General features: G+C 64.1%; 450 protein-coding genes, 5 tRNA genes, 2 other RNA genes and 20 pseudogenes (2 of these 477 cut by a window edge). 250 read left to right on the top strand and 227 right to left on the bottom strand.

Annotated features, from left to right (window positions below; all coding sequences use genetic code 11):
- From recA to P0Y64_17255, 3 genes are all read left to right on the top strand, one after another.
- Positions 1-647 carry the 3' portion of a recombinase RecA gene (gene recA / locus P0Y64_17265; protein ID WEK43063.1) on the top strand. Its footprint begins 427 nt before the window's first position, so 647 of the gene's 1,074 nt are visible here — the last part of the coding sequence; its start codon lies off the left edge, out of view; its stop codon occupies positions 645-647.
- A 758-nt stretch (positions 648-1,405) separates the two neighbouring features.
- Positions 1,406-2,296 (top strand): class I SAM-dependent methyltransferase, encoded by an 891-nt coding sequence (locus P0Y64_17260; GenBank protein WEK43062.1) that lies wholly within the window; start codon positions 1,406-1,408, stop codon positions 2,294-2,296.
- On the top strand, positions 2,293-2,928 hold the full coding sequence (locus P0Y64_17255; protein WEK43061.1) for a glutathione S-transferase: 636 nt from the start codon (positions 2,293-2,295) through the stop codon (positions 2,926-2,928). The genes P0Y64_17260 and P0Y64_17255 overlap by 4 nt, the downstream gene beginning before the upstream one ends.
- A 39-nt stretch (positions 2,929-2,967) precedes the next feature.
- On the opposite strand, the gene P0Y64_17250 is transcribed toward P0Y64_17255, so the two are convergent.
- The 3 genes from P0Y64_17250 to P0Y64_17240 are packed head-to-tail and all read right to left on the bottom strand — an operon-like array spanning position 2,968 to position 6,435.
- Positions 2,968-4,218: a cell wall hydrolase gene (locus tag P0Y64_17250; protein WEK43060.1), complete on the bottom strand. Its 1,251-nt coding sequence runs from the start codon at positions 4,216-4,218 to the stop codon at positions 2,968-2,970.
- A gap of 13 nt (positions 4,219-4,231) precedes the next feature.
- A complete protein-coding gene (gene cysK / locus P0Y64_17245) occupies positions 4,232-5,152 on the bottom strand; it encodes a cysteine synthase A (protein ID WEK43059.1) in 921 nt (306 codons plus the stop codon).
- Complete coding sequence (locus P0Y64_17240) at positions 5,149-6,435, bottom strand: MFS transporter (GenBank protein ID WEK43058.1); 1,287 nt, start codon at positions 6,433-6,435, stop codon at positions 5,149-5,151. Before P0Y64_17240 ends, cysK begins: the two co-directional genes overlap by 4 nt.
- A 153-nt stretch (positions 6,436-6,588) precedes the next feature.
- Here P0Y64_17240 and pdhA point away from each other — a divergent pair, with 153 nt between their 5' ends.
- Both pdhA and P0Y64_17230 read left to right on the top strand, forming a co-directional pair.
- Complete coding sequence (gene pdhA / locus P0Y64_17235) at positions 6,589-7,644, top strand: pyruvate dehydrogenase (acetyl-transferring) E1 component subunit alpha (GenBank protein WEK43057.1); 1,056 nt, start codon at positions 6,589-6,591, stop codon at positions 7,642-7,644.
- 1 nt (position 7,645) lies between these two features.
- The gene (locus P0Y64_17230; protein WEK43056.1) at positions 7,646-9,058 is read left to right on the top strand and encodes a pyruvate dehydrogenase complex E1 component subunit beta; all 1,413 of its coding nucleotides are present in this window, start codon (positions 7,646-7,648) and stop codon (positions 9,056-9,058) included.
- 60 nt (positions 9,059-9,118) lie between these two features.
- Here P0Y64_17230 and P0Y64_17225 read toward each other — a convergent pair whose 3' ends face one another.
- The 3 genes from P0Y64_17225 to P0Y64_17215 form a co-directional block, all read right to left on the bottom strand.
- Complete coding sequence (locus tag P0Y64_17225; protein ID WEK43055.1) at positions 9,119-10,441, bottom strand: pilus assembly protein TadG-related protein; 1,323 nt, start codon at positions 10,439-10,441, stop codon at positions 9,119-9,121.
- Between the two features lie 86 nt (positions 10,442-10,527).
- A complete protein-coding gene (locus P0Y64_17220; protein ID WEK43054.1) occupies positions 10,528-11,094 on the bottom strand; it encodes a pilus assembly protein in 567 nt (188 codons plus the stop codon).
- Positions 11,091-11,663, bottom strand: a complete 573-nt coding sequence (locus P0Y64_17215; protein ID WEK43053.1) for a pilus assembly protein — start codon at positions 11,661-11,663, stop codon at positions 11,091-11,093. The genes P0Y64_17220 and P0Y64_17215 overlap by 4 nt, the downstream gene beginning before the upstream one ends.
- 120 nt (positions 11,664-11,783) lie before the next feature.
- Here P0Y64_17215 and P0Y64_17210 point away from each other — a divergent pair, with 120 nt between their 5' ends.
- Together P0Y64_17210 and P0Y64_17205 are read left to right on the top strand one after the other, a co-directional pair.
- Positions 11,784-12,452, top strand: coding sequence for a hypothetical protein (locus P0Y64_17210; GenBank protein WEK43052.1), 669 nt, complete (start codon positions 11,784-11,786; stop codon positions 12,450-12,452).
- 33 nt (positions 12,453-12,485) lie between these two features.
- The gene (locus P0Y64_17205) at positions 12,486-12,944 is read left to right on the top strand and encodes an EF-hand domain-containing protein (GenBank protein WEK43051.1); all 459 of its coding nucleotides are present in this window, start codon (positions 12,486-12,488) and stop codon (positions 12,942-12,944) included.
- Positions 12,945-12,949: 5 nt separating this feature from the next.
- On the opposite strand, the gene trmFO is transcribed toward P0Y64_17205, so the two are convergent.
- Positions 12,950-14,257, bottom strand: a complete 1,308-nt coding sequence (gene trmFO, locus P0Y64_17200) for a methylenetetrahydrofolate--tRNA-(uracil(54)-C(5))-methyltransferase (FADH(2)-oxidizing) TrmFO (GenBank protein WEK43050.1) — start codon at positions 14,255-14,257, stop codon at positions 12,950-12,952.
- On the opposite strand from trmFO, the gene P0Y64_17195 reads away from it, so the two are divergent.
- The 26 genes and pseudogenes from P0Y64_17195 (at position 14,256) to P0Y64_17070 (ending at position 37,037) form a co-directional block, all read left to right on the top strand.
- Positions 14,256-14,963, top strand: a complete 708-nt coding sequence (locus P0Y64_17195; protein ID WEK43049.1) for a lysoplasmalogenase family protein — start codon at positions 14,256-14,258, stop codon at positions 14,961-14,963. The two genes, trmFO and P0Y64_17195, sit on opposite strands and share 2 nt — an antisense overlap.
- Complete coding sequence (locus P0Y64_17190; protein WEK43048.1) at positions 14,935-15,381, top strand: DUF488 domain-containing protein; 447 nt, start codon at positions 14,935-14,937, stop codon at positions 15,379-15,381. Before P0Y64_17195 ends, P0Y64_17190 begins: the two co-directional genes overlap by 29 nt.
- Positions 15,378-16,025 (top strand): DsbA family oxidoreductase, encoded by a 648-nt coding sequence (locus P0Y64_17185; GenBank protein WEK43047.1) that lies wholly within the window; start codon positions 15,378-15,380, stop codon positions 16,023-16,025. Before P0Y64_17190 ends, P0Y64_17185 begins: the two co-directional genes overlap by 4 nt.
- A gap of 11 nt (positions 16,026-16,036) precedes the next feature.
- Positions 16,037-16,396, top strand: a complete 360-nt coding sequence (locus P0Y64_17180) for an STAS/SEC14 domain-containing protein (protein WEK43046.1) — start codon at positions 16,037-16,039, stop codon at positions 16,394-16,396.
- A 47-nt stretch (positions 16,397-16,443) separates the two neighbouring features.
- The gene (gene thiE / locus P0Y64_17175; GenBank protein WEK43045.1) at positions 16,444-17,130 is read left to right on the top strand and encodes a thiamine phosphate synthase; all 687 of its coding nucleotides are present in this window, start codon (positions 16,444-16,446) and stop codon (positions 17,128-17,130) included.
- Between the two features lie 96 nt (positions 17,131-17,226).
- Positions 17,227-17,790: an elongation factor P gene (efp, locus tag P0Y64_17170; GenBank protein WEK43044.1), complete on the top strand. Its 564-nt coding sequence runs from the start codon at positions 17,227-17,229 to the stop codon at positions 17,788-17,790.
- Between the two features lie 46 nt (positions 17,791-17,836).
- Positions 17,837-18,649 carry an inositol monophosphatase family protein gene (locus P0Y64_17165; GenBank protein ID WEK43043.1) on the top strand — a complete coding sequence of 271 codons (813 nt, stop codon included), beginning with the start codon at positions 17,837-17,839 and terminating at the stop codon, positions 18,647-18,649.
- Positions 18,650-18,832: 183 nt separating this feature from the next.
- Positions 18,833-19,207, top strand: a complete 375-nt coding sequence (locus P0Y64_17160; protein WEK43042.1) for an NADH-quinone oxidoreductase subunit A — start codon at positions 18,833-18,835, stop codon at positions 19,205-19,207.
- A 2-nt stretch (positions 19,208-19,209) separates the two neighbouring features.
- Positions 19,210-19,764, top strand: a complete 555-nt coding sequence (locus P0Y64_17155; protein ID WEK45102.1) for an NADH-quinone oxidoreductase subunit B — start codon at positions 19,210-19,212, stop codon at positions 19,762-19,764.
- Positions 19,761-20,381, top strand: a pseudogene (locus P0Y64_17150) (NADH-quinone oxidoreductase subunit C). Before P0Y64_17155 ends, P0Y64_17150 begins: the two are co-directional and overlap by 4 nt.
- Positions 20,382-20,428: 47 nt before the next feature.
- Positions 20,429-21,643: an NADH-quinone oxidoreductase subunit D gene (locus P0Y64_17145; protein ID WEK45101.1), complete on the top strand. Its 1,215-nt coding sequence runs from the start codon at positions 20,429-20,431 to the stop codon at positions 21,641-21,643.
- A complete protein-coding gene (locus P0Y64_17140) occupies positions 21,640-21,978 on the top strand; it encodes a nuclear transport factor 2 family protein (GenBank protein ID WEK43041.1) in 339 nt (112 codons plus the stop codon). Before P0Y64_17145 ends, P0Y64_17140 begins: the two co-directional genes overlap by 4 nt.
- On the top strand, positions 21,978-22,658 hold the full coding sequence (locus tag P0Y64_17135) for an NAD(P)H-dependent oxidoreductase subunit E (protein ID WEK43040.1): 681 nt from the start codon (positions 21,978-21,980) through the stop codon (positions 22,656-22,658). The genes P0Y64_17140 and P0Y64_17135 overlap by 1 nt, the downstream gene beginning before the upstream one ends.
- Positions 22,655-23,974: an NADH-quinone oxidoreductase subunit NuoF gene (gene nuoF / locus P0Y64_17130; GenBank protein WEK43039.1), complete on the top strand. Its 1,320-nt coding sequence runs from the start codon at positions 22,655-22,657 to the stop codon at positions 23,972-23,974. Before P0Y64_17135 ends, nuoF begins: the two co-directional genes overlap by 4 nt.
- Positions 23,974-25,974: an NADH-quinone oxidoreductase subunit NuoG gene (gene nuoG, locus P0Y64_17125; protein ID WEK43038.1), complete on the top strand. Its 2,001-nt coding sequence runs from the start codon at positions 23,974-23,976 to the stop codon at positions 25,972-25,974. The genes nuoF and nuoG overlap by 1 nt, the downstream gene beginning before the upstream one ends.
- Positions 25,971-27,020 carry an NADH-quinone oxidoreductase subunit NuoH gene (gene nuoH / locus P0Y64_17120; protein ID WEK43037.1) on the top strand — a complete coding sequence of 350 codons (1,050 nt, stop codon included), beginning with the start codon at positions 25,971-25,973 and terminating at the stop codon, positions 27,018-27,020. Before nuoG ends, nuoH begins: the two co-directional genes overlap by 4 nt.
- Before the next feature lie 2 nt (positions 27,021-27,022).
- The gene (nuoI, locus tag P0Y64_17115) at positions 27,023-27,508 is read left to right on the top strand and encodes an NADH-quinone oxidoreductase subunit NuoI (GenBank protein ID WEK43036.1); all 486 of its coding nucleotides are present in this window, start codon (positions 27,023-27,025) and stop codon (positions 27,506-27,508) included.
- A gap of 48 nt (positions 27,509-27,556) precedes the next feature.
- Positions 27,557-28,168 (top strand): NADH-quinone oxidoreductase subunit J, encoded by a 612-nt coding sequence (locus tag P0Y64_17110; protein ID WEK43035.1) that lies wholly within the window; start codon positions 27,557-27,559, stop codon positions 28,166-28,168.
- 53 nt (positions 28,169-28,221) lie between these two features.
- Positions 28,222-28,479 (top strand): NADH-quinone oxidoreductase subunit NuoK, encoded by a 258-nt coding sequence (gene nuoK, locus P0Y64_17105; GenBank protein ID WEK45100.1) that lies wholly within the window; start codon positions 28,222-28,224, stop codon positions 28,477-28,479.
- 3 nt (positions 28,480-28,482) lie between these two features.
- Positions 28,483-30,537: an NADH-quinone oxidoreductase subunit L gene (nuoL, locus tag P0Y64_17100; protein WEK43034.1), complete on the top strand. Its 2,055-nt coding sequence runs from the start codon at positions 28,483-28,485 to the stop codon at positions 30,535-30,537.
- A gap of 10 nt (positions 30,538-30,547) precedes the next feature.
- Positions 30,548-32,089 carry an NADH-quinone oxidoreductase subunit M gene (locus P0Y64_17095; protein WEK43033.1) on the top strand — a complete coding sequence of 514 codons (1,542 nt, stop codon included), beginning with the start codon at positions 30,548-30,550 and terminating at the stop codon, positions 32,087-32,089.
- On the top strand, positions 32,089-33,549 hold the full coding sequence (gene nuoN, locus P0Y64_17090; GenBank protein WEK43032.1) for an NADH-quinone oxidoreductase subunit NuoN: 1,461 nt from the start codon (positions 32,089-32,091) through the stop codon (positions 33,547-33,549). Before P0Y64_17095 ends, nuoN begins: the two co-directional genes overlap by 1 nt.
- Positions 33,550-33,554: 5 nt before the next feature.
- Entirely contained in the window at positions 33,555-34,250 is a 696-nt protein-coding gene (locus tag P0Y64_17085; protein WEK45099.1) for a biotin--[acetyl-CoA-carboxylase] ligase, read from the top strand.
- Positions 34,251-34,262: 12 nt separating this feature from the next.
- The gene (locus P0Y64_17080) at positions 34,263-35,045 is read left to right on the top strand and encodes a type III pantothenate kinase (protein WEK43031.1); all 783 of its coding nucleotides are present in this window, start codon (positions 34,263-34,265) and stop codon (positions 35,043-35,045) included.
- Positions 35,046-35,119: 74 nt separating this feature from the next.
- A complete protein-coding gene (locus tag P0Y64_17075) occupies positions 35,120-36,757 on the top strand; it encodes a ribonuclease J (GenBank protein ID WEK43030.1) in 1,638 nt (545 codons plus the stop codon).
- A gap of 4 nt (positions 36,758-36,761) precedes the next feature.
- The gene (locus P0Y64_17070; protein ID WEK43029.1) at positions 36,762-37,037 is read left to right on the top strand and encodes a DUF1467 family protein; all 276 of its coding nucleotides are present in this window, start codon (positions 36,762-36,764) and stop codon (positions 37,035-37,037) included.
- A gap of 91 nt (positions 37,038-37,128) precedes the next feature.
- On the opposite strand, the gene P0Y64_17065 is transcribed toward P0Y64_17070, so the two are convergent.
- Positions 37,129-39,426 carry a hypothetical protein gene (locus P0Y64_17065; protein ID WEK43028.1) on the bottom strand — a complete coding sequence of 766 codons (2,298 nt, stop codon included), beginning with the start codon at positions 39,424-39,426 and terminating at the stop codon, positions 37,129-37,131.
- 154 nt (positions 39,427-39,580) lie between these two features.
- Between P0Y64_17065 and P0Y64_17060 the strand changes: the two genes are divergently transcribed.
- Genes P0Y64_17060 through P0Y64_17050 form a run of 3 tightly spaced genes read left to right on the top strand, consistent with a single transcriptional unit; the run spans position 39,581 to position 43,238 of the window.
- Positions 39,581-40,813, top strand: coding sequence for a hypothetical protein (locus P0Y64_17060; GenBank protein ID WEK43027.1), 1,233 nt, complete (start codon positions 39,581-39,583; stop codon positions 40,811-40,813).
- A gap of 35 nt (positions 40,814-40,848) precedes the next feature.
- Complete coding sequence (locus P0Y64_17055; protein ID WEK43026.1) at positions 40,849-41,904, top strand: DUF2336 domain-containing protein; 1,056 nt, start codon at positions 40,849-40,851, stop codon at positions 41,902-41,904.
- A complete protein-coding gene (locus P0Y64_17050) occupies positions 41,901-43,238 on the top strand; it encodes a HAMP domain-containing sensor histidine kinase (protein WEK43025.1) in 1,338 nt (445 codons plus the stop codon). Before P0Y64_17055 ends, P0Y64_17050 begins: the two co-directional genes overlap by 4 nt.
- On the opposite strand, the gene P0Y64_17045 is transcribed toward P0Y64_17050, so the two are convergent.
- The 3 genes and pseudogenes from P0Y64_17045 to gltX all read right to left on the bottom strand — a co-directional run bounded on the left by P0Y64_17045 (position 43,224) and on the right by gltX (position 46,161).
- Complete coding sequence (locus P0Y64_17045; protein ID WEK43024.1) at positions 43,224-43,430, bottom strand: hypothetical protein; 207 nt, start codon at positions 43,428-43,430, stop codon at positions 43,224-43,226. The genes P0Y64_17050 and P0Y64_17045 overlap by 15 nt on opposite strands.
- Positions 43,430-44,713, bottom strand: coding sequence for a citrate synthase (locus P0Y64_17040; protein WEK43023.1), 1,284 nt, complete (start codon positions 44,711-44,713; stop codon positions 43,430-43,432). The genes P0Y64_17045 and P0Y64_17040 overlap by 1 nt, the downstream gene beginning before the upstream one ends.
- A 19-nt stretch (positions 44,714-44,732) precedes the next feature.
- Positions 44,733-46,161, bottom strand: a pseudogene (gene gltX, locus P0Y64_17035) (glutamate--tRNA ligase).
- Between the two features lie 68 nt (positions 46,162-46,229).
- Between gltX and P0Y64_17030 the strand changes: the two are divergent.
- On the top strand, positions 46,230-48,413 hold the full coding sequence (locus P0Y64_17030; protein ID WEK43022.1) for a ComEC/Rec2 family competence protein: 2,184 nt from the start codon (positions 46,230-46,232) through the stop codon (positions 48,411-48,413).
- Here P0Y64_17030 and P0Y64_17025 read toward each other — a convergent pair.
- From P0Y64_17025 to P0Y64_17015, 3 genes are read right to left on the bottom strand one after another with little or no spacing between them, the layout of a single operon-like run.
- Positions 48,399-48,815, bottom strand: coding sequence for a PaaI family thioesterase (locus P0Y64_17025; GenBank protein WEK43021.1), 417 nt, complete (start codon positions 48,813-48,815; stop codon positions 48,399-48,401). The two genes, P0Y64_17030 and P0Y64_17025, sit on opposite strands and share 15 nt — an antisense overlap.
- A gap of 31 nt (positions 48,816-48,846) precedes the next feature.
- Positions 48,847-49,515 (bottom strand): transcriptional repressor LexA, encoded by a 669-nt coding sequence (lexA, locus tag P0Y64_17020; protein WEK43020.1) that lies wholly within the window; start codon positions 49,513-49,515, stop codon positions 48,847-48,849.
- A 56-nt stretch (positions 49,516-49,571) separates the two neighbouring features.
- The gene (locus tag P0Y64_17015; GenBank protein WEK43019.1) at positions 49,572-50,756 is read right to left on the bottom strand and encodes a molybdopterin molybdotransferase MoeA; all 1,185 of its coding nucleotides are present in this window, start codon (positions 50,754-50,756) and stop codon (positions 49,572-49,574) included.
- An 82-nt stretch (positions 50,757-50,838) separates the two neighbouring features.
- On the opposite strand from P0Y64_17015, the gene P0Y64_17010 reads away from it, so the two are divergent.
- Positions 50,839-52,251, top strand: coding sequence for an RNB domain-containing ribonuclease (locus P0Y64_17010; GenBank protein ID WEK45098.1), 1,413 nt, complete (start codon positions 50,839-50,841; stop codon positions 52,249-52,251).
- On the opposite strand, the gene thpR is transcribed toward P0Y64_17010, so the two are convergent.
- The gene (thpR, locus tag P0Y64_17005; GenBank protein WEK43018.1) at positions 52,233-52,778 is read right to left on the bottom strand and encodes an RNA 2',3'-cyclic phosphodiesterase; all 546 of its coding nucleotides are present in this window, start codon (positions 52,776-52,778) and stop codon (positions 52,233-52,235) included. The genes P0Y64_17010 and thpR overlap by 19 nt on opposite strands.
- Before the next feature lie 122 nt (positions 52,779-52,900).
- On the opposite strand from thpR, the gene P0Y64_17000 reads away from it, so the two are divergent.
- The 5 genes from P0Y64_17000 (at position 52,901) to P0Y64_16980 (ending at position 57,959) form a co-directional block, all read left to right on the top strand.
- A complete protein-coding gene (locus P0Y64_17000) occupies positions 52,901-53,647 on the top strand; it encodes a Bax inhibitor-1/YccA family protein (protein WEK43017.1) in 747 nt (248 codons plus the stop codon).
- 166 nt (positions 53,648-53,813) lie between these two features.
- Complete coding sequence (locus tag P0Y64_16995) at positions 53,814-54,122, top strand: PilZ domain-containing protein (protein WEK43016.1); 309 nt, start codon at positions 53,814-53,816, stop codon at positions 54,120-54,122.
- A 193-nt stretch (positions 54,123-54,315) separates the two neighbouring features.
- Entirely contained in the window at positions 54,316-55,605 is a 1,290-nt protein-coding gene (locus P0Y64_16990; protein WEK43015.1) for a 3-methyl-2-oxobutanoate dehydrogenase (2-methylpropanoyl-transferring) subunit alpha, read from the top strand.
- 60 nt (positions 55,606-55,665) lie between these two features.
- Positions 55,666-56,670: an alpha-ketoacid dehydrogenase subunit beta gene (locus tag P0Y64_16985; GenBank protein WEK45097.1), complete on the top strand. Its 1,005-nt coding sequence runs from the start codon at positions 55,666-55,668 to the stop codon at positions 56,668-56,670.
- A gap of 5 nt (positions 56,671-56,675) precedes the next feature.
- Positions 56,676-57,959: a dihydrolipoamide acetyltransferase family protein gene (locus P0Y64_16980; protein WEK43014.1), complete on the top strand. Its 1,284-nt coding sequence runs from the start codon at positions 56,676-56,678 to the stop codon at positions 57,957-57,959.
- Positions 57,960-58,007: 48 nt separating this feature from the next.
- Here P0Y64_16980 and P0Y64_16975 read toward each other — a convergent pair whose 3' ends face one another.
- Positions 58,008-58,151 (bottom strand): lmo0937 family membrane protein, encoded by a 144-nt coding sequence (locus P0Y64_16975; GenBank protein ID WEK43013.1) that lies wholly within the window; start codon positions 58,149-58,151, stop codon positions 58,008-58,010.
- 107 nt (positions 58,152-58,258) lie between these two features.
- Positions 58,259-58,936 (bottom strand): DUF2490 domain-containing protein, encoded by a 678-nt coding sequence (locus P0Y64_16970; protein WEK43012.1) that lies wholly within the window; start codon positions 58,934-58,936, stop codon positions 58,259-58,261.
- A 116-nt stretch (positions 58,937-59,052) separates the two neighbouring features.
- Here P0Y64_16970 and P0Y64_16965 point away from each other — a divergent pair, with 116 nt between their 5' ends.
- Genes P0Y64_16965 through P0Y64_16955 form a run of 3 tightly spaced genes read left to right on the top strand, consistent with a single transcriptional unit; the run spans position 59,053 to position 60,331 of the window.
- Positions 59,053-59,376, top strand: a complete 324-nt coding sequence (locus P0Y64_16965; GenBank protein ID WEK43011.1) for a metalloregulator ArsR/SmtB family transcription factor — start codon at positions 59,053-59,055, stop codon at positions 59,374-59,376.
- Positions 59,373-59,807 carry an SRPBCC domain-containing protein gene (locus P0Y64_16960; protein ID WEK43010.1) on the top strand — a complete coding sequence of 145 codons (435 nt, stop codon included), beginning with the start codon at positions 59,373-59,375 and terminating at the stop codon, positions 59,805-59,807. The genes P0Y64_16965 and P0Y64_16960 overlap by 4 nt, the downstream gene beginning before the upstream one ends.
- 2 nt (positions 59,808-59,809) lie before the next feature.
- Positions 59,810-60,331, top strand: a complete 522-nt coding sequence (locus P0Y64_16955; protein WEK43009.1) for an SRPBCC family protein — start codon at positions 59,810-59,812, stop codon at positions 60,329-60,331.
- A 126-nt stretch (positions 60,332-60,457) separates the two neighbouring features.
- Here P0Y64_16955 and P0Y64_16950 read toward each other — a convergent pair whose 3' ends face one another.
- Positions 60,458-61,153: an NTP transferase domain-containing protein gene (locus P0Y64_16950; protein WEK43008.1), complete on the bottom strand. Its 696-nt coding sequence runs from the start codon at positions 61,151-61,153 to the stop codon at positions 60,458-60,460.
- Positions 61,150-62,256, bottom strand: coding sequence for an inositol-3-phosphate synthase (locus P0Y64_16945; protein WEK43007.1), 1,107 nt, complete (start codon positions 62,254-62,256; stop codon positions 61,150-61,152). The genes P0Y64_16950 and P0Y64_16945 overlap by 4 nt, the downstream gene beginning before the upstream one ends.
- 122 nt (positions 62,257-62,378) lie before the next feature.
- On the opposite strand from P0Y64_16945, the gene P0Y64_16940 reads away from it, so the two are divergent.
- Together P0Y64_16940 and P0Y64_16935 are read left to right on the top strand one after the other, a co-directional pair.
- Positions 62,379-63,254 (top strand): CDP-alcohol phosphatidyltransferase family protein, encoded by an 876-nt coding sequence (locus P0Y64_16940; protein ID WEK43006.1) that lies wholly within the window; start codon positions 62,379-62,381, stop codon positions 63,252-63,254.
- 64 nt (positions 63,255-63,318) lie between these two features.
- Entirely contained in the window at positions 63,319-63,846 is a 528-nt protein-coding gene (locus P0Y64_16935) for a superoxide dismutase family protein (protein WEK43005.1), read from the top strand.
- A gap of 6 nt (positions 63,847-63,852) precedes the next feature.
- Here P0Y64_16935 and P0Y64_16930 read toward each other — a convergent pair whose 3' ends face one another.
- The 3 genes from P0Y64_16930 to P0Y64_16920 form a co-directional block, all read right to left on the bottom strand.
- On the bottom strand, positions 63,853-64,371 hold the full coding sequence (locus tag P0Y64_16930; GenBank protein WEK43004.1) for a GNAT family N-acetyltransferase: 519 nt from the start codon (positions 64,369-64,371) through the stop codon (positions 63,853-63,855).
- A 563-nt stretch (positions 64,372-64,934) separates the two neighbouring features.
- Positions 64,935-65,219: a hypothetical protein gene (locus P0Y64_16925; protein WEK43003.1), complete on the bottom strand. Its 285-nt coding sequence runs from the start codon at positions 65,217-65,219 to the stop codon at positions 64,935-64,937.
- A gap of 56 nt (positions 65,220-65,275) precedes the next feature.
- A complete protein-coding gene (locus P0Y64_16920; GenBank protein ID WEK43002.1) occupies positions 65,276-65,881 on the bottom strand; it encodes an SOS response-associated peptidase family protein in 606 nt (201 codons plus the stop codon).
- A gap of 112 nt (positions 65,882-65,993) precedes the next feature.
- Here P0Y64_16920 and P0Y64_16915 point away from each other — a divergent pair, with 112 nt between their 5' ends.
- Complete coding sequence (locus tag P0Y64_16915; GenBank protein ID WEK43001.1) at positions 65,994-66,296, top strand: hypothetical protein; 303 nt, start codon at positions 65,994-65,996, stop codon at positions 66,294-66,296.
- On the opposite strand, the gene P0Y64_16910 is transcribed toward P0Y64_16915, so the two are convergent.
- The 6 genes from P0Y64_16910 to P0Y64_16885 are packed head-to-tail and all read right to left on the bottom strand — an operon-like array spanning position 66,287 to position 70,144.
- Positions 66,287-68,458 carry a hypothetical protein gene (locus P0Y64_16910; GenBank protein WEK43000.1) on the bottom strand — a complete coding sequence of 724 codons (2,172 nt, stop codon included), beginning with the start codon at positions 68,456-68,458 and terminating at the stop codon, positions 66,287-66,289. The two genes, P0Y64_16915 and P0Y64_16910, sit on opposite strands and share 10 nt — an antisense overlap.
- Entirely contained in the window at positions 68,455-68,655 is a 201-nt protein-coding gene (locus P0Y64_16905) for a hypothetical protein (protein WEK42999.1), read from the bottom strand. Before P0Y64_16905 ends, P0Y64_16910 begins: the two co-directional genes overlap by 4 nt.
- Positions 68,642-68,992 (bottom strand): hypothetical protein, encoded by a 351-nt coding sequence (locus P0Y64_16900; protein ID WEK42998.1) that lies wholly within the window; start codon positions 68,990-68,992, stop codon positions 68,642-68,644. The genes P0Y64_16905 and P0Y64_16900 overlap by 14 nt, the downstream gene beginning before the upstream one ends.
- Positions 68,989-69,285: a hypothetical protein gene (locus P0Y64_16895; GenBank protein ID WEK42997.1), complete on the bottom strand. Its 297-nt coding sequence runs from the start codon at positions 69,283-69,285 to the stop codon at positions 68,989-68,991. Before P0Y64_16895 ends, P0Y64_16900 begins: the two co-directional genes overlap by 4 nt.
- Positions 69,282-69,809, bottom strand: a complete 528-nt coding sequence (locus P0Y64_16890; GenBank protein WEK45096.1) for a glycosyl hydrolase 108 family protein — start codon at positions 69,807-69,809, stop codon at positions 69,282-69,284. The genes P0Y64_16895 and P0Y64_16890 overlap by 4 nt, the downstream gene beginning before the upstream one ends.
- Positions 69,809-70,144, bottom strand: coding sequence for a hypothetical protein (locus tag P0Y64_16885; protein WEK42996.1), 336 nt, complete (start codon positions 70,142-70,144; stop codon positions 69,809-69,811). The genes P0Y64_16890 and P0Y64_16885 overlap by 1 nt, the downstream gene beginning before the upstream one ends.
- Positions 70,145-70,155: 11 nt before the next feature.
- On the opposite strand from P0Y64_16885, the gene P0Y64_16880 reads away from it, so the two are divergent.
- Positions 70,156-70,791 (top strand): acyltransferase, encoded by a 636-nt coding sequence (locus P0Y64_16880; protein ID WEK42995.1) that lies wholly within the window; start codon positions 70,156-70,158, stop codon positions 70,789-70,791.
- 2 nt (positions 70,792-70,793) lie between these two features.
- Here P0Y64_16880 and P0Y64_16875 read toward each other — a convergent pair whose 3' ends face one another.
- The 6 genes from P0Y64_16875 to P0Y64_16850 are packed head-to-tail and all read right to left on the bottom strand — an operon-like array spanning position 70,794 to position 77,648.
- Positions 70,794-72,554: a hypothetical protein gene (locus P0Y64_16875; protein WEK42994.1), complete on the bottom strand. Its 1,761-nt coding sequence runs from the start codon at positions 72,552-72,554 to the stop codon at positions 70,794-70,796.
- Positions 72,551-72,946 (bottom strand): hypothetical protein, encoded by a 396-nt coding sequence (locus P0Y64_16870; protein ID WEK42993.1) that lies wholly within the window; start codon positions 72,944-72,946, stop codon positions 72,551-72,553. The genes P0Y64_16875 and P0Y64_16870 overlap by 4 nt, the downstream gene beginning before the upstream one ends.
- Before the next feature lie 46 nt (positions 72,947-72,992).
- Positions 72,993-76,076, bottom strand: coding sequence for a hypothetical protein (locus P0Y64_16865; GenBank protein ID WEK42992.1), 3,084 nt, complete (start codon positions 76,074-76,076; stop codon positions 72,993-72,995).
- Positions 76,073-76,384: a hypothetical protein gene (locus P0Y64_16860; GenBank protein WEK42991.1), complete on the bottom strand. Its 312-nt coding sequence runs from the start codon at positions 76,382-76,384 to the stop codon at positions 76,073-76,075. Before P0Y64_16860 ends, P0Y64_16865 begins: the two co-directional genes overlap by 4 nt.
- A gap of 59 nt (positions 76,385-76,443) precedes the next feature.
- Positions 76,444-76,992, bottom strand: coding sequence for a hypothetical protein (locus tag P0Y64_16855; protein ID WEK42990.1), 549 nt, complete (start codon positions 76,990-76,992; stop codon positions 76,444-76,446).
- Complete coding sequence (locus P0Y64_16850; GenBank protein ID WEK42989.1) at positions 76,989-77,648, bottom strand: hypothetical protein; 660 nt, start codon at positions 77,646-77,648, stop codon at positions 76,989-76,991. Before P0Y64_16850 ends, P0Y64_16855 begins: the two co-directional genes overlap by 4 nt.
- A gap of 117 nt (positions 77,649-77,765) precedes the next feature.
- Here P0Y64_16850 and P0Y64_16845 point away from each other — a divergent pair, with 117 nt between their 5' ends.
- From P0Y64_16845 to P0Y64_16835, 3 genes are all read left to right on the top strand, one after another.
- Complete coding sequence (locus P0Y64_16845; GenBank protein WEK42988.1) at positions 77,766-78,047, top strand: type II toxin-antitoxin system RelE/ParE family toxin; 282 nt, start codon at positions 77,766-77,768, stop codon at positions 78,045-78,047.
- Complete coding sequence (locus P0Y64_16840; protein WEK42987.1) at positions 78,047-78,349, top strand: HigA family addiction module antitoxin; 303 nt, start codon at positions 78,047-78,049, stop codon at positions 78,347-78,349. The genes P0Y64_16845 and P0Y64_16840 overlap by 1 nt, the downstream gene beginning before the upstream one ends.
- A 259-nt stretch (positions 78,350-78,608) precedes the next feature.
- Entirely contained in the window at positions 78,609-79,247 is a 639-nt protein-coding gene (locus P0Y64_16835) for a hypothetical protein (GenBank protein ID WEK42986.1), read from the top strand.
- On the opposite strand, the gene P0Y64_16830 is transcribed toward P0Y64_16835, so the two are convergent.
- The 13 genes from P0Y64_16830 to P0Y64_16770 all read right to left on the bottom strand — a co-directional run bounded on the left by P0Y64_16830 (position 79,244) and on the right by P0Y64_16770 (position 88,552).
- Positions 79,244-82,234, bottom strand: coding sequence for a hypothetical protein (locus tag P0Y64_16830; GenBank protein ID WEK42985.1), 2,991 nt, complete (start codon positions 82,232-82,234; stop codon positions 79,244-79,246). The two genes, P0Y64_16835 and P0Y64_16830, sit on opposite strands and share 4 nt — an antisense overlap.
- Positions 82,234-82,422 (bottom strand): hypothetical protein, encoded by a 189-nt coding sequence (locus P0Y64_16825; GenBank protein ID WEK42984.1) that lies wholly within the window; start codon positions 82,420-82,422, stop codon positions 82,234-82,236. Before P0Y64_16825 ends, P0Y64_16830 begins: the two co-directional genes overlap by 1 nt.
- Complete coding sequence (locus P0Y64_16820; protein ID WEK42983.1) at positions 82,419-82,892, bottom strand: gene transfer agent family protein; 474 nt, start codon at positions 82,890-82,892, stop codon at positions 82,419-82,421. Before P0Y64_16820 ends, P0Y64_16825 begins: the two co-directional genes overlap by 4 nt.
- Positions 82,893-82,895: 3 nt before the next feature.
- Entirely contained in the window at positions 82,896-83,606 is a 711-nt protein-coding gene (locus tag P0Y64_16815; GenBank protein WEK42982.1) for a phage tail tube protein, read from the bottom strand.
- Between the two features lie 66 nt (positions 83,607-83,672).
- A complete protein-coding gene (locus tag P0Y64_16810; protein ID WEK42981.1) occupies positions 83,673-84,065 on the bottom strand; it encodes a DUF3168 domain-containing protein in 393 nt (130 codons plus the stop codon).
- 47 nt (positions 84,066-84,112) lie between these two features.
- The gene (locus P0Y64_16805; GenBank protein WEK42980.1) at positions 84,113-84,523 is read right to left on the bottom strand and encodes an HK97 gp10 family phage protein; all 411 of its coding nucleotides are present in this window, start codon (positions 84,521-84,523) and stop codon (positions 84,113-84,115) included.
- Positions 84,520-84,900: a hypothetical protein gene (locus P0Y64_16800; GenBank protein WEK42979.1), complete on the bottom strand. Its 381-nt coding sequence runs from the start codon at positions 84,898-84,900 to the stop codon at positions 84,520-84,522. The genes P0Y64_16805 and P0Y64_16800 overlap by 4 nt, the downstream gene beginning before the upstream one ends.
- Positions 84,900-85,367: a DUF4054 domain-containing protein gene (locus P0Y64_16795; GenBank protein WEK42978.1), complete on the bottom strand. Its 468-nt coding sequence runs from the start codon at positions 85,365-85,367 to the stop codon at positions 84,900-84,902. The genes P0Y64_16800 and P0Y64_16795 overlap by 1 nt, the downstream gene beginning before the upstream one ends.
- A gap of 1 nt (position 85,368) precedes the next feature.
- Positions 85,369-85,632: a hypothetical protein gene (locus tag P0Y64_16790; protein ID WEK42977.1), complete on the bottom strand. Its 264-nt coding sequence runs from the start codon at positions 85,630-85,632 to the stop codon at positions 85,369-85,371.
- Between the two features lie 68 nt (positions 85,633-85,700).
- Positions 85,701-85,979, bottom strand: a complete 279-nt coding sequence (locus tag P0Y64_16785) for a hypothetical protein (GenBank protein ID WEK42976.1) — start codon at positions 85,977-85,979, stop codon at positions 85,701-85,703.
- 12 nt (positions 85,980-85,991) lie between these two features.
- Positions 85,992-86,933, bottom strand: coding sequence for a DUF2184 domain-containing protein (locus P0Y64_16780; protein WEK42975.1), 942 nt, complete (start codon positions 86,931-86,933; stop codon positions 85,992-85,994).
- 14 nt (positions 86,934-86,947) lie between these two features.
- Positions 86,948-87,403, bottom strand: a complete 456-nt coding sequence (locus P0Y64_16775) for a hypothetical protein (protein WEK42974.1) — start codon at positions 87,401-87,403, stop codon at positions 86,948-86,950.
- 12 nt (positions 87,404-87,415) lie between these two features.
- Positions 87,416-88,552 carry a DUF2213 domain-containing protein gene (locus P0Y64_16770; GenBank protein WEK42973.1) on the bottom strand — a complete coding sequence of 379 codons (1,137 nt, stop codon included), beginning with the start codon at positions 88,550-88,552 and terminating at the stop codon, positions 87,416-87,418.
- Positions 88,553-88,598: 46 nt separating this feature from the next.
- Here P0Y64_16770 and P0Y64_16765 point away from each other — a divergent pair, with 46 nt between their 5' ends.
- Positions 88,599-88,814 carry a hypothetical protein gene (locus tag P0Y64_16765; GenBank protein ID WEK42972.1) on the top strand — a complete coding sequence of 72 codons (216 nt, stop codon included), beginning with the start codon at positions 88,599-88,601 and terminating at the stop codon, positions 88,812-88,814.
- 1 nt (position 88,815) lies between these two features.
- On the opposite strand, the gene P0Y64_16760 is transcribed toward P0Y64_16765, so the two are convergent.
- The 16 genes from P0Y64_16760 to P0Y64_16685 form a co-directional block, all read right to left on the bottom strand.
- Positions 88,816-89,691 (bottom strand): hypothetical protein, encoded by an 876-nt coding sequence (locus P0Y64_16760; protein ID WEK42971.1) that lies wholly within the window; start codon positions 89,689-89,691, stop codon positions 88,816-88,818.
- A gap of 212 nt (positions 89,692-89,903) precedes the next feature.
- Positions 89,904-91,808, bottom strand: coding sequence for a DUF1073 domain-containing protein (locus P0Y64_16755; GenBank protein WEK42970.1), 1,905 nt, complete (start codon positions 91,806-91,808; stop codon positions 89,904-89,906).
- 43 nt (positions 91,809-91,851) lie between these two features.
- Positions 91,852-93,186 (bottom strand): phage terminase large subunit, encoded by a 1,335-nt coding sequence (locus P0Y64_16750; GenBank protein ID WEK42969.1) that lies wholly within the window; start codon positions 93,184-93,186, stop codon positions 91,852-91,854.
- Between the two features lies 1 nt (position 93,187).
- Positions 93,188-93,433: a hypothetical protein gene (locus P0Y64_16745; GenBank protein WEK42968.1), complete on the bottom strand. Its 246-nt coding sequence runs from the start codon at positions 93,431-93,433 to the stop codon at positions 93,188-93,190.
- Positions 93,433-93,810 carry a hypothetical protein gene (locus P0Y64_16740; protein ID WEK42967.1) on the bottom strand — a complete coding sequence of 126 codons (378 nt, stop codon included), beginning with the start codon at positions 93,808-93,810 and terminating at the stop codon, positions 93,433-93,435. Before P0Y64_16740 ends, P0Y64_16745 begins: the two co-directional genes overlap by 1 nt.
- On the bottom strand, positions 93,807-94,313 hold the full coding sequence (locus P0Y64_16735) for a terminase small subunit (GenBank protein ID WEK42966.1): 507 nt from the start codon (positions 94,311-94,313) through the stop codon (positions 93,807-93,809). The genes P0Y64_16740 and P0Y64_16735 overlap by 4 nt, the downstream gene beginning before the upstream one ends.
- Complete coding sequence (locus tag P0Y64_16730) at positions 94,310-94,519, bottom strand: hypothetical protein (protein ID WEK42965.1); 210 nt, start codon at positions 94,517-94,519, stop codon at positions 94,310-94,312. Before P0Y64_16730 ends, P0Y64_16735 begins: the two co-directional genes overlap by 4 nt.
- Positions 94,516-95,046 (bottom strand): hypothetical protein, encoded by a 531-nt coding sequence (locus tag P0Y64_16725; protein ID WEK42964.1) that lies wholly within the window; start codon positions 95,044-95,046, stop codon positions 94,516-94,518. The genes P0Y64_16730 and P0Y64_16725 overlap by 4 nt, the downstream gene beginning before the upstream one ends.
- Positions 95,047-95,512: 466 nt before the next feature.
- On the bottom strand, positions 95,513-96,781 hold the full coding sequence (locus P0Y64_16720) for an AAA family ATPase (GenBank protein ID WEK42963.1): 1,269 nt from the start codon (positions 96,779-96,781) through the stop codon (positions 95,513-95,515).
- Positions 96,771-97,115, bottom strand: a complete 345-nt coding sequence (locus tag P0Y64_16715; protein ID WEK42962.1) for a hypothetical protein — start codon at positions 97,113-97,115, stop codon at positions 96,771-96,773. The genes P0Y64_16720 and P0Y64_16715 overlap by 11 nt, the downstream gene beginning before the upstream one ends.
- A complete protein-coding gene (locus P0Y64_16710) occupies positions 97,112-97,552 on the bottom strand; it encodes a hypothetical protein (protein ID WEK42961.1) in 441 nt (146 codons plus the stop codon). The genes P0Y64_16715 and P0Y64_16710 overlap by 4 nt, the downstream gene beginning before the upstream one ends.
- Positions 97,549-97,803, bottom strand: coding sequence for a DUF2312 domain-containing protein (locus P0Y64_16705; protein ID WEK42960.1), 255 nt, complete (start codon positions 97,801-97,803; stop codon positions 97,549-97,551). The genes P0Y64_16710 and P0Y64_16705 overlap by 4 nt, the downstream gene beginning before the upstream one ends.
- Complete coding sequence (locus P0Y64_16700; GenBank protein ID WEK42959.1) at positions 97,800-98,024, bottom strand: hypothetical protein; 225 nt, start codon at positions 98,022-98,024, stop codon at positions 97,800-97,802. The genes P0Y64_16705 and P0Y64_16700 overlap by 4 nt, the downstream gene beginning before the upstream one ends.
- Entirely contained in the window at positions 98,021-98,527 is a 507-nt protein-coding gene (locus tag P0Y64_16695) for a hypothetical protein (GenBank protein WEK42958.1), read from the bottom strand. Before P0Y64_16695 ends, P0Y64_16700 begins: the two co-directional genes overlap by 4 nt.
- Positions 98,524-99,168 (bottom strand): hypothetical protein, encoded by a 645-nt coding sequence (locus tag P0Y64_16690; GenBank protein ID WEK42957.1) that lies wholly within the window; start codon positions 99,166-99,168, stop codon positions 98,524-98,526. The genes P0Y64_16695 and P0Y64_16690 overlap by 4 nt, the downstream gene beginning before the upstream one ends.
- Positions 99,165-99,614 (bottom strand): hypothetical protein, encoded by a 450-nt coding sequence (locus P0Y64_16685; protein ID WEK42956.1) that lies wholly within the window; start codon positions 99,612-99,614, stop codon positions 99,165-99,167. Before P0Y64_16685 ends, P0Y64_16690 begins: the two co-directional genes overlap by 4 nt.
- On the opposite strand from P0Y64_16685, the gene P0Y64_16680 reads away from it, so the two are divergent.
- Positions 99,613-99,837, top strand: a complete 225-nt coding sequence (locus tag P0Y64_16680; protein WEK42955.1) for a hypothetical protein — start codon at positions 99,613-99,615, stop codon at positions 99,835-99,837. The two genes, P0Y64_16685 and P0Y64_16680, sit on opposite strands and share 2 nt — an antisense overlap.
- Positions 99,838-99,922: 85 nt before the next feature.
- Here the strand turns inward: P0Y64_16680 and P0Y64_16675 are convergent, their stop codons facing one another.
- Positions 99,923-100,207 carry a hypothetical protein gene (locus P0Y64_16675; protein WEK42954.1) on the bottom strand — a complete coding sequence of 95 codons (285 nt, stop codon included), beginning with the start codon at positions 100,205-100,207 and terminating at the stop codon, positions 99,923-99,925.
- Between the two features lie 282 nt (positions 100,208-100,489).
- On the opposite strand from P0Y64_16675, the gene P0Y64_16670 reads away from it, so the two are divergent.
- The 25 genes from P0Y64_16670 to P0Y64_16550 all read left to right on the top strand — a co-directional run bounded on the left by P0Y64_16670 (position 100,490) and on the right by P0Y64_16550 (position 114,109).
- Entirely contained in the window at positions 100,490-101,140 is a 651-nt protein-coding gene (locus tag P0Y64_16670; protein ID WEK42953.1) for a helix-turn-helix transcriptional regulator, read from the top strand.
- Between the two features lie 178 nt (positions 101,141-101,318).
- On the top strand, positions 101,319-102,998 hold the full coding sequence (locus tag P0Y64_16665; protein ID WEK42952.1) for a hypothetical protein: 1,680 nt from the start codon (positions 101,319-101,321) through the stop codon (positions 102,996-102,998).
- Positions 102,995-103,267, top strand: coding sequence for a hypothetical protein (locus P0Y64_16660; GenBank protein ID WEK42951.1), 273 nt, complete (start codon positions 102,995-102,997; stop codon positions 103,265-103,267). Before P0Y64_16665 ends, P0Y64_16660 begins: the two co-directional genes overlap by 4 nt.
- Positions 103,267-103,509 (top strand): hypothetical protein, encoded by a 243-nt coding sequence (locus P0Y64_16655; GenBank protein WEK42950.1) that lies wholly within the window; start codon positions 103,267-103,269, stop codon positions 103,507-103,509. The genes P0Y64_16660 and P0Y64_16655 overlap by 1 nt, the downstream gene beginning before the upstream one ends.
- On the top strand, positions 103,503-103,631 hold the full coding sequence (locus P0Y64_16650) for a hypothetical protein (protein WEK42949.1): 129 nt from the start codon (positions 103,503-103,505) through the stop codon (positions 103,629-103,631). Before P0Y64_16655 ends, P0Y64_16650 begins: the two co-directional genes overlap by 7 nt.
- Positions 103,621-103,872: a hypothetical protein gene (locus P0Y64_16645; protein WEK42948.1), complete on the top strand. Its 252-nt coding sequence runs from the start codon at positions 103,621-103,623 to the stop codon at positions 103,870-103,872. The genes P0Y64_16650 and P0Y64_16645 overlap by 11 nt, the downstream gene beginning before the upstream one ends.
- The gene (locus tag P0Y64_16640) at positions 103,872-104,114 is read left to right on the top strand and encodes a hypothetical protein (GenBank protein ID WEK42947.1); all 243 of its coding nucleotides are present in this window, start codon (positions 103,872-103,874) and stop codon (positions 104,112-104,114) included. Before P0Y64_16645 ends, P0Y64_16640 begins: the two co-directional genes overlap by 1 nt.
- On the top strand, positions 104,111-104,341 hold the full coding sequence (locus P0Y64_16635) for a hypothetical protein (GenBank protein WEK42946.1): 231 nt from the start codon (positions 104,111-104,113) through the stop codon (positions 104,339-104,341). Before P0Y64_16640 ends, P0Y64_16635 begins: the two co-directional genes overlap by 4 nt.
- The gene (locus P0Y64_16630) at positions 104,341-104,631 is read left to right on the top strand and encodes a hypothetical protein (GenBank protein WEK42945.1); all 291 of its coding nucleotides are present in this window, start codon (positions 104,341-104,343) and stop codon (positions 104,629-104,631) included. Before P0Y64_16635 ends, P0Y64_16630 begins: the two co-directional genes overlap by 1 nt.
- Complete coding sequence (locus P0Y64_16625) at positions 104,628-105,551, top strand: YqaJ viral recombinase family protein (protein ID WEK42944.1); 924 nt, start codon at positions 104,628-104,630, stop codon at positions 105,549-105,551. The genes P0Y64_16630 and P0Y64_16625 overlap by 4 nt, the downstream gene beginning before the upstream one ends.
- A complete protein-coding gene (locus P0Y64_16620) occupies positions 105,548-106,135 on the top strand; it encodes a 3'-5' exonuclease (protein ID WEK42943.1) in 588 nt (195 codons plus the stop codon). Before P0Y64_16625 ends, P0Y64_16620 begins: the two co-directional genes overlap by 4 nt.
- On the top strand, positions 106,135-107,085 hold the full coding sequence (locus P0Y64_16615) for a hypothetical protein (GenBank protein ID WEK42942.1): 951 nt from the start codon (positions 106,135-106,137) through the stop codon (positions 107,083-107,085). The genes P0Y64_16620 and P0Y64_16615 overlap by 1 nt, the downstream gene beginning before the upstream one ends.
- The gene (locus tag P0Y64_16610; GenBank protein ID WEK42941.1) at positions 107,082-107,267 is read left to right on the top strand and encodes a hypothetical protein; all 186 of its coding nucleotides are present in this window, start codon (positions 107,082-107,084) and stop codon (positions 107,265-107,267) included. Before P0Y64_16615 ends, P0Y64_16610 begins: the two co-directional genes overlap by 4 nt.
- Positions 107,268-107,336: 69 nt before the next feature.
- Complete coding sequence (locus tag P0Y64_16605; protein WEK42940.1) at positions 107,337-108,263, top strand: DUF5131 family protein; 927 nt, start codon at positions 107,337-107,339, stop codon at positions 108,261-108,263.
- Positions 108,260-108,493, top strand: a complete 234-nt coding sequence (locus P0Y64_16600; GenBank protein WEK42939.1) for a hypothetical protein — start codon at positions 108,260-108,262, stop codon at positions 108,491-108,493. The genes P0Y64_16605 and P0Y64_16600 overlap by 4 nt, the downstream gene beginning before the upstream one ends.
- Positions 108,493-109,632: a site-specific DNA-methyltransferase gene (locus P0Y64_16595; protein WEK42938.1), complete on the top strand. Its 1,140-nt coding sequence runs from the start codon at positions 108,493-108,495 to the stop codon at positions 109,630-109,632. Before P0Y64_16600 ends, P0Y64_16595 begins: the two co-directional genes overlap by 1 nt.
- Positions 109,629-109,838 (top strand): hypothetical protein, encoded by a 210-nt coding sequence (locus tag P0Y64_16590; protein ID WEK42937.1) that lies wholly within the window; start codon positions 109,629-109,631, stop codon positions 109,836-109,838. The genes P0Y64_16595 and P0Y64_16590 overlap by 4 nt, the downstream gene beginning before the upstream one ends.
- Before the next feature lie 47 nt (positions 109,839-109,885).
- A complete protein-coding gene (locus P0Y64_16585) occupies positions 109,886-110,599 on the top strand; it encodes a hypothetical protein (GenBank protein WEK42936.1) in 714 nt (237 codons plus the stop codon).
- Positions 110,596-110,787 (top strand): hypothetical protein, encoded by a 192-nt coding sequence (locus tag P0Y64_16580; GenBank protein WEK42935.1) that lies wholly within the window; start codon positions 110,596-110,598, stop codon positions 110,785-110,787. The genes P0Y64_16585 and P0Y64_16580 overlap by 4 nt, the downstream gene beginning before the upstream one ends.
- A complete protein-coding gene (locus P0Y64_16575) occupies positions 110,784-111,200 on the top strand; it encodes a hypothetical protein (GenBank protein WEK42934.1) in 417 nt (138 codons plus the stop codon). Before P0Y64_16580 ends, P0Y64_16575 begins: the two co-directional genes overlap by 4 nt.
- Positions 111,197-111,868, top strand: coding sequence for a hypothetical protein (locus P0Y64_16570; protein WEK42933.1), 672 nt, complete (start codon positions 111,197-111,199; stop codon positions 111,866-111,868). Before P0Y64_16575 ends, P0Y64_16570 begins: the two co-directional genes overlap by 4 nt.
- Positions 111,861-112,160: a hypothetical protein gene (locus tag P0Y64_16565; protein WEK42932.1), complete on the top strand. Its 300-nt coding sequence runs from the start codon at positions 111,861-111,863 to the stop codon at positions 112,158-112,160. The genes P0Y64_16570 and P0Y64_16565 overlap by 8 nt, the downstream gene beginning before the upstream one ends.
- 193 nt (positions 112,161-112,353) lie before the next feature.
- Positions 112,354-112,782 (top strand): hypothetical protein, encoded by a 429-nt coding sequence (locus tag P0Y64_16560; protein ID WEK42931.1) that lies wholly within the window; start codon positions 112,354-112,356, stop codon positions 112,780-112,782.
- Positions 112,782-112,967 carry a hypothetical protein gene (locus P0Y64_16555; GenBank protein ID WEK42930.1) on the top strand — a complete coding sequence of 62 codons (186 nt, stop codon included), beginning with the start codon at positions 112,782-112,784 and terminating at the stop codon, positions 112,965-112,967. The genes P0Y64_16560 and P0Y64_16555 overlap by 1 nt, the downstream gene beginning before the upstream one ends.
- On the top strand, positions 112,964-114,109 hold the full coding sequence (locus tag P0Y64_16550; GenBank protein WEK42929.1) for a tyrosine-type recombinase/integrase: 1,146 nt from the start codon (positions 112,964-112,966) through the stop codon (positions 114,107-114,109). Before P0Y64_16555 ends, P0Y64_16550 begins: the two co-directional genes overlap by 4 nt.
- 34 nt (positions 114,110-114,143) lie before the next feature.
- On the opposite strand, the gene P0Y64_16545 is transcribed toward P0Y64_16550, so the two are convergent.
- Positions 114,144-114,217: transfer RNA gene (locus P0Y64_16545), tRNA-Cys, on the bottom strand.
- A 148-nt stretch (positions 114,218-114,365) separates the two neighbouring features.
- Between P0Y64_16545 and P0Y64_16540 the strand changes: the two genes are divergently transcribed.
- The 9 genes from P0Y64_16540 (at position 114,366) to P0Y64_16500 (ending at position 125,524) form a co-directional block, all read left to right on the top strand.
- Positions 114,366-115,034 carry a protein-L-isoaspartate O-methyltransferase gene (locus P0Y64_16540; protein WEK45095.1) on the top strand — a complete coding sequence of 223 codons (669 nt, stop codon included), beginning with the start codon at positions 114,366-114,368 and terminating at the stop codon, positions 115,032-115,034.
- An 8-nt stretch (positions 115,035-115,042) separates the two neighbouring features.
- A complete protein-coding gene (locus tag P0Y64_16535; protein WEK42928.1) occupies positions 115,043-116,548 on the top strand; it encodes a TolC family outer membrane protein in 1,506 nt (501 codons plus the stop codon).
- A 37-nt stretch (positions 116,549-116,585) separates the two neighbouring features.
- Positions 116,586-117,050, top strand: coding sequence for a DUF2497 domain-containing protein (locus P0Y64_16530; GenBank protein WEK42927.1), 465 nt, complete (start codon positions 116,586-116,588; stop codon positions 117,048-117,050).
- Between the two features lie 65 nt (positions 117,051-117,115).
- The gene (locus P0Y64_16525; protein WEK42926.1) at positions 117,116-119,158 is read left to right on the top strand and encodes a S9 family peptidase; all 2,043 of its coding nucleotides are present in this window, start codon (positions 117,116-117,118) and stop codon (positions 119,156-119,158) included.
- A gap of 60 nt (positions 119,159-119,218) precedes the next feature.
- Positions 119,219-121,837: a valine--tRNA ligase gene (locus tag P0Y64_16520; protein WEK42925.1), complete on the top strand. Its 2,619-nt coding sequence runs from the start codon at positions 119,219-119,221 to the stop codon at positions 121,835-121,837.
- 203 nt (positions 121,838-122,040) lie between these two features.
- Positions 122,041-123,423 carry an MATE family efflux transporter gene (locus P0Y64_16515; protein ID WEK45094.1) on the top strand — a complete coding sequence of 461 codons (1,383 nt, stop codon included), beginning with the start codon at positions 122,041-122,043 and terminating at the stop codon, positions 123,421-123,423.
- A gap of 51 nt (positions 123,424-123,474) precedes the next feature.
- Complete coding sequence (gene hemB / locus P0Y64_16510; protein WEK45093.1) at positions 123,475-124,467, top strand: porphobilinogen synthase; 993 nt, start codon at positions 123,475-123,477, stop codon at positions 124,465-124,467.
- Positions 124,464-124,985, top strand: a complete 522-nt coding sequence (locus P0Y64_16505; protein ID WEK42924.1) for a GNAT family N-acetyltransferase — start codon at positions 124,464-124,466, stop codon at positions 124,983-124,985. The genes hemB and P0Y64_16505 overlap by 4 nt, the downstream gene beginning before the upstream one ends.
- On the top strand, positions 124,982-125,524 hold the full coding sequence (locus P0Y64_16500) for a GNAT family N-acetyltransferase (protein WEK42923.1): 543 nt from the start codon (positions 124,982-124,984) through the stop codon (positions 125,522-125,524). Before P0Y64_16505 ends, P0Y64_16500 begins: the two co-directional genes overlap by 4 nt.
- Positions 125,525-125,529: 5 nt before the next feature.
- Here the strand turns inward: P0Y64_16500 and P0Y64_16495 are convergent, their stop codons facing one another.
- Positions 125,530-126,027 (bottom strand): hypothetical protein, encoded by a 498-nt coding sequence (locus P0Y64_16495; GenBank protein ID WEK42922.1) that lies wholly within the window; start codon positions 126,025-126,027, stop codon positions 125,530-125,532.
- 84 nt (positions 126,028-126,111) lie between these two features.
- Between P0Y64_16495 and P0Y64_16490 the strand changes: the two genes are divergently transcribed.
- From P0Y64_16490 to P0Y64_16465, 6 genes are all read left to right on the top strand, one after another.
- A tRNA-Arg gene (locus P0Y64_16490) sits at positions 126,112-126,188 on the top strand.
- A gap of 600 nt (positions 126,189-126,788) precedes the next feature.
- Positions 126,789-128,198, top strand: coding sequence for a circularly permuted type 2 ATP-grasp protein (locus P0Y64_16485; GenBank protein WEK42921.1), 1,410 nt, complete (start codon positions 126,789-126,791; stop codon positions 128,196-128,198).
- A 1-nt stretch (position 128,199) separates the two neighbouring features.
- Positions 128,200-129,135, top strand: coding sequence for an alpha-E domain-containing protein (locus P0Y64_16480; GenBank protein WEK42920.1), 936 nt, complete (start codon positions 128,200-128,202; stop codon positions 129,133-129,135).
- Positions 129,135-129,980 carry a transglutaminase family protein gene (locus P0Y64_16475; GenBank protein WEK42919.1) on the top strand — a complete coding sequence of 282 codons (846 nt, stop codon included), beginning with the start codon at positions 129,135-129,137 and terminating at the stop codon, positions 129,978-129,980. Before P0Y64_16480 ends, P0Y64_16475 begins: the two co-directional genes overlap by 1 nt.
- A gap of 19 nt (positions 129,981-129,999) precedes the next feature.
- The gene (locus tag P0Y64_16470; protein WEK42918.1) at positions 130,000-130,743 is read left to right on the top strand and encodes a peptidase; all 744 of its coding nucleotides are present in this window, start codon (positions 130,000-130,002) and stop codon (positions 130,741-130,743) included.
- A 251-nt stretch (positions 130,744-130,994) separates the two neighbouring features.
- Complete coding sequence (locus tag P0Y64_16465; GenBank protein WEK42917.1) at positions 130,995-131,423, top strand: hypothetical protein; 429 nt, start codon at positions 130,995-130,997, stop codon at positions 131,421-131,423.
- A gap of 131 nt (positions 131,424-131,554) precedes the next feature.
- Here the strand turns inward: P0Y64_16465 and P0Y64_16460 are convergent, their stop codons facing one another.
- Positions 131,555-133,555 (bottom strand): serine hydrolase, encoded by a 2,001-nt coding sequence (locus P0Y64_16460; GenBank protein ID WEK42916.1) that lies wholly within the window; start codon positions 133,553-133,555, stop codon positions 131,555-131,557.
- 266 nt (positions 133,556-133,821) lie between these two features.
- Between P0Y64_16460 and P0Y64_16455 the strand changes: the two genes are divergently transcribed.
- Entirely contained in the window at positions 133,822-134,448 is a 627-nt protein-coding gene (locus P0Y64_16455; protein WEK42915.1) for an XRE family transcriptional regulator, read from the top strand.
- A 93-nt stretch (positions 134,449-134,541) separates the two neighbouring features.
- On the opposite strand, the gene P0Y64_16450 is transcribed toward P0Y64_16455, so the two are convergent.
- Together P0Y64_16450 and P0Y64_16445 are read right to left on the bottom strand one after the other, a co-directional pair.
- Positions 134,542-135,645: a membrane dipeptidase gene (locus P0Y64_16450; GenBank protein WEK42914.1), complete on the bottom strand. Its 1,104-nt coding sequence runs from the start codon at positions 135,643-135,645 to the stop codon at positions 134,542-134,544.
- Positions 135,646-135,762: 117 nt separating this feature from the next.
- Positions 135,763-137,697 (bottom strand): prolyl oligopeptidase family serine peptidase, encoded by a 1,935-nt coding sequence (locus tag P0Y64_16445; protein ID WEK42913.1) that lies wholly within the window; start codon positions 137,695-137,697, stop codon positions 135,763-135,765.
- A 695-nt stretch (positions 137,698-138,392) separates the two neighbouring features.
- Here P0Y64_16445 and bla point away from each other — a divergent pair.
- From bla to P0Y64_16400, 9 genes are all read left to right on the top strand, one after another.
- Positions 138,393-139,373 (top strand): class A beta-lactamase, encoded by a 981-nt coding sequence (gene bla / locus P0Y64_16440; protein ID WEK45092.1) that lies wholly within the window; start codon positions 138,393-138,395, stop codon positions 139,371-139,373.
- Positions 139,374-139,419: 46 nt separating this feature from the next.
- On the top strand, positions 139,420-141,591 hold the full coding sequence (locus P0Y64_16435) for a TonB-dependent receptor (protein ID WEK42912.1): 2,172 nt from the start codon (positions 139,420-139,422) through the stop codon (positions 141,589-141,591).
- Positions 141,539-142,249: a TonB-dependent receptor gene (locus tag P0Y64_16430; protein ID WEK42911.1), complete on the top strand. Its 711-nt coding sequence runs from the start codon at positions 141,539-141,541 to the stop codon at positions 142,247-142,249. Before P0Y64_16435 ends, P0Y64_16430 begins: the two co-directional genes overlap by 53 nt.
- 81 nt (positions 142,250-142,330) lie before the next feature.
- A complete protein-coding gene (locus P0Y64_16425) occupies positions 142,331-143,599 on the top strand; it encodes an alanine racemase (GenBank protein ID WEK42910.1) in 1,269 nt (422 codons plus the stop codon).
- Between the two features lie 276 nt (positions 143,600-143,875).
- Entirely contained in the window at positions 143,876-144,886 is a 1,011-nt protein-coding gene (locus tag P0Y64_16420; protein ID WEK42909.1) for a dipeptide epimerase, read from the top strand.
- Complete coding sequence (locus P0Y64_16415) at positions 144,883-146,190, top strand: peptide MFS transporter (GenBank protein ID WEK42908.1); 1,308 nt, start codon at positions 144,883-144,885, stop codon at positions 146,188-146,190. The genes P0Y64_16420 and P0Y64_16415 overlap by 4 nt, the downstream gene beginning before the upstream one ends.
- Positions 146,191-146,249: 59 nt before the next feature.
- The gene (locus P0Y64_16410) at positions 146,250-147,293 is read left to right on the top strand and encodes a DUF1611 domain-containing protein (protein ID WEK42907.1); all 1,044 of its coding nucleotides are present in this window, start codon (positions 146,250-146,252) and stop codon (positions 147,291-147,293) included.
- A gap of 29 nt (positions 147,294-147,322) precedes the next feature.
- Positions 147,323-148,897 (top strand): serine hydrolase, encoded by a 1,575-nt coding sequence (locus P0Y64_16405; GenBank protein WEK42906.1) that lies wholly within the window; start codon positions 147,323-147,325, stop codon positions 148,895-148,897.
- Positions 148,898-148,974: 77 nt separating this feature from the next.
- Complete coding sequence (locus tag P0Y64_16400) at positions 148,975-150,618, top strand: amidohydrolase family protein (protein WEK42905.1); 1,644 nt, start codon at positions 148,975-148,977, stop codon at positions 150,616-150,618.
- 242 nt (positions 150,619-150,860) lie between these two features.
- Here P0Y64_16400 and P0Y64_16395 read toward each other — a convergent pair whose 3' ends face one another.
- From P0Y64_16395 to P0Y64_16380, 4 genes are all read right to left on the bottom strand, one after another.
- A complete protein-coding gene (locus P0Y64_16395) occupies positions 150,861-151,160 on the bottom strand; it encodes a hypothetical protein (protein ID WEK42904.1) in 300 nt (99 codons plus the stop codon).
- Positions 151,160-153,124 (bottom strand): serine hydrolase, encoded by a 1,965-nt coding sequence (locus tag P0Y64_16390; protein ID WEK42903.1) that lies wholly within the window; start codon positions 153,122-153,124, stop codon positions 151,160-151,162. Before P0Y64_16390 ends, P0Y64_16395 begins: the two co-directional genes overlap by 1 nt.
- Before the next feature lie 158 nt (positions 153,125-153,282).
- Entirely contained in the window at positions 153,283-154,692 is a 1,410-nt protein-coding gene (locus P0Y64_16385; protein ID WEK42902.1) for a serine hydrolase, read from the bottom strand.
- Positions 154,693-154,789: 97 nt separating this feature from the next.
- On the bottom strand, positions 154,790-155,806 hold the full coding sequence (locus tag P0Y64_16380; protein WEK42901.1) for an alpha/beta hydrolase: 1,017 nt from the start codon (positions 155,804-155,806) through the stop codon (positions 154,790-154,792).
- 605 nt (positions 155,807-156,411) lie between these two features.
- Here P0Y64_16380 and P0Y64_16375 point away from each other — a divergent pair.
- Positions 156,412-159,120, top strand: coding sequence for a TonB-dependent receptor (locus P0Y64_16375; protein WEK42900.1), 2,709 nt, complete (start codon positions 156,412-156,414; stop codon positions 159,118-159,120).
- 506 nt (positions 159,121-159,626) lie between these two features.
- Here the strand turns inward: P0Y64_16375 and P0Y64_16370 are convergent.
- The gene (locus tag P0Y64_16370) at positions 159,627-160,748 is read right to left on the bottom strand and encodes a hypothetical protein (GenBank protein ID WEK42899.1); all 1,122 of its coding nucleotides are present in this window, start codon (positions 160,746-160,748) and stop codon (positions 159,627-159,629) included.
- Between the two features lie 241 nt (positions 160,749-160,989).
- The gene (locus tag P0Y64_16365; GenBank protein ID WEK42898.1) at positions 160,990-161,670 is read right to left on the bottom strand and encodes an XRE family transcriptional regulator; all 681 of its coding nucleotides are present in this window, start codon (positions 161,668-161,670) and stop codon (positions 160,990-160,992) included.
- Between the two features lie 426 nt (positions 161,671-162,096).
- On the opposite strand from P0Y64_16365, the gene P0Y64_16360 reads away from it, so the two are divergent.
- Positions 162,097-164,481: a serine hydrolase gene (locus P0Y64_16360; GenBank protein ID WEK42897.1), complete on the top strand. Its 2,385-nt coding sequence runs from the start codon at positions 162,097-162,099 to the stop codon at positions 164,479-164,481.
- A 19-nt stretch (positions 164,482-164,500) separates the two neighbouring features.
- Here the strand turns inward: P0Y64_16360 and P0Y64_16355 are convergent, their stop codons facing one another.
- A complete protein-coding gene (locus tag P0Y64_16355; GenBank protein ID WEK42896.1) occupies positions 164,501-164,953 on the bottom strand; it encodes an Lrp/AsnC family transcriptional regulator in 453 nt (150 codons plus the stop codon).
- A 91-nt stretch (positions 164,954-165,044) separates the two neighbouring features.
- Between P0Y64_16355 and P0Y64_16350 the strand changes: the two genes are divergently transcribed.
- Genes P0Y64_16350 through P0Y64_16335 form a run of 4 tightly spaced genes read left to right on the top strand, consistent with a single transcriptional unit; the run spans position 165,045 to position 168,815 of the window.
- A complete protein-coding gene (locus P0Y64_16350) occupies positions 165,045-166,307 on the top strand; it encodes a thiamine pyrophosphate-dependent enzyme (GenBank protein ID WEK42895.1) in 1,263 nt (420 codons plus the stop codon).
- A 13-nt stretch (positions 166,308-166,320) separates the two neighbouring features.
- Positions 166,321-167,328 (top strand): alpha-ketoacid dehydrogenase subunit beta, encoded by a 1,008-nt coding sequence (locus P0Y64_16345; GenBank protein WEK45091.1) that lies wholly within the window; start codon positions 166,321-166,323, stop codon positions 167,326-167,328.
- A complete protein-coding gene (locus tag P0Y64_16340) occupies positions 167,328-168,611 on the top strand; it encodes a dihydrolipoamide acetyltransferase family protein (GenBank protein WEK42894.1) in 1,284 nt (427 codons plus the stop codon). The genes P0Y64_16345 and P0Y64_16340 overlap by 1 nt, the downstream gene beginning before the upstream one ends.
- 24 nt (positions 168,612-168,635) lie before the next feature.
- Complete coding sequence (locus P0Y64_16335) at positions 168,636-168,815, top strand: hypothetical protein (GenBank protein ID WEK42893.1); 180 nt, start codon at positions 168,636-168,638, stop codon at positions 168,813-168,815.
- Here the strand turns inward: P0Y64_16335 and P0Y64_16330 are convergent.
- A complete protein-coding gene (locus P0Y64_16330; GenBank protein ID WEK42892.1) occupies positions 168,812-170,065 on the bottom strand; it encodes a dicarboxylate/amino acid:cation symporter in 1,254 nt (417 codons plus the stop codon). The two genes, P0Y64_16335 and P0Y64_16330, sit on opposite strands and share 4 nt — an antisense overlap.
- Complete coding sequence (locus P0Y64_16325; GenBank protein WEK42891.1) at positions 170,062-171,669, bottom strand: amidohydrolase family protein; 1,608 nt, start codon at positions 171,667-171,669, stop codon at positions 170,062-170,064. Before P0Y64_16325 ends, P0Y64_16330 begins: the two co-directional genes overlap by 4 nt.
- A 277-nt stretch (positions 171,670-171,946) precedes the next feature.
- Here P0Y64_16325 and P0Y64_16320 point away from each other — a divergent pair, with 277 nt between their 5' ends.
- The 4 genes from P0Y64_16320 (at position 171,947) to P0Y64_16305 (ending at position 176,736) form a co-directional block, all read left to right on the top strand.
- Positions 171,947-173,287, top strand: a complete 1,341-nt coding sequence (locus tag P0Y64_16320; protein WEK42890.1) for a serine hydrolase — start codon at positions 171,947-171,949, stop codon at positions 173,285-173,287.
- Positions 173,288-173,291: 4 nt separating this feature from the next.
- Positions 173,292-173,672 (top strand): hypothetical protein, encoded by a 381-nt coding sequence (locus P0Y64_16315; protein ID WEK42889.1) that lies wholly within the window; start codon positions 173,292-173,294, stop codon positions 173,670-173,672.
- Positions 173,673-173,685: 13 nt separating this feature from the next.
- A complete protein-coding gene (locus P0Y64_16310; GenBank protein WEK42888.1) occupies positions 173,686-175,209 on the top strand; it encodes a M20/M25/M40 family metallo-hydrolase in 1,524 nt (507 codons plus the stop codon).
- Between the two features lie 480 nt (positions 175,210-175,689).
- Positions 175,690-176,736 (top strand): hypothetical protein, encoded by a 1,047-nt coding sequence (locus tag P0Y64_16305; protein WEK42887.1) that lies wholly within the window; start codon positions 175,690-175,692, stop codon positions 176,734-176,736.
- On the opposite strand, the pseudogene P0Y64_16300 reads toward P0Y64_16305, so the two are convergent.
- The 5 genes and pseudogenes from P0Y64_16300 to P0Y64_16280 all read right to left on the bottom strand — a co-directional run bounded on the left by P0Y64_16300 (position 176,699) and on the right by P0Y64_16280 (position 183,062).
- Positions 176,699-177,884, bottom strand: a pseudogene (locus P0Y64_16300) (aminotransferase). The gene P0Y64_16305 and the pseudogene P0Y64_16300 sit on opposite strands and share 38 nt — an antisense overlap.
- Before the next feature lie 222 nt (positions 177,885-178,106).
- Positions 178,107-179,729 (bottom strand): M28 family metallopeptidase, encoded by a 1,623-nt coding sequence (locus P0Y64_16295; protein ID WEK42886.1) that lies wholly within the window; start codon positions 179,727-179,729, stop codon positions 178,107-178,109.
- Positions 179,730-179,765: 36 nt separating this feature from the next.
- Positions 179,766-180,542, bottom strand: a complete 777-nt coding sequence (locus P0Y64_16290; protein ID WEK42885.1) for an NYN domain-containing protein — start codon at positions 180,540-180,542, stop codon at positions 179,766-179,768.
- 30 nt (positions 180,543-180,572) lie between these two features.
- Positions 180,573-181,055, bottom strand: coding sequence for a transcription elongation factor GreB (gene greB / locus P0Y64_16285; protein ID WEK42884.1), 483 nt, complete (start codon positions 181,053-181,055; stop codon positions 180,573-180,575).
- Between the two features lie 3 nt (positions 181,056-181,058).
- Entirely contained in the window at positions 181,059-183,062 is a 2,004-nt protein-coding gene (locus P0Y64_16280; GenBank protein ID WEK42883.1) for a lytic transglycosylase domain-containing protein, read from the bottom strand.
- A 104-nt stretch (positions 183,063-183,166) separates the two neighbouring features.
- On the opposite strand from P0Y64_16280, the gene dapA reads away from it, so the two are divergent.
- The 11 genes from dapA to P0Y64_16225 all read left to right on the top strand — a co-directional run bounded on the left by dapA (position 183,167) and on the right by P0Y64_16225 (position 195,154).
- The gene (gene dapA, locus P0Y64_16275) at positions 183,167-184,048 is read left to right on the top strand and encodes a 4-hydroxy-tetrahydrodipicolinate synthase (GenBank protein ID WEK42882.1); all 882 of its coding nucleotides are present in this window, start codon (positions 183,167-183,169) and stop codon (positions 184,046-184,048) included.
- Positions 184,049-184,075: 27 nt separating this feature from the next.
- Positions 184,076-184,393: a hypothetical protein gene (locus P0Y64_16270; GenBank protein ID WEK42881.1), complete on the top strand. Its 318-nt coding sequence runs from the start codon at positions 184,076-184,078 to the stop codon at positions 184,391-184,393.
- Between the two features lie 70 nt (positions 184,394-184,463).
- Positions 184,464-184,946 (top strand): SsrA-binding protein SmpB, encoded by a 483-nt coding sequence (smpB, locus tag P0Y64_16265; GenBank protein WEK42880.1) that lies wholly within the window; start codon positions 184,464-184,466, stop codon positions 184,944-184,946.
- On the top strand, positions 184,946-185,506 hold the full coding sequence (locus tag P0Y64_16260; protein WEK42879.1) for a DUF2062 domain-containing protein: 561 nt from the start codon (positions 184,946-184,948) through the stop codon (positions 185,504-185,506). Before smpB ends, P0Y64_16260 begins: the two co-directional genes overlap by 1 nt.
- 60 nt (positions 185,507-185,566) lie before the next feature.
- Positions 185,567-187,600, top strand: a complete 2,034-nt coding sequence (locus tag P0Y64_16255; protein ID WEK42878.1) for a M13 family metallopeptidase — start codon at positions 185,567-185,569, stop codon at positions 187,598-187,600.
- 60 nt (positions 187,601-187,660) lie between these two features.
- A complete protein-coding gene (locus P0Y64_16250) occupies positions 187,661-190,045 on the top strand; it encodes a response regulator (protein ID WEK42877.1) in 2,385 nt (794 codons plus the stop codon).
- 40 nt (positions 190,046-190,085) lie between these two features.
- Positions 190,086-190,436 (top strand): response regulator, encoded by a 351-nt coding sequence (locus tag P0Y64_16245; GenBank protein WEK42876.1) that lies wholly within the window; start codon positions 190,086-190,088, stop codon positions 190,434-190,436.
- Positions 190,437-190,481: 45 nt separating this feature from the next.
- Positions 190,482-192,203, top strand: coding sequence for a dihydroxy-acid dehydratase (ilvD, locus tag P0Y64_16240; protein WEK42875.1), 1,722 nt, complete (start codon positions 190,482-190,484; stop codon positions 192,201-192,203).
- 34 nt (positions 192,204-192,237) lie between these two features.
- On the top strand, positions 192,238-192,591 hold the full coding sequence (locus P0Y64_16235; protein WEK42874.1) for a hypothetical protein: 354 nt from the start codon (positions 192,238-192,240) through the stop codon (positions 192,589-192,591).
- Positions 192,588-193,970 (top strand): NAD(P)H-hydrate dehydratase, encoded by a 1,383-nt coding sequence (locus P0Y64_16230; protein WEK42873.1) that lies wholly within the window; start codon positions 192,588-192,590, stop codon positions 193,968-193,970. The genes P0Y64_16235 and P0Y64_16230 overlap by 4 nt, the downstream gene beginning before the upstream one ends.
- Positions 193,961-195,154, top strand: coding sequence for a class I SAM-dependent RNA methyltransferase (locus P0Y64_16225; protein WEK42872.1), 1,194 nt, complete (start codon positions 193,961-193,963; stop codon positions 195,152-195,154). The genes P0Y64_16230 and P0Y64_16225 overlap by 10 nt, the downstream gene beginning before the upstream one ends.
- Here the strand turns inward: P0Y64_16225 and truA are convergent.
- On the bottom strand, positions 195,126-195,872 hold the full coding sequence (truA, locus tag P0Y64_16220; GenBank protein WEK42871.1) for a tRNA pseudouridine(38-40) synthase TruA: 747 nt from the start codon (positions 195,870-195,872) through the stop codon (positions 195,126-195,128). The genes P0Y64_16225 and truA overlap by 29 nt on opposite strands.
- Positions 195,869-196,774, bottom strand: a complete 906-nt coding sequence (fmt, locus tag P0Y64_16215) for a methionyl-tRNA formyltransferase (GenBank protein ID WEK42870.1) — start codon at positions 196,772-196,774, stop codon at positions 195,869-195,871. Before fmt ends, truA begins: the two co-directional genes overlap by 4 nt.
- Positions 196,775-196,829: 55 nt before the next feature.
- On the opposite strand from fmt, the gene recR reads away from it, so the two are divergent.
- From recR to alaS, 3 genes are all read left to right on the top strand, one after another.
- Positions 196,830-197,426 (top strand): recombination mediator RecR, encoded by a 597-nt coding sequence (gene recR / locus P0Y64_16210; protein WEK45090.1) that lies wholly within the window; start codon positions 196,830-196,832, stop codon positions 197,424-197,426.
- A gap of 31 nt (positions 197,427-197,457) precedes the next feature.
- A complete protein-coding gene (def, locus tag P0Y64_16205; protein WEK42869.1) occupies positions 197,458-197,997 on the top strand; it encodes a peptide deformylase in 540 nt (179 codons plus the stop codon).
- Positions 197,998-198,060: 63 nt separating this feature from the next.
- Positions 198,061-200,724, top strand: coding sequence for an alanine--tRNA ligase (alaS, locus tag P0Y64_16200; GenBank protein WEK42868.1), 2,664 nt, complete (start codon positions 198,061-198,063; stop codon positions 200,722-200,724).
- Between the two features lie 43 nt (positions 200,725-200,767).
- On the opposite strand, the gene P0Y64_16195 is transcribed toward alaS, so the two are convergent.
- Positions 200,768-201,304, bottom strand: a complete 537-nt coding sequence (locus tag P0Y64_16195) for a hypothetical protein (protein WEK42867.1) — start codon at positions 201,302-201,304, stop codon at positions 200,768-200,770.
- Between the two features lie 160 nt (positions 201,305-201,464).
- Here P0Y64_16195 and P0Y64_16190 point away from each other — a divergent pair, with 160 nt between their 5' ends.
- Positions 201,465-202,169 (top strand): glutathione S-transferase N-terminal domain-containing protein, encoded by a 705-nt coding sequence (locus P0Y64_16190; GenBank protein ID WEK42866.1) that lies wholly within the window; start codon positions 201,465-201,467, stop codon positions 202,167-202,169.
- A gap of 54 nt (positions 202,170-202,223) precedes the next feature.
- Here the strand turns inward: P0Y64_16190 and P0Y64_16185 are convergent, their stop codons facing one another.
- Complete coding sequence (locus tag P0Y64_16185; GenBank protein WEK42865.1) at positions 202,224-202,634, bottom strand: hypothetical protein; 411 nt, start codon at positions 202,632-202,634, stop codon at positions 202,224-202,226.
- Between the two features lie 85 nt (positions 202,635-202,719).
- Here P0Y64_16185 and radA point away from each other — a divergent pair, with 85 nt between their 5' ends.
- Genes radA through P0Y64_16160 form a run of 5 tightly spaced genes read left to right on the top strand, consistent with a single transcriptional unit; the run spans position 202,720 to position 207,212 of the window.
- Complete coding sequence (gene radA, locus P0Y64_16180) at positions 202,720-204,093, top strand: DNA repair protein RadA (protein WEK42864.1); 1,374 nt, start codon at positions 202,720-202,722, stop codon at positions 204,091-204,093.
- A gap of 35 nt (positions 204,094-204,128) precedes the next feature.
- Positions 204,129-204,698: a CvpA family protein gene (locus P0Y64_16175; GenBank protein ID WEK42863.1), complete on the top strand. Its 570-nt coding sequence runs from the start codon at positions 204,129-204,131 to the stop codon at positions 204,696-204,698.
- Positions 204,695-205,123, top strand: coding sequence for an iron-sulfur cluster assembly scaffold protein (locus P0Y64_16170; GenBank protein ID WEK42862.1), 429 nt, complete (start codon positions 204,695-204,697; stop codon positions 205,121-205,123). Before P0Y64_16175 ends, P0Y64_16170 begins: the two co-directional genes overlap by 4 nt.
- Positions 205,120-206,883 (top strand): cation:proton antiporter, encoded by a 1,764-nt coding sequence (locus P0Y64_16165; protein ID WEK42861.1) that lies wholly within the window; start codon positions 205,120-205,122, stop codon positions 206,881-206,883. The genes P0Y64_16170 and P0Y64_16165 overlap by 4 nt, the downstream gene beginning before the upstream one ends.
- Entirely contained in the window at positions 206,880-207,212 is a 333-nt protein-coding gene (locus P0Y64_16160; GenBank protein WEK42860.1) for a DUF423 domain-containing protein, read from the top strand. The genes P0Y64_16165 and P0Y64_16160 overlap by 4 nt, the downstream gene beginning before the upstream one ends.
- Before the next feature lie 7 nt (positions 207,213-207,219).
- Here P0Y64_16160 and aroB read toward each other — a convergent pair whose 3' ends face one another.
- On the bottom strand, positions 207,220-208,314 hold the full coding sequence (gene aroB, locus P0Y64_16155) for a 3-dehydroquinate synthase (GenBank protein WEK42859.1): 1,095 nt from the start codon (positions 208,312-208,314) through the stop codon (positions 207,220-207,222).
- The gene (locus P0Y64_16150; GenBank protein ID WEK45089.1) at positions 208,311-208,853 is read right to left on the bottom strand and encodes a shikimate kinase; all 543 of its coding nucleotides are present in this window, start codon (positions 208,851-208,853) and stop codon (positions 208,311-208,313) included. The genes aroB and P0Y64_16150 overlap by 4 nt, the downstream gene beginning before the upstream one ends.
- Positions 208,854-208,932: 79 nt before the next feature.
- Here P0Y64_16150 and P0Y64_16145 point away from each other — a divergent pair, with 79 nt between their 5' ends.
- From P0Y64_16145 to P0Y64_16125, 5 genes are read left to right on the top strand one after another with little or no spacing between them, the layout of a single operon-like run.
- On the top strand, positions 208,933-209,070 hold the full coding sequence (locus P0Y64_16145; protein WEK42858.1) for a hypothetical protein: 138 nt from the start codon (positions 208,933-208,935) through the stop codon (positions 209,068-209,070).
- Positions 209,051-210,835 (top strand): hypothetical protein, encoded by a 1,785-nt coding sequence (locus tag P0Y64_16140; protein ID WEK42857.1) that lies wholly within the window; start codon positions 209,051-209,053, stop codon positions 210,833-210,835. The genes P0Y64_16145 and P0Y64_16140 overlap by 20 nt, the downstream gene beginning before the upstream one ends.
- Before the next feature lie 11 nt (positions 210,836-210,846).
- On the top strand, positions 210,847-211,746 hold the full coding sequence (locus tag P0Y64_16135) for a tyrosine recombinase (protein WEK42856.1): 900 nt from the start codon (positions 210,847-210,849) through the stop codon (positions 211,744-211,746).
- A gap of 9 nt (positions 211,747-211,755) precedes the next feature.
- Entirely contained in the window at positions 211,756-212,706 is a 951-nt protein-coding gene (locus P0Y64_16130) for an acetyl-CoA carboxylase carboxyltransferase subunit alpha (GenBank protein WEK42855.1), read from the top strand.
- A 13-nt stretch (positions 212,707-212,719) separates the two neighbouring features.
- Entirely contained in the window at positions 212,720-212,908 is a 189-nt protein-coding gene (locus tag P0Y64_16125; GenBank protein WEK42854.1) for a hypothetical protein, read from the top strand.
- 39 nt (positions 212,909-212,947) lie between these two features.
- Here the strand turns inward: P0Y64_16125 and P0Y64_16120 are convergent, their stop codons facing one another.
- A complete protein-coding gene (locus tag P0Y64_16120) occupies positions 212,948-213,604 on the bottom strand; it encodes an alpha/beta hydrolase (GenBank protein ID WEK42853.1) in 657 nt (218 codons plus the stop codon).
- 97 nt (positions 213,605-213,701) lie between these two features.
- On the opposite strand from P0Y64_16120, the gene P0Y64_16115 reads away from it, so the two are divergent.
- The 7 genes from P0Y64_16115 (at position 213,702) to P0Y64_16085 (ending at position 218,653) form a co-directional block, all read left to right on the top strand.
- A complete protein-coding gene (locus tag P0Y64_16115; protein WEK42852.1) occupies positions 213,702-214,763 on the top strand; it encodes an aminotransferase class V-fold PLP-dependent enzyme in 1,062 nt (353 codons plus the stop codon).
- The gene (locus P0Y64_16110) at positions 214,760-215,830 is read left to right on the top strand and encodes a cysteine desulfurase family protein (GenBank protein WEK42851.1); all 1,071 of its coding nucleotides are present in this window, start codon (positions 214,760-214,762) and stop codon (positions 215,828-215,830) included. The genes P0Y64_16115 and P0Y64_16110 overlap by 4 nt, the downstream gene beginning before the upstream one ends.
- On the top strand, positions 215,827-216,162 hold the full coding sequence (locus P0Y64_16105; protein WEK42850.1) for a 2Fe-2S iron-sulfur cluster-binding protein: 336 nt from the start codon (positions 215,827-215,829) through the stop codon (positions 216,160-216,162). Before P0Y64_16110 ends, P0Y64_16105 begins: the two co-directional genes overlap by 4 nt.
- A 43-nt stretch (positions 216,163-216,205) precedes the next feature.
- The gene (locus P0Y64_16100) at positions 216,206-216,460 is read left to right on the top strand and encodes a hypothetical protein (protein WEK42849.1); all 255 of its coding nucleotides are present in this window, start codon (positions 216,206-216,208) and stop codon (positions 216,458-216,460) included.
- A 38-nt stretch (positions 216,461-216,498) separates the two neighbouring features.
- Positions 216,499-216,596, top strand: an RNA gene (gene ffs / locus P0Y64_16095) — signal recognition particle sRNA small type.
- Between the two features lie 120 nt (positions 216,597-216,716).
- On the top strand, positions 216,717-218,333 hold the full coding sequence (locus P0Y64_16090; GenBank protein ID WEK42848.1) for a DNA polymerase III subunit gamma/tau: 1,617 nt from the start codon (positions 216,717-216,719) through the stop codon (positions 218,331-218,333).
- Entirely contained in the window at positions 218,330-218,653 is a 324-nt protein-coding gene (locus tag P0Y64_16085; protein ID WEK42847.1) for a YbaB/EbfC family nucleoid-associated protein, read from the top strand. Before P0Y64_16090 ends, P0Y64_16085 begins: the two co-directional genes overlap by 4 nt.
- A 103-nt stretch (positions 218,654-218,756) precedes the next feature.
- Here the strand turns inward: P0Y64_16085 and P0Y64_16080 are convergent, their stop codons facing one another.
- The 4 genes from P0Y64_16080 to P0Y64_16065 all read right to left on the bottom strand — a co-directional run bounded on the left by P0Y64_16080 (position 218,757) and on the right by P0Y64_16065 (position 222,112).
- On the bottom strand, positions 218,757-219,305 hold the full coding sequence (locus P0Y64_16080; GenBank protein WEK42846.1) for a DUF3617 domain-containing protein: 549 nt from the start codon (positions 219,303-219,305) through the stop codon (positions 218,757-218,759).
- 148 nt (positions 219,306-219,453) lie between these two features.
- On the bottom strand, positions 219,454-220,131 hold the full coding sequence (mtgA, locus tag P0Y64_16075; protein WEK42845.1) for a monofunctional biosynthetic peptidoglycan transglycosylase: 678 nt from the start codon (positions 220,129-220,131) through the stop codon (positions 219,454-219,456).
- Between the two features lie 65 nt (positions 220,132-220,196).
- Entirely contained in the window at positions 220,197-221,099 is a 903-nt protein-coding gene (gene rpoH / locus P0Y64_16070; GenBank protein WEK42844.1) for an RNA polymerase sigma factor RpoH, read from the bottom strand.
- Positions 221,100-221,164: 65 nt separating this feature from the next.
- A complete protein-coding gene (locus P0Y64_16065; protein ID WEK42843.1) occupies positions 221,165-222,112 on the bottom strand; it encodes an RluA family pseudouridine synthase in 948 nt (315 codons plus the stop codon).
- Between the two features lie 10 nt (positions 222,113-222,122).
- On the opposite strand from P0Y64_16065, the gene P0Y64_16060 reads away from it, so the two are divergent.
- From P0Y64_16060 to P0Y64_16010, 11 genes are all read left to right on the top strand, one after another.
- Positions 222,123-222,545, top strand: coding sequence for a M67 family metallopeptidase (locus P0Y64_16060; GenBank protein WEK42842.1), 423 nt, complete (start codon positions 222,123-222,125; stop codon positions 222,543-222,545).
- 61 nt (positions 222,546-222,606) lie between these two features.
- A complete protein-coding gene (locus P0Y64_16055) occupies positions 222,607-223,251 on the top strand; it encodes a histidine phosphotransferase family protein (protein WEK42841.1) in 645 nt (214 codons plus the stop codon).
- Positions 223,252-223,290: 39 nt separating this feature from the next.
- Positions 223,291-225,585, top strand: coding sequence for a chemotaxis protein CheW (locus tag P0Y64_16050; GenBank protein ID WEK42840.1), 2,295 nt, complete (start codon positions 223,291-223,293; stop codon positions 225,583-225,585).
- Positions 225,582-226,007, top strand: a complete 426-nt coding sequence (locus tag P0Y64_16045; GenBank protein WEK42839.1) for a chemotaxis protein CheW — start codon at positions 225,582-225,584, stop codon at positions 226,005-226,007. The genes P0Y64_16050 and P0Y64_16045 overlap by 4 nt, the downstream gene beginning before the upstream one ends.
- A gap of 64 nt (positions 226,008-226,071) precedes the next feature.
- Complete coding sequence (locus P0Y64_16040) at positions 226,072-226,437, top strand: response regulator (GenBank protein ID WEK42838.1); 366 nt, start codon at positions 226,072-226,074, stop codon at positions 226,435-226,437.
- Positions 226,438-226,450: 13 nt separating this feature from the next.
- Positions 226,451-227,509: a chemotaxis protein CheB gene (locus P0Y64_16035; protein WEK42837.1), complete on the top strand. Its 1,059-nt coding sequence runs from the start codon at positions 226,451-226,453 to the stop codon at positions 227,507-227,509.
- 5 nt (positions 227,510-227,514) lie between these two features.
- A complete protein-coding gene (locus P0Y64_16030; protein WEK45088.1) occupies positions 227,515-228,372 on the top strand; it encodes a protein-glutamate O-methyltransferase CheR in 858 nt (285 codons plus the stop codon).
- A 46-nt stretch (positions 228,373-228,418) separates the two neighbouring features.
- On the top strand, positions 228,419-229,108 hold the full coding sequence (locus tag P0Y64_16025) for an N-acetylmuramoyl-L-alanine amidase (GenBank protein WEK42836.1): 690 nt from the start codon (positions 228,419-228,421) through the stop codon (positions 229,106-229,108).
- A gap of 12 nt (positions 229,109-229,120) precedes the next feature.
- Positions 229,121-229,499: RNase P RNA component class A (gene rnpB / locus P0Y64_16020), an RNA gene on the top strand.
- 167 nt (positions 229,500-229,666) lie between these two features.
- Positions 229,667-230,203: a J domain-containing protein gene (locus tag P0Y64_16015; protein WEK42835.1), complete on the top strand. Its 537-nt coding sequence runs from the start codon at positions 229,667-229,669 to the stop codon at positions 230,201-230,203.
- A complete protein-coding gene (locus P0Y64_16010; protein ID WEK45087.1) occupies positions 230,188-230,499 on the top strand; it encodes a (2Fe-2S) ferredoxin domain-containing protein in 312 nt (103 codons plus the stop codon). Before P0Y64_16015 ends, P0Y64_16010 begins: the two co-directional genes overlap by 16 nt.
- 5 nt (positions 230,500-230,504) lie before the next feature.
- On the opposite strand, the gene P0Y64_16005 is transcribed toward P0Y64_16010, so the two are convergent.
- The 10 genes from P0Y64_16005 to P0Y64_15960 form a co-directional block, all read right to left on the bottom strand.
- The gene (locus tag P0Y64_16005; protein ID WEK42834.1) at positions 230,505-230,918 is read right to left on the bottom strand and encodes a SufE family protein; all 414 of its coding nucleotides are present in this window, start codon (positions 230,916-230,918) and stop codon (positions 230,505-230,507) included.
- Between the two features lie 69 nt (positions 230,919-230,987).
- Positions 230,988-231,227, bottom strand: a complete 240-nt coding sequence (locus P0Y64_16000) for a hypothetical protein (GenBank protein ID WEK42833.1) — start codon at positions 231,225-231,227, stop codon at positions 230,988-230,990.
- Positions 231,228-231,242: 15 nt separating this feature from the next.
- Positions 231,243-231,488: a hypothetical protein gene (locus P0Y64_15995; protein WEK42832.1), complete on the bottom strand. Its 246-nt coding sequence runs from the start codon at positions 231,486-231,488 to the stop codon at positions 231,243-231,245.
- Positions 231,489-231,539: 51 nt separating this feature from the next.
- The gene (locus tag P0Y64_15990; GenBank protein WEK42831.1) at positions 231,540-231,815 is read right to left on the bottom strand and encodes a hypothetical protein; all 276 of its coding nucleotides are present in this window, start codon (positions 231,813-231,815) and stop codon (positions 231,540-231,542) included.
- Positions 231,816-231,827: 12 nt separating this feature from the next.
- Entirely contained in the window at positions 231,828-232,145 is a 318-nt protein-coding gene (locus P0Y64_15985; protein ID WEK42830.1) for a hypothetical protein, read from the bottom strand.
- A 15-nt stretch (positions 232,146-232,160) separates the two neighbouring features.
- A complete protein-coding gene (locus tag P0Y64_15980; GenBank protein ID WEK42829.1) occupies positions 232,161-232,466 on the bottom strand; it encodes a hypothetical protein in 306 nt (101 codons plus the stop codon).
- A 30-nt stretch (positions 232,467-232,496) separates the two neighbouring features.
- Positions 232,497-232,880 (bottom strand): envelope stress response membrane protein PspC, encoded by a 384-nt coding sequence (gene pspC, locus P0Y64_15975; GenBank protein ID WEK42828.1) that lies wholly within the window; start codon positions 232,878-232,880, stop codon positions 232,497-232,499.
- Entirely contained in the window at positions 232,880-233,167 is a 288-nt protein-coding gene (pspB, locus tag P0Y64_15970) for an envelope stress response membrane protein PspB (protein ID WEK42827.1), read from the bottom strand. Before pspB ends, pspC begins: the two co-directional genes overlap by 1 nt.
- A gap of 1 nt (position 233,168) precedes the next feature.
- Positions 233,169-233,837 (bottom strand): phage shock protein PspA, encoded by a 669-nt coding sequence (pspA, locus tag P0Y64_15965; protein WEK42826.1) that lies wholly within the window; start codon positions 233,835-233,837, stop codon positions 233,169-233,171.
- 85 nt (positions 233,838-233,922) lie between these two features.
- Entirely contained in the window at positions 233,923-234,069 is a 147-nt protein-coding gene (locus P0Y64_15960; protein ID WEK42825.1) for a hypothetical protein, read from the bottom strand.
- Between the two features lie 171 nt (positions 234,070-234,240).
- Between P0Y64_15960 and pspF the strand changes: the two genes are divergently transcribed.
- Both pspF and P0Y64_15950 read left to right on the top strand, forming a co-directional pair.
- Positions 234,241-235,296 carry a phage shock protein operon transcriptional activator gene (pspF, locus tag P0Y64_15955; GenBank protein ID WEK42824.1) on the top strand — a complete coding sequence of 352 codons (1,056 nt, stop codon included), beginning with the start codon at positions 234,241-234,243 and terminating at the stop codon, positions 235,294-235,296.
- Between the two features lie 62 nt (positions 235,297-235,358).
- Entirely contained in the window at positions 235,359-235,970 is a 612-nt protein-coding gene (locus tag P0Y64_15950) for a superoxide dismutase (protein ID WEK42823.1), read from the top strand.
- Positions 235,971-236,037: 67 nt separating this feature from the next.
- On the opposite strand, the gene P0Y64_15945 is transcribed toward P0Y64_15950, so the two are convergent.
- The 3 genes from P0Y64_15945 to P0Y64_15935 form a co-directional block, all read right to left on the bottom strand.
- Positions 236,038-236,646 (bottom strand): septation protein A, encoded by a 609-nt coding sequence (locus P0Y64_15945; GenBank protein WEK42822.1) that lies wholly within the window; start codon positions 236,644-236,646, stop codon positions 236,038-236,040.
- 95 nt (positions 236,647-236,741) lie between these two features.
- Positions 236,742-237,677, bottom strand: a complete 936-nt coding sequence (ftsY, locus tag P0Y64_15940; GenBank protein ID WEK42821.1) for a signal recognition particle-docking protein FtsY — start codon at positions 237,675-237,677, stop codon at positions 236,742-236,744.
- Positions 237,674-238,864 (bottom strand): MiaB/RimO family radical SAM methylthiotransferase, encoded by a 1,191-nt coding sequence (locus P0Y64_15935; protein ID WEK42820.1) that lies wholly within the window; start codon positions 238,862-238,864, stop codon positions 237,674-237,676. Before P0Y64_15935 ends, ftsY begins: the two co-directional genes overlap by 4 nt.
- 15 nt (positions 238,865-238,879) lie before the next feature.
- Here P0Y64_15935 and P0Y64_15930 point away from each other — a divergent pair, with 15 nt between their 5' ends.
- On the top strand, positions 238,880-239,437 hold the full coding sequence (locus P0Y64_15930) for a DUF924 domain-containing protein (protein WEK42819.1): 558 nt from the start codon (positions 238,880-238,882) through the stop codon (positions 239,435-239,437).
- Here P0Y64_15930 and P0Y64_15925 read toward each other — a convergent pair.
- Positions 239,412-240,791, bottom strand: coding sequence for an EAL domain-containing protein (locus P0Y64_15925; GenBank protein ID WEK42818.1), 1,380 nt, complete (start codon positions 240,789-240,791; stop codon positions 239,412-239,414). The two genes, P0Y64_15930 and P0Y64_15925, sit on opposite strands and share 26 nt — an antisense overlap.
- A gap of 260 nt (positions 240,792-241,051) precedes the next feature.
- Between P0Y64_15925 and ffh the strand changes: the two are divergent.
- The 5 genes and pseudogenes from ffh (at position 241,052) to rplS (ending at position 244,753) form a co-directional block, all read left to right on the top strand.
- Positions 241,052-242,511 (top strand): annotated as a pseudogene (gene ffh / locus P0Y64_15920) (signal recognition particle protein).
- A 119-nt stretch (positions 242,512-242,630) separates the two neighbouring features.
- Entirely contained in the window at positions 242,631-243,077 is a 447-nt protein-coding gene (gene rpsP, locus P0Y64_15915; GenBank protein WEK45086.1) for a 30S ribosomal protein S16, read from the top strand.
- 52 nt (positions 243,078-243,129) lie between these two features.
- On the top strand, positions 243,130-243,624 hold the full coding sequence (rimM, locus tag P0Y64_15910) for a ribosome maturation factor RimM (GenBank protein WEK42817.1): 495 nt from the start codon (positions 243,130-243,132) through the stop codon (positions 243,622-243,624).
- A 13-nt stretch (positions 243,625-243,637) separates the two neighbouring features.
- The gene (trmD, locus tag P0Y64_15905) at positions 243,638-244,357 is read left to right on the top strand and encodes a tRNA (guanosine(37)-N1)-methyltransferase TrmD (GenBank protein ID WEK42816.1); all 720 of its coding nucleotides are present in this window, start codon (positions 243,638-243,640) and stop codon (positions 244,355-244,357) included.
- 12 nt (positions 244,358-244,369) lie between these two features.
- On the top strand, positions 244,370-244,753 hold the full coding sequence (rplS, locus tag P0Y64_15900; GenBank protein ID WEK42815.1) for a 50S ribosomal protein L19: 384 nt from the start codon (positions 244,370-244,372) through the stop codon (positions 244,751-244,753).
- A 112-nt stretch (positions 244,754-244,865) separates the two neighbouring features.
- On the opposite strand, the gene P0Y64_15895 is transcribed toward rplS, so the two are convergent.
- Positions 244,866-245,264, bottom strand: coding sequence for a hypothetical protein (locus tag P0Y64_15895; protein WEK42814.1), 399 nt, complete (start codon positions 245,262-245,264; stop codon positions 244,866-244,868).
- A 148-nt stretch (positions 245,265-245,412) separates the two neighbouring features.
- Between P0Y64_15895 and P0Y64_15890 the strand changes: the two are divergent.
- The 7 genes and pseudogenes from P0Y64_15890 (at position 245,413) to P0Y64_15860 (ending at position 249,869) form a co-directional block, all read left to right on the top strand.
- Positions 245,413-247,601 (top strand): annotated as a pseudogene (locus tag P0Y64_15890) (DPP IV N-terminal domain-containing protein).
- A 10-nt stretch (positions 247,602-247,611) separates the two neighbouring features.
- Complete coding sequence (locus P0Y64_15885) at positions 247,612-248,328, top strand: MgtC/SapB family protein (protein ID WEK42813.1); 717 nt, start codon at positions 247,612-247,614, stop codon at positions 248,326-248,328.
- Positions 248,329-248,388: 60 nt separating this feature from the next.
- The gene (locus P0Y64_15880; GenBank protein ID WEK42812.1) at positions 248,389-248,622 is read left to right on the top strand and encodes a hypothetical protein; all 234 of its coding nucleotides are present in this window, start codon (positions 248,389-248,391) and stop codon (positions 248,620-248,622) included.
- Positions 248,623-248,632: 10 nt separating this feature from the next.
- A pseudogene (locus tag P0Y64_15875) lies at positions 248,633-248,689 on the top strand (hypothetical protein).
- A 112-nt stretch (positions 248,690-248,801) separates the two neighbouring features.
- Positions 248,802-248,999, top strand: a pseudogene (locus P0Y64_15870) (Asd/ArgC dimerization domain-containing protein).
- A 128-nt stretch (positions 249,000-249,127) separates the two neighbouring features.
- Positions 249,128-249,424, top strand: a complete 297-nt coding sequence (locus tag P0Y64_15865; protein WEK45085.1) for an Asd/ArgC dimerization domain-containing protein — start codon at positions 249,128-249,130, stop codon at positions 249,422-249,424.
- A 1-nt stretch (position 249,425) separates the two neighbouring features.
- Positions 249,426-249,869, top strand: coding sequence for a GFA family protein (locus P0Y64_15860; GenBank protein WEK42811.1), 444 nt, complete (start codon positions 249,426-249,428; stop codon positions 249,867-249,869).
- A gap of 10 nt (positions 249,870-249,879) precedes the next feature.
- Here the strand turns inward: P0Y64_15860 and P0Y64_15855 are convergent, their stop codons facing one another.
- From P0Y64_15855 to P0Y64_15830, 6 genes and pseudogenes are all read right to left on the bottom strand, one after another.
- Positions 249,880-250,017: a hypothetical protein gene (locus P0Y64_15855; GenBank protein WEK42810.1), complete on the bottom strand. Its 138-nt coding sequence runs from the start codon at positions 250,015-250,017 to the stop codon at positions 249,880-249,882.
- 25 nt (positions 250,018-250,042) lie between these two features.
- Positions 250,043-250,399 carry a hypothetical protein gene (locus tag P0Y64_15850; protein WEK42809.1) on the bottom strand — a complete coding sequence of 119 codons (357 nt, stop codon included), beginning with the start codon at positions 250,397-250,399 and terminating at the stop codon, positions 250,043-250,045.
- Positions 250,321-251,031 carry an MFS transporter gene (locus P0Y64_15845; GenBank protein WEK45084.1) on the bottom strand — a complete coding sequence of 237 codons (711 nt, stop codon included), beginning with the start codon at positions 251,029-251,031 and terminating at the stop codon, positions 250,321-250,323. Before P0Y64_15845 ends, P0Y64_15850 begins: the two co-directional genes overlap by 79 nt.
- Positions 251,032-251,125: 94 nt before the next feature.
- Positions 251,126-251,293 (bottom strand): annotated as a pseudogene (locus P0Y64_15840) (MFS transporter).
- 47 nt (positions 251,294-251,340) lie between these two features.
- The gene (locus tag P0Y64_15835; GenBank protein WEK42808.1) at positions 251,341-252,543 is read right to left on the bottom strand and encodes an HlyD family secretion protein; all 1,203 of its coding nucleotides are present in this window, start codon (positions 252,541-252,543) and stop codon (positions 251,341-251,343) included.
- Positions 252,536-252,985: a MarR family transcriptional regulator gene (locus P0Y64_15830; GenBank protein ID WEK42807.1), complete on the bottom strand. Its 450-nt coding sequence runs from the start codon at positions 252,983-252,985 to the stop codon at positions 252,536-252,538. The genes P0Y64_15835 and P0Y64_15830 overlap by 8 nt, the downstream gene beginning before the upstream one ends.
- 103 nt (positions 252,986-253,088) lie before the next feature.
- On the opposite strand from P0Y64_15830, the gene P0Y64_15825 reads away from it, so the two are divergent.
- Together P0Y64_15825 and P0Y64_15820 are read left to right on the top strand one after the other, a co-directional pair.
- The gene (locus P0Y64_15825; protein WEK42806.1) at positions 253,089-253,532 is read left to right on the top strand and encodes a GFA family protein; all 444 of its coding nucleotides are present in this window, start codon (positions 253,089-253,091) and stop codon (positions 253,530-253,532) included.
- The gene (locus tag P0Y64_15820) at positions 253,519-254,274 is read left to right on the top strand and encodes an alpha/beta hydrolase (GenBank protein WEK42805.1); all 756 of its coding nucleotides are present in this window, start codon (positions 253,519-253,521) and stop codon (positions 254,272-254,274) included. Before P0Y64_15825 ends, P0Y64_15820 begins: the two co-directional genes overlap by 14 nt.
- 8 nt (positions 254,275-254,282) lie before the next feature.
- On the opposite strand, the gene P0Y64_15815 is transcribed toward P0Y64_15820, so the two are convergent.
- From P0Y64_15815 to P0Y64_15785, 7 genes are all read right to left on the bottom strand, one after another.
- Complete coding sequence (locus P0Y64_15815) at positions 254,283-254,723, bottom strand: hypothetical protein (GenBank protein WEK42804.1); 441 nt, start codon at positions 254,721-254,723, stop codon at positions 254,283-254,285.
- A 60-nt stretch (positions 254,724-254,783) separates the two neighbouring features.
- On the bottom strand, positions 254,784-256,214 hold the full coding sequence (locus tag P0Y64_15810; GenBank protein WEK42803.1) for an AMP nucleosidase: 1,431 nt from the start codon (positions 256,212-256,214) through the stop codon (positions 254,784-254,786).
- Between the two features lie 69 nt (positions 256,215-256,283).
- A complete protein-coding gene (locus P0Y64_15805) occupies positions 256,284-259,601 on the bottom strand; it encodes a glycosyltransferase (protein ID WEK42802.1) in 3,318 nt (1,105 codons plus the stop codon).
- Positions 259,602-259,684: 83 nt separating this feature from the next.
- Positions 259,685-261,133: a hypothetical protein gene (locus tag P0Y64_15800; GenBank protein ID WEK42801.1), complete on the bottom strand. Its 1,449-nt coding sequence runs from the start codon at positions 261,131-261,133 to the stop codon at positions 259,685-259,687.
- Positions 261,130-261,615: an asparaginase domain-containing protein gene (locus P0Y64_15795; GenBank protein WEK42800.1), complete on the bottom strand. Its 486-nt coding sequence runs from the start codon at positions 261,613-261,615 to the stop codon at positions 261,130-261,132. Before P0Y64_15795 ends, P0Y64_15800 begins: the two co-directional genes overlap by 4 nt.
- A gap of 83 nt (positions 261,616-261,698) precedes the next feature.
- Positions 261,699-263,090, bottom strand: a complete 1,392-nt coding sequence (locus tag P0Y64_15790) for a M20/M25/M40 family metallo-hydrolase (protein ID WEK42799.1) — start codon at positions 263,088-263,090, stop codon at positions 261,699-261,701.
- Between the two features lie 447 nt (positions 263,091-263,537).
- A complete protein-coding gene (locus P0Y64_15785; GenBank protein WEK42798.1) occupies positions 263,538-264,071 on the bottom strand; it encodes a hypothetical protein in 534 nt (177 codons plus the stop codon).
- A 91-nt stretch (positions 264,072-264,162) separates the two neighbouring features.
- Here P0Y64_15785 and P0Y64_15780 point away from each other — a divergent pair, with 91 nt between their 5' ends.
- Positions 264,163-264,549: a PRC-barrel domain-containing protein gene (locus P0Y64_15780; protein WEK42797.1), complete on the top strand. Its 387-nt coding sequence runs from the start codon at positions 264,163-264,165 to the stop codon at positions 264,547-264,549.
- 4 nt (positions 264,550-264,553) lie between these two features.
- Positions 264,554-264,694, top strand: coding sequence for a hypothetical protein (locus P0Y64_15775; protein WEK42796.1), 141 nt, complete (start codon positions 264,554-264,556; stop codon positions 264,692-264,694).
- Positions 264,695-264,717: 23 nt separating this feature from the next.
- Here P0Y64_15775 and uvrB read toward each other — a convergent pair whose 3' ends face one another.
- Positions 264,718-266,907 (bottom strand): excinuclease ABC subunit UvrB, encoded by a 2,190-nt coding sequence (gene uvrB / locus P0Y64_15770; protein WEK42795.1) that lies wholly within the window; start codon positions 266,905-266,907, stop codon positions 264,718-264,720.
- 85 nt (positions 266,908-266,992) lie between these two features.
- Between uvrB and P0Y64_15765 the strand changes: the two genes are divergently transcribed.
- Positions 266,993-268,300: a chloride channel protein gene (locus P0Y64_15765; protein ID WEK42794.1), complete on the top strand. Its 1,308-nt coding sequence runs from the start codon at positions 266,993-266,995 to the stop codon at positions 268,298-268,300.
- A 9-nt stretch (positions 268,301-268,309) separates the two neighbouring features.
- Here the strand turns inward: P0Y64_15765 and P0Y64_15760 are convergent, their stop codons facing one another.
- Positions 268,310-269,128: an arylamine N-acetyltransferase gene (locus P0Y64_15760; GenBank protein WEK45083.1), complete on the bottom strand. Its 819-nt coding sequence runs from the start codon at positions 269,126-269,128 to the stop codon at positions 268,310-268,312.
- Between the two features lie 29 nt (positions 269,129-269,157).
- Positions 269,158-270,225 (bottom strand): phosphotransferase family protein, encoded by a 1,068-nt coding sequence (locus tag P0Y64_15755; GenBank protein ID WEK42793.1) that lies wholly within the window; start codon positions 270,223-270,225, stop codon positions 269,158-269,160.
- A 110-nt stretch (positions 270,226-270,335) separates the two neighbouring features.
- Between P0Y64_15755 and P0Y64_15750 the strand changes: the two genes are divergently transcribed.
- Positions 270,336-270,995 carry a helix-turn-helix domain containing protein gene (locus P0Y64_15750; protein WEK42792.1) on the top strand — a complete coding sequence of 220 codons (660 nt, stop codon included), beginning with the start codon at positions 270,336-270,338 and terminating at the stop codon, positions 270,993-270,995.
- On the opposite strand, the gene P0Y64_15745 is transcribed toward P0Y64_15750, so the two are convergent.
- Positions 270,970-272,049 (bottom strand): GNAT family N-acetyltransferase, encoded by a 1,080-nt coding sequence (locus tag P0Y64_15745; GenBank protein ID WEK42791.1) that lies wholly within the window; start codon positions 272,047-272,049, stop codon positions 270,970-270,972. The two genes, P0Y64_15750 and P0Y64_15745, sit on opposite strands and share 26 nt — an antisense overlap.
- 84 nt (positions 272,050-272,133) lie before the next feature.
- Here P0Y64_15745 and P0Y64_15740 point away from each other — a divergent pair, with 84 nt between their 5' ends.
- Entirely contained in the window at positions 272,134-272,583 is a 450-nt protein-coding gene (locus P0Y64_15740; GenBank protein WEK45082.1) for a DUF2721 domain-containing protein, read from the top strand.
- A 57-nt stretch (positions 272,584-272,640) separates the two neighbouring features.
- The gene (locus P0Y64_15735) at positions 272,641-273,813 is read left to right on the top strand and encodes an MBL fold metallo-hydrolase (protein ID WEK42790.1); all 1,173 of its coding nucleotides are present in this window, start codon (positions 272,641-272,643) and stop codon (positions 273,811-273,813) included.
- On the opposite strand, the gene trmB is transcribed toward P0Y64_15735, so the two are convergent.
- Entirely contained in the window at positions 273,806-274,489 is a 684-nt protein-coding gene (gene trmB, locus P0Y64_15730) for a tRNA (guanosine(46)-N7)-methyltransferase TrmB (GenBank protein ID WEK42789.1), read from the bottom strand. The genes P0Y64_15735 and trmB overlap by 8 nt on opposite strands.
- 97 nt (positions 274,490-274,586) lie before the next feature.
- Here trmB and P0Y64_15725 point away from each other — a divergent pair, with 97 nt between their 5' ends.
- Positions 274,587-275,351 carry a hypothetical protein gene (locus P0Y64_15725; protein ID WEK42788.1) on the top strand — a complete coding sequence of 255 codons (765 nt, stop codon included), beginning with the start codon at positions 274,587-274,589 and terminating at the stop codon, positions 275,349-275,351.
- 52 nt (positions 275,352-275,403) lie between these two features.
- On the opposite strand, the gene metK is transcribed toward P0Y64_15725, so the two are convergent.
- On the bottom strand, positions 275,404-276,609 hold the full coding sequence (gene metK, locus P0Y64_15720; GenBank protein ID WEK42787.1) for a methionine adenosyltransferase: 1,206 nt from the start codon (positions 276,607-276,609) through the stop codon (positions 275,404-275,406).
- Positions 276,610-276,655: 46 nt separating this feature from the next.
- Positions 276,656-278,209, bottom strand: a complete 1,554-nt coding sequence (gene lnt / locus P0Y64_15715) for an apolipoprotein N-acyltransferase (protein WEK42786.1) — start codon at positions 278,207-278,209, stop codon at positions 276,656-276,658.
- 132 nt (positions 278,210-278,341) lie between these two features.
- Here lnt and P0Y64_15710 point away from each other — a divergent pair, with 132 nt between their 5' ends.
- Together P0Y64_15710 and P0Y64_15705 are read left to right on the top strand one after the other, a co-directional pair.
- Positions 278,342-278,782 carry a VOC family protein gene (locus P0Y64_15710; protein ID WEK42785.1) on the top strand — a complete coding sequence of 147 codons (441 nt, stop codon included), beginning with the start codon at positions 278,342-278,344 and terminating at the stop codon, positions 278,780-278,782.
- A complete protein-coding gene (locus P0Y64_15705) occupies positions 278,779-279,081 on the top strand; it encodes a polyhydroxyalkanoic acid system family protein (protein WEK42784.1) in 303 nt (100 codons plus the stop codon). The genes P0Y64_15710 and P0Y64_15705 overlap by 4 nt, the downstream gene beginning before the upstream one ends.
- Positions 279,082-279,117: 36 nt before the next feature.
- Here P0Y64_15705 and P0Y64_15700 read toward each other — a convergent pair whose 3' ends face one another.
- From P0Y64_15700 to P0Y64_15660, 9 genes and pseudogenes are all read right to left on the bottom strand, one after another.
- The gene (locus tag P0Y64_15700; GenBank protein WEK42783.1) at positions 279,118-280,452 is read right to left on the bottom strand and encodes a sorbosone dehydrogenase family protein; all 1,335 of its coding nucleotides are present in this window, start codon (positions 280,450-280,452) and stop codon (positions 279,118-279,120) included.
- 96 nt (positions 280,453-280,548) lie between these two features.
- Positions 280,549-281,481 (bottom strand): hemolysin family protein, encoded by a 933-nt coding sequence (locus P0Y64_15695; GenBank protein ID WEK45081.1) that lies wholly within the window; start codon positions 281,479-281,481, stop codon positions 280,549-280,551.
- The gene (gene ybeY / locus P0Y64_15690) at positions 281,462-281,971 is read right to left on the bottom strand and encodes an rRNA maturation RNase YbeY (GenBank protein WEK42782.1); all 510 of its coding nucleotides are present in this window, start codon (positions 281,969-281,971) and stop codon (positions 281,462-281,464) included. Before ybeY ends, P0Y64_15695 begins: the two co-directional genes overlap by 20 nt.
- On the bottom strand, positions 281,968-282,984 hold the full coding sequence (locus P0Y64_15685; GenBank protein WEK42781.1) for a PhoH family protein: 1,017 nt from the start codon (positions 282,982-282,984) through the stop codon (positions 281,968-281,970). The genes ybeY and P0Y64_15685 overlap by 4 nt, the downstream gene beginning before the upstream one ends.
- 107 nt (positions 282,985-283,091) lie before the next feature.
- Entirely contained in the window at positions 283,092-284,432 is a 1,341-nt protein-coding gene (miaB, locus tag P0Y64_15680) for a tRNA (N6-isopentenyl adenosine(37)-C2)-methylthiotransferase MiaB (GenBank protein ID WEK45080.1), read from the bottom strand.
- Positions 284,429-285,170, bottom strand: a pseudogene (locus P0Y64_15675) (lysophospholipid acyltransferase family protein). The gene miaB and the pseudogene P0Y64_15675 overlap by 4 nt, the downstream one beginning before the upstream one ends.
- A pseudogene (locus P0Y64_15670) lies at positions 285,166-285,589 on the bottom strand (Fur family transcriptional regulator). Before P0Y64_15670 ends, P0Y64_15675 begins: the two co-directional pseudogenes overlap by 5 nt.
- A 69-nt stretch (positions 285,590-285,658) precedes the next feature.
- Positions 285,659-287,546 (bottom strand): annotated as a pseudogene (sppA, locus tag P0Y64_15665) (signal peptide peptidase SppA).
- A gap of 132 nt (positions 287,547-287,678) precedes the next feature.
- The gene (locus P0Y64_15660) at positions 287,679-288,230 is read right to left on the bottom strand and encodes a (2Fe-2S)-binding protein (GenBank protein ID WEK42780.1); all 552 of its coding nucleotides are present in this window, start codon (positions 288,228-288,230) and stop codon (positions 287,679-287,681) included.
- A gap of 165 nt (positions 288,231-288,395) precedes the next feature.
- Here P0Y64_15660 and P0Y64_15655 point away from each other — a divergent pair, with 165 nt between their 5' ends.
- The gene (locus P0Y64_15655) at positions 288,396-289,688 is read left to right on the top strand and encodes a sugar MFS transporter (GenBank protein ID WEK42779.1); all 1,293 of its coding nucleotides are present in this window, start codon (positions 288,396-288,398) and stop codon (positions 289,686-289,688) included.
- A 16-nt stretch (positions 289,689-289,704) separates the two neighbouring features.
- On the opposite strand, the gene P0Y64_15650 is transcribed toward P0Y64_15655, so the two are convergent.
- A complete protein-coding gene (locus P0Y64_15650) occupies positions 289,705-290,826 on the bottom strand; it encodes a CaiB/BaiF CoA-transferase family protein (protein ID WEK42778.1) in 1,122 nt (373 codons plus the stop codon).
- Between the two features lie 159 nt (positions 290,827-290,985).
- Here P0Y64_15650 and P0Y64_15645 point away from each other — a divergent pair, with 159 nt between their 5' ends.
- The 3 genes from P0Y64_15645 to P0Y64_15635 are packed head-to-tail and all read left to right on the top strand — an operon-like array spanning position 290,986 to position 294,938.
- Positions 290,986-292,425: an amidohydrolase gene (locus P0Y64_15645; GenBank protein ID WEK42777.1), complete on the top strand. Its 1,440-nt coding sequence runs from the start codon at positions 290,986-290,988 to the stop codon at positions 292,423-292,425.
- Positions 292,422-293,720, top strand: a complete 1,299-nt coding sequence (locus P0Y64_15640; GenBank protein ID WEK42776.1) for an amidohydrolase family protein — start codon at positions 292,422-292,424, stop codon at positions 293,718-293,720. Before P0Y64_15645 ends, P0Y64_15640 begins: the two co-directional genes overlap by 4 nt.
- A gap of 39 nt (positions 293,721-293,759) precedes the next feature.
- Positions 293,760-294,938: a VWA domain-containing protein gene (locus tag P0Y64_15635; protein ID WEK42775.1), complete on the top strand. Its 1,179-nt coding sequence runs from the start codon at positions 293,760-293,762 to the stop codon at positions 294,936-294,938.
- Here P0Y64_15635 and P0Y64_15630 read toward each other — a convergent pair.
- Positions 294,939-295,028: transfer RNA gene (locus tag P0Y64_15630), tRNA-Ser, on the bottom strand.
- A gap of 101 nt (positions 295,029-295,129) precedes the next feature.
- On the opposite strand from P0Y64_15630, the gene P0Y64_15625 reads away from it, so the two are divergent.
- From P0Y64_15625 to mazG, 10 genes are all read left to right on the top strand, one after another.
- Positions 295,130-296,164 (top strand): lytic murein transglycosylase, encoded by a 1,035-nt coding sequence (locus P0Y64_15625; GenBank protein ID WEK42774.1) that lies wholly within the window; start codon positions 295,130-295,132, stop codon positions 296,162-296,164.
- Positions 296,148-296,936, top strand: coding sequence for a septal ring lytic transglycosylase RlpA family protein (locus P0Y64_15620; GenBank protein WEK42773.1), 789 nt, complete (start codon positions 296,148-296,150; stop codon positions 296,934-296,936). Before P0Y64_15625 ends, P0Y64_15620 begins: the two co-directional genes overlap by 17 nt.
- Before the next feature lie 9 nt (positions 296,937-296,945).
- Positions 296,946-298,121, top strand: coding sequence for a D-alanyl-D-alanine carboxypeptidase (locus P0Y64_15615; GenBank protein WEK42772.1), 1,176 nt, complete (start codon positions 296,946-296,948; stop codon positions 298,119-298,121).
- The gene (gene tmk / locus P0Y64_15610; GenBank protein WEK42771.1) at positions 298,118-298,744 is read left to right on the top strand and encodes a dTMP kinase; all 627 of its coding nucleotides are present in this window, start codon (positions 298,118-298,120) and stop codon (positions 298,742-298,744) included. The genes P0Y64_15615 and tmk overlap by 4 nt, the downstream gene beginning before the upstream one ends.
- Positions 298,741-299,691 carry an AAA family ATPase gene (locus tag P0Y64_15605; protein WEK42770.1) on the top strand — a complete coding sequence of 317 codons (951 nt, stop codon included), beginning with the start codon at positions 298,741-298,743 and terminating at the stop codon, positions 299,689-299,691. Before tmk ends, P0Y64_15605 begins: the two co-directional genes overlap by 4 nt.
- A 9-nt stretch (positions 299,692-299,700) precedes the next feature.
- Positions 299,701-301,245: a methionine--tRNA ligase gene (gene metG / locus P0Y64_15600; protein WEK42769.1), complete on the top strand. Its 1,545-nt coding sequence runs from the start codon at positions 299,701-299,703 to the stop codon at positions 301,243-301,245.
- Complete coding sequence (locus P0Y64_15595) at positions 301,245-302,018, top strand: TatD family hydrolase (protein WEK42768.1); 774 nt, start codon at positions 301,245-301,247, stop codon at positions 302,016-302,018. Before metG ends, P0Y64_15595 begins: the two co-directional genes overlap by 1 nt.
- Positions 302,018-302,782, top strand: coding sequence for an MBL fold metallo-hydrolase (locus tag P0Y64_15590; protein WEK42767.1), 765 nt, complete (start codon positions 302,018-302,020; stop codon positions 302,780-302,782). Before P0Y64_15595 ends, P0Y64_15590 begins: the two co-directional genes overlap by 1 nt.
- Before the next feature lie 95 nt (positions 302,783-302,877).
- Entirely contained in the window at positions 302,878-303,381 is a 504-nt protein-coding gene (locus P0Y64_15585) for a TIGR02281 family clan AA aspartic protease (GenBank protein ID WEK42766.1), read from the top strand.
- 30 nt (positions 303,382-303,411) lie between these two features.
- Complete coding sequence (mazG, locus tag P0Y64_15580) at positions 303,412-304,179, top strand: nucleoside triphosphate pyrophosphohydrolase (GenBank protein ID WEK42765.1); 768 nt, start codon at positions 303,412-303,414, stop codon at positions 304,177-304,179.
- Here mazG and hflX read toward each other — a convergent pair whose 3' ends face one another.
- From hflX to P0Y64_15520, 12 genes are all read right to left on the bottom strand, one after another.
- The gene (hflX, locus tag P0Y64_15575; protein ID WEK42764.1) at positions 304,180-305,475 is read right to left on the bottom strand and encodes a GTPase HflX; all 1,296 of its coding nucleotides are present in this window, start codon (positions 305,473-305,475) and stop codon (positions 304,180-304,182) included. It lies immediately after the preceding gene.
- Positions 305,472-305,963, bottom strand: a complete 492-nt coding sequence (gene hfq / locus P0Y64_15570) for an RNA chaperone Hfq (protein WEK42763.1) — start codon at positions 305,961-305,963, stop codon at positions 305,472-305,474. Before hfq ends, hflX begins: the two co-directional genes overlap by 4 nt.
- Positions 305,964-306,099: 136 nt before the next feature.
- Positions 306,100-307,470, bottom strand: coding sequence for a sigma-54 dependent transcriptional regulator (locus tag P0Y64_15565; protein ID WEK42762.1), 1,371 nt, complete (start codon positions 307,468-307,470; stop codon positions 306,100-306,102).
- Between the two features lies 1 nt (position 307,471).
- Complete coding sequence (locus P0Y64_15560; protein WEK42761.1) at positions 307,472-309,649, bottom strand: ATP-binding protein; 2,178 nt, start codon at positions 309,647-309,649, stop codon at positions 307,472-307,474.
- 118 nt (positions 309,650-309,767) lie between these two features.
- On the bottom strand, positions 309,768-311,198 hold the full coding sequence (gene ntrC, locus P0Y64_15555) for a nitrogen regulation protein NR(I) (GenBank protein ID WEK42760.1): 1,431 nt from the start codon (positions 311,196-311,198) through the stop codon (positions 309,768-309,770).
- Complete coding sequence (locus tag P0Y64_15550; GenBank protein WEK42759.1) at positions 311,195-312,268, bottom strand: ATP-binding protein; 1,074 nt, start codon at positions 312,266-312,268, stop codon at positions 311,195-311,197. Before P0Y64_15550 ends, ntrC begins: the two co-directional genes overlap by 4 nt.
- Positions 312,268-313,266 carry a tRNA dihydrouridine synthase DusB gene (dusB, locus tag P0Y64_15545; GenBank protein WEK42758.1) on the bottom strand — a complete coding sequence of 333 codons (999 nt, stop codon included), beginning with the start codon at positions 313,264-313,266 and terminating at the stop codon, positions 312,268-312,270. The genes P0Y64_15550 and dusB overlap by 1 nt, the downstream gene beginning before the upstream one ends.
- Positions 313,267-313,335: 69 nt before the next feature.
- Positions 313,336-314,973, bottom strand: a complete 1,638-nt coding sequence (locus tag P0Y64_15540) for an inorganic phosphate transporter (GenBank protein WEK42757.1) — start codon at positions 314,971-314,973, stop codon at positions 313,336-313,338.
- A gap of 89 nt (positions 314,974-315,062) precedes the next feature.
- A complete protein-coding gene (locus P0Y64_15535; protein WEK42756.1) occupies positions 315,063-315,581 on the bottom strand; it encodes a GNAT family N-acetyltransferase in 519 nt (172 codons plus the stop codon).
- A gap of 1 nt (position 315,582) precedes the next feature.
- A complete protein-coding gene (gene ndk / locus P0Y64_15530; protein WEK45079.1) occupies positions 315,583-316,005 on the bottom strand; it encodes a nucleoside-diphosphate kinase in 423 nt (140 codons plus the stop codon).
- An 81-nt stretch (positions 316,006-316,086) separates the two neighbouring features.
- The gene (locus P0Y64_15525) at positions 316,087-316,527 is read right to left on the bottom strand and encodes a DNA polymerase III subunit chi (GenBank protein ID WEK42755.1); all 441 of its coding nucleotides are present in this window, start codon (positions 316,525-316,527) and stop codon (positions 316,087-316,089) included.
- A gap of 13 nt (positions 316,528-316,540) precedes the next feature.
- A complete protein-coding gene (locus tag P0Y64_15520) occupies positions 316,541-318,013 on the bottom strand; it encodes a leucyl aminopeptidase (protein ID WEK42754.1) in 1,473 nt (490 codons plus the stop codon).
- Positions 318,014-318,156: 143 nt separating this feature from the next.
- Here P0Y64_15520 and lptD point away from each other — a divergent pair.
- A pseudogene (lptD, locus tag P0Y64_15515) lies at positions 318,157-320,414 on the top strand (LPS assembly protein LptD).
- A gap of 119 nt (positions 320,415-320,533) precedes the next feature.
- Positions 320,534-320,752, top strand: coding sequence for a hypothetical protein (locus P0Y64_15510; GenBank protein WEK42753.1), 219 nt, complete (start codon positions 320,534-320,536; stop codon positions 320,750-320,752).
- Between the two features lie 54 nt (positions 320,753-320,806).
- Here the strand turns inward: P0Y64_15510 and P0Y64_15505 are convergent, their stop codons facing one another.
- Positions 320,807-320,968, bottom strand: coding sequence for a hypothetical protein (locus P0Y64_15505; GenBank protein ID WEK42752.1), 162 nt, complete (start codon positions 320,966-320,968; stop codon positions 320,807-320,809).
- 85 nt (positions 320,969-321,053) lie between these two features.
- Here P0Y64_15505 and P0Y64_15500 point away from each other — a divergent pair, with 85 nt between their 5' ends.
- Positions 321,054-321,848, top strand: coding sequence for a peptidylprolyl isomerase (locus P0Y64_15500; GenBank protein WEK42751.1), 795 nt, complete (start codon positions 321,054-321,056; stop codon positions 321,846-321,848).
- A 241-nt stretch (positions 321,849-322,089) separates the two neighbouring features.
- Here the strand turns inward: P0Y64_15500 and P0Y64_15495 are convergent, their stop codons facing one another.
- A complete protein-coding gene (locus tag P0Y64_15495; GenBank protein ID WEK42750.1) occupies positions 322,090-322,287 on the bottom strand; it encodes a hypothetical protein in 198 nt (65 codons plus the stop codon).
- A 245-nt stretch (positions 322,288-322,532) separates the two neighbouring features.
- Here P0Y64_15495 and P0Y64_15490 point away from each other — a divergent pair.
- Positions 322,533-322,820: pseudogene (locus tag P0Y64_15490) on the top strand (4-hydroxythreonine-4-phosphate dehydrogenase PdxA).
- A gap of 78 nt (positions 322,821-322,898) precedes the next feature.
- Positions 322,899-323,777 carry a 16S rRNA (adenine(1518)-N(6)/adenine(1519)-N(6))-dimethyltransferase RsmA gene (gene rsmA, locus P0Y64_15485; protein WEK45078.1) on the top strand — a complete coding sequence of 293 codons (879 nt, stop codon included), beginning with the start codon at positions 322,899-322,901 and terminating at the stop codon, positions 323,775-323,777.
- A 15-nt stretch (positions 323,778-323,792) separates the two neighbouring features.
- On the opposite strand, the gene P0Y64_15480 is transcribed toward rsmA, so the two are convergent.
- From P0Y64_15480 to guaB, 3 genes and pseudogenes are all read right to left on the bottom strand, one after another.
- The gene (locus tag P0Y64_15480; GenBank protein WEK45077.1) at positions 323,793-324,299 is read right to left on the bottom strand and encodes a hypothetical protein; all 507 of its coding nucleotides are present in this window, start codon (positions 324,297-324,299) and stop codon (positions 323,793-323,795) included.
- Positions 324,300-324,333: 34 nt separating this feature from the next.
- Positions 324,334-325,511: pseudogene (locus tag P0Y64_15475) on the bottom strand (RsmB/NOP family class I SAM-dependent RNA methyltransferase).
- Between the two features lie 14 nt (positions 325,512-325,525).
- The gene (guaB, locus tag P0Y64_15470) at positions 325,526-326,983 is read right to left on the bottom strand and encodes an IMP dehydrogenase (GenBank protein ID WEK42749.1); all 1,458 of its coding nucleotides are present in this window, start codon (positions 326,981-326,983) and stop codon (positions 325,526-325,528) included.
- 129 nt (positions 326,984-327,112) lie between these two features.
- On the opposite strand from guaB, the gene P0Y64_15465 reads away from it, so the two are divergent.
- On the top strand, positions 327,113-328,093 hold the full coding sequence (locus tag P0Y64_15465) for an SPFH/Band 7/PHB domain protein (protein ID WEK42748.1): 981 nt from the start codon (positions 327,113-327,115) through the stop codon (positions 328,091-328,093).
- Positions 328,090-328,578: an NfeD family protein gene (locus P0Y64_15460; protein WEK42747.1), complete on the top strand. Its 489-nt coding sequence runs from the start codon at positions 328,090-328,092 to the stop codon at positions 328,576-328,578. Before P0Y64_15465 ends, P0Y64_15460 begins: the two co-directional genes overlap by 4 nt.
- Here P0Y64_15460 and P0Y64_15455 read toward each other — a convergent pair.
- Together P0Y64_15455 and P0Y64_15450 are read right to left on the bottom strand one after the other, a co-directional pair.
- Positions 328,540-328,872: a hypothetical protein gene (locus tag P0Y64_15455; GenBank protein WEK42746.1), complete on the bottom strand. Its 333-nt coding sequence runs from the start codon at positions 328,870-328,872 to the stop codon at positions 328,540-328,542. The two genes, P0Y64_15460 and P0Y64_15455, sit on opposite strands and share 39 nt — an antisense overlap.
- Before the next feature lie 69 nt (positions 328,873-328,941).
- Positions 328,942-330,549, bottom strand: a complete 1,608-nt coding sequence (locus P0Y64_15450) for a phosphoenolpyruvate carboxykinase (GenBank protein ID WEK42745.1) — start codon at positions 330,547-330,549, stop codon at positions 328,942-328,944.
- A 139-nt stretch (positions 330,550-330,688) separates the two neighbouring features.
- Here P0Y64_15450 and P0Y64_15445 point away from each other — a divergent pair, with 139 nt between their 5' ends.
- From P0Y64_15445 to P0Y64_15400, 10 genes and pseudogenes are all read left to right on the top strand, one after another.
- On the top strand, positions 330,689-331,393 hold the full coding sequence (locus P0Y64_15445) for a response regulator transcription factor (GenBank protein ID WEK42744.1): 705 nt from the start codon (positions 330,689-330,691) through the stop codon (positions 331,391-331,393).
- Complete coding sequence (locus P0Y64_15440; GenBank protein WEK42743.1) at positions 331,362-332,930, top strand: stimulus-sensing domain-containing protein; 1,569 nt, start codon at positions 331,362-331,364, stop codon at positions 332,928-332,930. The genes P0Y64_15445 and P0Y64_15440 overlap by 32 nt, the downstream gene beginning before the upstream one ends.
- A gap of 1 nt (position 332,931) precedes the next feature.
- A complete protein-coding gene (locus P0Y64_15435; GenBank protein WEK42742.1) occupies positions 332,932-333,351 on the top strand; it encodes an HPr kinase/phosphatase C-terminal domain-containing protein in 420 nt (139 codons plus the stop codon).
- A gap of 32 nt (positions 333,352-333,383) precedes the next feature.
- The gene (gene rapZ, locus P0Y64_15430) at positions 333,384-334,262 is read left to right on the top strand and encodes an RNase adapter RapZ (protein ID WEK45076.1); all 879 of its coding nucleotides are present in this window, start codon (positions 333,384-333,386) and stop codon (positions 334,260-334,262) included.
- 17 nt (positions 334,263-334,279) lie between these two features.
- Positions 334,280-334,687, top strand: a complete 408-nt coding sequence (locus P0Y64_15425; GenBank protein ID WEK45075.1) for a PTS sugar transporter subunit IIA — start codon at positions 334,280-334,282, stop codon at positions 334,685-334,687.
- Entirely contained in the window at positions 334,684-334,953 is a 270-nt protein-coding gene (locus tag P0Y64_15420) for an HPr family phosphocarrier protein (protein ID WEK42741.1), read from the top strand. The genes P0Y64_15425 and P0Y64_15420 overlap by 4 nt, the downstream gene beginning before the upstream one ends.
- Positions 334,953-335,757, top strand: a pseudogene (locus tag P0Y64_15415) (RNA methyltransferase). Before P0Y64_15420 ends, P0Y64_15415 begins: the two are co-directional and overlap by 1 nt.
- A 68-nt stretch (positions 335,758-335,825) precedes the next feature.
- A pseudogene (locus P0Y64_15410) lies at positions 335,826-336,669 on the top strand (MoxR family ATPase).
- A gap of 176 nt (positions 336,670-336,845) precedes the next feature.
- Positions 336,846-337,383: pseudogene (locus P0Y64_15405) on the top strand (CHAP domain-containing protein).
- Positions 337,384-337,506: 123 nt separating this feature from the next.
- Complete coding sequence (locus tag P0Y64_15400) at positions 337,507-337,920, top strand: hypothetical protein (GenBank protein WEK42740.1); 414 nt, start codon at positions 337,507-337,509, stop codon at positions 337,918-337,920.
- Between the two features lie 273 nt (positions 337,921-338,193).
- Here P0Y64_15400 and secA read toward each other — a convergent pair.
- Both secA and P0Y64_15390 read right to left on the bottom strand, forming a co-directional pair.
- Positions 338,194-340,935 (bottom strand): annotated as a pseudogene (gene secA, locus P0Y64_15395) (preprotein translocase subunit SecA).
- A 112-nt stretch (positions 340,936-341,047) separates the two neighbouring features.
- On the bottom strand, positions 341,048-341,344 hold the full coding sequence (locus P0Y64_15390) for a hypothetical protein (GenBank protein WEK42739.1): 297 nt from the start codon (positions 341,342-341,344) through the stop codon (positions 341,048-341,050).
- A 157-nt stretch (positions 341,345-341,501) separates the two neighbouring features.
- On the opposite strand from P0Y64_15390, the gene argJ reads away from it, so the two are divergent.
- Entirely contained in the window at positions 341,502-342,728 is a 1,227-nt protein-coding gene (gene argJ, locus P0Y64_15385; GenBank protein ID WEK42738.1) for a bifunctional glutamate N-acetyltransferase/amino-acid acetyltransferase ArgJ, read from the top strand.
- A 1-nt stretch (position 342,729) separates the two neighbouring features.
- Positions 342,730-343,341: a glutathione S-transferase gene (locus P0Y64_15380; protein ID WEK42737.1), complete on the top strand. Its 612-nt coding sequence runs from the start codon at positions 342,730-342,732 to the stop codon at positions 343,339-343,341.
- A gap of 3 nt (positions 343,342-343,344) precedes the next feature.
- Here P0Y64_15380 and trxA read toward each other — a convergent pair whose 3' ends face one another.
- From trxA to P0Y64_15335, 9 genes and pseudogenes are all read right to left on the bottom strand, one after another.
- Positions 343,345-343,668 (bottom strand): thioredoxin, encoded by a 324-nt coding sequence (trxA, locus tag P0Y64_15375; protein WEK42736.1) that lies wholly within the window; start codon positions 343,666-343,668, stop codon positions 343,345-343,347.
- Between the two features lie 61 nt (positions 343,669-343,729).
- A pseudogene (gene addA / locus P0Y64_15370) lies at positions 343,730-347,181 on the bottom strand (double-strand break repair helicase AddA).
- Positions 347,165-350,077, bottom strand: coding sequence for a PD-(D/E)XK nuclease family protein (locus tag P0Y64_15365; GenBank protein ID WEK42735.1), 2,913 nt, complete (start codon positions 350,075-350,077; stop codon positions 347,165-347,167). The pseudogene addA and the gene P0Y64_15365 overlap by 17 nt, the downstream one beginning before the upstream one ends.
- Positions 350,070-350,825, bottom strand: coding sequence for a nucleotidyltransferase family protein (locus P0Y64_15360; GenBank protein WEK42734.1), 756 nt, complete (start codon positions 350,823-350,825; stop codon positions 350,070-350,072). Before P0Y64_15360 ends, P0Y64_15365 begins: the two co-directional genes overlap by 8 nt.
- The gene (locus tag P0Y64_15355; GenBank protein ID WEK42733.1) at positions 350,822-351,808 is read right to left on the bottom strand and encodes a phosphotransferase; all 987 of its coding nucleotides are present in this window, start codon (positions 351,806-351,808) and stop codon (positions 350,822-350,824) included. Before P0Y64_15355 ends, P0Y64_15360 begins: the two co-directional genes overlap by 4 nt.
- The gene (gene tsaE, locus P0Y64_15350) at positions 351,793-352,239 is read right to left on the bottom strand and encodes a tRNA (adenosine(37)-N6)-threonylcarbamoyltransferase complex ATPase subunit type 1 TsaE (GenBank protein WEK42732.1); all 447 of its coding nucleotides are present in this window, start codon (positions 352,237-352,239) and stop codon (positions 351,793-351,795) included. The genes P0Y64_15355 and tsaE overlap by 16 nt, the downstream gene beginning before the upstream one ends.
- Positions 352,236-354,578 (bottom strand): PAS-domain containing protein, encoded by a 2,343-nt coding sequence (locus P0Y64_15345; protein WEK42731.1) that lies wholly within the window; start codon positions 354,576-354,578, stop codon positions 352,236-352,238. The genes tsaE and P0Y64_15345 overlap by 4 nt, the downstream gene beginning before the upstream one ends.
- Positions 354,579-354,689: 111 nt before the next feature.
- On the bottom strand, positions 354,690-356,099 hold the full coding sequence (gene ahcY / locus P0Y64_15340) for an adenosylhomocysteinase (protein WEK45074.1): 1,410 nt from the start codon (positions 356,097-356,099) through the stop codon (positions 354,690-354,692).
- 139 nt (positions 356,100-356,238) lie between these two features.
- Positions 356,239-356,802, bottom strand: coding sequence for a YqgE/AlgH family protein (locus P0Y64_15335; GenBank protein WEK42730.1), 564 nt, complete (start codon positions 356,800-356,802; stop codon positions 356,239-356,241).
- A 106-nt stretch (positions 356,803-356,908) separates the two neighbouring features.
- Between P0Y64_15335 and P0Y64_15330 the strand changes: the two genes are divergently transcribed.
- Entirely contained in the window at positions 356,909-357,388 is a 480-nt protein-coding gene (locus tag P0Y64_15330) for a peroxiredoxin (protein WEK42729.1), read from the top strand.
- Positions 357,389-357,444: 56 nt separating this feature from the next.
- Here P0Y64_15330 and P0Y64_15325 read toward each other — a convergent pair whose 3' ends face one another.
- The 5 genes from P0Y64_15325 to P0Y64_15305 all read right to left on the bottom strand — a co-directional run bounded on the left by P0Y64_15325 (position 357,445) and on the right by P0Y64_15305 (position 360,486).
- On the bottom strand, positions 357,445-358,701 hold the full coding sequence (locus tag P0Y64_15325; GenBank protein ID WEK42728.1) for an ATP-binding protein: 1,257 nt from the start codon (positions 358,699-358,701) through the stop codon (positions 357,445-357,447).
- An 89-nt stretch (positions 358,702-358,790) separates the two neighbouring features.
- Positions 358,791-359,477, bottom strand: coding sequence for a response regulator transcription factor (locus P0Y64_15320; protein WEK42727.1), 687 nt, complete (start codon positions 359,475-359,477; stop codon positions 358,791-358,793).
- Complete coding sequence (locus P0Y64_15315; GenBank protein ID WEK42726.1) at positions 359,474-359,848, bottom strand: hypothetical protein; 375 nt, start codon at positions 359,846-359,848, stop codon at positions 359,474-359,476. Before P0Y64_15315 ends, P0Y64_15320 begins: the two co-directional genes overlap by 4 nt.
- Positions 359,849-360,056: 208 nt before the next feature.
- Positions 360,057-360,133 (bottom strand) — tRNA-Pro (locus P0Y64_15310).
- 47 nt (positions 360,134-360,180) lie between these two features.
- Complete coding sequence (locus P0Y64_15305; GenBank protein ID WEK42725.1) at positions 360,181-360,486, bottom strand: antibiotic biosynthesis monooxygenase; 306 nt, start codon at positions 360,484-360,486, stop codon at positions 360,181-360,183.
- 143 nt (positions 360,487-360,629) lie between these two features.
- Between P0Y64_15305 and yajC the strand changes: the two genes are divergently transcribed.
- Genes yajC through P0Y64_15285 form a run of 4 tightly spaced genes read left to right on the top strand, consistent with a single transcriptional unit; the run spans position 360,630 to position 363,918 of the window.
- Entirely contained in the window at positions 360,630-360,968 is a 339-nt protein-coding gene (gene yajC / locus P0Y64_15300; GenBank protein WEK42724.1) for a preprotein translocase subunit YajC, read from the top strand.
- Position 360,969: 1 nt separating this feature from the next.
- Positions 360,970-362,574 (top strand): protein translocase subunit SecD, encoded by a 1,605-nt coding sequence (gene secD, locus P0Y64_15295; GenBank protein WEK42723.1) that lies wholly within the window; start codon positions 360,970-360,972, stop codon positions 362,572-362,574.
- A gap of 13 nt (positions 362,575-362,587) precedes the next feature.
- Entirely contained in the window at positions 362,588-363,553 is a 966-nt protein-coding gene (gene secF, locus P0Y64_15290; protein ID WEK42722.1) for a protein translocase subunit SecF, read from the top strand.
- Positions 363,550-363,918 (top strand): Mth938-like domain-containing protein, encoded by a 369-nt coding sequence (locus tag P0Y64_15285; protein ID WEK42721.1) that lies wholly within the window; start codon positions 363,550-363,552, stop codon positions 363,916-363,918. Before secF ends, P0Y64_15285 begins: the two co-directional genes overlap by 4 nt.
- Here P0Y64_15285 and P0Y64_15280 read toward each other — a convergent pair.
- From P0Y64_15280 to P0Y64_15270, 3 genes are all read right to left on the bottom strand, one after another.
- Entirely contained in the window at positions 363,903-365,072 is a 1,170-nt protein-coding gene (locus tag P0Y64_15280; protein ID WEK42720.1) for a glycosyltransferase, read from the bottom strand. The two genes, P0Y64_15285 and P0Y64_15280, sit on opposite strands and share 16 nt — an antisense overlap.
- 68 nt (positions 365,073-365,140) lie before the next feature.
- The gene (locus tag P0Y64_15275; protein ID WEK42719.1) at positions 365,141-365,497 is read right to left on the bottom strand and encodes a hypothetical protein; all 357 of its coding nucleotides are present in this window, start codon (positions 365,495-365,497) and stop codon (positions 365,141-365,143) included.
- Between the two features lie 54 nt (positions 365,498-365,551).
- Positions 365,552-366,562: a polyprenyl synthetase family protein gene (locus P0Y64_15270; GenBank protein ID WEK42718.1), complete on the bottom strand. Its 1,011-nt coding sequence runs from the start codon at positions 366,560-366,562 to the stop codon at positions 365,552-365,554.
- A gap of 130 nt (positions 366,563-366,692) precedes the next feature.
- Between P0Y64_15270 and P0Y64_15265 the strand changes: the two genes are divergently transcribed.
- The gene (locus P0Y64_15265) at positions 366,693-366,971 is read left to right on the top strand and encodes a chorismate mutase (GenBank protein ID WEK42717.1); all 279 of its coding nucleotides are present in this window, start codon (positions 366,693-366,695) and stop codon (positions 366,969-366,971) included.
- A 30-nt stretch (positions 366,972-367,001) separates the two neighbouring features.
- Here P0Y64_15265 and P0Y64_15260 read toward each other — a convergent pair whose 3' ends face one another.
- The 6 genes from P0Y64_15260 to P0Y64_15235 all read right to left on the bottom strand — a co-directional run bounded on the left by P0Y64_15260 (position 367,002) and on the right by P0Y64_15235 (position 373,589).
- Positions 367,002-368,564, bottom strand: coding sequence for a long-chain-fatty-acid--CoA ligase (locus tag P0Y64_15260; protein WEK42716.1), 1,563 nt, complete (start codon positions 368,562-368,564; stop codon positions 367,002-367,004).
- A gap of 74 nt (positions 368,565-368,638) precedes the next feature.
- Positions 368,639-369,346 carry a CPBP family intramembrane metalloprotease gene (locus tag P0Y64_15255; protein WEK42715.1) on the bottom strand — a complete coding sequence of 236 codons (708 nt, stop codon included), beginning with the start codon at positions 369,344-369,346 and terminating at the stop codon, positions 368,639-368,641.
- A 1-nt stretch (position 369,347) separates the two neighbouring features.
- The gene (gene glpX, locus P0Y64_15250) at positions 369,348-370,313 is read right to left on the bottom strand and encodes a class II fructose-bisphosphatase (GenBank protein ID WEK42714.1); all 966 of its coding nucleotides are present in this window, start codon (positions 370,311-370,313) and stop codon (positions 369,348-369,350) included.
- Positions 370,314-370,356: 43 nt separating this feature from the next.
- Positions 370,357-371,934 carry an ABC-F family ATP-binding cassette domain-containing protein gene (locus P0Y64_15245; protein WEK42713.1) on the bottom strand — a complete coding sequence of 526 codons (1,578 nt, stop codon included), beginning with the start codon at positions 371,932-371,934 and terminating at the stop codon, positions 370,357-370,359.
- Positions 371,935-372,111: 177 nt separating this feature from the next.
- Positions 372,112-372,936: a 2,3,4,5-tetrahydropyridine-2,6-dicarboxylate N-succinyltransferase gene (gene dapD, locus P0Y64_15240; protein ID WEK42712.1), complete on the bottom strand. Its 825-nt coding sequence runs from the start codon at positions 372,934-372,936 to the stop codon at positions 372,112-372,114.
- Complete coding sequence (locus tag P0Y64_15235) at positions 372,933-373,589, bottom strand: pyrimidine 5'-nucleotidase (protein ID WEK42711.1); 657 nt, start codon at positions 373,587-373,589, stop codon at positions 372,933-372,935. Before P0Y64_15235 ends, dapD begins: the two co-directional genes overlap by 4 nt.
- 107 nt (positions 373,590-373,696) lie before the next feature.
- Between P0Y64_15235 and P0Y64_15230 the strand changes: the two genes are divergently transcribed.
- A complete protein-coding gene (locus P0Y64_15230) occupies positions 373,697-374,692 on the top strand; it encodes an LLM class flavin-dependent oxidoreductase (GenBank protein ID WEK42710.1) in 996 nt (331 codons plus the stop codon).
- Here the strand turns inward: P0Y64_15230 and P0Y64_15225 are convergent.
- The 5 genes from P0Y64_15225 to P0Y64_15205 all read right to left on the bottom strand — a co-directional run bounded on the left by P0Y64_15225 (position 374,689) and on the right by P0Y64_15205 (position 379,659).
- Entirely contained in the window at positions 374,689-376,104 is a 1,416-nt protein-coding gene (locus tag P0Y64_15225) for a diguanylate cyclase (GenBank protein WEK42709.1), read from the bottom strand. The two genes, P0Y64_15230 and P0Y64_15225, sit on opposite strands and share 4 nt — an antisense overlap.
- Before the next feature lie 71 nt (positions 376,105-376,175).
- Complete coding sequence (locus P0Y64_15220; protein WEK42708.1) at positions 376,176-377,546, bottom strand: ATP-binding protein; 1,371 nt, start codon at positions 377,544-377,546, stop codon at positions 376,176-376,178.
- A gap of 10 nt (positions 377,547-377,556) precedes the next feature.
- Positions 377,557-378,222 carry a response regulator transcription factor gene (locus tag P0Y64_15215; protein WEK42707.1) on the bottom strand — a complete coding sequence of 222 codons (666 nt, stop codon included), beginning with the start codon at positions 378,220-378,222 and terminating at the stop codon, positions 377,557-377,559.
- Positions 378,223-378,299: 77 nt separating this feature from the next.
- Complete coding sequence (locus tag P0Y64_15210) at positions 378,300-378,599, bottom strand: hypothetical protein (GenBank protein ID WEK42706.1); 300 nt, start codon at positions 378,597-378,599, stop codon at positions 378,300-378,302.
- 73 nt (positions 378,600-378,672) lie between these two features.
- Complete coding sequence (locus tag P0Y64_15205; protein WEK45073.1) at positions 378,673-379,659, bottom strand: sugar phosphate nucleotidyltransferase; 987 nt, start codon at positions 379,657-379,659, stop codon at positions 378,673-378,675.
- A 212-nt stretch (positions 379,660-379,871) separates the two neighbouring features.
- Here P0Y64_15205 and P0Y64_15200 point away from each other — a divergent pair, with 212 nt between their 5' ends.
- The 5 genes from P0Y64_15200 to P0Y64_15180 are packed head-to-tail and all read left to right on the top strand — an operon-like array spanning position 379,872 to position 387,614.
- The gene (locus P0Y64_15200; protein WEK42705.1) at positions 379,872-381,260 is read left to right on the top strand and encodes a TIGR03013 family PEP-CTERM/XrtA system glycosyltransferase; all 1,389 of its coding nucleotides are present in this window, start codon (positions 379,872-379,874) and stop codon (positions 381,258-381,260) included.
- Between the two features lies 1 nt (position 381,261).
- Positions 381,262-383,316, top strand: coding sequence for a PEP-CTERM system histidine kinase PrsK (prsK, locus tag P0Y64_15195; protein WEK42704.1), 2,055 nt, complete (start codon positions 381,262-381,264; stop codon positions 383,314-383,316).
- Positions 383,313-384,659 carry a PEP-CTERM-box response regulator transcription factor gene (gene prsR / locus P0Y64_15190; GenBank protein WEK42703.1) on the top strand — a complete coding sequence of 449 codons (1,347 nt, stop codon included), beginning with the start codon at positions 383,313-383,315 and terminating at the stop codon, positions 384,657-384,659. Before prsK ends, prsR begins: the two co-directional genes overlap by 4 nt.
- Positions 384,652-386,766, top strand: coding sequence for a tetratricopeptide repeat protein (locus P0Y64_15185; protein ID WEK42702.1), 2,115 nt, complete (start codon positions 384,652-384,654; stop codon positions 386,764-386,766). The genes prsR and P0Y64_15185 overlap by 8 nt, the downstream gene beginning before the upstream one ends.
- Before the next feature lie 38 nt (positions 386,767-386,804).
- Entirely contained in the window at positions 386,805-387,614 is an 810-nt protein-coding gene (locus P0Y64_15180; protein WEK45072.1) for an ATP-binding protein, read from the top strand.
- On the opposite strand, the gene P0Y64_15175 is transcribed toward P0Y64_15180, so the two are convergent.
- The 12 genes from P0Y64_15175 to P0Y64_15120 form a co-directional block, all read right to left on the bottom strand.
- A complete protein-coding gene (locus P0Y64_15175; protein WEK42701.1) occupies positions 387,611-388,561 on the bottom strand; it encodes an ATP-binding cassette domain-containing protein in 951 nt (316 codons plus the stop codon). The genes P0Y64_15180 and P0Y64_15175 overlap by 4 nt on opposite strands.
- Before the next feature lie 63 nt (positions 388,562-388,624).
- A complete protein-coding gene (locus P0Y64_15170; GenBank protein WEK42700.1) occupies positions 388,625-389,410 on the bottom strand; it encodes an ATP-binding cassette domain-containing protein in 786 nt (261 codons plus the stop codon).
- Positions 389,411-389,627: 217 nt separating this feature from the next.
- Entirely contained in the window at positions 389,628-391,265 is a 1,638-nt protein-coding gene (gene groL, locus P0Y64_15165) for a chaperonin GroEL (protein ID WEK42699.1), read from the bottom strand.
- 50 nt (positions 391,266-391,315) lie between these two features.
- Complete coding sequence (gene groES / locus P0Y64_15160) at positions 391,316-391,603, bottom strand: co-chaperone GroES (GenBank protein WEK42698.1); 288 nt, start codon at positions 391,601-391,603, stop codon at positions 391,316-391,318.
- Between the two features lie 125 nt (positions 391,604-391,728).
- Complete coding sequence (locus P0Y64_15155) at positions 391,729-393,147, bottom strand: MATE family efflux transporter (protein ID WEK42697.1); 1,419 nt, start codon at positions 393,145-393,147, stop codon at positions 391,729-391,731.
- Positions 393,148-393,269: 122 nt separating this feature from the next.
- Positions 393,270-393,602: a hypothetical protein gene (locus tag P0Y64_15150; protein WEK42696.1), complete on the bottom strand. Its 333-nt coding sequence runs from the start codon at positions 393,600-393,602 to the stop codon at positions 393,270-393,272.
- A gap of 160 nt (positions 393,603-393,762) precedes the next feature.
- Positions 393,763-394,149, bottom strand: coding sequence for a response regulator (locus P0Y64_15145; protein ID WEK42695.1), 387 nt, complete (start codon positions 394,147-394,149; stop codon positions 393,763-393,765).
- Between the two features lie 53 nt (positions 394,150-394,202).
- Positions 394,203-396,179 (bottom strand): ATP-binding protein, encoded by a 1,977-nt coding sequence (locus P0Y64_15140; protein WEK42694.1) that lies wholly within the window; start codon positions 396,177-396,179, stop codon positions 394,203-394,205.
- Positions 396,180-396,595: 416 nt separating this feature from the next.
- Positions 396,596-397,888, bottom strand: coding sequence for an EAL domain-containing protein (locus tag P0Y64_15135; protein ID WEK42693.1), 1,293 nt, complete (start codon positions 397,886-397,888; stop codon positions 396,596-396,598).
- 787 nt (positions 397,889-398,675) lie between these two features.
- Positions 398,676-400,154 (bottom strand): NAD(P)/FAD-dependent oxidoreductase, encoded by a 1,479-nt coding sequence (locus P0Y64_15130; protein ID WEK42692.1) that lies wholly within the window; start codon positions 400,152-400,154, stop codon positions 398,676-398,678.
- A gap of 69 nt (positions 400,155-400,223) precedes the next feature.
- Positions 400,224-404,444, bottom strand: coding sequence for a translocation/assembly module TamB domain-containing protein (locus tag P0Y64_15125; GenBank protein WEK42691.1), 4,221 nt, complete (start codon positions 404,442-404,444; stop codon positions 400,224-400,226).
- Positions 404,444-406,486, bottom strand: a complete 2,043-nt coding sequence (locus P0Y64_15120) for a BamA/TamA family outer membrane protein (protein WEK45071.1) — start codon at positions 406,484-406,486, stop codon at positions 404,444-404,446. Before P0Y64_15120 ends, P0Y64_15125 begins: the two co-directional genes overlap by 1 nt.
- A gap of 233 nt (positions 406,487-406,719) precedes the next feature.
- On the opposite strand from P0Y64_15120, the gene P0Y64_15115 reads away from it, so the two are divergent.
- From P0Y64_15115 to P0Y64_15080, 8 genes are all read left to right on the top strand, one after another.
- Positions 406,720-407,493: an enoyl-CoA hydratase/isomerase family protein gene (locus P0Y64_15115; GenBank protein ID WEK42690.1), complete on the top strand. Its 774-nt coding sequence runs from the start codon at positions 406,720-406,722 to the stop codon at positions 407,491-407,493.
- 190 nt (positions 407,494-407,683) lie between these two features.
- Positions 407,684-408,847 (top strand): efflux RND transporter periplasmic adaptor subunit, encoded by a 1,164-nt coding sequence (locus P0Y64_15110; protein WEK45070.1) that lies wholly within the window; start codon positions 407,684-407,686, stop codon positions 408,845-408,847.
- 3 nt (positions 408,848-408,850) lie between these two features.
- The gene (locus P0Y64_15105; GenBank protein WEK42689.1) at positions 408,851-412,075 is read left to right on the top strand and encodes a multidrug efflux RND transporter permease subunit; all 3,225 of its coding nucleotides are present in this window, start codon (positions 408,851-408,853) and stop codon (positions 412,073-412,075) included.
- Positions 412,075-413,505 carry an efflux transporter outer membrane subunit gene (locus tag P0Y64_15100; GenBank protein WEK42688.1) on the top strand — a complete coding sequence of 477 codons (1,431 nt, stop codon included), beginning with the start codon at positions 412,075-412,077 and terminating at the stop codon, positions 413,503-413,505. Before P0Y64_15105 ends, P0Y64_15100 begins: the two co-directional genes overlap by 1 nt.
- Before the next feature lies 1 nt (position 413,506).
- The gene (locus tag P0Y64_15095) at positions 413,507-413,899 is read left to right on the top strand and encodes a poly(R)-hydroxyalkanoic acid synthase subunit PhaE (protein ID WEK42687.1); all 393 of its coding nucleotides are present in this window, start codon (positions 413,507-413,509) and stop codon (positions 413,897-413,899) included.
- On the top strand, positions 413,899-414,972 hold the full coding sequence (locus P0Y64_15090; GenBank protein WEK42686.1) for an alpha/beta fold hydrolase: 1,074 nt from the start codon (positions 413,899-413,901) through the stop codon (positions 414,970-414,972). Before P0Y64_15095 ends, P0Y64_15090 begins: the two co-directional genes overlap by 1 nt.
- A complete protein-coding gene (locus P0Y64_15085) occupies positions 414,969-415,511 on the top strand; it encodes a GNAT family protein (GenBank protein WEK42685.1) in 543 nt (180 codons plus the stop codon). Before P0Y64_15090 ends, P0Y64_15085 begins: the two co-directional genes overlap by 4 nt.
- Before the next feature lie 76 nt (positions 415,512-415,587).
- On the top strand, positions 415,588-416,379 hold the full coding sequence (locus P0Y64_15080) for an alpha/beta hydrolase (GenBank protein WEK42684.1): 792 nt from the start codon (positions 415,588-415,590) through the stop codon (positions 416,377-416,379).
- A 33-nt stretch (positions 416,380-416,412) separates the two neighbouring features.
- On the opposite strand, the gene P0Y64_15075 is transcribed toward P0Y64_15080, so the two are convergent.
- The gene (locus P0Y64_15075) at positions 416,413-416,763 is read right to left on the bottom strand and encodes a phasin family protein (GenBank protein ID WEK42683.1); all 351 of its coding nucleotides are present in this window, start codon (positions 416,761-416,763) and stop codon (positions 416,413-416,415) included.
- Positions 416,764-416,995: 232 nt separating this feature from the next.
- Here P0Y64_15075 and P0Y64_15070 point away from each other — a divergent pair, with 232 nt between their 5' ends.
- Positions 416,996-417,679, top strand: a complete 684-nt coding sequence (locus P0Y64_15070; GenBank protein ID WEK42682.1) for a peptidylprolyl isomerase — start codon at positions 416,996-416,998, stop codon at positions 417,677-417,679.
- 8 nt (positions 417,680-417,687) lie between these two features.
- Here P0Y64_15070 and dnaE read toward each other — a convergent pair whose 3' ends face one another.
- On the bottom strand, positions 417,688-421,185 hold the full coding sequence (dnaE, locus tag P0Y64_15065) for a DNA polymerase III subunit alpha (protein ID WEK42681.1): 3,498 nt from the start codon (positions 421,183-421,185) through the stop codon (positions 417,688-417,690).
- An 89-nt stretch (positions 421,186-421,274) separates the two neighbouring features.
- Between dnaE and P0Y64_15060 the strand changes: the two genes are divergently transcribed.
- Positions 421,275-421,817: a DUF308 domain-containing protein gene (locus P0Y64_15060; GenBank protein WEK42680.1), complete on the top strand. Its 543-nt coding sequence runs from the start codon at positions 421,275-421,277 to the stop codon at positions 421,815-421,817.
- A gap of 2 nt (positions 421,818-421,819) precedes the next feature.
- On the opposite strand, the gene P0Y64_15055 is transcribed toward P0Y64_15060, so the two are convergent.
- The 5 genes from P0Y64_15055 to P0Y64_15035 all read right to left on the bottom strand — a co-directional run bounded on the left by P0Y64_15055 (position 421,820) and on the right by P0Y64_15035 (position 427,642).
- Positions 421,820-422,299 carry a glutathione peroxidase gene (locus P0Y64_15055; GenBank protein ID WEK42679.1) on the bottom strand — a complete coding sequence of 160 codons (480 nt, stop codon included), beginning with the start codon at positions 422,297-422,299 and terminating at the stop codon, positions 421,820-421,822.
- Positions 422,300-422,314: 15 nt separating this feature from the next.
- The gene (locus P0Y64_15050; protein WEK42678.1) at positions 422,315-422,908 is read right to left on the bottom strand and encodes a GNAT family protein; all 594 of its coding nucleotides are present in this window, start codon (positions 422,906-422,908) and stop codon (positions 422,315-422,317) included.
- Positions 422,905-423,579, bottom strand: coding sequence for an ABC transporter ATP-binding protein (locus P0Y64_15045; GenBank protein ID WEK42677.1), 675 nt, complete (start codon positions 423,577-423,579; stop codon positions 422,905-422,907). Before P0Y64_15045 ends, P0Y64_15050 begins: the two co-directional genes overlap by 4 nt.
- Entirely contained in the window at positions 423,572-424,822 is a 1,251-nt protein-coding gene (locus P0Y64_15040) for a lipoprotein-releasing ABC transporter permease subunit (protein ID WEK42676.1), read from the bottom strand. The genes P0Y64_15045 and P0Y64_15040 overlap by 8 nt, the downstream gene beginning before the upstream one ends.
- Before the next feature lie 345 nt (positions 424,823-425,167).
- The gene (locus P0Y64_15035; GenBank protein WEK42675.1) at positions 425,168-427,642 is read right to left on the bottom strand and encodes a TonB-dependent receptor; all 2,475 of its coding nucleotides are present in this window, start codon (positions 427,640-427,642) and stop codon (positions 425,168-425,170) included.
- Between the two features lie 210 nt (positions 427,643-427,852).
- Here P0Y64_15035 and P0Y64_15030 point away from each other — a divergent pair, with 210 nt between their 5' ends.
- Positions 427,853-428,317 (top strand): Hsp20 family protein, encoded by a 465-nt coding sequence (locus P0Y64_15030; GenBank protein WEK45069.1) that lies wholly within the window; start codon positions 427,853-427,855, stop codon positions 428,315-428,317.
- Between the two features lie 122 nt (positions 428,318-428,439).
- Here P0Y64_15030 and P0Y64_15025 read toward each other — a convergent pair whose 3' ends face one another.
- From P0Y64_15025 to P0Y64_14955, 15 genes are all read right to left on the bottom strand, one after another.
- The gene (locus P0Y64_15025; protein WEK42674.1) at positions 428,440-428,772 is read right to left on the bottom strand and encodes a PilZ domain-containing protein; all 333 of its coding nucleotides are present in this window, start codon (positions 428,770-428,772) and stop codon (positions 428,440-428,442) included.
- A gap of 44 nt (positions 428,773-428,816) precedes the next feature.
- On the bottom strand, positions 428,817-429,047 hold the full coding sequence (gene rpmE, locus P0Y64_15020; protein WEK42673.1) for a 50S ribosomal protein L31: 231 nt from the start codon (positions 429,045-429,047) through the stop codon (positions 428,817-428,819).
- A 101-nt stretch (positions 429,048-429,148) separates the two neighbouring features.
- Positions 429,149-429,631, bottom strand: coding sequence for a 3-hydroxyacyl-ACP dehydratase FabZ (fabZ, locus tag P0Y64_15015; GenBank protein WEK42672.1), 483 nt, complete (start codon positions 429,629-429,631; stop codon positions 429,149-429,151).
- Entirely contained in the window at positions 429,628-430,266 is a 639-nt protein-coding gene (locus P0Y64_15010; GenBank protein WEK42671.1) for an OmpH family outer membrane protein, read from the bottom strand. The genes fabZ and P0Y64_15010 overlap by 4 nt, the downstream gene beginning before the upstream one ends.
- Positions 430,266-432,941: an outer membrane protein assembly factor BamA gene (bamA, locus tag P0Y64_15005; GenBank protein ID WEK45068.1), complete on the bottom strand. Its 2,676-nt coding sequence runs from the start codon at positions 432,939-432,941 to the stop codon at positions 430,266-430,268. Before bamA ends, P0Y64_15010 begins: the two co-directional genes overlap by 1 nt.
- A gap of 109 nt (positions 432,942-433,050) precedes the next feature.
- Positions 433,051-434,184 carry an RIP metalloprotease RseP gene (rseP, locus tag P0Y64_15000; protein WEK42670.1) on the bottom strand — a complete coding sequence of 378 codons (1,134 nt, stop codon included), beginning with the start codon at positions 434,182-434,184 and terminating at the stop codon, positions 433,051-433,053.
- Entirely contained in the window at positions 434,181-435,338 is a 1,158-nt protein-coding gene (locus P0Y64_14995; protein WEK42669.1) for a 1-deoxy-D-xylulose-5-phosphate reductoisomerase, read from the bottom strand. Before P0Y64_14995 ends, rseP begins: the two co-directional genes overlap by 4 nt.
- Positions 435,335-436,075, bottom strand: a complete 741-nt coding sequence (locus P0Y64_14990; GenBank protein WEK45067.1) for a phosphatidate cytidylyltransferase — start codon at positions 436,073-436,075, stop codon at positions 435,335-435,337. The genes P0Y64_14995 and P0Y64_14990 overlap by 4 nt, the downstream gene beginning before the upstream one ends.
- 47 nt (positions 436,076-436,122) lie before the next feature.
- Positions 436,123-436,791: a polyprenyl diphosphate synthase gene (gene uppS, locus P0Y64_14985; GenBank protein ID WEK45066.1), complete on the bottom strand. Its 669-nt coding sequence runs from the start codon at positions 436,789-436,791 to the stop codon at positions 436,123-436,125.
- 100 nt (positions 436,792-436,891) lie between these two features.
- Positions 436,892-437,449, bottom strand: a complete 558-nt coding sequence (gene frr / locus P0Y64_14980; GenBank protein ID WEK42668.1) for a ribosome recycling factor — start codon at positions 437,447-437,449, stop codon at positions 436,892-436,894.
- Positions 437,449-438,180 carry a UMP kinase gene (gene pyrH, locus P0Y64_14975; GenBank protein WEK42667.1) on the bottom strand — a complete coding sequence of 244 codons (732 nt, stop codon included), beginning with the start codon at positions 438,178-438,180 and terminating at the stop codon, positions 437,449-437,451. Before pyrH ends, frr begins: the two co-directional genes overlap by 1 nt.
- 261 nt (positions 438,181-438,441) lie before the next feature.
- Complete coding sequence (gene tsf, locus P0Y64_14970) at positions 438,442-439,389, bottom strand: translation elongation factor Ts (protein ID WEK42666.1); 948 nt, start codon at positions 439,387-439,389, stop codon at positions 438,442-438,444.
- Positions 439,390-439,524: 135 nt separating this feature from the next.
- Positions 439,525-440,310, bottom strand: a complete 786-nt coding sequence (gene rpsB / locus P0Y64_14965) for a 30S ribosomal protein S2 (protein WEK42665.1) — start codon at positions 440,308-440,310, stop codon at positions 439,525-439,527.
- A gap of 472 nt (positions 440,311-440,782) precedes the next feature.
- Positions 440,783-441,574, bottom strand: coding sequence for a phosphatidylcholine/phosphatidylserine synthase (locus P0Y64_14960; GenBank protein WEK42664.1), 792 nt, complete (start codon positions 441,572-441,574; stop codon positions 440,783-440,785).
- Between the two features lie 37 nt (positions 441,575-441,611).
- Entirely contained in the window at positions 441,612-442,346 is a 735-nt protein-coding gene (locus tag P0Y64_14955) for a phosphatidylserine decarboxylase (GenBank protein WEK42663.1), read from the bottom strand.
- A gap of 141 nt (positions 442,347-442,487) precedes the next feature.
- Here P0Y64_14955 and P0Y64_14950 point away from each other — a divergent pair, with 141 nt between their 5' ends.
- The gene (locus tag P0Y64_14950) at positions 442,488-443,708 is read left to right on the top strand and encodes an NADP-dependent isocitrate dehydrogenase (GenBank protein ID WEK42662.1); all 1,221 of its coding nucleotides are present in this window, start codon (positions 442,488-442,490) and stop codon (positions 443,706-443,708) included.
- A gap of 82 nt (positions 443,709-443,790) precedes the next feature.
- Here the strand turns inward: P0Y64_14950 and P0Y64_14945 are convergent, their stop codons facing one another.
- Both P0Y64_14945 and P0Y64_14940 read right to left on the bottom strand, forming a co-directional pair.
- Positions 443,791-444,273 carry a hypothetical protein gene (locus tag P0Y64_14945; protein ID WEK42661.1) on the bottom strand — a complete coding sequence of 161 codons (483 nt, stop codon included), beginning with the start codon at positions 444,271-444,273 and terminating at the stop codon, positions 443,791-443,793.
- 57 nt (positions 444,274-444,330) lie between these two features.
- Positions 444,331-445,542 (bottom strand): FAD-dependent oxidoreductase, encoded by a 1,212-nt coding sequence (locus P0Y64_14940; GenBank protein ID WEK42660.1) that lies wholly within the window; start codon positions 445,540-445,542, stop codon positions 444,331-444,333.
- A 46-nt stretch (positions 445,543-445,588) separates the two neighbouring features.
- On the opposite strand from P0Y64_14940, the pseudogene P0Y64_14935 reads away from it, so the two are divergent.
- A pseudogene (locus P0Y64_14935) lies at positions 445,589-447,369 on the top strand (cation:proton antiporter).
- A gap of 71 nt (positions 447,370-447,440) precedes the next feature.
- The gene (locus P0Y64_14930; GenBank protein WEK42659.1) at positions 447,441-448,580 is read left to right on the top strand and encodes a glycosyltransferase family 1 protein; all 1,140 of its coding nucleotides are present in this window, start codon (positions 447,441-447,443) and stop codon (positions 448,578-448,580) included.
- Here the strand turns inward: P0Y64_14930 and P0Y64_14925 are convergent.
- On the bottom strand, positions 448,577-448,867 hold the full coding sequence (locus P0Y64_14925; GenBank protein WEK42658.1) for a DUF2218 domain-containing protein: 291 nt from the start codon (positions 448,865-448,867) through the stop codon (positions 448,577-448,579). The two genes, P0Y64_14930 and P0Y64_14925, sit on opposite strands and share 4 nt — an antisense overlap.
- Positions 448,864-449,451 carry a PadR family transcriptional regulator gene (locus tag P0Y64_14920; GenBank protein WEK42657.1) on the bottom strand — a complete coding sequence of 196 codons (588 nt, stop codon included), beginning with the start codon at positions 449,449-449,451 and terminating at the stop codon, positions 448,864-448,866. Before P0Y64_14920 ends, P0Y64_14925 begins: the two co-directional genes overlap by 4 nt.
- 99 nt (positions 449,452-449,550) lie before the next feature.
- On the opposite strand from P0Y64_14920, the gene P0Y64_14915 reads away from it, so the two are divergent.
- The 7 genes from P0Y64_14915 to P0Y64_14885 form a co-directional block, all read left to right on the top strand.
- Positions 449,551-450,873, top strand: a complete 1,323-nt coding sequence (locus tag P0Y64_14915) for a replication-associated recombination protein A (protein WEK42656.1) — start codon at positions 449,551-449,553, stop codon at positions 450,871-450,873.
- Complete coding sequence (locus P0Y64_14910; GenBank protein WEK42655.1) at positions 450,857-452,227, top strand: serine hydrolase; 1,371 nt, start codon at positions 450,857-450,859, stop codon at positions 452,225-452,227. The genes P0Y64_14915 and P0Y64_14910 overlap by 17 nt, the downstream gene beginning before the upstream one ends.
- A complete protein-coding gene (locus P0Y64_14905; protein ID WEK42654.1) occupies positions 452,224-452,565 on the top strand; it encodes an MmcQ/YjbR family DNA-binding protein in 342 nt (113 codons plus the stop codon). Before P0Y64_14910 ends, P0Y64_14905 begins: the two co-directional genes overlap by 4 nt.
- Positions 452,555-453,409, top strand: coding sequence for a hypothetical protein (locus P0Y64_14900; protein WEK45065.1), 855 nt, complete (start codon positions 452,555-452,557; stop codon positions 453,407-453,409). Before P0Y64_14905 ends, P0Y64_14900 begins: the two co-directional genes overlap by 11 nt.
- 48 nt (positions 453,410-453,457) lie before the next feature.
- Positions 453,458-453,533 (top strand) — tRNA-Thr (locus P0Y64_14895).
- A gap of 58 nt (positions 453,534-453,591) precedes the next feature.
- Complete coding sequence (locus tag P0Y64_14890) at positions 453,592-454,287, top strand: endonuclease/exonuclease/phosphatase family protein (protein WEK42653.1); 696 nt, start codon at positions 453,592-453,594, stop codon at positions 454,285-454,287.
- On the top strand, positions 454,284-455,688 hold the 5' portion of the coding sequence (locus tag P0Y64_14885; protein WEK42652.1) for a patatin-like protein. Its footprint extends 893 nt past the window's final position; the window shows 1,405 of its 2,298 coding nt (coding positions 1-1,405); its start codon is at positions 454,284-454,286; the stop codon falls past the right edge of the window. The genes P0Y64_14890 and P0Y64_14885 overlap by 4 nt, the downstream gene beginning before the upstream one ends.

Here is a 455,688-nt window from a genome sequence, read left to right as displayed (position 1 = left end):
ACACGCTGGTTCGGTCGAACGCGATCGACGTGCTGGTCGTCGACTCGGTGGCCGCGCTGGTTCCGCGTGCAGAAATCGAAGGCGAGATGGGCGACAGCCACGTCGGTCTTCAGGCGCGGTTGATGAGTCAGGCGCTGCGCAAGCTGACCGGCACGATCAGTCGTTCGCGCTGCCTTGTCATCTTCATCAACCAGATCCGCATGAAGATCGGTGTGATGTATGGCTCGCCGGAGACCACTACCGGCGGCAACGCGCTGAAATTCTACGCCTCGGTTCGGCTCGATATCCGTCGCATCGGCTCGGTCAAGGATCGCGACGAGGCGACCGGCAACCAGGTCCGCGTCAAAGTCGTCAAGAACAAGGTCGCGCCGCCGTTCAAGCAGGTCGAATTCGATATCATGTTCGGCGAAGGCGTGTCGAAGATGGGCGAAATCATCGATCTCGGTGTGAAGGCCGGCTTGGTTGAAAAGTCGGGTTCGTGGTTCAGCTACGACAGCGTCCGCATCGGGCAGGGCCGTGAGAATTCCAAGCAGTTCCTGCGCGACAATCCGGAGATGGCCGAGCGGCTGGAGCGTGCGATCCGCGCGCGTACCGAGGGTCTGGGCGAGGAATTGCTGGTCGGCCAGTCGGAAGAAGATAACGTCTGACCTTCCTTTCCGAAGCATCTGTTTTCTGAGCGGCGGGGATCACCGTCGCAACAATCGGGGAGGCCCGTTCCGTCGAGGAGCGGGCCTTTCGTTTTTCCGGCAACGGCTGCCGGACGATTGATCGCACGTAATATGACTGGCGCGGGGGCCGATATAGGCGCTGGCGTGTTGATATCCGCGCCAAGCTTGTGACCTTTCCGCGATGTATATCTGGTTTGAGTCGCCTCGGCGGTCAGTCCCAATATCGAGATATTACGTCGAGTAAGTGATGATGCTGGTCGTCCAAAGATCGCGGCAATCTCGCCTACGCCCGATAGGGTGAGGCATGTCTTCACCCGTCGCGTGGCACGAGACCGGGCTTCGCCAATGTTGCGTCACTGCGCTGTAGAGAGCGCCCGCCGGATCGACATTCAGTTCCGCAGGCCCGCATAATGGCGGTATTCTGGAACTACGGTGCTCACGGACTTTGCGCTCGAGGTGTTTGAGGTCGCGAGAAAGAATAGCGATCCGTCCCTGCGGCTGGCCGACATTCGCGGCAGGTGAACCGCATTTTGTCGCGACGCTGACAGCCGGCTGTCTATTATCGACGGGTTGGTGCGGTTGCAGGTTAGTCCGGCGCACCCGGTCGAGCGCGATTTGCCGCCAGGCCGCGTCCGCTTTTCTGTTCTCCATACCCATGGGCTATTCCCGTTTCCCGTTCGGCGTATATCTTGGCGAATGCGGCAGGCCGTTCATCTGCCCGTCAATGGGAGAGGCTGATGACGGATGCACTCGAATGGCAGGGTCGCGTCGGCGACGTCTGGGCGGATGAGTGGCGGCTTACCGACTTAAGCTTTGCACCCTTGGCTCGCGCGCTGGACGCCGCGATCGCAGCCGCCGCTCCTACGCAAGGTCGGGCGCTGGATATCGGCTGCGGCGCGGGGGTGACGACGCTCGCTCTGGCTGCGACACGGCCGGGGCTGAATATCCTCGGCGTCGATCTATCGGAGCGACTGGTGGCGGTTGCGCGCTCGCGGGGGAAAGAGCGGGCGAAAGTCGCTTTCCGCGTGGGGGACGCTTCGCGGCTGGGGAGCGAAATCGGGGAAAGCGAACGTTTCGATCTGGCGTTTTCGCGCCATGGCGTGATGTTCTTCGCCGATCCGCCCGCTGCGTTTAGCGGTATCGGCGAGGTGCTAAGGCCTGGTGCGTCGCTCGTCTTTTCCTGTTTTGCGGAACTTGGCCGCAATCCGTGGGTGACCGACATCGCGAAGGTCATCGGTTCGGACGATCCGATAGCCTCTCCCAATTGGGAAGGGACATTTGCGCAGGACGGGCCTGGGGCCAAATACCAGCCCGGCCCATTCGCTTTCGCCGATCCCTTGCTGGTTCGGGAGATCCTTGAGCGCGGCGGATTCGTTCCGGGCGAGCCGCAAAGAATCGATTTTGCGTATCGTGTGGGCGAAGGTGATGACCATGTGGCGCAGGCGTTGCACTTCTTTCAGCGGATCGGCCCGGCGGCTCGGATGCTGGCGACGGTCGACCCAACGAAACGTGTCACCATAAAGGAACGACTCGCGGCGTTCCTTGCCGAACGGGCGCGTGATGGGGTGGTGGAATTTCCTGCATCGGCCTGGATCTGGACGGCGCGGACGAAGGGAGAAGGGCAATGACGATCATCGTTCATCATCTGGAGAACTCGCGTTCGCAGCGGATATTGTGGATGCTCGAGGAAATCGGGCTGCCCTATGAAATCCGGCGGTATGAGCGGAATCCCCAGACGATGCTGGCGCCGCGCGAATTGCGCGCCATTCATCCGCTCGGCAAGTCGCCGGTTATCGAGGATAGCGACGATCCCGGTCGCGTGATCGCCGAGACGGGCGCGATCGTCGAATATCTCGTCGATAAGGCCGACGGCCGCCTAGGCGCTCCGGCGAACCGCGATGGCGCGCTCGCCTATCGTTTCTGGCTGCATTATGCGGAGGGCTCGATGATGCCGCCGCTGCTGGTGAAGCTGGTCCTTACCCGCATCCCACTCGTCGGCAATCGCGTGGCGAAGCGGCTTCAGCCGATGATCGACGTGCATCTCGATTTCGTCGAGCGCACGCTTGCGACACGCCCCTGGTTCGCGGGCGACGCAATCACCGCCGCGGACATCATGATGAGCTTTCCGCTGGAGGCGGCGCGCAGCCGCGCCGGCCTAGACGCGAGCCGCCCGCATACGATCGCGTGGCTGGATCGCATCCACGCTCGCCAGGCCTATCGCCGCGCGCTGGAGGCAGGGGGCCCCTATGCTTATGCGTGATGGGGTATCTGCGCCTGACGTCGCGCTGATACCCGCGGCCTAATTCTGATTGGCGAGCGGCGCTGGATCGGGAGGAGGTGGCTTGCGTCTTACGCCGCTCAATTCAGGCGGCCCCTTGGGCGCGTTCACAGGAATTGCGATCTCCGTGGCGGCGGCGGCGCCGACGACCGGAAGGTGAAGCATTTGCCGCTTCATGCACGGCAGGCGCGCCTTGAATTCGTTGCAATTCCACAATGTGCGATCGAGCCCGGCGGATTTGTCGCGAATGTAACTGAATGACATCGCTGCCATTTCCTCTGGCGACAGCGGCAGAACGTAGCCCATCTTCGTCGGATCGGTCCAGAATATCACCTTGCACTTCGTTCGCTGACCGCAGGTCGCGCGCGCGATGACGGGAAATTGCGTCGCCTGCACCGGATCGAACCGGGCGAGGAAGGTATCGGGATCGTCCGCCAATGACGGGGGGATGCGCCCGGCATAATGTTCCGCATCCTGCGCCGCTTTTGCATCATCGGCTGGCGCGGTGCGGTGCGCCTCCGACAGGCTCGCGAGCCCAGCGATCATCGGCTCGCCACCCGCCCAACCGCGATTGAACGCGGGGGGCGTGCCCCACCAGCCGGTCCAGCGGAAGAACAGATGGGTATGCACCTCGGCGATCTTGTCGAGGCTGGCGCTCCAATAAGGCACCACCCAATCGGTGTGGTAATGCGTGGCGTAACCGACTGGCCGATAGACGGCGCCATGCAATGCCGCCGTCGCCACCTGTCGTGCCCGATGCCATGCGCTTTCCGACGGAGTGCGGGCCAGCGCGCCATCGCAGGTGAAGGTGAACTGACATCCGGTGGAGCGCTCCGACCCCTGAAAGACGACGCCGCAGATCGTCTTGGGAAAGGCCGGGTGGCGTAAACGGTTGAGCACCACCTGCACCACCGCGCGCTCGCCCACGCTGTCGTCGCCCGCCTCGTAATAGCCGGCCGCCGCGAGGCAATCAGTCGCGCGGGCGAGGTCGTTCGCACTGCCGACGAAGCCGAACGGGCGCGCCGCTGGTTTAGGCCCCGCTACGAAGGGAATGCCCGCGTTATAGGCGCGGGCATCGTCCGGGGAGAGATCCTGAAGCTCGACCGGCTCGACTGCGGGAAGCTCGGTCGCGGCGACGATGCGGCGCGGCGCTTTCGCTTTCCCCGCGCGCACCGACGGCGACGCCAGATGCGTCACCGCCAGCGGCAGCGCGACCGCGACCGCCGCGATCAGTGCGAGGATCGCGTAGAGTAGCGGTGCGCGACGGGCCATGCGGGGCGAGGGATCAGGCTTCCGGGAGGAAATCCGGCACCGACAGATAACGCTCGCCCGTATCGTAATTGAAGCCGAGGACGCGGCTTCCGGCAGGCAATTCGGTCAGCTTATGCGCAATCGCGGCGAGCGTGGCGCCGGAGGAGATGCCGATCAGCAGCCCTTCTTCCCGAGCGGAACGGCGCGCCATATCCTTCGCGGCGTCTGCTTCCACCTCGATCACGCCGTCGAGCGCCTGAGTGTGAAGGTTGGTGGGAATGAAGCCCGCGCCGATGCCCTGGATCGGATGCGGGCCGGGCTGGCCGCCGCTGATCACCGGGGATGCCGTCGGCTCCACCGCGAAGACCTTCAGGTTTGGCCAGGACTTCTTGAGCGTTTCGGCAACCCCGGTGATGTGCCCCCCGGTGCCGACGCCGGTGACGATCACGTCGATCGGCGCATCGGCGAAATCCTTCAGAATTTCCTGCGCGGTGGTGCGGGCGTGGACCTCGATATTCGCCGGATTATCGAATTGCTGCGGCATCCATGCGCCCGGCGTTTCCTTCACCAGTTCCAGCGCGCGCTCGATCGCGCCCTTCATGCCCTTTTCGCGCGGGGTGAGATCAAAGCTCGCGCCATAAGCGAGCATCAGCCGACGGCGCTCGATGCTCATGCTCTCGGGCATGACGAGGATCAGCTTATAGCCCTTTACCGCCGCGACCATAGCCAGCCCGATGCCGGTGTTGCCACTGGTCGGCTCGATGATCGTGCCGCCGGGCTTCAGCAGGCCATCCCGCTCCGCCGCCTCGATCATGCTTAGCGCGATGCGGTCCTTGATCGAGCCGCCGGGGTTTGATCGTTCGGATTTGACCCACACTTCGGCCCCCGGAAACAGCCGCTGGACGCGGACGTGCGGGGTGTTGCCGATCGTCTCCAGGATCGTATTCGCCTTCATGGCTGCGCTACTCCGTGTTGCCGGGGATTCTTGTGCCCCGGAGCTTCAGGTGGATCAAACGTCTTGGCGAGCTTCAGTTCCGGATAGAGCCGGGACCATAACAGAGTGACCCCGATCGCGGCGACTCCGCCGAATACGACCGCACCGATCGGGCCGAGCAGCGATGCCATCAGCCCGCTTTCCGCCTCGCCCAGCTCGTTCGAGGCGGAGATGGTGAGCTGGCTCACCGCGCTCACGCGTCCGCGCATCTCATCGGGCGTATGAAGCTGGATCAGCGAGGAGCGGACATAGACCGAAACCATATCCGCGCCGCCCGCGATAATCAGTGCGATCAGGCTGATGAAAAAGTTGGTCGAGAGGCCGAATGTCAGGATCGCGACGGCGAAAATGAACACCGCCGCCAGCATCTTGCGCCCGACATCGTGCTTCATCGGGCGGAATGAGAACCACAAAGCGGTAGTCGCGGCGCCGATCCCCATGCCGGCCGCAAGGATGCCGAGCCCGGTTGCCCCGACCATCAGGATATCGCGCGCGTAGATCGGCAGCAGCGCGGTCGCGCCGGCCAGCAAGACGACGAACAGGTCGAGCGTGATCGTCGCCTGCACCAGCCGGTTGCGCTTCACATAGGCGAAGCCATCGAGGATGCGGGCGATCGGGTGGCGATCGGTCTCCGCCGGTGGTTGCGGGACCCGGCTGATCATGAAAATGCCGATCAGCGCGGTAAGATATAGGCCCGATATGCAGCCATAAGCCACGTCCGGGTGAATGGCGTAGAGCAATCCGCCAAGGCTGGGGCCCGCGATCGTGCCCACCTGCCACGCGATCGAAGAGATGGCGATCGCGGTCGGCAGGCTTTCGCGCGGCACGAGATTGGGGGCGAGCGCGGAATAGGCCGGTCCGGAAAACGCGCGCGCAACACCAAGCAATACGGCCGCGCCGAACAGCGCCGGCAGCGTCAATATGCCAAGCCAGGTGAGCACGCCCAGCATCGCGGAAATGAAGATCAGCAACAGCGTGGTAAAGCGCACGATCCAGCGCCGATCGACGCTGTCCGCCACCAGTCCTACAACCGGGGTGAGCAGGAACAGGGGGATGAATTGCGCCAGCCCGATCATCCCCAGCATGAATGCGGCTTGCCGGATATCCATCGTTTCCCGCGCGAGGCCATAGGCCTGCCAGCCAATGATGATCGCCTGCGCGCTGGTGCCGATCGTCCCGGCTAGCCGCGAACACCAATAGGCGCGGAAATTGGCAATCCGTAACGGGTGGGTGGGCTGCTCCATCCATCGCGGATTAGGGGTGGTGATCGGGGATCGCAACGTGGCTTCTCGCTGGGTGGGCGATAGGCGATCTTGTGGCACGGCGCGGATTGCACCTTCGGCCGCTCGGAGACTATAGGCGTCGGACTTCCCCTAGGAAACGAGGTCTTTTTAGACGTGGCAAAAGCCCCCGCACGGAGCACACGAACCAGCAGCGCGCCGCCCGCGACGCCCAATCGGGAGCGTCCCGCCGAGCCGCAGCCCTACAAGGCTTCGAAGGACGAGCTGCTTAAATTCTATCACGACATGCTGCTGATCCGCCGCTTCGAAGAGAAGGCCGGGCAGCTTTATGGTCTCGGCCTGATCGGCGGCTTCTGCCACCTGTATATCGGGCAGGAAGCGGTTGCCGTCGGCCTGCAATCCGCGCTGACCGAGAAGGACAGCGTGATCACCGGCTATCGCGATCACGGCCATATGCTGCTGTGCGGCATCCCGCCGAAGGACGTGATGGCCGAGCTTACCGGGCGTGCCGCTGGCATCTCGAAGGGCAAGGGCGGCTCGATGCACATGTTCAGCGTGGAACATAAGTTCTACGGTGGCCATGGCATCGTCGGCGCGCAGGTGTCGCTCGGCGCCGGGCTTGGCTTCGCGCACAAATATTCCGGTGATGGCGGCGTCTGCCTTGCCTATTTCGGTGACGGCGCGGCCAACCAGGGCCAGGTCTACGAAGCGTTCAACATGGCGGAGCTGTGGAAGCTGCCGGTGATCTTCGTGATCGAGAACAACCAATATGCCATGGGTACCTCTGTCAATCGCGCCTCATCGGAAGACCAGCTCTTTCGTCGCGGCGAGAGCTTCCGCATCCCCGGCATTCAGGTCGACGGGATGGACGTGCTCGCCTCGCGCGGGGCGGCCGAAGAGGCGCTGGCGTGGGTGCGCGCGGGCAAGGGGCCGATCATCCTTGAGATGAAGACCTATCGCTATCGCGGCCATTCCATGTCCGACCCGGCGAAATATCGCAGCCGCGAGGAGGTGCAGGCGGTCCGCGACAAGTCCGATCCAATCGAACACGTCAAGAAGCTGCTCGAGGCCGAAGGCGTGAAGGAAGACGAACTGAAGGCGGTCGAGGCGGAAATCCGCCGGCAGGTGAACGAGTCGGCCGATTTCGCCGAGAACACCCCCGAACCCGAACCCGAAGAGCTTTATACCGACGTGCTGGTGGAGAAATATTGAGATGGCGATCGACATCAAGATGCCGGCGCTGTCGCCCACGATGGAAGAGGGCACGCTGGCCAAGTGGCTCGTCAAGGAAGGCGACACCGTGAAGTCCGGCGATATTCTCGCCGAGATCGAAACCGACAAGGCGACGATGGAATTCGAGGCGGTCGATGAAGGCACCGTCGCGCAGATCCTGATCGCCGAGGGAACGGACGGCGTGAAGGTCGGCACGGTCATCATGCAGATCGCCGGTGAGGGCGAGGACGTGGTGGCCAGTCCGAAGCCGGAACCCGTCACCAAGGCGGAAAAGCCCGAGGTTCAGGAACAGGCGGCCGAAAGCCGCGCGCCCGAGCCGCACAAGGTGGAAACCGGCGCGCGCCAGATGTTCGAGGCTGCGAAGCATGACGCAGAGGTGAGCGACCCGGCGGTTCCCGCGGGCACCGAAATGGTCAAGCTCACGCTGCGCGAAGCGCTGCGCGATGCGATGGCCGAAGAAATGCGCGCCGACGATCGCGTGTTCGTTATGGGTGAAGAGGTCGCGCAATATCAGGGCGCGTACAAGGTCACCCAGGGGCTGCTCGACGAGTTCGGCGACCGCCGCGTGATCGATACGCCGATCACCGAATATGGCTTTGCGGGCGTCGGCACGGGCGCGGCGATGGGCGGTCTGCGCCCGATCGTCGAATTCATGACGTTCAACTTCGCCATGCAGGCGATCGACCATATCGTGAACTCGGCCGCCAAGACCAATTACATGTCCGGCGGCCAGATGCGTTGCCCGATCGTGTTCCGCGGCCCGAACGGCGCGGCGAGCCGCGTGGGCGCGCAGCACAGCCAGAATTACGCGCCATGGTATGCCAGCGTGCCCGGCCTGATCGTGATCGCGCCATATGACGCGGCCGATGCCAAGGGCTTGCTGAAGGCCGCGATCCGCTCGCCCGATCCGGTCGTGTTCCTGGAGAATGAGCTGCTTTACGGCCGCACGTTCGAAGTGCCCAAGCTTGACGATTGGGTGCTGCCGATCGGCAAGGCGCGCATCATGCGTGAGGGCAAGGACGTGACGATCGTCAGCTATTCGATCGGCGTCGGGCTTGCGCTGGAAGCGGCCGACAAGCTCGCCGAGGAAGGGATCGACGCGGAAGTGATCGATCTGCGCACGTTGCGCCCACTCGACAAGCAGACGGTGCTGAAATCGCTCGCGAAGACCAATCGGATGGTCGTGGCCGAAGAAGGCTGGCCGACCTGTTCGATCGCCAGTGAGATCATCGCGATCTGCATGGATGAGGGGTTCGACGATCTCGATGCCCCGGTGGTGCGCGTCTGCAACGAGGATGTGCCGCTGCCTTACGCTGCGAATCTCGAGAAGCTCGCGCTGATCTCCGCCGACAAGATCATCGCGGCGGTGAAGAAGGTCACCTATCGCCCGTAAGGCGATGGTTTTTGGGAAACTTTGGGCCGGCGGCGTCACGCGACGCCGCCGGCCTTTTCGTTAATTTGTCAGGCGCGCGGTGGCGACGGCGGCCTGGAACAATTGTGCCAGCGCGGTCGAAATATCGCTGTCGGTCGTCACCTTGGTATAAAGGCCCGGCGAGGCGCATTGCTGGAGCGGCGGGCTGATCTTGTCGGTCGGCGAGAGATACGGGGTCTTCACATTGGTGATCGACCAGGAGTCGGTGCCCACCGATCCCGGCAGATATTCGGTGTAGAGCACCGCGATGCGAATGCCGCGCGCTTTGATCGCCGTGCACGCCGTCGTCGAGATCGGGCCTTCCGGCTTCCCGCTCGGGCGCTTTTCGTCCCACATTCCATCCGTGATCAGGAACATCACCGCCTGTGGCGTATCGTTGTTATAGTTCGTCCCGTTCCCGGGGGTCGTCGGCATTGCTGCCTGGATGCCGGTGAAAGCTCCGGTGAAATTGGTAGCGGTATCGTTGTCGTTCGTCCCGCACTGATAATAATTGTTCTGGCAATAGGTGATAACCTGCGCATCCGTGACGTGCAGTTTCACCGTCGAAAGGTTGGCGTCGACGTTCGGTGCAACGACAACCGATGGCCATAGTTGCTTGAATGTCTTGTCGAATGAGAACAGGCCCATTCGATATTTTGCCTTGTTGCTGGACGACATGCTGGTGGCGAGATCTGTAAGATTCGACACCGCATTGTGAAGCAGGTCGGTCCGAAGAACGATTCCGTTATTCACCGCAACAGTATAGAAATCTTTGCAATTTTTCTTGCTTGAATCGCATACCAGCTCGGTGTTGCTGGAGCTGTTATACGTTAGATTGGATTGGTGGCAGGCGAAAGCGCATCCGCCGCTTACCGCTCCGCTCGTTGCGCTGATCATCGCCGAAAGCCCCGCGCTGGTCGCCGGCAGCAGCATCGAGGGCGAGGTGTCGAGCAGCATGTAGAAATCGATGTTCGGCGCGACAACGTTGTTCGATGTCGATGTTCCGCCGATCGCGATCGTCGGGGAGCCAAGGATGCCGCCGAACGAATTTTGCGACAGTGCCGAATAGCTCACCGTCATCGTGCGCGAGCCCGCGCCTGTCGGGTGCGTGACGGTGACGACCAGCGTTGACGGATCATAGGTTACGCCCGTGAGCAGGGCCGCTTGCGTATTGAACATGTTGCGGGCGGTGAGGGTGGCGGTGGCGTCGTCCAGGCTCATCATGGTCTGGGTGACGCCGGCCAGCGCCGCCGCGTCGGCCAGCGCGTTCATCTTGGTCCTCAACTTTGCCGCGCGCGCATAGTCGATGCCCATCCCCGTGGCGAAGGCCATCGGAATGATCGCGAAGCCGAACAGAATCAGCACGTTTCCGGAAATGTCGCGGCGGAGGCGCGAGAGGAAATCTCGGACGGAGGCCGATCCGATGCGGAATGTTGATAGCAGCGACATAATCAGCAGCCCGTGCAAGGAATATCGGTTGAACGACGCGGATTCATGAAAATCTGATCCCGGAAACTCATCGGCCCGATCAACTGCCCCCCGGCTACCGGGGAATAGGCGTAAGTCACCTCGGCATAGATCAGGTTCGTGCCCGGCACGCGGAGCTGGAGCGGCACCACGCTGTTCGGCAATGTCGACGTATAGAGATCGGTGGTTTTAAGCAGCGGCCCGGTGTTCGCCCGGCTCCACACGACGCTGGGCATCCCCGCGGCGCTGATCGCGATTTCGGAGATGCGCGTTGTCGCATTGCTCGCGGGATATGGCGTCATAACCGACGCCGCCGCCCCCATGATATTGTCGAGATCGGCCGACTGCACGGACGTGAACTGCGAGGTAACGTCCGCCAGCGTGCGCGTGGTGGTGGTCACCTTGCGATAGGCGGAGGTCGCGTCCATCAGCTGATATCCGCCCAGATAGAGCAGGATCAGGAACGGCGCGATCAGCGCGAATTCCACGGCACCAAGGCCGCGTCGATCACCGCGCAGCCGGGCTATCATCGTGCGGATCAAGCTGTTCACGTGCCGCTTCCGTAAGGTTCGGTCTTGAACACCGATGTGGCGATCAGCAGCCGCTGGCTGCCGGTCATGTTCGACAGGTTAAAGCCCAGCGGGCCGCTCACCACGGGCAGTCGATACATCGTACGCATGACGATGATGCTGCCCGCGCCGCCGGGGGCGAAACCCCAGGTGTTGGTGACGTTGCCATTGCTGTCATAAGTGAGCACGGGCGCGGAGACGTTGACGGACGCGAAGCTGGAGGCGTTCTGCACGTCGATCATCATGTTGGCGCATTGCATGAACGCGGGCAGGTTGCCGCAGGCGGCCGTCTTGAATGCCGTCTGGGTCATGCCGCCGCTTTGGGCCGCACCGGTGATCAGCTGGCGTGCGGTTCGCTCAGCGCTGGTTTCCAGCGCTTGCTGCGAAAAGAACACCAGTGCCGTTTGCAGAATCGCGATGAGCAAGGCGATGAGCGGCGCAGCAACGGCGGCAAATTCGATGATCGTCGCCCCGCGTCGATCGCTGACGATCGCGCGCAACGAGCGTCGACCGATCGTGCGTCGCTTTATCTGATGCGCCCAGGACGCCATCTCGCCTGAATTCCTGTCCCAAAAAATAGTCCCGGTTCGATCATAATTCGGCAGCCTTAAGAAAACCTCAAACACCCCGGCACGGTTGACGAGCCCGTCGGCGCCGAGCAGGCGTCGCTCATGAACTCCCATGATCCAGCGCCATCGCCGATCCCCGATCAGGGGCGAGAGATCGAGCGGCGCATCATCCTCGCCTATGCGCCGGCTGCGTCTCGCGCGGGTCTGGCCGCGCTGCTGGCGCTGGACGATCGCTTGGGAGAGATCGTCGCGGCGGCGCGCGATCCGCTGATCGGGCAGATGCGGCTGACATGGTGGCATGAGGCGCTGGTCGCGCTGGACCGGGCGCCGGCACCCGCCGAGCCGATCCTGCGTGCCGCTGCCGCGCATCTCCTGTCGAGCGGCATTACCGGCGCGGAACTTTCACATATCGTTGATGGGTGGGAGGCGCTGCTCGCGATCGATACCGATCCCGCGGCCGCCTTTGCCGGTCATGCAGTCGATCGCGGTGAGGCGATGTTCGGCATCGCGGCCAGATTGCTGGGCGGGGATCATCCGGGATTGCGCGATGCCGGCGCGGGCTGGGCACTGGCGGGGCTCCGTGAGCCGCGCGCGCGTGAGATTGCGGCAGAGCGGCTGGATGGCCTTATGCGCGGGGACCGCTGGCCGCGCGCGCTTCGCTCGCTATCGGGGATGGCGCTGCTGGCGCGAAGCGATCTGGGTGGCGACGCCCGGCCGGGCAGTATCCGCCGGGCGATGCGGCTATTTCGCCACTGGCTTGGCGGGCGATAGTCTGGTCATATCGAAGCAGGGGGAGGGCCGGAGATGTGGCGTTATGCGGTTGGCGGCATTGCCGCGCTTTTGATGGTCGCGGCGGGTTGGGTGCTGTTCCATGGGGATGCGGCGCGGGATCCGATGCTTCCACCGCCGCCCGCGCCGGCGCAGGCGCTCGCCAGCGATGAGGCGTTGCCAGAAGTGCCCGAAGCGACCGCTCGCACCCGTGAGCAGAAGCGTTTCGACCGATATGACAAGGATCGCGACGGGCGCGTCACGCGTGAAGAATATCTCGCATCCCGGCGCAAGGCATTCGCCAAGCTCGACACCAATGGCGACGGCAAGCTTTCGTTCGACGAATGGGCGGTGAAGACGATCACCAAATTCGCCGACGCCGATCACGATCGCTCCGGTGCATTGGACCGCGCCGAATTCGCCACGACCGCCCCGAAACGGCGCCCGAAGCCGAAGTGCGTCTGCGCCCCGGCTCCGGCTGCTGCGGAGGACTAAGGCGCCTAGGCGACCCAGCCCGCGAGCGCGGTGCGCGCGCGATCGGTGTAGAGCCGTTTGCGATCGGCCTTCTTGGTGCGGCCCTCGATCGGCGGGAACAGCCCGAAATTGACGTTCATCGGCTGATACGTCTCGGCCACCGCCGCGCCGGTGATGTGGTGAAGCAGCGCGCCGAGCGCGGTTTCCACCGGCGGCGTCTGTAGCGCGCGCGCAGCCAGCTCGGCGGCGGCGAAGCGCCCGGCGAGGAGCCCGATGCTGGCGCTCTCAATATAGCCCTCGCAACCGGTCACCTGCCCGGCGAAGCGGATGTTCGGACGCGATTTCAGCCGCAGCTCGCCATCGAGCAATTCCGGCGAGCGCAGGAAAGTGTTGCGATGCAGGCCGCCGAGCCGCGCGAATTCCGCATTCTCCAGCCCCGGAATGGTGCGGAACAGGCGCACCTGCTCGGCGTGCTTCAGCTTGGTCTGAAAGCCGACGATGTTCCACAGGGTGCCGCTGGCATTGTCCTGTCGCAGCTGCACCACGGCATGCGGCCAGCGCCCGGTGCGCGGATCGTCGAGCCCGACGGGCTTCATCGGGCCGAAGCGCAATGTTTCCGGCCCGCGCTCCGCCATCACCTCGATCGGCATGCAGCCTTCGAAATAGGGCACGTTTTCCCAGCCGCGATATTCGGTCTTTTCGCCCGCGATCAGCGCGGCGACGAAGGTTTCATATTGCTGCTTGTCGAGCGGGCAGTTGATGTAATCCTTGCCGTCGCCCTTGTCCCAGCGGCTCTGGAACCACGCCACGTCCATATCGATCGAGTCGCGGTGAACGATTGGGGCGATCGCGTCGAAGAAAGCGAGCGAGTCCTTGCCCGTCTCCGCGCCGATCGCATCGGCAAGCGATGGCGCGGTGAGCGGTCCGGTGGCGATGATCGCGGGGCCGTCGGGCAGCGTGTCGACGCGTTCGCGGACGATCGTGATGTTCGGATGCGCGACCAGCGCCGCCGTTACGCCCGCGGCGAAACCATCGCGATCCACTGCCAGCGCCGATCCGGCGGGCACGCGATGCGCATCGCCCTCGCGCATGACGAGCGAGCCAAGCGCGCGCATCTCCTGATGCAGCAGGCCGACCGCGTTGCTTTCCGCGTCGTCGGAGCGGAAGCTGTTCGAGCAGACGAGTTCGGCGAGCGCGTCGCTCTGGTGTGCCGGCGTCATGTCGCCGCCGCCGCGCATTTCGGACAGGCGAACGCGGATGCCGGCTTCGGCGAGCTGCCATGCGGCTTCCGATCCGGCGAGGCCGCCGCCGATGATATGAATGTCGTGGGTCATGGCGCGAGGCGTTAGCGCCGCTTGGCCCGGATCGCCAGCCGCTGGCGCGCGCGCGATCCTGCGTTACAACATCGCCATGGGGATAGGATTCGTCGCGGCGCTCGTCGCCGGAGCAAGCTTCATGATCGCCGTGCTCGCCGGGTGGAGCGGGCCTGCGATCGTGGTTTGGAAGGGGGCGGGCGCCGCGCTTCTCGCGCTGTGGGCGGCGCGACGGGCGGGCGGCATCGACGGATGGCTGATCGCCGCAGTGCTCGCGCTTGGTGCTGCGGGCGATGTGTTGCTGGAGATTGCGGGACTGGAGGTTGGTGCGCTTGCCTTCCTCGCCGGACATATCGTCGCGGTGGCGCTCTATCGACGCAATGGCGCGCCCTGGGCGTTTGTCGCTATCGGGGCCATCGCCGTGGCGGGCGCGGCGTGGCTGATCCTGCCGGGTGTCGGCGTTGCTGCTTATGCGCTGGGCCTTGGTGCGATGGCGGGCGGGGCGAGCGGATCGCGTTTTCCGCGCCATATCGTCGCGCTGGGCGCGTGGTTGTTCGTCCTGTCCGATTTGCTGATCTTCGCGGGCGCCGGGGGGCTGGCGAACAGCAATTTGCCGCATTTCCTGATCTGGCCGACCTATTTCGGGGGACAGGCGTTGATCGCCTGGGGCGTAGTCACGAACTTGGCCGGGAAACGATATGACGACCGCTTACACCATCGGTTATGAAGCCACGACGATGGCGGAGTTCCTCGCCGCGCTTCAGGCGGCGGGGGTGCGCCGGGTGATCGACGTGCGCGCGCTGCCGCTGTCGCGCCGGCCGGGCTTTTCCAAGTCACCGCTTGGCGGAGAGCTTGCGACTCACGGCATCGAATACATTCATCTGAAGGCGCTCGGCACCCCGAAACGCGGGCGCGACGCGGCGAAGAAGGGCGACGTCGCGACTCTGCGCGAGGTATATGACGCGCAACTCGCGCTGCCCGAGGCGCAGGCCGCCGCCGCGCAGATGCGCGCGCTGGTGGAGGATGCGCCGTCGGCGTTGCTCTGTTTCGAGCGTGATCCATGCCATTGCCACCGCACGCTGTTGCTCGCCGCCGAGGGGCAGGGTTTCGATGTGGTCCATCTCATGCCCGGAGCAACGCAATGACCCGCACGATGACCTTCGACGTGATTTCGGACGTGGTGTGCCCATGGTGCGTGATCGGCCTGCTCGGCCTGGAGCAGGCCCTTGATGCCACCGGCGATGTGGTGACGCCGGTAATCCGTCTCCAGCCGTTCGAGCTTAATCCGCATATGCCGCCGGGCGGTCAGGATATCGCCGAGCATCTGCGCGAGAAATATGGCGCGCAGGCGGGCGGCGGCGGGGAAGTGCGCGAACGCATTCGCACCATGGCGGCGGGGCTGGGTTTCGAGATGGCGCAGCGGCCTGGCGGACGCATCTATAATACGTTCGACGCGCATCGCCTGATCGATCATGCCCAGCGTGAGGGGCGGGGGCTGTCGCTCGCTCATGCATTGTTCCGGCTCTATTTCACCGACGGGCGCGATCCCGGCGATCCGGCGGTGCTGGCCGAGGCCGCGCGCACGGCGGGACTGGACGAGGCGGCCGCCCGCGCGGTGATCGAAAGCGGCGTTTATGCCGCCGACGTGCGCGCCGCCGAACAGGAATGGCGACAGAATGGCGTCACCTCGGTGCCAACCATCATCGTCGACGAGCGTTATATCATTCAGGGCGCGCAGGAACCGGCCGCCTATGAGCGCGCGATCCGGCGCATCGCGGCGGAGAATTGAGGAGAGGCGAGATGCTGGTGATCGAAGTCGCCGACGACGGACTGGTCGAACTGGTGGTGGACGGCACCATCACCCGCGCTGATTTCGATAAGGTGGTGACGACGCTGGAAGGCGAGTTCGGCACGCACGGCAAGGTCAATATCGTCGAGGTGGTCCGCAAGTTCGGCGGGATCGCGCCGCATCTGTGGTGGCAGGACGTGAAGTGGAGCTTCGGCCATCTCGATCGTTTCGGGCGTTGCGCGATGGTGACGGATTCGGGCTGGATCGGCCCGGTCGCCCGGGTGGTGGCGGCGATGCTGCCGATCGAGTTGAAAACATTCGGAATGAGCGAGCTGGAGGCGGCGAGGGCCTGGGCCAGAGGGACGGCCTGACTCGCGGCCCCATTGCGGGCGCGCGGCACTGCCCGTAGGGCGGCGCAATGGACGAAGAAGATCCGCTTGGCCCGCTCGACCCCGATTTTGCCGCTGCATTCGTGCGCGATCTTCGGCGACCGCCCTGCCAGCTCTACCTGATTTCCCCGCTCGACGTGTCGGGTGGGTTCGGCGATCGCCTTGCCCGTGCGCTCGACGCCGGGGATGTCGCCGCCTTTCAGTATCGCGTGAAGGGCGTGGATCAGCACGAGGCGGCGCGTCTCGCCGAGCCGCTTCAGCGCATCTGCGCCGATCGCGAATGCGCCTTCATCGTCAATGATTCGATCAGCCTCGCCAAGCGGCTCGGCGCGGACGGCGTGCATCTCGGGCAGGAGGATGGCGATCCGCGAGAGGCGCGCACTGTGCTCGGCCCCAATGTGCAGATCGGCGTGACCTGTCACGACAGCCGCCATCTCGCGATGGAGGCCGGTGAGGCGGGGGCGGATTATGTCGCGTTCGGCGCTTTCTATCCCACCTCCACTAAAGAGGTGCGGCATCATCCCGAGCCGGTGATCCTGTCATGGTGGTCCGCGCTGTTCGAGCTGCCCTGTGTCGCGATCGGCGGCATCACCCCGGCGAACGCCCCCCCGCTCGTTGCGGCGGGCGCGGATTTCCTCGCGGTGAGCAATGCCGTGTGGGGTGGGGACGAGGCGGCGGCGGTGCGCGCCTTCACCGAGGTGCTGGCGCAGCGCTGATCTCGGGCCAGCTTGCCGGATCGCGCGCGCGCCGCTAGATCGCGCGGCAACGGGGCCGGCAACGGCCCCAACGCTCTTTCCAGTAGGTCAAGACCCATGAAGATCAGCGGCGTGGACATCCGTCCCGGCAACATCATCGAATACGAGAACGGCATTTGGCGCGCCGTGAAGATCCAGCATACCCAGCCCGGCAAGGGCGGGGCCTATATGCAGGTCGAGCTGAAGAACCTGCGCGACGGCCGCAAGAACAACGTCCGTTTCCGCTCCGCCGAGACGGTGGAGCGCGTGCGGCTCGACACCAAGGATTTCCAGTTCCTGTTCGCTGAGGGCGACGGGCTCGTCTTCATGGACAAGGACACCTACGATCAGGTGACGCTGCCGCGTGATCTGCTCGGCGACGCCGCCGCCTTCCTGCAGGACGGGATGGACGTGGTGATGGAGCTTTATGACGACGAAGCCATCAGCGTGCAGCTGCCGGACACGATCGAAGCCACGATCGTCGAGGCTGATGCGGTGGTGAAGGGGCAGACCGCCTCGTCCAGCTACAAGCCCGCGGTGCTCGACAATGGCGTGCGCATCATGGTGCCCCCGCATATCGCCAGCGGCACGCGCATCGTGGTCGACGTGTATGAGCAGGCTTACGTCCGCCGCGCCGATTGATTTGAAGTTTGCCCCTCCCGCTCGCGGGAGGGGGGAGTAAGTTACAATGCCATCCCATTCCGGCCTGTTCACCATCATCGAGCGCGCGGCGCGCAAGGCCGCGCCACGTCTGCGTCGCGACTTCAACGAGGTCCAGCAGCTTCAGGTGAGCCGCAAGGGGCCAGCCGATTTCGTCTCCATGGCCGATAAGCGCGCCGAGCAGACGCTGTACGAGGAATTGTCCAAGGCGCGGCCCGACTGGGGCTTCGTGATGGAAGAGCGCGGGACGATCGAGGGCGATCCGAACAAGCCGCGCTTCATCATCGATCCGCTCGACGGCACCTCGAATTTCCTCCACGGCATCCCGCACTTCGCGATGTCGATCGCGGTCGATGAGCCGCTGCCCAACGGCAAGCGCGAAGTGACGACGGCGCTCGTCTATCAGCCGCTGACCGATGAGAGCTTCTGGGCCGAAAAGGGCCGGGGCGCGTGGGTGCAGTCCGAGCGGCTGCGCGTTTCGGCGCGGCGCGATCCGTCGGAAGCGCTGATCGCCACCGGCATCCCGTTCATGGGGCATGGCGATTTCGTGCAATGGACGCGCATCTTCGGCGCTGTGGCGCCGCAGGTGGCGGGGATTCGCCGGCTCGGCTCGGCCGCGCTCGATCTCGCATGGGTCGCGGCGGGGCGGTTCGATGCCTATTGGGAAAGCAATCTCAATATCTGGGATGTCGCCGCCGGCATGTTGCTGGTGAAGGAGGCTGGCGGTTTCGTCACCGATTTCCGTGGTGGCGATCGCCCGATCGAGCGGAATGAATATCTCGCCGCCAACGACGCGCTCCATTCGAAGCTGCACAAGCTGGTGGCGAACGCGCTGCGCTAGAATCGGCAGGGTTTGAGAAAGAACGGCATCCCGTCCCCATTTTGGGGGCGGGCGGGGCGTCGCTTTGGCGGAAAACGCCGCGAAACCGTTAAATTGCGAATCATTCTCACACCTCCGACGCTTGCCCGCCCGGACCCATCCGCCTAAAGCGCCCCCATCCATTTTCGCATCTGCGAGATACCCGTGGTCGACCTGTCGCAATATCTGCCAATCCTCATGTTCCTCGGCATCGCGATCGTGCTTTCCAGCGCGTTCGTGTTCCTGCCGATGATCGCCCAACGCTTCACCGGCACGCATAATCCCACGCCGGAAAAGCTGTCGGAATATGAGTGTGGCTTTCCCGCGTTCGAGGATTCACGCAGTCAGTTCGACGTGCGGTTTTACCTCGTCGCGATTCTGTTCATCATCTTCGATCTTGAAGCCGCGTTCCTGTTTCCGTGGGCCGTCAGCGTATTCACGCTCGGCTGGACGGCATGGATCAGCATGATGATCTTCATTGGCGAGCTTGCGCTCGGCCTTGCCTATGCCTGGAAGAAAGGGGCGTTGGATTGGGAATGAGCATGTCTTCCGGCCCCGTCGAGCTGCGGCATGATCCCAGCGGGCAGGCTGTCGTGCCGCCCGATCAGGGGTTTTTCGACAGCCTTAACGGTGAACTCACCGACAAGGGCTTCCTCGTCACCTCGACGGAGGAGCTGTTCCAATGGGCCCGCACGGGCTCCTTGTGGTGGATGACCTTCGGTCTCGCGTGCTGCGCGGTCGAGATGATTCACGTCAACATGCCGCGTTACGATCTGGAGCGTTTCGGTGCCGCGCCGCGTGCGTCGCCGCGTCAGTCGGACGTGATGATCGTCGCGGGCACCCTGTGCAACAAGATGGCGCCCGCGCTCCGCAAGGTCTATGACCAGATGTCGGAGCCGAAATACGTCATCTCGATGGGCTCGTGCGCCAATGGCGGCGGCTATTATCACTACAGCTACAGCGTCGTGCGTGGCTGCGATCGGATCGTGCCCGTGGACATCTATGTCCCCGGTTGTCCGCCGACCGCGGAGGCGCTGCTTTACGGCATCATGCAGCTGCAGCGTAAGATCCGCCGGAGCGGGAGCATCGAGCGATGAAAGCGCCAGCACCGGCATTTGCCGCTGATCTGAACTCCGCCACGATCGAGACGGCGCGCGCCGCGCTCGGCGCCGCGCTGATCGATACGCGTGACGCAGTGGGCGAGGTCGCGCTGTTCGTGACGCGTGATGGACTGATCGACGCGATGATCGCGCTGCGCGATACGCCGGGCCTCGAATATCAGCAGCTCATGGAGATCGCCGGGGTCGACTTCCCGGATCGCGCGGAGCGGTTCGAGGTGGTCTATTGCATGCTCTCGCTGACCCGCAACCATCGCATTCATGTGCATGTTTCGGCGACCGAGGACACGCCCGTCCCGTCCGTCACCGATATCTGGCCGGTCGCCGGCTGGCTGGAGCGCGAGGTGTACGACATGTACGGCGTGCTGTTCGCGGGCAACCGCGATCTGCGCCGCATTCTCACCGATTACGGTTTTCGCGGCCATCCGCAGCGCAAGGATTTCCCGCTCTCGGGCTTCGTCGAGCTGCGTTATTCCGAAGAAGCGAAGCGCGTGGTCTATGAGCCGGTGCAGCTGGCGCAGGATTTCCGCAGCTTCGACTTCATGAGCCCGTGGGAAGGCGCGCAATACGTGCTGCCCGGCGACGAGAAGGCGAAGGGAGAGGGCAAGTGACCGATACCCTGACCGATCCCGCGATCGAGAAGATGCTCCACGAAACGGATGCCGCGCATCCGTCCGAGGGCGATGTCGCGATCCAGAATTACACGATCAATTTCGGCCCGCAGCATCCGGCGGCGCACGGCGTGCTCCGTCTCGTGATGGAGCTGGACGGTGAGATCGTGGAGCGTGTCGATCCGCACGTCGGGCTGCTCCATCGCGGCACCGAAAAGCTGATCGAATACAAGACCTACGCACAGGCGCTGCCCTATTTCGACCGGCTGGATTATTGCTCGCCGCTCGGCATGGAGCACAGCTTCGTGCTGGCGATTGAGAAGCTGCTCGATCTGGAGGTGCCGGCGCGCGCGCAATATCTGCGCACGTTCTTCGCCGAGCTGACCCGTATCTCGAACCATATGCTCAACCTCGGCAGCCACGTCATGGACGTTGGCGCGATGACGCCGAACCTGTGGCTGTTCGAGATTCGCGAGGATTGCCTCAACTTTTTCGAGCGTGCGTCCGGTGCGCGGATGCACTCCAACTATTTCCGGCCCGGTGGCGTCCATCAGGATGTGCCGCTGAAGCTGTTGACCGACATTGGCGACTGGCTCGACACGCGTCTGCCGCGCCTGTTCGAGGATGCGATCAGCCTCGTCGCTGACAATCGCATCTTCAAGCAGCGCAACGTCGATATCGCGGTGGTGAGCCGTGAGGATGCGATCAAATGGGGCTTCTCCGGCCCCATGATCCGTGGTTCGGGCATTCCGTGGGATCTGCGCAAGTCGCAGCCTTACGATGCCTATGCCAAGATGGATTTCGAGGTGCCGGTCGGCACGCGCGGCGATTGCTATGATCGCTTCATGGTCCGCGTCGAGGAAGTGCGTCAGTCGGCCCGCATCATGCGTCAGTGCCTGAACGAGATGCCCGACGGCCCGACCGCGTCGCTCGATCGCAAGGTGGTGCCGCCGAAGCGTGGCGAGATGAAAAGCTCGATGGAAGCGCTCATCCACCACTTCAAACTCTATTCGGAGGGCTATCACGTGCCCGCCGGCGAGGTTTACGTCGCGACCGAGAGCCCGAAGGGTGAATTCGGCGTGTATCTGGTCGCCGACGGTTCGAATAAGCCCTATCGCTGCAAGATCCGGCCGACCGCGTTCAGCCATCTTCAGGCGATGGACATGATGAGCAAGGGCCATATGCTCGCGGACACAACCGCCATTCTGGGCGCGATGGACATCGTGTTCGGGGAGTGTGATCGGTGAGCGTCGATCGGGTAGCGATCGCGCGCGAACTGATCGCGCGCTACAATGCGCAGGATGCGGACGGTTATGTCGCGCTGATGACCGACGACGCCTGCGAGGCGGGTTATCGCGGCGATGTGGTGCGCGATGGTCGCGAGGGCGTGCGGTCCGGGCTGAAGGCGATGTTCTCGCAATTCCCGCAGAATCGCGCCGACATCCTCTCCGCTTATGCGCTGGGCGAATATGTCGCGCTGCACGAAAGTGTCAGCCGCTCGGCTGAGGCGGAGCCGTTTGAGGTGATGACGATCTATACGTTTGAAGGCGACAAGGTGTCGCGTGTGGAGTTCGTGCGCTGATGGCCGACGCACCGGAAATCCCCGATGAGGCAGAGGTCCGCGCGCGCTGGGGTGCGTTCGCCTGGACCGAGGAAAACCAGAAGAAGCGCGACGAGGTTCTCGCGCGCTATCCGAAGGGGCGAGAGCAATCCGGCTCGATCCCGCTGCTCGATCTCGCGCAGCGTCAGGTCGGCGCGGAAACGAACACGCAAGGGTGGCTGCCGATCCCGGTGATCGAGTTCGTCGCGCGCGAAATCGGCGTGCCTTATATGCGCGTGCTTGAGGTCGCGAGCTTCTACACGATGTTCAACCTCGCGCCGGTCGGCCGCTATCACGTGCAGGTGTGCGGCACGACGCCGTGCATGTTGCGCGGATCGGACGATGTGCTCGCGGCATGCCGCAACAAGGGGCTCATCAAGGGCAAGACCACGCCTGACGGCGTGTTCACGCTGACCGAGGTGGAATGCCTCGGCAATTGCGCTTCGGCCCCGATGGTGCAGATCAACGACGATAATTTCGAGGATCTCGATTACGATCGCACGATCGCGATCCTCGAGGCGCTGGAGCGCGGCGAGCAGCCCAAGGCGGGCACGCAGGAGCCGGGGCGCCACACCGTCGAGCCGGTCGGCGAGCCGACCTCGCTGGCTGCGATGGTGAAGGAAAACCACGATTATCGGCCCGAATGGGGGGACGCGGCATGAGCGCAATCACCTCGCTGACCGACAAGGATCGCATCTTCACCAATCTCTACGGCTATCAGTCGTGGCATCTCGATGCCGCGCGGGCGCGTGGCGATTGGGACAATACCAAGGCGTTGCTCGATCTCGGGCAGGACAAGATCATCGACGAGATGAAGGCGTCCGGTCTGCGCGGGCGCGGCGGTGCGGGCTTCCCGACCGGCATGAAATGGTCGTTCATGCCCAAGGAGCCGCGCGCTGACCGGCCGAGCTTCCTGGTCATCAACGCCGACGAGTCCGAACCGGGCTCGTGCAAGGACCGCGAGATCATCCGCCACGATCCGCACAAGCTGATCGAAGGTGCGCTGGTCGCGGGCTTCGCGATGCGCGCGCGGGCGGCATATATCTACATTCGCGGCGAATATATCCGCGAGGCGGAGGTGCTGTTCGCCGCCGTGGCCGAGGCTTATGACGCCGGGCTGATCGGCAAGAACGCCTGCGGCTCGGGCTATGATTTCGACGTGTTCGTCCATCGTGGCGCCGGCGCCTATATCTGCGGCGAAGAAACCGCGATGCTGGAAAGCCTTGAGGGCAAGAAGGGCCAGCCGCGCCTGAAGCCGCCGTTCCCGGCGGGGGCGGGGCTCTATGGCTGCCCGACGACGGTCAACAACGTCGAATCGATCGCGGTCGCGCCGACGATCCTGCGGCGCGGCCCGGCGTGGTTCGCGAGCTTCGGTAACGAGAACAACCGGGGCACCAAGCTTTTCCAGATCTCCGGCCATGTCGAGCGTCCGTGCGTGGTCGAGGAGGCCATGTCGATCTCGTTCCGCGAGCTGATCGAAAAGCATTGCGGCGGCATTCGCGGCGGGTGGGACAATCTGCTCGCGGTGATCCCGGGCGGCTCCTCGGTGCCGCTGGTGCCGGCGAAGGACATCATCGATTGTCCGATGGATTTCGACGGTCTGAAGGCGGTCGGTTCCGGCCTTGGCACCGCGGCGATCATCGTCATGGACAAGTCCACCGATATCGTTCGGGCGATCAGCCGCATTTCATACTTCTACAAGCATGAGAGCTGCGGCCAGTGCACGCCGTGCCGTGAAGGCACCGGCTGGATGTGGCGGGTGATGGAGCGCCTGCGCACCGGCGATGCCGACATTGGCGAAATCGATATGCTCCAGCAGGTGACGAAGCAGGTGGAAGGCCACACGATCTGCGCGCTCGGCGATGCCGCCGCGTGGCCGATCCAGGGCCTGATCCGCCACTTCCGCCCCGAGCTGGAACGTCGCATCAACGAGCGTAAGGGCGGCGATGCCGTCCCCATGCAGGAAGCTGCCGAATAATGCCTAAGGTCAAAGTCGACGGCGTTGAGATCGAGGTGCCACAGGGCGCCACCGTGCTGCAGGCGTGCGAGCTTGCCGGCAAGGAGATCCCGCGCTTCTGCTATCACGAACGGCTCTCGATCGCCGGCAATTGCCGCATGTGTCTGGTCGAGGTGAAGCCGGGACCGCCCAAGCCGCAGGCAAGCTGCGCGCTGCCGGCGGCGGAAAATCAGGAAATCTTCACCAACACCCCGATGGTGAAGAACGCCCGCGAGGGCGTGATGGAATTCCTGTTGATCAACCACCCGCTCGATTGCCCGATCTGCGATCAGGGGGGCGAGTGCGATCTGCAGGATCAGTCGATCGCTTATGGCCGCGGCACCTCGCGCTTCGAGGAAAACAAGCGCGCGGTGACCGAGAAGTACATGGGGCCGATCGTCAAGACGGTGATGACGCGCTGCATCCAGTGCACGCGTTGCATCCGCTTTGCCGAGGAAGTGGCGGGCGTCGAGGAAATCGGCGCGCTCTATCGCGGCGAGAACATGCAGATCACCTCCTATCTGGAGGAAGCGGTCACCAGCGAGCTTTCGGGCAATGTGGTCGATCTCTGCCCGGTCGGCGCGCTGACCTCGAAGCCTTATGCGTTCGAGGCGCGCCCGTGGGAGTTGCAGAAGACGCTGACCATCGACGTGATGGACGCGGTCGGCACCAACATCCGCCTCGACAGCCGTGGGCGTCAGGTGCTGCGCTGCGTGCCGCGCATCAACGAAGACGTGAACGAGGAGTGGGCGACCGACAAGACGCGCCACGCGGTTGATGGCCTCGTCCGTCGCCGGCTCGATCGTCCATTCGTGCGCCGTGACGGCAAGCTGGTCGAAGCGACGTGGGACGAAGCCTTTGCCGCGATCGCGGACGTGGCGAAGAACGCGGGCGACAGCGTTGCCGTCGTCGCGGGCGATCTGGTTGATTGCGAAACGATGTTCGCGGCCAAGGCGTTGGCGAAGTCGTTCGGCTCGTCGCTGCTCGAAGGGCGGCAGACGGGCATGGATTATGACACGTCCAGCCTCGCCGCGGTGAATTTCAACAGCACGATCGCTGGCGTCGAGACGGCGGACGCGATCCTGCTGGTCGGCACCGATCTGCGCTGGGAAGCGAGCCTCGTTAACACGCGCGTGCGCAAGGCGATCAAGAAGGGCGCGAAGGTATTCGCGGTCGGCCCGGAAACCGATCTCACCTATAAGGTCGAGCGACTGGGCGAAGATCTTTCCGTGCTCGCCAAGCTGCCGGAAGCGGTGACCGAGGCGTTCGCCAAGGCCGAGCGGCCGATGGTGATCGTCGGTGGCGGTGCGCTGAAGGGCGCGCACGGTGCCGCGCTGGCGCTGGTCGAGCCGCTGGGCCTCGTGAAGGACGGCTGGAACGGCTTCAATGTCGTTCACATGGCGGCGAGCCGGATGGGCGGGCTGATGCTCGGCTACGCGCAAAAGGCCGGTATCTCGGTGCTTTACGATGCGAAGCTCGCATTCTTTCTCGGTGCGGACGAATGCGATTTCGCGAAGTTCGCCGGCTTCAAGGTCTATATCGGCCACCATGGCGACAATGGCGCGCATCACGCGGATGTCGTGTTGCCGGGCGCGAGCTATGCCGAGAAGTCGGGCACCTGGGTCAACCTCGAAGGCCGCGTCCAGCGTGGCGAGCGCGCGGTGTTCGCACCGGGTGACGCACGCGATGACTGGACGATCCTGCGCGCTTTGTCCGAAAAGCTCGGCAAGACGCTGCCGTTCGACACGATCGAGGAACTGCGCGCCGCGATGGCCGTGGACTGCCCCGATCTGGCGAACACCGGGCTCGTCACCTTCGCGTGGAACCCGCCGGCGCTCGCTGCGACGGCGGAGGGCGCGATGGCGGGCTATCCGATCAAGGATTTCTATCTCACCAACGCGATCTGCCGCGCATCGCCCACGATGCAGCGCTGCTCGGCGGAACTGATCCACGGTGAGACCTTCGCGGAGGCGGCGGAGTGACCGAGTTTTTCCAAAATACCGTCGGCCTGCCCTATGACTGGGCGTGGTTCGTCGCCACGCTGGTGGGCATTCTGGTCATCGCACTGCCGCTGATGCTGGCGGTGGCGATGATCATCTATGCCGACCGCAAGATCTGGGCGGCGATGGCGCTGCGGCGCGGGCCGAACGTGGTCGGGCCCTTTGGCCTGCTCCAGTCGTTCGCGGACGGGCTGAAAGTCTTCCTTCAGGAAACGATCATCCCGTCGGCGGCCAATCGCGGGCTCTTCATCCTCGCGCCGATCATCACCTTCACGGTGGCGCTGATCGTGTGGGCGGTGGTGCCCTTCCAGCTTGGCGTCGTGCTGTCCGACATCAATGTCGGCTTGCTTTACGTGCTCGCGGCATCGTCGCTCGGCGTTTACGGCATCATCCTCGCGGGCTGGTCGTCGAACTCCAAATATCCGTTCTTCTCGGCGATCCGCGCGGCGGCGCAGATGGTCAGTTACGAAGTCGCGATTGGGTTCATCCTGATTTCGATCGTGATGTGGGCGGGGACGTTCAACCTTACGGGCATCGTCGAGGCGCAGCGCGGGGTGCTGGGAACGCCGATCAACGGCTTCTTCCTCAATCCGCTGCTGTTCCCGATGGCGGTGATGTTCTTCATCTCGTCACTGGCCGAGACGCAGCGTGCGCCGTTCGATCTGACCGAGGCGGAAAGCGAGCTGGTCGCGGGTTATCAGACGGAATATTCGTCGATGAGCTTCGCGCTCTACTGGCTCGGCGAATATGCCAACGTGATCCTGATGTGCACGCTGAACGCCACCCTGTTCTGGGGCGGCTATCTGCCGCCGTTCGACTGGGCGCCGCTTTATGCGGTGCCGGGGATCATCTGGCTGTTCATCAAGATCCTCGTTTTCTTCTTCATGTTCAGTTGGGTAAAAGCGACAGTCCCGCGCTATCGCTATGACCAGTTGATGCGGCTGGGCTGGAAGGTGTTTCTGCCGGTTTCGCTGCTGTTTGTGTTCCTCGTTTCCGGCGTCCTCATGTGGATGCGGGTAGGGTTCTGACGATGGGTATCGCATCGACGATCAAGGCTTTCACTCTCTGGGAGTTCGTGAAGGCGCACGCCTTGACCTTGAAGTATTTCTTCAAGCCCAAGGCGACGATCAACTATCCGTTCGAACGCAACCCGATCAGTCCGCGCTTCCGCGGCGAACATGCGCTGCGCCGCTATCCCAACGGGGAAGAGCGCTGCATCGCGTGCAAGCTGTGCGAGGCGATCTGTCCGGCGCAGGCGATCACGATCGAGGCCGAGCCGCGTGACGACGGCAGCCGCCGCACCACGCGCTACGACATCGATATGACGAAGTGCATCTATTGCGGGCTTTGCCAGGAGGCATGCCCGGTCGACGCGATCGTCGAGGGGCCGAATTACGAATTCGCCACCGAGACGCGCGAAGAACTGATCTACGACAAGGCAAAGCTGCTCGATAACGGTGACCGGTGGGAACGCGCGATCGCGGCCAACCTTGCCGCCGATGCGGCATATCGGTAGGCGCGCAGTGAATTCAGGGGCTCTCATGATTCTGGCGGAGAACGGCCGGTGATACAGGCGTTCGCCTTCTATCTTTTCGCGATCGTCGTGCTGCTTTCGGGCGCGATGACGATCTCGTCGCGTAACCCGGTCCATTCGGTACTGTGGCTGATCCTCGCGTTCTTCAACGCGGCGGGGCTGATGGTGCTGGTGGGCGCGGAGTTCATCGCGATGCTGCTCGTCATCGTTTATGTCGGCGCGGTCGCGGTGTTGTTCCTCTTCGTGGTGATGATGCTGGACATCGATTTCGCGGAGATGCGGGCGGGCTTCGTGCGCTATGCGGCGATCGGGCTGGTGCTGGCTGTAGCGCTGGTGTGCGAGATGCTGATCGGCGTCGGTGCGTGGAGCGCGGGCGGGATTGATCTCGCGCGGCGCGCGGCGCCGGTCGATCACGCGATTCCGAACATTCAGGCGATCGGCAACCTGCTTTACACGCGCTATCTGTTCGTGTTCGAGGGCGCCGGCCTAGTGCTGCTGGTGGCGATGATCGGCGCGATCGTGCTCACCCACCGCGAGCGCAAGGGCGTCCGGGCGCAGAATATCGCACGCCAGGTCGCGCGGCGGCCTGAAGAGGCGACACGTAACATGCGGCCCGAAGTGGGCCAGGGGGTGCAGCTGTGAGCGGCTCAATCGGCCTGATCCACTATCTCGTCGTGGCGGCGATCCTGTTCACGATGGGCGTGCTGGGGATCTTCCTCAACCGCAAGAACATCATCGTCATTCTGATGGCGATCGAACTGATCCTGCTCGCGGTGAACATCAACCTCGTGGCATTTTCCGCGGCGCTCAACGATCTGGTGGGCCAGGTGTTCGCCATGTTCGTGCTGACCGTCGCCGCCGGCGAGGCCGCGATCGGCCTTGCCATCCTCGTTATCTTCTTCCGTGGCCGTGGGTCGATCTCGGTCGATGATCCCAGCCGGATGAAGGGATAAAGCGTGACCTCGATCCTTTTCATCGTTTTCCTGCCGCTGCTCGCTGCGGCGATCGCCGGGCTGGGCAATCGTGCGCTCGGCAACACCGTCGCCAAGTCGCTGACGACTGGCGCGCTGTTCATCTCATGCGCTTTGTCGTGGCCGGTATTCATCGGTTTCATGACGGGCAGCCTGAGCGAGAGCGTCACGCCGGTGCTGCACTTCCTCACCTCCGGCTCGTTTGACGCGAGCTGGGCGCTGCGCGTCGATGCGCTGACTGCCGTGATGCTGGTGGTGATCACCAGCGTCTCCGCGCTCGTCCATCTGTATAGCTGGGGCTATATGGCGGAAGATCCGGATCAGCCGCGCTTCTTCGCCTATCTCTCGCTGTTCACCTTCGCGATGCTGATGCTCGTGACGGCGGACAATCTGATCCAGATGTTCTTCGGCTGGGAAGGCGTCGGCCTCGCGAGCTATCTGCTGATCGGCTTCTGGTTCAAGAAGCCGAGCGCCAATGCCGCCGCGATCAAGGCGTTCGTCGTCAACCGCGTCGGCGATCTTGGCTTCATGCTCGGTATTTTCGGCACCTATCTGGTGTTCAACACCGTCTCGATCCCGGAGATTCTGCACGCGGCGCCCGGCATGGCCGGCTCCACGATCGGTTTCCTCGGCTATCGCTTTGACACGATGACCGTGCTCTGCCTGCTGTTGTTCGTCGGCGCGATGGGCAAGTCTGCCCAGCTCGGCCTGCACACCTGGTTGCCGGACGCGATGGAAGGCCCGACGCCGGTCAGCGCGCTGATCCACGCCGCGACGATGGTCACGGCCGGCGTGTTCATGGTGTGTCGCCTGTCGCCGATGTTCGAAACGTCGCAGACCGCGCTGCATGTCGTCACCGCCGTCGGCGCCGCGACCTGCATCTTCGCCGCGACTATCGGCACGACGCAGACGGACATCAAGCGCGTCATCGCTTATTCGACCTGTTCGCAGCTCGGCTATATGTTCTTCGCCGCCGGCGTCGGCGCTTATGGCGCGGCGATGTTCCACCTGTTCACGCACGCCTTCTTCAAGGCGCTGCTGTTCCTGGGGGCCGGCTCGGTGATCCATGCGATGCACCATGAGCAGGACATGCGCTATTATGGCGGCCTGCGTAAGCATATCCCGGTCACCTTCTGGGCGATGTTGCTGGGCACGCTGGCGATCACGGGTGTTGGCATCTATGGTGTCGGCGGCTTCGCGGGCTATCACTCGAAGGATGGCATCCTCGAGGCAGCATGGGCGGCCGGGCAGCCGGGCGCATTCTGGACCGGTATCTTCGCCGCGCTGCTGACCAGCTTCTACTCGTGGCGCCTGATGTTCCTCACCTTCTGGGGCAAGCCGCGCTGGGCCGCGTCGGAGCATATCCAGCACGCAGTTCACGATGGGCACGGCCATCATGACAATCCGGCCGATGAACATGCTGCGCCCGTTACGCATGCACACGACATCGGCGTTCATCAGATGGCGACGGGAACGGCGGGCTATCACCCGCATGAAAGCCCGCTCAACATGCTGATCCCGCTGATCGCACTGTCGATCGGCGCGGTTGCCGCCGGCTTCGTGTTCCATGGCTGGTTCATCGAGCCGACCGCCGGCGAGACGTTCTGGCGTGGCTCGATCGCGTTCAACGAGCATCTGATGCACGCGATGCACGAGGTGCCGATCTGGGTGAAGCTCGCCGCGACCGTGGTGATGCTGCTCGGTTTCACGACCGCCTGGATCGCTTACATCGTGCGTACCGACATTCCGGCGCGCTTCACCGCGACGTTCGAGGTGCTGTACGATTTCGTGTACAACAAATGGTATTTCGACGAATTGTACGACCTGCTGTTCGTTCGCCCCTCCTTCGCCATCGGCCGCTTCCTGTGGCACAAGGGTGACGAGGGGACGATCGACCGCTTCGGGCCGAATGGATCGGCCTGGGTGGTGCAGCTCGGCAGTCGTGTCGCGTCACGCATCCAGACGGGGTATGTTTACACTTATGCGTTCGTCATGCTGATCGGGCTCACCGCCGCGGTCACCTGGGTCATCGCGGGTTGAGGTGGGGCAGATGAACGGCTTTCCAATCCTCTCCGTCATGTTGCTGGTGCCCGCGCTTGCCGCGGCCGCCTGCCTCTTCCTTTCGGCTTCGCAAGCGCGCTGGCTCGCGCTCGCGGCGACGCTGGTCAATCTCGCGCTCGGCGTCGTGCTGTGGCTCAGCTTCGACATCGGCGGGGCACAGTGGCAATTCGTCGAGCATGCGCCGATCTTCGGCCGGTTCGGCTGGTCGCTCGGCATCGACGGCTTCGCGCTGCTGCTGATCGAGCTGTCGGTATTCCTGATGCCGATCTGCATCGGCGCCTCGTGGGAGGCGATCGAGAAGCGCGTCCCGGAATATATGAGCCTGTTCCTGTTCACGGAGGTGCTGATGATCGGCACGTTCGCGGCACAGGATCTGTTCCTGTTCTACATCTTCTTCGAAGCCGGCCTGATCCCGATGTATCTGATCATCGGCATCTGGGGCGGGGCGAACCGGATCTACGCGTCGTACAAGTTCTTCCTGTACACGCTGCTCGGCTCGGTCGTGATGTTCATCGCGATGCTTTACATGAGCATCACGGCGGGCACGACCTCGATCCCGGCGCTGATGGCTTATGACTTCCCGGCGCACGTGCAGACATGGCTATGGTTGGCCTTCTTCGCCTCGTTCGCGGTGAAGATGCCGATGTGGCCGGTCCACACCTGGTTGCCCGACGCGCACGTTCAGGCGCCGACCGCAGGGTCTGTGATCCTGGCTGGCGTGCTGCTGAAGCTCGGCGGATACGGCTTCCTGCGTTTCTCGCTGCCGATGTTCCCGGAAGCGTCCGCGCAGTTTGTCTGGCTGATCTTCGGGCTGTCCGCAGTCGCGGTGATCTACACCAGCCTCGTCGCGCTGGTGCAGTCCGACATGAAGAAGCTGATCGCTTATTCGTCGGTCGCGCACATGGCGATCGTCACCATCGGGCTGTTCGCATTCAATGCGCAGGGTATCGAAGGCGCGATGATGGTGATGCTGGGCCACGGCCTGGTATCGGGTGCGCTCTTCCTGTGCGTGGGCGTGATCTATGATCGCCTGCACACCCGAGAGATTTCGCGCTACGGTGGATTGGCGCAGAACATGCCGCGCTATGCGGTGCTGTTCCTGCTGTTCACCATGGCCTCGATCGGTCTGCCGGGGACGAGCAACTTCGTCGGCGAATTGCTGAGCCTGATGGGCGCTTATCAGGTGTCGACCACGATCACCTTGCTTTGCACCACCGGCATCATTCTGGGCGCGGCCTATATGCTGTATCTCTATCGCCGGGTCGTGTTCGGCGAGATCAAGTCGGAAGACGTTCGCGCGATGCCCGATCTGTCAAAGCGTGAATTGTGGCTGCTTGCCCCGATCGCCGCCGTCGTATTGTGGATGGGCGTTTATCCGGAAAGCTTCCTCGCGCCGATGCGCAAGGATACGCAGGCGCTGCTGGCACGGATCGACCGTGCCAAGCCCGCTGGTGACTCGTTGCCGACCAAGGGGACCGGGGTGATCCCGGCCGCTCATGCCGAAACTGCCGCGCATGGGGAGGCGCACTGATGGATTACGCCGCTCAGCTTGCGATGACGCTGCCGGAGGTGGTGCTGTCGTTGGGCGCGCTCGCGCTGATGATGGTCGCCGCCTGGACCGGCCCGCACGCGACCCGCGCCATTTCGTGGACCGCCGTGGCGGTGCTCGCCGGCGCGTGCGTCGCGCTCGTCGGGCCCGCCTCGTCCGGCGGAAGCGCGTTCGACGGCCTGTATCGTGCCGACGCGTTCGCCGGTTTCGCCAAGGCCCTGATTTATCTCGCTGCCGCGATTTCGATCCTGCTCGCGCCGGGCTTCTTCCAGCGCACTGCGGGTGAAGACCTGCGCCCGGAATATCCGGTGCTGATCCTGCTCTCCGCGGTCGGCATGGGGATCATGGTGTCGGCCTCCGATATGCTGACGCTCTATGTCGGTCTCGAGTTGCAGAGCCTTGCCGCTTATGTGCTGGCGAGCTTCATGCGGCGCGACGCGCGTTCGGCGGAGGCGGGGCTGAAGTATTTCGTGCTCGGCGCGCTGGCGAGCGGCATCCTGCTCTATGGCATCAGCCTCGTATATGGCTTCACGGGCTCGACCACGTTCGATCAGATCGCCGGTGCTTATGCCGCGGCGCCGCTCAGCGGCAGCGGCAAGTCGCTGGGGCTGATGTTCGGGCTGGTGTTCGTCTTCGCCGGTCTCGCGTTCAAGATTTCGGCCGTCCCGTTCCACATGTGGACGCCGGACGTGTACGAAGGTGCGCCCACGCCGGTGACGGCGTTCTTCGCCTCCGCCCCGAAGGTGGCGGCGATGGCGCTCTCGGTTCGTGTCGCGGTTGATGCGATGGGGCCGGCCGAGGATCAGTGGCGCCAGATCGTCATCTTCGCGGCACTCGCCTCGATCCTGCTCGGCGCGGTCGCGGCGATCGGTCAGCGCAACATCAAGCGGCTGCTGGCCTATTCGTCGATCAACAACGTCGGCTTCGCGCTGATCGGTCTTGCCGCCGGCACGCCCGAGGGCGTCTCCGCCGTGCTGACCTATATGGCGATCTATATCGCGATGACGCTCGGCTCGTTCCTCGTCGTGCTTCAGATGCGCACGCCCGAAGGCGAGCCGATCGAGACGGTCGCATCGCTCTCCGGCCTGTCGAAGACGCGCCCCGGGCTGGCATTCGCGCTGGCGATCTTCATGTTCAGCCTCGCCGGCATCCCGCCGCTGTTCGGCTTCTACGCCAAGTTCGCGGTATTCTATGCCGCGGTTCAGGCGGGGCTGTTCCCGCTGGCGGTGGTGGGTATCGCGATGAGCGTGATCAGCGCTTATTATTACCTGCGCGTGGTCAAGACGATGTACTTCGACGAACCGGCGGCGGCATATGGCCCCGGCGACAAGCTGGAAGGCGGGTTGATCGTGATCACCGCCGCGATGGTTTCGCCGCTCGGCTATCTCGCCATCCCGCTGCTCGGCGGCTGGACCATGGCAGCGGCGAAGGCGCTGTTCTGACGCGTATCATCACCGTCGCGGAGACGGGGTCGACCAACGCCGATCTCCTCGAGCTCGCCGCTGGCGGTGCGGAGGATGGCCTGTGGCTTCGCGCCGAACGGCAGCTTGCCGGGCGCGGTAGGCAGGGGCGGCCCTGGGCTTCGCCGGAGGGCAATCTCTACGCGAGCACGCTCGTGCGGCTGCGTCCGGGCGATCCGTCCGCCGCATCGCTGGCGCTGGTCGCGGCGGTCGCGCTGGAGGAGGTCGTCGCGCGGCTCGTTCCGCGTGGGACGATGCTGAAATGGCCGAACGACCTGCTCGTCTCAGGGGCCAAGCTCTCCGGCATTCTGCTGGAGCGGGTTGGTGACAATGTCGTGATCGGCATCGGCGTGAACGTCGCCCATCATCCCGATCTCGCCGACCGGCGCGCCACCAGCATTGCGGAACAGGGGGCCGCGATCACGCCGGCCGCGCTGCTCGATCGGCTGGCCGAGATGCTGGCGGCATGGATCGGCATCTGGCGCGGGCAGGGCCTGTCGCCGATCGTCGCGCGCTGGATCGAGCGCGCGCATCCCGTCGGGACGCCGCTCACCGCGCGCCTCGCAGATGGCACCGCGCTCGATGGTAACTTCGAAACAATGGCGCAGGACGGTGCATTGGTGCTGCGCTTGGCGGACGGCTCGACCCGTGTCATCCACGCGGGCGACGTGTTTCTGGTCTGAAGGGGAAAGAGGATGCTGCTGGCGATCGATGCCGGAAACACCAACATCGTCTTCGCGTTGCTTGACGAGCGCACGATCAAGGCGCGCTGGCGCATCGCCACCGATCCGCGCCGGACGGCCGACGAATATGCGGTGTGGCTCAATCAGCTGCTGATCCTGGAGGGCTTTGACCGCGCGATGATCGACGCGGTGATCATCTCGACCGTCGTGCCGCGCGCGCTTCACAATCTTCAGGTGCTGGCGAGCAAATATTTCGGGCAGGACGCGTTGATCGCCGGTCGTCCCCCGGTCGATTGGGGTATCGCGATAGATGTTGACGAGCCGCAATCGCTGGGTGCCGATCGCGCGGTGAATACCATCGCGGCGCATGAGCTGCATGATGGCGACCTGATCGTGATCGATTTCGGCACCGCCACCACCTTCGATCACTCGGATTATACCGGCGCCTATAAGGGCGGGATCATCGCGCCCGGCATCAATCTGTCGCTCGATGCCCTGTTCAACGCCGCGGCCAAGCTGCCGCGCATCGCGATCGAGGCGCCGCGCGCAGATCTTGGCGTGATTGGCCGCAACACCGTCGATCAGATGAACATCGGCATCTATTGGGGCTATATCTCGATGATCGAGGGCCTCGTCGCGCGGATGAAGGCGGAAGTCGGGCGGCCGGTGAAGGTCGTGGCGACCGGCGGCCTCGCCACCTTGTTCGAGCAACACACCAACGTGTTCGACGTGATCGAGCCGGATCTGACCATTCAGGGGCTGGCGATCATGTGGGAACGCGCCCATACCAATTAAGAACTCGCCCCGATTACATGGGGCGTCCGCTCCGATGAAGCGCAATGCGACCGGGGCGCCCAGTTAGGATTACAATGACTCCCCGTAACGAACTTCTCTTTTGCGCGCTCGGCGGATCGGGCGAAATCGGCATGAACGTCAACCTATATGGCACCCAGGGCAAATGGCTGATGGTGGATATGGGCGTGACGTTCGCCGACCACAGCTATCCCGGCATCGATCTCGTGCTGCCGGACCTTTCGTTCATCGAGGAGCGCCGCGAGGAACTGGCCGGGATCGTTCTGACCCACGGGCATGAGGATCATATCGGCGCGCTTCCCTATCTGGCGCAGGATTTGGGCGTGCCGCTGTATGCGACGCCGTTCACCGCCGGGCTGATCCACGGCAAGCTGGAGGAGGAGCGGATCGCCGATCGGGTCGATCTGCGCGTGATCCAGCCGCGCGAGCGGTTCGCGGTCGGGCCGTTCGACATTCGTTTCGTGCCGCTGGCGCATTCGATCCCCGAAGCGAGCGCGCTGGAGATCAGCACGCCCCATGCCCGCGTTTTCCATACCGGCGATTGGAAGCTCGATCCGAGCCCGGTGATCGGCAAGCCCGCGACCGAGCAGGAATTGCGCGACATCGGCGATGCCGGGATCGATGTGCTGGTGTGCGATTCGACCAATGTTTTCAATGCGGAGGCTTCCGGCTCCGAAAGCTCTGTGCAGCGCGGGCTGGCTGAGGCGGTCGCAAAGGCGCGCGGGCGCGTGCTGGTGACGAGCTTCGCCTCGAATGCCGCGCGTCTGGCCACGCTGGGCCGGGTGGCGAAGGAGACCGGGCGGAAGCTTTGCGTCACCGGGCGCTCGCTCGATCGGATCATCCGTGTCGCCAAATCATGCGGCTATCTGCGCGATTTTCCCGAAACGATCGATCCCGATACGGCGATGCGGCTGCCGCGCAACAGCGTGCTGATCGTCGCGACGGGCGGGCAGGGTGAGGCGCGCGCCGCGCTTTCGCGCGTGGCCGAGGGATCGCATCCGATCTCGCTCGATGCCGGTGACACGGTGATCTTCTCGTCGAAGCAGATCCCCGGCAACGAAGTCGCGATCGGCCGTATCCAGAATATCCTCGCCGGGCGCGGGGTGGAAATGGTGACCGAGAAGCAGGCGCACGTCCACGTCTCCGGCCATCCCGGCCGCCCCGAGCTGGCGGCGATGTATGACTGGGTTCGCCCGAGCCTGCTGGTGCCGGTGCACGGCGAGATGCGGCATCTGATGGAACATGCCCGTTTCGGTCTGTCGCAGGGCGTGCCTCGCGCGCTGGTGCAGACCGATGGCGATCTGGTGCGGCTGGCGCCCGGCGCGCCGGAAAAGCTCGGCCACGTTCCGGTCGGGCGGCTGGTGCTCGACGGCGATGTGATCCTGCCGGCGGATGGCGTGACGATCAACGAGCGCCGTAAGCTTGGTATCAACGGCCAGATGTCGGTCGCGGTCGCGGTGACGCGTGAGGGGCGGCTTGCCGGTGCGCCGCAGGTGCGTTTGCAGGGCGTGCCGGTCGAGGAAGAGCGCGATCCGTTCGTTGCCGAGGCTGAGGAGGCCGCCGCCGAGGCGGTGCGTAGCTCCAGCGGCAATGCCGCACGGCTGCGCGAGGATGTGCGGCTCGCGGTGCGCCGTGTCGCGACGCGCTGGACGGGCAAGAAGCCGATCGTCGATGTGCTGATCGTGGAGGTCTGAGGCGATGCGCTGGACGTCGATGCTGGCGATCTATGTCCTGTTCTGGGCATTTTCGGTGTTTCTGGTGTTGCCGTTCGGCGTCCGCACCGCCGATGAGGCGAGGGTGGAGCGGGTGCCGGGGCAGGCGGAGAGCGCTCCGCATGATTTCCGCGTCGGGCGCACCGCGTTTCGCGTGACCATCGTCGCGACAGTGCTGTTTCTGCTGTTCCTCGCCAATTACCAGTTCGGCTGGGTCACCACCGACATGCTCGATGTTCTGGATATCGCCAACGGCCTGTAAGCGCGCGTTGGAATAAGGGCGCGGGAAAAGGGGGCCACGCCTCCGCGCCAGACAAGCGCCGCCCCGATCCCGCGTCGCGAGATGCCGGGGCTCAGCGCAACCGCTCGATCGCCTGCGCCAGCGCGACGTAGAGCTTGCCCATGTCGGATGAGAGCAGCGTAACGCCAAGCGGCGATCCGTCACGCTGTGTCAGGATGGTGCGCAGCATCGCCTCGAAATCGTGGATGTAGCGATTGACCTGCTCGCGGAAGGCGAGATCGTCGTCATATAGCCGCGCGATATCGCGCTGTTCGTTCGAATCGAGCAGCCGCACCGCGCGCCGCGTGAACACGCCGCGATCGCCCTTCAGATAGGCGGACCAGGCGCTGTCGGCGATATCCGGCGCGAAGGTGCGGGTGATGTCGATCGATGCGGAGTTGAGCGCCTCGATCAGCAGCGACGCGCGCTTGGCGAAGCTCTCGCGCTCATGCTCCTCGCGCTCGCTATGGGCAAGTTCGATCTTGGTTTCGACCAGCGCCGCTTGTTCGTCGATCTTGCGGATCTGCAGATCCAGCTCGGCAGCGGCGCGCGAGGTGGCGGCGATGGCGTTTTCGGCCACGGTCGCGAGTTCGGCGATCGTCTTGTCGAAGCCTTTGTCGACTGCTTGCCGCAACGCGATGACGCCCGATTTTTCCAGCGCCTCGGCGGCTTCGGGGATAACCTTGGCGAGCGTGTCGCGGGCATGTTCCGCCGCCTGCGTCGCGGTGTCGCGAACGCGCAGCAGCGATTCCAGCAGACGCGGCGCGGCTTCCTCGGCCAGCCGGTTGGCGCGTTCGGAGGCTTCGTCGACCATCTGGCCGATCGCATCCGCCTTGGCGCGGCCGCTGGTGAGCGATTCGAGCAGAGTGCTGGTCAGCGCATCGACGTTGCGGCGCTGATTGGCGATGACCTGCGCGATCGCCTCGATCGCGTCATGCGTGCTCTCCGCCGCGGTGACGAGCGCGAGCAGTTCGGGCTTGGTCGCGGTAACCGCCGCCTTGGACGCGGCGAAGCGGCTGTCCAGCCGGTCGACCGCGGCGGGCATCGTCTCATCCATTTCGCGCGACGCGGCGTCGAGCGCGGCCAACAGCGATTCGGTGGTGCCGATGGCGCGGTTCGCCATGTCGTCGCCGGCGCGCAGCGCCTCGGTCATGGCGTCGGCCGAGCCGCCGAGCGCGCTGATCGAGGCGGCGAGCAGATGCGATCGCTCCACGCCCTGCTGGTGCAGTGCCTCCAGCTTGCGCTCCACATCGGCGATCCCACCGTCGAGCGAGGTGAGCAGCATGTCACCGGCACCGCGCTGTGCATCGAGCCGCGCCGCGACGCGATCGATCACCACCTCGATCAGGCTGATGCGATCGGCGAGCGATTCCGCGCTCTCCCGCGCGGCCGTATCGAGTGCGGCCTGATTGGCGCCGACCATCGCCAGCATCGCATCGCCCTGCGCGGCGATGCTCTTGCGCGATTCATCGATCGCGTTCGCGGTGCGATCCAGCATCGTGTCGATCGCAGAGGACATTTCGGCGGTGACCGATTCGAGCCGCGTGCCGGCATTTTCGCTGGTCGATTCCATCCGCGCGATATGCGCGGCGAGCTTCTGCGCGGCGCCCCCGGCCACCGTTTCGGCCTCGCGCCCGCGATCGGCGAGCGCGCTGACCTGCACATCCAGCGCGGCGGCTTGCTCGCCCGCGGCGAGCCCGGCCCGGTCGATATGGATGACGAGGTTGGCGATTTCCTCCGCTGCGCGCGGCACGCCCGACATCAGGATATTGAGATTGTCCTGCGCCGCCTGAGCGGTGTCGGAGAGCGAGCGGGCATGGCTGTTCGCCACTGCCACTTCCTCGGATAGCCCGCTGCCGATCGCGGCAAGGCGCGCGGTGGTCGCGTCGCCGAGCGCGGAGAGCGCCTGCGCCTGCTCGTTGAGTTGCGCGCGATTGGCCTGAATCGCGGCGGTCAGCGCTGCGACGGTCTGTTCGAGCATCGCGGCTTCGGCACGCATCGCGCGCGCCGTCGCACCGAAGCGCCGTGCCTCTGCCGTGCTGGTGCGCAGCGCGATCAGCCACACGACCCCCGCCAGCAGCGGCACGGTAACCAGCGCGGCGACGAATTGCGCGATCGCGACCGGCGTCATCTCTGGCAAGCTGTTCCACGCGAGCGCGACCAGCGTGCCGACCCAGGCGAGCGAAAACACGCCAAGCAGCACCGGCCCGATCGTACGCCACATCGAGGGAGGAAGTTCATCCTCCACCAATCCGCTACTGGCCAGCGGGCCTAGCTCCGTAACCTCGAACTCATCGAGGAACAGGGGCTGTTCCTCGTTCGCTGCCACCGGGTTGGATGGCGTATTGACGGCCTCGCGCAGCCCGATCATCGTTGTTCCCCCGCTCATCGGAGGGGTTTACCACGAATCGCCCGCCGACAAAGCGATTAGCGCGCCGTGCCTGGCTCGCTTCGCCGCATCGCGCTGCCCACCCGGCTTTGTCGCCCCGCTGCCGGTGCGATGTTTAGGGCAATGATTCGTGCGCTTGCGCCACGCATCGTTTGCCATCGCCGCGTTGGTCGCTAACAGCGCGGGGATGCTCGCGGGATTGCTGTTCGCCGTTCAAGATGCCGATGACCGTCCGGGAACCCTGGCGGCCACGCTGCCGTTCGCCGGCGTCACGCTGATCGAATATCAGGCGCGGTTGCTGGCGGGGGCAGGGGCATCGCAGCTCGTGATAGTCGTCTCGCGTCTGACGCCTGAATTGCTCGGTGCGATCGCACGGATCGGGCGGCGCGGGATGAGCGTCGATACCGTGCGCAGCGCGGCGGAGGCGAGCGCGCGGCTGCATCCACTGGCGCAGATCGTGATGCTGGCGGATGGCCTTATCACCTCCGACACCGCGATCACCGCTTTCGCGCACGAGGGGGGCGATGCCCTGCTGGTGGTGGATGCGGGCAGCGCGCTGGCGGATTATGAGCGACTTGGCGGCGGCCTCGCCTGGGCCGGCATCGCGCGGCTTGATGCGCGACGGCTGGGCGAAGTGGCCGCGCTGCCGAGCGATTATGATGTGCAATCGGCGCTGCTCCACGTCACCGCGCAGGCCGGCGCGCGCCATATCATGATGCCGGTTGGCCAGGCCGGTGCGGGCCATGGCGTCGAACGGCGCGGCGCCGCGCTGGAGGAGCGCAGCCGTGCGGTGGTGATGGCCACGCTTGCGACGCGGCCGTCATGGTTCGATCGCTGGGTGGTGCGGCCGATCGCCGGCATCGTCCTGCCGCCGCTGGTGCGACGCGCTGCATCCACCGTAGCGGTTGCGGCGGGGGCGGGCGTGGCGGTGCTCGTCGGGCTGGGGATGGTCGCTGCCGGTTATCATGCGATCGGTTTGCTCGCCGCGCTTGCCGGGATGATCGCGGCGGTGATGGGGGAGCGCGTCGCATGGCTGCGGGATGAAGTGCGGCTCGCGCAGGCGCTGAACTGGGCGATCCTCGCGGTGCCGGCGCTGGCGGGGGTGCTGCTCGGCTATTCGATCGATTCATTCGCCGCGACCGATTCGGCGCTGATCGTCGCGATCGTGATGATTGCGGCCGGTACGCTCGGCGAGCGCGCTGCGAGCGCGGTGCCGCGGGCCGCCTGGTGGGCGACGCCGCCCGCTTATCTGCTGGTGCTCGCGGTGCTGACATTGGTGCGGGTGCCGATGGCCGGGCTGGTGCTGGCGGCGATTTATGCCTTCGCGACTTTAGGCGCTGCGATAGAGTTACTTCGTCGTCAGGCTTAGTGCCCTCTTAACGACATTGCCCTAATCCGATTCTCATGCCGGTCGATCAGGACGACCCCTTGCACGCGATCGCTCCAGACGCCGCGCCGATTTTCGCGCGTGCGGCGCGGGCAGACGCGCGCGCGGAACGGCGGCTGAATGCCGCGATCGACGACTTTTTTCTGGCGGCGCACGATCGGCTGGACGATCGCACCCGCGCCGCGCTCCACAGCGCGATCGGCGCGATGCTTGAAGGCATAGAGCGCGAGCTCGCCGCCCATGCCACCCGCCTGCTGACGCGCGGGGCCGGCGGGATCGTGTCCGCCGATCCGGCGGAAACGCTGCGGCGGCTGGTCGATGCGGGATTGTTGCGCGATCCGGATCTGATGGCGGAGCTGATCGGGCAGATCCGGCTGGCGCTGCTCGGGCGGGCGCTTGTCGCGAATCGGGAGCCGGGTACGCCCGCGATGTTGCTGCCGCGGCTCGCGCAGGGCGATGATGCCGTAACCGCGGCGGCCGCGCGCGACTATATTCTGGCGGATGGGCGGCGCGACACCAGTGTCGGCTTGCCGCCCGATCTGCATCGCCGTGTCGTGTGGTGGATCGCCGCCGCGCTGCGTGAGGTTCGTCCGGGCAACGCCGATCAGGCGCTGGTCGACGCGGCCGTGCGCAGTATCGATGCGCATGATGAGGGCGCGCGGCTCGATCCGATCGCGCTTAGGCTTGCCGCTGCGATCGACGCGCGGGCTGATGAGCTTCCCGCGTTGCTGATCGAGGCGCTGGGCGATGGCCGCGCTGAGCTTGCCGCCGCATTGATCGCCTATATCCAGCGGATCGATCTGCGAGAGGCGCGCACGCTGCTGCTCGATCCCGATGGCGATCGGTTGTGGCTGGTGCTGCGTGCGCATGGATTCGCGCGTGACGCGCTGGCGCGGGTGGCGCTGCTGCTGGCCGATGCCGATCCGCGCCGCGATATCGAAGCGTTCGCCGATCTGCTCGATACGATCGCGGCGATCCCGGTGGCCGCCGCGCGTGAGGCGCTCGCGCCGCTTTCGCTCCACGCCGATTTCCGTCGCGCGATCCGCGCGCTCGAACGATCGCGCCGGGCATGAGCGAAGGCATGGCGCTGACCGCGCGATTGGATCACGCGGACCGGCTGGTATCGGCCGATGCGGATTTCACGATGCTCAACGATCGCGCGGGCGGCGCGGTGGGCGAATTGCTTGCCGTGCCGCAACTCGCGACGGTGGTGCGGCTGGCGCGGCGGTTGCGCATCCTCGTCCAGCGGACGGTGGTGATCGCGGATGCGGACGTCGATCTGGAATGCTGGGTGCGCGCGGTGCCGACCGCCGATGGCGTCACGCTTTCGGTGGCGCCGATGCGAGAGCGCCCCGCGTGGCGCAGCGCGGTGGCCGCGACGCAACTCGCCCCGCCGCCTGCCGGGGCGGATTGGGTGTGGGAAATCGACGCGGCGCTGCGCATCGCGCATCTGCCGGTCGACGCGGGCACGGCACATGGCCTCGATCCGTCCGCGCTGATCGGCAAGCCGCTGACCGAATTGTTCACGCTGCTGCCCGATGCCGGTGGCGGGATGACGCTGCTGGAGGCCATGGCGGCGCAGCGCGATTTCGACGGCCAAGCGGCGACGATTCGCGGCTCGGCGGAACGCGTGACGCTCGCGGGCACCGCGCGGCGCAACGCAATGGGTGTGTTCGCCGGCTTTGTCGGCGGGGTATTCCTGCCCGTGAAAAAGGTTGAAGACGCCGGGCCGGCGCCGGTGGAGGCGTTCAACACCCGGCTCGACGGCATCCTGCGCGGCCCGCTCGGCCGGATCATCGCCAATGCCGATAGCATCAACGCCGCGACCGACGGCCCGATCGACCCGCATTACGTTGATTATGCAGCGGATATCGCCAGCGCGGGCCGCCACCTGATGGGGCTGGTCGACGATCTCGCCGATCTCGAAGCGATCGAGCGCGACGATTTCCGCATCGAGTTCGAGACGGTCGATCTCGCCGATGTGCTGCGTCGCGCGGCGGGGTTGTTCGCGGTGCGGGCAGCGGATGCCGGGGTGACGATCGACATTGGCGGCGCGGATGAGCCGCTCGCCGGGATCGGCGAGTTCCGCCGCATCCTGCAGATTTTGGTCAATCTGATCGGCAATGCGCTGCGCTATTCCCCGCGCGGCGGCGCTGTGTGGCTGCGCGTCCAGCGTGATGGCGCGCAGGTGGTGGCGATCGTCGCCGATCAGGGCAACGGGATCGCGCCGGAGGATCAGGCGCGCATCTTCGCGAAGTTCGCCCGCGTCGATCCGCGTGAGCCCGGCGGTAGCGGGCTGGGTCTTTATATCTCGCGCCGGCTCGCCCGCGCGATGGGCGGGGATATAACGGTTGACAGCGCGGCGGGCGAGGGCGCGCGCTTCGTGCTGACGCTACCGGCGGCCTAATCGCCGCGCCGCGAGCACAAGGCACAATCCGAGTATCGAAACGATCGCGCCGCGATCCGCCCATGGGCGCTGATCGAGCATGAAACTCGATTCCGGCCAGTGGATGTAACCAAGCCCCTGACCGATCCACAACACGCCGATCAGGAAGAGAAGCACGCCCAGCACTGTCAGCGCCGGGCGTGCGATATGCATCAGCGCTTCGCCGCCGGCACGTACGGCCGCTGGGTCGGGCCGGTGTAGAGCTGGCGCGGGCGGCCGATCTTCTGATCGGGGTCCGTGATCATCTCGTTCCACTGCGCCACCCAGCCGACGGTGCGGGCGAGTGCGAACAGCGCGGTGAACATCGATGTCGGGAAGCCGATCGCCGACAGGATCACGCCGGAATAGAAATCGACGTTCGGGAACAGCTTCTTCTCGACGAAATAATCGTCGCTCAGCGCGATTTCCTCGAGCCGCATCGCGGTTTCGAACACGGGATCGCTGACGTTCAGCGCCTCGAACACCTCACGCACCGTCTTCTGCATCACGGTCGCGCGGGGATCGTAGTTCTTATAGACGCGGTGGCCGAAGCCCATCAGGCGGAACGGATCGTTCTTGTCCTTCGCGCGGGCGATGAACTCCGGAATGCGATCCGGCGTGCCGATCTCATGCAGCATGTTGAGCGCTGCCTCGTTCGCGCCGCCATGCGCCGGGCCCCACAGGCAGGCGATGCCCGCCGCGATGCACGCGAACGGATTGGCGCCCGACGAACCGGCGAGACGCACGGTGGAGGTCGATGCGTTCTGCTCGTGATCGGCGTGGAGGATGAAGATCCGGTCCATCGCCTTTTCCACCGCCGGGTGGATCTCATATTGCTCGGCCGGCACGCCGAACGTCATGCGCAGGAAATTGCCGGTGTAGCTCAGCGAGTTGTCCGGATAGAGGAACGGCTGCCCGACGCTGTATTTATACGCCATCGCCGCGATCGTCGGCATCTTTGCGATCAGCCGGTGCGACGCGATCATCCGCTGCTGCGGATCGTGGATATCGGTCGAATCGTGGTAGAAGGCCGAAAGCGCGCCGACCACGCCGCACATCACGGCCATCGGGTGCGCATCGCGACGGAAACCGCGATAGAAGGTCGCCAGCTGCTCGTGCAGCATCGTGTGGCGGGTGATCGTGCTCTCGAACTTCGTCAGTTCCTCGCTCTTCGGCAGTTCGCCGTTGAGCATGAGGTAGGCGACCTCCATGAAGCTCGAATTTTCCGCGAGATCGCCGATCGCATAGCCACGGTGAAGGAGCACGCCCTCATCACCATCGATATAGGTCAGCGCCGATCGGCACGACGCGGTCGAGGTGAAGCCGGGATCGTAGGTGAACGCACCCGTCGCGCCGTAAAGCTTGCGGATGTCCATCACGTCCGGACCGACCGAGCCGGACAGGACGGGATATTCGGAAGTCTTTCCAGCGAGGGAAAGCTGGGCATTCTCGGTCATATGTTCTCCTTCCCCGGCGTCAACGCATATGGTCTGCGATCCGCGCCAGGCTTTCTTCCCGGCCCAACAGGGCCAGCACGTCGAAGATCCCTGGCGAGGTCTTGCGACCGGTGAGAGCCACACGGAGCGGCTGTGCGACCTGGCCGAGCTTTACGCCCGCTGCCTCGGCCACTTGCCGTACCGCATCTTCGAGGGCCTCCGTATCCCAGTTGTGCAGCGCGTCAAGAGCGGCGTGCAACTGCGAGAGCAAAGCCGGAGCATCGCCCTCCAGCAAAGGCTGCGCATTGTCGTCGATCGTCAGCGGCCGGACGGCGAACAGGAACGCGGTATTGTCAGTCAGTTCGTTGAGATTCGCGGCGCGCGGCTTCAGCGACGGCATCGCGCGGACCAGAAGATCGCGATGCGGATCGCCCTCCGCCAGCCCCAGCCGCCCCGCAACCAGCGCAGCGAGTCGCGCGTCATCCGACTCGCGAATATAATGGCCGTTCAGATGCTCCAGCTTCTTCAGGTCGAAGCGCGAGGGCGATTTGCCGACATTGGCGAGATCGAACCATTCAACCGCCTGTTCGCGGCTGATGATCTCCGCATCGCCGTGCCCCCAGCCGAGCCGCATCAGATAATTGTCGAGCGCCTCGGGCAGGATGCCCAGTTCGTCGCGATATGCCTCGATCCCCACCGCGCCGTGACGCTTGGAGAGCTTCGCGCCGTCCGCGCCGTGGATCAGCGGGATATGCGCATAGGTCGGCTCGGGCCACGCCATCGCGCGATAGATCGGCAATTGGCGGAAGGCGTTGTTGAGATGGTCGTCGCCGCGGATCACATGGGTCACGCCCATATCGTGATCGTCGACCACCACCGCGAGCATATAGGTCGGCGTGCCATCGGAACGGACGAGCACCAGATCGTCCAGTTCGGCGTTCTGCACCGTCACTTCGCCCTGCACGAGATCATGGATCGTCGTTGCGCCGTCGAGCGGCGCCTTCAGGCGGATAACGTGCGGCGCGGCCGGATCGTTGGGCACCTTGTCACGCCACGGCGAACGGATGCGCAGCGGCTTCTTCGCGGCTTCGGCCTCGGCGCGCATCTGCGTCAATTCGTCCGGCGTCAGATAGCAGCGATAGGCGTTGCCGCCCGCCACCATCGCCTCGGCCACTTCGGCATGGCGTGCCACGCGGGCGAACTGGAAAACGGCGTCGCCGTCCCAGTCGAGGCCCAGCCAGCGCAACCCGTTGAGGATCGCGTCGATCGCCGGTTGGGTCGAGCGTGCGCGATCGGTATCCTCGATGCGCAGCAGGAATTTGCCGCCGTGATGGCGCGCGTAAAGCAGGTTGAACAGCGCGGTGCGCGCGCCGCCCAGATGAAGGAAGCCGGTGGGGGAAGGGGGCGAAACGAGTGACGACGGAGGTGTCACGCGCGCTCCCTGCGGCGGGATCGGTGGTTGCGCTCAAGCGCGCTTGCTCCCAAACTGAATTGTGACATGGCCAGTGTAGCCGGGGGCGCCCCTAGCACGCGCCCGATGCGGCTTCAAACCTTCGCCATTGAACAATGGCTGGAGGCGGAGCGCGATCAGCTCGTGCTGTGGCTGCCGGTGTTTCTTGGCGCGGGCGTTATCCTGTGGTTCGCGTTGCCCGATCCGCGCTCCTGGACGATCGCGATTCTGCTGGCTGCGGCGATCGCCACCTTCGCGATCGCGTTTCAGGCGGGCGGCCGGCTCGGAAGGTGCATCGCTGTCGGCGGTTTTGCGCTCGCGGCGGGAGTCGCGCTGATCTGGTGGCGGGCGGAGCGGGCGGCGGCGCCCGTGTTGCCCCGCGCCACGGTGGTGCGGTTCGAAGCGCGGGTGGAGCGGGCGCAGCCGCTCCCGGCGCGCGCGCTGGTGCGGCTGACGCTCGCGCCGACGCGTTGGCTCGATCGTGTGCCGGAAAATGCGCCGACCCGGATTCGCGTCAATCTGGCCGAGGCCGATTCGCCCGCCGGGATCGCTCCCGGTGCGATCGTCGCGATGCGCGCGCGATTGATGCCGCCCGCGCCACCGGCGGTGCCGGGCGCCTATGATTTCGAACGTGCGGCATGGTTCGACAGTCTGGGTGCGACGGGGCGGGGGCTGGCGCCGGTCTCGATCCTGTCGGGTGAGCGCAATGCGGAGGCGCTGCGCGTGCGCTTGTCGCGCCACATCCATCAACGGGTGGAAGGTAGCGCCGGCGGCATCGCGGCGGCGCTCGCGACCGGCGATACCAGCGCGATCGCCGATGCGGATGCGGAGGCGATGCGCCGATCCGGGCTGGCGCATCTGCTTGCGGTCAGCGGGCTGCATGTCTCCGCGGCGGTGGGAATCGCGATGCTGCTTGCGTCGCGGCTGTTTGCGCTGAACACGCGATTGGCGCTGAGCGGGCGCGTACCATTGTTGGCCGGCGCGGTCGGCGCGCTCGCCGCAATCGGCTACACTTTCCTAACCGGCGCCCAAGTCCCCACGATCCGCAGTTGCGTCGCCGCGCTGCTGGTGTTGACTGCGATGGCGCTGGGGCGTGAGGCGGTGACCTTACGGCTGGTCGCGACCGGCGCCTTCGTCGTCCTCCTGCTGTGGCCCGAAACTCTGGTCGGGCCGAGCTTCCAGCTTTCGTTCGCGGCGGTGACGACGATCGTCGCGTTGCACGAACATCCTGCGATCCGGCGCTGGTTCATGACGCGCGAGGAGGGCTGGATCGCGCGATTGTTGCGCAACGGTGGATCGCTGTTGCTCACCGGGCTGGTGATCGAATTCGCGCTGATGCCTATCGCTATTTATCACTTTCACCGTGCGGGGATTTACGGCGCGGTGGCGAATATCGCCGCGATCCCGCTCACCACGCTCGTCGTCATGCCACTGGAGGCTTTGGCGTTGCTGTTCGATGCGGTTGGGCTGGGCGCGCCGCTGTGGTGGCTGGCCGGCAAGGCGCTCGCGCTGTTGCTTTGGATCGCGCGCACCACCGTCGCCGCACCGGGATCGGTCACCGCGCTGCCCGCCATGCCCGGTGGCGCTTATGCATTGATGGCGGCGGGCGGATTGTGGCTCGCATTGTGGCGGACGCGGTGGCGGCGATTGGGTTTCGTGCCGCTGGCGATCGGTGCTGGCTGGGCGTTGGCAACGCCCGCGCCGGACCTGCTCCTCACTGGCGACGGGCGGCATGTCGCGATCCGCACCGTGCGCGGCGATCTCGCGGTGCTGCGCGATCGCACGGGGGAGTATGTGCGCGGAATGCTCGCGGAAAATGCCGGGTTTGAGGATGATCCGTTGCTCCTTTCGGAGCAGCCCGATGCCCAATGCAGCCGGGACGCGTGCGTGATGACGCGGGTGACGGGTGGTCGAGAGTGGCGAATCCTCGCGACGCGCAGCGGCTATCTGCCGCCATGGGAGGAGATGGTCGCGGCGTGCCGCGCGGTCGATATCGTGATCAGTGACCGCCGCCTGCCGCGCGCCTGTGCCCCTCGCTGGCTGCTGCTCGATCGCCCGACGCTGGAGAAGACCGGCGGTGTCGCATTGAGCCTCGCGGTGGGGAAGATCGTCACGGTACGCAAGCTGGGCGACCGCCACCCATGGGTCGCGGCGGCCACCACCGTGCCATCGCGAACCCGGCGACCTGCGCTTCGATATGGTGATCCTCGCGCAATCCCGGTTCCACTCACCAGCGAGCCCCCAAAGCGCGTACCGCTAGGTTCGCGCTAGCCCGGCAGCCGGCACCACGCGTGCGGACGCGCTCGCAGAGGCGATGATCCGCCCATCGGCATCGCGCAATTCGCCTTCGAGAAACGCGATCGTCTTGCCTAGTTGCACCAGCCGGCCTTCACCGATCAGCCGGCCGGGCCGGGCGGGCGCGAGGAATCGCGTGCTGAGTTCGATCGTCGCGCAATAAGCCGCGCCATCGGTTTTCACGAGAACGGTCGGCCCCAGCGTGTCATCGAGCATCGCGGCAAGGAAACCGCCCTGGATATTGCCGCCGGGATTGCAGAAGCCGCGATGCGCCTCGAACGCGATCCGCACCGCGCCGGTGGCGGGATCGGCGCTCAACAATGTCCAGCCGAGTGTTTCAGCGCACGGGGGCTTGGGAAAGCGATCGAAAATACTCATCGTGAGCGTTCCCCCGGCCGCTCCGGCCGGATCAGTCGTAGCGCCGCAGCAGGCCGGCGAGCTTGCCCTGCACCCGCACCTGCGCGGGGGCGTAGCGCTGCGGATCATAGCTGCGGTTGGCCGGGTCGAGCCGGACCATCGCGCCCTCGCGGCGGAAATATTTGAGCGTCGCCTCGCTATCGTCGATCAGCGCCACGACGATCTCGCCGTCGCGCGCGGTCTCGGTGCGGCGGATGAGTGCGTAATCGCCATCGAGAATTCCCGCCTCGACCATCGAATCACCCGCCACTTCCAGCGCGAAATGCTCGCCGGATCCCAGCAGCGCGGCCGGCACCGGAAGCGAGGTCGATCCCTCGAATGCCTCGATCGGCATGCCGGCGGCGATCCGCCCGTGAAGCGGAATTTCGACCACGTCGTTCGCCGGTTCCGGCATAGAGCGGCGTGCCGGCTGCGGTTGCGCGGTGGCGGGCCTGCGCGGCTCGATGCGCTCCGGCATCTTCACCACTTCCAGCGCGCGCGCGCGATTGGGCAGACGGCGCAGGAAACCGCGTTCTTCCAACGCGCTGATCAGCCGATGGACGCCGGACTTGGATTTCAGCTCCAGCGCGTCCTTCATTTCCTCGAACGAAGGAGACACGCCGCTTTCGGCGAGGCGATCATGGATGAAACAGATCAGCTCATGCTGCTTCTTCGTAAGCATCGCGATCCTCCGCAGGCGAACAGACGCGGAACCTTTACGGAACAATTAAGGGCGGGTCAAGCGATGACGAGGATTTCCGCCGATTCGCCCGTGCGCGCCGCCGGCGCATATGGTTCGCGCACGATCAGGCAGTTCGCGCGCGCCAGCGTTGCCAGCATCGAGCTGTCCTGGATCGCGGCGGCATAGAGCAGGCCGTCGCGCAGTTCCGCGCGGATATAGTCGGTGCGGTCGCCGTTTGTTGGCAGTGGCTCTCCCAATATCGCGCGGGTGATGCGCGGCAACGGATCGCGCGCGCCAGCGATCGCCGCAGCGAGCGGGCGCACGAACAGCAGGCCGGTGACGAACGCGGACACCGGATTGCCTGGCAGGCCGATCACCATGCAATCGCCTCTTCGTCCCGCCATCATCGGCTTGCCGGGGCGAAGTGCGATGCGCCAGAAATCGATCGCCGCCCCGGCCGCTTCCAGCGCGGGACGAACCAGATCGTGATCGCCAACCGAGGCGCCCCCGGTCGTCACCAATATATCCGCCGTGACGGCGGCAAAGGCATCGCGCAACACCTCCAGCCGATCGGGCAGGATGCCGAGATCGACGAACTCGACCGGAAGCCCTTCCAGCATCGCGCGGAGCATCAGCCGGTTCGATTCGGGCAATCCGGACGCGTCGCCGCCGGGTTCGACCAGCTCATCCCCTGTCGCGGCGAGCGCGATGCGCACGGGGCGGGTGACGGTCACCGCGCGCGCGCCGCCGGTTGCGATAAGCGCAAGTCGCGCGGCCGTCAGCGCATCGCCGCGGGCGGCCAGCGTGTCACCTGCGTGGAAATCGAGCCCGCGCGGCCTGACATTCCGTGTCCGATGGGGTGGCCCTTCGCCGGCGAGATGAAGCGCTTCGCCCTCGCGCGCGGCTTCCTCTTGCACCAGCACCGTGTCCGCGCCGGGGGGCAGCGGCGCGCCGGTGAAGATGCGTACGGCCTCGCTGATGGCAATCGATCCGTCGAAGCCATGGCCTGCCGCGCTCTCCCCGATTACGCGCCATGGGCCGGGCATGTCGTCGAAACGGATCGCATAGCCATCCATCGCAGACAGATCCGCCTCGGGCTGGGTGCGGCGCGCGATCACCGGCTCGCGCAGATAGCGCCCGGCGGCGGAGAGCAGCGGCACGCTTTCGGTGGCGATGGTTGGCGCGAGCGCGATCAGCCGTGCTTGCGCCTCGGCGACCGGCAGGAGGAAGGGACTGGCCATGGCTCGTCCATCGCACGACGGCTCATCGGGGGCCACAGCGAGATGATCGACAGCGCCGCCACCCGCCGATAATCTGTGCGTGATGAAGACCTTGCTCGATCCCGATCGCGCGCTGACCGATGGCCTCGCGGCGATCCGGGCGCAATATGATGTGCCCACGGGCTTTCCCCCGCAGGTACTGGCAGCGGCCGATGAGGCGGCGAAGCGCATGCCCACGGCGCATGTCGATCGCACGGCTATCCCGTTCGTCACGCTCGATCCCGCGACATCGACTGATCTCGATCAGGCGTTCGCGATCGAAGTTGCCGGGAGCGAGCTGCTGCTGCGCTATGCCATCGCCGACGTGGCCTGGTTCGTCGACGAGGGCGGCGCACTGGATATTGAGGCATGGCGGCGCGGGGAGTCGCTGTACCTGCCAGACGGCAAGGCGGCGCTCTATCCCCCGGCGCTGGGTGAGGCGGCCGCGAGCCTGTTGCCGAATGGCGATCGGCCGGCGGTGATCTTCGCGGTGCGCATCGCGCCTGACGGAGCGGCGTCACTGGACGGCGTGGAGCGCGCGGTGATCCGCAGCCGGGCGAAGCTCGCTTATGAAACGGTGCAGCCGGCCGATCTGCCGGCCGGGTTCGCCGATCTATCGGCGCGCATCATGGCGGCGGAGGATCGGCGCGGTGCCGCGCGGGTCGATCCGCCGGAGCAGGAACTGACGCATAACGGCGACGGCCGGCTGCAATTGCGCTTCCGCCCGCGCGAGGCGTCGGAAGATCAGAACGCTGCCATGTCGCTCGCCACCAATCTCGCGGTGGCCGATGCGATGCTCGCGCATCACACCGGGCTGTTCCGCGTCATGCCGGGGCCGGATGCGCGCGCGGTCGCGCGGCTGCGCAACGCGGCGGCGGCGCTGGGCATCGCGTGGCCGGCGGATAAGTCGCTTGCCGATTTTCAGCGTGGCCTCGATGGGCATGATCCCCGTCAGGCAGCGATGATGATCGCGATCCGCCGGGCGGGTGAGGGGGCGAGCTACGCGCCGTACCAGCCTGGCGTGGTGCCATGGCATGCGGCGGTCGCGGCGACCTATGCCCACGCCACCGCGCCATTGCGCCGCCTCGCGGACCGCTATGTCGTGCAGGCGGCGCTGGCGATCGCCAACGGCAAGGCGGTGCCCGATTTCGTTGCCGCCGCTTTCCCCAAACTGCCGGCGGTGATGGCGCATTCCGGCTCGATCGCCGGCGCGATCGATCGCGCGGTGATCGACATGGCGGAAGCGGTGATGCTCCACGGACAGGAGGGGCAGGCGTTCGACGCGGTGATCCTCGATCGCGACGATCGCGGCGCGCGCATCCAGCTACGCGATCGCCCGGTGGTGGCCCGCGTGACGACCGATACGGGCGAGCCGGGAGACACGATCAAGGTGCAACTCGACGACGCCGACCCCGAGCGTCGCTCGCTGCGTTTCTCGCGTATCGCCCCGAGCGGGGCTCAGCCGACGAGCGGGTGACGCACTATCGGCACATAGCTCGCCCCGGCGTGACCAAGGCTGCTTTCGTAGAGGATCAGGTCGGCCATCGCGAATGGCGCACTGGAAAGCGTCGCGTGATCGGCGATCCAGCGTTCGAGTGCCGGGCCATGCCCCGCACTGCGCGGCAACCGGGCGAGCGTGATGTGCGGCAGATAGGCGCGCCGTTCCGGTTCCAGTCCGAGCCGCACCAGCGCATGATCCACCTTGCGATGCAGCGCCCCGAGCGCCTCGTGCGGGGTGAGGCCCGCCCACAAGGCATCGGTGCGCCCACGCTTGTCGAACTGCCCCACCGCGGCGAGCGAAACGACCGGAGCCGGGGCGGCGACAGCGCTGATCGCCAACGCGATCTCCTCCGCGAGCGGGCGTTCGACCTCACCGATGAAGCGCAATGTCAGATGGAGTTGCGCATCGGCCTGCCATCGCGCGCCCGGCACCCCGTTCATCATTTGCGCGAGCGCGGCGCGGATCACGGCTGGCGGGCGCAGGGCAACGAACAGACGGTGCATCGGACGAACCTTTTTGTAACGAAAGATTGCTTCCGGGCGGTTCGCTTGAAAATTTCGCCCGCACGGGCAATATTTCGGCAGTACCGGCATCGTTCATTGCCGGACAAAGGAGCGAACTGACAATGGCTAACTGGTCCGACCCCCGGCCGACCGCCGCCCCGTTCGGGTCGAGCGCCGCCGATACGCGGAGCGCTGCGTATGACGCGGGTCTCCGGTCTTACATGCTCTCGGTGTACAACTACATGGCCTCTGGCGTGCTGTTGACCGGGATCGTGGCGCTGCTGTTCGCCAGCGGTGGCCGCGACAGTCTGGCCGCGCAGGTGTTCATGGCGCCCGGCATCCTGAAATATCTGGTGATGTTCTCGCCGCTCGCCTTCGTGCTGGTGCTGAATTTCGGGCTTAACCGCCTGTCGACCGGCGCTGCGCAGGCGATCTTCTTTGCCTTCGCCGCCGTGATGGGCGTGTCGATGTCGACGATCTTCCTCGTTTATACGGGCACGTCGATCGCGATCACCTTCTTCGCGACCGCCGTCGCGTTCCTGTCGCTCAGCCTCTATGGCTATTCGACGAAGCGTGATCTGTCGGGTTTGGGCACCTTCATGATCATGGGCGTGGTGGGCATCATCGTCGCCTCGCTGCTCAACCTGTGGTTCAAGTCGCCTGCGATGGCGATGGTGATCAGTGCCGTCGGCGTGCTGCTGTTCGCTGGCCTCACGGCTTATGATACCCAGCGGATCAAGAGCATGTACGCTTACGTCGCCGGCACGGACATGATGGGCAAGGCCGTGATCATGGGCGCGCTGTCGCTGTATCTTGATTTCATCAACATGTTCCAGTTCCTGCTGTCCTTCATGGGCCAGCGCGACTGATCGATCGGCCACTCAAACGGCTGAAATGTTCGAGGCCCGGCGGGAAATCCGCCGGGCCTTTTTCATGCCCGCGGTGCCCGACGGCGTGGCCGCCGCGCAGGGCGTGGCTACCATCTCTTAACCATCATGATGGCAGGATGGCGCGATCGGACAGGGAAGACGACAGATGACCGCTCTCGCGAAATCAAATGACGCCCGCCGCGCGCCGCGCTCGCCGGCGGAATGCCGCGCCACCGCGCGGGTCGCGGTGTCGGTCGAGGTGATCGACGCGTCCGCCAACGGTATCCGTGCGCGGATATCGATCGCGTTGCCGGTGGGAACGACGCTCAAGATCGGGTTGCCCGGCGCGGTGCAGCGTCACGCGCGGATCATCTGGTCGAATGATGGTGAGATTGGCTGCGAATTTCTTGCGCCGCTATCGGAAGATGAACTCAATAGCTTGCTCGCCGCCACGCCGGACGCCAGCCCGCGCTGAGGCCGCAACCGCGCCGACGTCACTGCTTCACGAAGCGCCATCGCAGGCGCCAATTCACCGCGAGGCATAGTCCGGCCGCCCTGCGCTTTCGACAAATTGCGTGAACCTGCCCCTTTTCGCCGCTTGAAATTATATTTCAAGCGCGCGAAATAGCCGTGCGTGCCGAATGATGCGGCGCGAGTCTGGAGAGAGCATGGCCGGCGGTCCCGTTCGCAGCAATTTGAAGCCTTTGTCGCTCCACGTGCCGGAACCGCATTTCCGGCCCGGCGATGAGGTGGATTTCTCCGTGGTCGATGTGCCCGCGGCCGGCGCCGCGCCGCGCCCCGATACGCATGCCGCGCCCGACAGTTTCCGTGATCTCGCTTATACGATGGTCCGCGTGCTGGACGATCAGGGCAATGCCGTCGGCCCGTGGAATCCACGCCTTTCGCCCGATACCGTGCGGCGGATGCTGCGCCACATGGCGTTGGTCCGCGCGTTCGATGAACGCATGTTCCGCGCTCAGCGGCAGGGCAAGACCAGCTTCTATATGAAGTCGCTTGGTGAAGAGGCGGTCGCGGTCGCGGCGGCGCACGCGCTGCAATATGACGATATGTGCTTCCCTTCATATCGTCAGCAGGGGCTGTTGATCGCGCGCGACTGGTCGATGGTCGACATGATGAACCAGATCTATTCCAACCGGGGCGATCGGTTGCAGGGCAAGCAATTGCCGATCATGTATTCGGTGCGCGAAGCCGGTTTCTTCTCGATTTCCGGGAACCTCACCACGCAATATCCGCAAGCCGTTGGCTGGGCGATGGCCTCCGCCGCCAAGGGCGATACGCGCATCGCGGCGACCTGGTGCGGCGAAGGTTCCACGGCGGAGGGCGATTTCCACTCCGCGCTCACTTTCGCCACCGTCTATCGCGCGCCGGTGATCTTCAACGTGGTCAACAATCAATGGGCGATCTCCAGCTTCTCGGGCTTTGCCGGCGCTGAGGCGACCACCTTCGCTGCGCGCGCGGTGGGCTATGGCATCGCGGGGTTGCGGGTCGACGGCAATGATGCGCTGGCCGTCTATGCCGCGACGATGTGGGCGGCGGAGCGTGCGCGGACCAACGTCGGGCCAACGCTGATCGAGCATTTCACCTATCGCGCCGAGGGGCATTCCACCTCGGACGATCCCAGCGCCTATCGCTCGGCAGGGGAGCCGACCGCGTGGCCGCTCGGCGATCCGATCCGGCGTCTGAAGGATCATCTCATCGCGATCGGCGAATGGGATGAGGAGCGTCAGGCGGCGATGGATCGCGAGGTCGCGGAAGAGGTGAAGGCCGCGCAGAAGGAAGCGGAAAAGAACGGCATCCTCGGTCATGGCCTGCTCCAGCCGCTCGATAGCCTGTTCGACGGCGTGTTCGAGGAAATGCCGTGGCATCTGCGTGAACAGCGGCAGATGATGATTGACGAGGAAGAGGCTTCCGGCCGCCCATGGGCACGGAAAGGGTAACGATCAGTGGCTGAGATTATCGAGACCGAACCGGCCGCCGATGCGCCGGAAACCGCGCGGATGAACATGATCCAGGCGATCAACTCTGCGCTGGACGTAACCATGGCGCGCGATGACGCGATCGTCGTGATGGGCGAGGACGTGGGTTATTTCGGCGGCGTGTTCCGCGCGACCGCCGGCTTGCAGAAGAAATACGGCAAGACCCGCGTGTTCGATACGCCGATCACCGAATGCGGTATCATCGGCGTCGCGGTGGGGATGGGGGCCTATGGCCTGCGCCCGGTGCCGGAGATCCAGTTCGCCGACTATATCTATCCCGCGCTCGATCAGCTCGTCAGCGAAGCGGCGCGGCTGCGTTATCGTTCCGATGGCGAATTCATCGCGCCGCTCACCGTGCGGTCGCCGTTCGGCGGCGGTATCTTCGGTGGGCAGACGCATTCGCAATCGCCGGAGGGGATCTTCACCCATGTCGCTGGGCTCAAAACGGTAATTCCGTCCACTCCCTACGACGCGAAAGGTCTCCTAATCGCCGCCATTGAGGACAATGACCCCGTAATTTTCTTCGAACCCAAGCGCATCTATAACGGCCCCTTCAACGGCCACTGGGATCGCCCGGCCGAAAATTGGTCCAAGCATCCCGCCAGCGAGGTGCCGACCGGTTATTACCGCATCCCGCTGGGCAAGGCGAACGTCGTGCGAGAGGGCGAGGCGGTGACGATCCTCGCTTACGGCACGATGGTCCACGTCTGCCTGAATGTGGTGGCCGAAGCGGGCGTTGATGCCGAGGTGATCGATCTCCGCACGCTGATGCCGCTCGATATCGAGACGATCGAGGCGTCGGTGCGCAAGACCGGCCGGTGCATGATCGTGCACGAAGCGACGCGCACCTCCGGCTTTGGCGCGGAGCTGTCGGCGCTGGTGCAGGAACGTTGCTTCTATCACCTCGAGGCGCCGATCGAGCGCGTCACCGGGTTCGACACGCCTTATCCGCACAGCCTGGAATGGGCCTATTTTCCGGGGCCGGTGCGGATCGGTCAGGCGCTCAAGAAGATTCTGAAGGATTGACGACGATGGCGCGTTTCAAGTTCCGTTTGCCGGATATTGGCGAGGGCATTTCCGAGGCGGAGATTGTTGCCTGGCATATCAAGGTTGGTGATCGGGTCGAGGAAGACCAGCAGATTGCGGACATGATGACCGACAAGGCGACGGTGGAGATGGAGAGCCCGGTTGCGGGGACGGTCGTGGAGCTTGCCGGGGAGGTTGGCGATCAGGTGTCGATCGGCGCGACGCTGGTGGTGATCGAGATCGAGGGCGAGGAAGAGGCGGCCGAGCAGATCGAGGCGGAAACGCCGGGCACTGCCGTGATCGAGCCGGTGGTTGTCGCGGCTGCCCCCGCCGCGCCCGCGCCGGTCGCGGTGCCGCCAGCGGCTGTGGCGACCGAGCCTGCCGCCGTGAAGGCGGTGGTGGCTGAAGAGACAAGTGCGCCGCCTCACCACGTGCTCGCCTCGCCAGCGGTTCGTGCCCGCGCGCAGGATCTGGGGGTCGATCTCGCCGCGGTGAAGGCGGCGGAGGGCGATCGCATTCGTCACGCCGATCTCGATGCCTATCTGCGTTATGCCTCGGGGCAGGGCTATCATGCCCCGCACGCCAGCCGGGCCTGCGCCGACGAGCAGATCAAGGTGATCGGGATGCGCCGCCGCATCGCCGAGAACATGGCCGCATCGAAGCGCAGCATCCCGCATTTCACCTATGTCGACGAGATCGACGTGACCGAGCTGGAACGGGTGCGCGCGGACCTCAATGCGACGCGCGGGCAGCGCCCGAAGCTGACGATGCTGCCGCTGCTGATCGTCGCGATCTGCCGCACGCTCCCCGATTTCTCGATGCTCAACGCGCGTTATGATGACGAGGCGGGGATCGTGACGCGCTCGGGCCGGGTCCATCTCGGCATGGCGACGCAGACCGATGCGGGGCTGACCGTGCCGGTGATCCGCGATGCGCAGGATCGCAACGTGTGGCAGCTCGCCGCCGAGATCACCCGGCTCGCGGAGGCGGCGCGCGCATCGAAGCTGAAGCCGGAGGAACTGGGTGGGGGGACGATCACCGTCACCAGCCTCGGTCCGCTCGGCGGGATCGCCACCACGCCGGTGATCAATCGGCCCGAGGTGGCGATCATCGGCCCGAACAAGATCGTCGAGCGTCCGGTGTTCCGAGGCGACGATATCGTGCGCGCCAAGCTGATGAACCTGTCGATCAGCTGCGACCATCGCGTCGTCGATGGCTGGGACGCGGCAAGCTATGTCCAGGCGCTCAGGAAACTGCTCGAAACGCCGGTGCTGCTCTTCGCTCAGTGAATGTCGATGATGCGGCGTCGGCCAGATTCGGGCCGACGCCGTTACACGCTATACTCGGCGACCGGTGAAAAGTTGGACCAAGCCGACGACCAGCGCGACGATCAACAGGATATGGATCAGGCCGCCGGCGATATGCAGGCTAAAACCAAGCAGCCACAGGATCACGAGGATCACGACAATCGTCCACAACATCGCTTGTTCTCCATCCGAAATCAAAGCGAGAACGTGGATGATATCAAAACCGTTCCAAAGTGCGACGATATTTGTCGCGATCTTGGTAATGTCTCGTGACTTGCGTTTTAGCGGAACGCGAAGCTTAAACTGGCTGTGGCTGCGTGATCGCTCGCGCCTGTTGCGGCGAAACTATATTGGTTGAGATAGCCCAGCTCGACATTCACCCCCTTCGCCAGCGGGGTGTAAAATGCGATCGCATTCCGCATTCGGTCCACGCCGCGAATTGGCTGAAAGGCCGTACGGTTGAGGTTGATGAAGCTCTCGTGACTGATCGCTACACCGGTTGTGCCGTTCGTCTGAAAGGGAAGGGCGACGCGGACGAATGGCCGCAGGCGCCAGCCCGTACCCTCCGTCCCCTCGCGCCAGCGTTGTTCGCCGCGTAACCGGAAGTTTGCACGCACTCGACCGATGCGAATATCGTCGAGCGTTACCTGTTCGCGCCCGCGATGTTCCATCACGGCAAAGCGGCCCGCCTCATAATTCGGATCGTGGGTATAGCCGGCCCACAGTGTTAGCCGGGGCGCGACGCGATACCCGACCAATATGTTGCTCTCGATCTCGTATAGGCCACGGCGTGTATCGCTGATCCGCGTGATTGCCTCTTGCGACAGTCGCCAGCCGTCGCCCAGGTCCACTGCGCCAGCGACGGTCAGCCACAATTGCGCATCGTCGCGCGCCATCGCCTTAGCGGGGAAGGCCGCGGTCGCCAGACCGACCAGGCAACAGGTAAGCGTCTTGAGCATCAGAAAGACTGATGCACAGAAGCGCAACAAAACCGCAACATTAGTCCCGGCTTCGCAGGGCATATAAATTCAACCTAAGGGTTTACAATTCGCCGCGAGCCGAATAATACAACCATATGGTTGAAGATATTCTTGATCTGACCTTCGCTGCGCTCGCCGATCCCACACGGCGCGCGATGCTGGCCGATTTGCAAAAGGGCGAGCGATCGATCGGCGATCTCGCTGCGCCCCACGCGATGAGCTTTGCCGGGGCGGCGAAACATGTTGGCGTGTTGACGCGCGCGGGATTGATCGAGCGGCGCAAGGCCGGACGACAGCAATTGTGCCGCCTGAAGGCCGAACGTTTCGCCGAGGTGGAGGCGTGGCTCGGCAAATGGTCGCGGTTCTGGAACCGGCAGCTCGACGCTTTGGAAGTCGCGTTGCAGGAGGACGGAAAATGAACAATCCGGTGCTGCTCACGATAACGCGCGACTTTGCGGCATCGCCTGAACGCGTGTTCGACGCATGGCTCGATCCGGCTGTCGCGCGGAATTTCCTGTTCGCGACGCCCGATGGCGAGATGCTGACTTGCGAGATCGACCCGCGTGTCGGTGGTGCCGCGCTGATCGTCGAGCGCCGGGCGAACGGGGATGCGCGTCACCGCTTGCGCTTCGAGGTGCTCGATCGCCCGACGCGACTGGTATTCCTGTTTGGTGCCGACCCCGCGCCGGAAGATGAGTGGACGCGGGTAACCATCGAAATCACGCCGCTCAGGAACGAAGCCCGGCTGACGCTGACGCACGAGATGGCGCCACAATGGGCAGCTTATGCCGATCGCACACGCGAAGGTTGGACGATGATATTGCAATCGCTGGAAAAGGAGCTTGGATAACAATGGCTGACTTAATCACCCCGCAGGAATTGCGTTTCGAGCGGCTGCTTGCCGCGCCGATCGACACGGTATGGCAATATCTCGTCGATCCTGAATTGCGCGCGCGTTGGTTCATGGCCGGGCCCGGCGATCTCCGCCCCGGCGGCACGATTGGATTTACCATGGCGCATGAGCGCTTGTCGGACGAAGAGGTGCCCACGCCCGAACGTTATGCCGGCGTCTCGGGCAATACCTGGAATGAGCGGGTGCTGCGCGTCGAGCCGCCGCATACGCTCGCCTTCAACTGGTCGAACGGCGATGCCGGCGAGGTGACCATCACGCTTGCGCCGGAGGGCGACGGCACAAGACTGGTGCTGCATCACACCGGGCTGCGCGGCCCTGAAGACGCCGCGAATTTTGGTGGCGGTTGGGCGGCGCATCTCGCCGCGCTGGAACGCCGCGTGGCAGGGCAGGGGGTCGCGAACTTCTGGAAGCTCCATGCGGATGCGGAAGCGGTGGCAAAACGGGCGGTCGGTCTGGCATGAGATGCCAGTGATTTCCCGCGCCTCCCCCGCACATGTGCCGAAAGCATGTTGCGTACGGGGCGCGGGAAATCAGTAATCTCTGCTCCACCTGAAGAGAATTATGTCCGTTCTGGAACAGAGCGGAGTTTAGTCGGCGAGTGCCGCTTCCGCCTGTGCAAGCGCCTTGGGATCATCGACGTCGAGCCACCATGCGTCGCCTACATCGGTGACGCGGGCGCCTCCGTTGGTGGCGAGCGCCTCTACCCCGGCGGAAATAGACCCATTGCCGCCCGTCGCGATGCTGGCGCGCAACGCGTCGTGGAAACGGCCATCCACCGAGAACACGCCGCAATCGAACGCGTCATAATCGGCGAGATGCTTCCCGATCGCCACGATCGCATCGCCATCGGTGCGGACGCGGGTCACATCGTCGAGATCAACCAATGGATTGTCGAGTCGCCGGTCGATTGCCAGCGTGAGTGGCGCCTCGGGCGCGGCAATGGCGCATTTTACGATCGCCGGATCGAACAGATGGTCGGCCATCATCAGCAGGTGCTGCGCCGGCCCGATAGCGTCCGCGCCGGTCAGTACCGAATGGCCATTGGCTAAAGACCAATCCCGTGTGCGGACGCATGTAATCGCCGGATCGAGGCTATGGAGATAGCTCTCGACGGCATCCGCCTCATGTCCAGTAACGACGGTGGAGCCGGTCGCGCCACCGGCCCGCGCCGCCGCGATGACGCGCGCGATGAGCGGCACGCCGGCGACCGGGGTCAATGGCTTCGAGGGGGACACCGCGCGCAGCCGGCTACCATAGCCGGCCGCGACGATGAGAGCTTTCACTCGGCAGCGAGCCGCGCGTCGGCGTGAATGAATTCGTCGGTCATCTGCGCCGCGATATCGTCGGTATATTGTTCCGGCGGATGCTTGCAGAAGAACGAGGACGGGCCGGTCAGTGCGCCGCCGATGCCGCGATCGAGCGCGAGCTTGCAGCAGCGAATCGCATCAACCACCACAGCGGCGGAATTCGGGCTATCTTCGACCGACAGGCGCAGTTCGAGGTTCATCGGCACATCGCCGAACAGATTGCCTTCGAGCCGCAGGAAACACAGCTTATTGTCATGTAGCCACGGGATGTAGTCCGACGGGCCAACATGGATATTTTCATCCGCCAGCCGCTCGGCGAGGACTGCCTGCACGGCCTCTGTCTTCGATTCCTTCTTGCTCGACAGACGGTTGCGATCGAGCATGTTCATGAAATCGGTGTTGCCGCCGGTGTTGAGCTGATAGGTGTGATCGATCGTCACGCCACGGCTCTTGAAAAGGTTCGACAGCACGCGATGGACGATCGTCGCGCCGACCTGCGCCTTCACGTCGTCACCGACGATCGGCAGCCCCGCGCTGGCGAACCGCGCTTCCCACTGAGGATTGGAGGCGATGAAAACCGGCATGCAGTTCACTACCGCAAGCCCGGCTTCGAGCGCGCATTCCATGTAGAATTCGGTAGCCGTCTGGCTGCCAACCGGCAGGAAATTGACGAGAACTTCCGCGCCCGAATCCTTCAGCGTCTTGACGATCGAGGTGCGATCCGCGTCAGGCGTGCCGTCGACTTCGAAACCGCGATCGTTGGCGGCGACGAGCATGTGCTCCGCAACGCCATCGAGCTTTGCGCCCATCTGGACGATTGTGCCGGTTTTCGGCACATCGGCGTGGAAAATCTTCGTGCAATTTGGCTTGGCGAAAATCGCGTCGCCCAGATCCATTCCGACCTTGCGTGAATCGACGTCGAACGCGGCGACGAAATCGATATCGGCAACCTTATATCCACCGACATCTTCATGGATCAGCCCGTGCGCGGTGTTGCCGGCACTGTAATGATATTTGCCCTGCACCAGGCTGCTTGCGCAATTGCCGACCCCGATGATGGCGACCTTGATCGTTGACATTAAACCCCCGCTTTGTCGGCTATGGCCGACGGATGACCGATTAGCTTCAATGTCGTGACAGATGCGACACGCCTGTCAAGCGATCCCAGCACCTGTTATCGGGCAGAAAAGGGGGCTTCACCTTGGAATCGAACGAAATGACGGCGCGCGTGACTGGAAAGCCGCGTGAATTGCAGGGGTTCCTGAACCACACAATCTATCATCCGGCCGCGCGCCGACTCGCGGCGGCACTCGCTCGGACACCGGTCACACCGAACATGGTTTCGGTATTCGGGGCGATGATGGTGTGCGCCACTGGGGTGCTCTACGCGCTGATCGATACCCCGCTTGCGATCGTAATCGGCTTTGCGTTGCATCTGTTATGGCATGTCGTCGACGGCGCTGATGGCGATCTCGCGCGGATGACCGGTCGGGCCAGCCCATTCGGTGAGGTCGTGGATGGGTTGTGTGATTATGGCGGCCATGTGGTGCTCTACCTGCTGCTCGGCTACGCGCTGCAACAGACGGTTGGGCCGTGGGTATGGGTGATCGTGGTTGGTGCCGGCGCGTCGCGCATCGTCCAGTCGGTATTCGCCGAAAGCTCGCGCCGTACCTATCAATGGTGGGTCTATGGCGTGCCATGGATCCAGCACAATCGTACCGCGCCAAGCGGCGCTGGCGGAACGCTTGCACGCCTCTACCTTAAGGTGTCCCGCGCGGTGACCGGCCCTACTGAACGCATCAACGCGCTGGTTATGAGTGCGGAAGCTGATCCACCGGCGCGCCAGCGTATCGCCCGGCTCGCGAAGGAATCGGGGCGCCGGACATTATTGCTGCCTGCGATTCTCGGCGCCAACCCGCGCACGATCCTGCTCGGCCTCAGTATGATCGCGGGCTCGTCGATCTGGTTTTTCCTGATCGAACTGACTGTGCTGAACGCCGTGCTGCTCGTCGCGATCGTACAGCAGCGCGCCAATTGCCGTCGTCTCGTGCAGTTGATCGCGCGCGGAAGGGATTGACGGGCGGAACCGCACGGCGTCGAGAATGGTTCGTTACCGGAACGGGATTCGTGGGAGAAAGACGATGCGTGTGATGGTGGTGATGGCGGGAGCGCTGGCGCTGGCCGCATGCAATGAGGGCAAGATGGAAACCGGCGCACCGCTCGCCGGGGGTGCCCATGCGGTGGCGATGCTCAAATCGGCGACGGGGGCCGATGTGGGCCGCGCGACGGCGACCGAAGTGGCTGGCGGTTTGCGCGTGACGGTGGATGCGAAGGGGCTGCCTCCCGGCACGCACGGTGCACATGTTCACACCACGGGCCGCTGCGACCCGCCTGATTTTGCCAGTGCCGGTGGCCATTGGAACCCGACCGGCATGAAGCACGGCTCGATGAATCCGCAGGGCCCGCATGAGGGCGATTTGCCCAATTTAGTGATCGACACTGGCGGGCGCGGAACGGTGGCGCTGACGATCCCGGGCGCGACCATGGCTGGCCTGCTTGATGCCGACGGCGCGGCGCTAGTGATTCATGCCAATGCGGATGATTTGATGACTGACCCCGCCGGCAATAGCGGCGCGCGGATCGCGTGCGGCGTGTTTCAGGCCGGCTGAGCTGGATCAGCCGGCGGCGGTGAGCTTCCGGCTGACCTTAACAAGCGTGGGCTCGCCTTCGAGTGGCTCGACAGTGAGCCCCAATTCGCGCTCAAGATCGACGGCGGCGATATTGTCACGCGATTCGATCGCTTCCACCCACTGCACGCCATGGGTTCGCGCCTGATCCATCGCGAAGCGCATCAGTTCCCAGCCGATCCCCTGATCCTTGCGATCGCTGCGTACGGCGATGGCGACTTCGGCGCGTTGGCCGCTTGAGTCGAAACACAGCATCGCCAATGCGATCATCGCCACGCTTTCGGTGTCACTCACAAGATAAGTGGCGTCGCGGCCATCCTGACGCGTCATGGTTTCGATCAACGCGCGGCCCACGCGACTTGCGGTCGCGAGGAAGCGGAAACGCCGGTCCTCGGGTGAAAGCTGGTCGAAGAACTGATCGATCGCGAATTCGTCGCCCGGTTTGGCCAGACGGATATCCAGCTGCACGCCGGATCGCGTGGTCAATCGGGTGATAGGCGTCTGCATGTCGTGACCTTTCGACGTCGGACAGCGGGCGATTGCCTCTATGTACCGAACCTAAACGCCACGCCGGGCTTTGGCCATCGTCAAAGCGGAGCTGCACAGGGAGACAGGCGCCGGCCCGCCGAACTGATTTGATCGGCGCCCTGCGCCACGGGCCGTTTCAGCAAAAAAATCGCCGAACTCAGCGAAAAGCCGCGAGCGAGATGGAGGCCCGACCGGGGCTAACATAGTTCTATTTTATCAATGCACTAACACTGTCTCACCAAGAGGATTGACACACGGTAGCGCCGTGAGTCGCGAAGGCACTGTCTAACCCGAACTGGCCTCATTCGAGACCGAAAGCGCAGCCAAATACCCGGCCGCTCCACGATTGGCGCATTTCACGGAACTCGCTCGCCTCAGGTTGATTATGATCGCGGAGTGAGCGAGGTTCCAGATGCCCAACGCCATCACGACATTAACCGACCGCGAGCTTCTCGCAGCGTACCAGCGCACGGACGGACGCAACGCAAAGGCGACGGCACTTCTCCGCGAGATACAGAGGCGCGGGCTAGATATCTGACGGGCTATTCCGCGTCCCGCTCCAGCACCAGCGTTTCGCCACGAAATATCGTCCACAACATGTCTGGCGTCCCGCTGTCGTAGGCGAATGAGACATCAGACAAATGCCTTCCATCAGGGCCCGTGAACGACGGAATCGTCATACTGATCGCGCGATCGGGAGTGAGGTATTCCCCAACGTCTTTCCCGCCGGAGAGGATGCAGCCGTTTTCAAACCGGCAGCGCATAGAGATGCCATCCTCCGGCCCGGCCTCGTGAAAATACAGCCACCAGTTGCCCGATAGGTCCATGATTAACACTCCAATACCGAGTCGCGATTATAGAACGTATTGGGAACATTTGCGAGTCAGGCCACCGCCATCAACTGCGACGGATAAGGCTGCGCGAGTTCGATCGCCTCATCGAATGGACAGGCCAGCCAACGTTCTTCGTCGTCCTCATGCAGCAGCACCGGCATCGCCTTCGGATGGATCGGCGCGACCAGGGGGTTCGGCGGGCACGTCAGGAAGGCGAACAGATCGCCCTTATCGCTCGGCCGCCATACGCCCGCGAAACTGACGATCGGCCGGCTGGGCACGGTAAACCAATGCAGCGGCAATTTACCATCAGGGCCGCGCACCTGACCGTATTCGCTGAAAGCGGTGAACGGCACGAGGCAGCGCCGCGCCGGGTTAGAGAGCGCTGATCGCCAGAACGACGACGTGTAATTGCGGACGTTCGTTACCGGCTTCTCGATCATCGCGGGCTTGCCGGTCGCCTTGTCGATCCGCTTGCCGGGCACAGTGATCGGGAATCCCCATGACATTGTTGAGAGCGTGCGCTGTCCGGCCATCTCGCGGACAACGAACGCCGACCGTTCTGGGAATAGCTCGCCCGGCGGATAGTCCTCATCCTCAGGATACTCGGGCTCGACGCCGTAGCGCTCTGCGATCTCGCGCTGGCTCGCGGACATGCGGAAGCGGTTGCACATCGGGAGAGGATCGCACGTGCGGCGCGATTCTCAAAAACCATTTCCTACATCGCGCGTTCCTGCTCCGTTCCACGGACACCAACGGAGCGATTCGATGCGACAGGTCAACCGAGACGAACTCATCAATATCATCCAATCAGCCATGCGCGGGTGGACGAAATCCCTGCTCAAAGAGTTCCAGCACCACGAGCCCGACCGGAAATTTCGGGCGCGGGTGATCGCGGCGGGGATCATCGCCGACAAGATGCAGCGGCTGGAGACACTGAGCGGCGGATGCGAACCGCCGGGCTTTCGCTGTATCGACCCTGACGCGCCGATGAACCCGGTCGCCGATAAGCTCGGCGTCTTGGACAGCGTGGGAAGCAAGAGCCGGGTTCCGGGTGATCCTCAAACATAAGCGCCAGCGGGAGCCGTGCCGACTGCGGGACGCGTGGCACCTGCAAGGTCATAAGCGAGCCCGCGAGGCGTCACTCGCCCGCGCGCCGGGCTCCCCGCCTGAAGCCGATAGTCGCCACCGCCAGCGCCATAGGTCGCTGGCCCTGTCATCGACTGGTAGTCAACGAACAGCGGATCGCTGCGCACGCTCGCGCTGGTTCCGATCGAAGCGCCGAGACCGGGGTATAGCTGCGAAAAGCTGCTGCCGATCGCAGCGCCATCCGCTGAGCAGAATTGAGAATACTCGCCCTGACAGCCAACGCCGTGGACATAGGCGAGCTGGCCGATGCGGTTCGGCGCCTCACTTGGGTCCGTCCCGGCATAGAAAATATCGCCCTTGGTGTTGATGCTCACCCAGATATTGCCGACCATGCGCAACAGGCGATGGTTGCGCCGGTTCGTCCCAGAGCTCTCATCGTAGAATGTATTGTTGCGGCCGGTACCGTAGAAACCCGTTGTCGTGTTGTGGCCGATCACCGAGTGGACCATATCGCCGTTCAGCCCGTCAGAAGACAGGCGGATCGCCGGGCTGGCGTTGGCATGGCCACCGATCACCTCAAAGACGTTCTGCAAAATGACGACGCCCGTGATCTTGTCGCCGGGGTTGGTGGCAGAAATCCCGAACGCAGGCGCAATCGCCTTCATCTTCAGCAGCCGATTGGCGTAGCTGATGCCGCCCTTGGTCGCGTCGGTGTACCCCTGACTGCCTACTTGCTGGATCGCGCAGCCGATCAGCACCCACTGTTCGTATGCGGCGCTGTTGAGGTCGCCGACGACCCCTCGTGTCATGCGGATCTGCAACCCTGTATTGAGGCTCAGCCAAAGGTTCGTGGTGGCAAAGGTTGCCCCGAAGAAATAACCGTGCGCGGCGTTCCACGGCGATGACCCGGCGGTATCGCTGATCGCGACATTCCAGAACTGCACCCCGATCGGCGTGCCCGCCTCCCCGTAGAATTTGTAGGTGTTGACGCTTCGCCCGACCGACAGGTCATTGAGCGTCATGTGCGGCTCCAGCCCCGCAACGGAGCACGTCAGCCCGAGGCGCAAATTGCCGGCGAGGTTCAGCACCGCGCTGGCGCGCGCGACACCCGGCGCGCGCTCGATGACGATCCCCGCGCCGCCCTGTGGAAAGCTCGTCCCGTTCGTCCCGGCGTTATTGGCGGTATTGTCGACGATGCGGATACGCGCGCCGGTGCCGGTTTTGCTTGGCGTCCCGCGCGTGACATTGGTGATCGCGCTGCACGCGCCAGCCACCGTCGCGAACGGCGTCGCCAGCGCGGTCGCGGCGTTGACCGACCAGACCCCTGCCGTGTCCGAGCCGCCAGCTTTGACATAAGCCAGCGGCGGCGCGGCGGCGAGCGCCACATCCTTGTGGTAATAGCGGCGCGTGAATTCGCGCGGGCTGGCACTCGCCGCCCACAGGTCTTCGCTTTTGAGCACCGACGGCGCCGCACCGATCCACGGATAGACCTCTGCTTCCAGCCAAAAAGCGCCGGTCGCGAGCGCCGTCACATCGAGATCGCCAGCATAAACTTCGAGCGGGTTCGCGTCCTCGCACAAGGTGGAGATCACTGTCGCCGCTACCGTCTGCCACGGCGTCTGTGTCGTTCCGTCGTTAGCGCGGACGCGGACGCATGCCACCTGCCGGTTAGATCGGAAATCGCGATGAAAGGCGATTAGCTCCCAATGCACCGAATTGCCGACGAGCAGGCGCGATGGCATCACCCATGCCGCGATGGGCTTCGGCGACGCCTCCGCCGAATTGTTGACCACGCCAGTGATGGTGTCGGTCGAATAGACATAATCGTCGAGCGCCACGGTCTGCGCCGTCGCTTGCGCGTAATTAGGATAGGCCTGCCGCTTGCGCTTGGTGATGATGCGGGTTTCGAGATAGCTCGTCGTCGCGGCAGTCGCGTCGAAGCCCACGCGGGAGACGGATATCGTCTTCGGTGCGCTGTCAGGCAGCATCTCCGAGGGGATCGCCGCCGCCGGCAAATCTGCAGGCTTGGCGAACTCCGCCGACCAGCCCTCCGCGTTGACCGACGCGATCAGCGGGGGAGGGGCTGGCGTTCCACCCGTGAACGTGCGCATCTGGCCGAGGCCAAGTCCCAGCCCGATCCTCATTGCGCTGACTCCGGGCAGGTGAAGGGCAGGGGCGTCCCGTCCGCGACGAGAGCGCGACAGATGCGAGCGCCAGCGCGGGAGAGCCGCTCGCCCCACGTTTCCACCTCGACGTTGTAGCGCTCAGCCGCCTGCGCATCGGTCAGGATCGCATCGGACGGGGTCGGCTTCGGTTCGATCACCGCCTTAACGTCCGCCACAGACACGCTTGAAGGTGTCGCTGGTGGCACCTGATCGCCGCATCCGCTCGCAATTGATAGCGATAGAAACAGCGCCGGGAGCGCCAGCCGGAGCCGAACTGATCGCATCGTTCATTCCCTTTCCGATTGCCGCAACCTCCGCGTCATCCGCAAGGCGCTTGAGGGCGGTCTGCTCGAGTTGATCGGCGCGTTTTGTCTGACCGTCCGCGCGGGCGGTTTCCGTCTTCAGTTCGCGCTCGGCGTTTCCCGCGCGATGGCTGGCGGATTGCCACATGATGATGAGGATGAGGATGGCGATAGCCCCGACCAGCGGCGCGATGATGCGGCCCCAGGTCATGGCCGCGCCTCCGGTTCATCCGGCGCACTGACCGCTGGCCCAGCCGCGATCCCAGCCGCAACTGTATCAAGCGCCTTCGCGGTGATGTCGTTGCGGTCGGCGCTGCTCTTGCTCGACGAATAGTAAAAGGCGAGCGCGGTGGTCACCATGCCGGAAAGCTGCCCGAGCATGTAGGTGAGCGTCTCGCGGTTGCCCTCCGGGATCGTGCGCCAGAACATCACGAACAGGGCGATGCTGAACGCGCCGAGCAGGAGGAAGGCGAGGGCGCCGCGTGTGACGTCTCGGCGGATCATGCGGGTAGCAGCCGCGCCAGCCACCCGAAGAAGAATGTCCGGTTCTGTGGCCGGCCTTCCGCGAGCTCGGCGTAGCGCGTCCCCTGAAACGCGTTGAGCAGCCAGACTAGGCGCTTTTCGCCCTCCGCACCGCGCCGCGTCAGGAAGTCCTTGAGCGCGGCCAGCGACGCCGGGCCGATCATCCCGTCCTGCACAAGGGTCTTGTCGGTCAACAGACTCAGCGCGCGCTGCAGGAACCGCCCAGCGACCGAGGGCCCCATGTTGACGCCGGTGTCCACCATCTCGGCAGCAACGGACATCGACAACGCGCCGACCTTATCGAACCCCGGCGCGATGACGTACTGCTTCATGTAGACGCCGCGCGCGAAGTCCCGCGTCATCGCCCGCATGTCGCCGGTGAAACCGTTCGCGCGGGCGACCTTCTCGGTGATGCCGAAGTTGGTCACCCCGCCGGTGTCGTTCGGATTGTTCACATACCCGCCCTCATGGGCAAGCACGTCCTCGATCACGCCGTTGATCGTCATCATGCCCCGCTACCTTTCCGTTCCTGCTCGACCCGCGTGATGCGGTCTTCAATCTGCTTGAGCCGCCCCTCGACATTGCCGTCGTTGATCTGCTGGCGGGTATCGATCCGCGTTACTGTCTGCTGGAGGTTCGACAGCGTAGAGACGACCCACATGCACAGCGAGGCCACGCCCACCGTGAGCAGGGCCGTGATAACCCCACCGGCCCATTTGAGCGGGACGGGGATTTCGGCTTTTGGCGTCTGCGGGTGCGTGCGAACGAACTGCTCGACCGCCGCAACCGCGACTTGTTCCGCAATCACTCGCGCCTGCACTTCGTTGCCGAGGCCGGTCATGCCGCTTCCCGATGACATTTTCGCTGGACGGGGAGGGCCGAGACCGGCACATTCGGGGAATGAAAAACCCGTTTGATCCGGGGTTTTACAACTCCGAGGAACTGCGCGGCTTTGGCTTTGCGCGTGTCGGCGAGAATGTGCAGGTCTCCAAGGATTGCACGATCATCGGCCTCGAGAATATCGAACTGGGAGACCACAGTCGGATTGACAGCGGCGTCCATATCATCGCCACGAGCGGCAAGCTGATATTGCATGGCCGAAACCATATCGGGGGCGGGAGCCACCTGTGCGTTGGTGCGGATCTTACCTTCGGCCGATTCTCCGGCTGCTCGCAGGGTGTCCGTATTTACACCGCCAGCGACGACTATACCGGGCGCTGGATGACAGGGCCGTGCGCTCCTTCCTCGCTTCGCGGAGGCAGATGCGAACCAATAGTGATTGGCCGCCATTGCGTTATTGGATCGGGTTCGGTGATCCTTCCGGGCTGCGATCTTGGAGATGGCGTCTCGGTCGGCGCGCTCAGCCTCGTGACAAAGCCACTCGAAAGCTGGGGAATCTATCACGGGAACCCCGCGCGTCGCATCAAGGCTCGCAGCAAGCGCGTCCTGGAACTGGAAGCCCTCATCGCTGAGCGACTGGTTGCCTAACATCAGTTCACGCTCCGCCCGAGCTCGATCCAGTTGGTGCCATCGCAGTAGAGCGTGATCGTATCATCGGCCGACGTGACGAAATTTCCGGCTAGCTTGAGATTGAAACCATCGGTGAGCGTGAGCACGCCGGCAAAAATGAGCGTAACGCGGCGACCGGTGTCGTCGGGGGCCAGCGAAAAGGAGGTGATGTTCGTCGCCCCAGTCACCTTCGCTACCACGTCGCGCCCGAACGGGATGGTGATGTTTGCGGCGCTCGTGATCGTGGCGGGCGGCAGGACAAGGTTCGTATTTGCGCCGGTTTGCGCAACCCCGGAACCGAACGTGGTCTGCTTGTAGAAATAGCTGCTGCCGAAAACTGCCTGACCAATAATCTTATAAGGTTGCAGGTCGCCGCTATCGGCCGCGCCAAATATCGCGCAGCCGTCAAACACGAGCGGGCTGGATGATGCACTCTCGAACAGATATTCGTGCGTCGCCTCGAAATAGCAGCCACTGAATGTGACGGCGTTGACCGCGTTGAATTGCAGCGTGCGCTTTCCGTCGAAGGAGGAGCCGCCGCCGCCTTCGAAGCGACAACCGACAAAAGAGAGCCCAGCCCCTGAATCTAAAAAGAAATGCGCGTCGGTCGCGTTTAGGAAATCGCAGGCGATAAAGGTATTATTGTTGTTTACCCCGGATGATGAGCGGAAGCAGTTACTTGCTATGTTGCTGGCGTCGAACGTGCAGTTGGTGAAAGTGCTGGACTGCACCTGTTTGTTGGCTTCGAAACAACGCTCAGTTTGCAGCGCCGTGAAGATGTCCGACATCCAAATTTTTGAGACTTCGCCGGTAACGGACAGTTTCACTGCGTGTGTGCCGCCGAAGCACGTCAGGTTTCCGATATTGATGTACACCGCGCTGGCTGGATCGGCATTTACAATCTGCGGCGCGTTAAGAGGCACGCCCTGGTTGAGCAGCACCGAGCCATGACGGCTTTCCCCCTCGAACGTAACAAAGTTCGGAATCTTCAGACTATCGCTTGGGATAAAATACCCCAGCGGCAATCGCACCGCGCCGCGACGATTCACGTCCCGCCCAGCTTCATTGAGCGCAGCTTGAATGCCAGTCCAGTCGAGCGATTGGGTTAGCGCGGTCGCAAACGGATACAGCGCCTGCGCTGCGGCGAGCGTACCGAACCGCTCGCTTAGTGGGTGGTAATAGCCGTCGCCGATCGCCCCATAGTCGCGCGGATTGAGCGGCAGATCGCGGACGACATCCTGCATCGAGCGGGTGATTGAACCGGTGCCGGTGTTCTTGGAGCCGATCAGCGATGAGCCTGTCGGTGCCGCCAAATCGGTGCGACGCGGTGAATTGCGCACCCACGCGCCCATCGTCAGCGGTGTGCTATTCGCCTTCACGATGTTCACGTCATCGGCCTGGCTGGTGAAATCTCCCGGCGTCCACGTCCACAGCGAGCCGTCGTAAAGGCTCGTCAGGTCGGTGGTCGCGGCGGCTTTTAGCTGCGCGAGCGAGGTGCGGGTGTTGTTGGAGGGGCCGGTATCCCCCTTAGCGAACGACCCGGGCGTCTCCAGCGCGACGGCGCCGGTGTCAGGGTCGAACGAAAGAACCATCCCCTTTCGCTCGGCTGCCCTGGGCAACGTGGTTGCGCGCTCGCCGACCGGGAAACGTAGCGTTGGCGCTAGCTGCTCATCCACTATCGACAAGCCGAACTGCCGTGCGACCTTACGGTCCTCAATGATGTCCAGAATATGCAGCGTCATTGCGTCGCCCCTGCGCGAATGGTGAATGCCCCAGCGATCCAACGGCGCTTGTCAAAGCCAGCCAGCGAGATGTGCAAATCCCAGACGAGGCAGAGATCGCCGCCGGTCGGGTTCGTCTTAACGAGGCTCTCGATGGCGACTTCGTTTATCGCCATGCCGACCGTGGAGGTGGCGATGCTGGTTTCGTTATCGACAGTCGTCGTGACCGAAAGCCCCTGCATTCCAAGCGCTGCATTACTGAGATCGACCAACGGCGCTCCGGGGGCGTCGCGATACCCTCGAACCTGCGCCCGAAGCGTCGCCCCTGTCAGATCGACACCAGCCGGAAACTGGAAGCTGTCGGCGAACGGTGTCCAGCGGTCAGCGACGAGATCGACGGTCCAAGGGGTCATGGTAGCCGTCTATGGCGTGGGCGCGCCAAGCATTACGGCGGATGAGTTAGGGAATGTCGCCACTCTTGATGTTGTGGCTGAGCACACCGTTGGAAACATAGGTGTGCGCTTCGGTGACAGTGATCCGCGCAACCCGCGCCTCACCATCAGGCGCTCCGATCGCGTCGAATCGCACCCACCCGCCGCCCCGCCACACGCGGTGCCCCGGAGTGGCACGCATCCGGGCAATCCCGATATCCGCGGCAAACACTGGCTCCGACACGATCTCGATCGCCTCGACGGAATAGGCGTCCCATGCCATCGTTTCCTCGTGCTGGGTCCACACCAAATCGCCAACTGTAAGATCGCCAGCGCGTTTCTGGGCTCCGGGCCCATTCGCCGCATCGTTCGCCAGTAGGATTAGTGTGTCGACTTCCGGGCAATATCCGCCGCCACCGCCGCCACCACCGCCGCCAGTTCCGCCACCACCCGCCGTGATCGCAAAGCTCGCTTCGGCGGAGAAGTTGAGAAGGGCGGGGAGGTCGCTCCAAGCGTCATATGCGGCAACCTTTGTATAGAAGGTTCCTGCTGCAAGGCCTTGGATATAGGCCGGGGACGCGCCGAGATTTCTGAATATCTGCCCTTGCGTCATTGGATCGAAGCTGGCGACGTTCGCGACCGGGATGAGATATCCAGCGATGTTCGACGCAGACAACAGCGTGAAAGAGACCTGACCCTCATTGGCTCCGCCGGTCGCAGACACACCAGTGACGGCGGCGGGGGCCGCAAGTGTGATGGTGCCGGTGCTCGCCTCAACGCCAGCGCCTGCCGCATTCACACCAGCGACACGGATAATGTACGATCGGCGCGCGCCATCAGTCGCGGCCTGCCCGGATGTGTACCCGACCTGTGGCGTCGTCGTGACGACGGTGCGGATAAGTGAGGTGCCGTTATCCGCATAGATGCGCCAGCGGTAAGATGAGGCTCGGGCAATCCGATCGGTAGCCAGCGTCAGTGTGTCCGACCAGCTCACCACGGATATGGTCGTGGCATCGTCTGGTGGCGTTGCGTCAGTCTTGGTAACCACGGATGACGAGGCGCTCCATGGCGACACTCTGCCGTCCCCGGTCGAATACGCGACTGCGACTTCAACAGTCGCACTTGTCGGGACGAAGCCAGTTTCGATCGTCACCGATGCGCCGGGATCTAGGTCGGGGTAGGGCGCCTCATTCCACGACGCCGATCCGACAGTGCGCCACCGTGCCGACCACACAACGTCTGCGCGGTTCAGGCCGGAGGCGACAATCGTGATTCGCACGCCAGTCCCATCGTCGGAGACAGCCGCGAAGTCCGCCGTCGCGCTGATGATCGTCGGGGCGACGAGCGGCTCCGTTGCGACACGATTACCGACAGGCGCCGGCGAACCCTCTTCCGTCGCGGGGTTCCACGCATCGACGTTCGGATCGGCCGCGACCCATTCCAGCGTGACACCGCCGGTTGAGATGTTGCGCACCAGCTTTGTGATCTCGGCCGGACCGGCATAGAACGTCGTGCCGGCATCGGTCAGGTTGACGCGGATAAAGCGCTGCCCACGCACCTTTCGGCCGAGGAAGTTGGTGGTGATTTGCCCACGCTTTGGGGCCATGACGCGCGCCATCTTGCGTTTCGCCAGCCGCCGGTTCTGCGAGAAACTCGGAGTCTGGACCTCCAGCGTGTCCGCCAACACCTTGCCGCGTACGGCGATGTCGTCGGTGTCTTCCCAGGCATCGGTATCGACGGCACTGAAATCGTGGTTCGCGGAGATGTAGGTGATCGTGATCTGGTTGACCGAGCTTTCCTCATCCACGCCATCTTGCAGCGAGTAGGAGACAATCTCATCGGGGCCGATCTCAACCGTCGGAGCAATATACCGGCCGGAATAGACGACGAGCGCGCCGTCAGCCCGAGGCGCGAGCCAGCCGTCGAAGCACCCGAGCAGGTTGGAGATCACATCCTTATGGGCGTCAGTGTGCTTGTGGACGACGCAGCTACGATAGCGCGGCTCGGATGCGCCGTTGCCGAGCCAGCTTACCTGCGACCCGCTCGGGTGATCGTTCGAAAGGGTGCTCGACAACATCACCGTGCTGCCAGCAATACCGGTCACCGTGCGCGTTTCAGCAAGCGACGTGTTGCCCGTCGCGGAAACCGTGATCTGGCCGCCGATAGTCAGGCCGTTGGTGGTGCTGACCGAGATCAAGACCACGCCGTGCTTGGCATCTGCCAGAAGGACCGCATGGACGCCGCGCAACGGGACCGCACTGTCGCAATCGTTTGCCGCCGCCGTCCAGTAGGAGAGGGTAGGCACGAAGTGCGTCGCCCAATCCTTGCTATCGCGGATGAGCAGATAATGCGCGAGGTGGAGGCATGCATTCTCCGACCACTTCCACGTTAGCGGGTTGTTGATGTTCTGCGTCGCGTCGCGCCAATCGAACACAAGCTGGAGCCGCATCGCGAGGCTGAGCGGCGAGGCGTTCGGGCCGCCATTCGGATAGACCTCTTGGAAGTCCTTCGCCTTCGTCGTGCCCCAGCGGACGTAGCCGGTGACAACGCCGTCGCCGCGATGGTCAGTGGTCCACTGGTCGGGGAGCGCCGAGGCGACGTAGCTGAACGCGGTATTCGTGGCCGCGCCAAGCGTGGTTCCGATGCGGACTAGGTTCGAGCCCCATTCGCCGGCCGAGCCCTTCGGCACCCATCCTGCGCCGTTCGGAGCAACCTTCTTATCGCCGAGATAATAGGTTTCGATCGCGTCGATCTGCCCATCGTGGAATGCGCCCACGTCAAAAGCCGTCCCGTCGCGCGCCGTCGTGTAAAGCGCATAGGCGATATACAGGCGCTGCCGACCGTACCCGCTGATGCGGGTGGGGGTGGGGGATTTGATTGCGGTTTCGGTTTGTTCGGGCTTGGGAGCTGATGGGCCGCCGATCAGGAATGAAAGACCGCCGAGCGCCGCGCCGATCAGGAGGCTGCTGGAAATTCCGATATAGGCAGCGACGCCAGAGATGCTGGCGCCGACGCTCAGTCCTGCTGCGACGCCCAGGCCGACACCGGCTGTTACCACCGCCAATGCGGCGATCGACACAACTGTGAGGATGGTGCTGATCGCCTTGCTCACAGGCGCCAGACCTTACGTGCGGTGACCATATCGGGCGCGAGGAAGTGGACTGTCCGCTGTCCACGGATGGCCCAGCGCTCGCCGGTGAAGATCGCGCCTACCTCGATGCCGCCGGCCGCAACGACCGCGATATCGCCGGACTCTGGTTGCTCCACGACGGCGAGCGCTTTGCCGATTCCCTTATCCCACAGCGCGACAAGACCGCCGGGAACATCCTGCGCTGCCTCGCACTCCTCTGGATCGATCGTGCCGCGCCATTTCGTCGCGAAATCGGGATGGCCACGCAAGATGGCCCAATCAGCCTCCATCGTGGAGCAGTTCCACGGACCGCTGTTTGCGCACTCGCGCTGGAGGAATTCCCCGAGCTTCAATCGTTCGGCCCGAAGCGCCGCGAGGTGCCTGAAGTGATCCCCGCAACGTGGTCGAAGAAGCGATCGGTCGGCGATCGACGCCGCTGATCTGCGTCTGTCCAGAACGCGCACGGTGCCCGCGAGCGGTCGGTGTTCTCTGTGCCGATCGACAGCGTGATCGTCCGCGTCCGGCCATCCGCCGATTGGTCGTTGCTCGTGGTGATGGTGTCGGCGCGAAAAACAGCCTCATACTCGACGCCGACAAGCTGCCAATCGTCATCGAAATCGAACCGGACGAGGTGGACCCGCGCGCCCTTCACGGTCGGCGCATCCTCAAGCGCGAGCCGCTGGGACTCCGCAGTCACGCCCGACACCGTGATATTGAGCCGTTCGGCGGTGCCGTTGATGAGTTGCTGGAAGTCCGGCGCGCTGAGCAATTCGCCGCCGCCGAGATACAGCGCGGGCGATGCCTCCACGATATCGGCCGGGATGACCAGATCGCCGACACCGCTCCAGACGCGAGCGACTGGCGCACATTCAATGCGGAGGCCGTAGCTCTCCCTCACGCGGGCTTCCGCATGTCTTCGACCAGAGTGATGTTGCAGGTCTGGAATTTGCCGAGGTTGGTCGGGTTGGCTGCGTCCTGTGGCACGTAGCGCATCCGGCAGCGGGGCGAGTAGAACTCCAGTGGCGTCGCGGCGGTGACAGCTTCACGCAGCGGCGGCCGGATTTTCGCGGTGGTGCCGTCCCATGCGATGATGCGGTAGGCGCGGTTGCCCCAGTGAGGATGTGCGATGCTGAATATCTGCCCGGCCTGAAGTTGTGACGGATCGGGGCAGGCGATGGCGATCGACGTTGCCCGTAGCGCCGCCGCGCTGGAGGTATAAGTGTTGCCTGACGCGGGGAGGGCGTCAGCCGGCGCGCCCGGATCATAATGGTGACCGTGCGCCCAATTCTCAGGCTGGAAGAAGGTATCGCAGACGACGATATCGGCCGGAATCGCGCCGCCATCAAAACTCTCGATCAGCGCACGCCACGCGAGGCCATCGGCCTTCGTGCGAGTGCGGCCATTCGTGAAGTCGCCGCGCCAATAGCCGCCGCCGTCCGTCTCGATCGGTTCGCTGATGCCGGAAAGGGATGTCCCGCCATCCGTGGTCGTGCCGACGCGGCGGAAATCCACGTCCTGAAACTGGTAGCGGCACAGGTGGACGGGGGCGGACACGCTGAGTGGTATACGGAGCGGGGAGTGGGAGCATTACGGCGGATGGAAAGGCGCGAGGATGTCGATCGCGTCAAGCAGAGCTTGACACGGACAGCCGTGTCACGTATAACTTGACACATGGAAATCGAGAGCATCCGGGACAAGGCGCTGCGCAAGCTCGTCGAGAACGGCTCGACGAAAGGCGTAATCGAGCCTGAGCGGGTGTTGGATATGGTCGCCTTCATCGCCGCGGCTTCCGCGTTCGACGAATTGGCAACCCCGCCGAACTTCGGCTTCCATGCGCTGACCGGCGACCGCAAGGGCACCTTTGCGATGACGGTCACGCGGAACTGGCGTTTGGCATTCACCAAGATCGACGACGCGACAATCGGCGACCTTGATCTGGAGGATTATCACTGATGGCTATCAAGATTCACCCCTCGGTCCACGTCCATCCCGGCCCGTGGCTCAAGCGCCAGTTCGTTGAGCCTTATGCCGTGAACGTGAAGGCGCTGGCTGCGCATTTCGGTGTCTCGCGGCAGGCGCTCAGCAACCTTCTTCACGGGCACGCGGCCTTGACGGCGGACATGGCGATCCGGTTCGAGAAGGCGTTCGGCGTCAAGGCGGACACGCTCATGCGGATGCAAACCGCCTATGAACTGGCGCAGGCTCGCGCGCATGAGGGCGATATCCACGTCGCGCGGCTGGAGATGGCCGCGTGAACACCACTAATTATCGCGGTTACACGATCAAAACCCGAAGCGCCGGAGGCTGGTCGGCGCTGATTTTCCGGCCTGGATCAATCCGGCCGATGTCCATAGTTGCTGAGGCAAACGCGAGCGAGGGGGAAGCCGTCGCTATCGTTCGCGCTAAGGCTATGATTGATAACGAAGAAGGGCCACCTGCCTGCTCGACTCCCTGACTTGCGATTGACCTCCGCCCACCCGCGCCGCTAGCGTGGGGTGACGGGGGATGGGTGGTATGAAATCATTGCTTGGCATCGTCGGGATAGCGACGCTGCTCGTGCCGGCGTTGGGCGAAGCGCAAAGTCGAAACGAGGCGCAAATTGTGGCGCTCGTCTCTCGCTCTCCCGAAAATCTGGAGTCTCTGTTCAAAATCACAGGGGACAACCTAGACACAGATGTGACCATTAGCAGCTATGGCGTCACGTCAATTGTCAGCAAGGGTCTGTTGGCGAGCACTACCAACGAGGATAGCTTCCTGCGCGCCTTCGTTGACAAAAAGAGCGGGGTCGTAACGGCGCAGGAGTACCATATCGCGAAATACGGCGGCCGTGGCTTCGACAGATTTGAAAAGGCGACATACGATACCGGCGGCGGCGTTCGGGAATCCCGAGTGTCTGAGACTTCAAATGATGTTTCATGCGGTAGGTACGGGTGCACGCATTACCAAGATCTAGTTTTCTCCGTCGACTTAAGCGCGCTCCGCGAAATTGCCGCACAATGGAATCCTGCCAATCCGCTTCAACCTTCATTGCAGTATCGAATTTTTGGGCAATCCGGCTCGAACGTCGACAGCGTGATTCCAGCGAATGAAATCACAGCTTTCGTTCATATTATTGACCGCGAACAACGCAAGTACCTTACCCCAAAGCCTTAATTCCCCAGCGTCTGCACCCGGGTAATCCGCCCTGGCGACGCTTCCACCGCTGTTCGCCCAGCCATCGCCGCCGCGCGATTCGCGTGGGCGTTTGCTTGCGTCAGTATCTGACTGGCAAAATCGCCCGGCGTCACCGAGTTGCGGCCATCGACCGTGATGTACTGAGTGACGCTCGATCCACCACCGGCTCCAATGTTCGGAATGGAGCCGTTCGGATAGACCTTGCCCGATTGCCCGAATTTCACGACTTCGGGGCCATTTTCTCCGACAATATAGGCGCCTCCGCCCACCACATTGCCACCAGATGCCCGGCCGCCGAGGATTGAGGTTAAGGCGCCCCCAGCTCCGCCCGAGCCCGCACCACCGAACAGCGCGTCCGCGATCGGCCCAATGATCGCACGCTCGACCCCGATGCGTATCAGGTCCGAGATGATCTGGTTGGCGACCTCGCCGAACGCCCCGCCGAGTTTGAACACCTTGGAGATGCTGTTCGTGATCGCGTCATCGAGCGAACGGAGGCCGTTGACCTTCACATTGTCGAGCGCCTCGTTCATTTGGTCGGCGGTCCGCGGAAGGCTGTCGCGATACTGATCGAGCGGACTGCGGTTGCGATAGTTGGCTTCCTGCCGTTGCGCATCATAGCGCTGGTCGAGTGTCCCGAGCCGCGTTTTCGCATCGGCCGCCGCTGGGTCGCCGGGCTTCGCGGAATCAATTACCCCCTGAAGACGCGTGCGCTCTTGCTCTTTGGCGTTCGCCAATAGCTTCAGTTCGATATCGCGACGCTCCGCAATCGTCTTCGCCATCCCAAACTGCGCGCTGAGCAAGGTCTGTTGCACATCGAGGAGCGTCGAAGCTGCCGTCGTCAGCGACCGTTCTTTATCGAGACGGCGTTCCTGCTCGATCGTCTCTTTGTTCGCCGCATGAGCCTGATTTTCCGCCGCCGATAGTTGATCGGCTCGGGCCTTTTCCAATCCCGCATCTGCGCCAGCGAGCACGTTCCGCTTCCGCTGGCTCTCGATGTCGGCGAGACGCACGTCATGGGCCGCCTGCAACAATTGCTGCTCGATATCAGCGCGCTTATCGATGTCGCCGGTCATCTGCTGCTGAGCGCGGAGGAACTCCTGCTGTGCAGAGGCAAGCTGGTCGTTGAACTGGCGGGTGCGTTGCTCGGCTGCGCGCTCCAACTGCTCGGCGGATTTGCCCTTCGGACCCTTTGGTGCGCCGAGCTTACTCAATAGGCTGCGATCGACGGCGCCACTCTGAACATCTGGTGTCGCGGCCTCCCGAGATGCCGCCTCACGGGCTGCGATCTCGGTCTTTTCGGCGCGGACGGCTGCAAGCGCCTTATTGCGCTGCTGTTCAAACGAAGGCGCCCCAGCGCCAGTTTTGAAGCTACCGTTGCCCGCGGTCAGATCGCGTTCGCGCGTCTCGGCATCGGCGAACAATTTCACCCGGCCGCTTCGGCTATTGAGAAGGTAGTCGCGCGCGCCCTTGCGATCATTGTCCGACGTAAACGAGGCGAGTGCGCCGCCTTGCGCCTGAAGAGCGGCCCACTCGGTATATTTCTGGATCGCGCCCGTGATCTTGGATGCGACTTTCCCAAACGCATCCGCCAACCCAATGATCGCATCAGCATTCCCGGAAACGATGCGGGCGAAATCCACTGACAGTTGGTTTTTCACGTCGGCAAGTTTGCGGGCCGTCTCGTCGAGGTCCTGAATTTCTTTCTGGCTTAGCGCCTTCCCTGTCTCCTGCAACGATGCGGCCAATGCGCTGACTTTCGCCGCACCGCCGGAAAGCAACGGATCTAGCTTGCGGCCCTCCTCGCCGAAAAGCCGCGTCTCGATCGCCGCGCGTTGGAGCGGGTCTTTCAACTGAGAGATGCGATCGATCACGGTGGGGAGCGCATCGCCGGCCGATGAGAAGTTCTTGATATCAACGCCGAGTGCCTTGAATACCTTCGCCTGCTCTTGGCTCCCCTGCTGGGCGCGCCCGAGATTGCTGGCGAACTGGCCGAATGCACTGGAGAGGGCAGCCTGCTCAACACCCGTGTCATGAGCGATCTTTAGATACGCTTGCATGTCGCCGGTCGTGATGCCGAGCTGCTTGGACAGGTTGTCGAGTGCTTTGCCGTATTCGATGGCGCTGCTGATCGCTGCGACCCCGACACCAACGCCAACGGCCGTGGCAATGCCAGCAACCGCCGCTCCCGACCCGCCAAAGCGCCCGATGCCGGCGCCTTCCGCGAACCGACCAGCGTTGTGGGTTAGATCGCTGCGTTTCTGGACCGTCTGCTCGCGGGCGATGAGCAATCGCCGTTCTTCCAACCGTAGCGCGATTGCTGTCTCGTCGAGCCCGGCCTTTTCAAGCTGCGTGCGCAGTCGGATTTCACCGAGCTGCTCGCGGATGATGTCGCGGTCACGCCCCCGCGCGAAGGTGAGGCGGGTTTGCAATTCGGCCTGAGCGGCGAGCAGATAATTGATCTCCCGCTCGGCTGCGACCTCGGGAGCCGCGTTCAGCACAGATGACGGGATTGAACGCTGGCCGCTGCCCTCGCGCGCGATCGTTGCGCCGATGGACGAGTTTGTTGCTTGACGAACACCTCCGCGCGTCGCAGCCCGAGCGGCGACATCACGATACCGCGCCGACCGCTGCGCCTCCGCAATCTCTGCGTCCGCCTTTGCCTTGGCCGATACCTTCGCCGACCGAACCTCGCGCTCATCCTGCGCGACGGCGACATCAGCACGCGCCTTGCGGGTCCGCGTTACCTTCGCGGTCGCGTCTTCCTCACCTTTGACAATGTCCAGCGACGCCTTCTTGTGGCGATTGGCATATTGCTCGACCTGCTGCGGCGAGAACTCACCCACCTTGTCGGGGCGCGTTTTGGTGAACCGCTCATGGGCATCCGCCGCCGCGTTGAAGTCGCGGACGTAATTACCCAACCGGACCTCAAGGCTCGCGATAATGCTATCGACTACCTCAGACATCAGTGCACCGTCCTAACCAGCCCGCGCTTGGCGAGCCGCGCCTGTCGTTTCGCGACGAAATCTGCATCAGGGGCTTCCGCCGGAGATGCGGTGCCCTCAGGATCGTGCCGCGCGCTCCACGTCGCCACCAGCGCCTGATATTCCCACCACGAGAGCCGTTTGAACTCCGATGGCGGGATGCCCATCATTGCTGCGTTCGTGAGCGCGCCCGCGTAGTCGAACCGTTGGTCGAGGTCGCCGGCTCGTCGGCCGGCTCGGCTTTTGGGTCGGGGTCGTACCCCTCGATCAACGCGGAGAGGATACCGGCCGCGAGCGCCCATAGCGTTCGCATCGCAATGCGATCGTCCTGCGACAGCACATAGCGCTGGATCAGTTCGTTGGCACGGATCGACGACACCGACGCGGCGACGCCATCGACGACACAATGACCACCGCCGATGAGGGCCTGCCGGAGAACCTCGATCAACTCGGCAAAGCGATAGTCCGCCTGTTCGGGCAGAATGTCGCCTTCGTTCAAGCCGTATCGACCTGCCAACGTCCGGCCGTAGATGCGCCCGATTCCGGCGTCGCACTTCTTCTCAAGTTCGTGGATTTGCGCCGGCCCGAGGAAGAACCGGTATTCGCCATCCGCGAACTTGAGATCGACCCACGTTTGCACGGGTTATGCCGCCGAGACGTTGATGCCGATTTTCGTGATTTTCGGCGAATTGGTTGCGCCCACGAGCGTTTCCGTGATCGTAAGAGTCTTGTTGCCGGCGGTTGCGAAGGTGCCCGCGATGCTCGTGCCGGTGACGGTCAGCGCCGTGCTGTCGCTGCTGGTCGCGGTGATGGTCGAACCGGTGGTGGCGCCTGCGACAGTGCCAGTCCACGCCACCGACTTCACGGCTACCAGCGGAGACACCGAGAGCGGGTCAAGCACGTCCTCGGGCGGGGCTGGATACCAAAGCACCTGGCCATCGGAGACGAAGGTCGTCTGGATCGTGACGTTCGCGCCATCCTGAGCGCCGTACTGGATGTTGGAGCAGACGAAATTGCCCTCGTAGAAGCCGCCATCGACCGGGTCCTCGGCGTCCTCCGACATGATGAAATGATACTTCATCGATCGGCCCGCGATGCGGCGCAGAAGATCACCCTGCGCGCGGTTAAAAAGCCCGGTGCCGGAAATATCGAACTGCTCGCCAGTGACGTTCACGACACGGAACGGCACTGCACTCGGGTCCTGACAATCGCGAATGAACTCGTCGTTCGTATTGAACTGGTGCGTGAAATTACGCGAGGTCAGGCCGCACAGGATGGTTGGCTTGCCGGGGTTGTTCGGATCGAAAACCGCGACATCGAAATACTGGCCTTTGATAATTTTCGGCGCGGACATGGTGCATGCTCCCTCGGGATTTGTGCGAGGGATAAGGTGTGGGGGTTCGCCCGATTACGGCGGATGCTACCCCGCCACGTCAGCCGAGAAGTTGGCCACGGCGTGCCAAAGGTCGGCTTCGGCTGGGTCCTGAAGCTGGTTCGTGCCGATCCAGACGATAGACGCCTTGTGGCCGCCAACATCAAGTGTCCGCCCGCCCAGCGACTGCGCGATGGCGTCCGCGATGTGGTGCGACTGATCCTCCGCCGGCCGGATCAACTCGCCGCCGGTACCGTAGAGCGGCTTGGTGAAGCTGTGAATTGTGAAGCGGATCGTGCTGCTGTCGAGGCCTGTAGCGAGGAACGGCGACGCGATCGGCGCGCCGTAGCGGGTGAGCGGGAAGGGGGCCTTCGCGGGCACGGTCGATGGATATTGCGACCCAGCCGGAATGAGCGACAGGATCGCGGGCGCGCGACGCATGGCCGCCATGACCGCTTGGCGGACGGGGAGTGAGAAGTCCTGCGCCATCAGCGGAGCAGCTTGCCAAAGGTGCTGGCGACGCGCTCGATCACGCTACGGCGGTTGCGTTCAACGGCCGGCCGCATGAATGGGCGCTCGGCGATCGTGGAGGTCCCAAGCTCCATGTAGAGCGCGTGGTCACTGTCTGCGATCACCGCCGTCTGGATGCGGTCGGGCATCTCGATCAGGTCGCCGACATGGATGCTCTGGTCGAGGTCGTGGGTGTCAGCGTTCGGGGGCTGGCCGGGTGCAGATGGGACGTGGCCGGCTCCACTGATCGCGCCGTCGCGGATCGAGAAGGCTGCATCCTCCGCGATAGCCTTCGCGCCATCTTCCAATGCCGAGCCGAGAGCGAGGATAAGCAGGTCGGGATGGATGCGCGCTAATGTGGGGGCGTGGCTGTCCTCGATCTTGATCATGCTGGGCGCCCCTTCGCACTCCACCCGATGCTGGCGGGGTCGCGGCCGAGCTGGGAGATCATCCAGATACCGGCGCGCGGGCCTGATGCGATCTGGACCCGCATATCGGTGTTTAGGTCGATATCCATCGAGGCGGACAGGATGATCATCACCACGTCACCGTCTGCGAACCCCTCATTGGCGCGCATGAACTCGGTCGCGTCATCGACCTGCACGCGGCACGGATGGCGCGACGGGGGTGAACCGGGCTGGTAGACGCCGTCATCGTCATAGCCGCCGCCGGTGCCAGGCGCGACTATCTCGCCGTCCCAGAACGGCGCGCCCATGGCGGCGGTCACGCGGTTGGCGATCGAGAGGAACGCGCCGGGGAGGTTCATTAGCGGCCCCCGAAGCGGGCGGGATAACCGAGCGGCCCGGCGAAACCGTTGAAACCAGCGTTCGCGCAGGGGACCGCGCCCGGTAGAGTGGATCTAGGACCGCCCTTGTTGCGATAAAGCAGGTCGAGATATTCCTGCCCCGGCCGCGATGCCTCGTAGCCGCCGGCAAGCGCCCTCTGAATCGCGGCATCGGAGAGCGCGACCCGGAAACCTTCCCGTCCACCCGACTGAAATTGCGTGACGCCGGATGCGAGCAGCCCGGACACATCGCCATCGGCAATACCGGCGACCGCAGACGCCATCATATGATGCGCAGCCACGGCCATCATCGCCGGATCGCGGTCGCCCTCGATCGGCCAGCTATCGTCAACGAAGCGACCTGCGTCGGTCAGCCAATATTCGACTGTGACATCGGGCACGTTGGCAAACGCGGGATACCGGATGCGGAAGGTCGCGAGGTCCGGCACGTCAATAGATCAGCCAGCAGGTCGTGGCGCCGGTCATTGCGGTGATCCTGGCTGGCACGAACGGCAGCGGGTATCCGGCAGCGACCGGGAAACCGGTGCGCGCTGCGGTGTCGCCGGGGTTTTTGAAGCTGATGCTGCCGACCGCGTCGAACACCACCGCCTTCACGTTGATAGGCAGGTCGGCGTCGGCCGGGGTGTAGGCGATTGCTGAACCGCCCAGCGATAGGGCGGACCATGCGCGCTCGTTCGTGTATTTGTCACCCATGTCTCACCTCAAGAATAAGGCCGCCCCACCAATTGGCGGAGCGGCCCGTCCCCGCGCGTAATGCGGATTTATGCCTTGGCCTTGAGCTTCTCATTCTCAGCCTTCAGCGCGTCGCGGTCTTTCGTCAGGTCATCGACCTGCTTTTTTAGGTCGGCGAGGGCCTTATGGTTCTCGGCCTTCAGCGCGCGATCCTCCTTGGTGGAGGGCGCGTGGCCGAGATCGGGAACGGCGCCCGCAATCGCTTCGGGATCGAGTTCGACGGTCTCGCCCGGCTCAAGCCAGCGCGTGCCCCCTGCCAGCAGATTGATCCCGCGAGGGCCGGCGGTGTGGTTGGTGAAGCTCTTCACTGCCTTGCTCCCTTACAAGCCGTCGCGGTACGTGACCGTCTTCGGGCGATAGATTTCGAGCTGGCCGACGTTCATTACGCCATCGACCCGCCACGTCATCGAGGATGTTGGGAATTCCGGCATGAACTCGAACATTCCCGGATAGAAGAACTCCATGTTGTCGGGGTTCTTCTCGTAGGCGACCATGCGGCCGGTCCCGCTGCTGCCGGCGGTTTCCAATTCGCGGCTCGGGCGAATGTCGAGCGGCTGCTTGGTCATCGCAGTGTAGCTGTTGTTCTGCGCGAGGAACGTCAGCACCGACGTGGGGGTGTTCGGCAGTTGGGCGTTGTTCGCTGTCAGGAACTTCGACGTCGGGATCACCAGCGAGTTCGGCATTGCCGTCTCCTTGGTGTTCACGATCACGTCGTTGAGGGCCGCGTTCACGTCCGCCAGCATCTGCGCCGGGGTTGCGGTGGCCCACGAGCCGTTAGGTGCGCTCGCGGTCGGCACGCGCGCATCATTGACGAGGCCGGTGAAATTCTTCTCGGTCGATCCCCGAATAGCGCGGTCGTAGACAAACTTCGCCGCGACCATGTTCGCCGCGTTCGCCTTACGCTGTCCGAGCGACGCCGTGCCCGAAGGATTCTGCGTGATGATCCGGGCAAAGCGGTTCACTTCGCCGAGCGACAGTTCATATCCGGCACCGGCAAGGTGGAAGTTACTCAACCCCTGCGAGAAGTTGACCGACACGTTCGGGATATCGAACGCCTTGCGGCCGATATAGTCCGCAGCGCCTGCGATATCGCCGGAATAGACCAGCGTGCCCACGTCCCACATGTCGCCATCGGTGTTGACAGGCACCAGCCCAGCGAAATCGAATGACGGATACCGCTGCTCGATGAACGAGTGCGTGCGATAGAGCGACGGATTGACGAAAGATGCCGCCTGCTGGGCATCACGGAAATCACGAAACATCGTTGATGCCCCCCTTACTGCTGGACGATGCGGATGCGCACAGGCGCACCGATTGCGGCGGTCTCGCGGAACGTCGCCGGGATGGCGGTGTTGCTGGTCGAGACGTTGGTGAAAGCGCCGCCGGGCGTCACAAAGACGGGCTGACCCGGAGTGACCGCGACGGATGTGGTGACGAAGATGTCGCCCATGTCGAGCAACGATGGCGTCGAATACTGCGGTAAGATATCCGGCGATGCGGCCACCTGCGTGATCAGGCCAACGTCGGCGATCACGACACCGAGGAATTTAGTCCCCGGCGTGCCAGTCAGGCCGTGATCCGTCGTGCCCTGAAAGGCCGCCTTGCCGAACGCGATACCGGCGGCATCTTCAACGGTGCGGCTGATGCGGTTCTGCGTCGCGCCGTCCGCCAACATGCCGGGCATTCCGCGCTGGTAGTCGGTGAGATAGGCGCTCTGGATGGTGATGGTCATGGTCGCGGCTCCTCAGGCTTCGCCAGCGAAGGGCTGGCGCCATGCGTCGGCCAGCGCCTGCTTCTGCTTGTTGCGGGATTCGGCGTAGCTGGTGGCGGCATCGCTCATGGTGATCGGCTGGGCCGCCAGCGCATCGCGCAGCACGTCGGGCTTCTTCTCGCCGCCGGCCGAAGATGCGAACGCCGCGAATGCGCCATCGATCGCCGCATCGGACAGGCTCACGGCTGCATCACCCATCTTCTTCGCGACGGCTTTCTTCTTGATGTCGGCATCGCTGTCGGCGTCGGTGATCTCGACACCCATCGCCAGCGCGGCATCGATCAGCACCGCGCGGGCCTTGACCATATCGGCGAGCTTCGCGGGCGTGACCTGCGCGTCAGCAAGCTGCGTCTTGAGCGCGGCGATCTCGCCGTCCTTGCCCTCGATCGCCGTGCTGGCGTCCGCGAGTTTGGCGGTGACGGTGCCGAGCGCGGTTTCGCTGTCGCCCAGCTTCTTGTTGAGGGCCTGAACTGCGATCGAGACGGCCTCGCCGTTCGTCGCATCGACCTCGGCGTCGCCGATCCTGATCTTCATTGGTGCAGTCTCCAGATGCTCACGGAGGTGAGAGGGGCGCTCGTCCACGATGCGAAGTTCGGCACCACCACGGGCGGCCGGCACGAGGGCGAGGTGATTGACGCGGATCGAGTGCATCGCCCCGTCGTATTCGGCGTCGCCGAAGCGGCCGGGCGTCATGTCGATCTCAGCGGAATAGCCGAGGCTAAATTCCTGATGCGTCGTGCGCGCGGCGTTCACGCCCTTCGCGTCCATCACCATCACGGGGATGCGGAGGAAATCGCCGTCGCGCAGGACTTCGCCACCGGTGTCGCCGACCGATAGGGCTTTCCAGTTGGTGGCGTTCACATCCTCTTTCGGATGCGTGATCGTGATCGGACGATGCGTCGCGCTGGCGATGGCGTCGCGGGCGAACACAGCCGCCTCTGGGCGGAAGATGCGATAAGGGGAGCCATCAGCCTTCGGGGCCTCGCCGATCTCGTCGGCGCGGTAATCCTGAATGTTGTTTGCCTTCGCGACGCGCGCCGATGCGACAAGGTGGCCTTCCCGCGTGATGCGGGCCGGTCCGTCGATTAGGGCGCGGTCTTGGAACAGCATGCCCGGCGGGATAGCGGGAACGGAGGTTTGCGATTACGGCGGGTAGATGAATATACGCGAAGAATTTGAGGTTCCCGCGCGCGGCTGGTGGGAACGCGGCAGATTGATGCAAGAGATCAATCTCGCTGCTGAGCGCATCGAGCATCAGGTTGAAGGTCTTGTCTGCGTAGGTTCACGAGGCACTGCCCAGAATTTCAGGCTCGTTTTTTGCGGTTTATGGGAAAATTCTGGCGACGCCGGGTTGGTTAAAATTGCACTCTGATTCAATCCCAGAGCGGCTCTTCCCAGCATTTACAGAACGGAAGAATCCCGGCCCTGTCGTTGGGCGCATTGCTCTGTGAATAAACCCGCTCATCCCGCGCCAGATGCTCCGGCCGTGGTCGCGGCTGGTCGGTATGATGCCAGCGGAACCGCCCAAGCCCGGCAGCCGTGCGCCGCGCCCGATCCATTTCCGCCGATATCCCGTCCGCCTGGTCCACCGCGATCCGGGCAACGCGCTTCTTCGCGGTCGTCGTGACCCGCGCGAACTCGCCAGCCGCAAACGCTGCTGGCGCCGCGATCGTCAGTGCGCCCAACAGAGCCGCCGCGATCTTGCCCTTCGTCTCGACATGCACCTGACCGAGCAGTTGCTCATTGCGGGCGACGGCGTTGCTGGTGACGGCGCGGGTATCGCTTGCGGAAGTGAACGCGGAAACGTCCAGCCCCGTCGCCGTCCGAATGCGCTGATCCCATTGGCGGGCGTGCCAGCGATCGAGCGATGCGAGCGCGCCGGGGAATCGACGGCTCAGGAACGCGAGCTGGCGGCCGATGCGGTTGGCCGCCGCGTCAATCTCGCGCTGGATCTGCGCGGAGGCGCCGGCCGGGAGCGGCTGACCACGCGCGGGCAGCACGGCGGAATATGCGGCGATGATCGCGGCTTGCTCGGCCTGCCAGGCGCGGACCAGCGCGAAATACGGAGCGGCGATTTCAGACCGCAGCGCCTCGGTTGGCTCGATGCGGCGGAAGGGGCGGGGTTTGATTCCGGCCGACTTGATGATGGCACGGAGATCGTAGCGGCGTAGGGATAGGAGCAGCGCGGCGGCTATCTCCGCGCGGTGGTCGTTCGCGGTGTTGGCGGGGTCTGGCTGGGTGGTGGGCACGGATCACCGGGATAGGGGCGGAAGCCTGCGCGCCGCTGTGTGGATTGCCTTCCCACAGACAGGGCAAGCGACCGTAAGGAAATCGCCGTCGCGCTGGTCGAATGTGAGACGGGCATCCGAGCGGAGGAAGCGGATCTGCGAATGGCAATTTCTGCACGTGGCTTCGTATGGCTGATCTTCGGGCAGCACGCCGCGCTTGATGACCTCGATCGTCATTCCTCACTCACCCCCTTGCGCCAGTCCTCATCAACCGCCTCGAAAATCTCCGGCCCAAACCGCAACTCACCCCGGAATGGCTCAAGCGCAGCCACGTCCAGCCCCGCCGGCGCATCCCAAGTGATCGTCACATGTGGCTGATATTCCGGATGATCCCACGTGGCCCCGGCGCGCACGATCTGCTCATGCCGATACGAGAGCTTCGACGACCCGAACATCAGCACGACGGCCTGACCGGAATCGCCGAGGCGCTCGATCAGCCGGACACCGCCGGGCGGTACGGTCAGCGTGCCATCGGTGTTCTGATTCCAGTCGTCCGCCTCGATCTGCATCCAGTCGAGCGGCTGGCGGGAATAGGCGACCGTGACGTGCATATCGTCGGCGGGAAGGGTGGTGTCGAAGCCGGCCTTCTTCGTCCATGCGATGACGTCAGCAGCGTTGATGAGGTTCCGGCGGACGTAGAGCGTGCGCGGTGCGGCATCCCCCACGGCACGACGGACGGGCGCGCTTCCATCGCCACCCGTCCCATCGGCAGATGCTGGATCACCTCCCTTCGTTTCCGCGATATCGCTGGGGAACCGCTCGTCCTCGGGCGTCTCGGCGAGCGCGCCGTCGAGGCCCGCGAGCCAGCCTTCCTCGACGGCGGTATGCTGGACGGATTTCGAGAACGCGGGCTCAGGAATCGCCCCCGTGCCCTGCAACGCGACGATCGCCGTCATCCGCTTGTTGAAGGTGTCGGCCTTCTCGGCGTCGGTTGGCTTACTCAGAGGCGGGAAGACGTAATTCGCCTCAGCATCGAGCATCACGCCGGCCGATGGCAGCAGCACGGCGTCGATGCGCCTCAAAGCCGGACGGACATGATCACCCTGATCCGTCGCGATCTTGCCGCGATAGTTCTTCTCGTCGCCTTCGCCGGTCGCGTTCATGCCATCAGCGGATTTCCCGAGGAACCGCGTGGCCGGGATATCGAACGCAGACGCCGCGACCGAGAGATAGGTGCGGATGATGTCCGGCATCCCGGCCCACGATATCTGACGAGTTTCCCACGTCTCGCCGGGGCTATCCTTGCCGCGCCCGCCATCGAGGATACGGGTGTTGTGCGTCGATTTGATCTGGTTGGCGACCGACACGCGCTTGAGGATCAGCGCCTCGCCCTCACTGGTCGCGAGCGTCTGTGTCAGGCCCGGGATTGTGACCGTATCAAGCTTGGCTTCCTCGATTAGCGCGGCAAACCCGTTGAGCGCGGCCTCGGCATTCTGCACCGAATCGATGCACGATGCGTACTCGCTGTCACCCCAATACCAGTCGTTATCGCGCCGGCCGATCAGGCTCGGCACGCGCTTGCCCTTGAATGGCACGACGCGGCTGGGATGGATGCGGACCTGCTTGCCGCCGCTGAATGACAGCTCGAAATATGATGGCTCGCCGAAGAACTGATCCGCCGGATCGGTGATCACCTCGCCAAGCCCGATCTGCCAGCGGTTGAGGACGTGGAGGTAGATCAGGCCGCCCTGTTTCACGCGCGCCGGATCGAGCGGGGTCAACGGATCGTCGTTCGCGATGCCGAGGATCATCGCACCGCCGCCGAGGCGACCGAGGACAATCGCCTGTGTCAGCTTCGGCCAGAGACCGAGCCGCTCCTCCTCCTCCTCGATCTTGTCGACCGCGTCCTCGTCGATCTGCCATTCGCGGCGCTCGCGAGTCATATCGGAGGCGGGGAGGTCGATTCCCTTCCGCATCATCCACGATGTGCGGTAGGCGGTTTCGATCTGGGTGGGATCGGAGATGCGCTGGGCATAGAACGCGCCCATGCGTTTGTCGGCGGTCGTGCCGGCGCCGGATACGAGATTTACGAGACCATCGAACAGGCGCCCGACGCGCGACGGGGTGGGCTGCGACATGGCCGCGACGGTATGGATGCGTCGCGGCCGGGATTACGGTGGGTTAGCCTAGCAGGGCCGCAAGATCATAGCCCTCAACGCCAAGCATCAATTCGGTAAGCGCCCACACCAGAGCGTCAGCCCGATCCGGCGACCCCTCGCCGACATAACCGCCGGCCGTGAAGTTGCACATCTGATCCTCAAGATCGCCGAACGACCCGACGTGCGACACGCGTCCCTGCTCGTATAGCGCGGCGACAGGCTCGGCGCGGACGACCTTGCCGCGCGTCGCGATCACCTCCTTGTAGCTGACGTTGCGATCGGCGACGCGGACGACGGCCTCCACCATCGCACCGCCGAAGTTTCGTTCCGCGACCAGCCGATCAGCCCCGAACTCGCGATAAGCCTCAATCGCACGGCGCGACCATCCTTCCGGCGAGAGATTGCACGTCCGGTCCGCCAGCACATAGGCGCGGCCATCGACTGCCTTCGCCGCAACGATGATCCCCACGTCATCGCCCATACCGTCGCCCTTGGTGCCGGACGGATCGACCGCGACGACGACGCGCACGAAATCCGGCACGTCGGTAACGCGGGTCGCGTCGATGCCTGGGATCACCTTGCCGTCATCGGCCTTGCGATCTTCCAGCGCCCACAGCGCCCCGTTGACCTCGCTGGCCCATTCCCCAGCCTCAAACCGTAGCCGCTTGGCCGACGACATCGACCCCAGCACCTCGAAATATTCCTCGGGTAGGTTCTCGCGGTTGTCGGACGGGTTGACCTTCATCTCGACGTAATCGTCGGGGTTCGGCAGCGGTTCTTTCGTGCCGGGCTTCAGCTTCGACCGGAATAGCTGGAACGACCAGTGCAGCTTGCTCGGCGGGTTGCAGTCGAAATACGCCTTGAGCGCGAGATATGTCCGGCCGGTCGCCGCTGCGATCTCCGGTGCCAGCGCGACTTTCTGCGCGAGGCGGGACATGGCGGTCTCGATCGAGCCCCACGGGATCTGTGAAGACTCGTTGAAATACAGCGTCGCGTATTCCGCACCGAGTATCTTCTCGACGCGCTCCTTGTCGTCGAGGCCCGCGATCCAGATCTGCGACCCGTTCGGCAGCTCGACGTAGAAATCGGTCTTGTCGAACCGCGCCCGCAGCGTCGGGAAGCACAGTTTCAGTACCTTGGGCAGCGTGTCCGCCCAGATGGAGGTTTTCGCGTGGTTGAACCGGAAACGGAATATCGCGTGACGGGAGCCGGGCGCGTTGATGGCGCGCTGGATGATGGCGCGGACGAGCAGGAACGTCTTGCCCGAACGCGATCCGCCGCGCAGCATGATATTGCGGGCCGGGCCGGCTAGGAGTCGGTTGGCTTCGCGTTGGCGGGGGGTGAGGGTGGCGGTCACGTCAGGCGGCGCGAATGCCCGCGGTCGGAAGCTTGCCCGCGAACCAGTCCGGCTCGATGGCTACAGGGTCCATCTTCTGCCGACTGATCTTGATCAGGCCACTCTTTTCGAGGCGGCGCGCCGCGGCGCGGTCCTGCCACTCGACCTCGATTTGATCGGGCCAGTTGCTGCCTTCCATCCTTGAAAGAAGCGCTAGTTCATCGTCGGGCAAGGTGACCGGGAAGACCGGCAAGGCGTCGAAAAGCATTACGACGCTCCCGACAAGCGATCTGCGAGCGCGGACATGAACTGGCTGTACTCGGGATCAAGGCTATCGCGCGCCTGCATGCGACACTGTGCAGCCAAGTCCTTGCTCTCCCACTCGGAAAATCGACCGGCATCGAAACCGTCACGAAGCCCAGCGATAACCGCCTCCACCGCCGCTTCCGCCATCGCGCGGTACTTGCGTTCAGCGATATGGGCATATCCGTCGCTGATATCGTCAAACTCGATCGGCGCCGTGCCATCACTGTAGGTGAGCGTGTAAGTCGATTCGCCATCAACGAGTCGGGTCAGCCGGAGGTTGTAGCCTACGTCGGCCTTGTCGATTGCGGCTGCGGCTGCAGCGATTAACTTGCCTCTCACAGCCCCGCGTCCTCATTGCTGACGACCAGCGCCATCGTGCCGGTCTGCGCCACCTGCTCGCGGAACGCCTGCACATCGATGTGCTTCCCGATCAGCTCCAGCCGCTTCACGCGATCGGACAGTTTCACCTCGCGGATCATGCCGATGATGTCCCCGTTCTCGTCGCGCTCCTCGATGGCCTTGACCCCGCCGACGAGGCCCTTGCGCCAGATCAGCGGCCAGTCTTTCACCGGCTTGAGCGCGCCTGCCTCATCGTACAGGTCGCTTAGGTCCGCATCGGCCTCATCGGCAAGGCGGGTGAGCAACCATGCGGCGTCGATGCCGGTCTGTTTCGACCGCTCCGCTTTGGCCGCCGTAATGGCCTCGGCAATCTCAGGTTTGCTCAGGTTCTCATTCCCGATCGAATAGGCGGTATCGGCGCTGTACCCGGCCCTGATCGCCGCCTGCGTGGCGTTGAGGTCGACGAGGTATTCCTCGACGAACCGCTGTTGCTTCGGCGTCACTTCCCAGCCCTCCGCCCACACGACTGCACCGCAGCCCGTTCCGCCAGCAATTCCGGTCCCCCGGCCTTCGCGATCAGCTGCATCAATACCGGCGACGACGACCCGTAATTCCGCTCGAGCCCGCGCCAACCGAGACGCAGGAACACGTCGCGGACTTCGGCCGGGTCGGCGGTGGCGACGACGTTCGGACGATGTGCAACACTCATAGATCAATCACCCCCAGATGAGATTCCTGCGCCAGTTCGATGAAGGCTTCCCGCGATGCCTTCGGTGCCCGGTTCCATGCCTGGGCGATGTGCCGCATCGCCGTGTCCTCGGGATCGTCGTCCTCCAGCATGCGCGGCTGGTGGAACGTCAGGCGGACCTCTGCCTTGAGCGCTGCCGTCGTGAGCCGCTCCGTCTCAGCCTTCGCGAGCAACCCGTCCGCCTCCGTGTCATCCGCGATCGACATGACTGCGAGATGGTGCCCGAACGTCAGTGCGGGATGGCGACGCGGTTCAGTAAAACGTCGGCACGTGTCGACGATCGGGCCGAACCTATCCACGTCGCTCCGGAAGATCTGGTTCGCCTCATCACGAGCCTTCTCCCCGAACCGTTCCGATCCCTCGATCAGCCAGTCGCCGATCAGCCAGTTGATCGTGCGGGCACCCATGCACAGGCGGCGGCCGAGATTGGACCAGTCCTCGAATGTTTCGGTGACGGGCAGGGCTAGGTTGGGGAGGGCGGGGGTCATTTCGAGCATCCCGCGGGAACGACCTTCACAGCGACCGTGCGACCGCGCTTCCTGCTGATCGGCGCCCCGGACCGCTTACAGTCACCGCATCGGCGATTAAGGGCCTTCGTCACCAACCCTGACGTGACGGTAAAACTCTCGCCGCACTTCGGGCACTCGGTCCGCCAGATCAGGATCGAAGACGGTGACCCGTCCTGCCTGACATGAGGATGGACTGCCTCCATGTCATATCGCTGGGAATCAAGATTGAGTGTCGTGCCAATGAGGGGCGTAGTTTCGAATTCGACATGGTTCATTGCCCGTTCCATTTTGCTCCACCTCGACCCACCGCTGAAATCCGACCCTGCTCCACTGCTCCACCACCCCACCCCGTTACACGGGGGTGGTGGTGGTGGAGCAGATTTCAGGGGTTGCAGCCGCTCCACCTGCTCCACATTGCTCCACCGCCTATTTTCGAGGTGGAGCATCACAGTTCTGCCCACTTCCCGACGACCACAAACTTGCGCGGACGGCGCCGATCATCTTCCATTTCGACAACCTCAAGCGCACCTTCCTTGATCCAAGCGCGAACCAATTTGGCGATTTTCTTGCGGTCCTTTTCCTGCTCTACATCGAGCCCGAGAGCGCATGCGACGGGGACGCCGACCCATGAATTCTTGGTCTGGATGTTCTCGCGCCATTGACCATCAGAGACGGCTTTCTGGACAGCGTAGAGGTGCCGCGCGCTCATGCCTTCGAACAGGCTGGGCGGGCTCCATGAGCAGGCCACGCCGACGCTGTCGCCGTTCGCCAGGTCCTCGTTATTCATGCGATACCAGTCGCCGGCCTCGGGCGGTGCGAGGTTCGCCTTGTCGTTGTCGACGCGGAAAAAGAAGCGGCGCTCGCTGTCTTCGACGCCGAGTTCCTTCGCCTCTTCGGCCGTCATGCGGTTGTAGACGAGCACGGAGCGCGCCTTGCCGATCAAGGCCGAAGCACCGCGGGCGCTGTCTGCGTTCGCGGCCTCACCGTTCTGCTTGCGGACGTGATGGACGAGATTGATCGCGGCACCGGTGCGCTCGGCGACAACGTTCCATTCGCGGGCAACGATGTCGATCGCGTTATTGTCGTTCTCGGAGACGGCGTGCGAGCTGATGAACGGGTCCACCTGAAGCACGTCGATCTTACGCTCGATCATCTCGGCGATGAGCGCGTCGACAACGGGTCGGACGATCATCGCGCCGTCTGGGCCTTCCGTTGCGATCACGAGCGGCTGGTCGCGCCCGCTGTCGACATAGAGCCGACCGTCGAGTTCCTCGGCCTTGATGTGGAAGCGTTGGGCCGTCGCGTGAAGGCGGCGCTCGATTTCATCGTGCGGATCTTCGAGGTTCCACATCCAGACAGTGAGCGGTCCCTCTGGCAGGCCCTTGCCGTAGAAATCGCGCCCGGATGCCATGGCGAGCGCCTCGCCGATCTTGAGCGAGGATTTGCCCACCCCACCGGCGGCTACGTCGAGCGACACGAATTTGCGCAACAGGTGGCGCCCGTAGAGCCATTCGCGTTTGGGGATGTCAGCAGTCGGTCGCCATGTGAACGGGGTCGCTTTGACGCAGCGTTGCGGCTCGTCCTGCTCGTACGACTCGTCGACCACGCGCAGCCGTGGAGGAGGGGCGCCGGCATCGTCCTGCGTCGGCGCCGGTATCGAGTCCCAATAGGCGTTGAGGTTGTCGGGATCGTCCGGCGTCATATCATCGTCCATCCGGCACAGCCCGTTCCAATGCGCGGGCGGCCTCGATCGTGAAATTGAGCGCGGAACCGACGCGCATGAGCTCGCTCGTTTTGGCGGGCGCGAAAACGTAGATCGCCGCGATCCGGTTGACTTCATGCAGCAGCACGGCCGCGCTCGGCTTGGCACCCTTTGCGATGCCCAACGCGGCTTTGTCCCGCATCATCGCGAGCGCGACGCGCGCAGCCATCGTGACCTCATCCTGCTCTGGGCAATGGATGCTGATCGACCGACGATATGCGGCCTCCGCCTCTGTCTCGTCGGGCTGGACCAAGCGCAGCGGCGTGATGCGGGCAGGGGCGTTCATCCGTGCACGCGACGCACTGGCGCCCCGATATCCGCGAGCCACGCGACAGCCGCTTCAGGCGTGAAGAAGCACGCGACGGGAAAGCCCATGTCGTGGAGGCAGTTACCGAAATCGATCTGGTTTGCGGAGAGCTCTCCGGCCCGGCGTTGGGAGTAGCCCTTGAACTCGATCATGGCATGACCGCGGTTCCACCAGCACGCGATATCGAACACACCGGACTTGATGCCCTCGCTGATCGCCTGGCGCGGGTTACGCTTCCCGGCGTTCGGATAGGCGCGGACCTCGACGGAAGGGCCAGCAAGCCGCATCAGGCGTAGGAATTCGGTCTGCCGTGGGAGTTCCGCAACATCACGTCGACCGTCCGGCGGCTCGACAGGAAATCGCGGCTCGGGATCGAGCGGCGTTTCCAGCGCATCAAAGATAGCGAGCGCGTTCACAGGTCGAACGACAACTGCATGCCGAGCGCCGCGCAGTATGTGGCGAACAGAGCGTCACCCTCTTGTGCGGCGTTCCGGTCGAGTTTCCGGCGCGCGACAACCTTGCGGATCGTCTTGGCATCGTAGCCGCGGCTCTTGGCCTCAGCATAGACATCGCGGAGATCGTCGGCGAACGCCTTCTTCTCTTCTTCGAGGCGCTCGATGCGCTCAACGAGCAGGCGCAATTCGTCGGCGGCGACAATATCGCTCATGACTGGATTCCCTCGTTTGAGATTTGCCCGGTGCGTCGCTGCCGGGCGATCGTCAGCTCGTACTTCGCGCGGTTTCGATCGACCCGATGCGTCGCGACCAGATGATCGACCGTGAACCCGGCAAGCGCCGCGTCCGAACAGTTCGCGAGCAGCATGATCAGCCGCGTCGTCGCTGACTGAACGGATTCCGCCTTGCTGGCGTTCGAGAAGCGCGGCCTCATGCGGCCATCTTCTCAAGCTGGGCTGGGCTATAATTCAGCACCAGCGCAGCCGCTTCGACCGAGCAACAATGTTCGCGAGCGACGCGCGCGTAAAGCGCGGTGATGGCTTCAGTCAGGCCATCACAGCCGCGATAAGCCGGCGCCCGTTTCTTGGGACGATACGGAGTCCCCCGATGCCCAGCGCGAGCCATACCATCGCTGACCTTTTCACCGAACGATGGATCTGCGGCTGTCACGCGATTTGCACATGCGCGGCAGCGACCCGACGTGTTGCGCGAGCCCACCGGCCCATCGCACTCGCTGCAAGATGGCGGCGTGAAGGGACGATCGCCGCCACCTGTCAGAACCTTGGCCTGACCGGCTGCTACCATCTTGGCGCGTTGGCGCTTCAAGCGGCTAACCGGCACGCGATCGTATCCGTTTTCAGTGATCAGCACCGCGACGGTTTCGGGGCCGAACTTCTCCAACAGGCTGCGGACGAGGTATTGCGGGGCCTCGGTCATGCGGCCACCTCGTAATCGGCGGCCCGCTCAAGCCGCTTCCGGCAGGGCGCGATCCAACCTAATCGCGCCGATGGTCGTGCCATCGTGCCGACCGACGAGGGACGCCAGATGATCCAGCAATAGGCCGTCGCGGTGGAGCCGGTCGCCGAGAGCTTGCCCTTGTGCATCACGACGCGCTCGGTGAACTGAAGCACGTGCGTTGGCTGGTGAGCCGAGAACAGGCGATTGAACCGCCCGACGCCCTCCAAGAAGGCAGCCCGCACAATCATAGCGACGCCGATCCTGCTGCTCGCGAGCGCCCGTTCTATGAACTGCTCAGCGAGACGGAACGGCGGATTGGTAATCGTCCAATCGACAGTTTCGGGTAGCGGGCCGAACAGATAATCGCGGACGGGGAAACCGACGCCGTAGTCGTAGGCGTCGCTCGGGTCGACTTCGTCGAAGGTTTCGCAGAGCGGCGCGACCATATGACCGCGATTGGCAGCGGGCTCCCGGCACGACATGCCGGGGCGCACAAGATCCTCGTCACGAAGGAACTCGCACAGCGCTCGTGTGGCCCATGGTGGCGTTGGGAAATCGTCGAGCGAATCGTGCGGCTCAGCGCGGCGCTGCATGACGGCGGTGGAGCGGTTCTGGCTCATGCCACATTCTCCCGAAGCGCGTCGATCGCTTCACCAGCCTCGACCAGCGAGCGCTGCATCCGGTGAATCTCGAGTTCGGTGAGAATTCCGTCCTCCATGGCCACCGACACCTCAAGCATCAGCTTGGCGAGGCGCGTTTGCAGCGATTGACCATTGGCCTCGCCGGCATGGATGGGGACCAGCTTGACGCCGATCAGCGCGAGCACATCGTTGGCGAACCGGCCGTTCCAGCGCTCGCAGCCGCGCAGAAAGGCGACGAGGCCCATCTCCGCCAGGCCGGTGCGGTATTTCGCGCCCTGATCCGCGCCTTTGCCGAGTGCCCCGCCGAGATCGGCGTCGGTCAGCTCGTCCTGCTCCTTGATCTCCGACAGGCTCTCGGCGAGCGTGTCGATAAGCTTAGAAGCGGAAGTTAACCGTGCTGGACGGACGATTAGCCTATCGGACATGATCTACCTCGACGCTGTGGAAGGAGGAAACGGCCAGCCCATCGTGTTCTGCTGCGCGCTCGCGGCCGCGCTCGATGGACTGCGTATCGCGGTGGACAAAATGGCGGCCGGAGAACTGGACCGGACCCCGGCCGCCAGTGGTGCCAGCGGCATCGCTATCGCCGGCAGGGAGATCGAATGGGGAGAGCGCGAAGGCCATCAGATGCCGGGCTCGTCGTCGTGACCACGCGACGCGTAGAAGAAGCGGCAGATCAGGCCGACGATCGCGACGTAGGCGACGACGGCGACGATCGAGACGAGGGCGCCACTCATGCGCGCCGCCCCGGCATCACGCCCGCGAACACCGCGTCAGGGCAGCCGCAGACGGGCTTGCCGCAGGGGGCGCAGCGCGTCAGGCTGGCGGGATGGATCGACGAACCCTTGAGCAGCGAATCGCCACCCTCGAAGCGCAGAACCTCGCCCAGAGCGTCGCCCTGCGCGCGATCATCGTGGCCGTGTTCAACACGAACACCCTCATGCGCGAGCGACGCGAAATGGTGTGCTCCGCGCTCGAGGGCATATATGCCGTGCCGGGGGCTAGCGAGGACGCTCATCACATCCTCCAGATTGCGCTTCATGAGGCGGAAGGGATGTTTGCTCCGGGTCTGCCCGCGACGCCACGTAGCAGCGGATAGCCTCCGCCTGATCGGACGCGGTGAAGGGGATGGCCTCCATCGCCCCCACAATCTCCGCCGCTGCGTCAGGATCGCGCGCGTCGGCGAAATGCGCGCCGTCGCAGAGGACTTGCTTCCCCGTGCTGGTGTAGCGCGGGGTCATGCGGCGGCCCCCAACTTGCGGGCGCGAGGCGTGAGAAACCCAGCCGGAACGGCGACCCCGTGAAGCATGGCGAGCTGCGCGCAGGCGGCGCGGTACTCACCGGGGATGCCGCGCGTGCGCCAGTTGTGCAGACGCTGGGGCGTGAGGTCGAAATTTGTTCGCAAAATGGCTGGGTCGATGGCATCGATCAGCGCACTATCATCATGTCGCATGCTCATGCGTCATGGCGTACACCGGGGGTGTATATTCTTCAAGGCCTATTATTTATGGCAATACAAGATGACACCGTCTCCCTAGAAGGGATGCTGGATATTCGCGATAGATTGAGAGAGGCGGTCACGCGCACTGGCGCCCGCCAGGTCGAAGTGGCCCGACGCGCGGGGATCACGCCCCAGCGCCTAAGCAACTACCTTCAACGCGGGACGTTGCCGGACGTTGAAACGCTCGTTCGCCTGGCACAAGCGACCGGCGTATCGACCGACTACCTGCTAGGGCTTAGTGATAGCGGCCCTGTTGAAATAACGCCGATTGTGAACAGGTTGCTTGAGTTGGAAGGTTTGTCGGCCGATCGGGTCGCATTGATTTCCGATGCCGTTCAAGAAGCTCTACGGATCCTGATAGCGCTTCCAAACGAAGGCGACGCTCTGCTGCGCTCTCGGATGGCGGCGCAAACTGCTTGGCACTCACAAGTCGGGTCAAAGCCAAACTGATTATATCTTCCGTATCCACTTACTCTGCCCCACCCGTCGAACATAATAGCAACAATATTAAGCATACCGTCCGACGGGTAGGAAAGCGAAATCGTCTCGCTTAAAAAAATACACCACCGGTGTTGACGATATAAACCGTTGGTGTATTGTCGCCCTCATCAACCGATGAGGACGCCCGATGGCAACCGCACCCGACACCGCAAACGAATACACGCCCGCCCGCGCCGAACGGCTTGCGCTCAAGGGCGAGCTTCCCGCGAATGCGGTGGTAAAAGGCTCGCTCGACCTGCGCGGCACGCAGATCACCGCGCTGCCCGAGGGCCTCACCATCCACGGCTCGCTCTACCTGAGCGGCACGCAGATCACCGCGCTGCCCGAGGGCCTCACCGTCCACGGCTCGCTCTACCTGAGCGGCACGCAGATCACCGCGCTGCCCGAGGGCCTCACCGTCCACGGCTCGCTCTACCTGAGCGGCACGCAGATCACCGCGCTGCCCGAGGGCCTCACCATCCACGGCTCGCTCGACCTGCGCGGCACGCAGATCACCGCGCTGCCCGAGGGCCTCACCGTCCACGGCTCGCTCTACCTGAGCGGCACGCAGATCACCGCGCTGCCCGAGGGCCTCACCGTCCACGGCTCGCTCTACCTGAGCGGCACGCAGATCACCGCGCTGCCCGAGGGCCTCACCGTCCACGGCTCGCTCTACCTGAGCGGCACGCAGATCACCGCGCTGCCCGAGGGCCTCACCGTCCACGGCTCGCTCTACCTGAGCGGCACGCAGATCACCGCGCTGCCCGAGGGCCTCACCGTCCACGGCTCGCTCTACCTGAGCGGCACGCAGATCACCGCGCTGCCCGAGGGCCTCACCGTCCACGGCTCGCTCTACCTGAGCGGCACGCAGATCACCGCGCTGCCCGAGGGCCTCACCATCCACGGCTCGCTCGACCTGCGCGGCACGCAGATCACCGCGCTGCCCGAGGGCCTCACCATCCACGGCTCGCTCTACCTGAGCGGCACGCAGATCACCGCGCTGCCCGAGGGCCTCACCGTCCACGGCTCGCTCTACCTGAGCGGCACGCAGATCACCGCGCTGCCCGAGGGCCTCACCGTCCACGGCTCGCTCTACCTGAGCGGCACGCAGATCACCGCGCTGCCCGAGGGCCTCACCATCCACGGCTCGCTCGACCTGCGCGGCACGCAGATCACCGCGCTGCCCGAGGGCCTCACCGTCCACGGCTCGCTCTACCTGAGCGGCACGCAGATCACCGCGCTGCCCGAGGGCCTCACCGTCCACGGCTCGCTCTACCTGAGCGGCACGCAGATCACCGCGCTGCCCGAGGGCCTCACCGTCCACGGCTCGCTCTACCTGAGCGGCACGCAGATCACCGCGCTGCCCGAGGGCCTCACCATCCACGGCTCGCTCGACCTGAGCGGCACGCAGATCACCGCGCTGCCCGAGGGCCTCACCATCCACGGCTCGCTCGACCTGAGCGGCACGCAGATCACCGCGCTGCCCGAGGGCCTCACCGTCCACGGCTCGCTCTACCTGAGCGGCACGCAGATCACCGCGCTGCCCGAGGGCCTCACCATCCACGGCTCGCTCGACCTGAGCGGTAAAACCAGTCTCCAATTCCCCACCGCGTGGTGGAGTAAAGCCGGCGAAGCTACCCGCTACCGTGCGATTGCGAGCGACGGTGTATACGCGCTGATCCAGACGGATACCGGGCAGTACCTTGCCGGCTGTCGCGGTCCGTGGACGGCGAAACGGGCACTGGCGCATTGGGGCAGTGCGAGCCGTGACGATGCGCGGGCGAAGTTGTTCGTCGCGACGATCGAAGTGGTCGAGGTGGCAGCGTGAACGCGCCGTTCGCCATCGCCGCATCCGGCCCCGCAGCCATCGCCCGCAGCAACGCCATCGCGGCGTGGGCGACTGACGAGATCACCCGCCAGCGTGGCCCGCGTCCTGCGATTGTGCGGATGCGTGCGGTGGCTCCGGCCACTGCTGAGCAGCGCCGCGAATACGTCGATGCGTTCGCCGCTGAGTTCGCCACGCGCGATGCGCAGAAGGCGTGGGACGTTGCGTATTTCGCGCTGATCCGGGCGTCGGAAGCGGGGAGGGCGGCATAATGGCCACCGTCCTCAAGCTCACCCCGGCCCGCGACGCAGCGACCATCTGCCGCGATCTCCGTGACGCCCGCGCATCGGTCGACGCCTTCGTCTCCAACGCGCCGAACCTCAACGACGACCAGCTCGCCGCGTGGGACAGGCTCGACGATCGCATCTTCGCGCTCCGTGCCGAACTCGACGCGATGCTGCTCGATCAGACCGGCGTCTCGCTGGGCCAGATTCGGGAGGCGATGGGATGCTGAGCTATTTCTTCGCGGTCGCGATCTTCGCAGCCGGTGCCGGCATCACCGTGTGGGTCTTTTGCTGGTCTGCCAAGCCGGCCGCGTCTTTCCTCAAGAGCAAGGATTTTCGTGATGCTCTCTGACCAGTTTCTCGCCCTAATGCGCGAACACGATCTGGCCTCGCTGGATGTATCGATCCTCCGCAGCAGCAACGATCCGGAAGAGTTCTTCTGGTGCTCGACAGCGCAAGCTTTCATCAACGAGGACCGGATCGGCGTGCAGAAAATCGCCGACAGCCCGAGTGCCGCAGTCGCGGGCGCCATTGCAGAACTCAATGAGCGTCGGAACCCGGCGGTTCCCGCTCCTGAGTTGGAGGCGGCGTGATGGCGACGCTCACGCGCACGATCGAGATCGCCGATCTCACGCCGGAAGAACTGGCGGCTGTGTTCGCCGGCATGGTTGGCGAGGATCAGGCTCGGTTCTTCTCCAAGGTCTGGGAGATCGCCTTGTATTGGCCGGGTGCCGGCTGGTGCCAGCAGTCCTACGATATCGTGGCCCATCTCGATCGCGACGGCCGAAGCGCCATCGCGACGCTTGCCGCTCATCTGGAAGGCGAGACGCAATGATCTGCGTCACCCACAACGCTGCCGCCCGTTACGTCGAGCGCGTCAACCCGCGCCTGACGCTGGACGAGGCCATCGCCGCGATCCGCCAGCACAGCCGCATCATCGAAATCGCCATCCGCGAGCGCGCGCCGATCGTGAAGCTCGGGACCGGGCAGAAACTCGTCATCGTCGGCGATGCCATCGTCACCGTGCTGCCGCGCGGGGCAATCAACTGGAGTGGAATGTGATGATCGTACTGAAGAAAACGCACGCTGTCATTCTCGCCCAGCGCGATGCGGCCCGTGCTCAAGCGGAACGTCTGGCGGCCCGTCGCATGGTCGAACACGCGGAGCTCGTGCGCCTTCGTGATGACACCAGCCATCTCCGCGAAGCCGGTATGAGGCTGAAGGAAGAAGCGGAAACGCTCAAGGTCGAGAACGATCGGCTTCGGGCGGAACTCGCCACCACCTACGTCCGCAACGGAAAGGGGCAGATCGTCCGGCACCCGTCTGCGGCTGCTCAGGTTCGTGCAGCATGAACGCGCCGGCGAACCTCACCGACGCCGCCTTCCGCGCGTCAGTCGTCGGCGCCTCCGAAGTGGCGGCGCTGTTCGACACGAATCCATGGCTGACGAAATTCGAGCTGTGGCACCGCAAGCGCGGCACGATCGCGACGCCGGCCTTCAACGAAGTGATCGACGGCCAGCCGGTCAACGAGCGGTCCTATTGGGGCGTCAAGCTGGAAGCCTCGATCATCGAGGGCGCGAAGGAGCGCTGGGGGTATACTGATCGCGAGCAGGTCAAGCGCCTGACGAACGGCGCTGGACTTGGCGGCCATCCTGATCGCCGGGTGGTCTGCCCCGAGCGCGGCCCCGGCATCCTCGAAACAAAGATGGTTGATTGGCTGGAGCGCAAGAAGTGGGGCGACGAGCCGCCGCTGCACTATCTGCTCCAGAACCTGACGTACCAGGGTCTAGATGGCGTCTTGTGGGGCGACGTGATCGTCCTCGTGGGCGGAAATGCGCTTGAGCGTCACTGCTACGATTTCCGCCCGTCGCTCTATGCCGAGATCGAAAGCCGTGTCGCCGAGTTTTGGCGCTCCGTTGAATCCGGCGAGGAGCCGCCCGTCGATTACAGCCGCGACGGCAAGACGCTTGTGGAAGCGCTGGGCGAACCGACCGAGGAAATCGCCGACCTGCGTGAGAACCTCGATGCCGAACAGGATGCGATTGATTTCATGGCCGCCAAGGCGCGCCGCGATGCCGCCGAAGCCGAGATGGAGATCGCAAAAACCCGGCTGATCGAGCGCATCGGCACGGCCGGGAAGGCGCTGCTGCCGTCGTATCGGATCGGCGCGAACATGACCAAGGGCACGCCGGATCGCGAGGCGAAGGTGGGTGAGATCATCAAGGGGCGGCGGGGATACCGGCGCTTCGATGTTCGCGAGGTCGCGGCATGATCTTGTTCTTCGACACCGAAACCACTGGCTTTTTCAACGAACGCCAGCCGGTCAACCATCCTTCGCAGCCTCATATCGTCCAACTGGCGGCACTGCTGACAGAGGATGATGGCACCGCTGTCATGAGCATGTCGACGATCATCGACAACGGCGTGCCGATCCCCGCTCAGGCGTCGAGCGTCCACGGCATCACGACCGAGATTGCAGATGCGCGCGGGATCGAGCCGGAAATCGCGATGCAGATGTTCGGTCATCTCTACCGGCTCGCTGACACGGTCGTCGCTCACAACATCAAGTTCGACAAGGGCGTCGTCGAGGCGGAAATCTTCCGTCGCCATGGCGAGGTGCGCCGCCTGACGAAGTCGCTGTTCTGCACGATGGAGGCAGCCAGCCCGATCGTTAACCTGCCGCCAACCGAGCGGATGCTCGCGGCGGGTTTCGACAAGCCGAAGCCGCCGAAGCTGGAGGAATGCATCCTCCATTTCTTCAACGAGCCTCTCGATGGCGCGCACGACGCGATGATCGACGTCGTCGCGTGCCAGCGCGTTTTCTTCCACCTGAAATCCCTTGAAGGAGCCGCATAATGGCGAGCCAAGCAATCGCAGAGCGTCCGCGTACCGCCGCCGATATTCTCGGGTCGAGCGGCCAATCGCGCGGCGTCGCCCGTTCGCAGGCAACGACGATCGAGCAGTCTCGCGCCATTGCGGAGGTGCAGGCGGCGGTCGTGGTCGCGCAAAGCCATCCGCGTGACAAGGCTCGGGCGTTGAACGAGGCGCTGGAATCATGCCGTACTCGTGAGGTTGCGGAGAATGCCTTCTTCAAATTCCCGCGCGGCGGCCAGTCGGTCAGCGGCGAAACCATCCATCTCGCCCGCGAACTGGCCCGTTGCTGGGGCAATATCGATTACAAAATCGCCGAATTGAGCCGCGATGATGAGGGCGGCTCGTCGGAAATGATGGCGATTGCCTGGGACCTTGAGACGAACTCGCGCGCCAGCCTGACGTTCATCGTCCCGCATCTTCGCGATAAACGCGGCGGGGCCGAGCGACTGACCGATGTGCGAGATATCTACGAGAATAATGCCAATATGGGCGCGCGCCGGCTACGGGAGTGCATCTTTGCGGTGCTGCCGAAGTATCTGGTGCAGGCTGCATCCGATGAGTGTCGGAACACGCTCGAAACCCGGAATGCCGAAGTCCCGCTGACGAAGCGGATTGCTGATGCACTGACCGCGTTCGCCAAGATCGGGATCGACAAGTCGCGGATCGAAGCGAAACTTGGGGCTACCGGCAATTTCACGGCCGTCGATCTGGCCAACCTCCAGATCAGCTACAAAAGCATCGCGCGCAATGAGATCAGCGCGGAGGATGAGTTTCCTCGCATCGAAGGAGCCGCACCGAGCAAGAGCAAGCTCGACATGTTGCAGGACGCGATCCAGTCGAACGACGGGGCGCTCTCCGACGATAATCCCATCGCTCACGAAGGTCGCGCCGACGAAGACCACGGCGACCAGCATGACGGCGGTGATGAATGACCAGTCATCGCATCATCCGCACCGGCCGCGATTGGACGACGCCGGGCCACATGACCGACATGCAGCGCGAGCGGGCTGAGCCTGCCTTCGAGCAGCCGAGCCGGTGGGTTCTGATTACGCCGTTTGCCGGCGCGGTTCTTTGGGCCGCATTGGCCGGTGTCGTCGCGGCGGTGATCTTATGAACCGCGACAATTCCCCCCGCGCCGGCCGGGGGTTGAGCGAGGCTCCCTCCGGCCAAGAGGAACGCCTGCATGGCTGAGAACACTAAGATCGAGTGGACCGACGCCACCGTCAATTTCTGGTGGGGCTGTACCAAGGTCGGACCGGGCTGCGATCACTGCTACGCGGAAACGCTGGCAAGCCGCTTCGGCACGGCGTGGGGGCTGGGCAGCGACCGGCGCAAGATCAAGTCGGCGGTGAAGCTGCTCTATCGGCTGCACAATGGCGCGTCGTGGTGGGCGGCCGATCATTATATCGGCAAGATCGTCACGTCTCCGCGCCGCCGCGTGTTTATCCAGAGCATGTCTGACCTGTTCGATACGGAAGTGCCGATCGAATGGTTCGCCGAAGCGTGGTCGCATATCCATGCCTGCGACAGGCTGGCGATCCAGATCGTCACCAAGCGCATTTCGGTCATTGAAAAGCGGTTAGAGGCGGCGGGCGATATTCGCTGGCCAGCGCACGCGGGGTTGATGATCTCGGTGGTCAATCAGGCCGAGGCCGATCGCGATATTCCGCGCCTTATCGCGCTTAAGGAAAAGCTGGGTATCCCGTGGATTGGGTTGTCGATGGAGCCGCTGCTCGGCGCGGTCGCGCTGAGGCCCGAATGGTTGTCCGCGCTGGATTGGGTGATCGTCGGCGGAGAGAGTGGGCGCGAAGCACGCCCGATGCACCCGGATTGGGCGCGCGGGCTGCGCGACCAGTGCGCCACCGCCGGGGTGCCGTTCCTGTTCAAGCAATGGGGTGAATGGGAGGTTGCGCTCGATCGCGAGCGGGACGATCCCGATTGGCGCGCAAACTACAGCAACGTCTATGTCGACGCGGGCAAGACACGCTGGCTGAACCTCGCCGGGGGCTGCGGCTTCCACGGGGAGCGTTTCCACGTCATGCGTCGTGTCGGCAAGAAGGCCGCCGGCCGCCTGCTCGATGGCATCCAGCATGACGGGGTGCCGGCATGAGCGCGGCAGTAGAGATCGCGGGGAAGCTGACTGCGGCGCGGCGCCTGATGATCCTCGCGTTGCCTGATAACGGCGATTGGGGCTCAGTTCCGAGCCGCAGCGTTGCGAAGAGGGCATGGTGGAACATGGTTCCCGGCCTGATCGACCACAAGCACTGCCCGGACGATGCCAACGAATGGGCGCTTAACCCTCTCGGCCTCGCGGTGCGCTCCATCTTGGAGGGCGAGTGATGGCCGTCGAGATCATCCCCGGCGATTGCCGCGACGTGCTGCCGACTCTTGATGCTGGCTCGGTTCATTGCTGCGTGACTTCGCCGCCGTACTTTGGCTTGCGAGATTACAACGCCGCCAACCAGATCGGGCTTGAGCAAACCCCGAATGAGTTCATCGAACAGATGGTCGCGGTGTTCCGCGAGGTTCGCCGCGTACTTCGAGACGACGGCACGCTCTGGCTGAACCTTGGCGATAGTTATGCTGGCAGCGGCAAGGGCGGGAATCCTGCCGACAGCCGGCACCAGAAGCAGCGCACAAATCGTGGTAGTGTCGCGCCGGTCGGCAATTCCGCGCGACAGGCAGCAGTCACCAATGCGACGCGCAACGTCCGATCGGCCGCCATCAAGCCCAAAGACCTGATCGGCATCCCGTGGGAGGTGGCTCTTGCCCTGCGTGCCGATGGCTGGTGGCTGCGCAGCGCGATCGTGTGGGCCAAGCCCAACGGGATGCCCGGCAGCCAAGAGGATCGCTGCACCTCGTCCTACGAGATGATCTTCATGTTGTCGAAGTCATCGACCTATTGGAGCGACTTCGACGCGATCAAGACGCCGCCGCGTGAATCTAGCCTGATCCGCACCGCGCAAGATGTCCAGTCGCAGGCTGGTTCGCATCGCGCCAATGGAGGGGCTAAGACGAATGGCACGATGCGCGCCGTTGGCGTCCTATCCGGCTCGCCACACGGCAGGCATTCGCTTGGCGACAATGTGCCACCGAAAGAGCGGCGCTCCGACAAGCAGCGCGGCCATAGCCGTCAACATGCAGGCTTCAACGATCGCTGGGACGCCATGGAAAAGGCGGAGCAGGTGGCCCGGCCGGCGATGATGCGTGACGTTTGGTTCGTCTCACCCGCGTCCTTCACCGGGGCACACTACGCCGTAATGCCAAATGAGATCGCCCGGCGCTGCATTCTGGCCGGATGCCCTGAAGGCGGGACCGTTCTCGATCCATTCGGCGGCGCCGGCACGACCGGGCTGGTCGCGGATCGTCTCCAGCGCAATGCCATCCTGACAGAGATCAATCCCGACAATGTTCAGATCGCCCGCGATCGCATCGATGCGGATCGATCAGATATGCTCAATGCGATGGAGGCGGCATGACCCACCTGCCTTCCCAAACGCCCGCCGAGCAGCGCGATTTCGAGATCTACTACGCGCGCGTCTTGATGCGCGAGGCTCGGGCTCGTCGCCGGGCGCGATCATTCTCCGCAGCGCTGTTGGAGTGGGCCGGCAATGCCCGACGCCGCGCGCTCGCGATCAACATCAGCCCGGCCCAGCCGGACCTTTTCGGGAGTTCCCCAGCATGACAGACCACCGTGCGCTGATCGAGCGGCTGGAGCGTATCCGGTCGAGCATGGCATTGTTGCAGCAGAACTCCGAAGGCTGCGCGCAAAATCACTATGGCGAGGACTTCGCGTTGTTCGGCATGCCGGGCTGGCTCGCAGGCACGCGGCGCGATCTCAACGCGCTCCCCGAGATCATCACCGCCCTTACCGCACTCGATGCGGGGCGGCTGGAGACGACGGACGACTACGCGAAGTTCGACGGCGTTGGCCCTCATGCAGAAACGGTCGAGACACGGGCGCGCATCGGCGAGCGATACCTTGAGGCGTACGAAAGCGCGCTGAGCGATCCGCGCGTTGCTGGTTACACCCCGGCCGATTGCCCGAGCGAACTGCTGCTCGACCTGCTGGAACGGTTGCCACCACCGGCCGCAGCGCCTGATCGCAAGGCGATTGCGAGGGTCATCAAGGGAGCCGACGATGGCGTTTGGGTTCTCGTACCGCATGACGAAGATGCGTGGACCGTCGCGTCATATGGACCACCGGCCGTAGCGCCTGAGCGGGAGGCGATTGCGAGGGTGATCGATCCTCTAGCATGGCAGGACCATGCCACGATCACACGCATGGCTAATGCAGCGAGTGGTAAACGCATTCGGCAACATCTTGATGCGGCGGATAACATAATCTCTCCGTCCCTCGCGAAAGCCGACGCCATCCTCACCCTCTACGCGGCACATGATGCTGAGGCGCGAGACAGCGCACAGTCTGCGGGAGAGGCGCGGTGAGAGACATTCTGTTCAAACTCCGCCTTTTGCGGCTGCTGCTCGCCAACGCGCACGAAGAATGGAAGCGCGAGATTTGGAAGTGCGATCTTGATGCGCCCTATTGTTGCGGTGGTCACGAGTGCGGCTGCATGGCGACAACAACCCGCGAGCTTTATTCTTGGCATCTGCGCAAGGACCAATCGAAATGACCGAGAACAACACCCCCGCTGCTGAGATTGAGCGGCTGCGTCACAAGCTTTGGATGATCGCCTGCCACGCAACCGGAGGCGGCATCCCTGAGATTGAAGGCATCGACCGCTCAATTAATGATATTTGCGTCCAAATTAGCGCGCATCATAACGCGGTCTATCAGGGCGGCAAAGACGCCGCCCTATCCGCCGCCCCTGCACCTGTGTCCGATCCTGTAGTGGCCGAGGTTGAGAAGCTGAGGGAGGCGGTCGAAAGCGCCGTGAAAATGCTCCGCTCGCCGGACAACTGGCATGACACCGACTTGGCCATCGAAGGTCGCTTGTTGATCGCGGCGCAGTTGGAGGACGCAATCAATGGCACGAACGACCAAGCCGACGAGTCCGTAATCTACGATCGGGAGGGGCCGCGATGACGGAGGATCAGTTTCGCCAGATCGTCGCCGACATGGTTGCTGAGACATGCGGTAGCGCCGCCGCGCTCGCCCGCAAACATGGCGTCCACCCAAAAGCACTGACACTGTTCCTTAGTGGCGCCCGTGGGGCAAGTGCGGAAGTTGCGGCCGCCTTCGGATATGAGCGACGCTATGTTTCTCTCGCCGCCCTCCCGCCGTCCAAGCCTGATGCTGTGACGGACGCCGCTGCCCCTGAAAGGGTGGAGGCGGCGCATATGGCGGCATTCCGTGCCATCTATGGCGACCGTGGTGACCCGTCCAAAAACCCCGTGGCATTCGACTTTTGCAGCAAGGTCGGTGACGCGGTTCTCGCTGCTACCGCTGGCCCCGCTGCGACGGCGGGTGAGGCGCTCGACGCGCTGAAATCCGAGATCGAACGGCAGTGCAGCATTGGCGCGGGGATGTTCAAAATAGACGATGGTCATGGGCAAAGCGGACTTTGGGAAATCAACGCGGACTTGGACCCGGCCGGGCTTGCTGCCTCCATATCCACGTCCGACGATCGCGCGGAGATCGAGAGGCTGCGGGAACTGGTTGAGCGCGCGCAATTCAACGTGCCCGCGCATTATGTGAACTGGCACGCAGACGCCCGCGCAGCCCTCGCCCAGTGGGAGACACCCCATGTCTGATAGCAAGTGGATGCTGGTGCCGGTCGAGCCGACGGCGGAGATGGTCAGCAGCACGCCCATTGTTTGCCGTTCGAACGGGGACTGGCGTGCCGATGCAGTGCGGGCCTATGCCGCGTTGCTCTCCGCCGCCCCTCCCGCACCGCATGACGTGGAGGGCGATATCCGTGTCGCAATCTGGAACGCAGCTAAGGCTCGCGGGATGAGCCAGGACGCTGCGATTGCACTTGTCGCCGCCGCAATGAACGAGCCGTCGATGAAACGCGCCCTCGCACTGATCGGTGCGCGGTCGTGAGCGGGCCTCGCGAAACATTCGAGACCGAGGGGCCGAAGTGCCCGTGCTGTGGCCGCCAATATACCGCTGACGAACCGATCTATTATGATGAACACCGATACACCGAAGAAACGTGCGACGACTGCGGCGAGACCTTCGACGTGATGGTCTATTCCAGCACGACGTGGACCTGCACCGAGCGGGAGAAGTCCGCATGACGCAGGCAGAGAAGCTTATCGCTCTGGCGGAGCGGGTGGAGGCTGGCGAGATTCGCGCGCTGTCGATCAAGCAGCCGTACCCGCACCACATCTTCCACGACGGCAAGGATGTGGAGAACCGCGACTGGCCGACGAAAGGGCGTGGCTGGGTGATTGTCCATGCCGGCAAAGCGACCGATGGCCCGACGCCCAAATCGCTCGGCGAACTGCCTCGCGGTGGCGTCGTCGGCATGATGAAGATCACCGATTGCGTCGAGCAGATGGACAGCGATTGGTTTTTCGGCCGCTATTGCTTCGTGATTGGCGAGGCGTTTCCGCTGCCGCTGATCCCGTGCCGGGGGATGCTGGGGTTCTTCCGGCTCGATGAGGCGACGAACGCCGCCACCGCCGCCGCTCTCCGCGCTCGCGCTGAAAGGGGGATGTGATGGGTGCCCGCGCATCCCATTGGCGGCAGGACGATATCAAACGCGCGATCAATGCGGCCGAGAAGTCGCGCCTCCGTCAGTACCGAGTCGACATCGCGACGGACGGGACAATCTCCATCGTCGTCGGCGGTCAGGCGAACGGTCCGATGCGTCGCAACACCTGTGACGATCTGCTCGACCCATGACCGCAAAAAAACGTCCGCGCTTTCTGCCACGGCACGTCTCACGATTCCGCGATCGGCACGGTAAATTGCGCTACCGCTATCGGCGGGCGGGCCACCCTGGAGGCTATTTCAAAGCCGAGCTAGGCACAGATGAATTCCGCAGCGAGTATCGCGATTTCGAGGCGCAGCCCGTCGTCGATACTGGCCTTGAGCGTCGCGCGGTTCCCGGATCGGTCGATGATCTGGTCACGCGCTATGTCGCAGTGCCTGATCGGCTCGGCCCGAGCACAACGACCCAGAACAAGGTCCGCGCAATCGTCGATAAATTTCGCGATGAGCATGGGCACCGTTTTGTGGCCGACTTCCGCTTCGACCATATCGACGCGATCATCGCCAAAAAGCGCGCGCGGTCAGTGGCTGCGAACGGGCGGCCTGTTGGCGGCATCGAGGCGGCCCGGAAATTGCGTAAGGAACTGGTGCGCCTGTTCGACCACGCGGAGAAAATCGGCATGCGACCTGACGGCAGCAATCCGGTGCGCAAGGCGGAGAAGGTGAGGGTGGCCGCTGGCGCACGCTCGACTGGCTTTCACACGTGGGCGGAAGAGGAAATCAGCCAGTATCGCGCAAGCCATAAGCTCGGCACGAATGCGCGGCTTGCGATGGAGTTGATGCTCTGGACTGGACAGCGTCGTGTCGATGCGATTCGGATGGGCCCCGATGACATCCGGGCTGGCAAGATCGCGCTGGTGCAGACCAAGACTGGGAAGGGCCTGCGCCTTACCATCGCTCCGCAACTCCTTGAGGCGATCAAGGCCATCCCGGCGCGGGCTGGCGCTGCTGCGTTCTTGCTGAATCACCTTGGCCGACCGTTTAGCAATGCTGGGTTCGGCAACAAAATGCGGGAATGGTGCGACGAGGCGGGACTGCCGCAATGCACGGCGCATGGCCTCCGGAAGGCGATGATGCGGCGGATGGCGGAACTGAATTTAGCCAATCGCACTCTGAAATCAGTGTCCGGCCACAGCCAGGACAATGAGGTTTCAGTATACACCGAAGCGGCAAATCAGGCGCGGCTTGCAGACGATGCGATTGCGCTTGTTGCTCAGTGGGAGACGGATTCGTTGGCTAACCCGGATTGTCTAACCGGTGACGAACCAGCCTGAAATGCTAGCAATTCCGCCATATTTGGGAAACCGCTGGAGGCCCGACCGGGAATCGAACCCGGGTGCAAGGATTTGCAGTCCTCTGCGTCACCACTCCGCCATCGGGCCTCGATATGCGGGAGCGGGCTGATGCGTCGCCAGCCGCTCGCTGTCAAGCGTGCCGCGATAGTTGGCGTGACGACGGTGACGCGATACAAGCCGCCGGCAGACATTAGTGTATTGCGTCAGTAAAACAGTTGTGCAACAGGGCATGTTGATGATGGTGACCTCTTCCTTGGCGAACGAATTCGAGGCGATGCGCACCGCGATGGTGGCAAGTCAGTTGCGCCCGAATGCGGTGAGCGACGTGCGCGTCGTGACCGCGATGGCGAGCATCGCGCGCGAGGCTTTCGTGCCGACGGAAGCGGTGTCGCTCGCCTATCGCGACACGGCGATTCCGCTGGGCGGCGGGCGCGCGGCGAATCTGCCGATCGCAACCGGCCGCCTGCTGACCGAGGCGCAGCTTCAGCCGAGTGATCGCGTGCTGCTGATCGGCGCCGCGACCGGCTACACCGCAACCGTGCTCGCACGGCTCGTGACGCATGTCACCGCGGTGGAGAGCGATCACGATCTCGCCGCTCGCGCGCGCACCGCGCTGGACGGCGTGGCGGGCGTCGAACTGGTCGAAGGGCCGATGGAGCAGGGCCATGCCGCCGGCGCGCCCTATGACGTGATGGTTGTCGATGGCGCGGTCGAGGAGTTGCCGGAGGCGCTCATCGCACAGGTTCGCACGGACGGCCGGATTGTCGCCGGGCTGATCGATCGCGGCGTGACGCGGCTCGCCGCCGGACGCCGCACCGACGGCGGCTTTGGGCTCGTCGGTTTCGCGGACATCGAGTGCGTCGTGTTGCCGGGCTTTGCGCGCCGGCGCGGGTTCAGTTTCTGAGGTATCCCTTGGGTCGCTATATTTCCTTCGTCGCGCTCGCCGCAGCGCTTGCGGCGCCCGCTTCGGCGGAAACACTGCGTGACGCGCTGGCGAAGGCCTATCGCGACAACCCGACGATCACCGCCGGCCGTGCGCAGCAGCGCGCGACCGACGAAAACGTGCCGATCGCCAAGGCAGCCGGTCGCCCGAGCCTTGCCGCCACCGGCTCTGTCACCGACAATTTTCTGCGTTCCGGCAATACCTTCACGACGCCGGAACGCGTCGGGCAGGCGGGCGTGACGCTCAACGTCCCGCTTTATTCCGGCGGGGCAGTGCGTAACTCGGTGCGCGCCGCGGAAACGCGGGTGGATGCCGGGCAGGCGGGGTTGCGCGGGACGGAGGCGGCGACCTTCACCAATGTCGTCAGCGCGTACAATAATGTCCTGCGCGACGAAGCGATCGTCAGCCTGAACGCGCAGAACGTGAAGGTGCTTGAAACCAACCTTCGCGCGGCGCGCGATCGTTTTCAAGTCGGCGATCTGACACGCACCGATGTTGCGCAATCCGAGGCGCGGCTCAGCGTTGCGCGGGCGCAGATGCAGGGCGCCGAGGCGAATTTGATCGCCAGCCGCGAGAATTATGTTCAGCTCGTCGGCGAAGCGCCGGGTTTGCTCGAGCTGCCGCCGCCGTTGCCCAACTTGCCCAGCGCGCCGGATGCCGCGGTCGATGTTGCGCTTCAGGACAACCCCACGCTGATCGCGGCGCGGCGCCAGAGCGACGCGACTCGCTATGACGTGAAGGTCGCGCAGGCCGGCCGACTCCCCACCGTCGGCGTTGGCGTCGGCGAGAATTACACCAATTATCTCGGTTCGCTGGGGGCGGGTACCAATCTTGGCGTTGGGCAGACCGGTTCCTCGAGCTCGATCGGTGTCAACGTGACGCTGCCGATCTTCCAGGGGGGGCGCCCGGCCGCGCAGATCCGCCAAGCGCAGGCGTTGCGCTCGCAGGCGATCGAGAACACCACCGCCGCCGAGCGTCAGGTGGTGGCCCAGACCCGTTCCGCCTTTGCGATCTGGCGCTCTGCGCTGGAGGTGATCCAGTCGTCCGAGGCGGCGGTCAGCGCGAATCGCCTGTCTCTGGAGGGCGTGCGCGCCGAGAACAGCGTCGGCAATCGTACGATTCTCGATATTCTCAATGCCGAGCAGGAATTGCTCAACAGCCAGGTGACATTGGTGACCGCGCGTCGCGATGCATATGTCGCGGGCTTCGCGCTGCTCGCGGCGATGGGGCGCGCGGAGGCGCGTTATCTGGGGCTGGACGGTGGACCGCTGTACAATTCGGCGGACAATTACAACGCCGTGAAGAACCGATTCTCCGATTTTGGCAGCGCACCGTCGCCGTCGGCAATTGCGCCGAGCACCGCGAAAGTGCCGCCGCAGAACGCCACGGTGACGCGTCCGCTCGACCCGGAACTCGATACGCCTGTTGACAGGAACGCTCCCTTAACCACAGGTGAGCATGCACCGAACCGCTAAACCGGCGTGTTCGCGAAACAATGGTGGAACGTCGCGTATGGGGGACGCTAGCGCCGAACCGTCGATGGAGGACATCCTGTCCTCGATCAAACGGATCATCGCCGAAGAGGGAGAGAGTGCCCAGCGTACGCGCCGCGCATCGATTCGCCCTGTTCCAACGATTGTGCCCGATCCGCCGGCCGACGAGCCGGATGAGGTGCTGGAGCTGAGCCACCCGATGCCGATCGCGCCCGAATCGCCGCCGCCCGCGGCCGCCACATCTGCGAAACCCGCGCCGGAGACGATCGTGTCGCAGGAAACTGCGCAAGCGACTCGTGGTGCGCTCGATGCGCTGTCTCGCCTGCTGGTGAAGCCGGAACCGGATAGCGACGGCACGCTGGAAGGTTTGGTGCGCGAAATGCTGCGGCCGATGTTGCGCGAATGGCTCGATGCGAATCTGCCGGCGATCGTCGAATCGATTGTCGCGCGCGAGATCGCCAAGATCACCAACGCCGGCCGCTGAGCCTGCTTTCGCGAATCACGCGCGGGAGATTGTCGCAGAAGTAACGATCTGCTCTATCTCCCGGCATGAAAGCGCTTTCCGTTGCGAGTCTGCTCGCCATCGCCGTTGCCGCTGCTCCCGCTGTGGCGCGCCCGCTCACCATCGCCGATGTGTCCATGTTGTCGCGGGTCGGTTCACCCACCGTTTCCGCGAACGGCAAATGGCTGGTCTGGGCACAGCGCGAGACAGACCTTGCCGCGAACAAGGGGCATACCAACCTCTGGAAGCTCGACCTGACGACGCGCGGTGCCCAGCCGGCGCGGCTTCTGGCCGATCCGGCCCTGAGCGAAAGCGGTCCGCAGATCGTTGGCGATACCGTCTATTTCTCGTCCGATCGTGGCGGCGAGGATGCGATCTGGGCGGTGCCCGTTTCGGGCGGGACGCCGCGCCGGATCACCGATTTCAAGGGTGGCTTCAACGGCTTCAAGGTCGCGCCGACGGGTGATCGGCTGGTCATATGGGCTGATCGCAAGCCGGGTGCGCCGTCGCTCGAGCCGGCGATGGTCAAGAAAGATCTGGAGGCCGGGGAAGCGCGGACCTACGATCAATTGTTCGTCCGCCATTGGGATACATGGGCGGACGGCAATCGCTCGCAGCTTTTCGTCCTCCCGCTGACCGCCGCCGGCGCGCAGGGCAACGGCAAGGCGATCGTCGGCGCGCTGGTTGGCGATACGCCCTCCAAACCGTCTGGCGGTGGCGAGGAGATCACCTGGTCGCCCGACGGCAAGACGGTCTATTTCGCGATGCGCGAGGCGGGGCGGATCGAGCCGCTGTCGACCAATCTCGATATCTTCGAAGCACCGGCCGATGGCAGCCGTGCCCCGGTGAATCTGACCGCGGGCAATAAGGCGACCGATAACCAGCCAGTCGTCTCCCCCGATGGCCGCAAGCTTGCGTGGTTCGCGATGCGTCGTCCCGGCTATGAGGCCGATCGGCAGGTATTGATGGTGCGCGATCTGGCGAGTGGCAAGGTGACCGCGCTGACCGACAAATGGGATCGCTCGGTCGCCTCGATCGCATGGGCGCCGGATTCGAAATCGCTCTACGTCACCGCCGAAGATACGCAGGAGGTGCCGCTGTGGCGCATTGATGCGCAGAGCGGCCAGCCTACGCGCCTGACGCAGGAGGGCAGCGTTTCCTCGGTCAACGTAACGTCGGGCGGCGTGATCGTGACGATGAACAGCCTGACCGCGCCGGACGATTTCTATCGCATCGCCGGCAAGGGCGCGCCGGAACGACTCACCTCGGTTAATGCGGCGAAGCTGGCGGGCATCGACATGCCGGAAGTGTCGCGCTTCAGCTTCAAGGGCGCGAACAACGACACGGTTTGGGGTTATGCGGTGAAGCCGCACGACGCCGCAGGCAAGGTGCCGATCGCGTTCATGGTCCATGGCGGGCCGCAAGGGTCGTCGAACAACAGCTGGTCATATCGCTGGAATCCGGCGGTATTCGCAGGCGCGGGCTACGGTCTTGTCGCGGTCGATTTCCATGGGAGCACCGGCTACGGACAGGCCTTCACCGACGCGATCCGCAACAATTGGGGCGGCTGGCCGCTGGAGGATCTGAAAAAGGGCCTCGCGGCCGCCACGGCGAAATATGGCTGGCTCGATGCGGACAACGCCTGTGCGCTGGGCGCGTCCTATGGCGGCTATATGATGAACTGGATCGAGGGGCAGTGGCCCGATCGCTTCAAGTGCATCGTTCAGCATGACGGCGTGTTCGACGCCCGCGCCATGGCCTATGAAACCGAGGAATTGTGGTTCGACGAGTGGGAACACGGCGGCAAGGCCTATTACGAAGACCCCGCCGCGTTCGAGAAGTGGAACCCGGTGAATTACGTCGATAAATGGAAAACGCCGATGCTGGTGATCACCGGCGAGAAGGATTTCCGCATCCCCTATACCCAGGGGCTCGCCGCCTTCACCGCGCTCCAGCGCCGCGACATCCCCTCGCGCTTGGTGGTCAATCCGAACGAGAACCATTGGGTGCTGAAACCGCGCAATTCGCGGCAATGGTATCGCGAGGTGCTCGGCTGGATGGACAAGTGGACGGGGAAGGGCGCGCAGTAACGCGCATCCGATCGTGCGCGCCGGCTTTTCTTTTGCCGCTTCGTGGCTAAAGCCGGCGCCATGACCGAACTGCCCAAGACCTTCGACCCCGCCGCCATTGAGTCCCGCTGGTACAGCCATTGGGAGGATAAGGGCCTGTTCCGCCCCGACCGGCCGGGCGCGGAGCCATGGACGATTGTCAATCCGCCGCCGAACGTCACCGGCTCGCTGCACATCGGGCACGCGCTCGACAATACGTTGCAGGATATCCTGACGCGGCACGCGCGGCTGAAGGGCAAGGATGCCTTGTGGGTGGTCGGCACCGATCACGCCGGCATCGCGACACAGATGGTGGTCGAGCGCCAGATGGGCGAGCGCCAGCAGAAGCGCACGGATTTCACCCGCGATGAGTTCGTCGCCAAGGTGTGGGAATGGAAGGCGGAAAGCGGCGGCGCGATCACGCGCCAGCTCCGCCGGCTCGGCTGCTCGATGGATTGGGCGAACGAGCGGTTCACGATGGACGAAGGCTTCAGCAAGGCGGTGCTGAAGGTGTTCGTCGACCTGCACAAGCAGGGCCTGATCTATCGCGACAAGCGGCTGGTGAACTGGGATCCGGGCCTCGGCACCGCGATCAGCGATCTGGAGGTCGAAACCCGCGAGATTCAGGGCAAGTTCTGGCACCTGCGCTATCCGCTGGCGGACGGCAGCGGGTTCATCTCGGTCGCGACGACGCGGCCGGAGACGATGCTCGCCGATATGGCGGTGGCGGTGAACCCGGAGGATGATCGCTACAAGGCGCTGATCGGCAAGCAGGTGCGCCTGCCGATCACCGGGCGCCTGATCCCGATCATCGCCGACGAACATGCCGATCCGGAACTGGGATCGGGCGCGGTGAAGATCACGCCGGGCCATGATTTCAACGACTTCGAGGTCGGCAAGCGTGCCGGTTTCAAGGCCGGTGAGATGCTTAACATGCTCGACGCCAAGGCGCAGGTGACGCAGACCGCCGATGGGCTGATTCCGGCGGAACTGCTCGGGCAGGATCGCTTCTGGGTCCGCAAGCTGGTGGTGCAACGGCTGGAGGACGAGGGCTTCTTCGAGCGCGTCGAGGATCGCGTGATCCAGACGCCTTATGGCGATCGCTCCGGCGAAGTGATCGAGCCTTGGCTGACCGATCAATGGTATGTCGACGCCGCGACGCTGGCCAAGCCCGCGATCGAGGCGGTGACCTCCGGCAAGACACGTATCGTGCCCAAGACGTGGGAAAAGACCTATTTCAACTGGATGGAGAATATCCAGCCGTGGTGCGTCTCGCGCCAGTTGTGGTGGGGACATCGGATTCCGGCGTGGTTCGCCGACGATGGCCGGATCTTCGTTGCGGAGAGCGCCGAGGATGCGCAGGCGCAGGCTGGCGAAGGTGTCGCGCTGCGTCAGGACGAGGACGTCCTGGACACATGGTTCTCCTCCGCGCTCTGGCCGTTCGCGACGATGGGCTGGCCGGACAATACCGATCCCACGCTCGGCGGCCGCTATCCCAATGATGTGCTGATTTCCGGCTTCGACATCCTGTTCTTCTGGGACGCGCGGATGATGATGCAGGGTATGCACTTCATGAAGGACGTGCCGTTCCGCACGCTCTATCTGCACGGTCTCGTCCGCGCCGCCGATGGCGCGAAGATGTCCAAGTCCAAGGGCAATACGGTCGATCCGCTGGGGCTGATCGATAAGTATGGCGCGGATGCGCTGCGCTTCTTCATGGCGGCGATGGAAAGCCAAGGCCGCGACATCAAGATGGATGAGAAGCGGGTCGAGGGTTATCGCAACTTCGCGACCAAACTGTGGAACGCCAGCCGCTTCTGTCAGGCGAATGGCATCGGCGGATCGTCCACGCTGGAGCCACCGGTGGCGACCGCAGCGGTCAACAAATGGATCGTCGGCGAGTGCGTGAAGGCGATCCAGTCGGTCGATCTCGCACTGGCCGAGCATCGGTTCGATGCGGCGGCGAACGCGATCTATCATTTCGTGTGGAGCCAGTTCTGCGACTGGTATCTGGAACTGATCAAGGGCCAGATCGACGATGAGACGCGCGCCGTTGCGGGCTGGGTGCTCGATCAGGTGCTGGTCGTGCTCCATCCGTTCATGCCGTTCATCACCGAGGAATTGTGGCACGCGCTGGCCCCGCGCGAACATGAACTGATCGTCGCGAAATGGCCGATGGCGGACGCGCGGGCGATCGATCCGCAGGCTGCCGCGGAGGTCGACTGGCTGATCCGGCTGGTGGGTGAGGTGCGCTCAAGCCGGACCGAGCTGAACGTGCCGCCGGGTGCGCGGCTGCCATATTCGGTGGCCGATGCCGGAGACGAAACCACCGCACGGCTGGAGCGCAATGCGGCGACGATCGCCCGCCTCGCGCGGATCGCGCCGGGTGAGGTCAGCGGCGGCAGCGCGCAGGTGGTGGTGGACGAGGCGACCTATCGCCTCGGTCTCGGTGAGGTGATCGATCTCGACGCGGAACGCGCGCGGCTCGCCAAGGCGATCGCGGGCGCTGAGAAGGAACGCGATTCGCTCGCGGCCCGGCTCGGCAATGCGAGCTTCGTCGAGCGCGCCAAGCCGGAAGCGGTAGAGAAGGCGCGCGCCGATCACGCGGACAAGGCCGCCGAGGCCGAGCGACTGGCGGCAGCGCTGGCTCGGCTGGGGTAAGGGAGCCTCAGCCGGTGCCGCCAATATGCGGCGTTGGCTCAGGCTCCCGAAAAAATGGAGTCGGGTGGCATCGTTGCCGTCCATGAAGGGATAGGTCGCCTGTGTCGGATCGTGATGAACCATCGGCGGAACGCGGCCCTCCCGCCGCGCGGCACGGGCATTCGCATAATCTGACGACGGGGCCGATCGGATCGGCGCTGCTGATGTTCGCGCTGCCGACGCTCGCGTCGAATGTGCTGCAATCGTTGAACGGTTCGATCAACGCGGTGTGGGTCGGGCGCTTTCTGGGCGAGGGGGCCCTGGCGGCGACCTCCAATGCCAGCATCATCATGTTTCTGACATTCGGCGCGGTGTTCGGTTTCGGCATGGCCGCGACGATCATCGTCGGGCAGAGCTGGGGTCGTCGCGACGTGGAAGGCGCGCGGCGCGCGTTCGGATCGGCGATCGGGCTGGTGCTGGGCACCGCGATCGTGGTGGCGGCGCTCGGCTGGATTTTTGCGCCCGGGATATTGCGCGTCCTCGCCACACCGCCCGGCGCGTTCGATCTGGCGCTCGCCTATCTTCGTGTCATCTTCCTCGGGCTGCCGGCGTCGATGCTGCTAGTGCTGATGTTCATGGGGCTGCGCGGCACCGGCGATTCAGTAACGCCCTTGTGGTTCATGGGGCTGTGCGTGGTGCTTGACGCGGGGCTGAACCCGGTGCTGATCCTGGGGATGGGGCCGTTCCCGCGCATGGGGATCGCGGGCTCCGCGCTTGCGACGCTGATCGCCAACGTCGTCGCGCTTGCTGCGCTGGTGGTCTATATTCAGCGCCGCGATCTGCCGTTGCGGCTGAAGGGCGCGGAACTGCGCTACCTCCTTCCCGCCGCGGCGCTCGTTCGGACGATCGTGGGCAAGGGATTGCCGATCGGCGCGCAGATGCTGGTGCTGTCCACCTCCGCGCTCGCGATGGTGGGGCTGGTTAATCGCCACGGCATCGAAACGGTGGCGGCTTACGGCATCACCCAACAATTGTGGGGCTATGTCCAGATGCCCGCGATGGCGATCGGCGCGGCGGTATCGGCGATGGCGGCGCAGAATATCGGCGCCGGCCGCTGGGATCGCGTGACGCGCATCACCCGCGCGGGGCTGATCTATAATGTCGCGATGACCGGCGCGCTCGTCCTGCTGGTGCTGGTGTTCGATCGCCCGATCCTCGCGCTGTTCGTCGGCAGCGGCAGCCCGGCGGTGCCGATCGCCCAGCATATCAATCTGCTCGCGACCTGGGGCTTCGTATTGTTCGGCGCGACGATGGTGCTGTTCGGCGCGGTGCGCGCGAATGGCGCGGTTTGGGGCCCGCTGGTGATTCTCGCGATATCGATGTTCCCGGTGCGGCTGGGGCTGGCGGTGGCGCTCAATCCGGTGATCGGGGCGGATGCCTTGTGGTGGAGCTTCGGCCTCGGCTCGACGGCGAATCTGGTGCTGGCAGCGGCCTATTATCTCTACGGCCCATGGCGGCGCGGCGGGCTGCTCGTGCCGGAGGAGCATGTCGATGAGCGCAGCCATGCCGATATCGAGCCGGCGGCCAATCTGAAGCCGGCGAGCTAGCCGTCGCAAGACTTGCCCGGCGCGGCGCGAAGGCGCATGTCGCCGGGTATCATGCATGCTTCTTTTCCAGCACTTCGCCTCCGCCGCACCCGTGTCGCCGATTGGAGCCGCCGCCTGCATCGCGAGACGGTGCTTACCCCCGCAGACCTGATCTGGCCGCTATTCATCGCGGATGGGCAGGACGTGGAGGAGCCGGTCGCCAGCCTGCCGGGCGTGTCGCGCTGGTCGGTCGACGGTATCGTCGCGCGGGCAAAGGAGGCTCGCGACCTCGGCATCCCGTGCATCGCGTTGTTCCCGAACACCCCGGCGAACCTGCGCACCGATGATGGGCGGGAAGCGCTGAACCCGGACAATCTGATGTGCCGGGCGATCCGCGCGATCAAGGATGCCGTGCCGGAAGTGGGCATCCTGACCGACGTTGCGCTCGATCCCTATACCGCGCACGGACATGACGGGCTGGTCGACGATCACGGCTATGTCCTCAACGATGCTACGGTGGAAATACTCGTCGGTCAGTCGCTCAATCAGGCGGCGGCGGGGGCGGATATCATCGCGCCGTCGGACATGATGGACGGCCGCATCGGCACTATCCGGGCAGCGCTGGAGGATGCGGGGCATGTCAACGTGCAGGTGATGGCCTATGCCGCCAAATATGCCAGCGCCTTCTATGGCCCGTTCCGTGATGCGGTCGGCAGCCGTGGGCTGCTGAAGGGCGACAAGAAAACCTATCAGATGGATCACGCCAACGCCGAAGAGGCGCTGCGCGAGGTGGCGATGGACCTGGCCGAAGGCGCGGACAGCGTGATGGTGAAGCCGGGGCTGCCCTATCTCGATATCGTGTGGCGCGTGAAGGAGGCGTTCGCCGTGCCGGTCTTCGCGTATCAGGTCTCCGGCGAATATGCGATGATCGAGGCGGCTGCCGCTGCTGGCGCGGGCGATCGCGATGCATTGGTGCTGGAAACCCTGCTGGCGATGCGTCGTGCCGGTTGCTCCGGCGTGCTTACCTATCACGCGGCGCATGCCGCACGGCTGCTCGGCGCATGATCGAGACCGAGCGGCTGATCCTGCGCCGCTTCGAGCCGCGCGACCGCGCGCCGTTGCACGCGATGTGGGCCGATCCGCGCGTGATGATTGATCTCGGGCCGGTGAAAACCGCCGAAGACAGCGATGCGGCGCTCGCGCGGCATGCCTCATACGATCCGCTTGGCTTTTTCGTGGTTGAACGGCGCGAGGATGGCGCAACGATTGGTTTCTGCGGGCTGAAACCGGGCGCGCCCGATACCCCGATCGCCGATATGCTTGAGGTCGGCTGGATGCTCTCGGTGCCTTATTGGGGCGGCGGCTATGCGCGCGAAGCGGCGGCGGCGAGCATCGCATGGGGATGGGCGACGCGCGATGATGCGGCGATCGTGGCGATAACTTCGCGCCGCAATGCCAAGAGCCGTGGGCTGATGGAGCGACTGGGGATGGGGAACGTCCCCGCGCTCGATTTCCAGCACCCGCTGTTCAAGGCGGACGACCCTTTGTGCGATACCGTGACTTACCGGATCGCGCGGCCGTGATCGAAACCCCAAGACTATTGCTGCGGCGCTGGCGGCCCGCGGATATCGAGCCGTTTTTCGCGATGGGTCAGGATGCGGAGGTGATGCGTTACCTCGGGCCGCCGACCACGCGCAACGATTGTGCGCTCGTCGTCGAGCGGCAGAATGCGCTGGCGGACAAGATCGGTAGCTGTTTCTGGGCGGTCGAGCGGCGCGGGGATGGCGCGTTTCTGGGCTTCTGCGGAATTAAGCCCGGTCCGGCGGGCACGCCGATCGCCGAGCGGCCCGAAATCGGCTGGCGGCTGTCGCGTGCGGCTTGGGGGCAGGGTTATGCGCGGGAGGCGGCGCAGGCGGCGCTCGATCACGCCTGGTCGACCACCGATTGGCCGCAGATCGCGGCGATCACCGTGCTCGCCAATGAACGGAGCTGGGGGCTGATGATCCGCCTTGGCATGACGCGTGATCCGAACGGCGATTTCGATCATCCGTCGCTCGCGCCGGGCGACCCGTTACGCCGCCATCTCACTTATTGGATTACCCGCCCCGCTCCAGACGCCTGAGCGTCTCAGCCAGCCGGTGCGAGACGGCGCTGGAGCGAAGCGATTCGCGCAGCGGACGCGTCCGCCGCCTGCTGAGCATCCGCGACGGCCTGATCCAGCGCGGCATAGGCTGGCGCCAGCGTCAGCGCGCGATCGGACGCGAGTTGCTCGAGATCGGTTAGCGCCTCGACTTGGCGGGCATGGGCCGCGTCGAGATCGGCCAATGCGGTCTGCGCATCGAGCCACGCATCGCTTCCCGCTGGCGCATTGCTCGCGGCGTTGGTCAGGCGCTCGGCACGAATCGCCGCTGTATCAAACGCGTCGCTCGCTTGTTTCAGCGCGTCACGTGCCGCCGCGATCCGCGAATCAAGCGTCGGATCGGCGGTCACCGGGGTGGGCGGCGGTGCGGGAGGCTCACGAAAATCCTGCCGTTCACCGGCGCGCGGCAACAATGAAGGATATTCGCGTTCGGCGCACGCACCGAGCAAAAGCACCAGCGCGGCAAGGGGAAGAAGGGGTTTCATCGCCCGCAAGCTGTACGGAGCAAGAAAAGTGTTCGCAACGCTCTTGCGCAACTCAAAACCCCCTTCTAAAGGAGCCCCTCCAAAGCGCCCGTAGCTCAGCTGGATAGAGCATCAGACTACGAATCTGAGGGTCGGACGTTCGAATCGTTCCGGGCGCGCCATTAAAAGCCCTGCTAAGTCAATAGCTTAGCAGGGCTTTTATGTTTTTGGGGTTTCGGCGGTTTTGAGCGTCAATCGCCACCGTGTCGTCACCGCGATTTGAATCGCTACATTCCGTTTGATGAGGCCAGCGCCCCGTGCGGAAGTGAACTCCCCCGATCCGCACCACTTCAAAATGGCTCGTTCTAAGCGTGGCCATGGCGCTCCTGTAGAAGGAGCAATCTCGATTTGGTTTCGATCACCCTCTCAATGCGCGGCTGAGCGTAAAATAGTCCGGCTCTCGTATTCCGCGGCGCGGGGCGAAGGGGGCGCATCGAAGGCGCCAGCGGACGGCCAAGAGACATGCGAGCGATGGCGATAAGTTGCTTACTTTCAATGGAATGGCTGGCTCGCATAATGGGGTGCACCGCTTTTCTCAGCTGCGGAGTCGCTGGACCACGCACGCGGCGCATTTCCGGCGCCGCCCCGCACCTTTTTGGGCGATATTTTGCAGATATATTGTTTAAATTCAAAATATTAAACGATGAGTGCTGCGGCTGAAATTCGCTCTTGCAAATAATTTTGTGCAACGCATCATAGAAGGAGAGAGCGAAGGAGAGCGGATGGCCTTTTTCGAGATGACCGATCAGTCTGCGGTGGTTCGGCCTTGTTATGCCGAAGTTCAGCGCTGGATTTACGAAGTCGGGATCGAAAGGCTCAACGCGCGGCTGAAGGAAGCCGAAACCATCTTTCGCCGGATCGGCATCACGTTTGCGGTCTATGGCGAGGGCGGTGATCCGGAAAGGCTCATTCCCTTTGATCTGTTGCCGCGGGTGTTCTCTGGTGCGGAGTGGCGCACGCTCGATCGCGGTATCCGGCAACGCGCGCAGGCGCTCAACGCCTTTATCTACGATGTCTATCATCGTGGAGAGATCATTCGCGCCGGGATCGTGCCGAGCGAACTTGTTTATCGCAACCGCGCCTTCCTCCCGGAAATGATCGGTTTCGATCCGCCAGGCGGGGTTTACAGTCATATTGTCGGCATCGACATCATCCGCACAGGCGAGGGCGGATTTCAGGTGCTTGAGGACAATTGTCGCACCCCGTCAGGCGTAAGCTACATGCTCGAAAACCGGGAGATCATGCAGCGCATGTTCCCCGAATTGTTCGGATCGACGCGCGTGGCGCCGGTCGATTCCTATCCTAACGATCTGCTCGCGACGCTGAAGGAAGTGGCGCCGGCTGGTGCCGGCAGCGACCCGACGGTGGTGGTGCTGACGCCCGGCCCGTTCAACTCAGCGTATTACGAGCACAGCTTCCTTGCCGACCTGATGGGCGTCGAACTGGTCGAGCCGATGGATCTTTATGTCGACGAGGACAAGGTGTGGATGAAAACCACGCATGGCCCGAAGCGCGTCGACGTAATCTATCGGCGGATCGACGACGATTACATCGACCCGTTGACCTTCCGAGCGGATTCGATGCTCGGCGTGCCGGGTTTGTTCGGTGCCTATCGCGCGGGTGGGGTAACGTTATGCTCGGCGCCCGGTGCCGGGATTGCCGACGACAAGGCGATCTACCTCTTCGTGCCGGAGATGATCCGTTTCTACCTGTCGGAAACGCCGATCCTGGAGAATGTGCCGACGTGGCGCTGCGCGCTGCCCGACGAATGCGCGCATGTCCTGGAAAACCTTGACCAGCTGGTCGCGAAAGAGGTGCATGGCTCGGGCGGTTACGGGATGCTGATCGGGCCGAAGGCGACGCGCGCGGAGATCGCCGCTTATGCCGATCGCATCCGCGCCGACCCAGCCGATTTCATCGCGCAACCGACCCTCGATCTCTCGACCGCCCCCGTGCTCGGTCACAAGGAGATCGTCGGCCGCCATGTCGATTTCCGTCCTTATTGCCTTGTCGGCAAGCGGATGCGGCTGGTCCCCGGCGGCCTGACGCGCGTGGCACTGACCGAAGGCTCGCTGGTGGTGAACTCTTCGCAGGGCGGCGGCGTGAAGGATACCTGGGTGCTGGACGATTGATATGCTGAGCCGCACCGCCGAGAACATCTTCTGGATGGCGCGCTATATCGAACGCGCCGAAAGCACCGCGCGGCTGATCCAGATGGGGCAGCGCATGACGATCCTGCCCGGCCCGATCCACCGCGAGGAATGGCGCTCAGTATTGCGCGTTACCGGCTGCGACGGCCTGATCGGCGGCGATCGCGCGGTGGCCGAGGCCGATATCGTTCACCTGCTGCTGCTCGACGAGACCAATCCTTCATCGATCCGTTCCTGCATGCTCCGTGCGCGGGCGAATGGTCGCGCGGTGCGGACCGCGTTGACGCAGGATATGTGGGAAGCGCTCAACGAGGATTGGCGTCGGCTGGAGCAATATGACGTCGCGAGTGCGCGACGGAACCTCGCCGAATTGCTCGACTGGGTGAAGACGCGTGCCTCGACCTTTCGCGGTGCGGTAGAGACCGGGCAGTTGCGCAACGAAGGGCACGATTTCCTGCGTATTGGCGGCGCGCTGGAGCGGGCGGAAATGACGCTCCGTCTGCTCGATGTGAAATATTATGTGTTGCTGCCCGAAACCGCGGTGGTGGGCGGTGGACGGGATCATTATCAATGGACCTCGGTGCTCCATGCTTTGGCGGCGGCGCGCGCCTATCATCACGTTTATGGCGGCGGCGATTATTCGCCGTGGCGGATCGCGGACCTTCTGGTGCTGAACCAGCAGTTTCCGCGCTCGATCTCTTTCTGCTTCGGTCAGATCGGATGGCACCTCGACCGGCTGGCGCAGGCGCATGGCCGCCGCAGTGACGCGCATGATACCGCGACGATGATGCTGGCCGAATTGCGCGACCGCGAGAGCGGCGAGATTTTTGAAGAGGGGCTCCACGAATTCGTGCAGAACGCGCTTGTCATCACCAATCGCCTGTCGCGCGAAATCGCGCAGGCCTATCATTTCAACTGATGCTGCTGATCATTCGCCACCTGACGCATATGCGTTACCCGGCGGGCGCGGCCAGCGTCGCGCTGCGTCTCAAGCTGTTCCCGCAGAGTTTCGAGGGGCAGCGGGTTATCGACTGGCATGTCGAACTTGATGGTGAGGAAATCACGCGATCGGTCGTCGACGGCTATGGCGAGCGGTTCGCGCAATGGCTGAGCCACGGCCAGCGCGATGAACTCGAGATTGTCGCGCATGGTAGGGTTGAAACCGAAGATCGCGCGGGCGTCGTCAAGGGTTTGCGCCGGGCCTGTCCGCCCGCGGTTTTCCTGCGCGAAACGCCGCTGACCAAAGCCGATGAATTGATCCTGGCGCTTGGTGACGGGCTTGAGCCCGGCGACAACGCGCTGGCCGGGCTTCATGCGTTGAGCGCTCGGGTGCGCGCCGCGCTGCCTTATCGTGGCGGCGCGACAACCAGCGCCACGCCAGCGGCAGCGGCACTCGCGGGTGGAGCGGGCGTTTGCCAGGATCACGCGCATATCTTCATCGCCGCGGCGCGGGCGCGCAACGTGCCCGCGCGCTATGTGGCGGGCTATCTGCTCGCCGGCGATGAGGCCGATCAGCAATTTGAATCGCACGCCTGGGCGGAGGCGTATGTCGAGGGCCTCGGCTGGGTCGGCTTCGATATAGCCAATGGCATGGCCCCGACCGATCATTATGTGCGCCTCGGCAGCGGACTTGACGCCAATGACGCGGCACCAGTACGCGGCGTTGTAACCGGCGGGGGGCCGGGTATGGTTACAGCCGATGTGCGGATCGCCCGCGGCGAAGGCGACGTAGAGGCGATCCAGCAGCAACAGCAGCAGCAATGATCCGGAACCACGATCTCATATGACTTACTGCGTCGCGGTGCGCGTGACCGAGGGGCTGGTGCTGTTATCCGATACCCGGACAAATGCGGGTGTCGATAATATCTCGCGCTATACCAAGATGTTCACCTGGGAAGTCCCCGGCGAGCGCGCAATCGGCATGATGTGTTCGGGCAACCTCTCCATTACGCAGGGCGTGATGACCCGTTTGGCCAAGGCGATCGAGCGGTCCGCCGACGATCCCGAGATCGAGACAATCCTCAATACCGACAGCATCTTTCGCATTGCCGAACTGGTCGGCGAAGCGATGCAGGCGCAACAGGATCGGTATCGCGAGTCGATCCAGGCGGGCGGTGCCGGCGCGGATGCGATGGTCCTCGTGGCCGGGCAGCGCAGGGGCGGGCGGCATCGGCTGTTCATGGTCTATTCGGCGGGCAATTTCGTCGAGGCGACCAGCGACACGCCCTATTTCCAGATCGGTGAGCATAAATACGGCAAGCCGATCCTTGATCGGGTCATCACGATCGACACGCCGCTCGAACAGGTGGTGAAAGCGGTCTGCGTATCGATGGATTCGACGCTCCATTCAAACCTCTCGGTCGGTATGCCGCTCGACCTCGCGGTGTTGCGGCGCGATAGCTTCGCTTTTCAGGTACGTGAACGGATCGAGGTTGACGATCCGCGCTTCCTGAACATCTCGCGTGAGTGGGGAGGCAGGCTCCGCGAGGCCTTTCTTGCGATGCCCGAGGTGATTTCGTTGAGTTGATCCGCCGTCGGATGTGCGTTTCTCTTCGGCGGTATGGTGCCGGGAATGATCGTTCTGCCGCGCACCGGTCCGCCGGTTTATGGTCGAGTATCGATCACGACAGGTTGTCCAGCGTTCATTCGAAGAGTGGGCCAACCATCTGCATACTTCTCCTTCGTTCTGGAGAGATCCGCTGACGTTAAGATGACCGGAGCGGTTAATATAGTGCGTGGATGGAAACATACCGGATCACGGGCTAACGTGTGCTCCACATGAGCAGCAACGACGAACTTCTCTCGGTCGATATCGACGGCCCGGATCCAGACAGTCTCAATGAGAATATCGAATCAACGGATCGGCAAGAAGCGCTAGCGGTCGCGCGGATTTGGGCATTTGTCGTGTTGGTTGGTATCGCTTTCCTGTCCTTTTTTTATGCCCTGGTCAGTTCGCTCTTTGATTTTCGCCTTTCCAGCTATTGGCACGTTGGTCGCGTTGTAGCGTGGCTATGGGTAAATTGCGGTGCGATCGGCTTGGGCATTTGGTCTTGGAAGAACGGGCGCTTTCCGATCGCAGACCGCAAATGGCTACGAGGACGGCGGCTGATCCTGACGTGGTTCGCCACTTCTCTCGCGTGGTTCATGCTCCCTGTCGTTCTCAAAGACGCTTGGGACATAATGTCGGCATGGCTGACCAAATGGTAAGACACGGCGATGGCCAACAGGTTCGCTCGTCCGCCGGAATGGTGCCCGTCACGCAGCGTGACGAGCACCATATCCAATTCCGAACACATAGCGCGATGGCGCGGTGCCGAAATCGAGCGCCGGTTTTGGCTTCAGTATTTCGTCGAGATCGACATGAGGTGGAAGCTTATCGCGAAATACAGGACGAGCAGCGAGGCGAAGAAGATCAGCAGGCTTCCCAGCTTGGCGGTCCATTTGCGATCGCCGCGCAGCGTTTCCCACAGGTTCCAGCTGGAAATCCCCACCGCGCCGACAAACACGATGGCGCTGGCTCCCTGCAATAGCAGCAGGAACGTATCGAACGCGCCGGCGAGGTTCTTCAGATTGCTGAACATCGCGCTGACGAGCGCCATCCAGCCGATCAACACGCCCAGCACGAGGCCAGCCATGATGCGCGTCGCGCGATGCGCTTTGAGTGCGCGGCCGGAGATAGCGATCGTCGCCCGATAGCGGCGGCGGATTGCCCAGCTGATCGGCCATGCGAGGAACGCGAACGCCAGGATCGCAAGGCTGAGATAGAGCGCCGGCTTCAGCCACGATCCGGCAATGCCGGCAGGCACGCGATCGAACACCATGAAAGGGGAAATCCCGTCCATGCTCCAGCGAACGACCTTGCCGTCGATCACCGTGGCGGCGACCCGATCGTGGCCATAACGGTCACGCCAGACGAACGGCGAGATTTCTACCCATTCGCGTGCGCGTCCGCCCGGCATCTTCAGTGCCGGAATGACCAGATTACCCTTTGCATCCACGGACACTTCGGCTTGGCTCAGCAGCCCCATCACTGAGATGAAGTTGGTTTCCGAGCGGCGGCTGTTTCTCCACAACCCGGTCATCATCTGCGCGTGCTGCCGCGCGGTTTGCGCATCGACCCGCGTTTCGCTGGGTTTGGCGGGGAAATAACGGTCCGCGAAATCCTCGAACAATGCTGTGCGCAATGCGCCGACCGCGCCCTGACGGCCGGGGCCGTTGAACGAGACATACAGCCCCACACCATCGTTCATGAACAGATGGAGCGACGTGTGGAACGCGGCGGTGTCGCCCAGATGGCCGATCACCTGATGCCCGTTCACATTGGTTTCGAAGAAGCCCAATTCCATCCGGTTAAGCGGCGGGATGAGCGAATAGGGGTTCACCCGATCGAGCGGGCTGTTGTGCATCATCGCGGCGGTCTGCGCGTTCAGGATGCGATTGCCGCCCAGTTCGCCACCTTGCAGATGAGCGAGCATGAATTTCGCCATATCCGTGCCTGATGCGGATAATGAACCGGCCGGGGCCGGCCCAACCAGCTCGAACGCCGCGGCCTCACCGGGCTTGGGATAGCCGGTTGCCATTTGTGCCGAGAGCCGCTGGGGCAATGGCTGGCGGAAGGTGGCGGTCTTCATCCCGAGCGGCGCGAAGATGTGGCGTTCGACATAACCGTCGAACTCTTCGCCCGATGCGCGCTCGACGATATAGGCCGCGAGCGCGGTCGCCCAGTTGGAATAAGCCGGCGTGGTGCCGGCATCATAGATGCGCGCCGGCAGTGAGCGTTTAACGAAATCGCCAAGCGGACGCAGATGTGCCGGATCGTAGAAAATGATGTCTTTGGCGGTCTCTTCGAACCCGGCCGTGTGGGTCATGATCTGGCGGAGCGTGACCGGCTGACCGTTTCGCGCGGGAATCTTGAAATCGATGTAGCGGTTCACGTCCGCGTCGAGATCGAGCTTCCCTTGCTCGACCTGCTGCATCACCGCCGTCCAGGTGACGAGTTTCGACACGGATCCGGGGCGGAACAGGGTGCGATCAGGATCGACCGGCGTGCGTTTCGCAACATCCGCATAACCGAAGCCGCGCGCGGTGAGCACCTGGCCGTCCTTGACGATCGTAACGACCGCGCCGGGGATGTCGCCGCTGCGCAGGGCGTAGGGCATATAGCCATCCAGCCAGACGTCGAGATCGGCTTTGTTGAGTGATGCCGGGCCAGTCGCAGGCGTCGCGGCTGTTCGTGCCGCTGTAGAAGCGATCGGGCCATTTGCAGGCTGCTTGTCGTTGCCTTGGGCAAATGCCGCGCTTGCAACCAGCGCGACAGCCCCCAAAGCCCAGGTCCGCATCGACCGTATCATCTTTCGCTCCCCTGATTTGTCCGTGCAGCCGTTCGTTTCGGCCTCATCGGAAGAAATGCGCCAATACTTGGCCAATGCAGGACATATGATCCCAATTGGAAAAATATGTCAATCATTCGCCGGTGCCGCACGTTTCGTTCGGCTTGTCGAAAATTTGCCTGAGCAGGCGAATCTCTATCTGGAAGGACGGAGCGTTGCGCAGTGACGCGCAACGATGCTACGCGCGTCCGGATCGGAGATGGAAAGATGACGGAATGTCGAAACGACGCTCGACGCTAGGCGCGGTGATCAGGCAGTTGCGGGATAGCAACGGATGGACCCTGCGCGAGATGAGCGAACGGACCGGCATTCCCGTCTCCACCTTATCCAAGGTAGAGCATAATCGCCTCACGCTGACCTACGACAAGCTTCAGGAATTGAGCGCCCGGCTCAACATCCGGATGTCCGATTTGTTCGTGGAGGGCGAAACGGTCCCGGAAGCCGCGCCGGTTACCGCGCGACGCAGCATCGGCACGCGTGACAATGCCTTTCGCGTGCAGACCGCGAACTACGATTATTACTATCTCTGCGCGGAATTGCGCCGCAAGCGGATGATTCCGAATATCACCACCATCCGTGCACGTTCGCTCGATGAGTTCGGCGAACTGGTGCATCATGCGGGCGAGGAGTTCATCTACGTCCTGACCGGACGGATCGTTGTTCACACCGAATTCTACGATCCCGTGACGCTGGAGCAGGGGGAATCGATCTACATCGATTCAAACATGGGCCACGCCTATCTCGCCGGCCCCGATTGCGAAGAGGCGGTGACGCTCGCGGTGATGTCCAGCGCGGAAGACGATCTGATGGACTCGCTCATCACCATGCACGGTGAACGCTGAATAGTAGTTCAACCGAGGCGTCGTCCGGCGCGCTCCATGCCTTCGATAGATGATGCGGCGAGCAGCGTCTGACACGCGGCCGCCGCATGATCGTTATTTCCAGGTTGCGCCGAGCAGTCGGCGGAAATTTCCCCCGATCACCGCGCGCACATCGCCGTCGCTATAGCCGCGCCGGACGAGTTCTTCCGTCAGATTGTATATCTTGAGCGGGCCGCTGAAATCGTCGATGTCGATCTTCTCGCGGAAACCGTAGCTGCCCTTATACCCGGCCTTGAGCATGGCATATTGATCGGGTGCCATCTTGTCGTAGCCATAGAGGTCTGCGTCAGTTCCGATCCCGACATGCTCGATGCCGATTAGCTTTCTGACGTGATCGATATGATCCGCGACATTGGCGATCGTAGTGGGATCTTTCCCGCTCACGAAGTTGCGCACGCCGGTGATACCCATCACGCCGCCCTTTGCGCCCAGCGCCTTGATCGCTTCATCCGTCTTGGTGCGCGGGTGATTGTTGATCGAACGGCAGTTGCTGTGGGTGATCGCGATCGGAAGGGGCGACGCCTCGATCGCGTCGAGCGTCGTGCGATCGCCGCAATGTGATGTATCGATAAGCATGCCGGATGCGTTCATCGCTTTCACGATCTCTACGCCGAAATCGCTTAGTCCACCGTCGACCCGCTCCGTGCAGCCCGATCCGATCAGGTTCTGGCTATTATAGGTCAGCTGCGAACAGCGCTGCCCCAGTTGATAGAATTGCTCGACGTCCTTGGGCGTGCGGAAATGATCGGAATCCTGCAGCCCCATGATGACCGCGACCTTGCCCTGCCGCTTCGCACGATCGAGATCGACCGCGTCGCGCACCAGCGTGAAGATCTCGTCATTGTGGCCGACGAAGGCATTCCACCCGGCGAGATATCTGAGCACCTGAGCGCAGGCATCGGGGCCACCTATTCCGAACGAATTGTGGAATGCGGTGATGCCGCTCGCGCGGAAATCGGCGATCTGAGCCTCGGACAATTTGGTTGCGACCGTTTCAGGGCGCAGATCGAGCGAGAGCGGCCCAAGCATATCCACGACGACCGAGCTTCGGACGAGATCGACCACCCGCTTCGAATAGAGGCGCGTCGATGCCGCATGAACGCGATAGGCGCCCGTATTGAGCATCGGAAAGACCATCAGGCTCGACGCGGTGGCCATCCCCCCGATCATCGCCCGGCGCGTCAAATGAGCCTTTTGCATGTCATTCACTCCGGTCGCAGGCGGCGTTGCGCCGCAGATGTCGTCTGATCGGCTGTCGCGCCATCGGCGCGCGCTTCACGGCTTCAGGTTCGCGTCGAGAAAGCGCACCATCGCGCTATCCGCTCGGAGCCAGGTGTCATGGCGAAGAAAGCCGTGTATCTCATTGGGGAAGATCAATTCTTCGTATGGCGTGCCCTGAGCCGCCAGCCGCCGCGCGAGATCGACCGTCTGGTTGAAGCGGACATTGCGATCGTCATCGCCATGGATCAGCAGCACCGGGGAGCGCCAACCCGCGATCGCGGATTCCGGCGAACTGTCGAACGCGATCCGCATCACCTCCGCGTGGTCGCCCTGTTCGTAGCGTTGCGGCGCGGTGCCGCCTATCGACCAGTCGTGCACGCCGTGGAAATCGACGCCGGCCTTGAACAAGTCGCTGTTGCGCGCGAGCGCATGAGCGGTGAGCAACCCGCCATAGGAACCGCCCCAGATGCCGATCCGCTTGCCATCGACGTCCGGCAGCGACTGGAGATAACGCCCACCGGCGAGAACGTCCTGATATTCCGAATTGCCCGCCGGGCCGGCCTTATCGGGATGCTGGAACTCACGGCCATAGCCGATGCCGAGCCGGTAGTTCACTGACAGGACGACATAGCCGCGCGACGCCAGAAATTGGTTCATCGCATAGCTGTGCGTGTAATAATCCATATAGGACCAGCCGAGCAGCATCTGGCGTGGCGGGCCGCCGTGAACGAAGATGAGCCCCGGATGTTTACCGCCACCGCGCGGCGTGAATAACTGGCCGTGAATGGTCAGCCCGTCGGGAGCGGTGAAGGTGACGGACTGGGGCGTCACCAGTTTATCCGACGGATAGGTTGCGGCGGCGGCTTGCAGTATGCGAGCGCCGCGCCCATCGGCGCTCGCCAGCGCGACACGGGGCGGCTCGCTCGCGGTCGCGGTGACATAAGCGAGCTTTCCGTCGTTTAACGGCACCGGTAACCATTCGAGACCGGCCCCGCTGCTGAGCGCGGACGGGGCAGGGCGATCGATCGGCACGCGATACAAATGGCGTCGATCGATGTCGCCTGCGGTGGTGCCGGTGTTCGCGCTGTAGAGCAGGGAGCGCCGATCGGGTGACATCGCGACATGCTCGACCATGAATGCCCCGGGCGTCAGCAGCATGGGTTCGCCGCCGGCGGCGGAGAGGGAATAGAGATGCGGCCATCCATCCATCTCGGCGCGGAAGGTCAGGCGGTCATTGGCGCCCCAATTGAGGAACAGGCCGCCGGGAACTGCCGGATAGGAACCGCGCATCGTCGACGGGCTTTGCCACACGCGTTTTGCTTCGCCGCTGTCGACGGCAGCGACCCAGAGCGAGAACGGGTTCGGCTTGGGAGCCAGCGGCGTTTCCAGAACCTCCGCGTTCCCCAGCCGGCGCGCGAACGCGATCCGTTTCCCGTCCGGCGACCATGATGGAGAATTGTCGAAGGCGGTCGCGGGGGCGAGCCATGTGATCGGCCGTTCGGCGCCGTTGTAAATGCCGATGAAGCTATGGTCGCCGCGTCGCGATACGAAGGCGAGTTGCTTGCCATCCGGGGACCAGTGGATGTCATCCACCTTGCCGCGATCATAGAAGAGCTTCTGTGCCTTTTCCTTGCCGTCCGGCAGCACGGTCCAGACCTGATTGTCCTTCACGAATGCGATCCGGCCGGTCGCGGAGATGATCGGATCTTCGCCCTCCGCGACCTTCGCGGGGGCGCCCCCATCGACCGACGCCCAGATTTCCATCGCCGGTTGGGCAACCACCGACGCGGGATTGGCGGCCGGAAGGCCATCCGCAAAAGGATTGTGCTCAACCGCGCCACGCACCCAGGCGAGCACGCGGCCATCGGGGGAGAAGGCAAGATCCGACAGTTCCTGCCCATCGTCGTCGGTGCCGTTGGTCAGCCGGCGAGGGCGGTAATCGGGGGCCTGCGCCAACCAGATATTCCGACGCCCCTGATGCAGTTCCATCCAGGCGATGCGATCGGCGGCCGCGGGGGCGACGACCTCGCTCGTGAACGTATAAGAGAGGAAGGCCTCAAGTGGCGCCGGGGATTGCGCAACTACAGGGCAGGTAATTGAAATTATAGCGATTCCAGCGAGCATTCGAGCGCGTTTCATCATGGTTTCGCTTCCCCCTCGTCGTCACTTCGCGCGATTTTTGGAAATCGCACGACCAATCATTGCGGCCAGCGTGAACCCGAACGCCTTACTGCCCGACTCAATTGGAATGTGATCCGATGCGGACGCTATTGTCCTAATTGGGACGCGTCAAATGGACTTTGGGATCGCGATGTTGCGGGGCGGCTGGCGGATCGCGAAGCGGCGCAGCAAGACTATCCACTGCTATTGCCGCGTCGCTCCTTCGCGGCCGCGATCGGATGTTTCGGATTGGGCGGCGCTTTTGCCGACTTCGTAAACGGCAAACCAACCTCGTGCTGCTTGCGACGGATCGTCGCACACTGCTTTCGAGGTTGCATCGTTTTGGGCGTTGCGCGCCCGCGGACGGTCGTCTCATTTTCAGTTTTACGCGCGTATTGACAAAATATTGCGTATGTGAAAATTATTTCTCCATACAGAAAAACAGGCGGCGCCGACCTTGAATGCGCCGCTTTGCAAAAGGGGAACTTATGGCACGGTTTTTGGCCGGATTCGTCCTGGCAGGGATGTCGATTGCGCCCGCGACAGCGGCGCCAGCGCCCCTGGCCGTGACAGCGCCCCGCGCGGTTGCACCGTCGGTGCAACAGGCGGTCGCCGCCCAGGTTCTTACTTTGGAAAAACGCATCCAGGGCCGGATCGGGGTCGCATTCCGGTTGGTCGAGACCGGTGAAACTGGCGCCGTTGCCGGGGCCGAGCGCTTTCCGATGGCGAGCACCGTCAAGGTTGCGATCGCTGGCACGCTCCTGTCGCTGGTCGACAAGGGCGAAATGCGCCTCGACCGGATGGTGACGGTCACGCAGGGCGATGTTGATCGGACTGGTGAGGTGGCGAATCGCCTGATCCATCCCGGCGTCGTCCTGTCGGTCGCCAATCTGATGGAATTGATGCTCACCCAGAGCAACAACACCGCAACCGACAAGATTTTGGCGCTGGCCGGCGGTCCGACTGCGGTGACGGCGTGGCTGCGAGCGCGCGGCATCACGGATATTCAGGTCGATCGGGACGTCAACGACCTTCTGAACGAATTCTACGGCGTGCCCGCCGGCTCCCCGTTCGTCAAAACCATCATGGCGCGTGGCTTGGCCGAGGCCGAATTGGAAAAGGCGGCTTATTCCGCCAACGCCGCTTTCGAGCAGGATCCACGCGATACCAGCGGACCCTCTGCAATGGTCGATCTGCTCGGGAAACTGCTGGTCGATCCACTGCTGAAACCCGAAAGCCGCGCGTTTCTGCTGGGCGTGATGGAGCGCTGTGAAACAGGGCAGGCGCGGCTCAAGGGAATCCTGCCGGCCGGAACCAAGGTCGCGCACAAAACCGGAACTATCGGCGGCACGATCAACGATGTCGGCATGATCACGCTGCCGGGCAATCGCGGGCGCCTGCTTATCGCGGTTTACACGAAGGGCAGCAGCCTGCCGGCGGCGCAGCGCGAACGCGCGATCGCCGAGATCAGCCGCAGCCTGTTCGACTATTTCGCTACGCGTTGAATTCGCGAAGAAAAATCCGTCAACATCATATCGAAGAGGGGGACTCATGTCGAAATCCGGATGGGAAACGCGGATTTTCCGCCGCTTCCGCAGCGATCTTTGCGCAACATCGGCGCATGTTCGTTCGGGCCAAACCGCCGTCGCGATCGCCTTCGCCACGCTGATTGGCGCAACCCCGCTTCATGCGCAGCAGGTGGCTGCACCAGTGGCGGAAGCCAAGACGAACGAGAGCGCCGAGGTCGTTGTTACCGGCTCGCAGGTGGCGCGTTCGGGCTTCGTTTCCGCCACGCCTCTCACGGCGGTCAATTCCGATGACATCCTGCGCGTCGGCGCGGTGAACGTAGCGGATGCGCTCAACCAGCTTCCGGCGATGAAGCCGAGTGTGACGCCTTCCTCGGTCAGCAATCTGTCGAAACTGGCCGGCGGCAATTACATGGATCTGCGCGGTCTCGGTTATCTGCGCACCCTGACGGTGATCGACGGCAAGCGATATGTGCCGACAACACCCGAAGGCGTCATCAACACCAATCTTATTCCGCAGGCGCTGATCGGTGGTGTCGATGTGGTCACCGGCGGCGCGTCCGCGGCTTACGGCTCGGATGCGGTGGCGGGTGTCGTTAACTTCAAGATCGATAACAAGTTCAACGGTGTACGCGGTAGCGTGCAGGGTGGAATTACCGATCACGACGATAACCGAAATTACATGGTGTCGCTGGCCTTCGGAACGAAGTTCGCGGGCGATCGCGGGCACCTGCTGATCGGGCTGGAAGCGGCCGAAAATGGCGGCATCAAGGACGCAAATCAGCGAAAATGGGCAGGCAATCGCGGGATCATCGTGAACCCAGCCAACGCGACGGACCCGTCACAGCCGTTTTACATTCACGTTAATGATGCCCGCGCTTCTTATGCCGCGCCGGGTGGCGTGATCAATTCGGGCGTATTGAGCGGAATCCAGTTCGGCCCCAACGGCACGACCTTACCCTTCCGCTATGGCAATTATCTTACCGCCGATAACACCATGGACGGCGGCGACGGCGACGCGCTTGCATCGCCCTATGTGCTGGTGGCGCCGACCAAGCGGCAGAGCGCTTATGCCGGCCTGACCTATGAGGTTGCGCCATCGCTGACGGCCTATGCCAGTTTCACTTATGCGCGCTCGCGGCTCAACGAGCGCTCGATCCCGTCCGATGACGTCTTCACGATCAAGGCTGACAATGCCTTTCTGCCTCAGTCACTGCGGACCGCGCTCGCGACGGCGGGTGAAACCAGCTTCAGCTTCGGGCGCAGTCTGGAGGATTATGGCGTCGGCGCGATCAAGCAGAAGGCGACCACCTGGCAGGGCGTGGCAGGGTTGCGCGGCGGCCTCGGCGGGTCTTGGAGCTTCGATGCGTCCTTCTCCTTCGGTAAAACGGATACGGTAACCCTGTTCACCGGGGATGTGATCAAGGCGAAGCGGCTGCTCGCGCTCGATGCGGTGGTCAATCCCGTGACCGGCGGCACGGTCTGTCGCTCGACGCTGACCGATCCGACCAACGGCTGCGTACCCCTCAATCTGTTCGGTGTCGGCACGGCTTCGCAGCAGGCGATCGACTATATTACCGGCACGTCGGTTCGCGGCTGGCGGCAATCGCAGCAGGTGGCGGACATCGTGGTTCGCGGCGAGCCCTTTTCCACCTGGGCAGGCCCGGTCTCCGTCGCGTTCGGTGGCGAATACCGCAATCTCAATGTCGATGTGACATCCGATCCGATCTCGGCAACGCCGAACGTAAGCCTGTTTCGCGTAGGCAACGTGAAACCCTATTCGGCGCGCGAGGCGGTCAAGGAAGCATTTGTCGAGGCGGTCGTGCCGCTGGCTACCGACGCGGCATGGGCCAAAAACCTCGAACTCGATCTTGGTGGCCGCATCACCGATTATCGCACGTCCGGTACGGTCGAGACATGGAAGATCGGCGTCAATTACGCAGTCAACGACAGCATCCGCTTCCGCGCCACGCGGTCGCGCGACATACGCGCGCCCAACATCAACGAATTGTTCGCCGCGGGACAGACGTTGCTCGGGGGAATCACCGATACCAAGACCAGCTCGATCTATACGGTCAGCCAGACGACCGGGGGCAATCCCTTTCTGAAGCCCGAGCGCGCCAATACCCTGACGGCGGGGGGTGGTGCTGACGCCCGCGTTCGCGCCGCGCCTAAGCCTCTCGGTCGACTATTATGACATCAAGGTGGACGGCGCGATCGCCTCGCTCACCGCTCAAACGATCGTCAATCGCTGCAACGGGGGGGATGCGGCGAGTTGTCTGCTCGTCCAGCGCGGCGGTGACGGCAAGATCAGCAACATCCTGCTGGCCCCGGTCAACTTTCAGCAGATCATCACCAACGGCATCGATGTGGAGGCGGCATATCGCCTGCCGATCGGCGCTGGTTCGCTCGATCTGCGCGGTCTCGCCAGCTACATCAACAAGCTCGATCTCGTTGGGCAGGCTGGCGATGTCACTAAATTCGCCGGCAATACCGATCAGCCCGTACTCGACGGGCCGGGCGGCACTCCGCATTGGAAGGGGAGTGCCAGCGCGACCTATTCCACAGAGGATTATCGCTTCGGGGTGACGGGGCGCTATATCGGCGGCGGCGTGATCACGCGCGACGATGTGACGCTGGACTGGAACCATGTGAACGGTCGCTTTTACGTCGATCTGTCGGGTGAAATCACCTTGTTCAAGACGAAGAACGACGGGAAAGTGGCTCTTTTCGGCGTGATCCTGAATGCATTGGATAATGATCCGCCATTCACCGGTTATCAGTTCCAGACCGCGCGTCAGCTTTATGACGTGATCGGTCGCCAATATACCGCAGGTGTTCGCTTCAATTTCTGACAGCCGCGCCGGTTATCCGGAATTGGATAACCGGCACTGGTTCGAGAGGGTGCCTTGCTGAACCTTCAGCCAATTCGCGAAATGAGACTGGAGCCCGGTGACAAGGGGCTCCCGCCGGGCTGCGATGGCATACGATTGGGCGATGTAGCGGGAGCGGGATGGTCGCTGCATGGCGATCTTCAATTGCCGGCGGCGGTGTTGCGGTGCTCGGCGATCAAGAACAACAGCGCGTGGATGCGGCGGTTTTCGGACGGGGCCGGAGTAGCGCTCTGTCCTCACGGCAAAACGACGATGGCGCCGCAATTGTTCGATCGCCAATTGCGCGATGGGGCATGGGGATTGTCGTGCGCGACCATGCCGCATCTGCGCCTCTATCGCCGTTTCGGCGTGCCGCGCCTGATCTATGCCAACCAGATCGTATCGCCACAGGCTGCCGCGTGGCTGGCGCGCGAACTCGCGGCGGATCCGGGGTTTGAAGCATTCATATTCGTCGATTCACGATATGGCGCCCATCTGCTGGCCGATGCGGCGGAGTTCGTCGGGCTGGAACGCTCGATCCCCGTGCTGATCGAGGTTGGTGCCGCTGGCAGCCGGACTGGCGTGCGTGGTGTGGAAGCGGCGTTGGCGCTGGCGCGGGCAATCGCGGCGCGGTCGGAATTGAGTGTCGCAGGCGTCGCGACCTTCGAGGGCATCGTCCCCGGCGGCAGCGATGCCGGGATGGAGCCGAACGTTGACGCGCTGTTGATCGATACGATCCGTGCGGCAGAGGCGATTGCGGCCGAACACCTGTTCGACCCGACCCGACAGGTCATCCTATCGGCTGGCGGATCGCGCTTTTTCGATATGGTCGCGCGACGCTTCCGATCGACGGACATCGGTGATGAGCCGCTCGTGGTGCTGCGCAGCGGTTGCTACATCAGCCATGACGCGATCCACTATGAGCTGGCGTTCGAGCGGCTGCTGGAGCGGACGCACGAAGCCGGGGACGCCGGGCGCTTGAAGAACGCGCTGGAGGTCTGGGCCGAAATCCAATCCCGCCCGGAGCCGGGCTGGATGTTCGCCAATCTGGGCAAGCGGGACATTTCTTACGACACCGATCTACCCCAGCTAATCCTGTCCCGCGCGCGGCTGAGCGGGAGCGTGCGCAGCATCCCGACGGGCGCTTTCAGTGTCGAGAAATTGTCGGATCAGCACGCGCATATCGCGGTACACGGTCAAACGACGCTCGCGATCGGCGATCAGGTCGGGTTCGGTGTCTCTCATCCCTGCACGACCTTCGACAAATGGCGGACGTTGTTCGAGGTCGACGACGATGGCCGCGTGCTCGATGCGATCGCGACGTTTTTCTAACCGCGCATTTTCAATCAGGAATGGGTCAATGCGTGCGTCGCGCAGCGCGTTTTTTGCGCCGCGACGCGGGCTCGATCGGCCGGAAATTTTCTAATTGGGATTGAAAATTTCTATTGAGGCAAATATTGTGTGGCCGTCTTAGGAGGAGGCTTAAGTGGCAAGGAAGAGGAGGGCGCAGCCCTCGGTTGCGCCGTTTTCAGACCGCAACCCTCGCTCTGATTGCACCTCGGCTTTTCCTGAACGTCCCCCATCCAATTAAATCCGGAGTTTCCCGCCATGGCCAAATTGTCGCTCGACGTGCAGGTCGAACGCCTGCCTTTTAAGGCGCCGTTCCGAATCTCCGGCTATGTGTTCGACGGCGTGGATTGTGTCGTGGCGACGCTGAGCGACGGCGAATATCGCGGCCATGGCGAGGCCAACGGCATCTATTACATGGGTGATAACGTGCCGCACATGCTGGCCGAGCTGGAGCGTGTCCGCAGCGCCATCGAGTCCGGCCCGGATCGCGCCGCGTTGCGCGACATTCTGCCCGCGGGCGGCGCGCGCAATGCGGTCGATGCGGCGCTGTGGGAACTGGAAGCGCGGCGAGCCGGCGTGCCGGTATGGAAGCTGGCCGGCGTGCCCGAGGTGAAGCCGGTGGTGACCACCTTCACGCTCGGCGCCGAGGATCCGGCGATCATGGTCGAGCGCGCGATCGCATTCGGCGCGGTCAAGGCGATCAAGATAAAGCTTACCGGCGATCTCGATCTCGATATCGCGCGGGTGAAGGCGATCCGCGCCGCGCGGCCTGATGTGTGGCTGGGCGTCGATGGCAATCAGGGGTTTGCGATCGGCGACCTGGATGCGCTGGTCGCCGCGATGGTGGAGGCGGAGGTTTCGCTGATCGAGCAGCCGCTCGCGCGCGGCAGGGAGAGCGATCTCACCGGCTATCGTTCGCCGATCCCGATCGCGGCAGACGAAAGCGCGCTTACGCTGGCAGACGTTCCGGGGCTGATCGACCGCTTTCAGGTGGTCAACATCAAGCTCGATAAATGCGGCGGCCTGACCGAGGGACTGATGATCGCGCAGGCCGCTCGTGAAGCGGGGCTTGGCGTGATGGTCGGCAACATGGGGGGCTCGTCGCTCAGTATGGCACCGAGTTTCGTGCTCGGTCAGTTGTGCGACATCTGCGATCTCGATGGACCGATCTTCCTGAAGCAGGATCGTGAGCCGGGGATCGTCTATCGCGACGGCACCGCCTGGTGCGACGAGCGCATCTGGGGAGCGGAGACCCGGGTCGGCGCATGACGGCGGCAATCGCGCCGCGCATGATCGCTGAGGAACGGGAGCCGACCTGGTTCGGGCAGCCGCGCGGGCTGACCATCCTGTTCCTGACGAACATGTGGGAACAGTTTTCCTATTACGGCATGCGCGCGCTGTTGATTTATTATATGACGCGGCAGTTGTTGTTCACGCAGCCGCATTCGTCATTCGTCTATGGCGCCTATACCGCCTGCGCCTATTTCACGCCGATCGTGGGCGGGGTGATTGCCGATCGCTATCTCGGCAAGCGGCGCGCGATCATTATCGGCGCCAGTATCATGGCTTCGGGGCATTTCCTGATGGCGTTCGAGACGCAACTCTATCTTGCGCTCGCCGTCATCGCGCTTGGCAATGGCTTTTTCCTGCCGAGCCTGCCGAGCCAGATCAACAGTCTCTACACGGCGGGCGATCCGCGCCGCGGCTGGGCGTATAATGTCTATTATGTCGGCATCAACATTGGCGGATTTCTGGCGCCGCTGATCTGCGGCACACTCGGCGAATTTTATGGCTGGCACTATGGCTTCGGTGCGGCCGGCATCGGGATGTTCGCGGGCTTGCTGATCTATCTGGCGGGGCAGCGTTACCTCCCTCCGGAAGAGCCGAGGGCGGCGGCCGGCGCGGTCGATACCGAAAATCGAGCGTCTGCCGGGTATCGACTGATCGCGGTGCTGGTCGCGATCGGCCTTGCGGTGACCGTGTTTCGCGGCGCTTACGAACAAGTCGGCAATACGGTCGCGTTATGGGCAGAGACCGGGATCGATCGGCGCATCGGCGGCTTCACCATTCCGATGACGTGGTTTCAGTCGCTTAACCCGCTGCTGGTGATGGTATTGACGCCGATCCTGCTCACGGTGTGGCGGCGACGGGCGGCGGTTGGGCGCGATACGTCGCCGGCACGGCGCATGGCATTCGGCGCGCTGGTCGTGGCGCTCGCCTATCTGCTGTTGGCGGTGGTGGCGTGGTACGCTGGCGACATGCGCGCGAACTGGCTGTGGCTGGCGCTGTTTTTCCTGATTTTCACGATCGGGGAATTGTTCCTGTTACCAACCGGGCTTGGGCTATTCGCTCGACTGGCACCACCCCGGCTCGGGGCCACCACCGTCGCGGCCTGGTATCTGGCCATCTTCACCGGGAGCCTGTTTGCGGGGCTCGTCGGTGGCTTGTGGAGCGTGCTCGATCGCGGCGCCTATTTCGCGCTGCTCGCGGCGATCGCGGGAGCCGCCGCGCTGCTGCTACGCCTTCTCGATGTGCCAATCCGCGGGATTGATCCATCGATATCGGAAAATTGAGTTGAAATTTCTCTGATTAGGATCATTATCCTGATCAGAGATTCATTCGGAAAAGGAATATGGCGATTCTACATCAGGCGATCGAAGCCGGCACGCTGTCGCTCCCGCAGCCTTATCTGCTGTTTTTGGGCGACGCGACTGAGCGCGGTTATGTCAAAACCGGGCTTGGCCTGGCTGACTGGGCACCGGACCGTTGCGTCGGCGAATTCGTATTGCCTGAGTGCACGGTCAGCACCGGGCTGGAGCGGATGACGCCGGCGGAGGCCTATGCGCGCGGCGCGCGGGCGCTCCTGATCGGGGTCGCCAATGTCGGCGGCGTCATTCCAGACCGGTGGATCGGGGCGCTGGTCGAGGCGCTGGAGGCAGGGCTCGATCTGATCAGCGGACTCCATGAACGGCTCGCGGATATTCCGGTGCTCGCGAAAGAGGCCGCGCGACTTGGCCGGCGGCTGATCGATGTGCGGACGCCCCCGCCGGGGATTCCCAATGGAAATGGGCGCAAGCGCAGTGGCAAGCGGCTGTTGACCGTCGGTACCGATTGCGCGCTCGGCAAGAAATATACCGCGCTGGCACTCGCCAATGGGATGAAAGCGCGTGGACTTTCCGCCGATTTCCGCGCGAGCGGTCAGACCGGGATCATGATCACCGGCACAGGTGTGCCGATGGATGCGGTCGTTTCCGATTTTCTCGCGGGCGCGGCGGAATTGCTCAGCCCCGATGCCGCCGACGATCACTGGGATGTCGTGGAGGGGCAGGGATCGCTGTTCCATCCGGCGTACGCGGCGGTGTCTTTGGGGTTGCTGCATGGCAGCCAGCCTGACGTGTTCGTAGTCTGCCATCAGGCCGGCCGTGAGACGATCATGGGGATGCCGCAATTTCCGCTGCCCTCGATCCAGATGGTGATCGACCAGACGATCGCGCTCGGGCGCCTGACCAACCCCGCAATTCGCTGCGGCGGCATCAGTCTCAACACCGCCGCGCTGGATGCGGATGCGGCAGCGGCTGAAATCGCGGCGCTCGCGAATAGCCATGGGCTGCCGGTCGCCGATCCGGTTCGTGGTGGGGCGGCCCTTGAACGGTTACTCGATTCTTGCCTCGCCTGAACTGATTTCCATCCTGAACCGGAGGCTTCATGAAGCGCGTCCTCACTGCCCTCGTTCTCGTCTCAGCCGCTTGGCCCGCCTCCCTGCTCGCTGCACCGCCTCAAGGTTTTGAGGCGCGTGTAGAGGCGTTGCGGCGCGCGACCGGCGTGCCGGGGATGGGGGTGGCCATCGTGGAAAATGGCGCGCCGGTGCTGGTTAAGGGCTTCGGCGAAAAGCGGATCGGATCGGGTGATCCGGTGACGTCGCATACGATTTTCCCGACCGGCTCGACGGGCAAGGCGTTCACGGTCGCTGCGCTCGCGGTGCTCGTCGATCAGGGCAAGATCGGCTGGGACGATCGGGTGATCGATCACCTCCCCGATTTTCGCATGTGGGATTCGTGGGTAACGCGCGAGATAACGGTCCGCGATCTGCTGGTGCACCGTTCCGGGCTTGGCCTGGGGGCGGGCGATCTTTTATTCGTGCCGCGCAGCAATACGCCGCGCGCGGAGTCAGTGCGGCGGCTGCGCTATCTGAAGCCGGCGACCAGTTTCCGCAGTACTTATGCTTACGACAACGTGCTCTACATGGTCGCGGGTCAGTTGATCGAGGCCGTCAGCGGGCAGACCTGGGAAGCCTTTGTTCGCGAGCATGTGTTCAAGCCCGCGGGCATGACGGATTCCACTTCCGATGATGCCGACCGCTTCGCTACCGTCGATCGCGCGCAGCCACATGCACGAATGAATGGCGGCCTGCGCGGCGCGGGCGATCAGGAACAACTCGACGAGCGCGATGGGCTCGGGCGCAATGCGGCTCCCGCCGGTGGGCTCGCGGTGAGCCCGGAAGACATGGCGAAATGGCTACAGATCCAGCTTGCCCAAGGGAAACTCCCGCACGGCGGCCAATTGTTCAGCCCGGCACAGTCGGCCGAAATGTGGAAGCCGGTGACGCCGATGCCGATTGCATCGGAGCCAGCACCGCTAAAACCGACCCAGCCCAATTTCATGAACTATGCGCTCGGTTGGATGGTGAGCGATTATCGCGGCGCCAGGATCGTGCAGCATAGCGGTGCCGTTTTCGGCTTTCAGACCATTATCGCGCTGATCCCGGAGAAGAATGTCGGCTTCGCGATCGAGATCAACAGCGAGGACGGCGAAATTCTGCGCGGGTTGATGTATGAATTGCTCGATCACTATCTCGGGCAGCCAGCGAACGACTGGCCGGTCAAATTCGCCGAGGTCAAACGTCAAAGAGTCACCGCCGGGTTGGCCGCTTTCAAGGCAAAGACCTCAAAACCGGCGAAGAGCGGGCCTTCGCTGCCACTTTCCGCCTATGTCGGCACCTATAACGATCCGTGGTACGGCGATATCGCGGTGACGCCGGATGAGCGCGGCTTGCGGATCGATTTCAAATCGACACCGCGCATGTCCGGCCGGCTCGATCATTTTCAATATGACAGCTTCATCACCCGGTTCGACGACAAGACGATCGAGCCGGCCTACGTAACGTTCAATCTGGACGCGGATGGCAAGGTCGAGCGCGTCACCATGAAGGCGGCCTCGCCGATCGCGGACTTCAGTTACGATTATCACGATCTGCTGTTCACGCCGGTGAAAAAGCACTGAAGCGGGTGATGCGCTGATCGCTGATCCGCGCGCGCCGCGCCATGCTCATAAAATACCGAGAGGGAGGGAAGAACGCCATGAGGAAACATCTAGCACTCGCGGCCGCGCTGCTGATCGGCACCGCGCTGGCGCCGATATCGACGCCTGCGCCGGCACAGGCGCCGGTGGCGGAGTATGACATCGTCATTCGAGGCGGCCGTGTGCTGGATGGCGCGGGCAATCCGTGGGTTTACGCCGATATCGCGATCAAGGATGGCCGGATCGCCAAGATCGGCGTGGTTCACGGTAAGGGCCGGGACGAAATCGACGCGCGCAATCGATACGTTTCGCCCGGCTTCATCGATATGATGGACCAATCGGGTGAGGTGCTGCCGAAATCGGGCGGAGCCGAAAACAAGCTGCGGATGGGCGTTACCTCGGTCATCGCCGGGGAGGGCGGTACGCCGGTCGATGCGGCGGAGATCGGCAATTATCTTTCGGGGATGGAAAAAAGCGGCATCGCGGTCAATTTCGGGACTTATTACAACGCGGCCCAGCCACGGGTGAAGGTGATGGGGGACGGCGCGGGAACGCCGACGCCGAAGCAGTTGGAGACGATGAAGGCCGAAACTGCGATCGCCATGAAGAACGGCGCATTCGGCGTATCGACCGCGCTGATTTATCCGCCCAACAGCTTCCAGTCGACCGACGAGGTGGTAGCGCTCGCATCGGTAGCGGGGAGATGTGGGGGCTTTTACGCCAGCCATATGCGCGACGAGAGCGCGAAGCTGATCGATGCGATCGACGAGGCTATCGCGATCGGTGAGCGCAGCGGCGCGAAGGTGGAGATTTTCCATCTCAAGGCTGCCTATCGTCCGCTCGCCGGCAAGCTGATGCCGCAAGCGCTCGCGCGGATCGCTGCGGCGCGCGCGCGCGGCGTTGATATCGCGGCTGACCTTTATCCTTATACCGCCGGCGGGACCGGGCTCGATATCACCGTGCCCAATTGGGTGTTCGCGGAAGGTGCGAAGGCGGGATATGAGAAACTGCGCGATCCCAAGGTCCGCGAACGCCTGAAGCGCGAAGTCGCCGCCGGGTCGCAGCCGGGCTGGTCCAATCTGGTCGAGGCTTCGGGCGGCTGGGATCATGTCGTGCTCGCAAATGCTTACGATCCCAAGATGGATCGCTACCGCGGCCAGAGCCTTGCCGCGATCGGGAAGGCCGTGGGGCGCGATCCTGCCGACGTGGCATGGGATATCGTGCTCAACGCGCTGCCCAATCGTGCCTATGGCCTCTATTTCATGATGGACGAGCCGGATATCGAACTTGCGCTGAAGGAACCCTGGACCAGCATCGGCACCGACGCCGGCGCGGCGGCGAAATTCGGAGAGCTGGATGCGATCGGCCTGCCGCATCCACGCGCTTACGGCACGTTCCCGCGCATTCTTGGTGAGTATGTGCGCAAACGGCACGTGCTCACGCTGGAGAACGCCGTGCGCAAGATGACTTCATGGCCGGCGGAGCGGATGGGCTTGGCCGATCGCGGTGTGCTGCGTGAGGGGCTGCGGGCCGACGTCACCATATTCGATGCCGACAAGGTCGAGGAAGGCAGCAGCTGGGAAAAGCCACTAGCAACCCCGAGCGGGATCGACGACGTCATCGTCAACGGCGTTGCGGTATTGCGTGGCGGCAAGGCGACCGGCGCGCGCCCCGGCGTGGCGCTGCGACACAGCTGTAGCTGACGAAGTGAGCGGGGTGGGGGAGGTCGTGGACGGCTTCCCCCGCGCCGGAATTTCGGCGACACCGCCCCAAACAGCCTCGCCGCACCCGATCGTTCCGTCGCGATAGACGGCACCGGGCGACGACCCTGCTTCAGAAATATCGGGCCGTCGAGATCATTAAGGTCGCGAAGCTGGCCCAGCATGAACCCCGGCGCGGTGCCGAGGCTGGCGCACGCCACGCTCATATAAGCGCTGCGCGGCGCCTACGCGATCATCAACATTCGGTCAGGGCGCCGCAAGGCGGCCTCCACCGCGTTGCGGGTGCCGTCGGGTGCTAGGATCGATGCAAATTCGTCGCGTGATCGGCCACTTCCGATCGCGCCGCGCGCCGGATCGAGCGCTGAGAGCATCCATGGCAGATCGTCGTTCACGTAGTTGAGCCCTGATGCCTCGCGGTGGCTGTCGGTTAGCATCACGACGGCCGCGTCACGCATGTCGATCCCTCGGAAGAGCGCGGCAAGGTGACGCGGCGCGACCGTGACGCCGAGCTTCAGCCGATCCATCAATAGTGGACTGACATAGAAAGCAGACCGAACGTCCACGCTGTATAAGCCAGCATCAACAGCGCGAGCAAAATGAGCACATTCCAGGCCTGGCTGAACCAGCCGAGTCTTTGTGAGAATGCGAGCCGCACATTCCAAACCGCCAGCAACACGCCGCCGATCAGCGCGAGCAGGCCGCCGATCTGCAACAGCCATAGCCACGGATCGAACGCGTCGACTGTTTTCAGCACGCTCAGGCAGATTAGCCAGCCGATCGCGAAGGCGAATGTCAGCCCGGCAAACCCGCGCACGCTGCGATAAGTGGGGGATGAGTGATGCTTTAGCCCGAAGTGTAGCCGATAATGGCGGCGGATCAGTGCTGCGATCGGCCATTGCAGGACCGTGAGGAGCAGGATCGCGAGGCTTGCGATCAGCGCCGGGGTGATCCATCCGGCCGAGCTGCCGAACGACACACGATCGAACACCATGAACGGTGCCGCGGAATCGATGCTCCAGCGCACGACCTTGCCACCGACCACCTTGGCGGCGAGCCGCTCGTGGCCGTTGACATTGCGCCAGACAAAGGGGGCGATTTCCACCCATTTCATCGGTGCGCCGCTGGGATCGCGCGCCACGGGCACCACGGGATTGCCCTTGTCGTCCACGCTTATCACCACCTGCCCCATCAGATTGGTGAGCGAAAAAAGAGTGGTTTCGGCCCGACGGCTCTTGATCCAGCGGCCTGCCAGCAGCTTCGCGTGTTCGGTGGAGGTTTTCGCATCAACCCGTCCGTCGGCCGGGCCGATGGCGGGGAAGTAGCGATCGGCGAATTCCTCGAACAATTGCTGCCGCGTCGGGCTGACCGCCGTATCTTTCCCCCAGCTGTTGAACGAGGCGAACAGGCCGACCTTTTCGTTCATGAACAGGTGAAGCGCGGTGTGAAACTGCACGGTGTCACCAAGATGCCCGATCACCTGCCGGCCGTTTATGTTGCTTTCGAAAAAGCCCAATTCCATCCGGTTAAGCGGTGGCAGCATCGTCAGCGGCGTATCGTGCATCATGCGCGCCGTTTCCGGCTTCATCAGGCCCGCACCCTGATCCAGGTGCGCGATCATGAACTGCGCCATGTCTACACCGGAAGCGGACAGGCCGCCGGCGGGCGCCGTGGGGAGAAATTCGAACTTCCCCGCCTTGCCCGATGCGAGCTTATATCCCGATGCCATGAACGGCGCGAGCGCCCCGGGCAGCGGCTGGCGGAAAGTGGAATGGGCCATGCCGAGCGGCGCGAAGACGTGGCGTTCGATATATTCGTTGAACGGCGTCTTGCTGACGCGCTCCACGATATAGCCGGCCAGCGTGGCGCCATAATTGGAATAGGCCGGCGTGGTGCCGGGCGTGTAGATGCGCCGGGGAAGCTGCGTCTTCACGAACTGGCCAAGCGAAATGAAGCTCTTCGGATCGTCGAACATCACATATTTGGCGTGTTCCTCGAACCCGGCAGTGTGAGTCATCAGCTCACGCATCGTCACCGGCTTGCCATCCTTGGGCGGTATCTTGAAATCAAGATAGGCGTTCACATCGGCATCGAGGTCGATCCGCCCGGCCTCCACCTGCTGCATCACCGCCGTCCAGGTGACCAGCTTCGATACGGAGCCATTGCGGAACATCGTGGTGGCGGGATCGACCGGGGTGCGCTTCGCGACATCGGCATAGCCGAACCCGCGCTGGGTGAGGACCTTTCCGTCCTTGACCACCACGACCACCGCGCCGGCGATATCGCCGCGCTTCAGCGCGAACGGTACATAGCCGTCGAGCCATGCGTCGAGATCTTGCTTGGTCATCGGTCGCGCGGTGACGGGCGGCGTTGCGGTGCGAGCGACGCTGGTCGCTTGCGCGGCCGGCGCTGATGTGTCGACGGATTGCGCGACCGTGCCGCTTCCTCCCAGCAACAGCAGCGCGGCGGCGAGGGCCTTGATCGATCGCATGGCCGGGATTCTCCCATTATGTCTTTGGTTTGCCATTTTCCGATCGGGAGCTGTGTCGCGATCGGGAAATGGCGGTGGAAATCGAATTGCGACCGGGAAGCGTGCCAATTTCCCGGTCGGCCTGGTTACGCATCCTCACCCGCAACGGGCGGTGCGGATCACGGCCTGGAAGCGACCTGTGGCAACGTTGCCAGGATGCCGGACAGATATTTGTTATGATCGTAACGCTGGCCTTCCGGCGTCCAGCCCAACCGCACGATCACGGTATCGCGTGAGGGAATGATCAAGACGCTCTGTTCGTTATGGCCCATCGCCATGAACGTATCGTCCGGCAGATCCTTGAAGATGCGCCGATGTTCACCGCCTTCTTCCGCAAGGTTCAGCCAGAATTGGCCGCCATAGACGGGGCGCGGCGCGGCCTTGGTCGGCGTCCGCACGAAATCGACCCAGCGCTGTGACAATATCCGCGTTTTCCCGACCATGCCGTTATTGAGATAGAGCAAGCCGAAGCGCGCCCAATCGCGCGCGGTGGCATAAGCGTAGGAACTGCCCATCGGCACGCCCGCTTCATCCGGTTCGATCAGTGCGCTGGCCATCCCCGCCGGTTCGAACAGGCGCTTGCGCGCGAAGCGGGTGACGTCCGCCAGCGTTCCGCCGGTCGCACGAGCCACGATGCCGGACAGGATATTGGTGGTGCCCGACGAGTAACTCCACACCGTGCCGGGCGCGTGATCGAGCGGCTGCGCGGCGGCGACCGCGCCCATGTCCGACGAATCGAACAGCATATGGATCGAATCCGAGCCGGGATTATAGGGTTCGGCGAAACGCAGGCCGCTCGACATCGTCAGCAACTGGCGCAAGGTGATGGCGCGGCGGGGATCACCGTCATGCTGCCATTCCGGCACCGGCGCGGGCGCATCCAGCTTGAGCACGCCATCATCGACGAGCAGCCCGACGAGCGTGGCGGCGATGCTCTTGCTCGCGGACCAGCCCAGCAGCTTGCTGTTGCGATCGAAGCCGGGGGCATATTGCTCCGCGACGATCCGTCCTCCCTGGATCACGACGATCGCGCGGGTATCCGGGTGGCCACCCTTATTCTGTTCGACGAATGCGTCGTTGACGGCCTTTGCCAGCGCGGCGCTGGTTTGCAACGGCGGGGTCTTGTCCCCCTGCGGCCAGCGCGCGGCGGGGCGTGCCTTCGGCGGCGTCAGATGCGCAACCTGACGCTCCAGCACGTCGCGCGCCACCCCGTCGGTGAGCAACGTGCACCCCACGGCAGGGCGGTACAATGCGGTGCGGGTGGCGCCACCGGGGGCGGATGCCGTGACGGTGCGGGCCGTGCGATCGACCGCCAGCGTTACCGCCTGTGTGAAAGGGGCCAGCGCGTGAACGTCGTCACGCAGCACATCCGCTTCGGCGCGCCCGGTGACGAAGATGCTGGCGCACGCGATCTGCGCGGAAACCGCCGTGCCCAGATCGGCCGGGGTAGCGATTGGGGACGCTTGCGCGGGAAGTGCGAGCAGCAGGGCGATCCCGGCAAGGCCGGCGCGCTGAATCGGACGGGTCATCGGGTTTTCCTTTGCAATCGCATTGCAGGGTGATGGTTGAGGATGTTCGCGAATTGTCCGTGGCCAATGACGGAAGGGTTTGTCCGCCGGCGCGGGGTCATTTGGCGTGGCCGGCTGCTTCCCCGGCGCGTACCATGCCGACCATATCGGCGACCGCCGTGATCACCACGTCCGGGCGATCGATCTGAATATAATGGCCCGCGTCGGGCACAATCCGCTGCTGGCCGCGGGTCGACCATTTTGTCATTTCCGCATGGAGTTCGCGCCAGATCTGCTTGAAGCGAACGCCTTCCTCCGGTTTCAGGTTCAGCATTTTCAGGGTGGCGGGCGGAGGCGGCGCCATCGAGGTCAAAACGATCAACGGCCGATTGCCGAAATCGTGCGACGCGCGCGCCTGATCCAGCGTCCGGTCGAATCCTTCGATTTCCGAGAGCGAGCCGCCGATCGAATGGCTGCCATAAGCGGCCATCGCCGCATTGGCGCTTGCCGGGAGCTTCGGCGATCCGCCACGGGCTGCGATCAGCCGCGGCACACCCATCCACGAAAGCGCCGATGCGACACTCACGACGCGGATATAGGATCGCGGATTGAGATCGGCCTGCGTGATCGTGCCCAACCGCGCAACCTGATCGGGATGGGTGGGGTCGACGAGAACCAGCCCGGCGACCTGACTGCCGTACTTCGCGGTGTAGATGGTGGTGTAGGGGCCGCCGACCGAATGCCCGACCAGCACGATCGGGCCGGTTATCCCGGCGCTTTTCAATGTGGCGTGGAGATCATCCGCGACCGCGGCTCCGTCCTGCGGCGTGGACTTGCTGTCGCTCCACATGATGCCCGCGCGATCATAGGCGCATGCGCGCGTCACACCGGCGATCTTGTCCTGCACCAATCGCCAGTCGACCGACCCGCCCGAGCCCAGCCCGGATTCGAAAACCACGGTCGGGGAGCCCGAACCGCGACAATCGATGTGCATGTCCCGCCCGCCGATATCCACGATCTTGCCGGGTGGCGGATAGAGGCGTTTCGCGTTGAAGCGGCCGATCCACTCGTATCCGACCCCCGCCAAGACGACGAGCGCGACCAAGCCGAGCGCACCTTTCCCAATGCGCTTCAACCAACGCATCGCCCGCGAGCGCGGCGCTTTGGAGGCGTCGAAATGTGCCATGATTCGGGGGGCCTTCTCCTAAGTGGGAGGCTTATGGCGGCGCTCTCCAAATTTTTCAATATATGAAAATTCTCGGATTGGGATTCTTCTCCGTCGCCGCGATACGTGAGTTCGTGTTCAGTTAAAATCGACAAATTGTAATGTATTTAGGTTAAAGTAATAGTAAAATGTGAGGTTTCTTCGAGAATGCTCGTAATGTAGTATGTCGCTTTCTAAATTAATGAGGCAAATTGAAAATTTCTTATTTCTGACAATGTCGACAATTAACAGGAGAAGTATTTTATATAAGCAGGGATCTCGAATCCAATTTTGGATTTATTGGGAAAAGTGCACCGATTTGCCGAATTTTCAGGGTGTGGCGGATTGGTCACGATGTTTTCGAAGGCGGCTTTTGCGTCCGTATTGGGATTGCATTCTCCAATGAGGCGTGCTCAATCCTGCCCGGTATTGCGGACCTTGCGTTTGGCAATCGGCCGACTGGCAAACGGCCCGGGAGGAAAAGTGGCATCGGCCATCGCCGGCGTCGCGCCATTGAAAAAGAAGAGGGGAGATCCATGAAAGCCAAGCGCGTATTTTGGTCGGCGGGCACCGCCCTGACGATGATACTCGGTTCGACGTCGGTCTGGGCGCAGACGTTGCCGGAAACGACCGCGGCGCCCGCCGATCGGGGGGAGTCGGATCGGGACGTCGTGGTGACGGGCTCGCGCATTCAGCGCCTCGGCTTTGATGCGCCGACGCCGACGACGGTGATCAGCGAAACCGAATTGCGTCTCGGCAACCGCCCGAGCATCGCGCAGGTTCTGAACGATATGCCGCAGTTCCGCGCCACGGTGACCCCGGCGACGACCGTGGGCAACACAACCAGCGGCACGGCCACCGCCGATTTGCGCGGGCTTGGCGCGGTGCGGACGCTGACCCTGCTCGACGGACATCGGTTCATGGGCAGCATGGATCTCAACACCGTGCCGCAGAGCCTGATCAAGCGGGTTGACGTGGTGACCGGCGGCGCATCGGCGGCATGGGGATCGGGCGCGGTCGCGGGCGTGGTGAACATCATTCTCGATGACGAGATGAAGGGGCTGCGCGTTGGCGCGCAAACCGGCATTTCGTCCCGCGGGGATGGCATGCGCTACAGCTTCGACGCCGCCTGGGGCACGGAGTTCGCAGGGGGACGCGGCCATTTCATGATCGGCGGTGACTATACCGACGACAAGGGCATCCTCAGCCGCAAAAGCCGCCCAAATCTGGAGGCGGGCGTTTTTCAACGTGCCAACGGCCAGCTCATTCTGGCGAATGATGTCAATTATACGATCATCAACCGCGGGGGTTCGATCCTCGGGCTGACGGGCGCGCCATATAATCTTGTGTTCAACCCCAATGGCACCGTCGGGCCGCTTCCGCTGGGCAGCGAAACCGCCGGCCAGTTCACCGTGGGTGGAAGCGGGCAGAACATCTACGATTATGTCGCCGTTTCATCGCCATACGAGCGGACCAACGTGTTCGCGCGTGCGACTTATGACCTTACGGATTCGCTGAAGCTCTGGGCCAATGGCAGCTTCAACCGCATGATGGCGAATTACGGTTTCTTCCCCGAAACCCCGCTCGCCGTGATCATGCCGGACAATGCCTTCCTGACCGCGACCGCGCGTTCGCAACTGGCGGCGGCGGGGGTGACCACGCCATTCGTGCTGGGGCGCATCCTTGACGATGTTGGCCCGAAGCGCATGCTGAACTTCAAATATAATCGCCGCAATCTGGAAGGCGCGATCGGCCTGAAGGGGAAATTCGGCGAAACCTGGGGCTATGACGTCTATTACGATCATGGCGAACTGCGGAGCGACCAGTCGCTCTATAATCAGCGGATCACCGCCAAGTTCAACAACGCGGTCGATTCAGTATTGGTGAACGGCACGCCGACGTGCCGCATCAATGCCGATGCGATTACAACCAACGACGATCCCGCCTGCGCGCCGATCAACTTGCTTGGCAACGGCAATATCTCGCCGCAGGCGGTGGCCTATGCCTTTGGCGGCACCCGCTCGATCTATACGAACAAGCTCGACGCGGCGGGCGCGAGTGTTCACGGCCAGCCTTTCTCGACCGGCGCCGGGCCGATCGACATCGCCTTCGGTACCGATTGGCGGTGGGAAAAGCTGGTCACCAGCTATGTGGATCCGTTGTCGCAGGCGAAAGCATTCTCGACGCTCAATTCGTCCGCGACGAACGGCAAATTCAGCGTCAGGGAAGCGTTCGGCGAGGTCAACGTGCCGTTGATCAATATCCCGGATACCATCCGGCTGGAGGTCAATGGCGCGGCGCGCTATTCCGATTATAGCACCAGCGGCGGCATCTGGACGTGGAAGACCGGCGGCACGATGCGCGTTGCCAACGATCTGTTGCTGCGCGCGGTCTATTCGCGCGATATTCGCTCACCCAGCATCACCGAATATTATCTCTCCCGTTCGACCAACATCAGCAATCTGCAGGACCCGTTCAAAGGCGCACCACAAGCCAATGTGGTGATCTATTCGGGCGGCAATGCGAAGCTGACCCCGGAAATCTCGCACACGCTGACGCTGGGCGGTTCGTATTCGCCGAGGTTCCTCAAGGGCTTCAACGTCTCCGTCGATTACTATTCGATCAGTATCGATAATGTGATCACGGTAGTGACCCCGCAGGACACGCTCAATCAATGCTATGCGGCGTCGAAGACCGATGTGACCTGCGGCGGCGTCATCAGCCGCAATCCGAACGGCACGATCGAATATCTCAATGTGTTCTACCGCAATCTGGCGTCTTACAAGACGCGCGGTATCGACATCGACGGATCGTATCGGACGCGCGCGGGCGACGGGGCGGTGACGTTCCGCGTGGTCGCCAACCACATCTTCGATCTGCGGATCAACGGGAATGACGTGGCCGGCGTCGTCGGTGGCGATACTGCCTTTTCGACCCCGAAATGGCGCGTGACGGGTGCCGTGAATTATTCGGACGAAAGTTTCGGTGTCGATCTGCGCGCCCGTTACGTTGGCGGCGGTATCTATAGCCAACTCCTCGGGGGCAATGGCCAGCCGATCCTCAACAATCAGGTCAGCGCGCGCACCTATTTCGATCTTGGCCTGCAATTCAAGGTTGGCGAGTTCACGTTGTTCGGGAACGTGAACAACATGTTCGATGTCAGCCCGCCTTATACGCCATATACCAATCCGAACTATGATGTGATCGGCCGCTATTACTCGGCTGGGGTAAAACTGAAGTTCTGACCATATAGATTAACCTGTAACAGAGATGCCTTAGGGGCAGCGACCAATGTTCGGTCGCTGCCCCTTTCTTTTTGTGGCCGTTGGATCGTTGAACGGGCGGCGATCTTGCTCCGTGGCGGCTGCCCGGTAGCGCTCGCCTGGGATGCGACGATCGGGCTGCCCGGTAGCGCTCGCGTGCTATGCGACGATTGGGCTGCCCGGTAGCGCTCGCCTGGTATGTGACGATTGGGCTGCCCGGTAGCGCTCGCGTGATATGCGACGATCGGGCTGGTCGGTAGCGCTCGCGTGCTATGCGACGATCGGGCTGCCCGGCTGTCGCTGCGCACTGACGGATTGAACGGTCGGCGCCCGGGGGGCGGCGGGCCGCCCACAAGCTCCGATCCAGCATAAGCTTTAGCACCGCATCGACGCTCATCACGTCGCTGCGGTGCTTGCTCTGGTCAGATTAGAGAAAGGCGCGATGTGTCGCCGTGGCGCTCATGCCACGGGACACAATCTCAATCGTCTCAGGCGACGCTTTCGTCGGCTATGCGGGGGAGGGGCTTCGGGCGCCACAGTCGGGCGACCCCGACGGTCAACAGCGGCACGACATAGATCACGAGGATCGCATAGCCCATGATCCGGTATCCCTGCGCGATAAGCGCGACGAGGCCGATGTTGGCGGCGATGAATACCGATCCGAGCGTGATGGCCGCCGGAACGAGGATGCGCAGCGATTGGGGCGTCTGGCGGCCGCGTCGCTCATTGTGCACGTCGACGCGGGCCATGAACGCCTGAACGAAGCCGACACTGCATTCGAGCAGGGCAAAGAAGACCATCGCTTGAAAGGCAAAGTGGAATGCGGGGATGCCCAGGGCCTTGAGCACGAAATCCGACGGCAAAGGCTCGTGGAGAATGCCGGGATTGAACGGGATCAGGCAGACGAAGAAGGCAAGCGCCGGGATCATCGCCAGCGGCCCGGACAAAAGCCCAGCGATTACAGCGTCGCGCCCCGATCTCAGATGCCGCAGCACGGGCAGGATCAGCACGGCGCCGATGACATTATACGAGGCATAGGTGATGCCGCCGACCGCCCATCCGGTAGTCGGCGCGACCTGGTTTAGCCCCGCGCGGATCTCCGGGAAGAAAGATGCGAGGCACAGCACGAGGAAAATCGCGTAAACGCCATAAAGCAGGACCGAGACATATTTGAACAATGTTTCGGCCGCCCCCTGTCCAAGTGCGATGACGGTAAGGGTAAGCGCGATGAGCGCCAGCGTGCCGACGATCTCAGGCAGCCCCAACAGCGACGCGCCGAGCGTGCCGGCGGCCGATCCAAATACCGAGAGCACGAGGATCAGAAACGCGAAATAGATAATCTCGAACAGGAAATCGAAGCGCCCGAGCAGGTTACGGAAGAAGTTGTGATAATCCGTCGCGCCGATCCTGAAGGCGAACAGAAAGGTCAGCGCGCAGACCGCGCTCCATATCAATGTCGCCAGAACCATGCCCTGCAGCCCGCCTACCGGACCGGCGGGCATGAAGAATTCGACCAGTTCGCGGCCGGTGGCATAGCCGCCACCGATAACCACCGCCTTGAACGCAAGGCCGGGCAACAGATATCGATTCAGCGCGCTCCAAAACTGCATCAATCTGCTCCCCAGGTGCTAGTTTTCTTTTTACGACAAATTTATCCTAATTAGAAATTTTCAATCGAGCAAGGGGAGCGTTGATTGATTGTGGCGCCGGCCATGATGAGAGGCGCCTGGCCCGCCCGGACCGGGCGAGCGGCGCGGCGATCAGCGGCTCATCGCGGATGGCACTCAGCTGCGCCGAACGGGTGGGGGAAGTCCATGGCGGCTCCCGGCAATTGAAAATCCAGTGGCGAATTCAGCTCGCGTCGATCGGTTGGAGCAAGGGTTTGAGTTCATCGCCCCCGGCGGAGCAGACGCACAGGATGCGACACGGCGCATCGCCCACCGCGACATAGGCGTGCCCCATCACGCCATCGAAATAGATCGAATCCCCCTGCGCCATGTGAACCGGCGCATAAAGATCACAGTGGAACTCGCACTGCCCCTCAAGCACCATGGCATATTCCTCGCCAGGGTGGCGCATCAGTTCGCCGAACTCTTCGATCGATCTGGCCTGAACATCCAAGACCATCGGATTTAACGATTTTTGGAGCAGATCGGCTGCGGGATAGACGTAATTGTAAGTCGCGGTGCGGATCGACGGACCTTTGCCTGCGCGAGTCAGGCTGCGGCGTCCGCTGGTCATCCCCGCGGAGGGCGCGCGGGCGGCGGGGCGCCGTGGAGCGCTGCTTGAGAACAGGCGCGTGATATCGAGATCCAGCCCCTTACTCAGGCGCAGCAATTTGCTGTAATTCAACGGCATCTTGCCGGTTTCGAGCTTCGAAAGCGTCGAGATCGGCAGGCCGGTCCGCTGACTGACTTCGGCGAGCGTCATTCCACGCTCGGTACGCAATTGCCGCAGGATCGCGCCGGGATCGGTCAATTCCCCATGCTGCGTCTCATCGTTTTTCGGATCTTGAAAATTGACTGCGGACATCGAAACCCTTCCTCGCGATTTCGTCGATCTAGCAGGCGCAGCTGCCTGTGTCAGGTCATGGGATCCTCCCAAATGGAGCCGATAACGCGGTGGCCTGACTAGAAAATAGTAGCGCCAAGTTAAATTTTCATCCTGAGTTGACAAAAATTCAGATTGTGAAAATTCTAACGAGTGGCAGACGCCGAACGATCCGGAAATTTTGCGGAGGGAAGAGATGGCGGAACTCCAACGAGGGACAGCGCAGGGGCGATCCACGCGGATTGTCGCTGCCGCCTTCCCACGCGAGGCGTGCGTGCGCTGGCAGATCGGGGAGCAGGCCATGGCCGCACCGCCATCGCCCGGTGGCCGCAGTTCCGCGCGCGTGGCCGTGACGCATTTTCTATTGGGAGAAGGTTGATGGGGCGAGCGATACGATCGCAGGATGATATGCGCTCGCTACGGCGTTCGGGCGGCAAATGGTTCGCGGCCGGGCTGTTGTTCGCCGCGCCGGCAACAGGGCTGATCGCGCTATCCCATGTGGAAGCCGCGCCCGCGCCATCGGAAACGCCGCTTACACAGGAGCAGGTCGCCGCGATCAGCGCGCGGATCACCGCGGCGGCGCAGGCCGAGATCGCGGACAAACAAATTCCGTCGATCGCCATCGCGCTGATCGATCGACGCGGCATCATCTGGCAACAGATGTGGAGCGGCGGCGGCGACACCCCCGTCGCGGCGGACAGCCTCTATCGCGCTGGATCGGTCACCAAATTATTCACCGATGTCGTGGTGATGAAGCTGGTCGAGCAAGGGCGGATAGACCTCGACGCGCCGGTGACCCGTTACCTCCCCGATTTCCACCCGCACAATCCGTTCGGCGTGCCGATCACCTTGCGCCAGCTGATGACGCATCGCAGCGGCCTCGTTCGTGAGCCGCCGCGTGGCAATTATTTCGATGCGGATCAGAAAGGGCAGGCGGATTCGGTCGCCAGCCTCAATGAGACGACATTGGCGGCGCGGCCCGGCACGATCACCAAATATTCCAATGCCGGAATCGCCGTGGTCGGGGAGGTGATCGCGCGCGTCACGGGCATGCCGTATGAGCAGGCCGTCAACCAGATGATCCTTTCGCCGCTGGGCATGACGGCCAGCGGATTGTCACGGAGCGCGCTGACACATCCCGTTGCCCGCGCGCAAATGGCCTCGTTCGATGGCCCGCGTTTCGATGCGCCGGCGCTGGAATTGGGCACCCCTGCCGCCGGCAACCTCTACACCAACGCCAGCGATCTCGGCCGGTTCGTGCAGGTTTTGCTGAACAGGGGGGCGCTGCCGAATGGAGCGCCATTCCTGCGGGCAGAAACGCTCACTGAGATGTGGCGCCCGCAATTCCCGGATGGAGGCGAGCGGCAATTCGGCCTCGGCTTCGTGCTGGGGGCGAGCGACGGGCAGCGGACGGTTGGCCATGGCGGCGCGGTTTACGGGTTCGCGACCGATGTTCGGCTGGCGCCGGAGGCGGGGCTTGGGGTGATCGTGTTCAGCACGGTCGACGCCGGCACCACTGCGCGTCGGCTGGGCGATTTCGCGCTCGGCAGCCTGCTCGCCGCGCGACAGGGAAAGCCGGCGCCGCAATGGACGCGATCGACCGCGATCGAAGGAGAACGCGCGGCGCGCCTGTCCGGACGCTTCGTCGATGGCGAGAACAGCCTCAACCTTCGGGTCTATAATGGTGCGCTGGTGCTCGACGCGCCGGAACAGGCGGGCGAGGTACGCGAGGCGCAGGGGCGTGCGCTGATCGATGACGCGCAGACGTTCGACGAGCACCTCGCGCTCGATCCCGGCGGCCAGTGGGTGGAACTCGACGGGCGCCGTTATCAGCGCGCCGAATGGCGTCGGCCGCCGCCGCCAGATGCCGAACTCGCCGCGCTGATCGGGGAATATGGATTCGATCACAATATCCTGCGCATCTATCAGCGCGACGGCAAAGCCTATGCCCGCATCGAATGGACCGATTGGCGTCCGCTTTCGCGCGTTGCCAAGGATATGTATGCCTTTCCGACCGATCGCGGCCTGTATCCGCATGAGCAGTTGCACTTCGAACGCGGCGCCGATGGGCGAGTGACGGCGGCGATGCTGGGCGGCATCCGCTTCCCTCGCCGGGATTTCGGGGCCGAGGCTGAGGCGGCGGTTCGTGCGGCGATGCGCACCGGCATCACGGATTTGCGCCGCGACGCGCGCAACGCGACGCCGCCGGCCGAACCGCCGACGGCACGGCCCTCCGATCTCGTAGCGGTTCGCCAGATCACCCCCGCCATCCGGCTCGATATCCGCTATGCGACGGCCAACAATTTCACCGGCCAGCCGATCTATGAAAGCGCAGGGGCGTTCATGCAGCGCCCGGCGGCGGAAGCACTGGGCCGTGTTGACCGTGCGCTTGGGGAACAGGGCTTCGGCCTGCTGATCCATGATGCCTATCGCCCATGGTATGTCACCAAGATCTTCTGGGACGCCACGCCGCCTAAAAACCGGATGTTCGTCGCCGATCCCAGCCAGGGATCGCGCCACAATCGCGGCGCCGCGGTCGATTTGACGATGTTCGATCTCAAGACGGGCAAGCCGATCGTCGCGACCGGGCGCTATGACGAATTTTCCAGCCGCTCCTATACCGATTACGTCGGCGGCAGCGACGAACAGCGCTGGCTACGTGAGGTGTTGCGCACGGCGATGGAGCGTAATGGCTTCACCGTCTATCCGGAGGAATGGTGGCATTTCGATCTGAACGGCTGGAATGCCTATCCGATCGGAAATCAGACGTTCGAGCAATTGAACAAGCGATGAGGCTGGCCGGTCGCCAGCCTCAGACCGGAAGCCGGGTAGTGGATTTGACGCATGCGAGCGCGAAGCTCGAATTGACCGAGCCCACTCCCGGCAAATGGAGCAGCACCTTTTTCAGGAAGGTCTCGTAAGCGGCAATGTCCGCCACGATGATGCGCATGAGATAATCGCGCTCGCCGCTCATAGAAAAGCATTCCAGAATTTCCGGGCGCTCGCTGACGGCGTGCTCGAATTGCGTCAGCGTTTCCTCGTCATGGTTCTTCAGGCGGATCTCCGCGAAGACATCGGCGCTCAGCCCCAACGCCTTGCGATTGAGCAACAAGGCGCGGCCCGCGATGGTGCCGTCCTCCTCCAGCTTTCTGATGCGTCGCCAGCACGGCGTATGCGACAGGCCAACCCGTTCCGCGACGGCGGCGGCGGACAGGCCGGGTTCGCGCTGCAACTCTGCCAGAATTTTTCGATCGAACTGATCCACGGAATTTCGTCCTAATTTCTATCTCTATTTGGGATGTATATTTCGCTGATCGCGGAATTGTCGACGAAATTAGCAATTCGAGGATGGCGGTATGCCCGCATATATCGTGGCGGAGATGCAGCCCATGCCCACACACGCCACCACTCGCCTTCACATTCCGACGCCGCTTGCCCGGCCCGGCGATGCACCCGATTTCTCAAGGCTGGACGTGTCCGCCCCCGGAGCGGTGCGCCGGCCCGATGCGTGCGCGGCCGAAACGGAAATGCGCGATTTGCCGTTCGAGTTGATCCGCGTGCTGGACGATGCGGCGCAGGCCGTCGGGCCATGGAATCCGCACCTGTCGCCCGACGCGTTGCGCCGCGGACTGCGCGCGATGCTGGTAACGCGTGCCTTCGACGACCGGCTGTTTCGCGCGCACCGGCAGGGCAAGACGAGCTTCTATATGAAATCGACCGGAGAGGAGGCGGTGGCGGTGGCGCCGTCGCTAATGCTCGGGCAGCGCGATATGTGCTTCCCCACCTATCGCGTGCTCGGCTGGCTTATGGCGCGCGATTATCCGCTCGTCGAACTGTGCCACCAGATATTTTCCAATGCGCGCGATCCGCTGAAGGGGCGGCAACTCCCGATCCTCTATTCAGCGCGCGACTATGGCTTTTACTCGCTGTCGGGCAACGTCGGTAGTCGCTTCGGCCATGCGGTCGGCTGGGCGATGGCCTCGGCCTATCGCGGTGAAGACGATGTGGCGCTGGCGTATATCGGCGAAGGGACCACGGCGGAGGGCGATTTCCACGAGGCGCTGACGTTCGCCAGCGTCTATCGCGCGCAATCGATCCTGTGCGTCACCAACAATCAATGGGCGATTTCGAGCTTTGCCGGGATCGCCGGCGCCGAAGCAACGACCTTCGCGGCCAAGGCGATCGGCTATGGGCTTCCCGGCCTGCGGGTCGACGGGAACGATTTCCTCGCGGTCTGGGCGGCGGTCGCCTGGGCGGCGGAGCGCGCGCGGGCCGGGCATGGCTCTACGCTGATCGAGTTCTTCACCTATCGCGCCGCCGGCCATTCCACATCCGATGATCCGACCCGTTATCGCCCGGCGGACGAAGCGGAGCATTGGCCGCTGGGCGATCCGGTCGATCGGCTCAAAGCGCATCTGATCGCGATCGGCGAATGGGATGAAGCGCGCCACGCGGCGCTGATCGAGGAACTGGACAGTGAGGTTCGCGCGGCGGTGAAGGAAGCGGAAAAGACCGGGACGCTCGGGAAATCCAAGCCACCCGTCGCCGAGATGTTCGAGGGCGTGTTCAAGGAACCCGACTGGCGCCTGATCGAGCAGCGCCGCGAAGTGGAGGCCTGACGCGATGGCGGTGATGAACATGGTCCAGGCGATCAACTCCGCGCTGGACGTCAAGCTGGCGGATGATCCCGATATGCTGATCTTCGGTCAGGACGTCGGCTATTTCGGCGGCGTATTCCGCGTGACCGACGGGCTGCAACAGCGCCACGGGCTGACGCGCTGTTTCGACGCTCCGATCAGCGAGGGCGGGATTATCGCCACGGCGATCGGCATGGGCGCCAACGGCCTGCGCCCGGTGCCGGAGATCCAGTTCGCCGATTATATCCTGCCGGCCTTCGATCAATTGGTGAGCGAGGCGGCCCGCTTGCGCTATCGTTCCGGCGGTGAATTCTCCGCGCCGATCACCGTGCGCTCTCCTTATGGCGGCGGCATCTTCGGCGGCCAGACCCACAGCCAGTCGCCGGAGGCGATCTTCGCCCATATCACGGGGCTGAAGACGGTGATCCCATCCACCCCTTATGACGCCAAGGGCCTGTTGATCGCGGCGATCGAGGATGACGACCCGGTGATCTTCCTTGAGCCCAAGCGGCTTTACAATGGTCCGTTCGACGGGCGGCACGATCGCCCGCTGAAGACCTGGGCCAACGAACCGGCGGCGATTGTGCCGGAAGGGGTGTATCGCGTGCCGCTCGGCAAGGCGGCGGTTTTGCGCGAAGGCGAGGCTGCTACGGTTCTGGCTTACGGCACGATGGTTCATGTCGCCGCCGCTGCCATCGCGGAATGCGGGATCGATGCCGAACTGATCGATCTCCGGTCGATCGTGCCGCTGGATATCGAGACGATCGTCGCTTCGGTGACGAAGACCGGCCGGTGCGTCATATTGCATGAAGCATCGCGCTTTGGTGGCTTTGGCGCGGAGCTGTCGGCGCTGGTGCAGGAACGCTGCTTTTATCACCTCGAGGCGCCGATCGAGCGCGTCACCGGGTTCGACACGCCTTATCCGCACGCATTCGAATGGGATTATTTTCCCGGACCGGATCGTTTGATTGCAGCGCTGCGGCGCGTCACGGGAGCAATATGATGGCGCGTTTCAAGTTCCGTTTGCCGGATATTGGCGAGGGCATTTCCGAGGCGGAGATTGTTGCCTGGCATATCAAGGTTGGTGATCGGGTCGAGGAAGACCAGCAGATTGCGGACATGATGACCGACAAGGCGACGGTGGAGATGGAGAGCCCGGTTGCGGGGACGGTCGTGGAGCTTGCCGGGGAGGTTGGCGATCAGGTGTCGATCGGCGCGACGCTGGTGGTGATCGAGATCGAGGGCGAGGAAGAGGCGGCCGAGCAGATCGAGGCGGAAACGCCGGGCACTGCCGTGATCGAGCCGGTGGTTGTCGCGGCTGCCCCCGCCGCGCCCGCGCCGGTCGCGGTGCCGCCAGCGGCTGTGGCGACCGAGCCTGCCGCCGTGAAGGCGGTGGCGGCTGAAGAGACAAGTGCGCCGCCTCACCACGTGCTCGCCTCGCCAGCGGTTCGTGCCCGCGCGCAGGATCTGGGGGTCGATCTCGCCGCGGTGAAGGCGGCGGAGGGCGATCGCATTCGTCACGCCGATCTCGATGCCTATCTGCGTTATGCCTCGGGGCAGGGCTATCATGCCCCGCACGCCAGCCGGGCCTGCGCCGACGAGCAGATCAAGGTGATCGGGATGCGCCGCCGCATCGCCGAGAACATGGCCGCATCGAAGCGCAGCATCCCGCATTTCACCTATGTCGACGAGATCGACGTGACCGAGCTGGAACGGGTGCGCGCGGACCTCAATGCGACGCGCGGGCAGCGCCCGAAGCTGACGATGCTGCCGCTGCTGATCGTCGCGATCTGCCGCACGCTCCCCGATTTCTCGATGCTCAACGCGCGTTATGATGACGAGGCGGGGATCGTGACGCGCTCGGGCCGGGTCCATCTCGGCATGGCGACGCAGACCGATGCCGGGCTGACCGTGCCGGTGATCCGCGATGCGCAGGATCGCAACGTGTGGCAGCTCGCCGCCGAGATCACCCGGCTCGCGGAGGCGGCGCGCGCATCGAAGCTGAAGCCGGAGGAACTAGGCGGGGGGACGATCACCGTCACCAGCCTCGGCCCGCTCGGCGGGATCGCCACCACGCCGGTGATCAATCGGCCCGAAGTGGCGATCATCGGCCCGAACAAGATCGTCGAGCGTCCGGTGTTCCGAGGCGACGATATCGTGCGCGCCAGGCTGATGAACCTGTCGATCAGCTGCGACCATCGCGTCGTCGATGGCTGGGACGCGGCGAGCTATGTCCAGGCGCTCAGGAAACTGCTCGAAACGCCGGTGCTGCTCTTCGCTCAGTGATGGCTGGTTCGGGAGGGCGTCGGGATGGCGGTCCTCGACGGTTTCACCGGCCAATCGGCGATCGGCGAGGGCGCCTCTTTCCGGCCGCTGCGCCCGTCACTGAGGTTCGACGTTCATGCGATTGCGCTGGATAGCCGGGCGCCCTCCCGGCTGGCCAGCGAGTTCCTTGATCTGCTGGCCGAAACAATCGACAAAATGGCCTAGCCAGGCTGACGTGCCGCAGCTTCTTCCGCGAGCGGCTCCGTGCCCTCCCAGCGCGCCACCAAGGTCGCGATGGTCAGGTTCGCGCTGGCGCTCGGCACGGTTCGCGTCATATCGAGCAGGCGATCGAACGGCAGCACAAGGCCGACGACCAGCGCGGTCTGTTCCGCGCTCACCCCAACGGCGGCCAGCACCGCTGCGAGCATGAACAGCGATGCCGAGGGAATAGGCGCGGTGCCGAATGCCGCCAGCGCCCCGGTGAGCAGCATCATGCCAAGCATCTCGATCGTCGGCGTTATACCGAGCGCCTGAAGCGCGAATACGCTGAGCAGGCCGACATACATCGCCGTTCCATCCTTGCCGATGCTCGCGCCGACCGGGAGCACGGTGGATACGATCGGCCGGGGAAGCCCGAGATATTCCGTCGCGACCCGCAGCGCGACGGGCAGCGTCGCCGATGAAGATGCGGTCGAGAATGCGACGACCAGCGCATCCATGATGCCGCGAAAGAAACCCAGAGGGGAAACCCGCGCTACGAACGCCAGCATCGCGCTGTGCACAAGAAGCATTTGCGCCACCGCGCCGATCAGGACGCAACCGGCCAGCCAGCCGATATTGACGAATACCGCCGTGCCGTTGGTGGCAATGGCATTGGCGATCAACGCGGCGACGCCGAACGGCGTGACCTCCATCACCAGCTCCACCACCCGAAACAGCATGCTGGCGGCGGATTGCAACAGCGCCGCGAGAGGGCGGCCATCCTCCCGAGCCAGCGTCGTCCCGATCCCGACGAGCAACGCGAAGAAGATGATCGCGAGCATGTCGCCCTGCACCAGTGCTTCGATCACGTTCGTGGGAACGATCCCGACCAGTTGATCATGAACCGATTTCGCTGCGCCAAGCGGATGCGCCGTTACGCCCGCGAGTTGCGCGCCTTTGCCCGGCTCGACCAGTAGCGCGATCGACATGCCCAGCAGCACCGCGATCACTGTCGTCGCGGCGAATAGGCCGACCGTGCGGCCACCGATTGCCCCGAGGCGTTTTGGATCGCCCAGCGACGTAACGCCGGAGGCGATGGTGATGAATACGACCGGCACCACCAGCATGCGGATCAGCCGCATGAAAACTTCACCGACGAACGCGATCCACGGCGCGGCATCGGGCCACAGGAGGCCCAGCGTCACACCCGCGAACAATCCGCCGAGCACGCGTTTCCACAACGGTATCCCGAACCATGCGCGCATGATCGTCACCGGCAGCTACCCGCCTTGGGCGTACGTGGCAGCGGACGGCCCGCTGCGATCCCGGTCGGTGCGCCGTCATCGATCGCGATCTTGCCGTTGACCAATACCGTGCGCATCCCCTGCGAGAATAACGCTGGATGGACATAGTCTGCGCGTGGGCCGTAGCGCGCGGGATCGAACACCACGACATCCGCGAATGCACCGGCTTTCAGATGCCCGCGCCCGGTGAGCGAGAAGAGATCGGCGGTGACGGCCGTGCTCTGATCGATGAAGGTTCGCAGGTCGATGACCTTCTTCTCCTTCACATAGACCGAATATTTGCGCGCGAAGGACGCATAATATCGCGGATGCCCCTCCGAAGCGTCTGAGCTTGTCACGACCCACGGGCGTTTCATTAACGCGGCAATGTCAGCATCGCTCTGGTTGAACGACGCGATGCCGGCCTCATTCCTTCGCAGGATGGCCACCGCTGTCGCGACCGGATCGGCGCCGGTTTCCTTGCTGATCTGCTCGAGCGTCTTGCCGATCGTTTCGGCTGGTCCCTGCGTGATCAGGATCGAGGCGGGGCCGCCCCGGCGACGCAGATTGTCGGCCATTGCGGGCAGGATTTTCGCCATTTGCGCCGGATCGTCGAAACGCGCGAGCGTGGCGGCGCGGCCGCCATCCTGCGCCCAGCGCGGCAGCAACGCGGCGGACAGCCCCGTTCCCGATGCCGACCACGGATATTGATCGGCGTGGACGATCTGCCCGGCGCGCCGCGCGGCTTCGATCTTTTCGATAATGACGCCGGCCTGACCCTGAACATCGACGCCCAGTGCCTTGATATGCGCGATATGCACCGGAATTTGCGCCTGCTTTCCGATTTCCAGCGCTTCGTCGACCGCGCCGCTCAGGCCGATCGTATAGCTGGATTCGTCGCGAAGATGGCTGTCGTAAACGCCCCCGCGCGCTGCCGCGATCCTTGAAAGGGCGACGACTTCATCGAGCTTCGCGAAGCTTTGCGGCGCATAGAACAGCCCGGTCGAAAGTCCGAGCGCGCCTTCGCACATCGCGCCGGCGACGAGATTTTGCATCTTGCCGAGTTCTTGAGGAGTGGGCTGCCGATCCGCCGCGCCGATCACCTGCAGCCGCACCGCGCCGAACCCGACATAGCTGGCATAGTTGATCCCGCTGTCTCGATTCACGCCCTTGCCGAAACTATCGGCGATAGCGGGGTTACCGACGCCATCGACGCCGATGAACGCGGTGGTCACCCCCTGCGTGAGAAAAGGAAGGACCAGTCTTGCAGCGGGCAGTTCGGATGTCAGCGCGTCGTCGACATGGGTATGCGTGTCGATGAAGCCGGGGGCGACAATCATGCCGCTCGCATCGATCACGCGCTTCGCGCTGGCCGGCGCATGGGGCCCGACATAGACGATCTTGTCGCCGGAGATCGCTACATCGCCTCGGAACGGCGCGGCGCCGCCCGGATAGATCGTGCCGTTGCGGATGATGAGATCTATCTCGCCCGCCTGTGGGGTTTGAGCCTTCGCGCCGGGCAATATGAGTTGCGAAAACGCACCGGCGGCGATGAATCCCGCACCGAGCAACAGACCAAGCCTGCGAGATCCCATTCCTATCCCCCTCAACAATATTCGGGTGATAGTGCAATTTGAAGCGAAGGATAGGAAGGTGCCGACCGATCACAAGGATTGGCGGTCATATAGACTGCGGTTATGCGCTGCTCCGTAAACCGGGGCCCGGCGCGAGCGCGGAGCGGCGGATCATCAGCCGGTGTTGTCTAGTCCAGGCGATAATAACTGCAGGCTATGCCGTTCATCGGAAATACTATTTGACGATGGGTGCAACCGGGCGTCGTTTGCCGCGCAGTGGATGTCCGGGAGAAGATGAATGAAATTGGCCGCCGTTCTTGCCCTTGCCAGTCTGGCCTCCGCGCCGGCCCCCAATGTCTCCGCGACGCGGGACATTGTCACCGATCCCAAAGGGGCGAATGCGCCGGGGTGCGCGGTGGGGGCATTCCGGGATGGGAAGACGCTGTTCACCACCGCGGCCGGAATGGCGGACCTTGAAATGCGCAAGCCGATTGACGCCGATACGTTGTTCTATGCGGCGTCCGTCTCGAAGCAGTTCACCGCTCTGGCGGCGGCGACGTTGATCGAGCGGGGCAAGATCGGGCTGGATGACGATGTTCGCAAATACCTGCCGGAATTGCCGCGCTACGACGCGCCGATCACGGTGCGGATGCTGATCCATCATACTTCGGGAATACGCGATTCACTGACGCTGATGCGCTTTGCCGGGGCGGCGGGTGCGAACGAAATGACGAAGGCGCAGGGGCTCGATCTGCTGTTCGCGCAAAAGGGCACCAACTTTACGCCGGGCACGTCCTATACCTATTCCAATGGCGGCTATCTGCTGCTGGCGGAAATCGTCGAGCGCGTCTCCGGGATGCCGTTTGCGGATTATGCGGCGCAGGCGGTGATGAAACCGCTGGGGATGAAGCGGGCGATGTTCATGAATGATCGCCGCCCCGATCTGGCCAATTTCGCCCATGGCTATAATCCGAAGGGGGATGGCTACGCCGTTCGCGACACCTATCCCTATTTCAGCGGCTCGGGTGGATTGCTCATCTCGATCAATGATTTCGCCAAATATGATTATGATCTGACCGTCGGTCACAAGGTGTGGACGCCCGCAGTGCAGGCGATCATGCTCACGCCCGGTGCCTTTACCAATGGCGCGCCTGCTATCGAGCAACGCAGCGGGCTGGCCTATGCGGGGGGCCTTCAGATGGGGATGCGCGGCGGCCAGAAGATCATTCAACACGGCGGCGCCGCCGAGGCTTTCAAGACGCATTATGAGCGTTTTCCAGACCGCAAATTATCGATCGTCGTGCTTTGCAATCGTGGCGACTGGGTGTCGCAGGACAAGGCCGATGCTGTCGCGAATATCGTTGACGGCCACTTCCTTGCCGCGCCGCGAAAGCCTGCGCCCGGCCGCTATGTCTCGGACGAGCTGAAATCGAGTTATGATATTGTATTTGATGGCGATAAGCTGACCGCTGGGATCAGCTCGACGTATAAGCCGCAGGGAGAGCCGCTCGAACTGACACGCGGTGCGGGCGAGAGTTGGACGGGTGACGGCGCGACGTTGGTTTTCGATGCCGATGGCCGCGGATTTACCGTCGGCACCGATCGCGCCGAAGGATTGCATTTCCGCAAGGTGAATTGATGGCGTGGGCGGCCAGGCGTGGGCGGCTCATAACTATACGTTGTGGAGACGACCCACGCCGTCGGGCGGTGTCAGCATCTCCACCATTCCGCAGGCGCTGGGGCGCGTCGGGGGCTATGGCACGACGCGGGCGCTCTACGATACGATCGGCCGTATCTATACGGTCGGCGCCAGATTTTCCTTCCAGCGACACTGTTCGCGTGACCGGGGTTCGGGGCTGCGGCCTTCTCCCTATGGGGAGCGCGGTTTGGAGCGAGCGATCCTCTTTGAAAGCTTGAGCATCATGCGGGGAATGCGCGCCGTTCGCCTGGGCATCGTGCGTGGCACAGCCAAAAAAGGCTGGACGCAGACGGCATTACAACGTTTTCTTCCGACAAAGCGATAACGGGAGGATTGCTGTGACCGAATCATCGATTTCGATCGATCGCCGCGCGCTGCTGCAAGGGGCGGCTGCGGGGGCCGCGCTGCTGGCGCCCGGCGGGGCACTCGCCGCGTCGGGGGACATGGAGGCGCTCAGGAAGGCGATCGCGGCCAATCACGACGCCTCCGTAAAGCGGTTGCAGGACTGGATCGCCAACCCCTCGATCGCCGCCGAGAACCGGAACATGCCGGGTGGCGCGGAATATATGATGAAGCTCGCGCTCGATGCGGGTTTCAAGAAGGCCGAGGTTGTGCCCACCGACGGCGGCCCCGGTGTGTTCGCGACAATGGATAATGGCGCGAAACGCTGGCTCGCGATCTATTTCATGTACGACGTGAAACAATTCGATCCTGCCGAATGGTCATCGCCGCCGCTGGAGGCGCGGATCGTCGACAAGCCCGGTTACGGCAAGGTCGTCATGGGGCGCGGCGCGGTGAATCAGAAGGGGCCGGAAAGCGCTTTCCTCGCGGCGCTGCACGCGTTCAAGTCCGCCGGACGCAAACCGCCGGTCAATCTGGTGCTCGTCGCGGAGGGTGAGGAGGAGATCGGCAGCCCGCATTTCTCGCAGTTCGTTCAACGCCCCGACGTGCTGGCCGCGCTCAAGAAATGCGTCGGTGTCATCATCCCCACCGGCTGGCAGGGAAGCGATGGCGGCGTTGCCATCAATCTGGGCGCGAAGGGCGTTGTGGAGCTGGAACTGGTGGCCAGCGGCGAGAAATGGGGGCGCGGCCCGGTGCGCGATCTCCATTCCAGCCAGAAAGCGCATGTCGACAGCCCCGCCTGGCATCTGGTGGCCGCGCTCAACACGCTTGTCACGCCGGATGGCAATATGCCCGCGATCGAGGGCTTCATGGATCACGTGCGCCCATTGAGCGCGCGCGAGAAGGCGCTGATTGCCGACACCGCCGCGCGGACCAGCGAGAGCGAGGCGATGAAGGCCGCCGGGGTTACGCGCTGGGCCTATGACGAGCCGTGGCAAAAGTCGCTCGAGCGCCTTGCATCCGTCCCGACGATCAACATCGAAGGGCTCGTCGCGGGCTACACCGGCCCCGGCGGCAAGACGATCCTGCCCAGTCGCGCGGTCGCCAAGATCGACATGCGCCTAGTGCCGAACATGACCAAGGACGATACGATCGCCAAGCTGAAGGCGCATCTGGCCAAGCACGGCTTCGGCGATATCGAGGTCAATGTATCGGGTGGGTATAATCCCACGGAGACGGCAGAGGATGCGCTGATCGTCCGCGCTCAAAAGGCGGTTTATGAGCGCGCGGGCGCGAAGGTGACAGTGTACCCGCGCCTTGCCGGCTCGTGGCCGGGCTGCACGTTCACCGATGCGCCCGTCAGCCTGCCCGCCGGCCAGTTTGGCCTTGGCCACGGCAATGGCGCGCACGCACCGGACGAATATTATGTGATCGAGAGCAGCAACCCCAAGGTGCAGGGCATCGACGGCGCCGCATTGGGGTTCGCCGACTTTCTCTATGAGGTCGCCGCGATCCGTTAGGCGCAGAAGTGCATCGGCCCGGCTAAGCCGCGTTGCCCCAGCTCCTCCTTTAATATCTGGGCGGACGGGGCAGGGGAACCGGCTTAGACGAGGACGATTATCCGAGGCATTCGAATCGAACCCGGCGCGAAAGCGCGATGAAATCCGCCGTTGATCCGCCTTTCGCAGGGTCAGCGGAGATCATACAATCATACAGTCTCCGACGATTCTTCAGAAATCGTCATCGCGGCGGTGACCGCGAATTAACGACTCGTCCCTAAAAAGAACTGCATGAAGCACACGCTATTCCCGGCGCTGGTGGCGCTGATTCCGCTCGCTGGTTGCGGTGGCACGAACGCGGCTGCCAATTCCGACTCCGTCATATCGATCGCGGCGCCCCCCGCCGGAAAAGGGCCGAACACAACGCTCACAACAACACCAACGCCGACCCCCACACCTACGCCAACTCCGACTCCGACTCCGACGCCAACGCCCCCTCCCGTGGTTGTCGTCACTCCCCCTTCCGCACCCGGCACGCCGATCAGCGCGGCCGAATGGACCGCGATGCTGAAAGCGGCGAAGCCCGGCAGCACGATCGACCTTGGCAATCGGCCGGTGACGTTCGCGCGTTACAAGGGGCTCGCGAATGTCACCATCAAGGGTGGCGTTTTCAGTGCGATCACGCTGGATCAGTGGCAAAATGTCACCTTCTCCGGAACGCGTTTCGCCCCGGCGGCGACCGACGATCCGCGTGGTGCGATCGTGCTCGCATATCAGCCGGACGGCCTGCACTTCGTCAGCACCACCTGGACTGGTGGGTATGGGCCAGACGGGCAGCTGACATATGCGTCGATCAGCGTGCGCGGCGGCAACAATGTCACCGTTCAGAAATCGTCGTTCACCGATATCGCCAACTTCATGGCTTTCCTCCGCACGACCAACGTGGAGGTATCGGACACCACGTTCCAGAACGTGCGCGAGGGCGTTCAGCTCGTCGGTGTGACCACGGCTGTGGTGGCGCGGAACAAGTTCGGCCCGTATCGGCCGGCCCCCGGCGACCATGCGGATGCGGTTCAGTTATTTACTGCGGGCCTGACACTCGCGGGCGATCACGGCGCGCGCGACGTGCTGATCGAGGATAATTTTGTCGATCCCGGCCCCAATTTCCATACCCAGGGCGTCTTCATGCGCGACGAGGCTGGCCTCTATACGCAGGGGCGTGGCTATTCGAACGTTACGATCCGCAACAATGTGCTGATTGGCACGGGGTGGCACGGCATTAGTGCGCAGGACCCGATCCAGAATCTGAAGATCGACAGCAACAGGCTGCTGATCCGCCTCAATGGCGATGGCGTAACCGACAATTGGATTATGGTTAAGGCCGGAGGAGGCGTTGTCAGTAACAATTATGCCGGCAGCTATCTCCTCACATCAAGCGTGACGACGACCAGCAACACCTCGGTTAAGCGGGCGGCGACAACCTCGGAGATTTCCGCCGCGATTACCGCGTTCACGCAATTGCTGCAGGCAGCGCTGGCCGCGCTTTAGGCCGACCCGGCGGCTTTTGATCCGCCAGCCATTTGCCAAGCCGGTCGCATGCGTCGGCCAGCACGTCGTCCGGCTTGGCAAAGCACAGGCGGATAAGGCCGCGCGGCGCGTTCCCGCTGACGTAAAACGGCGAAAGCGGGATGCTCGCGACGCCGGCCTCGTGCAGGATACGGCGGGCGAGGGCATCGTCCTCGCCGTCTATCCCCGAGGCGTTGAGATCGACCGTCACGAAATAGGTGCCCTCGCTCGGCAATGTCGTGAACCCCGCTTCTGCCAGCAACGTGACGAGATAGTCGCGCGAGCGCTCGAGATCGGCGCGGGAGCGCGTGAAGAAATCGTCTTCGAGACCAAGGCCGTGCGCTACAGCTATTTGCAGGCAGGGCGCTGTGGTGAAGGTCAGGAATTGATGCGCGCGTGCGATCGGTTGCAGCAGTTCCGGTGCAGCGATGACGAAACCGACTTTCCAGCCGGTCAGGCCGAAGATCTTGCCCGCCGAACCGATCTTCACTGCGCGCTTTGCCATGCCGGGCAGGTCGATCATCGGCACATGCGCAGCGCGATCGAACACGACATGCTCCCACACCTCGTCGCAGATCGCGATGAGATCGCGCGAGACGCATAAATCCGCCAGCGCGATCAATTCCTCATGCGAGAATACGCGGGCGGCGGGATTATTGGGATTGTTCAGCACGATTGCTCGCGTGCGCGGTCCCGATCGCGGCTGCGACATCGTCAATCGGCAAACGCCAGCCCGGCGGGCGCAGCGTCACGGGCCGCGCCACCCCGCCTGCGCGCTCGATCAACGGCCGATAGGCATCGTACATTGGCTCGAACAGGATTACTTCGTCGCCGGTCGAAACGATCGCGAGCAGCGCGGCGGCGATCGCCTCGGTCGCGCCAGAGGTGACGAGCACGTCTTGCGAGCGGATGTCGAGCGACTGAAAGCGCCGGTAATGCGCCGCGACCGCCTCCCGCAATACCGGCAGGCCGGGCGATGGCGGATATTGGTTCGGGCCCGCCAGCACGGCGTCCGCCGCAGCCTGCAACAGTTCTTTCGGTCCCACCGTATCGGGGAAACCCTGCCCGAGGTTGATCGCGCCGGTCTCGCGCGCAAGCGCCGACATTTCCTCGAAGATGGTCGTGGCCATCGTGGCGTAAACCGGGTTCACCGTATCGATCCTCAAGGTGGCGGGGCGCGATTTCGTTGGCGTAGCAGAATTCAACTCGGCTGGGTCGATCCGATATGCGGAGGAACGACGCTCCGTGCCTATCGCGCCAAATCCCCTGTGTCGGGAGCGGGCGGCGGCGGCGGCCGGGAATACCGTGCCGCCGCGACGAGCGACTGATATGCCGACCGGCCCCCGTCGTGCCTATTTTCGCTCTGCGGCGCTTTTGTTGCGCAGCGCGAGGAATTCGCTGCCCGCGCTCCACGTCGGCCACACGCCGGTTTTCGAGAGCTGCTTGCCCATCGTGTAGAACAGATCGACGTCCTGCGCCGCGCCGCCAAGGTTCCAGTCCGGCGACCAAGTGTCACAGGTTTTGTGATAGCAGGCCATGTAAGCGTCGAGCCACTTCTGCCCGGCGGGGAGACCGCCAGCCTTCAGGTCCGGCGCGCCGCCCAATGCCATCAAGATCATCGAGGGCACCCCGCGCCGCACGACCGAGAAATGGTCGGCGCGATAGAACAGACCGCGCTCGCTGGCGGTTTCGGGGGTGATCGTGCGTCCCTGCGCCTTGGCAGCGGCGGCGAGCAACGTGTCGAGCGAAGAATTGCCCGCGCCCACCAAGGTCACATCCTTCGCCGGCCCCGCTGTCTGGAGGATATCGAGCGTCAGGTTGGCGGCGGTCTTGGCCAGCGGATAGACTGGATGCGCAGCATAATATTCGGAGCCGAGCAGCCCGCGTTCCTCACCCGTCCACAATGCAAAGACGAGCGTGCGATCCGGCTTCGGCGCGGCCTTGAACTGGCGTGCCAACTCCAGCACGCCGGCGGAGCCGAGCGCATCGTCATTGGCGCCGGGACGCAGCGTCTTGCCATTGGCGTCCGCTGGGCCTTCGCCATAGGCGTCCCAGTGCGCGCCGAACATCACGGTTTCGTCGGGACGTTTCGCACCGGGGATCTTGGCGAGCACGTTGGCGCTCTCGATCCGCTCAGCCGTCACGGGCAGATCGGCCGAAAAGCGCGGCTTCATCTCGACGGGGCGGAACGATGCCGAGCGCGCCTCGACGCGGAGTTTCGCTAGATCGAGCCCGGCCGCCGTAAACAGCCGATCCGCCGCGTCATGCGCGAGCCAGCCTTGCAGCGGCACGCGCTGGTCGTCCGCCCCGCGCACGATATCGTAATTCTCGCCATTCGAGGCATTGGCGGTTGACCATGGATAGCCTGCCGCGTCAGTATCATGGACGATTAGCGCGGCCACCGCGCCGCGCCGCGCGGCTTCCTCATATTTATACGTCCAGCGACCGTAATAGGTCATGCGGTTGCCGCCGAAGCGACCCACCGCGTCCTCACCGGGCCTGGCGACGAAATCGGGATCGTTGACGAGGAACACGACGACCTTGCCGCGCACGTCCACGCCCTTGAAATCATCCCATTTCGCCTCGGGCGCGGAGACGCCATAGCCGACGAACACCATCGGCGCGTCTTTGATCGCGATGCGCTGATCGCCGCGCACAGTCGTCATGGCTACGTCCGTGCCCTGCACCAGCGGCATATCGCCCGCGCTGATCGTGCCGTCGCCGATCCGCGTGTGGATCAGCGGCACCTGTTGCACCCAGCCGCCATTGCTGGCGCCCGGTTCGAGCCCGAGCGTCTTTAACTGCTGAACCAGCCAGTCGATCGTCGTCTTTTCCCCGGCGGTGCCCGGCGCCCGGCCGCCGAATTCAGGCGAGGCGAGCGTGCGCACCATATCGGACAGACGCTGCGGATCGGTCTGTGCCGCCGCCGGCGCGGCAAGTGCGACAGTCAGGGCAAGAAGGGGAAGAAGACGCATGATAACTCCCTTGGGCGCGAGCCCGATCAGAACAATTTAGCGGAGGCGACGGACGAAGACGCGGCCATCGTCGCGGCGCTCCGTCGCGAAATTCGGGACCGACTGGATCAGGTCCGACAGGCGCTTGAAACCATAGTTGCGGACGTCGAAACTCGATCGGTTCGCCGCAAGCTGGCCCATTGCCGACAGGCTGACGAAGCCGCGCTCATCGCGCTTCACATTGTCGTAAGCGTCGATCAGCAGCTTCACCAGATCGGGATCGACATCGGCCTTGCGTCCGCCGCCATTGGCGGATTGCGGGGCCGGAGCGGCGGTAGTGGTGGCCGCCGCTGCAGCTGTCGCCGCAGGGGGCGCGGTTGGTGCGGGGGCCGCCATCAGCTTGTCGACATCGATGAAGCGGCTGCACGCATTCTGGAACGCCTGTGGCGTCTTGCTCGATCCGAAACCGTAAACGTCGTGCCCATCCTGTCGGATGCGCATCGCCAGCGGCATGAAATCGCTGTCGGAAGACATGATGCCGAACGCCTGCACCCGCCCACGATAGAGCAGATCCATCGCGTCGATCGTCATCTTCATATCGGTCGCGTTCTTGCCCTTGGTCAGGTCGAACTGCTGCTGTGGCTCGATGCCGTATTTCACGGTCATGTCGCGCCAGCCCTTCAGCCCCGGCTTGGTCCAATTGCCATAGACGCGCCGGACATTGACGCTGCCAAGCTCCGCCAGAACGGTCAGCACCGGATCGATCGCGTGCCATGACGCATTGTCCGCGTCGATCAGCAACGCGACGTTTCGATTGGGATTTTCGTCGGCCATATGGTCTGATCGACTTCGTGGGCCCGATCGTCAACCGTTCGGATATGCGATCGCCATCACCTCATATTCCCGCTCACCGGCGGGTAGCGACACGCGTCGCAGATCGCCGATCGCCGCACCGCGCAGCGCGCGGGAAAGCGGGGCATTCCAGCCGATCTTGCCCGCGCCCGCATCGGCCTCGTCATCGCCCACCAATGTCAGCGTGCGGTGATTGTCGTCGTCGTCGGCGATCGTCACGGTGGCGCCGAAGAACACGCGATCGCGATCGGGCGCCTGCGCCGGATCGACGACCTTCGCCGCCTTCATCCGTTTCGACAGCCAGCCGAGCCGCCGGTCGATCTCGCGCAGGCGTTTGCGGCCGTAGATATAGTCGCCATTCTCCGAACGGTCGCCATTGCCGGCCGCCCAGGCGATCGTGTCCAGCAACGCAGGGCGCTCCTTCGCGAACAGCGCCTCATATTCCGCGCGTAGCGTCGCATAGCCGGCGGGCGTGATGTAATTGGGGCGATCCATCGTTCAGCCCCGACGCGACCGCCCGAGATACCAGCTCAAATTCGCCGGCCCACGGCTGCGCGCGCGGGGTGGATTGAGCAGATCATAGACCACTGCATTTTCCAGCACGCGCTGAACGTAGTTGCGCGTTTCGCTGAACGGGATCGCCTCCACCCAATCGACCATATCGACCGATCCGGTGCGCGGATCGCCATTCGCCGCGAGCCATTTGTTCACGTTGCCGGGCCCCGCGTTATAGGCCGCGATCGCCAGCGGGTAGCTGCCGAACTGTTTGAAGATACGCTGGAAATAATTCGATCCGAGCTGGATGTTATATCCGGTGTCGGTGGTCAGCGCGCCGACGTTATAGGCCAGCCCCATTTTCGCGGCCTGCTCGCGCGCGGTGCCGGGCATCAACTGCATCAGCCCGCGCGCGCCGGCGCCCGAAACAGCCATGCGATCGAAATTGCTCTCCTGCCGCGCGATCGCGTGGATCATCGTCCACTCGTCTTCATACCCGCCGGGCACCGCGACGGTCGGGAAACCGGTTGCGCTATATTCCGTCAGCCCGTTCTGCATCGCGCTGCGCCCGACCAGCACGCCCAGATCGGGGCGACCGAGCGAGCGCGACAATTCCTCCGCCAACAGGTGATCGGAATCGCTCGTCGCATCGGTGGCGATTTGTTTCAGAAACAGGCTTTGATCCTGCCACGAGTTGATCGAGCCAAGGAATTGCGCGGCGCGCACCACTTCGCGATTATAGAAGGCGGTGCGGGCGACTGGGCTGATCGGGTTCGTATTATATTCCGGCGGCGCGACCAGCGCGCGGCCGAGATGTTCGTTGGCGAGCTGCCCGTAATATTGATCGCGGAAGCCCGCCGCGTGATTGAACAGCGTGCTGGAATCGGTCGCGCGACCAGCCTTTTCCGCCGCGCGGGCCGCCCAGTAAAAGCCCTTGGCGCGGGTTTGCGGCGCTACGCTGCCACGGCCGTAACGCTCGAACAGCGGCATCGCGTCCGCCGGGCGATTCAGCTTGTTGAGCGCGGTCTGACCGGCCAGCCACACGAGATTGGTGTATTGATCGCGCTCGCCATAGGATTTGGTCGAAACGTCGGTGCCGGCGGGATAGGCATCATCCACCTGCCGCGCGATATCATAAGCGGTCTGCCACTGGCCGTCGTTCGCGGCGCCACGGGCATTGGCATAGAGAACAAGGTAGAATTTTTCGGGATTGCCGGGGCGGTTCATTCCCGGCGGGCGGGTACGGGCCAGCCAGGTGCGAGCATCGATCGGGGAGGTCCGCCCGAGCCAGGTGGCCTTATCCGCGATATAGCCCGCGTCGCGTTCGCCGATCATGTCATATTGCCGGGCGATGTCGGCGGCATTGGTCGCTCCGCTGCGGAAGGCGAGCCGCGCCTCGAACAGCGGACGTTGCGACGGGGAGACGAGGGTGATCTGGCGCGCGGCCGCGCTGGTGGCGCCTTGCCACAATAGGGCGTCCATGCGCGCATCCTGATCGTCTGCTCGCAATGCGCCGCCGAATTGCTGGGTAAGCGCGCTCTCGTCGCTCGCGGAGAGGGCGCCGCGCCGCCATGCCAGTCGCGCCGCTTCATTGGCCTGTGCCATCGCGCCGGTCGAGGCGAGGGCCTTGGCGTAAGCGAGGCCGCCGGCCGCAGATTGTGGCGGGAAACGACGGAAATACGCGATCATGCCGGCCGCCGATCCCGTGCCGGCAGCGGCCTGCCGCTCCGCCGCGCGTCGGTTCGCTGCTTCACCGGGCCAACCGGGATGGGCGAGCAGGAACGAGGCGTAGCTGTCGAACGGCAGCGCATCAGTCTGCTGCAACGTTTTCCATTGGGCGATCGATTGCGCCATCCCGGCGGTGTTAACGCCCACCGGCGGCGATGCGATTGCGGTACGCGTCTCCATTTGCGTCGCACGCGCATTGGCCATGCGCGTGGCGTAAGAGTCATCCTGATCCTGCGCGAGCACCAAGGCCGCGCCGGCCGCTACGAACAATCCGATCAAAGCACCTGCCTTCAATCCAGTCACCGTTGTGGACAGACTAAAGGGTAAACCCGTATCTGTCCTGAACGAACCTACCATCTTCGCGCATTCAGGAACGCAAAATCATGTTTTCCGGCTCAATTCCGGCGCTCGTCACGCCGTTCGACGCGCATGGCGAATTTATCGAATCAGCTTATCGTGACCTTATCGAATGGCAAATCGCCGAAGGCTCGGCCGCGCTGGTTCCGTGCGGCACGACCGGCGAGGCCGCGACGCTTACGAAAGATGAGCAATTCGCGATCGTCCGTATCTGCGTCGATCAGGCGAAGGGGCGGGTGCCGGTGATCGCGGGCGCAGGTTCGAACGACACACGCGTCGCGGCGGCCAATATCGCCGCCGCGAAAGAGGCGGGCGCCGATGCCGCGCTGATGGTGCCACCTTATTACAATCGGCCCTCGCAGGAGGGGATCTACCAGCATTTCGCTGCGCTCGCGCCGCAGGCGGGGCTGCCGATCGTGCTCTACAATGTGCCGGCGCGCACGGTGACCGACATCCAGCCGGAAACCCTGATCCGCATCGTCGCCGATTTCCCGAAGGTGTTCGTCGCGGTGAAGGATGCGTCGGGCGTGCTCCAGCGCGTGTCGCAGCACCGCGCCGGGCTGGGCGATGGTTTCTGCCAGCTTTCGGGCAATGATGATCTCGCGCTCGGTTTCAACGCGATGGGCGGGGTGGGGTGCATCTCCGTCACCGCCAATGTCGCGCCGCGTTTGTGCGCCGATTTTCAGGCGGCCTGCGCTGCCGGTGATTCCGCCAAGGCGCTGGAACTGCACGACAAGCTTTTCGCGCTGCATGTTTCGCTGTTCACCGATGCCTCACCGGGCCCGGTGAAATATGCGATGACCAAGGTCCGTCCCGGCTTCCCCGATGGTTTGCGCCTGCCGATGACATGGCCGGGCGAGGCTTCGCGAAAGGCGGTCGACGCGGGGTTGGCGCGCGCCGGCTTCTGACTGCCGCTAGCCACGGGCGCGCCATAATTGGCGCGCATCGTGGTGGTGATGAAGCTGCTGCTGATCGCGTTACAGGCGGTTGCCGGTCCAGCACTGGATGATCCGCGCCTCCATGCCGTTCCTCGCCAGTGTGCGCTCGGGGAGGACGGAGAGGTTACCGTCTGCGCCCGGCGCGCCGATCCTTATCGGATCCCGCGCTTGCCCGATCGCTATGCGGAAAGCGCGCCGCCCAAGGCGGAAACCACCGTGCTCGGCAATGCGAAGGTGGGGGTGGAGGTTGAGCAAGGCAGTGTCGGCGGTGTTTCGAGCAACCGGGCAATGGCACGTCTGAAAATCCCGTTCTGACGCTGTTTTCGTTCCCCGGATCGAACCGCCCTTGCCGCCGGGGCCTTCGCCACCCTACATCGCGCGTCTTATGTCCCGTCCCAAACCCGCCACCTTCGACAAGAAGAAGATCGTTGCCGAGAACCGGCGCGCTCGGTTCGAATATTCGATCGAGGACAAGTTCGAGGCGGGGATCGTCCTGACCGGGACCGAGGTGAAGTCGCTGCGTTTCGGCGAAGGCTCGATCGCGGAAAGCTATGCCGAGGTGAACGAAGGCGGGGTGTGGCTGATCAACTCGAACGTGCCCGAGTTCAGCCATGGCAATCGTTTCAATCATGAGCCGCGTCGGCCGCGCAAGCTGCTGCTGCACGAGCGGGAAATCAACAAGCTGCACGGCGCGGTCGCGCGTCAGGGCATGACGCTGGTGCCGCTCTCGGTTTACTTTAACGGGCAAGGGCGTGCGAAGGTTGAGCTTGCGCTCGCCAAGGGGCGCAAGGATCACGACAAGCGCGCGGCGATCAAGGAACGCGAATGGAAGCGTGAGGCCGGGCGCGTGCTGCGCGAGCGCGGCTGATGGCGTCGCAAGCACCGGGGCTCTGGCAGCGGTTCGCCGCGTGGTGCCAACGCAATTTGCCGACCCGCGAATCGATGGAGAACAGCCGGCTGTTGCGCCCGGTGGCGCATCGCGTGCTGGCGCCGCACCTCTGGCGTTTCACCCGCCGTTCGGTGCCGCGAGGCGTCGCACTCGGGATGGTGACGGGCATTCTGTTTCCCGTGGCGCAAATCCCGTTTTCCGCGCTGCTCGCGCTGCCGCTGCGCGCCAATATTCCGGCCGCGGCGCTCACTACGTTCGTCACCAATCCGATCACTACCCCACCCCTGTGGGTCGCGGCTTATTGGATCGGAAAATGGGCGCTGCATATCGATAAGGCGCTGCCGGGCGATCCTGTGCGCGACGCGGTCGAATCGGGCTGGATGCAGTGGCTGCTATCCGATGCCGCGCCGGCCACCGCGACGGGCTTGCTGATCGTGACCGCGACGTTCGCGATCGGCGGCTACGTCCTGTCGGCGCTTGGCTGGCGGTTATGGATCGCGCGCAAGTGGAACAATCGTCGCATTCGTAACCATGATTGACGAGGCGTGTTATCGGCGTAAATCACGGAGCATTCTGTAAAGATTGAAGGGCTTCTCCTGATGCGTTCGATCCTCCTGGCCTCGCTGCTTGTATCTGTTGGCGCCGCCGCCGTCGCGCAAACCACGCCGCAATCCGCTCCCGCCGACCAATCCCGCCCGCAGATCGGCGATTTCGGTTTCGATTTGAGCGGCCGCGATCCAGCCGTCCCGCCCGGCAAGGATTTCTATGACTATGCCAACGGCGATTGGCAGAAGGTGACGCAGATTCCGGCGGATCGCGCCGCTTATGGCATGTTCCACAAGCTCCAGGATCTGTCGCAACAACGTCTGCGCGCGTTGCTTGAGGAGGTGTCGAAGCAGCCGGGCAACAAGTCAGGCGATTTCTACGCGAGCTTCATGGACGAGGCGACCGTGAACGCGAAGGGCGCGGCGCCGATCAAGCCGTGGCTCACCGCGATCAAGGCGGTGAAGGACAAGCGCGAACTGGCCGTTGAAGCGGCGCGGATGCAGCGCAATGGCGTATCGGGCCTGTTCCAGGTCTATGTCGGGCAGGACGACAAGAACCCGGATAGCTATATCGTCAGCCTCGCGCAGGGTGGTTTGGGGCTGCCCGATCGCGATTATTATCTGAAGGACGATCCCAAGCTCGCCGAAACGCGCACCGCCTATCAGGCGTATCTCGCGAAGATGCTGACACTTGCCGGCGAGCCCGATGCGGAAAAGCGCGCAGCAGCTGTATTCGCGTTCGAGAAGGAACTGGCCACCGCGCATTGGACGCGGATCGAGAGCCGCGACGCGGACAAGACCTATAACAAGTTTGCCTTCGCGGATCTTTCGACGCGCGCGCCGGGCTTTGCCTGGAGTGATTTCGCCACGGCGGCGGGTATGCCGGTTAGCGGTGACTATCTCGTCGCCCAGCCCAGCGCGCTGACCGGAGAGGCGAAGCTGTGGGCGGCAGCGCCGCTGGCGGTGCTGAAGGATCACCTGATGCTGCACACGATCGGCAGCTATGCGCGGTTCCTGTCATCCGATTTCGACAAGACGCGTTTCGCGTTTTACGGCACGACCTTGTCCGGCACGCCGGAGCAGCCGGCGCGATGGAAGCGCGCCAGCGATCTCATCAAGGATGAGCTGGGCGAGGATATCGGCCGGGCTTACGTCGCCAAATATTTCCCGCCAGAGGCCAAGGCGACGGCTGACGAGCTGGTGAAAAACCTGATCGGCGCGATGGGCGATCGGCTCCGCAAGCTCGAATGGATGGCGCCGGAGACGAAGGAGAAAGCGCTCACCAAGCTCGCCGCTTTCCGCCCGAAGATCGGCTATCCGACGAAATGGCGCGATTATTCGAAGCTTCAGGTGATGCGCGGCGATCTGTTCGGGAATGTCGCGCGCGCCAATGCGTTCGATTTCCAGCGCGATCTCGACAAACTCGGCAAGCCGGTGGACCGCGACGAGTGGTTCATGACGCCAATGGAGATCAACGCTTATTACAACCCGGCGATGAACGAGATCGTCTTCCCCGCCGCGATCCTCCAGCCGCCATTCTTCGATCCCAAGGCCGATCCTGCGGTAAACTATGGCGCGATCGGCGCGGTGATCGGGCATGAGATCAGCCATGGCTTCGACGATCAGGGTCGCAAATATGATGCGACCGGCAAGCTCACCGACTGGTGGACGCCGCAGGATGTGGAGCGGTTCAAGGGCTTCACCGACAAGCTCGTCGCGCAATATGATGCGTATGAGCCGTTGCCGGGGCAGCATATTCAGGGCGGCCTGACGCTGGGCGAAAATATCGCCGACCTCGCTGGCCTGACCGTCGCGATCGACGCCTATCACAAGACGCTCGGGGGCAAGCCCGCGCCGGTGCTTGACGGCACAACCGGCGATCAGCGTTTCTATCTCGGCTGGGCGCAGGTCTGGCGGATCAAGCAGCGTGAGCCGGCGCTGCGTCAGGCATTGCTGTCCGATCCGCATGCGCCGGGGCATTGGCGTGTTTTCACCGTGCGCAATCTCGATCCATGGTATTCGGCCTATAATGTGAAGGCCGGCGACGCCCTTTATCTCTCGCCTGAGGCCCGCATCCGCATCTGGTGATCGTATCTGCCGCCCGTCTGCGCTTGACGCACGGCGGGCGGCGAAGGATCACCCGCGATCATGGCATCCCGATCGCTCGCCTCGCAAACCTTGCTCACGCCGCGCACAGCCTTGCTGATCGCGGTGGCAGCAGGCGTCTTCGCCGCGCTTCTGGTGCTGTGGCTGGTAGGGGACCGGGTGTTCGCGGCCGGCTTCGCGGGTACCGCGATCGTGGCGGGGGCGGTGGCGGTTGTCTGGCGCTCGCTCGCCGGCGCTCGCGATGATGCGGTCCACGAAGTCGATTGGGGGCTGGCACGCGCGATCGCGCAAACCTCCGGCGAGGCGATCGCGGTTACTGATCGCACCGGGCGGCTGGTGTGTGCGAACGATCTCTATGAAACAATGTTCGGCGGCTTTCCGACCCCGCCTGCATTGTCGCTTGGGGAGGAAGACGCCTCATCGCTCGCCGCCGCGGGGCGGATCGCGTGGCGCGACGGGCAGGCCCGCGCCGAGCACATCCGGCTGGAGCACCAGACGGTCAACGTGGTTATTGTCCGTGCCGGTGAGCAACAGGATATGCTGATCTGGCGGTTCGAGCGCGCGGCGGATGCCAATCGCGCCGATCGCCTGACCGATGCGCTGGCCGGAGAATTCGGCAACCGGCTGGGCGCAGCGGGCATCATGGCGGCGATGATTGCGCCGGATGGCCGCATTCTATCCGCAAATCCGGTATTTCGTCATCGCGCGCTGGGCAGCGGCGGGGGAAGCGCTGCGGGCATGGATTTCGCGCGCTTCCTGATTACCGACAGCCGCGGGCTGGTCCGCTTCGAGCGCGAAGGGCTGGACGGAAACCCGTTGCGGCTGGTGCAAGTGCCGTTCGCCGATGGCGACAATGGCCCGATCCTGATCGCGATGCTCGATGACGAGGATCTGCCGACCACCGACGGCGCGACCGCGACGAGCCATATCAACACATTGGTATCCCTGATGCCGGTGGGGATCGCACTGGTCGATCGCGAGGGGCGCTTCGTTCAGATGAACGACGCGTTCGCCCGCGCCGCTGGAATCGATCCCGCCGTTCCACCGCTCTATCCCGGCGATCTAGTGGTGCGCGAGGACAAGGCGGCAGTGGCGGATGCCGTCCGGCGTTTCGCCAATGGCGCGGCCCAGTCCAGCGATATGGCAGTCCGGCTGCGCGATCACCCCGACGAGCCAATCGCGTTGACGATCGCCGGTGCGCGGGGGCTCGGTGCGGCAACTGTAGTGCTGAGCCTCAAGGACAATAGCGAGGAGTCGCGGCTCAAGCGCGAGGTGGCGCAGGTCACCAAAATGCAGGCGGTGGGGCAACTCGCCGGCGGCGTGGCGCACGATTTCAACAATATCCTGACCGCGATCCTCGGCCATTGCGATCTGATGCTGATGCGCCATTCGCCGGGCGACAGCGATTACGACGATATCCAGCAAATCCGCAGCAATTCGAACCGTGCGGCGGGGCTGACGCGGCAATTGCTCGCTTTCTCGCGCCAGCAGACGTTGCGACCGCAGATATTGCAATTGCCCGACGTCGTTTCGGAAGTGTCGAACCTGCTCAAGCGATTGCTCGGCGAGACGGTGACACTGAACGTCAGCCACGGTCGCGATCTTGGCCCGGTGCGCGCCGATCCGGGGCAACTCGAACAGGTTGTGGTCAATCTGGCGGTGAACGCGCGCGATGCGATGCTGTCGCGCAACCCGCACGGTGGCGGCACGCTGACGATCCGCACTCGGGCGGTCAGCATCGCGGAGGTGCGCGCGCGCGGCAGCGACATCATGCCGGCGGCCGATTATACCGCGCTCGAAATCTCCGATACCGGCACCGGCATCCCGCCCGAAGTTCTGCCCAAGATATTCGAGCCGTTCTTCACCACCAAGGAAATCGGCAAGGGAACGGGGCTCGGGCTGTCCACCGTCTATGGCATCGTCAAGCAATCCGGAGGTTACATCTTTGCGGATTCGAAGCCGGGACAGGGCGCGACTTTCACGATCTATCTGCCGGTACACAACAGCGGGACGGTAGCCCCTGTGCGAGTCGCGCCGCGTCCGCGTCAGGCCGATCTCTGGGGAACCGGCACAGTGTTGCTGGTGGAGGACGAGGCGATGGTGCGCGCGGTGGCCGAACGTGCACTGTCGCGGCAGGGTTATACCGTGCTCAGCGCCGAGAATGGCGAGGTGGCGCTTGAGCTGCTCGAAACCTGCCAGGCGCCCGATCTGCTGGTGTCAGACGTGGTAATGCCGACGATGGACGGGCCGACCATGGCGCGCCATGTGCGTGAGCGATATCCGCAACTCCCGATCCTGTTCATGTCCGGCTACGCCGAGGAACAGCTTCGCCGGTCGATCGATCTGGAAAATGTGTCTTTCCTGCCGAAGCCTTTTTCGGTGCAGCAACTGGCAGAAGCGGCGCGCGACGCGCTGACACAATCATGATGGGCTTGCGTCGGTTGCGGCGCTCGTTATGGCCCGATGCATGACCGCACAAGTCCTGATCGTCGAGGATGAACCGCTCATCGCGATGATGCTTGAAGACTTTCTCGACGCACTGGGCCGGCCTTGCGCGGGCACGGCGGATTGCAGCGCGGAGGCGCTGCCATTTATCGAGGCCGGCGTGGTCGGTTGTGCGATCCTGGACGTAAATCTGCGCGGCGGCGAGAAAAGCTGGACGATCGCGGATGCGCTGGCCACGGCTGACATTCCATTCGTTTTCGCGACAGGCGGTGGCGGCGAAACGATCATCGATCGCCATCGTGATCGCCCGCGCCTGATGAAGCCGTTCACCATGGAAGGCGTCGAGCAGGCGCTTAACCGGCTGGCACCCTGATACGAAGGGTTGCGCGGGTGCGGCACGCGGCCTAGCGAAGCGCGCATGACCCATCAATTCGACAAGTCTCGCCTGCCCAGCCGGCATGTTTCTGTTGGTCCGGAGCGTGCTCCGCATCGCAGTTATTACTATGCGATGGGTTTGACCGAGGAGGAAATTGCCCGGCCGTTCGTCGCGCTCGCCTCCGCCGGCAACGATAGCGCGCCCTGCAATACCACGCTCGATGCGCAGGCGGACGCCGCGCGTCGCGGGGTGGAGCAGGGTGGGGGCACGCCGCGCCGTTTCAACACGATCACCGTGACGGACGGGATCGCGATGGGGCATCAGGGCATGAAGTCCAGCCTCGTCAGCCGCGAGGTGATCGCCGATTCGGTCGAGCTTTCGGTCCGCGGTCATTGTTATGATGCGCTGGTCGGCTTCGCCGGGTGCGACAAATCGCTGCCGGGCATGATGATGTCGATGCTGCGGCTCAATATTCCGTCGATCTTCGTCTATGGCGGATCGATCCTGCCGGGTCGCTATCAGGGTCGCGACGTGACGGTGGTCGATGTGTTCGAGGTGGTCGGCAAATATGCCGCGCATGCTTGCCCGATCGAGGAAGTCCACGCGCTGGAAAAGGTCGCCTGTCCGGGCCATGGTGCGTGCGGTGGCCAATATACCGCGAACACCATGGCGTGCGTCGGCGAGGCAATTGGATTGTCCTTGCCTAACAGCAACATGGTGCCGGCACCTTATACATCGCGTGAGCAAATCGCGGTCGCGGCAGGCGCACAGGTGATGGAATTGCTGGCGAAGAATATCCGCCCGCGCGATATCTGCACGCGCGAGGCATTCGAGAATGCCGCGCGCATCGTCGCGGCGACCGGCGGCTCGACCAACGGCGCACTCCACCTCCCCGCGATGGCCAATGAGGCGGGGATCGAATTCGATCTGTTCGACGTCGCCGATATCTTCAAGACGACGCCTTATTGCGCCGATCTAAAGCCCGGCGGGAAATATGTCGCGAAGGACATGTATGAGGCGGGCGGCGTCTACATGCTGATGAAGACGCTGCTGGCGGAGGGGCTGTTGCACGGCAATTGCCTGACGGTCACCGGCCGCACGCTGGCCGAGAATATCGATGAGGTGACGTGGAACCCCGATCAGAAGGTGATCTATGACGCGAAAGCGCCGATCACTCCCACCGGTGGCGTCGTCGGGCTGAAGGGCAGCCTCGCCCCCGAAGGCGCGATCGTGAAGGTCGCCGGGATGCACCGCTTGCAATTCGAGGGGCCTGCGCGCTGCTTCGATTGCGAGGAGGATACGTTCCAGGCGGTGGAGAATCGTGAGATCGCCGAGGGGGAGGTGGTCGTGATCCGCTATGAAGGGCCAAAGGGTGGCCCCGGCATGCGCGAGATGCTCTCCACCACTGCGGCGCTCTATGGCCTTGGCATGGGCGAGAAGGTCGCGCTGATCACCGACGGTCGCTTCTCGGGCGCGACGCGTGGTTTCTGCATCGGCCATGTCGGCCCGGAGGCTGCCGAATGCGGGCCGATCGCTTTGGTCGAGGATGGCGATACGATCCGTATCGACGCGGAGGCGGGGACGATCGACCTGCTCGTCGATGAAGCGGTGCTCGCGGAACGTCGCGCCCGCTGGAAGCCGCGCGAAAATGGCTATGGCTCTGGTGCGCTGTGGCGTTACGCGCAGAACGTCGGCCCGGCGCGCAAGGGCGCGCTGACCCATCCCGGCGCGGCTGCGGAGCGCCATGTTTACGCCGATATCTGATCGCCCGGCCGCGGCGATCCTTCTTGCGGCGCTCTTGACGGGATGCGGCGCACGCGGCGGCGACGGGAATGCGCTTGCTGCCGTTGAGCAGGAGCATCGCGAACTGGCCAGCGGCAAGGGCGATCTCGATTGCGCGATCGGTGATGCTCGCGCCTTTTCGCGGTCCTGTGCGCTGGAGCGGGAGCAGAGCGAGCGCGGACTTGTGCTCACCGTGCGCCACGCCGACGGAGGTTTCCGGCGCCTGCTGGTGACGAAGGACGGACGTGGGGTCGTCGCAGCTGACGGTGCCGCGCCGGCAGAAGTGGTGATCATGGGCGCGAACGAGATCGAGGTTACGCTGGCCGGGGACCGCTACCGCCTGCCCGCAACGATCGGTGCCAGGCGATGACGCCGCTCGACGGCAAGCCGATCCTGACCGACGCCGAAATGCGCGCGGCGGAGAATCGAGCGATCGCGGCGGGCACGAATGTCGAGGCATTGATGGAGCGGGCCGGCGCGGCAGTGGCTGAGCAGGTCCGTCGGATCGCGGGCGATCGGGAGGTGCTGATCCTGTGCGGCCCCGGCAACAATGGTGGCGATGGCTATGTCGCGGCGCGGATATTGGCGGCGACTGGCCATGCGGTGCGGGTGGCTTCGACCGGCGAACCGCGCAGCCCGGCGGCGATCGCGGCCAGGCGCGGCTGGGGCAGCGCGGTCGAGCCGCTCGCCGCCGCGCAACCGGCTTCCGTGCTGGTCGATGCGCTGTTCGGCACTGGATTGACGCGCGGGTTGGAAACCGAAACAGCGGCGGCGCTCGTCCGGCTGGTGCAGGCGGCACAGCTTTCGATCGCGGTTGATCTGCCGAGTGGCGCGGCTACCGATGACGGGCGGTTGCTATCCGCTTCGCCGATTTATGATCTGACGCTGGCGTTAGGCGCGCTCAAGCCGTCGCATCTGCTGCTGCCGGCGGCCGCTCGTTCGCGTCAGCTCCTGGTGCTGGATATCGGCGTCCCGGTGGAAAGCGGTGCCACGGTACTCGCGCGTCCGAAGTTGGCAACGCCAGCGGCTCAGGCGCATAAATACAGCCGGGGAATGGTCGCAATCATTGCCGGGGCGATGCCGGGGGCTGCGGCATTGGCGGCTATCTCAGCAGCGGCTGGAGGCGCGGGATATGTGCTCCTGCTCGGCAGCGCGACCGACCGGCTGCCGCATGCGGTGGTGCGGCGGCGCTATGATCCGGCGTCGTTGGCGGATACGCGTATCGGCGCGCTCCTGATCGGTCCGGGGTTGGGGCGCGACGATCGTGCGCGTGATCGGCTGAGCGACGCCCTTGCCAGCGATCGACCATTGGTGGTCGACGGCGATGCGCTCCACCTTGTAAGGGCGGAGCAGATCGCAGCGCGCAACGCGCCGACGATCCTGACCCCGCATGGGGGCGAATTCGATGCGTTGTTCGGAAACGGCGACGCGAGCAAGATTGAGCGCGCGCGCGATGCGGCGAAAGCCACTGGCGCGACGATTGTTTTCAAAGGGGCCGATACAGTGATTGCAACACCCGATGGCGGGGTGAGTATCGCTCGCGCCGCGCCGACATGGCTGTCCACGGCTGGCACCGGCGACGTGCTCGCTGGCGTGATCGCCGCGCGGCTCGCAGTCGGCGGTGATGCGTCGATCGCGGCGGGCGAGGGCGTTTGGCTGCATGGCGAGGCCGCACGCCGCGCAGGAGCCGCGTTCATCGCGGACGATCTCGCGCGGCATTTGCCAGGGGCGATCGCCGCATGTCTGTGAACGAGATTGTTCGTATCGGCGCGCTCGGCGATGGCGTGACGGCGGACGGCCGCCATTTCGCCTTCACCGCGCCCGGGGATGTTGTGAACGAGAACGGCACGATCGTTCCCGGCCCGCATCACGCGCCGCCGCCTTGCCGCCATTTTCCTGCGTGCGGCGGATGTCAGCTCCAGCACCTCGACGATACGGCGTGGGCGGGCTTCATCACCGATCGCATCTCATCCGCGCTGGCGGCACAAGGGTTGACGACCGATATTCGGCCACCCGTCCTTTCTCCACCGCATACCCGCCGCCGCGCCACCCTGCATTGGGAGCCATCGGGGCGGTTGGGCTTCACCGGCGAAAAAAGCCACGCGATTGTCGATCTTTCGCAATGCCATGTGCTGGCGCCCGAGCTGTTCGCGATCGTCGCGCCACTCAAGCGCCTGCTCGGGCGGCTACGGTTGCGGCGGCGGCTCGATATCCATCTCGCGCTCGCGGATCAGGGCGTGGACGTGCTGATTTCCGGCGCGGTGCCAGAGGGGCTGGAAGCAGCGGAGGCGATCACTGCCTTTGCCGAGCAACACGGTCTGGCTCGTTTCGCCTTAGATGGGGGCTTTGGCCCCGAGGTGCGATGGGAGCCGGATGCAGTAACCGTGACGTTGGGCGACCTGCCCGTCCCGCTGCCCTCGGCCGCGTTTCTTCAGGCGACGCGCGAAGGCGAGGCGGCGCTGGTCGCGGCGATGCGTGAGGCGGTTGGGAGCGCGCCGACGATCGCGGACTTGTTCGCCGGTCTCGGTACGTTCGCGTTGGCGTTTCCGGCGAAGGTCTATGCTGCGGAGGGCGGGCGAGAAGCGGTTCTGTCGCTGAAAGCCGCGGCAGGGCGTGCGCAGCGGCCGGTGTTCGTCGAACATCGCGATCTCTATCGCCGGCCGCTCGCGCCGGCGGAGCTGGATCGCTTCGCCGCGGTGGTGCTCGATCCGCCGCGCGCTGGTGCCCGTGAACAGGCGGAGGCGCTGGCGACCTGCAAAGTGCCCGTGGTCGGCTATGTTTCGTGCAACCCGGCCAGCTTCGCGCGGGACGCCAAGGCGATGTGCGAAGGTGGTTATACGCTCGAATGGGTGCAGCCGGTCGGCCAGTTCCGCTGGTCAACGCATGTCGAACTCGCCGCGCGCTTCACGCGTCCGGATAGTCAGCGCCGATGAAGTAAAGCCCGTCGGGTGGCGCGTTATAACCGAGCGCCGCCCGGTCGCGTGCGTTCAGCGCGGCGGAAACATCGTCGGGCGACCATTTTCCCTGACCGACAAGCGCGAGGCAGCCGACCATCGAGCGCACCTGATGGTGCAGGAACGAGCGCGCGGAGGCGAAAATGTCGATCCGGGTGCCGTCTGTCACCACGTCGAGTCGGTCGAGCGTCCTCAACGGGCTATCCGCCTGGCAATGGGCCGAGCGAAAGGTGGTGAAATCATGCCGCCCGACCAGTCGCTCAGCGCCGGCCCGCATCGCCGCGACATCCAGCGGTGGCGCGACGCGCCACGCCAGCCCATGTTCAAAGGTGAGTTGCGCCCGCCGCATGACGATGGTGTAGCGATAGTGGCGGGCGACGCAGGAGAAGCGCGCGTGCCAGTCATCTGCCACTTCTTCGACAGCTAGCACCGCCACCGGCGCGGGCCGGACCCGCGCGTTGAGCGCCTCCATCAGGCGAAAAGGTGTGATCGGTTTCTCGATATCGACGTGCGCGCGCATCGCCGTGGCGTGAACGCCGGCATCGGTACGCCCGGCGGCATGGACCGCCACTTGCTCACCTGTGATCGCGAACACCGCGTCTTCCAGCGCCTGTTGCACGCTGGGGCCATGCGCCTGGCGCTGCCAGCCCATGAAGGGGCGGCCGTCGAATTCGATCGTCAGCGCGAATCGCGTCACAATATCGCGCCCGCCGGGATGGCGAAGCCGCGCAGCAAATCCCCCGTCGTCATCACTCCGCGCCCGGCGCGCTGAACCAGCGATGGCCGGATTGCTCCGCCTGCGCAGGCGATGGTGAGCCTGTCGTCGAGCACGGTTCCAGGCTCGCCGCCGATGTCGCGTTCTACCGTGGCCGCGAGCATCCGGACGCGCTCGCCATTGATCTCGAACCACGCGCCGGGCGGGTTGAACGCGCGAATCTGCCGCTCCACCATCGCCGCATCCTGCGTGAAATCGAGCCGCGTCTCGTCCTTTGCGATTTTCGCGGCATAAGTGATGCCGTCCTCCGGCTGCGCGACCGACGGGTAGGCATCAGGGTCAGCGAGTACTTGCACCATCAACCGCGCGCCGAGCAGCGCCAGTTCGTCGGTCAATTCCCCGGCCGTCTTGCCATGGATCGGGGTGCGTCCTTCCAGCCGCACCGGGCCGGTATCGAGCCCGGCCTCCATCTGCATGACGCCAACCCCCGTTTCCGGGTCTCCGGCGAGGATCGCGCGCTGGATCGGCGCCGCCCCACGCCAGCGGGGCAGCAGCGAGCCATGGACGTTGAGGCAGCCGAGCCGTGGCGCATCGAGCACCGCGCTCGGCAGGATCAGGCCATAGGCCGCGACCACCGCGACATCGGCCCCAAGCGCTGCAAATGCCGCCTGTTCCTCCGACGATTTCAGGCTGACCGGGGTGCGGGTGGCGATGCCATGCTCCTCCGCGCGACACTGCACCGGAGAGGGGACGAGTTCACGCCCGCGTCGCCCACCGGGGCGCGGGGGCTGGCTATAGGCAGCAACGATTTCGTGACCCGCATCGACCAGCGCGTCGAGCGTCGGCACGGCGAAGGCTGGCGTTCCCATGAAGATGATCCGCATGGCCCGTTCTCGACACGCTGGCGGCGCGGCGCGCAACCCCCTATCTGTTCCGCTTATGGCATCGCAGGAGATCGAAGCGCTGACGAGCGCGCTGGCACGGCTTCCCGGTTTGGGGCCGCGGTCGGCGCGTCGTGCCGTGCTGCATCTGGTCAAGAAACGCGAAACAGCGCTGGTGCCGCTGCTCGCCGCGCTGACGCGGGTGGAGGAGCGGCTCGCGACCTGCTCGGTCTGCGGCAATGTGGATACCACCGATCCGTGCGCGATCTGCGCCGATCCGCGCCGCGATGCGCGGGCTTTGTGCGTGGTGGAAGAGGTGGCGGACCTGTGGGCGCTGGAGCGCTCGCGGCTGTTTCCGGGGCAGTTCCACGTGCTCGGTGGCCGGCTCTCGGCGCTCGAAGGGGTAAGGCCGGAGGACCTCTCGATCGATTCGCTTATCCGCCGGATCGAGGCTGGCGGCGTCGATGAGGTGGTGCTGGCGATGAATGCCACGCTGGAAGGGCAGACGACCGCGCATTACCTCGCTGAGCGAATCGAGCGCTTCCCGGTGCGGGTGACGCAGCTCGCGCATGGCCTGCCGGTGGGCGGCGAGCTGGATTATCTCGATGAGGGCACATTGGCGCAGGCGTTGCGCGCGCGTCGCCCGGTCGCTTGACGCCCGCCGTCGGCGCTCCTAGCTCACATCCATGTCCGTAATGCCTATCGTCGAGATTCCCGATCCCCGTCTGCGTCTGGTCTGTGAACCGGTGGAGGCGGTGGACGATGATGTCCGCACGCTCGTCGCCGATATGTTCGACACCATGTATGCCGCGCACGGCATCGGCCTCGCCGCGAGCCAGGTCGGCGTGATCCGTCGCGTGATGGTGGTCGATCTTCAGGAGCGCGAGACCGAGGAAGAAGACGCCAAGCCGGAGGCGAAGCGCGATCCCCGCGCGTTCATCAACCCGGAAATCCTGTCGGTCAGCGACGAAATGTCGACCTACAGCGAGGGGTGTCTCTCGATTCCCGAGCAATATGCCGAGGTGGAGCGCCCCGCGCGCTGCCGCGTAAAATGGCTCGACGAAAATGGCGCGCCGCATGAGGAGGAATTCTCCGGCCTGATGGCGACATGCGTGCAGCATGAGATCGACCATCTGAACGGCGTGCTGTTTATCGACCATATCTCGCGCCTGAAGCGCCAGATGCTGGTCAAGAAACTCGAGAAGGCGCGCAAGGCCGCCGCGTGAATCCTTCGCATAGGCGTATTTGTCTCACTTGAGCGTTCTGTCATGCTCGCCTAAGTCGCGGGCATGACATCGACCAACGACATCCGCCGCGCGTTTCTCGACTATTTCGGCAGCAACGGCCATCAGATCGTGCCGTCCGCTCCGCTCGTGCCCCAGAATGACCCGACGCTGATGTTCGTCAACGCCGGGATGGTGCCGTTCAAGAACGTGTTCACCGGGCTGGAGACACGGCCTTATTCCACCGCGACCTCATCGCAAAAATGCGTCCGCGCTGGTGGCAAGCACAATGATCTCGATAACGTCGGCTATACCGCGCGGCACCATACGTTCTTTGAAATGCTGGGGAATTTTTCCTTTGGCGACTATTTCAAGGAACAGGCGATCACCCACGCCTGGACGTTGCTGACCCGGGATTTCGGGCTGGATGTCGATCGCCTGCTAGTGACGGTCTATCACACCGACGATCAGGCTTTCGATCTGTGGAAGAAGATCGCGGGCCTGCCCGATCACAAGATCATCCGTATCCCGACCAAGGATAATTTCTGGGCGATGGGATCGGACGGCCCGTGCGGCCCGTGTTCGGAGATCTTCTACGATCATGGCGAGCACATCCCCGGCGGCCCCCCCGGATCGCCCGACGAGGATGGCGATCGTTTCGTCGAGATCTGGAACCTCGTGTTCATGCAGCACCTGCAGGAGGCCGATCAGATCATCGGCGATCTGCCCAAGCCGTCGATCGACACCGGCATGGGGCTGGAGCGCATCGCGGCGGTGATGCAGGGCGTCCACGACAATTATGATACGGATACGTTCAAGGCGCTGATCGCCGCGTCGGGCGCGCTGACGCATACGCCGACCGATGGCGAGATGAAGGCGAGCCACCGCGTGATCGCCGATCACTTGCGCTGCTCGGGCTTCCTCGTTGCCGATGGCGTGCTGCCGGCGAACGACGGGCGCGGTTATGTCCTGCGCCGCATCATGCGTCGCGCGATGCGCCACGCCCATCTGCTCGGCGCGAAAGATCCGCTGATGCACCGGCTGGTGCCCGCGCTGGTCGCTGAGATGGGCGCGGCCTATCCCGAACTGGTCCGTGCACAGCCGCTGATCGAGGCGACATTGCAACAGGAGGAAACGCGTTTCCGCCAGACGCTCGACAAGGGGCTGAAGCTGCTCGATGAGGCCACCACCGGCATGAAGCCGGGCGACGTGCTGCCGGGCGAGACCGCGTTTCGCCTCTATGACACTTTTGGCTTCCCTTACGATCTGACCGAAGACGCGTTGCGCGCGCAGGATCTGTCGGTCGATCGCGCCGGTTTCGACAGCGCGATGGCCGAGCAGAAGCGTGCCGCTCGTGCCGCATGGAAGGGGTCCGGGGCGAAGGCGTCGGATGAGCTCTGGTTCGATCTCGTTGAGGAACTAGGCGCGACGGAGTTCACGGGTTACGCGAATGATACTGGCGAAGGCATTGTTCTTGCGCTGATAAAGGATGGCGTGCGCGTCGATCGGGCTGGCGCGGGTGATGCGGTGGATATCATCGTCAACCAGACGCCTTTCTATGGCGAGAGCGGTGGCCAGGTCGGCGATCTGGGCAATATCACGGGCGATCACGGCTTCGCGGCCGGCGTTTCCGACACCTCGAAGCAGCTCGGCAAATTGTTCGTCCACCATGCGAAGGTCGATGCGGGCGAGGTGAAGGTCGGTGATCCGGTGCGCCTCGCGATCGACGTTCAGCGTCGCGGCGCGATTCGCGCCAATCACTCCGCCACCCATTTGCTTCACGAGGCGCTGCGTCAGCGGCTCGGCACGCATGTCGCGCAGAAAGGCTCGCTCGTCGCGCCGGACCGGCTGCGTTTCGACGTATCGCATCCGGTCGCGATGACGGCCGCCGAAATTGCCGATACCGAGGCCGCCGTAAACGCGATGGTGCGCCAGAACGGCCCGGTGACGACGCGTGTGATGACGCCTGACGAGGCGATCGAAATGGGCGCGATGGCGTTGTTCGGCGAAAAATATGGCGACGAGGTCCGCGTTGTGTCGATGGGCACCGAGGACGGCGACAAAATCTATTCGCTCGAATTGTGCGGCGGCACCCACGTCAATGCGCTCGGCGATATCGGATTGTTCAAGGTCGTGAGCGAAGGTGCGGTTTCCTCTGGCGTTCGGCGCGTGGAGGCGCTGACCGGGGAGGCGGCGCGCGCGTGGTTCGTGCAACGCGACGAGAAACTGCGCGAGGCTGCGTCTGCGCTCAAAACCACGCCGGATGAAGTGCCCGCGCGCGTCGTATCGCTGATCGAGGAGCGCAAACGGCTGGAGCGCGAACTGGCCGAGGCGAAGAAAGCGCTCGCAATGGGCGGCGGCGGCGCTGCCGCGCCAGCGCAGGCCGAACAGGCGGGTGGCGTGGCGTTCATCGGGCAGGTGCTCGACGGCTTCGAGGCCAAGGGGCTGCGCGGCGCCGTGGATGAAACGAAGCAGCGGCTCGGTTCAGGGGTGGCGGTGCTGGTGGCGATCAACGATGGCCGCGCCTCGGTTGCCGTGGGCGTGACGGATGATCTTGTCGCGACGTTTAGCGCGGTCGAACTGGTGAAGAGTGCGGTCGCCGCACTCGGCGGGCAGGGCGGTGGAGGCCGTCCCGATATGGCACAAGGTGGCGGCCCGGATGCGGCGAAAGCGCAAGATGCGGTTGCGGCGGTGCGCGCCGCGCTCGAGACCGCCCCAGCGGCAGCCTGATCGAAAGGCTCGCCCCGGTGCTGCCGGGGCGAGCCGTTTTCGGTTACTGCTTGGGAGCCGCGCCCTTGATCGCTTCAGCCAATTGCTGGGCGGTCAGGCCGATCGTTATCCCTTTCGCGCCCGGGCCAAAGCCGGCAATCGGGAGCCGCGCATCGCCTTGCGATGCGGTGAGCGTAACGAACTCGGCATCGACTTCCTTGATCTTGCCGACTTCCGTACCGCCGCTGCCATAAACGACCGCGCCGGGGACTAGCTTGGCCTTGAATTCGGCCGAGTTCGGCTGCTGTTGAGAGGCAGCGGCTTCGAGCTGGGCCTTGGTCATGCCGAGCGTCGGACCCTTGGGGCTCGTGCCGAACGCGGTGAGTGCCAACGCTGCCTTTACGGTCCCTGTGTCCACCACGGCGTTCGTGCCGTCGTTCGATGCGATGGTGCCGACCACGTCGCCCTGTGCATCATAAACGGTTGCCCCGGCCGCTACGGCGTGAGGTGCGCTGGCGGCAGGCGCCGGTGCTGCGGTCTGCGCGAGCGCGGGGCTGGCAAGCATGGCGCTCGCTGCGATCAAAAACACCTTACGATACATATTCACTCCTCGGTTCTATCTTAGGACAACGATCCTGCCTCAAGCCGGGTCCGCAAGCCTTGGGCGACGGGCGGAGCCGGGAAGGGGATGAAAAGCTGGTTGAACCGGGCGATCGCGTGCCTACTTGCAAGGCGTCTCTATTCTCGCCGGAGCATTCAGGATGCGTGACCTTTCCGCCTTTCCGATCACACAACGTTGGCCCGCGACAGACCCCGATCGTGTTCAGCTCTATTCGCTGCCGACGCCCAATGGCGTGAAGGTTTCGATCATGCTGGAAGAGACCGGGCTACCCTATGAGCCACACCTGATCGATTTTGGGAAGAATGATCAAAAAACACCTGAATTTCTGACGTTAAACCCGAATGGGAAGATCCCGGCAATCATTGATCCAAATGGCCCCGGCGGCCGCCCCATAGGCTTGTTCGAAAGTGGTGCGATCCTGCTCTACATCGCCGAAAAGACCGGTAAATTCATTCCCTCCGACCCGGCCGCGCGCTGGCAGGCCGTGCAGTGGGTGATGTTCCAGATGGGGGGCGTCGGGCCGATGTTCGGGCAACTGGGTTTCTTCAACAAATTCGCCGGCAGGGAATGGGAGGATAAGCGCCCCCTCCAGCGTTACGCAGATGAGGCGAAGCGTTTGCTAAGCGTGATGAATGAGGCGCTGAACGGGAAAAGCTGGTTTCTTGGCGACGAATATACGATCGCGGATATTTCGATGCTCGGCTGGGTGCGCAACCTCATCACATTCTATGAGGCGCGCGAGGTGGTCGAGTTCGACAATTACGGCAATGTCGCTGCATGGCTGGAGCGCGGGCTGGCGCGCCCGGCGGTGCAGCGCGGGCTGACGATACCCGCGCGCGAATGAGCGCAAAGGGCTGATAACGGCTACGATGTTTCCGCCGGCCTATTCCGGCGATACTTATGTTGGCGTGGCGATCGCCCATTTGATCCCTTCGAGCGCCACCACGCGTCGATTGACACATATCGGCGCCGCCATCAGGCGCATCCATCGCGGCGCAGCCCCGTCGGCCGGCGCGATCTCGACATCGACGGTGAACCCGCGCCGATGAGAGATTGCGTGGGCGCGCAATTCCTCCATCACGTCACGCGACCGTCCGATATAGCGGTCCGCGGTCGTCCGGCGTGCGATAACCTCACCGACCGGAAAGCCGAACAGCGCGTAAATCTCCGGCTCCCACGTCAATTCCTCGGTTGCGAGATCGCAGGACCATTGGCCGCCCGGTTCGCCCCGCTCCAAGCGCATGCTGTTGAATCGAGAACGGCGCTCGGTCAGCGGCCAGCTATGATAAAGTGGCACAGGATCGATCATGCGCATCGCATCGTCTCTCGCCTGCAAAAGTTAACGACCTGTCACCGCTGTTCCCCTATCGTTCCGCTGATGCTACCGATGGGCGATGGCCAAGATCCAGAAGCGTTTCGTTTGTCAGTCGTGCGGCTCCGTCACGTCGCGGTGGCAGGGGCAATGCCTCGATTGTTCCGAATGGAATACGATCGTCGAAGAAACGCCGGCGATCGTTACGCCGTTTCAGGCGAAGCATAATCTGCAAGGCGGCGGCCGATCGATTACGTTGGTCGGGCTGGACGCGGAAGTCGCGCTGCCCGCGCGGCTGGAGAGCGGCATCGCGGAGCTTGATCGCGCGCTGGGCGGCGGGTTCGTTGAGGGCTCCGCCACGCTGATCGGTGGCGATCCGGGGATCGGCAAATCGACGCTCCTGCTGCAAGCGGCGGCGAAGATGGCGCTTGCGGGCGCGCATGTTGCCTATGTCTCCGGTGAAGAGGCGGCGGATCAGGTGCGATTGCGGGCGCGTCGACTCGGGCTGGGCAGTGCCCCGGTGCAACTTGCCGCCGCCACATCCGTCCGCGATATCCTGACGACATTGGGACAGGAACGCCCGCCCGCGCTGCTCATCATCGATTCGATTCAGACGATGCACTCCGATCTGATCGAAGGCGCGCCGGGGACGGTCAGCCAGGTCCGCGCCTCCGCCCAGGAACTGATTCGTTTCGCGAAGGAGCGCGGCACCGCGCTCGTGCTGGTCGGCCATGTTACCAAGGACGGCACGATCGCTGGCCCCCGTGTGCTGGAGCATATGGTCGACACCGTGCTCGCCTTCGAAGGTGAGCGCAGCCATCAATATCGCATCCTGCGCGCGATCAAGAACCGGTTCGGCGGTACCGACGAGATCGGCGTATTCTCGATGCAAACGGAGGGGCTGGCGGAGGTTTCGAACCCATCCGCTTTGTTCCTCACGCAGCGCGAGCAAGGGGTGACCGGCACCACCGTTTTCCCCGCCCTCGAAGGCACTCGGCCGGTGCTGGTTGAGATACAGGCGCTGGTCGTGCGGCTGGCGAGCGGGGCGACGCCGCGCCGCGCTGTGGTCGGCTGGGATTCGGGGCGACTGGCGATGATCCTTGCCGTGCTGGAGGCGCGGTGCGGCTTGAGTTTCTCTTCCGCGGAGGTCTATCTGAACATCGCCGGTGGCTATCGGGTGCAGGATCCGGCGGCTGATCTGGCGGTCGCGGCGGCGCTCGTTTCCGCGTTGAGCGAGCGGCCCGTGCCGGCGGAGGCGGTGGCGTTTGGCGAAATCGCGCTGTCTGGCGAGATACGCTCGGTCGCGCATGCCGCGCTGCGCCTGAAGGAAGCGGGAAAACTGGGGTTCGAACGCGCGCTGGTGCCGGTGGCGATCGCGCGCGAGAAAAGCGATTTGCAACTCGCCGGCTTCCGGACGCTAGGGCAATTCGTTGACCATATGCTGGGGCGCGGGTAGCGGCTCATGCGCACCCTATTCTCGAAGCGGACCCAATGAACCTCAACGGCGTTGATATCCTCGTTCTGATCGCGGTGGGGGGAAGCGCCCTGCTCGGCATCAAACGTGGCTTCGTAACGGAGGTGCTCGCGCTGTTCGCATGGGTCGCGATGATTTTCGCGCTGAAGCTCTTCCATCTTCCTCTGGCGAAGGTGCTGACAGGGCTGATCGGCACGCAATCGGGCGCGGCGGTGCTGGCATTCGCGGTGCTGGCGGGGCTGACTTATTTTCTTGGGCGCGTCGTGGCGAACGCGATCGGGGCGCGGGTGCGGACCTCGGTGATCGGGCCGATCGACCGCGCGCTCGGTTTTGGTTTTGGCGCGCTCAAGGGCCTGATCCTGTCGAGCCTCGCCTTTCTCCTGATCGTGCTCGTGCTCGATACGATCGGCGGCGGCCCGACGCACCGTCCGGCGTGGCTCGCGCAGGCGCGCACTTATCCGCTGCTCAACGCGACCAGCGCGGGGATCGCCGATTTCGTGGATCGCCGCCGCCGCGGCGAGGCGGTTTTCGGGGGCTTGCTCCCCGCGGCGGAGAACGCGAGCGCCGCGAAGGACGGCAGCCCTTGAACGCTCCGCTCTACAATGAACGCATTCTCCGGCTGACCACGCAGGTGCCGGATCGCCGGCTCGATGCGCCAATGGCAACGAGCGAAAAACGCTCCCCGATCTGCGGCAGCCGCGTGACGGTGGACGTCAATCTTGGCGCGGACGGACGGGTCAGCGAGATCGGGATGCTGGTTCGCGCCTGTGCGCTGGGGCAGGCTTCGTCAGCGCTGCTTGCGGCCAATGTCGTCGGTCGTTCGCCCGAGGAGCTTCGCATCGCGCGTGACGGGCTGACCGCGTGGCTGGCGGGAGCGGGCGCGTTGCCGGATTGGCCCGGCATCGACGTGTTCATCCCGGCGCTGAGCTATCCCGCGCGTCATCCGTCGATTCGCCTCGCGTTCGAGGCGGCGGCGGAGGCAGCCGAACAGGCGAGAGAAACACCGCAATGAGCGACCCCGGCGCGACGACCTCGCTGTTGCGCGATGGCTTCATCCTGCTGGGGGCCGGGCTTGGCTTCGTGTTGCTTTTCCGTCGGTTGCGGCTGGGTGCGACACTGGGCTTTCTCGTCGCGGGCGCGGTGGTCGGGCCGCAATTGCTGGGACTTGTCGGGGATGCCGAATCCAAGCTGGGCATTGCCGAGCTGGGCATCACCTTGCTGCTGTTCATCGTCGGGCTGGAACTGAACCCAGCGCGACTGTGGCGGATGAAGCAGGATATCTTCGGGCTCGGGCTGATCCAGGTCGTGGTGTGCGGGATCGCGATCAGCGCCATCATCGCGGTGTTCGCGCATTTCTCGATCCCCGCCGCGCTCGCGCTCGGGCTGCCGCTGGCGCTTTCATCGACGGCGCAGGTGTTGCCGATGCTGCAATCGGCGGGACGGCTGCGCACACCGTTTGGCGAGCGCGCATTCTCGATCCTGCTGTTCCAGGATCTGTCGATCATCCCGCTCATCACGATCATCGCCGCGATGAGCCGCAATCCGGCGGATACCGGCGGCCCGCCGGGCTGGCTGCTGGCGATCTACACCATCGGTGCGGTGGTCGGTCTGATCGCGGCCGGTCGCTTCATCCTGCGGCCGCTGTTTCGCGGCATCGGTAATCTGGGCGAGCGCGAGATGTTCGTGTTCGCCGCATTGTTCACCGTGATCGCCAGCGCGGCGCTGATGGAAGCGCTTGGCCTCTCCACCGCGCTGGGCGCGTTCGTGGCCGGTGTGATGCTGGCGGACAGCCCGTATCGGCATGAGTTGGAGGCGGATGTCGAGCCGTTCCGCTCGATCCTGCTCGGCCTGTTTTTCTTGACGATCGGGATGATGCTCAATCTCCACGCGATCGCCGAACGGCCGCTGTTCGTGGCGGCGATGGCGGCCGCGCTGATCGCGACGAAAACGCTGGTGATCTTCCTGATCGCGCTGGCTTTCCGCATGAACTGGCGCGGTGCGCTGGCGCTGGGCGTGCTGCTCAGCCAGGGCGGCGAATTCGGCTTCGTGCTGTTCGCGCAGGCGACCAATGCCTATCTCATCGCGCCGGACGCGGCATCGCTGTTCGGCGCGATCATCACGCTGTCGATGGCGACCACGCCGTTCCTGATGATGGCCACACGGCGCCTGCGTGAGCAGCCCGTCAGCGGCGATCAGGAACGGGAGGGGCCGAGCGCGGACGGCGCCAACGCATTGGTGGTCGGCTATGGTCGCTTCGGCCAGACGGTCGGACAGATCCTGCTGGCGAGCGAAATCCCGGTCACCTTGATCGATACCGATATCGAGATGATCGATATCGCCGCCGAATTCGGCGCCAAGGTCTATTATGGCGACGGCACGCGCATCGACGTGTTGCGACAGGCGGGCGCGGCAGAGGCCGAACTGATCATGTTCTGCATCGATGGAGATCAGATTTCGCCCGATATCATGGAGGGCGTGCATGAGGCGTTCCCCAATGCCGCGATTTACGTTCGCGCGTATGATCGCCGGGCGCTGGTGAAGCTCAAGGCCGGCCCAGCCGCGCTTGTGGTGCGTGAGGTGCTGGAATCCGCGGTGAAGATGGCGCGAAGCGCGCTGCACGGCCTCGGCGTCGATCAGACCAATATCGATCGTGCGGAGGAAATGTACCGTGCGCGCGACAAGGAACGGCTGCGTATCCAGATCGAGGCGGGCGATGCCCGTGTGGCGCGCGCGCTGACCGCGCAGCAGGTGCCATGGGGGACCAACAAATGAATCTGCTGATGATCCTTGCGGCGCTATCCGGCGCGATGGCGGTGGGCGCTGGCGCGTTCGGCGCGCATGGCGCGAGCGGCACCGCGGCGGAATGGCTCAAGACGGGCGCACATTACCAGCTGATCCACGCGGTGGCGGCGCTGGTCGCGCTGCGACTGGAGATGCGCGGGCCGGCATGGCTGTTCATTGTCGGGGGCGGGCTGTTTGCTGCGACGCTCTATCTGATGGCGATCGGCGCGCCGCGCTGGTTCGGCGCGATCACGCCGATCGGCGGCGTGTTGCTGATCGGCGGCTGGCTATGGCTCGCGTGGAGCGGCTTGCGCGGTTGATGCGGCATCAGCGCGCCGCGAGGAACGCCTCGACCGCGCCCAGATCGACGTCGCGATCGAGATAGGTTTCCCCGATCCCGCGCGCGAGCAGGAACGGAATGCGTCCGGCGCTCGCCTTCTTGTCATGGCGCATATGTTCGACCAGCCGGGCGGCGGGCGCATCGATCCCGGCGGCGGCAAGGCCATCGGGCAGGCCGCTCGCCCGCCAATGCGCCGCGACGCGCTCGGCATCTGTCGCGGTGCAGAACCCCTGCGTAGCGGAAAAGCCGAACGCCAGCGCACAGCCCGCCGCGACTCCTTCGCCGTGCAGCAGCCGGTCGGAAAAGCCGGCTTCCGCCTCCAGCGCATGGCCGAAGGTGTGGCCGAGGTTGAGCAAGGCGCGCCGGCCGGAGGTTTCGAACTCGTCGTCGCCGACGATCCGCGCCTTGGCGGCGACGGAGTGGGTGATGGCATAGGTGCGCGCTGCCGCATCGCCCGCGAGCAGCTTCGCGCCATTCGCCTCGCACCAGCCGAAGAAATCGGGGTCGTCGATCAGCCCGTATTTCACTACCTCGGCATAGCCGGCGCGGACTTGCCGCGCGGGCAACGTATCGAGCACGTCCGGATCGATCAGCACCATCTTTGGCTGGTGGAACGCGCCGACCAGATTTTTGCCCGCGCGCGTGTTGATCCCGGTCTTGCCGCCGACCGACGAGTCGACCTGTGCGAGTAAGGTGGTCGGCACCTGCACGAAGCGGCAGCCGCGCTTCAGGATCGCGGTGGCGAAACCGACAAGATCGCCGATCACCCCGCCGCCCAGCGCGACGACATGATCCCCGCGCTCCACGCCGAGATCGAGCAGCCGATCGGTGAGCGCCTCAAGCGTCGTCCAGCTTTTCGATCCTTCGCCAGCGGGAAGCACGATCGATTCGCTCCGCAACCCCGCCGCGTCGAGCGAGCCGCGCAGCGTGGCGAGATGCGGCGCGACATTCTCATCCGCGACGATCACGATCGGGCGGCCGCGTGCGATCGGCGCGAGATGCTCGCCGGCGCGGGCGAGCAGCCCGGATTCGATAATCACCGGATAGCTGCGCGCACCCAATTCGACTTTCACCACGCTCACTTGCCGATCGCCTCCAATATCGCCCGCACCGTCATGTCATGGGGCACGTTGTTGCTCGGCACCCGGACAGGCGCCTGAGCGTAGAGCGGGTTGCGGATCGCCGCCAATTCTCTCAGCACCGTTTCGGGGTCCTTTCCCGTCAACAGCGGGCGATGGTCGCGCTTGCGCACCCGTTCCACCAGCACATCGATCGACGCGTCGAGCCACACCGTCAGCGCCTCAGCCAGAATCAGTGCGCGGGTTTCATCGTTGACGAAGGCCCCGCCGCCGGTCGCGATCACCTTGGGCGCGCCGTCCATCAGTCGCGCGATCACGCGGCGTTCGCCGGCGCGGAAATATGGCTCGCCATATTGCGCGAACATCTCGGCGATGGTCATCCCCGCCGCCTGTTCGATCTCATTATCCGCATCGACGAAGGGCAGGCCGAGCCGGATCGCCAGTCGCCGCCCGACGGTGGATTTGCCAGCGCCCATCAGCCCCACCAGCACGATCGGCTGACCGGTCCAGACATGGGAAGCGGGGGCGGGGCTTTGCAACATCGTCAGCGCGGCTATACAGCGCAGCGGCGCGGTGACCATAGTTGAGTGGTCGGGTTCTCGCGACGGACAGGATGGTTTGATGTCTCGGTTGATCGTCTCGCTGGTGGTGCTGCTGCTGATCGTGATCGGCGCACTGTTTTTCTTCGCCGGTCGGGCGGGTGAAAAACCGACGACCCGGATCGAAAAGGCGGTCGAGCTTGGCAATCTCGCGGGTTAAGGTCGCCGCGGCCGCGCTGACGGCCGCCACGCTCGCCGCTGCTGCGGTCGCCCAGAGCAACAAATCCCCCGAATCGCTGCTGCCGCCCGGTTTCGGCGAGCCGGTCGCGCAGCCTAGTGCCGCGCCGCAGACTGGCGCGCCGGCGCCCGCTGCTCCCGCCGCGCCGGCCTCAGTCGCACAGCCGGTTCCGCTCGGTCTGCCCGACAATGGCGTCTTGCCAACGCCGACCCCAAGCGCGACGCCGACGCCCGATGCGGCGACGCTAGCGCAATATGAGATGCCCGCCTTCGCGCGCCGTTCGCTCGCGCTGATTGGCCCGACCGGCACCGCGGAGGGCGGCTTCGCCCATGATGCGTGGGGCAATGCCGACGGACGGTTCCTTGAGGTGCTGATGCGGCGGCTTTCCGCTCCGCTCCCCTCACGCTGGCTGTCGATCGCGCTACGCCGCGCGCTGGTTTCGCAAACGGATACGCCATACGGGCTGAACGGCGCGGATTTCGCGGCGGAGCGCGCATGGCTGCTGCTGCGCATGGGTGAATCGGTTTCGGCGCGCGCGGTCGTGCAGTCGGTCGATATCGGCAATGCGACGCCCAAGCTGCGTGACGTGTGGATGCAGGCGGCGCTGGCGAATGCCGATCCCGGCGCGTTATGCCCGCTGACCGACGCCGCGCTGCGCAATGACAACCAGCCGGGCTGGGTGCTTGCGCAGGCGATGTGCGCCGCGCTCGTCGGTGAGCCGGGCGAGGCGCAGCCGCTGATCGCGGAGGCACGCCGCGCGCGTGTGGCGAGCGGCATCGACCTGCAACTCGCGCAGAAGGTTATCGGCGCGGGCGCGGATAGCCGTCAGGCGATCACGATCGAGTGGACGCCCGTCGTCCAGCTCAACGCCTGGCGTTTTGGCCTCGCTACCGCCACCGGCATCGCGGTGCCCGATTCGCTTTACGACACCGTGGGGCCCCAGGTGACCGGGTGGCGCGCGCTCGCGCCCGCGATCCCGCTTGCAGACCGCGCCGCCCCGGGCGAGCGCGCGGCGGCAATGGGGGTGCTGTCCAACCTCGCGCTGGTCGATCTCTATGGCGCGATCGATGCGGCGGATGACATGCCGGCGGCGCTCTCCGCCACCGCATCGGATCTGCGTAGCGCCTATGCCGGCGCGGACGTGCCGACCCGCCTTGGCGCGCTTCGCCAATTATGGGAGGGCGCGGCTGACGCGCAGGGCAAATATGCCCGCCTGATTCTCACCGCGCGCGCCGCCGCGCGGGTCCGTCCGGGCGATGGCAAAGGCGAAGCGGATCGCATCATCGCCGCGATGCTGTCGGCGGGTATGGACCGCACCGCGATGCGCTGGCGCGACACCGTGGCACAGGGGACGGACGGCTGGGCTATGCTGATGCTCGCTGATCCGGATGCCGCCAGCAGGATCGGCTATGGGCAGGTTTCGGGCTATGCCAGCGCGCGCAAACAGCAGTTGTTCTTCGCGGGGCTCGCTGGCCTTGGTCGGCTCACCGCGAGCGACATCGAGCGCGGGGCGCAGGAACTGAACGTCAAGATCGGGGTCGATAATGCGTGGACCCGCGCACTCGATCGCGCCACCCGTGAACGCCAGCCGGCGACCGTTCTGCTGCTGGCCGCTGCGGGCATGCAGACCGGCGACTGGCGCGGTGTGCCGCCAGACATGCTCTATCGCATCATCACCGCGCTACGCGTCGTCGGGTTGGGCGGCGAGGCACGGATGATCGCGGTAGAGGCGCTGACCCGCATCTGACGCGCATCGGGATGGATGCCGATCGCGCCCTGATCGATCGCTTTCTGGAGATGATGGCCGCGCAGGCCGGGGCCGCGCGCAACACCATCGCGGCCTATCGAAGCGACCTTTCACTCGCCTCGGAGGTGCTGGGCGGTGATCTGGCGTCTGCTGACGGGGCGGCGCTGGCCCGGCTGGGGGAAAGCTGGCTGCCGCTGTCGCGGGCGAGCGTGGCGCGCAAATCAGCGGCGCTGCGGCGTTTCTACGCGTTCCTCGTCGATGAAGGGATGCGGAGCGACGATCCGGGCGTTGCGCTGCCTCGTCCCGGCGCCCGTCGCGCGCTGCCGAAAACGCTTTCCCATGCTGATATCGATCGGCTGTTCGAGACTGTCTCCGCGAGACTGGCGCGCAATCCGCCCGATCCGAACGACAGCCGGATGGAGGCGTTGCTCGAACTGCTCTATGGCTCCGGCCTGCGCGCGACCGAACTCGTTTCATTGCCCCGCAACGCGATCCAGCCGGATCGCCCGTTCCTGATCCTGCGCGGCAAGGGCGGGCGCGAGCGGCTGGTGCCGGTTTCCGATCGCGCGCGCGCTGCGGTGGCGCGGTGGCGCGAGCATGTCGCGGCGGATCGGACGTTCCTGTTCCCGTCGGGCAAGGGGCATTTATCGCGCGTCAGGCTCTATCAATTGATTCGCGCGCTTGCCGCCAATGCCGGCATTCCGCCGGATCGCATCAGCCCGCATGTGCTCCGCCACGCCTTCGCGACTCACCTGCTGGAAGGGGGCGCGGATTTACGCGCGCTCCAGTCGATGCTGGGCCATGCGGACATCGCCACGACCGAAATTTATACCCATGTCGACAGCCGCCGGCTGGTCGAACTGGTCAATGAACGCCATCCGCTCGTTGACGTGGCGAAGCGCTCGCCCTAGCGCGCACGGATGCCGACTTTCCTCGATTTCGAGAAGCCGATCGCCGAACTACAAGCGCGAATCGACGAACTACGTGAGACGGGCGCCGATGGCGGCGTCGATATCAACGCGGAGGTCGCCAAATTACAGGCGAAATCCGATAAGCTGTTGCGCGACACGTTCGCGAAGCTGACGGCCTGGCAGAAAACCCAGATCGCCCGTCATCCCGAACGGCCGCACTTCAAGGATTATGTCGCCGGGTTGTTCGACGAGTTCGTTCCGCTCGCCGGCGATCGGGGTTTCTCCGACGATCAGGCGATCCTTGGCGGCTTCGCCACCTTCCGTGGACGGCGCGTGCTCGTTCTCGGCCACGAAAAGGGTGACGACACGGCATCGCGGCTGCGTCACAATTTCGGGATGGGTAAACCCGAGGGCTATCGCAAGGCCGTGCGCCTGATGGAGCTGGCGGACCGATTCGGGCTTCCCGTGGTCACGCTGGTCGATACGTCCGGCGCATTCCCCGGCCTTCAGGCGGAGGAGCGCGGACAGGCCGAAGCGATCGCACGCTCGACAGAGGCGAGCCTCGCGCTCGGCGTCCCGATGGTCGCGGCGGTGGTGGGCGAGGGCGGCTCCGGCGGCGCGGTCGCGCTTGCCAGCGGCAATCGCGTGCTGATGTTCGAGCACGCGGTCTATTCGGTCATCTCGCCTGAGGGCTGCGCTTCGATCCTGTGGCGGACCGCCGACAAGGCGCCCGAAGCGGCTGAGGCAATGAAGGTGACGGCGCAGGATCTGAAAGCGCTCGGCGTGATCGACGGCATCGTGCCGGAGCCGATCGGCGGCGCGCATCGCGATCGGGCGGCGGCGATCGCCGCATTGGGCGATGCGATCGAGCGTTCGCTCAACGAATTGGTGTCGCTCTCGCCGGATGCGCTGCGCAAGGATCGTCGCGCGAAGTTCCTGGCGATGGGGCGGGTGAACTGATCCGTCGCGGATCATGAACGACGTGCTGCTTAATATCGCGCAGGCTGCGCCGGCGATCGGGATGATCGGCGCGTTCGCCTGCCTGATCGGCGGGCTCTATCTGGTGAGCAAGGGGCGGGATCGGCGCAAAGGCACGTTGCTGCTGATCATGGCGGCGGTGCTGATCGCCAACGTCCTGATCTGGACGCTTCCCTCGGCCTAGAAAAAAAGGGCGCCCGTTGCGGAGCGCCCTTTTTGTCGTTCAGCGGATCGGCGAATCCGGCGCGAGCCGCATATCGAGATAATTGTCGACCGACTTCATCAGGTCGTCCATCTCATGCTCGAAGAAGTGGTTCGCGCGCGGGATCACGTCATGGTGGATCGTGATATGCCGCTGCGTGCGGAGCTTATCGACCAGCTTCTGCGTCGCGCCCGGCGTCGCCACCTCATCCTGCTCGCCCTGAATGATGATCCCTGAAGAGGGGCAGGGTGCGAGGAAGGTGAAATCATAAAGGTTGGCGGGCGGCGCGACCGAGATGAAGCCGCGAATCTCCGGGCGGCGCATCAGGAGTTGCATCCCGATCCACGCGCCGAACGAAAAGCCCGCGATCCAGGTGGTCGAGGCTTCCGGGTGGAAGCTCTGCACCCAGTCGAGCGCGCTCGCCGCATCGGAAAGCTCGCCGATGCCGTTATCGAACGTGCCCTGGCTCTTGCCGACGCCGCGGAAGTTGAAGCGCAGCGTGGCGAATCCGCGCCGCTGGAACGTCTTGTAGAGCGCCTGCACGATATGATTGTTCATCGTGCCGCCCGCATTGGGATGCGGGTGCAGGATCATCGCGACCGGCGCGCGCGGCTTGGGAGCGGGGACGAAACGTCCCTCTAGACGGCCTTCGGGGCCGGGGAAGATCACTTCAGGCATTGTTTCTCGTTCTTTGGGGGCGCGGGTGTAGCGCCGTGCGATGCGCGCTATATAGGACACGCCACCGGATTTGGAACGAGTTTTGCCGGAACAAGCTGTGCAGCCGCGTCTATATCTCGATCATGCCGCCACCACGCCGATGACGGCAGGGGCGGTTGCCGCCGTTGCGCGCGGGCAGGGGATGTGGGCGAACCCGTCTTCTCCGCATGCTGAGGGGCGCGCCGCGCGTGCCGCGCTGGAGGAAGCGCGGGCCGCGATCGCCGCCGCTTATGCCTGGCGACACGAGACCCTGCTGACCAGCGGCGCGAGCGAATCGCTCGAAGTCGCGCTGGGCCGCACCTTCATCGAGCGGCGGATCGTGTCGGCGGTGGAGCATGATGCCGCAATCCGCGCCGGCGGATCGGCGCTTGTCGCAGCGGTGAACGCGGATGGGGCGATCGACCTCGCCGCTTTGTCGGAAATGGTTGCGGAGGCGCCCGCGCTGGTCTGCCTGCAATGGTGCAACAGCGAAACCGGCGTGCGCCAGCCGATCGCGGCGGCGGCGGAGATCATTCATTCGGCCGGTGGATTGCTGCTGGTCGACGCGGCGCAGATGCCTTCGTCCGGCGAGCTTGCCGAATATGCCGATTTCGTTGCGCTCTCCGCTCATAAGCGCGGCGGGCCGCCGGGGATCGGTGCGCTATTGGTGCGCGACCTCGCGACGCTCCGGCCGACCGGCGGACAGGAGCGTGGATATCGTCCCGGCACGGAAAATCTTCCGGCCGCGCTTGGCTATGCTGCCGCGCTGGCTGAACCAGAGCCGGATCATACGGAACTGCGCGCGCGCCTCGACGACGCCGTCCGTCGCTCAGGCGGGATCGTGGTCGGAGAGCGATCGACACGTCACCCCGCGATCGGCAGCTATCGCCTTCCCGGCCTCGCCGCGACCGCGCAACTGATCCGTTTCGATCTCGCGGGCATTGCGGTGTCGGCGGGCAGCGCCTGCGCCAGCGGCAGCATGAAGCCGAGCCATGTGCTCCGCGCGATGGGGTGGAGCGAGGAGGAGACTCGCGAAGTCGTCCGCATCAGCTTCGGCCGTACCACCACGGGCGCTGATGTCGATCGCTTCATTTCCGCCTGGCGCGACGTGGCGCGGCATGCGCGGCGACTCGCTGCATGATCTATCTCGATTATCAGGCGACCACGCCGCTTGCGCCCGAAGCGTTCGAGGCGATGGTGCCGTGGCTGCGTGACGATCACGCCAATCCGCATTCCGCTCATTCCGCTGGTCGCAAGGCGAAGGCGTCGATCGAGGTGGCGCGCGCGCAGGTGTCGGCGCTGCTGCCGAAGGGTGGTCGCGTGGTCTTCACCTCCGGCGCCACCGAGGCGTTGAACTGGGCGATCAAGGGCGTCGGCGGCCCGATCGTGACGATCGCGACCGAGCATGCGGCGGTGCTCGACACCGCGCGAGCGGCCGGCGAATCGCGGATCGTGCCGGTCGATCGCGAGGGGCTGGTCGATCGCGCCGCGCTGGCCGGGGCGCTCCGGGGGGCGGCGTTGGTCGCCACCATGCTGGTCAACAACGAGATTGGCGTGATCCAGCCGATTGCAGAGATCGCCACGCAAGCCCGTGGCGCCGGCGCGCTGATGCTGTGCGACGCGGTGCAGGGTTATGGCCGCGTCGCCATTCCCGACGGCTGCGACGTGATCGCGCTTTCCGCGCATAAGATCCACGGGCCGAAGGGCGTCGGCGCATTGTGGATTCGCGATGGCGTGACGCTGACGCCGCTGCTCCACGGCGGGGATCAGGAGGGCGGGCGCTCGGGAACGCTCAGCCCGGCGCTATGCGTCGGCTTTGGTGTCGCCGCGCGGCTGATGGCCGAACGAGCGGAACAGGATCGCGCGCATATTGAGCGGCTCTGGTCGCTGGCGGCCGAGCGGCTGACCGGCTGGGCGGTTAACGGCTCGTCGAGCCAGCGCTATCACGGCAATCTCAATGTGCGCCGTGCGGGTGTGGATGTGAATCGACTGATGTCCGATTGTCGCGATATCGCTTTCTCCGCCGGATCGGCCTGCGCCAGTGGCTCCGGGCGACCCAGCCATGTGCTGAAGGCGATCGGATTGACCGATGCTGAGGCACGCGGCTCGATCCGTCTCGGCTTCGGACGCTATACGACGGAGCACGAACTGGACGCCGCGATCGCTCGGATCGTGGCGGCGGCCGATGCGCAAAGGATCGCGGCATGACGATGAAAGTGCGATTCGTGGCCACCGACGGCACTGTCAGTGAAGTCGCGGCGGCGGTCGGCGAAAGCCTGCTTGAGGTGGGGCAGCGCAACGGTCAGCCGTTGGAGGGGACGTGTGAAGGACAGATGGCCTGCGCCACCTGCCACGTCATCGTCGATGCGGCGGATTTCGATCGTCTCCCCCCGGCGAGCGAGGATGAAGAGGATATGCTCGATCTCGCTTACGATGCGACGCGTACCAGCCGTCTGTCGTGCCAGATTGTCCTTTCCGAAACGCTCGACGGCCTGACTGTGAGATTACCGACGGGTTCACGGAACATGCAGGGGCGATAAGCCAATATCCAGCTCATGTGAGAGATGAGTAGGAGTGAGCCACATGAACAAGATGATCCTCGGCCTCGCCGGCATGATGGCGGTGACCGCATTCGTGCCCAGTGTCGCTCAGGCGCAGGATTGGCGCGGTAACGGCTATTACAAGAACCATGATCGCCACTGGCGCGGCGATAACGGTCGTCACCGTGGATGGGATCGCGGCCACGGCTGGAATCGCGGGCCGAAATGGCGTCGCGTGTGCGAGTGGCGCGGCCATTATAACCGTCATCGCGTGTGTTATCGCGTTCGTGGCTGGTAACACGGCTTGAACACGCCGCCCGGCTCCGCCATATGGCGCGCGGGAGTCGGGCGGACGTGGTCGTCGCCAACCTGGTCAGATCCTGACGGAAGCAGCCACAACGATTTCGCCGCGGGTCGTTCCGGCTCCCACCGCTCGCTGTCGATGCAGCTTGGCGCGCACCGCGCCGCCACCAAGAACATTTCTCCGCTGACGAACGCGATCGCAGGGCCTATCTAACCCCTGTGACCCAATTCCATCCTATGAGCGCGGGCCGATGAGCGATTCCCTCGGCCTCGACGAACCGCCCCAGCCGCAGCGCGGCGGTGAAGCCTATCGCGTGCTCGCGCGGAAATATCGTCCGCAGACGTTCGCTGCCCTGATCGGGCAGGAAGCGATGGTGCGCACGCTGGAGAATGCGATCCGGCGTGATCGCATCGCTCATGCGTTCCTGCTCACCGGGGTGCGCGGAGTGGGTAAGACCTCAACCGCTCGCCTTATCGCCAAGGCGCTGAACTGCGTCGGGGAAGACGGGCAGGGCGGCCCCACGATCGATCCGTGCGGCAAATGTGAGCCGTGCCGCGCCATTGCCGAGGGGCGCCATATCGACGTGATCGAGATGGACGCCGCCAGCCACACCGGCATCGACGACATCCGCGAGATCATCGAGGCGTCGCGCTATGCGGCGGTGTCGGCGCGCTACAAGATCTACATCATCGACGAAGTCCATATGCTGTCCAAGGCGGCCTTCAACGGGCTGTTGAAGACGCTGGAGGAGCCGCCGGCCCATGTGAAATTCCTGTTCGCCACGACCGAGGTGAACAAGGTGCCGGTCACTGTTCTCTCCCGCTGCCAGCGTTTCGATCTGCGGCGTATCCCGGCCGAGAAACTCTCGGATCATTTCGCCTGGGTCTGCACCGAGGAGACGGTGGAGGCCGAGCCGGAGGCGCTCGCGCTGATCGCACGCGCGGCGGAAGGGTCCGCGCGCGATGGCCTGTCGATTCTCGATCAGGCGATCGCTCATGCCGATCTTGAGGGTGGAGGCATACGCGCGGCGGCGGTGCGCGATATGCTCGGCCTGTCCGATCGCGGCGCGGTGCGCGATCTGCTCGGGCTGTTGCTGGCCGGTGACGCGCCGGGCGCGCTTACGGCGCTTCGGCGGCAATATGACCTTGGCGTTGATCCGCAATCGGTGTTCCGTGCGCTGCTGGAGGCGGTGCACGGGGTGACGCTGGCAAAGGTCGGCGCGGTGGAAGACCCTGCGCAGCCTGAGGATGAGCGCAGCGCTTACGGCGAATGGGCGACGAAACTCTCCTTCGCGATGCTCCACCGGCTATGGCAGTTGCTATTGAAGGGGCATGACGAGGTCGCGCGCGCGGCGATGCCGATCGAGACGGCGGAAATGGCGCTGCTGCGGGTGGTACATGCCTCGACCTTGCCCGATCCGGGGGAACTGGCGCGGCAGATTGCCAATGGCGGCATCACCGTAAACGGCCCGGCCGTTGCCGCGCCGGTGCAGCAAGAGCGGGCACCGAATGAATTCGCCGGCCTCATGGCAATGGTCGAGGATCGCGGTCATCACGCGCTCTATCATCGGCTGCGCAGCAATGCCCGGCTGGTGCGCATCGCGCCCGGTGAGATTGCGTTCAGCGGCTCCCGCCCGGTCTCCGCTGATACGCTCACCGAATTTGCACAGGTGTTGAAGGCGGAAACCGGCCGCGCGTGGAAGGTCGCGATGGTCGATGAGCCGGGCGAACCCAGTATGAAGGAGGCTGATGACGCTGCCGACGAAGCGGCACGTCAGGCCATCCTCGACACCCCGATTGTCGCCGCAGCGCGCGCGGCTTTTCCGGACGCAGAACTTATAGACTGGCCTAAACGGAGCGTATTGTGAAGGACTTGAACGATATTCTTGCCATGGCTCAGAACGTGCAAAACGAACTGACCAAGGCGCAAGACAATCTCGACACGATCGAGGTGGACGGTGCCGCCGGCGGTGGTCTCGTCAAGGTGAAGGCTTCCGCCAAGGGCCGGATCATCGCGGTGTCGATCGACGAATCGCTGCTCCAGCCATCCGAAAAGCAGATGGTGGAGGATCTGGTCGCTGCCGCGCTAAACGATGCGCGGGCCAAGGCCGATGCGGCCTCTTCTGCTGAGATGGCGAAGATGACCAGCGGCCTTTCGCTGCCGCCGGGGTTCAAGCTGCCGTTCTGAAGCGGCGATAAGCGGTTAGCGGGCCGCGTGATTGGGATATCATGCGGCCCGCCCCAATGTTGCGACGGCGGCGATCTAGCCCCGCTGCCTTCATAGCTGAGTGTCAGCCGGCCTTTGCATCGCAGGCACCGATCCGCGTGCCCTTGATCTTAGTCTTGGTGGTGATGGTCTGGCCGTTCATATCGACCTTGGCCTCGCTGATCAGATCATAGCCGCTGCTGCCGAAGTCCCCCGATACCTTGCTATGCATCGCGCCTGGGCCGGACGGTGCGCCCTGGCAGGTCATCTCGGCGTTGAGCTTCCCACCCTTGATCTCGAACGTGTCGTAGCGGCAGGATTTCATGCCGTTGCCACCGAGCATATCCTCCGGTGGACGTTCCGCCTGCTCCTTGGTCACGCATGCTTCGACCGTTTGTTTGCCGGCGGCGGAGAGCTGTCTCTTCATCGTATCTGCCACTTGCGGCGGCATGTTCGCGACATCGACGGTATCGACGGAAACCTCGGTCCGCCACTTGCCCGGCTCCATTCGTATCGCATTGTTCGCCGCCGCGGCGACCTCGGCTACGGATGCATTCTCGGCCTTCACCTCGGGCTTGTTGTTGCATCCGGCGAGCACAAGCGGAGCGAGCGCAACCGCGTAGACCAGTTTCATCACATCCTTCTCCCTGTTTGGATCGATGCAGTTTTCGACATTATTCGTCGTTGGCTAACACCCGCCAATGCCGATTGTATCCGCAAACGATCTCAAGAAGCGATGTAGACGCAATGTGTTGGTTGAACGATCCTTGCGGATGCGAGTGCTATTTGAGGCAGTTATCCAGCCCGTTCCGCTTCACGACGCCGACATAGCGCGCGAGCGCGTTGCCGTGGCGCCGCACGAAACCGTCCGGATCGACCGCCTCGCGTTTCTTCGGAAGCGGAAGCACTGCGGCGATGCGCGCAGCCTCCAGCGGGGTGAGGTGGGTCGCGGAGTGATGAAAGTAACGCATCGCGCCCGCTTCGGCGCCATAGGTGCCGATGCCGGTCTCCGCGACGTTTAGATACACCTCCATAATCCGCCGCTTACCCCACATCGTCTCGATCAGCACGGTGAACCACGCCTCGAACGCCTTGCGGACATAGCCGCCGCCCTGAATCAGAAAGACGTTCTTCGCTGTCTGCTGGCTGATGGTGGAGCCGCCCCGGATGCGCTTGCCCTCCGCATTGCGATAGGCCGCGCCCGCGATCGCCTTGAAATCAAAGCCGTGGTGGGAGCAGAAACGCGCATCTTCGCCCGCGATTGCGGCGCGCGCCATATTGGGATCGATCTCGCTCAGCGGGCGCCATTGCTTAGTGATCGAGTGCCCCGAGAGCATGTCGCCGAGCATGGTGAACGTGACGGGGGTCGGCACGAAACGCAGGATTGCGACCCACAGAACAGACAGGCCAACGAACCACAAGGCGGCCTTACCGCAGATACGGAGCATGCGTGCGATCATGTGCCAGCGTTAGCCGAGCAACATGATCGCCAGCAATGCCCCGCTATGCTGCCGCAGTTCGGGGATCAGGCGGCCAGCAGGCGCTTTTCGCCGGCAAGGCGCATCATCGCCTTTTGCAGCTTCTCGAACGCGCGCACCTCGATCTGGCGGACGCGCTCGCGGCTGACACCATAGACCTGGCTGAGTTCCTCCAGCGTCTTGGGGTCGTCGGTCAGGCGGCGTTCGGTCAGGATGTGTTTCTCACGATCGTTGAGATCGTCCATCGCGGAAACCAGCATTTCGTGGCGTACATCGGCTTCCTGTGCCTCGGCCACCACTGAGTCCTGCAACGGCGCATCGTCTGCCAGCCAATCCTGCCACTGACCCTCGCCATCTTCGCGCATCGGCACGTTGAGGCTGGTGTCGCCGCCCATCGCCATGCGGCGATTCATGCTGACGACATCCGCCTCGGTCACACCGAGATCGGTCGCGATTTTCTGCACGTCCTCCGGCTTGAGATCGCCGTCCTCGAACGCGTCGAGCCGGGCCTTCATGCGGCGGAGATTGAAGAACAATTTCTTCTGCGCCGCCGTGGTGCCCATTTTCACGAGGCTCCACGAACGCAGGATGAATTCCTGGATCGAGGCCCTGATCCACCACATTGCATAGGTGGCGAGGCGGAAGCCGCGATCGGGCTCGAATTTCTTCACGCCCTGCATCAGGCCGATATTGCCTTCGGAGATCAGCTCCGAAACTGGCAGGCCATAGCCGCGATAACCCATCGCGATCTTCGCGACGAGGCGGAGGTGCGAAGTGACGAGCTGCGCCGCAGCCTCGGTATCACCATGCTCCTGAAAACGCTTTGCGAGCATATATTCCTGCTCGGGCGCCAGAATGGGGAACTTCTTGATCTCGGCGAGATAGCGGTTGAGGCTTTGCTCTCCGCCGAGCGCAGGGATCGTCGCTGGGACGTTGCTGCGGTTTGCCATGATCCTACCCTTTCCCTTTCCCGGAAAGTTCGCGGCCCCAATTGGGCACCGCGTCGCTTCCTGATCTATACGTTGAGCTGAATGAACAGTTCCTGCATGTCAGCAGGCATCGCGCTTTCGAACGATAAAGCGCTTCTTGTTATCGGATGAATGAACCCCAGCCGCGCCGCGTGCAAGGCCTGACGGCGGAAACCCAAGGTTTCGAGGATTTCGCGATGCGCCTGCTTCGTGCGGCCATAGACCGGATCGCCGAGCAGCGGATGACCGATCGAGGCCATATGAACTCGCACCTGATGCGTTCGCCCGGTTTCGAGCCGACATTCCACCAGAGCCGCGGCGCGCAGCCGCTCCACCGTGCGATAATGCGTGACGGCGCGCTTGCCGGCGCGGACGATCGCGATCTTCTTGCGGTTTTGCGGACTGCGCGCGAGTGGCGCGTCCACACTGCCGGCGGGCGGCATTGGGTGACCCGATACGATCGCCAGATAACGCCGGTCGATCGAATGGTCGGCGAATTGCTTCGCCAGCCCTTCGTGCGCCCGATCAGTCTTGGCGGCGATCATCAGGCCGGATGTATCCTTGTCGATCCGATGCACGATGCCCGGCCGGGCCACTCCGCCGATGCCGGACAGCGATCCCTTGCAATGATGCAGCAGCGCGTTGACCAGCGTGCCGTCGAGGTTCCCCGCCGCCGGATGAACGACCAGCCCAGCGGGCTTGTCGATGACGATCAGATGCTCATCCTCAAAGGCGATGATGAGCGGGATATCCTGTGCCTCGTTATGCGCGGGCACGGGATCGGGAACGGTCACCGAGAAAATCTCGCCAGCCGCAGCCTTGCGCGCCGGTTCGCGGACGAGCTGCCCGTCGCGCGAAACCTTGCCGCCGGCGATCAGCACCTTCAATCGTTCGCGCGAAAGCGTGGGAACCGCATCCGCCAACGCACGATCTAGCCGCCAGCCATCGGCGGCCGGTGTTATCGTTGCTTGAATGACAGAAGCCCCCCGGTCCATTGTGTCTTAGATGGATAGGACGCTGCGGATTTCAAGATTGCTGTTGGAACGGCTCGTCGCAGATGCGGCGGCGAGCCGGGACGAGATTTGCGGCCTGCTGCTGCGCGCGCCGGACGGCAGCATCCGGGCTCAGCCGTGCGCCAATGTTCACCCCACGCCGGCGACCCGGTTCGAAATCGATCCCGCCGCGTTGCTTTCCGCGCATCGCGCGGCGCGTGGCGGCGGCGGGAAGGTGATCGGCAATTATCATTCCCACCCATCGGGCGACGCCATGCCATCCATAACCGATGCGGCGCAGGCGGCGGCGGATGACGCATTGTGGTTGATCGTCGGAAGCAATGGCGAAGTCTCGGCCTGGCGCGCGGTTAGCGATGGAGTGGTGCACGGTCGCTTCGATCCGCTGAAGATCGTGCGGGACGAGGCTTGCGCGTGACTCCGCGCTTCGCCACAACGCCGGCCACTTCGGCGCCTGCCGAAGCCGGAAAGGGACCAATATGACGATCAGCCCGGTCGATTTTGCCAGTCTGCTGTGTTCGCGGCTGTGCCACGACCTGTTGTCGCCAGTGGGGGCGCTCAACAACGGGCTGGAATTGCTCGCCGACGAAACCGATCCGGTGATGCGTGATCGCTGCCTGGAATTGTTGAACGACAGTGCACGCACCTCGGCGAACAAACTGAAGTTCTTCCGCCTTGCTTTCGGTGCCGCGGGCGGCTTCGGCGATCTGGTGGATACGCGGGAGGCGCAGGTCGCGATCGAGGGGCTGCTGGGGGATAACAAGCGGCTTGAATTGCAGTGGCTCGTAGAAGAGCCGGAACTGCCGAAGACCGCGATTAAGGTTTTGCTCAACCTTTCGATGATCGCCGGTGATGCGCTAGTGCGCGGCGGGACGCTGGCGATCGGTGGCGAAAACAACGGCGGCGTGATCGAGATCGTGCTGAAAGCGGAGGGCCCGCGCATCATCCTGGATGAGGAGTTGCGGCTCACGCTGATCGACGGCGCGGACGAGCGGGAGGTGACCCCGCGCAGCGCCGCGGCTTATCTGGTTCACTCGCTCGCCGCAGAGACGGGCGGATCGGTGCAGGTCAGCGCGCCGTCTGAGAACGTGCTGTTGTTCGGCGCGACGCTCCACGCGCGGTAAACGCTCATTTAACTGTCGCCGGTGCACAATCGGCGCGACATGGATGATTTGCTGCCGGAATTCATCGCTGAAACCCGTGAATCGCTAGAGGCGATCGCGGGCGAGATCGTCGCATGGGAGTCCAATCCCGCCGACAGCGCGCGACTGGATGCGATCTTTCGCTTCGTGCACACAGTAAAGGGAAGCTGCGGCTTTCTGGATTTGCCACGGGTCGGCCGGCTCAGCCACGCGGCGGAGGATGTGCTGGCGGCGGTCCGCGCTGGTGCTCGTGCGCCGGACAGTGCGTTGGTCAATGCAGTATTGTCGATCATCGATCGGATCGGCGAGATCGTGGAAGCGATCGACGCTGGCGTGTCGCTGGACGATAGCGGCGAGGATGGCCTGATCGCCGCGCTCGACCCCGATTATACGGGACAAAACGCTGCCGACGACGGCATCGCCCTGATTGCGCAGACCGGTTCGGTGACCGGGCGTGGCCAGACTCGCAGCATTCGTCTGTCGGTCGATCTGCTCGATCGCATGATGAACGGCGTTTCGGAAATGGTGCTGGCGCGCAACGAACTGGCACGGCGCTTGCGTGGTAACGAGGAGCTTTCAATCGGGGCGACCCTCGATCGGCTTTCGCATACTGTGGCGGAGCTACGCGACACGGTGACGCGCACGCGGATGCAGACGGTCGAGGCATTGTTCTCGGCGCTCCCGCGCGTCGTGCGGGATACGGCGGCGGCGCTCGGCAAACAGGTTTCGCTGACGATCGACGGCAGCGATGTCGAGCTTGATCGTGAGATGATCGAGCTATTGCGCGATCCGCTGATCCATATGGTCCGCAACGCAATCGATCATGGGATCGAAACTCCGGCGCAGCGACGTTCGGTCGGGAAGCGGGAAACTGGGCGGCTCACCGTTTCCGCGCGCCAATCAGGCAATCGCATCCTCGTCGAGATCGCGGACGACGGGCGCGGAATCGATACCGATCTGCTCATTGCGCGCGGCCTGGCAATGGATCCGACGCGCGACGCCGAGTTTCGCCGACTGAGCGAGCGCGGCCGGCTGGAACTGATTTTTGAGCCGGGCCTGACGAGCCGGGATATCGTTACCGAGACATCCGGTCGCGGCGTCGGGATGGATGTGGTGCGGACCAATGTCGAACAGATCGGAGGCCGCATCGCGATCGCCAATCGGGTTGGGCGCGGACTGAACATTACGCTGGAAGTGCCGCTGACGCTGGCGATCCTCTCCGCCGTCATCGTTGAGGCAGGGGGGCAGGCATTCGCGCTGCCGCGTCAGGCGGTTGATGAAATCGTTTCGACCCGCGCCGATGTTGTGCGGATCGATACGATCGGGGAGGGGCAGATCGCCACGATCCGCGATCGCCAGCTGCCGGTTGTCGAATTGGACGCGGTGCTCGGCTTGCCGCGCCGTGCGCCGTCGCTGCTGATGGTGCTGGATGGTCCGGGCGGAACATATGCATTGGCGGTCGACACCGTGCTCGACACGGAGGAACTGGTGATAAAGCCCGCCGCGCCGGCGGTGATGCGCGCGGGGGTTTATGCCGGGCAGACTTTGCCCGACAGCGGCCGGCCGATGCTGCTTCTCGACGTGGCGGGACTCGCCAATGCGGCGGGGCTGTATTTCTCCGCCATGGAGCGCGAGGAAGAGCCTGTACTTCAGGCACCGGTCGACGAAGGCATCAAGGCATTGCTGTTCCACGATATCGATGGCCGTCGCCGTGCGCTCGCGCTCGCGGCGATCAATCGCATCGAGCCGCTGCCTCCGGAAGCCATTCACGAAAGCGCCGGCCAATGGTGGATGACGAGCGGGGAACAGGCCATCGGGTTGATCTGCGCCGCTGCCCCGCGCGCACCCGAACGCGGCTGGTCGGTATTGCGATTGGACGAGGAGCTTGGTGCGCTGGCCTATCCGGTGCGCGAGGCGATCGACATCGTTACCCTTCCGGCGGAGATCTCGCCCGCTGCCACCCAAGGGGTGATCGCTGGTGTCACGATGATCGAGGGCGAGCCGGTCGAAGTGATCGATCCGCTGATGTTGACCGAGGGTGCATCGCGCGGGCGTGGCGCTCCGCTCTGCCTGCTCTCCGGGGCCGAGGCGGGGTGGATGGAGATATTTCTCAAGCCTTCGATCGAAGCCGCCGGATATCGTGTCGTCCGCCGCCTTGCCGAGGGTGAGACCGCCGACATCATGCTCGCGATGGACGATGAAGTGGAAGTAGCCGCCGGTGCGGGGCGCGTGGTCCGGCTTGGCCGCAAGCCTGCCGATCCACTTTATCGCTATGATCGCGTCGCGTTGCTCGGTGCGTTGGAAAATGCGGCATGAGCGGCGGCGAACTTCACTTGATCGGCTATCTCGGCGGGCACGGAGTGCTCTTCAATGCTGCGCAGGTCGAGGCGGTGGTGGATATCGACGATGTCGTGCCAGCGCCCGGCGCCGCCCCCGCGGTTCGCGGATTGACCGCGCTGCGCAGCAGGGTCGTCACGGTTATCGATACCTGGCAGGTGCTCGGCCTTTCCGCTCCGGCGGACGGCCGCCATCGCGCGGTTATCACTGCCATCGATGGTCAGCTTTACGCGGTGCTGCTCGACAATATGGAGGACGTGGCGCCGATGGAGATCACGCCCCTCGTATCGGGGGTCGCTATCGGTGATCGCTGGGCTTCTGTGGCGGCCGGCAGCGCGCTTCGCGATGGAGAGCCGATGCTGGTGCTCGACCTTTCCCGGCTGGTGTCCTGCGTCGCATGATTAACCTTGCCGTTACCGCTCTCTGCGATGAGGGTATGTTATTGCGCTCCAACAGGATTGCATCATGAAATCGTGCCTCGTCGTCGATGATTCCAAGGTAATCCGCAAGGTTGCCCGCCATATCCTGGAAGGGATGGATTTCGCGGTCGCGGAAGCGGCCGATGGGCGCGAGGCACTGGACCATTGCGTCGTTACGCCGCCTGATGTGATCCTGCTGGATTGGAACATGCCGGTGATGAGCGGCATGGAATTTCTCCGTGCGCTGCGCGAAACCGCGCTGGCATCAAGGCCGAAGGTTGTATTCTGCACCACCGAAAACGGAAGCGCCCATATACGCGCGGCGATCGAGGCGGGGGCGGACGAATATGTCATGAAACCGTTCGATCGCGAGACGCTCGAAAGCAAGCTTCAGATCGTCGGCATCGTCTGATCGGCGCCAGGCGATGCACGGATCGCACCGTCAGTCGAGGAAAGTCGCGCGGCATGTTCCGCGAGTATTGATCGTTGACGATTCGGCGGTCGCGCGGGCGGTTCTGGCCCGTATGACGCGGGAAGGCGGCCAGTTCGCGCTCGCCGGGGCGGTGGCCGATATTCCCGGCGCGCTGGCCTTTCTTGCTTCCGAGCGGGTTGATCTTATCCTGCTCGATCTCGAAATGCCCGGCGTCGACGGTTTGACCGGGCTGCCCGATCTGCTCGCGGTCGGAGGGGGTGCCAAGGTCCTCGTGGTCTCGTCGAACTGCGAGCAGGGGGCTGCGGCGACGATGCAGGCGCTGGCGCTCGGTGCGGCTGATACGTTGGTAAAACCGGGTGGAGCGGGCTTTGTCGGGCCGTTCGCGGAAGTGTTGCGCGATCGGATGACACGGCTCACCGAACGCCGGGTACCACAGGATCCCCTTCCACTGACGCGGGGGGCCGCGAACGCCTCGTTCGACGTTGTGGCGATCGGTGCCTCGACGGGAGGAATCCATGCGCTTTCCTGCTTGCTGCGCGCCGTGCCGAAAGAATTCGATCGCCCGATCCTGATCACTCAGCATTTGCCGACGTCATTCTCGCCCTATTTCGCGGCTCAGATGGCGGTGCTCGGCAAGCGTCCGTGCGATGTCGCGACCGACAGGATGCGGCTGCTTCCGGGCAGGATCGTGGTCGCGCCGGGCGATGCGCATATCGTTGCGGTTTCGATCGGAGAGAACGGTTGCGCGGTGCGCTTATCCGAGCAGCCGGTATCGAACGGTAACATGCCGTCCGTCGATCCAATGCTGTCCTCACTCGCTGAAGTTTACGGGCCGAGGCTGCTTGCGGTCATATTGAGTGGCATGGGCCGCGACGGGCTTGAAGGCGCAACCGCGGTGCGCCACGCCGGCGGGACGGTCGTGGTGCAGGACGAGGCATCCTCCGTCGTCTGGGGTATGCCCGGCGCGGTCGCCGGCGCCGGCTATGCCGATGCGGTCATGACGCCGGATGAGATCGGCGAAATGATCGCCGCGCAGGTGCTGACCCGGTGAGCGGCATGCGCGAGCCGGCGAAGGTCAGCGACGCTACGATCGCCGCGCTCGCCCCGTTGCTGGAGGAACGCACCGGCCAACAGCTTTCCTCGTCGCGCACCTGGCGGATCGACGTCGCGCTAAAACCGCTGGTGGCTGAATGCGGTTTCGCCTCGATCGAGCAACTTGTCCTGCACTGGCGCACCAGTGGCGATGCGGCGATGGGCGAGCGGATCGTCGACGCGTTGCTCAATCAGGAAACCTCGTTCTTCCGCGATCCGGGCATCATAGATGCGTTTGCAGATGCGGTGCTGGAAACGGGCGCCGATCGCCCCCGCTTATGGTCGGCCGGATGCGCTTTCGGGCAGGAGCCACTGTCGCTTGCGATGGCTTTCGCAGAGCGCGGTATCACGGCCGAGGTAGTGGCAAGCGACGTGTCGCAAAGTGCCTTGGCGCGGGCGCGGGTTGGGCGATACAGCCAGTTCGAGATACAGCGCGGTTTGCCGGTCGCCCGGATGCTGCGCTGGTTCGAGCAGGACGGAAGCGACTGGGTGGTGATTCCGCGACTTCGTTCATCGATCTCCTATCGCCGCCACAACCTTGTTGCGGATGCCCCGCCGGCTGGGCGTTTCGACGCCATCCTCTGCCGCAATGTGCTTTTCTATCTCACGCCGGCATTGCGTACCCGAGTGCTGACCCGGCTCGCCGACGCGATGCGGCCGGGCGGCCTGCTCATGCTGGGGGCCGGGGAGACGGTGATCGGCCTATCGGATCGATTCGTACCGAGCACGCGCTTTCGCGGCTTTTACGAACTCGCGCGGGAAGGGGCGGATAAGCGTATTCGACAGGCGGCCCCTCTTGGTTCCGTGGCCGCATCGGGCTAGCCATATTCGTGGGGGCGGTTTGCGCCGCCCGGCACGAGGAAACGCAATGAAGGTAATCGAGGCGCCGTCGCCCAATTTCGACGAACGCTCGCTCCCGATCACGATGATCGTGCTTCATTATACGGGCATGCAGGACGGGGAATCGGCGATTACCCGACTGCGCGATCCCGAGGCGAAGGTGTCGTCGCATTATGTCGTGGCGGAGGACGGCACGATCCTGCGGCTGGTCGATGATGAAAAGCGCGCCTGGCATGCCGGGGCATCGCATTGGCGTGAAGTCGATGACGTGAATTCGGCATCGATCGGGATAGAGATCGTCAATCCGGGCCATGAATTCGGCTATCGCCCATTCCCCGATGAGCAGGTGGATGCGGTGATCCGGTTGGTTCATGGCCTCAAGGATCGTTATGAGATCACGCGCGGCAACATCGTCGGCCACTCCGATGTCGCGCCCGCGCGTAAGCGCGATCCGGGGGAATTGTTTCCCTGGGGGAAGTTGGCCCGACTCAGGCTCGCACTGCCGCGCCCGACCAAAAATCTGCTGGACCCGATGTGGAGCCAGTCCGGGTTCCTGCTCGCGCTCGAGCGATTCGGTTATGACGTGAGCGACGCCATGGCCGCGATCATGGCTTTTCAGCGTCGTTTTCGGCCCGAATTGATCGACGGCGAGATCGATGCGGAGTGTCGCATGATCCTGCTCGCGCTACTCCTTCCCAAGCCGCAAGGAGATGACTAGTAAGGCGGCGCGCCAGAGGGCCGGGCGGCCGCGGCCTCCGCTGATGCGGGGGGCGAGGAAAGTCCGGGCTCCATGGAACAACGGTGGCGGGTAACGCCCGCCGGGGGTGACCCTAGGGAAAGTGCCACAGAGAGCAGACCGCCAAACGCCCGGCAACGGGCGCGGCAAGGGTGAAAGGGTGCGGTAAAAGCGCACCGCGCGGCTGGTAACAGCGGCGGCATGGCAAACCCCACCGGGAGCAAGACCGAATAGGGGCGGCATATCGGCGTGTTCCCGCCGGTCGCCCGGGTTGGTTGCTTGAGCCTGTCGGTAACGGCAGGCCTAGAGGAATGGTCGCCCAATCCCGGTTCGCCGGGATGGACAGAACCCGGCTTATAGGCCCTCTGGCGCATTTAACGCTCTGAAATTTATAAATTTAACCCGGTGGCGCCGGCAGGTCTGAACGATCGGTCTTGCGTATCGCCCCCCAGCAAAAAGCGCTCAGGCCGTGCGTTTTCTTGTCGCGGGTTGAAACGCCTCCGGTTGCGTCGCGTCGTGATCGCCCTATGTCGCTAACTTATGGCGCGATCGAGCAGAACCAATGATTGGGGCTTTCCCCGCTGGCGAGGCTATGGCTCCGGGCGCGAAGCGCAGCAGGTGCGCATCTGCGATCGCCACGGTTGTGATGAGCCGGGCAATTGCCCCGCGCCGAAATCGCCGAACAGCCCCGATCGCTGGTATTTCTGCGAACGCCACGCGGCGGAATACAATCGCGGCTGGAACTATTTCGAGGGGTTGGACGCCGAGGAGGCCGCCGAGCGCGAAGCGGCGGAGCGGCGCGACTCTTCCGGTTTCGAGCAGGCGCGTCATTATAGCTGGGGTGGCCCAGGTGATGGCACGCGTTCACGTGACGAGATGCGCGCGCTTGAGGTGCTCGAACTCGAATCCGATGCGGATTTCGAGGCGATACGTGGCGCGTGGCGGCGACTGGCTAAAACATATCATCCCGATCTCCGGCCGGGTGACGCCGAAGCGGCAGCCCGCTTTCAGGCGATTCAGGCAGCCTATGAGGTGCTTCGGGTCGCCGAAGAAGCGAAGAGCTGGCGCCCGGTGTGAAGCAGGCTCGCGCGGGATGGCAGGGCGCCGCGCTGGTATGCGGCAAATGCACCCGAAAACTCGACGGCGGTTTTGGGCCAAAGGGACGCACGCCGTTGGCGAAAGCGCTCCGTAAATGTCCCGGGCTGGGCAAGAACCGCAAGGCGACGATCGGTGTGATCGAGACGAAATGCCTCGGGCTCTGTCCTAAAAACGCGGTGACGGTTGTGGATACGCGTCGCCCCGGCGAATGGCTGGTGGTCGATCGCGATGAAGACGTAAGCACGCTGGCGGCCCGGCTTCTTCTCCGGGTCTGAGGGGCTCAGCCCAGCCGGTTCGCGGTGTCGCGGATCAGCGCGATCATGTTCGGAATGCCCTGAGTCCGATTGGAACTGAGCTGCGCCTTCAGCTCGAATGGCGCGAGTGCCGCCTCGATATCAGTGGCGCTTACCTCGGCCGGGTTTCTGTCCTGGACCGTCGCCAGCACCAGCGCGATGATGCCTTTGGTGATCGCGGCGTTGCTGTCGGCAAGGAAATGGAGCGTGCCGTCACCGCGCTGCTTCGGATAGACCCACACCGCCGCTGAACAACCGCGAACCAGCGTCGCATCGGTCTTCAGCGCATCCGGCATCGGCTCCAAAGCGCGGCCCAGATCGATCAGTAGCCGATAGCGATCATCGGCATCGAGGAATTCATATTCGGCGTGAAGCTCGGCGAGATCGGTGTGGTCGGCCATCGACGGTCCGACTAGAACTTCGCGCCCGCCGCCGCAACCGCATGGCGGAAGCGGCGGCGGGGCAGCCGTTTACAGATCGACGCCGGCCGCGATCGCTTCGAGCTTGCGGATTCGTTCCTTGAGATCGGCGATCTCGATCCGCGCGGTCGCGCTGGGCGTGCCGGGCGACCGCATCTCGCTATCGATCACCAGCTGTTGCTGCTTGAGTTGCAGCCAGCCGCGCCAGCCCGAATGGGCGGCACCGGTCAATATCGCCAGCCCGGCCAGTCCGGCGGAGGCCATGGTAAGATAGAAGCTCGGGTCGGTCATTGCTCGACTCCTCCTTCAACGGTCGCGGAGCTCATCGATCTGACGGCTCAGATCGTTGCTGCCGTGATTGTCGGTGATGACACGCTCAAGAACGGCAACGCGGTCCTTGAGCTGGCGGATCTCGTCACGCGCGGCGGTCAGATCGGCCGGGGGCAACATCTGCCCATCCTGTTCGCGGCCGAGCGCCTTATAGCGTTCGGAGAAAATCTTACCCAGTGTTGCGATCAGCACGATCGCTACCACCATCGAAAACGGACCCATCGTCCAGGCTCCCTTGCCTAATCGTTTCTATTCGCGCCGTTTTTCGCGGCGTCAGTTCAGTTGATGATCGTCACGCAACCGTTCGATCTCGTCAGCGACGGCGATGCCCTTGTCGGTGACGATCCGTTCCAGCACGCGAACGCGTTGTTCCAGTCGCTCGTCATGCGCCGCATATTGCGCCGCTTTCTCGGCCGCCTGCGCATTGATCGTGGTCGCCATCGTCTCCTTGTGTCGCAGCCAGCGTTTGAACGCCTGCCCGCCGACACCGAAGATCACCGGGATGCCCACCACGATCATGAAGAAAGCGAGGATGAACCATTCGTTCATGCTACCGGCTCCTCAGTTCGCGCGGTCGCGCAGACGTTCGATCTCGTGGCTCAGCATGTTGCCGCTGTCGGTCACGATCCGTTCGACATTCGCGAGCCGGTCCTTGATCGCGCTCAGCTCCGCGCGAAGCTGGCCGTTTTCCTGCGTCAGCAGTTTGACCCGTTCGACCGTTTCGTCATCACGCTTCGGATAGAGCGCTTTCCCCCAGCTATTTTCGAGCGGGTAGCCGTTCTTGATCCGGAGCCAGGTTGTGAAAACCCAGCCGACCACGCCAGCAATGCCGATGATCGCGATCAACGGAAACAGATCCTGAACAGTATCTTGTGACATATTCCCTTTTCCCCCTCAGCGGTCGCGCAGCGCTTCGATCTCGGCGGCGGTGCGGGTGGCGGGATCGGTCGCGATCCGTTCCAATACCGCAAGGCGCTCTTCGAGGCGGCTGACCTGCCCGGTTAGTTTCTCGTTTTCATTCGATAGCAGCATGATCTGCCGCTGATCGTCGAGGGCGGAGGCATTGCGGTTGCGGCCCCGATTTCGACGATAGTCATCCAGCGGATAGCCGTGCTTCGCCTGCACCCAAGTGCGGAAGGCGCGGCTGCCGAATACGATCCCCACGATCGCGATCGGCACCAGAAAAGCTAAATCGTGCATGGCGTTTCTCTCCGTGCGCGGCGCCTGTTCTCAGCGCAGGCTGTCGATCTCGTTGGCGAGCTGCGTGTTGCGGCTCGTATAGTGAAGTTCGATGTCGGCCAGCCGGCGATCCAGTTCACGGAACTTGGAGCGTACCTCTGCGGTGGTGCGTTTCGGATTGGAGCGCACTCCCTGCCAGAATTTCTCCTCGTCGCGGCTGTTGTAGAGGCCGATCGGTTTCTTTGGCGTAACCCAGGCCACCACCAGATAGGCGATGATGATCCACCATTGCTGCGCGATGAAGACCATCGCCGCGGTGCCCAGCCGGACCCAGAGCGGATCGATCCCGGTATAATCGGCGATCCCGGCGCACACGCCCTTCCACTTGGCGTTCTGCTTATCGAGATAGAACCTTGTGGGGCTGTCCTCGGCCATCAGTTCCTCCTCTGATGCTGGTCTTCGAGCCGATAGTCGCGGTCGCGGGAATAATCGGAGAGACCGGGGCGGAAATCGGGATTGTCTGCGGCGACGAGCCGTTCGACGGTGGTCACGCGGTCTTCAAGCCGGCGGGCGAGCGAATGAAGCTCATCGAGCAGCTGCTCATCCTCGGTGGTCATTCCGCCGGGCGCCTGCTTCCACTTCGTGACATAATGCATGATGATCCAGGGCAATCCGATGAACAGGATGCCGCAGACGAACACCGGGACGACTACGTCCTCCATCTCAATTCCCCTTGCTCAGCCGGGCCTTCAGCGCGGCCAGTTCGGCGTCGATCTTGTCGGCGGATTTCAGCTCGGCGATTTCCTCGTCGAGCGTCTTGGGGTGCGCGCCCAGTCCCATCGCGTCGGCGCGGCCCTCGGCCTCGTCCACGCGGCGCTCCAGCATATCGAAGCGGCTGAACGCTTCGTGCGTGCGCGGGCCGTTCCACATCTCGCGCAGGCGGGTGCGGTTGTTGGCGCTTTCCAGCCGGGTCGAGATATTGTTCTGCTTGGTGCGGGCCTCGCGCAGTTTGCTCTGGAGCTTGGCGATATCTTCCTCCGATGAGCGCAGCGCGTCGTCGAGCACCTTAATCTCGGCGCGAAGCTGTTCCACCATCCCGGTGGCGCGCTGGCGTTCGACCAGAGCGGCCTTGGCCAGATCCTCGCGATCCTTGGAGAGGGCGAGTTCCGCCTTCTCCGTCCAGTTCGCTTCCAGCGCCTCCAGCTTCGCGATGTGGCGGCGCATTTCCTTGCTGTCGGCGATCGTCCGCGCCGCGGAAGCCCGGACCTCAACCAGCGTTTCCTCCATTTCGAGGATGATCATGCGGATCATCTTCGCGGGATCTTCCGCCTTGTCGAGCAGCTCGGCCATGTTCGCGGCGACGATGTCGCGGGTGCGGGAAAAGATGCCCATTCACGAAACTCCAAGATTGCCCCTGCTGATATAAACATTCCGCCGGGGTGGGGCGAGGGGCGGCGCGCGCCCCGGCGGTAGCGATTTACGCGATCGAACGAGTGATCGCGCTCGCCTGAGCGGCATTCCCCTGATTGGCCGGCCCGACTGCCATGATCAGCATCGAGGCGCTGGCGACGAGGGTGAGGGCGATGGCGGCGAAGGTGCGGCCGATGGTGTCGAAGCTGGTCATATATTCCTCCAAGATTTTGACTGTCGTTCCGCTCAATGGCGGTTACCCAATGCTGTGCAGATTGCGTGCCAAATTCGTTTTTGGCTGATTTCCACGCTTTTTTTGCTGAGGTGAGAAAATGTGCGATCCGCACCCTTGCCAAGCGTTGGGAAATTGCGCCAAATATTGGGAATGGAGCGGGCAACACAGGTCATCGGACAATCGGGGGCATTCCTCGACGCGCTGGAGCGCGCCAGCCGCGCGGCTGCGCTCGATCGGCCGGTGCTGGTGATCGGGGAGCGCGGCACGGGGAAGGAGTTGGTTGCCGAGCGACTGCATCGCCTCAGCCCGCGCTGGGATCAGCCGCTGGTCATCATGAACTGTGCCGCGATGCCGGAAACCTTGATCGAGGCCGAATTGTTCGGACACGAGGCCGGCGCCTTCACGGGCGCGACCAAGGCGCGGGTGGGGCGATTCGAGGAAGCGCACGGCGGCACGTTGTTTCTTGACGAACTCGGCACGTTGTCGATGGGCGCGCAGGAGCGTCTGCTACGCGCGGTGGAATATGGCGAGGTGACGCGGATCGGCTCGTCGCGTCCCGTCCAGGTCGACGTGCGCATCGTCGCTGCGACGAACGAGCATCTGCCGGGCAAGGTGGAGCGCAACGAATTTCGCGCCGACCTGCTAGATCGGCTGTCTTTCGAGGTGGTGACGCTGCCGCCGCTCCGTGCGCGCCGCAGCGATATCGCGGTGCTCGCCGATTTTTTCGGACGGCGCATGGCGGCCGAGCTGGGATGGGAATCCTGGACCGGCTTCGGGCCGGCCGCGCTCGATGCGATGCTGGAATATCGTTGGCCGGGGAATGTGCGCGAGTTGCGCAATGTTGTGGAACGCGCGGTTTATCGCTGGGATTTGACTGATCCGGTCGACGTGATCGAGTTCGATCCGTTCCTTTCGCCATACAGCCCGGCATCGCCCGGCGTGGGTCACGCGGCGATGCCCGTTACGGCGTCAGTGCCGCCTGTCGATCGTGAGGTGCCCTCCAAGGACGGGGATGAAATCGCCGCGTGTGAGATCGGGCCGTCCGACTTCAAAAGCCGGGTCGCACGGTTCGAGAAAGAGTTGCTGACGCGCGCGCTGGCCGAGAATCGCTTCAACCAGCGCGCGACCGCCGATGCGCTGGGCCTGAGTTACGATCAGCTTCGTCACGCGCTTCGTCGTCACGATATGGTCGGAGCGGTTGCGTAACGAGAGCGGCGGAGCCATTTGGGCCGCGTCGCGTTTGCAAACGCGAGACCAAGGAGGATTCAATGGCTTTCGAATTGCCGCCGCTGCCTTATGCCTATGACGCGCTGGAGCCGGTCATCTCCAAGGAGACGATGACCTTCCACCACGACAAGCATCACGCCGCTTATACCGCCAAGCTGAACGAGGGCGTCGCCGCCGACCCCAAGCTCGCGGGCAAGTCGATCGAGGAAATCTTGGGCATGATGTCCCAGCTTCCGCCGCTCGTCCGCAACAATGGTGGCGGTTTCTGGAACCACGATTTCTTCTGGAAGATCATGGCGCCGAAGGGTTCGACCCAGCCGTCTGGCAAGCTTAAGGCCGCGATCGACGCTTACGGCGGCCTCGACAAGCTGAAGGAAGATTTCAACGGCAAGGGCGCCGGCCAGTTCGGTTCGGGCTGGGCCTGGGTGATCGCCGATTCGTCGGGCGCGCTGAAAGTCACCTCCACCCCCAATCAGGACAATCCCCTGATGGACGACGCCAAGGAGCCGGGCACCCCCGTCCTTGGCAACGACGTGTGGGAACACGCTTATTACCTCACCTACATGAACGACCGCCCCGGCTATCTGAAGGCGTGGTGGGATGTGGTGAACTGGGACGAGGCCGGCCGCCGCTACGACGCAGCGGTTGCCTGATTTCGGATCGGTACGATCGAATGATGGGGCGGCGCCTGGTGGTGCCGCCCCATTTTTTATGGCGGGTTCAGCCTTCAGGCGGGATGGTGTCTGGCGCGTTTTCCATCTGGAGCCCATGCTTCAGGAGCATCGGCACGTTGGCGAACGCGAACAGCAGCGTGAGCGGGATCGCTCCCCACAGCTTGAAACCGACCCAGAAATCTGTCGAGCTATGGCGCCACACGACCTCGTTCAGCACGGCCATGAATATGAAGAAGATCGTCCAGTTGCGCGTCAGGTTGCGCCAGCCGTCCTGGCTCAAGCCCGGATAAGCGGTTTCGAGCAGGCTCTGAAGCAGCGGGCGCCCCGTCGCGAGCCCAAAGCCCAGCACAGCGGCGAAAATGGCGTAAACGAAGGTCGGCTTCATCTTGATGAAGCGCTCGTCATGGAAATAGATCGTCAGGCCGCCGAACACCAACACCAGCGCGGCGGAGATCAGCAGCATCGGCGATAGTCGCCGCGTCTTGATCCAAGACAAGGCGAGCGCGACAACCATCGCGACCATGAAGGCGGCGGTTGCGGCGATGATCCGCATGATCGCCACGCCCGGCGTCAGGAAATTGACCGCGAAGAAAACGAGCAGCGGGCCATAATCGAGCGCGAGGCGGAAACCGGCCGTGGGGGATTTCGTCGTCACATCAACTCCGTTCGCGCGGCGCTTTCCCAAGCGCATTAATATGTTCCGGTTGCCCAAGGAATGGGGCGCATCGGGATCGGCGCCCGATGAACCGGCTATTTCCGCTTGTCATCCACCCCGGCGATGATCCGGCTGACCTCATTGGCGTCGAAGGGGCGCAGGTCGGTCATGCCTTCGCCGACGCCGATCGCGTGGATCGGCAGCCGGTATCGCTCCGCCGCCGCGACCAGCACGCCGCCGCGCGCGGTGCCGTCCAGCTTGGTCATTACCAGTCCGGTGACGCCGGCAACCTCCTTGAACACCTCGATTTGCGACAGCGCATTCTGCCCGGTGGTGGCATCGAGCACCAGCACCACGTCATGCGGCGCCTGTGGGTTGAGCCGGCCAAGCACGCGGCGGATTTTCGCCAGCTCGTCCATCAACTCGCGCTTGTTCTGGAGCCGCCCGGCGGTGTCTACGATCAGCACGTCGATGCCGGTCGCCGTCGCCTGCTTCACCGCGTCCCACACCACCCCGGCGGCGTCGCCACCCTCCGGCCCGGTCACGATCGGCACGCCGACGCGCTCCGCCCAAGTGGCGAGCTGCCCGATGGCGGCGGCGCGGAACGTGTCGCCGGCGGCCAGCATCACGCCATAATCCTGTTCGAGGAACAGATGCGCCAACTTGGCGATGGTGGTCGTCTTGCCCGATCCATTGACCCCGATGACGAGGATCACCTGGGGCCGGGGAAAGGCGTCCACCTCCATCGGCTTGGCGACCTGCGCCAGCACCTTCTCAACCTCTTCGGCGACGACGAGGCGGATGCCGAGATCCTCCATATTGCGTTCGAAGCTGCCTTCGGCCAGTCGGGCCCGGATCTTGCCCGCCGTTTCCGGCCCGAGATCGGAAGCGATCAATGCCTCCTCGACCTCGTCGAGCGTCGCGTCGTCGAGCGGCGCCGTGCCGAGGCCGGTCAGATTGCCGATCAGCCGATCCGAAGTACGGCGAAATCCGCCGAGCAGCTTTTCATGCCAGGATGGATTGGAGCTCATATCGTTGTTCCGATGAGATGGTCGTCGGTCGCGCCGGTGACGCGCAGGGATAGGGTTTGCCCGATCGCGGGCGATGCGAGCGGATCCGCCACGCGAAGCTCGGCGAAACCGGGCGTGTGGCCGCGATCGCCGGGTTTTTCCAGCACGATCACTTGTTGAGAGCCGATCATGCCGGCGAGCCACGCGCGTTTTTGTCGCGCGGCCGCATCGCGCAGCCGGCCCGCTCGCTCTCGTACGAGTTCCGCCGTGACCTGCGGCATACGTGCGGCTGGGGTATTCGCGCGCGGGGAATAGGGGAACACATGCGCGTGGACGATCGCACAATCGTCGATCAGCGCCAGCGTATTGGCGAACATCGCCTCATCCTCGGTCGGGAAACCGGCGATGAGATCGGCGCCGATCGCGATATCGCGCTTCGCCTTCAGTCGCTCGATCATTCCGATCGCATCGGCGCGCAGATGGCGCCGCTTCATCCGCTTGAGGATCAGGTTATCCCCGGCCTGAAGCGACAGATGCAGATGCGGCATGACACGCGGCTCGGTGGTGATCAGATCGAACAGCCGCTCGTCGACCTCGATCGTGTCGAGCGACGAAAGCCGCAACCGGGGCAGCGCGGGCACGTCGAGCAGAATACGTTCCACCAAGCCGCCCAATGTTACCACACCATCGGCATAACTGGTGAGATCGACCCCCGTCAGCACCACCTCTTGTGTGCCGGCTTCCACCAGCGCGGCGATGCGCGTGACAACCGAGCCGGCGGGATCGCTGCGGCTCGGCCCACGTCCTGCGGGGATGGCGCAGAAGGTGCAGGCGTGATCGCAACCGTTCTGCACGCCGACGAACGCACGCGCATGAAGGCGCGCTGGCTGGCGATTCGGGAAAGCGCCCCATGTAGCGGGCAACAGTTTGGTCGAATTGCCGATCACTCGCGTCACGCCTGGCAGCTCGGCGAAGCTGGCCGAATCCATCTGCGCTGCGCAGCCAGTCGCGACGATCTCCGCCTCCGGGCGAGCGCGATGGGCGCGCCGGATCGCGGCGCGACTTTGCTTGACGGCCTCGTTGGTGACACCGCAGGTGTTGACCACAACCATGTCGCGCGCGCCGATCAGCCCACGGATCGTTTCGCTTTCGGCAAGGTTCAGGCGACACCCCAAGGTCACGACATCGGGTCGGGGCAGGGCGGTCATGAGGGCGATCTAGGGATGCGCGACGACGAAGTCCACGAAAAGGCCAGCGAGGTGCTTGAGTTCTGGTTCGGGCTGGCTCCGGAAATGCGTTTCGCAAAAGACGCCGCGCTCGATCAGGAGATCAAAGACCGTTTCGGTGCACTGCTGGACGTTGTGCTTGCGTCGGGGGCAAGTGGATGGGGCGACGGGCGCGATACGCTGCTTGCTGCGGTCATCCTGCTCGATCAATTTTCGCGCAATATCCATCGCGGCTCGGCGCAAGCCTTTGCAGCCGACCAACTGGCGCTGTCGCTAACCCTATCGGCGATCGAGCGCGGATGGGACGAACACCACAGCCCCGACGAACGTGCATTCCTCTATATTCCGCTGATGCATGCCGAGAGCGACGCGATGCACGCGTTGAGCGTGGAAAAATACACCGCGCTCGGGCTGGCGGAGCAGTTGCGCTTTGCCCGCGATCACGCGGCGGTGATCGCGCGGTTTGGCCGTTATCCCAGCCGCAATGTCGCGTTGGGGCGACGCTCCACCGCCGAGGAAGAAGAATATCTCAGCCAGCCAGGCGCCGGGTGGTGACGACGGCAGGGATCATGCGCCGTTCCGCCAGCATCCGACGCGTCTGCATAAGGCTCATCGGCTGACCGAACAGATAACCCTGACCGACAGCACACCCCATGGCGCGCATTCTGTCAGCGATCTGGGCCGTTTCGATGCCTTCCGCGATGATCGGCAGGTTGAGGCTTTCGCCCAGGCGCAAAATCGCTGCCGCGATCGAGGCGCGCGCGGGGTCTTCCATCACCTTGGTGACGATCGAGTGATCGATTTTGATCCGATCGAACGGCAGGGCGCGCAAATGGGTGAGGCTCGACACGCCGGTGCCGAAATCGTCGAGCGCGACGCGAACGCCCTGCGCCTTCAGGCTTTCGATGATCGAATGAGCAATGCCGTGTGGGTCCATCAAGGCCCCCTCGGTCAGTTCGATTTCCAGACGGGCGGGCGGATAGCCCAATTCGGTCAGCAGCCGGATTACCTTTTGTGCCAGCCACGGGTCGCGCAACTGCGACACCGCGAAGTTCACCGCCAAAACCAGACGACCGTCCCAGTCGCGCGCGGCGAGCAGCGCCTGACGCATGACCGACAGGGTGAGATCCGATATCGCGCTGCTTTCCTGAGCGATATCAAGAAAATGCGCAGGGGTGATAATGCCGTGGACAGGATGCTCCCACCGCGCGAGCACTTCGAATCCGAGCAGTTCGCCGGTATGAAGATCGATCACCGGCTCGAAATATGGTGCGATCGCGCCGCTTTCGATCGCTTCGGGGAGGCTGTGGGCGATCGTATTCCGCGCGCGTTGCCGCACGGCCATTTCCTCGGTGAACCACAGCGAGCGGATGCCATCCGATCGTGCGACGCCGGCGGCCGTGCCCGCGGCTTCCAGCAGCCGGTCGATCGACCCGCCGTCGCGATCCGATCGCGCCAGTCCGATCGTCGCGGTTCGTGCAGCGCTATCGTCGTGCTGGGCGAGCAGCAATGCCAGCCGCCCCGCAACCTGATCTGCCGCCTCGGGCGCATAGGGGTCGACCATTACGATACACGCGAATTGCGTCGGCTGGACCATGCCGACGAGCATCTCGCCCGGCAGCGTCGCGGCGATCGATGGGGCAAGCTCCCCCATTTTTCCGACGGGAGCTTGGGGCCCAACGTCGATCAGGATTATCGCGGCGGCGCGCTGGCCAGCGCGGGAGAGCAATTGCTCCCCACCTTCAAGAAAGCCCTGGCGATTGGCTAACCCGCTGGCGGCATCGCGCGGGATCGCCCGCTGAAGGCGGGCGGCCGGTGTCGCCGCGCGATGGCGCGCGTGGCCCCAGAGCAAGAACATGACGGTGAACACGAAAACGCTCGACAGCGCTATAACGACGAGCATTTCCATCGATGATCTTTTCCCTCCCGTACGGCACTGCTGGTATGTGGCAGGCCAGGGTGTAGAAGCGGTTAAGCTCGGGCGACTTGCCTCCGCGCATGCTTTCCTTTAGTGGACGCGCCACGTTCCGACGTTGAACGCTAAAGAAAAGTGCCCATGTGGCACACGCTGGCCGGCGAGTTTTCGCCCGCCGGCGCTTTTTCGTTTGGGGTCGGCACTCCACTGCGGCTGTTGTCGTTGGTGGGCAGAATGAATTGGAGTGAATGTCCATGTTCGACAGTCTGTCCGATCGCCTTGGCGGCGTCTTCGACAAGCTGCGCGGGCGTGGTGCGCTCAAGGAGCAGGACGTCCTCGATGCCATGCGCGAAGTGCGCATCGCGCTGCTCGAGGCAGATGTCGCGCTCCCCGTGGTGCGCCGCTTCATCGACCAGGTCACCGAGAAGGCGATCGGCGAGACGGTGCTGCGTTCGGTCACGCCGGGCCAGCAGGTCGTCAAGATCGTCAACGATGCGCTGATCGAGACGCTGGGCGGCGAGGATACCCCCGGTCTCGACCTTGAGGCGGTGCCGCCGATCGTCATCATGATGGTCGGCCTGCAGGGCTCGGGCAAGACCACCAGCACCGCCAAGATCGCCAAGCTTCTCAAGGAGAAGCAGGGCAAGAAGGTCATGATGGCCTCGCTGGACGTCAACCGTCCGGCGGCGCAGGAGCAGCTCAAGGTGCTGGGCGAGCAGGTGTCGGTCGCGACCCTGCCGATCATCGCCGGCCAGCAGCCGACCGAGATCGCCACCCGCGCCATGCAGGCCGCCCGCCTGCAGGCGGTGGACGTGCTGCTGCTCGACACCGCGGGCCGTCTCCACGTCGACCAGCAGCTCATGGACGAGATGAAGGCGGTCGCCCAGATCTCGACCCCGCGCGAGACGCTGCTCGTCGTCGATTCGCTGACCGGCCAGGACGCGGTCAACGTCGCGCAGTCGTTCGCGGGCCAGGTCGATCTCACCGGCGTCGTGCTCACCCGCATGGACGGCGATGCGCGCGGTGGTGCGGCGCTGTCGATGCGCGCGGTCACCGGCAAGCCGATCAAGTTCGCGGGCACCGGCGAGAAGATGGAGGCCCTCGAGGTCTTCCACCCCAGCCGCGTCGCCGGCCGCATCCTCGGCATGGGCGACGTGGTGTCGCTGGTCGAGCAGCGCGGCGGAGGCGGTCCAGGTCAGGAGGACGCCGAAGCGCATCGCCAAGCGCATGGCACGCCAAGGGGCAAGTTCGACATGAACGACCTGCGCAGGCAGCTCGCGGCAGATGCAGAGCATGGGCGGGCTCGGCGCGCTGGCGGGCATGATGCCTGGCATGAAGAAGGCGCAAGGCGGCGATGCAGGCCTCGGCGCATGGACGACCGACGATGCTGCTGCGCATGGACGCGATGATCGGTTCGATGACGCCCAAGGAGCGCGCGAAGCCCGAGCTGATCAACGCCAAGCGCAAGATCCGCATCGCCAAGGGCAGCGGCACGACCGTCCAGGACGTCAACAAGCTGCTGAAGATGCACAGGAAATGTCCACCGCGATGAAGCGCATCAAGAAGATGGGCGGCCTCAAGGGGATGATGGCGATGCTCGGCAAGGGCGGCCTGGGCGGGCTGGGCAATGCGCTCGGCTGGCCCGGACCTTGGCGACATGCTGGGCAAGGCCGGGGGCAGTCTGCCGGGCCTGCCGGGCGGCGCTGGCGGGTGACCGCCGGGGTTCGGCAAGTTCGGAAAGAAGTGATCCCCCGCCATCCTGGCGAGGAATTGAATGACAACCAGAAAGTCCCGGCGCTTGGCCGGATGACGTTTGAAGGAAAAGTACTAGCAATGGCACTCAGCATTCGCCTTTCGCGCGGCGGTTCCAAGAAGCGCCCGTATTACCGCATCATCGTGGCTGACGCGCGCAGCCCGCGTGACGGCAAGTTCATCGAGAAGATCGGCAACTACAACCCGCTCCTCAAGAAGGACGACGAGAAGCGCGTTGTGCTTGACGTTGAGCGTGCGAAGCATTGGCTGGGCGTCGGCGCGCAGCCGACCGACCGCGTCGCGCGTTTCCTCGATGCAGCCGGCGTGCGTGAGCGCGCGGCGCGCAACAACCCGAACAAGGCCGAGCCGGGCGAGAAGGCCAAGGAGCGCGCCGAGGAGCGTGCCGAGAAGCTGAAGGCAGCGCAGGAAGCGGAAGCTGAAGCGGTTGTCGCGGCTGAGGTCGAGGCTGCCACCGAAGAGCCGACGGCGGAGGCCGAGCAGGTCGCCGAGGCGACTTCCGAGCAGTGAGATCCATGGGGATCGCGTGCCACAGCGCACGCGATCCCTGTGATCGCCGACGATGAGCGAGAGCCAGAAAGCTACCGGCCCGGGTGTCGTGCTTGCCGTGATTATCGGCGCGCACGGTGTGACGGGAGAGGTGCGCCTCAAGGTGTTCGCTGAGGATATCGGCGCGCACCGCAGCTTCAACGGTGGCACTCTGACGTTGAAGTCGCTGCGCCACGGGTCGAACGGCGCGATCGCGCGTTTCGCCGAGATCTCCGATCGCAATCGCGCAGAAACCTTGCGTGGGACGGAGCTTTCCGTGCCGCGTTCGGCGTTGCCGCCATTGGGCGAGGGCGAATATTATCATTGTGACCTGATCGGTCTCGCGGCGTTTTCCGCTGATGGCGAACCGCTCGGGCGCGTGGTGATGATCGAGAATTTCGGTGCCGGCGACGTGATCGAGATCGAACGCGACAACGGTAAGACATTCATGGTGCCGATGCGCCCTGATGCCGTGCCGTCATGGGATGCCGAACGGCTGGTGGTCGAGCCTGCCTTCGTGGTGGTCTGACGGCGAGTCGCCGATGACCTTTGCTGCCACCATCCTGACGCTTTACCCGGAGATGTTCCCCGGGCCGCTCGGTCTGTCGCTCGCCGGGCGGGCGCTGGCGGAGGGCCGCTGGTCGCTCGACGCGCTCAACATTCGCGATTTCGCGACCGACAAGCACCGCTCGGTCGACGATACGCCGGCGGGCGGTGGCGCGGGCATGGTGCTGCGCGCGGACGTAGTGGCGCGTGCGGTCGATCAGGCCATGGACGATCGACCGGTGCTGGCGATGACCCCGCGCGGGAAACCGCTGACGCAGGATCGGGTGCGTGCGCTCGCTGCCGGGCCGGGGGCGGTCATTCTGTGCGGCCGGTTCGAGGGCTTCGATGAGCGCTTGTTCCAAGCGCGCGAGATCGAGGAAGTCTCGATCGGCGACTATGTGCTGTCGGGCGGAGAGATGGGCGCGCTGGTCCTGCTCGATGCTTGCGTTCGGCTGCTTCCGGGCGTAATGGGCGCCCCTTCAAGTGGAGACGAGGAAAGCTTCGAAAGCGGCCTTCTTGAATATCCGCATTATACCCGACCTTATGAATGGGAAGGGCGCACGATCCCCGAAGTGCTGCGATCGGGGGATCATGCGAAGATCGCTGCCTGGCGGAAACAACGGGCAGAAGATGATACACGGCTAAGGCGGCCGGACCTTTGGGAACGTCATACCGGCGTTCGGGTCAACCGCCCTCTGGCGCGCGGCGAGGACTGAGGAAGTCACGATATGAACCTGATCCAGCAGCTCGAAGCCGAGCAGATCGAGAAGCTGACCGCGAAGCGCGCGATCCCTGAATTCCGCCCCGGCGATACGCTGAAGGTTGGCGTGAAGGTGATCGAAGGCGAGCGCACCCGCGTCCAGAACTACGAAGGCGTGTGCATCGCGCGTTCGAACAAGGGCATGGGTTCCAGCTTCACCGTTCGTAAGCTTTCGTTCGGTGAGGGCGTGGAGCGCGTGTTCCCGCTGTATTCGCCGAACATCGATTCGATCGAGGTGGTGCGCAAGGGCGCGGTCCGTCGTGCCAAGCTGTATTACCTGCGTGGTCGTACCGGCAAGGCGGCTCGTATCGCCGAGCGCCGCGACAATCGTCCGGCCGCTGCGGCCGAGTGATCGCCACTCAGTGCTAAAGCGTCAGGGGCGCGGACGGGAAGCTGTCCGCGCCCCTTTCTCGTTCTGGCGGACTAAAACGATGGTGATCGGCAATCCGCTTTGCCAAAATCCGTCAATCGTAAGGTGGCTTATCCTCGACGCTGATGTCGGTGAATGTGGCATTCCTGCTGATGACCGGCCGTGACCGGCCGCGCGAGCAAACCTGCTGAATCGCGCGCACGCCAGCGGCGTCGCCAGGTTGTTCGATCAGCACTACGCCATCGGCAACGCTGAACCGCCGGATCCCATCGCCATCGTTGCCATCCACCGTGCCGCAGACAATATTCTTCCCGACCAGATTTATCGATACGAACTGCGACGTCCTGCCGCCAATCTCGCCTCGAAGGCTTCCTATGCCCTTGCGAACGGTGATTATCATGGCCTTTTGCCGTTGTTCGGCCGCCGCCTCTTCCTGGCTTGAGCAGGCCGAACAGGCGAGCAAAAGGGTCGCTATAATGATGGTGTTACGCATTCCCGCCGCATAGCACGCTCATCGAGATTTGCTGCTTCTCGCGATGGCAGCTTGTTTTTTCCGGCGCGACGGGCTTTCCCGTTGCGGTTCGACGGAGAAAGAAATGCGCGCATGGTTGCCAGCGATTACCCTTGCCTGTTCCACCGCCATGGTTGCGATCCCCGCCGTGGCTGAGCGCGCTCCCGCAACCAGCGCGCTGACGCTCGAGCGCATCTTCGCCAGCCCCGATCTTTCGGGACCGCAGCCGCAGGCGCTTCGTCTTTCCCCCGATGGCAGTCTGCTCACGCTGGTGCGCAATCGCGCCGACGAGCGCAGTCGTTATGATCTGTGGGCGATCGACGCCCGCACCGGCGCGGAGCGGATGCTGCTGGATTCGCGCAAGATCGGCAGCGGCGCTGCCTTGTCCGAAGCGGAGAAGATGCAGCGCGAACGCGATCGCTCCAAGACCGGCAAGACCGGAATCCTCGATTATGACTGGGCGCCGGATGGCCGCTCGCTGCTGGTGCCGATTGATGGCGAACTATTCCTCGCCGGGCTCGACGGCAACGCGCGTCGGATCGAAGGGACGAAAGGCGCGCTCAATCCGGTGATTTCGCCGCGCGGTGGGTTCCTGAGCTTCGTGCGTGATCAGAATTTGTGGGTGCAGCCGCTTGCTGGCGGCGCAGCGCGGGCGCTGACCAGTGGAGGCGGCGGCACCGTTCATTTCGGCGAGGCGGAGTTCGTCGCGCAGGAGGAAATGGACCGCCGCACCGGCTATTGGTGGTCACCGGATGATAGCCGCATCGCGGTCGAGCGGTTCGACGAGGCACCGGTCAAGATCTTCACCCGCGCGGCGATCGGCGCGTCGGGCACGAGCGTTTATCAACAGCGCTATCCCGCCGCCGGCACCCCCAATGTCCTGGTGGAATTGTGGGTGATGCGTGCCGACGGCTCGGGCCAGGTGAAGGTCGATCTCGGCAACGATCCGGATATCTACCTCGCCCGCGTCAACTGGGTGCCGGATGGATCGGCGTTGCTCGTCCAGCGCGAAAGCCGCGATCAACGTACGCTGGATATGCTGCGCGTCGATCCCGTCACCGGCAAGGCAACGGTGATATTTACCGAGAAAACGGGCGAAAAAAGCTGGATCAATCTGACCAACGCCTATCGCGCGATGCCCGATGGCAGCCTGATCTGGCGTTCGGAGCGGAGCGGATTCGCACATCTATATCGTTGGAAGGCGGGCAAATGGACCCAGCTTACCAGGGGCGATTGGGTGGTGAACTCGCTGATCGGGGTGGATGATGCCTCCGGGCGGATTTTCTTCACCGGCAATCGCGATGGCGTGCTTGAGCAGCATCTTTATGCGCTCGACAGCAAAACCCATGATATCGTGCGGTTGACGGAAACGGGCTGGTGGAATTCGGCCAGCGCGGATGCGACCGGCTCACGTTTCATCATCACGCGCTCCAACGCCGATCAGCCGCCGCAGACCTATCTCGCCGATGCGACAGGCAAGCGGCTGTCGTGGATCAACGAGAATGCGGTCGCGGCGGGGCATCCCTATGCGCCCTATCTGGCGGCGCAGCGCCCGACTGAATTCGGTACGCTCAAGGCGACCCGACGGCACTATTCTGCATTGGAAGATGATCACCCCGCCGCTCGAACCGGGGCGGAAATATCCGGTGTTCTTCCAGCATTATGGCGGCCCGAGCAGCCAGACCGGTGTCGCGCGCGTGGAACCGCGCCGCTGATGCAATATCTCGCACAGCAGGGGTGGATCGTCTTCCAGCTCGATAATCGCGGCTCGCCCAATCGCGGCAAGAAGTTCGAAGATGCGATCTGGCATGCAATGGGCAGCGGTGGAGGTCGACGATCAGCTCGCCGGCGCGCGCTATCTGAAGTCGCTGCCCTTTGTGGACGGGGGGAAGATCGCCACTTATGGCTGGTCTTATGGTGGCTATATGTCGCTGAAGATGCTGCAAAAGAACCCCGGCGTTTGACGCGGCTGCTGTGTCAGGTGCGCGCCGGTCACCGACTGGTCGCTATACGACACCCATTATACCGAGCGCTACATGGGCGACCGCCACGAAGGACGCGGCGGCTTATGCCGCGTCTAGCGCGTTGCCGGATGCCACCAAGATCCGCGATCCGCTGCTCATCATGCACGGTATGGCGGACGACAATGTGTTCCTCGACAACACCACCGCCTTTGCCGCGACGCTGCAAGCCGCGGACATGAAGTTCGAGATGATGCTCTATCCCGGCAAGACGCATGGTGCGGTGCGCGACGTGCATCCGTGGACGACGATGCTCGATTTCCTCGATCGCACCGTCAAGAACAAGCCGGCGCAATAAGAGGCGGGCGATGCGGTTTCTGACCACCTTTCACCTGTGGCCGTTTCTCGACACGCTGGTCAGCTATTTGGCTGCGTTCGTGCTCGGCACGCTGATCGGGGCGGAGCGGCAATATCGCCAGCGTACCGCCGGCCTGCGCACCAACGCGCTGGTGGCGATCGGCGCTGCGGCGTTCACCGATCTCGGGCAGAGGTTGGGCGGCGACGTCGAATCGATCCGTATCATCGCTTATGTGGTGTCTGGCATCGGTTTCCTCGGTGCCGGCGTCATCATGAAAGAGGGGATGAACGTTCGCGGGTTGAATACCGCGGCGACCCTGTGGTGCTCGGCGGCGGTTGGTGCGATCGCGGGCAGCGACATGCTGGCGGAGGCAACGCTGCTCGCGGTGCTGGTGATCGTGGCCAACACGCTGCTGCGGCCGATCGTCGACGCGATCAACCGTATCCCGCTGGAGGGCCGCAGCCTGGAGGCGACCTATTCGGTGACGATCACGGGCTCGGCCACGCAGGGCGGCCCGCTGGGCGACGTGCTGGTCGAGCATCTGGAGGCGCAGTCCTTGCCGGTCGCGGAACTGGATGTGGAGGAGCGCGGCGAGGGGCGCGTCGATATTGTCGCGACGCTGGTCAGCACCAATGTTCCCTCAGCGGAGCTGGATGCGATCGTTGATCATCTGGCGACCGTTCATGGCATCGCGCATGCGACATGGCAGGCGCGAACGCACGATTAGAATAAGGTTGATGCGGTCGGCGCAATGACTGTAATGCCGCGTCGCAGCAAGGAGTGAGTCATGGGTTATCGGGTGGTGGTCGCGGGCGCGACGGGCAACGTCGGGCGCGAGATGGTGAACATCCTCGCCGAGCGCGAATTCCCGGCGGACGAGATCGCATTGGTCCTCGCAAGCGCGCGCTCGACGGGCGACCAGGTCGAATACGGCGAGACCGGCAAGAAGCTCACCGTGAAGAACATCGAGCATTTCGATCCGACCGGCTGGGATATCGCCTCTGTTCGCGATCGGGAGTGAAGCGACCAAAATTTACGCCCCCAAATTCGCCGCCGCCGGCTGCACGGTGATCGACAATTCGTCGCTCTACCGCATGGACCCGGACGTGCCGCTGATCGTGCCTGAGGTGAACCCGGAGGCGATCGATGGCTATAAGCAAGAAGAACATCATCGCCAACCCGAACTGCTCGACCGCGCAGATGGTTGTGGCGCTCAAGCCGCTGCACGACGCGGCGACGATCAAGCGCGTGGTGGTGGCGACCTATCAATCGGTCTCCGGCGCGGGCAAGGCGGGCATGGACGAGCTGTTCGAGCAGAGCCGGAACATCTTCGTCGGCGATCCGGCAGAAGCGAAGAAGTTCACCAAGCAGATCGCCTTCAACGTGATCCCGCACATCGACAGCTTCCTGGACGACGGTTCCACCAAGGAAGAGTGGAAGATGGTCGTCGGAGACCAAGAAGATCCTCGATCCCAAGATCAAGGTGACCGCGACTTGCGTGCGCGTGCCGGTGTTCGTCGGCCACTCTGAGGCGCTCAACATCGAGTTCGAGAACGAGATGTCGGCTGAGCAAGCGCAGAGACATCCTGCGCGAGGCGCCGGGCGTGATGCTGGTCGATAAGCGCGAGGACGGCGGTTACGTCACCCCGATCGAATGCGTCGGCGATTATGCGACCTTCATCAGCCGCGTGCGCGAGGATTCGACCGTCGACAACGGCCTGTCGCTGTGGTGCGTCAGCGACAATCTCCGCAAGGGGGCGGCGCTCAACGCGGTGCAGATCGCGGAACTGCTCGGCCGGCGGCATCTGAAGAAGGCCGCATGATATGACGATCACCGGCGGCTGTCGCTGCGGGGCCTGCCGTTACGAGCTGGCTCTGGACGTGCTGCCGCCGGTTTATGCCTGTCATTGCCACATCTGCCAGCGCGCATCGGGAAGCGCGTTCAGCGTTCAGGCGCTGGTGGGTGAGGACAAGCTGGGGGTGACCGGGCCGGTCATCGTTCACGAGATCACGACCGAGGATCGCACGTCGGTCCAGCGCATTTGCGGCACCTGCCATGCGCGGCTCTATGGAACGGACCAACACGCGCCGACCCGGCGTCGCGGTGGTTCGCGCGGGCACCCTCGATCGCTCGCGAAGAGCTGGAGTGCCGCGCGCGATATCTGGGTCACCAACTACAAACAGGGATGGGTGAGCATCCCCGAACGCGTGCCGCAATGGCCGGAAATGGCGCCGATGGCGGAGTTCGTGGCGGCGCTCTCCAGTTGAGGGCCATTCCTTATTCGGCGTGGATGATCTCCAGCTTGCCCTTGGGCTTCTTCAGCAGCAGCACCAACGGTACTGCGGCGATGCTGATCCAGCTCATGAGGTAGAAATCGTCGATATAGGCGACCATCGCCGCCTGCTGATTGATCATCGCATCGGCGAAGGCGAAGACGCTGTCACCGAGGCTGCCGAGTTGCGCGAGTTGCCCCAGAGTCGAGTGGCGGCAGCTTGTCCTGTGTTACGTGCTGCGCCAGGTCCGCGTGGCTCACCTGAATGTTGCGGGCGAGAAGCACCGTAACCATGGAGATGCCTGCCGATTGCCCAATCGAGCGCATCAGATTGAGCAGGCTCGCACCATCAGTTCGATAACGGTTATCGAGCGTGGCGAAGGCAAGTGCGTTCATCGGCATGAACACCAGCCCCATACCGAGCCCCTGAAGGAAGCCGGAGGTGATCACCGGCCAAAAATCCATCGCAAGGCTGAATCCCGCCATCCAGCGCAGCGAGACCGCGAACAGTGCGAGCCCGAACATGATGACCCAGCGCGTATCGATTCGCGCCCATCAGGCGAGCCGGCCAACCACATGGTGAAAAGAACGCCGACGCCGCGCGGCGCCATCATCATGCCGGTATCGATCACCGGATAGCCGAACAATTGTTGAAGCATCGGCGGCAGCAACGCCATCGGCGCCATCGTCGAAATACCGATGACGATCATGAAGAACATGCCGGTCACCAGATTGCGGTTGCCGAACAGATGGCGATCGAACAGCGGCTTCTTCGCGGTCGCGAGATGAACGATCCCCATCCATGCGAATGCGGCGGCGATCAGCCCTTCGAGCACGATCTCCCAGCTGGAGAACCAATCCCGATCTTGCCCGCGATCCAGCATCAGCTGGAATGACGCCACCGCGATCCCGATGAACAGGAAGCCGGCATCCAGTCGAAGGATCGATGCGCGCGCGGCCGGGAGGGGAGAAGGAACCACAGGATGCGCGAAGGTCAGCGCGCCCACCGGCACGTTCACGTAAAATACCCAGCGCCAGTTGTAGCTCTCGGTCAGCCACCCGCCGATCATCGGGCCCAAAATCGGCCCGACCATCACGCCCATGCCCCAGATACTCATCGCCTTCGCCGCGTTTTCGGGCGGATTGATATCCAGCATCGAGGTTTGCGACAATGGATTGATGAACGCGGCGAAAGATGCCTTGGAAGACGCGGAATACCACCATTTCTTCTAGGCTTACGGCGGTGCCACAAGCCATTGAGGCAAGAATGAATCCGCCAACCGCGATCAGAAACAGATTGCGGCTGCCCAGCCGATCCGAAAGCCAGCCGGTCGCGGGAAGCGCGATCGCGGTGGCGACGATATAACTCGTGAGCACCCAGGTCACCGTATCGGCGGTGGCGCCGAGACTGGTTTCCATATGCGGCAGCGCGACGTTGGCGATCGTGGTGTCGAGGATCTGCATGATCATCGCTCCCATGCACGCCGATCGGTCAGGACGCCGCGATGCTTAACCGGCAGCAGCGGCGAGCGTGCGGGGAGCGCTGCGCGGCGGATGACGCGTCGGCGCGGGACGGCTGCGGGAGGCGCATCAGGTGCTCCTTCGTGTCGATCGTCACGTCGGTCGAAAGGCCGGCGATCATCGCGCGCGGCGGGATTGCCGTCGATCGCGACGCGCACGGGCACGCGCTGGGTGACCTTCACCCAGTTGCCGGTGGCGTTCTGCGCCGGGAGCACCGAGAATTCGCTGCCGGTGCCGGCGCCGATCGACTGGACATGGCCCGCAACTTTCAACCCCGGATAGGCGTCGAACGACAGTTCGGCGGGTTGGCCGACCCGCATGTGATTGAGGTCCGTCTCCTTGAAGTTCGCCTCCACCCACGCCTGCTGACTGACGACGAGGCTCAGCGCGGGGACGCCGGAGGGCGTTATATTGCCCACCTGCAAACGTCCGGTTTGGCTGACCGTGCCGTCCTTTGGGGCGCGAACGACGGTGCGTTCGAGGTCGTAAGCAGCCTTTTCGCGCTTCGCGAGCGCAACCTGGATCGCCGCAGGCTGCCCGGAGCCGCCGCCCGAGCCGAGCTGCTGGCGTGCGCGCGCCGCCGCCGCCGCCGCCGTCGCGAGCTTGGCTTTCGCAGCGGCAACGCCCTGCGTGGCTGCATCGAAAGAGGCGCGGGTGGTGAAGCCCTGCTTCATCAGCGTGGTTTGCCGGCCATACGTTGCCTCCGCCAGCGTCAGCTCGGCGCGCGCGTTCTGAATATCGGCGGCGGCGCTGCCGGTATCGGTCGCCATGGTCGAAACCTGCACCCGCGCGGTGGAAAGGTCGGCCTCGGTCTGAGCCAGTGCGATGCGATAGGGCTCGGGATCGATGCGGAACAGCACATCGCCCGCCTTCACCTGCTGGTTCTCGCGCACGTTCACTGCGACGATACGACCAGACACATCGGGGCTGACCGAGATCATGTCCTGCCGGACATAGGCGTTATCGGTCGAGATATAGCGGCCGGAGGTAAGGTAGAAATAGCCACCGATCGCGGCGATCACCAGTGGCACGCAGAGCATCAGCGCAACACGCGATACGCCTCGGCGCTTGGGCGGGGCGGTGGTTTCTTCCGCCAGGGAAATTTCACTATCGGCAGTGAAAGAGCGTTTGGGATCAGCGTCAGCCATGGGCGGAGTCCTTCTCCGGCTGCGGCAGTTCCGCGAGATTTTCGCGGATTCGGTTCAATACGTCGGACAGCTGAATGATCGATTCCTCGGGGATGTCGCGGAGCGCCTGAGCAGACAACTCGGCACCGGTATCGTGAAGCTCGGCGAGTATCGGGTGAGCCTTGTCCGTGAGGAATAATTGCCACGCCCGACGATCATTGGGATCACGCCGCCGCTCGACCAGCCCGGATTCCTCGATCCGATCGATCAGGCGACATAATGTGATCGGCTCCACCTCCAGGATGTCGGCGAGGCTCCCCTGATTGATCCCCTCGTGCCGGCTGATGCTCAGCAGCGCTTTCCATTGCGCACGGGTGGCGCCGAGCGAGCGTGCCCGCTCATCGAACCGGCGCCGTAGCAGCCGCGACGTATCGCTCAGCAGGAAACCGAATGTTTCTGTCATAGGCGCACATATAATAAGCGTGCTTATATAATGGAAGCGCCGCATCTTGCAAAATTTGCAATCATGCCGCCGTTTAGCGAAACTGCGCGGCCGGAGGTGTGCGATGACCGAGATGACCGGTGGCTGCCAATGCGGGCGCGTCCGTTATGTCGCGAAGATCGACAATGACGACGCCTATCTCTGCCATTGCCGGATGTGCCAGCGCGCGACGGGCGGTGTTTCGATCGCATTCAAGAACGTGAGCCGAGCCGCGGTGCGGTGGGAGCGCGAGCCGGATCGTTATGCGTCGTCGCCGATCGCGCGACGCGGGTTTTGCTCGGTGTGCGGCACTCCACTGACGTTCGAATATGTTTCGGGCTCGGACAAGCTCGATCTGACCGTGGGCAGCTTCGATGATCCGTCGCGTTTCCGCCCAACCGCCCATTTCGGGATCGAGCATCGCTACGATGCGTGGCTCGACATGCGCGACTTGCCGGGCACCCGTTGTGACGAATATCAGGCGCTGGTCGAACGCTGGCGAGAAGCAGGTAAAAATGTCCCCGAATGAACCGCATTATTTCGAGAGTTTCGACGGCAGGCGGCTCGCATGGCGTGAAGTGGGTGAGGGGCGCCCCGCTGTCCTGATCCACGGATATTTCTCTGACGCGTGGACCAATTGGATCCGTTATGGGCATGCCCAGATGCTTGCCGAAAAAGGGTTCCGGGTGATCATGCCCGATCTGCGGGCGCATGGCGATAGCGCTCGCCCGCATGATCCAGCAGCTTATCCGCCGGATGCGCTGACGAAAGATGGACACGCGCTGATCGCCCACCTCGGGCTGACCGATTATGATCTCGGCGGCTATTCGCTCGGCGCGCGGACGACATCGCGGATGCTCGCCACCGGCGCCACACCGCGCCGCGTGATTTTCGCGGGGATGGGGCTGGACGGATTGACCTCGGCGGATCGCCGCGCCGACCATTTCCGCCACATCCTGACCAACCTCGGCAAGCATCCGCGCGGCAGTGCTGAGTGGCTGGCGGAAGCGTTCCTGAAGACCACAGGCGGCGATCCCGTCGCGCTGCTCAACGTGATTGATACCTTTGTCAGCACGCCGATCGCATCGATCGCCGCATTCACCTGGCCATCGCTATGCGTGAATGGGGTGGACGATGCGGACAACGGATCGGCCGCCGCGCTGGCCGACGCGTTGCCCGATGCCCGCTACGTCGAAATACCGGGCAACCATATGAGCGCGGTCACCAAACCAGAACTGGGCCGGGCAATCGCGGATTTCCTCGCCGGCTGACCCGCGCTTCAGCGCTTGTCGGGAATGGAGTTCTCATCCGCGATGCCCGCGCGGAAAGAGGCGGAGGCGTCGCGGCCATCGGGGCTATGCGCGCCTTCCTTCTTCGCGGGGGCCTTGGGTGTCGACCCGCGCAGCGAGAGGAGCGCGGCGGTGGCCGCTGCACCGACTACTGCGAGACCGCCGGCGATTGCGGCCGAGCCCCATTTTCCGCCCATTTTCCCGCTCGCCTCCGAAAGCTTCCCGGCTGCGGCCGACAGTTTCGATTTCCCGGGCGCGGCGGCCTTGGAGGCAGGTTTTGCGGCGCTTGCCGCCCGATTGGCCGGCGCTCGTTTCGCCTTCGCGCTTTTCGCAGCCGCCGGCTTGGGGGCGCTGGACTTGCGCGGGGCGTGTCGACGCGCGGTGGAACGCGCCGGGGTGGAGGGTTTGGGTGTCTCCGGCGTATCGGCCATGCGATATTCTCCCTGAATACGATAACGGCGGATCAACGCACATCTCCGCCGGTCGTTGCGTCAGCGGAAAGGAGGCTCGTTGAACGCCCGCAACTTGCGACTATGCAGCCGCGCACCCTCACGACGCAGCTCCTCGCAGGTTTCGATGCCGATCCGCATATGTTCGCTGATCGCGCGTTCGTAAAAGCGATTGGCCTGGCCCGGCAGCTTCAACTCGCCATGGAGTGGCTTGTCCGACACGCACAGTAACGTGCCATAGGGGACGCGGAAGCGATAACCCTGTGCGGCGATAGTGGCCGATTCCATGTCGATGCCCACCGCGCGGCTCAGTGAGAAGCGCAGCGCGGAACGGCTGTAGCGCAGTTCCCAGTTGCGGTCGTCCGTAGTGACAATCGTGCCGGTGCGCAGGCGGCGTTTCAGATCTTCGCCGGACTGGCCCGATACCGTTTCCGCAGCGCGGGCGAGCGCAAGTTGCACCTCGGCGATCGCCGGCACCGGAATTTCCGGCGGCAACACGTCATCAAGCACATGATCATCACGCAGATAGGCATGGGCGAGCACATAGTCTCCGATCCGCTGCGACGGGCGCAGGCCGCCGCAATGGCCGATCATCAGCCATGCGTCAGGGCGCAGCACGGCGAGATGGTCGGTGATCGTCTTGGCGTTCGATGGGCCGACACCGATGTTGACCAAGGTGATGCCGCTGCGATCGGGCGCGATCAGATGATAGGCCGGCATCTGCAATCGCCGCCATGCGCTGTCGTCCAGTGTCGCAGGGTCGTCTCCGGGACGGAATAACACACCGCCGGGGCCAGACAGAGCCGTGAAGCGCGAATCCCCGTTTACCTGCGCCACCGACCAGCGCACGAACTCGTCGATATAACGGTGATAGTTGGTGAACAGCACGTAACGCTGCACATGCTCCGGCGGCGTCCCGGTATAATGCCGCAGCCGCGCCAGGCTGAAATCTGTGCGCAGGCCATCGAACAGCGCGAGTGGCCGGATATCCTCGGGTGCGGACCACAACCCGTCCGCGATTTCATCGCCGATGTGCGAAAGTTCGGTAGCCGGGAAGAAACGCGCCAGTTCCGCGGCCGAAACCTCATCGAGGCCGAGCGCATGGCCGGGATCGAGAACATAGGGAAAGGGGATTTCGGTACGGCCAGCAACGGCCTGAACGTCGACCTCGTAATCCTCCAGCAATAGCGTGAGCTGTTCGGTCAGATAGTCGGCGAAGATCGCCGGCTTGGTCACGCTGATGCGATATTCGCCCGGCGTGACCAGTCGCCCGAACGAGCGCAGCGGCGTGGGGCGATCATCCTGTCCGCGATAGCGCAGGTGGATTTCAGGATAAGCGAATGAGCCGTCGCGGCGCGATTCCGGCGCCGGCGGTGTGCCATCGGTGAGATAACGGGTGAGAGCCTGCTGTAGCCGGGCGACGGATGCAGTGTAGAGCCGATCCAGTTCGGCAACGATTTCTGAAGCGATCATCGCAAGGGAGTAAGGCGCGAAAGCTACGCTGGCAAGTCGGCGTCGATGCGCACTGAGCGGGGAGGGGCTTCAGGCCGCCTGCACCCGCCCCGAACGCTCGAGCTTGCCCCAGCCGACCACCCAGCCACCGATCGCGGAACTTATCGCGCGAAGCACCACCCAATACATGATCTGACGATAGACCAGCCGCTGCGCGACGAGCAGGAATGCCGGGTAGCGCGTTTTCCGTCCGTCCAGTCGATAAGCCACCCAGCCGCAGAACACGTCGATCGCGGTGAAGCACAACCAATAGATGCCCATCTTCCCGACATCGCCGCTCGTCTGCGCCCAGCCATGTTGCGAAACGCGCATGATCGTGCCGAGGACCGAGACGATCAGCGCCAGATCGATCAGCGGTGAAATCGCGGCGAAAGCAATCTGGAACAGCCACGCCTGCGGTAGACCGACATGCGCGAGCCCCTTGGGTTTACCGCTGGAGATTACCCCGCGATGCTTCCACAAGCATTGCAGCGTGCCGAACGCCCAGCGGTAACGCTGCTTGGCAAGCGAGCGGAACGTCTCAGGTGCCTCCGTCCACGCCACCGCGCGCGGATCAAAAGAGACCCGCCATCCAGCGCGCTGGATGGCGATGGTCAGATCCTGATCCTCGGCCAGCGTGTTTTCTGGGTAACCGCCGACCGACTCCAGCGCCGCACGCCGCCATGCGCCAACCGCTCCGGGCACCACCGTCATTGCGTCGAATCCGGCGAGTGCACGCCGTTCGAGGTTTTGCGCCGTGATATATTCGATCGCCTGCCAGCGCGTGACGAGGTTCACCCGATTGCCGACGCGCGCATCGCCCGCCACGGCCCCGATCGCGGGATCGGCGAACCAGCGCGTCAGGCGCGCGATCGTCTCCGGCTCGAATTGCGTATCGGCATCGAGCGCGATCACCACTTCGCTGCTCGCCTGCGCCAGCGCGCGGTTGAGCGCCGCCGCCTTGCCACCGTTCACCAGCGTCATCAGCGTCACGCGCGGATCGTCGGAGAAGGATTCCGCAACCAGCGCACTGGTGCGATCCTTCGATCCGTCGTCGACGACGATCACTTCGATCCCCGGATAATTGCTGGCGAGCACCCGCCGCACCGACGAGACGATCACCCGCTCCTCATTGTAGGCGGGGATGATGACAGACACGCTCGGGTGGAAATCGGGCGGCACGGCGCGACGACGGCGCGTCTGGATCCACGCCAACCCGGCCATCAGCACAGCGCGGGCGATGCCGAGTACGATCGCCACATAGAACAGCCACGACAGCGCCACCGACAACAGTGCCAGCCCGATGAAGATGCCGACGTCCGTCCGCACCGCGAACAGATCGCGCCCCTTCACCTCCGGCATCGCGACCGATTGTGGGATGCCCACCAGTCCCGACGCGGTGACGAAACTGTATCCGCGCGCGCGCAGGCCGGCGATGATCGACGGTAGCGCGTCCACGGTCTGTTGCCGGTCGCCGCCGCCATCATGCAGCAACACTACGTTTGTGGAGCGATCCGGGCTGGCGTTGTCGACCTGCTGCAACACTTGCTGGACGATTTCTTGCGTACCCGGGCGCTGCCAGTCGTTCGGATCGACGTGTAGCCCGACCACCGTATAGCCGTGTTCCTGCGCGATAAGCGCGGGGCCGATTTCGTCCGCAGTGGTAGGCTCGGCGTCCCCGAAATAGGGCGCGCGGAACAGGGTCATCGAGCGACCGGTATAGGCCTGCACCAGCCGCTGCGTCGTATTCAGCTCCAGATCGACCGTCCGCTCGCCGCTTAGCGCGAGGTTGGGATGGGTGTAGGTGTGGTTGCCGATTTCGGAGCCGCCCGCGACGATGCGGCGCAGCAATTGCGGATGCTGCAGGGCGTTCTCGCCGATGACGAAGAAGGTGGCGGGCACCTTTTCGCGTTCGAGGATGTCGAGCATCTTCGGCGTCCAGGTCGCATCCGGCCCGTCATCGAAGGTCAGCGCGATCTTCTTTGGCACGGCGCCCGCACGCTGGACGACATAAGGCGTGGGGAGCGAGCGATAATCTTCCTGCCGGATCATCGCGTGCTTGTCGTAATGGACGATGCGCTGCCCGTCGGTAGGCGAGGCGGTGATGCGCAGGATTTCGCCCGAACCCTCGACATCGACGTCGAGGTTGGCCTGAAGCTTGTCGAGCACCGGCACCTTGTTGGGCAATTTCGTGCGGAAGGCGGCCAGTGCATTCCAGAAGCCGGGGTCTTCGCTGCCGATCCGCCACATCGCGACATTGGCGATGCCGAGCTGGCGCAGAGCGACGAATTGGTTCCAGCTCGTCGCCGCGTCTAAAATCCAGATCTGATGCTGCGTGCCATCCTGATTATAGGCGAAGCCGGCATTGCCGCTGGCCTGATCGAAGGTGACGGAAGCGCCGCTGTTACGCGCGGCGAGCCAAGCCTCGCCGACCGACATGGCGTCGGCGAAATCGTCATGCCAATCATAGCCATAGCTGCCGAGTGCAACGATCAGTTTGTCGTGCCCGACCTGATGCAGCGCATCCTCGACCACCTGAACAAACCACGGCTGCGATGCGATCGGACCGGCTTTGCCGCTCTGCCAATGTTCGTCATAGGCCATCAGGATCACGTTATCGACCACGCGGGCGAAGCTCGCGAGATGCCATTCGGGCTCGCCTGCGGGAACGGTGACCGCCAGCGTCGCGCTCTTCGGCAATGCGTCATTCAACTGCTTGAGAAACGAGATATAGGCCGGAAGCACCTCGGGCGGCAGGTTCTCATAGTCCATCACCAGGCCAGCGGCATGCTGATCGGCAACGAACGTGACGAGCCGCTGGATCACCACTTTGCGAAGTGAGTTGCTGCGCAGCATCGTGGCGGCGCCTTTGCCGTCCCATTGCGTGTTGACGATGTTCTGCACCATCGGCAGCAGCTTTGGCGGCCGTTGTGCCGCCGCCATGACCTGCGAAAGACGCGGTGCGCGGGCCTGGATCACATTGCCCGCCGCGTCAGTGGTGAGCAGCGCCGGCACGACCCAGTCGAGCGCGTTGATATTGCGCTGGAGCGAAGCGATGCTGCCGTCGTTGCCGGAAACGTAGAAGCCGATCGTTACCGGCTTACCCGCGGTTCCCTTGGTCGCTTTTGTGCTGCGGACAAGACGCGGCAGCCAGCGCGAGGAGGCCTTGGTCGGGGTTGCATGCGGGTTGAAACGCTCCGCCTGACGATGCGCAAACGGCAACGGCAGATCCGGGCCCGAGGGCACAGCGACAAGGGTGGAGGCGAACGCGATCGCCACCAGCACGATGAGCGCGATCAACACCGCCACCGATCGCCGCGCACGCGTTCCCCGCCGGCCGCTCGGATCGTAGAAGATCGGTGTGCTCACGTCGTACTTTCCCGGATCAAGCCGCGTTGGCGCGGCAGAGTGCCCCTATAACACGCTGCCCCGCGGGCGCGGTGTTTAGCTTATTACGCTTTTGTCACATCCCGCTCCAATAGGCCGATCCGCCCTGCGGCGATCGCGAGCCAGCACAAAGTGGGGAGGGCGATTGCCTGCCACAGTATGAAGCCCGCACCGGGCGACCAGCCGAGCCATTCGCTCACAAGCGTGCGCAAATGCCCTTTGATGAACGGCACCATCACCACCTCACGCAACTGGAACGAAGCGGTTGGGCTGCCATAGATTTCGGTCGCCGCGAAGCAGGCGTTGATGACGATCGAGAGGGCGATCACCTCCGCCGGCAGATATCGCCCTGCACCGCGTCCGCGCTTCATCCATACCGGCGCGATTCCCAGAGCGAGAACCCCGACGATCGGAATAGAATGACGCGGCCCGGTCGAATAGCCACCGTCCCAATAGAAATAGCCGGCGTTGATGAGCAGGGTAATCACGGTAATCGTCAGCACGATCACGCCAATGTCGCGAGTGTTCCGGTCGCGGATCATCAGCCAGATACCCCACAGCGCGAGTAGCAGCACCGGTGCGAACCAGAACAAGCCGCGCTGATGACCAAATGTGATCCGCCACAATACCTCCGGATCGGGCAAGCCGATGCCGAAAAGGCCCTGGTTCATGCCATCGAACCCGATCACCCCTTCATACCCGAGCTGGAAGGGGTTGCCGAATGCGAAAATGTTATAGGCGAACAGCGGCGATAGCCCGATCAGCCCCCCGGCGGTGGCGAGGCCGAGCACGGTTACGCGATCCGGCCTGCGCCACGCGCGCCATGCCGTCCATAAGGCGATGGCGCTCCCGGCGAGCACGGCGGGATATTCCACTACCACGGCCCAGCCTAGCGTTAGCCCGAGCAGGAAAGCGGGCCAGCGCTGCGTTTCGTCTCCGCTGGTCGCCCTTATCGCGGCCCATAAGGCGATGACGTAGAGCGCGGCGAGCGGCGCATGACCCAGTAGCGAGGTGGACCAAGCCCAGGCTGGCGTACCTAGCCCATAGGTGATGGCGGTCGCCAGCGCGGCCGGGGCGCTCGCGGTAAGCGTCAGCGCGAGATCGAACAGCAACAGCGCGGCGATCGCGGTAAGCAGGGCCGGCCCCATCGCCACTGCCACCCGCGTGCGGATCCGGATGAAGCGCGCGAAGTCGCCGCTTCCGGTCAGGAGCTGAAACTCGCTGCTTTTCTTTGGTGATATGGCCTGAAGCACGGCGACCGCCGGAATGGCCATCAGCGTCATGCCCGGCGCTTTGTCGAGATAGACGTGGCGGCCGAAGCGCGCCTTGTCGGTCGTCGCCGAATCATATTGATCGATCGTTGCCTCGCCGCGTTCGACGATTGCGAGTGTGGTATAAAGCCGCACCGCGTTGTTGGTGTTCATCTCCCACGATCCGAACCAGCTGCAACTGGCCCAGATGAGCAGAAACAGGACGATCTTGATCGGGCGCATCCGCCCGTCGCGCGCGGTCACACCGGGACGAAGGCGTTGACGGCGCGATCCTTGCGCACGTGCTCCGCCGGGAAGATGGTGCCGTTCATCGCGATCCACACGCCGGCCGGCGCCACTTGCGCGGTAGCGAACGCCATGCCGAGATTGAAAGTCGCGTCGCTGTCCGCGAACCGCGCCGGGGCCAGCGCGCCGACCAGCACGATCGTCTTTCCAGCGATCCCGGCGAGGGCCTTTGCCGTCTCGGTCATCGTATCGGTGCCATGTGTAATGATGATCTGGCGCTCGGGCGCTTCCGTCACGGCGCTTGCGATCGTTGCGCGATCGGCGTCATCCAGATCCAGGCTATCCTTGCGCATCAGCCCCTCGACACGGAACGGTTTCTTGACCCGCGCGGTAGCGAGCAGCCGATCGACCACGCTGTCGCCAATCTGATATTCGCTCAGCGCATCGAAATAGAGTTTGTCGATCGTGCCCCCGGTCGTGAGCACCAAGATATCCGCCATCACGCACCCTCTTGCTTCTGGCCGCCTCCTAGCGCCCGCACCGCGAGAGTGCGAGCAGGAAGCGGCCAAGCGCGTGACGGGCGTTATTTGCTCAGATCGGTCAGCAGCGAACGATAATAAGTGACGCCGAGCGGCACGTTGTCGATCGGCGTGCGCTCATTGAGGCCGTGTGCGAACTCATCGGATTCCTTGATGAAGAGCGGGCTGACACCGTAGCTCGGGATTCCGACCGCGCGGAAGTGCATCGAGTCGCTCGCCCCCGCCGACATGGATGGGAATACCGGCACGCCCGGTCTCACCGCGGCGATCGCCTTCTTTACCGCGTTCACCAGATCGGGACGCAGCGGCGATGCGTCTGTGGGGTTGGACCCTTCGGTGACATCGCTGAACTTGACGCCCGGATCACCCGCGACCTTCTCAAGCTCGGCCATCACGGCGGCTGGCTTTACGCCGGGGAAAATGCGGCAGTTGATGTTGGCGGTCGCGCGCTGCGGGAGCGCGTTGAGGGCATGTCCGCCAGATACCATCGTGGGTACGCAACTGGTGCCGATCTGGCCGACATAGGCCGGGTTCGCCGCCAGCGTCTCGATCGCCTGCTTGTCCGCCGGATTGGCCGCGAACGCCTTCATCGCGGCGCCGATCTCCGGCGTCTGGAGCGGCGCCACGCCCTCGAAATAGCCCTTGGTGATCGGCGAGAGTTGCGGCGTGAAGCGATAGGCGCCGATCTTCGCCAACGCGGCCGACAATTCCGCGATGGCGTTCACCTTGCGCGGTGCCGAGGAGTGGCCGCCGGGATTGGTCACCTCCAGTTTAAAATCGGCATAGGTTTTTTCCGCCGCGCTGATCGCAAGATATTCGGCCTTGCCGCTTTCGCTAAGCTGGCCGCCGCCGCCATCGACGTTGAGCACCATCTCGGCCGTGCCCTTCATCTTGCCGGCGAGGAGCGCGGAGGTTTTCATCGTCGTCTCCTCGTCGCCGGAGAAGGCGAGAACGATGTCACGCTTCGGCTTGTAGCCCGCGCGCTTCATATCGATCACCGTCGCGGTGACGAGCGCGAGATCCATCTTCATGTCGCTTGCGCCGCGCCCGAAGATATAGCCGTTTTCCACGACCGGGGTGAACGGATCGCGTTGCCAGTCGGCCGGCTTGGCCTCCACCACGTCCATATGACCGGAGATGACCAGCGCTTTCGCCTTCGGATCGGTGCCGCGCCAGCGCAGCATCAGATAGGCGGTGTCATCGACCGGCTCGACCGTGACGTCTGACGCCGGGAAACCTGCCTCGACAAACAATTGCCTGAGATAGGCGGCGAGCTGCGGTGTCTGGTTGCCCGGCCCCTGCACGCTGCGGAAGGCGATCGCGCGCTTGGTGATTTCCAGCGCATTGTCGGCCGCGGAACTTGCCGGCGCCGGGGCCGCATGGGCCGTGCCAGCGAGCAACAAAGAGAGGGTTGCCGCGAGTCCGATTTTGTTCATGCCCCACCTTTTTCTATTGGTTTGGGGCAGGCTAACGCGTGATCGGGAACGATGGAAGCCGCAAGCTCCCCAATCGTCACAAATGAGAAGAGGTTGTCGGACATCCCCGAGGAGATGCCCGACAACCCCTAAACATGGTCAGCGGCCGGAGAGCTCCAGCCCGGGAGACCATGCGTGCCTCTGTACCTGTGAGCCTTACCGTTGCTTGGAGGAGAATACCTCCCGGTGCGGCCCGGCGGTTTTAGAAGCGCGTCCCCCGAACGAACTGAACCGACCCCATTGCTGAACCATGAGACATCGGATCACCTCCTTTCGCTGGTTGAAGAACGATTGTGGCTCAAGCCACGACCGTTATGTCGGCGCTCCCGTTGAGATAAACAAGTCTTGTATTTAGGGCGTCTTTCAACGATCTTCATTGGCTGTTGCCTGAACTTGGCAACGACTCGATCAGCCCCGACAATCCTCGATAACGCGTCCGATCTCGGCATAGGTCGGAACGACCAATATTGGCGCGCCGTCCTGCTGGATCGCCACGCGTCCGCGGCTGAACGCCATCGCATCGAGCAACGGATCATTCGTGGCGAGCGCCGCCGCGACATAGGGCTGCGCGCCGCCGGTCGGTTGCACCGGAAGCGAGCGGGTCGCGCTGCTGGTGCGGACGATCAGCGGCGTGGTCGCGGTGCCGGTCCGCGATAGATACATCCGCTGCGCACCGCGATCACAGCGCAGCACGACGTTGGCATCCCCACCATTTCCAAACATCGCGCGGGTGCCCCGGCTGTCGGCCGCGTAACGCCATGTGCCTGGCGTCAGCGGCCAGTCGTTCCAATCGTTCGCCAGTGGGGGTGGCGCGGTGACGGGCGGCGGGGCCGGGGCTGGCGCCATCGCGATCGGCTTTTGCACCGGCGGCGGCGCGCTGACGCAGGACGCAAGGGCAAGCGTAGCAACAAGCGTGGCGGCGAGATGAGGCTGAAGGCGCATGGAGACATGATATGACCAAGGCCGTCGCGCTACTCAACCGGAACCGGCGCGGGGGCGTATCGGTTCAACGCAGATGGAAGGAATTTCGCAGATGCAATCACCGAAGGGGGAGGCGGCCACGCTAGCGCTCGCACACGCCGATGTCGCGGGAACGCTCAAGGTGGAAAGCCGCGATGGCGATCGTTTGGGCAGCGTCGCGGCGTTCATGATCCATAAGCGAACCGGGCGTGTAACCCATGCCATTCTGAGCCTCGGTGGGTTTCTCGGTATGGGCAAAAGTTCTTACGCATTGCCGTTTGGCCTGCTGCAATTCGATGCGGTGCGCGATCTCTACGTCGTCACGATCGATCGGCGGATGCTGGAGGGCGGCCCGAGCTGGGCGAACAACGCGCCGGTTTTCGATCAGGCTTATGCCGACCGGGTCGCCGGCTATTACGGCGTCGCGCAGGAAGATCTCAGGTTGGGTGAAGGAATGTGATGAAATGACCGAGCAGAAGAAAAAAGAAAACGCCGTCGAGGAAACACTGCACGAAATATTCGTAGATCCGGATTCGCCCGCCAATCACAAAGGTACGAAGCCACCCCAGACGATCCAGGGCAAGCCACACGACGATAAAAGCTGACGAACGACAGGCGGCGCGCGGGCCTAACGCCCGCGGCCGCCGAATTTGCGTTGAACCTTGCCGAAGTGCGTCTTGCGCGTCCCCGGCTTGCCCTCATTCGACCGGCCCATGACGGGCGCGCGGTGCTGTTCCACCGGCAGGCCCAGTTCCTCCTGCTCCAACGCGCGGATTTCATCGCGCAGCCGCCCGGCTTCTTCGAATTCCAGATCGGCGGCGGCCTTGCGCATCTTCTTTTCGAGTTCCTCGATATAGCTGCGCAGATTGTGGCCGACCATGTGCGGCCGCTCGTCGTCGATCGCGACCGTAACCTGATCCTTGGACGCGACGTGCGCGATGATGTCACCGATGCTCTTGCGTACCGTGGCCGGGGTGATGCCGTGCGCCGCGTTATATTCCTCCTGCTTTTCGCGGCGGCGCGCGGTTTCGTTCATCGCGCGCTCCATCGATCCGGTGATGCGATCGGCGTAGAGGATCACGCGCCCATCGACATTGCGCGCGGCGCGGCCGATCGTCTGGATCAGTGAAGTTTCGGAGCGCAGAAAACCCTCCTTGTCGGCATCCATGATGCAGACGAGCCCACATTCCGGGATATCGAGCCCCTCGCGCAGCAGGTTGATGCCGACCAGCACGTCATAGACGCCGAGACGCAGATCGCGGATCAGCTCGATGCGTTCCAGAGTCTCCACGTCGGAATGCATGTAGCGGACCTTCACCCCCGCTTCGTGCATATATTCGGTGAGGTCTTCCGCCATCCGCTTGGTGAGCGTGGTGACGAGCGTGCGATAGCCGAGTTCGGCGGCCTTGCGGCATTCGACGATGCAATCCTGGACCTGTTCCTCGACCGGGCGGATTTCAACCGGCGGATCGATCAGCCCGGTCGGGCGGATCACCTGTTCCGCGAACACGCCGCCGGTCTGTTCCATCTCCCACGTGCCCGGCGTGGCGGAGACGCACACCGTCTGCGGGCGCATCGCATCCCATTCGTTGAAACGCAGCGGGCGGTTGTCGATCGCGGAGGGCAGGCGGAAGCCATATTCGGCCAGCGTGATCTTCCGCCGATGGTCACCGCGGGACATGCCGTTCACCTGCCCGATCGTCTGATGGCTTTCGTCGACGAACAGCAGCGCGTTTTCAGGGAGATATTCGAACAGGGTGGGGGGCGGTTCGCCCGGCAGGCGCCCGGTGAGGAAGCGAGAGTAATTCTCGATCCCCGCGCAGCTTCCGGTCGCCGCGATCATCTCAAGATCGAAATTGGTGCGCTGCTCCAGCCGTTGCGCTTCGAGCAATTTGCCTTCGCCGATCAGTTCCTTAAGCCGCTCCGCCAGCTCATGCTTGATCGCCTCTGTCGCTTGTTTGAGCGTCGGGCCGGGCGTTACGTAGTGCGAATTGGCATAAACGCGGACGTAATCGAGGCTCGCGACTTTCTTGCCGGTCAGCGGATCGAATTCGACGATCTCCTCGATCTCGTCGCCGAAGAACGAAACGCGCCAGGCGCTATCCTCATAGTGCGACGGAAAGATTTCCAGATTGTCGCCCTTCACGCGGAAATTGCCGCGGGCGAAGGCGGCGTCGTTGCGCTTATATTGCAAGGCGACGAGCTTGCGGACGATTTCGCGCTGATCGACCGTCTGGCCCTTTTTCAGATCGAAGATCATCGCCGAATAGGTTTCGACGGAGCCGATGCCGTAAAGGCACGAAACCGACGCGACGATCAGCACGTCATCCCGCTCCAGCAGCGATCGCGTTGCGGAATGGCGCATCCGGTCGATCGCCTCGTTAACGCTCGACTCCTTTTCGATATAGGTGTCGGATCGCGCCACATAGGCTTCGGGCTGGTAGTAATCGTAGTAGCTGACGAAATATTCGACCGCATTGTCCGGGAAGAAGCTCTTGAACTCGCCGTAAAGCTGGGCGGCGAGGATCTTGTTCGGCGCTAGGATCAGTGCCGGGCGTTGCAACGCTTCGATCACCTTGGCCATGGTGAAGGTCTTGCCCGATCCGGTGACGCCGAGCAGCACCTGATCGCGTTCCCCGGCCTGCGCGCCCGAGACCAGTTCCGCGATTGCGGTTGGCTGATCGCCTGACGGCGCATAGTCGCTGACCAGCTTGAATGGCTTGCCTGCCTCCGCTTTCTCCGGTCGCTGCGGACGATGAGGGGTGAACGCTTCGCCAGTCTCGGGCTCGGCAAGGCTGGTGCGGATCTGGATCGCCATGTTCCCTATATGGACCCGAGACGCGCGCGACGAAAGGGCGCAGGCTGTGGACGACGCGAACGCGCGATCGTAGAGCGAGAACGCCTTGTCGTTGCTTCAGACTCGTAGTCCGGCCAAGCCGTGGACACCGTCGCGCGTTCGCGCGCTATTGCGGTCGCGCGGGCCAACTTCGATCCGCTTCCGCCGCCGGGTCGCGGTGTTGACCGGCGCGATCGCGATCGGGGTGATCGCGGTGCTGTTCGCCAAGGCTTCCGACGTCGCGGGCGCAGCGTTCGAACATTACGCGCGGACGTGGCGCTGGATGCCGCTGGTCACCACGCCGCTTGGTTTCGTCGTGTTGGTGTGGGCGACGCGGCGCTGGTTTCCGCTGGCGCGCGGATCTGGCATTCCGCAGGTGATCGCCGCGCGCGAACGCGTCGATTTGGGGGTTACCGACCTGATCGCGCCGCGCACCGCGCTCGCCAAGGCGTTTCTGACGCTCGGCGCGCTATTGTGCGGCGCAAGCGTAGGGCGCGAAGGTCCGACCGTTCAACTCGCTGCGGCGGTGATGGGGCTGAGCCACAAAGCGATGCGCGTGTCGATGCGTGCGGGCGTCGTGATCGCGGGCGGTGCGGCGGGCGTCGCGGCGGCGTTCAACACGCCACTCGCCGGGGTGATGTTCGCCATCGAGGAACTCGCCTCGGCCTATGAGCAGAAGGTGACCTTGCTGGTGCTGTCGCTAATCGTCATCGCCGGTATGGTCGCGCAGTCGCTGGCGGGGGATTATCTCTATTTCGGCGCGATCGGGGCACACATGCCGATCGCTGCCGCGCTATTCGTCGCGCCGGCGGCCGGGCTGGTCGGGGGAGCATCCGGCGGCCTCTTCGCGCGATTGATGCTCGGCATGGCGAGCGGCGCGTATCGCGTCACCCGGCTGACCCGCGCGCATCCTCTGCTGTTCGCAGGCCTGTGCGGGTTGGTGGTGGCGGCACTTGGAGTCGCGACCGGGCTGACATGGGGGGCGGGCTATCCGGCGGCGCGGGCGATGATCCTCGGCGTCGATGCGCCATGGTGGTTCGGGCCGGCGAAAGCGATAGCGGCCCTGGCGACGGCGGTGGCCGGGCTGCCCGGCGGGATTTTCGCGCCGAGCCTCGCGGTGGGGGCAGGGGTCGGCAATTTGCTGCGTTTCCTGTTCCCGGGTGATTCGTCGAGCGCAGTGGTGATCCTGGGCATGGTGGCCTATTTCGCGGGCGTGGTCCGCGCACCGCTCACCGCCGTCATCATCCTGTCCGAAACCACTGCCAGCCGTGGGCTGATGCTGCCGATGTTCGCCACGGCCTTCATCGCCGATTGGGCGAGCCAGCAGGTATGCCGCGAGAAGCTATATCACGGGCTGGCACGCACCTTTGCCTGACGGCCGCGCTTAGAACAGATCGAGCGCGGCGACTTCCTCGGCGGTCAGGTCGATTCCGAACATCATGCTCAGGCGCATGCGATAGACGCGCGGATCGACGATCTCTGCGCTCGTATCTCCGCCACCTGAATGCCGCCGATAGCTGCGATCCGTAAGAGTCGCGAAACCGCGCGGAAGCACGATCGAGGCGATGGTGAGCTGGGTGAAGCGGCTCTCTGGCGCGGTTGAGGTCCAGCGATTGCCGATCACGATATCATTTTCGTAAACCGGACGCAGATCGAAACTATATTGCCGCTGCCAGCCTTCACCCGCGCCACGACCATCGCTGCTGGCGGATACGCCGTCGCGCAGCAGCATCCAGCCGAATTCGTCATCCCGCTCCAGCCGGTGTCGCGTGCCGTCTGGCGCCTCGGTCTCCGCCCCGTCGGCTAGCGGCATCACCGGCGCGAAACTGCCACCGAACCCCGCGTCCGCGATCCAGTCGTCCCCACCGATCGTTACGAGCGATAATGCATGAGTGAGCGACTGCGGCTCGGTCATCCCGAGCCACACCCGGGCGAGCAGCGCGCGCGCGCGGAACCCCAGCGCAGCAAGCGCATCAAGCAGCAGGCGATTCTGCTCGAAACAATAACCGCCGCGTCGGCGCGTCACGAGCTTGTCGAATACCGACGCCGAATCGGTCGCGATGCCGCGGCCCAGTTTTACATCGAGATTCTCGAACGGGATCGCGAGACGGTGCGCACGTTGCAGCGTGGCGAGACCATCGGCATCGGGCATCGGTACTTCGGGGAGATCGACGCGGGCGAGATAAGCAGGAAGATCGAACATCGCGCCGCTATAGGGCAGTTTCGCCGCGATCACACGATCGGCTTGTCGATCCGGCGCAGCGCGCGCCTGAACAGCGCAATGGTGTGGGCGTGGAGCTGGTCGCCGATCGGTTTCGGAGTGAGGCCGGCACAGGCACGAGCGTGGCTCCCCTCGAGAATCGCGCCGAGCTTGAAACAGGCGAGCACGGCATACCAGCGCGCATCCGCCGCGCTGCGGCCGGTTGCTGAAAGGTATCGCTCGACGATTTCCTCCAGCGATGGGAAGCCTTCCCACGGCGTCACCGCCACCCGCTGGTCTCCTTCCGCCGGATCGCGCCAGGTAGCGGTGAGCCAGCCGAGATCGAGTAGCGGATCGCCGAGCGTCGCGAGTTCCCAATCGACGATCGCCGCAAGCTCGGGAGCATCGGAGCGAAACATCACGTTGGCGAGGTGGAAGTCGCCATGGATCAGCCCCTTGTGCATCGCCGCCGGCCTGTTTGCCTCAAGCCAGCCGCATATCGCTTCGACATCGGGGAGGGCAGCATAGCCGGTCCAGCCGTCGAATTTCGCATAACCGTCGAGCTGGGCGCGCCAGCGTGGCACCTGTCGGTCGACCCAGCCATCGATCTTGCCGAAATCGTTTAGCCCAACGCGATCGGGATCGATCCGGGACAGTGCGACGGCGGCGTCCACCATCGCTTGCCCCATCCGTCGTCGCATCGCAGGATCATTTGCATGCAGCAAAGGAAGGCTGACCGTGGGATTGAAGCCTTCCACCGGCTCCATCAGGTAAAAAGCGGTGCCCAGCACGCTGGGATCTCCCTCGCCGGCGATGAAGCCGGGGTGCGGCACCTCGGATTCGGCGAGTGCCGCGAGCACCTTCATCTCACGCCGCATTACCTCGTCGCTTTCGGGCCGCGGGCGGCGCGGCGGGCGGCGCAGGACATAACCACGCCCCGCTCGATCGAAGCGCAACAGGATATTCTGGGTGCCGCCGCCAAGCGTATCGGCTCGCTCGATCGGCGCGTCATCGCCGAGGCCTGCACGGTCCATCCAGCGCGCCAGCACATCGAGATCGATCAGCTCGCGCCATGCTTCGCGATCGTGCGCCAGCGCCACGTGCTTCTCCCCTCCGATAAGTCGACTGAATTAGTAATTGTCGGTTCGATGCTGGTCAATCATGCCGCGGCGCTTGCCGAACCGAGTGGCATCATCAATGGTGCGGCCCGATGAACGCCACCCGATCCCTGTCCGCCGGCCGAGGCAGCGCCACGCGCAACGAGCTGAAACGCGCTGCGCGACGCCTGTTCGCCGAGCGCGGGATCGCGGCGGTGGGCATGCGCGAGATCGTCGAGGCGGCCGGGCAGCGTAACGCGGCGGCGGTCCACTACTATTTCGGCGGCAAGGACGATCTGCTGCGCGAATTGCTGATCGACGGGGCGGACCTGGTCGATGTCGCGCGGCAAGCGCTGATCGACGAGGCGGAAGCGAACGGCTTGCCCGATCTTCGCGCGATCGTTCGCGCGATGGTGATCTCGAACATCGATATCGCGGGCGAAGTCGGTGAGGATGAAACCTATTTCCGCTTCATGATCAACGTTCAGAACGAGCGGCGAAGCCTGTTCACCGAAACCGTTCCCGAACATTCCGAAGGTTATGCGCGCTACCTTGCCCATGTCCGTCGCCTGCTTGCCGATGTGCCGGAAACGCTGCTGCGGCAGCGCATCCTCTATGCAGGGCTGGCGCTCGGTTCGCTGATTACCGCGCGCGAGGCGGCGCTAGATGCGAGCGATAGCGGCTACCACCCTTATTGGAGCGGCCAGCCCGCGATCGAGGGAATGATCGACGCGGTGGAGGCGATCCTCATCGGCCCCGCCACGCGAGCCTGAGCAACGGCGCCAATCGCGCCGGAAGCCCTGGCGGCAGCAGCAGCCAATCGCGGATCATCGGCCCTGGCGTCGCGCCGATGACGCTCTTGTAACCACTGTCGCCGGCGCCCCAGTCGACCCGCGTGGTGCCGCCCGCCAAAGCATCGACGAGGTTGCGGTAATAGAGCAATTTCCCCGGCGAATGTTTCGCGTAAGCGGGATCATAGCTGTTGGCGATCGCATAGCGCAGGCCGCCAATGTCTAGGTCGAAGGAAAACGCGGCGGGCCTGCCGTCAACCGACAGCAATGCGCCGCGCATCATCGCGGCGAGCGTCGCGTCGTCCGCGAGGGAACGCCAGAAAGCGCCGTGGCCTGTATCGGTGAATTTCGCGTCGCTACCGTCCGTGCGATCGGCGATCCAGCTTGCCTGTTCCACCGTCGCGAGCGCTTCGAATGCTGTGGGCCAGTCGTTTCCCGAAAGGAAGCGCCAGTCGAGCTCGCCGTGCGCGCCGAGATGTTTCTCGTGAAAGCGGTTCTTGCGCAGCGTTGAATTGCGCGGCCACGCGCCCTCGGCGCGCGCAGCCACCATATCCAGCAGGAAGCTCTGCGCGACGGTACGCTCCACCACGGCCCAGCCGCGCGCGCGCGCCACTTCCACCAGCGCCGCCGCCGCCGGATCGTCCTGATAGACTGGGCCGATTCGCAGCGCATTGATCTGCCGCGCCAATGTCGCGAGCGCGGCTTCCAGCACCTCCAGGCCCGCGCTTTCCGCAATGGGGAAGCTTCGGAACGGCCAGTAACTCCCCGGCACCATCGCCATTTTCAGCCACGCAGGGCCGGCCACCACCATGGGGAGCGCCAATGCTGGCACATCCTCCACGCTCACTAAAAGCGTTCGCGCAGCGCCGCCATAGGCTTTCAACGCGGCGGCATACCATTGGTGGCGCAGGAAGCGGTGCGTCGGCGCCGCCGCTTCCGCCACGAGATCGATCGCGGAGGCAAGGCCGTCGACGGTCTCGGCGCGCAGGATGCGGGGCAGGCGAATGAACTGGTCGAGCGGCATCGGCTTGGTCATCTCGCCCATTGGCTTAGGGTGACACAGTTACCAGCCCGTTGCCGCTTGCCTCCTTTTATTGCGGCAGGCATCCTGATCGCAGTGTTGCAATATTCCCCCGCCGTCTCGACGATCGCCCAGACGATCCAGCTTTCGCTCAGCCCGGTGTTCATGCTCGCGGGCATCGGCGCGCTGCTCAACGTGCTGACCGGGCGGCTGGCGCGGGTGATCGATCGCGCCCGCGTGCTCGAAGGGCTGCATCCGCGCTCGCACGGGCCGGAGCACGATCGCCATGTGTGGGAATTGCGGCTGCTCGATCGCCGGATACTGATCATCAATCGCGCGCTGTTCCTCGCGGTTTCATCGGCGGTGATGACCTGTTCGGTCGTCGCTTTGCTATTCATCGCCGAACTCGCCTCGTTGCACATTGGGCAATTCGTCGCGATCGTCTTCGTTTTGTCGATGGTGCTGCTGATCGCGGCGCTGATCTATTTCCTGATCGAGGTGCGTATGTCGCTCAGCGCGGTGGAGGTGCGGGAAGAATTGCTGCGATAGCTGGCGCTTGGCCGATTGCGGCCCTATCTGCTTTCGACTTCTCCGAGGAGCTGGCTCTTGCCGTTTTTCCTTAAGATCGCCGGCACGGTGATTCTGTTTCTGATCGTTGCGGTTTGTCTCGCCATCACGATCGTCCCACGCTTCCTCGATCGCGTTTATTATGAGGGGCCTCGCAGCGACCATTTCGATGGCGCGCGCTTCTTCAACCCCGGCGGTGATGACGACACCTTCCGTCTGCCGACGCAGGGCAGCCGCACCGGCTTCTTCTGGCGCTATCTGACGGGTAGCGACGGGCGGCCGCCATGGCCGCCCAGCGTGCCTGTGACGCAAGGGAAGCCCGAGGCGCGGGTAGAGGGCGAGCGGATGGTGGCGACGTGGATCGGCCATGCGACGATGCTAATCCAAACACAGGGGCTGAACATCCTGACTGATCCGATCTGGTCCGAACGAACCGGGCCGCTTGGTATGGGGCCGAAGCGCGTCACCGCGCCGGGGGTGCGCATGGAGGATTTGCCGAAGATCGATCTGATCCTCGTCAGCCACAATCACTATGATCATCTCGACAAGACGACGCTCAAGCAATTGTGGGATCGGGATCAGCCGACCATCGTTACGTCGCTCGGCAATGACAAGGTGATCGCTTCGACGGGAGCAAAGGCCACCGCACTCGACTGGGGGCAGCGACTGACGATCCGGCCGGGTGTAGAGGTGATCGTCGCACGCAATCACCATTGGGGCAGCCGCTGGTTCACCGATCGCAACCGCGCTTTATGGTCCGCCTTTGTCGTGAAGCTGCCGACGGGGGGTAACATCTTCTTCGCGGGCGACACCGGTTTGGGCGATGGCAAATGGCCGGCGGAGGCTGCGTCCCACGGCCCGGTGCGGCTGGCGATGATCCCGATCGGCGCGTTTCGCTTTGCGCCCGGTCAGATGGATGCCGGGAGCCATATTGGGCCGGCCAACGCGATCCGCGTGTTCGATCGTCTCGGCGCGGCCCATGCCGTCCCGATCCATTGGGGCACCTATCGCCTGAGCTACGAAGCGCGCGAAACGCCGCCGGCGATGCTCAACGCGCTGATGCACTGCACCGGCGGCGACACGACGCGGTTCGCCCCTGCGGTCGTCGGTGCGCCGATAGAGATCGCACCTTATTCAGCCCCCGCGACGCGCCCTGACGAATCGCTGATCGGGGCGTGTCTGAAGCGGCCGGAGATCGCCGCGCTCAATTGACGCGGCGATAGGTGAAATACCACACTTCATGCCCGTGTCGGCGGGCCTTGCGCTCGTAGCGCGTCTCCGGCCAGTCGGCGGGGCGGGTAAGGAAGTCTTGCGGTCCCTGCGCTGTCCACTCGAAATCGCGACGCTGACCCATGATCATCATCGCCCAGCGGCAATAAGTGGGGTCGTCCGTGCCAAGCCGGAATTCGCAGCCGGGCTTGAGCTTCGTCGCGATCAAATCGAGCGGACCGTGATTGACCATCCGGCGCTTGGCATGGCGCGCCTTGGGCCATGGATCGGGGTGGAGCAGATACACCCTGTCTAGGCTCGCATCGGGCAGCCGCTCGACCACCTCCAGCGCGTCGCCCATATGGATGCGCACATTATCCAGCTCGCGATCGCGAATGTGGCCAAGCGCGCCGACCACGCCGTTGAGGAACGGCTCGCAGCCGATAAAGCCCGTATCGGGCGCGGCCCCGGCTTGTCCGGCGAGGTGCTCGCCCGCGCCGAAGCCGATTTCGACCTGTAACGGGCGATCGTTGCCGAACAGGGTTTCAGCCGTGAGCGCGCCGATTTCAGGCACGGAGACGCGCGGCAGCAGTTCCTCGACAAGCGCTGCTTGCCCCGCGCGCAACGCATGGCCCTGGCGCCGGCCATAGAGGCGACGGATGGTCGTGGGATCGTTCATGATCGGGCGCGACTAATCGCGCGCCGCGCGAAGGGCAATGCCGCGTTCATTTATGCGCGCTTACACGTCGCCCCGACAAAGGATCGAGGAGAAGGCGATGCGTTGGGCTTGGGCGTTGGTGCTCCCACTGGTGGTGGCCCCGGTCGCGGGCGAAGCGCAGCTGGATTCGGCGAAATCGATCTCTTTCCTGAAGCGCGATGGCCGCTGGGCGAACGTGCCCCTGATCTGCGATGCGACCAACCGCGATCGTGTGCTCGTACTCGGCGCGCCGAAACGGGATCATCAGATGGACCTGTTCAGTTTCGCCAAGCCGGGATTGAGCGCACAGCGCGTCGCAGTGCGGCTCGGCGCGGGCGATCCGGGGGCGGGGCAGATCCATTATCCGCTATTCAACCTCGTCGGGCGTCAGGTTGGCAATGTTCACGCGATCAACCCGGGTATGGTGGAGGCGGGGGCAACGACCCCTGCCGTCGTCTCGATCACCTATGGCGGCGAAATCACCAATTGCCGTTTCGCCGCGCAGACCCGCGTGCTGGGCGTGACCGGGCGCCGCTCGATCCAGGTCGTGCGGACCGATCGCAACGGCTATCGCTATACAAGCTACAATTTCGACACGGAATTGGCTGAGGCAGTGCAGCCATGGGGCGGGCAGGACAATAGTCCTTCGCTATCGATCGACGGCGGCCGGCTGGTCGACCAGAGCAACGGCCGGCGAATCTATGAATTCGCCAATCGCGGCTTCGTCTATCGGGTGATGGTGTCGGTCGAGCCGGGGCATCCCGGCGGCGGCGTCGAGGTGACGCAAGGCACGCGTACCGTGCTGCGCGAAGCGTTCGGCGCCTATACCGCCGCACTGCTTTGAAAGACGGTGGGCGCCGCAACCCGCGAACGGGAAGGGCGCCCACGATAAGATATTACGCGGCGACTGCGGCCTTCAGCTTGTCGACCAGATCGGTCGCTTCCCAGGTGAAGTGCTTGCCATCGGTGTCGCGGCCGAAATGGCCGTAAGCGGCGGTCTTCGAATAGATCGGCGCGTTGAGGCGCAGGTGCTCACGGATACCCTTCGGCGTCAGGCGAACGAGCTTGGGCAGCACTTCCTCCAGCTTCGCTTCGGATACAGTACCAGTGCCGTGCGTATCGACATAAACCGACAGCGGCTCGGCGATGCCGATCGCATAGGAAAGCTGGATCGTCACGCGCCGCGCAAGGCCCGCCGCAACGACGTTCTTTGCCAGATAGCGCGCGACATAAGCCGCTGAGCGATCGACCTTGGTCGGATCCTTGCCGCTGAACGCGCCACCACCGTGCGGTGCCGCGCCGCCATAGGTGTCGACGATGATTTTGCGGCCGGTAACGCCCGCGTCGCCGTCAGGGCCGCCGATCTCGAACAGGCCCGTCGGGTTGACGTAGATCTTGTCCTCAGCCGGGAGCCAGCCCTGCGGCAACACGTCGACGAACACGCCCTTTACGTAGTCGCGCAGCTTGGCCTGACCCGCCTCGTTCGACAGATCGGCGGAATGCTGGGTGGAAACGACCAGCGCGGTGGCGCGCACCGGCAGTTCATTTTCATACTGCAGCGTCACCTGGCTCTTCGCGTCCGGCTCAAGGAACGGCGCCTTGCCGGAGTGACGGTCCTCGGCCATCCGCTCGAGAATCTTGTGGCTGTAATAAAGCGTGGCGGGCATCAGGCCGGGCGTCTCATCGGTAGCGTAACCGAACATGATCCCCTGATCGCCGGCACCTTCATCCTTGTTGCCGCTCTCGTCGACACCCATGGCGATATGCGCCGACTGCGGATGCAGGTTGTTCGAGAAGTCGAAGGTCTTCCAGTGGAAGCCGGACTGTTCGTAGCCGATGCGCTTCACCGTTTCACGCACCGCGTGCTCGATCTCCGCCTCAATGCCGGGTGCCCAATTGCCGTCGGTATCCATGATCCCGCGCCCGCGAATCTCGCCGGCGAGCACCACCTTGTTGGTGGTGGTCAGCGTTTCGCAAGCGACGCGCGCTTCCGGGTCTTTCGACAGAAACAGATCAACGATCGAATCCGAAATCTGGTCGGCAACCTTGTCGGGATGGCCTTCGCTGACCGATTCACTGGTGAAGATGAACGACTTACGCATGATCGCTCCGAATAATTTAACGATATAAAGATAGCTTTATATCGCCCTAGCGCCGCCGCTGTCGGAACGCAACAGCGCCGCTCGCCAACAGCAAGGCGATCACCAGCGCGGCCAAGTTGCCAACACGCGAAAACAGTGTCGGCGCGGCTGGGGGCGGGATCGGCACGTCGATCGCGCCGGCCTTCTCGTGCGGCACCGTGGCGACGAGCCGGCCATCGGCCGCGATCACCGCCGAAATGCCGTTGGGGGTCGCGCGAACGACCGGCAGCCCTTCTTCGATCGCGCGCATCCGGGCCTGCGCCAGATGTTGCGGCGGCCCCCATTTACCGAACCATGCGTCGTTCGAAGGATTGAACAGCAAACGTGGGCGGTGGGCGCGGTCGATCACCTGACCGGAGAAGATGATCTCATAGCAAATCTGCACCCCGATCGCGCCGAAGCCAGGGAGGGTGAGGTTCGCTGGTCCGGGGCCGTCGATGAAATCCATATCTCCCGGCACGAGCCGTGCGAGGCCGAGTGGTTTGAGCAGCCACGGCATCGGCAGATATTCGCCATAAGGCACCAGATGCGCCTTGTCGTATCGTCCCGCGATCCGCGCCGACGGATCAATCGCGAAAACCGAATTGCTGGCCGTGACGACATTGCCATTGCGGTCAAACTGAAGCGCGGTGCCGCCGGTCAGCAATACATCGTTCCGCCCGAGCAGCGCGGCCATCTGACGACGCAAATAAAAGGGGCTCGGCTGGAAGCCATAAGCGTAGGCGGGATAGCCATCCTCGATGAAATCGCGCACCACGCCTTCCGGCCACAACACGAGGCGCGGCGCAGCACCGGGGCGACCGGACAGCGCGGAGAGTTTACGCATCATCAACGCGCCATCGCTCTCGCCGCGCTGGTCCTGCGGGACATTGGGCTGGACGACCACAACGCGCGGCGCGCCAGCGGTGAGGGCGCGACCGGCCGGCGGGATATAGCTGAACGCCTGTGCGCCGAGCAGCAGTACCAACGCCGCAACCGCGCCGATCAGCGGTAAAGGGCGCTTCGGCAGCGCCAGCAACGCGCCTGCGAGCACCACCGTCACCCCGGACATGCCATAGGTGCCGATATAAGCGGCGAGCGCCGCAACGGGCTGCACCGGCACCCAGATCACCGCGATCGGATCCCAAGCATAGCCGGTGAACATTACGCTCCTCAACCACTCGCTGGCGATCCACGCCGCGCCGAAGCCGAGGATATAAGCAGCGTCTGGCTTGCCGCGTCCGCGCAGATGCCAGGCTACCCCGGCCGCGATCGCCGGATAGATGGCGAGATACAAGGCCAGCGCGATCGGGGCGGCATAGCCCAGAATCGGCGGCATCTTGTCTTGAAAATCAAACGCGTGCTGGAACCAGTTGTTGTTGATCGTGAAGTGCCCGACCCCGAAAACCCAGCCCAGCCACAACGCGCGTTTCCGTGTCGGCGCACGGTGAACCAGCAACATCCATCCGGCGCAGCAGGCGAGCGTGAGCGGCCATAATTGCAGCGGCGCAAATCCGCATGCCGCCAGCACGCCGAGCAACAGGGCAATCAGGGCAGGGCGCCGGGCGAGGGAGGTCATCATTCTTCCTTCGTCGTGCCGGGCCCGCCCCGGCGACACATATGCGCAATTCTCGCGCGGCCGGTTCATGCGGGAGGCACCACGTCGCTTCAAGCCCGGGGTGGCGAATAATCGCTACAGGTGTATGATCGAGCCATGACACTGCGACCGTTTCACCTCGCCTTTCCCGTTCACGATCTTGCCGCCGCGCGGGCTTTCTATGGTGACATTCTCGGTTGCCGCGAAGGCCGGTCGAGCGATCATTGGATCGATTTCGATTTCGGCGGCCATCAGATCGTCGCGCATCTCGACGATTCGATGCGCGCGCCGGAAGTGACCAACGCGGTCGATGGGCATGATGTGCCCGTGCCGCATTTCGGCATCGTGCTGACGATGGATGAATGGCGCACGCTGGCGGCACGGGTGGAGGCGGCCGGGGTGCCCTTCGGTATCGCACCGCATATCCGATTCGCCGGTCAGCCCGGCGAGCAGGCGACGATGTTTTTTCGCGATCCTTCAGGCAACGCGCTGGAGTTCAAGGCGTTTGCCGATGATGCGATGCTGTTCGCGACCGGCAAGGAGGAGATTGCCGCATGACCGCCCCGATCGAAGTCGACGTGCCGCACCGGTTGGGCACGGCGTCCGCGAAGGAGCGGATCGGCAGCGGTTTCGGCAAGCTCGCCGATTTCGTGCCGGGCGGGGCGATCACCGATCACCGCTGGGACGGCGATACGCTTTATTTCACGGTCGAGGGGCTGGGGCAGCGCGTTTCGGCGCAGATGGACGTCAGCGATGCCAACGTCCATTGCACCTTCACGCTACCGGCGTTCCTCGCGATGTTCTCGGATCGCATCCGCGCCAAGCTGGAGCGCGAGGCGCCGAAACTGCTCGAATAGCGGGCGAGCGGGCTTTTCGCCCGCCCGCCGATCCGTTCATTTCGCTTGCGGCGCGCTCACCCGCCACACGCGATTGCCCACGTCATCCGCCACGAGCAGCGCGCCGGTCTTGTCGGTGATCACGCTGACCGGCCGGCCCTGCGCCTGACCCTTGGCGTCGAGAAAACCGGTCAGCACATCGACCGGCTTCGCACCTTTCACCGGCCAGCCGGTATCGCCGAACGGCACATAGACGACCTTGTAGCCGGACAGCGGCTTGCGGTTCCATGAGCCATGTTCGCCGATAAACGCGCCATTGGCGAAATTCGCGCCAAGCTTCGCATCGGCGGCGAAAGTCAGCCCGAGCGCGGCCACGTGCGGGCCGAGCGCGAAATCCGGACGCTTGGAATATTGTTGAAGCGGGGCATTGCCCGGCTCGACACGCCGATCTGGATAGCCGCCCCAATAATACCACGGCCAGCCGAAGTGATCGCCCATCTCAACCGCGGTGAGATAATCCGGCGCCATATCGGAGCCGATCATGTCTCGCTCGTTGACCACGGTCCACAGCTGGTGGCTATGCGGCTCCAGCGCCATGCCGTTCGGGTTACGAAGCCCGGCGGCATAGATGCGATAGGTCTTTTCCTTCGGCCACACCTGCAGGATGTTGGCGCGATATCGCTCCGCCGCCATGCCGTTATCGGCGATGTTCGAGGACGAGCCGACCGAGACATACAATGTCCTGCCGTCCTCCGCCGGAATGACGTTGCGCGCCCAGTGATTGCCGCCACCCTGCAGCTTGATCACCAGTTCGGGCTTGGCCGTCACCTTGGTCATGCCCTCGGTATAGGGCACGCGCACCAGCGCGTCGGTGTTCGCGATGTAGAGCTGACCTTCGAACAGCGCCATGCCGAACGGCGAGTTCAGCCCCGTCATGAATACCGTCTTCACCTCGGGCACGCCGTCGCCATCGGCGTCGCGCAGCAGGGTGATGCGATTGGCGGACGGCACGCCCGCGCCGGCACGCCCCATCAGGAAACCCATCACCTTGTTGGTGATTCCGCCACTCGCGCGCGGGGGCGAATTGCTCTCCGCGACCAGTACGTCACCGTTGGGCAGGCGATAGAGCCAGCGCGGATGATCCAGCCCAATGGCATAAGCGGCAACCGTCAGCCCGGCCGCTGCGGCCGGCTTGGCGCCATCAGGCCAACCGACCGCCTTCGCCACATCGACCGTGGGAATCCACTGCGCGCGGGGCGGCGTGATATTGGGGTGCTGACCCTCGACCGTGGTGATATCAACCTGTGCGGTGTCGGGCCAGGCTATCCAGGTGATGATCGCGATCGCGGCCAATACGACAAGGCCGAAAACGATAAGAATATGTTTGCGCATGGCGTAACGATAGGCGCGGTATCCGGCAGACGGAAGGGGCCTCCTGCGCGATCACCCGCCACGCGCCCATGATGAAGCGCGCGGCGGCCCGCGAAATCAATCCTCCAGCCCCTCCGGGGTCGCGCGGGGTGGATGCAGGCGCACGCGGTTCACGCGGCGCGCGTCGGCATCGATCACCTCGATCCGCCAGCCGCTCGGGTGAACAATGCAGGCGCCTGGTTCAGGGACATGACCGGCCAGCACCGCCGTCAGCCCGCCGATCGTATCGACATCGCTCTCGGCCTCGCCCAGACGCGGATCGATCGCCTCGCCGATATCCTCAAGCTCGACCCGCGCATCCGCCTCCCATGCGCCGCCATCGAGCGGGACGAGCAACACCTCGGGCGCCTCATCATGCTCGTCCTCTATCTCGCCGACGATCTCCTCGATCAAATCCTCGATGGTCACCAGCCCTTCGGTGCCGGAATATTCATCGAGCACGATCGCGAGATGCACCCGCGTCTGCCGCATATCGGCGAGCAGATCGAGTGCGCCGCGCGACATGGGAACGAACAGCGGTTGGCGGATCAGCTCGGTGATGCCGGCCGGGCGCGGCCCCGCCACCGCGAGGATCGCGAACACGTCCTTGATATGAACCATGCCGATGATCGTATCGAGCTTTTCGCGATAGACCGGCAGGCGGCTTACCCCGGCCTCCGCGAACAGGCGGACGAGATCGTCGAACGGGGTCTGCTCTTCCACCGCGATAATGTCCGCGCGCGGCACGCCGACGCCGCCCGCGTCGCGTTCACCGAAATGGAGCAGGTTGCGGACCATCTGCCGCTCCAGCAGCGTCAGATCGCCTTTGGCATCGGGGGCGGGATCGTCCTCGTGACGATCGATCGCTTCTTCGAGCTGGTCACGCAGCGTATCTTCCTGCGGGTCGCCAAAGATCAGATTGCGCAAGCCGCGCCAGATGCCGCTTTCATGGGGGTCGCCGTTTCCGGCGCTACTTCGGTCTTCGGGCAAGTCAGTCCTCGTTGATGGCATAGGGGTCTGCGATGCCGAGGTCGGCGAGCGCATCACGCTCGATCGCCTCCATCGCGTCTCCCTCGTCGTCGGTCAGGTGGTCATAACCTAGCAGATGCAGCGTTCCATGCACGATCAAATGCGTGGCATGGGCCTCGACCGTCACGCCGCGTTCGGCCGCCTCGTGCGCGCACACGCCGTGGGCGAGCACGATATCGCCGAGCAGCAGCTCGCCGTCATCAGTATTCTGGCTGACGGTTTCGAGCAGATCGGGCTGCACCATCGGAAAGGACAGGACGTTGGTGGGCTTGTCCTTCCCGCGATATTGCCGGTTGAGTGTGTGGACTTCCTCGTCGGAGGTCAGCCGCACGCTCACCTCAACCAGCGCGGCGGTAGTAAGCAATTCACCGTAGGGCGTCCGCCCCACGGCCGCTCGCACCGCCACTTCGGCCAGCGTCGCCCAATCCCGATCAGGCCAGGGTTCGTCGCGGCTGAGTTCGATCTCGATCATCGCTGCGGCATAGGAGGAGAATCCTCGCCTTCATAGGCTTCGACGATCCGCCCGACGATCGGATGACGTACCACGTCCGCGGCGGTGAAGCGGCAGAGCGAAATGCCCTCGATCCCATCCAGCCGGGAAGTGGCATCCGCCAGTCCCGATGCGGTGACGCCGCCGGGCAAATCGGTCTGTTTCGGATCGCCGCAGATCACCATCCGGCTGTTCTGGCCGAAACGGGTGAGGAACATCTTCATCTGTGCGGGCGTGGTATTCTGCGCCTCGTCGAGAATGACGAACGCGTCGGAAAGCGTGCGCCCGCGCATGAAGGCGATCGGCGCGATCTCGATCTCGCCGGACGCGATGCGCCGCTCGACCTGCTCGGCCGGCAGGCAATCGTAGAGCGCGTCATAAAGCGGGCGGAGATAGGGATCGACCTTCTCCTTCATGTCGCCCGGCAGGAAGCCCAGCCTTTCGCCGGCCTCAACCGCAGGGCGCGAAAGGATAAGCCGCTGGACCGAGCCGGTGATGAGCTGCGCCACCGCCTGCGCCACCGCGATATAGGTCTTGCCCGTACCGGCCGGCCCCAGCGCGAAGATCATGTCGTTGGTGGTCAGCTCACGCATGTAATGCGCCTGCGCGGCGGTGCGCGGCACGATCGTTTTCTTGCGCGTGCGGATCATGATCGGCGGCGCTTCGGTGCGTTCGGCGGAAATGATCCCGTCCAGCGTCGGTTCGGCCGCCATCGCGATGGCTGCGTCGACCAGCCCGGTATCGATTTCCTCGCCACGCTGGATGCGAGCATAAAGCTCGTTCAGCACATCGCGCGCCACCGCCACCTGTTCGGCGGTGCCTTCCAGCCCGATGCGGTTGCCCCGCGCCGTAATGTAAACACCGAGCCGGTTTTCCAACGCGACGAGGTTCTGGTCATATTGACCGAACAACCGGGCAAGCAGCTGAGGCTTGTCGAACAGCACGTCCACCCGGCTGCGTTCGCCGGAATGGGCGGGGACGGGCTTGCGGCTCATGCGTCTCCTTCGATTCTCGCCGTAATGGCCTGGCGCCAAGGTGCGGCCCGCGCCGCCCGGCCGCAAGCACTAATGGCAAAGGATTTCATCACTGTGTCGCTATTGCATCACGCAGCGGCGGCGGAGACCGGCGCGGGCGAAATTTCGCGCGCGGTGACCGAATTGGGGCCGGCGTGGAGCAATTCCACCTCCACCAGCGTGCCGATCGGCGCGGACGTGTCGAGCAACACCGATTGCAGCCACGGCGATTTGCCGAGCATCTGGCCCGGCAACTTTCCCGGCCGTTCGATCAGCACCGTACAGCGCCGCCCGACGGAGGCCCGATTGAAGGCAAGTTGATCGCGATTGAGCGCCGCTTGCAGGCGCTGGAGCCGTTCGTCCATCACTTCCGGCGCGACCTGTCCGTCCATCGTCGCGGCGGGCGTGCCGGGGCGGGGGCTGTATTTAAAGCTGAATGCCAGCGCATGCCCTACCGCGTCGACCAGGCTCAGCGTTTCGGCGAACTCGGCTTCGGTCTCGCCGGGGAAGCCGACGATGAAATCACCGGAAAGGGCAATGTCGGGCCGTGCCGCGCGCACGCGATCGAGGATGCGCAGATAGCTGTCACGCGTGTGGCTGCGGTTCATCGCCCTTAGCACGCGATCGCTGCCCGACTGTACCGGCAGATGCAGGAACGGCATTAGCTTTTCGACGTCGCGATGTGCGTCGATCAGCCCCTGCGCCATGTCATTAGGGTGGCTGGTGGTGTAGCGAATGCGGGCGAGGCCATCGATCCGATCGAGCGTGCGGATCAGATCGTGCAGCCCGCGCCCGTCGTCGTCGCTCCATGCGTTGACGTTCTGCCCGAGCAAGGTGATCTCGCGCGCGCCGGCATCGACCAGCGCCTTCGCCTCATCGACGATTTCGCCATAGGGTCGGCTGATCTCCGCGCCGCGCGTATAGGGCACCACGCAATAGGTGCAGAATTTGTCGCAGCCTTCCTGCACGGTCAGGAACGCCGCCGGCCCGACCTTGCGGCGTGTCGGCAACGCCCCGAATTTGGAGAGCACCGGCATATCGGTATCGAGCGTCGCTTCGCCCTTCGCGGCGTCGGCGATCAGTCGCGGCAGGTTGTGATAGGCTTGCGGGCCGACCACCACGTCCACCTTGGCGCGGCGTATGATCTCCGCGCCCTCGGCTTGCGCGACACAGCCTGCGACCGCGATCATCTTCGCCGGATCGTTCTTCCTCAGCCGGCCGATATCGGAATAGACCTTCTCGGTCGCCTTCTCCCGGATGTGGCAGGTGTTGAGCACCACCAGATCGGCGGTCGCGGCGTCGGTGGTCGCGGTCAGCCCGTCGGCGGCCATCAGTTCGGCCATCCGCTCGCCGTCATAGACGTTCATCTGGCAACCGAACGACTTGACGTGGAAAGTCTTGGGCGGGGTCTTCGTCATCGTCGCGCCTATAATGAAGCGCGCACCGGATCGCCACCCGCTGCCGCGATCCGGGCGCGAGCTTCCGCTGCGACCGCCTTGCGGCCTGGAAAATCATGCGGATCGAATGGATCGCAGAAGTGCAGCGTCGCGGTAAAGCTGCCGGGGCGGCGCAGCACGCGCTTCGCATGATCCTGCCCCGGCTCGTCTCCCACCCACGCCAATTCGTGCGTCGCCGCGCCGTAATCGATCCGCACCGGCTGGACGAGCACGCCAGGCGGCGGCGGATCGAGCACGGCCAGCAGCGCGGCCTTGAACGGCAGCAATTCACTGCCATCGCCGGTCGTTCCTTCAGGGAAGATGGTGATCGACCATGTCTCGGCCAGGGCCTCGCGGAGCTGGTTTATCTGCTCGGCGATGCCCAGCCGATCCTCGCGCCGAACGAACAGTGTGCGATTGAGCGTGCACAGCCAGCCGACCACCGGCACATCGCGCAATTCGGCCTTGGCGACGAAGGCGCTGCCGTTCGCTCCGGCGAGGATCGGGATATCCATCCAGCTCAGATGATTGGCGAGGAACACCACGTCGCGGCGCAGCGGCGTACCGATCACGTGGCGCCGTGCGCCGATGATCCACCCCATCGCGCCGAGGAACAGCATTGGCCACGGTGAGGGAAGGCGAAGCAGCCGCCACAACAGATGAAGCGGGCACCGTCACGACAAGCGTGGCGATCAGCCCGGCAAGTCTCAAATAGAGGCGAACCGCCTCAATCCTTGCGGCTCAGGCTGACACCGTACAATTCCATTCGGTGATCGACCAGGCGGAAACCCAGCTTCTCCGCGATCTGCTTCTGAAGCTGTTCCAGCTCGGGATCGACGAATTCGATCACCTTGCCGGTTTCGACGTCGATCAGGTGATCGTGGTGCGCCTCCGGCGAGGGTTCGTAGCGTGCGCGTCCGTCACCGAAATCGTGCCGATCGAGAATGCCCGCCTCTTCGAACAGCCGCACGGTACGATACACCGTCGCGATCGAGATGCCCGGATCGATTGCCGAGGCGCGGGGCGTAAACCTTCTCAACATCGGGATGGTCCTCCGCTTCCGAGAGAACGCGCGCGATGACGCGGCGCTGCTCGGTGATGCGGAGGCCCTTTTCGTGGCACAGGGCTTCAAGATCGATCTTGCGAGACATGATCCCTATGTAGTGCGCAAAGCTTGTTGCGAAAAGCGATACTGACTCGCAACAAGGCCAAGCGATGAATTACAGGCCGACGCGGGCCAACAATACGTCTAACAACCGCGCGTCGGCAGGGGCTGGGGCGGTGGGCCGAAACCGCCGCATTCGAGGCACGCCGCCTGCACGCCGCCACCCATTGCCAGCCGCTTCACGTCGCCGATCGCACGAGACATCAACGCGCGTTGCTCCCAGGCGATCCGCGCGAGCGCATCGGTCGGCGCCGCATTATCGTCGTTGTTATCGCGACCGATCTGTCGCGCGAGTTCGGCGCCCCAACCGGGCTTCTTTTCCAGATAGGCGACCTTCACAGTCGCCGGATCAAGCTTCGCGCGTTTGGCGGCCTCGGCCACTGCGTCGTTCAGCGTGCCGAACCGATCGACCAGCCCAAGCTGTCGCGCGGTGCCGCCGATCCACACGCGGCCCTGCGCGATCTCATCCACCTTCGCCACCGGCATCTTGCGCGATTGCGAGACGCGGGCGAGGAATTGCGCATAACCATGCTCGATCGCGGACTGGAATACCGCGTCGGTTGCAGGATTGGTGCCGCCGAACACATCTGGCTGACCGGAAAGCGGGGTGGTCCGCACGCCATCGGTCGTCACGCCGATCTTGGCGAGCGTATTTTCGAACGTCGGAATGATGCCGAAGATGCCGATCGATCCGGTGATCGTCGAGGGTTCCGCGAAGATCACATCGCCCGGCGTCGATACCCAGAAACCGCCAGACGCCGCCACGCCACCCATCGAAACGACCACGGGCAAGCCCTGCCGCTTGGCCTCCACCAGTGCAAGACGGATGCGTTCGGATGCGGTGACCGACCCACCCGGCGAATCGACGCGCAGGACAAGCGCCTTCAGCGTCTTTTTGGCGAGGCCGTCATAGATGAACTTCGCGATCGTATCGCCGCCGGCGGTGCCGGGGCCGGCCTTGCCGTCCACGATATCGCCGGCCACGGTCACGATGCCGATCTCGCCGCTCTTGGGCAGCGGATGCGCATCGCTCCATGCGTCATAATCGATCGATTTGAACCAGCCCGCCGGTTTAGCGTCATCCCCGCCAGCGATCTGCGCAACGCGGCGGCCGAACGACACCCGGTCTCCGAGCTTGTCGACGATGCCAGAGGCGAGGTTGGCTTTCGCGATATCGCCCTGCGCGGCTTGCACCACCTTGTCGGGGCTGGTTAGCCAGTCCGCGATCTGCGCCTTCGGCCGGGCGCGGGTGATCGCTTCCTTCCACTGATCGAACAAACCATTCTGCAGAACGGTGGCCGCTTCCTTGGCCTCCGGGCTCTGATCGGTGCGGGTGTAGGGCTCGACGAAGGATTTGTATTTGCCGACACGATAGACGTGCGCGTTGACGCCGAGCTTGTCGATCAACCCCTTGTAATAGAGCTGGCTGCCACCCGGGCCGGCGAAGACGGTGCCGCCCATCGGGTCCATCCACACTTCGCTGGCGGTCGCAGCGAGGCGATAGCCGCCGTCGGTATAGCCGGTGGCGAAGGCGAGCACGGGCTTGCCCGAGTTGCGCGCGCGCAGCAGCGCGTCGGCGACCTCGCCGAGCGTGGCGGGATAGGCGCCGCCGAAGCGATCGAGATCGAGGACGATCGCCTTGACGCGGCTGAATCGTCCTTGGCCGTCGTCGATCGCGCGGACCACATCGCGCAGGCGGTATTGGCGGTGCGACGCTTTCTGCGCCGCTGAGCATGCGCCGAGATGCCGAGACATTTCCTCGGGCTGCTCGACGATCGGGCCGTCGAGATCGAGGACGAGCGCGCCGTCCTTCACCGTCGTCGCGGAGTCGGGCGACTGTTGAGCGCGGCGAACAGCGCGCCGAAGAACAGCAGCATCGCGACGAGCACCAGCGCGTCCTTGATGCCGACCAGCAGTTTCCACGCCCCGCGCACCAGGTGCATCTTATGTCGCAACTCCAGCGCCTCCGAACGCGAGGCTTCCGACGAGCAGCTTTAGCGCGAAGTGTATGGTTCGGGCAATACGCTTACAGCGCACATGACGCCCCCAGTTTGGGACGATAGCGTCGGGGCAATTCAGTGGTTGCCGGCTGGCTGCGGGTCAAGCGCGGGAACGACCCGCGCGGCATCGTGCGGATCGATGCCGGTACGCGCGCCCGCCGGAAGCGTTTCGTCGCCCCGGACTGCTCGCGCCGCGCGCTGGATCGCTTCGATCAGCCTGGGATAGATGCCGCAGCGACAGATATTGGTGATTGCCGCCGCGATCGCCTCGTCGCTGGGCATGCGATCGCGCTTGATCAGGATCGCTGCCGCCATCACCACTCCGGGGATGCAATAGCCGCATTGCGGAACATTCGCATCAATCAGCGCGAGCTGGATAGGATGGGTACGCTCGCGAGACAGCCCCTCGATCGTGGTGACGAATGTGCCTTCGGCTTCGCCGATCGTCATGCGGCAGGATTTCACCGCTTTGCCATCGACATCGACAATACAGGCGCCGCAACTGCCTGTTCCGCAACCGTATTTTGTGCCCGTTAGGTTCGATGCGTCGCGCAGCGCCCACAGCAGCGGCGTCTGTGGATCCATGCGATATTCGATCGCTTCGTTATTGACCGTCAGGCGAGCCATGGCTCACGATTAGGCGAAACGAACGCGATGCGCCAAGCCGGATCGAGCATGATAATTTGCCAGGCTCGATAGATTTACGAGCAAGATTGCTTGCAAATATCGCGACAATGGTCTCTCTGCGGCCGTTCGAGCGGGGCAAGGCCGGCCGGACAAGGGGGAGATCGCATGCACGTCGATACCAGCTCAAACGCTGCCAGCGGCGACGCCGCCCACGGCTATGACGCTCCCGATCTGCGCATATTCGTATTCGCGCTGTTCTTCATCTTTGGCGGGATCACCAGCCTCAACGATGTGATCATCCCGAAGCTGAAAGAGCTGTTCACGCTGAACTATGCGGAAGCGCTGCTGGTTCAGTCCGCCTTTTTCGCGGCTTATGCGATTATGTCGATCCCGGCGGCTGCGATCGTCCGGCGCGCCGGCTATATGCGCACCGCCTCGATCGGCCTCGTCACGATGATGGCGGGGTGCCTATTGTTCGTGCCGGCCTCATCCTCGGCGAAATTCGGGCTGTTCCTGTTTGCGCTGTTCGTCCTCGCGAGCGGGATCACGATCGTACAGGTGGTCGCCAATCCGCTGATCTCGCTGCTTGGGGCGCCGCGCACCGCGCACAGCCGGCTGACTTTCGCGCAAGCATTCAATTCGCTCGGCACGACGATCTTTCCGTTCATCGGCTCGATCGTGATCCTCGGCAGTCTTGCCAAGGTTGACGTCAAGACGCTGTCCGGGGCCGCGCTGGATACATACCGTGCGCAGGAAACGCATGTGGTGGTGGTGACTTATCTCTGCCTTGCCGCAGCGTTGGCGGTGGTCGCAGCAGTCGTCTGGTCCCGACGCAACCGGCTGAAGGAAGAACAGTCGCACGGTAACATCCTGAAGGCATTCGATCTGCTCGCTCGTCCCCGCTTCGGCATGGGTGCCCTGTGCATTTTTCTTTATGTCGGCGCGGAGGTGTCGATCGGTTCGCTGATCGTCAGCTATCTGATGGAGCCGGGCGTGCTCGGGCTGGCCGATCAGGCGGCAGGCAAGCACGTACCATTCTATTGGGGCGGCGCGCTGATCGGGCGCTTCATCGGCGCCTATGTGCTGTCGCGGGTATCGCCGGGCAAGGTGCTGGCGTGTGTCGCGACGGGCGCCATTGGGCTCATCCTGATTTCTGCCAATACCGCTGGCATGGTTTCCGCCTGGACGCTGCTGGCGATCGGACTGATGAACTCGATCATGTTCCCGACGATCTTCAGCCTGGCGAGCGAGGGGCTGGGGCCGCGCGCCGCCGAAGGCTCGGGCGTGATCGCCACCGCGATCGTCGGGGGCGCGGTGATCCCGCCGCTCACCGGCTATCTGGCGGATCTGAGCGGGAGCCTGCATTTCGCCCTGCTGCTGCCCGCGCTCTGCTACGCCGTGATCCTGGGATATGGCATCTACGCCCGCCGCCCCGCCCCGGAACTTGCCGAGGCGTGAGGGGCGGGCGCCCGGCTTACAAGCCGAGCGCAGCAACCTCCGCGTCGTCGAAACCTAGTTCGCGCAGCACCGCCGCATCGTTGCGTTCGCCCGCCATCACCGGCGCGACGGTAGGGCTGCTGGAATAGCGTGGCGCCGGGGCCGGCTGGCGCACGCCACCCGCCTCGACAAAGGTTCCGCGCGCGCGATTGTGCGGGTCGTCCCATGCCTCGTCGAAGCCGAGCACCGGGGCGAAGCACACGTCATGGCCCTTGAACGCGGCGACCCATTCGTCGCGGGTCTTTGTCTTGAACAACTCGGTCAGCTCGGCCTTCAGTGCCGGCCACTGGCGCGGGTCCATCTGCGCTGCCCATTTGTCGTCAGACAAGCCCATGACCGCCCGGAATTCGGCGTAGAACTGCGATTCGATCGCGCCGAGCGAGATGAACTTGCCATCCTTCGTCTCATACGTGTCATAGAAATGTGCGGCGGTATCGAGCAAATTGGTGCCGCGCGCGTCGCTCCACCGCCCCATTGCGCGGAATGACCACATCATCGACATCAGCACCGCCGATCCGTCGGTCATCGCCGCATCGACCACTTGCCCCTCGCCGGTGCGCTGGGCGTGGAGCAGGGCCGCGAGCAGCCCGAATGCGAGGAACATGCCGCCCCCACCGAAATCGCCCGCCAGGTTGATCGGCGGGGTGGGCTTTTCGCCTTCTCGGCCCAGCGCATGGAGCACCCCGGAAATGGCGATGTAATTGATGTCATGCCCCGGTTCCGGCGCCATCGGCCCCGTTTGTCCCCAGCCAGTCATGCGGCCATAGACGAGCTTCGGATTGTCGGCGAGCAGCACGTCTGGGCCAAGCCCCAACCGCTCCATCACCCCGGGGCGGAAGCCTTCGATGAGCGCATCGGCCGATTTGACGATCTTGCGCACTGCCTCGATCGATTTCGGATTCTTGAGATCGAGCCCGATTGACTTGCGGTTGCGGAGCAACGAATCCTTGTTGTCGATCGATAGGCCGCCGCCGCGCGTTGGGCGATCAATGCGGATCACCTCCGCGCCATGATCCGCGAGCATCATCCCGGTGAACGGACCGGGGCCGATCCCGGCGAATTCTACGACGCGGATGCCGGCAAGGGGCGGGGTGCTCACGGTATGTCTCTCCTGCGAAATTTGTCACACCGGTATAACGAGCGATAGCGACGGACAAGCGGAACATGACAAATGTTATGGCGGGCCACCCGATCGCACCCTTGTCTTTGCAAAACGCCCGGCCCATCAGTTCCGCCATATCGGGAGAAGAGGGGTCTCATGGGAATCACGGCTCAAATGGGGAGCGTGCGCCTGTTGGGCGGGGCGGCGATGGCGTTGTCGCTCGTCGCATGTGGCGCGAACGGGGAGCGGCCGAAGACCGCTTCAAGCACGGCGCCGAAATCGAGCACGCCAGCCAAACCCTATTCGCGCGATCCGTTCCCTTCGACCTATCACGCCTATCCCGGCGTGCCGACATTGGTGCGCAACGTCACGATATTCGATGGCGAGGGCGGCCGGATCGACAATGGCTCGGTGGTGTTCGCGGACGGCAAGATCGTCGCGGTCGGTCAGACGCTCGATGCGCCGGCGAATGCGCGGGTGATCGATGGGCAGGGCAAGTGGATCACGCCGGGCGTGATCGACATCCACAGCCATCTTGGCGACTATCCCAGCCCCGGCGTGCGCGCGCTGTCCGACGGTAACGAGGCGACCTCGCCGGTTACGGCGGATGTGTGGGCGGAACACAGTGTCTGGCCGCAGGATCCCGGTTTCAGCCGCGCGCTCGCCAATGGCGGGGTGACGACGCTGCAGATCCTGCCCGGTTCGGCCAATCTGTTCGGCGGTCGCTCGGTTGTACTGAAAAACGTTTATTCCCGCACCGTGCAGGGCATGAAATTCCCCGGCGCAGGCTATGGCCTGAAGATGGCGTGCGGCGAAAATCCCAAGCGTGTCTATGGTGCGAAGGGCCGCGAGCCCTCGACGCGGATGGGCAATATCGCGGTCGATCGCGCCACCTGGGCCAAGGCGCAGACGTATAAGCGCAAGTGGGACAAATATGAGCGCGACGGCGGCGATCCGCCTGATCGCGATATCGCGATGGATACGTTGCGCGGCGTTCTCGCAGGCGAAATCCGCGTGCAAAACCATTGCTATCGCGCCGACGAGATGGCCATCGTCCTCGATATGGCCAAGGAGTTCGGCTATAAGGTCACCGCCTTCCACCATGCGGTTGAGGCGTACAAGATCGCCGATCTGCTGAAGGCCAGCGGCACCTGCGCGGCAGTGTGGGCGGATTGGTATGGCTTCAAGATGGAAAGCTATGATGGGATCGGCGCCAATCTCGCGCTGCTCGAAAAGGCCGGTGCATGCGCGATGATCCATTCGGACGATCAGAACGGCATCCAGCGGCTTAATCAGGAAGTCGCGAAGGCACTTTCGTCCGGGCGCCGCGCGGGGGTGGACATCCCGGATGCCGTGGCGTGGAAATGGCTGTCGCTCAATCCGGCCAAGGCGCTGGGGATCGATGATCGCACCGGCAGCCTGAAGGCCGGCAAGATGGCCGATGTCGTATTGTGGAACGGCAACCCGTTCAGCGTTTACACCCGGCCGGAGAAGGTGTGGGTCGATGGCGCGTTGCTCTATGATGCCAATGATCCGAAGCGACGGCCGATCAGCGATTTCGAACTCGGTCAGCCTGGCGCGGGAGACGTGAAATGATCCGCGCTCTTCTTCTTTCCGCCGTCGCAATGATCGCAACGCCGGCGCTCGCGCAAACGATCGCTGTTACCGGCGGCACGGTTGCGCTTGGTGACGGCAGCGCACCGATCCAGAATGGCATCGTCGTGTTTCGCGACGGCCGGATCGTCGCCGCAGGTAGCAATGTCGCGGTGCCGGCAGGGGCGGAGGTGATCGACGCGCGCGGCAAATGGGTCGCGCCCGGGCTGATCGCCGGCTTCACCGATCTCGGGCTGCAGGACGCGGGCGGGGTGGAGGAGAGTAATGACACCTCCGCCCGCAACAGCCCATTTGCCGCCGCGATCGACGTGTCGACCGCAATCAATCCGGCCGGCGTGAAGATCGCCAACGAGCGGCTTGGCGGCGTCACCCGCGCGCTGATCGCGCCGTCCACCGGCGGATCGATCTTCGCCGGGCAGGGCGCGGTGATCGACCTCGGTGACGATGCGGATGCGGTAACGCGCCCGCGCGCGTTCCAATATGTCGAACTGGGCGAACATGGTGCGCGAGAGGCCGGCGGTAGCCGCCCCGCGGCCTATGCGATGTTCCGCGACGCACTGGCGCAGGCGCAGGATTTTCGCCGCAACCCTGCGACGTTCGGCGGACGCGAGAAAGCATCGCTGCTCAAGCGCGGCGATGCGGAGGCGTTGCTTAAAGTAATCGACGGCCAGATGCCGCTCGTTGTCCATGTCGAGCGCGCCAGCGACATCCGCAGCGTGCTCGGTCTGGTGCGGGATTATCCCCGGCTCCGGCTGGTGCTGACGGGCGCGAGCGAGGGCTGGATGGTCGCGCGTGACATCGCCGCCGCCAGGGTGCCGGTGGTCGCCGCCGCGCTGGCGGACCTACCGGAAAGCTTCGAAGCGCTCGCCGCGACCGAATCGAACGTCGGGCGGATGCGCGCCGCGGGCGTGCAGGTCGCGCTATCGGCTGCCGGCGCATCGGGTGGCGAACACAATATCCGCCAATATGCCGGCAACCTTGTCGCGATAACCCGTATTCCCGGTGCGACCGGGCTGGACTGGGGGCAGGCACTGGCGTCGATCACCTCCGGCCCAGCCGCTGCGCTTGGGATGGAAGGCGAACTCGGCTCGCTCAAGCCGGGGCGTCGCGCGGATGTGGTGCTGTGGGATGGCGATCCGCTGGAGCTCGAATCCCAGCCGGTCGTGATCTGGATCGATGGTCGTCCGCAACCGATGCGTTCGCGCCAGACCGAATTGCGCGATCGCTATCTCACCCCGACTGAGGGCCCTTTGCCCAAGGCCTATGATCGGCGCTAATATGTATCCTCTTTCGCTTGCCAATGCCGGAGTCTTCGCATGTTCCTGAATTTCCTCGATGAACTGCGCAGCGCCGGCATTCCGGCGAGCATGAAGGAGCATTTGCTGCTGCTCGAGGCGCTCGACAAGGATGTGATCGATCGCACGCCGGAGGATTTCTATTACCTCAGCCGTGCGGTTTACGTGAAGGACGAGGGCCTGCTCGATCGCTTCGATCAGGTCTTCGCCAAGGTGTTCAAGGGGATCGAGACCAGCTTCGCGCAGGTCGGCGCGGAGGTGCCCGCCGATTGGCTCAAGGCGGTGGCGGAAAAATATCTCACGCCCGAGGAGATGGAAGCGATCAAGTCGCTCGGCTCTTGGGACGAGATCATGGAAACGCTAAAGAAGCGTTTGGAAGAGCAGCAAAAACGCCACGTAGGCGGTAACAAATGGATCGGCACTGGCGGCACCTCGCCCTACGGCAATTCGGGTTATAATCCCGAAGGCGTGCGGATCGGAGGCGAGAGCAAGCAGAAGCGTGCGCTCAAGGTATGGGATCAGCGCGAGTTCAAGAATCTCGACAGCACGCGCGAACTCGGTACCCGCAATATCAAGATCGCGCTGCGCCGGCTGCGCAAATTCGCGCGGGAAGGCGCGGCTGACGAACTCGATATCGATGCGACGATCGACGGCACCGCACGGCAGGGCTGGCTAGATGTCCACATGCGCGCGGAACGGCGCAATGCGGTGAAATTGCTGCTGTTCCTCGATGTCGGCGGGTCGATGGATCCGTTCATCAAGCTGTGCGAGGAATTATTCTCCGCGGCGACCACCGAGTTCAAGAACCTCGAATTCTTCTATTTCCACAATTGCCCCTATGAGGGCGTGTGGAAGGACAATCGCCGGCGTTTCGCCGAACGCACCCCGACATGGGACGTGCTCCACAAATTCCCGCATGATTATAAACTGATCTTCGTCGGGGACGCGGCGATGAGCCCATATGAGATCACTCATCCCGGCGGCTCGGTCGAGCATTTCAACGAGGAATCGGGTGCCGTGTGGATGCACCGGCTGGCGACGACCTATCCGGCGGCGGTGTGGCTCAACCCGGTTGCGCAGGCGCAATGGGGCTATTCGCAATCGACCAAGATCATCCGTGAACTGATGAACGACCGCATGTTCCCGCTGACGCTTGGCGGCCTGGACGACGCGATGCGCGAGCTTTCGCGCAAAAGGTGATGGCGGAGAGGGTGGGATTCGAACCCACGGTGAGCGTAAACCCACGGCGGTTTTCAAGACCGCTGCCTTAAACCACTCGGCCACCTCTCCGGGTGCGAAGTCCGTGCCCTGTGGCGTGCTGCGACGGTATGTGCAAGCCCGGCGATGACTGGCTGTTTCACAAACCGCCTTCGCCGTGCAAGATGGCGGCCATGAGGGGGATATTCACTCGCACCATTGCCGCAATCGCCACGCTGGCCTCGGCTTCGATCGCCGTGCCTGCCGTCGCGCAGGATGAAGCGGGGTTTCAGGCCTATTTGCCGACCTTGCGCGCGCAGGCGCTGGCGGCCGGCGTGCGGCCCGCGACGGTGGATTCGGTGCTGCCGACGCTCACCTACAATGCTCGCGTGGTGGAGCTTGATCGACAGCAGCCGGGCGGCAGCCCCAATGGGCCGATCTCGATGTTTGCTCCTTATCGTGCGCAGCATGTCGATTCGGCGCGAATCACGCGCGGTCGCGCCGCCTATCTCGCCAATCGCGGCCGGCTGGCGGCGGTCGAGGCGCAGACCGGGGTGCCCGAATCGATCATGGTCGCGATCTGGGGGCATGAGACGAATTACGGCAGCTATACCGGCAATTTCGATCTGCTGCGCAGTCTGGCGACGCTGGCTTATGAAGGGCGTCGCCGGGATCTGTTCTCGGGCGAGTTCATCGCGGGGCTGAAGATGCTCGATCGCGGCGTGTCGCGCGATCAGCTCAAGGGAAGCTGGGCCGGTGCGACCGGCAGTCCGCAATTCCTGCCGTCCATCTATCTGCGGCTCGCACGTGATGGCGATGGTGACGGGCGGATCGACATCTGGAACAGTTCGGCCGACACGCTGGCCTCGATCGGCAATTATTTCGTCCAGGCAGGCTGGCGGCCGCGCCAGCCGTGGGGCGTCGCGGTGAACGTGCCGGCTGGCTACAACCGTAGCGGGCAGGTCAATCGCCTGATCTCGCCGCGCTGCCCGCGCGTGTTCGAACGGCATAGCGGATGGCGGACGATGGCGGAGTGGCGCGCGCTGGGCCTCGTGCCGCAGAGCGGTGCATGGCCGGCCGACGACGTGCTCGCGACACTGCTGGAACCGGATGGCCCGGGCAACACCGCCTATCTGCTGACCAGCAATTACCGCGTGATCCTCGATTACAATTGTTCGAACTTCTACGCACTCTCCGTGGGGCTGCTCGCCGATGCGGTTGAGCGCTAGCGCCGGGCTGCTCGCGCTGCCGCTGGCGGTCGCGTTTCCGGCAAAAGCCGATGTGCCGCACCCCGCGCCGGTCGTGGCGCAATATGACGAGGTTGGGTTTGCCACCTGGTATGGCGAGGAGCTTGCCGGCGCGCGCACTGCATCCGGCGCGCGGTTCAGACCGTCGGCGATCACCGCCGCGCACCGCACATTGCCGCTCGGCTCGTATGTCGAGGTGACGGCACTCGACAGCGGGCGCACGATCCTCGTCCTGGTCAACGATCGCGGGCCGAGCCAGCGTAACCGGCTGATCGATCTATCGCGCGGCGCCGCGACACTGCTCGGCATGGGTAATGGCTCGAAGCTCGCGGTCCGGGTGCGCAGCGTCGCGGTTGGCGCGGAGGATCGTGAGGCATTGTCACGCGGTCGCCCGGCCTCGACGAGGTCGGAGGCATTACCCCCCGAACTCGCCACGTTGCGCGGGCGCTTGCAGGGGCGGGGCACAAGCGCATTGCAAGCGATCGCGGCGGTGCAGGCCACACCACAGCCGCGCTCGTCGTTCGCGGTTTCGGCGGTGCGTCCGAATAGCAGATATGTCGTGCAGGTAGCGGTATTCTCAAGAAAATCGCGTGCAAACGCGCTCGCCGAACGGCTTGATGGCAGTGTCGCATCCTATGCCGGTAAATATCGAGTACGGCTCGGCCCGTATGACAATGCTGCCGTCGCGCAGCGGGCGCGTGACGACGCCGCCCGGCGCGGCTATGGCGATGCTTCGATCATTGTTCAGCCCTGAGTATCGGTCATGTCCAAAATCCCATACGTCCTCGCAGCACCGGCCATCGCCTTGTCGATCGCTTATCCCTCCGCCGCATCCGCGCCGCAGTTCGAAACGCCGGCGCCGGTGGCGTTCATGGAGGATCTGTCCTCCGGCGCGGTACTGTATGAAAAGGATGCGGATCGGCGGATGCCCCCGGCGTCGATGGCGAAGATGATGACGGTTTACGTCGCCTTCGATCTCATCAAACGCGGGGAACTGAAGCTCGATCAGGAGTTCGAGGTTCGCCCGGAGACCTGGAAAAAATGGCATGGCCCCGCAGCGGGTTCCACCATGTTCCTGTCAACGGGAGAGAAAGTTTCGGTCGCCAATCTGCTCTATGGCATCGTCACGCTTTCCGGCAATGACGCCTGCGTGGTGCTGGCCGAGGGGATTTCTGGGACCGAGGACGCATTCGTCCAGCGGATGAACGAGGCGGCCAAGCGCCTTAACCTCGCCAACAGCCATTTTGGCACCTCGAACGGTTGGCCGGATAATGGCGTGACCTATGTCACCGCGCGCGATCTGGCAAAGCTCGCTGCGGCGACGATCAACGAGCATCCGAAACTCTATAAGCAATTCTATTCCCGCCCGGATTTCACCTGGGGCAAGACGCTCGGCTCTGGCGCCGCGATCACCCAGGCCAACCGCGATCCGCTGCTCGGCCGGGTGCAGGGCGCCGATGGCCTCAAGACCGGCCATACCGAGGAAGCGGGTTACGGCTTCACCGGCTCGGCCGATCAGAACGGCCGCCGACTGGTGATGGTGCTCGCAGGGCTGACGAGTTCGAACCAGCGCGTCAGCGAATCGGTGCGCTTCATGGATTGGGGCTTCCGCGCATGGCAGGCGAAGCCGGTGGTGAAGGAAGGCCGCAAGGTCGCCGATGCCGAGGTGCAGCTTGGCAGTTCGAGCAAGGTCGGGCTGGTCGCGCCGCGCGATCTGAAGGTCGCGTTGCCCGCCGGCGCGGTGCCGGTGCTCAACGCAAAGGTCGTCTATCAGGGCCCGATCAAGGCGCCGATCAAGGCGGGTGATCATATTGCTGATCTCCTCGTCACCTCGCCCGGACTGCCGGATCAGACCATGCCGCTGGTGGCGGACAAGGACGTGGGCGAGGCCGGCTTCTTCGGCCGGGCATGGGCCGGCCTCACCGGCCTGTTCGGATGAGCGGTCGCTTCCTCTCGCTCGAAGGCGGGGAGGGAGCCGGCAAGTCGACCCAGGTGCGCGCGCTGGCTGCCGCGCTGGAGGCGCGCGGCATCCGGACGCTGGTGACGCGTGAGCCGGGCGGCAGCGAGGGCGCGGAGGCGATCCGTGGCTTGCTGATGCAAGGCGACGTGCAGCGCTGGAGCCCGCATACCGAAGCGCTTCTGTTCGCCGCCGCGCGCGCGGATCATGTCGAAAAGACGATCCGTCCCGCGATCGGCGCGGGCGTGTGGGTGATCTCGGATCGCTATATCGATTCGAGCCGCGCCTATCAGGGCATCGCCGGTGGGATCGACGATGCCGCCGTTCTCGCGCTCCATGCCTTTGGTTCGCGTGGTTTGTTGCCCGATCGCACCTTCGTGCTTGAGGTTCCACCCGCAGAAGGCGCGCAACGCGCCGCCGGTCGCGATGGCGCGGCTGCGGATCGATTTGCGATGCGTGGCGAGGATTTCCATATCGCGGTCGCCGCTGCCTTCGATCGCTTCGCCACGGCGGAGCCCGATCGCTTTCGTCGCGTCGATGCCACCCAGCCGCGCGCAGTCGTAACGGCCGAATTGCTCGCCGGGCTGGCCGATCTGCTGCCATGACGTCATTGCTCGGCAACGCCCCGGCGCGCGCGGCATTCGACGCCGCTATCGCGAGCGGAACGCTCCATCACGCCTGGCTTATCACCGGACCGCGCGGCGTAGGCAAAGGGACGTTCGCGCGAGAGGTCGCAGCACGGCTGCTCGCACAATCCGCCGGCGACGCTGGCGGGGAGCAGACGCGCGCCTTGCTGGAAGCGGGATCGCATCCTGACTATCGCGAACTGACGCGCCTGGCGAAGGAGGAACGCGGCGAGACGCGGTTGGCGCGCAGCATCACAATCGCGCAAGTGCGCGGGCTTCAACCGCTGTTCGCCACCACGCCATCGCTCGGACCGCGCAGGGTGATCGTGATCGATGCGATAGACGACCTGGAGCGGGAAGGGGCCAATGCGCTGCTCAAGAGCTTGGAGGAGCCACCCTCGGGCACGGTTTTCCTGCTCATCAGCCACGCGCCGGGGCGCTTGCTCCCCACGATCCGCTCGCGCTGTCGCATGTTGCGTTTCGGCCTGCTCGAAGAAGCCGAAGTCCGTGAAGTGTTGCGCGCGCGCGCGCCGGAATTGCGTGGGGACGAACTGGACGCGCTGATCCGCGCGGGCGCCGGGGCGCCGGGGCGGGCGTTGCGCTATGCCGGGCTTGACCTCGGCGCGATCGATAACGCGCTCGCCGCGATCGCACGCAACGGCGATCGCACGAATGCAGAGCGTGCGCGGCTGGCCAAGGCGCTGTCCACCAAGGCCGCGCAGCCGCGCTATGAGGCGTTCCTCGATCGCGCGCCCGAGTTTATCGCGCTTCACGCTCCGCAGCGAGCCGGGGAGGAGCTGCGCGTGGCGCTCGATGCCTACGAAGAGGCGCAGGGAATCGCCGGCGCGGCGCGGCGGCTGTCGCTCGATGCGGGGGCAACGGTATTCGAGCTGGCGGGGGTGGTCGCACGGCTTGCGCGGATGTAGGGGAGCGGCATGGGTCAGCCGTTCTACATCACCACCGCAATCAGTTATCCCAATGGCAAGCCGCACATCGGCCACGCCTATGAGGCGATCGCCGCCGATGCCATCGCGCGGTTCAACCGTCAGGCCGGACGCGACGTGCGCTTTCAGACGGGCACCGACGAACATGGGCTCAAAATGGTCCAGACCGCGCGTGATCGCGGCGTCGATGTGCGCGATCTTGCCGGAGAAATGTCGTCCTTGTTCAAAGCGATGTGCGATGATCTGAATATTTCGTACGATCGTTTCATCCGCACCACGGACGCCGATCATTATCGTGCCAGTCAGGCGATCTGGCAGGCGATGCGCGATGCGGGCGATCTCTATCTCGATCGTTACGAGGGCTGGTATTCGGTCCGCGACGAAGCGTTTTACGACGAGAAGGAACTGGTCGACGGGGAAGGGGGGGAGAAGCTCTCTCCACAAGGCACGCCAGTGCAGTGGACTGCGGAGGAGACATGGTTCTTCCGCCTGTCGAAATATCAGCAGCCGCTGCTCGATCTTTATCGCGAAAACCCCGATTTCATTCGGCCAGAGGCACGCCGCAACGAGATCATGCGTTTCGTCGAGGGTGGATTGTCCGATCTGTCGGTGTCCAGAACGAGCTTTGACTGGGGCGTTCCGGTCCCCGACAGCCCCGGCCATGTGATGTATGTGTGGGTCGATGCGCTGACCAATTACCTCACCGGCGCGGGCTATCCCGATGGCGAGATGCCGCATTGGCCGGCCGATCTGCATCTGATCGGCAAGGATATCGTGCGCTTCCACACCGTCTATTGGCCCGCATTTCTAATGTCCGCCGGGATCGCGCCGCCAAAGTCCGTGTTCGGGCATGGATTTGTTCTCCATCGCGGAGAGAAAATGTCCAAAAGCGTCGGCAATGTCGTCGATCCACTGGATCTCACCGCCGCCTTCGGCGTCGACGCGCTGCGCTATTTTCTGCTGCGTGAAGTGAGCTTCGGGCAGGACGGCAGCTATTCGGCGGAGGCGATCGTCACGCGCGTCAACGCAGAGTTGGCGAATGCGTTCGGCAATCTGGCGCAGCGCACTTTATCGTTCATCGCCAAGAATTTGGACGGCGAACTGCCGGAGCACGGCCGCGCCGACGAAGCGGACGGGCTGTTGATCGAGGAGGTGGTTGTCGCCGCTGCCGGGCTGAAGACCGCGTTTGGCGACTTGATGCTCAGCCAGGGCGTCGAGGCATGGTTGCGCGGCGTTTTTGCGTGCAACGCCTATATCGACGCGCAAGCACCGTGGGCTTTGCGCAAGACCGATCCCGAACGGATGCACGCCGTACTACGCACTCTGATCCGCGCGATTCGCATGCTGGCCATCGCAATTCTGCCGGTGGTGCCGACGTCGGCGGGGAAGGTGCTTGACCAACTCGGCGCGGATGCGCGCGATCATGCTGCGGTCGATGATGACGGCTGGTATGATCGGCATGCCGCGGGCGGTTTCCGTATCGTCGCCCCGACGCCGGTTTTCCCGCGGCTCGAAATGCCGGCGGAGAGTGCCTGATGCTGGCCGACAGTCATTGTCACCTTAATTACAAAGGCTTGGTGGAAGAACAGCAGGCTGTGCTCGAACGCGCGCGGGCTCGCGGTGTCACCGCGATGCTCAATATCGCGACGCGTGAGAGCGAATGGGACGATGTGCTCGCCACCGCAGAGCGCGAGGCGGATGTATGGGCGACCGTTGGTATCCATCCGCATGAGGCGGATCAGCATCCGCATGTCGATACCGCAAAGCTGGTCAAGCGCCTCGCTCATCCGCGCGTCGTCGGCGTGGGGGAGACAGGGCTCGATTACTATTACGATCATTCCGATCGGGACCGCCAGCAATCGAGCTTCCGCGCGCATATCGCCGCTGCGCGAGAAGCCCGCGTTCCGATCGTGATCCACACGCGCGACGCGGAGGACGACACCGTCGCGATCCTGCGTGACGAAATGGGGAAGGGGGCCTTCACCGGCGTCATCCATTGCTTCACGGGGACGGCTGCGTTCGCCGATATCGCGCTCGATCTCGGTTTTTACATTTCGATTTCCGGCATCGTCACGTTCAAAAGCGCGCGCGAGTTGCAGGAAACCGCTGCCCGTTTGCCAATCGAGCGGTTGTTGATCGAGACGGACGCTCCTTTCCTTGCGCCTGTCCCGCATCGCGGGAAATCGGGGGAACCCGCGTTCGTCGCTGACACCGCCGCGTTTTTGGCACAATTGCGTGGGGAACAAGTTAAATTTTTAGAGGATGTTACGGCGCGAAATTTTCATTCGTTGTTTGATAAGACGCGCTGATGAAAGCACGCATCCTCGGCTCGGGCACGTCGTCCGGTGTGCCAAGGATCGGTAACGATTGGGGTGAATGTGATCCCACCGAGCCGCGCAACCGCCGCACCCGCGCATCTTTGCTCGTCGAGCATGGAAGCACGCGCATTCTGATCGACACCAGCCCGGACATGCGCGCGCAGCTGCTGGCGGCGGATGTGGGGACGGTGGATGCAGTGATCTGGACGCACGAACATGCCGATCACGTTTTCGGAATCGACGACTTGCGGCAGATATTTCACGCGCGCGGCCAGCCGATCCCCGGTTACGCCCGGTCGGAAACCCGCGCCGGGTTAACCGAAAAGTTCGCTTATATTTTTAACGGCCACCATGGCTATCCACCAGTTGTTACCTTGGCGAATCTTCCGGATAGGCTCGCCATAGGATCGATCACGGTAAATGCCGTGGATCAGCCGCACGCCTCGATCTCCTCGGCCGGTTTGCGTTTTACAGCAAATGGGAAATCCATCGGCTATGCTACTGATTTGAGTGCAATGACCGAGCCGATGCGCGCCCTATATGCTGGGCTGGATGCATGGATCGTGGATGCGCTTCGCCGGCGACCACATCCATCGCATCCACATCTAGCGCGGGTGGTGGATTGGGTGCAGGAACTTTCGCCACAAAAAACCGCCCTGATCCATATGGATCAGTCGATGGACTATCGCGGCCTGCTGGCCGAATTGCCGCCGGGAATCGAGCCCGGGTATGACGGCATGGAGATCGTCGTATGAGCAATGGCGCGGAAATCGCACTCTACGCGATAATGCTCGTGCTGCCATTGTCGGCATTGCTCAGCCGGCGCGTTCCATTGGGGCAAACGGCGAAAATGGCGCTCGCGTGGGTAGCGATCTTTGCTCTGGGGTTGGTGATCGTCGGACAACGCCATCGATTGCTACCCATTTGGGAAGATACGCGCGACGCATTATTCGGGCGCGACCAACATGTCGTCGGTTCAACCGTGCGCATCACGATGGCGAGCGATGGTCATTTCTGGGCGACCGCGCGGATCAACGGAGTGGCGCGGCGAATGCTGATAGACAGCGGCGCGACGACCACGGCGTTGTCGACGGCTAGTGCCGTGGCGACGCATGTTGCGATTGATGACGGGCCGTTTGCCGCCGCCATCGAAACCGCGAACGGGCCGGTACAAGCTCAGCGCGGTCGGATAGCGTTACTGGAATTGGGCGGCATTGTCGCTCGCGATCTTCCCGTGGTGGTCGCGCCTGAATTTGGCGACATGGACGTGCTCGGGATGAATTTTCTGTCGCAACTGGCATCCTGGCGGGTGGAGGGGAATATCCTCATCCTCGATCCAAAACCGAAGGCATGATTTACATAATGTATATTATCGGCTTAATATATGCGCGGTGAGGGCAAGCCCCCTATCGATCGGTTGCGCGGAATCATGAGCCGTTTGCGCGATCCCGTGAGCGGTTGCGAATGGGACGTCGCGCAGACATTCGCGACGATCGCGCCCTATACGATCGAGGAAGCGCATGAGGTCGCCGATGCGATCGCGCGCAATGACATGGCGGACCTGAAGGATGAGCTTGGCGACCTGCTGCTTCAGGTGGTGTTTCACGCGCGTATTGCCGAGGAGGCCGAGCAGTTCGATTTCGATGCGGTGGTAAACGCGATCTCCGATAAAATGGAGCGCCGCCACCCGCATATCTTCGGCGATCGAGCCGAAGGCGGCCATCACCTTTGGGAACAGATCAAAGCAGAGGAACGCGCCGGAAAATCATTAGATCATAGCGCGCTCGCCGGCGTCGCACTTGCGCTACCGGCGCTGCTTCGCGCGGAGAAGCTGCAAAAGCGCGCCGCCCGCGTTGGCTTCGACTGGCCCGACGCAAGCGGTGCCCGCGCCAAGATCGACGAAGAACTTGAAGAAATAGAAAACGCTCCGGAACAAGAAGTTGCGGAAGAGATCGGCGATCTTTTGTTCGCGGTTGTCAACTGGGCGCGGCACCAGGGAGTCGATCCAGAGGCCGCGTTGCGCGGCGCGAATGCCAAGTTTGAGCGGCGCTTTCGCGATATGGAAGATGCTGCTGGCGCCGCTTTTCCGGGATTGTCGCTTGACGAGAAGGAGGCGCTCTGGCGGCGAGCGAAGGCTAACGAACGTCGCTGATCAACCGCCGCGCCGGGTCATAAATTTCTCATAATCACGCGGCGCCATACGCACCTCGTAAACCGCCTGCTCGTCCTCAATTTCCTGGTCGAGCACCTCGCCATGCTGATGCAACCAAGCCGCAGCCGCCCCGTCTGCCGCATCGAGCGTGATCGTATAACGCTGATGGCCGGCAGTGAGATGCCCTGCGACAGTGGTGAGGAGCATAGCGACCCCTTCCCCGGTCAGCGCGGAAATTGCCACGACATCTTCACGTCGGGCGGCGTCGACCAGCAAACGCTCGCGCGCTTCGGGGTCGAGCAGGTCGCATTTGTTCCATGCCTCGATACGTGGCGTCGCCTCGGATACGCCGATTTCGCTGAGAACCGCCTCAACGTCGACTCGCTGGGCCTCGGTATCGGGATGTGCCAGATCCCGGACGTGGATCAGAAGATCGGCAGACACCACCTCTTCCAGCGTCGCCTTGAACGCGGCGACGAGTTGCGTTGGCAGTTCCGAGACAAATCCTACTGTGTCCGACAAGATCGCTTTATCGATTCCAGGGAGTGATATCTGTCGTAACGTGGGATCGAGCGTAGCGAACAGCAAGTCCTTCGCCATGACGTCACTTCCCGTCACGCGATTGAAAAGTGTCGATTTTCCGGCGTTAGTATAACCGACAAGCGCGATCACCGGCCATGGTGCGCGCTGGCGGCGATCACGATGCAGCCCGCGGGTCCGTGATACCTGTTCAAGCTCGCGACGCAACCGCGCCATACGATCGCGGATCAATCGGCGGTCGGCCTCGATCTGGGTTTCGCCCGGACCACCAAGAAAGCCGAAGCCACCGCGCTGCCGCTCAAGATGGGTCCAACTGCGAACCAATCGTCCGGCCTGGTAATCGAGATGGGCGAGTTCCACCTGCAACCGCCCCTCGGCCGTCGCGGCACGCTCTCCGAATATCTCCAGAATCAGGCCGGTGCGGTCAATCACCTTCGCTTCGAGCGAAGTTTCGAGATTGCGCTGCTGGATCGGCGTGAGGCTCGCATCGAATACCACCAGCCCGGCGTCTTCCATCCGGGCGAGCGTCGCGATGGAGTCAACCTGCCCCGCCCCGATCAGTGTCGCGGCGCGAGGGGTCCGCACACGTACCGCCTCGCGCCCAACCACGGTGACGCCAATAGCCTCGGCCAGCCCGGCGGTTTCCTCCAGCCGCGCACTTGCGTCACGAGAGGACCCGCCGAGCTCGGGATAGACCACGATCGCCCGCGCCCCACGCGCGAATTCACCGCGGTCGCGTTCGAAGCCGGTACTCAATCGTCGTCCGAATCCGCCGTTTCTTCGGCCAGATTGAGCGCACGCGACGGCTGGATCGTCGACACAGCGTGTTTGTAAACCAGTTGCGACGCGCCATCGCGCTGCAACAGCATGCAGAAAAGATCGAACGCGGCGATATTGCCCTGAAGCATTACGCCGTTGACCAGAAACATCGTGACGGGATCATGCGTCTTGCGCACCGCATTGAGGAACACTTCCTGCAACAGCGGCTGTTTCTTCCCGTTCTCACCCATCTGACTAACGATCGCCTCCACATCTAGGTGGCCGCCCGGCATGATGGTGGAAATAGCATGCTTATAGATTAGTTGGGATTGCCCATCGCGGCGCAGGAGCACCGAGAAATTATCGAACCAGGTAACGATGCCCTGGAGCTTGACGCCCTTGACGAGGAACATCGTGACAGGAGTTTTCGACTTACGCAGCGCGTTGAGGAAAAGATCCTGAAGAGAGGTTTGCTTTTCGGCCATTGGCTCGATCCTTCGATTCTTGGCGGGGTTTGCCCCGCGATGCGCCGGTGCCCGGCGTCGGGTGACCGCCATGCCGGCGGCGGCGCCAATCTAGAGACCCGCGCGCGTCATCGCAACGGGGATGCGCGCGTTGGCGTCAGTCCTCCCGGGTTTCTGTGATGCCGAGCAGCTTCAATTTGCGATGAAGCGCCGATCGCTCCATCCCGATGAACGAGGCGGTACGGGAAATATTGCCAGAAAATCGCCGAATCTGGACGCGGAGGTATTCGCGTTCAAAAGTCTCCCGCGCTTCGCGCAGAGGCGCCCCCATGATTGCGGCGGTGCCAGCCGCACTGTCACTTTCGCCCAGCACCTCAGCTGGCAACAGATCCAGGTCGATCCGGCCGATACGATCGCCTGGGGCGAGGATGATCGTGCGCTCTACGACGTTGCGTAACTGACGGACATTGCCCGGCCAATCATAGCTCTGCAGTGCCACCATCGCATCCACAGCAACCTCCGGCGTCGGCACACGGCGCTCCGAGGCGTAATGAGCGACGAAATGCTCGATCAGCGGCGGAATATCCTCGCGGCGTTCGGCCAGCGGCGGCAGCATCACCGGGACCACATTCAGACGATAGTAGAGATCCTCGCGGAAACGCCCTTCGGCGATCTCGTCGGTGAGGTCGCGCGCGGTAGCCGATACGACGCGCACATCCACCTTTACCAGCCGCGTCCCATTCACGCGGGTGAAGCTCTGATCGGTCAATACGCGCAAAATACGCGCTTGCGTCGTAATCGGCATGTCCGCGATTTCGTCGAGAAACAGCGTCCCGCCATGGGCCTGTTCGAGCAGTCCCGGGCGGACGAGATCCCCCCCCTCCTCCACGCCGAACAATTCCTCTTCAACGCGTTCCGGAGTCATCCGTGCGGCGCTGACGATGATAAAGGGTGCGCTAGCGCGCTGGCTCCAGCCATGGAGCAGGCGAGCGGCGATTTCCTTGCCGACACCAGCTGGCCCGGTAATGAGAATACGGCTACCGGTGCCCGCCACGCGCTTCAATGTTGCACGTACAGCGTTGATAGCGCTGGAGTTTCCTGTAAGATCGGTGTCGTGCCCGGCCGAGGCACGGAGCGAGGCGACTTCGCGGCGCAGCCGCTCGGTCTCGGTCGCGCGCTCCACCATCAGCAGCAGCCGCTCTGCCTGGAATGGCTTTTCGATAAAATCCACCGCCCCGGCACGGATCGCCGCGACGGCGGTGTCGAGATTCCCGTGGCCCGAGATCATCAACACCGGGATGGATGGATCGCGACGCTTGATTTCGTCGAGCAACTGCAGCCCATCCAGCCGCGATCCCTGCAACCATACGTCAAGTAAGACGAGGCTCGGGCGTCGTGCGGCAATTGCCTCCAGCGCGGAGTCGCTATCGGCCGCGACGCGGGTTTCGTAGCCCTCGTCTTCCAGTACACCGGCGACCAGTTCGCGGATATCGAGTTCGTCATCGACGACGAGAATGTCGAGCGCCATGTCAGATCATCCGATTTGGGGTTAGCGCCGTGATGCTTCCCACGTCGCCGTCAGTAACAAGATCGTCTCCGGCATGGAGGCCGGCGAGCGAAGCGGTATCGAACGACATGGTGACCAGCGCTCCTCCACCGTCGTGGTCAGAAAATGTAATAGTTCCAAAATGTTCCTCGACAATCTTCTTAACGATCGCGAGGCCTAGCCCGGTGCCCCGGGCGCGGGTGGTCATATAGGGTTCGACGATCCGGTCCCGCTCCACGGGCAATCCCACACCGGTATCTGCAACGGTGATCGTAACCCGCCCCGGCTTCTCGGTCAGAGTCATACGAACTTCGCCCGCATCATCACCCTTAGTTTCAATCGCTTCCACCGCATTTTTGACAATATTGGTAAGTGCCTGGCCGATCTGGCGTCGATCGCAAACCAGCGTCGGACCCGGCTCATCGTGCACCAGTTCGAAGCGCACGCCGCTATGCGCGACCTCGTGGAGGAACATCGTCTGCCGCGCGATATCAACGAGCGCCTCCGCACGGAACACTGGCTTCGGCATGCGCGCGAAGGAGGAGAATTCATCCACCATGCGGCGCAGGTCTCCGACCTGACGGACGATCGTGTCGGTCAGCCGCGCGAAGGTTGTGTCCCCCTCCTCCACCTTGCCGCCGTAACGGCGCTGGAGCCGCTCCGCAGCAAGTTGAATTGGGGTGAGCGGATTCTTGATCTCATGCGCAATCCGCCGCGCGACATCGGCCCAGGCAGCTCGACGCTGATCGAGCAACTGCTGGGTGATATCGTCGAACGTCAGGATCGGGCCGGTGCCGTCGCGGGCAATGCGCACCGCAAGCGTCCGCGGTTCGCCATTGACCGTGACCTGGACGATCGCCTCGCGCGCATTGCCGTCGAGAAGCGCGTCCAGTTCAGGCGAAACCGTCACGAGCGCTTTTCCAGCCGGCGATTGCGAGATACCGAGAAGTGTTTCAGCCGAGCTGTTGATAAGGCGAACAGTACGATCGCCCGCGATCGAGATCACCCCAGCCGACACCCCGGACATCACCGCTTCAATCAACGCGCGTCGACTGTCCAATTGTGCATTAGCGGTGACGAGCGCGGTGTTCTGTGCTTCCAATTGTTCGGTCATGCGATTGAAAGCGGTTGCCAGCGTGCCGACCTCATCCCGCGCGGTGGTATCCGGAACACGCGCCGAAAGATCGCCGCCTTCCACGCGTCGCGCCGCATCAACCAATTCACCAACCGGCCGCACCAACCGGTCCGCCACGGCCAGCGCAATCCAAACCGCGACCCCCACGATCAGCAGCGATAGCACCAGCAAAGCGACGTTGAAGCGTATCTGAAGCGTTCGCGCCTTCGCCAACAAGGCGTGGTAGTTGGCCAGCGCGGCTTCCGCGCGCTTGGTCTGCGTAGTCATCTGTTTCGGATCGGTTACGCGCGCGGCGTAGAGAAACATATCGGAGCCGGGCACCCGCGTCACGGTCTGGATGCGATCCCCCGTCACGGTCACCACACTGCGCTGTCCGCGCCGGAGTTCAGTCACGGCCTCCGCGGAAATCTGCCGCGCGAGATTCAGATCATAGGGATTGACGAACGCGAGTGTCTGCAATTCGCCATTCGGCGCGACCGCGAATAGAAACGCCTCGGACAGACTGCGGTAGTAGGTCTGCTGAAACAGGAAGGGGCGAAAGCGCGGATCGTCCAACGGGCGCCGGCGCAGCTCATCGGAGATATCCTGCGCCATCGTCACGGTGGCTTCTTCCCACCGCTGGAGGAATTGATTGTATGAAGCGCGGGTCAGCGTTGTCGCATTCTCGAACACGGCACGCGCGCGATCGGAATACCAAAATTGTACGCCATATTGGAACAGCAGCGACGCCGCGATCGTGACGAGCAGCATCGGCACTGCCGCGACGATCGAGAAAATCGCAACAAGCCGGACATGAAGCCGCCCCTCTCCACCGATCGGCGAGCGCCGTGCGCGGCGATTAGCGATCCGCCGACCGAGCAACATCATCAGCGCGATGCCCGGTACGAGGTTGGCTATCAGCAACAATGCGACGAGCGGCGGGGCGATCAACCCCTGTGGTCGTCCGGCATGCTCAATAACGAAATAGCTCGATACGCCGACGGTGATGGAGAGCGCCAGCACCGCGAACTCGATAACCGGCGTCACGACGAAGCGCCGTTTGGGCGCTGATTCGATCCTCGTGGGTGCCAATCCGGCGTTCATCGTCACCCTGCTACAACAAAGGTGTTGCAGCGAGAACACATAATCGACCGGTGACCTTACGTCAGCGATCAGTCGAACGCGTTGCCGGATCTATGCCCAACATATCGAGGCGCTTTCGCAACGTGTTGCGATTTAGTCCCATCGCCCGCGCCGCGCGCAACTGATTGCCACCGAACCGAGCGAGCATGGTTTCGATCAACGGTCGCTCCATTTCAGCGATCAACCGATCGTAAAGCGTCCCATCCTCCAACACATAGGGTTCGTTGCGCGCGAGTTGCTCGATATAAGCGCGCACCGCGACGTCGATCGCCGGATCGAGCATGGGCGTGGCGCCAGGTGCGCCGAGCATTTCGCGAATTTCACCGGCACTAATCCGGTCGTCGCGCGATAGCGCGGCCAGCCGGCGCATGAGATTTTCAAGCTCGCGCACATTGCCGGGCCAGTCATGCGCCTCAAGCATGTCGACGGCATCGTCGTCCAGCGTCTTGCGAGGCAGCCCAGCCCCCGCCGCACGATCGAGAAAGTGGCGCGCGAGAGCGCCAATATCCTGACGCCGCTCGCGCAAAGCTGGCAACACGACCGGTACGACATTTAGCCGATAATAGAGATCTTCGCGGAAAGCGCCTCGGGCCACCGCCTGATGCAGATCGCGATTGGTCGCGGCGACAATACGAACGTCGGCGCGGATCGTGCGTGAGCCGCCGACCGTGGTGAATTCACCTTGCTGCAGCACGCGCAACAGCCGCGTTTGCGCCTCGATCGGCATATCCCCGATTTCGTCGAGGAACAGCGTGCCCCCCGCCGCTTGTTCAAACCTGCCGGCGTTGCGCTGCGCCGCGCCGGTGAATGCCCCGCGCTCGTGCCCGAATAGCTCCGCTTCGATCAGTTCACGCGGGATCGCCGCCATATTGATCGCGACGAACGGCCCCTGCCGACGAGCGCCCAGATCGTGGATAGCGCGGGCTACCAGTTCCTTTCCCGTGCCGGACTCGCCGGAAACCAGCACGGTCAGATCGTTCGACACCAGCCGCGCGATCACGCGATACACTTCCTGCATCGCCGGCGAGCGCCCGATCAGCGGCAGCGCCTGATCCTCGTCCGTTTCCGGATGCGGCATGGCGGGGCCGCGCCGCGCGAGCGCCTTTGCGACGGTACGGCTCAACGTGTCGAGATCGAATGGCTTGGGAAGATAGTCGTAGGCGCCCGCCTCGTTCGCGCGAACGGCGGTGGTCAGCGTATTGCGCGCAGACAACACGATCACCGGCATACCCGGATGTTCGGCAACAAGGCGCGTCGCATTCTCGATCCCATCACCGTCGGGAAGCACGACGTCCGTGATCAGCACGTCCGGAGCACCGAGCTTCAACTCACGATCGAGGTCTGCCAGGCTGGCGGCGGTGCGAACGCGGTAACCCGCGCGACGCAACGCCTGTGCGACCACGGTGCGGACCGCATTGTCGTCGTCGACCAGCAACACCTCACTCGATGTCACGCCGTCGCCCTCGGAAGCAGAATTCGGAATACGGTCATGTGGGGCGTGCCTTCGCGCGAATATTGGATGATGCCGCCCATGTCGCGAATGAGCTTGTCGACAAGCGCCAGCCCAAGCCCTTTTCCTTCGGGGCGGCTCGAGACGAACGGGTCGAAGAGATGTTCCGCGATATCCTCCGGTGCGCCGGGGCCAGTGTCCATCACGCAAATCTCGATCGGCAGCGGAAGTCGCGGCCTACCCGGCCCCGGTGCAACCGCCATGCCATGCCGGTAAGACGTAGCCAAAATGATGCGCCGTTCTCCTCGCTCACCAAGCACTTCGGCAGCATTCTTAAGGAGGTTCAACAACACTTGAAGCAAAGCATCGCGGTTCGCCAGAGCAGGCGGCAGTGACGGATCGAAGCGTTCCTCAATCGTCACGCCACGCGCGAACCCGGCCAGCGCCACGCTGCGCGCATGGGCGAGGAGCGGATAGATATTCAACGGCTCCGGCACGAGCGGACGGGTGTCGGTGAAATCCTCCATGCGATCGATCAGCGCAGCGATGCGGTCGACCTCGTCGATCATAAGGCGCGTGAGTTCCTCCGCCGGCACGCCATCGGCGATGAGTTGGGCCGCACCACGAATGCTCGACAGCGGATTCTTGATTTCGTGCGCCAACATCGCCGCCGCCCCTACCGCGGATCGCGCTGCCGCCGCGCGATCCGCGGAATGGCCAAGGCGTCGCGTGGTCGCGGCATTGTGGAGCGTGATCGCCCGCCATCCGGGATGGTCGGCAAGCTCGACCTGTGCGAGATCGACACGGAGCCGCCCACTGCCGCGCGTTTCAATCTCGGTATCGAAGGACGCAAACCCCCTGCCCGCCTGGCCGCCAGCCTCCTCCGGCAGCGCCAGCACACCACGCAGCGGCCGACCGACCATCGCGCGTTCCGAGCGGTTGAGCAGCAATTCGCATTCCGCATTGGCGCGGACAACGCGATCTTCCGGGTCGATGAGCAGTACGGCGACCGGCAACGCCGCAAGCACTTCCGCCGGTTCCGGCGCATGCTCCGGACCGCGCGTTACTGGCATCAAGCCGCCGCGCGGCTACGCCACGGGGCGTAAAACTCGGCGAGCATCGCCTGCACCCGCTTCGCGTCCGGCTCTTGATTCACCTTGTTGCGAAACTCGGCCGATCCTTGCAGCCCTTTGGTGTACCAACCGATATGCTTACGGGCCATGTTGACACCCGTCATCGTGCCATAATGCGTAAGCATTGCGTCATAATGCTCTACGATTGCGAGATATTGTTCCTCGATCGACGGATCTTCAACGCGACGTCCGGTGGCGAGCCATTCCATCACCTGTGCCAGAAACCATGGGCGGCCATAAGCGCCGCGTCCGATCATCACGCCATCTGCGGTAGAAAGTTCGAGGGCGCGACTGGCGTCTTCGAGACTACATATGTCGCCATTGACGATAACGGGCACGGTTACGGTGTCTTTCACGGCGCGCACGAACCCCCAATCGGCACTCCCTTTGTACATCTGATTGCGGGTGCGCCCGTGGACGGTGATCATCTTGCAACCGAGATCCTCCGCGATCCGGGCAAGCTCAGGCGCGTTGAGGCTGTCGTGGCACCAGCCCATCCGCATCTTGAGCGTAACGGGCGCCTTCACCGCCTTCACCACCGCCTCGATGATCGCGGCCGCGAGCTTCAGATCGCGCATCAGCGCCGACCCGGCGTCGCCGTTCGTCACCTTGCGGACGGGGCAGCCCATGTTGATGTCGACGATCGCCGCGCCCTTGTCTTCCGCGAGCTTAGCCGCTTCGCCCATTTCATAGGGGGTGCAGCCGACAAGCTGCATCGACACCGGCTCTTCCGAAAGATGCCACGCGGCCTTCTGCAACGACTGGCGCGTCTCACGCAGCGCCGCCTGGCTGGCGATCATCTCGGTGACGTTGAGCCCTGAACCGTAACGGCGAACAAGCGTGCGGAATGGCTGGTCGGTCACGCCTGTCATCGGCGCGAGCACCACCGGATTGTCGATCCGCACCGGGCCGATCTGGATGGGAGCTAGAGTTCGCATGGCTGCCTGAAAAATGAGCAGTTAGGCGAAGCGGGCCGTGCTGACAAGGTACGACCCGATATCCGCCGCTCAGGCGCCGTGCAGACGTACCAGCGTAAGCAGCAACCAATATAGGCCGCCGGACAGCGCCATCGCCACCGGCAGCGTCAACAGCCACGCGGCGGCAAGCTGGATCAACGTCTTCTTCTGAAGGCCAAACCCACTCGCGACCGAGGCACCGGCCACGCCCGAGGAAAGGATATGCGTCGTCGACACGGGAAGGCCGAAGCGATCGGCGGCCAGGATCGTCCCTGCGGCGACCAGTTCGGCAGTCGCCCCCATGCCATAGGTCATATGCTGCTTGCCGATCTTCTCGCCCACCGTGACGACGATCCGCTTCCAGCCGATCATCGTGCCAAGCCCCAGCGCGATCGCCACCGCGATCTTCACCCATAACGGAATGAAACGCGTGCCCGACTCCAGCCGGCTCTGATAATCCTTCAACGTGGCGATTTCCGCCGGTTTGAAGCGCGTGTCTTCCTTTTTCGTGATCAGCCGCGTCGCATCGAGCACGAGATACATATCGTTACGGATGTTCGATGCCGCCTGTGCGGGGATGCGCGACAGCGCGCCATAGCTCGCAACCTGCCCGCTCAATTCGCGCGACACCTCGACGATCGCGCCATAAGCGCGCGGCGAGTTCGGATTGCGGGTTTCGAGCGCGTTCATCAAAATCGGGCGCGCGTCTTTCGAGGCGATCGCCATGGCGCCATGCGCACGCAGCGCATCTGAGGCGGCCTGCGCACTGACGACGAAGGTGCGCGTCTCGCTCGCCGGGAGTGTGCGGTTGAGCGCATAAGCGGTGGGCGCGCAGCCGATCAAAATCAGCATGATCAGCCCCATGCCCTTCTGCCCGTCGTTCGAGCCGTGGCTGAACGAGACAGCAGTGCAGGTGAAGACGAGCAACGCACGGACGCCGCGCGGTGGCGGAGCGTCCCCCTCCGGGGCTTTCTTGAACAGCTTAGGGCTACGCAGCACCGCGCGCATCACGAGCAACAGCAGGATCGATGCACCAAAGCCGATCAGCGGCGCCATCCACAGCCCGGTGAGCACTTTGGTGGCCTGGCTCCAGTCGACACCGGAGGTGCCCGCCCGGCCGGCGTTGATCAACTGATTGGCAAGCCCCACACCGAGCACGGAGCCGATCAGCGTATGGCTCGAACTGTTCGGCAACCCGACGTACCAGGTCGCGAGGTTCCACACGACGGCGGCCAGCAACAGCGCGAAGATCATCGCAAATCCCGCGCCGGAGCCGACGTGCAGGATCAGATCCACCGGCAATAGGGTGACGATCGAATAGGCGACCGCGCCGGACGACAGCATGACGCCAAGGAAATTGAAGAAGCCCGACCAGACCACGGCGAGATGCGCCGGCATGGAATTGGTGTAGATCACCGTGGCCACCGCATTGGCCGTATCGTGGAAGCCGTTCACGAACTCGAAGCCCAGCGCCACCACCAGCGCGAGACCGAGGAAAAGGAACACCCCCAGCGCCATCTCCTCGCCCACCTGGCGGATATCGAGGAAGATGCTGACGCCTGCGTAGATCAGGCCAAGTAACACCAGCGCGAAAAATGCCAACCGCGCGATCGGGTGCGGCGCACGATCGAATCTGCGCGACGACGGGAGGACGGGCGAATCAGCCGTCGCGACAACATTGCTTGCCATGATGACGGCATGCTTTCCGCAGGTTTGATGACGCTTTGATGACAATCAGCCCGCAAAAAACGTCGCAAGCTCTCAATGGGTTCCCGAAACTATAGCGCGCGGGCGAAAATCAGATCGTCATGCCAGGTCGATCCGACGAGGAAGCGACGCTCGCCGACCACGGTGAAGCCCTGTTTCGTGTAGAAACGCTGAGCACGGTGATTGCCGCCATAGACACCGAGCAGAATACGGCGGCGCCCGAGCGTGCGCGCATCCGCGAAAGCACGCTCCATCAGTGCCGGGCCGACGCCGGTGCCATGCGTGGGAATCAGCGTGTAGATGCGCCGCAACTCGATATCGCCCTCCTCCGCCGGTATCGGCAGATCAGGCGTGGTGAGCACGGCATAGCCCAATGGGGCGGCGCGAGGGCTGGTTTCGGCCAGGGTGACGACGCTGGCGGGATCGGCGATCAGCGCCGTGAAAGTCGCCGGATCGGATTTCGACGCGATATGCGCGACGATATCCGGCCCATCGAGGATGTCAGCGAACGCCTCAAGAAAGGTCGCGCCGGCAACCAGCGAACAGGCGGCCGCGTCGCCGGTTTCAGCGCGACGCAGCCGCCATTCCATATCAGCCGACGATTTCTTCGGGCTTGAAGAAATAGGCGATCTCGATCGCCGCATTCTCATCGGAATCGGAACCGTGGACGGTGTTCGCCTCGATCGACTCGGCCAGTTCCTTGCGGATCGTGCCCGGCTCGGCGTTTGCCGGGTTGGTGGCGCCCATGATGTCGCGGTTACGCTGCATGGCGTTCTCGCCTTCCAGCACCTGCACGACGACCGGGCCGGAGATCATGAACGAGACGAGATCGTTGAAAAACGGGCGTTCCTTGTGAACAGCGTAGAAGCCCTCGGCCTGCTCCTTGCTCATCTGGATGCGCTTGGAAGCGACGACGCGCAGGCCGGCTTCCTCCAGCATCTTGGTGACCGCGCCGGTCAGATTGCGGCGGGTGGCATCAGGCTTGATGATCGAAAAGGTACGGTTCGCGGCCATGACGGTCACGGGCTCCTTGCATGGATGATTGGCGGAAAACTGCGCGGCGCTCTAGTCGCGGTCGCTCAAAAGCGCAACGGGCTAGGCCACCTGCTCCCAGCGCCCGGCGTCGCTCTGCTTCCAATAACGCCGCTCGACGCCGTCATGCGCCTGAAGCCCGCGCCAGGCCGCGCGCGCCGCCTCGATCGATTCATCGTCGAAGAAATGGAACGCGCGCTCGAACGCCAGCGCTTCCTCACGCCACATGCCGTCAACCAGCGCGACGTGACGCGCGCCATTCGCGGGGTCGACTTCAGAAGCGATCAGCACCGGTTGCGCGGCATCGTCTCCAGCGCCGGCCTGAGCATGGGGCAGGAAACTGTCGGGCGTATAGCTCCACAGCAGCCGGTCGAGCGCGATGCGCTGCGGCTCGCTCGCGGCCACGATGAGCAGCCGATTGCCGGACGCCACCACCTTCTCGGCGATTTGCGGTAACGCCCGGTCAAGCGGCGTGGTCGTCAGGTGATAGAAATCGACCTGCATGACTTCTCCGGCATCAGCCCTCGAAATTGTCCGCGACGAAACGATCGAGCAATCGCACGCCATAGCCCGTCGCGCCCTTGCCCCAGGTCGGCCCATCCTTGTCGGCCCACACCATGCCGGCGATGTCGAGATGCGCCCATTTCACGCCGTCATCGACGAAACGCTGGAGGAATTGGGCTGCCGTGATCGATCCGGCGCCACGCGGGCCGACGTTCTTCATGTCGGCGATAGGGCTGTCGATCAGCTTGTTATACGCATCGCCGAGCGGGAAGCGCCACAATTGGTCTCCGCTCGCCTTGCCGGCGCCCAGCAGCTGGTCGGCGAGGGTGTCGTCGTTCGCGAACAGGCCGCCGAATTCACTGCCAAGGCTGATGATCATCGCGCCGGTCAGCGTCGCGAGATCCACGATCGTCTTCACCTTATGCGTTTTCTGCGCCCAGGTGATGCAGTCGCACAGCACCAGTCGCCCTTCGGCATCGGTGTTGATCACCTCGATCGTCTGGCCGGACATGGAGGTAACTACGTCGCCCGGACGCTGCGCATTGCCGTCGGGCATGTTCTCGACGAGGCCGCAAATGCCGATGACGTTGGCCTTCGCCTTGCGCAGCGCCAGCGTCTTCATCGCGCCCGCGACCGCGCCCGCGCCGCCCATGTCCCACTTCATGTCTTCCATGCCGGCGGCGGGCTTGATCGAGATGCCGCCGGTATCGAACGTGACGCCCTTGCCGATCAGCGCCAGCGCCGGATCGCCCGCCCCCGCACCGTTCCAGCGGATCGCGAGCAAACGGGGGGCGCGGCGCGACCCCTGCGACACGCCGAGCAACGAGCCCATGCCGAGCTTCTTCATCGCGGGCTCGTCGAGCACCTCGATCTCCAGCCCGAGGCCCTGGGTGTCGGCGATGACGCGCTCGACGAAGCTTTCGGGATAAAGGATATTGGCCGGTAGCGTGACGAGTGTACGGGTCAGCGCCAGCCCCTGCGTCACCGCGTCGCGTTCGCGCCACGCTTCCTCGCTGCCGTTCGGCGCACCGGCGATCGTTACCGTCGTGAGCGTCGCCTTCGATTTTTCCAGCAGGCGCGTGCGATATTCATCGAAACGCCAGCCGCGCTGAGCAGCGCCGGCTGCCAGCCGCGCGGCGGCAACCGCGCTGGCTTCGCTACCGGCGAGATCCACCGTCACGCCGGTGACGCCGGAGGTGATCAGTTTCGCCGTCAGCCCGCCGCCCGCACGCTCATAGGAAGCATCGTCGCCATCGCCCACACCGAGCAGCAGCACACGCGTAACTCCCTGCCCCTCGCCGACATAGGCTTCGGCGACTGTTCCGGGCTCGCCCTCAAAGCGCTGGCCCGTGGCCGCGGCAGCGAGCACCGCGCGAGCGGGGGCATCGACACCGGGCAACGCGAGCGCGGGCAAATCGCCTTTCTTCACGGCATAGGCGACGACATCGGCATCAGCGGCGCGTGACGGGGCGAAAACGATCTTCATCTCACATTCCTTATACCTTCATTTTGTCCCTGACCCTTCCCGCATCGGCTGGCAAGGCGTTGCAGGCGGCGCGCTGCGATGCGATAGGGCGAACGTCCGCCGCCATTCCGGCCGCGCAGACGAAGTTGCGGGAATTGCGCGCGTTGCGTTTCGACCTTCTGGCCTGTTGCGCTCTCCCGTTCGCCCTGGTGGCGGGCGCGGCCGAGGCGCAGGATCTGCAAGACCGCGCGATCGCGCCTCCTCCGCCGTCGGCGAACACGCCCCCCGGCCAGGACGATCTGATCCAGTTCAGCGCCAATGCGCTAGAATATGATTCTAACAACGATATCGTCACCGCGACCGGCGACGTACGCATGTTCCGGCAAGGACAACGCCTGCGCGCCGAACGTGTCGTGTGGAATCGCAAAAGCGGGCAGGTCGTCGCGAATGGCAATGTCGCGGTCACCAATCCCGAAGGCGATGTGGCTTATGGCGATTCGATCGATCTGACCGATTCGCTGCGCGATGGCGTGGTTCATAACATGCTGGTGGTGCTCGATCAGGGCGGCCGCCTCGCCGCCACCGAGGGCACCCGCCATGACGACGGCTCGATTTCGCTGAATCATGCCGCCTACACCGCGTGTTCGGTGACCGATTCAGACGGCTGCCCGAAAAACCCAAGCTGGAAGATCACCGCGGTCAAGGTGCTCTATCGTCCTGATCGCGAACGGGTTTACTACACCGGCGCGCGCGTTCACGTCTTCGGCTTCGCCAGCGTGCCGCTGCCGCGCTTCTCTCATCCGGTTGGTGACGGCAATGCGAGCGGCTTGCTCAGCCCGAATATACGTCTCGACGGGGTGAACGGGCTCGAAATCGTCACGCCTTACTATTTCGATCTGTCGCGCAATCGCTCGGTAACGATCACCCCGCACGTGTTCAGCGCCGTTCTGCCAATGATGCAGGCGAATTATCAGGCGCTGGAGTCCAATGGCGCGATCAGCGTCACCGGCTACATCACCGCGAGCCGACGCAGCGACGACATTTCCGCCGGGCCGGATGCACCCACCAGCATGGCGCTGCGCGGTTATCTGGATGGTGTCGGCCGCTTCCAGTTCGATGAGAACTGGAGTCTGTCCGGCTCGATGCGGCTCGTTACCGATCGCACCTTCCTGCGCCGCTACGACATTTCGAACGACGACCGGCTGCGCACGACGCTGGCGCTGGAGCGGGTCGATCGCGACAGCTATTTCTCGCTCGCCGGTTGGGCGGTGCAGACCATGCGTGTCGGCGACGTTCAGGGCCTCCAGCCCGTGGCGTTGCCCGAGTTTGATTATCGTCGGCGCATCAACGAGGGATGTGCTCGGCGGCACGGTGCAGTTTCAGGTCAACACGCTGGCGATCAGCCGGGCGGCTGGGTCAGGACACGCAACGCGCCTTTGCCTCGGTGCGCTGGGATCTTCGCCGCATAACCACGCTGGGGCCAGGAGGTGACGTTCACGGCATATGCTCGTGGCGACGCCTATAATGCCAGCGATACCGCTGCGACGCTGGTGCCGAGCTATCGCGGGCTGGAGCGGTTTCCATACGCGCGGGATCGCGGCGCTGGCGGTTGATGTCCGCTGGCCGCTGGTCGGGCCGCTGTTCGGCGGGACCCAGCGTTTCACGCCGCGTTTCCAGATCGTCGCCTCGCCGCAAGGTCGACAACCTCGATGTGCCCAACGAGGATGCGCGCGCGGTCGACCTGGAGGATTCGAACCTGTTCGCGCTCAACCGCTTCCCCGGCTACGACCGCTGGGAGGATTCGAGCCGCGCGACTTATGGCGCCGAATGGGCGCTGACGCTGCCGGGCTTCTCGCTCTCCACCATCATCGGCCAGAGCTATCGTCTGAGCGATCGCCCATCGATCCTGCCGCCGGGCACCGGGCTCAGCGGGCGCTTCTCCGATATCGTGGGCCGAACGGAGCTGCGCTTCCGCGATTTCGTGTCGATCATCCATCGCTATCGCGTGGACAAGGATAATTTCGCGGTGCGTCGCAATGAGATCGATGCGACGATCGGCTCGCGATCAAACTATTTAATGGTCGGCTATCTGCGCCTCAACCGCAACATCACCTCGATCGAGGATTTGCAGGATCAGGAGGAATTGCGCGTCGGTGGCGCGGATCAAGATTCTCGCGCTTCTGGTCGGCCTATGGGTCCACCGTCATCGACCTTTCGAACAGCGCGACGGTAACCACCCCTCCGCACGCTGGTGACGACCGGCGATGGGTTCAACCCCGTCCGCCATCGGTTGGGGATCACATATGAAGACGATTGCCTGACGATCGGTGCAACCTGGCGGCGCGACTATCAATCCACTGGCGACGCACGCGCCGGCAACAGCTATCTGTTGACGCTGGCGTTCAAGAACCTCGGGTTCTAGCATCCAAACGCCGCCACGGCGTTGTCCTGACTGAGTTTGGGCGCTAAGCCGAGGTTCAGCGAAGCTGGTGCATCCGCGCTTTGACGCTGCGGAAGATGGGAATCCGAACCAGAGTGATCATGCGACGGAACGGGGCGGCGCGGTATGGCCGCCTGATCGGGGCGGTGCTGGGGGTGGCGGCGGCAAGCGCCGCGATCGGCCAGCAGCAGCAGGAGACGGTTCAGGACCAGACGGTGCCGGACAACACCGGGCTGGATATTCCCGGCCAACCTGCAGATCTTCGGCAAGCTCGATCCGAACGTCCGCAAGGCGACGGCGATCGTCAACGACTACCGTGATCACCGGCACCGACGTCGACCAGCGCGCCGCGCTGATCATGGCGGCGAACAACATCAAGCCTGCAGGGCGAGGACTACGATCGCCTGCGGCTGCAGGTGCTGCGCCAGCTGATCGACGAGGTGCTGGAGATCCAGCAGGCGAAGACGGCCGACGTGAAGATCGATCAGGCCGAGAGTCGACCAGAGCCTCGCGCGGGTCGCGAAGAATTTCGGCAAGACCCCGGACGGAGTTCAGCGCCTTCCTTCGTGAGCGGGGTTCCTCGGATCGTTCGATCCGTCGCCAGATCGAGGCGGAGCTGGCGTGGAGCCGCTACCTTCGTCGCCGCGTGGAGCCGTTCGTCAATGTCGGCGACGTCGAGGTGAAGGCGATTCTGGCCCGACTGGAAGCCGCCAAGGGCGCCGGAGGAATATCATCTCAACGAGATTTATCTCTCCGCGACGCCCGGATCGCGCCGAGCAGGTCTATGCCAACGCGCGCCAGCTGATCGACGAGATCCACAAGGGACAGGCGCCCTTCGGCTATTTCGCGCATAATTTCTCGGAAGCCTCAACGCGGGGCGTGAACGGCGATCTCGGCTGGGTTCGCGGCACGCAATTGCCCGACGTCTTGTCCGAGGCGGCGGCACAGATGAAGATCGGCCAGGTTGCCGGCCCCGTCGCGGTGCCCGGCGGTTTCTCGATCCTTTTCCTCGTCGACAAGCGCCAGGTGCTCACCGCCGATCCGCGTGATGCGCGGCTGAACCTGAAGCAGATGACGATCAAGTTCCCGGCGGGCACGACACAGGCACAGGCTTCCGCGCGGACCGCGGAATTCGCCAATGTCACGCATACGCTTCAGGGTTGCGGTTCGGTCGACAAGGTTGCAGCACAGATCGGCGCCGAAGTGGTGGATAACGACACGATCCGCGTCCGCGACCTGCCGAGCGGCCCTGCAGGAAATCATGCTCCAGCTTCAGGTCGGCCAGTCCAGCCCGCCGTTCGGTTCGCCCACCGAGGGCGTCCGCACGCTGGTATTGTGCGGGCGCGACGACGCGTCGAGCGGCGCAGCTCCCGGGCGCCGAACAGATCCAGAGCCAACTCGAACAGCAGCGCGTGAACCTGCGCGCGCAGCAGGCGTTGCGCGATCTCCGGCGGGACGCGGTGGTGGAATATCGCTGAGGGACCGACAGGGTGCTTGCCGCTCGCGATCTCGATGGGCGACCCGGCGGGGATCGGCCCGGAGATCATCGCCAAGGCGTGGGACATGCCCGCGACCAGCGCTAGGCCCTGCCCCCGTTCGTCGCGGTGGGCGACGCGCGCGCGATCGAGCGCGTGTGGCAGGGGCCCGATCGCGCGAATCAGCGATCTCGCCGAGGTGACCCGCGTGCCTTCGCCGACGCGCCTCGCCGGTGCTGACGGTGGAGGATGCGGGCGAGATCGAGCCGGGCGCGCCGGATGCGGACGGCGCGCGCTGCGCGCTTCATTCGCTCGAACTGGCGGTCGGCCTCGCCCGGTCGGGTGCGGCCGAGCGCGCTGGTCACCGGGCCGGTTTCCAAGGCGCAGCTCTATGGCGATATCGGCTTCACCCATCCGGGGCAGACCGAATTCGTCGCCGAACGCTGCGGCGTCGCGGGCTGCCAACGCGGTGATGATGCTCGCCGGGCCGGGGCTTGCGCGTCGTTCCGATCACCACGCATGTCCCGCTTGCGATCGCGTCGCATCGCTGCTGACGATCGAGCTGATCGTGGCCAAGGCGCGCGCGACGGCGCGCGGGCTGGCGAGCGCAACTTCGGGATCGCCAATGCGCGGCTGGCCTTCGCCGGCCTCAACCCGCACGCGGGCGAAGGCGGCGCGATCGGGCGTGCAGGAGATCGACCTGATCGAGCCCGCGATCGCGATCCTGCGCGACGAGGGGATCGACGCACGCGGCCCGTTCGCCGCCGACACCCTGTTCCACGCCCGTGGCCGCGCGGCACGATATGACGCGGTTCTGTGCTGCTATCACGACCAGGCGCTTATCCCGCTGAAAACGCTGCATTTTCGACGACGGGGTCAACATCACGCTCGGGCTGCCGATCGTGCGCACCTCGCCCGATCACGGCACGGCGTTCGACGCTCGCCGGCAAGGACCAGTGCGGAGCCGGGGGCGATGATCGCGGCGATCGCGATGGCGGGGGAGGCGGCGGCGCGGCGCGCGGCCTGCCCGGCCGGCGTGACCACGCTCCCGCCGCTGCGCGAGGTGATCGCGCGGCACGGCCTTTCGGCATCGAAGGCGCTGGGGCAGAATTTCCTGTTCGACGCGCAGCTCCTCGCGCGGATCGCCGCGATCCCCGGCGACCTCGACGGCGCCGAGGTGCTGGAGGTCGGCCCGGGGCCCGGCGGGCTGACGCGCGCGCTGCTCGCGGCGGGCGCGCGCGTCACCGCGATCGAGCGTGATCGCCGCTGCCTCCCCGCGCTCGCGGAGCTGGCCGAAGCCTATCCGGGGCAGTTGCGGGTGATCGAAGGCGATGCGCTGGAGATCGACGCGCGGACGTTATTCGATGGCGCCCCGCACATCGTCTCGAACCTGCCCTATAACGTCGGCACGGCGCTCTTCGTCGGATGGCTTTCCGCCGCATGGCTCCCATGGTGGCGTTCGCTCACCCTCATGTTCCAGCGCGAGGTCGCGGATCGCATCGTGTCCGCGCCGGGCAATGACGCTTACGGACGCCTCGCCGTGCTGGCGCAATGGCGCGCGACGGCGCGGATCGCGATGCCGGTGCATCGCTCGGCCTTTACCCCGCCGCCGAAGGTGATGTCGGCGGTCGTCCATGTCGTGCCGGTCGAAGCACCCGAGGGCATATCGCTCAAAACGCTAGAGCAACTGACGGCGGCCGCGTTCGGCCAACGCCGCAAGATGCTGCGGCAGAGCTTGCGCGGGGTGCCGGGCGCGCTCGATGCGCTGCTGGCGGAGGATATCGACGCCACGCGACGTGCGGAAACCGTCAGCGTGGCGGAGTTCGTGCGGGTGGCACGACGGCTTGATGAGGGACGCAAACCGGCCTGACGCCGGAACGCTCGATCAGTCCTTTAGCGGGGCGACCTTCGCTGGCGCCACCTGCGCTGTGGCGACCGGCGGCGGCCCCTTGGCGATCACCGCCGCCAGCTCGTTCGCCTGCGGGCATTCGCCCTTGCAGACAGTGCGCAGCTTGGCGAGATTTTCCTTCGCCCGCGCCATCGCGCCCTTCGCGACCAGCGCCTCGCCCTGCCCCTTGAGCGCGACGGGATCGTTCGGCTCCAGCGTCAGCGCCTCACGATAGAAACGGATCGCCTTGCCCGAAAGCCCGCGCGTTTCCGCGACTTCGGCGAGAACGATAAAGGCCTGCCGGTTACGCGGATCGACCGTCACGGCGCTTTCCAGCGCATCGCTCGCACCGTCCAGATTGCCTGCCGCCTTCGCCGCACGACCCTGCGCCAGCAACGCCATGGAACGTGCGTCGATCTGGTCATCCGGGCGCTGGCCATGGAGCGAGGTCGAAATCGAAACCAGCGCCAGCGAAGCGGCGACGGCGACGGACGAGAAACGCATGATCAGCTCCGGCTTCGGCACGATATGCATGGGATTAGCATGGGGCGATCAGGCGTGCGACAAAAAAGCCGTCGGTAGCGTCGTGCGCCGGGGTGAGGCGAAGCCCCGCCCCGCGTGCGCGACCGGCCGGCAGCGCGAGCGCGTCCACGGACCAGCCTGGATTGCGCAAAAGGAAATCCGCGACCTGCCCCGCGCCCTCCTCGTCGAGCAGCGAGCAGACGATATGGATCAGTGCGCCGCCGGGCCGCACCAGCGCCGGCGCCGATATCCAGCAAGCGGCGCTGCGTTTCTTCCAGCCGCGCGAGCCGCGCCGGGGTGAGTCGCCAGCGCGCTTCGGGATTGCGACGCCATGTGCCCGTGCCGGAACAGGGCGCATCGATCAGCACCACGTCGGCCGCGCCACGCAACGCCTCCAGCGCCGCCAGTTCCTGGCCGGGGTTGAGCAGCAATGTCTCGGCGATGGAAACGCCCGCCCGCTCGGCGCGTGGCGCAAGCCGGTTCAGCCGCCCGCGATCGGTGTCCGCCGCGATGATGCGCCCCTCGTTGCGCATCGCGGCCGCCAGCGCGAGCGTCTTGCCCGCCCGCCCCCGCGCACAGGTCAACGACAGTCATCCCCGGCTGGGCCTTCGCCGCACCGGCGACGATCTGGCTCCCCGCGTCCTGCACCTCCAGCCGCCCCGCGAACGGCTCGACATTGGTGCCGGCGGCAGGCGAAGAGCATCGGGCGCCCCCGCGATCCGCGCCGCTTCGGGGATTTCCGCCAGCAGCGCCTCGACGGACTCGCTCAGCGTGTTGACGCGTACATCGAGTGGCGCACGGGTCACCAGCGCCGCGAGTTCCTCGTCATCGAGGTCCGCCGCACGCATTCGATCAGCCAGCCACGCAGGTGCCGTTCCCGCGACCGCGACCGGCTCATTGGGTGCGATCGGCGATGGCCCATGCGGCGAACCGTCAAAGCCAGCCGCGAGATCGGCATCGTCAGCGCGCGAGCAGCAGCATCGCCGCACGCCCCGATGCAGGTGCCTCTCCGCAGATGCGGATCGCGGCGAACACCAGCTCGCGCACCGCGCGACGGTCCTTCGAGCCAGCGTAACGCCGGGTAGAGAAATAGCGCTGGACGATCGTATCGGCAGCGGCCCCACCCTCACGCGCTGCGGCGAGGACGAGATCGAGCACTTCGATCGCCGCCTGAATGCGTGCGGCCGGCGTCATCGACGAACCTTATATCAGCGCGTCGGATAATTCGGCGCCTCACGGGTGATCGTCACGTCGTGGACATGGCTTTCCTTCAGCCCCGCACCCGTGATGCGCACGAATTGCGCGCGGCGCTGGAAATCGGGGATCGTCGCGGAGCCGGTATAACCCATCGCCGCCTTGATGCCCCCGACGAGCTGATGAATCACGTCGCGCGCCGGCCCCTTGAAGGCGACCTGCCCCTCGATCCCCTCAGGCACCAGCTTGAGCTGATCCTTGATATCGCCCTGGAAATAGCGATCGGCCGAGCCACGGCCCATCGCTCCGACACTTCCCATACCGCGATAGGATTTGTACGCACGTCCTTGATAAAGAAAGGTTTCGCCCGGCGCTTCTTCGCTACCCGCGAGTAATGAACCGACCATGCAGGTGGATGCGCCAGCGGCGAGCGCCTTGGCGAGATCGCCGGAAGTGCGAAGGCCTCCATCGGCGATCACCGGGACGCCGGCCTTCGCCGCCGCTTCCGCGCAGTCCATCACCGCGGTGAGCTGGGGAACGCCAACCCCGGCGACGATCCGCGTCGTGCAGATCGATCCCGGCCCGATGCCGACCTTGATCCCGTCCGCCCCCGCATCGATCAGTGCCCGCGTGGCATCTGCGGTCGCGACGTTGCCCGCGACGACCTGCACCGCGTTGGAGAGTCGCTTCACGCGCTCCACCGCTGCCGCAACATCCCGATTATGGCCATGCGCGGTGTCGATCACGATCAGATCGCATTCGGCGTCGACCAACGCTTCGGTTCGTGCGAAGCCTTTATCTCCCACCGTCGTCGCGGCGGCGACGCGCAGGCGACCGGCGGAATCCTTGGTCGCATCCGGATAGGTCACGGCCTTTTCGATATCCTTGACCGTGATCAGGCCGACGCAGCGATAGTCTTCGTCAACGACCAGCAGCTTTTCGATCCGCCGCTGGTGGAGCAGTCGCCGCGCTTCTTCCTGACCCACGCCGCTTTTAACGGTGGCGAGATTTTCATGCGTCATCAGTTCGCTGACCGGCTGACGCGGATTTTCGGCGAACCGCACATCGCGATTGGTAAGGATACCGACGAGCTTGCCGCCCTTTTCCACCACGGGGATGCCGCTGATACGGTGCTGCTCCATCAGCGCCTGCGCTTCGGCGAGCGTCGCGTTGGGGGCGATGGTGATCGGATTCACGACCATGCCGCTCTCAAAGCGCTTCACCTGCCGCACTGCGCCGACCTGCTCTTCGACGGTGAGATTGCGGTGCAGCACCCCGATGCCACCAAGTTGCGCCATGACGATCGCCATGTCCGCTTCGGTGACGGTATCCATCGCGCTGGAAAGAATCGGGATGTTGAGCGCGATGCCGCGCGTCAACTGGGTCCGCGTATCGGCTGCGCTGGGCAACACGTTCGATTCGGCGGGAACCAGAAGGACATCGTCGAAAGTGAGACCGAGGCGGATGTCCATAAGCGTGCCGAATCCTGCGAGGGGGAAGGAAGTGGCGGGCCATGTAACCGCGTCGGCGCGGTTTCGCTAGGCCCCCGCTTGCCCGTTCGCTATGATAAGCGGCGTCGATCGGGAGAGGTTGAAGAAATGATGGTGACGACCGTTGCGCTCCTGCTGATGGCGCTGGTGCTTCTATACCTCATGACAAGCATCAAGATCGTGCGGCAAGGCTATCAATATACGATCGAACATTTCGGGCGTTACACGACGACGGCTGCCCCCGGCTTCAATTTTTTTCCCGCCTTCTTTTACCGCGTCGGTCGGCGGGTAAATATGATGGAGCAGGTGATCGATATTCCCGGTCAGGAGATCATCACCAAGGATAATGCGATGATCTCGACCGACGGGGTCGTTTTCTTCCAGGTGCTCGATGCGGCAAAAGCGGCTTACGAGGTCAGCGATCTGTACGTCGCGCTGCTCAATCTCGTCACCACCAACCTGCGCACCGTGATGGGCGCGATGGATCTCGACGAAACGCTTTCAAAACGCGACGAGATCAACGCGCGCCTGCTGTCCGTGGTCGATCACGCGACCACTCCATGGGGGGTGAAGATCACGCGGGTCGAGATCAAGGATATCCGGCCGCCGCAGGATATCGTCAACGCGATGGCGCGGCAGATGAAGGCCGAGCGCGAAAAGCGCGCCAATATCCTTGACGCCGAAGGTTCGCGCGCGTCGGAAATCCTGCGCGCCGAGGGGCAGAAGCAGGCCCGCATTCTCGAGGCCGAGGGCCGGCAGGAATCAGCTTTCCGCGATGCCGAAGCGCGCGAACGTGCGGCGCAGGCCGAGGCGAAGGCAACCGAGCTTGTGTCCAACGCGATCGAGGCCGGATCGAGCCAGTCGCTCAACTATTTCATTGCGCAGAAATATGTCGAGGCGATCGGCAAGTTCGCCACTTCGCCTAACGCCAAGACGATCCTTTTCCCGGTCGAGGCAACGCAGTTGATCGGCACCCTGGGCGGGATCGGTGAGCTGGCGCGCGACGTGCTGGGCAATACGGCTCAGCCCGCCGGCGAAACCCCTGCGGAGCGCTCGGTTCCACGCGTGAAGGGATCAACCAGTCCGCAATGATCGTCGATGAGATCGTGAGTCATATCGCGGCGGCCTGGATCGTCGCCGCGATCGTGTTGGGGATCGCGGAATTGGCGATTCCCGGAATATTCCTGATCTTTCTCGCGATCGCGGCGGCGATCACCGGCCTGGCGCTCTTCGTCCTGCCGGATTTGCCACTGATCGCGCAGGTCGGGAGCTTCGCGGCATGGAGCATCGTCGCGGTGACGATCGGCCGGCGCTGGTATCGTGATTATCCGCTCGAAACGAGCGATCCGATGCTCAATGATCGCGCGGCGCGCATCGTCGGCACCATCGTCGTCATCGCGGAGCCGATCATCGACGGCTCCGGCCGCGCGGTGCTGGGCGACGGTACGTGGCCGGCGACTGGCCCAGATGCCGCCGCCGGCACACATATGCGCGTTATCGCCGTGGAGAACGGCGTACTTCGCGTCGAGCCACTCGGGTCAGCTCTTTCCGAACAGCTTCCCGGCAAGCCCGGATAGCAGGCCACCCGCTCCGCCTTCGCCACCTTCGCCACCAGCGGCGCCGATCATCTGCGCGAACTGGCCGAGCGAGCCTTCGCCACCGATATGGCCGACGATCTGTTGCAGGGTATCGGCCGGAAGCCCGGTGCTTTGCGCCGCGCTATCCACTGTGTCGCCCGGCTCGGTATGCGCCTGGCTGAGTGCGGTGATCGCCGTTTCGACCTGATCCTGCGACAAACCGACCTTGGTGGCGAGATTGGCCACGTCCACGTTCGATCCGAGCTGGCTCAGCAAACTGTCGATAATTCCCATCGCTAACCTCGCAAATGCAGCCCCCCGGCCAGCCGTTGTAGCAGCCGCCGCCCGGGGGTGCGAGCAAGATCAGGCGGCCTGGGGAACCTTAGGCGCCGACTGGCGCACGCCTTCGTCCACATGATCGGCGAATTGCGCGAAATTCTCGTTGAACTGGTCAACCAGCTTTGCGGCGGTCGCGTCATATTCGGCCGGATTCTGCCAGGTCGCGCGCGGATCGAGGATCTTTGCGTCCACGCCAGGCACGTTCACGGGCACCTTGAAGCCGAAATTCGGATCGGTGCGGAATTCGGCATCGTTGAGGCTGCCGTCGAGCGCCGCGTTGAGCAGCGCGCGGGTGGCCTTGATCGGCATGCGATTGCCGACACCGTATTTGCCGCCGGTCCAGCCCGTGTTGACCAGCCAGCAGTCGACCCCGCCCTTGGCGATTCGTTCCTTGAGCAAATTGCCATAGATCGACGGGTGACGCGGCATGAATGGCGCGCCGAAACAGGTGGAGAAGGTGGCGTCCGGCTCGGTCACGCCGATCTCGGTGCCCGCGACACGCGCGGTATAGCCCGAGAGGAAGTGATACATCGCCTGATCCGGCGTCAACTTCGCGATCGGGGGGAGCACGCCATAAGCGTCCGCCGTCAGCATCACGATATTCTTCGGGACGCCCCCCATATTCTCCTTGGAGGCATTGGGGATGAAATCGATCGGATAGGCACCGCGGCTGTTCTCCGCGAGCCTTGCGTCATCGAGATCGAGCTCGCGCGAATCCGGGTCCATCACCACGTTTTCGAGCACGGTGCCGAAGCGCTTGGTGGTGGCGAAGATTTCCGGCTCGGCCTCGGCCGACAGGCGGATCATCTTGGCGTAGCAGCCGCCCTCGAAATTGAAGACGGCGGTATCCGACCAGCCATGCTCGTCATCGCCGATCAGCGTGCGACTGGCGTCGGCCGAAAGCGTGGTCTTGCCGGTGCCCGAAAGGCCGAAGAACACCGCGGTGGAGCCGTCCGCCCCCATATTCGCGGAGCAATGCATCGGCATCACGCCATCAACCGGCAGCAGATAATTGAGCAGGCCGAAGACCGATTTCTTCATTTCGCCGGCATAACGCGTGCCGCCGATCAGGATCAGCTTTTCGGTGAAGTTGACCGCGATCACCGTCTCGCTGCGGCAGCCGTGACGCGTCGGGTCGGCGCGGAAGGTCGGCAGATCGATGATCGTATAGTCGGCCGTGAACCCCTTCAGATCGGAGGCCTCGGGCCGCACCAGCATCGTGCGGATAAACAGATTGTGCCAGGCCAGCTCGTTGATCACGCGAACGCGCACGCGATTCGATGGCTGCGATCCGCCGAAGAGATCCTGAACGAAAAGGTCGTCCTTCTCGCGCAGCGCGGCGAAGAAATCTGCCTTCAGCGCGGCGAAATGCGCCGGGTCCATCGCCTTATTGGTCTTGCCCCACCACACCGTATCGGCGGTTTCGGCATCCTTGACGATGAACTTGTCCTGCGCGGAACGGCCAGTATGCGCGCCGGTTTCGACCACCAGCGGGCCATCGGCGGCAAGCTTGCCCTCGCCGCGCATCACCGCTGTCTCGACCAATCGGGCGGTTTCAAGATTCCAGTGCAGCGTCGCGCGGGTTTCAATCCCCTGGGCCTCGAGCCCGACTGCCGGAATACGATCACTCACAAGCACGTCCCCTAAAAACCTAAGAATTGTGCCGCTCCGCGTTGGCGCGGTAAACGAGGTTCGCATAGAATTAGTGACCCGCGCCGTCAAACCACGCGGGCATTGAGCCCGTGCCATCTTTGCACTACGCGACTATACCATGACGGCTACGATCGCGCTCGTCGACGACGACCGGAATATTCTCGCTTCGGTCTCGATCGCGCTTCAGACCGAGGGCTTCCTCACCCGCGTTTATTCGGATGGCGAAACGGCGCTGAAGGCGCTGATCGACAATCCGCCCGATCTCGCGATCTTCGATATCAAGATGCCGCGCATGGACGGGCTGGAACTGCTGCGGCGCTTGCGCGAAAAGAGCCAGATTCCAGTCATTTTCCTGACAAGCAAGGACGATGAACTCGACGAAGCGCTCGGCCTCGCGATGGGGGCGGACGATTATATCGCCAAGCCTTTCAGCCAGCGGCTGCTGATCGCGCGCATTCGGGCGATCCTGCGCCGCGCCGAACTGACCCAGTCACCTGAAGGTATCGAGACGGAGACGCAGGGACCGCTGGAGCGCGGACGGCTGGTGATGGACCCGGCACGTCACCGCGTCACCTGGGCCGGCACGCCGGTCACGCTGACGGTCACCGAATTCCTGATCCTCGAAACGCTCGCGCAACGGCCGGGCATCGTGCGCACCCGTAATCAGCTGATGGATGCGGCGTATCAGGACGATATTTACGTCGACGATCGCACGATCGATTCGCACATCAAACGCGTGCGACGAAAGTTTCGTGAGGTCGATTCAGATTTCGACGCTATCGAGACGCTATATGGCGCCGGATACCGTTTCTCCGAAGAGTGAGGGCAGCGATCTTGCGCTGCGCTGGTCCGGCCGGGTTTCGCTGACGCGGCGTATTCTGGCGGTCAATATCTTCGCGTTGCTGCTGCTGGCGGGCGGATTCTTCTACCTCGATTCGTATCGCGCGCGGATTCTCGACAATCGCACCGATCAGGCGATGCGCGAGGCGCGGCTGATCGCGGAAGCGTTGCAGACCGTGACGCCCAAATTGCGCAACCCGCTGATCCTCCAGCTCGCGCAGGACACGGGCACGCGCATCCGGCTGTTCGGGCCGGATGGCGCGCTGATCGTGGACAGCCGCGCGCTGGGCAAGCGCAACTTCCAGTTGCTCGATCCCGACAAGGATGATCGCGGCCAGCGGATCGCGCGCTTCCTGGACGCCGGGATCGATACCGTGGTCGGCGCGGTGCGTGCGCCGCTCTATCGCGATCACCCCAACGGGCGCAGCTGGCCCGACGTGCGCACCGCGCAGACCGGCCATGCCGCCGCGACCGTGTGGCGCGCGCCCGATCGCACGCCGGTAATCACCGCGGCCGCCCCGCTGCTCGATGGTGCGGCGGTGCTCACTGCGGTCAACGCGCGGGACATCACCCAAACGGTGCGGGTCGAGCGTTATCGCCTCAGCCTGGTGTTGCTGACGGTCACCATCGTCTCGATCCTCCTTTCGCTGTTTCTCGCGCGGACGATCGTGCGCCCGCTCCGGCGGCTGGCGCGAGCGGCGGTGCGCGTACGGCTCGGCCGCGCCCGCGAAGTGGTGGTGCCACGCCTGCCCGCGCGCAAGGACGAGATAGGAATGCTGGCGCGGGCGCTGTCCGACATGAGCCTGGCGCTGCGCGCGCGCATCGACGCGACCGAAGCCTTTGCGGCGGACGTTACGCATGAATTGAAGAACCCCCTCGCCTCGCTCCGGTCGGCGATCGAGGGGCTCGGGCACGTCAAGGATCCCGTGCTTCAGGAGAAGCTGCTGGCGATCGTGCGGGATGACGTCCATCGGCTCGATCGCCTGATCACCGACATATCAGAGGCTTCGCGGCTCGACGCTCAGCTCAGCCGGGCGAAATTCGAGCCGATCGACATCAAGGCGATGATCGACGGGATGATCGCCCAGCGGCGCGAGCGCGGGATCGAACGCAACGTCCGTATCCGTTTCGATCGGCCGGAAAATGAGCGCCTCGTCATCTCCGGCGAAGGCGCACGGCTGGAGCGCGTTTTCGAAAACCTGATCGACAACGCCTTGTCTTTCTCCCCCGATGACGGGCTGATCGCGATCGCCGCGCGCCGGATCGACGGCGCGCTGGAGGTCTGGGTCGAAGATGAAGGCCCCGGCGTGCCGGAGGATGCGCGGGAGGCGGTGTTCCGCCGTTTCCAGTCGATCCGGCCGCACAGCGAGGCGTTCGGCCAGCATTCGGGCCTTGGTCTCGCGATCGCCCGGACCATCGTCGATGCGCATCAGGGGACGATCAGCGTGCAGAGCCGCGAGGATCGCCTGAGCGGCGCGCGTTTCGTCGTGCGATTGCCGTTGTCGGATGGGAGGGGCTGAGATGCCGGATCGCGAAACGGTCCACGCTACCACGGTCGCCATCGACGGATGCGCGGTTTTGCTGATCGGCCCGTCGGGGGCCGGCAAATCGGATCTGGCGCTGCGGCTGATCGATCGCGGGGCCACGTTGGTATCGGATGACTATACCGATCTGGTCGCGAGCGCCGACGCGCTGTTCGCGAGCCCCCCGCCCAGCATCGCGGGGCGAATGGAGGTGCGCGGCATAGGCATCGTCGAACTGCCGCATGTCGCGGCGATCCCGGTGATATTGGCGGTGCGGCTGGATGCTCGGGTCGAACGGATGCCTGAACCCGCCACATGCACCCTTGCCGAACGCGCCATTCCCGCTATCGCCGTCAATCCGTTCGAGGCATCGGCCCCGATCAAGATCGAACTCGTGATGCGTCGGATATCGTCGTGACCCCGCCCCCTGAAATATTGCTCGTCACCGGCATGTCCGGCGCGGGAAAATCGACCGTGCTCAAGACGCTGGAGGATCTTGGGTGGGAGGTTGTCGACAACCTGCCGCTTTCGCTGCTCGATCGCCTGCTCAATGCGCTGCCTCCTGAGGGAACGGAAGGTCTGCACCGGCCGCTGGCGCTCGGCATCGGCGCGCGGACACGCGATTTCGATGCGGCGCAGGTGGTGGCGCAGGTCGATCGCCTGCGAGCCAAGGGCCGGTTCGAGATCGGCACGTTGTTCCTCGATTGCGATTCGGACGAACTGGCACGCCGTTACGATGAAACGCGCCGTCGCCACCCGCTGGCGCTGGATCGGCCGGCGCGCGACGGCATCGAGCGCGAACGCGAACTGCTTGCGCCGCTCCGTCACTGGGCCAACCGGCTGATCGATACCGGTAAATTCAACGCCAATGCGCTTGCCCAGCAGATTCGCGCAGCTTTTTCGCGGTCGGGATTGAGCGAGACGATCGTCTCGATCACCTCGTTCGGCTTTGCGCGCGGATTGCCCAAGGATGCCGATCTCGTTTTCGACATGCGTTTCCTGCGCAATCCGCACTGGGATGCGGTGCTGCGCCCCGGCACCGGGCGCGATGCGGATGTGTCGGCCTATATCGCCGACGACCCCGCTTATGCCGACGCAATGCGCAAGATCGAGGATCTGCTGCTGTTGCTCGTTCCCCGTTACATTGCGGAAGGCAAATCCTATATCACCATCGCATTTGGCTGCACCGGCGGACGGCATCGTTCGGTGCATGTTGCCGAGCGCGTGGCGCAACGGTTGCTTAATGCTGGATTTTCGCCCACGGTCACGCATCGCGATCTCGCGGCGGCGCCGCAGGATGCGCTTGAGGGACACCCGATAGGGCAATGAACGACCTGAGTAAGCAATTGATCGGCCTGGTACTGGTAACGCACGGGCGCCTCGCCGACGAATTTGTCACCGCGATGGAGCATGTTGTCGGGCCCCAGAAGCAGGTCCAGACCGTCGCGATCGGCCCCGATGACGACATGGAGGCTCGCCGCGCCGATATCCGGTCGGCGATTGCCGCCGTGGACGCTGGACGCGGCGTGATCGTGCTGACCGATCTCTTTGGCGGCACCCCTTCCAACCTCGCCATCTCGCTGATGGAACGCGGCCGGGTGGAGGTGATCGCGGGCATCAACCTGCCGATGCTGATCCGGCTCGAATCCGCGCGCAAGGCGATGACCGTCGTCGCGGCGGTCGCCGCCGCGCGCGAGGCCGGGCGCAAATATATCTCCGTCGCGTCCGAGGTCTTGGGCGAGGCCGCCGCGTGACGGTGTCGCGTGAGGTGCTGATTACCAACCGGCGCGGCCTGCATGCGCGCGCCAGCGCCAAGTTCGTCACGCTCGCTTCCGCGCAACCGATCCAGGTGAATGTCGCCAAAGGCGCGTCGAGCGTTACGGGCACCTCGATCATGGGGCTGATGATGCTGGGGGCGGCAATGGGCGACACCATCGTCATCAGCGCGGCCGGGGAATCCGCCGAACAGGTCGTGACCGTGATGTGCGACCTGGTCGAGGCGAAGTTCGGCGAGGATTGATGCCGCGCCAGATTACCGCTTATTCGAATCCGCTGGTGAAGCATGTCCGCGATCTGCGCGACAAACGCCATCGCCGCGATTCGCGCCAGTTCCTCGCCGAAGGGCTGCGCATCCTCACCGAAGCCCATGAAACCGGGCGCGTGCCCGCGTCTGTCTCTTCTTCGCCGCGGCGAGCGCAGGGCATCCGCTCGGTCGGGCGGTTGATCGAGGCGGTCGAGGATGCCGGCGGCGAGGCGATCGAGACGACGCCGGACATCCTCTCCAAGCTTTCCGGCAAGGATAATCCGCAAGCCGTTGTCGGCGTGTTCGATGAGTTCGCCATCACACTCGACTCGCTCGATCGGGCCAGCGCCGGCATCTGGCTGGTGGCCGAGCGGCTGCGCGATCCCGGCAATCTCGGCACGATCCTGCGCACCGGCGACGCGGTAGGCGCCGGCGGCCTGATCCTGATCGGCGATTGCGTCGATCCATTTTCGGTCGAAGCGGTGCGCGCGAGCATGGGGGCGCTGTTCACCGTGCCGGTCGTGCGCTGCGACTGGGGCGACTTTATCGCCTGGCTCCGTGGCGGCCCCGGCACGCTCGTCGGGCTCAGCCTCCAGACCGAGCATGATTATCGTGCGCCAGCCTATCCGGCGCCCGACCTTCCTGCTCACCGGGAACGAGGCGCAGGGGTTGCCTGAGGATTATGAAGCGGCGTGCGATCTGCTGGTCAAAATGCCGATGCTCGGCAAGGCGGACAGCCTCAATGCGGCGGTGGCGACGGCGGTGATGGCCTATCAGGTACTCGCCAGTCAGAATGGATAGCGGCTTGCGCGGGACAGTTTGTTACCGCTATCGCCATACCGAGTTTTTGAATTGAACGGGATGAGGGCATGAAGCGCTTCGAGGGCACCCAGAGCTACGTCGCGACCGACGATCTGAAGGTCGCGGTCAACGCCGCGGTCACTCTCCGTCGCCCATTGCTGGTGAAGGGCGAGCCCGGCACCGGCAAGACCGTTCTCGCCTATGAGATCGCCAAGGCGACCGGCGCGCCGCTGATCGAGTGGAACGTCAAATCCACCACCAAGGCGCAGCAGGGCCTGTACGAATATGATGCGGTCGCCCGGCTGCGCGACGGCCAGCTCGGCGACGAGCGCGTCCACGATATTTCCAACTATATCCGCAAGGGCAAATTGTGGGAGGCGTTCACCTCGCCGCAACTCCCCGTCCTGCTGATCGACGAGATCGACAAGGCCGATATCGAATTCCCGAACGATCTGCTTCAGGAACTCGATCGGATGGAATTCCACGTTTACGAGACGAAGGAGACGATCCGCGCGGCCGAGCGCCCGATCGTCGTCATCACCTCGAACAACGAGAAGGAATTGCCCGACGCGTTCCTGCGCCGCTGTTTCTTCCACTATATCAAATTCCCCGATCGCGAGACGATGCAGGCGATCGTCGACGTCCATTTCCCCGGCATCCAGAAGATGCTGGTCTCGCAAGGCGATGGATATCTTCTACGAAGTCCGCGAGGTGCCGGGGCTGAAGAAGAAGCCGTCGACGAGCGAATTGCTCGACTGGCTCAAGCTGCTGCTCCACGAGGATATGCCGCTCGACGTGCTGCAGAATCGCGATCCGACCAAGGCGATCCCGCCGCTGCACGGCGCGCTGCTCAAGAACGAGCAGGACGTGATGCTGTTCGAGCGGCTGGCGTTCATGGCGAAGCGTCAAGGCGAACCGCCCCGTGAGGGGTTAAGCGGACGGAAGGGCGGAGTCTTGCCATGCGATGACTCGCGGCGTCGGCTAAGGCCGGATTGTGTGTAACTAAAGTGAAGTAACCATTCCGCATCAGTGCAGTGCGTGAGAGTGCGGCGTGGTGTTCAAACGATTTTCCCTTGGCCTCATCGGCCTTGCAGTCATGGCGCCGGCGTGGCGGCGCCGCGCCGGCCGCGGCGGGGTGGCTCGATTATGTCGGGCAATGCGTGCCGTTCGCGCGTGAAGCTTCGGGCATCCAGATCTTCGGCGATGCGTGGACGTGGTGGAACCAGGCGGACGGGCGGTATCCGCGCGGGCATCAGCCGAGAAGTGGGCGCCGTCATCGCTTTCGCGAAGCAATCGCGCCTGCCACTGGGCCATGTCGCGGTGGTCAGCCGCGTGGTGGAGCGCCGCGTGCTGATGCTCACTCACGCCAATTGGTCGCGCGTCGATGGAGTGCGGGGGCATGCCGAACAGGACGTGACCCTTTACGACGTATCGCCCGACAACGACTGGAGCGAGGTGAAGGTCTGGTATCGCGATTCGCAGGGGCTCGGCGGCACCATCTATAGCGTCAACGGCTTCATTTATGCGCCGGGGCGCCCCTCCCCCGAACTCACCTCGCGCAATCCCGATTATGTCGGCGCGCTGATCGACGCTTATGTCCCCGATGCGGGTCGCGCGCCGCGATAGGCAAGAAATGTTTCGCCTCCGGGCCGGAATTGCGCGATGAAACCGAGCGTGTTCATCGCACGTTTCGTCGTTCCCCTTCATAGTACAGGGAAACCGTCGACGTGACGGCAACGGAGATAGAAGATGATCAAGCATCTCAGAGGTCGCGGTGTGCTTTTGGCCGCAATCGCGTCGGGCGCCCTGCTCGTCAGCGGCTGCGCGACCGAGACCACTTATCGCCCGGCAACGGGCAAGGGCTTCTACCGGACGGGTTATAGCGATCGACAGATCGAATCGAACCGCTGGCTGGTGACCTTCGCCGGCAACACCGTCACCGATCGCGACACGGTCGAGCGGTATCTGCTCTATCGCGCGGCCGAACTGACGCTGCAGAACGGCTATGACTATTTCGTTATGGTCGATCGCACGACCGATCGCCAGGCACAGACCTATTCCACGCCCGGCCCCCCGCTTCGGCATGGGTGCAGGATGGGGCCCGTCGTGGCGCTATTACGGGCGCGGTTTCGGCTGGCGCGCGTGGGATCCGTGGTTCGGTGATCCGTTCTGGGGCGACAATATCGATATCCGCACGGTCGATCGCTACGAGGCCTCAGCAGAACTCGTGATGCGCAAGGGCACGCCCGCACGGGATGAGGTTCGCGCTTTCAACGCACGTGAAGTGGCGGACCGGATCGGGCCGACGGTGGTGTTGCCCAAGCCCTGATCTTTCTCAGGCGATACGAATAGAAAAGGGGCGGCGGATCACCACGATCCGCCGCCCCTTTTTATTGTTCGGGGTTGAGGCGAGCCGCGTCGGGCCCGCCTCTCACCTCACACTGTGCCGTGGCAATGTTTGTATTTGCGCCCGGAGCCACATGGGCACGGCGCATTACGGCTCACCACGCCCTTCCAGCTTTCCGGATCTTCACCGATTTCCGCCGCGTTCGGCTGCGGGATTTGCAGCGGCGGAAGCTGGCTGGTGATGAGCCCGAGCGAACCGGCATCGATGTCAGCCGAATTATCCTCGCCCGAGAACGGATCGAAATGGGTGGTGATGAAATCGGGCAGTTCCGGCAGCTCGGGCGGCGCCTGCATGCGGAATTGCGCATAGGCGATCGTCTTCGTCACATCCTCACGGATGTTTTCGAGCATCCGCTGGAATAGCGCGAACGCCTCCTGCTTATATTCGTTGATCGGCGTCTTCTGCGCATAAGCGCGCAGGATGGACGACCTGCCGCAGCGCGTCGAGCGTCGCCAGATGCTCCTTCCAGTGATGATCGAGGTTCTGGAGCAGGATCGACTTTTCGACCTGGCGTCCAGGTTTCCGGCTCCAGATCGGCGGCCTTCGCCTCGACGGCGGCATCGGCGGCGGCCTGAACCGCTCCGTCACCACCTCGGGATCGATCCGATTCCTCGGTCAGCCAGCTATCGATCGGCGGCTCGAGGATTGAGCAGTTCGACCACGCGCTCCTTCATCCCGGCGACATTCCACTGCTCCGGATAGGAATGCGGCGGGCAGGCCTCGCCGACGATCGGCATTGACCGTTTCGGCGCGCATATCCGCCACCACGTCGCCGACCGTCTCGGCATCCATGATGTCGCTGCGCTGCTCGTAGATCACCTTGCGCTGATCGTTCATCACGTCGTCATATTCGACGACCTGCTTGCGGATATCGTAGTTGCGCGCCTCGACCTTCTTCTGCGCGGTCTCGATCGCCTTGGTCAGCCACTTGGAGCCGATCGCCTCGCCGTCCTCGATATTGTTGCGCATCATCTTCGCGAACAGCGTGTCCGGGCCGAAGATGCGCAGCAGGTCGTCATCGAGGCTGAGGTAGAAACGGCTCAGCCCCGGATCGCCCTGACGCCCGGAACGGCCGCGCAGCTGATTGTCGATACGGCGGCTTTCGTGGCGCTCGGTGCCGAGCACGAACAGGCCGCCGGCTTCGAGCACTTTCTGCTTCTCCACCGCGATCTCGGCCTTGATCGCCTCGATCGCCGCGTCGCGCTCCGGTCCTTCGGGCATGCCCGCCAGTTCATCGTCGGTACGAAATTCGAGGTTGCCGCCGAGCTGGATGTCGGTGCCGCGGCCAGCCATGTTCGTAGCGATCGTCACGGCGCCAAGCCGACCGGCCTGCGCCACGATATGTGCTTCCCGCTCGTGATGGCGCGCGTTGAGCACCGAGTGATCGACGCCTTCCTGATTGAGGAACTCGCTCAACATCTCGGATTTCTCGATCGAGACGGTGCCGACCAGCACCGGCTGGCCGGTTTCGGCGTGTTCGCGGATCCGGCGCGCGATCGCACGGAACTTGTCGTGCGTATCCTTGTAGAATTCGTCTTCCTCGTCGATCGCGCTGCACCTGCAGGTTGGTCGGGATGGTGACGACGTTCATCTTGTAGATGTCGTAGAATTCCGCCGCTTCGGTCGCCGCGGTGCCGGTCATGCCGGACAGCTTGGGATACATGCGGAAGTAGTTCTGGAAGGTGATCGAGGCCATCGTCTGGTTCTCGGGCTCGATCGTCACGCCCTCCTTGGCCTCGACCGCCTGGTGCAGGCCGTCCGACCAGCGGCGGCCGTCCATCATGCGGCCGGTGAACTCGTCGATGATGATGACCTTGCCGTCCTTGACGATGTAATCGGTGTCGGCCTTGAACATCACATCGGCGCGCAGGCGACTGGTTCAGGTGGTGGACCACCTGCGTATTCTCGAAATCGTAGAGGTTGCTGCCTTTCAGCAGCCCGGCCGGCTCGAGCAGACGCTCGGCCTTCTCGGTGCCGTCCTCGGTCAGCACGATGCTGCGCTGCTTCTCGTCCATGTCGTAATCGTCGGGGACCAATTGCTTCACGATCGCGTCGACGCTGATGTACAGTTCGGACTTGTCGTCGGTCGGGCCGGAGATGATCAGCGGGGTTCGCGCCTCGTCGATCAGGATCGAATCCACCTCGTCGACGATCGCGAAGGAGAAGGCGCGCTGCACCATCTGGTTGCGCTCGTACTTCATGTTGTCGCGCAGATAGTCGAAGCCGAATTCGTTGTTCGTGCCGTAGGTGATGTCGGCGCCATAGGCCTCGCGACGCTGCTCGTCGGTGAGGTTCGGAACGATCACGCCGACCGTCAGGCCGAGGAAGCGATACACGCGGCCCATCCAGTCCGCGTCGCGGCTGGCGAGATAGTCGTTGACGGTGACGACGTGGACGCCCGTGCCCGGCAGCGCGTTGAGATAGGTGGCGAGGGTCGCCACCAGCGTCTTGCCCTCGCCGGTGCGCATCTCGGCGATCTCGCCGCGGTGGAGCACGATGCCGCCGACCATCTGCACGTCATAATGGCGCTGCCCGAGCACACGCCGCGCCGCCTCGCGCACCGTGGCGAAGGCTTCGGGAAGCAGCTGATCGAGCGCTTCGCCGTTGGCGAGCCGTTCGCGGAACAGCACGGTCTGATTGGCGAGCGTCGCATCATCCATCGCCTGCAACCCCGGCTCAAACGAGGCGATCTTGGCGAGAACGGGATTCAGCGAGCGGACGTACCGATCGTTGGAGGAACCGAAAAGCGATTTGGCGAGGCCGGCGAACATGGCGGACTTCCTATTGATATTGGATTGACGCGGCGACGCGATGAAGCGCGGCACGCAAATGAGATCGTCGATGAAGGAATGCGTCGCGCGAGACGGCGACGCATTGGGCGCCTTATTCGCGCCGGCGATCCACCCATGCGGGGATGGCGGAAAAGAGCGGGGCGATGATCGCGTCGCCATAAGCGACAGCAATGAGCCCCGGCAGCGCGGCGATCGGCCGCGCGACCGGCTGGGTGGCAACGGCAGTTGGCGCCTGACGCACCGCCTGTTCCTGTGCCACGGCCTGCACCTGCTGCGGCCCGGCCGCGCGACCACTGACGCCGGTCAGCGCCGTCAGCAGGGCGGAAAGGAGCAGAAGCAGGTTCATGCGCGCGAAGACATAGGGATCGCCGTAGGAAACTCCAACCATTTTGTACGCGTTTGTACACTGCTGTTGTACACGGCTGTACGCGGTTGTTGTACGCGGCAATCGGGCATATTTCGGTATTCGTCCGCTCGCGCTCATCTTCGTCGCTCGTTCGCCGTCGCCCCTTTTGTCGCGTCGGACACATGGCTATGGCGCTCGCATGTCCACCGCTGTTTCGCCGCTCGCCTTGCCCTTTCCCGATCTTCCCGCCGTCGCGGGCGCCACGCCGCGTGTGGCGCGGGCGCGCTACAAGCAATGGGATCGCTGCGATCTCACTTTCGTAACGCTGGATGAGGGAACAGCGGTGGCCGGCGTGCTGACGCAATCGAAATGTCCCTCGCCGGAGGTGGAGTGGTGCCGCAAGGCGCTGGTGCTCGGCAACGCCCGTGCGCTGGTGGTCAACGCCGGCAATTCCAATGCCTTCACGGGCAATCGCGGCCGTGCGGCCGTTGAGGCGATCGCGGCCCGCGCGGCGGGGCATCTGGGGTGCCAGCCGTCGGACGTGTTCGTTGCCTCGACCGGCGTGATCGGCGTGCCGCTGCCGATCGACAAGGCGGAAGCCGGGCTGGACGCGGCCTTCACCGCCCAACCGGCCGACTGGCTCGCCGCCGCAGAGGCGATCGGCACCACGGACACCTATGCCAAGGGCGCGATGACCACCGCTATCGTCGATGGTCGCACGGTCACGCTGGTCGGCGTCATCAAGGGCTCCGGGATGATCGCCCCCGACATGGCGACGATGCTCGGGTTCATTTTCACCGACGCCGCCGTCGAGCCGGCGTTCCTCCAGTCCGCGCTGTCTGCGGCGAACGGGCGCACCTTCTCGTGCATCACCGTCGACGGCGACACCTCGACCAGCGACACTGTGCTTGCCTTCGCCACCGGCAAGGCAGGCAATGCGCCGCTATCCGGTGACGAGAGCGCCGGTGCGGACGCCTTCCGCGCCGCGCTTTCCGATCTGTGCCGCCAGCTCGCGATGCTCGTGGTGCGTGACGGCGAGGGCGCGCAAAAGCTGATCGAAATCACCGTGGAAGGCGCGGAGAGCGACCGCAGCGCGCACCAGATCGCGATGTCGATCGCCAACTCACCGCTGGTGAAGACCGCGATCGCCGGCGAGGACGCGAATTGGGGCCGCATCGTCATGGCGGTCGGCAAGGCGGGCGAACCTGCCGAGCGCGACCGGCTGGCGATCCGCTTCGGTGCTACGCAGGTGGCGCGCGATGGCCTTGCGGTCGAAGGGTATGACGAGGCGCCGGTCGCCGCGCATCTCAAGGGCCTGGAAGTCGAGGTTGGCGTCGATATCGGCCTCGGCAATGGCCGCGCGACGGTTTGGACCTGCGACCTGACCCACGGTTATATCTCGATCAACGCTGATTATCGGAGCTGAGATGCTGAAAATTTGGGGCCGGCTCAACTCGCACAATGTGAAGAAGGTGGTGTGGCTCGCGGAGGAGCTTGCGCTTCCTTACGAGCGCATCGACGTCGGCGGTGCGTTCGGCATGGACGCCGCCTATCTCGCCAAGAATCCCAACCGCCTGATCCCGACGATCGAGGACGGCGATTTCGTACTGTGGGAATCGAATGCGATCCTGCGCTATCTCGCCGACGTTCACGCGAATGGCGGGTTTTGGCACGGATCGTTGCAGGAACGCGCGCTGGCGGATCGCTGGATGGACTGGCAGTTTCTCTACGGCGAGGCGCAGCGCGATGCGTTCCTGAACCTCGTCCGCAAGGCGCCCGAGGACCGCGACGCCGAAGCGATCGCGCGTTCGGTGGCGGCTTGTGCGAAGATGCTCACGGTCATCGATGACGCGCTGAGCCGCACCCCTTGGCTGTCGGGTGAGCAATTCGGCATCGGCGACATACCGATGGGTGTCTATATCCACACCTGGTTCGCGCTGCCGATCGAGCGGCCCGAGCTGCCGCATATCGCGGACTGGTATCGCCGCTTGCAGGATCGACGTGGCTACGCGAGCCACGTCATGATCCCGCTTTCCTGATCCTTAGACGAGCTCGCCTTCGAGCCACGCCTTGATCCGGCCCTTGGGCTCGGCGCCGACCTTGGTCGCTGCCGGATTGCCGCCCTTGAACAGGATCATCGTGGGAATGCCGCGCACGCCATAGCGGCCCGGCGCATCGGGGTTCTCATCGATGTTGAGCTTGGCGATCGTCACCTGTTCGCCCAGTTCCTCGGAGATTTCCTCCAGGCTCGGGCCGATCATCTTGCACGGGCCGCACCATTCCGCCCAGAAATCGACCAGCACCGGCTTGTCGGACTGGATGACGTCCGTGTGGAAGCTCGCATCGGTGATCTGCTTGGTAGCCATGAATGAATCTCCTTTGATGCTAACGTAGGGCGCGACGCGCCCGCGCTCAACGGGGGTGCGGCTAACTTTGCTCCGCGCCCGGATAGCTGGGCTTGTGTCGGGCCATCAGCTCGCCCGGAAGCGGCAGCAGCGCCGGTCCGCTGGTATAGAGCAGCGCCGCTTCGATCGCGCGACCGGGGAAGATCACGCTTAGCGCGGCGACATAGGCCGCCATCTGCCGCAGATGATAAGGCGGCACCTCACTGATATCGCGCGGTACCTGCCGCCCGGTCTTGAAATCGATGATCCGCACCAGAGCGTCGGTAACGAGCAGCCGATCGACCGTGCCAGCCACGACGATGCCATCGCTGAGCACGGCGCTGATCGGGGCCTCCGCCGAGCGGCGTCAGGGCCGAACAGCGCGGCGTAAGCTGCGGATCGTCGATCACCCGCAACGCCGCGGCATCGGCGATCGCCTCATTGCGCTCCGCCGCATCGCGTCACCTGCTCCGACGTCGCGCGAGCCAGCGATCGGCGGCGCGCGCGCGGTCGGCGGGCGCCACCGCCGGCAAGCCGCTCGAACAACGCGTGGATCAGCCGCCCGCGCTCAGCCGCCGCGCGCATCGCCGGAGTCGGCGGCGGATTCGCGACCGCATCTTCACCCAGCGACGACGGCGCGAGCGGGCGTGGCGGGCGGGCCTCCTGCGGTGCAAGGCGCCGTGCCCAGTCCGGCACGGCGGCGGCCTGCGCCTGCTCCGCGCGCGCCACGCCGCGCGGTCGGGCGCTGGTGGGTGGCGCGACGCCGGCAAAACTACGCGTGCCCTCCCCCGCCACGCCCAAAGCGTCGAAGGTGGCCGCCGCAACGCCATACCAGCTTTCCGGCGGCGGCTGTCCGTCCCATTTCGCGCTGAGCGAGCCTGCGATCACCAGCCGCTCCTCCGCGCGCGTCGCGGCGACATAGAACAGGCGCCAATGCTCCTGCCGCTCGCGCAATTCGGTGGCGGCGACCAGTTCGTCAATCTCCCCGGCGCGTTCATCCTTGCGCGGGCGAAACACCGGGAGCGGCTCGATCGCGTCGCCGGGGCGCCACATCAAACCGCCACGCATCGCCGCATCCGGATCGGCGGTGGCATCGGCAAGGATCACCAGCGGCGCCTGAAGCCCCTTCGCCCCGTGCGCGGTCAGCACGCGCACTGCATCCCGCGGCTGGGCGGCGTCGCGCACGATCTCCACCTCGCCGCGATCGAACCAGTCGAGGAACCGCTGGAGCGATGGCGTAGCGCTCGTCTCGAAATCGAGCGCGGCGGAAAGCAGCTCCTCGATCGGATCGCGCGCTTCCTCACCCAGCCGTTCGAGCAACTTGTGGCGACCGCTGAGCTGGCCGGAAAGAATTTCCTCCAGAAACTGATAGGGCGTCGTGAAATCCGCCCGCGCGAGCATCGTATCGAGCGACGCGAGCAGGCCGCGATGATGCGCCGACAGATGACGCCACAGGCTTCCAGTCCGGGGCACGGCGCGGGCGAGCAGTTCCTCCTGCGTCCACCCGATCAGCGGCGAGACGAGCAGGCTGGCGAGGCTCAGATCGTCGTCGGGTTGCAGCACGAAGCGGATCGCGGCGAGCAGATCCTGCACCGCGAGCGGAGCGTTGAGCCGCAGCCGGTCGACACCAGCGACCGGCACGCCTTCGGCATACAGCCGCGCAACGAGCAATTGCGCCAGTTCGCCACGCCGCTTGACGAGGATCATCACGTCCTCGGGCCGAAGCGGACGGCCCTTGCTCTCCAGCATCAGCCCGGCGTCGAGCCATGCCCTGACCTGCCTGGCGATGCGCGCGGCATTCTCGCGCACCGCGTCATCGACCCATTGTTCCTCGCCGTCGTCGTCCTCGCCTGCCCCCGCGCAAACCGGCGGCCACAGCTCGACCACACCGGGTCCGGGCACCTCGCTGGCGTGCGTCGGCACGGTTTCCGTCATGCCCAGCGCCTCATGCCCGAGCAGGTCGATCGCCGCGTCGACGAATTCCAGCACGGGCCGCGTCGAGCGGAACGAAGCGACCAGCGACAGCTTCTCGAACGGCAGCCCGCGCTCGTCGTCGGGCATCAACTCGTCGCCGACGACGTCTTTCGCGCGCATCGCGAAATAATGTTCGGCGGCGGCAAAGTTGATCGGATCGGTGCCCTGAAAGCCGAAGATCGCCTGTTTGTGATCGCCGACCGTGAACAGCGTGCGCGTCGACGGCGCATGAACGCCGCGTCCGACGAAATATTCATCGACCAGCGCGCGGACGATCCGCCACTGGTTCGCATTGGTATCCTGTGCTTCGTCGATCAGGACGTGTTCGGTGACCTGATCGAGCTTGAAGCGCACCCAGTCGCCGATCCCCGGCTGATCGAGCAGATCAACCGTCGCCGCGATAAGATCGTCGAAATCGACTGCTCCCACGCGCCGCTTCGCGGCGGCATAGCCGCGCGCATAATCGCGCCCGACGGTCAACGCGTCCGCGAGGAGATCTGCGAACGCGGCGCGAACACGCAGCGAGAGCAACTCGCCGCACGTCTCGAACAATCGCATCGCGAGATCGGCGTAAGCCTCGTCCTGCGGCGCCTGCCCCTTGCCGAACGAGCGCGGATCGCCATCCGCCTTGGCCCAAATCGTGTGAAGCGTATCGAGCGTCGCGGCGCGCTGTTCATCGTTCGCCGCGAGCCAGATCGCGATCGCCTCCGCCCGCGCGACGCCGTTCTTGGTGCCCCATTCACGATTCAGCGCGGCAATCGTCTCCAGCCCCCGCCGATCGAACGCATCGTCGCCACACGCCGCGCGGATCATCGCCTCGACATCGCCATCGGGCAGGCCGAGCGCGCGCCGCACATAGGGGCTGATGCCGCTCGGCAATGCCTCCAGCGCGCGGCTGGCGCGCGCGCAATCGCGCAGGAACGCTTCGGCCTTTTCCTCGCCCAGCCGCACCGACAGCGCGCCGATCGTCGCAACCGGCCCGCTCCGCCCCTCGCGTTCGGCATCGACCAGCAAGTCGCCCAGCGCCTGCCGCATCAGCAGCGCCTCCTCGCGCGGCTCGATCGGGCGGAAACCGGGGACGAGCCCCGCCTCAGCCGGGAATGCGGCGAGCAGCCCCTGGCAAAAGCCGTGGATCGTCTGAATGCGCAGCCCGCCGCCCGGCGCGTCGAGCACCTTGGCGAACAGCGTACGGGCGAGCGCGATTCGTTGCGGCGTCGGCTCCTCGCCCAATGCGATCAGATCTTGCCCCAATGCGGTTTCCGGCACACGCACCCATGCGGCGAGCCGCTGGCTGATCCGCGCGGCCATCTCCGCGGCCCCTGCCTTGGTGAAGGTGAGGCACAGGATCGCCCCCGGCTCCACCCCGCGCAGCAACAGCCGGAAGACGCGCGCCGCAAGCACCTGCGTCTTGCCGGTGCCGGCGGAGGCGGAAAGCCACACATGGCTGTCCGGCCGGCTCGCGGTGCGTTGTTCGCCACGCAGCGGCGGCAGCGGGGCAAGCGCGTCAGCGGTCACGGCCATACCATTCGTCGCGCCGCATCAACTGATCGTAGTCGGCATAAGGGGCATATTCCGGGTGGAGCTTGGCAACGAACGGCTCGTCACCCGTGAGCCATTTGCCGGCAGCGTCGGCGAACACGTTGCGCGCCAGCCCGACGAACTCGCTGGTGACGATCCGCTTGTTCTTGCCGGCGGGATCGACCGGCGAAGTGATCTGCCCGAACTCGTCGCGATATTTCGCCAGCGACCAATATTCGAATCCCCCGGCCGAGCCGGTGATCCCATCGAAGCCGCCCGCCTCCGCGATCGCGCCAAGCAGGCCGAGCTGCATCGAGAAACCCGCGCGGACAGCCGATGGAGATGGCGCCTTGCCGGTCTTGTAATCGACGATCACCAGCCCGCCATCCGCGGCGCGATCGATCCGGTCGAACTTGCCGGAGAGCTTGACCCCGGCCAGTTCCGCCGCGCCCTTTTCCTCGACGCGCAGCACCTCCCGACCAGCGGCGCGCTGGGCCGCCAGTTTCGCCGCGATCCAGTCGATCGCGGCGATCAGGCGCGGTTGCCACAATGCACGGAGCAACGGATGAGCTGCCGGATCGTCGAGCATCGCCAGCGCGCGCGGGCGCAGCTTGTCGATCGCGCAATCATCCTCGCGCGCCCATTTCTCCAGCACGTCGTGAACCGCCGTGCCGCGCCATGCGGCGGTGGGATCGGCATCGACCGGATCGAGCGCGCTGAGCCGCAGGATGCGCTGCGCATAAAAGGCGAACGGATCGGCCTTCAGTCGATCGACCTGCGTCACGGAAATCTCGCGCGGGCGCTGCTCGGTTGGCGGCGACGGCGCCGGGCGTGGCGCGGGAAGGTGCTCGGCGGGGCGATCGAGCGCCTCCGCCCAGCTTTCCAGATCATGCGCGCGGACGAAATCCTTCCCCGCCATCGCCTCCAGCCGAAGCCAGAAGCGCGAGGCGAGCGTGGGGGAACGGCCGTCGCGCCGGGCGCGGGTCAGCAGCACCTCGGGCGCGCCGAGCCCATGCCCGAAATCATGCGCGGCGACCCCGATGCGGCGCTCAAGCCCGGGCAGCCCCAGCGCGACGCGGATGCGTGGCGCCAGCCACGGATCGGGCGCGGGCGTGCCCGGCCATACGCCCTCGTTCAGTCCGCCGAGGATCATCACATCGGCGGTCTGCAACCGTGCCTCGATAAGGCCATAGATGGCGAGGCGCGGATGCCCGCCGGGCGCGGGCGGGGCGGCGGCCTCATCCATCAACAGCCGCAGCATCGGCGGCAGATCCTCCAGCGACACCGCGCGCGGCCCGGCGACCGCCTCCACCTCCAGTTCCGCGAGCAGATCGGCGGCGACGCGCCCGGCGGGGCCTCGCCATGCCTCGTCACCCGCCAGCGCGCTCGCCGCCTCGCGCAACGCGGCGATGCGGGCGGTGAGCGGGCGATCCATCGCGCCAAGTTCAGCCGCGATGGGGGCGAGCAATTCGCGCGCCTCGCTCCACCAGCGATCCTCGGCCAGTCTCGCGTCGATGCCCGCGAGCCCCGGTGCCGGACGCGGCCCGCGCAGCGCGCGATCAAGCCGGCGCACCCCATCCAGCCACGCCGCGCGCCCCTCGCCCGCGCGGACCAGCGGATGTTTGAGCAGAGTAAGCAACGGCAGTGGCGCGAAATCCTGCGCGGCGGCTTCCGCGATCGCGCTCAGCAACGTGCCCGGCGGCAAGATCGAAAGCGGGCGCCCGGCCGTATCGTCGATATCGATCTTCCAGCGTTGGCAATGCGCGGCAACGCGCCGCGCGAGCGCCCGATCCGGGGTGACGAGCGCCGCCGTCCGCGCTTCCGTTTCCAGCACCTCGCGCAGCGCCAGCGCGATCGCCTGTGCCTCTCCGGCGGGCGTCGCGAATTCGGCGGCGCGCACCCCGGCCAGCCGGCGATCCGCCGCAGCCAGCTCAGTCCATTTTCCGGTGAAATCGGCCGGCGCCAGCGCGTTGGCGATCGCCCGGCCGCGCGCCGCCGAGGCATCATGATCGCTGCCGTCGCGCCAGGTCATCACCTCGCCGCGCGCCACGCCAATGCGTTCGAGGAGCAGCTTCTGATGGAATTGCGGGTGCACCTCGATCGCGCGGCGGCGATCGTCCTTCGCGTGCGGGCCGAGCGCATCCCATTCCTCGATCGGCATCGCGGTATCGATCGCGGCCAGCACGACCATGCCGTTGGGCAGCATCGCGATGCTGCGCAGCAATCGCGCGACGGCGGGCGCGGAGTCCGTAATGCCCGCGGCGCAGACGAAGCCGGAAGGCGGCGCATCCCCCCACCTGTCCGCCAGCCGCGTCAGCAGCCGCGCGCGGCGATCAGCCAGATCGATCCGCCCCAGCCGCGCCAGTTCCTCCGGCCAGCGGTCCAGCACGATGCGGAAAGAGGCCAGCGCCCGTTGCCAATGTTCCGACAGTTCCGGCCCGAGATCCAACTCCGCGAGCCGTGACGGCGCGACCTCTTCGACGATCAACTGATCGAGCGTCCGTGCGAGTTCACCCGCCAGCCGCACGGCCTCCGCCGCGTCGAGATCGGGGCGTTCCTCCTGCACCAGCCGCGACAGGACCATGCGCCGCGCGAGCGGTGCGATCGCCGGCGGCACCGGCGCGCTGTCGTCCGCCGGATCGAGCGCGGCGCCGATCGCCTCACCCAGATCGTCGGCCCCGATCGCCACCAGCCGCGGCAGCACCAGCCCTCCGCCGGACGCACGCACGAACGCATCGGTGATCGCGATCTTCGCGCGATTGTTGGGCACCAGCACCAACCCGCGCGCTAGGCCGAGCGGCTCCGTGCCATATCGCCGCATCAATCCCGCGACGAGTGCGTCGGCAAAGGCCCGGTGCGCCGGGATCGTGTGGAGTTGGGGCGTCCGCCCCTCAGCCATCGGCGAGCAGATCCTCGGTCCGCCTGATCGCGCCGGGCGTGCCGACATCGAACCATAGGCCCTGATGCACCGTACCGAATGCGCGACCGGCCGCGATCGCGCGGTCCCAGAACAAATTGGTGGAGAACGGCCCCTCCGGCCAGTCCGCGATCAGCCTCGGGTGCATGATCTGCACCCCGGTCCACACGAACGGCGCCACCCGGCCGCGCCCGCGCCGGCCGGTGATCCGCCCATCAGGCGCGAGGCGGAAATCGCCCTGCCCGCTGTGATTGTGCGCGCGGGCATAGGGCACCATCAGCAGCAGCGCGTCCATCGCCGCATCGTCCCAGCGCGCGGCGAGCAGCCTGATCGCGTCGCTCGGCCCGTCGATCCACAGATTGTCGCTGTTGACGTAGAGGAACGGTTCGTCGCCGAGCAGGTCGCGCGCCTGCACCAGCCCGCCGCCCGTTTCCATCAGCCGGCCGCGTTCATCGGAAATGACGATCTCGATCCCGGAGATGCGATTGCGCAAATGCGCTTCGAGCGCGTCGGCGAGATAATGGACGTTGACCACGGCGCGCTCGACGCCGGCCGCCTTCAGCCGATCGAACACATGATCGAGCAAAGCCTTGCCCGCCACCTCGACCAGTGGCTTGGGCCGCGTCGCGGTGAGCGGACGCATCCTTTTGCCAAGGCCCGCCGCCATCACCATCGCGGTTTTGGGCACTTTGCCGCCGGGATCGGGGCGGATCGCTTTGGGTCGGCTCATCGCACTCGCTCTGCCAGGATCATCGGGTCGCCGCGCAATTCCGGCGGGATATTCGCATCGAACCATGCCGCGACCGGCGCAAGCGCGGGATAGGTCAGGTCGCGCTCCAGATAGGCCCAGACGCGCGGGCACAGCCCCGGATAGCGCGGCTTGCCGTCGCGCTTCCACAGCCGCGTGAAGATGCCGACGATCTTCGCGTTCCGCTGCGCGCCGAGCACATGATAAGCATCGAGGAACGCCTCGCCCTCGCCGGTTTCCGCGCGATAGCGCGCGAGCATCGCCTCTTCGATCGCGGGATCCACGTCACGCCGCGCATCCTGCAACAGCGACACGAGATCGTAAGCGGCATGGCCGGCAAGCGCGTCCTGAAAATCGAGCAGCCCCAGCCCGGCCGGGATCAGCATCAGATTTTCGACATGATAGTCACGCAACACCGTCACCGGGTGTTCGGGGATCGCACGCGCCAGCACCGCGTTCCACGCGGCCTGATAGCCGGCGACATCCACGTCGAGCCCGATCGCGGGGCAATACCATTCCACCAGCAGCGCAGCCTCGCGCTGCAATTCGGCGAAATCGTACGGACGCAGCCCGGCCATCGCGTCATGCCCGCGCAGCTCGACCAGCAGGTCGATCGCCGCCGCATAGAGCCGCATGGTCGCATCGGGATCGCTTTCGATCGCCTCGCGCATCCGATCGTCGCCAAAATCCTCGATCAGCACCAGGCCGGCGGCCTCGTCCGCCGCGTGGATCGCGGGCGCGGCGAAACCGCGTTCGATGAGCCAGCGCGCGATGGCGATGAACGGACGTGGATCTTCATGCGGCGGCGGCGCATCCATCAGCACGCCGCGTCGCGCGCCTTCCGTCACCCGGAAATATCGCCTGAAGGAAGCATCACCCGCCAGCGGCGCGATCTTGGCCCCGGCCCAGCCGTGGGCCGCGAGGAAGGCGCCGGCGCCGGCGGGAGGAATCATGTCGGTCGCCATCGCCTTTCCCAAGCCGGGGGCGCTTGCCAAGTCAAGCCGCGTGCGCCGTCCGGCAGGATCTCCAGCCTGATCCGCAGCGCATCGGGCCAGGCGTTCGGCCCTGCGTGCTCCGGCCATTCCACCAGCAGCGCGGAATCGTATCGCGCCTCGTTCAGCCCGAGTTCGTCCATCTCGCTCGGGTCATCGATGCGATAAAGATCGACGTGGAGCACCGGCAACCGCACTTCGGGCGGCGCATAGGGCTGGACGATCGCGAAGCTCGGCGAAGGCGCCTCTCCCGCCAGCCCAAGCGCCGCGAGCAGCCCGCGCGCGATGCTGGTCTTGCCCGCGCCAAGCGGCCCATCGAGTGTCACCACGTCGCCGGGCGCAAGCACCGCGGCGAGCGACGCGCCGATCGCCTCGGTCGCTGCCGGATCGTTGAGACGGATCATCGGCGCGGCAGTTCCACCGTCACCAGCGTGCCCTCGCCGGGCTCGCTGATCAGCGCCACCGTCCCGCGATGCGCCTCGACGAATTGCTTGGCGAGCGGCAACCCGAGATCGAGCGCGCGTTCTCCGCCAGTGGCGATCCCCGGCCGCGCGAACCGATCGAAGGCATGTGCCGCGGTTTCCGCATCCATCCCCGCCCCGCCGTCCGACACCACGATCCGGGCGCGTGCGGCGTTCCCGTCGGCATGGAGCAGCACGCGTCCACCTTCTCCGGCGGCGGTAATCGCGTGGCGCAGCAGATGTTCGATCACCTCTCGGATGCGGCGCGCGTCGCCCGTGATCCGGCCGATCGAGTGGCTGATTTCGATGACATAATCGATCTTGTCGCGCTTGGCCTGCGCGGCGACGCGATCGGCGGCGGCGCGCGCGATTACGGCGAGATCGATATCCTCGCGATCCAGCCCTTCGCCCTCGCTCACCACCTGGGTCAGATCGAGGACGTCATCGATCATCACCCCCAGTCGTTCGACGGATTCGAGGATCGCCTCGACATAGGCATCGGCCTGTTTGGTCATCTTGCCGGCATAGCCACCGTGCAACATCTCGGCGAAGCCGCTGATCGACGTGAGCGGCGTGCGCAATTCGTAGCTCATGCTCGCAACAAAGGCGGTCTTGATCCGGTCTGCGTCTTCCAGTGCCTGAGTGCGTTCGCGCAGCGCCTGTTCGATGCGGCGACTGTCGGTGATGTCGAGCATCGTGAACAGCGCATTGCCGTCGGGCAGCGGCACGGCGGCAAACTCGAACTGGCGCCCATCCGCCAGTTCGACCCTTCCGCTGCGCGTCTGCCGCTCGATCGTCGCGGCGCGCACCAGTTCGTTGATGAACTTCGCCTGGCCGGGGCTGGCGAGCTTGGACGCGACCTTTTCGGCCACCGCGTCGACTCGCGGATGCCCGCTGAGGAATTCCTCCTCCAGGCCCCAGAGCGCGCGGAAGCGGTTGTTCCACAATTGCAGCTTGCCGTTCGTGGCGAACACGCCAAGCGCCTCGAACAGATTGTCGAAAGTGGCGGTGCGCACTCGCAGCAAAGTGTCCCGCGCGGAGGCAAGCTGCACCTGTTCGGTGCGATCCTCGAAGATCACGAGCAGCGCGCCATCCGGCAGCGGCTGCGCGAGCACGCGGATATGCGCGCCATCGGGCAGCAGCCAGGTTTCCTCCACCGCGTTATCGGTCTGGATGAACCAGTCACGGCGTTCGGCCTTCCAGCCGGGGAAATCGCGTACCTCCGGCACGCGGTTCGCCTCGCGCATCCGTTCGAGCACGCGATCGAATTCCGGCCGGTCGGAAAGCCACTCGCTGCGCATCGCGAACATGCGGCGGAATGGCTGGTTGCAGAAAGTGAGCGCGCGATCCGGGCCGAATTGCGCCACGCCGGCCGAAAGCCGATCGAGCATCCCGCGTTGCGCGTCGGCGAAGCGACGCTCGCGCGCATGGGCCTGCTCCAAATCCTCGATATCGATCGCATAGCCGGCGACGCCGCCGGCCGGCAGCGGGATATCGTGCAGCCGCAGGGAGCGCCGCTCGCCAGCGATCGTGGCGGGCAGCACGCGCTCCTGCGGCCGGCCCTGCTCGCGTGCCGCGACCGCGCCGCCCAGTGGGCCGCCCTGCCCGGAGCCCTCGACCAGTTCCACGCCGCGCGCCACTACATCGGCCGCATCGACCGCCTCTACCGCCGCGACATAGGCCGTGTTGGCCATCGCCAGCTTGAGATCCGGCCCGCGATACCACATCGGCAGCGGCGCGGTTTCGATAAGGCCGGTCAGCGCCTCGAATGCGTTGAGCAGATCGACCTTCTGTTCGCTCAGCGCCTTGATCTCGCGCTGGCTGTCGGTGGCGTCGAACACCCAGATGACGACCGCGCCCGATCCCATTTCGAGCGGCGCGCGCTCGCCGCGCCACAGCAAGGTGCGCGAAGAGCCGGCAAGCGTCATCGGCCGCGCGAAACCGCGGCCGGATCGCTGCGCGGCAACGATATCGTGCTTAAGCCCGACGATGGTTTCGGCCGGCAGCACGCTCGCCAGTTCGTCGATCCGTTCCGGCAGTCCGTCGACACCCAGCCAACCCGCTACCCTGCGGTTCAGCTCGATCCGGCCATCGGCATAAGCGAGGATCGGCGATGCCGGCGCCGCCCCGAACAATGCCTCGAACCGCGCGTTCGCGGCGAGTGCCCCGCGCGCCCGCGCCTCCGCACGCAGCCCGGCGAACAGCAGCCACGCGCCCGCGATCAGCAACAGCGCAACGATCACCCCGCCGGTCAACGCGGCGGCAGTCGAGATTTCGATCATGCCGGGCTCACCTGCCCCTGATGGATCGTCATAAGAGCGGTGATAGGCAGAGTTTGGGCATGAAAAAAGGGGGCCGCGTCGCGCCCCCCTCGTTTCCTGTCATATTCCGGATCAATAACGATAATGATCGGGCTTGAACGGGCCTTCGACCTTCACGCCGATGTAATCCGCCTGCTTTTGGCTGAGCTTGCTGAGCTTCACGCCCAGCTTCTCCAGGTGCAGCGCCGCGACCTTTTCGTCGAGGTGCTTGGGCAGGACATAGACCTGATTCTGGTAATTCTCGCCCTTGGTCCAAAGCTCGATCTGCGCGAGCGTCTGGTTGGTGAAGGACGAGGACATCACGAACGACGGATGGCCGGTCGCGCAGCCGAGGTTCACGAGGCGGCCCTTGGCGAGCACGATGATCTGCTTGCCGTCCGGGAACTTCACCAAATCGGTGCCCGGCTTCACCTCGGTCCACTCATAGTTGCTGAGCGCGGCGATCTGGATCTCGCTGTCGAAATGCCCGATGTTGCAGACGATCGCCATCGGCTTCATCGCCTTCATGTGATCGGCGGTGATGACGTCGGCATTGCCGGTCGCGGTGCAGAAGATGTCGGCGCGGGTCACCGCTTCTTCCATCGTCACGACCTCGAAGCCTTCCATCGCGGCCTGCAACGCGCAGATCGGATCGACTTCGGTGACGAGCACGCGCGCGCCGCCGTTACGCAGCGACTGTGCCGAGCCCTTGCCGACATCGCCGAAGCCGGCGACGCAGGCGACCTTGCCGGCCAGCATCACGTCGGTCGCGCGGCGGATCGCGTCGACCAGCGATTCCTTGCAACCATAGAGGTTGTCGAACTTCGACTTGGTGACCGAATCGTTCACGTTGATCGCCGGGAACGGCAGTTCGCCCTTCTTGGCGATCTCGTACAGGCGGTGGACGCCGGTGGTGGTCTCTTCCGAAACGCCCTTCAGGTTCTTCACCGTCTCGGTCAGATAACCCGGCTTCTTGGCGATGAACGCCTTCAGCGCGCGCTGGAATTCGATTTCCTCGGCATTCTCCGGCTCGCCGAAGCTCTCGCCGCGCTCCAGCTTCGCGCCCCACAGCGCGAACATCGTCGCGTCGCCGCCGTCGTCGAGGATGATGTTGGCGGTCTGGCCGTTGCCGTCATCCCAATCGAAGATCGAGCCGACATAGTCCCAATATTCCGCGAGGCTCTCGCCCTTCACCGCGAACACCGGGATGCCGGCCGCGGCGATCGCGGCGGCGGCATGGTCCTGCGTCGAATAGATGTTGCAGGTCGCCCAGCGCACGTGGGCGCCCAGCGCGGTCAGCGTTTCGATCAGCACCGCGGTCTGGATCGTCATGTGCAGCGAGCCGGTGATGCGCGCGCCCTTCAGCGGCTGCGACGCACCGAATTCCTCGCGCAGCGACATCAGGCCGGGCATTTCGGTTTCGGCGATCTCGATTTCCTTGCGACCGAAATCGGCAAGGCTGATGTCCTTGATGACGTAATCACTGGTCGGGCGATCGAGCACGGTAGCCACGGCGGAATTCTCCGAAAAAATAGGGTCGACCAAGGCGCATCGCACCGGCCGGCATGCGCGCGCCTTTACCCGCGCGAGCGTTCGGATGCAAATATAAAGATATCTTTATGTGAGCCTTTGGCGCGAACGATCAGGCGTGCCCGCTTTCGTTGGCGAGCAGGCGGGGATCGATGCCGACGCTGGCAAAGCCGTCCGCCCAGCGGGCATCGGCCGGCGTGTCGAACAGGATCGCCTCACCCCCCGCATCGAGGTTCAACCAGCCGTGGCGTGTCATCTCTCCATCGAGCTGCCCCGGCCCCCAGCCGGCATAACCCAGCGCGACCAGCCATCGCGCCGGCCCCTTGCCCGCCGCGATCGCGCGCAACGCGTCGAGCGTGCCCGACAAGGCCCAGCGCCCCGCGACGTCGACCGTATCCGCCCCGCCCCAATCGCGGCTGTGCAGCACGAAGCCGCGCCGCGTCTCGACCGGGCCCCCGCGATGCACCGGCACGTCGGGCGCCTCGCCCGGATCGATATCCACCTGACGCAGCACGTCATGCAACGTCAGGCCGTCGAACGTCGCGCCGATGTCGATTCCCATCGCGCCTTCGTCATCATGGGCGCAAACCGCGATCACCGCCTGATCGAAGCGCGGATCGCCGATTCCGGGCATGGCCAGCAGAAATTGGCCGGCAAGAAAGTTCGCAGACTCCATTGTCGCAAGCATAACGACCGAGATCGGCTCAGGCCACGCTTGAAAATCACGCACGCGCTTGCGACGTAGCCGCCACCGCGTTTCCGCGGCGACAGGAGATTCCACGATGACGATCAGCGTCGGCGACAAGCTGCCCAAGACCAATCTCGTCAAGGCGACCGCCAACGGGCCTGAGGCGGTGGACAGCGAAGAATATTTCAAGGGCCGCCGCGTCGCGCTGTTCGCGGTGCCGGGCGCCTTCACGCCGACCTGCTCGGCCAAGCATCTGCCGGGTTTTGTCGATAAGCACGACGAACTGACCGGCAAGGGCATCGACGAAGTGGCCTGCACCGCCGTCAACGATCCGTTCGTGATGGGCGCATGGGCAAAGTCGAGCAATGCCGGCGACATCACGATGCTGGCGGACGGCAATGGCGATTTCGCCGAAGCGATCGGCCTCACCATGGATGGCTCGAAATTCGGGCTCGGCAAGCGCAGCCAGCGCTATTCGATGATCGTCAACGATGGCGTCGTCGAGCAGCTCAACGTCGAGGGTCCGGGCGAATTCAAGGTCAGCACCGCCGAGCATATGCTCGCCAACATCTGATCGGCCGGCATGCGCGTCGCCCGCTTCGCGCGGGTGGGGCGCATGCCCGATCGGTTCTAGGCGGCGATCGTCATCGTCGCGATCAGGCCGGGCTCGTTATCGCTCAGGGTTAGCGTGCCGCCATGCAGATGCGCCACCGCCGCGACCAGCGACAGGCCTAGCCCCGCGCCACCCTCATGCCGCGCCGCATCCAGCCGGCCGAAGCGTTTGAGCGCGTCATTGCGCGCCTCGGGCGGAATCCCGTTCCCCTCGTCGGCGACACTGATCGCCACCTCATGCGCGTGCGCGATCGCCGACAACGTGATCGCGCCGGCGCCATATTTCAGCGCATTGTCGACCAGGTTGGCGAGCGCCTGCCCCAGCATCTCGCGATTCGCATTGATCGCGATCGGCTGCGCGATATCGACCGTGATGCTCTTGCCGCGATCCTCCGCCAGCGGGCCGAACATATCGGCCAGATCACCGAGCATCACCCCAAGATCCACCTCACCGAAAGCTTCGCGCCCCAGCCCCGCCTCCGCGCGCGTGATGCGCAAGGCGGTGTCGAGCATCGCCAGCAGGCGCTCGCCCTCATCCATCGCGCGCAGGATCATCGTGCGCCCCGCCTCGTCCGGTGCGGCGGCTAGCGCGCGTTCCAATGTCGCGCGCAGCCGGGTGAGCGGCGCGCGGAGATCGTGCGCCAGTCCGTCCGTCGCCACCTTCAGCTCGCCAACCAGCGCCGCGATCCGATCGAGCATCGCGTTGACCGCCTCGGCCAGCGCCTCGAACGCATCGTTGCCGCCGCCCAGCGGCACGCGGCGCGTCAGGTCGCCTGCCGCCACCGCGTCGGCGGTCGCCACCGTGCGGCCCAGCCGTCGCTCGATCATCCGCGCCGCGATCACGCCCGCCAGCCCGGCGAAGATCAGCGCCACTGCCATCGCCAGCAGCATCGCCTCCTCCATCGCGCGGGCGAAGCGGAGTTCGCTTTCGATAACGTGTCCGGTCAGCAGCCGGCTGCCATCCGGCAATCGTGTCGCGATCACCCGCATCCGCTCTGAAAGATCGCGATCGATGCGAAAAATCTCGATCGTCGACGGATCGCCTCCCGCGGCAACGGTCGGCGGCCAGTCCGCGACATTGCCGGCGAGGAAGCGGCCGTCGTGATCCACCAGCAGCAGCACGAGTTGCGCTCCGCGCGCGCGCACCATCCGCGAGACCTCGGCCCTCGCCGCCGCCGTACCGCCGCGATGATAGGTTTCGAGCAGCCCATGCCTCACCCGTTCCGCCGCTTCCCCGGCGGCGGCGGTGATCTGCCCGCGCGTGATTTCCCGCACGGTGCCCAGCGTGATCGCCGCGCCCGCCAGTTGCAGCCCGAAGACCAGCGCCGCGAAGCGCAGGGTCGTGGAACGGGGCAGCCGCAGCCTTATCGCTCGACGCCCAGCTTATAACCCGCGCCGCGCACCGTGTGGAGCAGCGGCCGCGCGAAGCCCTCGTCGATCTTCTTGCGCAGGCGGCTGATATGCACGTCCGTCACGTTGGTGCCCGGATCGAAATGATAATCCCACACACCCTCGAGCAGCATCGTGCGCGTCACCACCTGATCGACGTGGCGCAACAGATATTCGAGCAGCCGGAATTCGCGTGGCTGGAGGTCGACCGGCTTGCCCGCGCGCTTCACGCGATGCGCGAGCAGGTCCATCTCCAGATCGTCGCAGATCAGCTTGGTCTCCGGCGCGTTGCCGCTTGATTGCCCGCGCCGCACCAGCAGGCGGACGCGAGCGAGCAACTCCGCGAAGACGAACGGCTTGGTGAGATAATCGTCCGAGCCGGAGGTGAGCCCGGCGACGCGATCCTCCGGCGTGCTCATTGCGGACAGGATCAGTACCGGCGTCGACACCCCCGCCGCGCGGACGGCTGCCAGCACGGCCATGCCATCCAGCCCCGGCAGCATGCGATCGAGCACGATGCAGTCATATCCGCCGTCGGTCGCCTGGAACAGGCCATCGCGGCCATTGTCCACGCGATCGACGACGAAGCCCGCCTCGCTCAATCCGTTGGAGATATAATCGGCTGTCGAATCGTCATCTTCGACCAAAAGGATCTTGCTCAATTCGCGCCTCCCGGCGCCTCCTTTAGCAAGGTAACATCGATCGCGTCACCATTTCGCTGCACTTTCAGCAAGGTGGGCACCGGCCTCGCTTCGGCCGCGCGCAGCGTGACGAGCGTGGCATCGGCATGGCCGTTGATCGCCTTCACGGTATCGCCCACCTTCAGCCCGGCATTGGCCTCCGCGCCGCCCGTCCGCAGACTGGTGACGACCAGTGCATGATGTTTCGCGCTGATCACCGGCGAATAGGTCGCGCCGCCAACCGCGCCGCGCGGGGCGGCGTGCGGCACCCCATCCGCGAGCAGCCCGAAAGCTCCCGCACCTAGCGCCGCCGCCCCGATCGCCGCCCAGCCTGCCATGCGCAATCCGTTCATCGCTGGATGCTCCGGCAGTGGCCGATCGGCAGAGGAGGAGAGCGGCGGCGCATGTTGCATATCCACACCGACCATGCGGCACGCGCGGTTGAAGCGGTGTGGGCACACCATGACAAATCGGTCATGGTGCATTTGGGCGACGCGCCGCGCGCGATCACGTCGCCGGCCACTGATGGACCGGCGATCGTCTCTTCATCGCTGATGAAATTGGTCGGGGCGACAGGATTCGAACCTGCGACCCCCACACCCCCAGTGTGATGCGCTACCAGGCTGCGCTACGCCCCGACCGGAGGGCGGCCTCTACGCGCGCTCCGGCGACAACGCAAGCCGCCTCACACCAACTTGCGCCAATGCATCCCGTCCCATGCGTCGATCGCCATTTCCTGCGGCGAATGCGCACGCAGCGCGCGGCCGAATGCCTTCTGATGTTCCGCCGCACCATGCGCCGCCAGCGCCTCCACGCTCGCCCAGCGTTCCGCAACGCGGATCAGATCGGGATCGGCGGCATCGAAGGCGAAGCTATATTCGTCGCAACCTGCCTCCGCGCGCACCGTTTGCGCGTGATCGGCGAGCAGTTGCGCCGCTTTCGCGCCTTCACCCGCAGCCAGTCGAATCGTTCCCATCACCAGAATCGTCATCATCCACTCCGTTTTCGTGCCGGCGCGTTTCCGCCCTCACGTTGCTTTAACATCGCGTCATGTTGCGCCGCTATCGTTACGATGATAGCGCCGCACGCTTCCGCGCGGGTCTTTCGCCCGCCGTACTATAATGAACGGGTAAAATGCTCATTTCTCCAGCTTACGCCCAGGTGGCCGGGGGCGCCGCGCAGCAGAGCGGGATCGCCGGATTCCTTGGCCTCGCGCCGCTGTTTCTCGTTTTCATCGTCTTCTATTTCCTGATGATCCGTCCGCAACAACGGCGGATGAAGGCGCTTCAGACCGCGGTCGGCAGCGTGAAGAAGGGCGATTCGGTCGTCACGGCGGGCGGTTTGCTCGGCAAGGTGACCAAGGTGGAAGACACCGTCGTCGAGGTCGAAATCGCGCCCAACACCCGCGTTCGGGTGGTCAAGGCGACGCTGGCGGAAGTCACTCCGCTCGGCGGCAAGCCGGCGAACGACTAAGATGCTGGACTTCCCGCGCTGGAAGGTCCTGTCGATCTGGGGGCTGCTTGCCGTGCTGGTGGCGCTGGCGATTCCCAGCCTGCTCCCGCAGCGACTGACGGATCAATGGGGCCACTTCCCGCACCCGCGCATCAACCTCGGGCTCGATCTCGCCGGCGGCAGCTATCTGCTGCTCGAAGCGGACGTGAACGATCTCCAGTCGAGCCGGCTGGAGCAGATGCGCGAACAGGTGCAGACGGAAATGCGCCGCCAGAACCCGCAGATCGAGATCGGCGATATCTCGACGCGCGAGGGGCGGCTTTCCTTCCTGCTGCGCGATCCGACGCAGGTCGATGCGGCGCGCGAGCGGCTGCTGTCGATCACCGGCGGCGGCGCGGGCATGACGGGCCAGCGCGAATGGGACATTGCGGTGGTGGATACCAGCCGCTTCGTCCTCACCCCCACGACGGCCGGGCTGAACCAGGCGGTCGATCGTGCGATGGGCGACGCGACCGAAGTGGTTCGCCGTCGTATCGACGAGCTTGGCACGCGTGAACCGACGATCATCCGTCAGGGCACCAGCCGTATCGTCGTGCAGGTACCGGGCTTGCAGAACCCGCAGGCGCTGAAGGATCTGCTCGGCAAGACCGCCAAGCTGGAATTCAAGCTGGTCGATCCGACCGCGACGCCGGATCAGCTTCGCAACAAGCAGGCGCCGATCGGCAGCCAGATCCTGCCCTATCCGAACAATCCCAGCGGCGTGCCGTTTATCGCGGTGAAGCGTTCCGCGATCATCACCGGCGACATGCTGACGGACGCGCGGCAGGAATTCTCGCCGCAGACCAACGAGCCGCAGGTTGCGATCACCTTCGATAGCCAGGGCGGCCGTCGTTTCGCCAAGGTGACGCAGGATAACGTCAACAAGCCATTCGCGATCATCCTCGATAACAGCGTGATCTCGGCTCCGAACATCAACGAGCCGATCATGGGCGGGCGCGCCTCGATCTCGGGCAGCTTCACCGTCGACAGCGCCAACCAGCTCGCGATCGCCTTGCGTTCGGGCAAGCTGCCGGTGGCGCTGAAGGTGGTCGAGGAATCGACCGTCGGGCCTGATCTCGGCGCGGATTCGATCCGGGCCGGCATCCTTGCCTCCGCCGTCGCCGTCGCGCTGGTCGTGGCGTTCATGTTCGTCACCTACGGCCGCTTCGGCATCTATGCGAACCTCGCCGTTATCATCAACGTGTTCGTCATCGTCGGCGTGCTCGCGCTGATCGGCGGCACGCTCACCCTGCCCGGCATCGCCGGCTTCGTGCTGACGATCGGCACCGCGGTGGACGCCAACGTGCTGATCAACGAGCGTATCCGTGAGGAACGACATCGCGGGCGCAACATCGTGCAGGCGGTGGAATTGGGCTATAAGGAGGCGAGCCGAACGATCTTCGAGGCGAACATGACCCATGCCATCTCCGGCGTTATCATGTTCGTGCTGGGTTCGGGGCCGGTGAAGGGCTTCGCGGTGGTGTTGCTGATCGGCATCGTCACCTCGGTGTTCACTGCCGTCACCTTCACCCGGATGCTTGTGGCGCAGTGGCTTCGCCGCGCTAAGCCCAAGACGATCAATATCTGAGGCGAGCGATACGATGAAACTCCTTAAGCTCGTCCCCGACGATACGAACATCGATTTCGTCCGCCTGCGCGGCTGGGCGTTCGGCCTCACCCTGTTCCTGTCGATCCTCGCGGTCGGCCTCACCTTCTACCACGGCCTCAATTTCGGCGTGGATTTCGAAGGCGGCCTGATGATCGAGGAAAAGTTCGCGACCACGCCCGATCTCGATAAGGTCCGCAAGGTCGTCGATGCGCAGGGCGTGGGCGATGCGTCGCTCCAGCAGTTCGGCGATCCCCGGACGATCACGATCCGCCTGCCCGCGCAGCAGGGCGCCGATGAGGGCGCGACCAACGCCGTCGTCAAAAAGGTGGAAACCGCGCTGGCGCAGAACTTCCCCGGCGCGACGTTCAGCCGCTATTCCACCGTTTCCGGCAAGGTTTCGGGCGAGCTGATCCGCAATGGCGTGCTGGCGGTGGTGCTCGCGATTCTCGGCATCGGCCTGTTCGCGATCTTCCGCTTCGAATGGCAGTTCGGCATCTCCACCGTCGTGGCGATCGTCCACGATCTGCTGATGACGCTTGGCTTTTTCGCGCTGACGCAGTTCGAGTTCGATCTCAATATCGTCGCGGCGGTGCTGACGATTGTCGGCTATTCGATCAACGACAAGATCGTGATCGACGATCGCATCCGCGAAAATATGCGTCGTTATCGCAAGATGGATATGCGCGAGATCATCAACCTGTCGGTGAACGAAACGCTGCCGCGTACGGTGATGACCTCCGTGACGATCCTTCTGGCGTTGTTTGCGCTGCTCTTCCTCGGTGGCCACGTGCTGCGCGGGTTCACCGCGGCGATGATCCTCGGCATCGTGGTCGGCACCTATTCGTCGATCTACGTTTCCTCCTCGCTGCTCATCACGCTCGGCCTGCGTGCCGAGCCGCCGGCCGCCTCGCCGGGCGCCAATGACCGCGCCGAGCGCGTCGGTCCGCGCGAAGGGTGAAGCTGGAACGTACGCGCGATGCCGCCGGGCCGATCATCAAGGGGATCGGCCCGGCGGGGTTTCGCACCGATGACGGCACTTTCCCCGCGCTGATGATGACGGTGGATTCGGTCGCCGCATGGTCTCCGCCGCCGCTTGCGGATCTCACTGCCGACGATCTCGCCCCGCTCGTCGCCGTCGCGCCGGAGTTCATCCTGCTCGGCACCGGCGACGATCTCTCGCGGCCGCCGCGCGCGCTGGTGACATGGCTGGAGGAGCGCGGGATCGGTATCGAGCCGATGGACAGCCGCGCCGCCGCCCGCACCTGGGGCGTTTTGCGTGGCGAAGGGCGGCAAATCGCCGCCGCGCTCTATCCGCTGGACTGACGCGCCGCGACCAATCCCGCGAGATGCGCATAGAGCGCCGCCGTATTCGCCTCCCACGTAAAGCGCAGCGCGTGCGCACGCACCGCCTCGAGCGATGGCGGCACAGCAAGCAATTCCCCGATCGCCGCAGCGAACGCCCCCGCCTCGCGCGGCACCACCTGTCCGGCTGGGGGCGCGGTCACCACTTCGTGGGCGCCGCCCGCGGGGGAAATCACGATCGGGGTGCCGCAGGCGAGCGCCTCGACCCAGGCATTCGCCAGCCCTTCGGACGCCGAGGCCAGCGCCATCACATCCGCCGCCGCGATCAACGCGGGCAGATCGCCATGTGGCACCGATCCGAGCAACCGCACGCGATCCCCCAGCCCTGCTCGCGCGATCTGCGTTTCAAGCGCCGCGCGCGCCGCGCCCTCGCCAGCGATCAGCAAGCTCACGCCGTCGAGTCGCGCCACCGCGTCGATCACGATATCGTGCCCCTTGCGCGGGATCAGCGCGCCGACCGACACGACGAGCGCGCCGCTGACACCCAGCGCCGCTTTCGCTGCCGCGCGATCGACCGGCGCGAACCGCGCGAGATCGACCCCGGTGTGGTGCACCCGCACCTTTTCCGCCGGAATGCCGATCCCCGCCATGTCGCCGACCATCGCCTGCGACACCGCGAGCAGGCCATCCGCGGCCAGCCCCGCCGCGCGCACCTGTCGCGCCGTCCCCGGTGCATGCCCCCAGTGATGGATATCCGCCCCGCGCGCCTTGATCGACACCGGCACGCCAAGCTCCCGCGCGAGCGCCACCGCCGCCGGCCCATCCGGGAAGAAGAACGACGCGTCGATCACATCGAACGCGCGCGCTCCGATCGCCTGTCGCACCGCGCGCCGCATCGCATTTGCGTGAAACCGCCCGCCGGTGCCTGGGAGCACGGTGAAGCGCGGCCGCAGCACCTCCACGCCCTTCCATTGCTCCCGCGCCGGGAGTGCCGCGAGCGCGTGATAATGCGGATGGCGATCAAGCGGCCATGGCGGCAATCCGACCGGCGCGACCACCGTCAGCGCCACATCCGGATGCGCGGCCAGCCCCAGCGTCTGCCGCTCGACAAACACCCCGAAATTGGGCCGCGACGCATCCGGGAACAGCGAGGAAAGGGTCAGCACGCGCAACATCACGCGATCCCTTAGCCCAGCGGGGTTAAGGTCGGGTAGCGTGGGCCGTGGATGTTTGTCGGGGCGTCTTAGCCGCCATTGTCCCCTGCGGCCGCCGCCAGACGCTCAAGCCACGCCCGCGCCTGTTTTGGTTCGCCCACAGCTTCCGGGCCAACCGGGCCGCGTGATGCGAGGAATTGCTGCTGCAGTTCAAACGGGGGCATCGCGAGTTTCGCTCTCGCCCCGTCTATCGCCTGACCAATTTCGTTCAGATTCTCGATAGTCGGAGCGACGGCAGCGCGCGCCGTGCGATCACGGTTATGATCGAACAGGCCCCATTTTCCCGCAGCCGTAACCCGCAGTGCATCGACAAGCGCGGCAGTATATTCCGCTTCAAGTTCCGAACGACGGACATCCAGCTGCGCAAGGCGATCGGCTTTGGCCATGGCCCGCGCTTTATAGCGCCGGTTTCATGGCCGCAACCGCGCGAAACCGCCGCTTCAATAAGCCCGCGCGATCGCGAACTCGACCGCCTCGACCATCGCTTCCTTGGCCTTGCCCGATGCGAACGGGCCGAGCGCGTCGATCGCGCGCTGGCCGTAATGACGCGCGCGTGCCAGCGTATCGTCCACCGCGCGGGTGGTGCGGACCAGTTCGACCGCGTGGAGGAAATCCTCGTCGCTGTCGCGGCGGCCCTCGATCGCGTCCTTCCAGAACTTGCGGTCGGTTTCCGATCCGCGCGCATAAGCGAGGATCACCGGCAGCGTCATTTTGCCCTCGCGGAAATCGTCGCCCGCGTCCTTGCCCATCGTGCCCGCGTCGGAAACATAATCGATCGCATCATCGACAAGCTGGAACGCGATGCCGAGGTTGCGGCCATAAGCGTCGAGCGCGGCCTCCTCCTCTTCCGGCCGCTCCGCCACGACGGCGGAGATGCGGCAGGCTGCGGCGAACAGCGCGGCCGTCTTGGCATTGATGATGTCAAGATAACGCTCCTCGCCCAGATCGATCCGCCGCGCGGCGGTAAGCTGGTTCACCTCGCCCTCCGCGATCACCGCGCTGGCATTGGATAGGATTTTCAGCACCTTGAGGCTGCCGTCTTCCACCATCAGTTCAAAGCTGCGGCTGAACAGGAAATCACCGACCAGCACGCTGGCGGGATTGCCCCAGATCAGGTTCGCGGTGCGCTTGCCGCGCCGCAGGTCCGATCCATCGACCACATCGTCGTGCAGCAACGTCGCGGTGTGGATGAACTCCACCGCCGCCGCGAGCCGGTGATGCCGCGTGCCCATATAGCCGAGCAGCCGCGCACTCGCGAGCGTCAGCATCGGGCGCATGCGCTTGCCACCGCCCGCGATCAGATGGCCGGCCAGCTCGGGAATCAGCGGTATCTGAGATTGCATGCGATCGAGGATCGCGGCGTTGACGAGGTTCATATCGCCCGCGACCAGTTCGATCATCGGTTCGAGCGAAGGGGCCCGGTCGGCCAGACGGTGAATAGTGGCACTCATTTGGTGTCCGGCTCTAGGCCAAGGGCCCGAAAAGGCAATATGGGTGATTTGCCCAAGCCAACTCCACAAGCCTTGCGCGCGGGGCCGGCGCCACGCAAAAGGCGCGCGAGTGACCGATTGAGGAGGCATGATGCCGGACGACGTGCTGAAGGGTTATCGCAAGAGCATCGACAATATCGATGCGGCGCTCGTCTGCCTGCTCGCCGAACGCTTCAAGGTCACCCAGGCGGTCGGCCGGCACAAGGCGACCGCCGGGCTGCCCCCGGCCGATCCCGGCCGGGAGGAGGCGCAGATCGCGCGGCTGCGTCAGTTGGCGGAGGAAGCGGAGCTGGACCCTGAGTTCAGCGAGAAATTCCTGCGTTTCATCATCGACGAGGTGATCCGCCACCACGAACAATTGCGCAGCTGACGTCGGGTGGGCGCTGTTCGGCGCCCCTCCCTATCCGACCGCGCGATCGCGCCCCGCCCAATATTGCGCGCGCAATTCGCGCCGCAGCACCTTTCCGGAAGGGTTACGGGGCAGCGCTTCAACGATATCGACCGTCTTTGGCGCCTTATATGGCGCGATCCGCGCCTTCGCCCAGGCGATCACGGCTTCCGGAGTCGGCGCCTCGCCGTCCGCGACGATCAGCGCCTTCACCGCTTCGCCCCATTTCTCGTCAGGCACGCCGATCACCGCGACATCGGCCACGCCGGGGCAACCGGCGATCGCATTCTCCACCTCGGCGGGATAGACGTTCTCACCGCCCGAAACGATCATGTCCTTCATGCGGTCATGGACGAAGAAATGCCCATCCGCGTCCATATAACCCGCGTCGCCGGTGTGGAGCCAGCCGCCGGCCAGCGCCTCTGCTGTCGCCTCCGCCCGGTTCCAATAACCTTTCATGACGATATCGCCACGGATGACGATCTCGCCGATCCCGCCCGCCGGCAGCGCGTTTCCATCGGCATCGACGATCGCCATTTCCACGCCCGGCCATGGCTTGCCGCATGATTTGAGCAATCCGCCCGCGCGATGCGCCGATGGCGAGAGATAGGAACCCGAGCCGGCGGATTCGGTCATGCCGTAGAATTGCACGAAATCGCAGCCGAACACGGCCTGCGCCCGCGCCAGCACATCCTCCGATATCGGCGAGGCGCCATAAGCGATGTTGCGCAATTGCGGGAAGGTTCGGCCCGCGATCTCAGGCGCCTGCAACAACATCAGGATGATCGCGGGCGCGAGGAACGCATAGCTCACCTCGTGCTCCAGCATGATCCCGATCGCGTCGGCGGCCACGAAATCCTTGACCAGCACGATGCGGCAACCCTGGGCCAGCCCGGAAAAGCCCAGATTGGCCCCGGCCACGTGGAACAGCGGCATGACGACCATCATCGTGCGCCCCGCCTCATAAGCGAAGCCGTCGACCTGCTCGGCCATTTCCATGAAGCGGCGATAGTTGCGGTTGGTGAGCACCACGCCCTTCGGTCGCCCGGTCGTGCCGCTGGTGTAGAGCTGGAGCACATCGTCATCCAGCGACGGCCGTTCGGCCACCGCCGTCTCCGCCCCGCGCGCCAGCCACGCTTCGAACGAGACGAAATCGGGATGCTCGCCATAAAGCGCGATCAATTGCGGGCGGCGCTCCATCCCCGCCACCGTCTCCAGCGCCTCGGCGAAGAAATCCTCGCCGACGAACAAATGCGTCGGCGCGCAGTCAGACAGGATGAACGTCGCCTCGGGAACCGAAAGCCGCCAGTTGACCGGCACGAGGCAGGTGCGCGCCCGGCCCGATCCGAAGAACACGGGAAACCATCGCGGATGATTCTTGGTAAGCACCGCGATCCGGTCACCCGGGGTCGCGCCGCCCGCGATCAGCGCGCGGGCCACCGCGTCGGTTTGCGTGTTCAACTCGGCGAAGCTCGTCGGCCGGCCTTCGAACAGCACCGCCACCTGATCGCCGCGCGCATTGGCCTGCGCGGCAGGAATGTCCGAAAGGCACTGGATGGCTTCGAGATCGATCATCGTTTTCCTATCCCACGCGGTCCGCGATCAACGCTGGCAGCTTGTCACACTCCTTAGCTTACGAATGATTTTTCTCAAGCCCTCCATGCGCCGGTGATCGCGGGCCGGATCACCAGGCTGTTGAGATCGACCACGATGTGCGCGGCGATCGCGAGCCACAGTGCCCCGGTCGTCAGATAGAGGGCGGTGAAGACGATGCCCATCGCCCCCGTCGCGATCACCCCGGCCATTCCCTGATAGCGGTGCGCCGCGGCAAACATCAGCGCGGAAAGGATGAAACCGGCAAGCGCGCTCCCCGTCGCCAGCGCGACGAGCAGCGGCACCGCGAGGCGAAAGAACACTTCCTCCGCCACGCCGGCGACAAGCGAGAGCAATAGCCCCCAGCCAAGATCGGCTCGATCGCGTGGGAGCAGCCAGCCGAGTTCGCCGAACATCGGCCCACGGCTGCCGCGACGGCGCCATTGGATAAAGGCGATTCCCGCGCCGAGCGCACTGCCGCCGACCGCGCCGATCAGCAGCGTCCAGCCATCACCCGGTACGACCCACCCCGCGATGCCGTAGGTCTCGGCCAGACGTGCGAAACTCTCGGGCATCCGGCGGAGCGCGCGCCACTCGCCCGCCAGTGTCAACGCGATCAGCGCGGGCGCGGCGAAACCGCCGATCTGCCGCAGCGCCACCGCCAGATAGGCGCCCGAACGCCCGTGCCCGAAATTCAGCGCCAGCCGTCGCCGCACATACCAGCTCATCGCCAGCAGCGCGGCGAGCAGCAGCGCCGCGATCATCTCACCGCTCGATGCGATGTTCGCCCTTCACCCAGCGTACCGTGCCGGAAGAGGCGCGCATCACCACGCTCTCGGTGGTCATGTGGTTGCCACGGCGCTTCACGCCTTCCAGCAGCGAACCATCGGTCACGCCGGTCGCGGCGAAGATGCAATCGCCCTTCGCCAGATCCTTGAGATCATACTGACGATCGAGATCGGTGATGCCCCATTTGCGGGCGCGGGCGCGCTCGTCGTCGTTGCGGAACAGCAGGCGGCCCTTGAACTGCCCACCGACGCAGCGCAGCGCGGCACAGGCCAGCACGCCCTCCGGCGCGCCGCCCGATCCCATATAGACGTCGATCGTCGTGTCCGGATCCGTGGTGGCGATCACGCCCGCCACGTCGCCATCGCCGATCAGCACCACGCCGCAGCCGATCGAGCGCAGTTCGGCGATCAGCTTCTCGTGGCGCGGACGATCGAGCACGCAGGCCATAATCTCATGCGGCTCGACGCCCTTGGCGGCGGCGATCGCCTTGATGTTCTCGGTCGGCGTCTTGTCGAGATCGAGCACGCCCTCGGGATAGCCCGGCCCGATTGCCAGCTTGTCCATGTAAACATCGGGTGCGTTGAGCAGGCCGCCGGCTTCCGCGATCGCCAGCACGGCAAGGCTGTTGGGGCCGGATTTGGCGCAGATCGTCGTGCCTTCCAGCGGATCGAGCGCGATATCGATCTTCGGGCCGTTGCCGGTGCCGACCTTCTCGCCGATGAACAGCATCGGCGCCTCGTCGCGCTCGCCCTCGCCGATCACGACGGTGCCGTCCATGTCGAGGCTGTTGAGCGCCTCGCGCATCGCCTCCACGGCGGCGGCATCGGCGGCCTTCTCATCCCCACGCCCGACGAGCGTGGAGGCGCCGATCGCGGCGGCTTCGGTGACGCGAACCATTTCGAGCACGAGGACGCGATCGAGAACCTGACTGGCTTTGGGCATGGAATTCCCCTGAGACTTTACGCGCGGATAGGAGGCGCGGGTGTCATTGTCGAGACGGTGATTGCTCGATGCGCAGCTCGCGCCCGATGCCGATCGCCCGCAGGAACGCCGGATCATGGCTTACCACCAGCAACGCGCCGTCGAACTCGGCGAGCGCCCGCTCCAATATTTCGATCGACTCCATGTCCAGGTGATTGGTCGGCTCGTCGAGCAGCAGCAGCCACGGCGGACGTTCCCCCGCGAGCGCGCAGGCGAGACCGGCGCGCAGCCGCTCCCCGCCTGACAGCACCCCGGCTGGCTTCAACGCGTCTCGATTGCGAAAGGCGAAGCGCGCGCAGACCGCATATGCCGCCTGTTCGTCGAGCCCCGGATTGAGCCGGCGCAGGTTGCCCAGCACCGTAGCCTCGGGATCGAGCAGCGAGACATGCTGATCGAGCATCACCAGCCGCTCGGTCCGTCGCGCCTTGCCGCTGTCCGGCGCGATCGCCCCGGCGGCGATCCTGAGCAGCGTCGTCTTGCCCGCGCCATTCGCTCCCGCGATCGCCACACGCTCCGGCCCGCGTAGCGCGAGCGACCATGGCCCGAGCGCGCGAACCGCAACCTCGTCCAGCATCAGAACGTCGGCATTGGCGGGGACGCCGCTGCGCGGCAGCGCGATCGTCAGCGGGGTGAGCACCTCCACCTGCGCGCGCGCCGCATCCGCCTGCGTCGCCGCATCCGCCACCAGCCGCTCGCTCACGCGCTGCCCGCGCCCTGCGCTGTTCTCGGCGCGCGACGCCATGCCGCCAAGCAGGATGCGCGGCGCCGAACCGCTCGCGGCGAATGCCCGGCCGGCCTTGTCGCGCCGCTCCTGCCCCTCGCGGCGGCGCTGCGCATCGCGCTTCGCATCGCGCAACCGCGTCTCGCCGCGTTCCAGATCGGCGGCGGCGCGCGCGCGCTCGGTATCGCGCGCGGCGACGAACGCGCTCCATCCGCCGCCGGTGACGCGGATGCCGATCGGGGTGAGTTCCACGATCCGGTCCATCGTTTCCAGCAGATCACGATCATGGCTCGCGACGAGCATCCCGCCACGCCAGCCGGAAATCAGCGCCGTCACCGCGGCGCGGCCGGCCGCGTCCATATTATTGGTCGGTTCGTCGAGCAGCAGCACGTCCGGCCCGGCGATCGCCAGCCTTGCGAGGCCGATGCGGGTCCGTTCCCCACCGCTCAGCGAGCCGATCGCCCGATCAAGCGCCACCTCGGGCAAGCCGACCCCTGCCAGCGCCGCCGCCACGCGCGCCTCAAGCTCCCAGTCCGCCGCGTCGAAATCCGCCGCCGCGCCCTCCCCCGCAAGCAAGCGCGCCAGCACCGCCAGCGCGTCGGCAACGCCCAGCGCTTCGGCGATCGTCGCGGTGGCATCCCAGTCCTGCGCCAGGGTGCCGACCGTGCCCGCGCGCGCAACCGTGCCCGCAGCCGGCTCGGCCTCGCCAGACACGATCCGCAGCAATGTCGATTTGCCGGCGCCGTTGCGCCCGACCAGCCCGACGCGTTCAGCGCCGAGCGAAAGGGTCAGATTGTCGAAAAGCCGCTGCCGTTCAGGCGTGGCGGCGGAAATGGAATCGAGCGTAACGAAGGGAGGCATAAGGCACCGTGCAGACGGAAGAGACAAAGCGGCTGGCATTGTTCATCCGATGGTACACGGTGGTCACTCCTTATTCGGGGCGCCGATATTGGCGCCGAACGCTCGTTAATTCAACCAATCGCCCCCGCTTTTGCGCGGGGGTGACGATGCGGCGGGGTTTCGCCCCCGCCGCCCGGCTCAGTCGCGCAGCAGCTCGTTGATGCTGGTCTTCGATCGCGTCTGCGCATCGACGCGCTTTACGATCACCGCGCAATAAAGCCCCGGATTGCTGCCGGTCGATCCCGGCACGACCACCGAATAAGGCGGCACTTCGCCCCGGAAAACTTCGCCGGTCGCGCGGTCGATGATCTTGGTCGACGCACCGAGATAGACGCCCATCGAGAGCACCGCGCCCTCGCCGACGCGCACGCCCTCCGCCACTTCGGCGCGGGCGCCGATGAACGCGCCGTCGCCGATGATGACAGGATCGGCCTGCAACGGCTCCAGCACGCCACCGATGCCGACGCCGCCGGACAGATGGACGTTCTTGCCGATCTGCGCGCAGCTGCCGACCGTTGCCCAGGTGTCGACCATCGTGCCTTCACCCACATAGGCGCCGATGTTGACGAAGCTCGGCATCAGGATCGCGCCCTTGCCGATGAACGCGCCGCGCCGCGCCACGCTGCCCGGCACCGCGCGGAAGCCCGCTTCGCGGAACTCGGCCTCGGTCCAGCCGGAGAATTTCGAAGGCACCTTGTCGAACCAATGGCCCGCGCCGGGGCCGTTATCGATCAGCGCATTGTCGTTGAGGCGGAACGACAGCAGCACAGCCTTCTTCAGCCACTGATTGACACGCCAGCCGCCATTGCCATCCGGCTCCGCCACCCGCGCGGCGCCCGCATCGAGCAGCGCCAGCGCCCGATCGACCGCGCTGCGCACCTCGCCGGCGGTGGCGAGGCCGATCTCCGCGCGGTTTTCCCACGCTGCGTCGATCGTCTGTTCAAGCCCGGTGATGTCGCTCATAAAATTCCTTCAAGCCAGTGCGTCAGGTCGTGGGTCGTGTAATCGATGAAGCTCCGGTCGGCATCGGCCGCCTGCTCCGATCCGTTATCCACCCACACGGTGGTCATGCCGATCGCCTTGGCGGGCGCGAGATTTCGCGCCATGTCGTCGGCGAACAGGGTTTGCGTCGGATCGAGATCGAACGCGGCGCACAGCCCGGCATAGGCCGAGGGCGCCGGCTTCGGCACCAGATCCATCGCGTGAACGTCGTGCACCGCTTCGAACGTGGCGCCCAGACCCAGCCGATCGAGCACGCGGCGGGCATAAGGCGCGTCGCCGTTGGTGAAGACGATCTTGCGCCCCGGCAGCTTCGCGATCGCGGCGGCGAGCGGCGCGTTGTGCTCCAGCACGTCCATTTCGATGTCGTGGACGAAATCGAGATAATGGTGCGGATCGACCTGATGTTCCGCCATCAGCCCCGCGAGCGTGGTGCCGTGGCCGAGAAAATAGCCTTTCTGCACGCGTCGCGCCTCGATCGGATCGAGCCCGAGCAGATCGGCGACATAGGCCCCGATCTTCGCGTCGATCAGCGCGAACAGGTCCGCGCTCGCCGGATAGAGCGTGTTGTCGAGATCGAAGATCCAGTTGCGGATCGGGGCGAGCGTCGGATGCATGGCGGGGCTTTAGGAGGCAATCCCGTCGAGGACAACGCCGCGATCCCCGATATGGATGCGGCATGGGGAGGTTGCGGATCGCAACTTATCACGCCACATCCCGTGCCATGACCGCATATTCCCTGCTCGATCTCGTCCCCGTGGTGGAGGGTGGCAATGTCGCCCAATCGCTCGCCAATGCCGCCGATCTCGCGCGCCATGCCGAACGCATGGGCTACAGCCGATATTGGGTGGCGGAGCATCACGGCATGCCCGGCATCGCCTCGGCCGCGACGGCGGTGGTGATCGCGCATGTCGGGCAGGCGACCGATACGATCCGCGTCGGCGCGGGCGGGATCATGTTGCCGAACCACGCCCCGCTCCAGATCGCGGAACAGTTCGGCACGCTCGACGCGCTGTTTCCCGGTCGTATCGACCTTGGCCTCGGTCGCGCCCCCGGGTCGGACCAGCGCGTCGCCCGCGCGATGCGGCGGACGCTCGAAACCGATCCCAACGCCTTCCCCAATGATGTCGTCGAGCTGCAAAGCTATTTCGCGGACGACGGGCGCACCGGCATCACCGCCACGCCCGGGGCGGGCGCACGGCCCGATCTGTGGATTCTCGGCTCCAGCCTGTTCGGAGCGCAGCTCGCCGCGATCCTTGGCCTGCCTTATGCCTTCGCCTCGCATTTCGCGCCCGATGCGCTCGATCAGGCGCTGGAGGTGTACCGCCGCGATTTCCGCCCGTCAGCGCAACTCGAAAAGCCCTATGCGATGGCCGGGTTCAACGTCTTCGCCGCCGACACGCAGGAGGAAGCGGAGCTTCTGGCCAGTTCGCAGCAGCAGGCGTTCGTCGCGCTGCGCACCGGCAACCCGCGCCAGCTCCAGCCGCCCGTCCCCGGCTATCGCGCTAGCCTGCCGCCGCAGCACGCCGCGATCCTCAACCATGTCCTGCAATGCACCGCGATCGGCACGCGTGAGGAGATCGCGCGCGGCATCGCCGGCTTCGTCAGGCGCACCGGCGTGGACGAGGTGATGCTGACGAGCATGATGTACGATCACGAGGCGCGCAAACGCTCCTTCGCGATCGCGGCAGAGGCGATGCGGGCGCTCGAACCGGCTTAGGCCGCGCGCAACACCCGCGAACGCCCCGCCGCCTTCGCCGCATAGAGCGCCTGATCGGCACGCTTGATCACCGCCTCGATCGTTTCGCCCTCACGGCGCTCCGCAACGCCACAGCTCATCCCCAGCGTGAAAAGCGTGTCGGCGTCGATCGCCATCCGCTTTTCGCGCAGCGTGGCGGCAAGCCGGTCGCAGATCGTGCCGGCATCGGCCTGGCCAGTCGCCGGGAAGAAGATCATGAATTCGTCGCCGCCGACCCGCGCGACGACATCGCCTTGCCGCACGCCGCCTTCGATCACCCGCGCGAAATGTACGAGCGCGAGATCGCCGACGTCGTGGCCGAACCGATCGTTGACCTCCTTGAAGCGATCGAGATCGAGCACCGCGACCGCCATCTGCCCTTCGCGATGGATCTTGCCGATCCGCTCGTTGAGCGCGCCGCGGTTGAGCAACCCGGTCAGCGAATCGGTCGCCGCCAGCCGCAGCAGATCGCGCTCTCGCTCACGCAGCCGCCGTTCGCTCTCGGCGAGCTGCGCGGTCAGCCGCGCGCGCGCCGAAAGGCTGGCCGCAACCGGCAGACAGGTGAGCAGCACCACCGCGAGGAAGAATTGCATGAGATGCAGCCGCACCTCCGGCTGCTCCCCATAGATCGAGAAGGCCGAATCCAGTCGAAACACCCCCACCGCGCCCGCGATCGCAACGATCAGCACCACGAATTGCGTGCCGAGCCGCCCAAGCCGGAAGGTCGCGAGCATCAGCGGCGCGAACAGCACGAACGCCGCCGGGCGATGCGCGATGCCGAAGATCACGATCGACGTCGCGGTCACCAGCAGGATGATCCCGATCGCCTCGACATATTCGCGCGTCTTGCGGCCAATGATCGAGCGGCGATAATCCCCCGCCAGAAGCGATGTGAAGAACGGGGTGAAAACCAATAGTCCCAGCGCATCGCTGAAATAGCATTTGCGCAGACCGGCGGCGAAATCCTGGCCGAGCCAGATCCATCCGATGAGGGCCCCGCCCAGCCCGCCGACCGCGGGGGCCACGCCGCCCGCCCAAAGGATGAAGCGCCCAAGGTTCTCCGGCGCGCCCAGCACCTCGCCGACGCCGATCGAGCGACGCAGCGCATAGGCTGCAATCGTCACCTCGGTAACATCGACCATCCCATAGAAAACCGGCGCGACAAACGCGCCGCGCGCGAGGACATTAGCCAGCATGTTGCCGATCACGGCGGCGAACAGCACGTCGATCCACACGGTGCGTTTCGGTTGCAGCAGCAGCGCGAGCAACACCGCATTCGCCGGCCAGATCGGCGGCACCTCGTTACGATCGCTGACGAGCCAGATAGTCGCGGCGGCCAGCGCGAAATAGAGAACACCGACGCCGAACACGGCGGATAATCTTTCGCGTCCCATGCCGGTCTTCGTAACCGATGATGGCTTCCGAAATATTAACGCCGGGCCGTGGATGCGTTAACGCGTGGTAATCATTGGGCCATTGGCAGCCGCAGCCGCACGAGCAGGCCGCCGAGATCCTCGCTCTCCTCCAGCCGCACGGTGCCTTCGTAGATTTCGGCCACGTCGCGCACGATCGCTAGGCCAAGCCCGGTGCCCGGCTTGCCGGTGTCGAGCCGCGCGCCGCGATCGAAGATGCGCACCCGCTCCTGTTCCGGGATGCCGGTGCCATCGTCTTCCACCAGAACCTCGACGAAGCCGGAATGCGCGGTCACCGTCACGAACACGCTGCCGCCGCCGTATTTCGCGGCATTCTCCACCAGATTGCCGATGATCTCGTCGAGATCCTGCCGCTCGATATGAGCGACCAGCTCCTTTTCGCCATCCATGTCGATGCGGACGTGCGGATAGAGCCGCTGCACCGCGCGCTCGACCGATTCGATCGATTCCCACACCCTGGCCCGGCTGTGCGCCGATCCGCGCCGTCCGACGGCGCGCGCGCGCGCGAGATGGTGATCCACCTGCCGCCGCATCGTGCGCGCCTCGCGCACCACGGTTTCGGAAAGGTCATTCGAATTGGCGGTGGCCGCGTTCATGATTACCGTGAGCGGCGTCTTGAGCGCATGGGCGAGGTTGCCGGCATGGCGCCGCGCTTCTTCCGCCTGCACCTCGTTATGCGCCACCAGCGCGTTGAGTTCTTCCACCAGCGGCGCGACTTCGATCGGCATATTGCCCGAAACCCGGTTGGTCTTGCCGCCCCGCAGCTTGGCGATCTCCAGCCGCAGCTTGCGCAGCGGAAGCAGCCCGTAAAAGGTCTGGAGCGCCGCGAGCACGATCAGGCCGAGCCCGAGCAACAGGAAGCTGCGGATCAGCGTGCGTCGCAACACGTCGATCTGGGCGTCCAGCCCGCTGCGGCTTTGCGCCACCTGGAATCGCCAGCGCACCTGCGATCGCGGCAGCGTCACATCACGCTCCACCACCCGCAATTTCTCGTCGTGGAACTGATCGCTGTCATAGATATGGACGCTGCGATCATTATGGTTCGCGCCATAGGAAAGCTGGCGATCCCACAGCGAGCGTGAGGGAAACGGCTCGCGACCGCGTGCCGAAACCTGCCAGTAAAGCCCGGAATAGGGCTCCAGAAAGCGCTGATCGGCGGGTTCGCGGTTGAAGATCACTTCGCCGTCGGGGCCGATTTCGGCCGAAACCAGCAGCGATTGGAGGACATATTCGAGCTGATCGTCGAAATTCCGCGTAACGGCGCTGACCAGCACGCGATCGAGCGCCAGCCCGCCGCCCGCGAGCAGCAGCAGAATCCACGCCGCCGCGATCAGGATCATCCGCCGCGAAAGCGATCCGATCCGGCGGATCGGCCGCGTATTGTCCTGTATCGCGGCGGTCATCGGCGATGGCTCAGCCGGCCGGATCTTCCAGACTGTAGCCCAGCCCGCGAATCGTGGTGATCACGTCCTGCCCCAGCTTCTTGCGGATGCGCGTGACGAACACCTCGATCGTATTGGAATCACGATCGAAATCCTGATCGTAAATATGTTCGATCAGCTCGGTACGGCTCACCACCTTGCCCTTGTGATGGAGCAGATAGCTCAGCAATTTATATTCCTGCGCGGTCAACTTCACCGGCTCGCCGGCACGGGTCACCTTGCCCGAACGGGTATCGAGACGGACATCGCCGGCGGTCAGCTCGGACGAGGCATTGCCGGATGCGCGGCGGATCAGCGCGCGCAGGCGGGCGATCAGCTCCTCGGTCTGGAACGGCTTGGCGACATAATCGTCCGCCCCCGCATCCAGCCCGGCCACCTTGTCGGACCAGCTGTCGCGCGCGGTGAGCACCAGCACGGGGGTCGTCTTGCCCTCCTTGCGCCAGCGATCGAGCACGGTCAGCCCGTCGATCTCCGGCAGGCCCAGATCGAGCACGATCGCATCATAGCTTTCGGTCGAGCCGAGGAAATGCCCCTCCTCGCCATCGGTGGCGAGGTCGATCGCATAGCCGGCTCCCTCCAGCGTGCTCTTGAGCTGCTGGCCGAGGTTCGGCTCGTCTTCGACGATCAGGACGCGCATGTTGTCTCCCTTTGGGTTCCGCCGTCGGCGTTAACACCGAAGCGCGTCTGATGGAATTGACCTGTCGGGTTGCTGAATCAGCGCCCGGTCCGGCCGATTACCTGTCCGGTGCGGCCATCGACGTCGACCCAGATCACCGTGCCGTCGCGCAGGAACTTCAGCGTATAGACCCCGCTCGGCAATTCCAGATCGAAACCGATATATTGCGCGCCCTTCATCGTCGGCACGACGCGGCGCTCTATCTCCTTGAGCGGCAGAATTTTTCCGTCACGCGTCGCCGCCCACGCCGCACTCGCCTCGCGGCCCTGATCCGGCGGCGTGGCGAGCGCCGGAGACGCGGCGAGCAACAATAATGACGAAGCGGTCCCGATCCTCATTTCACCGGCGGGGATACGGGCGAAGGGTTGAACAGCCTGTGAACATGTGCGCCGGCCGCGCAACGAAAACCGCTCACCTCTTCATCGCCTCCAGCAACTTCTTCACATCCTGCCCCCTTCCGCGCGGCAGGATCAGGATATCGTCCCCGCTCGCCACGACGATCAGATCGCTCACCCCGATCATTGCAACCCGTGCACCATCGCTGCGGACCAGGCAATTGTTGGTATCGAGCGCGATCACCTCGCCGTGGATGACATTGCCGTCATCGTCTCGCGAGCTGATCGCGTGGAGCGCGTCCCAGCTGCCAACGTCGTTCCACCCCATCGCCACCGGCGCCACCGCGACCCGATCCGCGCGCTCCATCACCGCATAGTCGATCGAGCGGCTGGTGGCGCTCGCGAAGGCCTCGGCATCGGGCATCACCCGCGCGCCATCGCGCGTCGCGCCCGCCATGGCGCGGGTCATGGCCTCCACCATCGCCGGCTCATAGGTGTTCAGCGCGTCGAGATAGGCATCGGCGCGGAACAGGAAGATGCCGCCGTTCCACACATGCCCCCCAGCCGCCAGCATCGCCTCGGCGGCGTCGAGCGGCGGCTTTTCGACGAACCGCTCGACGCGATGCACGCCCGGCACGATCTCCTCGCCTTCGCGGATATAGCCATATCCCGTCTCCGGCGCGTCCGGCGTGATGCCGAAGGTGACGAGCCACCCGTCGCGCACCAGCGGCATCGCGGCGTTGATCGCCGCATGGAAGGCCGGGACATCGGCGATGACGTGATCGGACGGCATGACGAGCAACGGCGCCGTCCGGTCCTCCATCGCCAGCGCCGCCAGCGCGATGGCAGGCGCGGTGTTGCGGCCGGCCGGTTCGAGGATCAACGTCTGCGCCGGCACCCCCACCGCCTCGAGCTGCTGCTCGACAAGTTCGGCATGCTGTGCGCTGGCGACCACCACCGGCGGCGCGAACCGATCGCCCCGTGCGCGGCTGGCGGTGAGCTGGAGCATGGTTTGCCGCGCGGTCAGCGCGAGCATCTGTTTGGGCAATTCGGGCCGCGACATCGGCCATAGCCGCGATCCCGCGCCACCGGACAGAATTACGGGAACGATCAGCGAGGCAGCGGTCATCCGTCTCTCCATACTTCAAAATCCTTCATCGCAAGGACGAATGCGCACGGCAATGTTTCGATCCGAGCCCGGCCTTCAGCCTTTCTTTGCCAATTCCTGCGATCAGGTGTCGGAGAAGCTTACACACGCGATCGGATGGCGATAAAATGATCAGGGTTTTCAAGCATTACGTACCCAATGCGGTGCTGCTGCTTGGCGTGCTCGATCTGTTGCTGCTGATGAGCGCGGCGGAAGCGGGATGGGTGCTGCGTGCGCGCCAGATCGGCATGGAGGTCGCGCCGATCTGGACCCGCCTGCCCCAGCTCGCGACCTTTTCCGCCGCGTTGATGATCGCGATGGTCGCGGTCGGCGCCTATCAGACCGACGTGCTCATCTCGATCCGTCAGGCCGCGATGCGGCTGATGGTGGCGGTGGCGCTGGGCGTATTGTTCCTCTCCGTCCTGTTCTTCATGCTGCCGTCGCTGACGTTCTGGCGATCGAACCTGTTCTACGCGATGCTGTTCGCGATCGCCGGGCTGGTGCTGGTGCGCTTTTTGTTCGGCGGCCTGCTCGGCGGGGAGCGTTTCAAGCGCCGCGTCATCGTGCTGGGCGCGGGCGGGCGCGCCGCGCGGCTGGCGACGCTCGAAAGGATGCCAGGATCGAGCTTCGTCATCGTCAGCTATGTCGCGATGGGCGAGCCCGAGCCGATGGTGCCCGATGCGATCGCGCGCGATGCGATTTTCAACCTCGCCGACCACGTCGTGCTGCACCGCGCGTCCGAAGTGGTGCTGGCGATCGAGGAGCGCCGCAACGCCCTGCCGCTAAAGGATTTGCTGCGGGTCAAGACGACCGGCGTGCAGGTCAACGAATTTTCCTCCTTTCTGGAGCGTGAGACCGGGCGGATCGATCTGCGGACGGTGAACCCCTCTTCGCTGATCTTCTCCGACGGATTTTCGTCCGGGCGGATGCTGACGGCGATCACCAAGCGCGCGTTCGATGTGATCGTCAGCCTGTTGCTGCTCGTCCTCGCGATGCCGGTGATCCTGCTCACCGCGATCGCGATCAAGCTGGAGAGCAAGGGCCCCGCTTTCTATCGCCAGCGCCGCGTCGGGCTGTTCAACGAGCCGTTCGACATCCCGAAGCTGCGCTCGATGCGACAGGATGCAGAAGTTGCCGGCAAGGCCGTCTGGGCGGCGGAGCAGGATCCGCGCGTCACCCGCATCGGCCGCTTCATCCGCAAGGTTCGCATCGACGAGCTGCCGCAATGCTGGAGCGTGCTGAAAGGCGAGATGAGCTTCGTCGGCCCGCGCCCCGAACGCCCGCAATTCGTCGCCGATCTCGAACGCGAACTGCCATATTATGCCGAACGGCATATGGTGAAGCCCGGCATCACGGGCTGGGCGCAGATCAATTATCCCTATGGCGCATCGATCGACGATGCCCGCCACAAGCTGGAATATGATCTTTATTACGCCAAGAATTACTCGCCGTTCCTCGATCTGCTGATCCTGTTGCAAACCTTGCGGGTGGTGCTCTGGCCCGTCGGCGCGCGGTGATATGCCGGCCTCGATAACCCTGTGGAGTTATGCGCTCGCCGCGCTGCTGTTCGGCGCGCTCGCGCTCGGGCAGTTGCGGCATCGTCACGGCGGTCTGCCCCATAGCACGCTGGTAATCGCGCTCGGCGCGACCGCGCTTTGGGCGCTGGCGGTCGCGGGGATCGGATCGACCGATGTTGCCACGCGGCTGACCGAAGGTGCACGCACGCTCGCATGGCTCGCGTTCATGTTCGCGCTGATGCGGCAGGAATCGCGCGAGGTGAGCCATCGCGGGCTCGCCGCGGTCTATGCCGCCTGTGCGCTGGTCGGCACGGTCGTGATCGTGCTGGCGGTCGCGGAAACGGCGGTCGGGCAGAATGACGCGACCACCATCATCGCGCCGGTGCGGCTGGTGTTGCGGATGCTGGGCGCGATCACCGCGCTGCTGCTGCTTTACCGCGTACAGGCGACCACCGTGCGCGGCGACGTGCGCATCGTGGTGCTGGCGCTGGCGGTGATCTTCGCGCTCGATCTGCTGTTGCTCGTCAACAATTGGACGAACCGGCAATGGGCGAGCGATCTGAGCGCGGTACGCGGGGTCGGCATGGTCGCGGTTGCGCCGTTGTTCGGCCTGGCGCTGCAACGCGAGGGCGAATGGTCGCTTCAGGTTTCGCGCCGTCTCGCCTTCGGCCTGCTCTCCGTGCTGCTGATCGGCGCCTATATCGCGATCACCGGACTGGCGGCGAGCTTCCTTGCGGAGGTGGGCGGCGATCGCGCGCGGATGGCGCAGACGGTGTTCGTCTTCGGCACCGCCGCCGCGCTACTCACCATCGTCTCGACGCCATGGCTGCGCGCCTCCGCCAAGGTGCTGGTCGCGAAGCATCTCTTCACGCATCGCTATGATTATCGCGCCGAATGGCTGCGTTTCAACGAAACGCTCGGCTCGCCCGGAGACAGTGCCGCGCCGCTCGCGGTGCGGGTGGTGAAGGCGGTGGCGGACGTGACGGATTCACCCGCCGGGCTGCTGCTCGTCGCGCGTGATGGCGCGCTGGAGCGCGGCGCGGGATGGAACTGGACCGGCGACGACGGCGAGCCCGCCGATGCCAATGCCGCGCTCCATGCGCACCTCGCGGCGACGCATCGCATCGTCGAGCTGGATGCGGTCCGCGCCGGCACGTCGATCGCGGCGGATCAAGGCGCCACCCCGGCGTGGCTGCTGGAGCGCGCGGACGCGTGGGCGATCGTGCCGCTCGTCCATTTCGATCAGCTCACCGGCGCGCTCGTGCTTGGGCGGCCACCGCTCGATCGCGCGCTGGACTGGGAGGATTTCGATTTGCTCGGCGTCGCCGGGCGACAGGTCGCGAGCTATCTGGCGGAGGATCGCGCGCACGATGCGCTGGCCGATGGGCGGCGTTTCGATGAGTTCAATCGCCGCTTCGCCTTCATCATGCATGATCTGAAAAATCTGGTGAGCCAGCTAACCCTCCTTGCCCGCAACGCGGAGCGTCATGCGGATAATCCCGCTTTCCGCGCCGACATGGTGGAAACGCTGCGTGATTCCTCGCAGCGGATGAACAAGCTGCTCGCGCGGCTGTCACAGCATCATGGCGGGCGCGGCGAGGTGTTGCGCGCGGTGCCGTTGCATCCGCTAGCGGAGCGGATCGCGGCGGCCAGGCGGGCGCAGCATCCGGTTGCCGTGACTGGTATCGCGAATGCGGCGGCGGTGGCGGATGCGGCCGGGCTGGAGACATTGCTAGGCCACCTCGTCCAGAACGCGATCGAGGCAAGCGCCGCGAGCGTGCCCGTAACCCTCAACATCGTCGCTTTGCCGGAATCGCGGAAGGTTGCGGTCGAGGTGATCGATGCCGGCTGCGGCATGTCCCCCGCCTTCATGCGGGATCAGCTGTTCAAGCCCTTCGTCTCCAGCAAGGAGGGCGGGTTTGGCCTCGGCGCGTTCGAGGCGCGCCAGCTTGCCGAGGCGATGGGCGGCACGGTCTCGGTGGATAGCCGGCCGGGAGAAGGAACGCGCTTCCGCGTCACGTTGCGCGCGGCGGACGAATTGGAGCAGGCAGCATGAGTGATCGTCCCAAGCTGTTGATTGTCGAGGATGATCTTGGTCTCCAGCGCCAGTTGCGCTGGGCCTATGAGGGCTATGAAGTGATCGTCGCGGGTGATCGTCCGGCGGCGATGGAGGCGTTCCGGTTGCATGAGCCGGCGGTGGTGACGCTCGATCTCGGGCTGCCGCCAGACCCGGATGGCACCGCCGAGGGCTTCGCCACGTTGATGGAGATTCTCGCGCTCAAACCTGATACAAAGGTGATCGTCGCATCGGGTCACGGTGCCCGCGAAAGTGCCTTGCGCGCCATCGCCGACGGGGCATGGGATTTCTATCAAAAGCCCATCGATATCGATGCGCTCGGCCTGATCGTCGCCCGCGCCTTCCATGTGCATGAACTGGAAGCAGAAAATCGCCGCTTGGCGGCAAGTGTCAATGGTGCGGCGATGGCCGGCCTGATCACCGCCGCGCCCGAAATGCTCAAGGTCACCCGCACGATCGAGCGCGTCGCGCCGGCGGATGTGTCGGTCATGCTGCTCGGCGCGAGCGGCACCGGCAAGGAGCTGCTCGCCCGCGGTCTGCACGATGCGTCGCCCCGCCGCGACGGCGCCTTCGTCGCGATCAACTGCGCCGCAATCCCCGAAACCCTGCTGGAAAGCGAGCTGTTCGGGCACGAAAAAGGTGCCTTCACCGGCGCGGTGAAAACCACCGAGGGCAAGATAGAACAGGCCCATGGCGGCACGCTGTTCCTCGATGAAATCGGCGACGTTCCCCTGCCGCTTCAGGTCAAGCTGCTGCGTTTCCTTCAGGAACGCACGATCGAGCGCATCGGGGGGCGCCGCGCGATCACGGTCGATACGCGCATCGTCTGCGCCACGCATCGCGATATCGACGCGATGGTGGCGGATGGCAGCTTCCGCGAGGATCTCTATTATCGTCTCGCAGAAATCGTCATCCGCATTCCCGCCCTCGCCGAGCGCGTTGGCGACGCAGCGCTGCTCGCGCGCCATTTCGTCACGAAATACGCCAAGACGATGAACCCGGCGGTGACCGGCCTCGCAGCGGACGCGCGCGCCGCGATCGATGCCTGGGGCTGGCCCGGCAATGTCCGAGAACTCGAGAACCGCGTGAAGCGCGCGGTAATCATGGCGGACGGCAAGCTCGTCACCGCCGGCGACCTCGATCTCGCCGAGCCGGATGACGCACCGATCAACCTGCGCGCCGTCCGCGAGACGGCGGACCGCACCGCGATCCGCCGTGCGCTCGCCCGCGCGGACGGCAATATCTCGAACACCGCGCGACTGCTCGGGATCAGCCGCCCGACGCTCTACGATCTCCTCAAGGGCTACAATCTGAATGATTGAAGACCCGGCGACCTACCCATTGCTACGCATGAAACGGCGATCGCGGCGACATCGCACGCGCCGGTCGGCATGGTCTCGCCTCGTCCGGCTCGTCACGGTGGCGATCGGTAGCGCGGCGGTCGTCTTCGGCATCGTCGCCATCGCGCGCGAGGCAGCCGCGCCTGATCCGCAAGTCGAAACGAAAGCCGCCGCCACCGCCCTCGCCGCCGGAAACTACAGCGCGGCCCGTCGCCACGCGGAGGCCGCGATTTCGGTATCACCCCGCCTGCCCGATGCGCTGCTGCTGCTCGCACGCGCAGATCTGGCGCTTGGTGACGGCGAACCGGCGGAAGGCGCGCTCAATCGAGCCCTGCGCGCTGGCGTGGCGCGAGATATCGTCCGTCCGCTGCTCGCCGACGCATGGCTCCGGCAGGGCGATACGGATCGTGCCTTAGGCGCAACCGCTGGGAACCCGGCCGACGCCGAGGGGCAGCGCGTCCACGCACGGGCACTCGCGGCAAGTGGCGACCCGGAAGCCGCGACGCAGGCGCTGCATGCACTGTTAGCGACCCATCCGGATGACGCCGTGGCCTGGACCAGCCTCGGTCGCGTTCGTCTGGACGCGGGCGACGTCGCCGGCGCGGACGCGGCGGCTCAGCGCGCCGTTGCGATCGCCCGCAACGATCCCGCGTCGCTGACACTTCGTGGCGAGATCATACGCGGCCGCTACGGCCTTGTCGCCGCGCTCCCGTGGTTCCGCGCGGCGCTTGCACGAGATGCATATTATCACCCGGCGCTAATCGAATATGCGGCAACGCTCGGCGATCTTGGGCGCTATGGCGAAATGCTCGAAGCCACGCGCCGCGCACTCGTCGCGCGCGCCGGCAGCCCGCAAGCGCTTTATCTTCAGGCGGTGCTCGCGGCGCGCGCCGGGCGGATCGAGCTTGCCCGCGCGATGCTTGCCAAGACTGGCGGCACGATCGACGGGGTGCCCGGCGTGGTACTGCTCGATGGTGCGCTCTCTTATGCCGCCGGCGATTATGAGCAAGCCGTTGCGCGCTGGCGCGAACTGGTCGGGCGGCAGCCGATGAACATCGTCGCGCGCCGATTGCTCGGCGCGGCGCTGATACGATCGGGCGATTTGCCTGGCGCTCTCGACGCGCTCCGCCCTGCCGCGTTGCGCGACGATGCCGACAGCTACATCCTTGCGCTGGTCGGCCGAGCATTCGAAGCGACCGGGGAACGCGACTGGTCAGCGCGGTTCCTCGATCGCGCGTCGCGCCCGGATCTTGGCCGCCCCGCCCCCTTCGCAAGCGACGCGAGCGTTCCGGTGCTCGTCAATCAAGCCAGCGACGCGCCGAACGATCCCAGCGCAATGGTCACCTTGGTTCGCGGCATGCTGGAAGACGGTGATCGAACAAGCGCGATCAGCCGCGCGCATTCGCTCGTGGCCGTTTCTCCCGGCGCGCCTGCCGCGCAATTGCTGTTGGGCGACGCCTTGTCGATCTCGGGCCGCTACGCCCCAGCCTTCGACGCTTATGCCGATGCCGCGAATTTGCGCTTCGACGTGCCGGTGTTCCTTCGTGTGGTCGAAGCTGCCGCGCAATCAGGCAAGATCACGGATGGCGCGCGCGCGTTGGCTCTGTTCAGGGCGCAGAACCCAGAGGATATCGCCTCGCGGCGAATGCTCGCGAACCTTCAGCTATCCGCACAACGATGGGAGCCAGCGATTGCCACGCTGGAGGGGCTGACGCGGACGATCGGTGCACGCGACGCGCTGCTGCTCGCCCAACTCGCTTACGCTCATGCCGGTGCAGACGACCCGACGGCTGCTCTGCGCTACGGGCGCCGCGCTTATGCGATCGCGCCGATGAACGCGACGGCGGCGGATGCTTATGGCTGGGCGATTTACGGCAACGGCGACGCCGCCGGCGCGCTTCCGCTCTTGCGGAAAGCCATTTCGCTCGCGCCAGCCCGCGCTGACATTCGCTGGCACCTGGCACAGTCGCTTGCGGAAGCAGGTTTCACTTCAGACGCACGAGCGGCGATAGCGCTCGCGTTGCGCGACCGAACATTTCCGGATCGCGATCAGGCTTTGGCGCTGGACCGTTCGCTCAGCACTGATTGACCCTTGGCATGCGCACCCCGGCTGCGGTAGCCGATCGCATGGAAGCCACCCTCGCCCGCATCGCCGCCGCGCTTGAACGGCTCGCACCGCCGCCACCCGCATCCGCCGATCCGCTTGCACATGCCGCCTATGTCTGGCGCGAACATACGCTCGTGGCGACGCGCGCTTTCGCACCCGTCTCGATCGACCTGTTGCAGGGCATCGACGCGCAAAAGGCATCGCTGCACGAAAATCTTGTAAGGCTCGCCGCCGGCCATGCCGCGCAGGACGTATTGTTATGGGGCGCGCGCGGCACCGGAAAATCCGCGCTGGTGAAAGCGAGCGTCGCGGCGATCCAGGCGGAGGGCGGCGCGCTGGCGCTGATCGAGGTCGCTGCCGATCGGCTCGATACTTTGCCGGAGTTGTTCGGTACGATCGCTAACGTGTCGCGGGCCTTCGTCCTGTTCCTCGATGATCTGGGCATTGACGCGGCCGCAGACTCTCGCGCGCTCCGCTCATTGCTGGAGGGCGGCGCGGAGGCACGGCCGGCGAATGCGCGGCTGGTGGTCACCTCGAACCGCCGCCACCTGATCCCGCGCGATATCCACGAACAGGAAAACGCGATCAATCCACGCGATTCGGTCGACGATCATCTCGCGCTCGCCGATCGCTTCGGGTTGAGCATCGGCTTCCACGTCGTCGATCAGGATCACTATCTCGCGATCGTGCGCGGTTATGCCGATCGCTATGATCTCCCGTTCGACGCGGCAGAGGCTGTTCAATGGGCGACGCGGCGCGGTAGCCGATCGGGCCGCGTTGCATGGCAATATGTAACCGAACTCGCCGGGCGCACCGGCAAAACGATTTAGCCTAGCGTCTCGACCTGTTCGGCTAATTCCAGCCAGCGCAATTCGGCGGTTTCCTTCTCATCGCGGGCCGCCCCTATCGCCTTGGTCAGCCGATCGAAGGCACCCGCGTCACGCGCATAGAGACCCGGATCGGCGAGCGACGCCTCATCGCGCGCGATCTGCGCGTCCAGCGCCTCGATCCGCGTCGGAAGCTGATCGTAGTCGCGCTGATCCTTGTAGCTCAGCTTGGCGCGCGCCGGACGCGGAGGCGGCGGAGGAGAAGATGGCGCCTTCGCGGCCTTGGCTGCCCCCTTCTTCGCCTCGGGCCGTCGCTGACGCTCCCATTCTTCATAGCCACCGGCAACGATATCGACGTGCCCGCTGCCGTCGAGCCCCAGCGTCACCGTCACCGTGCGATCGAGAAAGTCGCGATCGTGGCTGACGATCAGCACCGTGCCATCGTAATCCGCGATCACTTCCTGCAACAGATCGAGCGTTTCGAGATCGAGGTCGTTGGTCGGCTCGTCGAGCACCAGCAGGTTCGACGGCCGTGCGAATTCCCGCGCCAGCAGCACGCGCGATCGCTCGCCGCCGGATAGCGACCCAACCTTGGCCTCCGCGATCGACGGATCGAACAGGAATTCCTTCAGATAGCCGTGGACGTGCTTCTTCACGCCCAGCACCTCGATCCAGTCACCGCCGTCGGCCAGCACGTCGCGCACGCGCTTTTCCGGCGCCATCAGGCTGCGCTGCTGATCGATCACGATCGCCTCAAGCGTCTTGGCCAGCTTCACGCTGCCGCTATCCGGCTCGAGTTCGCCGGTAAGCAACTTGAGCAACGTCGATTTGCCCGCACCGTTGCGCCCGACAAGGCCGATCCGGTCGCCGCGGGTGACCCGGAAGGTGAAATCGCGGATGATCGGGCGCTCGCCATCGAAGGCTTGGCTGACGTGCTCGGCGTCGATCACCACCTTCGATCGCGCGTCATCGTCATCGGCCGATCGCCAGGGCGGCGGTGCCCTGCGGCCCCATCATCGCGGCGCGCTCGGCGCGCATCTCCTTGAGCTTGGTGAGCCGGCCCTGATTGCGGCGGCGCCGGCCCGGTGACCCCGCGCTGGAGCCAATGCTCCTCGAGCTTGAGCCTGGCGTCGAGCTTCTCGGCCGCGCGCTGCTCCTCGGCGGCGACCTGATCGGTCCACGCCTCGAAGCCGCCGAAGCCGATCTCGGCGCGGCGGAGCGCTGCCGCGATCGAGCCACAGCGTCTGCTTGGTCAGCCGGGTGAGGAAGGTGCGATCGTGGCTGATCGCGACGAACGCGCCGTTGAAGCGCTGGAGCCAGTCCTCGAGCCATTCGATCGCGGCGATATCGAGGTGGTTGGTCGGCTCGTCGAGCAGCAGCACGTCGGGCGACTGCGCCAGCGCACGGACGATCGCGGCGCGGCGCCGCTCGCCGCCGCTGGCGGTCGCCGCTTTCGCGGGTGAGATCGATGCCGAGCTGGCCGGCGATCGCCTCCGCCTCGAAATGCGGCGGGCGCGTCGGGGGCGGACAGGACGTAGTCGGCGAGCGTCGCGAAAGCCGGTGAGATCGGGCTCCTGCTCGAGCAGGATCACCTTGGTGCCGGGGACGATCGTGCGCCGGCCCTCATCGGCGTCGATGCGGCCGGCGATCAGCTTCAGCAGCGTCGTCTTGCCCGCACCATTGCGCCCGATCAGCGCCAGCCGGTCGCGCGGCTGGATGTAGAGATTGAGGTGGCGGAACAGCCAACCTGCTCCCTGAACGAGGCCAAGGTCTTCATATGCTAGGATGGGGGCTGCCATGACGGCGGCAGATAGGGGCATGGACGCCTTGCGCCAAGCCGGTGCGGACGTGTGAATAAAAAGAAAGGCCGGGAGCATGTGCCCCCGGCCTGATCTTTTTTGGGTCGGAACGGTATCGGCGCGGAGCAAATCCGCGCCGTCGGTCGGGTCGGCTGCGCCCACCCGCCGGCCGTTCTGATTTCCTGTCCGGGGCAGCTTTCGCTGCCCCGGCCGGAAATCAGAAGTCCATCCCGCCCATGCCGCCGCCCGGCATTGCCGGCATTGCGGGCTTGTCTTCCGGCATTTCGGAAACGGTCGCCTCGGTGGTGATGAGGAGACCGGCAACCGATGCCGCATTCTGCAGCGCGGTGCGAACCACCTTGGTCGGATCGATCACGCCGGCCTGCACCAGGTTCTCATAGGTGTCGGTCGAAGCGTTGAAGCCGAACGAGGTGTCGTTCTGGTCAAGCAGCTTGCCCGAAACAACCGCACCGTCCTGGCCGGCGTTGGCTGCGATCTGGCGAACCAGCGCAGTCAGCGACTTGCGGACGATGTCGATGCCGCGGGTCTGGTCGTCATTCGCGCCCTTGACGCCGTCGAGCGCCTTGGTCGCATAGAGCAGCGCAGTGCCGCCGCCCGGGACGATGCCCTCTTCCACAGCCGCGCGGGTCGCGTGCAGCGCATCGTCAACGCGATCCTTGCGCTCCTTGACCTCAACCTCGGTCGCACCACCGACCTTGATCACGGCAACGCCACCGGCGAGCTTCGCGAGACGCTCCTGGAGCTTCTCACGATCATAGTCGCTGGTCGTCACTTCGATCTGCTGACGGATCGCCTCGACGCGGCCCTTGATCGCGGCCTCTTCACCAGCGCCATCGACGATGGTGGTGTTGTCCTTGTCGATCGTGACGCGCTTGGCGGTGCCGAGCATGCCGAGCGTGACGGTTTCGAGCTTGATGCCGAGATCTTCGCTGACGACTTCACCGTTGGTGAGGATCGCGATGTCTTCCAGCATCGCCTTGCGACGATCGCCGAAGCCCGGCGCCTTGACTGCCGCGACCTTCAGGCCGCCGCGCAGCTTGTTGACCACCAGCGTGGCCAGCGCTTCGCCTTCGATATCCTCGGCGATGATCAGGAGCGGGCGACCCGACTGAACGACCGCTTCGAGGATCGGCAGCATCGACTGGAGGTTCGACAGCTTCTTCTCATGGATCAGGATATACGGATCCGCGAGTTCGACCTGCATCTTCTCAGGATTGGTGATGAAGTACGGCGACAGATAGCCGCGGTCGAACTGCATGCCTTCGACGACGTCCAGCTCGAATTCGAGGCCCTTGGCCTCTTCGACGGTGATGACGCCTTCCTTGCCGACCTTCTCCATCGCTTCCGCGATCTTCTCGCCGACTTCCTTGTCGCCGTTCGCGGAGATGATGCCGACCTGGGCGATCTCGTTCGAGCCCGAAACGGCCTTCGAACGCGCCTTCACGTCGTCGATCACCTTATGGACGGCGAGGTCGATGCCGCGCTTCAGGTCCATCGGGTTCATGCCGGCCGCAACCGACTTCATGCCCTCGCGAACGATCGCCTGGGCGAGAACGGTCGCGGTGGTGGTGCCGTCGCCAGCGATGTCGTTGGTCTTCGAGGCCACTTCGCGCACCATCTGCGCGCCCATGTTCTCGAACTTGTCCTTGAGCTCGATCTCCTTGGCGACGGTGACGCCGTCCTTGGTGATGCGCGGAGCACCGAACGACTTGTCGATCACGACGTTGCGGCCCTTCGGCCCCAGCGTGACCTTCACCGCATCGGCGAGGATATCGACGCCGCGCAGGATGCGCTCACGCGCGTCGCGGCCGAATTTCACGTCCTTGGCTGCCATGTTGGCTACCCTTTCAAAAGATCAGATGTGGAAGATGGAGGAAGGCAAACTCAGCCGATGATGCCGAGGATGTCGCTTTCCTTCATGATGAGCAGGTCTTCGCCATCGACCTTGACCTCGGTGCCCGACCATTTGCCGAACAGGATGCGATCGCCGGCCTTCACGTCCAGCGGCGTGACCTTGCCGTCCTCGGCCTTAGCGCCAGTGCCGACGGAGACGATCTCGCCTTCCTGCGGCTTTTCCTTGGCGGTGTCGGGGATGATGATCCCGCCGGCCGTCTTCGCGTCCGCCTCGATGCGGCGAACGAGAACGCGGTCGTGCAACGGACGAAAGCTCATTGCTATACCCTCTCTAAAGGTAATGTGACAAATTGTTGGCACTCGAACGGGTCGAGTGCCAGCGCTCCGCATATGTGGGCGCCCCCGTGCAGCGTCAATGGCGACACCACCAAATTTTTGTAAGCCTAGCTCGCGGTGGCTCGTGCCCGGGTCAGGCCCAATCGCTCACGCGCGATCCACCGCCACGTAAGCAGGATCGATACCGCGAGGAGCCCGGCAGCCAGCCCGATCCAGATACCAACCCCGGCAAGTGGCGTCCAGAAGCCAAGCGCGATCGCCGTGCCGAAGCCCACGACCCAATAGCCGAACAGGGCCACCAGCATCGGCACCCGCGTATCCTGGAGCCCGCGCAATATGCCCGCCGCAACCGCCTGCGCACCATCAACGAGCTGGAACACCGCCGCCACCGCGAGATAGCTCACCGCAAGGCTTACGACCGTCGCATTGGCGGGATCGCTGACGTCGAGATAGGCGCTGACGAACAGCCGCGGCGCGATCCACATCGCAATCGCACTGATGCCCATGAAGCCGATGCCAAGCATCAACGCCACCTTCCCCGCCAGCGCGATCCAGCGCGGATCGCCGGCGCCGAATGCCATGCCCACGCGGATCGTCGCCGCCTGAGAGACGCCGAAAGGCACCTGAAAGGCGATCGCGGCGATATTGAGCGCAACGGCATGCGCCGCCACCTGATCCACCCCAAGCAACCCCATCAGGAGCGACGCGCCGCCAAACAGCGCGCCCTCGAACATCCAGGTCAGCGCGATCGGCAGGCCCAGCCGAACGATCTCCCGAAAGCGTGACCATTCGGTACGCCACCAGCGCCCAAACAGGCGATAACGCCGGAGCCTCGGATCGAGGTGCAGGATCAACCAATAGGCGATCGCCATCGCCGAGAGGCTGATGACGCTGGCCAGCGCCGATCCTTCCAGCCCCAGTCGCGGGAAGCCGGCGTTGCCGAAAACCAGGCACCAATTGGCGGCAATGCTCAGCAGCAACGCCATGCCGGTAACCGCGAACGCCCAGCCCGGCCGGCCGAGCGCGGCCGCTGTGGTGCGCATCACGCCCGCCGCAACGCCGGGCACGATCGCGATCAACAGGATGTCGAGGAAATGGCCCGAACGTCGCGCCACTTCCGGATCCTGATCCGCGAACCGCAACAGCGTCTCGCCATGAGCGAGGATCAGCATGACGACCGCGCAGCCCGCCGCACCGACCCACATCGCCATGCGGAAACTGCGCCGCACCTCGCGCACCGCATGCTTCCGCCGGCCGAGTTCTGCCGCGATCAGCGGCGCGGCGGCACTTGTCAGGCCGATCATGGCGTACATCAGCACGTTGAACAGGAATACGCCGAGCGTTGCCGCGGCCAGTTCGATCGTGCCAAGCCGGGCGACGAAGATCACATCGACCGCGGCCACCGCCATTTGCAGCAGATTGGCGCCGACCAACGGCCCAGCGAGCTTCGAGAGCGCGCGAAACTCCCCGCCCGCCGTAGTGGGGGCGGAGCCGGTAAGCGGCGCAAGGGAGTCTGACGCGGTCATGATATGTGCGAATGCCGGTTCGTAAGGTAAAATGAGCGCCGGGTCGCACGCCAGCGTTGCCGCCGGTATCCGACGGACGCGCGGCGATCTACCGTTTGCGGGCTACACTGGCAAGGTCGCGATCAGTTGTTCGGACGGCTCATCACCGTGGCCATGCCGCCCTTGCCGATTTCGATCAGATGCTGGCTTCCATCGCTGCACTCCGCGCGCCAGCTACTCTTCCCATGCTCGTCCGGGAAACGCGTGATATCGGTCACGTCCTGGCATGGCAGACCGGCGTCACGGATCGCGCGCATGAATACGCCACGCTGCTGGCCGGGTGGCAGCTTGGCGACGAGCGCGGCCGTGTCCTGCAAATTCGCCGTCGCTACAGCTTCATTGGCAACGATATTTTCCGGTTCCTGTGAACAGGCCGCGAGCAGGCCGACCATGAATATCGAGATGGCGGCTCTCATCTGCTTTCTCCCGCGCCAGTTGACGCACAAGGTCTAGAAAGGCGCAGGATCGCGCGCAACCAAATGCGCCATATCGTTCGCAATCAGGCTTTGGGAGGAATTGCGGGGCGCCGCGCCGCGTGCGGGCATTCTAAGCCGCCGCCCCAATAGGACTCGATTCTTACCCGATCATCCCATCGTCGCCGGCGGCGAGCACACGACCCATCGCCTCGAACAATATGTCCATCGCGACGGGCTTGAAGATCACGTCGTCTGCTCCCGCGGCGAGGCAGCGTTCGCGAAGATCCGGTGCGGTATCTGCGGTAACCACAATCACGGGCAGGCGAGCCTTGGCGTCGTTGCGGGCTCTGATAGCCTTAATCGCTGAAATCCCGTCCATTCCCGGCATCCGCAGATCAACCAGCAGGATATCGAAATCGGACTGATCAAGGATCTCGAGACCCTCTTCGGCGCTTTCCGCACCGATCATCGACGCGCCCGCAACCTCGAGCATGTCGTTGACCACTCTACGGTTCATCCGGTCGTCTTCAATAAAAAGGACATTCATGGCCGTGAGCCCGGATCGCGCGGCGGTCGTTTCATCTCCGTACCTTTATCGCGCTATGCCGCTGCAGACACAAGCGGCCTCGCGCTCGGTTCATCGAATAGTTCGGTTAACAAAGCATCTTTAGCGATTGGCTTGGATATAACGCGATCGACGCCCGCGCGTTCCAGCGCCTCGCGATCTTCGAGAAGAGAAACAGGGCCGAGAATAGCGAATCTCGCCTCAGGTGCGGCGGCGCGAATATCGGCAATCGCAGCGTAGGGATCAGGCACCAGCCGCAGCGTCGCGTCGTCAAGCAGCAGCGTGCCGGGTGGGCCGTCCGCTAGCAGTTCCAGCGCCTCTCTGATCGATCCGGCAAATGCGACGCAGCCGGCACGTGGCTCGAACAGCGTCTTGAACATTGCACGAGTGATCGGGCTACGATCGATCACGAGGATACCCTCAGCACTGTTTACCATCGGCGCCGCGGGAGCCTCCGCCACGCACAGCGGAAGATTCATTATAAAGATGGCGCCGTGATCGAGTTCGCTTTGGACGGCTACATCGCCCCCCATCGCGCGTGACAGATTGCGGCAAATGGCGAGACCGAGCCCCGTGCCACCATATTGCCGCGTCGTGCCCGCATCGGCCTGACGGAAGGCTTCGAAAATCTCTTCATGCTTGTTCGCCGCGACACCGATTCCGGTATCCGCAACCGATAGCGTCCAACGATTGCCGATGACGCGGGTGGTGATCGTGATTCCACCGGAATGGGTGAACTTCACCGCATTTGACAACAAATTGAAGACGATCTGACGCAGTCTGGTCGTGTCGCCGACAATCCATTCGGGGCCTTCGTCGAGCGAGATGTCGAACGAAAGCCCCTTCTCACGCGCCTGCTCCGCCCACATTCCGGCGGCGTCGCGGACAGTCGCGCAAAGGTCGAACGGCGCCTCCTCGATCGTCATGCGCCCGGTTTCCATCTTGGCGACGTCAAGAATGTCATCGACCAGCGCACGCATGTTTACACCCGCGCCATGGACCACCGAAAGGCGACCGCGCGTTGCACTGTCGAGTTGCTTGTCCGCCAGCATCACCTGCGTCATGCCCAGAATGCCGTTCAACGGCGTGCGAATTTCGTGGCTCGTGGTTGCCAGGAACTCCGTCTTCGCGGCCAGCGCCTTGCCGAGCGCGATGTTGGTGACCGCCAAGCGATTGCGGCTGCGCCGGAGTGTAACGATGCCGAACGCGAGTATCGCAATGATCAGTGCAGTGGCGGCGCCCGCACCGATGAATATGAAACGCTGCGTACGCGCTTTGTCGCGTTCGAATGCCACCGATTTCTGCAAATCGTTGGCTTTCAGCGTGGCGATCCTCAATTCCTGATTGGCGAAATCGAAACGCGCGCCGGCCAGCGCCGCGCTGTTGGAGCGCGCCAGCTCCGTCGCGCGATCATCGAGCCGCTTGAGCGCGGCGAGATGGTCGAGCGCGAGCCGATCCTCGCCCAGCGCGCTATAAACGCGATAGGCAATTTCATGACCGTCCCGATCGCTAAGCTCCGTCTGATCGAGGTCGACGCCACGGAAGCGAGCATCGATCAGCACGCGAGCGGCCTCCAACCGATGATGCAGAAACGCTGATTGGGCTCCAAGCACCTGAAACAATGGCCGGTAAGGCGCGGCTGCTTCTCGCTGCGTGAGCGTCCGTCCTTCCGCGATCGCCTGATCTGCGCGCAGCAGATCCTTCTGCATCAATCGAACCCGAGCGATATTGCTCAGCACCTGCGCGACAAGAAGGTCGCTGGACATGCCTCGGGCAAGCTGAAGCGCCTGCGCATATTGCTGCTCTGCGGCAGCGAATCGTTCAAGCTCTTTTAAAGCATTCCCCTTGCCGTTATAGATGGCCAGCGTCAGCCCTTGATCTTTTGAATATATTTCACGCGCCTGATCGAAATAACGCAATGCCGTATTGTTGTCGTTCCCGCCATAATATAGCAACGCGATCAGGATAAGCGCTTTTGCCTGACTGCGCGTTTCCTTATTTTCGGCGAACATCTCATGCGATTTCTGCAAATCCACAAGAGCCGTGCCGACGTCCCCCGTCGCAGTAAGGATCCCTCCTTGGGAAAGGAGAATATCGGCGTGCAATACCGAATTGGGTTCCACAGTCTGCACAATTGATAACGCCTGTGCGAGAAGCATCTTCGCGCGCACCGGCTCGTTGATCCGGCTATAGGCTTCTCCCAAGAGCCAAAGGGCCGTCGCCGCATTGTGCGCCGAATGCTGCTGGCGGGCATAAGCAAGCGCCTCTTGGCCAGCGCCAATCGCGCGGGCGGGGTCAGCCAGCATCTGAGCCTTAACCTTGGCCGTCATCTCATCAAAATGATCTGATCGGTTACGCGCCTGGGGCCCGGCGCCGTCCGCCGACGCAGCGATGAGCAACGCGAACGCTGCGACAAATCGCGATATTTTCACCCGCGCTTCCAGGCCGCGGCCAAGCGGTTGAAAGAGCCCCTGCTCTCCTGCCCCGCCGACTGCTGCCAGGTCTCGTCCTCAAGGAAAACCACCAGTGCTTCGGGGGAAACCGGCCGACTGATGAGGAACCCCTGCACCATGTCGCAGCCCATCACCGTGAGCAAAGCCAGCGCCGCATGGCTTTCTACACCCTCCGCCACGACTTCCATTTCGAGCGCGTGTGCAAGGTCGATCGTCGAACGGACGATAAGCGGATCGCGATTTGAACTGGTAAGCTGGGTGACGAACAATTTGTCGATTTTCAGCTCACTCGCCGGCAATTGCTTCAGATAGGCGAGACTCGACAAACCCGCGCCGTAATCATCGATCGCGATCTTGATACCGATATCCGCGAACACCTGCAGATTGGCGATCGCACTTACCGGATCACGGATCACCGACGTTTCCGTGACTTCAAAGCCAAGCGTCGCGCCGCTGGAAGCCACGAGCGCGCATGCTTCCCGGACGAACGCGGAATCGGCGAGCAACTGGCCCGAAATATTGACGAACAGCCGAAGATCATGCCCGGCAGCACGCATCTGCCGCTGATCCTCGATCACTCGCCGGATCGTCCACAGGGTCAGACGATCGATCAGATGGGCTTCCTCGGCGACCGGAATGAATTCCATGGGAGGAATCAGCCCGCGTTCGGGGTGCCTCCACCGGATCAGCGCCTCCGCGCAGGTGACCTTCTGTCGCCGAACGTGGAACTTCGGCTGATAAAGCATCAGCAGTTCATCGCGGCCGATCGCTTGCTCCAGCTCCTCCGCGAGCGGGCTGTTAACCGGCCCCGATTTGGATACAGCTCCATCACCAGCCCCGCCCCGCGCCTGATCGAGTGCCGCCTCAGCGCGCTCGATCAGCGTCACGCCGTCATACTCGTCCGCCCGCGCGATCGCGCCACCGAGCAGCAACGAGACAGTATAAGAGCAATCGCCGACCTCTATCCCGGTCGCACTGGCGCCGCGCATGCGTGGCAGGAGCGCCTCATATTCCGCTCGCGAGCCAACGGTCGCCTCCAACTCGATCAGATCCTGCCCGATCACCGTGACTTTGCTGTCGGGAACTGCCGCAGCCAAACGGCGCGCGGTTTCGTGAACCAGCGACGCCGCGCCATCACGGCCTAGCAGCCGCCGTAACGGAACGAAGTTGATCACTTCCGCGAGGACCACCAGCCGCCAACCGCTTGCGGCCGAAATCGCCGGGGCCGCCTGTTCGATGTCGGACGACTGGATCTCCTCGCGGAGCATGTCTGAGCGGCGCTGTACCATTGGCTACTGCGGTATCTGGAATGGCTGAAGATATTATTAATCAACGGAACGCCCGCGCGCCGCGCGTTTCACCCCATTGCCGAATGGTTGACGATCCATTAAGTATTAAGCGCAACTGCTTGCGGTTGCCCATAAAGGGAGAAAGCCATGCTCGCGTTTATTCTTGCGCTTATTTACGGCACTGACATCAAGCCCTGGTAACAGGTGCATTCGGCCCGAACGCATTGATTAATCGTCATATTTTTGCCGACTAGATCAAAAGTTCGGGCCGAACTCGCACTTCTTTTTCACTGTCATAATCCTAGTTTTCGCCACCAATTTTTGGTTAAGATTGACCGCACAACCGATTCGCGAACGAAATGGTTAACGGGGCGAACGCCGGCAATACGATTGACGGCCCGATTACCTTCCAGACAAATAGGGATGAGGCTTACGCCCATGCTGCATATGACGCGGCCAGATGAAGGGCGCGCGCACTGGCGCCAATTTTGGCCAGCCAACGCGGCTAAATGGTGCGGGACAAGTCCGAAAATACCCAGCGCTCTATCGAAAAACTGGTCCGCACTTTTCCACGCGGCGCACCGGCGCTGCCAGGATCAATCCCGATAGGCGCATGCGGACGCTATCCGGTCGTCAGAATTTTTTCTGAACGCGGGGATCGTGCACTACAAATTGTATCGCCCGCCGTCACCGAACAGGCGCACCAGCGCCAGACCGTCGGGACGCAATTTTTCGGCCGACACTCTGCAAAATACAGAACACTCGCTCAGGCTGCGGCCGCTTTTGTTCGGGCGTCGGCAGGATTGGAAAATTCCATGCTGTCATCCAGTGAGCCGAAACGTAACGCCAACACATCAAGCCCGTAATTCTGATGTACTTTCCAGGGCTTGCGATTGCCCTGCTTCGGCAAATGCTCCAATGCGCGCTGAACATAGCCCGAACTAAAAGTCAGAAACGGCTCTTCCTCGACCGGTTCCTCACCTATCCGGGGGGTGCATTGCCGCATCCCGCTCTTGCGCATCTTTTCCAGCAGGCGGCAGACATACATCGACGTCAAATCCGCCTTTAATGTCCATGATGCGTTGGTGTAACCGAAGCAGGATGCGAGGTTCGGCACGTCCGAATACATCATGCCCTTGTAATTAATCGTCTTTGCCGGATCGATCAGCGTACCATCGACGGTGAATGGAACCCCGCTCAGCAACTGCATCTGCAACCCGGTGGCAGTGACGACGATATCCGCGTCCAGAGTCTTTCCGGAGGACAATTTGATACCGTTCCCGGTAAATGTCTCGATCGTCCCGGTTTCGACCGACGCGCTGCCCGCCTTGATTGAGTCGAACAGATCTGCGTCGGGAACGAGGCACAGCCGCTGGTCCCATGGATTGTAGCGCGGCGTGAAATGCGTCGTCACGTCATAATCGGGCCCGAGTTGATCCCGCACCATCTGTATGAGCCGGGCCTTCGCCTTTTCCGGCTGTTTGCGCGTCATACGATAGAAGAACATCTGCAGCAGCACGTTCTTCCAGCGCGTAATGCCGTAAGCAACCTTGGGCGGCAGGGCACGTCGCAATGAATTGGCGAACCGATCCTGCGCAGGGCGCGACACGACATAGGTGGGGGAGCGCTGCAACATGGTGACATGCGAGGCCGTCTTTGCCATTTCAGGCACCAGCGTCACAGCGGTTGCGCCGCTGCCGATCACCACCACCTTTTTGCCAGTATAATCCAGATTTTCCGGCCAGAATTGCGGATGAACGATCTGCCCATGGAAGTCGCCCGTCCCGGCAAATTCCGGAGCATGGCCCGCAGCGTAATTATAATAACCCGAGCACATATAGAGAAAGTTGCAGGTCAGCTGACGCGTCGAGCCATCTCCCACGCTGCATTCGACGGTCCAGCATGCTTCCGCTGTGGACCAGGCTGCGCCGACCACGCGATGGCCGAAGCGAATATGGCGATCAATGCCATAGTCTCGTGCGGTATCTGAAACATACTCTCGTATCGAAGGGCCGTCTGCGATAGCCTTTGCCGCCGTCCAGGGGCGAAAGTTGTAACCGAGCGTGTGCATATCCGAATCCGAGCGAATCCCCGGATAGCGGAACAGATCCCATGTCCCGCCGATCGCATCTCGCCCTTCCAGAATTACATAACTGCGATCAGGACAGCGCGTTTGCAGGTGATACCCCGCACCAATGCCGGATAGCCCGGCGCCCACCACGATCACATCGAAATGCTCGGTCATGCAGGATCCTCTCTCACAATACCGAATATTCGATTCCGCTCGATTGGGGAAGACCTGTTTACACGACTGTCAGTAATCCTTGGAGTAACGCAACGTCGCGTTCGACCCGCCGAACGAACCGGCTTGTGTCAGGACGCTCAGCGATTTGGTGAGCGCGATGGTGAGCTGCGTCGCGGTAAATCCCCGCGCATCGGTGACAATTTCGACATAGATGTTGTTCGTCAGATACTTGCCAGCCGCCAACGCAGTACCCCGTCCGCTAGCCTCATCCGCCCCTAGCACGCGCAATCGATCAAAGCCGGTCGCAGAGCGCAATTTGCCCAATGGATTGATCCCGCCCCCCGAGCCACGCAACGAGTTAAGCGCGGCGGCAAGCTGGATCGCTTCCGTTGCCGACAGGTTTTCCGGATTGGTGCCGAACAACAGCCGGCTCAATACCTCGTCCTGTGGCAATTGCGGCGTAGAGGTGAACGTGATTTGCGGTTTCTGCCCCGTGCCGGCGATATTGATGTTGAAGGTCGTGCTGTCCTTCGTGGTCGTCGCCTGAATATCGATATCGGGATCGGTCAACGCGCCGCCACGGAAGCGAATGCGCCCGCGCGTAACGTCGAAGCGGGTGCCCGCGAAAGAATAGGTGCCACGGATCAAATCCAGACCACCGCTCACCACCGGAGCCTTTGATGTCCCACCGACGCGCAAGTCCATCTGCCATTCGCTCTCCAGCCCCATACCCGATACGAACAACTGATTATCCGCGCGAATACGCAAGTTGAGTTTGAATAGCCCTGGTGGCGCGGCGGCTGCCGGCCGATCGGTTGGCCGGGCGACCCGAATGTCGCGTTTGCGGCGAACGCCCGTCAGTTCGGGCACTTCCGCCGCGCCTTCGCGAACAATCTCATAACGCGCGTTGGGAATGGTGAGATTACCCTTGATCAACCCACCGTCCGGCCCGTTGGTAACGGTTACGGTGCCGCTGGCGGTCGCGCCGAGCGTATCCGATTTCGCAAGGTTCGCGTTGGCGAGCGTAGCCGTCACGCTCATCGGGTAATTCTGCTCGGCCGACAGGCTCACAAAGCCCTTGGCCTCTACGGTTCCCTCCCCCGCATGTGCCTGCAATGAGTCCAGTTCGAGCCGATCCGCGGTGAACCGCGCGCGTACCTGCATCTGCGTCAGCCGCGTACCATAGGTCCCGTTTTCGTAAGTGAGGCTGTCGGCGCGGGCGAGCCCGTTCAGTTGGGGCGCTGCAAGGCGACCACTGAAATCAGCAGCAACCGCAATTGGCCCTGAAATATGCTGATTGGCTAGCCCTGCGAAACTGAACAGCACGCCAGCCGGTCCGTTGTAGCGAATCCCGCCGCCCAACGGCGCCTGCAACAATCGCGTCATCCATGACCCGTCGCCCGGTGGAAGCGGCCGCAAGCTGGCGACCATCCGCCCAACAGTCGTTGCGCCGCGCTTGACCAGCGCGCGCGCCTCGCCGCCATCCCCGGTCAATCGTCCAATGAACTCCACGTCGACCGGCTCCGATACGGCAACCAGGCTCGATCGCGTGAAGCCGGTGATTGTCATCCTCGCGTCGGCCTCGGGAAAAGCAGCCGGGCTTGTCTGGGTGAAATCGAGGCTACCAGTCGCCTGACCGCCGATCCCTACATCAGGAACGAATGCGTTGAGGATCGAAAGATCGAGGTTGTCGAGCCGGGCCTGCGCGACGAGTTTATCGCCGTAACTGCCGGCGATCCGCGCCCGCCCCTTGTCGAAAACAATCAGGGTCGGCTCAAGGCGATAGCTGCCGTGCGCGGCGGCGATATGCGCCGGGCTCCCGGTTTTGAAATTGATGCCGTTCGCCTGACCGGTCAGCGCCACCAGATAATCGTCCGGTGCGAGCTTCGCGTTGGCGGCTATGCGGAACGGAACGCCGTTCGATCCCGTCAACACCGCCTGCGCGCTGCCGTTGCCGCCGGCATAATTCACCTTAACCCGCGCGGTATCGATCACCGTGGGGCCATAGCGCATATCCGCGACCTGCGCGTCGGCGACCACTTTCGGCTGATCGTACAGGACAATGCTCGCGCTGATGAGTGCGCGCCCGATCGTAAAATCCACCGAGCCGGGAATCTTGGCCGCATCCGCCCGGGCATTGACGTCGGCACGCTGATATTTGCCCTCCGCGGCAAGCAGCGCGGTTCCCGACAGCCCCGAGCCAGCGAATTGGAGCTGGCCGGCGAACGGCCCGGGGGCCGTCTGGGCAAGGCGCCCGCTGAAATTGACGCCAGCGAATATCACCTTGCGGACATCGATCACCAGTTGCTTGCCAACGTGCGCCACTACGTCTGCGTTAAACGGGCCGTAAGTGGTCCCGCCCGTCGCGGTGACGGCATAGGCGCCGCCCTTCCCCACGATCCGCGCATTGAGATCGGCCAGACCCACGCCCACGCCCGGTCGCGGCGCGCGCAACAGCACCACCGGATCGGTCGCGCTGCCGTTTACCCGTGCGAACAGCGGGCCATATTGCGTCGAACTGGCATCAACCGTGGCCGCCAGTTTTCCGCTCGCGAGTTCGTAATGCCCCTCTCCCCGCCTGATGCGAAATTGCGGCGCGTTGAGCCGCAGGTTCGCGAAGGTGACAAGGCCCTCGGGCGAATAGCCGACATCCGCGCGCACGACGGCGTTTCCACCCAGGAAACTGCGGGCACCGGAATTAAAAATCTCCCGCGTCTGCGCGACTACCTTGCCGACGACCCCGAAACCGCCGCGCGCGGCTGGAACGAGCTTCGCATCGGTGGTCAGATTGACGATCCCGATGCTCTCGATGCGATAGTTGTTGACGCGGCCTTTCAGCGCGCCGGTATAGCGGCCGGTCTTCACGTTCGCCGCGATGATCGCGGTGGCGTCGATATTGTCCGATCGGATGCGGAGATTATCCGACATGAGCGACGGCATGGTGATCGCGAAATCGCCGTCGATCCGAACGTTATTGGTCAGGCCGCCGATGGCTTCGTTGAGCCCGCTTACCCGACGTGCCCGCGCGTGCACCGGCACCAGAATGCGATCCGCATTCACGCGCGCCTGCCCCTCGGCGTAAAGATTTTCGACGACGGTTTCGCCAAAGCCAAGGGCGGTCGCACGGATTTTGTAATCCACCTGTGGCTGCGCAAACGCGCCATCCAGAACGACACGCGCCAGCACGTCGCGCCCACGAACATTGGGGGCGATCGCGCCGGGCGTGAGCAATTGCGCGTCGACAGCGAAATTGCCGAACCGATTGCTGGCGAAATCCATGATGCCGCCCGCGTCCACCACCAGCGCGGCGGATTTCAGCTTGATCCGCGTATCCGCCTTGCGCTGAGCAAGCGTGGTATCGATCGCGACATCGAGTTGCGGCGCTGTCAGCCGCTCGACGGGGCCTTCCAGATACAGCCCCGGTTTGGTGAAGCCGCGAACCTGGATATGGCCATCGCGCGCGGTGACCCCCAGATCAGCGAACTGGCCATTGCCGAGCGTGGCAAGGGCCTTGCCAGACCATGATTTCCAGCTTCCCTTGCCGCCGATCGTTGCTGTCAGAGGCGCCTTGGTGCCCACCAGCGACGACACCATTCCGCCGGTCGGCGCGAACAACTTCGCATCCAGATCGAGCTTGTTGTCATCCGGCACCGCATCCAGCCGCAGCCGCAACGTATCACCGCCGCCAACCCCCGGCCCGCGCAGCGCAACAGCATCGACGTCGAGCGTCGCTCGTCGATCGGCGATATGCGCCGCGCCGATGATACGCCCGACGTGGCGCGCGCCGGCGACCGGCGGCTCCATCACGAACCGATCGACGCGAAGCCGCCCGATATCGATATCCAGATTGGGCAGGAACGGAGCGTTGGGCTCACTCACCTGCGGAATGAATTCGGGATTGCGCGCCATCGTGACGAGCGCGCTCTCAAGGCTCTTCACGTCGACGTGGTTGTTGATGAAGGCGAACGGGCGCCAATCCACATCGATACGTGGCGACGTGAGAAAGACGCCTTTCGGATCGCTGACCCGTACATCGGAAAGCGTCATCCGGCCGTAGAGCGAACCGTCGATCCGCCCGACCCGAATGTTGAGGCCCGCGGCCGTCTTGTAATTGCCAAGTTGATCCGCGACGAAGCGTCGCCCTGGATCGGTATTGATCCCGAACACGATCACCAGCGCGAGCAACAGCAGCGCAACGATCGTCCCCCCGATCCATTTTGCCACGCGTTGCCACAATGGGCGTATCGTTATCGGGCGATCCTCAACCGCGACCGTCGCTTTCTCGACCATCAGAATGCCTGCCCGATCGAGATGTACAGCGCGATACGGCTATCGCCCTTGCGCGGATTGAGCGGCGTCGCGATGTCGACGCGCATTGGCCCGAAATTAGTATAGAATCGGCCGCCGATGCCTGCGCCGAAACGCAGATCGCTGCCCTTCGGCAGTACGCTTTCATATGCGTTGCCGGCATCGATGAACGGCACGATCCCGAAATCACCAAACCGATAACGCGCCTCCAGCGCGAATTCGTTGATGCTGCGCCCGCCGACCGGATTGCCCTGCGGATCGAGAGGCCCGAGCCGCTGATAGCCGAAACCGCGCACCGATCCGCCCCCGCCGCCATAATAACGCCGGGACGGCGCCAGATCATCGCGAGAAATACCCACGATCGACCCCGCGCGCGCGCGACCGGCGATCACGAGGCTGTCCGACACGGGATAGTAGAACGTCCCTTCGAGCATCGCGCGGACATAAGGATCGATCGAACCCTCCACCGATGTTTCAGGGCTGAGGTTGAGCTTGAGCCGATAGCCCCGCGTCGGATTGAGCAGATTATCCGACGTGTCCCACTGCACCTGCACAGGCAACGCGACGATGCCGTAGGTGCGCCGTACCCGCTCCTCCCGCGCGAAATCATAGACGCTTTCGTTGGTGCCCGTCAGTTCCACCCCATAGGCATAAGTGATTTTCTTCTGCCACAGCGGCGTGGAGTCGTAACTGAAGCGCACCGCCAGCGTGCCCGTGATCGCGTTGAACGCGTCATAATTCTGGTGGTTCGCGGACGCGATGATCGAAAACGTACGGTCACGCTCCCCGGCATTGGAGCGGCGGAAGGTGGCGGACGCCCCCTGTTGCTGCGTACCGGCTGTAGCGCTCGCGATCAGGGCGCCCTCTGGCGGGAACATGTCGCGACTGGTCCAGGTTCCTTCGAGCTTGATCCCCTCGCCTGTGTCATAACCAGCCTGCGCGGCGATGCTGTGGGTCTTTCCCCTCCGTTGGTTAACGATAAGATCTACGAGTTCGGTGCCGTCCGGCCCCGGCTCTCCGGTCGCGACCGGCTCGACGGACACGGAGTTGAACAGGCCGGTGGCGGTAAGCGCCTGGCGCAGATCATCGACCTTGCGCGCGTCATAAAGATCGCCGGATTTGAAGCGCGGAAAAACATTCAGATGCTCAAGCGCGAATACGGGTCGCCCCTTCGTGCGCAGCTTGCCGAAAGAGCCCCTCGCCCCGGTTTCCACCGGCAGCGTATAATCCCCGGTCAACGTTTGGTCGTCGAGCAGGATATCGCGATCACCAACCTTGGCGAAGGGGTAGCCACGCTGGGGCAGGATCAGGGTTACATTGGCCTCCGCCGCTTCGACGCGCGCGGCCTCGATCGGATCGCCCGTCTTGAGCGGCAGTTGGGCGCGCACCAGACCCGGCGGGATGGTGGGCGGCGCGACGACATTTATCGTCCCTAGGCGATAGAGCTTGCCCGGCGCGGCGGTGATGATGGCGCGTGCGATGGAGTTCTTCGCCGTAGGCCGCTCGATCACCGAAGTCGCCACGCCGTCATAATAGCCGAGCGACTTCATCAGCCGTACCGCGAGCGCCTCATCTTCGCGCGCACGGGCGGCGATCTGCGTCGCGTTCGCCGCTTTGCCGCCGCCCTTCTTCAGCGAGGATAGCGCATTGAACTGATCGGTGAGATCGATCGCATCCAAACCGCGAACGACCGTTTCGTAACGAATTTCCGGCGCGGTCTTGTCCTTTACGTCGGCCGCCGTCTCCAGCGGCGTGCTTTCGAACGTCGCGATCGGCGGAAGCGGCTGCGCGAGTTGCGTGTCCTCCGGTGCGGGCGGCGGCAAGGTTCCGGGCGGGACGATCGGGGCTGGCGCGGTGGCGCCGCCCGTCGGGTGCTGCTCGTCCGTCGGCATGGCTTCGAGTGGCGCGTTCAAGTCACTTGAAAGCGGTGGGAGCGCCTTGTCGAACTCCGCATCCGGCATGATCGGTGTGTTGTTTTGCGCATCGCCGGGCGCCCCGGATTGCGTCGATTGAGCATGGGCCAGCGGAGATGTCGCAACAAGCAATGCGGCCGCTACCCAGCGAACTCGTACAACCGCAAAACTCACGCACGACCCCTTCTCGTTCGGGGCGCACAATAGAATTTGAAGGTTCCCCCGAACAAGGGGAACGTGCCACGTACCAATCAGTTTCATCCGCCGCGCGCTGTGGGGGGTTGTCATTCACCTGCGAACGCGGCGATGAAACGCCTCGCCAGCCGGCCTAGCGGAAGGATCGCATGAAAAAACATATCGATGTGTCGTTGGACGGCCATGTCGCGACCGTGGTGATTGATCGCCCTCCTCATAATCACGTCAACGCCGCACTGATCGGGGCGCTTGCCGATACGTTCGAGGATCTGGACCGCGACGATCATTGCCGCGCGATCGTGCTGGCGACTGCCGGACGGGTCTTTTGCGGCGGTGCGGATCTTTCCGGGGACAAGCCGCTCATGAACGAAAGCGGCGAAGCGGAAACGCCGATCCTGTATCGCAACGCGGTGCGGCTGTTCGCAGCGCGCAAGCCCGTCGTCGCCGCCATCCAGGGCGCGGCGATAGGCGCCGGGCTCGGGCTGGCGCTAGTGGCCGATTTCCGCGTCGCCGCGCCCGAAGCCCGCTTTTCGGCGAATTTCGTCAGTCTCGGTTTTCATGCAGGCTTCGGCATTTCCTATACCCTGCCGAGGGTGATCGGCGTGCAAAAGGCATCACTGATGCTGCTGACGGGGCGGCGGGTGAAGGCGGATGAGGCGCTCACTTATGGCTTGGTCGACGAGGTGGTTCCCGCGGAGCGACTGCGCGAAGCGGCTGCCACGCTCGCCGCGGAGATCGCGGCGGCGGCCCCTCTCGGTGTGGAAGCGACCCGCGCGACGCTGCGTGGTGATATTGCCGCTGCGGTGGAGCGGCAGACGCAACACGAACGCGCCGAGCAAGACCGACTGATGACAACGGCCGATTTTCGCGAGGGTATAAGCGCGGTTGCGGAACGACGCCCGGGCAATTTTACCCGCAGATGAAATAAGTGTGCCGTCAAACGTATTTTTCGTTCACGGGTGACTTCAAGTTTTTATTCGACCCGGCTATCGAACGGATCGAAAACGCGGCCGGGAATTTTTCCGCTGGCCGCGCCTGTGTTCCACCTTCGGCAGGATCAGGATTTTGCGCACGAGGACGATCGGCGGAACGGCGAATATTATTTTGATCGCACTGCTCCTTGCGGGATGCGGGGGCGCGGGGAGCGACGCGCCTTCGGGCCGAGATCGGAAGCACGGGGGGCCGGTACAGGTCGGCTATGTGGTGGCGCGGACCACCAGCGTGCCGATCACGGTGGAACTGCCGGGTCGCACGGTCGCCTTTCAGAGTTCCGAAGTGCGGCCTCAGGTCGCCGGTGTGATCCAGCGGCGCTTCTTCACCGAAGGATCGATCGTCAAGCGCGGCGAGCCGCTCTATCAGATCGACCCCAGCCTCTATCGCGCGGCTGCGGATCAGGCGTCGGCCAACCTCGCCAGCGCGGAAGCCACGGCGGCGGCGGCGAAGACGAAAGCCGAACGCTATCGCCCGCTCGCCGCGATCGAAGCGGTGAGCAAGCAGGATTACACCGATGCGCTCGCCGCTCAGCGGCAGGCACAAGCATCGATCCTGCAAAATCGCGCACAGCTGGAAACAGCGCGGATCAACCTTCGCTTCGCCACCGTCCCCGCGCCGATCTCTGGCCGGATCGGGCGATCCCTGTTTACCGTGGGCGCTCTCGTCACGACCAGTCAGGCGGATCCGCTGGCGACTATTCAACAGCTCGATCCGATCTATGTCGACATTCAGCAATCGGCCTCCGCGCTTCTTTCGTTGCGCCGCAGCCTTGCTTCCGGCGGCGCGGTGCCAGCGAGCGCGCCCGTTCGGCTGAAGCTTGAGGATGGAGAGGAATTCGGGCGTCGGGGCAGCGTGGAATTCGCCGAAGCGGTCGTCGATCCAAGCACCGGCACGGTGACGCTGCGCGCGCGCTTCGCCAATCCAGACGGGCTGCTGTTGCCGGGCATGTTCGTGCGCGCGGTGTTCGATCAGGCGATCGATCCTAATGCGATCCTCATACCGCAGGCGGCGGTTTCCCGCGACCCCAAGGGCAATGCCTCGGTCTGGGTGGTCGGCCCGGGCGACAAGGCGATCCAAAAGACAATCGTCGCCCCCCGCACGCAAGGCGCATTCTGGGTTGTCACGCATGGGCTGGCTCCCGGCGACCGCGTCATCACGCAGGGAACCGGCAAGCTGCGGGCAGACGCGCCGGTGCGGCCGGTCGCAGCGGATTCTCCACAGCGCATCGCCCCGCCATCGCAACAGCAGATGGATCAGCAGCGTCAGGCCAAGAAGGCCGGCTGATCCATGTCTCGCATCTTCATCGATCGACCGATCTTCGCCTGGGTGCTGGCGATCATCGTGATGATGGGCGGCATCGGCGCGATTTTGGGGCTGCCGATCGCGCAATATCCGGACGTGGCGCCCCCACAGGTATCGGTCCGAGCGTCCTATCCGGGCGCCAACGCCCAGACGATCCAGAATTCGGTCACGCAGGTGATCGAGCAGCAGCTGACCGGGATCGACGGGCTGCTCTATTTCAGCTCGTCCTCATCCTCGCGTGGATCTGTTTCAATCACCGCAACCTTTGCCAAGGGAACCAATCCCGATATCGCGCAGGTGCAGGTACAAAATCAGATACAACAGTCGGTTAGCCGGCTGCCTGCCCAGGTGCAGCAGCAGGGCCTAGTGGTCCGCAAATCAAACCCGGACAATCTGCTGATCGCGGGCATTTACGACATCACTGACCGGCTGACCAATCAGGATGTCTCCGACTATCTGGTCGCCAATTTGCAGGAACCGCTCGGTCGGTTGCCGGGGGTCGGCGATACGAACGTGTTCGGCGCGCAATATGCGATGCGCATCTGGCTCGATCCGGCGAAGCTAGCGAGCTTCTCGCTGATGCCGGGGGACGTCATCACCGCGATTCAGAACCAGAATACGGAGGTCGCGGCTGGCGAAATCGGCGCCCAGCCGATGCCACAGACGCAGATGCTGAACGCGACGGTGACCGCACAATCGCGCCTCCAGACGCCGGAACAATTCCGCGAGATCATCCTGAAAACCCTTCCCTCCGGCGCCACGGTAAGGCTGTCAGACGTCGCGCGGATCGAGTTGGGTGCGGAAAACTATTCCTCTGTGAGCCGCGTTAATCGCCACCCCGGCGCCGGGATCGCGGTGCTGCTCGCACCCGGTGCGGACGCGCTCAAGACGGCGGAATTGGTGAAGGCTGAAATCGCCCGCATCTCCAAGACCTTCCCGCCCAATCTCCGCGTTTCCTATGCCAATGACTCGACGGATTTCATCAAGCTGTCGATCAGTGAGGTGGTGAAGACGCTGATCGAAGCGATCATCCTGGTCGTCATCGTGATGTTCGTCTTTCTGCAAAGCTGGCGCGCCACGCTGGTGCCGGCGATCGCAGTGCCAGTCGTGTTGCTCGGCACGTTCGCGATTTTCTATCTCGCTGGTTTCACGATCAATACGCTCACCTTGTTCGGATTGGTGCTGGCGATCGGCCTGCTCGTCGACGACGCGATCGTCGTGGTCGAGAATGTCGAACGGCTGATGCACGAAAATCCGGAAATGACGCCGCGTGAGGCGACGATCGAGTCGATGAAAGAGATCACCGTCGCGCTTGTCGCCATCGCGCTCGTGTTGTCCGCGGTATTCCTGCCGATGGCGTTCTTCGGCGGCTCAACCGGCGTGATCTATCGCCAGTTCTCGCTCACGATTATTTCCGCGATGATGCTTTCGGTCGCCGTGGCGATCATCCTTTCGCCGGCGATCACCTCCAATCTGCTCAGGCAGAAAAGCATGGAGCCCGATCCGCGCGATACGTGGCTGGGGCGCCGCGCGCCTTGGCTGATCGATGGCGGTGAACGCGCCAAAATCTGGTTCAACAGCAATTTCGACCGGGGCGTTCAGAGCTATACCGGCGCGGTCGGTCGTGTCGTGGAACGCAAATGGCTGTTCCTCACGATCTACGCCGTCATAGTCGCATTGCTTGCGGCGCTGTTCCTGCGCCTGCCGACCGGCTTCCTCCCGACCGAGGATCAGGGCGGCGCGATGATCCAGATCCGCCTTCCCGCTGGCGCAACGCTTAACCGCACGACCACGGTGCAGCGCGAAGTCGAGCGCTATTTCATGGAAAGCGAAGGGAAAAACCTCAAGACCCTGTTCACCGTGGCGGGTGGCGGCGGCGGGGGTGCCAGCGGTCAGAACACTGGTCAGGGCTTCATGTCGTTCACTGACTGGTCCAATCGCGAAGGGAAGGAAAACAGTGCGGACGCCATTGCCGCGCGTGCTTCGGCAGCGTTCAGCAATTTCCGCGACGCGCAGGTTTTCGTGATGATCCCCCCGGCCATTCGCGGGCTTGGCCAATCTGACGGCTTCACCGTGGAACTCCAGAACACCGGGGCGCTGTCTCAGCAGGATTTCGCCGCCGCGCGCGACAAGCTGCTGGCGTTGGCGAGCGCCGATCCGAAGCTCAACGGCGTCCGCCTCTCTGAACTTCCCGATATCGGCACGCTTCAGGTCAACACGGACGCGCAGAAGATCGCCTCGCTGGGCCTCACCCAGAATGACGTCAACACCACCCTGTCCACCGCCTGGGGTGGGCGCTACGTCAACGATTTCGTCGATCGCGGCCGCGTGAAACGCGTCTATGTGCAGGGTGACGCGCCATTCCGATCGGCTCCCGACAATATCGATCAATGGTTTGTGCGCGGATCGAACGGGCAGATGGTCCCCTTCTCATCATTCTCGTCGACGGCTTGGTCACAGGCGCCGACCACGCTCTCCCGCTTCAACGGGGTTCAGTCTTTCGAGATTCAGGGCTCGGGCGCGCGTGGTGTAAGCTCGGGCGACGCGATGCAGCGTATCGCCGAGCTGGCGGCGCAAATTCCCGGCACGAGCATCGCCTGGTCGGGCATCTCCTATCAGGAGCGTCTTTCGTCGGGGCAGGCGCCGCTGCTTTACGCGCTTTCGCTGATCGTCGTGTTTCTCTGCCTCGCTGCTTTGTATGAAAGCTGGTCGATACCGCTCGCCGTGCTGCTGGTGATCCCGCTCGGGCTGATCGGCGCGATCCTGTTCGTGACGCTGCGTGGGCTGACCAACGATGTTTATCTGCAGATTGGGCTGCTGACGACGATGGGGCTGGCGGCGAAAAACGCGATCCTGATGATCGAATTCGCCGAGCAGGAGGAGAAAAAGGGCAAGCGCGTGATCGAAGCCGCGCTCGCCGCCGCGCGCATCCGCCTGCGCCCGATCCTGATGACTAGCTTCGCCTTCATCTTCGGCGTGCTGCCGCTGGCGATCTCCACCGGCGCGGGGGCGAACAGCCGGATCGCGATCGGTACGGCGGTGATCGGCGGCATGTTGACCGCGACGATCCTTGCGGTTTTCTACATCCCGATGTTCTTCGTGCTCGTCCGTCGCGGTTTCCGTGACACGCTGGCTCGCATTCGTGGTGAAGAGCCGGGCTATCACCCGCCGGAGGCTGGCCCAGCCCTTACATCGGGAGCGCAATCGTGATGCGCCGCGCGATCCTGCTCGCCACCGGCATCTCGCTGTCCGCGTGCAGCATGGCGCCGAAATATGTGCGCCCCGAAACGCCGGTGCCCGCATCATGGCCGATCGGCGACGCATATCTGCGGCAGAGCGAGGTATCGCTGCCCAGCGTCACCTATCGCGATATCTTCCGTGATCCCCGGCTGCAGCGGATCATCGACCAGGCATTGGCGAATAACCGCGATCTGCGCATCGCCGCCGCCAATATTGCGGCGGCGCGTGCCCAATATCGTATCCAGCGCGGCGAGTTATTCCCGACGATCGGGGCTAGCGGTTCATATAATTACAGTCACGCGAACACCTCCACGGCGGGAGGTTCGGCGACCACGGACTCGCTTTCCGCCGGCATCAGCGTCACCGGCTTCGAAATCGACCTGTTCGGCCGTGTCCGCTCGCTCACGGATGCCGCGCTAAACCGATATTTCGCGCAGGAAGCGACCGCGCGCGCGACCCGGCTGACGCTGGTGGGCGATGTGGCAAGCGCGTGGCTCAGCTATGCCGCCGATCGCAGCCTGCTCGCCATCGCGGAGGAGACCGCCGCCAACGCCCGCCGCAGCGTCTCGCTGACCGATGCGCGGTTGAAGGGCGGCGTCGCGCCACGCACCGACCTGCGGCAAGCCGAACAGGTGCTGGCAAGCGCGGAGGCGGATCTGGCCGCGCAGAAGACGGCGCTGGCGCAAGACGTGAATGCGCTACAGCTTCTCGTCGGCGCACCAATCGATCTCTCGCTGCTCCCAGCCTCGATCGATGAGGCTGGCGCCAATATCGCCGAATTGCCGGCGGGGCTCAATTCCAGCATTCTCCTACGTCGCCCGGACGTGGTTAGCGCCGAATACGGTTTGCGCGCTGCCAATGCGCAGATCGGCGCGGCGCGCGCGCAACTTTTCCCGAAGGTATCGCTGACCGGGTTGCTCGGCTTTGCCAGCGGGGCGCTCACCTCGCTGTTCGACGGCGGAGCGTTCAGTTATTCCGGCGCGGCCAATGCTGCCTATCCGATCTTCAGCGGCGGTGCAGGCACCGCGGCCGTGGCCCAGTCGCAAGCACAGCGTGACGCGGCGCTCTCCACTTACGAGAAAGCGATTCAGACCGCGTTTCGCGATGTCGCGGATGCGCTCGCCAGACGCGGCACAATCGCTGACGAGTTGGCGGCGAACCAGCGCAACGCCGATGCCGCGCTCGACAATTACCAATTGGCGGACGCGCGTTATCGTGGGGAGATCGACACCTTCCTCGCTACCCTCGTAGCGCAGCGATCACTCTATTCAGCCCAACGCGGGTTGGTACAAACCAAGCTGACACGCGCCACGAACCTGGTGACACTCTATCGTACATTGGGCGGGGATTCACTGCTGGATGCGGATCAGGCAGGGCCAAGTCTTTCGGCGCAACAATGACTTGACCAATATTGCCGGGCGTGAAAGTCTCTCGGTTGCAATGACTATCACCCCAACCGACCCTTCGGCATTCTTTCGTGAAATGCTCGGTCATTGGGAAAAGGCCGTGAATAGTTTCGGCGGCGATGCATTGAAAAGCGAAGAATTTGCGCGCGGCATGAATGCCGCCACCTCAACGATCGCGAGCATGCAAGCCAATACGCATCAGATGATGGAGCGTATGCTGGCCGCCGCCAACCTGCCCAGTCGCAGCGATATCGACGACCTGGCGCGCCGCATCTCTGCCATTGAAGAAGCGCTTGCCCGGATAGAGAGCAAGCTCGGTGGTACGCCCCCCGATCTCCCCAAGCCCCGGCCCGGCCGGGGCCGCAAACCACCGGCGCAGCCAAGCTGATGGACGGCGCCGCGACCTTCGATCCGATCAACACCGCGCGCGCGGAGTTCGAACGGATGATGGCGCGGAATATTTCGGGGCTGAGCTATTTCACCTCCCCCGCCCCAGCCGTGGGCGCCACCCCCAAAGATCTGCTGATCTCACGCGGCCCGATGCGGCTGAACCATTATCGCCCGATGACCGACGAGGTCTATCGCATTCCAATCCTGCTGGTGATGGCCACGACCAATCGAGGCTTCATCTTCGATATGGTGCCGGGGCAAAGCCTCGTCGAATTCCTGCTCAAGGCCGGGTTCGATGTGTTCATGCTCGAATGGGAAGCGCCGCGCAGCCACGAACGCTCGCTTTCGCTCGAAAGCTATGTCGTGGACTTCCTTGGTAGCGCGGTCGAACGGGTGAAACAGGAAACCCGCGAACCGGATGTCAGCATCGTCGGCTATTGCTTCGGGGGCGTCCTCTCATTGCTCTATTCCGCGCTTCACCCCCGGAATGGCGTGGCCAATCTGGTCACCTTCACGACGCCTATCGATTTCTCCCAAATGGATTTGTTCGCAGCCTGGTCGGATCAGCGATATTTCGATGTGGATCGGCTGGTCGATACGTTCGGCAATGTGCCGGGCGACATGCTCTATTCATCGTTCGACATGCTGCGCCCCGCCGCGCGTGCAGCCGGCAACATCCGTCTCTATGACAATCTGTGGGACGACGAATATGTGAAATCGTTCCGCATGTTCGAGCGATGGAACACCGATACCTTGCCGCTGGCCGGCGAATATTTCCGCCAGACCACCAAGCTGCTGATGTGGGAGAACCGCTTGCTCAACGGGACGATGGAAGTAGCGGGGCGCGGGATCGATCTTGGCGATATCGCCGTGCCGTTCCTGCATCTGGCGGCGGAGCACGATCACATCGTCCCGCAAGCGGCGTCCGGGCCGCTGATCGGCATGATCGGATCGTCGGACAAGCAGGAAATCGTGCTGAAAGGCGGCCATGTCAGCCTCGTCGCCGGGGGCAATGCGATCAAGCGGATGTGGCCCGCGCTTGCCGGCTGGCTGGCGGATCGCTCACTATGAGCCAACGCATCCGCCGTTTCCGCGCCGCAGACCGCGATGCGATGCTCGCCTTCGCGCAGGATTTGCCCGATCACGATCTAATGTTCCTTGGCCGCGACCTGAAGCATCCGCGGGTGGTGGAGGCGTGGCTTCAGGCGATCGACGATGGGTGGCTCGATAGCCTTTTGGCGGAAGATGGCGAGACAATCCTGGGCTCGGTCGCGCTGGTGCGCGATCCGCTCGGCTGGTCCGCCCACGTCGGCGAAGTGCGGCTGCTGGTGTCGGCCGAGCGGCGCGGCGCCGGACTTGGGCGCGATTTGTTGCAGGCGATCATGGCCATCGCCGTCGAGCGCGGTCTCGCGAAATTGACTGCGGCGATGACCCCGGATCAGCGCAATTCGGTCGCGCTGTTCGAGAGCCTGGGCTTTCGTGGTGAGGCGCTATTGCGGGATCAGTTGCGCGATCGCGCCGGCCAACCGCATGATCTCGCGATCCTCAGCCTCGATCTCGGCCGGCAGCAGGCAACGCAACGCGCTTATGGCTTTGACGCAAACGGATGACGATCCCTCGCAATGCCCTTTCGAGGCCAAATGGCATCCTGTGCGTTCATATCGGCAGTTGCAGGAGAGTTTGCCAATGACCCTCGCCGCATCGGCATCTTCGCGGCGGCCGCCATCTGCGCTGCTGGCGTTAACGGAACTTCCTCGCGCGCTTGCTGAGTTGGGATCGTTGCCGATCGCCGCGCCTTTGCTCGCCACGGCTGCGCGCGGTGACGGGCATCCGGTGCTGGTGTTGCCCGGTTTCGTGACCAGCGACGCGTCAACCGCCATTCTGCGGCGCTATCTGAAGCGGCTTGGCTATGACGCGCGCCGTTGGGATCTTGGGCGAAACCTCGGACCGAAGGCGATCGGCATGGAGGGCGAGAAGCTGGCCGAGCGGCTGCAATCGATCCACACGTCGACCGGCCGCAAGGTGAGCCTCGTCGGCTGGAGCCTCGGTGGTGTGATGGCCCGCATCATGGCACGCCGCATGCCCGATGATGTGCGACAGGTGATCTCACTTGGCTCGCCCTTCACCGGCTCGCCACGCGCGACCAACGTCTGGCGCGCTTATGAATTGCTAACCGGCCAGTTGATCGACGATCACCAGACAAACGCGCAACTTGCGGAAGGCGCCACCCCACCGCCCGTCCCCTCCACCGCGATCTGGAGCCGTGAGGATGGGATCGTCGCGTGGCAGAATTGCGTCGAACCGCTAGCGACGATCAGCGACAATATCGAAGTGCACGGCAGCCATTGTGGCCTCGGCGTGAACCCGGCGGTGCTCTATGCCGTCGCCGATCGGCTTGCGCTTCGCGAGGGCGAATGGCACCCGTTTCGGCGCAGCGGATTACGCGCGTTATTCTATCCAAGTGCCGGGCACGCCTGAACGGGAGCGAGTCACCTCGCTCCCGCGAGCGCCTCAGCCTTTCTTGCCGCCGCCTTTTGCTGCGCTGACGGCATCGCGGCCAAATTGCATGATCAATTCACCGATCTCTCGCGCCTGCGTCATGGAGCGGTTGCTTTGTTCACGCAGGAACTCACCCTGGATCTTCATCACTTCGGAAAGGTCCTTGGCGCCGGCGGCGGCACGCATTGCCGCGAAAGCCTCACGAGCATTGCTTTCGGCCTGATCGAGCATCTTCAGGCCGACATTCTTGTTATGCTCGACGACCTTCTCGCCCGAAGCCTTCATCGCTTCACCAGCGCGTTTGGCTGGATCTATGACACGTTCCTGAAAAGCCTCGCGCGCCTTTTCCGCCCCCTCGCGCACCTTGCCGGCGGCTGCCTTGGCCTGATCCCCGGCCGTTTTGCGTGATTCTGCCACCATCCCTCTCCCAATCCTGAGACAAATAGTTGAGCTTCTGCGTCAGGCCTCGGCCGCAGCCATGGCCCGATAGGGGCATGCTGGACCTCTCGCGATAGCACGGCAAGACCCTAAAGCTCTGGCACGGCTCAATTATCGGCGGCTGACAGAAACACCCTGGAAGTGATAGGAACAGGCCATGCGCAATCTCCTTCCGTTCGCCGCATTGCTGGCGCTATCACCCGCCGCCGCGCTCGCTCAAACCGCCCAGCCGGCCGAGCCGGCCACTGCGCCAAATGCGGCAGGTCTGGTCAACGTGACGGTTACCACCAGTTGGGGGCCGATCGTGATCGCAGTCGACAAGGAGCATGCGCCGATCACCGCCGCAAACTTCCTCAAATATGTCGATCAGAAGCGGCTGGATGGCGTGAATTTCTATCGGGCGGTGAAGATCCAGGACAATTTCGGCTTCATCCAGTTCGGCACCGGGAACGATCCCAAGCGCACGCTGCCGCCGATTCCGCATGAGCCGACCAGCAAGACCGGCCTCAGCCATGTCGATGGCGCGATCTCCATGGCGATGGGGAAGCCCGGCACCGCCGCCGGCGATTTTTTCATCATCGTCGGCAATCTGAGCACGATGGACGCGACCACGACCGATCCGGGCTATGCCGTATTCGGTCATGTGGTGAGCGGGATGGATCTCGTCCATCGCATCATGGAAGCGCCGACCTCGCAAACACGCGGCGAAGGCGTGATGAAGGGGCAGATGCTGGAGCCGACGATCAAAGTGCTGACGGTCCGCCGCTCGCCGCCGCCGTCAGCCAAAACGCCGGAGCCGGTCGTAACGCCCTCACCGACTGCCCCGCCGTCGGGCAACTGACAAAACCGTTAGCCTGCCAGCGAAAGCATCGTCTCCGCACGCCCCAGCATCGCGCTGAGCACGCCGGGGAGCACGTTTGCGCGCTCGATCATTTCCGCATCTAGCAGGAAATCACGCCCAAGCAGCAGCGTAGCGTCGCCGCCCTGCGCCAACCGCATCTTCAGCCGCACCTCGCCGCGCGCGCCGCGCTGACCGGCCAGAAGAGCCGCGAGCGGGCCGACGGCATCCACGCTGTCGATCGTGATCTCCGCGACGAAACGCGCGATCGAGGCAAGCGAATCGAATTGCTGGAGGCGTTTGATCGATACGCGCGGCTGATCCTCGCCCGGCCGCCGATCCAGCTCCACGGTGGCGAGGCCGCATGCCCCAATCTTCGCAGCTTCTTCCAGATCGGCTGAAACCTGATCGTCGAAACAGGTCGCGATGAACTGCCCGCTCTGATCCGAGAGCGTCGCCATCATATAGCGCCGCCCGCGTGCCGATGTGCGCCAGCGCGCATCCTCCACAAGCACCGCCATCGAGGCACCGGCGCGAGTGCCGTCGTCGGGGATCGAAAGCTCACCCAGCGCCGCGAACTGTCTCGCTCCGTGCATCTTGGCGAGATGCGCATGGCGGTCGACCGGATGGGCCGAGAAATAGAAGCCGAACGCCTCTTTCTCCTGCTCCATCTTCTGCGCCATCGTCCAATGGACCGATCGCGGCAGCTTGATCGTATCGCCGGCGTGGCTGGATTCCCCAAACAGGCCGCCCTGCCCGGTGACACGCGCATCGTGCGTCCGCGCGGCAACTGCGAGGATTGTCTCGGCCATCGCGAATACGCCCGCGCGGTTCGGCTCCAGCGAATCGAATGCTCCAGCCGCCGCAAGCGTTTCCAACTGTCGCTTGTTGACCAGCCGTGGATCGACACGATGGGCGAGATCGTCGAGGCTGGAGAAGCGCCCACGATCCTCGCGCTCCGCGACCAGTTTTTCCATCGCGCCCTCGCCGACCGATTTCAGCGCGGCAAGCGCGAAGCGCACGGCGGGTGCGCCGTGATCGTCCACCTCGACCTCGAATTCGGCCTCGCTCGCGTTGATGTCGGGCGGCAGGCAGTCGATGCCCATGCGCCGCATATCATCCACGAACACCGCCAGCTTGTCGGTCAGATGGATATCGTAGCACATCGAAGCGGCGAAAAATTCGTGCGGATAATGCGCCTTCAGCCATGCCGTCTGATAGGTCAGCAACGCGTAGGCCGCCGCGTGGCTCTTGTTGAAGCCATAGCCGGCGAACTTGTCGATCAAATCGAACAGTTCATTCGCCTTTGCCGCGGAAATCTGGTTGGCTGTGGCACAACCTTCGACGAAGATCGCGCGCTGCGCATCCATCTCCGCCTGGATCTTCTTGCCCATCGCGCGCCGCAACAGGTCGGCGCCGCCGAGCGTATAGCCCGCGAGGACCTGCGCAGCCTGCATCACCTGTTCCTGATAGACGAAAATCCCGTAGGTTTCCTTGAGGATATTCTCCAGCAACGGGTGCGGGTATCCGATCTCCTCCTGCCCATTCTTTCGACGACCGAACATCGGGATATTGTCCATCGGGCCGGGGCGATAGAGGGCGCCCAGCGCGATAATGTCCTCGAACACCGTTGGCTTAACGGCCGATAGCGTGCGCCGCATACCTTCGGATTCGACCTGGAAGACGCCCACCGTATTGCCGGCCTGGAGCAGTTCATATGTCTCCGCATCGTCCCAGCCGAGCCCATCGAGATCGACCGAAATGCCGCGCTTCGCCAGCATCTCCACCGCTTTCTTGAGCACCGACAGCGTCTTGAGGCCGAGGAAGTCGAACTTCACCAGCCCCGCCCCTTCGACATATTTCATGTCGAACTGGGTGACCGGCATGTCCGATCGCGGATCGCGATAGAGCGGTACGAGCTGCGCTAGCGGCCGGTCCCCAATCACAACGCCGGCAGCATGGGTGGAGGAATGGCGCGGCAGCCCCTCCAGCTTCATCGCGAGATCGAGCAATCGCCGGACGTCATTCTCGTTCGCATATTCGCGCGCGAGCTCGGAAACGCCGTTGAGCGCGCGTTCGAGGGTCCATGGGTCGGTCGGATGGTTCGGCACCAGTTTGGCTAGGCGATCGACCTGGCCATAGCTCATCTGGAGCACGCGGCCGGTGTCTTTCAGCACGGCGCGCGCTTTCAGCTTACCGAAGGTGATGATCTGCGCCACCTGATCGCGGCCGTATTTCTCCTGCACGTAACGGATCACCTCGACCCGACGCGTTTCGCAGAAGTCGATATCGAAATCCGGCATCGAGACGCGTTCCGGGTTAAGGAAGCGCTCGAACAGCAGCCCAAGGCGGATCGGATCAAGATCGGTGATGGTCAGCGCCCATGCGACCACCGAACCTGCGCCGGAACCACGCCCCGGCCCCACCGGAATATCGCGTTCCTTTGCCCATTTGATGAAATCGGCAACGATCAGGAAGTAACCGGGGAACCCCATCTGGATGATGACGTCCAGCTCGAACTCGAGCCGCTTGCGATATACCTCACGCCAATCCTCGTCTTCAGGTGCGCCAAGTTGCGCGATCCGATCAAGCCGCGCTTCCAGCCCGGCGCCCGCGTCGCGACGCAGCATCGCGGCCTCACCGTCGCGATCGCCGGCGAGGCTGGGAAGGATCGGCTTGCGCTTCGGCGCGGCGATCGCGCAACGCTGCGCGACGACGAGCGTGTTGGCGATCGCTTCGGGCAGGTCGGCGAACAGCGTGCGCATCTCGTTCGCCGGCTTCATCCAGGCATCAGGCGAGCTTCGCGGGCGATCGACGCTTTCCACATATGTGGAATTGGCGATGCATAGCATCGCGTCATGCGCCTCAAGAAAGTCGCTTTCGGCAAAGCAACACGGGTTGGTGGCGACAAGCGGCAGGTTCCGCGCATAGGCGAGTTCAAGCAGATGCGGCTCGGCGCGCCCCTCCACCTCGTCCAGTCGCCGGACAAGCTCGATGTAGAGCCGATCGGGGAATATCGTCTGCAACCGCGTCGCATAGACTTCGGCGCGCGCCGGCTGGTCCTCGGCGTAAAGCCGGGCAAGCGCGCCCTCGCCCGCCGCCGTCAGGGCGATCAGCCCCTCGGTGTGGCCTTCAAGCGTTGCGAAATCGACATGCGGCGCCTGTTCGATCGGACGATCGAGATGCGCCATGCTGACCAGCGCGCAAAGATTGTCATAGCCGACCGCATCTTGCGCATAGAGCGCGAGCCAATCGATGATCGGCGCCACGCCATCGGGCAGATCAGGCCGGGCGACGCCCAGCATCACGCCGATCACCGGCTGGACCCCCGCATCGCACGCAGCGTCCGAATAGGACATAGCCGCATACAGCCCGTTGCGATCGGTGAGCGCCGCCGCCGGAAAACCTAGCGCGGCGGCGCGTTTGGCAATCGCCTTGGGCTCGATAGCCCCATCCAGCATCGTGTATGAGGAGAAGATACGGAGCGGCACGAAACCTGAATGCGGCATCCGTTAACGCTAGCCCCTGTCGCACGATTCGGCCAGTGCGGAACCGAGGCCGCCGCAACTCGTTACGCCATTAGAACGAGGAGATGAGCATGACGGGTTCCACACGTGGGATCGGCTGGGGCTGGATTCTCGCTTATGGCATCGCGAGCCTGATCCTTGGCGCACTCGCGATCTTCATGCCTATTCCAGCGACGTTCGCCGCCACTCTTGTCGCCGGTGCCTATCTGATCGCAGCGGGCATATTCTCATTGCTCGCCGGCGCTTTTGGACAGGGGCACCAGGGGCGCGGTTACGCGATCCTGCTCGGCGTGATTTCATTGATCGGCGGCGCGATCATGGTGTTCGAGCCGATGACCGGTGCCCTTTCGCTTACACTTATCCTCGCCGTCTGGCTGATCGCGCGCGGCGTTCTGGAACTTGTCTGGGGTTTTCGTTTCAGCCGGCGGCGCGGTCTGATGATTGCACTCGGCGTCGTGAACCTGCTTCTCGCCGGCTATATCATCTACACCATCCCGCTGTCCGCATTGACGCTGCCGGGGATCGTGCTGGGCATCAGCTTTCTGTTCTCAGGCGCGACCTGGACCATGTTCGCGCTCGATCATCGAGGCGAGCGGGTGGCGATCGATATCTGAAGCTATAAGAGCTTTTCGATGTCCGCCGCGATATCGTCAGGCTTGGTGGTCGGGGCATAACGTTCCACCACCTGCCCGTCGCGGTCGATCAGGAACTTGGTGAAGTTCCATTTGATCGCCTTTGAACCGAGCAGGCCCGGCGCATCGCTTTTCAGCCGCTCGAACAGCGGATCGGCATTTGGACCATTCACGTCGATCTTGGCGAAAACCGGAAAGGTTACGTCATAGGTCAGCGAGCAGAAATTCGCGATCTCCGCTGCGTCGCCCGGCTCCTGCGCACCGAACTGGTTGCAGGGGAAAGCCAGCACCTCGAATCCGCGTTCGCCAAATCTGCGGTGCAACGCCTCCAGCCCCTCATATTGCGGGGTGAAGCCGCATTTGGATGCCGTGTTGACGACCAGCAGGACCTTCCCGCGCCAGGTATCCAGTGCGGCGACCCCGCCGTCTGCGGCTTTGACCTCGAAATCGGTGATCGCCCCCATCGCCCGCTCCTTTGTTCAAACCTGATGGCGCGCCAGCAGGTACTCCAGATTGACACGCACACCGGGCCATTCGCAAGCGATGATCGAATAAACCACCAGATCGCGCACCCGCCCGTTCAGCATTTGATGCGATCGCAACACGCCATCACGTTTCGCGCCGAGCCGTTCGATCGCTCGCTGCGAGTTGCGGTTGAACCAATCGGTGCGGATTTCGACCGCATTACAGCCCAGTACTTCGAAGGCGTGCGTCAGCAGTAGCTTCTTCGCCTCGGTATTGACGCCCGTACGCTGCACCGAATGCGAATAGAAAGTGCCACCAATCTCCACCCGCCGGTTCGCCTCATTCATCCGCAGATAGCGCGTGAGACCGACGATGCGTCCGTCCGGCGTTTCCACCGCGAAGGGCATCGAGCGGCCATAGTCGCGCTCGCGGAACATAGCCGCCATGAACGCGTCCGGATCCGCAAGCGACGAAACATTGGTGAAGAACAGCCCGGTCAGATCGCCATCCGCCGCCGCCGCGACAAGGGCATCGCGATCCTCCATTTTTACCGGACGCAGCGTTACATGATCGCCGCGCAGAGTCGGCTGATCATGCCAGACGTTCATTGCAACACGCCGTCATGCAGCCGGACGACCCGATCCATCTTTGCCGCCAGCCGTTCGTTGTGCGTCGCGACCAGCGCCGCGGAACCCTCCCCGCGCACCAGCCGCAGGAATTCAGCAAGCACCACATCAGCGGTATGCTCATCCAGATTGCCGGTGGGTTCATCCGCCAGCACCAAGGCCGGGCGGTTGGCCAGCGCGCGCGCGACGGCGACGCGCTGTTGCTCGCCGCCGGAAAGCTGGCTCGGCCGGTGCGTCAGGCGATGCCCGAGGCCGAGCGCGGTGAGCAAGGCATCGGCGCGCGCGTCCGCCTCCACCTGTGTCGCGCCATGGATCAATTGCGGCAGCACGACATTCTCGCGCGCATCGAAATCCGGCAGCAAGTGATGAAACTGATAGACGAAGCCAAGATGATCTCGCCGCACGACGGTGCGCCCATGCGGATCGAGCCTTGCAGCTTCCTCTCCCGCGATCCGGATCGAACCCTCGAAACCGCCCTCAAGCAGGCCAACCGCCTGCAACAATGTCGACTTGCCTGAACCGGACGGCCCGAGCAGCGCCACGATCTCACCCGGCGCGACACTAAGGTTCACGCCGCGCAGCACATGGATCGTCTGGTCACCCTGAGTGAAGCTGCGCGCAAGGCCACGGGTTTCGAGGATCGCGTCACTCATAACGCAACACCTGCACCGGATCGGTGCTCGCCGCCTTATATGCGGGATAGAGCGTGGCAAGCAGCGTCATCAGCGCGGTGATCAGCACGATCGCGACGATCTCCACCGGATCGGGCTTTGACGGCAGCTCTGTGAGGTAGCGGATCGAAGGATCCCACAAATTCTGCCCGGTCACGAGCTGCACGAAATTAACCACCGCCTGACGATAGAACAGGAAGATCGCACCCAGTACGAGCCCGGCAACGATGCCCAGCGCACCGATCGTAACGCCCACCGTCATGAAGATGCGCATCATCGCGCCACGCGTCGCGCCCATCGTGCGCATGATCGCAATGTCGCGCGTCTTGGCGCGCACCAGCATGATCAGCGAACTGGCGATATTGAATGCGGCGACCAGAATGATGATGCAGAGCACGGTGAACATCGCCACCCGCTCGACCGCCAGAGCGTCGAACAATTGCGCGTTCATCTGTCGCCAGTCCGAAATCACCGCCAGTCGGCCGACCTTCTGCGCCAACGGAGCGAGGATTTGGCCGACCTTGTCCGGATTGTCGGTCTGCAATTCGATCATGCCGACATTGTCACCCAGCAGGAGAAGCGTTTGCGCATCCTCCATCGGCATGATCACATAGGCCTTGTCGTAATCGTACACGCCGATCTCGAAGATCGCCGCCACGGTATAGTTAACATAGCGTGGCACTGTGCCGAACGGGGTCGACTGGCCCGCTGGATTGATCAGGGTGATCTCGGAGCCAACCGTAGCGCCCAGCGCTTCCGCAAGCCGCGCACCGATCGCCACCCGGTTGCTGCCCGGTTTCAACTCATCGAGCGAACCCGCGACGACCTTCTGCCCAATCGTGGCATTGGAACGGATGTCTGACACGCGCATACCGCGAACCAGCACGCCTTCGACCCGGCCATTGTATGAAGACATCAGTGGCTGTTCGATCAGCGGGACCGCGCTGGTGACCCCCGGCGTATCCTTCGCCCAACGCGCCACCTGCTGCCAATCGGGGAGACGTCCATCGATGCCCTGCACGACGGCGTGACCGTTGAGCCCGACGATCTTGTCGAACAGCTCCGCGCGGAAGCCATTCATCACGCTCATCACGATGACCAGCGCGGCGACGCCCAGCATCACCGCGCCAAGGCTGAAACCCGCAACGAGAACGATAAATCGCTCCCCCTTGCCGGGGAGGAGATAGCGTCGCGCGATCATCCGTTCATAGCGCGACAGCATCATGTTCAGTCGTCTATCGGGCGATCCCGCCGCTGGCAACGGGGGCTGTGGCGAAATCACCACAGGGGGGGGATAATCGGTTTAGCTAAGGTTCATTTTCATCGACACCCCTTGCCCTTAGCCGGTAGCAATACGGGTACTGGCACACAGGCGAATACGGCCGTGGTTCGGGGAATGTCGCCGCCTCGCTTCGTCACCGAAGCATGTCGGCAGCGACTGGATAAGGGGGCTGACGAGCGATCGTCACGCAGGCGCCCGGGTCGGAATACCGATCCGGGCGTTTGTCGTTTCAGGGCAACGTGGCACGAGAAATGCGGCCGGTGACTGGGTTACCGACCGCACCGTCCCTCAGTGTGTTCCGAACGACAGCGTCAGGCCGACGGTTCGTGGATCACCTGGTTGCCCAACGATCAGCCCCGTACTGCCGGATTGTGTCGCGAGCAGCTCATAATAGTTCTGATTGAACGCATTACGGACCCAGGCGAAGACGTTGAATTTGTCACCCTTGCGATAGCCAAGGCGGAAGTTCGACAATGAATAACCGTTGACATTCATATAAGCCGATTCCGACGGATTCGATGAAAAATCAGAACGGTAGCTGCCGTCATAACCGAAATACACCTGCCCGTCGCCGACCGGCCGATTATACTCCACGCCGTAACTGAACGCCCATTTCGATACGCCCGGCAACCGTTGACCGGAGATGTTGCAATAGGGCGCGCTGTTGCCGGGCGTGCCGGCCGGCGCAGGTGTGCCTACGATCTGGCCGTTTACGATCGGCAGCGCGGTCCCACCCGACAATTCAGGTGCGCACGGTGCGTTGACGAAGCGGATATATTTCGCGTCGGTGAAAGCCGCATTGGCGTAAAGGTTGAGGCCAGAAGTGGGGCGGAACGCCGAATCCAGCTCGATCCCGCGCGTCCGCACCTTGCCGGCATTGGCAAGATAGCCGCGCAGCACCGCGAGCTGATAATTGTTCACGGTCGCCTGATAATCGTAGATATCGGTCCAGAAGCCGGCGAGATTGATCGTCGCCCGACGATCGAACAATTGCGTCTTCAGCCCCAGTTCGAAGTGGTTGACCTTCTCCGGCTTCACCGTGGCGGTGGAGAGAATCGGACTATTGTTCGCATCCAGCGGCAGGCCGGACAGATTGATACCGCCCGACTTGTAGCTCCGCGCGAAGGTCGCATAGCTGTGGATATCCGGGGAGAATTGATAGGCCGCGGTAATGTCGCCAGAAAGGTTCCAGTTGTCGAACGTCGGCGCATAGCTCTGTGGCGCCAATACCGAGCACTGATCCTTCACAACGCCGCTCGCCGCCTGCGCCGCAGAGGTGCAACTGAGCACCGCACCAGCACCCGTGGTCACTGACGACAGATAGGCGCCCTCCTTTTTATCATAGTTCAACCGGGCACCAGGCGAGATCGAAAATGCATCGGTTACATGCCAGGTCAGTTTGCCGAACAACGCAGCCGATGTATTCCTGAATCCGATCGTGTTCCGCGAGCTAAGGCCATTCAGTACGGCCGGATTCTTGGCGTTTGCGCTGGTCGGGTTGAGCAGCCACGCGCTCGCGGCCGGCCCCTGCATTTGCAAGCCCTGCGTGTCGATCTTCTGGTAGAAATAGAACAGGCCCACCGTGTAATCGATTATATGTTTGCCGTTCGAACCGAGGCGCAGTTCCTGGCTGAATTGGTCCTGCTGCGACGGATTGGCCGAAACGGTGGTGATCGGCAGCCCGATGAAATCGCGGTCGTTCGAGGGGTTCCAATTCCAGAAGCGCCACGCGGTAACCAAGGTCAGGGTCGCCGGGCCCAGATCCCAGTTCGCCACGGCGGACGCGCCGCCGAGTTTCTGTTCCGCGCGCAATGGCGTGTCGACGTCCGTCACCCGGTCGAAGGCATCGGTGGATGGCACGGTGTAGCCTGCCGCCGCGGCCAATGCCGCATATTGCCGGTTCAATGGCCGCTGCGTGGGCGCGACGCGCGCGTAATATTGCACGCAGCAGGTTGGCGCCTGCCGGTTATAATCGGCGTAGAGCGTGATATCGAGGTTCGGCGCCGCCTGAAACAGCATCTGCCCGCGCAGACTGAGATTGTCCTGACTGTTCTGCCATTGGTTCTGCGTGGTATTCCAGATCGTACCACGCCGCGTCGTGAAGGATGCGGAAAGGCGCGCGGCGACGACATCGCCGACGATCGGGCCGGAGATCGACCCCTTCGCCTGAAGAAAATCGTAATTGCCGCCGCTAAGCTCGAAGCGTGCTTCGGTATCAAAGCTCGGTTTGCGCGATGTGATGTTGATCGCGCCGGCGGTAGTGTTCTTGCCATATAACGTGCCTTGCGGCCCGCGCAGAATTTCGATCCGTTCGGTATCGGTAAAGTCGAACGTAGCCGACGCGATACGGCTGTAGTAAACCTGATCGACATAGATGCCGACGCCCTGCTCGATCCCGTCGTTGGTAAGGCCGAACGGCGCGCCAAGGCCGCGGATGTTCGCGGCCGAATTGCGCGGGTTGCTTGAATAGAATTGCAGAGATGGCTGAAGCTGGGTCAATCGCCCCACATTATAGGCGCCGGTATCGGCCAGCGCGGTGCCCCCGATCACCGATATGGCGATCGGCACGCTCTGCACCGTCTCCGCGCGACGCCGTGCGGTGACGACGATGTCCCCGCCACCCTGCTGCGCGGGGCCGAGCCGTCCGGGCTCATCGGGCGCCTCCGTCGCCTGTCCAGCCTGTTGCGGCGACGCGGAAGGCGACTGGTCGTTGGCCGGAACGGCCTGAGCGGCGACGGCTAGCAACGCGAACGTGATCGACATGGTTTTCCCCTGAACCCAAGCTGATTGTCGACGTCGATGCTAACCCAGGATTCAATCCCGACCAAGAAAGTAGGATTTAAGCCTACCCGCTTGAAAACTTCATACCTGATACCATCTTTCAGTTGCGCGGTGCCACTGATTGGGCCGCGCGGAACGCCGCGATTATCGGGCGTTTCATGTCGTCAATTCGCTCAACTCGGAGGCTTTGATATGCGACTCGACCTCACTCCTTACCGCCGCTCGACGATTGGTTTCGATCGACTGTTCGACCTGCTGGAAACCAATGCGCGCTCGGCTGCGGACAATTATCCCCCCTTCAATCTCGAGCGGCTCGCTGAAGATCGCTACCGCATCACACTCGCGGTGGCCGGGTTCAGCCGCGACGAGATTGAAATCACCGCGCAGCAAAATCTGTTACTCGTCGCGGGACGCAAGAATGAGGCGCAGGACGGCGCTCAATTTCTGCACGTCGGCATCGCCAATCGCAGCTTCGAACGGCGTTTCGAACTCGCCGATTTCGTGTTCGTGGAGGACGCCCGGTTGAATGACGGGCTTCTGATCGTCGATCTGGTCCGTGAGGTGCCGGAAGCGATGAAACCGAAGTCGATCGCCATCAAGACCGGAGCGCCGCTCGCTGCGGTCGAAACCGAGGCGAAAGGCGCGAAAGCCGCCTGACATCGAGAGAAGATCGGCGCCTCCTTGCTCCCTTTCCGAGGCGTCGGGGCGTCCGGGCCGAAAGGTCCGGGCGCCTAACTTGTAATTGAGAGAGCGCGGCTGGCGGCCGGAAATCCGGCGGCTCAATGTGCAGCGATATGGCCGTCGCGCTGCAACAATTGCTCGAAGATGGTCGGGTCAAGCGGCGCGTGGAAGCGACAGCCTGCGGCGAAATCATCCGCCCACATCACATCCGCGCCAACGCGCCCGATTTCGGGAAGGGTCAGCCAGATCGCCATGCCCTTGCGGAGCGCCGAATAGGTACTGAGCCGCGCGCCGTGGATCGAAAGGTCGATCACCTTGCATAAGGCGCGGGCGATACCGCCAGGACCGATGGCGGAATCAAACGAAACCGGCGCACGCGGGCTGCGGCGCCGGATATCATTTGTGGCTGGCTCGAATTCGGCTGCAAACATGTCGGGCAGGTTAGCCCGACATGCCTAAAGCCGCGTTAACGACGTTACTTGCGGAGCGTAAGACCACCGCCGAAACGCTTGTTGAAGCGCGCAACCTGACCACCAGCGTCGAGCATCTGGCCGCGGCCGCCGGTCCATGCCGGATGCGCCAGCGGATCGATGTCCAGCTGCATCGTGTCGCCTTCCTTGCCCCAGGTGGAGCGAGTTTCGAACACGGTGCCGTCGGTCATCTGCACCTTGATCATGTGGTAATCGGGATGGATGTCTTTTTTCACGTCATCAGTCCTTGGGTTTGGCTGGTTACCGACCAGCCGGAAAGGAAGCGGGGCGCCTAGCGCAGGCGCCCCGCAAAGTCAAAATCAACGTCGGCCGTGGTTCAGGCTGCTTTTGGCGGATCCGCGATCATCGCGGTGAAGTTCGCCTCTGCGACAACGACCCCATCGATCTTCGCGACGCCGGCGAACTTGCAGACGCTGCTGCGCTTCTGCACGAACTCCACCTCGAGACGAAGCAGCACGCCCGGCTCAACCGGCTTGCGGAACTTCGCATTCTCGATCGCCATGAAATAGACGAGCTTGCCCGATCCCGCGAGCCCAAGACTTTCCACCGCGAGAACACCGGCGGCCTGCGCCAACGCCTCGACGATCAATACGCCCGGCATGATCGGCCGGCCGGGGAAATGCCCCTGGAAGAAGCCTTCGTTGAAGGTCACCGCCTTGATCGCGGCGATCGATCGGTCGAGGACGAGTTCCTCGACGCGATCGACCAGCAGCATCGGATAACGATGCGGCAGTGCCGCCATCACCCGGCCAATGTCGAGCGGGCCAATCGACCCGCCCGTCGCTTCCGCCTCGCTCACCGGCCCTGCGGCTGCTTCGTGTTGGTGGGTGCCGGCGCGGGAGCCTGCTGGCCCTGCTGGCCCGGCTGCCAGTTCGCCGGCGGTGCAATGCTCACGCTGGGAACGAGGCGGTTAAGCTCGGTCGTCACGTCGGCCGTCAGATCGCCTGCCGGATCGAGATGAACGACGTCGTTCGGGCCGAGCACGATGCTCGCCTTCTTGCGCGTCGCGGCCGCGTCGATCGCCGGCTTCAGCTGCTGCTGAATCTGCTCGATCGCATAGGCGCGCGCACGGGCATAAGGCATCGTGATCCGCTGAAGCTCAGCGTTACCCGCCTGTTCCTTCGTCTGGATCGACTGAACCTGCGTCTGGAGCTGAGCCTGCGCCACATTCGCCTTCTGGTCGTTCTGGAGCTTCGTCACCAGCGGCTGAAGCTCGTTCGAGATCGCCTGACGGCGCGCCTCGGCCTGATCCAGCGTCGCCTTGTACGTGGTCTGAAGCTGGCCCGCAGCCGTTTTCCAGGCGTTGCTGCCCGCCACCGCGCCATCGGGATCCACGACTGCTACGCCGGCGACCTGCGCCTGGGCCGCGCCCGCGAGAAGTGCGCCCGGCGCTACAAGCGACGCGGCGATCAACATGATCTTCGTGCTATTCATCAGAACTGGGTCCCTACGTTGAAAGTTACGAGCTTCTTGTCATCGCCCGGCTGAGTTAGCAGCGCCTTGGCGACGTCGATGCGGAGCGGGCCGAATGGCGACGTCCAGTTCACACCGAAACCGATCGACAGACGCGGGCTGGCCGTGCCGCCGTAGAAGGTTTCCTTGAACGGTTGCGATGCGATCAATGCGCTGTTCGGAATGATGCCGTTACACTTGCCGCTCGGATCCGGGAGGCCGGCCGCGCAAGTGGTGGTCGCGATGGCGCCGCTCGCCAGCGTGTAGCTGTAGAGCGGCTGGCCGCTGGCATTCATCTGCGGCAAAGGCAGAACCGTGCCGTCCGCTGCGACCGGGAACACCGCCGTCGGCAGCGGCCGTTTGATGCTCCACAGGCTACCCGCCTGCACATAGATCGACGGCCGCAACCCCAGCTCACGCGCGCCGGAGCCGAGCGGAATCTCCAGCTCAAGCCGGCCGAGATAATATGCATTGCCGCCCAGCGCATCGTCGACGATCTGGTTGCGATCGGTGACCAGCACCTGCTTACCCGAGGAATCGGTCGTATAATATTGGCGCAGAACGCGCGGGCCGACGCCACGAATGTCGAAACCACGGAACTGCGGCTCGCCCAGGTAGAAACGATCGGTGATACGTACCGAATCGATGCCCGGGCCGCGGCTGCTTTCGAGCGACTTGATGAAGCCGCCCTCGCCCACGACCGACAGGACGAAGCCCTTGCCGATCCCCCAATATTTCGCGCCTTCCGCACGCGTGCGGATATAGCGCACGTCTCCGCCCAGACCGGCGAAGTCCTGACTGAACGAGAAACGCGTGCCGGCCGTCGGACGCAGGCGGCTGTTAAGGCTGTTGTAGATCAGCGAATAACCGACGGACGAGGTAAGCCGGTTGCCAAGTGAATCACAGAGGTAGCGACCGGCCTTCAGCGGATCGCACACGCCGTTAGTATAGAAGGTCGCCTGATCGAGCCCGACCTCATCATAGGACAGGCCGTAGCGTCCGGAGAGCGACCAATATTCGGTAAGCGGCACGCCCGCGCGAACCTGGAAACCGGTCGACGTTTGGCTATACGTCGTCTGCCGATCAGTCCCAAGATAGTTGAACGCGTTATAGTCGCGGCGGAACACGTCCACGCCCAATGCGATATTCTTGTCGAACAGATACGGCTCGGTAAAGCCGAGTTCCACCGACTTGGAATAGGCCGAATAATTGACGCCCGCGCGAAGTTCCTGCGCCTTGCCGCGGAAGTTCGACTGGGTGATGTTCGCCTGCACGATGAAGCGCTCGAGGCTCGAATAACCTGCCGAGAGCTGGAGCTGGCCGGTAGCCTTTTCCTCGACGTTCGCCTCGAGCACCACGCGATCGGGCGCGGAGCCAGGCGTCTGCTTGATCTCGAACTTGTCCTGGAAATAACCGAGGCTGTTGATACGGTCGGTCGAACGCTTCACCTGGAAGCTGTTGAACGCATCCCCCTCGGCAAGACGGACCTCGCGCCGGATCACCTTGTCCTGCGTCTGGGTGTTTCCGGTGATCTCTACGCGCTCGACGTACGTACGCTGCGCCTGACCGATGTGGAAATTGATCGACATGGTCAGCGCGTCGCGATCGCGCTGGAATTCGGGGTTTACGTCGGTGAAAGCGTAACCAAACAGGCCCGCCGTCTGGCTGAGGCTGTCGACCGTGTCTTCGACCTTTTTCGCATCATACCAGTCGCCCTTCTTGATCGAGAGCGTCTGCGCCATGCGCTTGTTGTCGAAATCGCGGATGTCGCTGTCGACCGCCACATCACCGAATTTGTAGCGCGGACCTTCTTCCACGACATAAGTGATGATGAAATCACGCTTGTCCGGCGTCAGCTCCGCCACCGCGCTGGTGACGCGGAAATCGGCATAGCCGTTGGTCAGATAGAATTGGCGCAGCTTCTGCTGATCGTATGACAGGCGATCCTGATCGTACGACGTGTTCGACGACATGAAGCGGAAGAAACGCGATTGCTTCGTCGCCATCTGCGACCGGATCTTGTCGTCGGAGAACACCTCGTTGCCGATGATGTTGATCTGACGGACCTTGGATTTCGGCCCTTCGCTGATCTCGAACACGACATCGACGCGATTCTGGTCGAGATTGACCATCTTCGGATCGACGCTGGCGGCGAAACGACCCTGACGGCGATAAAGCTCGATGATCCGCGCCACATCCTGCCGCACCGCGGTGCGGGTGAAGATCTGGCGTGGCTTGAGCTTGATCTCCTTGGTGATCTTATCTTCCTTGAGGCGCTTGTTGCCCTCAAGGATCACCCTGTTGATGATCGGGTTTTCGCGCACGCGCAGCACGATATCGCCGGTTTCCGCACCCGCCACCGTAACGTCTGCGAAGAGATCGCTGGCGTAGAGATCCTTGATCGCCTGATCGAGCGTCTCGTTCGTATAGGAATCGCCGATGCGCAGCTTGGTATAGCTCAACACCGTTTCCGGCTCGATGCGCTGCGATCCGTCGACCCGCAACGTACGGATCGTACGCACCACGGCCGGCGTAGGCGCCGGCGCCGCGACGACCGGCGCCGCAGCGGGCGCAGCCGTCTTGGGCGCGGGCCGAGCGGCCGGTTCCTTGGGCGACGCGGTTTGCGCGGCGGCCGCGATGGGCACACCCGCAAGCATCGAGCCGGCGAGGAGCAACGCCACCGATTGCGGGCGAAGAGTAATAGTCAAAGCCGTCACCAATCCACACCCTTATCGACCGCGTGCCGCGCGCCCTGCCCCACCTTGATCAACCGATCAAGCCAGCGAGGCTGTGCCACAGGCCCAAATTGCCCAGATCATTGAACGTAACCAGCAACATCAGCGCAAGAATCGCCGCCAATCCACCGCGATAGGCCCATTCCTGCACCTCTGGTTCCACCGGCCTGCGCCGCACCGCCTCGATCGCATAAAAGAGCAGGTGTCCGCCATCCAGCATTGGAACTGGCAGCAGATTGATGAACCCGAGATTGATCGACACAAGCGCGATCAGGAAAACAAACGCCTCCGGCCCCAGCGTGATCTGTTCGCCGGAAACCTTGGCAATCGAAAGCGGGCCGCCCAATTCCTTCACCGAGCGCCGGCCGGAAATAACCTGCCCGACCGTTTCCACCATCACGGAGACGATGTCGCCCGTATGCCGCACAGCGACCAGCGGAGCCTCGAACAGGCCGACGTGCCGGAAAACCGGCGTTGTCGGCACCACGCCGAGCAGCCCGACGCGAAAGTCGTTGCCGAACCGATCGCGCTGATGAAGCTCGCCAACCGTCACCGGCAGGGAATGTGCGGTGCCGTCGCGCACATAATCGATGCGGATCGTCTCACCCGGACGGATCTTTACGTATCGAACCATGTCGTCGAAGGTTTCGACGGAACGGCCGCCCAATGCGGTGATGCGATCGCCCGCCGCAAGCCCGACCTTCGCCGCGACCGACCCCGGCACCGTGGCGCCCACCGTCGTCGGGGTGACGCTGTCGCCATAAGCCATGGCGAATCCGGCGAGGATCAGGATCGCCGCAAGAAAATTCACGAACGGGCCGGCCGCGACGATGATCGCACGTTGCCATACCGGCTTCGCCTGAAAGGTGCGCTGACGCTCCCCCGCCGGCAATGCCAGCCATTCGGCCGAGGGCTGGCTGACGACGTTCATATCGCCCGCGAAGCGGACATAGCCGCCCAGGGGCATCCAACCGACCTTCCAGCGCGTACCGCGACGATCGGTCCAGCCAGCGACCTCGCGGCCAAAGCCGATTGAAAACACGTCTGATTTTACGCCAAAAATGCGCGCGGCGAGATAATGACCCAGCTCGTGCACGAAGACGAGCGGACCGATCACCAGCACGAATGCCAGCAGCGTCAGCAGAAGGCCCGGGGATTGGATCAAGCGACGCGTTCCTTCACACGCTCCGCCGCCAATCGCCGCGCCTCGCGGTCGATATCCAGCACCGCGTCGAGCGTTTTAGGCGCGGGCGGATCGAAGCGTTGCAACGTATCGTCAACGATTGCGGCAATTTCGAGGAACCCGGCGCGGCCATCGAGAAAGGCCGCAACCGCCACCTCGTTCGCCGCATTCAGTATCGCCGGACGGGCACCGCCCGCCTCCAGCGCCGATCGCGCAAGCGCCAGCGCGGGAAAGCGCACCGCATCAGGCGCTTCGAAATCGAGGCGACCGACCCGCGCGAGATCCAGCGGTTCGCCAGGTGTCGCCATCCGATCGGGCCATGCCAGCGCATAAGCGATCGGCGTGCGCATATCGGGCGTGCCGAGCTGCGCCAGGGTCGAGCCATCGACATATTCGACCATCGAATGGATCACCGACTGGCGATGCACCACGATATCGATCTGGTCATGGCGGAGCGGAAAGAGGTGGAATGCCTCGATCAGTTCCAGCCCCTTGTTCATCATCGTCGCCGAATCGACGGAGATTTTCGCGCCCATCGACCAATTGGGATGGGCCACCGCTTGCGCCGGGGTGATCGCCGCCATCTCGGCGAGCGGTCGATCACGGAACGGGCCACCGCTCGCGGTCAGAATGATGCGGCGGACGCGGTGCGCCAACCGGGCATCGAGACACTGGAAGATCGCATTGTGCTCGCTGTCGACCGGCAGCAGCGTTGCGCCATGATCGGCGATTGCGACCTTCATGACGTCACCAGCGGAAACCAGCGCCTCTTTATTGGCGAGCGCGATCGTGCCGCCCGCGCGGATCGCGGCCATCACCGGCTTGAGCCCCGCACAGCCGACGATCGCCGCAACCGTCACGTCCGCGCCCAGCGATGCCGCCTCGGACACCGCCTCCGCGCCGCCGGCCGTGGCGATCCCCGTACCGGCGAGCGCCTCACGCAGTTTGGGCAGGCATGCTTCGTCCGCGACGACGGCGCGTTCGGCCCGGGTGCGGATCGCCGTCGCCGCGAGCTTCGCCACGTCGCGATTGGCGGTCAGCGCGACGACGCGGAATTGCTCCGGCGCGCGCTCTACCAGGTCCAGCGTCGAAGTGCCGACGGAGCCTGTCGCGCCAAGGATAGAGACCGTTCTCATGACGGATAAAAATGTGGGAGGGCGATCAGGAAGGCGGCGACCGGCGCGACCGGCACCAGCCCGTCGAGACGATCCATGACCCCGCCATGACCGGGAATGAGCGTGCCGGAATCCTTCACCCCGGCGCGGCGCTTGAGCCAGCTTTCGTAGAGATCGCCGCTTTGCGCCAACACCGCCAGCGCGGGGGTGGCAAGCGTCATCCGCCACGGCAGGCCGTATTGCCAGTGCATGAAAGCTCCAAAGGCGCTCGCCGCGGCGACGCCACCGATCAGACCTGCCCAGGTCTTGTTCGGGCTGATCGCGGGCGCGAGCTTCGGTCCGCCGATCGCGCGACCCGCGAAATAGGCGCCGATGTCGCACGCCCAAACCAGTGCAAGCGCCCAGAGCGCGAATACGATCCCCTCCTGCTGATGCCGGATGAACACCAGCGCGAGCACGGGAAGGCCGCAATAGATCACGCCAGCCGCCAATTGCGGGCGTCGCGTGACGATGATGACGAAGAACGCAGCGCCACCGATCAGGCCAAGCGAGAAAAAGTCATGCGGCTGGATGATCAACGATGCCGGGGCCATCGTCGCGAGCGGCACGGAAAGCGCGAATTGCGCCAGCCGCGTCTCGCGCGCCGACGCCCCATGGAGCGCGCCCCATTCGGACATCATCACCAGCGCGCCCACCACCGCGAGCAACCAGAAGGCAATCCCTCCCAGCAACAGCGCGCCGAGCGCGACGCCGATCATCACGATGCCCGCCAGCGCACGCTTCGGCAGGTCGGAACCTTTTTCCGTCACAGGCCTCCGAACCGTCGCTGACGCCGGCCGAAATCGGCCACCGCCGCTTCTAGCTCCGCCGCGCCGAAATCGGGCCACAGCGCATCGATGAACAGCAATTCGGCATAGGCCGCCTGCCACAGCAGGAAATTGGACAGGCGATGCTCGCCCGACGTGCGGATCAGCAGATCGAGCGGCGGAAGCTCGCGTGTCTCCAGCTCGGCCTCGATCATGCCGACATCGATCGACGCCGGATCGAGCTCACCGGCGACCGCGCGCTCCGCCAGCCGCTGCGTCACGGCGGTCAGCTCCGCCTGCCCACCATAATTGAGCGCGATCACCAGCAACGGTCCGGTATTCGCCGCCGTGCGCGCGATCGCATCGTCAATCAAACCGACCACGTCGCCCGGAAAGCGCCGGAAATCGCCGATCACGCGCAGGCGGACATTCTCCCGCACCAATTCCGCCAGATCGGAACGGATGAACAGGCGCAGCAGACCCATCAGGTCGCCCACCTCCTCCTCCGGCCGCCGCCAATTCTCGCTGGAGAAAGCGTAGAGCGTCAGCGCCTCGATCCCCATCGCGCGCGCCGCGCGGCTGACCGCGCGCACCGCCTCAACGCCGGCGCGGTGCCCGGCGACACGCGGCAGAAAACGCTTCTTCGCCCAGCGCCCGTTGCCATCCATGATGATCGCGACATGGCGCGGCAACACAGCGCCACCGCTCGCGAGAGCCGGGGCGCTGCTCACAGAAACCACCTGATCGAAACGGGGCCGCGACTTACGATCACTTGCCGAGGATTTCCTTTTCCTTCGACGCCGCCGTCGCATCGATATCGGCGATCGTGCTGTCGGTCAGCTTCTGCACCTCGGTTTCATGGCGCTTGCGATCGTCCTCGCCGAACACGCCCTTCTTCTCGTCGGTCTTAAGCGCATCCATCCCGTCACGACGCACGTTGCGCACGGCAACGCGAGCCTTTTCAGCATATTGCCCGGCGAGCTTCGCAAGTTCCTTGCGGCGCTCTTCGGTCAGATCGGGGATCGGCAGACGCAGCGTCTGGCCGTCGTTGATCGGATTGAGGCCGAGACCGGCCGAGCGGATCGCCTTTTCGACCGGGCCGACGTTCGACTTGTCCCACACCTGCACCGACAGCATCCGCGGCTCTGGCGCGGAAACGGTCGCGACCTGGTTGAGCGGCATATGCGCGCCATAAACCTCTACCGTCACCGGATCGAGCAGGGAAACCGACGCGCGACCAGTCCGCAGGCCGCTGAGATCACCCTTCAGCGATTCCACCGCCCCGTGCATACGGCGCTCCAGGTCCGCCTTGTCATAGGCCGCCATTATTTCGTCTCCTGTTCGTTGCGAACGACCGTCGACACCCCTTCACCGCGCAGCACGGCGGCAAAATTGCCGTGTTCGCGGATATTGAAGACGACGATCGGGATATTGCTGTCACGACACAGCGCCACCGCGCTTGCATCCATAACCTTCAGATTCTTTGAGAGAACCGTATCATAACCTACGGTTTCATAACGCTTTGCAGTCGGCACCTTCTTGGGATCGGCATCATAGACGCCATCGACCGAGGTGCCCTTGAACAAGGCGTCGCAATTCATTTCGGCGGCCCGCAACGCGGCGCCGCTATCCGTGGTGAAGAACGGAGAACCGACGCCCGCCGCGAAAATCACCACGCGCCCCTTTTCGAGGTGCCGCTCCGCGCGACGACGGATGAAAGGCTCGCACACAGACTGCATCGGGATCGCGGACTGAACCCGCGTATCCACGCCGATCTGCTCCAGCGCGTTTTGCACCGCCAGCGCATTCATCACCGTGGCGAGCATGCCCATGTAATCGGCGGTGCCGCGCTCGAAACCCTGCGCCGCAGCGGCCAGACCGCGGAAGATGTTGCCGCCCCCGACGACGACGCACAATTCATATCCCTCGGCCTTAACGCCAGCGATCTCCTCCGCCACGCGCGCGGTGACTTCCGGATCGATCGTCTTGCCCCCCTCTCCCATCAGGACTTCGCCCGAAAGTTTCAGGAGGATGCGTTTGTAGCGTGGGCTGGTCATGCGTTCCGAAGCTGCTGGAGACAAGGCGCCGAACCTTAGGCGGGGCGTGATTGGCCCGCAACCATCGAATAGATCGCCGGATGGTTAGAGGCGGACAAACGGCAGGCGCCAGATAAACGTCGCCCCGGCCATGTGCGGGGGGCTATCGGCCCAACGGCATCGCACAAGGTCTCTTGCGCCAATGCCTGCGGCACGCTGCCCCCGGCTCAGGACCGGGGCGATGGAGAAGGGAGGGGTTGCGCCCCTCCCCTAATTTTCGACTTACGAGGTCGGTTCGGTCTGCTTCTGCGGCACGCCCGATGCGGCGGCCACTTCAGCTGCGAAATCCGACTGTTCCTTCTCGATGCCTTCGCCGAGCTGGAAGCGAACATAGTCCTTCAGCACGATCGTCGCGCCGGCGTCCTTGCCCGCCTTGGCAACAACGTCGCTGATCTTGGTCTTGCCGTCCATCACGAACAGCTGGCTGACCAGCGCATGTTCCTTGCGATACTTGGCGATCGAGCCTTCCACCATCTTGGCGATGATGTCGGCCGGCTTGCCGCTCTCGGCCGCCTTTTCGGTCGCGATCGCGCGCTCGCGCTCGATCTCTTCCTCGTCCAGATCGCTTTCGTTCAGCGCCTTCGGGAAGGCCGCCGCGACATGCATCGCGAGCTGCTTGCCGAGGCTCTGGAGCACGTCATCCGACGCATCGCTCTCGAGCGCGACGAGCACGCCGATCTTGCCCATGCCAGGCGCCTGCTGATTGTGGACATAGCCCACGACGGCGCCCTTCGACACCTCAAGCCGCTTCGCACGGCGCAGGTTCTGGTTCTCACCGATCGTCGCGATATTCGTGGTCAGCACGTCCTCGACGGTCTTGCCGCCGAGCGGGGCCGCCTTGATCGTCGCCAGATCGTCGCCCATTTCGAGCGCGACGGAGGTGACGTCGCGAACGAAGGTCTGGAACTGATCGTTTTTCGCAACGAAGTCGGTCTCGGAATTCACCTCGACCGCCGCACCCTTGGTGCCGCTGACCTCGATACCAACGAGACCCTCGGCCGCGGTGCGGCTGGACTTCTTGGCAGCGGCCGCGAGGCCCTTGGTGCGCAGCCAGTCAAGCGCCGCGTCCATGTCGCCGCCGGTCTCGCCGAGCGCCTTCTTGCAGTCCATCATGCCTGCGCCGCTCTTTTCGCGCAGATCCTTGACCATCGAAGCCGTGATGTCGGCCATGTCCATGTCCTCGATTTGTAAAGCCGTCGCCCATTCCTGTCGGCGGGCGCTCCACCCAAAGTGGGATCGCAAAGCGCGCCGACAAGCTCGGCCGGACGGAAGATAAGGCCGGCCCGTAGGCCGGCCATGTTTCAATTATGCTTCAGCTTCGGCGACAGGCGCGGTTTCGACCGCCACCGCCTGCTCGACCGGCGGCTCGGCCATCGCGCCGATATCGGCACCGCCGCGACGCTGCTGCTCCTGATTGCCGCGGGTGGACGCAATCGCCACCGCTTCGCAATACAGGCGGATCGCGCGGCTCGCGTCGTCGTTCGCCGGCACCGGGAATGCGATGCCGTCCGGCGACACGTTCGAATCGAGGATCGCGACGACCGGGATGCCGAGCGTGTTGGCTTCCTTGATCGCCAGCTCTTCCTTGTTGGCGTCGATCACGAACATCACGTCCGGGATGCCGCCCATGTCGCGGATGCCGCCGAGCGACAGCTCGAGCTTGTCACGCTCACGGGTGAGCTGAAGCACTTCCTTCTTGGTGAGGCCGGCGGTGTTGCCCGACAGCTGCTCCTCAAGGCTCTTCAGGCGCTTGATCGAGTTCGAGATCGTCTTCCAGTTGGTGAGCATGCCGCCCAGCCAGCGGTGGTTGACGAAATGCTGGCCGGCGCGACGCGCGCAATCAGCGATCGGCTCCTGCGCCTGGCGCTTGGTGCCGACGAACAGAACCTTGCCGCCAGCGGCGACGGTCGACGAAACGAATTCCAGCGCGCGTGCGAACAGCGGCACGGTCTGCGACAGATCGATGATGTGAACGCCGTTGCGGTCACCGAAGATGTAGGGCTTCATCTTCGGGTTCCAGCGGTGAGTCTGGTGGCCGAAGTGCGCGCCGGTTTCGATGAGCTGCTGCATGGTGACGACAGGTGCCGCCATAGGATAATTCCTTTCCGGTTAAGCCTCTGGGAAGCGAGAATGACGCTCGGCTGAAAGCCTGCGCACCGGTGATGATGCTTCCCATGCGGGGTTGAGGGCGCGCCGTTAGCGCACCTCGAACCGAAAAGCAATCGCTTGACGCGTTGGAACAAATATGGAACACATCGTGAGAACGGAGCGCGAACACTCTTTCATTCCCGCAACTTCCTCAGGGTTGGCGCGGTAAAGAGATCGCTTCCTCCGACGCATGAACGGGTCCGCACACCGCACGGTGGGCCGGCCGGACAGGAGGCGAAGATGATGTTTCTGCTCGCAATCGCGACCTTTGGCGCCGCACTGGGTATCTCGGCCTATGCCATCGTCGAAACCGTGGGGCCGAATCTGCACAAGATCCGGCTCGCCCTGATCGGACAGTCGCCGATGCCGATCCTCCCCGCACTCGAAATAGCGCGCGGGGAGCGCCGCAATATCGTCAGGCGTCGGGGAGCGTCCCCGGCTCGCTCGGCTGCGTCGTGGCGCGCAGCCGCCTGACGCGCGCGTAGCTGGCCATGCTGAACGGGATTGCGAGCAGATAGGCGACGCTCAAGGCGGTGAAGGTGTGCCACGGGGCGGATATGGCGGCAGCCCCGAAGAGCACCACCACCGCCAGTGCCTCGAAACGAATGTTCCGGCGCAATCGCAGCGATCCCCAGGAATAAGTCGCCAGGCTCGATACCATCAGCACGGCGACCAGCGCAGTCCAGGGTGCGACGACATAGGGGGAGCGCAACAGCGGTTCACCAGTCCAGAACCACAGGAACATCGGCAGCAGGGCAAGCCCCGCCCCCGCCGGCGCCGGCACGCCGGTCAGGAAACCCGCCGATTTATGCGGCTGCTCCGTCACATCGATATTGGCGTTGAAGCGCGCCAGACGCAGCGCGCAAAAAACGGCGAGCATCAAGGAAGCCATCCAGCCGAAACGCGGCAGAGCGGAGAGCGACCAGAGATAGAGGATCAGCGCCGGCGAAACCCCGAAGGAAATCGCGTCGGCCAGCGAATCGAGCTCCGCCCCGAACCGGCTCTGACCGCGCACCATTCGGGCGATACGGCCATCGAGCCCGTCGAGCACGCCGGCGAGCAGGATCATCGCCACCGCGAGTTCCCACCAGCCCGAAATGGCGAACCTGATACCCGAAAGCCCGGCACAGAGCCCGAGCGCGGTCACCGCATTGGGCAATACCGCGCGCAACGGCAAACCGCGCAACCGACGAGGCGGTACACTCATCCGCAGGCGCCTCGCCCGGAGTTCAGGGCAAAGAGGATCATTGCGCAGTCCCGGTTACGGCAGAAACGCCATAACGGCCGATCACCGTCTCCCCGGCGACGGAACGCTGACCGAGCGCGACCTGCGGCTCACACCCTTCGGGAAGGAAGACGTCGACGCGGCTGCCGAAGCGAATCAGGCCGACGCGCTGGCCCACCGTGACGATATCCCCCACCTTGGCGAAACCGACGATGCGCCGTGCGACAAGCCCGGCGATCTGCGTGAAGCCGACGCGGCGACCATCATAACCCTCGACGACGAAATGCTGACGCTCATTGTCTTCGGACGCCTTGTCGAGATCGGCGTTGAGGAACTTGCCGGAAATATAAACGACCTGCTTGATCGTCCCCGCGATCGGCGCGCGATTGATGTGCACGTCGAACACCGACATGAAGATCGACACCCGCACCATCGGATCGGTGCCGAGTTCGCCGACCAGCTCGCGCGGCACCGGCACGCGCTGGATCATCGTGATCAACCCGTCAGCGGGTGCGACGACCAGATCGTCGCCGCGCGGCGTGGTGCGCACCGGATCGCGGAAGAACGCCGCGACCCAGATGGTCAGCCCAAGCATCGGCCAAAAGAAGATATTCGAAACGATCGTCAGCAGTAGCGTGAGGCCGAACGCGATCGCGACGAACTTCTGCCCCTCGGGGTGAACGGCGGGAAAGCGCCATTTGACGGTGGTGGTGACGGGAAGGCCCGGGCCTTCCGGCTTATCTAGTGATGGCATTGTCGCGATGTAGCCGCGCGAGTCGTTACGCACAACGCAGACATATGCATTTTGCACGAGCGATAGCGGCGGCCAATGGTTGATCCCCCGCGCCCTTCCTCCTATCGCGCTCGCCAAACCTCCCCTTACAAGGAATTGGACATGGCGAAGATCAAGGTGAAAACCCCCGTCGTGGAGATCGACGGCGACGAAATGACCCGGATCATCTGGGAATGGATTCGTGAGCGCCTGATCAAGCCGTATCTCGATATCGATCTCGATTATTACGATCTGGGCGTCGAGCATCGCGACGCGACCGACGATCAGGTGACGATCGACAGCGCGAAGGCGATCCAGAAGTATGGCGTCGGCGTGAAGTGCGCGACGATCACCCCGGACGAGGCGCGCGTCGAGGAATTCGGCCTCAAGAAGATGTGGAAGTCGCCGAACGGCACGATCCGCAACATCCTGGGCGGCGTCGTGTTCCGCGAGCCGATCGTGATGCGCAACGTGCCCCGCCTGATCCCGGGCTGGACCCACCCGATCGTCGTCGGCCGCCACGCATTCGGCGATCAGTACAAGGCCACCGACTTCCTCGTGCCCGGCAAGGGCAAGCTGACCATGAAGTGGGAAGGCGAGAATGGCGACGTGATCGAGGAGGAAGTGTTCAACTTCCCCGGCGCCGGTGTCGCGATGGGCATGTACAACCTCGACGAATCGATCCGCGACTTCGCTCGCGCGTCGCTGAACTACGGCATCAACCGCAAGTGGCCGGTGTATCTGTCGACCAAGAACACCATCCTCAAGGCCTATGACGGGCGTTTCAAGGATATCTTCGCGGACGTTTTTGAGGCCGAATTCAAGGACAAGTTCAAGGAACTTGGCATCGTTTACGAACATCGCCTGATCGACGACATGGTCGCCAGCGCGCTGAAGTGGAACGGCGAATTCGTCTGGGCCTGCAAGAACTATGATGGCGACGTGCAGTCGGATCAGGTCGCGCAGGGCTTCGGCAGCCTCGGCCTGATGACCTCGGTGCTGATGTCGCCGGACGGCAAGACGATCGAGGCAGAGGCGGCGCACGGCACCGTCACCCGCCACTATCGCCAGCATCAGCAGGGCAAGGCGACCTCGACCAACCCGATCGCGTCGATCTTCGCCTGGACCGGCGGCCTCAAGTATCGCGGCAAGTTCGACAACACGCCCGACGTCACGCGCTTTGCCGAGACGCTGGAGCGGGTCTGCGTCGAGACCGTCGAGGCGGGCGACATGACCAAGGATCTCGCGATCCTGATCGGCCCGGATCAGAAGTGGATGACCACCGAGCAGTTCTTCGAGAAGGTCCGCCAGAACCTCGAGGCGAAGATGGCCAGCTGGGCCTGATCGCCAACTGTTTAAGGAATAAGGAAAAAGCCGGTGCTCACGTGGATGTGGGCGCCGGCTTTTTTCATTCCGGTCGGCCCGATCAGTCCCGGCGCAGTTCTACCACCAGGCCACCATCGCCTTTCAGGATCGTCGGACCGCGTTTATCGAGCCGAGCCTGCTCCTGCAGTTCAACAATGCGGCTTCCGCCACATGGCGATGAGGCCGGTCGACTCCATCGCACATTCACCGATATTCGTTCGTCGCCGGCGGGATCCACCAATGGCAGGACACTCAACTGTACGTTCAGTTCGTTCGCGGTGCTGCTACGGAACCCGTTTTGTGGCATGCATTCATCGGCCTGCGCCTCCATCATATTCTGCCGCCAACTCGCCAGACCGCGCGGCGACACCCATAAGGCCCCGCTCCACAACACCCCTTCCGGCGCACGAACGGAGACGGCAACGCGGATGCGGGGGCGCGTGATTCCCTGCTCGGAGGGTAAACGAGGGACGGTGGTGATTATGACCGGCGGCGGCGGCGGCGCTGGGTGCACGGCGGCCTGGGCAAGCAACAAAACGATCATCAAACCCCTCCTGCGAATATCTGTGCACACTTTGGAAGGCAGCGCGTTCCGATCACGTCAAAGAACAGACTTAACAGCTTCCGGCGAGCGGATATGCTCGCGCCTGACGCCCAGCCCCAGTACACGCGCGGGAATGCGGCGGAGCGGCGCCACACCGTCCAGCAGGCGCAACGCAAAGGGCGCGTGCTCGATTTCCCCCGCCAGCGCCTTTTCCAGCACATTGCGGTGCGCCGCGCGCTGGATCGCCTGCACCACCCGCACCGGGAACATGCGCCGCGCCTGCACTTTGGAGAGCAGCGGATCGGGGTCGGCGCCACGCATCATCGGCGCCGCGAGGATGTTCGCCGCCGCCACGGCATCCTGAATGGCAAGATTGATCCCGACGCCGCCCACCGGCGACATGGCATGCGCCGCATCGCCGATCGCGAGCAGGCCGGGGCGATGCCATCGCGTCAGCCGGTCCAGCGACACGGAAAGCAATTTCACCTCGTCCCAATCGCTTACCGCTCCGATTCCCGATGCGAGCACCGGCGCGGCGCGCGCCATTTCTTCACGGAAGGCCGCGATACCGCGCGCCTGCACCTCCTCCGCGCTCCCCTTGCGGATCACGCGGGCGCATTGGAAATAGTCGCCGCGATCGATCGCCACCACCATCTGACCTTGGGAGAGATAGCCGGCGGTCTCGTTGACCGAGCCGCGGTCCTTCGGCACGCGAAACCAGAAAACGTCGATCGGCACCCCCAGATCGAGGCGCGGCAGACCGGCCGCATCACGCAGCGCCGAGGTCCGCCCATCGGCAAGAATCGCGAGGCGCGCCCGGATCTCCTCCCCTGCCCGCGTGCGGACGCCGGCGATCCGGCCATGTTCATCGATCAGCGAGACCGCCTCGCTCTCCATCCGCAGGTCGAAGCCGGAAAAGCGGCGCGCGACGCGCGCGACGAAATCCAGGAAATGCCATTGCGGCATCATCGCGACGAACCGGCCGCGCCCGGGCAGATGGGTGAAATCCGCGATGCGATAGCTTCGGCCGCCGATAAACGCGCCGATCTCCTCCACCTTGTCATGCGGCTCCGCGAGCAATGCATCGAGCAACCCAAGCTCTTCGAACAGATCCAGCGTGGAGGGGTGGACGGTATCGCCGCGAAAATCGCGCAGGAAATCGCCATGTTTCTCCAGCACCGCCACATGAAGGCCGGCGCGCGCGAACAGCAATCCCGCCATCATCCCGGCAGGGCCACCGCCCACCACAACAATATCGTGTTTTTCCATTGCTACGGTCCTGACAGCGGTGGTTTCGTCTGATTAAGGTAATGCGATGGCAATCGGACTTGAAAATCACGGATTCAGCGACACGCTCGTAATTCTGGGCGCGGCGGGCATGGTGATCCCCGCGTTCGCCCGTTTCAAGATCAGCCCGGTTATCGGTTTCATTCTGGTTGGGATGCTGGTCGGCCCTGCGGGGCTCGGTGCGCTCGGTCGACAAGGCGCCGTGGCTTTATTATTTCACGATCACCAATCCGGACGCGATCGAGCCGCTCGCCGAATTCGGGATCACCCTGCTGCTTGTTCTCGATCGGGCTGGAACTGTCGTTCCGGCGATTATGGTCGATGCGGCGGCTGGTATTCGGCACCGGCGCGGCCGAACTGATCGGATCTGGGCTGCTGATCGGCGCCGGGCTGCATCTTCTGGGGCAGAGCTGGGCCGGGGCGATCGGGCTCGGTTTCGCGCTCGCGCTCTCGTCCACCGCGTTGGTGCTGCCACTGGTCGGGACAACCGGCGCGGTGGGGCGTGGCGCGTTCGCCATGCTGCTGTTCGAGGATATCGCGCTGGTGCCGATCATCTTCGCGCTCGGCGCCATGGCACCCACCGCCTCCGCCGACGGATGGCAAGGCATGGCCGGGGTCGCGCTGCGCGGCGGATTGACGGTCGTGGCGATCTACATCGGCGGCCGGCTGTTGCTGCCCCGGCTGTTCGCGCAAGCGGCGCGCACCAAGAGCCCGGAGTTGTTTCTGGCGGCATCCTTGCTGGTGGTGATCGTCGCCAGCGTGGCGACATCCGCCGCCGGCCTGTCGCCGATCGTCGGCGCGCTGCTGGCCGGGCTGTTGATCGCCGAGACCGAATATCACACCGAAGTCGAGGTGATGACCGCGCCATTCAGGGGGCTGGCACTCGGCGTCTTCCTGATCACGGTCGGGATGAGCGTGAACCTTTCCTCCATCATAGAGAATTGGACATCGCTCGTGCTCGCCGTAACCGGCGTGGTCGCCATCAAGGCGGTGGTTACCTATCTCCTGCTGCGCGTCGCCAATGCCCGTCATGGCGTGGCGGCGGAAACCGGGCTGCTGATGGGGAGCCCGTCCGAAACGACGCTGATCGTGCTGGCGGCGGCGGCGCAGGCGCAATTGATCCAGCCCTCCACCGCCGCCTTTTGGCAAACGGTCACCGCGATCGGACTGACGATCACGCCGCTGCTCGCGCAGATCGGCACCGCAATTTCCCGACGGCTCGACACTTCCGACAATCAAGCCGAGCCTGAAATGGACGAAGCGGGGCGAACGGTGGTGATCGGGTTCGGCCGTGTCGGGCGCCTCGTCTCGGATATGCTGACGCGGCATAATCAGCCCTATGTCGCCGTGGAGGCGGATATCGACACGGTGAAGGCGGCGCGCCACGCCGGGCATCCGGTGCTATTCGGCGATGTATCGCGCGAACAAATGGTCGATCGGCTCAACTTGGCCGCCGCGCGCGCGCTGATCCTGACGATGGACGATCCTGTCCTGACGGTGCGGCTCGTCCGGCGTATCCGGGCGCTTTTCCCGGAATTGCCGATCATCGCGCGCGCCCGCGATATGCGGCATGCCGCTGAATTATATCGCGCCGGCGTTACCGATGCGGTGCCGGAAACGCTGGAAAGCTCGCTCCAGCTGTCGGAGGCGGTGCTGGTCGATCTCGGCGTCGCGATGGGCCCCGTGATCGCATCGATCCACGAGAAACGCGACGAGATGCGCGAGACGATCCGGCGCGAGGCCGCGCTCACCCGCGAACCGCGCATCCGTCGTATCCGCCGCAAAAGTGAACTGGCCACGGAAGAGTGAACCGCATCCGTTCACGGTTTTCATCGGCTAAAACCTAGTTTTCGCCATGATCCGCGGTTAACGCCCGCGTCATGCAGCCGTCTGATCTCCGCGTCGCTCTGTTCAGCGGCAATTACAATTACGTGCGCGACGGCGCTAACCAATCGCTCAATCTGCTCGTCGGTTATCTGCTCGAACAGGGGGTGAAGGTGCGGGTCTATTCGCCGACCGTGCCCAAGCCGGCGTTTCCGGCGGTGGGCGATCTGGTCGACGTGCCCTCCATTCCGATGATCGCGGGGCGCGGCGAATATAAGCTCGCGCGCGGGCTTCCCGCGAAACCGCGCGCCGATCTGGAAGCATTCGCGCCCAATATCGTCCATGTCTCCGCGCCGGAGTTCTTGGGCCATGCGGCGGTGCGCTGGGCGAAGGCGAATGGCATCCCCGCCGTCGCTTCTTTCCACACCCGGTTCGAAACTTACTGCAGCTATTACGGGCTCGGTTTCCTGGAACCGCTCGTCAAGCATCTGATGACGCGCTTCTACAACCGCTTCGATCGGGTGCTGGTGCCGAGCAACAGCATGATGGCGCTGCTCGCCGAATGGGGCGTGAAGGCGCCGATGGGCATCTGGTCACGCGGGATCAATCACGATCGCTTCCGGCCCGATCGCCGCGATCTGGCGTGGCGCCGTTCGCTGGGCATCGGCGATGATGAGATGGCCGTCGGCTTCCTTGGCCGGCTGGTGAAGGAAAAGGGGCTCGACATCTTCGCCGAGGTCTCGACCGAACTGAAACGGCGCGGCGTGGCGCATAAGGTGCTCGTGGTAGGCGAAGGCCCCGCGCGGGACTGGTTCGCGCAGGCGGTGCCGGATGCAGTGTTCACCGGCTTCCAGTCAGGCGACGCGCTGGGCCGCGCGGTCGCCTCGATGGACGTGTTCTTCAATCCGAGCGTGACCGAGACCTTCGGCAACGTCACGACAGAGGCGATGGCGAGCGCCGTGCCCGTGGTGGCGGCACGCGCGACCGGCGCAGTCGATCTGGTCGAGGATGGCGTGAACGGCTTTCTCGTGCCGCCGCGCGACGTGAACGCTTATGCGGACGCGATCGGGCGGATCGTGGCGGATCCGGCGCTACGCCACACAATGCGCGAAGCCGGCCACCGCAAGGCAGCCGGCTATCGCTGGGATACCGCCAACCGGGCGGTGCTGGACGCCTATCTTGGTCCGAGGGCCTAAGCTTCTTTCCAATCGAACGTCAGCGGCGCTTCGCGGAAGGCGAAGCGATCGAGATGGCTCGCGACAACGCCGCGCATCCGCTCGACATCCTCCCCGTCGGGCACGGTCAGCGCGACGTCGAGCGTTTCGCTGTCCGCGCGCATTTCGAGCCGGCTGCCGTTCGGAAATTCGATCGTCCCCTCCTCCGCCGAGAAGGTGACGACCATCTTGTGGCTCCAGTGTTTGGCGAGTTGCTGGAGATAGCGGCTGGCCGACGCGGTCGGCACGCGAGCGAGCGAGACGCTCACCGCAGCCGCTCGATCTTCTGCGCGACCTCGTCGATCAGCGCGGCGACATCGTGCAGCGTATCCTGCGAGAAATCGCCCCTGGTCAACCGATGCTCCAGCGCGACACGCAGATTGCCCATCGCGCGACGGATCGGCGCGCCGTCGGTGCGCTGGCGGCGCTCGCCGACATGCGCGAGCCGCTCGATCAGCGCCTCTACCTGCTCCTTATTTTCCTCGAGATGCGCGCGGCCGGCGTCGGTCGCCCCATAACGTTTGCGCTTTTCGTCGGCGGCCTGCTCCTCGATGAAACCCATTTCGTCGAGCAGGGTAAGCGTCGGATAAACCACACCCGGGCTCGGCGCATAATCGCCGCCGGTCAGTTCCTCGATCGCGCGGATCAGTTCGTAACCGTGGCGCGGCTCATCCGCGATCAGCTTGAGCAGGACGAGACGAAGCTCGCCACCGTCGAACATCCGCCGCCCGCGACCGCGACCGCCGCCGCGTGCATCGCCGCCGAATTCCCAGTGAACGCTGAACGGCCCGCGCGACCAATCGCCGCGCGATCCGCAATGGCGGCCTCTGCCGCCGTGCATACCATGAAACATTGAATGCTCCTTTTGTATCACGATGGCGCTAAGATATATCTTAGATGATGCTCTACAAGCCCTGCTGTCAAAAATTTCTGCGCGCCTTATCTTGGTGCGATGGCCGATCTGTTCGCGGGGTTTGAACCCGCCACTCCCCACGATGATACCGTTGCCCCGGATGCGCCGCTGGCTGATCGCCTGCGCCCGCGCCAGCTCGACGAAGTGGTCGGGCAAGAGCATCTCACCGGCCCGGAGGGTGCTATCGGGCGGATGGTAGCCGCCGGACGACTGTCCTCGATGATCCTGTGGGGGCCGCCGGGCACCGGCAAGACGACGATAGCGCGGCTGCTGGCGGATGCGGTCGGTTTGCGCTTCGCGCCGATCTCGGCGGTGTTTTCGGGCGTCGCCGATCTCAAGAAGGCGTTCGCCGAAGCGCGCGATCATGCGCGCGCCGGCAAGCGCACCCTGCTGTTTGTGGACGAAATCCACCGCTTCAATCGCGCCCAGCAGGACGGCTTCCTGCCCTATGTCGAGAACGGCACCGTCACCCTTGTCGGCGCGACGACCGAAAATCCGTCGTTCGAATTGAACGCCGCGTTGCTCAGCCGTGCGCAGGTGCTGATCCTCCAGCGGCTCGATCGCGCCGCGCTCGACAAGTTGCTCGACCGTGCCGAGACGGAGATGGAACGCCCCCTGCCCCTTACGCCCGAAGCGCGCGAAGCGCTGGTGGCCAGCGCGGACGGGGATGGACGTTTCCTGCTCAATCAGGCCGAGACTTTATTCTCGGTCGCGATCGACGCCCCGCTCGACCCGGCGGGCCTCTCATCCTTCCTGCAACGCCGCGTCGCGGTGTATGACAAGGATCGCGAGGGGCATTACAATATCATCTCCGCGCTGCATAAATCGGTGCGCGGATCGGATCCGCAGGCGGCGCTTTATTATCTCGCGCGGATGCTGACCGCCGGTGAGGAGCCACTCTACGCGCTGCGCCGGCTCACGCGCATGGCGGTGGAGGATATCGGCATGGCCGATCCACAGGCGCTGACCCAGTGCATCGCCGCCAAGGACGCCTATGAATTGCTCGGCTCGCCGGAAGGCGAACTCGCGATCGTGCAGGCGTGCCTCTATCTCGCCACAGCGCCCAAATCGAATGCCGCCTATATGGCGATGAAGAGCGCGTGGCAGTCGGCGCGCGAAACCGGATCACTGATGCCGCCGGCCAATATCCTGAATGCGCCGACGAAGTTGATGAAGCAGGTCGGCTACGGCAAGGGCTACGAATATGATCATGACGCGACGGATGCCTTTTCCGGCGCGAATTACTGGCCAGCGGAGATGGCGCCGCAGCATTTCTATCAACCTACCGGGCGCGGCTACGAAAAAAGGGTTGCCGAGCGGCTTGCCTGGTGGAACGAACGCCGACGTGAAAAGAACGATTAGCCTAGCATTGCTCGCACTCGCCACGCCGATTTCCGCGCAGCAGATTCGCCCCACCTCGCCACAGCCATATAATCAGGCGATCGCCGCCGGTTACAAGGCGCTCACCCTCTGCGAGGGCGTGTTCGACGCCGGGCGCAGCGAGAGCCAGATCGCCTCGGTCGAGTTGCGCGGCATCTATCCCGAATATGACGCGATCGTGCCCGGCCTGCCCGCCACGATCGACCGCCAGACGCGCGTGGTGACCGTGCCGTTCGATGCGCGGCTCGCCCCGCGGCGCGCGATGTGGCGACCGCTTTATGGCTGCTATCTCTCGCCGATCGGCACACCCGCCGCGCGGGCCAATCCCGCCGCCACCACCGCCACGCCGCTCCCCGCCGATCCTCGCCCATGGCCGATGGGCGATGCCAATATCGCGCCGCGCCCTTCCCCGTCGCTCGCCGGGCTGGTCGCCCGCGCCTTCGATCGCGCGAGCTTCGGCGCGGAAAGCGTGACGATCGGCGTGGTGATCCTGAAGGACGGCCGTATCGTCGCGGAGCAATATGCGCCCGGTTTCGGGCCGCTCGTGCCCAATCGCACATGGTCTGTTGCCAAGAGCATCGCGGGAACGATGGTCGGCCTCGCTTCGGCGAGCGCGAACATCGATCAGTATAAGCCCGCCACGATCCCCGAATGGCGTCGCCCCGGCGATCCGCGCGCGACGATCACGCTCGACAATCTGATGCGGATGGCGAGCGGCCTGCACAGCGACAGCGCCGGCAACCGCACCGATGCGATCTATTTCGGCGGCACCAGCGTTACCGAACAGGCAACCGGCTGGCCGCTGGAAGCGGCACCGGGCACCCGGTTCCGCTATGCCAATAACGATATCATGCTGGCCGCGCGGAGCCTGCGCGCGACGCTCGGCGAAGCGCGTTACGCCAGCCTGCCGCATGAGGGGCTGCTCCGTCCGCTCGGGATGGGGCATACCACCCTCGGCACGGACTGGCAGGGCAATTACATCCTCTCGAGCCAGGTGTGGACGACGGCGCGCGATCTCGCGCGGCTCGGCCAGTTCTGGTTGCAGGACGGCGTGTGGCAGGGCCGTCGCATGCTGCCGGCCGGCTGGATGCGTTATATGACGACGCCAAACGGCCCGCAGCCGGTGGATGGCCCGGGCTATGGCGCAACGATGTGGCTGTTCGGGCCGAAACAGGGCCTACCCGTCGGCAGTTATGCCGCGCAGGGCAATCGCGGCCAATCCGTGATGGTGATCCCGCAGCACGGGCTGGTGATCGTTCGTCGCGGCGAAGATCCGGGCGCGGCGCGCTTCGATATCGCGCGCTTCTCCGCCGAAGTGATCGCCGCAGCGCCATGAGGAACTGGGCGGACGTAGTGGATTTCGCCTGCTCCCTCCCGGACGTGGAGATGGCATCCTTCTACGGCACGCCCTGTCCCAAGGTTAACGGCAAGGCTTTCGTCTCCCCCGGCCGGGAGGCGGACAGCTTCCACGTCATGGCATCGCATGAGGAAAAGGCGGTGCTGCTGGAAACGGATCCCGACACTTTCTGGCAGACCCCGCATTATGAGGGCTGGCCGGGCTTGCTGGTGTATTACGGCGCGGCGGACGAGGAGCGCGTCCGCAACGTCATCCGCCGCGCCTGGTGGGATCGCGCGAAAAAGGCGCAACGTGCGGCGTTCGGCGATCGCCCCTGAGCGCTTCCGCCGCTTCGTCGCGATCGACTGGTCCGGGGCGAAGGGCGCGCGACATCGCGGGATCGCGATGGCCGAGTGCGTATCAGGCGAGGACGCCCCGGCGCTGATCGCGCCGCCGGCCGGTATCTGGTCGCGAACCGAGGTGCTGGACTGGCTCTTGGCGCGGGCGGATGAGCCGCTCTTGGTCGGTTTCGATTTCAGCTTCTCCGCCCCGTTCGTCGCGCGCGGCGCGCATCTGCCGGGCGAAACGAACACGCGAAATGCCCGCGCGCTGTGGCGCTATATCGACGAACAGAGCGATGACATCGATCTCGGGGCAGCGCACTTCATAACGACGCGGCGCGGGCGCCATTTCTATCTTGGCGCGGCGTATGGGGAGAAACGGGATTTCCTCCACTGGCGGGTCTGCGAATCGTTGGACGGCCAGTCGACCAAACCCTCCACCGTTTATGATGCGATCGGCGCGGCGCAGGTTGCGAAGGCAAGCTTCGCAGGGATGAGACTGCTCCACCATCTCGTCCCGCGCATCGCGATATGGCCGTTCGATCCCGTGCCGGCGCACGGCGCGGTGGTCGTGGAAATCTACACCGCGATCGCCGCGCGCGCCGCCGGATTGCGCAAGGGCATGAGCAAGCTCAGAACCGCCGCCGCGCTGGACGACGCACTGGCGACAATCGCGTCGAAGCCGCACCTCCCACTCCCTCGCTATGACGATCATTCGACCGACGCGATCCTCGCCGCCGCGTGGCTCCGCCGCGCGGCCGAACGCGGCGATCTATGGCAGCCGGCCCGCATGACGCACGCAATTGCGCAAAGCGAGGGCTGGACGTTCGGCGTCGCCTGACGCATGGACGCGAACAGTCACAACGATGATCGGGGTCACGCCCCATGGGCCGGTTTAGCTCAGATGGTAGAGCACCTGATTTGTAATCAGGGGGCCGCGGGTTCGATCCCTGCAACCGGCACCATAATTTTTCGGCCGCGCTATCGGCAACCGGGCGCGCATCAGGGCGTTGGGTTACATCAATGATCCGTGTCGCCAGCTACAACATGCGCAAAGGCATCGGCACCGACCGACGCCGCAATCCCGATCGCACGCTCGAGGTGCTGCGCGAGATCGATGCCGACGTGATCGCGCTGCAAGAGGCCGATCGTCGCTTCGGCGCGCGGTCGGCGGTGATACCCGCGCATCTGATCGACGAGCATAGCACTTGGAAGCCGGTGGATTTCGGCGCGCGCGCCACGTCCATGGGCTGGCATGGCAATGCGCTGCTGGTACCGAAAACCGCCGAGATCCTCGACTGCGAGGTAATTCACCTGCCCTCGCTGGAGCCGCGCGGCGCGGTGATGGCGGATGTTCGGATCAACGGGGAGCCGATCCGCGTCGTCGGGATGCACCTTGACCTCTCCGGCCTGTGGCGGCGAAGACAGGCGCATGCGATCCTCACCCATATCGCGGCGAGCCTGCGCCAGCACCCGACGGTGATGATGGGCGATCTCAACGAATGGACCCGTGCCGCCGGCTGCCTGCGCGATTTCGATCGCGATTTCTCGTTCGCCGATACCGGGCCCAGCTTTCACGCACGACGCCCCGTGGGGCGGCTCGATCGGATCATGGTATCGGACGGGCTGAAGGTCGTGGATTGCGGCGTCCATGGCTCCCATGCGGCACGCAAGGCGAGCGATCATTTGCCGATCTGGGCGGATATCGCCGCCGCATGAACGCTGCCCGTATTCGTGAGAAGGAATTGCGGCTGGCGCTGGTCTGCTACGGCGGGATCAGCCTGGCGGTCTATATGCACGGCATCACGAAAGAGGTGTGGCATCTCGCCCGCGCCAGCCGTGCGAGCCATGATGGCGAGAAGCTCAGCGGCACCGCAGGTGTCTATGCCGCCCTGCTCGACGAGATGGCGGAAGAAGGCGCGCTGCGCCTGCGCATCCTGCCCGATATTCTTGCGGGCGCCAGCGCCGGTGGGATCAATGGCATCTTCCTCGCGCAGGCGATCTCGTCGGGCCAGTCGCTCGATCCGTTGACCGACCTGTGGCTGGAGCGCGGCGACGTGGAGGCGCTGATCGACGCCGCCGCCGCGCCCGCCTCGCGCTTTTCCAAAGCATGGGCGCTCCCGCTCGCGTGGATGGCGGCTGGGCGCAGCGCCGACAAGCTGGAGGCGATCGACGAGAACACACGCGAGGAAGTGCGCAGCAAGCTCTCGCATTTCGTCCGGTCGCGCTGGTTCGAGCCGCCGTTCAGCGGACCCGGCTTTACCGGGATGCTGCTCGACGCGTTCGACGCAATGGCCGCCGCGCCACGCGGACCGCGCCTCTTGCCGCGCGGCCAGCCGCTCGACCTGTTCGTCACCGTCACCGATTTCACCGGCCATCCGGAGCGGCTGCAGCTCCATTCTCCGCCGGAAGTGCTGGAGACCGAGCACCGGCTCATTTTCCCGTTCAGCGATTACGGGGAGGAACGCGACACGCTCGCCCCGTCCGCCGAACTGGCCTTCGCCGCACGGGCGACATCCAGTTTTCCAGGCGCCTTCCCGCCGTTCACGGTAGGCGAAATCGACGGTGTTCTGAACGAGCGTGCAGCGGAATGGCCGACGCGCGATGCTTTCCTTCGCCGCATTCTGCCGCGCCAATCGGCGGCGAATGCAGCCGAAAAGGCAGTCCTGATCGACGGATCGGTGCTCGCAAACGCGCCGTTCCGCCCGGCGCTCGACGCATTGCGCCGGCGACCGGCGCGGCGTCAGGTCGATCGGCGCTTCGTGTATATCGACCCCTCCCCCGGCACGAAATTCCGCCTGTCCGGCGAGCGCGATGGCGTGCCCGGCTTCTTCCAGACGATTCTCGGCGCGATCAGCGAATTGCCGCGCCAGCAGCCGATCCGCGACAATCTGGAAGCGATCGCCAAGCGCTCGGCACGGATCGAGCGGATGAGCGCGATCCTGCGCGCCGTCCGCCCGGAGGTGGAGGCGAAGGTGGAGGAGCTGTTCGGCCGCACCTTCTTTCTCGATCGCCCCACCGCATCCCGCATCGCCGCATGGCGTCGCCGGGCGCAGATGGCCGCCGCGGAACATGCCGGATACAGCTACGCCGCATACGCTCATCTGAAACTGACCGGCG

Source organism: Candidatus Sphingomonas colombiensis (genome assembly GCA_029202845.1).
Taxonomy (GTDB): domain Bacteria; phylum Pseudomonadota; class Alphaproteobacteria; order Sphingomonadales; family Sphingomonadaceae; genus Sphingomonas; species Sphingomonas colombiensis.
This window is presented reverse-complemented; position numbering and strand designations above follow the sequence as displayed.

Bases quoted from the DNA above. Each gene is read 5' to 3' on its own strand.
- P0Y64_16610 (WEK42941.1), top strand. From the start codon at position 107,082: ATGACCAGTCATCGCATCATCCGCACCGGCCGCGATTGGACGACGCCG.
- P0Y64_16025 (WEK42836.1), top strand. From the start codon at position 228,419: ATGAAGGTAATCGAGGCGCCGTCGCCCAATTTCGACGAACGCTCGCTC.
- P0Y64_15140 (WEK42694.1), bottom strand. From the start codon at position 396,179: ATGTTCGCCGAAAATAAGGAAACGCGCAGTCAGGCAAAAGCGCTTATC.
- P0Y64_16475 (WEK42919.1), top strand. From the start codon at position 129,135: ATGCTGCTGATCATTCGCCACCTGACGCATATGCGTTACCCGGCGGGC.
- trmD (WEK42816.1), top strand. From the start codon at position 243,638: ATGACCTTTGCTGCCACCATCCTGACGCTTTACCCGGAGATGTTCCCC.
- P0Y64_15625 (WEK42774.1), top strand. From the start codon at position 295,130: ATGAGGGGGATATTCACTCGCACCATTGCCGCAATCGCCACGCTGGCC.
- P0Y64_17155 (WEK45102.1), top strand. From the start codon at position 19,210: ATGTCTTCCGGCCCCGTCGAGCTGCGGCATGATCCCAGCGGGCAGGCT.
- uvrB (WEK42795.1), bottom strand. From the start codon at position 266,907: ATGGCGATCCAGATCCGCACCAGCCTTGCCGAGCCCGAGACTGGCGAA.
- P0Y64_16675 (WEK42954.1), bottom strand. From the start codon at position 100,207: ATGAGCGTCCTCGCTAGCCCCCGGCACGGCATATATGCCCTCGAGCGC.
- P0Y64_17205 (WEK43051.1), top strand. From the start codon at position 12,486: ATGTGGCGTTATGCGGTTGGCGGCATTGCCGCGCTTTTGATGGTCGCG.
- P0Y64_16065 (WEK42843.1), bottom strand. From the start codon at position 222,112: ATGGACCGGGGGGCTTCTGTCATTCAAGCAACGATAACACCGGCCGCC.
- P0Y64_17215 (WEK43053.1), bottom strand. From the start codon at position 11,663: ATGGCGTCCTGGGCGCATCAGATAAAGCGACGCACGATCGGTCGACGC.
- tsf (WEK42666.1), bottom strand. From the start codon at position 439,389: ATGGCCGACATCACGGCTTCGATGGTCAAGGATCTGCGCGAAAAGAGC.
- P0Y64_15620 (WEK42773.1), top strand. From the start codon at position 296,148: ATGCGGTTGAGCGCTAGCGCCGGGCTGCTCGCGCTGCCGCTGGCGGTC.
- P0Y64_15925 (WEK42818.1), bottom strand. From the start codon at position 240,791: ATGGAAATGCTCGTCGTTATAGCGCTGTCGAGCGTTTTCGTGTTCACC.
- def (WEK42869.1), top strand. From the start codon at position 197,458: ATGTCCGTAATGCCTATCGTCGAGATTCCCGATCCCCGTCTGCGTCTG.
- hemB (WEK45093.1), top strand. From the start codon at position 123,475: ATGCATGCTTCTTTTCCAGCACTTCGCCTCCGCCGCACCCGTGTCGCC.
- P0Y64_16700 (WEK42959.1), bottom strand. From the start codon at position 98,024: ATGAGGCCGCGCTTCTCGAACGCCAGCAAGGCGGAATCCGTTCAGTCA.
- P0Y64_16325 (WEK42891.1), bottom strand. From the start codon at position 171,669: ATGGGATCTCGCAGGCTTGGTCTGTTGCTCGGTGCGGGATTCATCGCC.
- P0Y64_15990 (WEK42831.1), bottom strand. From the start codon at position 231,815: ATGAACGAATGGTTCATCCTCGCTTTCTTCATGATCGTGGTGGGCATC.
- hfq (WEK42763.1), bottom strand. From the start codon at position 305,963: ATGGCCGAAAAGCAAACCTCTCTTCAGGATCTTTTCCTCAACGCGCTG.
- P0Y64_15520 (WEK42754.1), bottom strand. From the start codon at position 318,013: ATGAAGATCGTTTTCGCCCCGTCACGCGCCGCTGATGCCGATGTCGTC.
- P0Y64_16805 (WEK42980.1), bottom strand. From the start codon at position 84,523: ATGATCAAGATCGAGGACAGCCACGCCCCCACATTAGCGCGCATCCAT.
- P0Y64_15810 (WEK42803.1), bottom strand. From the start codon at position 256,214: ATGATCGCTTCAGAAATCGTTGCCGAACTGGATCGGCTCTACACTGCA.
- P0Y64_16935 (WEK43005.1), top strand. From the start codon at position 63,319: ATGCGTGTGATGGTGGTGATGGCGGGAGCGCTGGCGCTGGCCGCATGC.
- P0Y64_16360 (WEK42897.1), top strand. From the start codon at position 162,097: ATGCGCTCGCTACGGCGTTCGGGCGGCAAATGGTTCGCGGCCGGGCTG.
- uppS (WEK45066.1), bottom strand. From the start codon at position 436,791: ATGGATGGCAACGGGCGCTGGGCGAAGAAGCGTTTTCTGCCGCGTGTC.
- dnaE (WEK42681.1), bottom strand. From the start codon at position 421,185: ATGCCGCATTCAGGTTTCGTGCCGCTCCGTATCTTCTCCTCATACACG.
- ndk (WEK45079.1), bottom strand. From the start codon at position 316,005: ATGGCCGCGAACCGTACCTTTTCGATCATCAAGCCTGATGCCACCCGC.
- P0Y64_17145 (WEK45101.1), top strand. From the start codon at position 20,429: ATGCTCCACGAAACGGATGCCGCGCATCCGTCCGAGGGCGATGTCGCG.
- P0Y64_16685 (WEK42956.1), bottom strand. From the start codon at position 99,614: ATGTCCGATAGGCTAATCGTCCGTCCAGCACGGTTAACTTCCGCTTCT.
- P0Y64_15280 (WEK42720.1), bottom strand. From the start codon at position 365,072: ATGTTGCGCGTGCTGACCCTTTCCTCGCTGTTCCCGGATGCGTCGCGG.
- P0Y64_15440 (WEK42743.1), top strand. From the start codon at position 331,362: ATGGCGCCGGATACCGTTTCTCCGAAGAGTGAGGGCAGCGATCTTGCG.
- P0Y64_16175 (WEK42863.1), top strand. From the start codon at position 204,129: ATGAACCTCAACGGCGTTGATATCCTCGTTCTGATCGCGGTGGGGGGA.
- guaB (WEK42749.1), bottom strand. From the start codon at position 326,983: ATGGACATCCGCCTCGGTCTCACTTTCGACGATGTCCTTCTGGTTCCC.
- P0Y64_15030 (WEK45069.1), top strand. From the start codon at position 427,853: ATGCGACTCGACCTCACTCCTTACCGCCGCTCGACGATTGGTTTCGAT.
- P0Y64_14960 (WEK42664.1), bottom strand. From the start codon at position 441,574: ATGAGTGTACCGCCTCGTCGGTTGCGCGGTTTGCCGTTGCGCGCGGTA.
- P0Y64_15170 (WEK42700.1), bottom strand. From the start codon at position 389,410: ATGGCAGCCCCCATCCTAGCATATGAAGACCTTGGCCTCGTTCAGGGA.
- P0Y64_16540 (WEK45095.1), top strand. From the start codon at position 114,366: ATGATGGTGACCTCTTCCTTGGCGAACGAATTCGAGGCGATGCGCACC.
- P0Y64_14990 (WEK45067.1), bottom strand. From the start codon at position 436,075: ATGATCGGCGTCGCGCTCGGCGCGCTGTTGCTGGGAGGGATTGCCTTC.
- P0Y64_15445 (WEK42744.1), top strand. From the start codon at position 330,689: ATGACGGCTACGATCGCGCTCGTCGACGACGACCGGAATATTCTCGCT.
- dapA (WEK42882.1), top strand. From the start codon at position 183,167: ATGTTTTCCGGCTCAATTCCGGCGCTCGTCACGCCGTTCGACGCGCAT.
- P0Y64_15460 (WEK42747.1), top strand. From the start codon at position 328,090: ATGATCGTCGATGAGATCGTGAGTCATATCGCGGCGGCCTGGATCGTC.
- P0Y64_16995 (WEK43016.1), top strand. From the start codon at position 53,814: ATGACCGCTCTCGCGAAATCAAATGACGCCCGCCGCGCGCCGCGCTCG.
- P0Y64_17040 (WEK43023.1), bottom strand. From the start codon at position 44,713: ATGACCGAGAATGCCCAGCTTTCCCTCGCTGGAAAGACTTCCGAATAT.
- P0Y64_15360 (WEK42734.1), bottom strand. From the start codon at position 350,825: ATGAGCCGACCCAAAGCGATCCGCCCCGATCCCGGCGGCAAAGTGCCC.
- P0Y64_15535 (WEK42756.1), bottom strand. From the start codon at position 315,581: ATGGAATGGCGGCTGCGTCGCGCTGAAACCGGCGACGCGGCCGCCTGT.
- P0Y64_16650 (WEK42949.1), top strand. From the start codon at position 103,503: ATGCTGAGCTATTTCTTCGCGGTCGCGATCTTCGCAGCCGGTGCCGGC.
- P0Y64_16385 (WEK42902.1), bottom strand. From the start codon at position 154,692: ATGACCCGTCCGATTCAGCGCGCCGGCCTTGCCGGGATCGCCCTGCTG.
- P0Y64_17025 (WEK43021.1), bottom strand. From the start codon at position 48,815: ATGAGTATTTTCGATCGCTTTCCCAAGCCCCCGTGCGCTGAAACACTC.
- P0Y64_15760 (WEK45083.1), bottom strand. From the start codon at position 269,128: ATGTTCGATCTTCCTGCTTATCTCGCCCGCGTCGATCTCCCCGAAGTA.
- P0Y64_17190 (WEK43048.1), top strand. From the start codon at position 14,935: ATGACGACCGCTTACACCATCGGTTATGAAGCCACGACGATGGCGGAG.
- P0Y64_17195 (WEK43049.1), top strand. From the start codon at position 14,256: ATGGCGCGAGGCGTTAGCGCCGCTTGGCCCGGATCGCCAGCCGCTGGC.
- P0Y64_16055 (WEK42841.1), top strand. From the start codon at position 222,607: ATGACGATCAGCCCGGTCGATTTTGCCAGTCTGCTGTGTTCGCGGCTG.
- P0Y64_16560 (WEK42931.1), top strand. From the start codon at position 112,354: ATGACGCAGGCAGAGAAGCTTATCGCTCTGGCGGAGCGGGTGGAGGCT.
- cysK (WEK43059.1), bottom strand. From the start codon at position 5,152: ATGAAGGCGAATACGATCCTGGAGACGATCGGCAACACCCCGCACGTC.
- P0Y64_16870 (WEK42993.1), bottom strand. From the start codon at position 72,946: ATGACCCCTTGGACCGTCGATCTCGTCGCTGACCGCTGGACACCGTTC.
- P0Y64_16000 (WEK42833.1), bottom strand. From the start codon at position 231,227: ATGACCGACCCGAGCTTCTATCTTACCATGGCCTCCGCCGGACTGGCC.
- P0Y64_16925 (WEK43003.1), bottom strand. From the start codon at position 65,219: ATGGACCTATCGGGCAACTGGTGGCTGTATTTTCACGAGGCCGGGCCG.
- P0Y64_15180 (WEK45072.1), top strand. From the start codon at position 386,805: ATGGAAGCCACCCTCGCCCGCATCGCCGCCGCGCTTGAACGGCTCGCA.
- secF (WEK42722.1), top strand. From the start codon at position 362,588: ATGAAACTCCTTAAGCTCGTCCCCGACGATACGAACATCGATTTCGTC.
- P0Y64_16815 (WEK42982.1), bottom strand. From the start codon at position 83,606: ATGTCCGCGCCGAAAATTATCAAAGGCCAGTATTTCGATGTCGCGGTT.
- P0Y64_15225 (WEK42709.1), bottom strand. From the start codon at position 376,104: ATGGGACGCGAAAGATTATCCGCCGTGTTCGGCGTCGGTGTTCTCTAT.
- P0Y64_16135 (WEK42856.1), top strand. From the start codon at position 210,847: ATGGATGCCGATCGCGCCCTGATCGATCGCTTTCTGGAGATGATGGCC.
- pspA (WEK42826.1), bottom strand. From the start codon at position 233,837: ATGGGCATCTTTTCCCGCACCCGCGACATCGTCGCCGCGAACATGGCC.
- P0Y64_16575 (WEK42934.1), top strand. From the start codon at position 110,784: ATGACCGAGAACAACACCCCCGCTGCTGAGATTGAGCGGCTGCGTCAC.
- P0Y64_15590 (WEK42767.1), top strand. From the start codon at position 302,018: ATGAAAGCACGCATCCTCGGCTCGGGCACGTCGTCCGGTGTGCCAAGG.
- P0Y64_16665 (WEK42952.1), top strand. From the start codon at position 101,319: ATGGCAACCGCACCCGACACCGCAAACGAATACACGCCCGCCCGCGCC.
- yajC (WEK42724.1), top strand. From the start codon at position 360,630: ATGCTCATTTCTCCAGCTTACGCCCAGGTGGCCGGGGGCGCCGCGCAG.
- mtgA (WEK42845.1), bottom strand. From the start codon at position 220,131: ATGATCGCACGCATGCTCCGTATCTGCGGTAAGGCCGCCTTGTGGTTC.
- thiE (WEK43045.1), top strand. From the start codon at position 16,444: ATGGACGAAGAAGATCCGCTTGGCCCGCTCGACCCCGATTTTGCCGCT.
- P0Y64_15245 (WEK42713.1), bottom strand. From the start codon at position 371,934: ATGCCTCCCTTCGTTACGCTCGATTCCATTTCCGCCGCCACGCCTGAA.
- P0Y64_15145 (WEK42695.1), bottom strand. From the start codon at position 394,149: ATGAATGTCCTTTTTATTGAAGACGACCGGATGAACCGTAGAGTGGTC.
- dusB (WEK42758.1), bottom strand. From the start codon at position 313,266: ATGCGAACTCTAGCTCCCATCCAGATCGGCCCGGTGCGGATCGACAAT.
- fmt (WEK42870.1), bottom strand. From the start codon at position 196,774: ATGCGGATCATCTTCATGGGAACGCCAGCCTTCGCCGTGCCGACGCTC.
- P0Y64_17050 (WEK43025.1), top strand. From the start codon at position 41,901: ATGAGCGAAGGCATGGCGCTGACCGCGCGATTGGATCACGCGGACCGG.
- P0Y64_17045 (WEK43024.1), bottom strand. From the start codon at position 43,430: ATGCATATCGCACGCCCGGCGCTGACAGTGCTGGGCGTGCTTCTCTTC.
- lnt (WEK42786.1), bottom strand. From the start codon at position 278,209: ATGATGACCTCCCTCGCCCGGCGCCCTGCCCTGATTGCCCTGTTGCTC.
- P0Y64_16640 (WEK42947.1), top strand. From the start codon at position 103,872: ATGGCGACGCTCACGCGCACGATCGAGATCGCCGATCTCACGCCGGAA.
- P0Y64_16225 (WEK42872.1), top strand. From the start codon at position 193,961: ATGTCTGTGAACGAGATTGTTCGTATCGGCGCGCTCGGCGATGGCGTG.
- tmk (WEK42771.1), top strand. From the start codon at position 298,118: ATGAGCGGTCGCTTCCTCTCGCTCGAAGGCGGGGAGGGAGCCGGCAAG.
- P0Y64_16425 (WEK42910.1), top strand. From the start codon at position 142,331: ATGAGACTGGAGCCCGGTGACAAGGGGCTCCCGCCGGGCTGCGATGGC.
- nuoK (WEK45100.1), top strand. From the start codon at position 28,222: ATGGGCGTGCTGGGGATCTTCCTCAACCGCAAGAACATCATCGTCATT.
- P0Y64_16415 (WEK42908.1), top strand. From the start codon at position 144,883: ATGACGGCGGCAATCGCGCCGCGCATGATCGCTGAGGAACGGGAGCCG.
- P0Y64_16445 (WEK42913.1), bottom strand. From the start codon at position 137,697: ATGGAACTGCATCAGGGGCGTCGGAATATCTGGTTGGCGCAGGCCCCC.
- P0Y64_16015 (WEK42835.1), top strand. From the start codon at position 229,667: ATGGCGCGATCGAGCAGAACCAATGATTGGGGCTTTCCCCGCTGGCGA.
- P0Y64_16255 (WEK42878.1), top strand. From the start codon at position 185,567: ATGCGTTCGATCCTCCTGGCCTCGCTGCTTGTATCTGTTGGCGCCGCC.
- P0Y64_16920 (WEK43002.1), bottom strand. From the start codon at position 65,881: ATGTCCGCGAGCCAGCGCGAGATCGCAGAGCGCTACGGCGTCGAGCCC.
- P0Y64_15380 (WEK42737.1), top strand. From the start codon at position 342,730: ATGCTGAAAATTTGGGGCCGGCTCAACTCGCACAATGTGAAGAAGGTG.
- P0Y64_14920 (WEK42657.1), bottom strand. From the start codon at position 449,451: ATGTTTCATGGTATGCACGGCGGCAGAGGCCGCCATTGCGGATCGCGC.
- P0Y64_16230 (WEK42873.1), top strand. From the start codon at position 192,588: ATGACGCCGCTCGACGGCAAGCCGATCCTGACCGACGCCGAAATGCGC.
- P0Y64_16335 (WEK42893.1), top strand. From the start codon at position 168,636: ATGGCGGTCCTCGACGGTTTCACCGGCCAATCGGCGATCGGCGAGGGC.
- P0Y64_16480 (WEK42920.1), top strand. From the start codon at position 128,200: ATGCTGAGCCGCACCGCCGAGAACATCTTCTGGATGGCGCGCTATATC.
- P0Y64_15435 (WEK42742.1), top strand. From the start codon at position 332,932: ATGCCGGATCGCGAAACGGTCCACGCTACCACGGTCGCCATCGACGGA.
- P0Y64_15820 (WEK42805.1), top strand. From the start codon at position 253,519: ATGTCCCCGAATGAACCGCATTATTTCGAGAGTTTCGACGGCAGGCGG.
- P0Y64_15455 (WEK42746.1), bottom strand. From the start codon at position 328,872: ATGGGAATTATCGACAGTTTGCTGAGCCAGCTCGGATCGAACGTGGAC.
- P0Y64_16975 (WEK43013.1), bottom strand. From the start codon at position 58,151: ATGTTGTGGACGATTGTCGTGATCCTCGTGATCCTGTGGCTGCTTGGT.
- P0Y64_15210 (WEK42706.1), bottom strand. From the start codon at position 378,599: ATGAGGATCGGGACCGCTTCGTCATTATTGTTGCTCGCCGCGTCTCCG.
- P0Y64_15855 (WEK42810.1), bottom strand. From the start codon at position 250,017: ATGATCAATCAGCAGGCGGCGATGGTCGCCTATATCGACGATTTCTAC.
- P0Y64_15705 (WEK42784.1), top strand. From the start codon at position 278,779: ATGACCGCCCCGATCGAAGTCGACGTGCCGCACCGGTTGGGCACGGCG.
- P0Y64_16600 (WEK42939.1), top strand. From the start codon at position 108,260: ATGAGCGCGGCAGTAGAGATCGCGGGGAAGCTGACTGCGGCGCGGCGC.
- P0Y64_16250 (WEK42877.1), top strand. From the start codon at position 187,661: ATGGCATCCCGATCGCTCGCCTCGCAAACCTTGCTCACGCCGCGCACA.
- P0Y64_15565 (WEK42762.1), bottom strand. From the start codon at position 307,470: ATGGCGCTCGACATTCTCGTCGTCGATGACGAACTCGATATCCGCGAA.
- P0Y64_15480 (WEK45077.1), bottom strand. From the start codon at position 324,299: ATGCGTTTCTCGTCCGTCGCCGTCGCCGCTTCGCTGGCGCTGGTTTCG.
- P0Y64_15010 (WEK42671.1), bottom strand. From the start codon at position 430,266: ATGAATAGCACGAAGATCATGTTGATCGCCGCGTCGCTTGTAGCGCCG.
- P0Y64_16955 (WEK43009.1), top strand. From the start codon at position 59,810: ATGGCTGACTTAATCACCCCGCAGGAATTGCGTTTCGAGCGGCTGCTT.
- P0Y64_16530 (WEK42927.1), top strand. From the start codon at position 116,586: ATGGGGGACGCTAGCGCCGAACCGTCGATGGAGGACATCCTGTCCTCG.
- ftsY (WEK42821.1), bottom strand. From the start codon at position 237,677: ATGAGCTCCAATCCATCCTGGCATGAAAAGCTGCTCGGCGGATTTCGC.
- prsK (WEK42704.1), top strand. From the start codon at position 381,262: ATGCCGGCCTCGATAACCCTGTGGAGTTATGCGCTCGCCGCGCTGCTG.
- P0Y64_15850 (WEK42809.1), bottom strand. From the start codon at position 250,399: ATGTTCGGGCTCGCACTGTTCGCGGTCTCGCTGCGCTGGATGGCGGGA.
- tsaE (WEK42732.1), bottom strand. From the start codon at position 352,239: ATGATCCGTCTCAACGATCCGGCAGCGACCGAGGCGATCGGCGCGTCG.
- P0Y64_16160 (WEK42860.1), top strand. From the start codon at position 206,880: ATGAATCTGCTGATGATCCTTGCGGCGCTATCCGGCGCGATGGCGGTG.
- P0Y64_15880 (WEK42812.1), top strand. From the start codon at position 248,389: ATGGGTTATCGGGTGGTGGTCGCGGGCGCGACGGGCAACGTCGGGCGC.
- P0Y64_16525 (WEK42926.1), top strand. From the start codon at position 117,116: ATGAAAGCGCTTTCCGTTGCGAGTCTGCTCGCCATCGCCGTTGCCGCT.
- P0Y64_15115 (WEK42690.1), top strand. From the start codon at position 406,720: ATGAAAAAACATATCGATGTGTCGTTGGACGGCCATGTCGCGACCGTG.
- P0Y64_16890 (WEK45096.1), bottom strand. From the start codon at position 69,809: ATGACGATCAACGGCGTGATCGAGGACGTGCTTGCCCATGAGGGCGGG.
- P0Y64_15270 (WEK42718.1), bottom strand. From the start codon at position 366,562: ATGAGTGCCACTATTCACCGTCTGGCCGACCGGGCCCCTTCGCTCGAA.
- P0Y64_16370 (WEK42899.1), bottom strand. From the start codon at position 160,748: ATGCAGTTTTGGAGCGCGCTGAATCGATATCTGTTGCCCGGCCTTGCG.
- radA (WEK42864.1), top strand. From the start codon at position 202,720: ATGGCCAAGATCCAGAAGCGTTTCGTTTGTCAGTCGTGCGGCTCCGTC.
- P0Y64_16290 (WEK42885.1), bottom strand. From the start codon at position 180,542: ATGGCCGACGAAAATCCCAATCGAAACGTCGCGTTGCTGATCGACGCG.
- P0Y64_16435 (WEK42912.1), top strand. From the start codon at position 139,420: ATGTCGAAATCCGGATGGGAAACGCGGATTTTCCGCCGCTTCCGCAGC.
- P0Y64_14915 (WEK42656.1), top strand. From the start codon at position 449,551: ATGGCCGATCTGTTCGCGGGGTTTGAACCCGCCACTCCCCACGATGAT.
- P0Y64_15100 (WEK42688.1), top strand. From the start codon at position 412,075: ATGCGCCGCGCGATCCTGCTCGCCACCGGCATCTCGCTGTCCGCGTGC.
- P0Y64_17080 (WEK43031.1), top strand. From the start codon at position 34,263: ATGCTGCTGGCGATCGATGCCGGAAACACCAACATCGTCTTCGCGTTG.
- P0Y64_16105 (WEK42850.1), top strand. From the start codon at position 215,827: ATGACGATGAAAGTGCGATTCGTGGCCACCGACGGCACTGTCAGTGAA.
- P0Y64_15055 (WEK42679.1), bottom strand. From the start codon at position 422,299: ATGGGGGCGATCACCGATTTCGAGGTCAAAGCCGCAGACGGCGGGGTC.
- P0Y64_15035 (WEK42675.1), bottom strand. From the start codon at position 427,642: ATGTCGATCACGTTCGCGTTGCTAGCCGTCGCCGCTCAGGCCGTTCCG.
- P0Y64_16420 (WEK42909.1), top strand. From the start codon at position 143,876: ATGGCCAAATTGTCGCTCGACGTGCAGGTCGAACGCCTGCCTTTTAAG.
- P0Y64_16465 (WEK42917.1), top strand. From the start codon at position 130,995: ATGAGCAGCAACGACGAACTTCTCTCGGTCGATATCGACGGCCCGGAT.
- P0Y64_16110 (WEK42851.1), top strand. From the start codon at position 214,760: ATGATCTATCTCGATTATCAGGCGACCACGCCGCTTGCGCCCGAAGCG.
- P0Y64_16035 (WEK42837.1), top strand. From the start codon at position 226,451: ATGCACGGATCGCACCGTCAGTCGAGGAAAGTCGCGCGGCATGTTCCG.
- P0Y64_16945 (WEK43007.1), bottom strand. From the start codon at position 62,256: ATGTCAACGATCAAGGTCGCCATCATCGGGGTCGGCAATTGCGCAAGC.
- P0Y64_15745 (WEK42791.1), bottom strand. From the start codon at position 272,049: ATGACCAAGCCGATGCCGCTCGACCAGTTCATTCGCCTGCCCCGCATC.
- P0Y64_14995 (WEK42669.1), bottom strand. From the start codon at position 435,338: ATGAGAACGGTCTCTATCCTTGGCGCGACAGGCTCCGTCGGCACTTCG.
- P0Y64_16835 (WEK42986.1), top strand. From the start codon at position 78,609: ATGAAATCATTGCTTGGCATCGTCGGGATAGCGACGCTGCTCGTGCCG.
- P0Y64_16295 (WEK42886.1), bottom strand. From the start codon at position 179,729: ATGCGTCTTCTTCCCCTTCTTGCCCTGACTGTCGCACTTGCCGCGCCG.
- P0Y64_16830 (WEK42985.1), bottom strand. From the start codon at position 82,234: ATGTCTGAGGTAGTCGATAGCATTATCGCGAGCCTTGAGGTCCGGTTG.
- P0Y64_15935 (WEK42820.1), bottom strand. From the start codon at position 238,864: ATGACCGCCCTGCCCCGACCCGATGTCGTGACCTTGGGGTGTCGCCTG.
- P0Y64_16630 (WEK42945.1), top strand. From the start codon at position 104,341: ATGATCGTACTGAAGAAAACGCACGCTGTCATTCTCGCCCAGCGCGAT.
- lexA (WEK43020.1), bottom strand. From the start codon at position 49,515: ATGCTTACGAAGAAGCAGCATGAGCTGATCTGTTTCATCCATGATCGC.
- P0Y64_15070 (WEK42682.1), top strand. From the start codon at position 416,996: ATGCGCAATCTCCTTCCGTTCGCCGCATTGCTGGCGCTATCACCCGCC.
- P0Y64_17210 (WEK43052.1), top strand. From the start codon at position 11,784: ATGAACTCCCATGATCCAGCGCCATCGCCGATCCCCGATCAGGGGCGA.
- P0Y64_16915 (WEK43001.1), top strand. From the start codon at position 65,994: ATGCGACAGGTCAACCGAGACGAACTCATCAATATCATCCAATCAGCC.
- rpsB (WEK42665.1), bottom strand. From the start codon at position 440,310: ATGGCGGCACCTGTCGTCACCATGCAGCAGCTCATCGAAACCGGCGCG.
- P0Y64_16045 (WEK42839.1), top strand. From the start codon at position 225,582: ATGAGCGGCGGCGAACTTCACTTGATCGGCTATCTCGGCGGGCACGGA.
- alaS (WEK42868.1), top strand. From the start codon at position 198,061: ATGACATCGACCAACGACATCCGCCGCGCGTTTCTCGACTATTTCGGC.
- P0Y64_15605 (WEK42770.1), top strand. From the start codon at position 298,741: ATGACGTCATTGCTCGGCAACGCCCCGGCGCGCGCGGCATTCGACGCC.
- P0Y64_15025 (WEK42674.1), bottom strand. From the start codon at position 428,772: ATGTTTGCAGCCGAATTCGAGCCAGCCACAAATGATATCCGGCGCCGC.
- P0Y64_16980 (WEK43014.1), top strand. From the start codon at position 56,676: ATGGCGCGTTTCAAGTTCCGTTTGCCGGATATTGGCGAGGGCATTTCC.
- P0Y64_15815 (WEK42804.1), bottom strand. From the start codon at position 254,723: ATGGCCGATACGCCGGAGACACCCAAACCCTCCACCCCGGCGCGTTCC.
- P0Y64_14955 (WEK42663.1), bottom strand. From the start codon at position 442,346: ATGCCATCACTAGATAAGCCGGAAGGCCCGGGCCTTCCCGTCACCACC.
- P0Y64_16245 (WEK42876.1), top strand. From the start codon at position 190,086: ATGACCGCACAAGTCCTGATCGTCGAGGATGAACCGCTCATCGCGATG.
- P0Y64_16570 (WEK42933.1), top strand. From the start codon at position 111,197: ATGACGGAGGATCAGTTTCGCCAGATCGTCGCCGACATGGTTGCTGAG.
- P0Y64_16845 (WEK42988.1), top strand. From the start codon at position 77,766: ATGGAAATCGAGAGCATCCGGGACAAGGCGCTGCGCAAGCTCGTCGAG.
- mazG (WEK42765.1), top strand. From the start codon at position 303,412: ATGCGCGGTGAGGGCAAGCCCCCTATCGATCGGTTGCGCGGAATCATG.
- P0Y64_16840 (WEK42987.1), top strand. From the start codon at position 78,047: ATGGCTATCAAGATTCACCCCTCGGTCCACGTCCATCCCGGCCCGTGG.
- P0Y64_15785 (WEK42798.1), bottom strand. From the start codon at position 264,071: ATGCGCCTTCAGCCTCATCTCGCCGCCACGCTTGTTGCTACGCTTGCC.
- P0Y64_16395 (WEK42904.1), bottom strand. From the start codon at position 151,160: ATGGATCGGCTGAAGCTCGGCGTCACGGTCGCGCCGCGTCACCTTGCC.
- P0Y64_16555 (WEK42930.1), top strand. From the start codon at position 112,782: ATGGGTGCCCGCGCATCCCATTGGCGGCAGGACGATATCAAACGCGCG.
- P0Y64_15700 (WEK42783.1), bottom strand. From the start codon at position 280,452: ATGCGCAAACATATTCTTATCGTTTTCGGCCTTGTCGTATTGGCCGCG.
- P0Y64_15235 (WEK42711.1), bottom strand. From the start codon at position 373,589: ATGCATCCGACGCTCGCCCCGATCCGCAACTGGATCTTCGATCTCGAC.
- P0Y64_14945 (WEK42661.1), bottom strand. From the start codon at position 444,273: ATGATCGTTTTGTTGCTTGCCCAGGCCGCCGTGCACCCAGCGCCGCCG.
- P0Y64_15825 (WEK42806.1), top strand. From the start codon at position 253,089: ATGACCGAGATGACCGGTGGCTGCCAATGCGGGCGCGTCCGTTATGTC.
- P0Y64_17000 (WEK43017.1), top strand. From the start codon at position 52,901: ATGGCTAACTGGTCCGACCCCCGGCCGACCGCCGCCCCGTTCGGGTCG.
- P0Y64_15060 (WEK42680.1), top strand. From the start codon at position 421,275: ATGACGGGTTCCACACGTGGGATCGGCTGGGGCTGGATTCTCGCTTAT.
- P0Y64_15305 (WEK42725.1), bottom strand. From the start codon at position 360,486: ATGACGATTCTGGTGATGGGAACGATTCGACTGGCTGCGGGTGAAGGC.
- P0Y64_15550 (WEK42759.1), bottom strand. From the start codon at position 312,268: ATGCCAGTAACGCGCGGTCCGGAGCATGCGCCGGAACCGGCGGAAGTG.
- P0Y64_17230 (WEK43056.1), top strand. From the start codon at position 7,646: ATGGCGATCGACATCAAGATGCCGGCGCTGTCGCCCACGATGGAAGAG.
- P0Y64_14890 (WEK42653.1), top strand. From the start codon at position 453,592: ATGATCCGTGTCGCCAGCTACAACATGCGCAAAGGCATCGGCACCGAC.
- P0Y64_15835 (WEK42808.1), bottom strand. From the start codon at position 252,543: ATGGCTGACGCTGATCCCAAACGCTCTTTCACTGCCGATAGTGAAATT.
- P0Y64_14950 (WEK42662.1), top strand. From the start codon at position 442,488: ATGGCGAAGATCAAGGTGAAAACCCCCGTCGTGGAGATCGACGGCGAC.
- P0Y64_17070 (WEK43029.1), top strand. From the start codon at position 36,762: ATGCGCTGGACGTCGATGCTGGCGATCTATGTCCTGTTCTGGGCATTT.
- P0Y64_15540 (WEK42757.1), bottom strand. From the start codon at position 314,973: ATGGCAAGCAATGTTGTCGCGACGGCTGATTCGCCCGTCCTCCCGTCG.
- P0Y64_16585 (WEK42936.1), top strand. From the start codon at position 109,886: ATGGCATTGTTGCAGCAGAACTCCGAAGGCTGCGCGCAAAATCACTAT.
- P0Y64_16100 (WEK42849.1), top strand. From the start codon at position 216,206: ATGAACAAGATGATCCTCGGCCTCGCCGGCATGATGGCGGTGACCGCA.
- P0Y64_16680 (WEK42955.1), top strand. From the start codon at position 99,613: ATGATCTACCTCGACGCTGTGGAAGGAGGAAACGGCCAGCCCATCGTG.
- P0Y64_15090 (WEK42686.1), top strand. From the start codon at position 413,899: ATGGACGGCGCCGCGACCTTCGATCCGATCAACACCGCGCGCGCGGAG.
- P0Y64_15050 (WEK42678.1), bottom strand. From the start codon at position 422,908: ATGAACGTCTGGCATGATCAGCCGACTCTGCGCGGCGATCATGTAACG.
- P0Y64_15860 (WEK42811.1), top strand. From the start codon at position 249,426: ATGACGATCACCGGCGGCTGTCGCTGCGGGGCCTGCCGTTACGAGCTG.
- P0Y64_15265 (WEK42717.1), top strand. From the start codon at position 366,693: ATGCCGGACGACGTGCTGAAGGGTTATCGCAAGAGCATCGACAATATC.
- P0Y64_16590 (WEK42937.1), top strand. From the start codon at position 109,629: ATGACCCACCTGCCTTCCCAAACGCCCGCCGAGCAGCGCGATTTCGAG.
- P0Y64_15365 (WEK42735.1), bottom strand. From the start codon at position 350,077: ATGGCTGAGGGGCGGACGCCCCAACTCCACACGATCCCGGCGCACCGG.
- rsmA (WEK45078.1), top strand. From the start codon at position 322,899: ATGGCGGGGGAGGCGGCGGCGCGGCGCGCGGCCTGCCCGGCCGGCGTG.
- P0Y64_15660 (WEK42780.1), bottom strand. From the start codon at position 288,230: ATGGCTCGCCTGACGGTCAATAACGAAGCGATCGAATATCGCATGGAT.
- P0Y64_17185 (WEK43047.1), top strand. From the start codon at position 15,378: ATGACCCGCACGATGACCTTCGACGTGATTTCGGACGTGGTGTGCCCA.
- P0Y64_16145 (WEK42858.1), top strand. From the start codon at position 208,933: ATGTCTCGGTTGATCGTCTCGCTGGTGGTGCTGCTGCTGATCGTGATC.
- P0Y64_16470 (WEK42918.1), top strand. From the start codon at position 130,000: ATGACTTACTGCGTCGCGGTGCGCGTGACCGAGGGGCTGGTGCTGTTA.
- P0Y64_16965 (WEK43011.1), top strand. From the start codon at position 59,053: ATGGTTGAAGATATTCTTGATCTGACCTTCGCTGCGCTCGCCGATCCC.
- P0Y64_15830 (WEK42807.1), bottom strand. From the start codon at position 252,985: ATGACAGAAACATTCGGTTTCCTGCTGAGCGATACGTCGCGGCTGCTA.
- thpR (WEK43018.1), bottom strand. From the start codon at position 52,778: ATGCACCGTCTGTTCGTTGCCCTGCGCCCGCCAGCCGTGATCCGCGCC.
- P0Y64_16910 (WEK43000.1), bottom strand. From the start codon at position 68,458: ATGAGGATCGGGCTGGGACTTGGCCTCGGCCAGATGCGCACGTTCACG.
- P0Y64_15725 (WEK42788.1), top strand. From the start codon at position 274,587: ATGCGTTGGGCTTGGGCGTTGGTGCTCCCACTGGTGGTGGCCCCGGTC.
- P0Y64_16455 (WEK42915.1), top strand. From the start codon at position 133,822: ATGTCGAAACGACGCTCGACGCTAGGCGCGGTGATCAGGCAGTTGCGG.
- P0Y64_16320 (WEK42890.1), top strand. From the start codon at position 171,947: ATGAAATTGGCCGCCGTTCTTGCCCTTGCCAGTCTGGCCTCCGCGCCG.
- P0Y64_16730 (WEK42965.1), bottom strand. From the start codon at position 94,519: ATGAGTGTTGCACATCGTCCGAACGTCGTCGCCACCGCCGACCCGGCC.
- P0Y64_15045 (WEK42677.1), bottom strand. From the start codon at position 423,579: ATGAGTGACGCGATCCTCGAAACCCGTGGCCTTGCGCGCAGCTTCACT.
- P0Y64_16390 (WEK42903.1), bottom strand. From the start codon at position 153,124: ATGCGATCGATCAAGGCCCTCGCCGCCGCGCTGCTGTTGCTGGGAGGA.
- P0Y64_16970 (WEK43012.1), bottom strand. From the start codon at position 58,936: ATGCTCAAGACGCTTACCTGTTGCCTGGTCGGTCTGGCGACCGCGGCC.
- P0Y64_15260 (WEK42716.1), bottom strand. From the start codon at position 368,564: ATGATCGATCTCGAAGCCATCCAGTGCCTTTCGGACATTCCTGCCGCG.
- P0Y64_15085 (WEK42685.1), top strand. From the start codon at position 414,969: ATGAGCCAACGCATCCGCCGTTTCCGCGCCGCAGACCGCGATGCGATG.
- P0Y64_17260 (WEK43062.1), top strand. From the start codon at position 1,406: ATGACGGATGCACTCGAATGGCAGGGTCGCGTCGGCGACGTCTGGGCG.
- rpoH (WEK42844.1), bottom strand. From the start codon at position 221,099: ATGGCAAACCGCAGCAACGTCCCAGCGACGATCCCTGCGCTCGGCGGA.
- pyrH (WEK42667.1), bottom strand. From the start codon at position 438,180: ATGACCAGCCCACGCTACAAACGCATCCTCCTGAAACTTTCGGGCGAA.
- P0Y64_15775 (WEK42796.1), top strand. From the start codon at position 264,554: ATGACCGAGCAGAAGAAAAAAGAAAACGCCGTCGAGGAAACACTGCAC.
- P0Y64_16800 (WEK42979.1), bottom strand. From the start codon at position 84,900: ATGAACCTCCCCGGCGCGTTCCTCTCGATCGCCAACCGCGTGACCGCC.
- P0Y64_16825 (WEK42984.1), bottom strand. From the start codon at position 82,422: ATGATGGGCATCCCGCCATCGGAGTTCAAACGGCTCTCGTGGTGGGAA.
- P0Y64_17250 (WEK43060.1), bottom strand. From the start codon at position 4,218: ATGGCCCGTCGCGCACCGCTACTCTACGCGATCCTCGCACTGATCGCG.
- recR (WEK45090.1), top strand. From the start codon at position 196,830: ATGGCATCGCAGGAGATCGAAGCGCTGACGAGCGCGCTGGCACGGCTT.
- P0Y64_16040 (WEK42838.1), top strand. From the start codon at position 226,072: ATGAAATCGTGCCTCGTCGTCGATGATTCCAAGGTAATCCGCAAGGTT.
- P0Y64_17240 (WEK43058.1), bottom strand. From the start codon at position 6,435: ATGGAGCAGCCCACCCACCCGTTACGGATTGCCAATTTCCGCGCCTAT.
- P0Y64_16615 (WEK42942.1), top strand. From the start codon at position 106,135: ATGGCGAGCCAAGCAATCGCAGAGCGTCCGCGTACCGCCGCCGATATT.
- P0Y64_17010 (WEK45098.1), top strand. From the start codon at position 50,839: ATGAAGACCTTGCTCGATCCCGATCGCGCGCTGACCGATGGCCTCGCG.
- P0Y64_15655 (WEK42779.1), top strand. From the start codon at position 288,396: ATGCACGTCGATACCAGCTCAAACGCTGCCAGCGGCGACGCCGCCCAC.
- P0Y64_15465 (WEK42748.1), top strand. From the start codon at position 327,113: ATGGTGACGACCGTTGCGCTCCTGCTGATGGCGCTGGTGCTTCTATAC.
- frr (WEK42668.1), bottom strand. From the start codon at position 437,449: ATGGCGGCCTATGACAAGGCGGACCTGGAGCGCCGTATGCACGGGGCG.
- P0Y64_15790 (WEK42799.1), bottom strand. From the start codon at position 263,090: ATGAACAAAATCGGACTCGCGGCAACCCTCTCTTTGTTGCTCGCTGGC.
- dapD (WEK42712.1), bottom strand. From the start codon at position 372,936: ATGAGCGACATCACCGGGCTTGAACAGACGATCGACGCAGCGTGGGAA.
- P0Y64_15345 (WEK42731.1), bottom strand. From the start codon at position 354,578: ATGATCGAAATCTCGACTGCCGCCGCGTTGACCGGCGGGGTGATCGTT.
- rpsP (WEK45086.1), top strand. From the start codon at position 242,631: ATGGCACTCAGCATTCGCCTTTCGCGCGGCGGTTCCAAGAAGCGCCCG.
- greB (WEK42884.1), bottom strand. From the start codon at position 181,055: ATGGATCGCCCCAATTACATCACGCCCGCCGGCTATGCGACGCTACGC.
- P0Y64_15105 (WEK42689.1), top strand. From the start codon at position 408,851: ATGTCTCGCATCTTCATCGATCGACCGATCTTCGCCTGGGTGCTGGCG.
- P0Y64_15205 (WEK45073.1), bottom strand. From the start codon at position 379,659: ATGTCGCGGCCCGAATTGCCCAAACAGATGCTCGCGCTGACCGCGCGG.
- P0Y64_16900 (WEK42998.1), bottom strand. From the start codon at position 68,992: ATGACCTGGGGCCGCATCATCGCGCCGCTGGTCGGGGCTATCGCCATC.
- P0Y64_15930 (WEK42819.1), top strand. From the start codon at position 238,880: ATGCGCGACGACGAAGTCCACGAAAAGGCCAGCGAGGTGCTTGAGTTC.
- P0Y64_16345 (WEK45091.1), top strand. From the start codon at position 166,321: ATGAACATGGTCCAGGCGATCAACTCCGCGCTGGACGTCAAGCTGGCG.
- P0Y64_17180 (WEK43046.1), top strand. From the start codon at position 16,037: ATGCTGGTGATCGAAGTCGCCGACGACGGACTGGTCGAACTGGTGGTG.
- P0Y64_16520 (WEK42925.1), top strand. From the start codon at position 119,219: ATGACCGAACTGCCCAAGACCTTCGACCCCGCCGCCATTGAGTCCCGC.
- bamA (WEK45068.1), bottom strand. From the start codon at position 432,941: ATGCTTGCGGGTGTGCCCATCGCGGCCGCCGCGCAAACCGCGTCGCCC.
- P0Y64_16030 (WEK45088.1), top strand. From the start codon at position 227,515: ATGCGCGAGCCGGCGAAGGTCAGCGACGCTACGATCGCCGCGCTCGCC.
- P0Y64_16625 (WEK42944.1), top strand. From the start codon at position 104,628: ATGAACGCGCCGGCGAACCTCACCGACGCCGCCTTCCGCGCGTCAGTC.
- metG (WEK42769.1), top strand. From the start codon at position 299,701: ATGGGTCAGCCGTTCTACATCACCACCGCAATCAGTTATCCCAATGGC.
- P0Y64_15985 (WEK42830.1), bottom strand. From the start codon at position 232,145: ATGTCACAAGATACTGTTCAGGATCTGTTTCCGTTGATCGCGATCATC.
- rplS (WEK42815.1), top strand. From the start codon at position 244,370: ATGAACCTGATCCAGCAGCTCGAAGCCGAGCAGATCGAGAAGCTGACC.
- P0Y64_16605 (WEK42940.1), top strand. From the start codon at position 107,337: ATGGCTGAGAACACTAAGATCGAGTGGACCGACGCCACCGTCAATTTC.
- P0Y64_17135 (WEK43040.1), top strand. From the start codon at position 21,978: ATGGCCGACGCACCGGAAATCCCCGATGAGGCAGAGGTCCGCGCGCGC.
- P0Y64_16860 (WEK42991.1), bottom strand. From the start codon at position 76,384: ATGGAGGCTGATTGGGCCATCTTGCGTGGCCATCCCGATTTCGCGACG.
- P0Y64_15335 (WEK42730.1), bottom strand. From the start codon at position 356,802: ATGGAGTCTGCGAACTTTCTTGCCGGCCAATTTCTGCTGGCCATGCCC.
- P0Y64_16930 (WEK43004.1), bottom strand. From the start codon at position 64,371: ATGCAGACGCCTATCACCCGATTGACCACGCGATCCGGCGTGCAGCTG.
- P0Y64_15510 (WEK42753.1), top strand. From the start codon at position 320,534: ATGCGACGGAACGGGGCGGCGCGGTATGGCCGCCTGATCGGGGCGGTG.
- P0Y64_16410 (WEK42907.1), top strand. From the start codon at position 146,250: ATGGCGATTCTACATCAGGCGATCGAAGCCGGCACGCTGTCGCTCCCG.
- P0Y64_15080 (WEK42684.1), top strand. From the start codon at position 415,588: ATGACCCTCGCCGCATCGGCATCTTCGCGGCGGCCGCCATCTGCGCTG.
- P0Y64_15585 (WEK42766.1), top strand. From the start codon at position 302,878: ATGGCGCTCGCGTGGGTAGCGATCTTTGCTCTGGGGTTGGTGATCGTC.
- P0Y64_16810 (WEK42981.1), bottom strand. From the start codon at position 84,065: ATGCGTCGCGCGCCCGCGATCCTGTCGCTCATTCCGGCTGGGTCGCAA.
- nuoN (WEK43032.1), top strand. From the start codon at position 32,089: ATGGATTACGCCGCTCAGCTTGCGATGACGCTGCCGGAGGTGGTGCTG.
- P0Y64_16990 (WEK43015.1), top strand. From the start codon at position 54,316: ATGGCCGGCGGTCCCGTTCGCAGCAATTTGAAGCCTTTGTCGCTCCAC.
- P0Y64_15150 (WEK42696.1), bottom strand. From the start codon at position 393,602: ATGAGAGCCGCCATCTCGATATTCATGGTCGGCCTGCTCGCGGCCTGT.
- P0Y64_15125 (WEK42691.1), bottom strand. From the start codon at position 404,444: ATGGTCGAGAAAGCGACGGTCGCGGTTGAGGATCGCCCGATAACGATA.
- P0Y64_15185 (WEK42702.1), top strand. From the start codon at position 384,652: ATGATTGAAGACCCGGCGACCTACCCATTGCTACGCATGAAACGGCGA.
- P0Y64_16515 (WEK45094.1), top strand. From the start codon at position 122,041: ATGTTCGCGCTGCCGACGCTCGCGTCGAATGTGCTGCAATCGTTGAAC.
- P0Y64_15215 (WEK42707.1), bottom strand. From the start codon at position 378,222: ATGCGCGTCCTGATCGTCGAAGACGAGCCGAACCTCGGCCAGCAGCTC.
- P0Y64_15230 (WEK42710.1), top strand. From the start codon at position 373,697: ATGACCGCATATTCCCTGCTCGATCTCGTCCCCGTGGTGGAGGGTGGC.
- P0Y64_16880 (WEK42995.1), top strand. From the start codon at position 70,156: ATGACATTTTCGCTGGACGGGGAGGGCCGAGACCGGCACATTCGGGGA.
- P0Y64_17055 (WEK43026.1), top strand. From the start codon at position 40,849: ATGCCGGTCGATCAGGACGACCCCTTGCACGCGATCGCTCCAGACGCC.
- P0Y64_15695 (WEK45081.1), bottom strand. From the start codon at position 281,481: ATGCCATCAACGAGGACTGACTTGCCCGAAGACCGAAGTAGCGCCGGA.
- pspB (WEK42827.1), bottom strand. From the start codon at position 233,167: ATGGAGGACGTAGTCGTCCCGGTGTTCGTCTGCGGCATCCTGTTCATC.
- P0Y64_16080 (WEK42846.1), bottom strand. From the start codon at position 219,305: ATGAAACTGGTCTACGCGGTTGCGCTCGCTCCGCTTGTGCTCGCCGGA.
- P0Y64_16885 (WEK42996.1), bottom strand. From the start codon at position 70,144: ATGACCGGCCTCGGCAACGAAGTGCAGGCGCGAGTGATTGCGGAACAA.
- P0Y64_16775 (WEK42974.1), bottom strand. From the start codon at position 87,403: ATGACCATCACCATCCAGAGCGCCTATCTCACCGACTACCAGCGCGGA.
- P0Y64_16595 (WEK42938.1), top strand. From the start codon at position 108,493: ATGGCCGTCGAGATCATCCCCGGCGATTGCCGCGACGTGCTGCCGACT.
- trmB (WEK42789.1), bottom strand. From the start codon at position 274,489: ATGAACGATCCCACGACCATCCGTCGCCTCTATGGCCGGCGCCAGGGC.
- P0Y64_17075 (WEK43030.1), top strand. From the start codon at position 35,120: ATGACTCCCCGTAACGAACTTCTCTTTTGCGCGCTCGGCGGATCGGGC.
- P0Y64_15525 (WEK42755.1), bottom strand. From the start codon at position 316,527: ATGCAGGTCGATTTCTATCACCTGACGACCACGCCGCTTGACCGGGCG.
- P0Y64_15710 (WEK42785.1), top strand. From the start codon at position 278,342: ATGACACTGCGACCGTTTCACCTCGCCTTTCCCGTTCACGATCTTGCC.
- P0Y64_17165 (WEK43043.1), top strand. From the start codon at position 17,837: ATGCCATCCCATTCCGGCCTGTTCACCATCATCGAGCGCGCGGCGCGC.
- P0Y64_16720 (WEK42963.1), bottom strand. From the start codon at position 96,781: ATGGACGATGATATGACGCCGGACGATCCCGACAACCTCAACGCCTAT.
- P0Y64_17030 (WEK43022.1), top strand. From the start codon at position 46,230: ATGCGGCTTCAAACCTTCGCCATTGAACAATGGCTGGAGGCGGAGCGC.
- P0Y64_16895 (WEK42997.1), bottom strand. From the start codon at position 69,285: ATGATCCGCCGAGACGTCACACGCGGCGCCCTCGCCTTCCTCCTGCTC.
- trxA (WEK42736.1), bottom strand. From the start codon at position 343,668: ATGGCTACCAAGCAGATCACCGATGCGAGCTTCCACACGGACGTCATC.
- P0Y64_16985 (WEK45097.1), top strand. From the start codon at position 55,666: ATGAACATGATCCAGGCGATCAACTCTGCGCTGGACGTAACCATGGCG.
- P0Y64_15155 (WEK42697.1), bottom strand. From the start codon at position 393,147: ATGACCGCGTCAGACTCCCTTGCGCCGCTTACCGGCTCCGCCCCCACT.
- P0Y64_16620 (WEK42943.1), top strand. From the start codon at position 105,548: ATGATCTTGTTCTTCGACACCGAAACCACTGGCTTTTTCAACGAACGC.
- P0Y64_16715 (WEK42962.1), bottom strand. From the start codon at position 97,115: ATGAACGCCCCTGCCCGCATCACGCCGCTGCGCTTGGTCCAGCCCGAC.
- P0Y64_16765 (WEK42972.1), top strand. From the start codon at position 88,599: ATGAATATACGCGAAGAATTTGAGGTTCCCGCGCGCGGCTGGTGGGAA.
- P0Y64_16150 (WEK45089.1), bottom strand. From the start codon at position 208,853: ATGTTGCAAAGCCCCGCCCCCGCTTCCCATGTCTGGACCGGTCAGCCG.
- P0Y64_16695 (WEK42958.1), bottom strand. From the start codon at position 98,527: ATGACCGAGGCCCCGCAATACCTCGTCCGCAGCCTGTTGGAGAAGTTC.
- nuoG (WEK43038.1), top strand. From the start codon at position 23,974: ATGCCTAAGGTCAAAGTCGACGGCGTTGAGATCGAGGTGCCACAGGGC.
- P0Y64_15685 (WEK42781.1), bottom strand. From the start codon at position 282,984: ATGAGCCGCAAGCCCGTCCCCGCCCATTCCGGCGAACGCAGCCGGGTG.
- P0Y64_15895 (WEK42814.1), bottom strand. From the start codon at position 245,264: ATGCGTAACACCATCATTATAGCGACCCTTTTGCTCGCCTGTTCGGCC.
- P0Y64_14940 (WEK42660.1), bottom strand. From the start codon at position 445,542: ATGGAAAAACACGATATTGTTGTGGTGGGCGGTGGCCCTGCCGGGATG.
- P0Y64_16550 (WEK42929.1), top strand. From the start codon at position 112,964: ATGACCGCAAAAAAACGTCCGCGCTTTCTGCCACGGCACGTCTCACGA.
- argJ (WEK42738.1), top strand. From the start codon at position 341,502: ATGTCCACCGCTGTTTCGCCGCTCGCCTTGCCCTTTCCCGATCTTCCC.
- P0Y64_16405 (WEK42906.1), top strand. From the start codon at position 147,323: ATGAAGCGCGTCCTCACTGCCCTCGTTCTCGTCTCAGCCGCTTGGCCC.
- glpX (WEK42714.1), bottom strand. From the start codon at position 370,313: ATGCCCAAAGCCAGTCAGGTTCTCGATCGCGTCCTCGTGCTCGAAATG.
- P0Y64_16165 (WEK42861.1), top strand. From the start codon at position 205,120: ATGAGCGACCCCGGCGCGACGACCTCGCTGTTGCGCGATGGCTTCATC.
- P0Y64_16755 (WEK42970.1), bottom strand. From the start codon at position 91,808: ATGTCGCAGCCCACCCCGTCGCGCGTCGGGCGCCTGTTCGATGGTCTC.
- smpB (WEK42880.1), top strand. From the start codon at position 184,464: ATGTCCCGTCCCAAACCCGCCACCTTCGACAAGAAGAAGATCGTTGCC.
- P0Y64_15645 (WEK42777.1), top strand. From the start codon at position 290,986: ATGGGAATCACGGCTCAAATGGGGAGCGTGCGCCTGTTGGGCGGGGCG.
- rapZ (WEK45076.1), top strand. From the start codon at position 333,384: ATGTCCGGCGCGGGAAAATCGACCGTGCTCAAGACGCTGGAGGATCTT.
- P0Y64_16260 (WEK42879.1), top strand. From the start codon at position 184,946: ATGGCGTCGCAAGCACCGGGGCTCTGGCAGCGGTTCGCCGCGTGGTGC.
- prsR (WEK42703.1), top strand. From the start codon at position 383,313: ATGAGTGATCGTCCCAAGCTGTTGATTGTCGAGGATGATCTTGGTCTC.
- P0Y64_16460 (WEK42916.1), bottom strand. From the start codon at position 133,555: ATGCGGACCTGGGCTTTGGGGGCTGTCGCGCTGGTTGCAAGCGCGGCA.
- P0Y64_15750 (WEK42792.1), top strand. From the start codon at position 270,336: ATGAACGCCACCCGATCCCTGTCCGCCGGCCGAGGCAGCGCCACGCGC.
- P0Y64_15885 (WEK42813.1), top strand. From the start codon at position 247,612: ATGCGGTTTCTGACCACCTTTCACCTGTGGCCGTTTCTCGACACGCTG.
- P0Y64_14905 (WEK42654.1), top strand. From the start codon at position 452,224: ATGAGGAACTGGGCGGACGTAGTGGATTTCGCCTGCTCCCTCCCGGAC.
- nuoF (WEK43039.1), top strand. From the start codon at position 22,655: ATGAGCGCAATCACCTCGCTGACCGACAAGGATCGCATCTTCACCAAT.
- P0Y64_15135 (WEK42693.1), bottom strand. From the start codon at position 397,888: ATGCTCCGCGAGGAGATCCAGTCGTCCGACATCGAACAGGCGGCCCCG.
- P0Y64_16340 (WEK42894.1), top strand. From the start codon at position 167,328: ATGGCGCGTTTCAAGTTCCGTTTGCCGGATATTGGCGAGGGCATTTCC.
- P0Y64_15950 (WEK42823.1), top strand. From the start codon at position 235,359: ATGGCTTTCGAATTGCCGCCGCTGCCTTATGCCTATGACGCGCTGGAG.
- P0Y64_15390 (WEK42739.1), bottom strand. From the start codon at position 341,344: ATGGTTGGAGTTTCCTACGGCGATCCCTATGTCTTCGCGCGCATGAAC.
- P0Y64_15960 (WEK42825.1), bottom strand. From the start codon at position 234,069: ATGACCAGCTTCGACACCATCGGCCGCACCTTCGCCGCCATCGCCCTC.
- P0Y64_15330 (WEK42729.1), top strand. From the start codon at position 356,909: ATGACGATCAGCGTCGGCGACAAGCTGCCCAAGACCAATCTCGTCAAG.
- P0Y64_15275 (WEK42719.1), bottom strand. From the start codon at position 365,497: ATGGCCAAAGCCGATCGCCTTGCGCAGCTGGATGTCCGTCGTTCGGAA.
- metK (WEK42787.1), bottom strand. From the start codon at position 276,609: ATGCGTAAGTCGTTCATCTTCACCAGTGAATCGGTCAGCGAAGGCCAT.
- P0Y64_16655 (WEK42950.1), top strand. From the start codon at position 103,267: ATGGCCACCGTCCTCAAGCTCACCCCGGCCCGCGACGCAGCGACCATC.
- P0Y64_15640 (WEK42776.1), top strand. From the start codon at position 292,422: ATGATCCGCGCTCTTCTTCTTTCCGCCGTCGCAATGATCGCAACGCCG.
- bla (WEK45092.1), top strand. From the start codon at position 138,393: ATGTCGATTGCGCCCGCGACAGCGGCGCCAGCGCCCCTGGCCGTGACA.
- P0Y64_16790 (WEK42977.1), bottom strand. From the start codon at position 85,632: ATGGGTGACAAATACACGAACGAGCGCGCATGGTCCGCCCTATCGCTG.
- P0Y64_15130 (WEK42692.1), bottom strand. From the start codon at position 400,154: ATGACCGAGCATTTCGATGTGATCGTGGTGGGCGCCGGGCTATCCGGC.
- efp (WEK43044.1), top strand. From the start codon at position 17,227: ATGAAGATCAGCGGCGTGGACATCCGTCCCGGCAACATCATCGAATAC.
- ilvD (WEK42875.1), top strand. From the start codon at position 190,482: ATGACCCATCAATTCGACAAGTCTCGCCTGCCCAGCCGGCATGTTTCT.
- P0Y64_16195 (WEK42867.1), bottom strand. From the start codon at position 201,304: ATGTATCGTAAGGTGTTTTTGATCGCAGCGAGCGCCATGCTTGCCAGC.
- P0Y64_15040 (WEK42676.1), bottom strand. From the start codon at position 424,822: ATGATGCTGTCGCGCTATGAACGGATGATCGCGCGACGCTATCTCCTC.
- P0Y64_16375 (WEK42900.1), top strand. From the start codon at position 156,412: ATGAAAGCCAAGCGCGTATTTTGGTCGGCGGGCACCGCCCTGACGATG.
- P0Y64_16780 (WEK42975.1), bottom strand. From the start codon at position 86,933: ATGTTTCGTGATTTCCGTGATGCCCAGCAGGCGGCATCTTTCGTCAAT.
- rimM (WEK42817.1), top strand. From the start codon at position 243,130: ATGAGCGAGAGCCAGAAAGCTACCGGCCCGGGTGTCGTGCTTGCCGTG.
- P0Y64_15795 (WEK42800.1), bottom strand. From the start codon at position 261,615: ATGGCGGATATCTTGGTGCTCACGACCGGGGGCACGATCGACAAACTC.
- P0Y64_15980 (WEK42829.1), bottom strand. From the start codon at position 232,466: ATGCACGATTTAGCTTTTCTGGTGCCGATCGCGATCGTGGGGATCGTA.
- P0Y64_16365 (WEK42898.1), bottom strand. From the start codon at position 161,670: ATGTCCGCAGTCAATTTTCAAGATCCGAAAAACGATGAGACGCAGCAT.
- P0Y64_16185 (WEK42865.1), bottom strand. From the start codon at position 202,634: ATGATCGATCCTGTGCCACTTTATCATAGCTGGCCGCTGACCGAGCGC.
- trmFO (WEK43050.1), bottom strand. From the start codon at position 14,257: ATGACCCACGACATTCATATCATCGGCGGCGGCCTCGCCGGATCGGAA.
- P0Y64_16450 (WEK42914.1), bottom strand. From the start codon at position 135,645: ATGGCCACCGCGTCGAGCCTGATGGTCTTTCCGATGCTCAATACGGGC.
- groL (WEK42699.1), bottom strand. From the start codon at position 391,265: ATGGCAGCCAAGGACGTGAAATTCGGCCGCGACGCGCGTGAGCGCATC.
- P0Y64_17015 (WEK43019.1), bottom strand. From the start codon at position 50,756: ATGGCCAGTCCCTTCCTCCTGCCGGTCGCCGAGGCGCAAGCACGGCTG.
- P0Y64_16125 (WEK42854.1), top strand. From the start codon at position 212,720: ATGAACGACGTGCTGCTTAATATCGCGCAGGCTGCGCCGGCGATCGGG.
- P0Y64_17095 (WEK43033.1), top strand. From the start codon at position 30,548: ATGAACGGCTTTCCAATCCTCTCCGTCATGTTGCTGGTGCCCGCGCTT.
- P0Y64_16875 (WEK42994.1), bottom strand. From the start codon at position 72,554: ATGACGCTGCATATTCTGGACATCATTGAGGACCGTAAGGTCGCACGG.
- P0Y64_16400 (WEK42905.1), top strand. From the start codon at position 148,975: ATGAGGAAACATCTAGCACTCGCGGCCGCGCTGCTGATCGGCACCGCG.
- P0Y64_16960 (WEK43010.1), top strand. From the start codon at position 59,373: ATGAACAATCCGGTGCTGCTCACGATAACGCGCGACTTTGCGGCATCG.
- P0Y64_15400 (WEK42740.1), top strand. From the start codon at position 337,507: ATGATCAAGCATCTCAGAGGTCGCGGTGTGCTTTTGGCCGCAATCGCG.
- P0Y64_16050 (WEK42840.1), top strand. From the start codon at position 223,291: ATGGATGATTTGCTGCCGGAATTCATCGCTGAAACCCGTGAATCGCTA.
- P0Y64_15220 (WEK42708.1), bottom strand. From the start codon at position 377,546: ATGACCGCCGCGATACAGGACAATACGCGGCCGATCCGCCGGATCGGA.
- groES (WEK42698.1), bottom strand. From the start codon at position 391,603: ATGAGCTTTCGTCCGTTGCACGACCGCGTTCTCGTTCGCCGCATCGAG.
- P0Y64_17255 (WEK43061.1), top strand. From the start codon at position 2,293: ATGACGATCATCGTTCATCATCTGGAGAACTCGCGTTCGCAGCGGATA.
- P0Y64_16705 (WEK42960.1), bottom strand. From the start codon at position 97,803: ATGAGCGATATTGTCGCCGCCGACGAATTGCGCCTGCTCGTTGAGCGC.
- P0Y64_15615 (WEK42772.1), top strand. From the start codon at position 296,946: ATGTCCAAAATCCCATACGTCCTCGCAGCACCGGCCATCGCCTTGTCG.
- P0Y64_16690 (WEK42957.1), bottom strand. From the start codon at position 99,168: ATGAGCCAGAACCGCTCCACCGCCGTCATGCAGCGCCGCGCTGAGCCG.
- P0Y64_16495 (WEK42922.1), bottom strand. From the start codon at position 126,027: ATGAAACCCCTTCTTCCCCTTGCCGCGCTGGTGCTTTTGCTCGGTGCG.
- P0Y64_16190 (WEK42866.1), top strand. From the start codon at position 201,465: ATGCGTGACCTTTCCGCCTTTCCGATCACACAACGTTGGCCCGCGACA.
- P0Y64_14930 (WEK42659.1), top strand. From the start codon at position 447,441: ATGCAGCCGTCTGATCTCCGCGTCGCTCTGTTCAGCGGCAATTACAAT.
- P0Y64_16565 (WEK42932.1), top strand. From the start codon at position 111,861: ATGTCTGATAGCAAGTGGATGCTGGTGCCGGTCGAGCCGACGGCGGAG.
- P0Y64_16485 (WEK42921.1), top strand. From the start codon at position 126,789: ATGGCCTTTTTCGAGATGACCGATCAGTCTGCGGTGGTTCGGCCTTGT.
- P0Y64_16120 (WEK42853.1), bottom strand. From the start codon at position 213,604: ATGCCTGAAGTGATCTTCCCCGGCCCCGAAGGCCGTCTAGAGGGACGT.
- P0Y64_16645 (WEK42948.1), top strand. From the start codon at position 103,621: ATGCTCTCTGACCAGTTTCTCGCCCTAATGCGCGAACACGATCTGGCC.
- P0Y64_15780 (WEK42797.1), top strand. From the start codon at position 264,163: ATGCAATCACCGAAGGGGGAGGCGGCCACGCTAGCGCTCGCACACGCC.
- P0Y64_16725 (WEK42964.1), bottom strand. From the start codon at position 95,046: ATGACCCCCGCCCTCCCCAACCTAGCCCTGCCCGTCACCGAAACATTC.
- P0Y64_16350 (WEK42895.1), top strand. From the start codon at position 165,045: ATGCCCGCATATATCGTGGCGGAGATGCAGCCCATGCCCACACACGCC.
- P0Y64_16090 (WEK42848.1), top strand. From the start codon at position 216,717: ATGAGCGATTCCCTCGGCCTCGACGAACCGCCCCAGCCGCAGCGCGGC.
- secD (WEK42723.1), top strand. From the start codon at position 360,970: ATGCTGGACTTCCCGCGCTGGAAGGTCCTGTCGATCTGGGGGCTGCTT.
- P0Y64_16005 (WEK42834.1), bottom strand. From the start codon at position 230,918: ATGGCCGACCACACCGATCTCGCCGAGCTTCACGCCGAATATGAATTC.
- P0Y64_15315 (WEK42726.1), bottom strand. From the start codon at position 359,848: ATGAACGGATTGCGCATGGCAGGCTGGGCGGCGATCGGGGCGGCGGCG.
- P0Y64_15635 (WEK42775.1), top strand. From the start codon at position 293,760: ATGTTCCTGAATTTCCTCGATGAACTGCGCAGCGCCGGCATTCCGGCG.
- P0Y64_16060 (WEK42842.1), top strand. From the start codon at position 222,123: ATGGATAGGACGCTGCGGATTTCAAGATTGCTGTTGGAACGGCTCGTC.
- P0Y64_15355 (WEK42733.1), bottom strand. From the start codon at position 351,808: ATGGCGACCGACATGATTCCTCCCGCCGGCGCCGGCGCCTTCCTCGCG.
- P0Y64_15995 (WEK42832.1), bottom strand. From the start codon at position 231,488: ATGGGTCCGTTTTCGATGGTGGTAGCGATCGTGCTGATCGCAACACTG.
- nuoI (WEK43036.1), top strand. From the start codon at position 27,023: ATGGGTATCGCATCGACGATCAAGGCTTTCACTCTCTGGGAGTTCGTG.
- P0Y64_15595 (WEK42768.1), top strand. From the start codon at position 301,245: ATGCTGGCCGACAGTCATTGTCACCTTAATTACAAAGGCTTGGTGGAA.
- P0Y64_16770 (WEK42973.1), bottom strand. From the start codon at position 88,552: ATGCTGTTCCAAGACCGCGCCCTAATCGACGGACCGGCCCGCATCACG.
- P0Y64_16745 (WEK42968.1), bottom strand. From the start codon at position 93,433: ATGCTTTTCGACGCCTTGCCGGTCTTCCCGGTCACCTTGCCCGACGAT.
- pspC (WEK42828.1), bottom strand. From the start codon at position 232,880: ATGGCCGAGGACAGCCCCACAAGGTTCTATCTCGATAAGCAGAACGCC.
- P0Y64_16635 (WEK42946.1), top strand. From the start codon at position 104,111: ATGATCTGCGTCACCCACAACGCTGCCGCCCGTTACGTCGAGCGCGTC.
- P0Y64_16130 (WEK42855.1), top strand. From the start codon at position 211,756: ATGCCGACTTTCCTCGATTTCGAGAAGCCGATCGCCGAACTACAAGCG.
- P0Y64_17065 (WEK43028.1), bottom strand. From the start codon at position 39,426: ATGATCGGGCTGCGCGAGGCCGTCAATACGCCATCCAACCCGGTGGCA.
- P0Y64_16505 (WEK42924.1), top strand. From the start codon at position 124,464: ATGATCGAGACCGAGCGGCTGATCCTGCGCCGCTTCGAGCCGCGCGAC.
- P0Y64_15255 (WEK42715.1), bottom strand. From the start codon at position 369,346: ATGATCGCGGCGCTGCTGCTCGCCGCGCTGCTGGCGATGAGCTGGTAT.
- P0Y64_15845 (WEK45084.1), bottom strand. From the start codon at position 251,031: ATGCTGGATATCAATCCGCCCGAAAACGCGGCGAAGGCGATGAGTATC.
- pspF (WEK42824.1), top strand. From the start codon at position 234,241: ATGGAGCGGGCAACACAGGTCATCGGACAATCGGGGGCATTCCTCGAC.
- ybeY (WEK42782.1), bottom strand. From the start codon at position 281,971: ATGATCGAGATCGAACTCAGCCGCGACGAACCCTGGCCTGATCGGGAT.
- P0Y64_15200 (WEK42705.1), top strand. From the start codon at position 379,872: ATGATCAGGGTTTTCAAGCATTACGTACCCAATGCGGTGCTGCTGCTT.